The organism is Ectopseudomonas khazarica (assembly GCF_017915135.1).
GTDB lineage: Bacteria > Pseudomonadota > Gammaproteobacteria > Pseudomonadales > Pseudomonadaceae > Aquipseudomonas > Aquipseudomonas khazarica.
In genome coordinates this window covers 336,803-798,175 of the sequence record NZ_CP068551.1, presented here as the reverse complement: position 1 = coordinate 798,175, position 461,373 = coordinate 336,803, and the positions used below count along the sequence as shown (strand labels likewise).

The 461,373-nt window shown below is 65.4% G+C and carries 397 protein-coding genes, 3 tRNA genes and 2 riboswitches (2 of these 402 only partly in view); of the genes, 188 read left to right on the top strand and 212 right to left on the bottom strand.

Features of this window, described 5'->3' with window-relative positions:
- From JLK41_RS03620 to ureC, 15 genes are all read left to right on the top strand, one after another.
- Positions 1–2,740: the 3' portion of a hybrid sensor histidine kinase/response regulator gene (locus JLK41_RS03620; protein ID WP_210390374.1), read on the top strand. 41 nt of this gene lie to the left of the window's left edge; the window shows 2,740 of its 2,781 coding nt (coding positions 42–2,781); the start codon falls outside the window, past its left edge; the stop codon is at positions 2,738–2,740.
- A 66-nt stretch (positions 2,741–2,806) separates the two neighbouring features.
- A complete protein-coding gene (locus tag JLK41_RS03615) occupies positions 2,807–3,400 on the top strand; it encodes a MarC family protein (protein ID WP_037052568.1) in 594 nt (197 codons plus the stop codon).
- 205 nt (positions 3,401–3,605) lie between these two features.
- The gene (gene atzF / locus JLK41_RS03610; RefSeq protein ID WP_210390372.1) at positions 3,606–5,405 is read left to right on the top strand and encodes an allophanate hydrolase; all 1,800 of its coding nucleotides are present in this window, start codon (positions 3,606–3,608) and stop codon (positions 5,403–5,405) included.
- A gap of 4 nt (positions 5,406–5,409) precedes the next feature.
- On the top strand, positions 5,410–6,114 hold the full coding sequence (locus JLK41_RS03605; protein ID WP_037052563.1) for a GntR family transcriptional regulator: 705 nt from the start codon (positions 5,410–5,412) through the stop codon (positions 6,112–6,114).
- A 75-nt stretch (positions 6,115–6,189) separates the two neighbouring features.
- On the top strand, positions 6,190–7,455 hold the full coding sequence (gene urtA, locus JLK41_RS03600) for an urea ABC transporter substrate-binding protein (RefSeq protein ID WP_152487810.1): 1,266 nt from the start codon (positions 6,190–6,192) through the stop codon (positions 7,453–7,455).
- 207 nt (positions 7,456–7,662) lie between these two features.
- Entirely contained in the window at positions 7,663–9,231 is a 1,569-nt protein-coding gene (gene urtB / locus JLK41_RS03595) for an urea ABC transporter permease subunit UrtB (RefSeq protein WP_210390370.1), read from the top strand.
- Between the two features lie 110 nt (positions 9,232–9,341).
- Entirely contained in the window at positions 9,342–10,427 is a 1,086-nt protein-coding gene (urtC, locus tag JLK41_RS03590) for an urea ABC transporter permease subunit UrtC (RefSeq protein ID WP_210390368.1), read from the top strand.
- Between the two features lie 145 nt (positions 10,428–10,572).
- Positions 10,573–11,415, top strand: coding sequence for an urea ABC transporter ATP-binding protein UrtD (urtD, locus tag JLK41_RS03585; RefSeq protein ID WP_080757063.1), 843 nt, complete (start codon positions 10,573–10,575; stop codon positions 11,413–11,415).
- Positions 11,416–11,504: 89 nt separating this feature from the next.
- A complete protein-coding gene (urtE, locus tag JLK41_RS03580) occupies positions 11,505–12,203 on the top strand; it encodes an urea ABC transporter ATP-binding subunit UrtE (protein ID WP_037052544.1) in 699 nt (232 codons plus the stop codon).
- 233 nt (positions 12,204–12,436) lie between these two features.
- Positions 12,437–13,195, top strand: coding sequence for an SDR family NAD(P)-dependent oxidoreductase (locus JLK41_RS03575; protein WP_037052541.1), 759 nt, complete (start codon positions 12,437–12,439; stop codon positions 13,193–13,195).
- Between the two features lie 115 nt (positions 13,196–13,310).
- Positions 13,311–14,147 carry an urease accessory protein UreD gene (locus tag JLK41_RS03570; protein ID WP_210390366.1) on the top strand — a complete coding sequence of 279 codons (837 nt, stop codon included), beginning with the start codon at positions 13,311–13,313 and terminating at the stop codon, positions 14,145–14,147.
- 84 nt (positions 14,148–14,231) lie between these two features.
- A complete protein-coding gene (gene ureA / locus JLK41_RS03565) occupies positions 14,232–14,534 on the top strand; it encodes an urease subunit gamma (protein WP_210390364.1) in 303 nt (100 codons plus the stop codon).
- A gap of 2 nt (positions 14,535–14,536) precedes the next feature.
- The gene (locus JLK41_RS03560; protein WP_210390362.1) at positions 14,537–15,037 is read left to right on the top strand and encodes a GNAT family N-acetyltransferase; all 501 of its coding nucleotides are present in this window, start codon (positions 14,537–14,539) and stop codon (positions 15,035–15,037) included.
- 7 nt (positions 15,038–15,044) lie between these two features.
- Complete coding sequence (locus JLK41_RS03555) at positions 15,045–15,353, top strand: urease subunit beta (RefSeq protein WP_037052530.1); 309 nt, start codon at positions 15,045–15,047, stop codon at positions 15,351–15,353.
- A 141-nt stretch (positions 15,354–15,494) separates the two neighbouring features.
- On the top strand, positions 15,495–17,195 hold the full coding sequence (gene ureC, locus JLK41_RS03550) for an urease subunit alpha (RefSeq protein ID WP_037052527.1): 1,701 nt from the start codon (positions 15,495–15,497) through the stop codon (positions 17,193–17,195).
- Between the two features lie 84 nt (positions 17,196–17,279).
- On the opposite strand, the gene JLK41_RS03545 is transcribed toward ureC, so the two are convergent.
- The 8 genes from JLK41_RS03545 to JLK41_RS03510 form a co-directional block, all read right to left on the bottom strand.
- Positions 17,280–17,825 (bottom strand): REP-associated tyrosine transposase, encoded by a 546-nt coding sequence (locus JLK41_RS03545; RefSeq protein WP_134678055.1) that lies wholly within the window; start codon positions 17,823–17,825, stop codon positions 17,280–17,282.
- Positions 17,826–17,917: 92 nt separating this feature from the next.
- Positions 17,918–18,361 carry a hemerythrin domain-containing protein gene (locus JLK41_RS03540; protein WP_037052521.1) on the bottom strand — a complete coding sequence of 148 codons (444 nt, stop codon included), beginning with the start codon at positions 18,359–18,361 and terminating at the stop codon, positions 17,918–17,920.
- A gap of 72 nt (positions 18,362–18,433) precedes the next feature.
- Positions 18,434–18,700 (bottom strand): DksA/TraR family C4-type zinc finger protein, encoded by a 267-nt coding sequence (locus JLK41_RS03535; RefSeq protein WP_037052517.1) that lies wholly within the window; start codon positions 18,698–18,700, stop codon positions 18,434–18,436.
- 75 nt (positions 18,701–18,775) lie between these two features.
- Positions 18,776–19,639 carry an isocitrate lyase/PEP mutase family protein gene (locus tag JLK41_RS03530; protein WP_210391186.1) on the bottom strand — a complete coding sequence of 288 codons (864 nt, stop codon included), beginning with the start codon at positions 19,637–19,639 and terminating at the stop codon, positions 18,776–18,778.
- A 137-nt stretch (positions 19,640–19,776) separates the two neighbouring features.
- The gene (locus tag JLK41_RS03525) at positions 19,777–20,778 is read right to left on the bottom strand and encodes a type II secretion system F family protein (protein ID WP_210390361.1); all 1,002 of its coding nucleotides are present in this window, start codon (positions 20,776–20,778) and stop codon (positions 19,777–19,779) included.
- A gap of 55 nt (positions 20,779–20,833) precedes the next feature.
- A complete protein-coding gene (locus JLK41_RS03520) occupies positions 20,834–21,586 on the bottom strand; it encodes a substrate-binding periplasmic protein (protein ID WP_210390359.1) in 753 nt (250 codons plus the stop codon).
- Positions 21,587–21,626: 40 nt separating this feature from the next.
- Positions 21,627–22,400 carry a substrate-binding periplasmic protein gene (locus tag JLK41_RS03515; protein ID WP_210390357.1) on the bottom strand — a complete coding sequence of 258 codons (774 nt, stop codon included), beginning with the start codon at positions 22,398–22,400 and terminating at the stop codon, positions 21,627–21,629.
- A gap of 79 nt (positions 22,401–22,479) precedes the next feature.
- Positions 22,480–23,319, bottom strand: a complete 840-nt coding sequence (locus tag JLK41_RS03510) for a substrate-binding domain-containing protein (protein WP_244976474.1) — start codon at positions 23,317–23,319, stop codon at positions 22,480–22,482.
- Positions 23,320–23,550: 231 nt separating this feature from the next.
- Between JLK41_RS03510 and JLK41_RS03505 the strand changes: the two genes are divergently transcribed.
- From JLK41_RS03505 to JLK41_RS03480, 6 genes are all read left to right on the top strand, one after another.
- Positions 23,551–24,273, top strand: a complete 723-nt coding sequence (locus JLK41_RS03505; protein ID WP_037052502.1) for a VC0807 family protein — start codon at positions 23,551–23,553, stop codon at positions 24,271–24,273.
- 40 nt (positions 24,274–24,313) lie between these two features.
- Positions 24,314–24,751 carry a YqaA family protein gene (locus JLK41_RS03500; protein ID WP_037052499.1) on the top strand — a complete coding sequence of 146 codons (438 nt, stop codon included), beginning with the start codon at positions 24,314–24,316 and terminating at the stop codon, positions 24,749–24,751.
- A gap of 192 nt (positions 24,752–24,943) precedes the next feature.
- A complete protein-coding gene (locus JLK41_RS03495; RefSeq protein ID WP_037052497.1) occupies positions 24,944–25,906 on the top strand; it encodes a lysylphosphatidylglycerol synthase transmembrane domain-containing protein in 963 nt (320 codons plus the stop codon).
- 137 nt (positions 25,907–26,043) lie between these two features.
- Positions 26,044–27,309 carry an Hsp70 family protein gene (locus JLK41_RS03490; RefSeq protein ID WP_037052496.1) on the top strand — a complete coding sequence of 422 codons (1,266 nt, stop codon included), beginning with the start codon at positions 26,044–26,046 and terminating at the stop codon, positions 27,307–27,309.
- Positions 27,310–27,393: 84 nt separating this feature from the next.
- Positions 27,394–27,927, top strand: a complete 534-nt coding sequence (locus tag JLK41_RS03485; protein WP_175254096.1) for a hypothetical protein — start codon at positions 27,394–27,396, stop codon at positions 27,925–27,927.
- The gene (locus JLK41_RS03480) at positions 27,924–28,361 is read left to right on the top strand and encodes a bleomycin resistance protein (protein WP_210390354.1); all 438 of its coding nucleotides are present in this window, start codon (positions 27,924–27,926) and stop codon (positions 28,359–28,361) included. Before JLK41_RS03485 ends, JLK41_RS03480 begins: the two co-directional genes overlap by 4 nt.
- 5 nt (positions 28,362–28,366) lie before the next feature.
- Here the strand turns inward: JLK41_RS03480 and JLK41_RS03475 are convergent, their stop codons facing one another.
- The 3 genes from JLK41_RS03475 to JLK41_RS03465 form a co-directional block, all read right to left on the bottom strand.
- Positions 28,367–30,553: a putative bifunctional diguanylate cyclase/phosphodiesterase gene (locus tag JLK41_RS03475; RefSeq protein WP_210390352.1), complete on the bottom strand. Its 2,187-nt coding sequence runs from the start codon at positions 30,551–30,553 to the stop codon at positions 28,367–28,369.
- The gene (locus JLK41_RS03470; protein ID WP_150607929.1) at positions 30,550–31,095 is read right to left on the bottom strand and encodes a heme NO-binding domain-containing protein; all 546 of its coding nucleotides are present in this window, start codon (positions 31,093–31,095) and stop codon (positions 30,550–30,552) included. The genes JLK41_RS03475 and JLK41_RS03470 overlap by 4 nt, the downstream gene beginning before the upstream one ends.
- Positions 31,096–31,203: 108 nt before the next feature.
- On the bottom strand, positions 31,204–32,103 hold the full coding sequence (locus JLK41_RS03465; RefSeq protein WP_210390350.1) for an AEC family transporter: 900 nt from the start codon (positions 32,101–32,103) through the stop codon (positions 31,204–31,206).
- 271 nt (positions 32,104–32,374) lie between these two features.
- On the opposite strand from JLK41_RS03465, the gene JLK41_RS03460 reads away from it, so the two are divergent.
- On the top strand, positions 32,375–32,710 hold the full coding sequence (locus JLK41_RS03460; protein ID WP_210390348.1) for a hypothetical protein: 336 nt from the start codon (positions 32,375–32,377) through the stop codon (positions 32,708–32,710).
- A 43-nt stretch (positions 32,711–32,753) separates the two neighbouring features.
- On the opposite strand, the gene JLK41_RS03455 is transcribed toward JLK41_RS03460, so the two are convergent.
- Both JLK41_RS03455 and JLK41_RS03450 read right to left on the bottom strand, forming a co-directional pair.
- Positions 32,754–33,887: a fatty acid desaturase family protein gene (locus tag JLK41_RS03455; RefSeq protein WP_210390346.1), complete on the bottom strand. Its 1,134-nt coding sequence runs from the start codon at positions 33,885–33,887 to the stop codon at positions 32,754–32,756.
- Complete coding sequence (locus JLK41_RS03450; RefSeq protein WP_210390345.1) at positions 33,845–34,933, bottom strand: ferredoxin reductase; 1,089 nt, start codon at positions 34,931–34,933, stop codon at positions 33,845–33,847. Before JLK41_RS03450 ends, JLK41_RS03455 begins: the two co-directional genes overlap by 43 nt.
- Positions 34,934–35,082: 149 nt before the next feature.
- Here JLK41_RS03450 and JLK41_RS03445 point away from each other — a divergent pair, with 149 nt between their 5' ends.
- From JLK41_RS03445 to azu, 11 genes are all read left to right on the top strand, one after another.
- On the top strand, positions 35,083–35,718 hold the full coding sequence (locus JLK41_RS03445; protein WP_037052479.1) for a TetR family transcriptional regulator: 636 nt from the start codon (positions 35,083–35,085) through the stop codon (positions 35,716–35,718).
- Between the two features lie 163 nt (positions 35,719–35,881).
- On the top strand, positions 35,882–36,382 hold the full coding sequence (gene ureE / locus JLK41_RS03440) for an urease accessory protein UreE (protein ID WP_037052475.1): 501 nt from the start codon (positions 35,882–35,884) through the stop codon (positions 36,380–36,382).
- Between the two features lie 40 nt (positions 36,383–36,422).
- Positions 36,423–37,097 carry an urease accessory protein UreF gene (locus JLK41_RS03435; protein WP_210390343.1) on the top strand — a complete coding sequence of 225 codons (675 nt, stop codon included), beginning with the start codon at positions 36,423–36,425 and terminating at the stop codon, positions 37,095–37,097.
- 14 nt (positions 37,098–37,111) lie between these two features.
- Positions 37,112–37,726, top strand: coding sequence for an urease accessory protein UreG (ureG, locus tag JLK41_RS03430; RefSeq protein ID WP_037052472.1), 615 nt, complete (start codon positions 37,112–37,114; stop codon positions 37,724–37,726).
- A gap of 22 nt (positions 37,727–37,748) precedes the next feature.
- Positions 37,749–38,321, top strand: coding sequence for a HupE/UreJ family protein (locus tag JLK41_RS03425; protein ID WP_210390341.1), 573 nt, complete (start codon positions 37,749–37,751; stop codon positions 38,319–38,321).
- 148 nt (positions 38,322–38,469) lie between these two features.
- Positions 38,470–39,384 (top strand): glycerophosphodiester phosphodiesterase family protein, encoded by a 915-nt coding sequence (locus JLK41_RS03420; protein ID WP_037052467.1) that lies wholly within the window; start codon positions 38,470–38,472, stop codon positions 39,382–39,384.
- Between the two features lie 59 nt (positions 39,385–39,443).
- A complete protein-coding gene (locus tag JLK41_RS03415; RefSeq protein WP_134676012.1) occupies positions 39,444–39,662 on the top strand; it encodes a hypothetical protein in 219 nt (72 codons plus the stop codon).
- Between the two features lie 237 nt (positions 39,663–39,899).
- Positions 39,900–40,514, top strand: coding sequence for a LysE family transporter (locus JLK41_RS03410; RefSeq protein ID WP_037052456.1), 615 nt, complete (start codon positions 39,900–39,902; stop codon positions 40,512–40,514).
- Positions 40,515–40,743: 229 nt separating this feature from the next.
- Positions 40,744–41,331, top strand: coding sequence for a cytokinin riboside 5'-monophosphate phosphoribohydrolase (locus JLK41_RS03405; protein WP_037052454.1), 588 nt, complete (start codon positions 40,744–40,746; stop codon positions 41,329–41,331).
- Positions 41,332–41,399: 68 nt separating this feature from the next.
- Positions 41,400–42,332 (top strand): DUF808 domain-containing protein, encoded by a 933-nt coding sequence (locus JLK41_RS03400; protein ID WP_037052450.1) that lies wholly within the window; start codon positions 41,400–41,402, stop codon positions 42,330–42,332.
- 399 nt (positions 42,333–42,731) lie between these two features.
- A complete protein-coding gene (gene azu, locus JLK41_RS03395; RefSeq protein WP_210390339.1) occupies positions 42,732–43,181 on the top strand; it encodes an azurin in 450 nt (149 codons plus the stop codon).
- A 12-nt stretch (positions 43,182–43,193) separates the two neighbouring features.
- On the opposite strand, the gene JLK41_RS03390 is transcribed toward azu, so the two are convergent.
- From JLK41_RS03390 to JLK41_RS03380, 3 genes are all read right to left on the bottom strand, one after another.
- A complete protein-coding gene (locus JLK41_RS03390) occupies positions 43,194–44,087 on the bottom strand; it encodes a transglutaminase family protein (protein ID WP_210390338.1) in 894 nt (297 codons plus the stop codon).
- Entirely contained in the window at positions 44,084–46,570 is a 2,487-nt protein-coding gene (locus JLK41_RS03385; protein WP_134676014.1) for a circularly permuted type 2 ATP-grasp protein, read from the bottom strand. Before JLK41_RS03385 ends, JLK41_RS03390 begins: the two co-directional genes overlap by 4 nt.
- A 115-nt stretch (positions 46,571–46,685) precedes the next feature.
- Positions 46,686–49,991: a transglutaminase family protein gene (locus JLK41_RS03380; protein ID WP_175254087.1), complete on the bottom strand. Its 3,306-nt coding sequence runs from the start codon at positions 49,989–49,991 to the stop codon at positions 46,686–46,688.
- Between the two features lie 222 nt (positions 49,992–50,213).
- Here JLK41_RS03380 and JLK41_RS03375 point away from each other — a divergent pair, with 222 nt between their 5' ends.
- The 8 genes from JLK41_RS03375 to JLK41_RS03340 all read left to right on the top strand — a co-directional run bounded on the left by JLK41_RS03375 (position 50,214) and on the right by JLK41_RS03340 (position 63,844).
- Positions 50,214–50,996 carry an efflux RND transporter periplasmic adaptor subunit gene (locus JLK41_RS03375; protein ID WP_037052437.1) on the top strand — a complete coding sequence of 261 codons (783 nt, stop codon included), beginning with the start codon at positions 50,214–50,216 and terminating at the stop codon, positions 50,994–50,996.
- Positions 50,993–52,312, top strand: coding sequence for an efflux RND transporter periplasmic adaptor subunit (locus JLK41_RS03370; protein ID WP_210390337.1), 1,320 nt, complete (start codon positions 50,993–50,995; stop codon positions 52,310–52,312). The genes JLK41_RS03375 and JLK41_RS03370 overlap by 4 nt, the downstream gene beginning before the upstream one ends.
- Positions 52,313–54,409, top strand: coding sequence for a site-2 protease family protein (locus JLK41_RS03365; RefSeq protein ID WP_210390336.1), 2,097 nt, complete (start codon positions 52,313–52,315; stop codon positions 54,407–54,409).
- 202 nt (positions 54,410–54,611) lie between these two features.
- On the top strand, positions 54,612–55,103 hold the full coding sequence (locus JLK41_RS03360; RefSeq protein ID WP_210390335.1) for a GNAT family N-acetyltransferase: 492 nt from the start codon (positions 54,612–54,614) through the stop codon (positions 55,101–55,103).
- Complete coding sequence (locus JLK41_RS03355) at positions 55,100–55,417, top strand: DUF6916 family protein (protein WP_037052431.1); 318 nt, start codon at positions 55,100–55,102, stop codon at positions 55,415–55,417. Before JLK41_RS03360 ends, JLK41_RS03355 begins: the two co-directional genes overlap by 4 nt.
- A gap of 54 nt (positions 55,418–55,471) precedes the next feature.
- Positions 55,472–56,116, top strand: coding sequence for a phage tail protein (locus tag JLK41_RS03350; RefSeq protein ID WP_210390334.1), 645 nt, complete (start codon positions 55,472–55,474; stop codon positions 56,114–56,116).
- Between the two features lie 73 nt (positions 56,117–56,189).
- Positions 56,190–62,300 (top strand): Ig-like domain-containing protein, encoded by a 6,111-nt coding sequence (locus JLK41_RS03345; protein ID WP_244976473.1) that lies wholly within the window; start codon positions 56,190–56,192, stop codon positions 62,298–62,300.
- A gap of 59 nt (positions 62,301–62,359) precedes the next feature.
- Positions 62,360–63,844: a TolC family protein gene (locus JLK41_RS03340; RefSeq protein ID WP_037052422.1), complete on the top strand. Its 1,485-nt coding sequence runs from the start codon at positions 62,360–62,362 to the stop codon at positions 63,842–63,844.
- 90 nt (positions 63,845–63,934) lie between these two features.
- On the opposite strand, the gene JLK41_RS03335 is transcribed toward JLK41_RS03340, so the two are convergent.
- Positions 63,935–66,229: a YgiQ family radical SAM protein gene (locus tag JLK41_RS03335; RefSeq protein WP_037052419.1), complete on the bottom strand. Its 2,295-nt coding sequence runs from the start codon at positions 66,227–66,229 to the stop codon at positions 63,935–63,937.
- A gap of 227 nt (positions 66,230–66,456) precedes the next feature.
- Between JLK41_RS03335 and JLK41_RS03330 the strand changes: the two genes are divergently transcribed.
- Positions 66,457–68,364, top strand: a complete 1,908-nt coding sequence (locus JLK41_RS03330) for a diguanylate cyclase (protein ID WP_210390333.1) — start codon at positions 66,457–66,459, stop codon at positions 68,362–68,364.
- Here JLK41_RS03330 and alr read toward each other — a convergent pair whose 3' ends face one another.
- From alr to rnr, 8 genes are all read right to left on the bottom strand, one after another.
- On the bottom strand, positions 68,365–69,441 hold the full coding sequence (alr, locus tag JLK41_RS03325; protein ID WP_037052661.1) for an alanine racemase: 1,077 nt from the start codon (positions 69,439–69,441) through the stop codon (positions 68,365–68,367).
- A gap of 125 nt (positions 69,442–69,566) precedes the next feature.
- Positions 69,567–70,961, bottom strand: coding sequence for a replicative DNA helicase (gene dnaB, locus JLK41_RS03320; protein ID WP_037052414.1), 1,395 nt, complete (start codon positions 70,959–70,961; stop codon positions 69,567–69,569).
- Positions 70,962–71,078: 117 nt separating this feature from the next.
- Positions 71,079–71,525 (bottom strand): 50S ribosomal protein L9, encoded by a 447-nt coding sequence (gene rplI / locus JLK41_RS03315; RefSeq protein ID WP_037052411.1) that lies wholly within the window; start codon positions 71,523–71,525, stop codon positions 71,079–71,081.
- Positions 71,526–71,546: 21 nt separating this feature from the next.
- Positions 71,547–72,440 carry a YybS family protein gene (locus JLK41_RS03310; protein WP_134676022.1) on the bottom strand — a complete coding sequence of 298 codons (894 nt, stop codon included), beginning with the start codon at positions 72,438–72,440 and terminating at the stop codon, positions 71,547–71,549.
- A gap of 36 nt (positions 72,441–72,476) precedes the next feature.
- Positions 72,477–72,707, bottom strand: a complete 231-nt coding sequence (gene rpsR / locus JLK41_RS03305; protein WP_003246847.1) for a 30S ribosomal protein S18 — start codon at positions 72,705–72,707, stop codon at positions 72,477–72,479.
- Positions 72,708–72,735: 28 nt separating this feature from the next.
- Complete coding sequence (gene rpsF / locus JLK41_RS03300; RefSeq protein ID WP_047590140.1) at positions 72,736–73,158, bottom strand: 30S ribosomal protein S6; 423 nt, start codon at positions 73,156–73,158, stop codon at positions 72,736–72,738.
- A gap of 174 nt (positions 73,159–73,332) precedes the next feature.
- Positions 73,333–74,085 carry a 23S rRNA (guanosine(2251)-2'-O)-methyltransferase RlmB gene (gene rlmB / locus JLK41_RS03295; RefSeq protein WP_037052404.1) on the bottom strand — a complete coding sequence of 251 codons (753 nt, stop codon included), beginning with the start codon at positions 74,083–74,085 and terminating at the stop codon, positions 73,333–73,335.
- Positions 74,082–76,571, bottom strand: coding sequence for a ribonuclease R (gene rnr, locus JLK41_RS03290; RefSeq protein ID WP_037052403.1), 2,490 nt, complete (start codon positions 76,569–76,571; stop codon positions 74,082–74,084). Before rnr ends, rlmB begins: the two co-directional genes overlap by 4 nt.
- Positions 76,572–76,780: 209 nt before the next feature.
- On the opposite strand from rnr, the gene JLK41_RS03285 reads away from it, so the two are divergent.
- Together JLK41_RS03285 and JLK41_RS03280 are read left to right on the top strand one after the other, a co-directional pair.
- Positions 76,781–76,867, top strand: a tRNA-Leu gene (locus JLK41_RS03285).
- 80 nt (positions 76,868–76,947) lie between these two features.
- Positions 76,948–77,034: transfer RNA gene (locus tag JLK41_RS03280), tRNA-Leu, on the top strand.
- A gap of 78 nt (positions 77,035–77,112) precedes the next feature.
- Here the strand turns inward: JLK41_RS03280 and JLK41_RS03275 are convergent.
- The 13 genes from JLK41_RS03275 to JLK41_RS03215 all read right to left on the bottom strand — a co-directional run bounded on the left by JLK41_RS03275 (position 77,113) and on the right by JLK41_RS03215 (position 92,191).
- The gene (locus JLK41_RS03275) at positions 77,113–79,047 is read right to left on the bottom strand and encodes a methyl-accepting chemotaxis protein (protein WP_037054813.1); all 1,935 of its coding nucleotides are present in this window, start codon (positions 79,045–79,047) and stop codon (positions 77,113–77,115) included.
- 136 nt (positions 79,048–79,183) lie between these two features.
- A complete protein-coding gene (locus JLK41_RS03270) occupies positions 79,184–80,479 on the bottom strand; it encodes an adenylosuccinate synthase (protein WP_037054814.1) in 1,296 nt (431 codons plus the stop codon).
- Between the two features lie 56 nt (positions 80,480–80,535).
- Complete coding sequence (locus JLK41_RS03265) at positions 80,536–81,723, bottom strand: ATP phosphoribosyltransferase regulatory subunit (protein WP_037054815.1); 1,188 nt, start codon at positions 81,721–81,723, stop codon at positions 80,536–80,538.
- 37 nt (positions 81,724–81,760) lie between these two features.
- A complete protein-coding gene (locus tag JLK41_RS03260) occupies positions 81,761–81,946 on the bottom strand; it encodes a DUF2065 domain-containing protein (RefSeq protein WP_003459207.1) in 186 nt (61 codons plus the stop codon).
- 125 nt (positions 81,947–82,071) lie between these two features.
- Entirely contained in the window at positions 82,072–82,941 is an 870-nt protein-coding gene (gene hflC / locus JLK41_RS03255; RefSeq protein ID WP_037054817.1) for a protease modulator HflC, read from the bottom strand.
- Positions 82,941–84,113 carry an FtsH protease activity modulator HflK gene (hflK, locus tag JLK41_RS03250; RefSeq protein ID WP_037054818.1) on the bottom strand — a complete coding sequence of 391 codons (1,173 nt, stop codon included), beginning with the start codon at positions 84,111–84,113 and terminating at the stop codon, positions 82,941–82,943. Before hflK ends, hflC begins: the two co-directional genes overlap by 1 nt.
- Positions 84,114–84,210: 97 nt before the next feature.
- On the bottom strand, positions 84,211–85,512 hold the full coding sequence (hflX, locus tag JLK41_RS03245; RefSeq protein WP_134676025.1) for a ribosome rescue GTPase HflX: 1,302 nt from the start codon (positions 85,510–85,512) through the stop codon (positions 84,211–84,213).
- A 12-nt stretch (positions 85,513–85,524) separates the two neighbouring features.
- Positions 85,525–85,785, bottom strand: a complete 261-nt coding sequence (hfq, locus tag JLK41_RS03240; protein ID WP_037054821.1) for an RNA chaperone Hfq — start codon at positions 85,783–85,785, stop codon at positions 85,525–85,527.
- 100 nt (positions 85,786–85,885) lie between these two features.
- The gene (miaA, locus tag JLK41_RS03235) at positions 85,886–86,857 is read right to left on the bottom strand and encodes a tRNA (adenosine(37)-N6)-dimethylallyltransferase MiaA (protein WP_047590154.1); all 972 of its coding nucleotides are present in this window, start codon (positions 86,855–86,857) and stop codon (positions 85,886–85,888) included.
- A 60-nt stretch (positions 86,858–86,917) separates the two neighbouring features.
- Positions 86,918–88,789 (bottom strand): DNA mismatch repair endonuclease MutL, encoded by a 1,872-nt coding sequence (gene mutL, locus JLK41_RS03230; protein WP_396464592.1) that lies wholly within the window; start codon positions 88,787–88,789, stop codon positions 86,918–86,920.
- 8 nt (positions 88,790–88,797) lie between these two features.
- Complete coding sequence (locus tag JLK41_RS03225) at positions 88,798–90,225, bottom strand: N-acetylmuramoyl-L-alanine amidase (RefSeq protein WP_197035116.1); 1,428 nt, start codon at positions 90,223–90,225, stop codon at positions 88,798–88,800.
- Positions 90,226–90,236: 11 nt separating this feature from the next.
- Positions 90,237–90,704 carry a tRNA (adenosine(37)-N6)-threonylcarbamoyltransferase complex ATPase subunit type 1 TsaE gene (gene tsaE / locus JLK41_RS03220; RefSeq protein ID WP_037054830.1) on the bottom strand — a complete coding sequence of 156 codons (468 nt, stop codon included), beginning with the start codon at positions 90,702–90,704 and terminating at the stop codon, positions 90,237–90,239.
- Positions 90,692–92,191, bottom strand: coding sequence for an NAD(P)H-hydrate dehydratase (locus JLK41_RS03215; protein ID WP_244976472.1), 1,500 nt, complete (start codon positions 92,189–92,191; stop codon positions 90,692–90,694). The genes tsaE and JLK41_RS03215 overlap by 13 nt, the downstream gene beginning before the upstream one ends.
- 61 nt (positions 92,192–92,252) lie before the next feature.
- Between JLK41_RS03215 and queG the strand changes: the two genes are divergently transcribed.
- On the top strand, positions 92,253–93,314 hold the full coding sequence (gene queG, locus JLK41_RS03210; protein ID WP_152487770.1) for a tRNA epoxyqueuosine(34) reductase QueG: 1,062 nt from the start codon (positions 92,253–92,255) through the stop codon (positions 93,312–93,314).
- Positions 93,315–93,382: 68 nt separating this feature from the next.
- Here the strand turns inward: queG and orn are convergent, their stop codons facing one another.
- Both orn and JLK41_RS03200 read right to left on the bottom strand, forming a co-directional pair.
- The gene (gene orn, locus JLK41_RS03205) at positions 93,383–93,925 is read right to left on the bottom strand and encodes an oligoribonuclease (RefSeq protein WP_037054835.1); all 543 of its coding nucleotides are present in this window, start codon (positions 93,923–93,925) and stop codon (positions 93,383–93,385) included.
- A gap of 31 nt (positions 93,926–93,956) precedes the next feature.
- Positions 93,957–94,745, bottom strand: a complete 789-nt coding sequence (locus JLK41_RS03200; RefSeq protein WP_244976471.1) for a class I SAM-dependent methyltransferase — start codon at positions 94,743–94,745, stop codon at positions 93,957–93,959.
- An 87-nt stretch (positions 94,746–94,832) separates the two neighbouring features.
- On the opposite strand from JLK41_RS03200, the gene rsgA reads away from it, so the two are divergent.
- On the top strand, positions 94,833–95,864 hold the full coding sequence (gene rsgA / locus JLK41_RS03195; RefSeq protein WP_047590171.1) for a small ribosomal subunit biogenesis GTPase RsgA: 1,032 nt from the start codon (positions 94,833–94,835) through the stop codon (positions 95,862–95,864).
- Here the strand turns inward: rsgA and motB are convergent.
- Together motB and motA are read right to left on the bottom strand one after the other, a co-directional pair.
- A complete protein-coding gene (gene motB, locus JLK41_RS03190; RefSeq protein ID WP_037054841.1) occupies positions 95,858–96,862 on the bottom strand; it encodes a flagellar motor protein MotB in 1,005 nt (334 codons plus the stop codon). The genes rsgA and motB overlap by 7 nt on opposite strands.
- Before the next feature lie 3 nt (positions 96,863–96,865).
- Positions 96,866–97,717 carry a flagellar motor stator protein MotA gene (gene motA / locus JLK41_RS03185; protein WP_047590174.1) on the bottom strand — a complete coding sequence of 284 codons (852 nt, stop codon included), beginning with the start codon at positions 97,715–97,717 and terminating at the stop codon, positions 96,866–96,868.
- A gap of 117 nt (positions 97,718–97,834) precedes the next feature.
- Between motA and JLK41_RS03180 the strand changes: the two genes are divergently transcribed.
- The 5 genes from JLK41_RS03180 to JLK41_RS03160 all read left to right on the top strand — a co-directional run bounded on the left by JLK41_RS03180 (position 97,835) and on the right by JLK41_RS03160 (position 105,259).
- Positions 97,835–99,361 carry an HDOD domain-containing protein gene (locus JLK41_RS03180; RefSeq protein ID WP_210390331.1) on the top strand — a complete coding sequence of 509 codons (1,527 nt, stop codon included), beginning with the start codon at positions 97,835–97,837 and terminating at the stop codon, positions 99,359–99,361.
- 51 nt (positions 99,362–99,412) lie between these two features.
- Positions 99,413–100,228 carry a rhodanese-like domain-containing protein gene (locus JLK41_RS03175; RefSeq protein WP_210390330.1) on the top strand — a complete coding sequence of 272 codons (816 nt, stop codon included), beginning with the start codon at positions 99,413–99,415 and terminating at the stop codon, positions 100,226–100,228.
- Positions 100,229–100,297: 69 nt separating this feature from the next.
- On the top strand, positions 100,298–101,158 hold the full coding sequence (gene asd, locus JLK41_RS03170; protein ID WP_037054849.1) for an archaetidylserine decarboxylase: 861 nt from the start codon (positions 100,298–100,300) through the stop codon (positions 101,156–101,158).
- A gap of 166 nt (positions 101,159–101,324) precedes the next feature.
- Complete coding sequence (locus JLK41_RS03165) at positions 101,325–103,127, top strand: molecular chaperone (RefSeq protein WP_210390329.1); 1,803 nt, start codon at positions 101,325–101,327, stop codon at positions 103,125–103,127.
- 62 nt (positions 103,128–103,189) lie between these two features.
- The gene (locus JLK41_RS03160; protein ID WP_210390328.1) at positions 103,190–105,259 is read left to right on the top strand and encodes an EAL domain-containing response regulator; all 2,070 of its coding nucleotides are present in this window, start codon (positions 103,190–103,192) and stop codon (positions 105,257–105,259) included.
- Positions 105,260–105,339: 80 nt separating this feature from the next.
- Here the strand turns inward: JLK41_RS03160 and serB are convergent, their stop codons facing one another.
- Positions 105,340–106,554 (bottom strand): phosphoserine phosphatase SerB, encoded by a 1,215-nt coding sequence (serB, locus tag JLK41_RS03155; protein ID WP_047590188.1) that lies wholly within the window; start codon positions 106,552–106,554, stop codon positions 105,340–105,342.
- 174 nt (positions 106,555–106,728) lie between these two features.
- On the opposite strand from serB, the gene JLK41_RS03150 reads away from it, so the two are divergent.
- Positions 106,729–108,267, top strand: coding sequence for an AhpA/YtjB family protein (locus tag JLK41_RS03150; RefSeq protein WP_210390327.1), 1,539 nt, complete (start codon positions 106,729–106,731; stop codon positions 108,265–108,267).
- 13 nt (positions 108,268–108,280) lie between these two features.
- Here the strand turns inward: JLK41_RS03150 and JLK41_RS03145 are convergent, their stop codons facing one another.
- The 4 genes from JLK41_RS03145 to JLK41_RS03130 form a co-directional block, all read right to left on the bottom strand.
- Entirely contained in the window at positions 108,281–109,189 is a 909-nt protein-coding gene (locus JLK41_RS03145; RefSeq protein ID WP_210390326.1) for a metal ABC transporter ATPase, read from the bottom strand.
- A gap of 146 nt (positions 109,190–109,335) precedes the next feature.
- Complete coding sequence (locus tag JLK41_RS03140) at positions 109,336–110,148, bottom strand: aldo/keto reductase (protein ID WP_210390325.1); 813 nt, start codon at positions 110,146–110,148, stop codon at positions 109,336–109,338.
- Positions 110,145–111,320 (bottom strand): NAD(P)/FAD-dependent oxidoreductase, encoded by a 1,176-nt coding sequence (locus JLK41_RS03135; RefSeq protein WP_210390324.1) that lies wholly within the window; start codon positions 111,318–111,320, stop codon positions 110,145–110,147. Before JLK41_RS03135 ends, JLK41_RS03140 begins: the two co-directional genes overlap by 4 nt.
- Positions 111,321–111,384: 64 nt before the next feature.
- Positions 111,385–111,717 (bottom strand): DMT family transporter, encoded by a 333-nt coding sequence (locus JLK41_RS03130; protein ID WP_037054862.1) that lies wholly within the window; start codon positions 111,715–111,717, stop codon positions 111,385–111,387.
- 90 nt (positions 111,718–111,807) lie between these two features.
- Here JLK41_RS03130 and JLK41_RS03125 point away from each other — a divergent pair, with 90 nt between their 5' ends.
- On the top strand, positions 111,808–112,695 hold the full coding sequence (locus JLK41_RS03125) for a LysR family transcriptional regulator (protein WP_047590201.1): 888 nt from the start codon (positions 111,808–111,810) through the stop codon (positions 112,693–112,695).
- Positions 112,696–112,738: 43 nt separating this feature from the next.
- A complete protein-coding gene (gene waaA / locus JLK41_RS03120; RefSeq protein WP_210390323.1) occupies positions 112,739–114,022 on the top strand; it encodes a lipid IV(A) 3-deoxy-D-manno-octulosonic acid transferase in 1,284 nt (427 codons plus the stop codon).
- A 355-nt stretch (positions 114,023–114,377) separates the two neighbouring features.
- Here waaA and JLK41_RS03115 read toward each other — a convergent pair whose 3' ends face one another.
- Together JLK41_RS03115 and JLK41_RS03110 are read right to left on the bottom strand one after the other, a co-directional pair.
- A complete protein-coding gene (locus tag JLK41_RS03115; protein WP_155294641.1) occupies positions 114,378–116,297 on the bottom strand; it encodes a trypsin-like serine peptidase in 1,920 nt (639 codons plus the stop codon).
- 372 nt (positions 116,298–116,669) lie between these two features.
- Positions 116,670–118,109 carry a TolC family outer membrane protein gene (locus JLK41_RS03110; RefSeq protein WP_047590966.1) on the bottom strand — a complete coding sequence of 480 codons (1,440 nt, stop codon included), beginning with the start codon at positions 118,107–118,109 and terminating at the stop codon, positions 116,670–116,672.
- A gap of 220 nt (positions 118,110–118,329) precedes the next feature.
- Positions 118,330–118,436, top strand: a riboswitch (TPP riboswitch).
- 97 nt (positions 118,437–118,533) lie between these two features.
- Between JLK41_RS03110 and thiC the strand changes: the two genes are divergently transcribed.
- Together thiC and JLK41_RS03100 are read left to right on the top strand one after the other, a co-directional pair.
- Entirely contained in the window at positions 118,534–120,417 is a 1,884-nt protein-coding gene (thiC, locus tag JLK41_RS03105) for a phosphomethylpyrimidine synthase ThiC (protein WP_210390322.1), read from the top strand.
- A gap of 173 nt (positions 120,418–120,590) precedes the next feature.
- Positions 120,591–120,665, top strand: a tRNA-Thr gene (locus tag JLK41_RS03100).
- Positions 120,666–120,785: 120 nt separating this feature from the next.
- On the opposite strand, the gene JLK41_RS03095 is transcribed toward JLK41_RS03100, so the two are convergent.
- The 3 genes from JLK41_RS03095 to JLK41_RS03085 are packed head-to-tail and all read right to left on the bottom strand — an operon-like array spanning position 120,786 to position 123,216.
- Positions 120,786–121,520, bottom strand: a complete 735-nt coding sequence (locus JLK41_RS03095; RefSeq protein WP_047590960.1) for an SDR family oxidoreductase — start codon at positions 121,518–121,520, stop codon at positions 120,786–120,788.
- On the bottom strand, positions 121,521–122,816 hold the full coding sequence (locus JLK41_RS03090) for an FAD-binding oxidoreductase (protein ID WP_210391183.1): 1,296 nt from the start codon (positions 122,814–122,816) through the stop codon (positions 121,521–121,523). It lies immediately after the preceding gene.
- On the bottom strand, positions 122,806–123,216 hold the full coding sequence (locus JLK41_RS03085; protein WP_047590955.1) for a GtrA family protein: 411 nt from the start codon (positions 123,214–123,216) through the stop codon (positions 122,806–122,808). Before JLK41_RS03085 ends, JLK41_RS03090 begins: the two co-directional genes overlap by 11 nt.
- A gap of 28 nt (positions 123,217–123,244) precedes the next feature.
- Between JLK41_RS03085 and JLK41_RS03080 the strand changes: the two genes are divergently transcribed.
- The 5 genes from JLK41_RS03080 to JLK41_RS03060 all read left to right on the top strand — a co-directional run bounded on the left by JLK41_RS03080 (position 123,245) and on the right by JLK41_RS03060 (position 128,020).
- Positions 123,245–124,129 carry a decaprenyl-phosphate phosphoribosyltransferase gene (locus JLK41_RS03080; RefSeq protein WP_210390321.1) on the top strand — a complete coding sequence of 295 codons (885 nt, stop codon included), beginning with the start codon at positions 123,245–123,247 and terminating at the stop codon, positions 124,127–124,129.
- Positions 124,126–124,539: a divergent PAP2 family protein gene (locus JLK41_RS03075; protein ID WP_179553330.1), complete on the top strand. Its 414-nt coding sequence runs from the start codon at positions 124,126–124,128 to the stop codon at positions 124,537–124,539. The genes JLK41_RS03080 and JLK41_RS03075 overlap by 4 nt, the downstream gene beginning before the upstream one ends.
- A gap of 374 nt (positions 124,540–124,913) precedes the next feature.
- Positions 124,914–125,261, top strand: a complete 348-nt coding sequence (locus JLK41_RS03070; RefSeq protein ID WP_052178371.1) for a DMT family transporter — start codon at positions 124,914–124,916, stop codon at positions 125,259–125,261.
- A gap of 15 nt (positions 125,262–125,276) precedes the next feature.
- Positions 125,277–126,245: a glycosyltransferase family 2 protein gene (locus JLK41_RS03065; protein ID WP_210390320.1), complete on the top strand. Its 969-nt coding sequence runs from the start codon at positions 125,277–125,279 to the stop codon at positions 126,243–126,245.
- Entirely contained in the window at positions 126,242–128,020 is a 1,779-nt protein-coding gene (locus JLK41_RS03060) for a hypothetical protein (RefSeq protein ID WP_210390319.1), read from the top strand. The genes JLK41_RS03065 and JLK41_RS03060 overlap by 4 nt, the downstream gene beginning before the upstream one ends.
- A gap of 252 nt (positions 128,021–128,272) precedes the next feature.
- On the opposite strand, the gene wsfD is transcribed toward JLK41_RS03060, so the two are convergent.
- Together wsfD and JLK41_RS03050 are read right to left on the bottom strand one after the other, a co-directional pair.
- Complete coding sequence (wsfD, locus tag JLK41_RS03055) at positions 128,273–129,733, bottom strand: glycan biosynthesis hexose transferase WsfD (RefSeq protein ID WP_210390318.1); 1,461 nt, start codon at positions 129,731–129,733, stop codon at positions 128,273–128,275.
- Positions 129,730–130,635 (bottom strand): lysophospholipid acyltransferase family protein, encoded by a 906-nt coding sequence (locus tag JLK41_RS03050; protein ID WP_210390317.1) that lies wholly within the window; start codon positions 130,633–130,635, stop codon positions 129,730–129,732. Before JLK41_RS03050 ends, wsfD begins: the two co-directional genes overlap by 4 nt.
- A gap of 145 nt (positions 130,636–130,780) precedes the next feature.
- Between JLK41_RS03050 and JLK41_RS03045 the strand changes: the two genes are divergently transcribed.
- Positions 130,781–131,482 carry a peptidoglycan DD-metalloendopeptidase family protein gene (locus tag JLK41_RS03045; protein ID WP_244976470.1) on the top strand — a complete coding sequence of 234 codons (702 nt, stop codon included), beginning with the start codon at positions 130,781–130,783 and terminating at the stop codon, positions 131,480–131,482.
- Positions 131,483–131,518: 36 nt separating this feature from the next.
- Here the strand turns inward: JLK41_RS03045 and JLK41_RS03040 are convergent, their stop codons facing one another.
- From JLK41_RS03040 to JLK41_RS03020, 5 genes are all read right to left on the bottom strand, one after another.
- Positions 131,519–132,421, bottom strand: coding sequence for a peptidylprolyl isomerase (locus JLK41_RS03040; protein WP_047590937.1), 903 nt, complete (start codon positions 132,419–132,421; stop codon positions 131,519–131,521).
- A gap of 123 nt (positions 132,422–132,544) precedes the next feature.
- Entirely contained in the window at positions 132,545–134,380 is a 1,836-nt protein-coding gene (locus JLK41_RS03035; RefSeq protein WP_210390315.1) for a hypothetical protein, read from the bottom strand.
- A gap of 71 nt (positions 134,381–134,451) precedes the next feature.
- Positions 134,452–136,107, bottom strand: a complete 1,656-nt coding sequence (locus JLK41_RS03030; protein WP_210390314.1) for a hypothetical protein — start codon at positions 136,105–136,107, stop codon at positions 134,452–134,454.
- Between the two features lie 418 nt (positions 136,108–136,525).
- The gene (locus JLK41_RS03025; RefSeq protein WP_210390313.1) at positions 136,526–138,343 is read right to left on the bottom strand and encodes a glycosyltransferase; all 1,818 of its coding nucleotides are present in this window, start codon (positions 138,341–138,343) and stop codon (positions 136,526–136,528) included.
- Positions 138,340–139,242, bottom strand: a complete 903-nt coding sequence (locus JLK41_RS03020) for a glycosyltransferase family 2 protein (RefSeq protein WP_244976469.1) — start codon at positions 139,240–139,242, stop codon at positions 138,340–138,342. Before JLK41_RS03020 ends, JLK41_RS03025 begins: the two co-directional genes overlap by 4 nt.
- Positions 139,243–139,547: 305 nt before the next feature.
- Here JLK41_RS03020 and JLK41_RS03015 point away from each other — a divergent pair, with 305 nt between their 5' ends.
- Complete coding sequence (locus JLK41_RS03015) at positions 139,548–140,255, top strand: NAD-dependent epimerase/dehydratase family protein (RefSeq protein WP_179553325.1); 708 nt, start codon at positions 139,548–139,550, stop codon at positions 140,253–140,255.
- A gap of 8 nt (positions 140,256–140,263) precedes the next feature.
- On the opposite strand, the gene JLK41_RS03010 is transcribed toward JLK41_RS03015, so the two are convergent.
- The 15 genes from JLK41_RS03010 to JLK41_RS02940 all read right to left on the bottom strand — a co-directional run bounded on the left by JLK41_RS03010 (position 140,264) and on the right by JLK41_RS02940 (position 156,324).
- The gene (locus tag JLK41_RS03010; RefSeq protein ID WP_047592618.1) at positions 140,264–140,671 is read right to left on the bottom strand and encodes a hypothetical protein; all 408 of its coding nucleotides are present in this window, start codon (positions 140,669–140,671) and stop codon (positions 140,264–140,266) included.
- A 21-nt stretch (positions 140,672–140,692) separates the two neighbouring features.
- Positions 140,693–142,756 carry a type II secretion system secretin GspD gene (gspD, locus tag JLK41_RS03005; RefSeq protein ID WP_210390311.1) on the bottom strand — a complete coding sequence of 688 codons (2,064 nt, stop codon included), beginning with the start codon at positions 142,754–142,756 and terminating at the stop codon, positions 140,693–140,695.
- Positions 142,757–142,950: 194 nt separating this feature from the next.
- The gene (locus tag JLK41_RS03000; protein ID WP_210390310.1) at positions 142,951–143,448 is read right to left on the bottom strand and encodes a hypothetical protein; all 498 of its coding nucleotides are present in this window, start codon (positions 143,446–143,448) and stop codon (positions 142,951–142,953) included.
- Positions 143,445–144,041, bottom strand: coding sequence for a type II secretion system protein GspM (gene gspM, locus JLK41_RS02995; protein WP_047592614.1), 597 nt, complete (start codon positions 144,039–144,041; stop codon positions 143,445–143,447). The genes JLK41_RS03000 and gspM overlap by 4 nt, the downstream gene beginning before the upstream one ends.
- The gene (locus JLK41_RS02990) at positions 144,038–145,147 is read right to left on the bottom strand and encodes a PilN domain-containing protein (RefSeq protein ID WP_047592612.1); all 1,110 of its coding nucleotides are present in this window, start codon (positions 145,145–145,147) and stop codon (positions 144,038–144,040) included. Before JLK41_RS02990 ends, gspM begins: the two co-directional genes overlap by 4 nt.
- A 5-nt stretch (positions 145,148–145,152) precedes the next feature.
- Positions 145,153–145,962 (bottom strand): hypothetical protein, encoded by an 810-nt coding sequence (locus tag JLK41_RS02985; RefSeq protein WP_047592609.1) that lies wholly within the window; start codon positions 145,960–145,962, stop codon positions 145,153–145,155.
- On the bottom strand, positions 145,959–146,585 hold the full coding sequence (locus JLK41_RS02980) for a prepilin-type N-terminal cleavage/methylation domain-containing protein (RefSeq protein ID WP_080757125.1): 627 nt from the start codon (positions 146,583–146,585) through the stop codon (positions 145,959–145,961). The genes JLK41_RS02985 and JLK41_RS02980 overlap by 4 nt, the downstream gene beginning before the upstream one ends.
- Complete coding sequence (locus tag JLK41_RS02975) at positions 146,582–146,983, bottom strand: type II secretion system protein (RefSeq protein ID WP_179553323.1); 402 nt, start codon at positions 146,981–146,983, stop codon at positions 146,582–146,584. The genes JLK41_RS02980 and JLK41_RS02975 overlap by 4 nt, the downstream gene beginning before the upstream one ends.
- Positions 146,980–147,453 carry a GspH/FimT family pseudopilin gene (locus tag JLK41_RS02970; protein ID WP_052178406.1) on the bottom strand — a complete coding sequence of 158 codons (474 nt, stop codon included), beginning with the start codon at positions 147,451–147,453 and terminating at the stop codon, positions 146,980–146,982. The genes JLK41_RS02975 and JLK41_RS02970 overlap by 4 nt, the downstream gene beginning before the upstream one ends.
- Positions 147,428–147,856 carry a type II secretion system major pseudopilin GspG gene (gspG, locus tag JLK41_RS02965; protein ID WP_047592605.1) on the bottom strand — a complete coding sequence of 143 codons (429 nt, stop codon included), beginning with the start codon at positions 147,854–147,856 and terminating at the stop codon, positions 147,428–147,430. The genes JLK41_RS02970 and gspG overlap by 26 nt, the downstream gene beginning before the upstream one ends.
- Before the next feature lie 113 nt (positions 147,857–147,969).
- Positions 147,970–148,998: a type II secretion system F family protein gene (locus JLK41_RS02960; RefSeq protein ID WP_179553322.1), complete on the bottom strand. Its 1,029-nt coding sequence runs from the start codon at positions 148,996–148,998 to the stop codon at positions 147,970–147,972.
- A gap of 204 nt (positions 148,999–149,202) precedes the next feature.
- Positions 149,203–150,891 (bottom strand): type II secretion system ATPase GspE, encoded by a 1,689-nt coding sequence (gene gspE, locus JLK41_RS02955; RefSeq protein ID WP_244976468.1) that lies wholly within the window; start codon positions 150,889–150,891, stop codon positions 149,203–149,205.
- Between the two features lie 67 nt (positions 150,892–150,958).
- On the bottom strand, positions 150,959–154,102 hold the full coding sequence (locus JLK41_RS02950; RefSeq protein WP_244976505.1) for a class I SAM-dependent methyltransferase: 3,144 nt from the start codon (positions 154,100–154,102) through the stop codon (positions 150,959–150,961).
- 190 nt (positions 154,103–154,292) lie between these two features.
- Positions 154,293–155,558 carry an ABC transporter ATP-binding protein gene (locus JLK41_RS02945; RefSeq protein WP_052178404.1) on the bottom strand — a complete coding sequence of 422 codons (1,266 nt, stop codon included), beginning with the start codon at positions 155,556–155,558 and terminating at the stop codon, positions 154,293–154,295.
- On the bottom strand, positions 155,548–156,324 hold the full coding sequence (locus tag JLK41_RS02940) for an ABC transporter permease (RefSeq protein WP_052178403.1): 777 nt from the start codon (positions 156,322–156,324) through the stop codon (positions 155,548–155,550). The genes JLK41_RS02945 and JLK41_RS02940 overlap by 11 nt, the downstream gene beginning before the upstream one ends.
- A 333-nt stretch (positions 156,325–156,657) precedes the next feature.
- On the opposite strand from JLK41_RS02940, the gene JLK41_RS02935 reads away from it, so the two are divergent.
- The 9 genes from JLK41_RS02935 to JLK41_RS02895 all read left to right on the top strand — a co-directional run bounded on the left by JLK41_RS02935 (position 156,658) and on the right by JLK41_RS02895 (position 165,945).
- Positions 156,658–157,257, top strand: coding sequence for an NUDIX domain-containing protein (locus JLK41_RS02935; RefSeq protein ID WP_210390308.1), 600 nt, complete (start codon positions 156,658–156,660; stop codon positions 157,255–157,257).
- Positions 157,248–157,700: a DUF1249 domain-containing protein gene (locus JLK41_RS02930; protein ID WP_037054870.1), complete on the top strand. Its 453-nt coding sequence runs from the start codon at positions 157,248–157,250 to the stop codon at positions 157,698–157,700. The genes JLK41_RS02935 and JLK41_RS02930 overlap by 10 nt, the downstream gene beginning before the upstream one ends.
- A 146-nt stretch (positions 157,701–157,846) precedes the next feature.
- Positions 157,847–158,662, top strand: a complete 816-nt coding sequence (gene cpdA / locus JLK41_RS02925) for a 3',5'-cyclic-AMP phosphodiesterase (protein ID WP_210390307.1) — start codon at positions 157,847–157,849, stop codon at positions 158,660–158,662.
- A gap of 104 nt (positions 158,663–158,766) precedes the next feature.
- Positions 158,767–159,378, top strand: a complete 612-nt coding sequence (locus tag JLK41_RS02920) for a YqiA/YcfP family alpha/beta fold hydrolase (RefSeq protein WP_152487756.1) — start codon at positions 158,767–158,769, stop codon at positions 159,376–159,378.
- A gap of 15 nt (positions 159,379–159,393) precedes the next feature.
- On the top strand, positions 159,394–161,292 hold the full coding sequence (gene parE / locus JLK41_RS02915; protein WP_037054875.1) for a DNA topoisomerase IV subunit B: 1,899 nt from the start codon (positions 159,394–159,396) through the stop codon (positions 161,290–161,292).
- Positions 161,292–162,275, top strand: coding sequence for an esterase-like activity of phytase family protein (locus JLK41_RS02910; protein WP_179553318.1), 984 nt, complete (start codon positions 161,292–161,294; stop codon positions 162,273–162,275). Before parE ends, JLK41_RS02910 begins: the two co-directional genes overlap by 1 nt.
- A complete protein-coding gene (locus JLK41_RS02905) occupies positions 162,272–162,796 on the top strand; it encodes a retropepsin-like aspartic protease family protein (protein WP_047591108.1) in 525 nt (174 codons plus the stop codon). The genes JLK41_RS02910 and JLK41_RS02905 overlap by 4 nt, the downstream gene beginning before the upstream one ends.
- Before the next feature lie 7 nt (positions 162,797–162,803).
- Complete coding sequence (parC, locus tag JLK41_RS02900) at positions 162,804–165,053, top strand: DNA topoisomerase IV subunit A (protein WP_037054881.1); 2,250 nt, start codon at positions 162,804–162,806, stop codon at positions 165,051–165,053.
- Positions 165,054–165,225: 172 nt separating this feature from the next.
- On the top strand, positions 165,226–165,945 hold the full coding sequence (locus tag JLK41_RS02895) for a PqiC family protein (RefSeq protein WP_037054883.1): 720 nt from the start codon (positions 165,226–165,228) through the stop codon (positions 165,943–165,945).
- A 44-nt stretch (positions 165,946–165,989) separates the two neighbouring features.
- Here JLK41_RS02895 and JLK41_RS02890 read toward each other — a convergent pair whose 3' ends face one another.
- The 6 genes from JLK41_RS02890 to msbA form a co-directional block, all read right to left on the bottom strand.
- Positions 165,990–167,201: an acyl-CoA dehydrogenase family protein gene (locus tag JLK41_RS02890; protein WP_210390306.1), complete on the bottom strand. Its 1,212-nt coding sequence runs from the start codon at positions 167,199–167,201 to the stop codon at positions 165,990–165,992.
- 13 nt (positions 167,202–167,214) lie between these two features.
- Positions 167,215–168,495 (bottom strand): acyl-CoA dehydrogenase family protein, encoded by a 1,281-nt coding sequence (locus JLK41_RS02885; RefSeq protein ID WP_037054887.1) that lies wholly within the window; start codon positions 168,493–168,495, stop codon positions 167,215–167,217.
- A 143-nt stretch (positions 168,496–168,638) separates the two neighbouring features.
- Complete coding sequence (hldE, locus tag JLK41_RS02880) at positions 168,639–170,060, bottom strand: bifunctional D-glycero-beta-D-manno-heptose-7-phosphate kinase/D-glycero-beta-D-manno-heptose 1-phosphate adenylyltransferase HldE (protein WP_037054889.1); 1,422 nt, start codon at positions 170,058–170,060, stop codon at positions 168,639–168,641.
- Positions 170,061–170,121: 61 nt separating this feature from the next.
- Positions 170,122–171,504 (bottom strand): PIG-L deacetylase family protein, encoded by a 1,383-nt coding sequence (locus JLK41_RS02875; protein ID WP_210390305.1) that lies wholly within the window; start codon positions 171,502–171,504, stop codon positions 170,122–170,124.
- Positions 171,505–171,508: 4 nt separating this feature from the next.
- A complete protein-coding gene (locus JLK41_RS02870; protein ID WP_210390304.1) occupies positions 171,509–172,405 on the bottom strand; it encodes a GNAT family N-acetyltransferase in 897 nt (298 codons plus the stop codon).
- The gene (gene msbA, locus JLK41_RS02865; protein WP_210390303.1) at positions 172,405–174,246 is read right to left on the bottom strand and encodes a lipid A export permease/ATP-binding protein MsbA; all 1,842 of its coding nucleotides are present in this window, start codon (positions 174,244–174,246) and stop codon (positions 172,405–172,407) included. Before msbA ends, JLK41_RS02870 begins: the two co-directional genes overlap by 1 nt.
- A gap of 129 nt (positions 174,247–174,375) precedes the next feature.
- Between msbA and JLK41_RS02860 the strand changes: the two genes are divergently transcribed.
- The gene (locus JLK41_RS02860; RefSeq protein ID WP_052178292.1) at positions 174,376–175,557 is read left to right on the top strand and encodes an O-antigen ligase family protein; all 1,182 of its coding nucleotides are present in this window, start codon (positions 174,376–174,378) and stop codon (positions 175,555–175,557) included.
- On the top strand, positions 175,557–176,207 hold the full coding sequence (locus tag JLK41_RS02855; protein ID WP_052178294.1) for a BUD32 family EKC/KEOPS complex subunit: 651 nt from the start codon (positions 175,557–175,559) through the stop codon (positions 176,205–176,207). The genes JLK41_RS02860 and JLK41_RS02855 overlap by 1 nt, the downstream gene beginning before the upstream one ends.
- A gap of 29 nt (positions 176,208–176,236) precedes the next feature.
- Here JLK41_RS02855 and JLK41_RS02850 read toward each other — a convergent pair whose 3' ends face one another.
- The 15 genes from JLK41_RS02850 to glnE all read right to left on the bottom strand — a co-directional run bounded on the left by JLK41_RS02850 (position 176,237) and on the right by glnE (position 193,556).
- The gene (locus JLK41_RS02850) at positions 176,237–176,860 is read right to left on the bottom strand and encodes a CatB-related O-acetyltransferase (protein ID WP_047588243.1); all 624 of its coding nucleotides are present in this window, start codon (positions 176,858–176,860) and stop codon (positions 176,237–176,239) included.
- Between the two features lie 5 nt (positions 176,861–176,865).
- A complete protein-coding gene (locus JLK41_RS02845) occupies positions 176,866–177,744 on the bottom strand; it encodes a glycosyltransferase (RefSeq protein ID WP_179553313.1) in 879 nt (292 codons plus the stop codon).
- Positions 177,741–178,886, bottom strand: a complete 1,146-nt coding sequence (locus JLK41_RS02840; protein ID WP_047588247.1) for a glycosyltransferase — start codon at positions 178,884–178,886, stop codon at positions 177,741–177,743. Before JLK41_RS02840 ends, JLK41_RS02845 begins: the two co-directional genes overlap by 4 nt.
- Positions 178,887–178,888: 2 nt before the next feature.
- Positions 178,889–179,767 (bottom strand): DUF6625 family protein, encoded by an 879-nt coding sequence (locus JLK41_RS02835; protein WP_210390302.1) that lies wholly within the window; start codon positions 179,765–179,767, stop codon positions 178,889–178,891.
- A 23-nt stretch (positions 179,768–179,790) separates the two neighbouring features.
- The gene (locus JLK41_RS02830; RefSeq protein ID WP_210390301.1) at positions 179,791–180,912 is read right to left on the bottom strand and encodes a glycosyltransferase; all 1,122 of its coding nucleotides are present in this window, start codon (positions 180,910–180,912) and stop codon (positions 179,791–179,793) included.
- Positions 180,899–182,653, bottom strand: coding sequence for a carbamoyltransferase family protein (locus JLK41_RS02825; protein WP_210390300.1), 1,755 nt, complete (start codon positions 182,651–182,653; stop codon positions 180,899–180,901). Before JLK41_RS02825 ends, JLK41_RS02830 begins: the two co-directional genes overlap by 14 nt.
- A gap of 12 nt (positions 182,654–182,665) precedes the next feature.
- The gene (locus tag JLK41_RS02820; protein WP_210390299.1) at positions 182,666–184,111 is read right to left on the bottom strand and encodes a lipopolysaccharide kinase InaA family protein; all 1,446 of its coding nucleotides are present in this window, start codon (positions 184,109–184,111) and stop codon (positions 182,666–182,668) included.
- Entirely contained in the window at positions 184,111–184,854 is a 744-nt protein-coding gene (locus JLK41_RS02815; protein ID WP_150607840.1) for a lipopolysaccharide kinase InaA family protein, read from the bottom strand. The genes JLK41_RS02820 and JLK41_RS02815 overlap by 1 nt, the downstream gene beginning before the upstream one ends.
- The gene (locus tag JLK41_RS02810; RefSeq protein WP_150607838.1) at positions 184,851–185,585 is read right to left on the bottom strand and encodes a lipopolysaccharide kinase InaA family protein; all 735 of its coding nucleotides are present in this window, start codon (positions 185,583–185,585) and stop codon (positions 184,851–184,853) included. The genes JLK41_RS02815 and JLK41_RS02810 overlap by 4 nt, the downstream gene beginning before the upstream one ends.
- Positions 185,585–186,391: a lipopolysaccharide core heptose(I) kinase RfaP gene (gene rfaP / locus JLK41_RS02805; protein ID WP_210390298.1), complete on the bottom strand. Its 807-nt coding sequence runs from the start codon at positions 186,389–186,391 to the stop codon at positions 185,585–185,587. The genes JLK41_RS02810 and rfaP overlap by 1 nt, the downstream gene beginning before the upstream one ends.
- Positions 186,388–187,512 (bottom strand): glycosyltransferase family 4 protein, encoded by a 1,125-nt coding sequence (locus tag JLK41_RS02800; RefSeq protein WP_210390297.1) that lies wholly within the window; start codon positions 187,510–187,512, stop codon positions 186,388–186,390. The genes rfaP and JLK41_RS02800 overlap by 4 nt, the downstream gene beginning before the upstream one ends.
- 9 nt (positions 187,513–187,521) lie before the next feature.
- The gene (gene waaC, locus JLK41_RS02795; RefSeq protein ID WP_210390296.1) at positions 187,522–188,526 is read right to left on the bottom strand and encodes a lipopolysaccharide heptosyltransferase I; all 1,005 of its coding nucleotides are present in this window, start codon (positions 188,524–188,526) and stop codon (positions 187,522–187,524) included.
- 2 nt (positions 188,527–188,528) lie between these two features.
- Positions 188,529–189,572: a lipopolysaccharide heptosyltransferase II gene (gene waaF / locus JLK41_RS02790; RefSeq protein WP_210390295.1), complete on the bottom strand. Its 1,044-nt coding sequence runs from the start codon at positions 189,570–189,572 to the stop codon at positions 188,529–188,531.
- Between the two features lie 61 nt (positions 189,573–189,633).
- Complete coding sequence (locus tag JLK41_RS02785) at positions 189,634–190,557, bottom strand: branched-chain amino acid transaminase (protein ID WP_037054925.1); 924 nt, start codon at positions 190,555–190,557, stop codon at positions 189,634–189,636.
- 56 nt (positions 190,558–190,613) lie between these two features.
- Positions 190,614–193,556, bottom strand: coding sequence for a bifunctional [glutamate--ammonia ligase]-adenylyl-L-tyrosine phosphorylase/[glutamate--ammonia-ligase] adenylyltransferase (gene glnE, locus JLK41_RS02780; RefSeq protein ID WP_210390294.1), 2,943 nt, complete (start codon positions 193,554–193,556; stop codon positions 190,614–190,616).
- Between the two features lie 271 nt (positions 193,557–193,827).
- Here glnE and aceE point away from each other — a divergent pair, with 271 nt between their 5' ends.
- Both aceE and aceF read left to right on the top strand, forming a co-directional pair.
- On the top strand, positions 193,828–196,473 hold the full coding sequence (gene aceE, locus JLK41_RS02775; protein WP_047592756.1) for a pyruvate dehydrogenase (acetyl-transferring), homodimeric type: 2,646 nt from the start codon (positions 193,828–193,830) through the stop codon (positions 196,471–196,473).
- An 11-nt stretch (positions 196,474–196,484) separates the two neighbouring features.
- On the top strand, positions 196,485–198,458 hold the full coding sequence (gene aceF, locus JLK41_RS02770) for a dihydrolipoyllysine-residue acetyltransferase (protein ID WP_210390293.1): 1,974 nt from the start codon (positions 196,485–196,487) through the stop codon (positions 198,456–198,458).
- A gap of 170 nt (positions 198,459–198,628) precedes the next feature.
- Here aceF and JLK41_RS02765 read toward each other — a convergent pair whose 3' ends face one another.
- A complete protein-coding gene (locus JLK41_RS02765; RefSeq protein ID WP_037049782.1) occupies positions 198,629–199,135 on the bottom strand; it encodes a hypothetical protein in 507 nt (168 codons plus the stop codon).
- A gap of 166 nt (positions 199,136–199,301) precedes the next feature.
- Between JLK41_RS02765 and JLK41_RS02760 the strand changes: the two genes are divergently transcribed.
- The 4 genes from JLK41_RS02760 to JLK41_RS02745 all read left to right on the top strand — a co-directional run bounded on the left by JLK41_RS02760 (position 199,302) and on the right by JLK41_RS02745 (position 204,239).
- Positions 199,302–202,007, top strand: a complete 2,706-nt coding sequence (locus JLK41_RS02760) for a sensor domain-containing protein (protein WP_047587893.1) — start codon at positions 199,302–199,304, stop codon at positions 202,005–202,007.
- Positions 202,008–202,057: 50 nt separating this feature from the next.
- On the top strand, positions 202,058–202,711 hold the full coding sequence (msrA, locus tag JLK41_RS02755; RefSeq protein WP_037049787.1) for a peptide-methionine (S)-S-oxide reductase MsrA: 654 nt from the start codon (positions 202,058–202,060) through the stop codon (positions 202,709–202,711).
- Positions 202,712–202,726: 15 nt separating this feature from the next.
- Complete coding sequence (locus JLK41_RS02750) at positions 202,727–202,924, top strand: putative motility protein (protein WP_134676063.1); 198 nt, start codon at positions 202,727–202,729, stop codon at positions 202,922–202,924.
- A gap of 61 nt (positions 202,925–202,985) precedes the next feature.
- On the top strand, positions 202,986–204,239 hold the full coding sequence (locus tag JLK41_RS02745; RefSeq protein WP_047587891.1) for an HD-GYP domain-containing protein: 1,254 nt from the start codon (positions 202,986–202,988) through the stop codon (positions 204,237–204,239).
- Positions 204,240–204,308: 69 nt separating this feature from the next.
- Here JLK41_RS02745 and JLK41_RS02740 read toward each other — a convergent pair whose 3' ends face one another.
- Entirely contained in the window at positions 204,309–205,163 is an 855-nt protein-coding gene (locus JLK41_RS02740) for a 23S rRNA (adenine(2030)-N(6))-methyltransferase RlmJ (protein WP_210390292.1), read from the bottom strand.
- A 26-nt stretch (positions 205,164–205,189) separates the two neighbouring features.
- Positions 205,190–206,077, bottom strand: a complete 888-nt coding sequence (locus JLK41_RS02735; protein ID WP_179553297.1) for a LysR substrate-binding domain-containing protein — start codon at positions 206,075–206,077, stop codon at positions 205,190–205,192.
- 94 nt (positions 206,078–206,171) lie between these two features.
- On the opposite strand from JLK41_RS02735, the gene JLK41_RS02730 reads away from it, so the two are divergent.
- The 10 genes from JLK41_RS02730 (at position 206,172) to JLK41_RS02685 (ending at position 221,144) form a co-directional block, all read left to right on the top strand.
- Positions 206,172–207,362 (top strand): YbfB/YjiJ family MFS transporter, encoded by a 1,191-nt coding sequence (locus JLK41_RS02730; RefSeq protein WP_175253221.1) that lies wholly within the window; start codon positions 206,172–206,174, stop codon positions 207,360–207,362.
- Positions 207,353–208,405 (top strand): NAD(P)H-dependent flavin oxidoreductase, encoded by a 1,053-nt coding sequence (locus JLK41_RS02725; RefSeq protein ID WP_210390291.1) that lies wholly within the window; start codon positions 207,353–207,355, stop codon positions 208,403–208,405. Before JLK41_RS02730 ends, JLK41_RS02725 begins: the two co-directional genes overlap by 10 nt.
- 121 nt (positions 208,406–208,526) lie before the next feature.
- Positions 208,527–210,332 (top strand): acyl-CoA dehydrogenase, encoded by a 1,806-nt coding sequence (locus JLK41_RS02720; protein WP_210390290.1) that lies wholly within the window; start codon positions 208,527–208,529, stop codon positions 210,330–210,332.
- Between the two features lie 201 nt (positions 210,333–210,533).
- Entirely contained in the window at positions 210,534–212,279 is a 1,746-nt protein-coding gene (locus JLK41_RS02715) for a potassium/proton antiporter (protein WP_210390289.1), read from the top strand.
- 114 nt (positions 212,280–212,393) lie between these two features.
- On the top strand, positions 212,394–215,744 hold the full coding sequence (mscK, locus tag JLK41_RS02710) for a mechanosensitive channel MscK (RefSeq protein ID WP_210390288.1): 3,351 nt from the start codon (positions 212,394–212,396) through the stop codon (positions 215,742–215,744).
- Positions 215,745–215,762: 18 nt separating this feature from the next.
- The gene (gene selO / locus JLK41_RS02705) at positions 215,763–217,226 is read left to right on the top strand and encodes a protein adenylyltransferase SelO (RefSeq protein ID WP_150607796.1); all 1,464 of its coding nucleotides are present in this window, start codon (positions 215,763–215,765) and stop codon (positions 217,224–217,226) included.
- A 177-nt stretch (positions 217,227–217,403) separates the two neighbouring features.
- Positions 217,404–219,194, top strand: coding sequence for an SLC13 family permease (locus tag JLK41_RS02700; RefSeq protein WP_047591911.1), 1,791 nt, complete (start codon positions 217,404–217,406; stop codon positions 219,192–219,194).
- Between the two features lie 59 nt (positions 219,195–219,253).
- Positions 219,254–219,688 carry a thioredoxin TrxC gene (trxC, locus tag JLK41_RS02695; protein ID WP_210390287.1) on the top strand — a complete coding sequence of 145 codons (435 nt, stop codon included), beginning with the start codon at positions 219,254–219,256 and terminating at the stop codon, positions 219,686–219,688.
- A 92-nt stretch (positions 219,689–219,780) separates the two neighbouring features.
- Positions 219,781–220,224 carry a PaaI family thioesterase gene (locus JLK41_RS02690; protein WP_210390286.1) on the top strand — a complete coding sequence of 148 codons (444 nt, stop codon included), beginning with the start codon at positions 219,781–219,783 and terminating at the stop codon, positions 220,222–220,224.
- A gap of 122 nt (positions 220,225–220,346) precedes the next feature.
- The gene (locus JLK41_RS02685; RefSeq protein WP_210390285.1) at positions 220,347–221,144 is read left to right on the top strand and encodes a universal stress protein; all 798 of its coding nucleotides are present in this window, start codon (positions 220,347–220,349) and stop codon (positions 221,142–221,144) included.
- Positions 221,145–221,186: 42 nt separating this feature from the next.
- Here JLK41_RS02685 and JLK41_RS02680 read toward each other — a convergent pair whose 3' ends face one another.
- Complete coding sequence (locus tag JLK41_RS02680; RefSeq protein WP_037049815.1) at positions 221,187–221,957, bottom strand: ParA family protein; 771 nt, start codon at positions 221,955–221,957, stop codon at positions 221,187–221,189.
- Positions 221,958–222,102: 145 nt separating this feature from the next.
- On the opposite strand from JLK41_RS02680, the gene JLK41_RS02675 reads away from it, so the two are divergent.
- The gene (locus JLK41_RS02675) at positions 222,103–222,534 is read left to right on the top strand and encodes a hypothetical protein (protein ID WP_037049817.1); all 432 of its coding nucleotides are present in this window, start codon (positions 222,103–222,105) and stop codon (positions 222,532–222,534) included.
- A 35-nt stretch (positions 222,535–222,569) separates the two neighbouring features.
- On the opposite strand, the gene hemE is transcribed toward JLK41_RS02675, so the two are convergent.
- From hemE to JLK41_RS02650, 5 genes are all read right to left on the bottom strand, one after another.
- A complete protein-coding gene (gene hemE, locus JLK41_RS02670; protein WP_210390284.1) occupies positions 222,570–223,637 on the bottom strand; it encodes a uroporphyrinogen decarboxylase in 1,068 nt (355 codons plus the stop codon).
- Positions 223,638–223,741: 104 nt separating this feature from the next.
- Positions 223,742–224,182: a cyanase gene (gene cynS / locus JLK41_RS02665; RefSeq protein WP_210390283.1), complete on the bottom strand. Its 441-nt coding sequence runs from the start codon at positions 224,180–224,182 to the stop codon at positions 223,742–223,744.
- Positions 224,175–225,083, bottom strand: coding sequence for an ABC transporter ATP-binding protein (locus JLK41_RS02660; protein ID WP_210390282.1), 909 nt, complete (start codon positions 225,081–225,083; stop codon positions 224,175–224,177). Before JLK41_RS02660 ends, cynS begins: the two co-directional genes overlap by 8 nt.
- A 4-nt stretch (positions 225,084–225,087) precedes the next feature.
- Complete coding sequence (gene ntrB / locus JLK41_RS02655) at positions 225,088–225,924, bottom strand: nitrate ABC transporter permease (protein WP_210390281.1); 837 nt, start codon at positions 225,922–225,924, stop codon at positions 225,088–225,090.
- The gene (locus JLK41_RS02650) at positions 225,924–227,291 is read right to left on the bottom strand and encodes a CmpA/NrtA family ABC transporter substrate-binding protein (RefSeq protein WP_150607786.1); all 1,368 of its coding nucleotides are present in this window, start codon (positions 227,289–227,291) and stop codon (positions 225,924–225,926) included. Before JLK41_RS02650 ends, ntrB begins: the two co-directional genes overlap by 1 nt.
- Before the next feature lie 267 nt (positions 227,292–227,558).
- Here JLK41_RS02650 and JLK41_RS02645 point away from each other — a divergent pair, with 267 nt between their 5' ends.
- Positions 227,559–229,481 (top strand): sigma 54-interacting transcriptional regulator, encoded by a 1,923-nt coding sequence (locus JLK41_RS02645; RefSeq protein ID WP_210390280.1) that lies wholly within the window; start codon positions 227,559–227,561, stop codon positions 229,479–229,481.
- Here JLK41_RS02645 and JLK41_RS02640 read toward each other — a convergent pair.
- From JLK41_RS02640 to JLK41_RS02595, 10 genes are all read right to left on the bottom strand, one after another.
- On the bottom strand, positions 229,466–230,884 hold the full coding sequence (locus JLK41_RS02640; protein WP_037049831.1) for an FAD-dependent oxidoreductase: 1,419 nt from the start codon (positions 230,882–230,884) through the stop codon (positions 229,466–229,468). The two genes, JLK41_RS02645 and JLK41_RS02640, sit on opposite strands and share 16 nt — an antisense overlap.
- 118 nt (positions 230,885–231,002) lie before the next feature.
- Positions 231,003–235,451 carry a glutamate synthase large subunit gene (gene gltB / locus JLK41_RS02635; protein ID WP_210390279.1) on the bottom strand — a complete coding sequence of 1,483 codons (4,449 nt, stop codon included), beginning with the start codon at positions 235,449–235,451 and terminating at the stop codon, positions 231,003–231,005.
- A gap of 240 nt (positions 235,452–235,691) precedes the next feature.
- Entirely contained in the window at positions 235,692–237,278 is a 1,587-nt protein-coding gene (locus JLK41_RS02630; RefSeq protein WP_210390278.1) for an SPOR domain-containing protein, read from the bottom strand.
- A 10-nt stretch (positions 237,279–237,288) separates the two neighbouring features.
- Entirely contained in the window at positions 237,289–238,392 is a 1,104-nt protein-coding gene (gene aroB / locus JLK41_RS02625; protein ID WP_210390277.1) for a 3-dehydroquinate synthase, read from the bottom strand.
- A 51-nt stretch (positions 238,393–238,443) separates the two neighbouring features.
- Positions 238,444–238,962 carry a shikimate kinase AroK gene (gene aroK, locus JLK41_RS02620; RefSeq protein WP_080757073.1) on the bottom strand — a complete coding sequence of 173 codons (519 nt, stop codon included), beginning with the start codon at positions 238,960–238,962 and terminating at the stop codon, positions 238,444–238,446.
- A 5-nt stretch (positions 238,963–238,967) separates the two neighbouring features.
- Positions 238,968–241,079: a type IV pilus secretin PilQ gene (locus JLK41_RS02615; RefSeq protein ID WP_210390276.1), complete on the bottom strand. Its 2,112-nt coding sequence runs from the start codon at positions 241,077–241,079 to the stop codon at positions 238,968–238,970.
- Between the two features lie 55 nt (positions 241,080–241,134).
- The gene (gene pilP / locus JLK41_RS02610; RefSeq protein WP_210390275.1) at positions 241,135–241,659 is read right to left on the bottom strand and encodes a pilus assembly protein PilP; all 525 of its coding nucleotides are present in this window, start codon (positions 241,657–241,659) and stop codon (positions 241,135–241,137) included.
- On the bottom strand, positions 241,659–242,279 hold the full coding sequence (gene pilO / locus JLK41_RS02605; RefSeq protein ID WP_210390274.1) for a type IV pilus inner membrane component PilO: 621 nt from the start codon (positions 242,277–242,279) through the stop codon (positions 241,659–241,661). The genes pilP and pilO overlap by 1 nt, the downstream gene beginning before the upstream one ends.
- Positions 242,276–242,848 carry a type 4a pilus biogenesis protein PilN gene (pilN, locus tag JLK41_RS02600; protein ID WP_047590037.1) on the bottom strand — a complete coding sequence of 191 codons (573 nt, stop codon included), beginning with the start codon at positions 242,846–242,848 and terminating at the stop codon, positions 242,276–242,278. Before pilN ends, pilO begins: the two co-directional genes overlap by 4 nt.
- Positions 242,848–243,912: a pilus assembly protein PilM gene (locus JLK41_RS02595; RefSeq protein WP_037049850.1), complete on the bottom strand. Its 1,065-nt coding sequence runs from the start codon at positions 243,910–243,912 to the stop codon at positions 242,848–242,850. Before JLK41_RS02595 ends, pilN begins: the two co-directional genes overlap by 1 nt.
- 181 nt (positions 243,913–244,093) lie before the next feature.
- Here JLK41_RS02595 and JLK41_RS02590 point away from each other — a divergent pair, with 181 nt between their 5' ends.
- The gene (locus JLK41_RS02590; RefSeq protein WP_179553254.1) at positions 244,094–246,505 is read left to right on the top strand and encodes a penicillin-binding protein 1A; all 2,412 of its coding nucleotides are present in this window, start codon (positions 244,094–244,096) and stop codon (positions 246,503–246,505) included.
- Between the two features lie 84 nt (positions 246,506–246,589).
- Here the strand turns inward: JLK41_RS02590 and JLK41_RS02585 are convergent, their stop codons facing one another.
- From JLK41_RS02585 to rpmE, 4 genes are all read right to left on the bottom strand, one after another.
- Positions 246,590–247,858 (bottom strand): malic enzyme-like NAD(P)-binding protein, encoded by a 1,269-nt coding sequence (locus JLK41_RS02585; RefSeq protein WP_037049853.1) that lies wholly within the window; start codon positions 247,856–247,858, stop codon positions 246,590–246,592.
- Between the two features lie 103 nt (positions 247,859–247,961).
- Positions 247,962–249,398, bottom strand: coding sequence for a M48 family metalloprotease (locus tag JLK41_RS02580; protein ID WP_210390273.1), 1,437 nt, complete (start codon positions 249,396–249,398; stop codon positions 247,962–247,964).
- Positions 249,395–250,195: a thermonuclease family protein gene (locus JLK41_RS02575; RefSeq protein WP_134676117.1), complete on the bottom strand. Its 801-nt coding sequence runs from the start codon at positions 250,193–250,195 to the stop codon at positions 249,395–249,397. Before JLK41_RS02575 ends, JLK41_RS02580 begins: the two co-directional genes overlap by 4 nt.
- 26 nt (positions 250,196–250,221) lie before the next feature.
- Positions 250,222–250,434 carry a 50S ribosomal protein L31 gene (gene rpmE / locus JLK41_RS02570; protein ID WP_003459015.1) on the bottom strand — a complete coding sequence of 71 codons (213 nt, stop codon included), beginning with the start codon at positions 250,432–250,434 and terminating at the stop codon, positions 250,222–250,224.
- Positions 250,435–250,592: 158 nt separating this feature from the next.
- Here rpmE and JLK41_RS02565 point away from each other — a divergent pair, with 158 nt between their 5' ends.
- The 10 genes from JLK41_RS02565 (at position 250,593) to JLK41_RS02520 (ending at position 263,441) form a co-directional block, all read left to right on the top strand.
- A complete protein-coding gene (locus JLK41_RS02565) occupies positions 250,593–252,812 on the top strand; it encodes a primosomal protein N' (RefSeq protein WP_210390272.1) in 2,220 nt (739 codons plus the stop codon).
- A gap of 136 nt (positions 252,813–252,948) precedes the next feature.
- Positions 252,949–254,688, top strand: coding sequence for an arginine--tRNA ligase (gene argS, locus JLK41_RS02560; RefSeq protein ID WP_210390271.1), 1,740 nt, complete (start codon positions 252,949–252,951; stop codon positions 254,686–254,688).
- Positions 254,689–255,363 (top strand): SPOR domain-containing protein, encoded by a 675-nt coding sequence (locus tag JLK41_RS02555; RefSeq protein WP_037049868.1) that lies wholly within the window; start codon positions 254,689–254,691, stop codon positions 255,361–255,363.
- A 95-nt stretch (positions 255,364–255,458) separates the two neighbouring features.
- A complete protein-coding gene (gene hslV, locus JLK41_RS02550) occupies positions 255,459–255,989 on the top strand; it encodes an ATP-dependent protease subunit HslV (protein WP_037049870.1) in 531 nt (176 codons plus the stop codon).
- Positions 255,990–256,032: 43 nt separating this feature from the next.
- Positions 256,033–257,373, top strand: a complete 1,341-nt coding sequence (gene hslU, locus JLK41_RS02545) for an ATP-dependent protease ATPase subunit HslU (RefSeq protein WP_037049871.1) — start codon at positions 256,033–256,035, stop codon at positions 257,371–257,373.
- A gap of 83 nt (positions 257,374–257,456) precedes the next feature.
- The gene (locus tag JLK41_RS02540) at positions 257,457–257,828 is read left to right on the top strand and encodes a gamma-butyrobetaine hydroxylase family protein (protein ID WP_037049873.1); all 372 of its coding nucleotides are present in this window, start codon (positions 257,457–257,459) and stop codon (positions 257,826–257,828) included.
- Between the two features lie 296 nt (positions 257,829–258,124).
- A complete protein-coding gene (gene phaC / locus JLK41_RS02535; protein WP_037049875.1) occupies positions 258,125–259,804 on the top strand; it encodes a class II poly(R)-hydroxyalkanoic acid synthase in 1,680 nt (559 codons plus the stop codon).
- Between the two features lie 144 nt (positions 259,805–259,948).
- Positions 259,949–260,806 (top strand): poly(3-hydroxyalkanoate) depolymerase, encoded by an 858-nt coding sequence (gene phaZ / locus JLK41_RS02530; RefSeq protein ID WP_037049877.1) that lies wholly within the window; start codon positions 259,949–259,951, stop codon positions 260,804–260,806.
- Positions 260,807–261,022: 216 nt separating this feature from the next.
- A complete protein-coding gene (gene phaC, locus JLK41_RS02525; protein WP_210390270.1) occupies positions 261,023–262,705 on the top strand; it encodes a class II poly(R)-hydroxyalkanoic acid synthase in 1,683 nt (560 codons plus the stop codon).
- Positions 262,706–262,826: 121 nt separating this feature from the next.
- The gene (locus JLK41_RS02520; protein WP_047588806.1) at positions 262,827–263,441 is read left to right on the top strand and encodes a TetR/AcrR family transcriptional regulator; all 615 of its coding nucleotides are present in this window, start codon (positions 262,827–262,829) and stop codon (positions 263,439–263,441) included.
- 74 nt (positions 263,442–263,515) lie between these two features.
- On the opposite strand, the gene JLK41_RS02515 is transcribed toward JLK41_RS02520, so the two are convergent.
- The 3 genes from JLK41_RS02515 to JLK41_RS02505 form a co-directional block, all read right to left on the bottom strand.
- Positions 263,516–264,343, bottom strand: a complete 828-nt coding sequence (locus JLK41_RS02515) for a phasin family protein (protein WP_210390269.1) — start codon at positions 264,341–264,343, stop codon at positions 263,516–263,518.
- 10 nt (positions 264,344–264,353) lie between these two features.
- Complete coding sequence (locus JLK41_RS02510) at positions 264,354–264,800, bottom strand: phasin family protein (RefSeq protein ID WP_037049887.1); 447 nt, start codon at positions 264,798–264,800, stop codon at positions 264,354–264,356.
- A 204-nt stretch (positions 264,801–265,004) separates the two neighbouring features.
- Positions 265,005–265,280 (bottom strand): polyhydroxyalkanoic acid system family protein, encoded by a 276-nt coding sequence (locus JLK41_RS02505; protein WP_037049889.1) that lies wholly within the window; start codon positions 265,278–265,280, stop codon positions 265,005–265,007.
- A 147-nt stretch (positions 265,281–265,427) separates the two neighbouring features.
- On the opposite strand from JLK41_RS02505, the gene ubiE reads away from it, so the two are divergent.
- From ubiE to JLK41_RS02460, 9 genes are all read left to right on the top strand, one after another.
- The gene (gene ubiE / locus JLK41_RS02500) at positions 265,428–266,198 is read left to right on the top strand and encodes a bifunctional demethylmenaquinone methyltransferase/2-methoxy-6-polyprenyl-1,4-benzoquinol methylase UbiE (RefSeq protein WP_210390268.1); all 771 of its coding nucleotides are present in this window, start codon (positions 265,428–265,430) and stop codon (positions 266,196–266,198) included.
- A complete protein-coding gene (locus JLK41_RS02495) occupies positions 266,198–266,815 on the top strand; it encodes a ubiquinone biosynthesis accessory factor UbiJ (RefSeq protein ID WP_175253240.1) in 618 nt (205 codons plus the stop codon). Before ubiE ends, JLK41_RS02495 begins: the two co-directional genes overlap by 1 nt.
- Complete coding sequence (gene ubiB / locus JLK41_RS02490) at positions 266,812–268,395, top strand: ubiquinone biosynthesis regulatory protein kinase UbiB (protein ID WP_134676124.1); 1,584 nt, start codon at positions 266,812–266,814, stop codon at positions 268,393–268,395. The genes JLK41_RS02495 and ubiB overlap by 4 nt, the downstream gene beginning before the upstream one ends.
- A gap of 70 nt (positions 268,396–268,465) precedes the next feature.
- Positions 268,466–268,864: a phosphoribosyl-AMP cyclohydrolase gene (gene hisI, locus JLK41_RS02485; protein ID WP_210390267.1), complete on the top strand. Its 399-nt coding sequence runs from the start codon at positions 268,466–268,468 to the stop codon at positions 268,862–268,864.
- On the top strand, positions 268,857–269,189 hold the full coding sequence (locus tag JLK41_RS02480) for a phosphoribosyl-ATP diphosphatase (protein ID WP_037049903.1): 333 nt from the start codon (positions 268,857–268,859) through the stop codon (positions 269,187–269,189). Before hisI ends, JLK41_RS02480 begins: the two co-directional genes overlap by 8 nt.
- A gap of 30 nt (positions 269,190–269,219) precedes the next feature.
- The gene (tatA, locus tag JLK41_RS02475; RefSeq protein WP_037049905.1) at positions 269,220–269,453 is read left to right on the top strand and encodes a twin-arginine translocase TatA/TatE family subunit; all 234 of its coding nucleotides are present in this window, start codon (positions 269,220–269,222) and stop codon (positions 269,451–269,453) included.
- A 3-nt stretch (positions 269,454–269,456) separates the two neighbouring features.
- A complete protein-coding gene (gene tatB / locus JLK41_RS02470; RefSeq protein ID WP_037049907.1) occupies positions 269,457–269,798 on the top strand; it encodes a Sec-independent protein translocase protein TatB in 342 nt (113 codons plus the stop codon).
- Positions 269,795–270,589, top strand: coding sequence for a twin-arginine translocase subunit TatC (gene tatC, locus JLK41_RS02465; protein WP_037049910.1), 795 nt, complete (start codon positions 269,795–269,797; stop codon positions 270,587–270,589). The genes tatB and tatC overlap by 4 nt, the downstream gene beginning before the upstream one ends.
- Entirely contained in the window at positions 270,586–271,296 is a 711-nt protein-coding gene (locus JLK41_RS02460; RefSeq protein ID WP_210390266.1) for a 16S rRNA (uracil(1498)-N(3))-methyltransferase, read from the top strand. The genes tatC and JLK41_RS02460 overlap by 4 nt, the downstream gene beginning before the upstream one ends.
- Before the next feature lie 48 nt (positions 271,297–271,344).
- Here JLK41_RS02460 and JLK41_RS02455 read toward each other — a convergent pair whose 3' ends face one another.
- Complete coding sequence (locus tag JLK41_RS02455; protein ID WP_210390265.1) at positions 271,345–271,932, bottom strand: TetR/AcrR family transcriptional regulator; 588 nt, start codon at positions 271,930–271,932, stop codon at positions 271,345–271,347.
- Between the two features lie 89 nt (positions 271,933–272,021).
- On the opposite strand from JLK41_RS02455, the gene JLK41_RS02450 reads away from it, so the two are divergent.
- Entirely contained in the window at positions 272,022–272,519 is a 498-nt protein-coding gene (locus JLK41_RS02450; protein ID WP_210390264.1) for a DoxX family protein, read from the top strand.
- Here the strand turns inward: JLK41_RS02450 and dtd are convergent.
- Positions 272,482–272,919 carry a D-aminoacyl-tRNA deacylase gene (gene dtd, locus JLK41_RS02445; protein ID WP_047590082.1) on the bottom strand — a complete coding sequence of 146 codons (438 nt, stop codon included), beginning with the start codon at positions 272,917–272,919 and terminating at the stop codon, positions 272,482–272,484. The two genes, JLK41_RS02450 and dtd, sit on opposite strands and share 38 nt — an antisense overlap.
- Positions 272,916–273,887, bottom strand: coding sequence for a prolyl aminopeptidase (pip, locus tag JLK41_RS02440; protein WP_037049918.1), 972 nt, complete (start codon positions 273,885–273,887; stop codon positions 272,916–272,918). Before pip ends, dtd begins: the two co-directional genes overlap by 4 nt.
- Before the next feature lie 186 nt (positions 273,888–274,073).
- Between pip and JLK41_RS02435 the strand changes: the two genes are divergently transcribed.
- The gene (locus JLK41_RS02435) at positions 274,074–274,511 is read left to right on the top strand and encodes a hypothetical protein (RefSeq protein ID WP_152487703.1); all 438 of its coding nucleotides are present in this window, start codon (positions 274,074–274,076) and stop codon (positions 274,509–274,511) included.
- A 37-nt stretch (positions 274,512–274,548) separates the two neighbouring features.
- On the opposite strand, the gene JLK41_RS02430 is transcribed toward JLK41_RS02435, so the two are convergent.
- From JLK41_RS02430 to JLK41_RS02400, 7 genes are all read right to left on the bottom strand, one after another.
- Entirely contained in the window at positions 274,549–275,091 is a 543-nt protein-coding gene (locus tag JLK41_RS02430; RefSeq protein WP_210390263.1) for a lipocalin family protein, read from the bottom strand.
- 12 nt (positions 275,092–275,103) lie between these two features.
- Positions 275,104–275,355 (bottom strand): lipoprotein, encoded by a 252-nt coding sequence (locus JLK41_RS02425; protein ID WP_037049924.1) that lies wholly within the window; start codon positions 275,353–275,355, stop codon positions 275,104–275,106.
- Between the two features lie 71 nt (positions 275,356–275,426).
- On the bottom strand, positions 275,427–276,041 hold the full coding sequence (locus tag JLK41_RS02420; RefSeq protein WP_150607728.1) for a DUF924 family protein: 615 nt from the start codon (positions 276,039–276,041) through the stop codon (positions 275,427–275,429).
- A 3-nt stretch (positions 276,042–276,044) separates the two neighbouring features.
- Positions 276,045–277,052 carry a class 1 fructose-bisphosphatase gene (locus tag JLK41_RS02415; protein WP_037049929.1) on the bottom strand — a complete coding sequence of 336 codons (1,008 nt, stop codon included), beginning with the start codon at positions 277,050–277,052 and terminating at the stop codon, positions 276,045–276,047.
- A gap of 62 nt (positions 277,053–277,114) precedes the next feature.
- Complete coding sequence (locus JLK41_RS02410) at positions 277,115–278,785, bottom strand: histidine kinase N-terminal 7TM domain-containing diguanylate cyclase (RefSeq protein WP_210391180.1); 1,671 nt, start codon at positions 278,783–278,785, stop codon at positions 277,115–277,117.
- 194 nt (positions 278,786–278,979) lie between these two features.
- Complete coding sequence (locus JLK41_RS02405; protein WP_210390262.1) at positions 278,980–280,323, bottom strand: DUF3999 domain-containing protein; 1,344 nt, start codon at positions 280,321–280,323, stop codon at positions 278,980–278,982.
- A complete protein-coding gene (locus JLK41_RS02400) occupies positions 280,320–283,955 on the bottom strand; it encodes a DUF2339 domain-containing protein (RefSeq protein WP_210390261.1) in 3,636 nt (1,211 codons plus the stop codon). The genes JLK41_RS02405 and JLK41_RS02400 overlap by 4 nt, the downstream gene beginning before the upstream one ends.
- 308 nt (positions 283,956–284,263) lie before the next feature.
- Between JLK41_RS02400 and JLK41_RS02395 the strand changes: the two genes are divergently transcribed.
- On the top strand, positions 284,264–284,659 hold the full coding sequence (locus tag JLK41_RS02395) for a YkgJ family cysteine cluster protein (RefSeq protein ID WP_037049937.1): 396 nt from the start codon (positions 284,264–284,266) through the stop codon (positions 284,657–284,659).
- A 7-nt stretch (positions 284,660–284,666) separates the two neighbouring features.
- Here JLK41_RS02395 and JLK41_RS02390 read toward each other — a convergent pair whose 3' ends face one another.
- The 4 genes from JLK41_RS02390 to choX form a co-directional block, all read right to left on the bottom strand.
- The gene (locus tag JLK41_RS02390; protein WP_210390260.1) at positions 284,667–285,143 is read right to left on the bottom strand and encodes a thioesterase family protein; all 477 of its coding nucleotides are present in this window, start codon (positions 285,141–285,143) and stop codon (positions 284,667–284,669) included.
- A gap of 112 nt (positions 285,144–285,255) precedes the next feature.
- Positions 285,256–286,221: an L-carnitine dehydrogenase gene (locus tag JLK41_RS02385; RefSeq protein WP_150607723.1), complete on the bottom strand. Its 966-nt coding sequence runs from the start codon at positions 286,219–286,221 to the stop codon at positions 285,256–285,258.
- Between the two features lie 105 nt (positions 286,222–286,326).
- Positions 286,327–287,214 (bottom strand): 3-dehydrocarnitine:acetyl-CoA trimethylamine transferase CdhC, encoded by an 888-nt coding sequence (cdhC, locus tag JLK41_RS02380; RefSeq protein ID WP_037049944.1) that lies wholly within the window; start codon positions 287,212–287,214, stop codon positions 286,327–286,329.
- 98 nt (positions 287,215–287,312) lie between these two features.
- Complete coding sequence (choX, locus tag JLK41_RS02375; RefSeq protein WP_152487697.1) at positions 287,313–288,245, bottom strand: choline ABC transporter substrate-binding protein; 933 nt, start codon at positions 288,243–288,245, stop codon at positions 287,313–287,315.
- A 213-nt stretch (positions 288,246–288,458) separates the two neighbouring features.
- Here choX and JLK41_RS02370 point away from each other — a divergent pair, with 213 nt between their 5' ends.
- Positions 288,459–289,409, top strand: coding sequence for a GlxA family transcriptional regulator (locus JLK41_RS02370; protein ID WP_134676134.1), 951 nt, complete (start codon positions 288,459–288,461; stop codon positions 289,407–289,409).
- Between the two features lie 8 nt (positions 289,410–289,417).
- Here JLK41_RS02370 and JLK41_RS02365 read toward each other — a convergent pair whose 3' ends face one another.
- The 4 genes from JLK41_RS02365 to JLK41_RS02350 are packed head-to-tail and all read right to left on the bottom strand — an operon-like array spanning position 289,418 to position 294,544.
- Entirely contained in the window at positions 289,418–289,639 is a 222-nt protein-coding gene (locus JLK41_RS02365; protein ID WP_037049955.1) for a formate dehydrogenase subunit delta, read from the bottom strand.
- Positions 289,636–292,512 (bottom strand): formate dehydrogenase subunit alpha, encoded by a 2,877-nt coding sequence (fdhF, locus tag JLK41_RS02360; RefSeq protein ID WP_037049957.1) that lies wholly within the window; start codon positions 292,510–292,512, stop codon positions 289,636–289,638. Before fdhF ends, JLK41_RS02365 begins: the two co-directional genes overlap by 4 nt.
- Positions 292,509–294,068 carry a formate dehydrogenase beta subunit gene (locus JLK41_RS02355; RefSeq protein WP_210390259.1) on the bottom strand — a complete coding sequence of 520 codons (1,560 nt, stop codon included), beginning with the start codon at positions 294,066–294,068 and terminating at the stop codon, positions 292,509–292,511. Before JLK41_RS02355 ends, fdhF begins: the two co-directional genes overlap by 4 nt.
- Complete coding sequence (locus JLK41_RS02350; RefSeq protein WP_150607715.1) at positions 294,062–294,544, bottom strand: formate dehydrogenase subunit gamma; 483 nt, start codon at positions 294,542–294,544, stop codon at positions 294,062–294,064. The genes JLK41_RS02355 and JLK41_RS02350 overlap by 7 nt, the downstream gene beginning before the upstream one ends.
- Before the next feature lie 487 nt (positions 294,545–295,031).
- On the opposite strand from JLK41_RS02350, the gene JLK41_RS02345 reads away from it, so the two are divergent.
- The 7 genes from JLK41_RS02345 to JLK41_RS02315 all read left to right on the top strand — a co-directional run bounded on the left by JLK41_RS02345 (position 295,032) and on the right by JLK41_RS02315 (position 303,376).
- Complete coding sequence (locus JLK41_RS02345; RefSeq protein WP_037049964.1) at positions 295,032–296,009, top strand: dipeptidase; 978 nt, start codon at positions 295,032–295,034, stop codon at positions 296,007–296,009.
- 147 nt (positions 296,010–296,156) lie between these two features.
- On the top strand, positions 296,157–296,687 hold the full coding sequence (locus JLK41_RS02340) for a DUF5943 domain-containing protein (protein WP_037049967.1): 531 nt from the start codon (positions 296,157–296,159) through the stop codon (positions 296,685–296,687).
- Between the two features lie 89 nt (positions 296,688–296,776).
- Positions 296,777–298,837 carry a dimethylglycine demethylation protein DgcA gene (gene dgcA / locus JLK41_RS02335; protein WP_037049972.1) on the top strand — a complete coding sequence of 687 codons (2,061 nt, stop codon included), beginning with the start codon at positions 296,777–296,779 and terminating at the stop codon, positions 298,835–298,837.
- Between the two features lie 114 nt (positions 298,838–298,951).
- A complete protein-coding gene (dgcB, locus tag JLK41_RS02330) occupies positions 298,952–300,913 on the top strand; it encodes a (Fe-S)-binding protein (protein WP_210390258.1) in 1,962 nt (653 codons plus the stop codon).
- Between the two features lie 88 nt (positions 300,914–301,001).
- Positions 301,002–302,231, top strand: coding sequence for an electron transfer flavoprotein subunit alpha (gene etfA / locus JLK41_RS02325; RefSeq protein ID WP_037049978.1), 1,230 nt, complete (start codon positions 301,002–301,004; stop codon positions 302,229–302,231).
- Between the two features lie 74 nt (positions 302,232–302,305).
- On the top strand, positions 302,306–303,079 hold the full coding sequence (etfB, locus tag JLK41_RS02320; protein ID WP_037049981.1) for an electron transfer flavoprotein subunit beta: 774 nt from the start codon (positions 302,306–302,308) through the stop codon (positions 303,077–303,079).
- A 45-nt stretch (positions 303,080–303,124) separates the two neighbouring features.
- Complete coding sequence (locus JLK41_RS02315) at positions 303,125–303,376, top strand: hypothetical protein (protein ID WP_037049983.1); 252 nt, start codon at positions 303,125–303,127, stop codon at positions 303,374–303,376.
- A 94-nt stretch (positions 303,377–303,470) separates the two neighbouring features.
- Here the strand turns inward: JLK41_RS02315 and gbdR are convergent, their stop codons facing one another.
- Positions 303,471–304,565, bottom strand: coding sequence for a choline metabolism transcriptional regulator GbdR (gene gbdR / locus JLK41_RS02310; protein WP_037049985.1), 1,095 nt, complete (start codon positions 304,563–304,565; stop codon positions 303,471–303,473).
- A 762-nt stretch (positions 304,566–305,327) separates the two neighbouring features.
- Between gbdR and JLK41_RS02305 the strand changes: the two genes are divergently transcribed.
- From JLK41_RS02305 to betA, 8 genes are all read left to right on the top strand, one after another.
- A complete protein-coding gene (locus JLK41_RS02305; protein WP_134676142.1) occupies positions 305,328–306,272 on the top strand; it encodes an ABC transporter substrate-binding protein in 945 nt (314 codons plus the stop codon).
- A gap of 961 nt (positions 306,273–307,233) precedes the next feature.
- On the top strand, positions 307,234–308,439 hold the full coding sequence (locus JLK41_RS02300; RefSeq protein ID WP_037049990.1) for a quaternary amine ABC transporter ATP-binding protein: 1,206 nt from the start codon (positions 307,234–307,236) through the stop codon (positions 308,437–308,439).
- A complete protein-coding gene (locus tag JLK41_RS02295; protein ID WP_037049993.1) occupies positions 308,432–309,316 on the top strand; it encodes an ABC transporter permease in 885 nt (294 codons plus the stop codon). The genes JLK41_RS02300 and JLK41_RS02295 overlap by 8 nt, the downstream gene beginning before the upstream one ends.
- A 28-nt stretch (positions 309,317–309,344) precedes the next feature.
- On the top strand, positions 309,345–310,289 hold the full coding sequence (locus JLK41_RS02290) for a choline ABC transporter substrate-binding protein (protein WP_175253255.1): 945 nt from the start codon (positions 309,345–309,347) through the stop codon (positions 310,287–310,289).
- A 207-nt stretch (positions 310,290–310,496) separates the two neighbouring features.
- The gene (locus tag JLK41_RS02285) at positions 310,497–311,348 is read left to right on the top strand and encodes a glycine betaine ABC transporter substrate-binding protein (protein ID WP_037049999.1); all 852 of its coding nucleotides are present in this window, start codon (positions 310,497–310,499) and stop codon (positions 311,346–311,348) included.
- A gap of 138 nt (positions 311,349–311,486) precedes the next feature.
- Positions 311,487–312,077: a transcriptional regulator BetI gene (gene betI / locus JLK41_RS02280; RefSeq protein ID WP_047592981.1), complete on the top strand. Its 591-nt coding sequence runs from the start codon at positions 311,487–311,489 to the stop codon at positions 312,075–312,077.
- Positions 312,078–312,235: 158 nt separating this feature from the next.
- A complete protein-coding gene (gene betB / locus JLK41_RS02275) occupies positions 312,236–313,708 on the top strand; it encodes a betaine-aldehyde dehydrogenase (RefSeq protein ID WP_037050004.1) in 1,473 nt (490 codons plus the stop codon).
- Between the two features lie 119 nt (positions 313,709–313,827).
- Positions 313,828–315,534: a choline dehydrogenase gene (gene betA / locus JLK41_RS02270; RefSeq protein ID WP_210390257.1), complete on the top strand. Its 1,707-nt coding sequence runs from the start codon at positions 313,828–313,830 to the stop codon at positions 315,532–315,534.
- Here the strand turns inward: betA and torT are convergent.
- The gene (torT, locus tag JLK41_RS02265) at positions 315,523–316,542 is read right to left on the bottom strand and encodes a TMAO reductase system periplasmic protein TorT (RefSeq protein WP_037050008.1); all 1,020 of its coding nucleotides are present in this window, start codon (positions 316,540–316,542) and stop codon (positions 315,523–315,525) included. The two genes, betA and torT, sit on opposite strands and share 12 nt — an antisense overlap.
- Before the next feature lie 129 nt (positions 316,543–316,671).
- On the opposite strand from torT, the gene mdtD reads away from it, so the two are divergent.
- The 3 genes from mdtD to JLK41_RS02250 all read left to right on the top strand — a co-directional run bounded on the left by mdtD (position 316,672) and on the right by JLK41_RS02250 (position 320,829).
- Positions 316,672–318,093, top strand: a complete 1,422-nt coding sequence (gene mdtD / locus JLK41_RS02260) for a multidrug transporter subunit MdtD (protein ID WP_210390256.1) — start codon at positions 316,672–316,674, stop codon at positions 318,091–318,093.
- Between the two features lie 81 nt (positions 318,094–318,174).
- Positions 318,175–319,551 (top strand): ATP-dependent RNA helicase DbpA, encoded by a 1,377-nt coding sequence (gene dbpA, locus JLK41_RS02255; protein WP_210390255.1) that lies wholly within the window; start codon positions 318,175–318,177, stop codon positions 319,549–319,551.
- A 42-nt stretch (positions 319,552–319,593) separates the two neighbouring features.
- A complete protein-coding gene (locus JLK41_RS02250; protein ID WP_210390254.1) occupies positions 319,594–320,829 on the top strand; it encodes a GGDEF domain-containing response regulator in 1,236 nt (411 codons plus the stop codon).
- Here JLK41_RS02250 and JLK41_RS02245 read toward each other — a convergent pair whose 3' ends face one another.
- Positions 320,830–321,561, bottom strand: a complete 732-nt coding sequence (locus JLK41_RS02245) for a substrate-binding periplasmic protein (protein ID WP_210390253.1) — start codon at positions 321,559–321,561, stop codon at positions 320,830–320,832. It lies immediately after the preceding gene.
- A 192-nt stretch (positions 321,562–321,753) separates the two neighbouring features.
- Here JLK41_RS02245 and JLK41_RS02240 point away from each other — a divergent pair, with 192 nt between their 5' ends.
- Positions 321,754–322,938, top strand: coding sequence for a BaiN/RdsA family NAD(P)/FAD-dependent oxidoreductase (locus JLK41_RS02240; protein ID WP_210390252.1), 1,185 nt, complete (start codon positions 321,754–321,756; stop codon positions 322,936–322,938).
- Positions 322,939–323,024: 86 nt separating this feature from the next.
- Complete coding sequence (locus JLK41_RS02235) at positions 323,025–324,842, top strand: SLC13 family permease (protein WP_210390251.1); 1,818 nt, start codon at positions 323,025–323,027, stop codon at positions 324,840–324,842.
- Positions 324,843–324,849: 7 nt separating this feature from the next.
- On the opposite strand, the gene JLK41_RS02230 is transcribed toward JLK41_RS02235, so the two are convergent.
- The 5 genes from JLK41_RS02230 to JLK41_RS02210 all read right to left on the bottom strand — a co-directional run bounded on the left by JLK41_RS02230 (position 324,850) and on the right by JLK41_RS02210 (position 329,130).
- Positions 324,850–325,608 (bottom strand): substrate-binding periplasmic protein, encoded by a 759-nt coding sequence (locus JLK41_RS02230; RefSeq protein ID WP_244976467.1) that lies wholly within the window; start codon positions 325,606–325,608, stop codon positions 324,850–324,852.
- 105 nt (positions 325,609–325,713) lie between these two features.
- A complete protein-coding gene (ald, locus tag JLK41_RS02225) occupies positions 325,714–326,835 on the bottom strand; it encodes an alanine dehydrogenase (RefSeq protein WP_037050030.1) in 1,122 nt (373 codons plus the stop codon).
- A gap of 253 nt (positions 326,836–327,088) precedes the next feature.
- Positions 327,089–327,772, bottom strand: coding sequence for a glutathione S-transferase N-terminal domain-containing protein (locus tag JLK41_RS02220; RefSeq protein WP_210390249.1), 684 nt, complete (start codon positions 327,770–327,772; stop codon positions 327,089–327,091).
- Positions 327,769–328,470 (bottom strand): glutathione S-transferase family protein, encoded by a 702-nt coding sequence (locus tag JLK41_RS02215; RefSeq protein WP_210390248.1) that lies wholly within the window; start codon positions 328,468–328,470, stop codon positions 327,769–327,771. Before JLK41_RS02215 ends, JLK41_RS02220 begins: the two co-directional genes overlap by 4 nt.
- Before the next feature lie 63 nt (positions 328,471–328,533).
- Positions 328,534–329,130, bottom strand: a complete 597-nt coding sequence (locus tag JLK41_RS02210; RefSeq protein ID WP_244976466.1) for a TetR/AcrR family transcriptional regulator — start codon at positions 329,128–329,130, stop codon at positions 328,534–328,536.
- A 119-nt stretch (positions 329,131–329,249) separates the two neighbouring features.
- Here JLK41_RS02210 and yccS point away from each other — a divergent pair, with 119 nt between their 5' ends.
- Together yccS and JLK41_RS02200 are read left to right on the top strand one after the other, a co-directional pair.
- Complete coding sequence (gene yccS, locus JLK41_RS02205; RefSeq protein ID WP_210390247.1) at positions 329,250–331,433, top strand: YccS family putative transporter; 2,184 nt, start codon at positions 329,250–329,252, stop codon at positions 331,431–331,433.
- A gap of 58 nt (positions 331,434–331,491) precedes the next feature.
- Positions 331,492–333,291: a diguanylate cyclase gene (locus tag JLK41_RS02200; RefSeq protein WP_210390246.1), complete on the top strand. Its 1,800-nt coding sequence runs from the start codon at positions 331,492–331,494 to the stop codon at positions 333,289–333,291.
- A 4-nt stretch (positions 333,292–333,295) separates the two neighbouring features.
- Here the strand turns inward: JLK41_RS02200 and JLK41_RS02195 are convergent, their stop codons facing one another.
- From JLK41_RS02195 to JLK41_RS02170, 6 genes are all read right to left on the bottom strand, one after another.
- Positions 333,296–333,970: a LuxR C-terminal-related transcriptional regulator gene (locus tag JLK41_RS02195; RefSeq protein WP_197035095.1), complete on the bottom strand. Its 675-nt coding sequence runs from the start codon at positions 333,968–333,970 to the stop codon at positions 333,296–333,298.
- A 245-nt stretch (positions 333,971–334,215) separates the two neighbouring features.
- A complete protein-coding gene (locus JLK41_RS02190; protein WP_210390245.1) occupies positions 334,216–335,208 on the bottom strand; it encodes a fimbrial protein in 993 nt (330 codons plus the stop codon).
- Positions 335,205–337,736, bottom strand: coding sequence for a fimbria/pilus outer membrane usher protein (locus JLK41_RS02185; protein ID WP_210390244.1), 2,532 nt, complete (start codon positions 337,734–337,736; stop codon positions 335,205–335,207). The genes JLK41_RS02190 and JLK41_RS02185 overlap by 4 nt, the downstream gene beginning before the upstream one ends.
- Positions 337,690–338,463 carry a fimbrial biogenesis chaperone gene (locus tag JLK41_RS02180; protein ID WP_134676158.1) on the bottom strand — a complete coding sequence of 258 codons (774 nt, stop codon included), beginning with the start codon at positions 338,461–338,463 and terminating at the stop codon, positions 337,690–337,692. Before JLK41_RS02180 ends, JLK41_RS02185 begins: the two co-directional genes overlap by 47 nt.
- A gap of 97 nt (positions 338,464–338,560) precedes the next feature.
- Entirely contained in the window at positions 338,561–339,088 is a 528-nt protein-coding gene (locus JLK41_RS02175; RefSeq protein WP_037050046.1) for a fimbrial protein, read from the bottom strand.
- A 365-nt stretch (positions 339,089–339,453) separates the two neighbouring features.
- A complete protein-coding gene (locus JLK41_RS02170) occupies positions 339,454–340,170 on the bottom strand; it encodes a response regulator transcription factor (RefSeq protein WP_037050049.1) in 717 nt (238 codons plus the stop codon).
- A gap of 384 nt (positions 340,171–340,554) precedes the next feature.
- On the opposite strand from JLK41_RS02170, the gene JLK41_RS02165 reads away from it, so the two are divergent.
- The 3 genes from JLK41_RS02165 (at position 340,555) to JLK41_RS02155 (ending at position 341,840) form a co-directional block, all read left to right on the top strand.
- Complete coding sequence (locus JLK41_RS02165) at positions 340,555–340,908, top strand: ANTAR domain-containing protein (RefSeq protein WP_037050052.1); 354 nt, start codon at positions 340,555–340,557, stop codon at positions 340,906–340,908.
- Positions 340,909–341,059: 151 nt separating this feature from the next.
- Positions 341,060–341,542, top strand: coding sequence for a GreA/GreB family elongation factor (locus JLK41_RS02160; protein WP_037050054.1), 483 nt, complete (start codon positions 341,060–341,062; stop codon positions 341,540–341,542).
- Between the two features lie 64 nt (positions 341,543–341,606).
- Complete coding sequence (locus JLK41_RS02155) at positions 341,607–341,840, top strand: DUF2789 domain-containing protein (protein ID WP_037050056.1); 234 nt, start codon at positions 341,607–341,609, stop codon at positions 341,838–341,840.
- Positions 341,841–341,848: 8 nt separating this feature from the next.
- On the opposite strand, the gene JLK41_RS02150 is transcribed toward JLK41_RS02155, so the two are convergent.
- The 5 genes from JLK41_RS02150 to JLK41_RS02130 form a co-directional block, all read right to left on the bottom strand.
- A complete protein-coding gene (locus JLK41_RS02150; RefSeq protein ID WP_037050059.1) occupies positions 341,849–342,337 on the bottom strand; it encodes a YgjP-like metallopeptidase domain-containing protein in 489 nt (162 codons plus the stop codon).
- 48 nt (positions 342,338–342,385) lie between these two features.
- Positions 342,386–343,486 (bottom strand): PQQ-dependent sugar dehydrogenase, encoded by a 1,101-nt coding sequence (locus JLK41_RS02145; RefSeq protein WP_210390243.1) that lies wholly within the window; start codon positions 343,484–343,486, stop codon positions 342,386–342,388.
- A gap of 13 nt (positions 343,487–343,499) precedes the next feature.
- On the bottom strand, positions 343,500–343,967 hold the full coding sequence (locus JLK41_RS02140; RefSeq protein WP_210390242.1) for a hypothetical protein: 468 nt from the start codon (positions 343,965–343,967) through the stop codon (positions 343,500–343,502).
- Positions 343,968–344,036: 69 nt separating this feature from the next.
- The gene (locus JLK41_RS02135; protein ID WP_210390241.1) at positions 344,037–344,264 is read right to left on the bottom strand and encodes a hypothetical protein; all 228 of its coding nucleotides are present in this window, start codon (positions 344,262–344,264) and stop codon (positions 344,037–344,039) included.
- Positions 344,265–344,375: 111 nt separating this feature from the next.
- On the bottom strand, positions 344,376–345,269 hold the full coding sequence (locus JLK41_RS02130; RefSeq protein ID WP_244976465.1) for a helix-turn-helix transcriptional regulator: 894 nt from the start codon (positions 345,267–345,269) through the stop codon (positions 344,376–344,378).
- Between the two features lie 67 nt (positions 345,270–345,336).
- Between JLK41_RS02130 and JLK41_RS02125 the strand changes: the two genes are divergently transcribed.
- From JLK41_RS02125 to JLK41_RS02115, 3 genes are read left to right on the top strand one after another with little or no spacing between them, the layout of a single operon-like run.
- Positions 345,337–346,305: a PDR/VanB family oxidoreductase gene (locus JLK41_RS02125; RefSeq protein ID WP_210390240.1), complete on the top strand. Its 969-nt coding sequence runs from the start codon at positions 345,337–345,339 to the stop codon at positions 346,303–346,305.
- Between the two features lie 41 nt (positions 346,306–346,346).
- Positions 346,347–347,480 carry an aromatic ring-hydroxylating oxygenase subunit alpha gene (locus tag JLK41_RS02120; protein WP_210390239.1) on the top strand — a complete coding sequence of 378 codons (1,134 nt, stop codon included), beginning with the start codon at positions 346,347–346,349 and terminating at the stop codon, positions 347,478–347,480.
- Between the two features lie 57 nt (positions 347,481–347,537).
- Positions 347,538–348,575 (top strand): TRAP transporter substrate-binding protein, encoded by a 1,038-nt coding sequence (locus JLK41_RS02115; RefSeq protein ID WP_210390238.1) that lies wholly within the window; start codon positions 347,538–347,540, stop codon positions 348,573–348,575.
- Between the two features lie 171 nt (positions 348,576–348,746).
- Here JLK41_RS02115 and fba read toward each other — a convergent pair whose 3' ends face one another.
- The 7 genes from fba to JLK41_RS02080 form a co-directional block, all read right to left on the bottom strand.
- Complete coding sequence (gene fba, locus JLK41_RS02110) at positions 348,747–349,811, bottom strand: class II fructose-bisphosphate aldolase (protein WP_037050072.1); 1,065 nt, start codon at positions 349,809–349,811, stop codon at positions 348,747–348,749.
- Positions 349,812–349,958: 147 nt separating this feature from the next.
- Positions 349,959–350,279, bottom strand: a complete 321-nt coding sequence (locus JLK41_RS02105) for an MliC family protein (protein WP_210390237.1) — start codon at positions 350,277–350,279, stop codon at positions 349,959–349,961.
- 9 nt (positions 350,280–350,288) lie between these two features.
- Positions 350,289–350,483: a hypothetical protein gene (locus JLK41_RS02100; RefSeq protein ID WP_037050078.1), complete on the bottom strand. Its 195-nt coding sequence runs from the start codon at positions 350,481–350,483 to the stop codon at positions 350,289–350,291.
- 112 nt (positions 350,484–350,595) lie between these two features.
- Positions 350,596–351,759, bottom strand: coding sequence for a phosphoglycerate kinase (locus tag JLK41_RS02095; protein ID WP_210390236.1), 1,164 nt, complete (start codon positions 351,757–351,759; stop codon positions 350,596–350,598).
- A 4-nt stretch (positions 351,760–351,763) separates the two neighbouring features.
- Positions 351,764–352,831 carry an erythrose-4-phosphate dehydrogenase gene (gene epd, locus JLK41_RS02090; protein ID WP_037050082.1) on the bottom strand — a complete coding sequence of 356 codons (1,068 nt, stop codon included), beginning with the start codon at positions 352,829–352,831 and terminating at the stop codon, positions 351,764–351,766.
- Positions 352,832–352,949: 118 nt separating this feature from the next.
- On the bottom strand, positions 352,950–354,950 hold the full coding sequence (tkt, locus tag JLK41_RS02085) for a transketolase (protein ID WP_210390235.1): 2,001 nt from the start codon (positions 354,948–354,950) through the stop codon (positions 352,950–352,952).
- A gap of 99 nt (positions 354,951–355,049) precedes the next feature.
- Positions 355,050–356,204 (bottom strand): TDT family transporter, encoded by a 1,155-nt coding sequence (locus JLK41_RS02080; RefSeq protein WP_210390234.1) that lies wholly within the window; start codon positions 356,202–356,204, stop codon positions 355,050–355,052.
- Between the two features lie 111 nt (positions 356,205–356,315).
- Here JLK41_RS02080 and JLK41_RS02075 point away from each other — a divergent pair, with 111 nt between their 5' ends.
- The 4 genes from JLK41_RS02075 (at position 356,316) to JLK41_RS02060 (ending at position 360,135) form a co-directional block, all read left to right on the top strand.
- A complete protein-coding gene (locus tag JLK41_RS02075; protein WP_210390233.1) occupies positions 356,316–357,224 on the top strand; it encodes a LysR family transcriptional regulator in 909 nt (302 codons plus the stop codon).
- 45 nt (positions 357,225–357,269) lie between these two features.
- On the top strand, positions 357,270–358,274 hold the full coding sequence (locus JLK41_RS02070) for an ArsR/SmtB family transcription factor (protein WP_037050090.1): 1,005 nt from the start codon (positions 357,270–357,272) through the stop codon (positions 358,272–358,274).
- A complete protein-coding gene (gene metK, locus JLK41_RS02065) occupies positions 358,271–359,461 on the top strand; it encodes a methionine adenosyltransferase (protein WP_037050092.1) in 1,191 nt (396 codons plus the stop codon). Before JLK41_RS02070 ends, metK begins: the two co-directional genes overlap by 4 nt.
- A 278-nt stretch (positions 359,462–359,739) precedes the next feature.
- Positions 359,740–360,135, top strand: a complete 396-nt coding sequence (locus JLK41_RS02060; RefSeq protein WP_037050094.1) for a DUF1090 domain-containing protein — start codon at positions 359,740–359,742, stop codon at positions 360,133–360,135.
- Here the strand turns inward: JLK41_RS02060 and JLK41_RS02055 are convergent.
- The 3 genes from JLK41_RS02055 to JLK41_RS02045 form a co-directional block, all read right to left on the bottom strand.
- Positions 360,129–360,575: a c-type cytochrome gene (locus JLK41_RS02055; protein ID WP_037050097.1), complete on the bottom strand. Its 447-nt coding sequence runs from the start codon at positions 360,573–360,575 to the stop codon at positions 360,129–360,131. The two genes, JLK41_RS02060 and JLK41_RS02055, sit on opposite strands and share 7 nt — an antisense overlap.
- Before the next feature lie 110 nt (positions 360,576–360,685).
- Positions 360,686–362,275 carry a methyl-accepting chemotaxis protein gene (locus JLK41_RS02050; RefSeq protein WP_037050099.1) on the bottom strand — a complete coding sequence of 530 codons (1,590 nt, stop codon included), beginning with the start codon at positions 362,273–362,275 and terminating at the stop codon, positions 360,686–360,688.
- A 223-nt stretch (positions 362,276–362,498) separates the two neighbouring features.
- Positions 362,499–362,888: an acyl-CoA thioesterase gene (locus tag JLK41_RS02045; protein ID WP_150607671.1), complete on the bottom strand. Its 390-nt coding sequence runs from the start codon at positions 362,886–362,888 to the stop codon at positions 362,499–362,501.
- Positions 362,889–363,071: 183 nt separating this feature from the next.
- Positions 363,072–363,164: riboswitch (S-adenosyl-L-homocysteine riboswitch) on the top strand.
- Between the two features lie 23 nt (positions 363,165–363,187).
- On the opposite strand from JLK41_RS02045, the gene ahcY reads away from it, so the two are divergent.
- The 5 genes from ahcY (at position 363,188) to rhlE2 (ending at position 369,898) form a co-directional block, all read left to right on the top strand.
- Positions 363,188–364,579, top strand: coding sequence for an adenosylhomocysteinase (gene ahcY / locus JLK41_RS02040; protein WP_037050104.1), 1,392 nt, complete (start codon positions 363,188–363,190; stop codon positions 364,577–364,579).
- A gap of 97 nt (positions 364,580–364,676) precedes the next feature.
- Positions 364,677–365,522: a methylenetetrahydrofolate reductase [NAD(P)H] gene (gene metF / locus JLK41_RS02035; protein WP_210390232.1), complete on the top strand. Its 846-nt coding sequence runs from the start codon at positions 364,677–364,679 to the stop codon at positions 365,520–365,522.
- 76 nt (positions 365,523–365,598) lie between these two features.
- Positions 365,599–366,972 carry a nucleotide 5'-monophosphate nucleosidase PpnN gene (ppnN, locus tag JLK41_RS02030; RefSeq protein WP_037050109.1) on the top strand — a complete coding sequence of 458 codons (1,374 nt, stop codon included), beginning with the start codon at positions 365,599–365,601 and terminating at the stop codon, positions 366,970–366,972.
- 67 nt (positions 366,973–367,039) lie between these two features.
- A complete protein-coding gene (locus JLK41_RS02025) occupies positions 367,040–367,810 on the top strand; it encodes a substrate-binding periplasmic protein (protein WP_037050110.1) in 771 nt (256 codons plus the stop codon).
- 189 nt (positions 367,811–367,999) lie between these two features.
- On the top strand, positions 368,000–369,898 hold the full coding sequence (gene rhlE2, locus JLK41_RS02020) for an RNA helicase RhlE2 (RefSeq protein ID WP_210390231.1): 1,899 nt from the start codon (positions 368,000–368,002) through the stop codon (positions 369,896–369,898).
- Between the two features lie 150 nt (positions 369,899–370,048).
- On the opposite strand, the gene JLK41_RS02015 is transcribed toward rhlE2, so the two are convergent.
- Both JLK41_RS02015 and JLK41_RS02010 read right to left on the bottom strand, forming a co-directional pair.
- Complete coding sequence (locus JLK41_RS02015; protein WP_037050116.1) at positions 370,049–370,624, bottom strand: YceI family protein; 576 nt, start codon at positions 370,622–370,624, stop codon at positions 370,049–370,051.
- Positions 370,625–370,683: 59 nt separating this feature from the next.
- Entirely contained in the window at positions 370,684–371,229 is a 546-nt protein-coding gene (locus tag JLK41_RS02010; RefSeq protein WP_210390230.1) for a cytochrome b, read from the bottom strand.
- 255 nt (positions 371,230–371,484) lie between these two features.
- Here JLK41_RS02010 and JLK41_RS02005 point away from each other — a divergent pair, with 255 nt between their 5' ends.
- The 3 genes from JLK41_RS02005 (at position 371,485) to JLK41_RS01995 (ending at position 375,398) form a co-directional block, all read left to right on the top strand.
- Positions 371,485–372,888, top strand: coding sequence for an adenosylmethionine--8-amino-7-oxononanoate transaminase (locus tag JLK41_RS02005; RefSeq protein ID WP_037050121.1), 1,404 nt, complete (start codon positions 371,485–371,487; stop codon positions 372,886–372,888).
- An 85-nt stretch (positions 372,889–372,973) separates the two neighbouring features.
- Complete coding sequence (locus JLK41_RS02000) at positions 372,974–373,699, top strand: 16S rRNA (uracil(1498)-N(3))-methyltransferase (protein WP_210390229.1); 726 nt, start codon at positions 372,974–372,976, stop codon at positions 373,697–373,699.
- A gap of 208 nt (positions 373,700–373,907) precedes the next feature.
- A complete protein-coding gene (locus JLK41_RS01995) occupies positions 373,908–375,398 on the top strand; it encodes an alanine/glycine:cation symporter family protein (RefSeq protein ID WP_037050126.1) in 1,491 nt (496 codons plus the stop codon).
- 82 nt (positions 375,399–375,480) lie between these two features.
- On the opposite strand, the gene JLK41_RS01990 is transcribed toward JLK41_RS01995, so the two are convergent.
- From JLK41_RS01990 to pilG, 8 genes are all read right to left on the bottom strand, one after another.
- Positions 375,481–375,951 (bottom strand): chemotaxis protein CheW, encoded by a 471-nt coding sequence (locus JLK41_RS01990; RefSeq protein ID WP_047589664.1) that lies wholly within the window; start codon positions 375,949–375,951, stop codon positions 375,481–375,483.
- A gap of 30 nt (positions 375,952–375,981) precedes the next feature.
- Positions 375,982–377,001: a chemotaxis protein CheB gene (locus tag JLK41_RS01985; protein ID WP_037050131.1), complete on the bottom strand. Its 1,020-nt coding sequence runs from the start codon at positions 376,999–377,001 to the stop codon at positions 375,982–375,984.
- Positions 376,998–384,299, bottom strand: coding sequence for an Hpt domain-containing protein (locus tag JLK41_RS01980; RefSeq protein ID WP_210390228.1), 7,302 nt, complete (start codon positions 384,297–384,299; stop codon positions 376,998–377,000). Before JLK41_RS01980 ends, JLK41_RS01985 begins: the two co-directional genes overlap by 4 nt.
- A gap of 25 nt (positions 384,300–384,324) precedes the next feature.
- A complete protein-coding gene (locus JLK41_RS01975; RefSeq protein ID WP_037050283.1) occupies positions 384,325–385,185 on the bottom strand; it encodes a protein-glutamate O-methyltransferase in 861 nt (286 codons plus the stop codon).
- Positions 385,186–385,245: 60 nt separating this feature from the next.
- Entirely contained in the window at positions 385,246–387,282 is a 2,037-nt protein-coding gene (locus JLK41_RS01970) for a methyl-accepting chemotaxis protein (protein ID WP_037050137.1), read from the bottom strand.
- A gap of 84 nt (positions 387,283–387,366) precedes the next feature.
- Complete coding sequence (locus JLK41_RS01965) at positions 387,367–387,903, bottom strand: chemotaxis protein CheW (RefSeq protein WP_037050140.1); 537 nt, start codon at positions 387,901–387,903, stop codon at positions 387,367–387,369.
- A gap of 44 nt (positions 387,904–387,947) precedes the next feature.
- Entirely contained in the window at positions 387,948–388,313 is a 366-nt protein-coding gene (pilH, locus tag JLK41_RS01960) for a twitching motility response regulator PilH (RefSeq protein WP_004373130.1), read from the bottom strand.
- Between the two features lie 47 nt (positions 388,314–388,360).
- Entirely contained in the window at positions 388,361–388,768 is a 408-nt protein-coding gene (gene pilG, locus JLK41_RS01955) for a twitching motility response regulator PilG (protein WP_003458788.1), read from the bottom strand.
- Positions 388,769–389,009: 241 nt separating this feature from the next.
- On the opposite strand from pilG, the gene gshB reads away from it, so the two are divergent.
- From gshB to JLK41_RS01915, 8 genes are all read left to right on the top strand, one after another.
- Entirely contained in the window at positions 389,010–389,966 is a 957-nt protein-coding gene (gene gshB / locus JLK41_RS01950; protein WP_037050142.1) for a glutathione synthase, read from the top strand.
- Positions 389,967–390,054: 88 nt separating this feature from the next.
- Positions 390,055–390,951, top strand: coding sequence for an energy transducer TonB (locus tag JLK41_RS01945; protein WP_210390227.1), 897 nt, complete (start codon positions 390,055–390,057; stop codon positions 390,949–390,951).
- Between the two features lie 75 nt (positions 390,952–391,026).
- Positions 391,027–391,596 carry a YqgE/AlgH family protein gene (locus JLK41_RS01940; RefSeq protein WP_037050146.1) on the top strand — a complete coding sequence of 190 codons (570 nt, stop codon included), beginning with the start codon at positions 391,027–391,029 and terminating at the stop codon, positions 391,594–391,596.
- Entirely contained in the window at positions 391,593–392,030 is a 438-nt protein-coding gene (ruvX, locus tag JLK41_RS01935) for a Holliday junction resolvase RuvX (RefSeq protein WP_134678179.1), read from the top strand. The genes JLK41_RS01940 and ruvX overlap by 4 nt, the downstream gene beginning before the upstream one ends.
- 73 nt (positions 392,031–392,103) lie before the next feature.
- Positions 392,104–392,607 carry a bifunctional pyr operon transcriptional regulator/uracil phosphoribosyltransferase PyrR gene (pyrR, locus tag JLK41_RS01930; protein ID WP_047585592.1) on the top strand — a complete coding sequence of 168 codons (504 nt, stop codon included), beginning with the start codon at positions 392,104–392,106 and terminating at the stop codon, positions 392,605–392,607.
- Positions 392,608–392,617: 10 nt separating this feature from the next.
- On the top strand, positions 392,618–393,625 hold the full coding sequence (locus tag JLK41_RS01925) for an aspartate carbamoyltransferase catalytic subunit (protein WP_210390226.1): 1,008 nt from the start codon (positions 392,618–392,620) through the stop codon (positions 393,623–393,625).
- Positions 393,625–394,896 (top strand): dihydroorotase, encoded by a 1,272-nt coding sequence (locus tag JLK41_RS01920; protein ID WP_210390225.1) that lies wholly within the window; start codon positions 393,625–393,627, stop codon positions 394,894–394,896. The genes JLK41_RS01925 and JLK41_RS01920 overlap by 1 nt, the downstream gene beginning before the upstream one ends.
- A 258-nt stretch (positions 394,897–395,154) precedes the next feature.
- Positions 395,155–397,062 (top strand): beta-ketoacyl synthase, encoded by a 1,908-nt coding sequence (locus tag JLK41_RS01915; RefSeq protein ID WP_210390224.1) that lies wholly within the window; start codon positions 395,155–395,157, stop codon positions 397,060–397,062.
- A gap of 222 nt (positions 397,063–397,284) precedes the next feature.
- Here the strand turns inward: JLK41_RS01915 and cysQ are convergent, their stop codons facing one another.
- Positions 397,285–398,109, bottom strand: a complete 825-nt coding sequence (cysQ, locus tag JLK41_RS01910; protein ID WP_210390223.1) for a 3'(2'),5'-bisphosphate nucleotidase CysQ — start codon at positions 398,107–398,109, stop codon at positions 397,285–397,287.
- Positions 398,106–398,672, bottom strand: a complete 567-nt coding sequence (nudE, locus tag JLK41_RS01905; RefSeq protein ID WP_037050162.1) for an ADP compounds hydrolase NudE — start codon at positions 398,670–398,672, stop codon at positions 398,106–398,108. Before nudE ends, cysQ begins: the two co-directional genes overlap by 4 nt.
- A 119-nt stretch (positions 398,673–398,791) precedes the next feature.
- On the opposite strand from nudE, the gene yrfG reads away from it, so the two are divergent.
- Positions 398,792–399,454 (top strand): GMP/IMP nucleotidase, encoded by a 663-nt coding sequence (gene yrfG, locus JLK41_RS01900; RefSeq protein WP_210390222.1) that lies wholly within the window; start codon positions 398,792–398,794, stop codon positions 399,452–399,454.
- Between the two features lie 65 nt (positions 399,455–399,519).
- On the opposite strand, the gene lysM is transcribed toward yrfG, so the two are convergent.
- Positions 399,520–399,954: a peptidoglycan-binding protein LysM gene (gene lysM, locus JLK41_RS01895; protein ID WP_037050164.1), complete on the bottom strand. Its 435-nt coding sequence runs from the start codon at positions 399,952–399,954 to the stop codon at positions 399,520–399,522.
- Positions 399,955–400,073: 119 nt separating this feature from the next.
- Between lysM and JLK41_RS01890 the strand changes: the two genes are divergently transcribed.
- The 4 genes from JLK41_RS01890 (at position 400,074) to JLK41_RS01875 (ending at position 404,737) form a co-directional block, all read left to right on the top strand.
- Positions 400,074–400,964: a LysR family transcriptional regulator gene (locus tag JLK41_RS01890; protein WP_047585580.1), complete on the top strand. Its 891-nt coding sequence runs from the start codon at positions 400,074–400,076 to the stop codon at positions 400,962–400,964.
- A gap of 94 nt (positions 400,965–401,058) precedes the next feature.
- The gene (gene fdhD, locus JLK41_RS01885; protein WP_210390221.1) at positions 401,059–401,874 is read left to right on the top strand and encodes a formate dehydrogenase accessory sulfurtransferase FdhD; all 816 of its coding nucleotides are present in this window, start codon (positions 401,059–401,061) and stop codon (positions 401,872–401,874) included.
- Positions 401,871–404,210, top strand: a complete 2,340-nt coding sequence (locus tag JLK41_RS01880) for an FdhF/YdeP family oxidoreductase (RefSeq protein ID WP_210390220.1) — start codon at positions 401,871–401,873, stop codon at positions 404,208–404,210. Before fdhD ends, JLK41_RS01880 begins: the two co-directional genes overlap by 4 nt.
- A gap of 83 nt (positions 404,211–404,293) precedes the next feature.
- Entirely contained in the window at positions 404,294–404,737 is a 444-nt protein-coding gene (locus tag JLK41_RS01875) for a glycine zipper domain-containing protein (RefSeq protein WP_037050173.1), read from the top strand.
- Here the strand turns inward: JLK41_RS01875 and JLK41_RS01870 are convergent.
- The 6 genes from JLK41_RS01870 to JLK41_RS01845 form a co-directional block, all read right to left on the bottom strand.
- Positions 404,734–405,501, bottom strand: a complete 768-nt coding sequence (locus JLK41_RS01870; protein ID WP_210390219.1) for a DUF4824 family protein — start codon at positions 405,499–405,501, stop codon at positions 404,734–404,736. The two genes, JLK41_RS01875 and JLK41_RS01870, sit on opposite strands and share 4 nt — an antisense overlap.
- Complete coding sequence (locus tag JLK41_RS01865; protein ID WP_210390218.1) at positions 405,498–406,562, bottom strand: DUF2157 domain-containing protein; 1,065 nt, start codon at positions 406,560–406,562, stop codon at positions 405,498–405,500. The genes JLK41_RS01870 and JLK41_RS01865 overlap by 4 nt, the downstream gene beginning before the upstream one ends.
- A gap of 150 nt (positions 406,563–406,712) precedes the next feature.
- A complete protein-coding gene (locus tag JLK41_RS01860) occupies positions 406,713–407,147 on the bottom strand; it encodes an acyl-CoA thioesterase (protein WP_037050180.1) in 435 nt (144 codons plus the stop codon).
- Between the two features lie 17 nt (positions 407,148–407,164).
- A complete protein-coding gene (locus JLK41_RS01855; protein ID WP_210390217.1) occupies positions 407,165–408,328 on the bottom strand; it encodes an iron-containing alcohol dehydrogenase in 1,164 nt (387 codons plus the stop codon).
- A gap of 85 nt (positions 408,329–408,413) precedes the next feature.
- The gene (locus JLK41_RS01850; protein ID WP_210390216.1) at positions 408,414–410,204 is read right to left on the bottom strand and encodes an acyl-CoA dehydrogenase C-terminal domain-containing protein; all 1,791 of its coding nucleotides are present in this window, start codon (positions 410,202–410,204) and stop codon (positions 408,414–408,416) included.
- Entirely contained in the window at positions 410,201–411,442 is a 1,242-nt protein-coding gene (locus JLK41_RS01845; RefSeq protein ID WP_210390215.1) for a 3-hydroxyacyl-CoA dehydrogenase, read from the bottom strand. The genes JLK41_RS01850 and JLK41_RS01845 overlap by 4 nt, the downstream gene beginning before the upstream one ends.
- Before the next feature lie 96 nt (positions 411,443–411,538).
- Between JLK41_RS01845 and JLK41_RS01840 the strand changes: the two genes are divergently transcribed.
- Positions 411,539–412,435, top strand: coding sequence for a LysR family transcriptional regulator (locus JLK41_RS01840; RefSeq protein ID WP_037050195.1), 897 nt, complete (start codon positions 411,539–411,541; stop codon positions 412,433–412,435).
- A 13-nt stretch (positions 412,436–412,448) separates the two neighbouring features.
- Here the strand turns inward: JLK41_RS01840 and JLK41_RS01835 are convergent, their stop codons facing one another.
- From JLK41_RS01835 to JLK41_RS01820, 4 genes are all read right to left on the bottom strand, one after another.
- Complete coding sequence (locus JLK41_RS01835) at positions 412,449–413,738, bottom strand: NTP/NDP exchange transporter (RefSeq protein WP_210390214.1); 1,290 nt, start codon at positions 413,736–413,738, stop codon at positions 412,449–412,451.
- Between the two features lies 1 nt (position 413,739).
- Positions 413,740–414,660, bottom strand: a complete 921-nt coding sequence (locus JLK41_RS01830) for an aldo/keto reductase (RefSeq protein WP_134678161.1) — start codon at positions 414,658–414,660, stop codon at positions 413,740–413,742.
- Positions 414,661–414,885: 225 nt separating this feature from the next.
- Positions 414,886–415,053, bottom strand: coding sequence for a hypothetical protein (locus JLK41_RS01825; RefSeq protein ID WP_167494397.1), 168 nt, complete (start codon positions 415,051–415,053; stop codon positions 414,886–414,888).
- Between the two features lie 145 nt (positions 415,054–415,198).
- Entirely contained in the window at positions 415,199–416,683 is a 1,485-nt protein-coding gene (locus JLK41_RS01820; RefSeq protein ID WP_210390213.1) for a flavin-containing monooxygenase, read from the bottom strand.
- A gap of 140 nt (positions 416,684–416,823) precedes the next feature.
- On the opposite strand from JLK41_RS01820, the gene JLK41_RS01815 reads away from it, so the two are divergent.
- From JLK41_RS01815 to JLK41_RS01800, 4 genes are read left to right on the top strand one after another with little or no spacing between them, the layout of a single operon-like run.
- On the top strand, positions 416,824–417,963 hold the full coding sequence (locus tag JLK41_RS01815; RefSeq protein ID WP_150607627.1) for an MlaE family ABC transporter permease: 1,140 nt from the start codon (positions 416,824–416,826) through the stop codon (positions 417,961–417,963).
- Positions 417,960–418,745: an ABC transporter ATP-binding protein gene (locus tag JLK41_RS01810; RefSeq protein WP_037050207.1), complete on the top strand. Its 786-nt coding sequence runs from the start codon at positions 417,960–417,962 to the stop codon at positions 418,743–418,745. Before JLK41_RS01815 ends, JLK41_RS01810 begins: the two co-directional genes overlap by 4 nt.
- Entirely contained in the window at positions 418,746–419,663 is a 918-nt protein-coding gene (locus JLK41_RS01805; RefSeq protein ID WP_037050208.1) for an MlaD family protein, read from the top strand.
- Complete coding sequence (locus tag JLK41_RS01800; RefSeq protein WP_210390212.1) at positions 419,660–420,256, top strand: ABC-type transport auxiliary lipoprotein family protein; 597 nt, start codon at positions 419,660–419,662, stop codon at positions 420,254–420,256. The genes JLK41_RS01805 and JLK41_RS01800 overlap by 4 nt, the downstream gene beginning before the upstream one ends.
- A 5-nt stretch (positions 420,257–420,261) precedes the next feature.
- Here JLK41_RS01800 and JLK41_RS01795 read toward each other — a convergent pair whose 3' ends face one another.
- The 3 genes from JLK41_RS01795 to hslO all read right to left on the bottom strand — a co-directional run bounded on the left by JLK41_RS01795 (position 420,262) and on the right by hslO (position 424,060).
- Entirely contained in the window at positions 420,262–421,392 is a 1,131-nt protein-coding gene (locus JLK41_RS01795; protein ID WP_210390211.1) for an acyltransferase family protein, read from the bottom strand.
- Between the two features lie 80 nt (positions 421,393–421,472).
- Entirely contained in the window at positions 421,473–423,014 is a 1,542-nt protein-coding gene (locus tag JLK41_RS01790; RefSeq protein WP_047584957.1) for a phosphoenolpyruvate carboxykinase, read from the bottom strand.
- A gap of 158 nt (positions 423,015–423,172) precedes the next feature.
- Positions 423,173–424,060, bottom strand: a complete 888-nt coding sequence (gene hslO, locus JLK41_RS01785) for an Hsp33 family molecular chaperone HslO (RefSeq protein ID WP_037050218.1) — start codon at positions 424,058–424,060, stop codon at positions 423,173–423,175.
- Between the two features lie 215 nt (positions 424,061–424,275).
- On the opposite strand from hslO, the gene JLK41_RS01780 reads away from it, so the two are divergent.
- Entirely contained in the window at positions 424,276–425,070 is a 795-nt protein-coding gene (locus tag JLK41_RS01780) for a phosphatase PAP2 family protein (protein WP_210390210.1), read from the top strand.
- A 12-nt stretch (positions 425,071–425,082) separates the two neighbouring features.
- Here the strand turns inward: JLK41_RS01780 and JLK41_RS01775 are convergent, their stop codons facing one another.
- Positions 425,083–425,511 carry an RNA-binding S4 domain-containing protein gene (locus JLK41_RS01775; protein WP_037050222.1) on the bottom strand — a complete coding sequence of 143 codons (429 nt, stop codon included), beginning with the start codon at positions 425,509–425,511 and terminating at the stop codon, positions 425,083–425,085.
- Positions 425,512–425,625: 114 nt separating this feature from the next.
- Between JLK41_RS01775 and rimB the strand changes: the two genes are divergently transcribed.
- From rimB to JLK41_RS01760, 3 genes are read left to right on the top strand one after another with little or no spacing between them, the layout of a single operon-like run.
- Positions 425,626–426,096: a retropepsin-like aspartic endopeptidase RimB gene (gene rimB, locus JLK41_RS01770; RefSeq protein ID WP_037050223.1), complete on the top strand. Its 471-nt coding sequence runs from the start codon at positions 425,626–425,628 to the stop codon at positions 426,094–426,096.
- Complete coding sequence (gene rimK, locus JLK41_RS01765; RefSeq protein WP_037050224.1) at positions 426,093–426,998, top strand: 30S ribosomal protein S6--L-glutamate ligase; 906 nt, start codon at positions 426,093–426,095, stop codon at positions 426,996–426,998. Before rimB ends, rimK begins: the two co-directional genes overlap by 4 nt.
- On the top strand, positions 426,995–427,891 hold the full coding sequence (locus JLK41_RS01760) for a S66 peptidase family protein (RefSeq protein WP_210390209.1): 897 nt from the start codon (positions 426,995–426,997) through the stop codon (positions 427,889–427,891). Before rimK ends, JLK41_RS01760 begins: the two co-directional genes overlap by 4 nt.
- Here the strand turns inward: JLK41_RS01760 and JLK41_RS01755 are convergent.
- From JLK41_RS01755 to ompR, 3 genes are all read right to left on the bottom strand, one after another.
- Complete coding sequence (locus JLK41_RS01755; RefSeq protein WP_210390208.1) at positions 427,881–431,648, bottom strand: bifunctional diguanylate cyclase/phosphodiesterase; 3,768 nt, start codon at positions 431,646–431,648, stop codon at positions 427,881–427,883. The two genes, JLK41_RS01760 and JLK41_RS01755, sit on opposite strands and share 11 nt — an antisense overlap.
- 95 nt (positions 431,649–431,743) lie before the next feature.
- On the bottom strand, positions 431,744–433,057 hold the full coding sequence (locus tag JLK41_RS01750; protein WP_037050228.1) for an ATP-binding protein: 1,314 nt from the start codon (positions 433,055–433,057) through the stop codon (positions 431,744–431,746).
- 85 nt (positions 433,058–433,142) lie between these two features.
- Positions 433,143–433,877, bottom strand: coding sequence for an osmolarity response regulator transcription factor OmpR (gene ompR / locus JLK41_RS01745; protein WP_037050229.1), 735 nt, complete (start codon positions 433,875–433,877; stop codon positions 433,143–433,145).
- Between the two features lie 202 nt (positions 433,878–434,079).
- On the opposite strand from ompR, the gene JLK41_RS01740 reads away from it, so the two are divergent.
- From JLK41_RS01740 to rmf, 4 genes are all read left to right on the top strand, one after another.
- Positions 434,080–436,407 (top strand): Tex family protein, encoded by a 2,328-nt coding sequence (locus tag JLK41_RS01740; protein WP_037050230.1) that lies wholly within the window; start codon positions 434,080–434,082, stop codon positions 436,405–436,407.
- Positions 436,404–436,790 carry a PaaI family thioesterase gene (locus JLK41_RS01735; protein WP_051800559.1) on the top strand — a complete coding sequence of 129 codons (387 nt, stop codon included), beginning with the start codon at positions 436,404–436,406 and terminating at the stop codon, positions 436,788–436,790. The genes JLK41_RS01740 and JLK41_RS01735 overlap by 4 nt, the downstream gene beginning before the upstream one ends.
- Positions 436,791–436,892: 102 nt before the next feature.
- On the top strand, positions 436,893–438,473 hold the full coding sequence (gene gshA, locus JLK41_RS01730; RefSeq protein ID WP_150607610.1) for a glutamate--cysteine ligase: 1,581 nt from the start codon (positions 436,893–436,895) through the stop codon (positions 438,471–438,473).
- A 128-nt stretch (positions 438,474–438,601) separates the two neighbouring features.
- Positions 438,602–438,793, top strand: a complete 192-nt coding sequence (gene rmf, locus JLK41_RS01725) for a ribosome modulation factor (RefSeq protein ID WP_037050232.1) — start codon at positions 438,602–438,604, stop codon at positions 438,791–438,793.
- Positions 438,794–438,850: 57 nt separating this feature from the next.
- Here rmf and argA read toward each other — a convergent pair whose 3' ends face one another.
- From argA to JLK41_RS01705, 4 genes are all read right to left on the bottom strand, one after another.
- A complete protein-coding gene (gene argA / locus JLK41_RS01720) occupies positions 438,851–440,149 on the bottom strand; it encodes an amino-acid N-acetyltransferase (RefSeq protein WP_037050234.1) in 1,299 nt (432 codons plus the stop codon).
- Between the two features lie 66 nt (positions 440,150–440,215).
- A complete protein-coding gene (gene argE / locus JLK41_RS01715) occupies positions 440,216–441,382 on the bottom strand; it encodes an acetylornithine deacetylase (RefSeq protein WP_210390207.1) in 1,167 nt (388 codons plus the stop codon).
- A gap of 69 nt (positions 441,383–441,451) precedes the next feature.
- The gene (locus JLK41_RS01710; RefSeq protein WP_037050236.1) at positions 441,452–442,720 is read right to left on the bottom strand and encodes an inorganic phosphate transporter; all 1,269 of its coding nucleotides are present in this window, start codon (positions 442,718–442,720) and stop codon (positions 441,452–441,454) included.
- Positions 442,721–442,758: 38 nt separating this feature from the next.
- Positions 442,759–443,436 (bottom strand): TIGR00153 family protein, encoded by a 678-nt coding sequence (locus JLK41_RS01705; RefSeq protein WP_037050237.1) that lies wholly within the window; start codon positions 443,434–443,436, stop codon positions 442,759–442,761.
- A gap of 112 nt (positions 443,437–443,548) precedes the next feature.
- Between JLK41_RS01705 and JLK41_RS01700 the strand changes: the two genes are divergently transcribed.
- On the top strand, positions 443,549–444,913 hold the full coding sequence (locus JLK41_RS01700; RefSeq protein ID WP_150607608.1) for a CYTH domain-containing protein: 1,365 nt from the start codon (positions 443,549–443,551) through the stop codon (positions 444,911–444,913).
- Between the two features lie 116 nt (positions 444,914–445,029).
- Here JLK41_RS01700 and JLK41_RS01695 read toward each other — a convergent pair whose 3' ends face one another.
- The 8 genes from JLK41_RS01695 to JLK41_RS01660 all read right to left on the bottom strand — a co-directional run bounded on the left by JLK41_RS01695 (position 445,030) and on the right by JLK41_RS01660 (position 454,422).
- A complete protein-coding gene (locus tag JLK41_RS01695) occupies positions 445,030–445,920 on the bottom strand; it encodes an ABC transporter permease subunit (protein ID WP_037050240.1) in 891 nt (296 codons plus the stop codon).
- The gene (locus JLK41_RS01690; protein WP_037050242.1) at positions 445,917–446,825 is read right to left on the bottom strand and encodes an ABC transporter permease subunit; all 909 of its coding nucleotides are present in this window, start codon (positions 446,823–446,825) and stop codon (positions 445,917–445,919) included. The genes JLK41_RS01695 and JLK41_RS01690 overlap by 4 nt, the downstream gene beginning before the upstream one ends.
- On the bottom strand, positions 446,822–447,976 hold the full coding sequence (gene potA, locus JLK41_RS01685; RefSeq protein WP_037050245.1) for a polyamine ABC transporter ATP-binding protein: 1,155 nt from the start codon (positions 447,974–447,976) through the stop codon (positions 446,822–446,824). The genes JLK41_RS01690 and potA overlap by 4 nt, the downstream gene beginning before the upstream one ends.
- A 54-nt stretch (positions 447,977–448,030) precedes the next feature.
- A complete protein-coding gene (locus tag JLK41_RS01680; protein ID WP_037050248.1) occupies positions 448,031–449,122 on the bottom strand; it encodes a polyamine ABC transporter substrate-binding protein in 1,092 nt (363 codons plus the stop codon).
- Between the two features lie 69 nt (positions 449,123–449,191).
- Positions 449,192–450,286: a polyamine ABC transporter substrate-binding protein gene (locus JLK41_RS01675; protein ID WP_175253304.1), complete on the bottom strand. Its 1,095-nt coding sequence runs from the start codon at positions 450,284–450,286 to the stop codon at positions 449,192–449,194.
- Positions 450,287–450,345: 59 nt separating this feature from the next.
- Positions 450,346–451,443 carry a polyamine ABC transporter substrate-binding protein gene (locus JLK41_RS01670; RefSeq protein WP_037050251.1) on the bottom strand — a complete coding sequence of 366 codons (1,098 nt, stop codon included), beginning with the start codon at positions 451,441–451,443 and terminating at the stop codon, positions 450,346–450,348.
- Positions 451,444–451,575: 132 nt separating this feature from the next.
- Positions 451,576–452,949 (bottom strand): aspartate aminotransferase family protein, encoded by a 1,374-nt coding sequence (locus JLK41_RS01665; RefSeq protein WP_150607606.1) that lies wholly within the window; start codon positions 452,947–452,949, stop codon positions 451,576–451,578.
- Between the two features lie 114 nt (positions 452,950–453,063).
- Entirely contained in the window at positions 453,064–454,422 is a 1,359-nt protein-coding gene (locus tag JLK41_RS01660; protein ID WP_037056753.1) for a glutamine synthetase family protein, read from the bottom strand.
- 794 nt (positions 454,423–455,216) lie between these two features.
- Between JLK41_RS01660 and JLK41_RS01655 the strand changes: the two genes are divergently transcribed.
- The 5 genes from JLK41_RS01655 to aguA all read left to right on the top strand — a co-directional run bounded on the left by JLK41_RS01655 (position 455,217) and on the right by aguA (position 460,824).
- On the top strand, positions 455,217–456,596 hold the full coding sequence (locus tag JLK41_RS01655) for a glutamine synthetase family protein (RefSeq protein ID WP_037056751.1): 1,380 nt from the start codon (positions 455,217–455,219) through the stop codon (positions 456,594–456,596).
- Between the two features lie 174 nt (positions 456,597–456,770).
- Positions 456,771–457,829 carry a polyamine ABC transporter substrate-binding protein gene (locus tag JLK41_RS01650; RefSeq protein ID WP_037056749.1) on the top strand — a complete coding sequence of 353 codons (1,059 nt, stop codon included), beginning with the start codon at positions 456,771–456,773 and terminating at the stop codon, positions 457,827–457,829.
- A gap of 63 nt (positions 457,830–457,892) precedes the next feature.
- Positions 457,893–458,534 carry a TetR/AcrR family transcriptional regulator gene (locus JLK41_RS01645; protein ID WP_037056747.1) on the top strand — a complete coding sequence of 214 codons (642 nt, stop codon included), beginning with the start codon at positions 457,893–457,895 and terminating at the stop codon, positions 458,532–458,534.
- Between the two features lie 221 nt (positions 458,535–458,755).
- Entirely contained in the window at positions 458,756–459,637 is an 882-nt protein-coding gene (gene aguB, locus JLK41_RS01640) for an N-carbamoylputrescine amidase (RefSeq protein ID WP_037056744.1), read from the top strand.
- Between the two features lie 80 nt (positions 459,638–459,717).
- Positions 459,718–460,824, top strand: coding sequence for an agmatine deiminase (gene aguA, locus JLK41_RS01635; protein ID WP_210390206.1), 1,107 nt, complete (start codon positions 459,718–459,720; stop codon positions 460,822–460,824).
- Positions 460,825–460,961: 137 nt separating this feature from the next.
- On the opposite strand, the gene JLK41_RS01630 is transcribed toward aguA, so the two are convergent.
- Entirely contained in the window at positions 460,962–461,150 is a 189-nt protein-coding gene (locus tag JLK41_RS01630; RefSeq protein WP_134677836.1) for a YgaP family membrane protein, read from the bottom strand.
- Positions 461,151–461,165: 15 nt separating this feature from the next.
- Positions 461,166–461,373, bottom strand: partial view of a DUF6691 family protein gene (locus JLK41_RS01625; RefSeq protein WP_150607600.1) — the final stretch only. Its footprint extends 212 nt past the window's final position; the window shows 208 of its 420 coding nt (coding positions 213–420); its start codon lies beyond the right edge, outside the window; its stop codon occupies positions 461,166–461,168.

The following is a 461,373-nucleotide window of genomic DNA, read 5'->3' as shown; positions in this document are numbered from 1 at the left end:
GCTGCTGCTCGGCCTCGCCGTGACCGCAAGCGCCAGCGTAAGCCCGACGGGTACCACGACCTGGTCCTACCTAGTCGACGCCAGTGCACGGCTGGGGCTCGATGAGGTTCGCGCGCAACGCCAGCAGTTCAAGCCACTGACCAAGCAGTCCTTCACCTTCCCCACCAGCAAGCATGCCGTCTGGCTACGAGCCGAGCTGGCGCCGCAGCAGCAACCGGCCTGGCTGTGGATATTCTCGCCACGGGTTCAGTACCTCGATTACTACCTGCTCAGGGACGACCAGCTCGAGCAGAGCCATCACACCGGCGAGGCCATGCCGCAGGAATCGCGACCGCTGCCATCGCGTTTCTACCTGATGCCCCTGCCCAACGATGGCCAGGCCCGCGTCGCCTACGTACGCCTGACCTCCAACCACCCGCTGATGACCTGGTTCAAGGTGATGGACCAGGCCGAACTGGTCAGCCTGGAGAAGCCCGTCTACCTCTACGGCATGCTCTTCGGCGCGCTGTTGCTGCTGACCCTGTACAACCTCATCCGCTTCATCTACACCCGCAGTGGCAGTGCGCTGTGGCTGGCTGGCGTCAACATCGGCCTGGCCATCTGCTCCTCGGCCAACCTCGGCATCTTCGCCCAGTGGCTGCCCAGCCTGGGCTACAACCAGTCGCTGATCGCCGACCTCTCGGCGCTGTTCGCCGCCTTCAGCGTGCTGGCCTTCGGCATGGGTTTCGGACGCAATACACCAGTGCAGAACAGCCGCCTGAATCGCCTGCTGATGGGCAACGCCGTGCTGGTGCTGGCCTATGCACTGTGCATCGCCCTCACCGGCTTGTACTGGTTCAGCTCGCTGGTCTACCTGCTGGTGGTGGTGAGTTCGCTCAACCTGCTGCTGGTCAGCAGCCTGCACTGGCGCTCCGGTTACACACCGGCGCGCCTGATCGCCGTGGGCATGCTGGTGTTCAACCTCGGCTTCGGTTTCTTCGTGCCGGTGCTGCTCGGCTTCGACCAGCTCACTCCCGGCTGGCTGGTGCTCGGCGTGTTCAGTGTCGCGACCCTGGCCGGACTGATCCTCAGCATCTCGCTGACCGAGCGCCAACGGCAGATCCAGCAGGACACCCTGCAGCAGAGCACGGCGCTCGCCGCGAGCAGCGCGGAGCTGCGGGCCAAGGCCGAGTTCCTGGCCAAGATCAGCCACGAAATCCGTACCCCGATGAATGGTGTGCTGGGCATGACCGAGCTGCTGCTGGGCACGCCGCTGTCGGCCAAGCAACGCGACTACGTGCAGACCATCCACAGCTCGGGCAACGAGCTGCTCACCCTGATCAACGAAATCCTCGACATCTCCAAGCTCGAATCCGGCCAGATCGAGCTGGACGACGTGCAGTTCGACCTCGGCGCGCTGATCGAGGACTGCCTGGACATCTTCCGCGCCAAGGCCGAGCAGCAGAAGGTCGAACTGATCAGCTTCATCCAGCCGCAGGTGCCACGGGTGATCAGCGGCGACCCCACGCGTCTGCGTCAGGCCCTGCTGAGCCTGCTGGACAATGCGTTCAAGCAGACCGACGAGGGCGAGATCCTGCTGGTGGTCGCACTGGACAACAGCGACGGCAACTACCGCCTGCGCATCGCCGTACAGGACAGCGGCCGCCCGCTGCTGCCCGAAGAGCGCGACGCCCTGCTCAACGCCGAACTGCAGAGCCGTGACTTCCTCGCCGCCACCCGTCTCGGCGGCCGCCTGGGCCTGATCATCGCGCGCCAGCTGGTGCGCCTGATGGGCGGCGAATTCGGCATCCAGGGCAGCGGCAACCAGGGCACCACGCTGTGGCTGACCCTGCCACTGGACGCGGCCCGCCTGGAGCAACCGGAAGCCGACCTGGACAGCCCGCTGCAGGGCGCGCGCCTGCTGGTGGTGGACGACAACGACACCTGCCGCAAGGTGCTGATGCAGCAGTGCAACGCCTGGGGCATGCAGGTCAGTGCCGTGCCATCGGGCAAGGAGGCGCTGGCACTGTTGCGCACCAAGGCGCACATGCGCGAGTACTTCGACGCGGTGCTGCTCGACCAGGACATGCCCGGCATGACCGGCATGCAGCTGGCCGCCAAGATCAAGGAAGACCCTAGCCTCAACCACGACATCCTGATCGTCATGCTGACCGGCATCAGCAATGCGCCGAGCAAGGTGATCGCCCGCAACGCCGGGATCAAGCGCATCCTGGCCAAGCCGGTGGCCGGCTACACGCTCAAGACCACCCTGGCCGACGAACTGGCCCAGCGCCCCAACGACACCCCCGCCCAGGCCGCGCCGACGCCGGTGAGTACGCCGCTGAACGTGCCGGCCGACTTCCGCATCCTGGTGGCCGAAGACAACAGCATCTCCACCAAGGTGATTCGCGGCATGCTCGGCAAGCTCAACCTGCAGCCGGATACCGCCAGCAACGGCGAGGAAGCCCTCAGCGCGATGAAGGCGCAGCCCTACGACCTGGTGCTGATGGACTGCGAGATGCCGGTACTCGACGGTTTCTCCGCCACCGAGCAGCTGCGCGCCTGGGAACAGAGCGAGCAGCGCCCGCGCACCCCGGTGGTGGCGCTGACCGCGCACATCCTCAACGAACACAAGGAACGTGCCCGCGCCGTGGGCATGGACGGGCACATGTCCAAGCCGGTCGAGCTGTCGCAGTTGCGCGACCTGATCGAGCACTGGATCGCCGAGCGCGAACTGCGTCGCCAGCGTGAAGTGTCGTAAGGCGGGTGAACCCCGCCTGACCATCGATGGCGGCTTGCCCCCGCCCTACTCTCAAACGAGCACCCCATGTCCGAGTTGTTCAGCCTGTACCTGAAGATGCTGGTGCTCTACAGCCCCTTCTTCGTCCTTTCCTGCTTCATCGGCCTGAGCCGCGGCTACACCCTCAAGGAGCGCAAGCGCCTGGCCTGGAAGGTGGCGCTGGCAACGCTGGTCGCCAGCGTGCTGCTGTACCTGTTCGGCAAGCACATCTTCACCCTGTTCGGCATCACCATCGACGCCTTCCGCATCGGCGCGGGCTCGGTGCTGTTCATCTCCGCGCTGGGCATGGCCCAGGGCAAGTCGGCGGTACAGAGTGACAACGTGCAGCAGGACGTCACCATCGTGCCGCTGACCATTCCCATCACCGTCGGCCCCGGTACCATCGGCGCCCTGCTGCTGATGGGGGCCAGCCAGCCGCACTGGGATGACAAGCTGGTGGCGGTGGCGGCGATCCTCCTCGCCAGCCTGACCGTGGGCGTGGTGCTGTACCTGTCCAACCAGTTCGAACGCCTGCTCGGCGACCAGGGCCTGCAGATCGTCAGCCGCCTGATGGGCCTGTTCGTCTGCGCCCTCGCCGCGCAGATCATCTTCACCGGGGTGAAGAACTACCTGGCGCCATGAAGGACCTGCCCGGATTTCATCCGGGCTACGCCGTTGCAACGGCATTCGCGCACCACAAGCTCGCAGCCCGGCTCCGGCACGGTGCGCCCAGGCCGTGCCGGCCCCTGCCAATCCGCGCCCTGCCCCTTGAAAACAGCGGGCTGAACAGACCTGGCACTTTCGTTGCTCTGCTGATCCCAACTTGGATACAAGATGGGATCAGTACATGCTCACCGCTCCTCACGCCCTCACCCTCGGCCAATGGCAGCAGGCCTACCGCGACGGCCAGTCGCCAGCCGCACTGATCGGCGCGCTGCGCGCCGAACTCGACCACGCCGACAACGCCTGGATCGCCCTGGCCAGCGATGCCCAGCTGAGCGCGCAGCTGGAAGAACTGGCAGCCGCGCTGGACGCGGCGGCCGGCGACCTGAGCAGGTTGCCCCTGTATGGCGTGCCCTTCGCCATCAAGGACAACATCGATGCCGCCGGTTGGCCGACCACTGCCGCCTGCCCCGAGTTCGCCTACGCGGCCGCTGCCGACGCCACCGTGGTCGCCCGCCTGCGTGCGGCCGGCGCCATCCTCATCGGCAAGACCAACCTCGACCAGTTCGCTACCGGCCTGGTCGGCACCCGTTCGCCTCACGGCGCGGTGCCCAACAGCTTCGACCCGGCCTATGTCAGCGGCGGTTCCAGTTCCGGCTCGGCCAGCGTGGTCGCGCGGGGCCTGGTGCCCTTCTCCCTGGGCACCGATACCGCCGGTTCCGGCCGCGTGCCGGCAGGCTTCAACAACATCGTCGGGCTCAAGCCGACCAAGGGCTGGCTGCCCAACACCGGGCTGGTGCCGGCCTGCCGCACGCTCGACTGCATTTCAGTGTTCGCCCTGACCGTCAGCGACGCCCTGGCGGTGGCCAATATCGCCGGTGGCTACGACGCTGCCGATGCCTACAGCCGCAGCAACCCGAACAGGGCCAAGGTCGGCATGCCGGCCAAACCACGCCTGGCGGTGCCGAGCAACCCTGAGTTCTTCGGCGACAGCCAGAACCAGGCGGTGTACAGGGCTGCACTGGACAAGCTGCAAGGGCTGGGCGCCGATCTGGTGGAAATCGATTTCGCCCCCTTCCAGCAGTTGGCCGAGCAGCTTTACTACGGCTCCTGGGTCGCCGAGCGCACCGTCGCGGTGGAAGGCGTGAACCCCGAACACATCAACCCGGTGGTGCGCGGCATCGTCGACAACGGCCACAAGTACAGCGCCTGCGATGCCTACAAGGCCGAATACATCCGCGCCGAACTGAGTCGCGTCATCAACGACGCCCTGGCCGGTTTCGACGCCCAGGTGGTACCGACCTCGCCGACCATCCGCACGCTGGCCGAGATGGAAGCAGAACCGGTGCTGTTCAACAGTCAGTTCGGCACCTACACCAACTTCACCAACCTCGCCGACCTGTCCGCCCTGGCCGTTCCGGCGGGCCTGCGCGCCGACGGCCTGCCCGCCGGCATCACCCTGATCGCCCCGGCCTGGCATGACCAGGCGCTGGCCGCCTTCGGCCAGCGCTGGCAACAGGCACTCGACCTGCCCATGGGCGCCACCGGCAAGCCGCTGCCTGCACAAAACGCCAGCGACAAGCCGGCCCCCGGCAGCATTCGCGTCGCCGTGGTCGGCGCGCACCTGACCGGCATGCCGCTGAACTTCCAGCTCACCACACGCGATGCCGTACTGGTTGAACAGAGCTGCAGCGCCGCGCATTACCGCCTCTTCGCCCTGCCCGGCAGCGTGCCGCCCAAGCCGGGCCTGGCGCGGGTCGCCGCCGATGGCGCGGAGATCATCGTCGAGCTGTGGGACGTGCCGCAGGCGCGCTTCGGCGAGTTCGTCGCGGAGATTCCGCCGCCGCTGGGCATCGGCAACCTGGAGCTGGCCGACGGTCGCTGGGTCAAGGGCTTCATCTGCGAGCCCTATGCCCTCGACGGCGCCCGCGATATCACCAGCTTCGGCGGCTGGCGCGCCTTCATCGCCAGCACCCAGGCCTGAGTCCATGTCGCGCAGCGCGCCACGTCCACCGAGCCTGGCCGAGCGTATCTACGCTCGGCTCAAGGACGACATCTTCGAGTTTCGCCTGATGCCCGGCGACCGCTTCTCCGAAGGCGAGGTCGCCGAGCGCATGAGCGCCAGCCGCACCCCCGTGCGCCAGGCCCTGCATCGCCTGCAGCGCGAGGGTTTTCTCGATGTGCACTTTCGCAGTGGCTGGCAGGTGCGCCCCCTGGACTTCGCGCAGTTCGACGAGCTGTACGAGCTGCGCATCCTGCTCGAACTGGACGCCGTGCGCCGGCTTTGCCAGCGCCCCAGCGATGAACAGCCCCCTGCACTGCAAGCGCTCGCGCGCACCTGGATGGTGCGCAAAGAGAATCAGCTGCAGGACGGCAGCGCCGTTTCACGCCTCGACGAAGCGTTTCACTGCCAGCTGCTCGAGGCAGCCGGCAACCGCGAGATGGCCCGCGTACACCGTGAGGTCAGCGAGAAGATCCGCATTCTAAGGCGGCTGGACTTCACCCAGGCGCGGCGCATCGAGCTGACCTACGCCGAGCATGGGCAGATTCTCGAGGCAATCCTGACTCATCGCTCAGAAGAGGCACAGCAATTGCTCAAGAGCCATATAGAGGTCAGCCAGGCAGAGGTGCATTCGATCACCTTGCACAAGCTTTACGCCGCGAGACAGCGCGTGGAGCGGATGCCGGAATAACCGAGCCATGACCTTCACTGCATGACCCATAACAACGCTGTCCACTTACTCACACTTGTGAATGGAGATCGCACCATGCAACGTCGCAGCCTGATCAAGGCCTTCACCCTTTCCGCTTCCATCGCCGCCATGGGCCTGAGCTGGTCCATCCAGGCCGCCGAGACCATCAAGGTCGGCATCCTGCACTCGCTGTCCGGCACCATGGCCATTTCCGAAACCTCGCTGAAAGACATGGCGCTGATGACCATCGACGAGATCAACGCCAAGGGCGGCGTGCTCGGCAAGCAACTGGAGCCGGTGGTGGTCGACCCCGCGTCGAACTGGCCGCTGTTCGCCGAGCGCGGGCGCCAGCTGCTGACTCAGGACAAGGTCGCCGTGACCTTCGGCTGCTGGACCTCGGTGTCGCGCAAATCCGTGCTGCCGGTCTATGAAGAACTCAACGGCCTGCTGTTCTACCCCGTGCAGTACGAAGGCGAGGAAATGTCGCCGAACGTGTTCTACACCGGTGCGGCGCCAAACCAGCAGGCCATTCCGGCGGTGGAGTACCTGCTCAGCGAAGACGGCGGCGGCGCCAAGCGCTTCTTCCTGCTGGGTACCGACTACGTCTACCCGCGCACCACCAACAAGATCCTGCGCGCCTTCCTGCACAGCAAGGGCATCGCCGACAAGGACATCGAAGAGGTCTACACCCCCTTCGGCCACAGCGATTACCAGACCATCGTCGCCAACATCAAGAAGTTCGCTGCGGGCGGCAAGACGGCCGTGGTCTCCACCGTCAACGGCGACTCCAACGTGCCGTTCTACAAGGAACTGGCCAACCAGGGCCTGGAAGCCACCGACGTACCGGTAGTGGCCTTCTCCGTGGGTGAAGAAGAACTGCGCGGCATCGACACCAAGCCGCTGGTCGGTCACCTCGCGGCCTGGAACTACTTCCAGTCCGTGGAGAACCCGGTCAACGACAAGTTCGTCGCCGACTGGAAAGCCTACGCCAAGGCCCAGAAGCTGCCGAACGCCGACACCGTGGTGACCAACGACCCGATGGAAGCCACCTACGTGGGTATCCACATGTGGGCCCAGGCCGTCGAGAAGGCCGGCACCACCGACGTCGACAAGGTTCGCGAGGCCATGGCCGGCCAGGAGTTCGCCGCGCCGAGCGGTTTCACCCTGAAGATGGACGAGAAGAACCACCACCTGCACAAGCCGGTGATGATCGGCGAAATCCAGGATGACGGTCAGTTCTCCGTGGTCTGGGAGACCGAGGGGCCGATCCGCGCCCAGCCGTGGAGCCCGTACATCGAAGGCAACGACAAGAAAGCCGACACCCCGGTGAAGTCGAACTAAGGCAAAAGCCCCTCTCCCCCAGCCCCTCTCCCGTAAGCGGTAGAGGGGAGACACGCTGCACGGAGCAATGCACTGCAGCGTACCGGTCCCCTCTCCCCCCTTTCTTTCATGAAGAGGGGCAGAGGGCCAGGGAGAGGGCCGCCGTAGCCCGGATGCAATCCGGGACGCTCACCCCGGATTGCATCCGGGCTACGCCAAGGACACCTTATGCCCACTGCCCTTACCCGAATTCTCTTCAGCCTGCTGCTGTTGCTGCCACTGGCCGCGACGGCTGGCGAGGCCGACGATTTCGCCGCAGCCAACGCCAGCAAGCAGGCCAAGCTCCTGCAAGGCTGGGCGGCAGCCCCCACCATCGAGCGCATGCCGCTGCTGCAGGCCCTGCAGCAGGGTCGCGTCGCCAGCGATGCCGACAAGCGCGCCTTCATCGATCAGGACGGCACCTGGCAGGCTGCCGTTGGCGAGGGTGAAGCCAACGGCACACCACGCAAGCTGCGCCTGAACAATCGCCTGCGCGGCCTGATCGGCGTGGCCGTCGCCAGCCATCAGCTGCTCGACGATGCCGCCGCCGTGCGCCTCGAGGCGGCCCGGCAACTGCAGCGCAACACACCGCCCGCCCTGCTGCCGCTGCTGGAGAGCCGCCTGAGCATCGAAGCGGACGACGCGGTGCAGGACGCCATCACCCTGGCCCTGGCCAACCTGCAGCTGAGTGACGCCGACCCGGCGGTGCGCCTGGCGGCGGTCAAGCGCCTGGGGCAGACCGGCGACCCGCAGGCGCGCACCCGCCTGCAAGGTCTGCTCGACGGCGACGAAAGCGACGCCGACGTGCGCGCCGCAGCCGAGCAGAGCCTGGCGCAGGTGAAGAACAAACTGCTGATCGGCGAGCTGCTCGGCCAGGCGTTCAGCGGCCTGTCGCTGGGCTCGATCCTGCTGCTCGCGGCGCTCGGCCTGGCCATCACCTTCGGCCTGCTCGGGGTGATCAACATGGCCCACGGCGAGATGCTGATGCTCGGCGCCTACACCACCTACGTGGTGCAGCTGGCCTTCCAGAATCTCGCTCCCGGCTACCTCGAACTCTATCCGCTGGCGGCGCTGCCAATCGCCTTCCTGGTCACCGCCTGCATCGGCATGGCGCTGGAGCGCACGGTGATCCGCCATCTCTACGGCCGCCCGCTGGAAACCCTGCTGGCCACCTGGGGCATCAGCCTGATCCTGATCCAGCTGGTGCGCGTCACCTTCGGTGCGCAGAACGTCGAGGTGGCCAACCCGGCCTGGCTGTCCGGCGGCGTGCAGGTGCTGCCGAACCTGGTGCTGCCGTACAACCGCATCGTCATCATCGGCTTCGCGCTGTTTGTCGTGGTCCTTACCTGGTTGCTGCTGAACCGGACGCGCCTGGGCCTGAACGTGCGCGCGGTGACGCAGAACCGCAACATGGCCGCCTGCTGCGGCGTGCCCACCGGTCGCGTGGACATGCTGGCCTTCGGTCTCGGTTCGGGCATCGCCGGTCTCGGCGGTGTCGCCCTGAGCCAGATCGGCAACGTCGGCCCCGACCTCGGTCAGAGCTACATCATCGATTCCTTCCTGGTGGTGGTGCTCGGCGGCGTCGGCCAACTGGCCGGCAGCGTGCTGGCCGCCTTCGGCCTGGGCGTGGTGAACAAGTTCCTCGAACCGCAGATCGGCGCCGTGCTCGGCAAGATCCTCATCCTCGCGCTGATCATCCTGTTCATCCAGAAACGCCCGCAAGGCCTCTTCGCGCTCAAGGGCCGGGTGATCGACTGATGGTGGCGCCATCGACCGTGGGGCGGGTGAAACCCGCCACCCCGAGCGGGCCATCGCTGCAGCGGCGGGTTGCACCCGCCCTACGCCAATAAAGAATGAGTGATCGACTGATGAATGCGCTAAACCAAACCTTGCTGGCCCGCGCCAGCGCCAAGCTCGGCCCCCGCGTCTGCATGGCCGTCGGCGTGCTGGTACTGGCGCTGCTGCTGGCCATGCCGCTGCTGCACCTGCTGCCGGCCGAGCATGCCCTGCATGTGACGGCCTACAGCCTGACCCTGGTGGGCAAGATCCTCTGCTACGCCATCGTCGCCCTGGCGCTGGATCTGGTCTGGGGCTACGCCGGCATGCTGTCGCTGGGCCACGGCCTGTTCTTCGCCCTCGGCGGCTACGCCATGGGCATGTACCTGATGCGTGAAGCCGCCGGTGACGGCCTGCCGGCGTTCATGAACTTCCTCGCCTGGAACGAACTGCCCTGGTACTGGTACGGCACCTCCAGCTTCCTCTGGGCCATGTGCCTGGTGGTACTGGCGCCCGGCCTGCTGGCCCTGGTGTTCGGCTTCTTCGCCTTCCGCTCGCGGATCAAGGGCGTGTATTTCTCGATCATGACCCAGGCGCTGACCTTCGCCGGCATGCTGCTGTTCTTCCGCAACGAGACCGGCTTCGGCGGCAACAACGGCTTCACCGGCTTCACCCGCATCCTCGGCTTCGACATCACCGCGCAGGGCACCCGCGCCGCGCTGTTCTTCGCCACCGTGCTGCTGCTGGTCGCCAGCCTGTACCTGGGCTTTCGCCTGGCGCGCAGCAAGTTCGGCCGCGTGCTCACGGCCCTGCGCGACGCCGAGAATCGCCTGATGTTCTGCGGTTACGATCCGCGCGGCTACAAGCTGTTCATCTGGGTACTGTCCGCCGTGCTGTGCGGCCTGGCCGGGGCGCTGTACGTGCCGCAGGTGGGCATCATCAACCCCAGCGAAATGGCGCCGACGCAGTCCATCGAAGCGGCCGTGTGGGTCGCCCTCGGCGGGCGCGGCACGCTGATCGGCCCGCTGCTCGGCGCTGGCCTGGTGAACGGCATGAAGAGCTGGTTCACCGTGGCCTTCCCCGAATACTGGCTGTTCGCCCTGGGCGCCCTGTTCATCGTCGTCACCCTGTTCCTGCCGCGAGGCGTCGTCGGCCTGCTGCAGAGGAAGTCATCATGATCGCTACTGCACTTTCCATCTGCGGCGTTGCGCGGTGCCCGCTCCTCAGCGTACCCACTCGTACTGCTTCGTCGCTGCGCGCCTCGCGCCTTGCAGCTGAAAACGCTCGCGACGCGCTCCTGACGACCTCCACGGAGAAGGATCAATGAGAGCTACTCCAGTACCCGAAACCATGCTCGAAGCCGCTTTCGACCCCACCGGCCTGTCGCTGGACACCGGCAAGACCGTCGGCAAGGGCGTCAATGTCCGTCACGGCACCATCCTCACCCTGGAAGACATCAACGTCAGCTTCGATGGTTTTCGTGCGCTGACCGACCTGACCCTGTACATCGGTGTCGGCGAGCTGCGCTGCATCATCGGCCCCAACGGCGCCGGCAAGACCACCATGATGGACGTGATCACCGGCAAGACCCGCCCGGACAACGGCGTGGCCTACTTCGGCGAACAGTACGACCTGACCGCCATGAGCGAAGTGGAGATCGCCCAGGCCGGCATCGGCCGCAAGTTCCAGAAACCCACGGTGTTCGAGGCACTGTCGGTGTTCGAGAACCTGGAGCTGGCGCAGAAGACCAACAAGTCGGTGTGGGCCAGTCTGCGCGCCAGGCTCAGCGGCGAACAGAAGGACCGCATCGAAGAAGTGCTCACCACCATCCGCCTGGAAAGTTCGCGCCACCGTCCGGCTGGCCTGCTCTCCCATGGCCAGAAGCAGTTCCTGGAAATCGGCATGCTGCTGATGCAGGAGCCGCATCTGTTGCTGCTCGATGAACCGGTGGCCGGCATGACCGACGCCGAGACCGAGTTCACCGCCGAGCTGTTCAAGTCACTGGCACGCAAGCACTCGCTGATGGTGGTGGAACACGACATGGGCTTCGTCGGCTCGATCGCCGACCACGTCACCGTGTTGCACCAGGGCAGCGTGCTGGCCGAAGGCTCGCTGGAGCAGGTGCAGAACGACGAGCGGGTGATCGAGGTTTATCTGGGGCGCTGACGCGCCAGCTACAAGCTGCAAGCCTCAAGCCGCTTTTACTTGTGGCTTGCAGCTTGAAGCTTGCAGCGCCAAGAACGAGGAATTGAATCATGCTCCAAGTCCAACAACTGCATCAGTACTACGGCGGCAGCCACATCCTGCGCGGGCTGTCGTTCGACGTGAAGGTCGGCGAGGTCACCTGTCTGCTCGGCCGCAACGGCGTGGGCAAGACCACCCTGCTCAAGTGCCTGATGGGCCTGATCCCGGCCAAGGACGGCAGCGTGCAATGGGAAGGCAAGGCCATCACCGGCTTCAAGCCGCACCAGCGGGTGCACGCCGGCATCGCCTACGTTCCTCAGGGACGCGAGATCTTCGGCCGCCTGACCGTGGAAGAGAACCTGCTGATGGGCCTGTCGCGGTTTCCCGGCAGCCAGGCCAAGGTCGTCCCGGAATTCATCTACGAGCTGTTCCCGGTGCTGCGCGAGATGAAGCAGCGGCGTGGCGGCGACCTCTCCGGCGGCCAGCAGCAACAGCTGGCCATCGGCCGTGCCCTGGCCAGCCAGCCACGCCTGCTGATCCTCGACGAACCCACCGAGGGCATCCAGCCCTCGGTGATCAAGGAAATCGGCGCGGTGATCCGCAAACTGGCCGAGCGCGGCGACATGGCCATCCTGCTGGTCGAGCAGTTCTACGACTTCGCCGCCGAACTGGCCGACCAGTACCTGGTGATGAGCCGTGGCGAGATCGTCCAGCAGGGCCGTGGCGAGAACATGGAAGCCGAGGGCGTACGCGGCTTGGTGGCGATCTGAGGCAGGTCGCGGGCGGTGCGCAGCGACGCCTGACACCGCGGCATCATCTGTGCGACAGTACCGGCCTGCCCTTACCGGCGGGCCTCCAGGCGCTCACCGCAGCGACCCGAGGCCGCCCGCCCCGGTAACCGGGGCCAGTGGCGAACGCCGTGTGCGCCTCGCCCCACGCCAAGCCCCGACTGCCGGGGCTGCGCCGCGTCACCCTCCACTCCCGAACCTGCACAGGACACCCCATGAGCAACGTGATCTTCATCACCGGCGCCACCTCCGGCTTCGGCCGCGCCGCCGCCCGCCGTTTCGCCGAGGCCGGCTGGTCGCTGGTACTTTCCGGCCGCCGCGAGGAGCGCCTACAGGCGCTGCGAGACGAACTGGCAGCCAAGGTTCCCGTGCACATCGCCACCCTCGACGTGCGTGACGCAGAGGCCGTGCAAGGAATGGTCGATGCCTTGCCGGAGGCCTTCCGCAAGGTCACCGTGCTGCTCAACAACGCCGGCCTGGCCCTGGCCCCCGAACCGGCGCAGAAGGTGGCCCTGCAGGACTGGCACACCATGATCGACACCAACGTCACCGGTCTGGTCAACGTCACCCATGCCGTACTGCCGCTGCTGCTGGAAACCGGCAAGGGCACCAGCATCATCAACATCGGCTCGGTCGCCGGCGAGTGGCCCTACCCGGGCGGCCACGTGTACGGCGCCACCAAGGCCTTCGTCAAACAGTTCGGTTTCAACCTGCGCTGCGATCTGGTCAGCACCGGCGTGCGCGTCACCGACATCGCACCCGGCATGGCCGAAACCGAGTTCACCCTGGTCCGCACCAAGGGCAACCAGGCTGCCTCCGACGCGCTGTACAGCACCACCACGCCGCTCAGCGCCGAGGACATCGCCGAGCAGATCTTCTACGTGGCCACCCTGCCCGCGCACATCAACATCAACCGCCTGGAAATCATGCCGAGCCGTCAGGCCTGGTCGTCCTTCGCCGTGGATCGCGACTGACCCGCCCGGCGCCGACCGCTTCAGGCCGGCGCCCGCAACGGCGCACCGAATTGGTTCAGGGCACGCCTCTTGCTTGCCCACTCGGTCAACTACCGAGTGGAATCCCTGCCCCACCATGAATCTGCCTGCAGCCCTGTTCACGCCAAGCTGGCCCGCCGAACTGGAACTGGCCTACGCACGCCATGGCGAGCGCACCACCCCGGTGCAGAGGCGCCACCTCGGCCCACTTAGGGTGCAGAAGCACCTGTATGCCGAAGGGCCGCAGGTCTGCCAGCACATCATCGTGCACCCGCCCGGTGGCATCGCCGGCGGCGACCGCCTGGACATCTCGGCAGATGCCGGGGAGAACACCTGGGTGCAGCTCACCAGCCCGGGTGCAGCCAAGTGGTATCGCGCCAGCGAGGTGGCCCGCCAGGACCTGCGCCTGAGCGTCGCGGCCGGCGCCACCCTGGAGTGGCTTCCGCAGGAAACCATCCTCTATGCCGGCGCCCAGGCCGAGCTGCACACGCAGATCGAGCTGCAGGGCGATGCCCGGCTGTTCTACTGGGACATCATCGCCCTCGGCCGCCCGGCCGCCGACGAGCGCTTCAGCAGCGGCCATTTCCAGGCCGCACTGGACATCCGCCGCGACGGCAAGCTGCTGTGGCACGAACGCCAGCGGGTCACGGGCGACGACGGCCTGCTCGACTCGCCGCTCGGCCTCGATGGCCAGCCGGTATTCGCCACCCTGCTGGTCAGCGGCGAGGTGTCCGACGAGCTGCTGGAGCGCTGCCGTGAAGTGCAGGTCGCGGGCGTACGTGGCGATCTCAGCCAGTTGTCCGGGCTGTTGATCGCACGCTGCCTGGCCAGCGAAGCGCTCAAGGCCCGCGCCTGGCTGATCGCCCTGTGGCGCCTGCTGCGACCGGCGCTGCTCGGCCGCGAAGCCGTGCCGCCACGAATCTGGAGTACCTGAGCGGATGAACATTCAGCCATCGCTGGCCACCCACCACTTTCGCCACGCAGGGCTGCCCTGCCACGCCATCTGACTGGAGTTCTCATGGACCTATCGCCAAGAGAGAAAGACAAGCTGCTGATCTTCACCGCCGGCCTGGTGGCCGAGCGTCGCCTGGCCCGAGGGGTGAAGCTGAACTACCCGGAGGCCATGGCCTACATCTCCGCGGCACTGCTCGAAGGCGCGCGCGATGGGCAGACCGTCGCCGAGCTGATGCATTTCGGCACCACCCTGCTGAGCCGCGACCAGGTGATGGACGGCGTGCCGGAGATGATCCCGGAAATCCAGATCGAAGCCACCTTCCCCGACGGTACCAAACTGGTCACCGTCCACCAGCCGATCGCCTGAGCATGAGTTACTCGATCATGGACGCCAGCGAAGCCGACCTGCCCGGCATCCTGGCCATATACAACGACGCGGTGGAGTTCACCACGGCGATCTGGAACGAAACGCTGGTGGACCTGGCCAACCGACGTGCCTGGCTGGCCGAGCGCACGGCCAGCGGCTTTCCCGTGCTGGTGGCACGCGACGCCGACGACGAGGTGCTCGGCTATGCCAGCTATGGCACCTGGCGCAGCATCGAGGGCTTTCGTCAGACCGTCGAGCATTCGGTCTACGTGCGCGCCGACCAGCGTGGCCGTGGCCTTGGCCCGGCCCTGATGCAGGCGCTGATCGCGCGCGCCCGCGCCGCCGACCTGCACGTCATGGTCGCTGCCATCGAGTCCGAGAACAGCGCCTCGATCCGCCTGCACCAGCGCCTCGGCTTCGTCACCACGGGGCAGATGCCCCAGGTCGGCCGCAAGTTCGGGCGCTGGCTGGACCTGACTTTCATGCAACTGATTCTGGAGTGAGCACCTGATGATTCCCGGCGAATACCAGATTGCCGACGGCGAGATCGAGCTCAATGCCGGTCGCCGCACACTGACCCTGTCCGTGGCCAACAGTGGCGACCGTCCCGTGCAGGTCGGCTCGCACTACCACTTCTTCGAAACCAACGATGCGCTGCTGTTCGACCGTGCGGCGACGCGCGGCATGCGCCTGAACATTCCGGCCGGCACGGCGGTGCGCTTCGAGCCGGGGCAGAGCCGCGAGGTGGAGCTGGTCGAGCTGAGCGGCGCACGCCGCGTGTTCGGCTTCGCCGGGCGCGTGATGGGCGACCTGGATTGAGGTGAGGTTTGTAGGAGCGGCTTTAGCCGCGATAACGGTTTCGCGGCTAAAGCCGCTCCTACAGAAGAACCGCAGCGCCTCATGCCCTGACAGACAGAAAGACAAACACGCGCCAGCCTTCGCACCACAAGGGAAGCGAATATGAAAATCAGCAGACAAGCCTACGCCGACATGTTCGGCCCCACCGTCGGCGACAAGGTGCGCCTGGCCGATACCGACCTGTGGATCGAAGTGGAGAAGGACTTCACCACCTACGGTGAAGAAGTGAAGTTCGGCGGCGGCAAGGTAATCCGCGACGGCATGGGCCAGGGCCAGCTGTGCGCCGCCGATGTGGTCGACACCCTGATCACCAACGCGCTGATCATCGACCACTGGGGCATCGTCAAGGCCGACGTCGGTCTCAAGGACGGGCGTATCGCCGCGATCGGCAAGGCCGGCAACCCGGACATCCAGCCCGATGTGAGCATCGCCATCGGCGCCGGTACCGAGGTGATCGCCGGGGAAGGCATGATCCTCACCGCCGGCGGCATCGACACCCACATCCACTTCATCTGCCCGCAGCAGATCGAAGAAGCGCTGATGAGCGGCGTCACCACCATGATCGGTGGCGGCACCGGGCCGGCCACCGGCACCAACGCCACCACCTGTACCTCGGGCCCCTGGCACATGGCGCGCATGCTGCAGGCCGCCGATGCCTTCCCGATGAACCTCGGCTTCACCGGCAAGGGCAACGCCTCGCTGCCGGAGCCGCTGATCGAACAGGTCAAGGCCGGCGCCATCGGTCTCAAGCTGCACGAAGACTGGGGCACCACCCCGGCGGCCATCGACAACTGCCTGAGCGTGGCCGACCAGTACGACGTGCAGGTGGCGATCCACACCGACACCCTGAACGAGTCGGGTTTCGTCGAAACCACACTCGGCGCCTTCAAGGGCCGCACCATCCACACCTACCACACCGAGGGTGCCGGTGGCGGCCACGCGCCGGACATCATCAAGGCCTGCGGCTTCCCCAACGTGCTGCCGTCGTCGACCAACCCGACCCGGCCGTTCACCAAGAACACCATCGACGAGCACCTGGACATGCTCATGGTCTGCCACCACCTCGACCCGAGCATCGCCGAGGACGTGGCCTTCGCCGAAAGCCGCATTCGCCGCGAGACCATCGCCGCCGAAGACATCCTGCATGACCTCGGCGCGTTCAGCATGATCAGCTCCGACAGCCAGGCCATGGGCCGTGTCGGCGAAGTGATCACTCGTACCTGGCAGACCGCCGACAAGATGAAGCAGCAGCGCGGCCCGTTGCCCGAGGATGCCCCAGGCAACGACAACTTCCGCGCCAAGCGCTACATCGCCAAGTACACCATCAACCCGGCGATCACCCACGGTATCAGCCACGAGGTCGGCTCCATCGAAGTCGGCAAGTGGGCCGACCTGGTGCTCTGGCGTCCGGCCTTCTTCGGGGTGAAACCGACGCTGATCCTCAAGGGTGGAGCCATTGCCGCCAGCCTGATGGGCGACGCCAACGCCTCGATCCCGACGCCGCAACCGGTGCACTACCGGCCGATGTTCGCCAGCTATGCCGGCAGCCGCCACGCCACCAGCATCACCTTCATCAGCCAGGCGGCATTCGACGCCGGCGTGCCGCAGCAGCTTGGTTTGCAGAAGCAGATCGGCGTGGTCAAAGGCTGCCGCGAGGTGCAGAAGACCGACCTGATCCACAACGGCTACCTGCCGAGCATCGAGGTCGACGCGCAGAACTACCAGGTCAAGGCCGACGGCCAGTTGCTCTGGTGCGAACCGGCCGAGGTGCTGCCAATGGCGCAGCGTTACTTCCTGTTCTGATTCGCTGGCGGGTTTCACCCGCCCTACGGCACAGGTGATTGCCCCGCCTGACGAACGCCAGTAGGGCGGGTGCAACCCGCCGCTTCACTCACCGGCGCCCAGATCGTCGGTCCTGGTATCCCCGGCCCAATCGATGGGGTAGACGCCCCTGTTCACCCAACGGTGAAACGACGACCAGGGCCAGTCGCGCACCCGCGTCACCAGCCCATGCTTGAGCGGGTTGCCATGCAGGTAGTCGAAGTGCCGCCCGTAGTCGTGCTCATCGCGAATCAGGTGCTCCCAGAAGCGCTGCTGCCACAGCGTGCCCTGCCCCTTCAGCCGGCGCCGCTCGCTCATCAGGTCGTCACGCAGGTGAGCGCGGCCACAGGCATGGGTGACATGTCGCTTGATCAGCCGCCAGCGATTGGAGAAGTCCTTGTCATCGGGTGGCAGGCGCCAGATGGCATGCAGGTGATCTGGCAGCAATACCCAGGCGTCGATGGTGAAAGGTCGAGTGAGGCGCACCGTCTCGATGGCCGCGCGCAGGGCCAGGCGAACATCGGGATGGGTGAGGATGGGCTGGCGTCGTTCGCTGACCAGCGTGAAGAAATAGCAGCCACCGGAAACGGCGGCACGTCGATAATCGGGCATGGCAACATCCTTGTTGCGGATCTGGCTGTGGCGGGTTTCACCCGCCCTACGGATGAGCTGCAGGGCGGATGCAACCTGTCCGGCGGGCCGATTCAGGAGGCCTGTTTCATCTCGTCGTAGGCGCTCAGGTAATCACCTGCCAGTTGCTCCTTCTGCCGTTCGCGCAGCAGCTTGCCGGCCATCTGGAAGAAGGTGCGTTCCTCTTCCCGGAGGTGATGTTCGACCTTGTCCGCCAGGGCCTTGGCCTGTGCCAGCCAGCTCGGGCTGCTGGGGTCGGTCGCCTCCAGGTCCTCGATCATTTCATCCATCTGGTGATGCTCGGCAATCGCATGGCGCGACAGGTCGACGCCGGCATCCTGCTGCATCAGGGGAATGTAGAAATGGCGCTCCTCGGCCACCGAATGCACGGCCAGCTCCTGCTTGAGCTGGGCGAACAGGGCGTGGCGTTCGGAGCTGTCCCCGTGGGTGGCGACCAGCTTCTGCGCAAGCTCGCGCTGAAGGTCATGGCTGAGTCGCAGCGCTTCGAAAATCGTCATGCAGGCACCTCTTCCTGAGTGATGGTCGTAGTAGAACTAGACCCTCGACGCGCCGAGAGGTGCCGCATTCGTTCAACGCAGCTGGCTATCCTTGCTGCCACGCCGGTTGTAGCCGGTGAACGCGGCGTTCTCGCGGTCATGCTCGGCCTGGCACGTCACGCACAGGCGCACGCCGGGAATCGCCTGGCGGCGCGCTTCGGGAATGAGCGCGTCGCACGCCTCGCAATGACGCAGGCTCTCGCCTTTCGGCAGCTGGCTACGGGCACGCGCAACGGCGTCCTCGATGCTGCTGTCGATCTGCTCCTGTACCGCGTCGTCGTTCGCCCAGCCACTGGCCATGCTCAGCCTCCTGTAGTTCACCGCACAGATATGCGCCCGGTGAACCCGAAGTGCAAGCGCAGCCCATCGGCAGGGCTACTCGCGGACTTCCATGAACTCCTTGGCCCAGACGATATAGTCCTCGGGCATGGTGTACTTGTGCGTCAGCTCGGTGGCGTTGAGGTCGCAAGGCTGGGCACCGCGCTGCTCGCGCAGGCAGTCGTAGGTGGCCTTGATCGCGGCGAAGTAGGCAGCGTGGCCGTTGACCACGATACGCACGCCCAGGCGCGCCAGGCGCTGGTTGTCACGCAGCTGCGGATTGCCGTAGGTGACCAGCATCAGCGGCACCTTGAGGCCCGCGGCGATCTGCTCCAGATGAGCGAAGTCCTTCACGCCCACCAGGCAGATGCCGTCGGCGCCAGCGGCTTCGTAGGCGCGGGTACGGCGGATCACCTCGTCCACCTCCAGTACGCCGGCGTGGGTCCGGGCGATGATCGCCAGGTCCGGATCGACACGCGCCTCGAGCGCCGCGAGGATCTTGCCGACCCCTTCCTCGATAGAGATCAGGTCGGTGGACTTGCGTCCGAACTGGGCCGGCAGCAGGGTGTCCTCGATGGTCAGCGCGGCGACGCCGGCGCGTTCCAGCTCGACCACAGTACGCATGACATTGAGCGCGTTGCCGTAGCCGTGGTCGGCGTCGGCGATCACCGGCAGGCGCGACACGCGACCGATGCGCGCGGCCTGCTCGACGAACTCGCTGAGGGTGATCAGCGCGAAGTCCGGGGCACCCAGCACCTGGAGCGAGGCGACGGAGCCGCCGAGAATGCCGACCTCGAAATCGAGGTCGGCGGCGATGCGGGCGGACATGGGATCGAAGACCGAGGCGGTGTGGTAGCAGCGGTCGGAAGCCAGCAGGGCACGAAAGGCGCTGCGTAGCTCATGATGGGATGCACGTTGCAGGATGGGCATGGGGCGTATTCCAAAGTCGGTTGAATCGCTTTTTTCTCTTTTTAGTAATGGCGTAGACGTGACGAATGCTAGCGCAAGGCACTTGCTGCCAGCTTTCAGCCAGGCCCGCCTGGCCAATGACCAGCAAATTACCGGCCAGCCAGCTCCGCCGGCAGCGTCGGGAAGAAACCTCCGCCGGTCAGCAGCCCGTAGGCCATCCAACCGGCGACGCCGAGGTAGAACAGGCGCGGCAGCCAGGTCGCCAGCATCTGCTGCTGCGAAGCCAGCTGCTGCGCCTGCATGCGCGCGAAACGCAGCAGCGCCTCTCCCGGCCGGCCTGTCGCCTCGCCCGTGTTGAGCACGCCGATCAGCATCGATTTGCCGGCGAAGGACAGGCCATCGAAGGCACGCACCAGCGACTGCCCCGCCGCGACGCGAGGCGCCAGGCTGGCGAAATCCCGCCGCAAGCGCGGGTTGCTCACGGCGCTACAGGCACGTGGCAAGGCATCGAGCGCCGGCATCCCCGCCTCCAGCAACAGGCCGAGGCTGTCGCAGAAATTGCGGATATCCGCCCGGCGCAGCAGGCTGCCGAGCACCGGCAGCGCCAGCAGCAGGTCGTCGAGCGGGCCTGGGTGTTCCGCGCGACGGCGCTGCAGACGTTGCCACGCCAGGCGCACGACGAACAGCACGGCCAGCAGCCAGAGCAACGGCAGCAGCACGGCCAGCAGGTAGCCGCCGACACCCAGGCTGCCGGCGACCAGCGCCGGCAGGGGTTTGACCAGCAGTGCCAGCAACAGCACACCCGCCGGCATCAACAGGCGGGAACGCAGCTCTCCGGCCTGGCGCGCCTGTTCCCCGTAGCGCTGCGCCAGTTGCTGGTGGATATGCGCCAGCGCGCCCGCCTCCTGGGCTGCCCGCAGCAGGCTGCTTTCCAATGGCGTGAACACGCCACTCAGCTGGCCGGAACTCGCCAGGTCACGGCCTGCGCCGACCATCTGACGCAGGCGCTGCAGCGCCGGCTCATGCCGCGCCCCCAGGTTCAGGCTGGCCAGCGCTCGATCGACGGGTACGCCAGCCTGCTCCATGGCATGCAGGTGCGCGAACAACTCGGCGCGGCGGGACAGGGCAAGCGGGGGAAGACGACGCGGCATGATCGGACTCGCTACGGATTGCAGCGCTCAGGTTAACCAGTCGAGACAGCGCTCGCTACGGTTCGACCGGCGGCATCGGTGCGTGCGGCAGCCAGCGTTGGAGAATGGCGGCGAGACTGCCATCCTCGTGCATCTGCCGCAGCGCACGCTGCCAGCGCGCCACGCGCACCACCGAGGTCTGCGGCGAGAAGGCGATGTAGTAGGCCGAACGCATGAACGGCACATGGGCGGTGACGTCCTGCGGCTTCAGGTCGACGGTGGCCAGCTCGCCAGCCAGGGTCAGGTCCTCGGTGGCGATCAGCTTGACCCGCCCATGCTTGAGCATGGTCATCATCTGCTTCGGCGTGGACACCCCGTAGAGGTTGTCGAAACCACGCGCGCTGAGCGTCTCGAAGGTGTACCACTGCTTGGGCAGGGCGAGCGGCCCGCTCGCGGCGGCCTGCTGCAGGTCGTCGATGACCAGGTTGCGCGACCTGAGCGAGTAGAAGCTGGTCGTCCCGACCACGATGGGGCCGACCCAGAGAAACTTGCCCTCACGTTCCGGGGTGCGCACGGTGGAGAACAGGGCGATGTCCGCCTGCTGCTGGGCGAGGTAGAAGGCGCGGGTCCAGGGCATCAGTTCGATCTTTCCGCTGTCGCCGGTGCGCGCCAGCAGGGCCCGGACCACCTCGACGGAGAAGCCGCTGACCTCGCCGTCGCGCATGAAGCTCATGGGCGGGGTGTCTTCGGTGAGCAGCTGCAACTCTGCCAGCGCAGGGCTGCACAGCATCGCCAGGCAAACGCACGACAGCCACCTCACCAGCTTCATTCCTCCCTCCCGCCTGCGGCCGGGCACTCAGCGCAGCCCATCACTCGACACTCAGCAGGTCGGCCAGGGCCTGCTCATCGGCCTCGGGAAACCAGTGTCGATAGATGCGTTCCAGACTACCGTCATGCCGCATTTCCTGCAGCGCCCGCTGCCAACGTGCGACACGGGCAGCCTGGGTGCGCCGGGAAAAGGCGATGTAGGAGTCGTTGGCCATCAGGTCGAACTGTTCCTGCAACTGACAGGGCCTCATGCCCTGCTCGGCGAGCATGCCATTGAGCGTCAGGTTGTTGGCCAGCAGCAGCTTGACCCGGCCATGGCGGAACAGGCGCAGCATGTCCTGGGGGGTCGACACACCGTACAGGTTGTCCAGTTTCTGCTCGGCCAGCAGCTCGTAGCTGTACCAGCGCTTGGGCACCGCCAGGGTGCCGAGGCGACGCACATCGTCGAGGTTGGCGACCCGCAGCCCGGCCTCCTTGAGCGTGTAGAAGCGCGTATGGCCGTGGGCGATCGGCCCGACCCACTGGAAATCGGCCTCTCGCTGGGCCGTGCGGACAGTGGAGAAGATCGCTGCGTTCGCCTGCTGGCGAACCTGGTGGTAGCCACGCGTCCAGGGCACCAACTCGATACGCGCCGGCTCGCCGGTACGGCGGATCAGTTCCTCGACCACCGCCACGGCCATGCCGCTCGGCTTGCCATCCTCGAGATAGCTGAAGGGTCGATAGTCCTCGGTATAGAGCTGCAGTTCGGCGGCAGACAGACAGGTGCAGACACTGCAGAGCAGCGTCACGACACAGGCCTTGAACGTCGGATTCATTGCACACCACCATCTGGATCGGGCCCTGCAGCGATTTCAGGGCGATCGGTCAGGCGATGATAAACACCCGTCCCCGCTCTCACCAAGAACCTCCTGGCGCGGTCACCGTCATCACCTGCGGCTCCAGCAACAGTTGCAGCGGCGTGGCCGCGCGTTCACCGCTGAGCGCGCGCTGCACCAGGCGCACCGCGTGATCCCCCATGGCCTGCGGCTGCTGCAACAGCAGCGCCTGGAGCTGCCCGTCGTGCAGGGCATCGAACAACAGCTCGCCACCGTCGAAGCCGACGAAGGCCACCTGGCCCGCCCTGCCCATCTGCCGCAATGCCGCCAGGGCCGCACGGGTGCTGCTGCCGTTGGGGCTGAACAGGCCATCCAGCTCCGGCATCATGCGCGTCAGCGCCGCGACCATGCGCTGTCGGTCAGCGCCCAGGTAATCATCGAAGACCACCTGCAGGCCCGCCGCATGGGCCGCCAGCAGGAAGCCGCGCTCGCGCTCCTGGGTCGACTGCAACCCCGGCTGCAGGCGCAGCAGCGCCACCCGCTTGCCGGCGCCCAGCTGCTCGGCCAACTGCTGCCCAGCCAACTGACCGGCAAGGAAATTGTCCGTGGCGACCAGCGCATAGGCCCCTTCGCCGGCGACGCTGCGATCGACGTAGACCGTGGGGATGCCCTGCTCGCGCAGGGCGACGACACGCGCATCGATGGCGTCGCCGGCCGGCGCGATGATCAGGGCCTTGCAGCCATGCGCGAGGACGCGCTCGATCAGTTGCAGTTGCACGTCGACGCTGCCCTCGTTGGTCGGGGCTCGCGTGTAGATATCCATCTGCAGATCATCGGCGCTGCGACGTGCGCCCGCCTCCAGGTCCGTCCAGAAGGCCGAGGTGCTGGCCGGTATCAGACCGATGCAGTCGCGCGCCATGGCCACCTCCGGGAGCAGGAGGGCGGCTGTCAGCAGCAGGCAAACGAAAGAAAGGACTCTTGGCATGTTCGACTCCCAGCCATTGCCATCACTTTAGCATCAGGCGTTGACCTCATGCCCCTGTCGCGAAGCTGTCGGCTCATACTTTTTAACCTTCCAAACCGACGGTCGGACTAGCCCTGACGCCTCAGGCAGGCGATCATCCGGGTTCCGTCGCAGACTCCAGCTACCATGACCACCACCATCGACAGCCCCACCCCGACGCACAAGCCCCGCCCGTTGATCGACCTGGCCATCAGTATCCTGATCCCTTCGTTCATCCTGATGAAACTGAGCGGCGAACACCGCCTGGGGGCCGATGGCGCGCTGTTGCTCGCCCTGGCATTCCCGCTGGGCTGGGGGGCGTTCGAGCTGATCAAGTACCGCAAATTCAACTTCATCGCCCTGCTCGGTCTGATCAGCGTAGCGCTGACCGGCGGCATCGGCCTGCTGCATCTGGATACCCAGTGGCTGGCCGTGAAGGAGGCTGCCATTCCGGGCCTGATCGGCATCGCCGTGCTGGTTTCCACGCGCACGCGCTACCCGCTGATTCGCACCCTGCTGTTCAACAAGACGGTGCTCAACGTCGACAAGATCCATGAGCGCCTGGAGCAGGGCGGCCACGTCGAACACTTCGAGACCCGCCTGCTGCGCGCCACCTACTGGCTCAGCGGCACCTTCTTCTTTTCCTCGTTCATGAACTACGTGCTGGCCAAGTGGATCGTCACCAGCCCCGCCGGCACCGAGGCCTTCAATGACGAACTGGGGCGCATGACACTGCTCAGCTACCCGATGATCGCCATTCCCTCGATGATCATGCTGATGGCCATCTTCTACTACCTGTGGAAAACCATTCATGGCCTGACCGGGCTGAGCCTGGAAGAGATCATGGCCAACACCGGCCAGGAGTCGTAAGCCCGGGAGCAGGCTGGCCCGTGCGCCGGCCTTGCTGAGCATGCTCGGTCTCTCCGCCTACCCGGCCCTGTTCCTCTCCGCTCTCGGTGCGGCGACGCTGTTGCCGCTTCAGTCCGAGGCGGTTCTGGTCGCCCTGCTGCTGGCGGGCGAACATCCTGCCTGGGCCCTGCTGCTGGTGGCGACGCTGGGCAACGTGCTGGGCTCATGGATCAACTGGCTGCTGGGGCGCTCCATCGAGCACTATCGGCACCGGCGCTGGTTCCCGGTCAGCCCGGCCCGCCTGCAGCAGGCTCAGGCCTGGTACGCGCGCTATGGGCGCTGGTCGCTGCTGCTGAGCTGGATGCCGGTGATCGGCGACCCGCTGACCCTGGTCGCAGGCGTGATGCGTGAACGCCTGTGGACCTTCCTGATCATCGTCACGCTGGCCAAGGCAGGCCGCTACATGGTGCTGGCGGCGCTCACCCTGGCCTGGCCATGAGCGCTGCCACAGCGGCCGGGCGCTCTGCCCGCTTGCCAGTTGAGTGCACAGGGCCGCTCGCCGATACTGCGCAGCGCGCCATGCCGTCACGGCCCGACCGCCACGGCAGCCATACGGCCCCTGGGTCGACCAACAGCAGCCTCGAACGAGGCATGCGGCCCTCATCCGAGGCCTAGCGAACGAGGAATACCGGTGTCCGTCGTAGAAGCCAAACCCAAGCTGAAACGCAGCGATCTGATCTGGACCCTGATCGGACTCTGCGCCGTGGTGTTGTCTGGTGTCCTGCTCTACCGCGAACTGCGCACCATTTCCCTGGACGAGATCAAGGGCAGCCTCGAAGCGATTTCCCACCTGAACTGGGCACTGGCCGCCGTGGCCACCCTGGGCGCCTACTGGGCACTGGCCTGGTATGACCGCATCGCCGTCGCGCACCTGGGCAAGCAGATTCCCTGGCGCTTCATCACCCTGTGCTCCTTCACCACCTACGCGCTGGCCCACAACATCGGCGCCTCGGTGTTCTCCGGCGCGGTGGTGCGTTATCGCGCCTACAGCAGCAAGGGCCTGACACCCCAGGAAATCGGCGTGCTCATCGTCTTCTGCTCCTTCACCTTCGTGCTGGGCACACTGCTCGCCAGTGGCTGCGTGCTGATCGCGCAACCCGAACTCATTCACCGCGTCGCCAGGATCACGCCGCTGGTGTCGGTGATCATCGGCAGTCTGCTGCTGGGCGTGGTCGCTCTCTACGTGCTCGGCTCCTGGCGCCAGTTCAAGCCCTGGACGCTGGGCAAGGTGCATGTCGAATATCCGCGTCTGCGCATCGTCAGCCGCCAGTTGCTGGCCGGCCCGCTGGAGCTGCTCTGCGCGGCGGCGATCATCTACTTCGCCCTGCCGGCGGACAACCACCCCGGCTATCTGGTGGTGCTCGGCGTGTTCCTCGCCTCCTTCTCCCTGGCCCTGCTGTCCCATGCCCCCGGCGGGCTCGGCGTGCTGGAAGTGACCTTCCTCGCCGCCCTGCCGGAGATCCCCGCTGCCGACGTGCTGGCCGCGCTGATCGTGTTCCGCGTCTTCTATCTGCTGCTGCCGTTCGCCCTGTCGCTGCTGGTGGTGCTGGGCTTCGAATGGACGCAGTGGCAGGAGCGGCGCAAGGCGAGCTGATCGCCGACTCGCCGCATCGGCGAGGCTGACATAGAATACGCGGCCGTTTTTCAGGCCCGCCGTCGCGGCGGCTGCCTTCCGGGTCGTCGCGATGCGGCGTCATACCTCTTCCCGGTCACTTTCAGGCTCTGCGTTCCATGTCCTTCTCTACCCCCGCCCGCGCCTGCGGCATCGACTTCGGCACTTCCAACTCCACCGTCGGCTGGCTGCGTCCCGGCCAGGACAGCCTGCTGGCCCTGGAAGACGGCAAGATCACCCTGCCCTCGGTCATCTTCTTCAACACCGAAGAACGCCGCCCGGTCTATGGCCGCCTGGCCCTGCACGAATACCTCGAAGGCTATGAAGGCCGCCTGATGCGCTCGCTGAAGAGCCTGCTGGGCTCCAAGCTGCTGAAAAGCGAAACCACCGTGCTGGGCAGCGCCCTGCCGTTCAAGGACCTGCTCGGTTTCTTCATCGGCGAACTGAAGGCACGCGCCGAGGCCCAGGCCGAGCGCCCCTTCGAGGAGGTGGTGCTGGGTCGCCCGGTGTTCTTCGTCGACGACGACCCGGCTGCCGATCAGGAGGCGCAGAACACCCTGGTGGCCGTGGCGCACAAGCTCGGTTTCAAGGAGGTGTCGTTCCAGTACGAGCCGATCGCTGCGGCATTCGACTACGAGTCGAGCCTGGCGCGTGAGGAGCTGGTGCTGATCGTCGACATCGGCGGTGGTACCTCCGACTTCTCCCTGGTCCGTCTGGCACCGGAGCGCCATCAGCTGGCCGAGCGTCAGGCCGACATCCTCGCCACCGGCGGCGTGCACATCGGCGGTACCGACTTCGACAAGCAACTGTCGCTGGCCGGGGTGATGCCGCTGTTCGGCTACGGCAGCCGGATGAAGAGCGATGCCTTCATGCCGACCAGCTATCACCTCAACCTGGCTACCTGGCACACCATCAACGCCCTGTACGCGCAGAAGACCCAGCTGGCGCTGCAGAACATGCGCTACGACATCGTCGACGCCACCGGCATCGATCGCCTGTTCGGCCTGATCGAGCAGCGCGCCGGGCACTGGCTGGCGATGCAGGTGGAAGAGAGCAAGATCGCCCTCAGCGAAGAGGATTCGCGCCCCATCGACCTGTCGCGCGTCGAGCCGGGCCTGGTCGCCGAGCTGACCCGTGCGCTGTTCGAAAGCGCCATCGAGCCGCTGCTCGAACGCATCCGCGCCAGCCTCACGCAGTTGCTGGCCGATGCCGGCGTCAGTGCCGACCAGGTCGACACGCTGTTCTTCACCGGTGGCTCCAGCGGCGTGCCGGCCCTGCGCCAGAGCGTGGCGGCGATGCTGCCCAACGCGCGCAGCGTGGAAGGCAACACCTTCGGCAGCATCGGCAGCGGCCTGGCCATCGAGGCCAAGAAGCGCTACGGCTAGGCCGACCGCCCTCTTCGGCCACGCCTCGCGGAACGGGCTCTGGGTTATGCTTGCCGCCCAATCGAACGACCAAGGAATCACCTGATGAAAGCCCAGCTGGAAGAACTGATCGGCAAGATAAGCTCCGGCTGCCTGGCCGAGGACGAGATCGTCCGCATCGCCGACGAGGCCGCGCAGGCCTATGCCGACCCCGCCGCCTTTCTCGCGGCCAACCCGGACATCAACTACGACGACGAATTTCCCATCCCGCTGGGCGAGTGGGTAGTGGTCGGCAGCCTGCCGGAGACCGTGCTGTTCCAGGCCGACAGCTACGAAGAGCTGTTCCAGCGCATCACCGAGTCGTTCGGCCCGCAGGTGCAGTTCGTGCTCAAGGCCAAGCAACTGGCCAAGACCGAGCCGCTCAAGGCGCTCAACCGCATCCAGGTGCAGCTCTCCGCCCTGTCGCCGGAAACCGGTGGCTACGTGCTGGTGGATTTCAGCGAACCGCTGGATGACGAGCTGCAGGCCGTGCTGGTGTACGCCAACGACCTGCCCAGGGTGATGGCGCTGGCCGTGGAGGCAGGCATCTACGCCGCCCCTGCCCTGCAAGCCCTGCAGGCCGCACAGCAGCAGGAATGAACGGCGCACCGCTGCCCGCGCTGACGCCCGAACTGCTGGTCAGCGACCTGCCGGGCAGTCTGGCGTTCTACCTGCAGACGCTGGGTTTCCGCCTGCTCTTCGAACGCCCTGAGGCCGGCTTCGCCGCCATCGCCCTGGGCGAGGCGGCGCTGATGCTGGAGCAGATCGACCCGGATGCGCAGCAGGACGACCCGTGGACGGTAAGGCCGCTCGATCGTCCCCTGGGGCGCGGCATCAACTTGCAGATCAGCGTCAGCGACCTGCAACCGCTGCAGCAGAGGCTGCTGGAACACGGCATCCCCCTGCGCCTGCCCGCAGAAACCCTGAGCTACCGCGTCGACGATCATCGGCTCAGCGTGCGCCAGCTGATGATTCAGGATCCGGACGGCTACCTGCTGCGGTTCAGCCAGGTGCTCGGCACCTCCCCGCTCTAACGCACTCAGCCGTTGGCACCGGGCGCGTCCTGCGCGCCGAGCTTGCTTTCCAGCAGCTGATTGAAGGCCTCGACGGTCAACGGCGGGTAGTAGAAATAACCCTGGACCTCGTCGATGCCCTCGGCCTCCACCAGGGTCAGCTGCGCGGCAGTCTCGACCCCTTCGGCCGTGGTCTGCAGCGACAGCGCGCGGCACAACCCGGCGATGGACGAGAGCAGCGCGCGCCCGCGTGGCGACTGTTCGAGGTCCGAGATGAAACTGCGGTCGATCTTGACCCGGTCCAGCGGCAGGTCCTTGAGGTAGCCGAGGGATGAATAGCCGGTGCCGAAGTCATCGAGCGCGATGCGAAAGCCCGCGTCACGCAACGCCTGCAGGCGCGCCCTGGCGAAGTCGGCATCCGCCAGCAGGATGGACTCGGTGACCTCCAGCTCCAGCGCAGCGGGCGAGGCGCCACTGCGCTGCATGCTCTCGCAGAGTACCGGCAGCAGCGCCTCGTCATGCAACTGCCGCGCGGACAGGTTGATCGCCAGCGTCAGCGGCCAGCCGCGCGCATGCCAGTCATCGAGCAGCGTCGCCGCCTCGCGCACCAGCCAGTGGCCGATCGGGACGATCAGCCCCAGTTCCTCGGCGATGGGAATGAACACATCCGGCTGCACCCGGCCAAAGGCGGCGGTGTCCCAGCGCAGCAGCGCCTCGGCGCCCACGATCTGCCGGCCGTCCATGCCGATCTTCGGCTGCAGGGCCAGACTCAGCTCATGCTGCTCCAGGGCACTGCGCAGCAGGTTGGCGAGCTTGACGCGGTGCAGCAGCTGTTCGCTGAGTTCCGGCCGGTACAGCGCGTACTGATTGCGCCCTTCACGCTTGGCCACGTACATCGCGGCGTCGGCGTGACGCAACAGCTCGCCCGCCTCGTTGCCATGCTCGGGAGCCAGGGCGATGCCGATGCTGGGCGTGGCCGTAAGCACGTGGCCGGCCAGCTCCATCGGTTCGTTGAGCGCCTTGATCAGCTTGTCGGCGACCAGCACCACCTCGTCGTGGCAATGCAGCTCCAGCAGCACGACGAATTCGTCGCCGCCCCAGCGCGCCACCAGATCGCGCTGGCGCAGGGAACGCACCAGGCGCGTGGCGACCTGCTGCAGCAGCGCATCGCCGACGTCGTGGCCGAAGGCATCGTTGACCTGCTTGAAGTCGTCCAGGTCGACGAACAGCAGCGCCAGGCAGCGATCGTCATGCTGATGCTGCAACGCGCGCTGCAGGCGCTCCTGGAACTGCAGACGATTGGGCAGCTGGGTCAGCACGTCGAGACGCGCCAGATGGCGCAGATGATCGGCCGCCCGCCGCCGCTCGCTGATATCGCGCAGCGACAGCACCAGGTGCCGCGCCTGGCGGTCACGGGCGCGCACCAGGGTGCTGCTCAGTTCGACCGGGATGCGCTGGCCATCGCGCCGCTGGCAGATCAGCTCGCCCTGCCAGTGGTCGGTGGCGAACAGGTGGTCCCAGGGGCACTGCTCATCGGCATCGAGCAACAGGCGCTCCAGCTCGAGATCAGGCAGCTCGCCGGCGCCGATGCCGACCAGTTCGAGAAAGGCCGCATTGGCCTGCAGCGCATGCCTGTCACTGGCCAGCACCACGTTGGCATCACGGTTGTTGGCGAAGGCGGCGGCCAGCAGGCGCAGATGCTCCTCGGCCTCATGCTGGCGACTGATGTCCTTGCAGGTGCCGGTGATGCGCCGTGCCAGGCCATCCGCGTCGCGCTCCACGGCGCGGCCCTGGGTGCGAAACCACAGCCAGCCCTGCTCGGGCTCGCGACGCATGCGAAATTCCAGATCGTAATACTCGCAGCGCCCGCAGCGGTGCTCCTCCCAGGCCTGCAGCGCGTTGCCCCGGTCATCCGGGTGCAGGCGGGCGATCCAGTCCGACCAGAGCAGCGCCTCCTCGAGCGCCACGCCCGGCTCGCTGGAGAAGTGGTGCAGGCGCATCAGGTCGTCCTCGGCGTGCCACTCCCAGATCAGCTCGCCGCTGCCCCAGAGCGCCAGCTGCAGCCGGCGCTGGTTCTCCGACGCGGCCAGCGCCTGCTGCAGGTCGACAGTGGTCTGGTACAGCTCCCGCGATTTATCGGTCAGCAGCCGCTCGGCCGTCTTGCGCGCTTGCCGTTCACGGTCCAGACGGCGCTGCCACAGTGCGTCGCTCAAGGTCGGGAAATCTCGAAGCGGGTGATGCTGAGCCCCTCGCGCGCCGGCAGGTCGACGCGCTGAACGCCATTGCGCTCGCCATAGTGCTCGATGCAGCCACGGATGAGCCCCTCGGCCAGATCGGCCAGGCCGCGGCTGGAGCGGTACTCCAGCACCAGGCAGGCCGGGGTGTGGGTCAGCGTTTCGAAAACCGGCAACTGGGCCTGGGGATAGAGCTTGTGCACCTCGCGATGGACGTGGCCGTCGACCTGGCTGAGCAGGTCGAAACTGTCACGGCAGTGCGCGAGCATCTCGGGATACAGCTCGACGAAACGCCGGAACAGGTACTCGCCATAGTCCTGCAGCAGCGCCGGCACGCTATTGCCGGTCAGCCTGGAGAGGGTCGCCAGCAGCGCCTGCATCTCCGCATAGGGGTAGTAGCCCACCGCGGTATAGGCGCCATCGTTGGCGAGCGTCGTCTGCGTCAGCATCTGGTCGGCCAGCTCGGGCGAGAAGCGCTGCTCGACCATCTCCAGAAACTCGGTGAACACCATGCCCAGCATCATCCATCCCCACTGACGTCCATCACCACTAGAGGGTATAGATGACTGCGGCGGATGCAGCCAGCCGAGCGCTTGGCGACGCTGGCCGGCGGGCCCGGGCTGCTTTGCCTAGAAGCCCACCAGCAGCATCCACAGCGGCAGGGACAGCGCCGCCAGCAGGGTGGACAGGGAAATCGCCGCGCTGACGCTGCGACTGTCCTGCGCCGTGCGGGCGAAGGCCATCACGTTGACGCCACTGGGGCATGCCGCGAGCAAGACCAGCACGCTGCGCGCCGTGTCGTTCATGCCGGACAACTGCCCGCTGAACCACCACACCAGTGCGGGAAACAGCAGCAGCTTGACCAGCGCCACGCCCCAGGCCTCGGCGGTCGGGCGCAGGCGATAGCGCGACAGGCTGGCACCGAGCACGATCAGCGCACAGGGCAAGGCAGCCTGGCCCAGCCAGGTGACCGCCCGCCACAGGCTGTCCGGCACGCTCAGGCCGGACAGGTTGAGCAAGGCGCCCAGGGCCAGGCCGATGATCATCGGGTTGGCCAGGTTCTTCAGCAGCGCCCGGGCGTCGACCCGCTCATGGCTGCCGAAGGCCGCGTAGAAACTCTGCAGGGAAAACAGCGTGAGGCTGTGGAAGACCAGGATGGCGAAGACGTAGAGCAGGCCATCGTTGCCCATCAGGCTGGCGATCAGCGGGATCCCCACCAGCACGTTGTTGGAGAACGCGGCGACCAGCCCCAGTGGCGTTGCCGTGCCCCGGCGCCAGTGCGCCAGCAGATTGACCAGGAAGAACACCAGCAACACCGGCACGTAGTAGGCCAGCAGCAATACCGGCGACAGGCCCTGCGCCAGCGGGGCCTTGGCGATGCCGGCGAACAGCAGGGTGGGCATGAACAGCTTGAAGGTGATGTTGGCCAGGCCGGCCGCCGACTCGGCGGTGAGCCACTGGCGCCAGCCCAGCAGGTAGCCGAGAACGATCAGAGCGAAGATCGGCAGAATGGCCTGTGCCGCGAGCATGCTGGAGCTGCCTCCGGAAACGACTGGAGAGGACGGATCGAGCACGACCCGCGAGGGCCGCCAAGCATACGCCTGCGCGACGACCAGTGCGATGCCCTGCGAAACCTGCGCAGCGTCTCCGCGGCGACGCCCGAAAGCACCGAGATAGAGCCCCGCAACCAAGTATTGAGGGTATCGATGATCACTATCAGGCCAGTCAAGTTCTTATCCGCGCCCTGGTCTCCGAGAATTGACTCCGAAGCCACTTATTACTCCCTGCGGAGACATCGACATGAAAACCCAACTGACCCTCGCCGCCCTGGCCCTGAGCCTGATGACCACCAGCGTCTTTGCCGCTTCCAGCAGCGCTCCCTTCCCGCTGGTGGGTGAAGCCAAGGAAAGCCAGGTGCAGCAGCAACCCATCGAGCCCCTGGCCGAGAATGGCGCCGAGCGCACCCCGGGCATGCAACGCCTGCAACTGGCCGAAGACGGCGCCGACCGTACCCCCGGCGCCCAGCGCTTCCAGCTGGCCGAAGGCGGCTACGATCGCACCCCGGGCGGCCAACGTATGCAACTGGCCGAAGGCGGCTCCGATCGCCTGATCGAGCAGCGCGGGCACACCGCCTGAGTGCTCTGGCAACACCCCCAAGCCCGGCGCACGCCGGGCTTTTTTACGCCTGCGGATCGCTCATGGCGGCAGGTGGCAGGCGGTAGATCCAGATGCGTCGCAATACCGTGGCGAACTGCGCCCACAGGCTGCCGCAGTTGTAGTGCTGGCCGTAGCGCACACAGATCAGCCGCACCTCACGGGCTAGCTCGGCGTAGCGCCGCGCCGGCAGGTCCGGAAACAGATGGTGCTCGATCTGATGACTCAGATTGCCGGTGAGGATGTGCAGCAACGGCCCGCCGGAGAGATTGCTCGAGCCACGCAGCTGGCGCAGGTACCAGTGCCCGCGCGTCTCCCCTTCGAGCACCTCGGGCGGGAAGACCGCCGCCTGCTCGGTGAAGTGGCCGCAGAAGATCACCAGGAAGGTCCACAGGTTGCGCAGCAGGTTGGCCAGCAGGTTTCCCGTCAGCACGGCCAGGGCATTGGCACCGAGCAGCAGCGCCAGCAGCGGGAACAGCAGGTAGTCCTTGCCCCATTGCCGCATCAGCTTGGTGCCGAACTGACGCGCCAGTGGGCGCACCTCCTGCACACTGATACGCCCCTTGAGCAGCTTGTCCAGGCGCAGGTGCTGAATCGCCACCGCGTACTGGAAGAGCAACGCCTGGAGGGTCACCCACAGCGGCTGCCAGCGGTAGAAGGGTTTCCAGCGCTGCTCGGGAAACAGGCGCACCACGCCGTAACCGACGTCATCGTCCATGCCCAGCACGTTGGTATAGGTGTGATGCACATGGTTGTGGGTGTGCCGCCAGAAGTCGGCCGGGCCGACGATATCCCACTCGTAGTGACGGCCGGCGAATTCCGGATCGTTCATCCAGTCGTACTGGCCGTGCATCACGTTATGGCCCAGCTCCATGTTCTCGAGGATCTTGCCCAAGCCCAGCAGCAGGGTGCCGAGCAGCCAGGTCGGCGGGAACCAGCCGAGCATCAGCAGCGCGCGACCGCTCCAGCAGCACAGGCGCACGACGCTGCGCACCCGGCGGATGTAGCGGGCGTCGGCTTCGCCCAGGTCGGCCAGGGTTCGCCGGCGCAGGCTGTCCAGCTCCTGGCCGAATGCCTCGAGTTCGGCGAGGCTCAGCTCGCGGTCCTGACGCACGCTCACAGATCGATCTCCACGTCTCCATGCGGGGCGCTGACACACAGACGAATGGGTTGATTGGGTTCGGCGAACAGTTCGCCCGTGCGCAGGTCGCGCACCGTGCCGGCCAGCAGCTGGCAGGTACAACGGGTGCAGATGCCCTGGCGGCAACCATGCTGCGGGCGCAGGCCCGCCGCCTCGGCCTGCTCCAGCAGGCTCCGCGCGGTAAGGCCCTGTGCCTGCACGGCGCTGCGGGCGAAGGTCAGCCACACCTGACGAGCCTCCCCCGGAGCCTGAACCGCCAGCGGACTGAAGCTTTCCGCCTGCACGCTCGCTCCTCGCCCCGCCTCGCGCCACCAGCCACAGGCCTGCTCCACGAACCCACGCGGGCCGCAGACCAGCAGGTGCTCGCCCGGCAGCGCGGCCAGCCGTTCGGCGGCAAGCCGACCACCGGCCTCGGCACTGCAGGCCCAGTACACCCGGAAATTGCCATGCCGCTCGGCCAGTGCCCGCAACTCACCGGCAAAGGCCTGCTGCCCCGGATGACGCACCTGGTGCCACAACGTCAGCGGCGCCTTGAAACCACGGGCAAGGGCATCGCGCAGCAAACCCAGCAACGGCGTGATACCGCTGCCAGCGGCCAGTAGCAGTACGCCCCCCGGCTCGCCCGGCCAGACGAAATCGCCACCGGCCTGGCCCAGTTCGATCACCTCGCCGACCGCCAGGTGATCGAGCACGCGGTTGGACAGGCGCCCGCCCGGCTGACGCTTGATCGCCAGCTCGACCTGCCCGTCGGACGACACCGAGGTCAGGCTGTAGCTGCGCCCGTGGCGCACGCCATCCTGCTCCAGATACAGCTGGACATGCTGACCCGCGCGCCAGCCACGTGCGTTGCCGTTGCAACGCAGGCGCAGCGCCAGCATGTCGTCGGCCACCCAGCGGCGCGCCTCGACCCGAGCGAAAACTCGGTTGAGGCGCAGCACCGGGTGCAGCAGGCGCAGGCCCAGATCGACATCCGCCTCGCGCAGCCAGCCGGACGCACAGAGCCGGCGCAGCGGCTGCAGGCAACGCGCAGCACGCCGGCTCGCGGAGAGGGAAAGCAAAGCCATCGAGGACAATCCAGTGAACACTTGTTCACAAGACTGACAGATGATCCGCAATTCAGTCAACACCTGTTCACTGAATGATACCCCAGCATGGTTCGACGCTGGCGCCGCGCATTTGCTAGAGTGCGCCATCGTTCAACGAACCGACCCGCATGACGCCACGCGCCGAACAGAAGCAGCAGACCCGCCAATCCCTGATGGCCGCCGCACTGACCCTGATGGAGAGCGGGCGTGGCTTCGGCAGCCTGAGCCTGAGGGAAGTCACGCGCGTCGCCGGCATCGTGCCCACCGGCTTCTATCGCCACTTCGCCGACATGGACGAACTGGGCCTGGCGCTGGTGGCGGAAGTCGGGGAAACCTTCCGCGCGGCGATTCGCCAGGTGCGTCGGCATGAGTTCGAGATGCGCGGCATGATCGACGCCTCGGTGCGCATCTTCCTCGCCGAAGTGGCCGCCAACCATGGCCAGTTCCTCTTCCTCGCCCGCGAGCAGTACGGTGGCTCGCAGCCCGTACGCCAGGCGATCAGCGCCCTGCGCGAGCGCATCACCAACGACCTGGCGGCCGACCTCAAGCTGATGAATCGCATGCCGCATCTCGACGATGCCGCACTCGACGTGGTCTCCGACCTGGTGGTCAAGACGGTGTTCGCCACCCTGCCCGAACTGATCGACCCGCCCGCCGAAACCCTGCCGGCGCACCTCAGCGCCGAGGCCAAGATCATTCAGCAGCTGCGCTTCATCATGGTCGGCGGCAAGCACTGGCAGGGCCTGGGCAAGCCCAGCGCATGACGCGCACCAATCAGGTGCGCCAACCAGCAAAACGCACCAAATAGTTCCTGACCATACGGACAAGTTATCCACAGGCCGCAGCAATGCGCCGTCCTGCGGCACTCTGCGGCCTTGGCAAGCCACTTGCACTATTTCCGGGCACATTGCCCCGGAATAGATACCCATGCTGGTGATCCACAGTCGAATCGCGCCACAGGCGAACCCTGATGCCGAACTGGAACTGACCTTCGAGGCCCGCAGCAAGAGCCGCCTGCGCTGCTTCACCACGGCTGGCGAAGAAGTTGGCCTGTTCCTCGAGCGCGGCCAGCCGGCACTGGCGGATGGCGAATGCCTGCAGGCCAGGGATGGGCGCGTGGTGCGCGTGCGCGCCAAGGCCGAACCCCTGCTGCACGTCACCTGCAGCAGCCCGTTCGAACTGATGCGCGCCGCCTACCACCTGGGCAATCGCCATGTCGCCCTGCAGCTGGGCGAAGGCTGGCTGCGCCTGCCCGATGACTACGTGCTCAAGGCCATGCTCGAACAGCTGGGCGCCAGGGTCGAGGCCGTGCAGGCACCTTACCAGCCCGAGCAGGGTGCCTACGGCGGCGGTCACCATCACTCGCATCAGGGTGACGAGGAGTTCAACTACGGCCCGCGCCTGCACCAGTTCGGAGTGCGCACGTGACGCCACACACAGCCGCCGGGACATACCCCGAGGTCCGCTCGTGAAGCCGGCCTGGGCCCTGCTGCGCCTGGCCAGCCCGCAACTGCCGATCGGTGGCTACAGCTATTCGCAAGGGCTGGAATGGGCCATCGACAGCGGCCTGATCGTTGACGCCGACAGCGCCGAACGCTGGCTGGCCGATCAGCTCATGCTCAACCTTGCGCGCTTCGAAGCGCCGCTGCTGCTGGCTCACTGCCGCGCGGCTGAAGCAGCCGACTGGTCGCGCCTGCAGGCACTGGCCGAACAGCACCGTGCCAGCCGCGAAACCCGTGAGCTGGCCCTGGAAAGCCGGCAGATGGGCTATTCGCTGCGGCAACTGCTCGCAGGCCTGCCCGAACTGGACGACGACGCCCGCACCTTGCTCGATACCCAGGACGAGCCCGGCCTGGCCCTGGCCTGGGCACTGGCGGCGCGCGCCTGGCACATCACCCCGGACGATGCCCTGGCCGCCTGGCTCTGGGGCTGGCTGGAAAACCAGCTGGCCGTGCTGATGAAGGTCCTGCCGCTGGGCCAGCAAGCCGCCCAGCGCCTGACCAGCCGCCTGCTGCCACAGCTCGATGGCGCGCAGCAGCAGGCCGCCGATCTTTCCCCCGAACACTGGGGCAGCGCCGCGTTCGGCCTGGCCCTGGCGAGCATGGCGCACGAGCGCCAGTACTCGCGTCTCTTCCGCTCCTGACGAGGATTGCACAGATGAACAGCCAACCCCTGCGTGTCGGTATCGGCGGCCCGGTCGGTTCCGGCAAGACCGCCCTGACCCTGGCCCTGTGCCGCGCCCTGCGCGAGCGCTACAACATCGCCGTGGTCACCAACGACATCTACACCCAGGAAGACGCCCAGTTCCTGGTGCGCAACGAGGCCCTGGAACCCGAGCGCATCATCGGCGTGGAGACCGGCGGCTGCCCCCACACCGCCATTCGCGAGGACGCCTCGATCAACCTGGAAGCCGTCGAGCAGCTCAATCGCCGCTTCCCCGGCCTCGACCTGGTCATCGTCGAGTCCGGTGGCGACAACCTGTCCGCCACCTTCAGCCCGGAACTGTCGGACCTGACCCTGTACGTGATCGACGTGTCCGCCGGCGACAAGTTGCCCCGCAAGGGCGGCCCCGGCATCTGCAAGTCCGACCTGCTGGTGATCAACAAGGTCGACCTGGCCCCCATGGTCGGCGCCTCGCTGGAGGTGATGGAACGCGACACCCTGAAGATGCGCGGTGACAAGCCGTTCGTCTTCAGCAACCAGAAGGTCGGTCAGGGTCTCGACGAGATCATCGCCTTCATCGAACGCCAGGGCATGCTCACGGCGGCCTGATTCCCACCTCAAGGAGAACCTCATGAATCTGCGCAAAACCGTCTACGCCATCGCCCTGTTCTGCACCCCGGCGCTGGCCTTCGCCCACCCGGGCCATGGCGAGTCCGGTCTCATGGCCGGCCTGGCACACCCGGTGTTCGGCCTTGATCACCTGCTGGCGATGTTCGCCGTCGGCCTGTGGGCCGCGCAGCAAAGCGGCGCGGCGCGCTGGCTGCTGCCGCTGACCTTCGTCGGCAGCATGCTGGTCGGTGGCCTGCTGGGCTTCGCCGGGGTGGAGATTCCTCTCATGGAGACCGGAATCGCCGGCTCGGTCCTGGCCTTCGGCCTGCTGGTGGCCGTGGCCGAACGCCTGCCGATGCTCCTGTCCGTTGGTCTGACCGCGGTGTTCGCCCTGACCCATGGCGTCGCCCACGGCCTCGAACTGCCCGACCTGGCCAGCCCTCTCAGCTACGCGACCGGCTTCATCGTCGCTACTGCCGCGCTGCATGCCATCGGCTTCGCCCTGGTGCGCTTCCTGCCGCGTGCGGCGGCTCCGCTGGTACGCATCGCCGGTGGCGCGTCGGCAGCAGCCGGGGTCTGGCTGCTCGCCAGCTGAGGTTCATCCCGAGCAGAAGGGGCGTTCGCGCGGCGAGGCCAACAGGCCCGACGCGGCCATCGCGGTGGCGCGGCGCCCCTTGCCACAACACTTGCCAACACCCCTGCGCTGGGGCACAAAGTCCCGAACCGCTTTCGAGACTTCACCCATGCTGCGTCTCACCCGATTCCTGCTCGCCCCCCTGCTGCTGATCGGCGTCGTCATCCTGCTGCTGGCGCTGACCAGCCACCCGGCGCCCACCCCGCCCGTGCTTGCGGACCTGGGCCAGCGTCCGCTGGTCATCGCCCATCGTGGCGGCAAGGGCCTGTGGCCGGAAAACACCCTGTTCGCCTTCGAGCGAGCCGCTGCACTCGGCGTCGACATGCTGGAGATGGACCTGCAACTGAGCCAGGACGCCAAGCTGGTGGTGATGCATGACGACACGCTGGAGCGCACCACCAATGGCGAAGGCCAGGTCGCGCACTACAGCCTCGCCGAACTGCAGGCCCTGGACGCCGGCTACAACTGGACCGCCGATGGTGGCCAGAGCCATCCTTACCGTGGCCAGGGCACGCGCATCGCCGCGCTGGAAGAGGTATTCGAACGCTTCCCGCTGATCCCCAAGGTGCTCGACATCAAGGTCCCCGACGTCGGCATGGAAGCGGTGCTCTGCGAGATGCTGGCCGCCTACGACCAGCTCGACCGGGTCATCGTCGGCAGCTTTCATGAACGCAGCCTGGCGCGCTTCCGCCAGCTCTGCCCGGAGGTTGCCACGTCCGCCGGCCCGGTCTCGGTGCGCATGCTGCTGGCGCTGAACTGGCTGGGCCTGAGCGACCTGCTGTCGCCCTCCTATGCCGTGCTGCAGATTCCTCCGCAGCACAGTGGTCTCGACCTGGCGACGCCACGCCTGGTGCGCAATGCACAGGCCCGTGGGCTGAACGTTCAGCTGTGGACGATCAACGAGCAGCCCGCCATGCGCCGCCTGCTGCAGATGGGCGTCAACGGCCTGATCACCGATTACCCGGACCGCGCCCTGCAGCTGCTCGGCCGTCCGACACAGCTCGGCGCGCTCCCCGGCGAGTAGCCTGGCGAGAAATTCGACACCCCCGGCAACGCCAGACAGCACGCGGCCCGAGCGACCTCATGAGCAGCTTGTCCACAGCTCCATCAACAGTTTCCGGGGATAATTTTCCAGCTCGCCTGCCGGCAGTGGAAAACACTGGACAATCCGCCGCGACCATGCCGCAGAAAATGCCTGATCAGAAATTCACCAAAGCGCTGCAAGCCCCGAAATATAAGGCCTCAGGCAATGCTTACAGAAGTTATCAACAGCACCACCCACAGCAGCCGTGGACAACCTAGAGCCTGCCACGCCATTCAGCGACAAACTGTCAAGCCCTTGTGTAGAAAGGAAAAACCCCGCTGCTCAGATCTTGTCCGCTACCCTGCAAGCGGCGCCAAATCCGCCTGCCAGGCAAGCACCACCAGCTTTTCCACAGTTATTCCCACAGCCTTGGTGGAAAACTTTATTTTCACCGGGTTGGCATGCCGGCTGCTTGCTGAGCTGGCCTTCGTTCTCCTGCCCGTTAAGGACACCTGATGTTCAGCTTCTTCCTCGCCGCCCTGCTCCTTGGCTTCGTGTTCAATGCCGCCCCGGGCGCCGTCTTCAGCGAGACCTTGCGGCGCGGCCTGCGTGACGGCTACCGACCGGCGCTGCTGGTGCAGATCGGTTCGCTGGTGGGTGACGCCACCTGGGCCGCCCTCGGCCTCACCGGTCTGGCCCTGCTGCTCGACAGCGCCCAGATTCGCTACCCGCTGACGCTGGCCAGCGCGCTGTACCTGGCCTGGCTCGGCTATCAGTCGCTGCGCGACGCCCGCTGTCCGCCGCAACCCAGCGCCGACGACCAGGCGGCTGCCGGCGGCGCCTTTGCTGCAGGGGCCGCGCTGTCGCTGAGCAACCCGCAGAACATCGTGTACTGGGCCGCCATGGGTGGCGCGATGGCGGCCATTGGCGTCGCCCAGCCGACGCCGACGCACCTGGCGGTGTTCTTCAGCGGGTTCATGCTGTCGTCGCTGCTCTGGTGTTTCATCTGCGCCGGCCTGGTGGACTGGTTCCGCCGCGCCGCCTCGCTGCTCTGGCATCGCCTGACCTACGCGGCCTGCGGCGTGATGCTGCTGGGCCTGGCCGGGATGAGTGCGCTGGAACTGGTCTGATCGACTATCGCCGCCATCGAAACAATCTAACGGCGCGTTCGCCGCAACGCGGCTAGCCTGACCAGCATGTCCCTGCGTCAGGAAGCCGCACCATGTCCCTCAACGACCTGTTCAAGCAGTTCCTCGCCAGCTACGCCTGCGCCACCTGCGGCATTGATACGCGCCACTGACACTTGGTCATGACGCGGCGTGCCGCTACCCTTGACGCATTTGCTCAAGGAGTCCGTGCATGTCCCTGCGTAGCGTCTGTGTCTTCTGTGGCGCCAGTCCCGGCGCCAGCCCGATCTACCGCCAGGCAGCCGAAGAGCTTGGCCAGTACCTCGCTCAGCGTGGCATCCGCCTGATCTACGGCGGCGGCGCGGTCGGCCTGATGGGCGTCGTCGCCGATGCCGCCCTGAATGCCGGTGGCGAGGTCATCGGCATCATCCCGCAGAGCCTGGAGCGTGCCGAGATCGGCCACCGTGGCCTGACCTGCCTGGAAGTGGTCGACGGCATGCACGCGCGCAAGGCACGCATGGCCGAGCTGGCGGACGCCTTCATCGCCCTTCCCGGCGGCCTGGGCACGCTGGAGGAACTGTTCGAGGTCTGGACCTGGGGCCAGCTGGGCTATCACTCCAAGCCGCTGGGCCTGCTGGAAGTGAACGGTTTCTACAGCAAGCTCGGTGACTTCCTCGATCACCTCGTCGCCGAGCGCTTCGTGCGTCCGCAACACCGCGAGATGCTGCAGATCGCCAGCAGCCCGCAGAACCTGATCGATGCGCTGGCCGAGTGGCAACCCAGTGCAGCGCCCAAGTGGGTCGATCGCTCACCAAGCTGATTTGTTCACGTCAGGCAGGCGGGTGCGGTGCTAACCTTGGCGCCTTGTCCTTACATGGAAGCCGCAAGATGGCCGGAAGCAGCCTGCTCGCCCTGATCGATGACATCAGTGCCGTACTCGACGATGTCGCCAGCATGACCAAGGTCGCCGCGCGCAAGACCGCCGGCGTGCTGGGCGACGACCTGGCCCTCAATGCCCAGCAGGTCACCGGCGTCAGGGCGGACCGCGAGCTGCCCGTGGTGTGGGCGGTGGCCAAGGGCTCGCTGCTGAACAAGGCGATCCTGGTGCCGGCCGCGCTGCTGATCAGTGCAGTGGCGCCCTGGCTGGTGGTGCCGCTGCTGATGTTCGGCGGCCTGTTCCTCTGCTACGAAGGCGCGGAAAAACTGCTGCACAAGCTGCTGCACCGTCACGAGGACGACGGCAAGCAGGCGCGCCTGGAGGCCCTGGCCGATCCCGACATCGACCTGGTGGCCTTCGAGCGCGACAAGATCCGTGGTGCGGTGCGCACGGACTTCATCCTCTCCGCGGAGATCATCGCCATCACCCTGGGCACCGTGGCCAGCGCCAGCTTCGTCAATCAGCTGGCGGTGCTCAGCACCATCGCCCTGGTGATCACCCTTGGCGTCTACGGCCTGGTGGCCGGCATCGTCAAGCTGGACGACGCCGGGCTCTACCTCAGCCAACGCAGCAGCGCCTTCGCCCAGAGCCTGGGCCGCGGCCTCCTGGCCCTGGCGCCCTGGCTGATGAAGACACTCTCGGTCGTCGGTACGGCGGCGATGTTCATGGTCGGTGGCGGCATCCTCAGTCACGGCCTGCCCCCGGTCGAAGCCGCCCTGCATCACGCCGCCGAGTGGGCCGCGCAGGATGTCGGCCTGCTCTCTGCACTGCTGCCGACCCTGTTCAATGCTCTGCTGGGCATCGTCGCCGGTCTGCTCAGCGTCCCGCTGGTGGGCCTCGGCGCCCGCCTGTGGCGCGCGCTGCGTCCCTCGACGGCCGCCTGAGCCGCTCATTTTCCAGCCAGCCGACAGCCGCTCAGGGCAGCCGCTGTCGGCGCTGACTTTCCCCAAGCTTATCCACAGCTTGCTCCACACCTTCCGTGGATAAGCCCGGCGCCCCGCCCGGCACCTCGCGCGCAGCCCTGCATCGATAACTCAAGCAGTTAATTTTCAAGGTTTTTTGCTTGATTCCCGAGCTGCCGCGAACGCCTGAACAAAAGCTGACCAGGGGCTCGAAAACGGCCAGCGACGCGCCCTGGAACGAGCCATGCAGACCTTGCCCACACAGTTATCCACAGATTCTCGGGATAACGCCGCCGTGGCGTTCGGTCGCAGTCACAGGACGTCGCCGCTGTGCGAATCTTTTAGGACCTGACCGATTTATCAGAATCTGGAGGCTTCAAGATGTTGCGTAACGTTGCTCTGATGGCACTGCTCGGCCTGGCCAGCACACCGCTGTTCGCTGCCGAGTGCTCGGTGGATGTCGAATCGACCGACCAGATGACCTACAATACCCAGGTCATCTCCATCAGCAAGAGCTGCAAGACCTTCACCGTCAACCTCAAGCACACCGGCAGCCTGCCCAAGACCGCCATGGGCCACAACCTGGTGCTGAGCAAGACCGCCGACATGCCCGGCATCGCCACCGACGGCATTGGCGCCGGCCCCGACGCCGCCTACGTCAAGGCCGGTGACGAGCGCGTGATCGCCCACACCGGCCTGATCGGCGGCGGCGAAAGCACCTCGGTGACCTTCGATGTGAGCAAGCTGGCCGCTGGCGAGGATTACAGCTTCTTCTGCTCCTTCCCGGGTCACTACGCGCTGATGAAAGGCAGCGTGAAGCTGGTCGACTGATACCTCGACCTCTCAGCCCAGCGGCAGCACCGTCACCTGCACTTCAGGGTCGTGGTTGCCGCCCCCCAGGATGACCCCGCGCAACGGCGACACATCGGAGAAGTCCCGGCCCCAGGCCAGGGTGATGTGCTCCAGCGCCGGACGCACGTTGTTGGTCGGATCGAAATCCACCCAGCCCTGACGCGGGCAGTACAACGACACCCAGGCATGCGAGGCGTCGGCCCCGATCAGACGTGGCTGACCGGGCGGCGGCTGGGTCAGCAGGTAGCCACTGACGTAACGCGCTGCCAGCCCCCGCGAGCGCAGGCAGGCGAGCATCAGGTGGGCGAAGTCCTGGCAGACCCCGCGTTTTTCCTCGAGCACCTGCAGCAGCGGCGTCGCCACCTGGGTCGCGCCCGCGTCGAAACTGAACTCCTCGAAGATCTTCTGCATCAGCGCCTGGCCCGCTTGCAGCAGCGGCCTGCCCGGCGTGAAGCAGTCATCGGCATAGTCGGCGAATACCTGCTTGAGCCGCACGTAGGGCGACTCGAAGCGATAGCGCGCGGCCTCCAGCAGGTCCGGCGCCAGCCGCGTACCGGCATAGCTGAGCGCCGCGCAGGCGGCCTCCCAGGGCGGTGAATCGTCGAGATCGAGGGGCGGCCGCGCCAGCACTTCGATACGCAGGCGCGCACTGACGCTGAGCGCCTCGTGCGGGCGCTCGAACACCAGGCGGGTCAGCGGATTGCCGAACACGTCCAGGCCATCGCGGCGCTGGCAGGGTTGCGGATCGACGCGCAGCGCCTGCTCATGGCTGCGCTGCCAGGGGCACTGGCGCGGCCACAGGTGGGCCAGCTGTTGGGCCAGGGAAACCGGCGCCGAGTAACGGTAGTGGGTGTCGTGTAGCACCTGATACAGCGCACTGCTCATGAGGATTGCGTCCGCTGGCTGACATCGACGTGGGCGAAGAAGCGCAGCCCGAGGTGATCCGATACCGTCCCGGCCGCTTCGCTGATGGCCACCAGCAGGTCGGCCAGGCCCTCGAGCACCGCGCGGGTACTGCCGGGGCCGAACAGCGGATTCTCCAGGCTGGCCAGGCTGAAGGCGCTCAGCTGCTGCTCCAGGTAGGTCAGATAGCGCTCGGCCGGCAGCTCGAAGCGCTCGTCCAGGCGCGCCAGCGAGGCCAGCAGGGTGCGCAGCTGGAACAGCACCGCATGCGGATTCTGCTCGTCGAGCAGGAGCAGGTCGAGCACCGGGATCAGCTGCGCCGACGCCAGGTAGCGGGTGCGATAGGTGATGCTGCTGTTGCCCAGTTCCAGCAGCCACTCCAGCGCCGACTGGTCGGTAGCCGCGCCGCTGCGCAGGAAACCGGCGAAGCTGTCGCAGAGAAACTGCAGGCGTTCGATGTAGCGGCCGAGCATGAGAAAGCGCCAGCCGTCGTCACGGGTCATGTCATCCAGGGCGAAGCCGGACAACGCCGCCAGGGACATCAGCAGGCGATTGAGAAAGTCCAGCAACTCGCCGAAATCGGCAGGCTGGGCCTCGAGCAACTGAGCCTCCCCCTGCAATTCCACCAGCGCCTGCCAGTTGGCCTGGGACAGCTTGCCGCGCACGCTGCCCGCCGCCCATTGCAGGCGCTGCAGGTTGGCGCGCAGGCTGGCCGGCCAGTCGCTGCCAAGCAGGGCCTGCAACAGGCGCGGCTCCAGCGCGCCCTCCTCGGCCGCTGCCAGCAGGCCCAGTTCCTCGGCCAGCGCCAGCGCGCTCTGCAGGGCCTGCGGGTCGTCGTCGTCGTCGACATAGCGCGCCAGCATGATGCGCAGCAGGCGGGCGCTGTCCTCGCAGCGCTCGGCATAACGGCCGAACCAGTACAGGTTCTCCACCACCCGCGAGGGCAGGAAGGGGTCACTGCGCACCAGGTCGGCGGTGCCCAGGGTGCGCTGCGTCTGCCACGGCTCGCCACCGCTCTGCCGCGTACCGAGCACCCAGGTGTCCTTGCTGGCCCCGCCGCGCTGCATCGACACCACCTCGGCGTCGGCCTCAGCAGCCACACGCGTCAGGCCGCCGGGCATCACCCGGTAACCGTCGGCGCTGGCCACGGCGTACACACGCATGCCAATGGCGCGCGGCTGCAGGCCAGTGCCATCCCATACCGGCGCCTGCGACAGCTTGGCCCGCGCCTGCGCCACGTAGGCGTAGGGGCGCAGCTTGAGTCGCGCCGCCAGCTTGGCGCGCTGCGCCTCGTTCAGGTCGCGGCCGAACACCGGGGTGAAGCTCTGCGAGGGGAACGCCGGACGCACCAGCAGTTCATCGAGCTTTTCCAGCGCCTCCTCCAGCACCGGCGGCTCGCCGCACCACCAGCTGGCGATGGATGGCAGCAGCAACTCCTCGCCCAGCAGATGCTCGCTGATCGCCGGCAGGAAGCCGGGCAGGCCAGGTGACTCCAGCACGCCGCTGCCGAGGGCATTGGCCACCAGCACGCGGCCACGGCGCACCGCTTCGAGCAGGCCCGGCACGCCGAGGGCGGAATCGGTGCGCAGTTCCAGCGGGTCGCAGTAATCGTCGTCGAGGCGGCGCAGCACCGCGTGCACGCGGCGCAGGCCTGCCAGGGTCTTGAGATAGAGCGTGGCATCCCGCACGGTCAGGTCGCTGCCTTCGACCAGCGGATAGCCCAGCTGGCGCGCCAGGTACAGGTGCTCGAAATAGCTTTCGTTGAAACGCCCCGGCGTCAGCAGCACCACCAGCGGGGTCTCGCCGCCGCTCGGCGCCTGGCGGGCCAGGGTGTCCTGCAGGGTCCGGAAGAAACCGGCCAGGTACTGCACGCGCAGGTCACGGTACAACTCGGGAAAGGCCCGCGAGACGATCTGCCGGTTCTCCAGCGCGTAGCCGGCACCGGAGGGCGCCTGGGTGCGATCGGCGGTCACCCACCAGCGGCCGTCCGGCGCACGGGCCAGGTCCACCGCGTACAGGTGCAGCCAGGTGCCCCCCGGCGCCTGCACGCCCTGACAGGGCCAGAGAAAGTTGTTGTGACCGAACACCAGCTCCGTCGGCAGCAGGCCTTCGGCAATCAGCTTCTGCGGCCCGTAGAGATCGGCCACGACGCGATTGAGCAGGGTCGCGCGCTGGGCCACGCCGGCGGCGATCTGCTGCCACTCGTCGGCCGGGATCAGGTTCGGCAGCAGGTCCAGCTCCCAGGGCCGGTCGGCCCCGTCGGGATCGGCGTAGACGTTGTAGGTGACGCCGTTCTCCTGAATCTGCCGGGCCAGCATGGCCTCGCGCTGGGCCAGTTGCTCCGGGCGGCTGCGCTCGAGTTGCTCGAACAGGCGGCGCCAGTGCGGGCGCACCTTGCCCTTGGCGTCGAGCAGTTCGTGGTAACCCCCGGCAGGAGGCGGATAATCGGCTAGCAGGTCGGGCATGGCAGGCTCGGCAGTGACAAGGCAGCGTGACGCAAATTGACGGCTGCATCCGTGACAGAGGCGCTTCAGCAGCGACGGTTCGCGGCCAAGGCCCCTGCCACAGACGGGATGGGCGTCAGACGCGACGCAGATCCAGGGTCATCGGTAGTTCATTATTGTCCATCGGTTGCAGCACGGGACGCTTGCCCGGGCTGTGGCCGAGGCGGAAGAAGCGCGCCAGACGCCGGCTTTCCGCCTCGTAGGCGTTGACCGGCAGGCTGTCGTAGTTGCGCCCGCCCGGATGCGCCACATGGTACTGGCAACCGCCCAGCGAGCGCTGCATCCAGGTGTCGATCAGGTCGAACACCAGCGGGGCATGCACGCCGATGGTCGGTTGCAGGCAACTGGCCGGCTGCCAGGCCCGGAAACGCACGCCGCCGACGAACTCACCGACCTTGCCGGTGGGCCGCAGCGGCACCGGCACGCCGTTGCAGGTCAGCAGGTAACGGTCCGGCGCCATGCCGGCGAGCTTCACCTGCATGCGTTCCAGTGACGAGTCGACGTAACGCACCGTACCGCCGATGGCGCCCTCCTCGCCCAGCACATGCCAGGGCTCCAGCGCCTGACGCAGCTCCAGGTCGATGCCCTTGACGGCGAAATCGCCGGCCTTGGGAAAGCGGAACTCCAGGTGCGGGGCGAACCATTCGCTGCGCAGTCGATAGCCGAAGCTGCCCAGCTCCTGCAGCACGTCGGCGAAATCCTGCTCGACGAAATGCGGCAGCAGGAAGCGGTCATGCAGCTCGGTCCCCCAGCGCACCAGCTTGGCCGGGCGATAGGGCTCCTGCCAGAAGCGTGCGATCAGCGCGCGCAGCAGCAACTGCTGGGCCAGGCTCATCTGCGCATGTGGCGGCATCTCGAAGGCACGCAGTTCGAGCAGGCCGAGTCGCCCGCTGGCGGAGTCCGGCGAGTACAGCTTGTCGATGCAGAATTCGGCGCGGTGGGTGTTGCCGGTCACGTCCACCAGCAGGTTGCGCAACAACCGGTCGACCAGCCACGGCGGAGCATCGCGCCCCGGCTCGGGCATCTGCGCGAAGGCGATCTCCAGTTCGTACAGGGCATCGTTGCGCGCCTCGTCCACCCGTGGCGCCTGCGAGGTCGGGCCGATGAACAGGCCGCTGAACAGGTAGGACAGCGACGGGTGGTTGTGCCAGTAGCTGATCAGGCTGCGCAGCAGGTCGGGACGCCGCAGGAACGGCGAGTCGCCCGGCGTCGCCCCGCCGAGGACGAAGTGGTTGCCGCCGCCGGTGCCGGTGTGACGGCCATCGATCATGAACTTCTCGCTGGACAGCCGCGACTGCCGCGCCGCCTCGTAGAGAAACTCGCAGCGCTCCACCAGCTCGTCCCAGCTGGCCGCCGGATGGATGTTTACCTCGATCACCCCCGGATCGGGGGTCACGCGGAAGTACTGCAGGCGCGGATCAAGCGGCGGCTCGTAGCCTTCCAGCAGCACCGGGCAATCGAGCTCGGCCGCCACCGCCTCGATGGCCGCGACCAACTCCAGGTAGTCCTCGAGATGGCTCAGCGGCGGCATGAACAGATACAGCCGCCCCTCACGCGGCTCGGCGCACAGTGCCGTGCGCACGATGCCGGCGGCCGACTGACCGCTGGCCGGGCGCGCACTCTGCGGGCCACTGCCAGCAGCGACACTGGCGCCACGCCAGACCCCGCGCAACTGGCGCTGGATCTGCGCCGCGGCGGGCAGCGGCGGCTGCGCCTGGCTCGGGTCGACCGGGTTGATGTAGGGGTAATCGGCCTGGCTGACCCAGGGCAGCGAGTCCAGCGGCAGGCGGTAGCCCAGCGGCGAGTCGCCCGGCAGCAGGCGGCAGTGCTCGTCGCGCAGGAACCAGCGCCCGCTCTGCCAGCCCTCGCCGACCACCTGGCGCGCCAGTGGCAGGACATGGCCGACCACCGCGTCGAGCCCCTGGTCGAACACCTTGCGCAGGCGCTCGCGCTCCAGCGGATCGCTCAGGCGCGGATCGTCCGGCGTGACGTTGTCCGGCAGCTTGCGCTCGCGCCACAGGTAGTAGAACCAGTCCTCGAAGGCCGGAAAGACGTTGTCGGCCTCCACCTGCAGGTGGGCGGCCAGGCTGGCCAGGAAGCGCTCGGCGGTCTCGGCCGTGGCGCCATAGCCGCGCTTCTCGTCAGCCAGCAGCCTGGGGTCGTGCCACAGGGGCTGGCCATCGCGGCGCCAGAAGCAGTTCAGCGACCAGCGCGGCAGCTGCTCGCCGGGGTACCACTTGCCCTGGCCGAAATGCACCAGTGCATTGGCCGCATAGTGGTCACGCAGGCGGTAGAACAGGTCGGCAGCCAGACGCCGCTTGTTCGGGCCCAGCGCAGCGGTGTTCCACTCGTCGTCGTCCGGGTAGTCGAGCGCGACGAAGGTCGGCTCGCCGCCCATGGTCAGGCGCACGTCATGCGCCTGCAGGTCATCGTCGATCTGCCGCCCCAGCGCCTGGATCGCCTGCCACTGCGCCTCGCTGTAGGGCTTGGTGACGCGTGGCGCCTCCCACACCCGTTCGACGCTCATCAGGTGCTCGAACTCCACCTCGCACTCGTCCAGCCCGCCGCTGATCGGCGCCGCCGACGACGGTTCCGGGCTGCAGGCCAGCGGAATGTGCCCCTCGCCCGCGAACAGGCCACTGGTGGGATCGAGACCGATCCAGCCGGCGCCGGGCAGGTAGACCTCGCACCAGGCGTGCAGGTCGGTGAAGTCCTGGTCGGTGCCGGAAGGACCATCGAGGGATTTGACGTCGGCCGTGAGCTGGATCAGGTAACCGGACACGAAGCGCGCCGCCAGGCCGAGGTGGCGCAGCAACTGCACCAGCAGCCAGGCCGAGTCACGGCACGAGCCGGCGGCCAGCTGCAACGACTCTTCCGGCGTCTGCACGCCCGGTTCCATGCGGATCAGGTAGCGGATGTCGGCGGACAGCCGCTGGTTCAGCTCGACCAGGAAATCGACGCTGGGTGTCGGGCTGCGCTCGATCCCGGCCAGGTACCTGGCGAACAGCGGCGTGGCCGGCAGCTTGACCAGATAGGGCGCCAGCTCGCGCTGCTCGCCCTCGGTGTAGGCGAAGGGAATGCGCTCGGCGTAGGGCTCGAGAAAGAAGTCGAAGGGGTTGAACACCGCCATCTCGGCGACCAGGTCCACCTCGACCTTGAATTCACGGGTCTTCTCGGGGAAGACCAGGCGCGCCAGGTAGTTGCCCTGCGGGTCCTGCTGCCAGTTGACGAAGTGCTCGCCCGGCTCGACCTTCAGCGCATAGGAGAGGATGCGCGTACGGCTGTGCGGCGCCGGGCGCAGACGCACCACCTGCGGACCAAGGTTCACCGCACGGTCGTAGCGGTAGTGGGTGACGTGATGCAGCGCGACATGAATCGACACGGCGGCCTCCTGCTAGCCTGGACGATGAGCTGTGCAGCGCAAGACTTATGCCACAGACCGTGCGTCGCTGCCCACCGCGTCTGCCGCCGAATGCGCGCACCACAACGGAGCCTGGCACGCACCTGCCCCCTGCGCACGCACCAGTTCGACTCACGCGGTGCTCAATTTGCTTCACTGCACTTCTGCCTTAGACTGCGACGACTTCATGCAAGGACGTATGCCATGCCCCTCCGCTCCAGTCGCCTGTTCCCCGTTGGCCTGCTGGTTCTGACCCTCAGCCCGCTGTTGCAGGCGCAGGACCCGTTGCTCGAAGCCCTCGAGCGTGCCGAACCCACGGGCGCCGAACGCCAGGTACGCGGCGTACTGCGGGCACGCGACCAGGCCGTGCTCTCCAGCGAATTGCCGGGGCGCATCGTCGAGATGCCGTTCGCCGACGGCGAGGCCTTCGCCAAGGGCGATGTACTGGTGCGTTTCGATTGCAGCGCCTACCAGGCCCAGCTCAACGCCGCGCAGGCCGCCGCACGTGCCACCCGTGAGGAACTGAGCCACAAGAAGCAACTGGCGGCGCTGAATTCGGTGGGGCGCTTCGAGGTGGCGCTGGCCGAGGCGCGCCAGGCGCAGGCACAAGCCGAGGCCCAGGTGTATCAGGTGCAGGTCAAGCGCTGCAGCGTCAGTGCCCCATTCGCCGGGCGCGTGGTGCAGCGCCGCGCCCAGCCCCACGAAAGCGTCGCAAACGGTGCGCCGCTGCTGGATGTGGTCGACAACGGCACCCTGGAAATCTATCTGCTGATACCGTCCAGCTGGCTGAGCAGGGTCCAGCCCGGGCAACGCTTCGCCTTCACCCCGGATGAAACCGGCGAGCCGCTCGAGGCCAGGGTGAAACGCCTGGGTGCACGCATCGACGAGGGCAGTCAGACCCTGCTGCTGATCGGCAGCCTGCCCGAGAAGGCGGACGGGCTGCTCTCCGGCATGAGCGGCAGCGCGCGCTTCACGGAGGCGCCATGACCGCCCAGGCGCCTGGGCCAGCCGAGCAGGTATTCGCCCGCTTCCTGGCCCTGCAGCACCAGGCCCGGGCCGCGGCGGACATCGACAGCCTGGCCTATGCGCTGGTCAACGACGCACAGGCACTGTTCGGCTTTCGTCATGCGGCCTTGCTGATCGCGGGCCGGGTGCGCGCACTCACCGCGATCAGCGTCGTCGAAGCGCATTCTCCCTTCGTCGCCTTCGTCGAAGAGGCCACGCGCCAGCTGCTTGCCCAGGGCCGCTCCAGCCAGGCCCAGGTGGTGACCGCCGACTCGCTCAGCGAGCAGACGCGTGGCGACTGGCAGGCGCTCTCCGCAGGCTCGGTGTTCTGGCTGCCCCTGCTCGACCGCAAGCAGGCGCTTTTCGGCGGCTTGTGGATCGCCCGTGAACAGCCGTGGAGCGAGGCCGAACAGGCACTGCTGCTGCAACTGGGTGACTGCTACGCCCATGCCTGGCTCGCCCTGCAACCGCACAAGCCGTGGCACCTGCGCTGGCCACGCCGCCGCATCATCGCCGTGGCGACGGTGGCCTTGCTCCTGCTGCTGCTGCCGATTCGCCAGTCGGTTCTGGCTCCCGCCGAAGTGGTGCCACTCGACGGCCAGGTCATCGCCGCGCCCTTGGACGGCGTGATCGCGACGTTCCAGGTCAAGCCCAACCAGGCGGTCAGCAAGGGTGAGGTGCTGGTGCGCTTCGACGCCACCTCCATCCGCGCCCAGGCCGATGTCGCCGAGCGCAGCCTGCAGGTGGCCGAAGCCGAGCTCAAGGCCAACAGCCAGCGCGCCTTCAGCGATGCCGAGTCCAGCGCGCGCATCGACCTGCTCGCCGCGCGCGCGGCGCAGAAACGTGCCGAGCGCGACTATGCCCGCGAGCTGCTGGCACGCACCGAGGTCAGAGCCGAGCGCGACGGCATTGCCGTGTTCGCCGATGCCCAGCGCTGGGTCGGCAAGCCGGTACAGACGGGCGAGCGCCTGATGGAGATCGCAGACCCCAGGCGCGCCGAGCTGCGCATCGACCTCGCCGTGGCCGACGCGCTGAACTTCCAGCCCGGCGCGGAGGTCGGCCTGTTCCTCGACAGCGACCCGCTGCATCGCCACGACGCCCGGCTGCAACGCCTGGCATACGAGGCGCAGCCACTGAGCAACGGCCAGCTGGCCTACCGCCTGGACGCCGGTTTCGTCGCAGCGCCACCGCGCATCGGCCTGCGTGGCACCGCCAAGCTCTACGGCGAACGCGTGCCGCTGGCGCTGTTCCTGCTGCGCCGCCCGCTGGCAGCGCTGCGCCAGACACTGGGGCTGTGAATGCGCCTGCCAAGCCTGCGTGCCGACCTGCAGCTTTCCAGCTCGGCCCCCGCGCTGGACGGCGCCCCGCAATGGACGCTGGCCGACCCGCTGCGCGGGCGCTACTTCAAGATCGGTGCCGAGGCCATGCGCCTGCTGCGGCACTGGCAGCTGGGCGATCCCGCGCAGGTGCTGCAGGCGGCGAACAATGAGCCCGGCCAGGCGCTGGCGGGCGCCGACCTGGAAAGCATGCTGCGCTTCCTCAGCACCCACGACCTGATCACGGCAGCGGATGCGCAACAGCGCAGCAGCTACGCGAGCAAGGCGGCGCAACAGCGCCAGGGCCTGTGGAAAGGCCTGCTGCACCAGTACCTGTTCTTTCGCATCCCGCTGTGGCGCCCCAACGCCTTTCTCGACCGCACCTGGCCGGTGCTGGAACGCCATGGCCCCGCGCTGCTGCGCCGTGGCCTGCCCATCCTGCTGCTGCTCGGCCTGTTTCTCGTCGCACGCGACTGGGACCGCTTCATCTCCAGCTTCCCGCACCTGTTCAGCCTGGGTGGCGCCATCGCCTTCGGCTGTGCCCTGGCCTTCGCCAAGCTGTGCCATGAGTTCGGTCACGCCTACATGGCCAAGCGCGCGGGCTGTCGGGTACAGAGCATGGGGCTGGCGTTCATGGTGCTGCTGCCCATGTTCTATACCGATGTCAGCGATGCCTGGCGCGTCAACGATCGCCGCTCCCGCCTGCTGATCGGAGCCGGAGGCGTGCTCGCCGAACTGCTGCTGGCCTGCCTCGCCCTGCTGGCCTGGTCCCTGCTGCCGGACGGCCCCCTGCGCACCGCCACCTTCATGCTGGCCAGCGCCACCTGGATCACCACCTTGCTGATCAACCTCAATCCCTTCATGCGCTTCGACGGCTACTTCCTGCTCAGCGACCTGTGGGGCGTCGACAACCTCCAGCAACGGGCCTTCGCCCTCTGTCGCTGGCGCCTGCGTGAAGCCTTGTTCGGCTACGCGGAGCCCGCCCCCGACCCCTGGACGGCGACGATGCGCAGACGCCTGCTGATCTGGGGCTATGGCTCCTGGCTATGGCGCGCCGCCCTGTTTCTCGGCATTGCCCTGGCCGTCTACCACATGTTCTTCAAGCTGCTGGGCATCGTCCTGATGCTGGTGGAGCTGCTCTGGTTCATCGGCCTGCCGATCTGGCGCGAATGGCAGGAATGGTGGCGGCGGCGCGATCAGGCCGCCCCGGGCAAGACCCTGCTCACGGCGGCCGGACTGCTGATGCTGTCGGCCCTGCTGGTGCTGCCATGGCGTACCGCCGTCGACGTGCCGAGCGTGCTCGAGGCCGCCAGCAGCACGGCTCTCTATCCCCCGTTGTCCGCGCGCCTGAAGCAGCTGCATGTCCGCGACGGCCAGGCGGTGCAGCAAGGTGAACTGCTGCTGGAGCTGGAGTCTCCGGACCTCGAGTCGCGCCAGGCCATCGTGCGCCAGGAAATCCAGATACTGCAGCTGCAGCTGCGCCGTCAGGCCGGTCGCAGCGAGACGGTGGGCGACGCTGCCGTGCTCGAACAGCGCCTGGCGACATCGGTCGCCGAGTACCGTGGCCTGGCTGCGCAACGCGAACGTCTGCAGCTGCGCGCACCGGAAAACGGCGTGGTGCGGGACCTGCAGCCGAACCTGGCGCCAGGCCGCTGGCTCAAGTCAGGCGACCCGCTGCTGCGCGTCGTGGCGCCCGGCGTCCGCCTGCGCGGCTACCTGGCCGAAGACGGGCTCTGGCGTGTGCAGCCAGGCAGCGAAGGACGCTTCATCGCCGACGACCCGGCGCGCGCCGCGCTGGCGGTCCGCCTCGATGACGTGGACGACACCGGCGTCGCCTATCTGCAGCTGGAGGCACTGGCCTCCGACCACCACGGCCCCATCGCCGTACGCCGCGACGCCCAGCAGCGGGCGGCCCCCTTGCAGGCGCAGTACGGCGCCCGCCTCAGCCTGCTGGAGGCGGCGGACGAACCCTCGCTGCCCGTACGTGGCGTCGTCGTCCTCGAAGGGACGGGGCAGTCCATACTCGGCGCCACCTGGCGCCGCCTGGCCGCACTGGGCGTCCGCGAAAGCGGCTTCTGATGCCACGGTTGCGCCGCTCACCGCAGGGCTCGCCTGCAGCAGGCGAGCGCTTGCAGAAAAAACCTGCCACCCGTAAGGAAATAGTGGCAAGTCCGTGTCATCGTTCTATATTCATTCAGGGTGCGCACACGCAGTGCGCCCGACAAGCCAACGACTGCGCCTGTTTCATTCATGAACAAGGTGCGCAAGGAAGCTCCACACCGTGTTCACATCTGACGTGCATCTGCGCCCCATCACGGCAACCGACCTGGCGTTTCTGCTCGACCTGTACGCCAGCACCCGCGCGCAGGAGCTCGACCCGCTGCCCTGGAGCCAGGCCGAGAAAGCGGCCTTCCTGCAGCAACAGTTCGATGCCCAGCACCGCCACTACCAGGCCCACTATCGAGGCGCCGAGTTCTCGCTGATCCTTCAGGGTGAGCAACCCATCGGCCGTCTCTACCTGTTTCGCGGGCCCGGCACCCACAACCTGATGGACCTGTCCTTGCTGCCGGCCTGGCGTGGCCGGGGCATCGGCCGCACCCTCCTCGCCGGCCTGGTCGATGAGGCCGACAGGCTGGGAAAAGCGATTCGTCTCTACGTCGAATCCGACAACCCTGCCCGACGCCTGTATGAACATTTCGGTTTCATCGTGACCGGCCAGCACCCGATCTATCTGGAGATGCACCGCACCGCCGCACGGAGTCTGAGCGCATGAACGATGTCCCCAGCCAGGCAGACCTGCAACAGGCCCTGGGCCAGACCTGGCGCCTCAGCTGGGAAGGACATCCCGGTGTCGATGTGCAACTGGTCGAAGTGAGCCAGGGCAAGGCCATGAACCCGCGCCATCAGTGCTACGACGCCATCTTTCGACAGCCCGCCGGGGTCGACCTGCCGCAATTCAGCTATACCTTGCACAGCCCGGGCGAGGCGTCATGGTGGGTCATGCTCACCCCGATCGGCCCGGACGACGACGGGGCCCGCCTGTTGCAGGCCGTTTTCCATACACGGACATCCGCGCCACGGACCTGAGCCATCACGACAACCCGTCGGTCACACCGGCGTCACACAGCAGGGAGCAACAACATGGAACCGTTCCTCGGCGAAATCAAAATGGTCGGCTTCAACTTCGCACCGCGTGGCTATGCGCTGTGTCAGGGCCAGCTGATGCCCATCGCACAGAACACTGCCCTTTTCTCACTGCTCGGCACGCTGTATGGCGGCAATGGCCAGACCACCTTCGGCCTGCCCGACTACCGTGGGCGCAGCCCGGTAGGGATGGGGCACGGGCCAGGCCTGGACGTGATTGTCCAGGGCGAGATGGCCGGCCGCGAAAATGTCACCCTGACCACCGCAGAGCTGCCGATGCACGCGCCAGTCGCGCATTTCACCGGCCAGGCCAGCAACGGCGCCCTGACCATCAGTGCCGCCGTGGCCACCAATCCGACCGCCGCGATGGTGCCACCCACGGCAGGCAACACCACCTACCTCTCCGCCACGACCGCGAAAGCCGGTCCTGCCAGTGTGGTGTTCGCGGGTTTGTTCACCGATACTCCACCCGACTCGACGAAAGCCAACCTGGGCGGGCTCAGCGGGCAGGCCAGCATCACACCGCAGGGAACGGTCACTATCTCGCCCGTCGGTGGCAGCCAGCCGTTCGGTATCCGCAATCCCTTCCTCGGCACCAACTTCGTGATCGCGACCGAAGGGGTCTTCCCGTCGCGAGGCTGAGTCGAGCAAGCACCTGAAGGTCGGCCCGCCCAGGCGGGCCGCCACTTACGTAAAGCAACGCCGGGAGCAGATGATGAAACGCAGAGCCACCGTCACAGCGACACCCCAGGCCCCGGCGGGCCCTGCCTGGCTACTGGCCCTCGAACCGCGCATGATGTTCGACGGGGCGGTTGCCGCCACGGTTGCCGATACGGTCCAGGCCGACCCCACGCCCCAGGCGGACAGTGCCAGCGACAGCCAGGTCGATGACAGTGCCGCTGCCGCGCCAGCCGCCAGCAGCGATCAGCGCCAGGAGATCGTCTTCATCGACGGCAACGTGCAGGACTCTGCACAACTCATCGCCGGCGTCAGCGAAGGTAGCGAGGTCGTCGTACTGGATGGCAGCCAGGATGGGCTTCAGCAGATTGCCGACTATCTGAACGGGCGCTCCGGCATCGATGCGATCTATATCGTCAGCCATGGTTTGTCAGGACAGATCACGCTGGGCAGCCTGACCCTGGATGCCAGCAACCTGCAAGATCACAGCTCCACGCTGGAGGCCATCGGCAGCAAACTGGGTGGGGATGGCGACATCCTGCTCTATGGCTGCGATATCGCCCTAGGCGACAAGGGCCAGTCCTTCATCAGCCAGATTGCCGCCATCACCCAGGCCGACGTTGCAGCGTCCACCGACGCGACCGGCAGCAGCATCAACGCCAGGAACTGGGTGCTGGAGACCTCGACCGGCACCATAGAGGCCGGCATGCCGTTCTCGCTTGCCGCCCAGAACGCGTTTACCGGCCAGTTGTTTTCCGGAACGCTGAATTTTTCCGGTACCGACACGATCCTGGGTACTCCGGTGACCGACGGCCAAGCCCAGTCGAGCGACATTCCTGGCGTGACGATAGAGATCTTTTCCGCCAACTCCGGCAACTCCAATAACGGCGCGGCGTGGAAGTACTACAGCGATCTGTTCACGGATGGGACCGGCAGCCAGGACGAAGGTATCGTCGACGATTCCGGGAATGGCTCGCCCATCGTCGTGATTCGCAGCCAGGACGGGAGCGAGTTCTCGTTCACCGGAATCAAGATCGTCGACTACCTTGGCGCGCACTCTCAGATCAAATTCGAAGCCTTCCAGAACGGTGTCTCCAGAGGCAGCGTCACACTCGCGACCGACAGCGACTACATCTCGGACTTCACCCAGGGCAATGGGCTGACGGCATCGATATTCCAGTACGCAGACGAAATCCGTATCACGGATCCAAATGGTCAACCTCTGTATATCGGCATCGACAATGTGGGTTTCGCGGATGCGGTCGCCCCCAACGCAGCTCCCGCCGTCAGCAACCTCAACGGCGACAGCGTGGCCTGGGGCGGCGCAGGCAATACCGTCCGCCTCGACGTGGGCAACAATGCCAGCCTGGCCGATGCCGAGCTGGATGCGCTGAACGGCGGTAATGGCGACTGGTCCGGCGCCAGCCTGGTGATCCAGCGCAGCGGCACGGCGATAGGCAGCGACGTGCTGGGCTTCGACACCAGCGGCGGCCTGTTCACCGTCAGTGGCAGCAACCTGCAGTCGGGCGGGCTGACCTTCGCCACCTTCACCAACAGCGGTGGCGTGCTGACCATCACCTTCACCAGCAGTGGCACCACGGCCACCTCAGCACTGGTCAACGACGTGGCGCAGCGCATCACCTACCGCAGCGACACGCCCGCCGGCGACGCCACCGTGGCGGTCACGGTGAACGATGGCGCTGGCGGCAACGCCAGTGCCAATGTCACGGTGACCAGCGACACCATCTACGTCACCAATGCCACGGATACCGCGACCATCGACCGCAGCAATGGCGTGAGCTTCAGCGAGGCAGTGGCCATCGCCGCCGCCGACAGCACCGGCAGCCAGACCATCGTCTTCGCCAGCAGCCTGGCCGGGCAGACGCTCAACCTCAATGCCGTGTCGCTCAACGAGAGCCTGACCTTCGACATGGATCAGGCCAGCGGCCTGGTCCTGACTGGCGGTACCCTCAGCCTGGCCGGCGGCACCACCCAGACCTTCACCAACGGCAGCGGCGATACGGCGACCATCTCCAGCGTGGTCGCCGGCATCGGCAGCCTGAACAAGAGCGGTAGCGGCAGCCTGACCCTGACGGCCAACAACACCAGCACGGGCAGCAGCACCGTGTTCGCCGGCACGCTGATCGTGGACGGCAACACCAGCAGCACGACCACCGTGGCAAGCGGTGCCACGCTGGCCGGCAGCGGCTCGCTGGGGGGCAACGTCACCGTGCAGAGCGGCGGCACCCTGTCCCCCGGCAATGGCGGTGCAGGCAGCCTCAACATCAACGGCAACCTCAGCCTGGCCGCAGGCAGCACCCTGGCCCTGGACATCAACGGCACGACGGCGGGTAGCGGCTATGACCGGGTGCTGGTCAATGGCTCGGCCAATCTCTCCGGCGCGACCCTGGCCGTCACTCATGGCTACACGGCTGGCAGTGGCGACCGCTACACGGTGATCGTCAACGACGGTGGCGATGCGATTACCGGTACCTTCACCGGCATCAGCGAGGGCGGCACGATCACGGCGGGCGGCAACGGCACCGAACTGACCACCAGCTATGCCGGCGGCACCGGCAATGACCTGACCCTGACCGCACCTGCCGCACCGGTGGTCACCAACATCACCTCCAGCACGGCCAACGGCACCTACAAGATCGGCGACGTCATCACCGTGACCGTACAGTTCGACACCTCGGTCAACGTGACCGGCACGCCGACCCTGACCCTGGAAACCGGTGCCACCGATCGCATACTCAACTACGTGTCCGGTTCAGGCACCGACACCCTGAGCTTCAGCTACACCGTACAGGCCGGAGACATCTCCGCCGACCTCGATTACGCCTCCACCTCGGCCCTCAGCCTCAACGGCGGCACCATTCAGGACGGCACCAGCCAGTCGGCCATCCTCACCCTGCCGACCCCAGGCGCCGCAGGTTCCCTGGGCGCGAACAAGGCCCTGGTGGTCGATGGCGTGCGCCCTGCGGCGAGCAGCATCACCCTCAGCGACACGGCCCTGCGGATCGGCGAGACGGCGACCGTCACCGTGACGTTCAATGAGGTAGTCACCAATTTGACCATTGCCGACTTCAGCGTCGCCAACGGCACGCTGAGTGGCCTCAGCAGCAGTGACGGCGGGATCACCTGGACCGCCACATTCACCCCCGGCAGCAATGTCAGCGATGCTTCCAACCTCATCACCCTGGACAACGCCGGAGTGAACGACCTGGCAGGCAACAGCGGCAGTGGCAGCACCGACTCGGGCAACTACGCCATCGACACCCAGCGCCCCAGCGCCACCGTGGTGGTGGCGGACAGCACGCTCGGGGCCGGCCAGAGCACCACCGTCACCATCACCTTCAACGAGGCGGTCAGCGGTTTGACCACGGCGGACTTCAGCGTCGCCAACGGCGCGCTGAGCAACCTCGCCAGCGTCGACGGCGGGATCACCTGGACCGCCACCCTGACACCGAGCGCCAACGTCACCGCCGCCGGCAACCTCATCACCCTGGACAACACCGGCTACACCGATGCGGCCGGCAACACCGGCTCCGGCAGCACCGACTCGAACAGCTACAGCATCGATACCCAGCGCCCGAGCGCCACCCTGGTGGTGGCCGACAGCACGCTCAGGGCCGGCCAGAGCACCACCGTCACCATCACCTTCAGCGAAGCGGTGAGCGGCCTGACCACGGCGGACTTCAGCGTGGCCAACGGCGCGCTGAGCAACCTCGCCAGCAGCGACGGCGGTATCACCTGGACCGCCACCCTGACCCCCAATGCCAACGTCACCGACACCAGCAACGTCATCACCCTGGACAACACCGGCTACACCGACGCGGCTGGCAACAGCGGCACCAGCAGCACCGACTCCAACAACTACGCCATCGACAGCAAGGCTCCGGCCGTCACCAGCGTCGGCGTGCCCGCCAACGGCACCTACCTGGCCGGCGACAACCTCGACTTCACGGTGAACTTCGACGAGGCCGTGACCGTCGACACCAGTGGCGGTACACCGCGCCTGGCGATCACGCTGGATGACGGCGGCGTCGTCTACGCCAGCTACCTCAGCGGTTCGGGCAGCAGCGCACTGGTGTTCCGCCTGACCGTTGCCAACGGCCAGCAGGACTCCGACGGCATCACCGTTGCCGGCGGCCTGGACGCCAACGGCGCGACCTTGCGCGATGGCGCCGGCAACGATGCGCAGACGACTCTGAACAGCGTGGGCGCCACCAGCGGTGTGCTGGTCGATGCGGCGCCGCCGCAGGTATCCGATATCGCCCTGGATGATCCCTCGCCAACCAGCGCCAGCAGCCTGAACTTCACCGTCAGTTTCAACGAGGCGGTCAGCGGCGTCGATCTGGGCGACTTCGCTCTGACCACCAGCGGCAGTGCCAGCGGCACCCTGCTGTCCCTGGTGCAGCTGGATGCCCGCACCTACCGCGTCACCGTCGGCGGTGTCAGCGGTCAGGGCACGCTCGGCTTGTCACTGGCGGCGGCAGGCAGCGGCATCGTCGACGGCATCGGCAACGCCCTGCAAAGTGACTTCAGCAGCCCCGGTTATACCCTCGCCGACCCTACGCCCAACGTGCTCGGTGTGCACGCCAGCTCGCCCAACGGCACCTACAAGGTCGGCGATAGCATCACCCTTACCGTCACGTTCGACCAGGCGGTCATCGTCGACACCGCAGGCGGAGCGCCCAGCCTGCTTCTGGAAACCGGCACAGTGGACCGCAGCGCGGTGTTCATCTCCGGCTCCGGCAGCAACACCCTGACCTTTCTCTACACCGTGCAGAGCGGCGATGTCAGCGCCGACCTGAACTACCACTCCAGCAGTGCGCTGAGCCTCAACGGCAGCATCATCCGCAACGCCGCCAACAGCGCCGCCAACCTGGGCCTGCCGGGCACCGGCAGTGGCAACTCCCTGGCCGCCCAGCACAACCTGGTGATCGACGGCATCGCCCCGCAGGTCAGCAGCGTCACCGTGCCAGTAGGCGTGCAGTACAACGCCGGCGATACCCTGAGCTTCGTGGTCAACACCAGCGAGGCGGTGACGGTCGATGGCATTCCGCGTCTGGCTCTGGACATCGGCGGTACCACGGTGTTCGCCAACTACGTGGCCGGCACTGGCAGTACCGCGCTAGTGTTCCAGTACACCGTGCAGGCCGGTTTCAACGACGCCGACGGCATAGCCGTCAGCGGCCTGCTGAGCAACGGCGGCACCCTGCGCGACAGCGCCGGCAATGCGCTGAACCTGAGCCTGAACAACGTGGGCGACACCAGCAACGTGATCGTCGACACCAGCGCCCCCAGGGCCAACGCCATCGTCACCACCGACCCGTCACCGACCGACGCCAGCAGCGTGCGCTACACCGTGGTGTTTAGCGAGGCGGTCAGCGGCGTCGACCTTGGAGACTTCAGCCTGGTGGCTACCGGCAACGCCAGCGGTACCCTGAGCGGTCTGACCCAGCTCGATGGCCAGACCTATCAGATCACCGTCAGCGACGTGGCTGGCAGCGGCACGCTGACCCTATCGCTCAACGCCAGCGGCACCGGTATCCGCGACAGTGCGGGCAACGACCTGGCTGGCGGCCTGCAGGGCCAGAGCTATAGCCTGGTGCGCAACGAGGGCGACCCGGAGTTTCGCGTCGACCCTCCCGCAGCCCAGCTGGGCACGAGCAGCTCGTTGCCCATGCCAAGCATGCCGGTTGTCAGCAGCCCGTCGGCGTCGCCGCTGCTGCCACCGCCATTGTTCGAGCAACCGACGCTGGGCAGTGGCGTTCCCACTGTGGGCACCATCTTCCTCAACCCCAACGTCCTGGCTCCCAGCTTCATCGCGCAGGTCTTCGCCAGCAGCGACAGCGGTGCCGGCAATGGCAGCGGTATCGGCTTCCTCGGCTTCGGTGGCGGCGACGGAGGGGTGTTCGGCAGCAGCAGCCTCTCCGGCATCTTTACCAAGGATGTGCAGCAGGAGAGCCAAAAGCTGGAGGTTTTCGATGGCAAGAAATGGGGAGCCGGGGGTGGCGGCTTCCTCTCGGCCCCGACGCTGGGCCAGCAATTGCAGGCGCTGAACGAAGGTGAGCAACGCCAGCACCAGGAACTGGCCCAGGCCCTGCAACAGATCGCAGCGGCCCAGGCACAGATCTGATCGACCGATAACAACGAGAAAGCAGTGAGTCGGAGCCGTGACAAGGGGGCGGCCCAAGGATGAAAAAGAGCCAAACACTAGGGGTAGTGAGCATGCTGGCGCTGGCCATCAGTGGCTGCGCGGTGACCAGCCAGCCCATCGAGCGCAGCGTCAGCGAGCAACGGGCGCAGAGCGACCTGCAGGCGATGTTCGCCGACCAGGAGCCGCTCAACGGCCCGCTGACCCTGCACGAGGCCATGGCGCGTGCGGTGAAGTACAACCTCGAGGCGCGCCTCAAGGTGATGGAAGAGGCCATGGCCCAACGCCAGGTCGATCTCGCCACCTTCGACATGCTGCCGCGCATGGCGCTGTCGGCGGGTTATGCAGGGCGCAACAACGTCAGCGCGTCGAGCAGCCAGAGCATCGAAACCGGCACCCAGTCGCTCGAACCCTCCACCTCGCAGGATCGCGACCGCGGCGTGGCCGACCTGACCATGGTGTGGAACGTGCTCGACTTCGGTGTCAGCTACGTCAGCGCCAAGCAGCAGGGCGACCAGCGCCTGATCGTGCAGGAGCGTCGGCGCAAGGTGGTGCACACCATCATTCAGGACGTGCGCTCCGCCTACTGGCGCGCCGTCGCCGCCGATCGCCTGCTCAGCCAGATCGACAGCCTCATGACACGCGTGGCCGAGGCCCGGGACAACAGCCAGCGCCTGAGTGAACAGCGCATCGGCGACCCGATCCAGGCCCTGAGCTATCAGCGCGCCCTGATCGAGGCCACTCGCCAGCTGGAGGAACAACGCCGCGCCCTGTCACTGGCCAAGACCGAGCTGGCGACGCTGATCAACCTGCCCCTGGGCACCCAGGTCGAACTGGCGCCCGAGACCGGCTACCAGGTCCCGGAGCTGAAGGTGGAACTGGGCACGCTGGAACAGGAGGCCCTGGCCAGCCGCCCCGAACTGCGCGAGCAGGACTACCAGGCGCGCATCAGCGCCGCCGAGACACGCAAGGCCATGCTGCGCCTGCTACCGGGCCTGGAGTTCTCGGCCGGCGGCCACTACGACAGCAACTCGTTCCTGGTCAACCAGAGCTGGGCGGACTACGGCGTGAAGGTCACCTGGAACCTGTTCAACGTCCTCTCGGCACCGGCCGCCATCGATGTCGCCAAGGCGGGCCAGGAGGTCGCCGACGCCCGCCGCCAGGCCATGTCGATGGCGATTCTCGCCCAGCTGCACGTGGCCAACGCCAACTTCCGCGAAGCGCAGCGCCAGTTCCGCACCAGCCAGCAGCTGGCCGGGCTGGACGGCCAGATCGTCGAGCAACTGCGCAACCGCTACAAGGCGCAGGGCATCGGTGAACTGGAGCTGATCCAGGGCGAACTGAACACGCTGCAGGCGGACCTGCGCCGCGACCTGGCCTACGCGGAGCTGCGCAACAGCTACGGCCAGCTGTTCGCCAGCGTCGGTCTCGACCCGCTGCCGGAGACCATCGCCGCCGACAGCGTCGAGGCCATCGCAGCCGCGCTCGCCAGCCGCGAAGCGCAGTGGCAGGCAGGCCAGCTGTAAGGCGCTCGGCCCGCGCCGTCGCGGCGCGCTGCAGTCCGCGCCAGGCTGCGGGCGGACAGAAAAACGCCAGCTCGAGGCTGGCGTTTTCATTCAGCGTGGCGCGACGGGCCTGGGCTTCTTCTTGCCACCACCGCTCGCTTTGCCACCTTTCTTCTGCTCCTGCATCTTGGCGAAGGCAGCCGCCTTGGCCTGCTCGCGCTTGTCCCAGGGCTTGGCACCGTCGCTGCCACGGGGTGGCAGGCCGTTGTGCTGGGTGAGGATCTTGCCACCGGCGCCGGCCTTCTTGCTGCCCACGGGCGTGGAGTTCTTGCGCCGCGCGCTCTGGTAGCTGCCGTCACCCACAGGCTGGGTAGCGGGGATCAGCTGGTGCTTGGCCGGGCCGATCAGGTCGGCACGGCCCATGCGCTGCAGTGCTTCGCGCAGCAGTGGCCAGCCCTTCGGGTCGTGGTAGCGCAGGAAGGCCTTGTGCAGGCGACGCTGCTGCTCGCTCTTGACGATCTCGACGCCGTCGCTCTTGTAGGTGACCTTGCGCAGCGGGTTCTTGCCCGAGTGATACATGGCCGTGGCCGTGGCCATTGGCGAGGGATAGAACGCCTGCACCTGGTCGGCGCGGAAACCGTTGCGCTTGAGCCACAGGGCGAGGTTCATCATGTCCTCGTCGGTGGTCCCCGGGTGCGCCGCGATGAAGTACGGGATCAGGTACTGCTCCTTGCCCGCTTCCTTCGAGAACTTCTCGAACATCTGCTTGAAGCGGTCATAGCTGCCGATGCCCGGCTTCATCATCTTGTCCAGCGGGCCGCGCTCGGTGTGCTCCGGGGCGATCTTCAGGTAACCGCCGACGTGATGGGTGACCAGCTCCTTGACGTATTCCGGCGACTCGACGGCCAGGTCGTAGCGCAGGCCGGAGGCGATCAGGATCTTCTTCACGCCGGGCAGCGCACGTGCCTTGCGGTACAGCTCGATCAGCGACGAGTGGTCGGTGTTGAGGTTCTCGCAGATACCCGGGAACACGCACGACGGCTTGCGGCAGTGACGCTCGATCTCCGGGTCCTTGCAGGCGATGCGGTACATGTTGGCGGTAGGGCCGCCCAGGTCGGAAACGACCCCGGTAAAGCCCGGCACCTTGTCGCGCATCTCTTCGATCTCGCGGATGATCGAGTCGTGCGAACGGTTCTGGATGATGCGGCCTTCGTGCTCGGTGATCGAGCAGAAGGTGCAGCCGCCGAAGCAGCCACGCATGATGTTCACCGAGAAACGGATCATCTCGTACGCCGGGATGCGCTCGCCGCCGTACGCTGGATGCGGCACCCGGGCGTAGGGCATGCCGAACACGTAGTCCATTTCCTCGGTGCTCATGGGGATGGGTGGCGGGTTGAACCACACGTCCACCTCGCCATGCCTCTGCACCAGCGCACGGGCGTTGCCGGGGTTGGTCTCCAGGTGCAGCACACGGTTGGCGTGGGCGTAGAGCACCGGGTCGTTACGCACCTTCTCGAACGACGGCAGGCGGATCACCGTCTTGTCGCGGGTCATGCGCGGGCTTTCGAGAATCTGCACCACCTTGGCTTCGTTGGGGTCTTCGACCTCGCCACCCTTGCCCTGCTCGATGGCGCAGGCCTCGGTGTCCTGCGTATTGACGTAGGGGTTGATGATCTTGTCGACACGGCCCGGACGGTCGATGCGCGTGGAGTCCACCTCGAACCAGCCCTGCGGGGTATCGCGCCGAATGAAGGCGGTGCCGCGCACGTCGCTGATGCTCTCGATCGACTCGCCGCGCGACAGGCGCTGGGCCACCTCGACCACGGCGCGCTCGGCGTTGCCGTAGAGCAGGATGTCGGCGGTGGCGTCCATCAGGATCGAACGGCGCACCTTGTCCTGCCAGTAGTCGTAGTGGGCGATGCGGCGCAGCGAGGCCTCGATGCCGCCGAGAATCACCGGCACGTGGCTGTAGGCCTCCTTGCAGCGCTGGCTGTAGACCAGGCTGGCGCGATCCGGGCGCTTGCCGGCCAGACCGCCAGGGGTATAGGCGTCGTCGGAGCGAATCTTCTTGTCGGCGGTGTAGCGGTTGATCATCGAATCCATGTTGCCGGCGGCGACGCCGAAGAACAGGTTCGGCTCGCCGAGCTTCATGAAGTCGTCTTTGCTGCGCCAGTCCGGCTGGCTGATGATGCCGACGCGAAAGCCCTGGGCCTCCAGCAGGCGGCCGATGATGGCCATGCCGAACGAGGGATGATCGACGTAGGCATCACCGGTAACGATGATGATGTCGCAACTGTCCCAGCCGAGCTGATCCATTTCTTCCCGGCTCATCGGCAGGAACGGCGCTGGCCCGAAACACTCGGCCCAGTACTTGGGATAGTCGAACAGCGGCTTGGCGGCTTGCATATTTTTTGATCAGCGGGCTATCACGAGGGGCGCGGATCATAGCACAAATTTTGACCAAACCAGACTAATTCACTGGGTTTAATCACTCGACAGCAGCCTCCCACGCCACTGCAACTTGAGGAAAACCTGGCATTTTCCTGCGATAGCGCCCGGCCATATTTGTTTTCGATCAATAACGTTCCTGTGCATATACTCAAAACACTCGAACACCGCCTATCAGGATGCCTATGCTGCAGCGTTTAGTCTTATCGCTCGCTCTCTTGCTGTGGCTGGCCTCCACCAGCCAGGCGGCCCCCGTCATCACCCTGAGCGCGACCAGCAGCGGCTCGGCGCTCAACGCCGACGTCGAGCTGCTGGAGGATTCGCACGGCACGCTGAGCATCGGCGACATCACCTCAGCCACACAGCAATCGCGCTTTCAGGCGGCCAACGGGCGGGCCAGCGTGGGCCAGAGCCTGAATCCCTGGTGGATCAAACTCAGCCTGCAACGCGACAGCAGCGCGCCGACGGACTGGGTGCTGGAAGTCGGCTCGGTCACCCAGCTCGATCTGCAGCTCTACCTGCCCGATGGCCAGGGTGGCTGGCAGATGCGCCAGGCGGGAGAACGCGTGGCTTTCAGCGAGAGCCGCGACCTCGCATACCGGCGCATGGTGTTCGACCTGCCGGCGCTGGGCGAACAGCCGCTGACCCTGTACCTGCGTGCGTTCGACCCGGCCGGCAACTCCTTTCCGTTGCGCATCTGGCAGAGCGACGACCTCAAGCAACTGGCGATCCGCGAGAACCTCGGGCTGGGCGTCATCTACGGCGTGGTCTTCGCCCTGCTGCTGTACAACCTGTTCATTCTCATCTCGCTGCGTGACAAGGCCTACTTCTGGTACGTGCTGACCACGGCCTTCGCCCTGCTGTTCATCATCAGCATGACCGGCCATGGCGCGCAGTACCTGTGGCCGAATCACCCCGTTCCGGTCTGGCTCGACCGCATCACCCTGCCGTCGCTGTGGGGCCTGTTCGCCAGCCGTTTCACCCAGACGCTGCTGCAGACCAAGCTCTACGTCCGCTGGGCCCATCACCTGCTGAACATGGCCTGCGTGATCTACCTGATCGCCATCGGCCTGACCCTGTTCGAGCAGCGCTACCTGGCCGCCTGGGCCATCGCCCTGCTGTCGCTGACCAGCATTCCCGCCGCGCTGGGCAGCGCCGTGATCCGCTGGCGCCAGGGCTTCTTCCCGGCGCAGCTGTACCTCTATGGCTACGGCCTGGTGCTGGGCAGCGTCGCCATTCTGCTGCTGCGTACCACCGGCGTGCTGCAACCGGCCGAGTGGAACGCCTATGTGTTCCCCCTGGCCGTCGCGGCCGAGTCGATCCTGTTCTCCTTCGCCCTGGCCTATCGCATCCAGATCCTCAAGCAGGAGCGCGCCGACGCCCTGCAGCAGGCGGACCGCGAAAAGACTGCGCGCCTGGCGCAACTGCAGGCCAGCGCGGACGAGCTGCAGGCGGCGGTGACCGCACGCACCGCCGAGCTGGCCGCGGCCAACGACCAGCTCCGCGAGCGCGAGCACGAGCTGCAGCACGCCGCCTTCCACGACCCGCTGACCGAACTGCCCAACCGCCGCTACCTGGTCGAGCGCTGCGAGTCGGCCCTGGCGCATGCCGAGCGCCACCAGGAGAGCGTGGCGCTGCTGCTGATCGACCTGGACCACTTCAAGCCGATCAACGACCGCTTCGGCCACGCCGCCGGCGACCTGATGCTGCAGGTCATCGCCAAGCGGCTGCGCGAGCACGTGCGCGCCGGCGACGCCGTCTCGCGCCTGGGGGGAGACGAGTTCGCGGCGCTGATCTGTGGCAGCGATGCGGAAAACCAGGCCCGGGAAATCGCCGCACGCCTGGTCAGCGAGCTGTCCGTACCGGTGCACTATGGTGCCGAGCGCCTGCGCGTCACGGTCAGCATCGGCGCCGCGCTGTACCCCTGCCATGCACAGAGCTTCACCGGCCTGTACAAGGCTGCGGACGCCGCGCTCTACCGCGTCAAGGAGCTGGGCCGTTCAGGCTCGCGGATACATGGCGACGATGGCGAACTCAGCGAACAGGCCTGCCTGCAGCTGGATGTGCTCAAGGTGCCGAGCGGGCTGGCCTGATCAGCCGATGTAGCGGCGCGGCACGCGAGCCGTGACCTTGGTCAGCAGCTCGTAGCCGATGGTGCCGCAGGCGATCGCGACCTCGTCCACCGGCAGGTTGCTGCCCCACAGCTCCACCGGCGAATCGATGCCTGCCTCGGGCACGTCGGTGACGTCCACCGCCAGCATGTCCATCGACACCCGCCCCGCCAGCATCGCCAGCTGACCCTCGACCAGCACCGGCGTGCCGCTGGGGGCGTGGCGAGGATAGCCGTCGGCGTAACCGCAACTGACGGTGGCGATACGCGAGTCGCGCTCGGCGACCCAGGCAGCGCCATAACCGACAGACTCGCCAGCCGCCACCTCATGCACGGCGATGACCCGCGCAGCCAGGGTCATCGCCGGCTTCAGGGCCAGCTCACTGGCGCTGAGATCGGCGAACGGCGTCGCGCCATAAAGCATGATGCCGGGGCGCAACCAGTCCATGTGCGCGGCGGGAATGGTCAGCACGGCGGCCGAGTTGGCCAGCGAGCGATGCGTGAAGTCCAGATCCAGCAGGCCGAGGAAGCATTCGACCTGCTGCTCGGTGAGCGGGTGGCCGCGCTCGTCGGCACAGGCGAAATGGCTGAGCAGATTGAGCTCGGCGACCTGCGGGGCATCCGCCAGGCGCGCATGCCACTGGCGCAGTTCGGCAGCGTCGAAGCCCAGGCGGTGCATGCCGGAATCCAGCTTCAGCCAGACGTTCAGCGGGCGCGGCAGCTCACTGCCCAGCAGAGCCTCGGCCTGCGCCGCGCTCTGCAGCACCAGGTCGAAGCCGAGCTGAGCGGCGATGGCATATTCGCCGGCCTCGAAGCAGCCCTCCAGCAACAGGATGCGCGCCTCGTCGTGCATGGCGCGCACTTCCGCAGCCTCCTCCAGGCTGGCCACCGCGAAACCGTCGGCGATGTCGCGCAGCGCCGTCACCACCTCGCGCACGCCATGCCCGTAGGCATTGGCCTTGACCACCGCGAACGCCTGGCGGCCCGGCGCGCAGCGCTTGGCAAGGCTGTAGTTGTGGACGATGGCGGAGAGGTCGACGATGGCAGCAAGCGGACGCATGGCAGAGGGCCTGAACGAAAAACGGGTGCCCATCTTAACCCTTGGGCACCCGTTTTCATTGATCTGCGCCAGACCATCGTTGCCGTGAGCGCTGAGGGGCAGGAAGCCCGGCGCGCAGCAACGATTTACTCGTCGTCGAACTGGTAGCTACCCGGTGCCAGATTCTCGAAGCGCGAGAACTTGCCGAGGAAGGCCAGGCGCGCGGTCCCCAGCGGGCCGTTACGCTGCTTGCCGATGATGATCTCGGCCACGCCCTTGTACTCGGTCTCGGGGTGGTAGACCTCGTCGCGATAGACGAACAGGATGATGTCGGCGTCCTGCTCAATCGCCCCGGATTCACGCAAGTCGGAGTTGATCGGGCGCTTGTTGGGACGCTGTTCGAGGCCCCGGTTGAGCTGCGACAGGGCGATCACCGGGCAGTTGAATTCCTTGGCCAGGGCCTTGAGCGAGCGCGAGATCTCGGAAATCTCGTTGACCCGGCTGTCGCCGCTGGAACCTGGAATCTGCATCAACTGCAGGTAGTCGACCATGATCAGGCCGATCTCGCCATGCTCACGCGCCAGGCGCCGCGTACGCGCACGCATCTCGCTCGGGGAGATGCCGGCGGTATCGTCGATGAACAGCTTGCGGTCGTTGAGCAGGTTCACCGCACTGGTCAGTCGCGGCCAGTCGTCATCGTCGAGCTGACCGGCACGCACCTTGGTCTGGTCGATGCGCCCCAGCGAGGCGAGCATACGAATGACGATGGACTCCGACGGCATCTCCAGCGAGTAGACGAGGATCGACTTGTCGCTGCGCATCAGCGCGTTTTCCACCAGGTTCATGGCGAAGGTGGTCTTACCCATCGACGGACGGCCGGCGACGATGATCATGTCGGCCGGCTGCAGGCCGCTGGTCAGGTTGTCTAGATCGTCGAAGCCGGTGGACAGACCGGTGATCGCGTCACCGTTGTTGAACAGCTCGTCGATACGGTCGATGGCCTTGACCAGGATATCGTTGATGCCCACCGGGCCACCGGTCTTCGGCCGGTCCTCGGCGATCTCGAAGATCTTGCGCTCGGCCTCGTCGAGGATCTCCTCGCCGGTGCGTCCCTCGGGGGCATAGGCGCTGTCAGCGATCTCGTTGCTGATGCCGATCAGCTTACGCAGGGTCGCGCGTTCACGGATGATCTGCGCGTAGGCCTTGATGTTGGCCACCGACGGCGTGTTCTTCGCCAGTTCGCCCAGGTAGGCCAGACCGCCGACCTGCGACAGCTGACCTTCCTTGTCCAGCTGCTCGGACAGGGTCACGACGTCGAACGGCGCATTGCGCTCGGCCAGCTTGAAGATCGCCCGGAAGATCAGGCGATGGTCGTGGCGATAGAAGTCACCATCGGAAACGCCATCGAGCACGCGCTCCCAGGCATTGTTGTCCAGCATCAGACCACCCAGCACCGCCTGCTCCGCCTCGATGGAGTGCGGTGGCACCTTCAGGGCCGCAGTTTGCAGGTCGTATTGTTCGGGGATGCTGATGTCGTTCATAGGCTCGAAAAGAAAGTGCAGCGATAGAAAAACAAAGGGCACGGATCGCAGAAGCGATACCGTGCCCGATTGTCAGCAGACCTGCACCGAAGCGCAAGCCCGCTTGGCGGCTACTGCTTAGGCAGCGACCACGATCACCTTGACGGTGGCTTCGACGTCGGTGTGCAGGTGCAGTGCAACGTCGTACTCGCCGACCAGACGGATAGTACCGTTGGGCAGACGAACTTCAGCCTTGGCCACTTCAACGCCGGAGGCGGTCAGGGCGTCAGCGATGTCGTGGGTACCGATCGAACCGAACAGCTTGCCTTCATCGCCAGCAACGGCGGTGATGGTGACTTCCAGCTCAGCCAGTTGAGCAGCGCGAGCTTCAGCGGAAGCTTTCTTCTCGGCAGCGGCTTTTTCCAGCTCGGCGCGGCGGGCTTCGAACGCAGCTACGTTTTCAGCGGTAGCAGCGGTGGCCTTGCCTTGCGGCAGCAGGAAGTTACGGCCGTAACCGGCTTTAACGTTCACTTTGTCGCCCAGGTTGCCCAGATTGGCGATTTTTTCCAGCAGGATGACTTCCATTTGGGTCTTACCTCTTAACTTTTAACCTTCACCGTTCGCAGAGCCCGGGCCGTTCTTGCGCGCCAGGCGACCGCGAAAATCAAACAGACTGTCGACGATGGCCAAGACCACCAGCAAGGGATAGATCAGCTGCATGAACAGCAGCAACGTGATGTACAGGCCCACCAGCCAGAAGCGAGCGAGGCCACCCTTTTCCACCAGGCCATGCACCAGGGCGACCCCGGCGAACAGCAGCGGCACGCTGCACAGCGGCGTGAGCATGGCCAGTTGCGGCCCGAGGTTCGGACCCAGCAGCATGCCCGCCAGCAGCAACAGCGCCTGCGGCAGCGGCAGTCTCAGGGCGCGGAACTCGCTCCCGAAACCACCCGGGTTGTACAACACGGCCTGCCAGTAACGCCCAAGTATCAGGCTCAGCAAGCTCAGGATCTGCAGCAGGGCCGCCAGCAAACCGGTCAGCACTGGCGCAATCAGGGCCTCGAGACGCTCGCGTTCGTTCACCGTCATCTGCTGGTGAACCCCATCCAGCATGTTCGGCAGCAGCTTCTGCAGCTCGCCGGCCATGGCCGCGATGGGTTCGCGGAACACTGCCCCAAGGACAACCCCATACACCAGGCCCAGCACCACACTGCTCAGCAGTATGCGGTTCCAGGTCCAGCTGGCGCGCAACAACAACGCCAGTCCCAGCGACCCGACCAACACCAGCAAGGTGCGTGGTTCGCCGAAATACCACCAGGCAATCGCCGGTAGCATGGCCCAGGCCACGATGCCCAGGGCATCGTTGGCACCGCGCCGCAACAGCACCAGGCTGCCAGCGGCGGCACTCAACCAGAACAACAGCGGCATCGCTGCCGATCCCACCACCACGAGGGTGGCCTGCATGCGGCCGCGCATGATGTATTCAGCCAGGGCACGCATGCGATCTATTCCTTAACTCTTGTCGACTACCCGATCTCAGCGGCCGTGGCTGTCGGTGTAGGGCAGCAGGGCCAGGAAGCGGGCGCGCTTGATAGCGGTGGCCAGCTGACGCTGATAACGAGCCTTGGTACCGGTGATACGGCTGGGAACGATCTTGCCGGTTTCCGAGATGTAGGCTTTCAGGGTGTTGAGATCTTTGAAATCGATCTCTTTCACGTCTTCAGCGGTGAAACGGCAGAATTTACGACGACGGAAGAAACGTGCCATGTGATTGGCTCCTCAATAGATCCGTGGATTACTCGTCAGCGTTGTCGCTGTCGTTGCTGTCGCTGTCATCGCTGTCGTTGGACTCAGCGTTTTCAGGACGTTCACGACGCTCGCGGCGCTCACTGCGGTTTTCTTCGGCCTTCAGCATCTCGGACTGACCGGTTACGGCCTCGTCGCGACGGATGACCAGGTTACGGATCACGGCGTCGTTGTAGCGGAAGCTGTCTTCCAGCTCGGCCAGGGCCTTGCCGGTGCACTCTACGTTGAGCATCACGTAGTGGGCTTTGTGGACGTTGTTGATGGCGTAAGCCAGCTGACGACGACCCCAGTCTTCCAGGCGGTGAATCTTGCCACCGTCTTCTTCGATCAGCTTGGTGTAACGCTCGACCATGCCGCCGACTTGCTCGCTCTGGTCCGGGTGAACCAGAAAGATGATTTCGTAATGACGCATAAATGCTCCTTACGGGTTGTAGCCTGCCAACTAAGGTGGTCAGGCAAGGAGTGGGTTTTCTCGTGATGAGCTCACCGGACGTAAGGCATAGAAAAGCCTGCCGTCACGGCAAGGGGCGCCATTCTAGAGAAGCCCCCTGCCGCACGCAAGGTGAACTGGCGATTATTTGAACAGTCAGCCGCGCACCCTGGCCTGGCGCTGGCGCACCGCCTCGAACAGGCAGACGCCGGTGGCGACCGATACGTTCAGGCTGCTGACGCTGCCGCCCATGGGCAGCTTGACCAGGTAATCGCAATGCTCGCGGGTCAGGCGGCGCATGCCCTTGCCTTCGGCGCCCATCACCAGCACCGTCGGCCCGGTCATGTCGAGCTGGTACAGCTCCTGCTCCACCTCACCAGCGGTGCCGACGACCCACAGGCCTTTCTTCTGCAGCTTCTCCAGGGTCCGCGCCAGGTTGGTCACCGCGACCAGCGGAATGACCTCGGCGGCGCCGCAGGCCACCTTGCGCACGGTGGCGTTGAGCGTGGCCGACTTGTCCTTGGGCACGATCACCGCCTGCGCACCCGCGGCATCGGCCGTACGCAGGCAGGCCCCCAGGTTGTGCGGATCGGTGACGCCGTCGAGCACCAGCAGCAAGGGCACGCCCTCGCTACGTTCGAGCAGCTCGTCGAGCATGTTCTCGCCCCAGACCTGGCTTGGACTGACCTCGGCGACCACGCCCTGGTGCACGCCCTCGGCCCACTCGTCGAGTTCCTGGCGCTCCTTGTGCCCGACCGGCACGCGGTGCTGCGCCGCCAGCTCCAGCATCGGCTGGATACGCGGCGCCTGGCGGCTCTCGGCCAGCCACAACTGCTTGACCCGCTTGGGGTGATGGCGCAGCAGCGCCTCCACGGCATGCACGCCGTAGACCTTCTCCAACTGACTCATCGTTTCGCCTTACGCTTGCTCGGCTTGCCGCCAGCGGTCGCCTCGGCCTTGCCCTTGGGTGCAGGCGCGCCCTTGCGATGGCTGGACGATTTCTTCGCCGGTGCCTTGGCGCCGCCCTTCTTCGCTCCATCGAGCAGGGCCTTCTTCACCTCGCGGCTTTTCTGCACGTCGGTATTGCCCATGCCGCCGCGCTTGCCCGTGCGACGGGCGTCATCACCCTTGCCGGCCTTACCCTGGCTCAGCTCGAAGTCGATCTTGCGTTCGTCGAGGTCGACCCGCATCACCTTGACCTCGACGCTGTCGCCCAGGCGGAAGCTGCGACCGCTGCGCTCGCCGGACAGGCGATGATGGACGGGATCGAAGTGGTAGTAGTCGGCCGGCAACGCGGTCACGTGCACCAGGCCCTCGACATAGATGTCGCGCAACTCGACGAAGATGCCGAAGCCGGTCACCGCGGTGATCACGCCTTCGAAGGTCTCGCCGACGCGATCCTGCATGAACTCGCACTTGAGCCAGTTGACCACGTCACGGGTGGCCTCGTCGGCGCGGCGCTCGGTCATCGAGCACTGCTCGCCGAGTTTCTCCAGGGCCGCCTCGTCGTACGGATAGATGCGCGCCTTGGGCATGGCCGCCGCACCGGCGCGCTCGACATGCGAGGTTTCCCGCTTGGAACGGATCACGCTGCGAATGGCACGGTGCACCAGCAGGTCGGGATAGCGACGGATCGGCGAAGTGAAGTGGGTGTAGGCCTCGTAGTTGAGACCGAAGTGCCCTTCGTTCTGCGCGCTGTACACCGCCTGGCTGAGCGATCGCAGCATCACGGTCTGGATCAGGTGGAAGTCCGGACGCTCGCGGATGCTCTCCAGCAAGCGCTGGTAGTCCTTCGGCGACGGGCCATCCTTGGACTTGCCGCGCTGCAGCGACAGGCCAAGCTCGCCGAGGAACTGCTTGAGCTTCTCCAGGCGCTCCGGCGGCGGGCCATCGTGCACGCGATACAGCGAGGGTATCTCGTGATCCTGCATGAAGCGTGCGGTGGCCACGTTGGCGGCCAGCATGCACTCCTCGATCAGCTTGTGCGCATCGTTGCGCTGGGTCGGACGAATCTCGTCGATCTTGCGATCGGAGCCGAAGACGATGCGCGTTTCCTGCGTATCGAAATCGATGGCGCCGCGCTCGTGACGTGCGGCGACCAGCACCTGATAGAGCGCATACAGCTCCTTGAGGTGCGGCAGGACCGCCTTGTACTCGCTGCGCAGGGCCTTGCCTTCGGCGCCCTTGGGATCTTCCAGCATGTAGCTGACCTTGTTGTAGGTCAGCCGCGCATGGGAGTGGATCACCGCCTCGTAGAACTTGTAGTCGACCATCTGGCCGCTCTTGGACATGCTCATCTCGCAGACCATGGCCAGACGATCGACATGCGGGTTGAGCGAGCACAGGCCGTTGGACAGCTCCTCCGGCAGCATCGGCACGACGCGCTCGGGGAAGTACACCGAGTTGCCACGCTCCACTGCTTCGGCATCCAGCGCCGAACCGACCTTCACGTAATGCGACACGTCGGCGATGGCCACGTACAGCTTCCAGCCACCGGAGAACAGCTTCCAGCGGCTGCTGTTCTTCTCGCAGTAGACGGCGTCGTCGAAGTCGCGCGCATCCTCGCCATCGATGGTGACGAACGGCAGATGACGCAGATCGACGCGCTTCTCCTTGTCCTTCTCTTCCACCTCGGGCTTGAGCTTGCGCGCTTCCTTGATCACGGCCTCGGGCCAGACATGCGGAATGTCGTAGCTGCGCAGCGCCACGTCGATTTCCATGCCCGGCGCCATGTAGTTGCCGATCACCTCGACGATGTCGCCCTGCGGCTGGAAGCGCTGCGTCGGCCAGTGGGTGATCTTGATCTCGACGAACTGACCGATGCGCGCACCGGCGGTGCGGCCCGGAGTGACCAGCACTTCCTGCTGAATCTTCGGGTTGTCCGCGACCACGAAGCCGATACCGTTCTCTTCGTAGTAGCGACCGACGACGCTCTCGTGAGCACGCTCGATCACCTCGACGATACCGCCCTCGCGGCGCCCGCGACGGTCGAAACCGGCCACGCGCACCAGGGCCCGGTCGCCGTCGAAGACCAGGCGCATCTGCGCCGGGCTGAGGAACAGGTCGTCACTGCCGTCGTCCGGCACCAGGAAGCCGAAACCGTCGCGGTGACCGCTGATGCGACCGCAGATCAGGTCGAGCTTGTCCACCGGGGCATAGCTGCCTCGCCGGGTATAGATCAGTTGACCGTCGCGTTCCATGGCGCGCAGGCGGCGGCGCAGGGCTTCGAGCTGGTCTTCGGTTTCGAGACCGAACTCTTCGACCAGCTGCTCGCGGCTGGCGGGCGAACCACGTTCGGCCAGATGGGCCAGGATCAGTTCGCGGCTGGGAATGGGGTTTTCGTATTTTTCCGCCTCGCGGGCGGCCTCGGGATCGAGGGATTGCCAATCGGCCATTTAAAGGGGGTTACCTATGCGTATGTATAAAGGTGTGTGTGCCATATGCCTATTGAAGCGCGAAATCGGCATCCGGGGCAGCTTTTCCGGCGACAATAATTTTTTTGGGGTCAGGGGTTTACAAGGTAAATGCCCGCCCGTATAGTTCGCGCCCACAGCGTCGAGGAGACGTTGTAACACGAAGCAGATGATGATTCATCGGTTTCAGTGCCCAGGTGGCGGAATTGGTAGACGCGCTGGTTTCAGGTATCAGTGGTGGCAACACCGTGGAAGTTCGAGTCTTCTCCTGGGCACCAAATTCGTGAAGCAGATTGATAACCTGTTTCACAATAACGGACGCAGTGATCCGTGTCGGCAACGATGAACATTGCAGTGTGCCCAGGTGGCGGAATTGGTAGACGCGCTGGTTTCAGGTATCAGTGGTGGCAACACCGTGGAAGTTCGAGTCTTCTCCTGGGCACCAAAATTCAAGAAAACCGAGTCAAAAGACTCGGTTTTTTTATGCCCGCAGAAAAAGGCCGCCAGCAGGCGGCCTCCGCACTCAGACCTTGAACTGCCCCAGACTGGCCTTGAGCTGCGCCGCCAGCTCGTCCAGCGCCCGCGCATTGCCGGCGATGGCCGTCACCGCTTCTGCGGCACGCCGCGCCTCGGCATGAATCACCTCGACCCGCTCACGCACCGCCCCGGCGCCCTGCGCCTGGTGCGCCGCCGCCTGCGTCGCGGCATTGATGGCGCCATGCACCTCATCCACCGACTGCTGCACCGATTGCTGCAGGCGCGCACTGTCGCGCAGCACCTCGAGCCCTTCGTTGCCCTGGGTGCCCGCCTGGGTGATGGCCGCCACCGCTTCCTGTGCGCCCCGCTGCAGGGCAGCGATGTGCGTCTGGATGTCGCCGGTGGATTGCTGGGTCTTGCTGGCCAGGGCGCGCACTTCGTCCGCCACCACGGCAAAACCGCGACCGCTTTCCCCCGCCCGAGCCGCCTCGATGGCCGCGTTCAGCGCCAGCAGGTTGGTCTGCTCGGCGATGGACTGAATCACGGTCAGCACCACCTCGATCTGCTCGCTCTGCTTGGCCAGGCGCTCGATCACCGCCGAGCCGTCCGCCACACGGGCAACCAGCCCCTCGATCAGAGCGGATAGCCGCTGAGCGATCGCCGCATTCTCATGCGCTGCCTGGCGAATGGTGTCGACGCGCTGCAGCGCCTCCTGCATCGCCTGGCTCTCGGACTGCGCCTCATCCGCCATCTGCTCCAGCGCCTGCAGGCTGCCCGCCACCTCGTCACGCTGGCGACCGGCCGCCGCTTCCGCCGCCACGCCGCGCTCGGTCAGGCTGCGAATCTGCTCGCCGGTGCGCAGCGCCACCTCGCCGGACTCGCGCACGATGGGTTGCAACTTGGCGATGAAGCGATTGACCGCCCCCGCCATCTCACCCACTTCATCCTGGCTGCGAACATCCACGCGGCGCGTCAGGTCGCCCTCACCCGCCGCCAGATCGTTGAGCGCATCGCTGAGCAGGCGCAGGCGGCTGAGCACCCGCCAGCCCAGCACCAGCGCCACCGCCATCAGCGCCACGGCACCGACCACCAGCAAGCCCAGGGCGATGTTCCAGCGCAGCGTGTCCGCTGCGGCACGCACCGACTCGCCGCCATTGCGCGCCATTTCGTCGGTGTAGCGCTCGGCCGACTTCAGCCGCTCACGCAAGGCCCGCGCCGCCTCTTCCGACGCCCCCGACAGGCTGCTGTCGACCAGCTCGCCCGCACCGCTGACCAGCCCGTTGAAGCGCCCGTCGAGTGCTGCCAACTCACGCTCGACCACCTCCAGCGAGAGGCCCATCTGGATCTTGCCGATCTGCGCGCCCATCGGATTGATTTCCGCCTCGACGATGTACACCCGCGGATCACGCGAGGCGGCATCGACCAGCTTGTCCAGCGGCGAACTGCCCTGCCCCGCCGCGACCAGCTCGCGCACCCGCGAGTTGCTGCGGTTGAAATTGCGCGTCAGGCGCTTGCCCTCGGCGTCGTAGACCACCGCGAAGAGCACTGCCGGGTCCTGCTGCGCGATACGGGTCAGGGCCGTCAGCGCCGGAACGTCAAGGTCCCATATGGCCTTGGGCGCCACCCCGGCGAGCAGCCGCGCCAGCGATTGCCCGGACTGCTTGAGACTGCCCTCGAGCACCTCGCGCAGTTGCGCCTGCTCGCTCTTGAGCTGCCCGGAAAGGCCCTCGGTAAGGCGTGCGCGAGTGCTCTGCGAGAGCGCCGCCAGGCCCTGGCTCATCTCCTGCTCGGCCAGGTTCAGCTCGTCGCCCAGGCGCCTGCTTTCGCCGCCCAGACGCTGGGCGAGATCCTCGACCATGCCATTGACCGACGCCCCCATCAGCCACACCGCAAGCCCGACTTGCACCAACATGGCCAGACCCAGGGCAACGTACACCGGACGCAGCAGACGACTGCGCAACATCGAAACGATGGCGAACACGGGCAACACTCCTCAACGACCGTAATCGTGTTAACGGCGACTTCCGGGATAAATTTAGCTCAAGCAAGCTTCATACCCGGCACCCGGATACGAAAAGACCGCCCGGAGGCGGTCTTTTCAGTGATCGAACGGGCGATCAGGCGAACGGGTGACGCAGGACGATGGTCTCGTTGCGGTCCGGGCCGGTGGAGATGATGTCGATCGGCGCACCGACCAGCTCCTCGACGCGCTTGATATAGGCACGAGCAGCGGCCGGCAGGTCGTCCAGGCTCTTGGCGCCCAGGGTCGACTCGCTCCAGCCCGGCATTTCCTCGTACACCGGCTGCAGGCCGATGTAGCTGTCGGCATCGGTCGGCGCATCGCTCAGCACCTGGCCGTTGGCATCCTTGTAGCCGGTGCAGATGCGGATGGTTTCCAGGCCGTCGAGCACGTCCAGCTTGGTCAGGCACAGGCCGGAGATGCTGTTGATCTCGATGGCGCGACGCAGGATCACGGCATCGAACCAGCCGCAGCGACGGGCACGACCGGTGGTCGCACCGAACTCGTGACCACGCTTGGCCAGGAAGGCACCGATGTCGTCGAACAGCTCGGTCGGGAACGGACCGGAACCCACACGGGTGGTGTAGGCCTTGGTGATACCGAGGATGTAGTCGAGGTACAGCGGGCCGAAACCGGAACCGGTGGCGATACCGCCGGCGGTGGTGTTGGAGCTGGTGACGTAGGGGTAGGTGCCGTGGTCGATGTCCAGCAGCGAGCCCTGGGCCCCCTCGAACATGATGTCCTTGCCGCCCTTGCGCAGGTCATGCAGCACTGCGGTGACGTCGGCCATCATCGGCTTGAGCAGCTCGGCGTATTCCATGCACTCGTCCAGAGTCTTCTGGAAGTCGATGGCCGGCTCCTTGTAGAAGTTGACCAGCTGGAAGTTGTGGTAGTCCAGCAGTTCGCCGAGCTTCGCGGCGAAACGCTCGCGATGGAACAGGTCACCGACCCGCAGGCCGCGACGCGCTACCTTGTCCTCGTACGCCGGGCCGATACCGCGACCGGTGGTACCGATCTTGGCATCGCCACGGGCCTTCTCGCGCGCCTGATCCAGGGCGACGTGATAGGACAGGATCAGCGGGCAAGCCGGGCTGATGCGCAGGCGCTCGCGCACGGGCACGCCCTTCTCTTCCAGCTTGTTGATTTCGCGCAGCAGGGCGTCAGGCGCGACGACCACGCCGTTGCCGATCAGGCACTCGACACCCTCACGCAGGATGCCGGACGGAATCAGGTGCAGGACGGTCTTCTCACCATCGATCACCAGGGTGTGGCCGGCATTGTGGCCGCCCTGGTAACGCACGACTGCAGCGGCCTGCTCGGTGAGCAGGTCGACGATCTTGCCCTTGCCCTCATCACCCCACTGGGTGCCCAGGACGACGACATTCTTACCCATAAACTTGTCCTCTTCGCGCAAGCTTCGATGCCGGCAGCTGGCCGGCGAAAATGAATTCAGGACGCCAGGGGCGTCACCTGCCAACGTCCATCGCGCAGCGCCAGCAGCCGATCACAGCCTGCCTCGTGCGCATCCGCCTCGCTCTGCCCGGGCAGCGCCTGAACCACGCGCTCGCCCTCACCACGCAGACGACGAACGGCCTGCCACAGATAGAGGTCATGATTGTCCGGCGCCCAGATGCCTTTGACAGTCTCATCCAGGCGCATGTCCCCCAGGGTCACCAGGGTTTTCAGATCGGTGGAGAAGCCCGTCGCCGGGCGTGCCCGGCCGAATACGGCTCCCGTGTCGTCGTAACGCCCGCCCTGAGCGATGGCTCCGCCTTCGCCCGGCACGAACGCCGCGAACACCACACCGGTGTGATAGTTGTAGCCACGCAGCTCACCCAGGTCGAAATACAGCGGCAACTCGGGGTAGCGCAGTTCCAGCGCATCGGCGATGGCGACCAGCTCATCGAGCGCGGCATGCACCGCATCGGGCGCCTCGACCAGCGCGGCCTGGGCCAGGTCCAGCACCTCGCGGCCACCGCACAGCTCGGCCAGGGAACGCAGCATGCTGCCCAGACCGGCCGGCAAGGCGGCGGTCAGCGCTTCGATCTCGTCCATGGCCTTGCGCTGCAAGGCATCGAACAGCTGTTGCTCGGCCTCGCCGGAGAGACCGGCGGCACGCGCCAGGCCACGGTAGATGCCGACATGACCGAGGTCCATGTGCACGTCCGGCACGGCGGCCAACTCCAGGGTCTCGACCAGCAGGCTGATCACCTCGATATCGCTGGCCGGGCTGGCGTCGCCATAGAGCTCGGCACCCAGCTGGATCGGGCTGCGCGACGTGGTCAGGGCACGCGGCTTGGCGTGCAGCACACTGCCCGCGTAGCACAGGCGGCTCGGCCCCTCGCGACGCAGCGTGTGCGCGTCGATGCGCGCCACCTGCGGCGTGATGTCGGCACGAAAGCCCATCTGCCGGCCGGACAGCGGATCGGTGACCTTGAACGTACGCAGGTCAAGATCCTGGCCAGCGCCAGTCAGCAGGGATTCCAGGTACTCGATATGCGGGGTGACGACGAACTCGTAACCCCAACGCTGGAACAGGTCCAGCACCTGACGGCGTGCCGCCTCGATGCGCGCCGCTTCCGGCGGCAGTACTTCTTCGATGCCATCTGGCAGCAGCCAGCGGTCTACCGTTGCCATTTCGCCATTCCCCTCTCGATCCGGGCGGCACAAGCCTTCAGTGAAGCAGATAGAGAAGAGCCGTACCCAGCAGCATGCTGGCCAGCCCCATAAGACGCAGTCGGCGGTCGGGCAGCCGGGCTGCCTGCATTACCGCCCCGCGCCAGTGGCGCGGATAGAGGAAGGGCAGGATGCCTTCCAGCACCAGTACCAGACACAGAGCGATGCCGAGTTCCTGCCACATGATTCCCACAGACGCAAAAAAGCCGGGATTTTCCCGGCTGCCGCATCATACCACGCTAAAAGCCTCGAGCCACAAGCTTCAAGCCGCAAGTAGACGACCAGCGCCTGCTTGCGGCTTGTTGCGGCTCAAGGTTTGGCTTTTTCCAGGTAGCGGAAGAAATCGCTACTCGGGTCCAGCACCAGTACATCGCGCTTGTCAGCGAAGCTTTCGCGATAGGCCTTGAGGCTACGGTAGAAGGCGTAGAACTCCTGGTCCTGACCGTAGGCACGGGCGTAGATGGCGGCCGCCTGGGCATCACCGTCACCGCGCAGTTCTTCGGCCTGGCGATAGGCCTCGGCCAGCAGCACGCGGCGCTGACGGTCGGCGTCGGCACGAATGCCTTCAGCCAGCTCGCGACCCTTGGCGCGATGCTCGCGCGCCTCACGCTCACGCTCGGTGCTCATCCGCTCGAAGACGCTGCGGTTGACCTCACGCGGCAGATCGATGGCCTTGACCCGCACATCGACCACTTCGATACCCAGCTCGCGCTCGGCGGCGCGGTTGAGCGTCGAGGTCACATCGGCCATCAGCGCATCACGCTCGCCGGACACCGACTCGTGCAGGGTGCGCTTGCCGAACTGGTCACGCAGCGAGGCCTCCAGACGACGCGCCAGGCGCTCGTCGGCGACCTGCTTCAGGCCCGAGGTGGACTGATAGAAGCGCTCGGCATCCTTCACCCGCCACTTGGCGTAGGCGTCGACCATCAGCGCCTTCTTCTCCAGGGTGAGGAAGCGCGACGACGTCGAATCCAGGGTCAGCAGGCGAGCGTCGAAGATGCGCACCTGGTTCACGTACGGAATCTTCACGTGCAGGCCCGGCTTGACGTCCGGGTTGACCACACGGCCGAACTGCAGCAATACCGCACGTTCGGTCTGCGCCACGATGTAGAAGCTGTTCCACGCCACCAGCGCCAGAACCACGGCCACGATCAGGCCGATCAGGGACTTGTTGCTCATCAACGGCCCTCCCGGGAACGCAGGTTGCGCTGCGACAGATCGCTGCTCAGCGGCACAGCCGGATCACGCGTTGTCGCAGTACTGCTGTTGGCAGAAGCGGACGAGGACGAAACGCCACCGCGACCGTCAATCATCTTGTCCAGCGGCAGGTACAGCAGGTTGTTCTGCCCCTTGTCGCCAGTGACCAGAACCTTGCTGGTGTTGCTCATCATCTCCTGCATGGTGTCCAGGTACAGACGCTCACGCGTGACCTCGGGCGCCTTGCGATACTCGGTGACCAACTTGGTGAAGCGATCAGCCTCACCCTCGGCACGTGCGATGACTTCATCACGATAACCGTTGGCTTCCTCCAGCAGACGCTGGGCCTGGCCGCGCGCCTCGGGAATCACGCCATTGGCATAGGACTCGGCCTGGTTCTTCTCGCGTTGTTCGTCCTCGCGGGCACGAATCACGTCGTCGAAGGCTTCCTGGACTTCACGCGGTGCCGCGGCGCTCTGGATGTTCACCTGGGTGATGGTGATACCGGTGCGGTAGTTGTCGAGGAAACGCTGCAGACGCTCGTGCACCTCACTGGCCATCAGTTCACGACCTTCGGTCAATACCTGATCCATCTCGGTGGAACCCACCACGTGGCGCACGGCACTGTCGGTCGCATGCTGCAGGCTGACTTCCGGCTGATCCACGTTGAGCACGAAGTCCTGCAGGTTGCTGATGCGGTACTGCACGGTCAGCGGCACTTCGATGATGTTCTCGTCCTCGGTCAGCATCGCGCCCTGCTTGCTGTAGGCACGCTCACGAGTGACATTTTCCTGGAACTTGCGATCGATCGGCGGGAAGTAGATGTTCAGGCCGGGACCAACGGTTTCATGGTACTTGCCGAAGCGCAGCACCACGGCCTGCTCCTGCTCGTCCACCACGTAGATCGCACTGTACAGCCAGATCACCGCCAGCAGGCCGAGGCCCACGAACAGCAGGCCGAAACCGCCACCGCCGCCACTGCGGCCAGAGTCGTCGTCACCGCGCTTCTTGCCGCCACCAAAAAGCCCGTTCAGGCTTTCTTGCAACTTGCGGAACGCTTCGTCGAGATCCGGCGGGCCCTGCCGGCCACCGCCTTTGCGGCCGCCCCAAGGGTCTTGATTGTTCGAGTTGCCACCCGGCTCATTCCAAGCCATAGCGTTCTCCGTACTGATAAAGCGAAGGCGCGCCCACGGCGCGCCGGCCAATGCTACCCAAAGCCCCCGGCCGACAGCAAAGCCGCCGCCACAGGCTTTATTGCAAAGTATGTTGCTCGATGAACAGCTGAGGCTCCATGCCTTCGCGACTCACCAGGCGATTGAGCTCGACCCTCGGCAAACGCACCGACAGCAGACTACGCCCCTGCTCGTCATGCCCTTCGTCCTGCACCGCCCCCAGTTCGAAGAACTGCGCGCGCAGGCGCCCCAGACGTTGCGGCAACTGCAGCGTACCGACGAACAGGTCGTCCGCCAGCAACTCAGCCACCGCCTGCCGCAACAGCTCCAGACCGCGCCCCTCGCGCGCCGACAACCAGACGCGCAGCGGCTTGCCATCGGCATCGCGCTGAATCTGTGGCTCGACACCTTCCAACAAATCCAGCTTGTTGTACACCTCGAGCATCGGCAATTCGTTCGCACCGATCTCCTTGAGCACCGCCTGCACCTGCTCGATCTGCGCCATGCGCTCGGGCTCATGGGCATCGATCACGTGCAGCAGCAGGTCGGAGTTGCTCGACTCCTCAAGCGTAGCGCGAAAGGCCTCGACCAGCTTGTGCGGCAGGTGGCGGATGAAGCCCACGGTATCGGCCAGGACGATCGGCCCGAGGTCGTCGAGTTCGAGCCGGCGCAGGGTCGGATCGAGCGTGGCGAACAGCTGGTCCGCGGCGTACACCTCGGAGGTGGTCAGCGCATTGAACAGCGTGGACTTGCCGGCGTTGGTGTAACCCACCAGGGAAACCGAAGGGATGTCCGCGCGCTTGCGCCCGCGGCGCGCCTGCTCACGCTGACTGCGCACCTTCTCCAGCTTCTGCTTGATCTGGCGGATGCGTACACGCAGCAGACGACGGTCGGTCTCCAGCTGGGTTTCACCCGGACCGCGCAGACCGATCCCGCCCTTCTGCCGCTCCAGGTGGGTCCAGCCACGCACCAGGCGCGTACTCATGTGATCGAGCTGCGCCAGCTCGACCTGCAGCTTGCCTTCGTGGGTACGGGCGCGCTGGGCGAAGATATCGAGGATCAACCCGGTACGATCGAGCACGCGACATTCGAACGCACGCTCGAGGTTGCGCTCCTGGCTCGGTGTCAGGGTGTGATTGAAGATGACCAGTTCGGCCTCGCTGGCCCTGACCTGGTCGCGCAGCTCCTCGACCTTGCCACTCCCGATGAGGTACTTGGCGGTCAGGCGACTGCTGGGCACGCTGAGAAAAGCGACCATGTCGGCGCCTGCCGACATGGCCAACTCCTGGAACTCCTGGGGATCTTCGCTCGCCTCGGAGTCTTGGCCTTCCAGATGAACCAGGATGGCCCGCTCACCGCCCTCATGACGCTCGAAGAACAATGCAGCCCCCTATCAGGCGTTACCCGGCTCGGCATCACCCTGTTCGGAGTCGCCAGCGCTCGGCAGGCGTACCGGACGGCTGGGCACGACGGTGGAAATGGCATGTTTGTAGACCATCTGGCTGACAGTGTTCTTCAGCAGGATGACGAACTGGTCGAAGGACTCGATCTGGCCCTGCAGCTTGATGCCGTTGACCAGATAGATGGAAACAGGGACGCGTTCCTTACGCAGGGTATTCAGGTAAGGGTCTTGTAGCGAATGCCCTTTTGACATGTGCCGCACTCCTTTCGAGGATCAATTTCAATAATTTTAGTAGGTAAACAATAGCTTCGGACCGTCACACCCCCAAGGATAGACGGCCAGCGGCAAGGTCTCAGTTCAATATGGAGACGCTTTCCAGGTATTTCAAGGTGCGAGACAGATTGTCGCAGGCCAGGCTGTCCAGCCAGTGCAGCCCGTCCCAGCCTCGCAGCCAGGTGAACTGACGCTTGGCCAGTTGCCGAGTGGCGATGATGCCGCGCTCGACCATTTGTTCACGGGACAACCCACCGTCGAGGTATTCCCATACCTGGCGATAACCTACCGCCCGTATAGACGGCAGCCCTGCGTGCAAGTCACTTCGTCTGCGCAGGGCTTCGACCTCGTCCACGAAACCCTGTTCCAACATCGCTTGAAATCGTTGTGCGATGCGCTCATGCAGAACCTGGCGCTGCGCCGGAGCGATAGCAAGCTGCGCAACAGTATAGGGCAATTGCCCGCCGGCCGATGTGCCCGTATCGGAGTTTCCGGCGGCCTGACGACGGCGGTGCTCGCTCATGCTCAGGCCGCTCACGCGATAGACCTCCAGGGCCCGGGTCAGACGTTGAGGGTCATTGGGGTGAATGCGCGCCGCCGACTCCGGATCGACCGCAGCCAGCTCGCGGTGCAGGGCCTCCCAGCCCTCGGCCGCGGCCCGTGCCTCCAGTTCGGCGCGCACGGCCGGGTCGGCACTGGGCATGTCGGCCAGCCCCTCCAACAATGCCTTGTAATAAAGCATGGTGCCGCCCACCAGCAGCGGGATGCGTCCGCGTGCCGCGCTGGCGGCCATGGCGGCCAGCGCATCGGCGCGAAATTCCGCGGCGGAATAGCTCTCGGCGGGATCGCGAATATCGATCAGGGCATGCGGAAAGGCGTCGAGAATGGCGCGCTCCGGCTTGGCGGTGCCGATGTCCATGCCCCGGTAGATCAGCGCGGAGTCGACGCTGATCAGGTCGCACGGCAGCAGGCGCGCCAGTTCCAGGGCCAGGTCGGTCTTGCCGGCGGCGGTCGGGCCCATCAGAAAGATTGCGGGGGGAAGCGAAGACATCGGCATGACTCGAAACACGAAGACGGGAGAGGTCCTGACGACAGGGCCTCACTGGCTCAATTACTGGCCGCGCATGAACAACTTGTCGAGCTGATCCATGCTCAGCTGCGTCCAGGTCGGCCGGCCATGGTTGCACTGGCCGCTGCGCTCGGTCTGCTCCATGTCACGCAGCAGGGCGTTCATCTCGGGAATGGTCAGGCGCCGGTTGGCACGCACGGAACCGTGACAGGCCATGGTCGCCAGCAGCTCGTTGAGGTGCGCCTGGATACGGTCACTGGTGCCGTATTCGAGCAGGTCGGCCAGCACGTCACGCACCAGCTGCGTCGCTTCGGCCTGCTTGAGCAGGGCCGGAATCTGGCGAATCGCCAGACTCTCCTCACCCAGACGCTGCAGCTCGAAGCCCAGACGCTGAAACCACTCGCCGTGTTCCTCGGCGCAATCCGCCTCGCGCTGGCTGACGGCGAGCGACTCCGGCACCAGCAACGGCTGGCCACGCAAGCCTTCGCTGGCCATGGCGTGCTTGAGTCGCTCATAGGTGATGCGCTCATGCGCCGCATGCATGTCCACCACCACCATGCCCTGGGCGTTCTCGGCGAGGATGTAGACCCCCTTGAGCTGCGCCACGGCGTAGCCGAGCGGTGGAATGTCGCCCTGCTCCTGCGGCAGGGGCTGCGCCGGCGCCGTCGGCAGCGGCGAGAAATACTCGCGATACGTCGCCTGGGCCTCGCCCGCCGAAACGCCAGGATTGCCGGCAGGCTGCTGGTAACCGGCACCGCTGCCGCGCCAGGCCGGCTGGGCACTGGGCGCTGGCGCTTCGAGAACACTGGCCGCCAGGCCCATCTCGCCCTGCGGGCCGAACTCACCCGCGGCCTGCCCGGTCGGGCGCATCATCGGCGAGACAGTGGCCGGCGCAGCGACCTGATCCTCCGGGCGTACATCGGCCAACGCACGGTGCAGGGTGCCGTAGAGGAAGTCGTGCACCATGCGGCTGTCACGAAAGCGCACCTCGTGCTTGGTCGGATGGACGTTGACGTCCACCGTCGCCGGGTCGATTTCCAGGAACAGCACGAAGGTCGGATGCCGGCCGTTGAACAGCACGTCGCGGTAGGCCTGGCGCACCGCGTGGGCGACCAGCTTGTCGCGCACCATGCGCCCGTTGACGTAGAAATACTGCAGGTCCGCCTGGCTGCGCGAGAAGGTCGGCAGGCCGACCCAGCCCCACAGGCGCAGGCCGCCACGTTCGATCTCGATGGGCAGCGCCTGCTCGAGGAAGGCCGGGCCACAGACCGAGGCCACGCGGCGCGCGCGGCTGATGTCGTCCCCGGCCTCATGCAGGCTGAGCACGGTCTTGCCGTTGTGGCGCAGATGGAATGCCACATCGAAACGGGCCAGCGCCAGGCGCTTGATCACTTCCTGCAGGTGGTCGAACTCGGTTTTCTCCGCCCGCAGGAACTTGCGCCGCGCCGGCGTGTTGAAGAACAGGTCACGGACTTCCACCGAGGTGCCGACCGGGTGCGCGGCAGGCTGCACCCGCGGCTCCATGTCGCGGCCCTCGGTCTCCACCTGCCAGGCCTGGTCGGCATCGGCGGTACGCGATGTCAGGGTCAGGCGCGACACCGAGCTGATCGACGCCAGTGCCTCACCACGAAAGCCCATGCTGAGCACCGCCTCGAGGTCTTCCAGTTCGCGAATCTTGCTGGTGGCGTGGCGCGCCAGGGCCAGCGGCAGATCGTCCGGGGCGATGCCGCCGCCGTCGTCGCGCACCTTGAGCAGCTTGACGCCGCCCTGCTCGACTTCCACGTCGATGCGCCGCGCACCGGAGTCCAGGCTGTTTTCCAGCAATTCCTTGGCCACCGAGGCAGGGCGCTCGACGACCTCGCCCGCAGCGATCTGGTTGGCCAGGCGCGGGCTGAGCAAATGAATACGGGACATGACACTCATTACTGGGCTGCCAGGGACGTGGCGGGTATCTGCAATTTCTGACCGACCTTGATCACGTCGCCCTTGAGTTTGTTGGTGCTGCGCAGCGTCGCCAGGCTGATCTGGTAACGCTGTGCGATCAGCGCCAGGCTCTCGCCACGGGACACCACGTGCTCACGCGGCCCGCTGGCGATCTTGCCTGCGTCGCGCAGCCAGGCGACATAGGTGCCGGGCGGCGGGTTCTCATGGAAGAACTGCTTGACCCCGGAGGTGATCGAACGCGCCAGTGCCTGCTGGTGACTGGCGCTGTGCAGCTTCTTCGCTTCGTTGGGGTTGGAGATGAAACCGGTTTCCACCAGGATCGACGGGATGTCCGGCGATTTCAGCACCATGAACCCGGCCTGCTCCACCCGGCGCTTGTGCAGCGGCGTGATGCTGCCCATGTTCGACAGCACCTTCTGCCCCACGTTGAGGCTGGACGACAGCGAGGCCGTCATCGACAGGTCCAGCAGCACGCCGGCAAGCATCTTGTCCTTGTCGTCCAGGCTGACGTTGCCGGCACCGCCGATCAGGTCGGACTGGTTCTCCGCGTCGGCCAGCCAGCGCGCCGTCTCGGACGTGGCGCCGCGCTCGGACAAGGCATAGACGGAGGCGCCGAATGCCGACGAGCGCGGCGCGGCGTCGGCATGAATCGAGACGAACAGATCGGCGCCTTTCTTGCGCGCGATCTCGGTGCGTTTGCGCAGCGGAATGAAGTAATCGCCGGTGCGCACCAGCTCGGCGCGGAAGCCCTTCTCGGCGTTGACCTGGCGCTGCAGCTCCTTGGCGATGGCCAGGGTCACGTGCTTCTCGTACTGGCCCTTGACCGGCGACAGGGCGCCCGGGTCTTCGCCGCCATGACCGGCATCGATGGCGATGACGATATCGCGCTTGCCACCCGGCACGGGTGTCAACTTGGGCGGTGGCTGGGTCGGCGTGACGGGCACCGGCGGCGAGGTGTTGGCGACGCTCGGTGTCTGGGTGCTCGGCGGCGCACTGCCCTGATCGAACAGGTCGACCACCAGGCGATGCCCGTATTGCTGGTTCGGCGCCAGGGAAAAGCTCTTCGGCGTGACCGGCGCGGACAGGTCGATGACCACCCGCAGATCGTCCGCGCCGCGCTGGGCGGAACGCACCCCGGTGATCGGGGTATTGGCCAGCGACAGCTGGTCGAGGTTGGTGGCCAGCTTGGCGCCACTGACGTCGATGACGATGCGATCAGGCGCCGCGAGGGTGAAGACGCTGTGCTGCACCGGCCCGGACAGGTCGAAGACCAGGCGCGTGTTGTCGGGAGCACGCCAGAGGCGCACGCCGCGCACATCCGAGGCAGCCAGGGCCTCGGCAGCCAGAGCCGCCAACAAAACACCCACAGCGGTAACCAGCGCGCCTATGCGCATACCCAACCCCATCGATTCTTGCTTTATTGTTTGCTGCTCAGGGCCTCGCACCAGGCATCCCCTCGAGCCCCATGCCCCTGCAGCAACAGCGAACGGCCGCCCGCTTGGGGGGTAATGGTAATGTCCATGTCGGGCTTTGGCAAAACACCCGCGCCGCGCTGCGGCCACTCGATCAGGCATAGGGCAGCGCCATCGAAATAATCGCGGATGCCGAGGAACTCCAGCTCCTCGGGATCGACCAGCCGATACAGGTCGAAATGGAACGCCCGCAGCTCGCCGATCTCGTAGGGTTCGACCAGGGTGAAGGTCGGGCTCTTCACCGCCCCGCAATGCCCCAGGCCACGCAGGATGCCGCGTGACAGGGTGGTCTTGCCCGCCCCCAGGTCGCCGTGCAGGTAGATCACTCCCGCGCCACCGCTGACCTCGGCGATACGCGCACCCAGGGCCAGCATCGCTGCTTCATCGGCAGCTTCGAGTCTCACTTCAGACAAGGACACAACTCCTCCAGTAACTGACGAATGGCGCACGGCAGATCGCCGGCAGCCAGACCACGCCCTTGCCGGGCCAGCACCTCACCGGCCCGCGCATGCAACCAGACCGCGAGGCAGGTCGCGTCGAATGCCGCCATGCCCTGCGCCAGCAGGGCGCCGATCAGCCCGGCCAGCACATCGCCCAGCCCGGCGCCGGCCATCGCCGGGTGTCCGCGATCACACAGGGCCAGGCGACCATCGGGCGCCGCGATCAGGCTACCGGCGCCCTTGAGCACGACGACCAGGCCATAGCGTTGCGCCAGCGCGCGGGCGGCGGCGGGGCGGTCGGCCTGCACGCTGGAGGTGTCCTGCCCCAGCAGGCGCGCCGCCTCTGCGGGATGTGGCGTCAGCACGCCCTGCCTGGGCGCGGGGACCTGCCCCGCGGCCAGCAGGTTCAGCGCATCGGCGTCCCAGACCTGCGGCGCGCCGAGCCCCGCAACACTCGACAGCAGGCTGCGCGACCAGGCGCCCTGCCCCAGTCCCGGGCCCAGCACACAGACATCGGCGCGTTCGGCCAGTGCCAGCAGCTGATTGGCCGATGCCACCGCCGTGCACATGATCTCGGGCCGCCGCACCAGAGCGGCGGCGACATGCTCGGCGCGGGTCGCCAGCGTCACCATCCCCGCACCGGAGCGCAGCGCGCTGTCGGCGCAGAGCAGCGCCGCCCCGCCCATGCCCAGATCGCCGCCAACCACCAGCAGATGACCGAACTGCCCCTTGTGCGCCACCGGCGAGCGCGGCGACAGGCGCGGCAGGCAGCGTTCATCCAGGCGCTGCGCTACGCTGGGAGCCTGCGCCAGCAACTGCGCATCGGCCTGCAGGTCGTCGAACTGCAGCTCGCCGCACAGCGCCGGCCCTTGCCCGGTCAGCAAGCCCAGCTTGAGCGCGATGAAGGTCATGGTCAGGTCGGCGCGAACCTCCACGCCGAGGCACGCCCCCGTATCGGCCAGCAGGCCGGAGGGAATATCCACCGCCAGCACGGGCAGCCCGGCCTGATTGATCGCGCCAATCGCCTGCGCATAAGGCTCGCGCACGGCGCCTGCCAGCCCGGTACCGAGCAGCGCATCGACCAGAACACCGGCCAGCGGCAGACTCTCGTCCCAGGGCAGGATGTCCACACCGGCCGCATCGGCCTCGGCGCAGGCTTGCGCGGCGTCGCCCTGCAGGGCTGCCGGATCGCCGACCGCCAGCACCCGGACACGCCAGCCGGCACGTTGCGCCAGCGCCGCGATCAGATAGCCATCACCGGCATTGTTGCCGCGCCCGGCCAGCACCGTTATCTCACCAGCCTCGGGCCAGCGCCGGCGCAGGGCACGCCAGGCCGCATGGGCCGCGCGCTGCATCAACTCGAAGCCCGGCGTGCCGGCGGCGATCAGTTGTGCATCCAGCGCGCGCACCTGCTGTGCGCTGTGCAGAGTCGAAGGCAGGGAAGCGGAGGATAGATGCATGGCTCGCTCGGAACGGATGTCTGGCAGAATTATACCCACCTCAATCCTCTGCGCCCGCCTCATGTCCGACCATCGCCTCGATCTCAATGCCCTGGCCCAGTCCATCAAGGACTGGGGACGCGAGCTCGGGTTCCAGCAGGTGGGCATCGCCGATGTCGAGCTGAGCGAGCATGAAGCTCACCTCAAGCGCTGGCTCGCCGCCGGCTACCAGGGCGAGATGGACTACATGGCCGCGCATGGCGACAAGCGCTCACGCCCGGCCGAGCTGGTGCCCGGCACGTTGCGCGTGGTGTCGCTGCGCATGGACTACCTGCCTGGCGACACCCAGATGGCCCAGCGCCTGAAGGAACCCGAGCAGGCCTACGTATCGCGCTACGCACTCGGTCGCGACTACCACAAGCTGATCCGCAAGCGCCTGCAACAGCTGGCCGAGCGCATCCAGCAGCAGATCGGGACGTTCGGCTATCGCGCCTTCGTCGACAGCGCCCCGGTGCTGGAGAAGGCCATCGCCGAGAAGGCCGGCCTGGGCTGGATCGGCAAGAATACCCTGGTGCTAAACCGCAAGGCGGGCAGCTACTTCTTTCTCGGCGAACTGTTCGTCGACCTGCCCCTGCCGGTGGATGCGCCCCATGCGAGCGAGCATTGCGGGCGCTGCAGCGCCTGCATGGACATCTGCCCCACGGCCGCCTTCGCCGGGCCCTACCAGCTCGACGCGCGGCGCTGCATCTCCTACCTGACCATCGAGCTCAAGGGCTCGATCCCCGTCGAGCTGCGCGCACCGATCGGCAACCGGGTGTTCGGCTGCGACGACTGCCAGATCGTCTGCCCCTGGAACCGCTTCGCCCGCCCCACCGAGCAGGGCGACTTCCAGCCACGCCATGGCCTCGACAACAGCGCCCTGGCCGAGCTGTTCCTGTGGACGGAGCCGGAGTTTCTCGCCCGCACCGAGGGCTCGCCCCTGCGCCGCGCCGGCTACGAGCGCTGGCTGCGCAACCTGGCGGTCGGCCTGGGCAACGCCCCCTCGACCATCCCGGTGCTGGAGGCGCTGAATGCCCGCCGCGACCACCCCTCGGAGCTGGTCCGCGAGCATGTGGAGTGGGCGCTGCAGCAGCATGAACGATAGGTGACAGGCTTCAGGCGGCAGGCAAAAGCAGCGCAGCCATCCGCTCCACTCCAGGCCTGCTGCGGCCTTCAGACCTTGAGGAAATGCTCGCGGTAGTGACGCAGCTCGGCGACGGATTCGCGAATGTCGTCCAGCGCCTGATGCGTGGCGCTTTTCTGGAAGCTGTCCTTGACCTCCGGCGCCCACATGCCGGCCAGGATCTTCAGCGTCGACACATCCAGGTAGCGGTAGTGGAAGTAGGCTTCCAGGGCCGGCATGTACTTGTAGAGGAAGCGCCGGTCCTGACCGATGCTGTTGCCGCAGATCGGTGACTTGCCCTTCGGCACCCACTGTTCGAGAAAGGCGATGGTCTGCGCCTCGGCGGTGGCCGCATCGATGCGACTTTCGCGCACGCGCTGGGTCAGGCCGCTTTCGCCATGGGTACGGGTATTCCACTCGTCCATGCCGGCCAGCGTCTCGTCGCTCTGGTGAATGGCGATCACCGGGCCTTCGGCCAGCACGTTGAGCTCGCTGTCGGTGACGATGGTGGCCATTTCGATGATCACATCGCGCTCCGGTTCCAGGCCGGTCATTTCCAGGTCGATCCAGATCAGATTGTTGGGGTTTTGCATGGTAAGGGGCTCCTAGGCTCAGCCGGCAATTCTAGCGGATATCCACAGCCTTCATCTGCCACAGATACAAGGACGTCTGCCGCCCCTCGTCGAGCGCGAGCGTGCGGTCGGCCGACACGTCCGGAATCTCGAAGGTGTTGCTGATCAGCCAGCTGCCAGGGCGCATCTCACCTGCCGCCTTGCGCCACAGACGCGGCATCGGAACGGGCGACAGGAAACAGTAGGCGATGTCGAAGTCGGCCAGATCGACCCGCCAGAGGCTCTGGTAACGGATGCTGCAGTTCTCCTGCAGCAGGCAGCGCAGCCAGGCGAAGACGAAGAGCAGCGGCGCCGTTTCCACGCCGACGAACTGCCCACGCGGGCAGTGTCGCGCCAGCTGCAGCAACGTACCCGCAGTGCCGCAGCCCAGGTCGACGAAGCGCAGCGGCGGCTCGCGCTCGCTCAGGCAACGCTGCAGTTGCTGCTGCGCCCTGCGCCCGCTCAGGTACAGCGGCACGCGCTCGCGCAGGCTGTTCCAGTTGACCAGCAGCAGCACCACGAACCCCAGCAGGAACAGCCAGGCAGGCAACTCGGCACGCTGCGCCAGCAACAGCGCCGGCAGGAACGCCAGGTTGATCCACCACCACCAGCGCGACAGACCCAGCCGCCAGCCGATCAGTGCCGCCAGCATGCCTTGCAGCAAGGCCACCGCCAGCAGCGGAAGACGCCAGGACAGCAACGCCAGCAGGTACACCAGCACGACCACCAGCGCCAGCGCCAGGCCTTGCGCCAGCAGGGCCCGCATCAGTGGCAAAGGTGCCAGCATTCTCTCATCGCCCATCACCGCCCTCCCCCATCTGGCGCCGCAGCGCCACCAGGCGCTCATGCTAAACTCGCCGCGATCTAGTCTCCACCACCCGGAAAGCCAATGGCCAAACGCCAACTCAACCGCCGCCAGAGCTGGCGTATCGAAAAGATTCAGGGCGAGCGCGCCGCCCGTGCGGCCAAGCGCGAGTCACGCGCTGTCGAAGCCCTGGAAGGTGGTGACCTCGGCCCCGAGCAGACGGGCCTGGTGATCGCCCATTTCGGCGTTCAGGTGGAAGTCGAGGGCCTGCAGGATGAACTGGCCGGCCAGATCTTTCGCTGCCACCTGCGAGCCAACCTGCCCGCCCTGGTCACCGGTGATCGGGTGGTGTGGCGCCCCGGCAACCAGGGCGACGGTGTCATCGTCGCGCAACTGCCACGCGACAGCGAGCTGTGCCGCCCCGACATGCGCGGCCAGCTCAAGCCGGTGGCGGCCAACGTCGACCAGATCGTCATCGTCTTTGCGCCCATGCCCGAGCCGCACGCCAACCTGATCGACCGCTACCTGGTGGCGGCGGAGCATGCCGGGATACGCCCGCTGCTGCTGTTGAACAAGGCGGACCTGATCGACGAGCAGAACCAGGTCGCGCTGGAGGCACTGCTCAAGGTCTACCGCCAGCTGGAGTACCCGCTGCTCGAGGTGTCGGCGCACCAGGGCGATGGCATGGAGCAGCTGAAAAAGCGCCTCGACGGCCACGTCAGCGTCTTCGTCGGCCAGTCCGGGGTGGGCAAGTCATCGCTGGTCAACGGCCTGCTGCCGGGGGTCGACACCCGCGTCGGCGCCCTCTCGGAGCTGACCGGCAAGGGCACCCACACCACCACCACGGCGCGGCTGTTCCACTTCCCCGGTGGCGGCCAGCTGATCGACTCGCCCGGCATCCGTGAGTTCGGCCTCGGCCATGTCAGCCGGGATGATGTGGAGGCAGGTTTCATCGAATTCCACGACCTGCTCGGCCGCTGCCGCTTCCGCGACTGCAAGCACGACCGCGAGCCCGGCTGCGCGCTGCTCCAGGCCCTGGATGAGGGGCGCATCCAGCCGCAGCGCATGGCCAGCTACCGGCACATCCTCGCCAGCCTGCCCGAAGACGATTACTGACGGTTGAGCTGGTCCAGCGGGCTGTTGCTGCTGTCGAAGATGTTCAACTGCTCACGCAGCTGGTCGGCCGGCAGCGCCTCGCCGGTGTTGCCAGGCGCGCCTTCGGCAGGCGGCTGATCCGGCGTCGCCGGCTCGCCTCCGGCGCCCTGCTCACCTTCGATGTTGCGCTGCGCACGCTTGGTCAGCACGACGATATCGATGCGTCGGTTGACCGGGTTCAGCGGGTCCTCGCGGTCGAACAGCGCCGACGAGGCGTAGCCGACCACCCGCGCTACCTGCTCGTCCGGGTAGCCGCCAGCGACCAGGGTACGGCGCGCGGCGTTGGCACGGTTGGCAGACAGCTCCCAGTTGCCGAAATCACCGCGCCCGACGAAGGGCTTGGCATCGGTGTGGCCGCTGACGCTGATCTTGTTCGGCACGGCGCGAATGGTATCGGCCATGGCCAGCAGGATGTCCTCGAAATACGGCTGCAGCTCGGCACTGCCAAGGGCGAACATCGGCCGGTTGGCGGCATCCATGATCTGGATGCGCAGGCCGTCCTGGGTGATCTCGAACAAAATCTGGTCCTTGAAGCGCTGCAGCTCCGGGTTTTCCTCGACCTTGTTCTGCAGTTCCTGCAGCAGCAGCTCCAGGCGCTCCTGCTCCATCTTGTCGGCCAGGGTTTCGATCTGATCGGTGCTGACACCGGTTTCGTCCGGCTGGCTCTCCGGCGTTTCGGAAATGTCCGGGTTGAGCGTTCGCTCGGGCGCCGGCGTCGGCGTACCGCCGAGGTCGATCGCGTAGGGGCTGGCGCTCTCGGTGAAGCCGATGGGGTCCTGGAAGTAACCGGAAATCGCGCGCTTCTGCTCGGGCGTGGCCGAGGACATCAGCCACATCACCAGAAAGAACGCCATCATCGCCGTGGCGAAGTCGGCGAAAGCGATCTTCCAGGCACCGCCATGATGGCCGCCAGCGCTTTTCTTGACGCGCTTGACGATGATGGGTTGGTTGTTTTCCATGGCTTAGTTGCCGCGCATGGCCTGCTCGAGCTCGCTGAAGCTCGGGCGATGGGCCGGGAACAGCACCTTGCGCCCGAACTCTACCGCCAGGGTCGGCGGCATGCCCGAAGCCGACGCCACCAGGGTCGCCTTGATCGCCTCGTAGAGGTTCAGCTCTTCCTTGGCGTCGTGCTCCAGCGCGCCGGACAGCGGGCCGAAGAAGCCGTAGGAAGCCAGAATGCCGAGGAAGGTACCGACCAGGGCCGTCCCCACCTTTTCGCCGATCTGCGCGTTATCCGCCTCGGCGAGAATCGACATGGTGATCACGATACCCAGTACCGCCGCAACGATACCCATGGCCGGCATGCCGTCGGCGACCTTGGCGACCGCATGGGCCGGGTGCTCGACTTCTTCCTTGAGGCTGGCCAGCTCCATGTCGAACAGACCCTCGAGCTCGTGCGGAGCCATGTTGCCGGACGACATGATGCGCAGGTAGTCGCAGATGAACGCGGTCATGCGGGCATCCTTGAGCACCGCGGGATACTTGCTGAAGATCGGGCTGGCATTCGGGTCTTCGACATCCGCCTCGATGGCCATCATCCCCTCGCGCCGGCTCTTGTTGAGGATCTCGTAGAGCAGCTTGAGCACTTCCAGGTAGTAGGTGTGGGTGAAGCGCGAGCCGAACATGCTCAGCGACTTCTTGAACACCGTCATGAACATGCTGCCGGGGTTGGCCTGCAGGAACGCCCCCAGGGCCGCACCACCGATGATGAGCACCTCGAACGGGTGGACCAGTGCCATCAGTTGCCCGCCCGAAAGGACGAACCCACCGAACACGCAGCCGAAGACGACGATGATGCCTATGATTTTTGCCATAAAGGAACGCTTGCAGAGCCAAGAGGATGGGTTATTAAAAACAACCCTTCTAATTATCGGAGCTTATGCGCCAGACTATAGCCAGTTAAGGTCAAAAGCCAGTTCGGCTCAACCCACATGTCGACGCCAAAGCCCCTGCCGCGCACCCTGGACGCCTGGTTGCAACAACTGGCCAAGCTGCCGTTGCCGATCGAACAGCAGCAGCATGTGCGCTTGCGTCGCTTCCTGGGCGACAGCCGCCGTACCTGGCGCGAAATTGCCGAAGCCATCGAGTCCAGTCCGTCGTTCGCCCTGCAGGTCCTGCGCGAGGCCAACCAGTCGAACAACAGCCTGAGCGAGCCGGCCGAAAGCGTCGAAACCGCGCTCTCGCGTCTCGGCCTGAGTCGTTGCGAAGCCTTGCTGAGCCAGGCGCCAGCGCTGCCGGAAGACGAAATCCCCCTGGCGTTTCGCCAGATCCTGATGATCAGCCAGCACGCCAGCCAGCAGGCTCGCGGCCTGTTCGGCGCCCGCCTGGCGCGCCTGTGGAACGAGCTGCACGGCTGCAGCCTGCTGTTCCTCGCCCCCCTGTGGCCGTTGCTGTGCGCCCACCCGCAGTTGTTCGAAGCCTGGGAACAGCGCGTGCTGCTGAAAGGCGAACGCCCCGGAGTGGTGGAGAAGGAGCTGCTGGGCGTGCCGCTGATACAGCTCTGCGTGCGCCTGGCCGAGCGCTGGCGCCTGCCGGAATGGATCGTGCGCGGCTACCGCCTACTGGAGCGCGATCGCCGCCAGCTGATCAAGGCGCTGCACATCGCACGCGACTACGAACATCCCCTGCACCAGCAGCAGATGCTCGACGCGGACACACCGCTGCGCCACTGGCTGACCCAGCCCAGCAACTGCGTGCTGCTGGCCAACGGCCTGGCCGTCTCCGCCCACCAGGCCTGGGACACACCTCACACCCTGCGCTGGCAGCGGCTCACCGGGCTGTACCTGCAACTGCCGCTGAACGAGCTGCAGCAGGAAGTGCATCAGCATGCCGTGAGCAGTGCCCGCCTGCTGCATGACAGTGCATTGTGGCACCCGGCGCAGGCGCTGCTCTGGCCCTGGGACGCGCACCGCCTGAAACCGGCCCGCAGCAGCAGTGCCGCCCCACCCCAGCGCGACGACCTCGCCGCCTGGCGCCAGCAGTGTGCACGCCTGCTCGCCGAACCCAGTGCCTTCGCCAATGTGCCGCAACTGACTGCCTGCGCCCGCGACGCCCTGCAGGCCTGTGGCCTGAAACGGGTTCTCGTGCTGCTCGCCGACCGCCAGCACAGTCGCCTGCAAACCCAGCAACAGGCCGGGCTGGACGCCAGCGCGGCAACGCTCAGCCTGGATCCCGCACAGAGCCAGGTCCTCAGGCGCCTGCTCAGCGAGCCGGGCCAGCTGCGTCTCACGCCCGCCAACGTCGCCAAGTTCTCCGCTCTACTGCCGGGCAACCTCAAGGCCCTGTTTCCCAGCGAGCATCTGCTGCTGCGCTCCCTGGCCAGCAACGGCCGGGTGGTCATGCTGCTGGTGGCCGACCAGGGCGGCCAGCCGCTCAACGAGGTCAGCCTGCAGGCGTTCGGCAAGACCGTGCAGTGCATCGAGCGCGCCCTGGGCAGCTTCGCCCGCCGTGGACGCTGACGCCCCTCGGTTTCCGCTACAATCGACCTCTTTTCATTTAGGGACGCTGCCATGTCCGCCTTCGACAACCTGCCTCTGGTGATCGAGCCCGCTGAACTGGAAGCGCGCCTGGACGCGCCCGAGCTGATCCTGCTCGACCTCAGCAGCGCAGCACGCTACGCCAGTGGCCACATACCCGGCGCGCGCTGGGCCGACGCCAAGCGCACGCAGCTGGGCCAGCCTCCGGCACCCGGCCTGCTGCCCGAACAGGCGCAACTCGAAGCGTTGTTCGCCGATATCGGCCATCGCCCGGATGCCACCTACGTGGTCTACGACGACGAAGGCGGCCCCTGGGCCGGGCGCTTCATCTGGCTGCTCGACGTGATCGGCCATGCTCGCCAGCACTTCCTCAACGGCGGCCTGCAGGCCTGGATCAGCGACGGCCGCCCCCTGAGCCAGACAACCCCCGAGGTCTCGCGTACCCAGGTGTCGCTGACGCTGAGCGACGAACCCACGGCCACCCGCGAATACATCCAGCAGCGCCTGGACGCCGCCGACCTGGCCATCTGGGATGTACGCGGCGCGGATGAATACCACGGCGAGAAACTCAGCTCCGCACGCGGCGGGCACATCCCGGGCGCCACGCACTTCGAATGGACCGCCGCAATGGACCCGCAGCGCGGCATGCGCATCCGCACGGATATCGGCGACGTCCTGCACGATCTCGGCATCACCCCGGACAAGGAAGTGATCACTCACTGCCAGACCCATCGCCGCTCGGGTTTCAGCTACGTGGTCGCCAAGGCGCTGGGTTATCCGCGCGTGAAGGCCTACGCTGGTTCCTGGTCCGAATGGGGCAACCTGCCCGATACACCTGTCGAACGCTGACGCCGTCGACCATCAGTTGTACCCGGCACGGGGATGCCTGCGCCGACTCAGAACCCTCAAGGAAACACGATGAAACAACGTCTCTTCATTCTCAGTCAGTACCTGCTGCCTCATCACCTGCTGTCGCGCCTGATCGGCTACGTTGCCGAATGCCGTATCGGCTGGCTGAAGAACCCGCTGATCTCGTGGTTCGCCAAGCAGTACCAGGTCGACATGAGCGAAGCGCAGGTGGAAGACCTGCGCGCCTTCGAACACTTCAACGCCTTCTTCACCCGTGCGCTGAAAGACGGTGCCCGTCCACTGGACGAGACGGCGGGCGCGATCCTCTGCCCGGCCGACGGCGCGATCAGCCAGCTGGGCGCCATCGAGCATGGCCGCATCTTCCAGGCCAAGGGCCACAGTTTCAGCGCGGTGGAACTGCTCGGTGGCGACACCGAGCGTGCCGCGCCCTTCATGGGCGGTCAGTTCGCGACCGTCTACCTCTCGCCGAAGGACTACCACCGCGTCCATATGCCGCTGGGCGGCACACTGAAGGAAATGGTCTACGTACCGGGTCGCCTGTTCTCGGTGAACCAGACCACGGCCGAGAACGTGCCGGAACTGTTTGCCCGCAACGAACGCGTGGTCTGCCTGTTCGACACCGAGCGCGGCCCGATGGCCGTGGTGCTGGTCGGCGCGATGATCGTCGCCAGCGTCGAGACTGTCTGGGCCGGCCTGGTCACCCCGCCCAAGCGCGAGCTGAAGAGCACCCGCTACGATGCCGAATCCCGCGGCCCGATCGAACTGGCCAAGGGCGCGGAAATGGGCCGTTTCAAGCTGGGTTCCACCGCCATCGTGCTGTTCGGCCCGGAGCAGATGAAATGGGCCGAAGAGCTGAGCGCCGGCAGCGCAGTGCGCATGGGACAGGCGCTGGGCCATGCCCTGGACTGAAATCCGCACGAACTGAACCCGCATGTCGACCCTTTGGTCATAAAACCGTAGGCTGCCGAGGCAGACCGTCCTTGAGGACGGCTGCCAGCGCAGCCAGATGCTGCTAGAGTTCGAAAGACTATTACTAGAGCCGCTTGTCATCGTGTGGCCGGAGTATCCGAGTTCGATGGATAGACAGAGTCCCCACCTTCAGTTGTTGCGCGTCCCCACACCGAGCAAGCAAAGCCTCAGCTTCTGCGACGGCACTCCTCGCGACCTCAAGCGCTGGATTGCCGCACTGCCCAAGGCGAACATCGGTGAGACCGCGCGCCAGCTGTATCAGAGCCTGGTGGAACTCAATCAACTGGTCACGCCATCGGACAACCGTCTGCAACTGCTGGAAATGCTGCGCCCGGAAGTGAGCTTCGTGTGCCAGCACCTGGAGCGCCACTTCCTCAACCAGGCCATCGTCCTCGACGAACGTCCGCGCAAGGTCGCCAACCTCTGCCAGGCCCTGCAGAACCACCTCGCCGTCGGCTACAAGCTGATCATCTCTCGCGTCCTCGAGCGCACCGGCAAGGACCGCGACCAGTTGCTCGCGGTCGCCCTGCAGCGTGCCAGCCACAGTCTGTGCAGCCCGTTGATTCGCGCCAGCCAGCTGTACTGCCCGGTGCCGGAAGGACTCTGGCTGGAGCTGCACCAGCTCTACCAGATCGCCGTCGAACAGCGCCTGCAGCACCAGGTCATCCGCGATCCGTTGGCCCGCCATACCCAGGGCCTGAGCACCGAGCAGACCTACGTGACCGCGCTGCTGCTCGGCTGCGCACGCACCAACCAGATGCGCCAGAACGGCATTGCCCGCCTGGCCGAAGCGCTGGAACCCTGGAGCGCCCAGGTCAAGCTGCAGGCGGGTGATCACCCTGACAGCCTGTTCGTCCTCGCCCCACAGGTCGACGGGCCGCCGCGTTACAAGTCCCTGTACCAGAGCGGTGAACTGCACAACCTGCTGGGCATCGACACGCAGCCGCTGGTCGATGCGATCAAGGACCATCTGGAACTGCCGGAAGAGGAGCGCAGCCAGTCGCGCCTGGCGATTCCCGACGGCATCAGCCTGGACCTGCTGCAGCACGTCGCGGCCGCCTGGGGAGACATCGCCGAACGCACCTTCCAGCGCACACCGGGCCAGGGCAATCTGACCCTGTGCATCGGCATGACGGCGCTGCACTTCTTCCTCGCTGGCCGCCGCTCCTTCGCCGACGTGCTCAAGCGCCCGGTCGAACTCGGCGCCGCTGTGTTCAAGCCCGCTACCGGCGAACCCGATATCTGGTCCAACGCGTTCGATGCACAGCGCAGCGCGGAGGATGACATCCACTTCGAGGAGATCCAGTACACCAAGGTCACGCCTGGCGAGCAGGCGCAGCCCGAGAGCAGCGGCGAAGCCTACCCGACCTACCCGCTGACCATCGTCAACCACAGTCCGGGCGGCTACTGCCTGTCCTGGCCCAAGGACGTACCCAGCCAGTTGCAGGCCGGCGAACTGCTGGGCATACAGGACAGTCCTGGCCTGGGCTGGAGCGTGGCGATCGTGCGCTGGATTCGCCAGGTCCGCGGGGGCGGCACGCAGATGGGCATCGAGCTGATCGCCCCGCATGCCCGCCCTTGCGGCCTGCAGCTGCTGCGCAAGGCCGAACAGAACAGCCAGTACCTGCGTGCGTTGCTGCTGCCGGAAATCAGCGCCATCTCGCGCCCGGCCAGCCTGATCACGCCGCGCCTGCCCTTCCAGGAAGGCAGCAAGGTGCAGATCAACGACCATGGCGAGGAACATCGTGCGGTGCTGACGCGCAGACAGGTCAGCACCGGCAGTTTCAGCCAGTTCGAGTACCGCCGTGTCGGCGAGGAAGAGGGCGCGGCCGGGACGCCGGTCACAGCCTCGCAAAGCCAGAAGCCTGCAGGAGAGGAAGATTTTGACTCGCTCTGGAAGTCGCTGTAGGCTCCGAACCACTCACCATTTGTCGCCTTTTCGCGCCCGTTCGGCGCGGTATTGACCCTTCTATGGCCATCGAAAAAAAAACCATCCGCCTGCTGATTCTTGAGGATTCGCAGAACGAAGCCGAGCGCCTGGTCAGTCTGTTTCGCAATGCCGGACACGCGACGCGCGTCCATCGACTGACCTCCAGCGACGACCTCGCTGAAGCCCTGCAACACACCTGGGACCTGCTCATCTGCGCACCGAGCAGCGAACGCCTCGACCCGGGCGAGGCGATCGGTGCCATCCGCCGCCAGGCCAAGGACATCCCCGTCCTGCGGCTGGTCGACGGCAACGACTCCGAGATCATCACCGAAGCCCTGCTGTTCGGCGCTCAGGATGCCCTGCCGCAGGGCGAGGACGAACGCCTGGTCCTGGTGGCCAAGCGCGAGCTGGCCAACCTCGAGGAGCGTCGCGCCCGTCGCGCCGCCGAAGTGGCCTTGCGTGAAGCAGAGAAGCGCTGCCAACTGCTGCTGGAGAGTTCGGTAGACGCCATTACCTACGTGCATGACGGCATGCACATCTATGCCAACCGCGCCTATCTGGAGCTGTTCCGCTACGAAGATGGCGACGAGCTCGAAGGCATGCCGATGATCGACCTGATCGCCAGTGCCGATCAGAGTGCCTTCAAGGACTTCCTGAAGAACTACCAGAGCGCCGAGGGCGACGCCGAGCTGAGCTGCCAGGGCATGCGTGCGGACGGCAACAGTTTCGCCGCCCAGATGAGTTTCTCGCCGGCTACCTACGACGGTGAACCATGCATCCAGGTGGTCATCCGCGCAGAAACCTCGAATGCCGAACTGGAAGAAAAACTGCGCGAGATCAGCAGCCAGGACCTGGTGACCGGCCTGTTCAACCGCAACCATTTCCTCGAGCTGATGGATGGCGCCGCCGAGCGCTCCGTCAGCACTGGCCAACCATCGACCCTGGCCTACATCCGCGTCGACCGGTATGCCGGTATGCAGGCCGATATCGGCCTGGCCGGCATCGATCTGCTGTTGACCGACCTGGCCGGGCTGCTGCGTACGCACTTTCCGGCGGACACCGAGCTGGCTCGCTTTGGTGACGATGTGTTCACGGCGCTGCTGCCGGGCCAGTCCCCCGAGCAATGCGAGGCCAGCCTCGCCGCCCTGCTGAAGAAGATCGAGGGGCACCTGTTCGATGTCAGCGGACGTACCGCCCAGACCACGCTGTCAATCGGTGTCGCCGGCCTCAGCGAGAAAACCGCCAAGGCTCAGGTGGTCATCGATCGCGCCCACCGCTGCGCGGACGAGCTGGCCGATGGCAACGCCATCAAGCTGTTCAACCCGGCTGCCGAGCTGGCCGCCGCGGCCAATCGTGGCAACCTGCTGGCGATGGTGCAGCAGGCGCTGGAGAACAACAGCTTCCGCCTGCTGTTCCAGCCGATCATCAGCCTGCGCGGCGACGCCCACGAGCACTACGAAGTCCTGCTGCGCCTGCTCAACCCGCAAGGCGAGGAGGTCCCGCCGACGCAGTTCCTGGCCGCCGCCAGGGATGCCGGGCTGGGTGAGAAGATCGATCGCTGGGTGATCCTCAACTCGATCAAGCTGCTTGCCGATCATCGCTCGAAAGGCCACAACACCCGCCTGTTCGTGCACCTGTCCAGCTCCAGTCTGCAGGATCAGACCCTGCTGCCCTGGCTCAGCGTAGCGCTCAAGGCTGCTCGCCTGCCCTCCGACTCACTGGTGTTCCAGCTCAGCGAGCCCGATGCCATCGCCTACCTGAAGCAGGCCAAGGCACTGACCCACGGGCTCGCGGAGCTGCACTGCAAGGTCGCCCTGAGCCAGTTCGGTTGTGCGCTGAACCCGTTCAACACGCTCAAGCACCTGCAGGTGGACTTCGTCAAAGTCGACGGTTCCTTCTCCCAGGACCTGAACAACGCCGACAACCAGGAAGCCCTCAAGACCCTGCTCAGCAGCCTGCACGCCCAGGCCAAGCTGACCATCGTACCCTTCGTCGAGAGCGCCAGCGTGCTGGCCACCTTGTGGCAGGCCGGGGTCAACTTCATCCAGGGTTACTACCTGCAGGGCCCGAGCCAGTCGATGGACTACGACTTCTCGGCCGGCGACGAATAAGAGCAGTTGCAAGCTTCAAGCAAGAAGCCAGGGCACACAGCGCTCAGCTTTGCACTTGAAGCTTGCGGCTTGTAACTGCTTTATTCCTGCCCCTCGCGGTCACGGAAGCCCAGCAGGTAGAGAATGCCGTCCAGACCGAGCGTGGAGATCGCCTGCTTGGCCGACTGCTTGACCAGCGGCTTGGCCCGGAAGGCCACGCCGAGCCCGGCCAGGCCGAGCATCGGCAGGTCGTTGGCGCCATCGCCGACGGCGATGGTCTGCTCCAGCTGCAGACCTTCCTTCTGCGCCAGCTCACGCAGCAGGTCCGCCTTGCGCTGGGCATCGACGATGGGCTCGACGGCCACACCGGTCACCTTGCCGTTCTCGATCTGCAGTTCGTTGGCGAACACGTAGTCGATGCCGAGCTTGGCTTGCAGCTGGCGGGCGAAGTAGGTGAAACCACCGGAGAGAATCGCTGTCTTGTAGCCCAGGCGCTTGAGCTCGGCGAACAGCACTTCGGCACCTTCGGTCAGGCGCAGCGAGGCGCCGATCTCTTCCAGCACATCCTCGGACAGACCCTGCAGCAGGCTCAGGCGCTCCTTGAAGCTGGCACGGAAATCCAGCTCGCCGCGCATCGCCCGCTCGGTGATCTCGGCGACCTGCTCACCGACCCCGGCCGCCTTGGCCAGTTCGTCGATGACCTCGGCCTCGATCAGCGTCGAGTCCATGTCGAACACCGCCAGGCGACGGTTACGGCGGAACACCGAGTCGCGCTGGAAGGCGATGTCGACGTTGAGTGCCTGCGCCACGCTGAGGAACTCGGCGCGCAGCGCGACGGGGTCGGCCGGCTCGCCACGCACGGAGAATTCGATGCAGCCCTTGCCCTGCTCGGCGGGCATGTCCAGCGGCATCCGCCCGGACAGGCGATCGATGTGGTCGATGTTCAGCCCGTACTTGGCGGTGATCGCACTGACCCGCTGCAACTGCTCGGCGCTGACCTTGCGCGTCAGCAGGGTGACGATATGACGAGCCTTGCCCTGGCCACCGACCCACTGCCGATAGTCCTCTTCGGAAACCGGGGTGAAACGCACCTGCTGCTCGAGTTCGTAGGCGGTGAACAGCAGGTCCTTGAGCACGGCCTGGGAACGGCCGTTGTCCGGAATCTCGATGAGGATGCCGAACGACAGGGTGTCATGGATCACCGCCTGGCCGATATCGAGGATATTCACCCCGCCCTGGGCCAGTACGCCGGTGATGGCGGCGGTGAGTCCGGGGCGATCCTCGCCGGTGATGTTGATCAGGACGATCTCGCGCAAGACGCACCCTCCAAGGCAGACGATTGAGGCGGGCCAGTGGCGAATGAGCCACCGACCGACGAAAAGGCGCACATTCTACCCAGTTTCCTGCCGATCCGGGCAGCCGCGCGCTTTGCCCGCCCCAGGCCGCTCGCTATACTGCGCGGCATCTTCAGTCGACAAGAGCCGAGCTCTGTGAACCGGCCCGCGCCCGTCAAGCCCGACAATTTCTTCATCATGATCTTCCACGCGCTGCGCCAGCGGCGGGTGCCTCTGGTGCTGCGCATCGCCAGCCACAGCCTGCTGCTGGTGGCGCTGGCGATGCTCATCTATGCCTGGGTCATGGGCATGCAGTTCAAACAGGCCATGCAGCAGCAGGCCGACGCCCTGGGTCAGAGCCTGATCACCCAGACCGCCGCCTCCGCCACCGAGCTGCTGGTGTCCAACGACATCCTCAGCCTCAACGTGCTGCTCAACAACCTGGCGAAGAACCCGCTGGTGGCCCATGCGGCCATCTACAGCGTGGACAACCGCATCCTCGCCGAGTCCGGCACCCGCCCGACCCGCAGCATGCTGGGCGAAAGCGACGGCCTGTACTCCACGCAGATCACGTTCCAGGAAGTGATCGCCGGGCAGTTGCGCATCAGCCTGGACATGCGCCAGTTCCAGCAACCGATGACCATCAGCCTGCAGAGCATGGGCATTCTCAGCCTGATCCTGCTGGCCCTGACCCTGTCGCTGAGCATGCGCCTCGGTCGGCATATCTCCACGCCGCTGCTGCAGCTGCGGCTCTGGCTGCGCGACCCGGACGATCCGGCACCAGGCGCGGGGCGCAATGACGAGATCGGTGACCTGGCGCGCCAGCTGCAGGCGCGCCTGGTACCGGAAAAGCCCGAACCCGAGCCGGAAGAGTTGGAAGAGCTGGAAGATGACGCCCTGCTCGACACCGACGACTACCCGCAGGAAAGCGACGACGTCGACTTCGAGCAGGAAGCGCAGCCGCTGGCGGAGCACGGCATCGACGCAGACGCAGCCGATGATGACGACGAGGCCCTCAAGCCCTGGCCCGATTCGATCGAACCGGAGGACCCTTTCGCCGACCTGCGTGACGAAGCGGACGACAGTGCGCCCAGCGCCCCGCTCCAGCCACCGCGCCAGGCACAGGCCAGCGCCGTGCTGGCCATCCAGCTCGGCGCCCAGGAACAGCTGCGACGCCTGCCGCGCACACGCCTGCTGGACCTGCTGGAGCGCTACCGCGCCTGTCTGGAACAGGCCTCCGCGCTGTACCAGGGGCAACTGCACACGCTCAAGGACGGCAGCAGCCTGATGCTGTTCCACGAGCGCGAGTGCGGCGAGGACTACCTGACCCACGCCATCTGCTGCGGCGAGCTGATGCGCGCCCTCGGCCACGCCCTGCAGATCGAGGTGGCCGACAGCGGCATCACCCTGCAACTGCAGCTGGGCCTGACCCTCGGCAGCGACCTGGAAGCACTCGGCCAGGCCGAACTGCTGCTCAGCGACAGCGCCCTGGACGCCCTCGCCCTGTCACAACACAGCCGCAACCTGCTGCTGGTCGAGCAACGGGTCGCACAGGACAGCCTGGCCCGCCAGCGTGCACGCATTCGTCCGATCGCCAGCCCCGAGGGTGCGAGCTGCGTCGAGCGCCTGCTCGACCCCTATCCGGCCCTGCTGGAGAGACAGCTGACGCGCATGCACGAAAGCCGGGCGCACTGACGCCCGGTATCGCCTAGGCGTTGGCCTGGGCCCGCCGCTGCGGCGTCGGCACCCCGTAGCGCTGCAGCCAGTCCTTCCAGCGCACGCGCTCGTCACGCACCAGCCAGCCGTCCTGCTCGGCGAAGCTCTCCGACAACCACAGCCCCCGCGTGCTGACCGCCTGCAGCTCGCCCTTGCGCAGGGTGAACAGGCCGCCGCTGGGCGCCCCCTGATGCAGTGCCAGCAAGTAGATATCCGGGCGCCGACGCTCCAGGCGGGCGACCAGGCGCCCATCCTCCAGACACTCATCGACATGGAACAGGCTCAGCTGCCGGGCGTCGCGCGGCAGCTCCAGGCTCATGTCATAGACCAGTTGCAGGGACGCGGTGGGCAGATGTACATAGGCACGCGGGCGCTCCAGCAAGGTCAGGTTGCCGCACTGCACCGACCGCGCCGCCCCTGACAGCGGGCTGAGGCGAAAGTGGCTGGCCTCGCGGTAGCGCAGAGCGCCCTGATAGGGTGTCGGCAGCCAGGTATCGGCAAAGCGCCCGGCCAGCCAGCCCTCGGCACTTTCCAGCAGGCACTCCTCGGCAACTTCCTGGATGGCGGTAAGCAGCGGCAGGTTCAGTTCGTGCGCGGGTACGTAGCCGGAGATCAGCTTGAGCACGGTGTCGCCACGATCCGGGCGACGCTGGCGCACCAGCAACCAGTAGTCGCGCCCATGCAGGCGTAGGGTCAGGCGCACCGACACACCGAGATTGGCCAGCTCCACGGCGAAGCGCGAGCTGTCGGCCACCTCGACCGGGCGGCGGCGTTCCAGCATCTGCTGGAAGTTCAGGGGCACGCCCAGGCTCTGATAACGCAGGCCATCGGCCGTGGCCTCGACGAACAATGGCAGCGTCTTGAAGTTACTCGGGTCCTTGCGGATCAGCGTACGCGACATCTCGACTCCTTGTTCCGGCTTGGCGCGGATGCGACCGGGCAGCCGCCCTCCACACGAGGATCAGGGTGAAACGAAACCGCTCAAGGCTGCCCCAAGGCCGGCGCCGAACACAAGCCCGGCCTGTAAGAGGACGTGACCGCAGCCGCTCAGCGCAGGCCCTGCAACACGGCAGCGACGGTGGCCACGTTGGCGGCCAGGTGCGCCGGCGTGATGGTGCCGACGATGGCGCTGCCGACGCCCGGGTGCGCGAAGATCAGCTCGAAACTGGCGCGCACCGGATCGACCCCCTCGGCCAGGCAGGCATGGCCGCTGGCCAGCGCCTTCTTGATCAGAATGCCCTTGGCGTGAGTGGCAGCGTAGTCCAGCACCGGCTTTTCGCCCTGCTCGCTCAGGTTGTAGGTGACCATGGCGCAGTCACCCTCTTCCAGCGCCAGCAGGCCCCCCTCGACGGTCTTGCCGGAAATCCCGTAGCCGAGGATCTTGCCTTCGCGCTTGAGCGCCGCCAGCGTGTCGTACACCCCGGTGTCACGCAGCACCGCCAGGTCGTTACCGTCGGAATGCACCAGCAGCAGGTCGATACGATCGGTCTCCAGGCGCTTGAGGCTGCGCTCCACCGAGAGGCGGGTATGCGCGGCGGAGAAATCGAAGCGCGACTGCCCCTGCTCGAACTCTTCGCCGGTCTTGCTGACGATCACCCACTCGTCGCGCTGGCCACGCAGCAGCGGGCCGAGACGCTGCTCGCTGACGCCATAGGCCGGCGCGGTATCGATCAGGTTGATGCCCAGTTCACGCGCCTGGCGCAGCAAGGCACTCGCCTGCGTGTCATCGGGGATGGTGAAGCCGTTGGGGTACTTCACCCCCTGGTCGCGCCCGAGCTTGACCGTGCCCAGCCCCAGCGGCGATACGCGCAGGCCGGTAGAGCCCAGCGGGCGATGCAGATCGTGCAGGGTGGCGCTCATGGCAGCAGCGTCTCCCATACCGGCTGCCCCAGCGCCGGGCGCGGCAGCTCGGGCAACGACCCATGATGCGCCGGCGTCACCCCGTCGCGCTGTAGCGTCGCCAGCACCCGGTCGGCGAAGTCCGGCGCCAGCGCCAGCTTGGTCGGCCAGCCCACCAGCAGGTTCTGCTGTTCGGCGAGAAAGGCATTGTCCGGGCGCACCAGCCCCGATTGCGCGGGCTCGGCGCGGTCCACGCGCAAGGTCGCCCAACGCGTCTGGCTCTGGTCCACCCAGGGCAGCAGCGCCGCCATCTCCTTCTGCGCCGCCGCGACCTGCGCGCCTTCGTCGCGCGCCACGCCGTCGGCCTCGGCCAGGTCGCCACCGAGGTACCAGACCCATTGGCCATCGGCCGCCGGATGGGTGGTGACGGTGACGCGCGGCTTCGGTCCGCCGCCGAGACAATGGGCATACAGCGGCTTCAGCGCCGGCCCCTTGGCCAGCACCATGTGCAGCGGCCGCAGCTGCTGAGCCGGCTGCTCGATGCCCAGGGCCGCGAGCAATTCGGCATTGCCGGCCCCGGCACTGAGCACCACGCGCTGGGCGCGAATCTCGCGGCCATCGACGATCAGTCCGCACAGTTCACCGCCGTCACGCAGCGGCTCGACCTGCCGGGCAGCCAGCAGTCCATCGCCGGCCAGCTCGGCCAGGCGGGCGATCAGGCTGGGCACATCGAGCACCAGCTCGGCGAGCCGATAGACCTTGCCCTTGAACTTCGGGTGCTGCAGCGCCGGCGGCAACTGCTCGCCCTTGACCTGGTCGACGCGCCCGCGCACCGCCTTGCTGGCGAAGAAGCTGGTGAGGTTGCCGGCCAGGGTGCCCGGCGACCACAGGTAATGCGCGTCGGAAAGGATACGCACGCCGGACAGGTCCAGCTCGCCAGCGCCGACCAGCGCCTCGCGCCAGCGTCGCGGCATGTCGGCGATGGCTTCGGAAGCACCGGTCAGCGCGCCGTGCAGGGCGTACTTGGCGCCACCATGGATGATGCCCTGCGACTTCAGGCTCTGCCCGCCGCCCAGGCTGCCGCACTCCACCAGGACGGTGGCGAAGCCCTGGCGACGCAGGCGTGCATTGAGCCAGAGGCCGGCGATACCACCGCCGACGATCAGGACATCGGTGCTGAGAGACTGGGACATGAACGGGCCTCGGCGAAAAACAGGCGCGCAGTATAACCCGCCTGCCCTCGCGCCCGTCGGCCGATCAGTGCCCGGTCGACTGGGAGAACAGCTGGATCACCACCACGCCGCTGACGATCAGGCCCATGCCCAGCATGGCCGGCAGATCGGGTTTCTGCTGGTAGATGAAGGCGGCGGCGATGCTCACCAGCACGATGCCCAGGCCGGCCCAGATGGCGTAGGCAATGCCCACCGGGATGGTACGCACCACCAGCGTCAGCATCCAGAACGCGATGCCATAGCCGCCCACCACCAGCAACAGCGGCAGCGGCTTGTTGAAGCCTTCGATGGCCTTCATCGAGGTGGTGGCGAGCACTTCGGCGGCAATGGCAATGGCCAGGTAGAAGTATCCGGGCATGATGGCGACTCCTGAAAGAATGCCCGGGATTCTAAGGACTTCGACGATGGGATAAAGTCATTACCTATCAACAAAGCAGATAGGTTGACCATGAACTGGAACCTCGACCAGCTCCATCTGTTCGTCCGCACGGCCGAAAGCCGCTCGTTCTCGGCGGTGGCGCGGGAAACCGGGCGCGCCCAGTCCGCCGTGAGCACGGCGATCGCCCTGCTCGAAAGCGACCTCGGCGTGACCCTGTTCGAGCGCAGCAGCGGGCGGCAGCCACGCCTGACCGAGGCCGGCAGCGCCCTGCTGGAAGAGGCGCGCAGCGTGCTGCAGCAATGCGAGCGCCTGGATGCTCGCGCACTCGGCCTGGCCCAGGGGCAGGAGGCACGCCTGCGCCTGGCGCAGGACGAGGCCATGCCCTACCAGCCGGTGCTGGCCAGCCTGGAGGCCCTGGCCGAGGCCTTCCCGCTACTGGAGGTACAGCTCGCCAGCGGCGCACAGGGCGACGTGGCGCGCAAGCTGCTGCAGCGTCAGGCGGACCTTGGCCTGCTGTTTCACCATGAGCAGATGCCACGCGAGCTGGAGAGTCAGCACCTGGGCAGCATCGAGATGGTCACCGTGTGCAGCCCGCACCACCCCCTGGCCAGGCTCGCCAGCGTGGAGCGCCGCGATCTCGCCGAGCATCGCCAGCTGCTGATGACGCCCCAGGACAGTCACTATCCCGGCGGCGAGCAGATCAGCCCGCTGGTGTGGCGCGCCGACAGCTTCTACGCGATGGCCGAGCTGGTGGTTCGCGGCCTTGGCTGGGCCTGGCTGCCGCGTCACGTGGCGCAGTATCCGACCTACCAGGGCCACCTGCAGGAACTGCGCAGCGACTGGGCGCCGTTGCCACTGGTGGTGGAGCTGGTCCGCCGCCGCGACGGCGCGCTCGGCCCCGCCGCCAACTGGCTGGCGGACTGCCTGGCACGCGAGCTGTTGCGCCCACCGGCATGATCGCCCTTCCAGCACCCGGCCGGCAGCGATAAGCTGCGCGCCCATGAACAGACACCTCTACACCCTGCTGCTGCACCTGGCCCTGCCATTGATCGCCCTGCGCCTGGCGCTGCGCGCACGCAAGGCGCCCGCCTACGCGCGCCGTATCAAGGAGCGTTTTTCCTTCGCCCTGCCGCCGCTGAAACCCGGCGGCATCTGGGTGCATGCCGTGTCGGTCGGTGAAAGCATCGCCGCCGCGCCGATGATCCGCGCCTTGCAGGCGCGTTACCCCGAGCTGCCGATCACCGTCACCTGCATGACCCCGACCGGCTCCGAACGCATCCAGGCCCTGTTCGGCGACAGCGTGCAGCACTGCTACCTGCCCTACGACCTGCCCTGGGCCGCCGCACGCTTTCTCGATCGGGCACGCCCGCGCCTGGCCGTGGTGATGGAAACCGAACTGTGGCCGAACCACATTCATCAGTGCGCCAGGCGCGGTATTCCGGTAGCGCTGGCCAATGCGCGCCTGTCCGAACGCTCGGCACGTGGCTATGCACGTTTTGGCAAACTCACCGCACCGATGCTCGCCGAACTGTCGCTGATCGCCGTGCAGACCCAGGCCGAAGCGCAACGCTTTCTCGACCTGGGCGCACGCCCTGACTGCATGGAAGTGACCGGTTCGATCAAGTTCGACCTGAAGATCGACGCCGAGCTGCTGCAGCGTGCAGCCGAGCTGCGCCACCAGTGGCAGGCCGAGCAACGCCCGGTGTGGATCGCCGCCAGTACCCATGCCGGGGAAGACGAGATCGTCCTCGCCGCCCATCGCCAGTTGCTGGAGACGCGGCCGAACGCGCTGCTGATCCTGGTCCCGCGCCACCCCGAGCGCTTCAACTCGGTCCATGAACTTTGCCTCAGCGATGGACTGACGACACGCCGCCGCGCCACGGGTGAAGCCGTGCAAACCGGCGACCAGGTGCTGCTCGGCGACACCATGGGTGAACTGCTGTTTCTCTATGCGCTGGCGGACATCGCCTTCGTCGGCGGCAGCCTGGTGGCCAACGGCGGGCACAACCTGCTCGAGCCCGCTGCGCTGGGCAAGCCGGTGCTGAGCGGCCCGCACCTGTTCAACTTCCTCGAGATCGCCGCGCAACTGCGCGCGGCCGGCGCGCTGAGCGAAGTGGCGAACGCCGCGCAACTGACTGAGCGCACCGCCACGCTGCTGGACACTCCGGCCGAAGCCCAGCGCATGAGCACAGCCGGTCTGGCCGTGCTCAAGGCCAATCAGGGCGCCCTGGAGCGTCTGCTCGACGGCCTGCGCCGCCTGCTCAGCACGCGTGCTGACGCCTGATCATGGCGTTCATGCGATGACAACTCACTGACGAGCACCGGTTGGAAAACCCCGGTGCTTCCTCGCAATGCTCAGCCGTTGAAATCAGGTACACGGGTCAACTGTGCATATCCAGGCAATTTCGCCTTGCCTGACTATCACCCGAGCATTTCTCGCAGTCACGCCGGCTTGAAGCCTCCTGAGAGACGGGATGAACCGTCGTATGCCCATTCAGCTGCGGCGGCAGCGGACTCGCAGCGCAAGCCCCCTCACGCATTGCCCTGTCGGCACGAAGGGGGCAGCCGTCCCACTACCGGGACGGCGGCTAAGCCGTTTGCCCTTCGATGGGCAGTCTCGCCAGCCTCACGAGCATGATTCAGAGCGGCGCACACATATCCACACCTTCATGTATCCAACCATCCTGGATCATCGGATTGATCAGGCTGACATCGGTCACGAAACGGTGATTGGAAGGCTTACCCTTGGCAAACCCATTGTTATAGAAGCGATGCACGGCGACCGTACCGGTCGGGCAGCTGCCATCGACAGCAGGGGGCGTGCTGGAGAAGTCATAGCTCTCGAACTTCCAGCTAGGCGTGTCAGGGTTAAAGATAGCTATCAGCTGATTACAGCCTTGCTGATCGACCGTATAGAAATGGGAGTTGGGGCCATAAATGGCGCCCGTCGCCGGGTTGACCGCGGTATTGCCGTAGAAACGGCATGCAGCAACGCTACCTCCGGCTTTGAAGCTCTGCCCGGTACGCAGCCAGCGCCCTACCGCACCACTGTCGACGAAGCCCTGTTCAGCCGCATCGGCGGTGATGAAGTAGTGATTCAGGTCGGGATTGTAGAACTCCACCACAGTCCGGCCATCGGCCAGTGCGGACGCACCGCTGTTGAGCCATTGCTTGATGCCATTCTGGTAAGCCGGCCCGAGCAGGCTGTATCGATCATGCCCTGTCGGGTTGCCGCAGGAAGAGTCGCCTCCGTAAAGCTGGGCGATCAGTTGGCCACCATTGAACAGACCGGAACCGCTGCTGCCACCCTCGGTGACCCCGGAGCTCCAGCGGACCTCAACGGCAGTCGCAGCCGTCTGCCCACTGCGATAGCAAGCCTGGTCATCGCAGCTCACATAGTTGACCACAGAGCCCTTGCTGATTTTCTGCAAGTCGCCGGACGGGTTGTGCAGACCAACGATGGCCTGACTGAGATTGTATAGACCGGCATCCGTATTCCAACCGGAGAAAGCGGCGTTGGCGGGAGCGGCATTGTTGAGCCGGAAGAACGAGGTGTCCTGCGCCTGGTTGGTGTAAAGCATCTGGGCGCCGCCGGTCAGAACGCTGGATTCGCTATCGAGCTGGGCGCCCTGACAAGCAGCGGCGCGGTACAACCAGTAAGTGACCAAGGTCGAGGCAGTCGTCTGATCACTGATACAGTGATGGGCGCTGAGGAAGTAAGGCGTACGATCCTGGCGGCTGTTGTTGAGCAGGGTTCCGGTACAGATGTAGGCATCGCCTTGGTCGATGAAGCTCATTTTCGCCACTGCGCGGCTCTGCACTTCCAACGCTGTGTTCTGGGCCGCCTCGCACTGATAGTTGATGTTGCAACTGCCGGAGTCGCCAATACTCTTGGCGAGACTCTTGGCGAGATCGTCGGCCGGATCAATGAACAGGTGCGACAGGGTCGGGACGCTGATCTGCAGCTGGTCGCGGCTGACACCTGCCGGCAGCTCGATCTCGACGGTGATTTCATCCCCCGTGACAGGCGGCGACCAGTAGGTTTGCCCCTGCTCACTGTCGTCGCCGGCAGCCCGATTGGCAGCCAGCACCTGCAGCACCTGGCTGGCATGGATCGTCTGCGTTTCCTGGCCCTGCTGCGAATAGAAGCGCAGAACCGCCGACACCGGCAGATGTGTGACCTGAATGCCCACTCGTAATGCCAGCGCCTCAGGCGAGGCGATACTGATCGCTGCCACCTGCCCGCCGTTGGCGGTGGTACTCCAGCGCAGCGCCTCGCCGGTCTGTCGAGACCGCTGCAGCGCGGCGACTTCGCGGCGCAGGCCCACCTGAATCGGCGCGCTACCTTCCTGCTCGTCGCTGCTCGCGCGCTGCGCCTTCTGCACACTCAGCGGGCCAAGCACGACACTGGGCGCTGCGGGTCTTAGCGCCTCGCGTTTCTGCTCAACCTGCAGCGCACCGGGCTGTGGCAAGCTCGCGGCATCGAGAGGGGGGAGGCTGTCGGCCTGCACAACGGGAGTCAGCACCAATACGCAGCCGAGTAGTAGGTCTTTTCTCATGGATCTCAATCTAGTTGCAGAAGTGTTGCGGGTCGATCAACTCGCCGCGAAAGTGGACAGGCTCGGCAGTTATCAACAGCGAAGTGTCGTGTCCCCGAGCGTGGATGAGAGGCGACGGTCAGGCCGACCGACAAAGTGCGGATTGCCTGTCGAGGAACATTCCGAGAGCACGTTGAGCCCCCCTGCTCCAGCATACGCATAGGCTTTCACAGGGCGCCAAGTATAGGAGCTAAGGGCGGGGCAAGTCTTTAAGGTAAAACGAGAACCACCTCACCCTGCGAAAAAACGCATGCGCGCGACGCCAGGATGAAGGCCCTGACCGACACCGCATCACCTCTGGAGGAGGTGTGCGGTCAGCCAGCAGGCACTCGATCAGAAATCCTGCCCGCGCAGGCGCTCCTCGGCAGCTGACGCCAGATCCGGCGGCAGGAAGTCCTTGTCCGGGTTGTAGTCCGGCTTGAGGAAGCTGCCCAGGGCATCCAGGTCGGCCGGGCTGAGGGTGCCAGCCGCCTGCTTCAGGCGCAGGTTGTTGAGGATGTAGTCGTAGCGCGCATCGTTGTAGTTGCGCACGGCGCTGTACAGCTGACGCTGGGCGTCGAGCACATCGACGATGTTGCGGGTACCTACCTGGTAGCCGATCTCGGTGGCCTCCAGCGCACTCTGGTTGGAGATGATCGACTGGCGCCGCGCCTGCACGGTTTCCACGTCGGTGTTCACCGCACGGAACAGGTTGCGGGTGTTCTGCACCACCTGACGACGCAGGCTCTCGCGCAGTTGCTCGCTCTGCCCCAGACGCTGGTAAGCCTCGCGTACCTGCGAACTGGTCAGGCCGCCGCTGTACAGCGGGATGTTCAGTTGCAGGCCGATGGAGCGCTGCGCAACGTCACCGCTGTAACGCGGCGCACCAAAGGTGCCCGAGTTGGTGAAGCCCAGGCTATCGTTGTCGCCCTTCTGATAGCTGGCCACGGCATCCAGGGTCGGCGCATGGCCGGCCTTGCGCTGGCGCAGGTTTTCCTCGGCGGCCGTCACGGCGTACAGGCTGGCTTGCAGGTTGAGGTTCTGCGCGGCAGCGGTATCGACCCAGGACTTGGCGTCGTTCGGCGTCGGCGCCAGCACCGGCAGGGAGTGGACGATCCCCTCGACGGCGACATAGTCACGGTTGGTCAGCGCGATCAGCGCTTCGAAGGCGTCGTCCACCGCGCGCTCGGCGAGCAGACGGTTGGCGCGGGCCGTGTCGAAACCGGCCTGCGCCTCGAGCACATCGGTCTTGTCGGAGAGGCCGACGTCGAAACGCTCGTTGGCCTGGTCCAGCTGGCGCTTGAATGCCGCTTCCTCGGCCTTGGTCGAGGCCAGGTTGTCCTGGGCACGGAGCACGGCGAAGTAGGTCTCGGCGCTCTGCAGGATCAGGTTCTGCTCGGTGGCGGACAGTTCCAGGGCCGCCTGCTCGCTGGTGGCTTCTGCCGCCTGCAGCTGGAACCAGCGGTCGGCGCGGAACAGCGGCTGGCTGAGATTGGCCTGATAGACCAGGCCGCTGCGCGAGAGGGTGGCACTCGGCGAATCGACGTTCGTGCGCGTATCGCCATAGTTGGCACCGGCGGAGAGGTTGGGCAACAGGCCGGCCCTGGCCTGCGGCACCACTTCACGACGCGCCTGATAGTCGGCACGGGCGGCGGCGATATCGGCGTTGTTCTTCGCGGCCTCCTGGTAAACGGTGACCAGGTCGGTCTTGCTGGCCAGCGGTGCCTCTTCGGCCTGAGCCAGGCCCACCGTCGCGGCGGCCACGGCGAGGGCCAGGGAAAGTCTGCGCAACATGAATGTCGATCCTTGAATAGGCGGTAATCGCCAAGGCTACGGGGCGCCACGGGCGAGGGTCAAGCGCGCCATGGGCGTGAACAGTCTAGCTGGCGGCAAGCTATGTTGCTCGTCGGGAACAATCGGCCCGGCGCAGCGATGATGGTCCGTTTCCGACGCACGGGTCGAGTTTTTTTGACCGCCGGGTTGGTTTTATTCCATCAGCTTGATTAGACTGCCCGAGTTCTTGTCGGGGTGCCCCAAATGCGGGGCTGAGATTGGCAGCTGCCGGATCCCGTTGAACCTGATCAGGTTAAGGCCTGCGTAGGGAACAAGATGTCCTCGCCAGCGTTTCGGCGAGTCCTCTCGACACCGCCTGTGGTGTATCTCGCGCCCCTCGTCCGCTCAGGTTCCAACTCCGACACCTATCCCGGAGAGAGCCTTGATGAGCACACAACAACAAAAGAACCTGAGTGAATCGGCACAGGTCGACCAGCAGTCGGTACAGCCCTTCCCCCGTTCGCAGAAAGTCCACGTCCAGGGCTCGCGCCCGGACATCCGCGTGCCGATGCGCGAGATCAGCCTGGACGTGACGCCGACCGATTTCGGTGGCGAGATCAACGCCCCGGTCACCGTCTATGACACCTCCGGCCCGTACACCGACCCGAACGTCAGCATCGACGTACGCAAGGGCCTGGCCGACGTACGCAGCGCCTGGATCGAGGATCGCGGCGACACCGAGAAACTGCCCGGCCTCTCCTCCGAATTCGGCCAGCGCCGCCTCAACGACGCCGAACTCTCCGCCATGCGCTTCGCCCACGTGCGCAACCCGCGCCGGGCCAAGCCCGGCCACAACGTCAGCCAGATGCACTACGCCAAGAAGGGCATCATCACGCCCGAGATGGAATACGTCGCCATCCGCGAGAACATGAAGCTGGCCGAGGCACGCGAAGCCGGCCTGCTCGACGAGCAGCATGCCGGGCACAGCTTCGGTGCCAACATCCCGAAAGAGATCACCCCGGAGTTCGTGCGCAGCGAAGTCGCCCGCGGCCGCGCCATCATCCCGGCCAACATCAACCACGTGGAGCTGGAGCCGATGATCATCGGCCGCAACTTCCTGGTGAAGATCAACGGCAACATCGGCAACAGCGCCCTGGGTTCCTCCATCGAGGAAGAAGTGGCCAAGCTGACCTGGGGCATTCGCTGGGGCTCGGACACCGTCATGGACCTGTCTACCGGCAAGCACATCCATGAAACCCGCGAGTGGATCATCCGCAACTCGCCGGTGCCGATCGGTACCGTACCGATCTACCAGGCCCTGGAAAAGGTCGGCGGCATCGCCGAGGACCTGACCTGGGAGCTGTTCCGCGACACCCTGATCGAACAGGCCGAGCAAGGCGTGGACTACTTCACCATCCACGCCGGCGTGCTGCTGCGCTACGTGCCGCTGACCGCCAAGCGGGTCACCGGCATCGTCAGCCGTGGCGGCTCGATCATGGCCAAGTGGTGCCTGGCGCATCACAAGGAGAACTTCCTCTACACCCACTTCGACGACATCTGCGAAATCATGAAGGCCTACGATGTGTCCTTCTCCCTGGGTGACGGTCTGCGTCCGGGTTCGATCGCCGATGCCAACGACGCCGCCCAGTTCGGTGAACTGGAAACCCTCGGCGAGCTGACCAAGATCGCCTGGAAGCACGATGTGCAGTGCATGATCGAAGGCCCCGGCCACGTGCCGATGCAGTTGATCAAGGAGAACATGGACAAGCAGCTGGAATGCTGCGACGAGGCGCCGTTCTACACCCTCGGCCCGCTGACCACCGACATCGCTCCGGGCTACGACCACATCACCAGCGGCATCGGCGCCGCGATGATCGGCTGGTTCGGCTGCGCCATGCTCTGCTACGTCACGCCCAAGGAGCACCTCGGCCTGCCGAACAAGGATGACGTCAAGACCGGCATCATCACTTACAAGATCGCGGCCCACGCCGCCGACCTGGCCAAGGGCCACCCCGGCGCGCAGATCCGCGACAACGCACTGAGCAAGGCACGCTTCGAGTTCCGCTGGGAAGACCAGTTCAACCTCGGCCTGGACCCGGACACCGCCCGCGCCTTCCACGACGAGACCCTGCCCAAGGATTCGGCCAAGGTGGCGCACTTCTGCTCCATGTGCGGTCCGAAGTTCTGCTCGATGAAGATCACCCAGGAAGTCCGGGAATACGCCAGGGAAAACGGCCTGAACGACGAGCAGAAGGCCATCGAGGCCGGTCTTGCCGAGCAGTCCGAGCGTTTCAGGGAAGAAGGTGCGGTGATCTACCGACAGGTGTAGACGACAGCTCTCACCTGACCACACAGACGCGCTGTACCGGGACGCCAAGGCGATCTGGTACAGCGCGCGACGAAAACACCCGGTCGCGCCGGGCGGCAGACAAACCACCGGCAAAAAATACGGCACGAGGCTCGATTTTTACCACGACGCACCATACAATGCGCGCCCCTCAAGCCCATGTAGCTCAGCGGTAGAGCACTCCCTTGGTAAGGGAGAGGTCGGCGGTTCAAGTCCGCCCATGGGCTCCAGTCACCTGCACTGCGTCCAATCCGGCAGCCGCCGGCCAGCGGCGCCAGCGCCCCACAAAGCAGTCACGGCACCACGCTGGCGATGCACGCAGCAGAGCCGTGCGCTATCGGGATAGCCGGCTACAGCGACAAGCGTTTGAAAACCGCCTCGGGAATCGACTTTATGACCAGCATGATCAACGCCCAGAACCCCGGCGTATAGATCACGTTACGCTGCCTGTGCAAAGCCCGGTCGATATCGGCGGCGACTTTGGCGGGACTGGCCCACAGCGGGCCCTTGGTGAAACCAGCGGTCATCGGCGTGTCGACGAAACCAGGCTTGACCGTCAGCACCTGCACGCCGCTCCTGGCCAAGCGGTTGCGCAGCCCCTGGAGAAACACGCTCACGCCCCCCTTGGCAGTGCCATACAAATAGTTGGACTGCCGCCCCCGGTCGCCGGCAACCGAAGAGATCACTGCGATCGCCCCATGGCGTTGCGCCTCGAAATGATTGGCCAGCGGCGTCAACAACGCCACGATACTGAGCAGATTGACCTTCAGCGCGTCGATACTCTGCGAAACCGAATGCTCGCAGTCCTTCTGCTCGCAAAGGGTGCCATGGGCTATCAGCACACGATCCAGCCTGCCCGCATCAGCGATGACATCCGTGATCAGCGCATCCATACCCTCGATGTCGCGGGCGTCGAAAGCCTTGCAGCTTACGCTGGCCGCCCCCCTGACCCGGAGATCCTGCGCAAGGCTGTCGAGACGCTCCGTGTCACGGGCCAACAGGTAGAGCGCATGGCCCTGAGCGGCGAAACGCCGACTGCAGGCGGTAGCGATTGCCGACGTTGCCCCAATTACCAAAATCTTCATTCAGTCAAGTCCAAGTCTGCGCGACTGCTTTGAGGAAAAGGTTCCCAAGGCGCCGTAACGCTCGCGAACCTGTTGAAAGTCCAGCCACTGCGGGTAGCTCTGCTTGAACACTCGCTCGCTCATGCGCGCATCCTTGGCCAGGTAGTGGCGCCCGCCGTATTCGAGGACCATGGCGTCGAGCTCTGCAAGCAACTTCAGCACCTGGTCCGACAATCTGAAGTCCAGTGCCAACGAATAACCTTCGACAGGAAACGACAGCGGGCAGCCGTTGTGCGCACCCATGACCTTCAGCACCGCCAGAAAGGACCCCTGCCCCGACGCAGCGATACGCTGCAGGATCGCCTGCATGCCAGCCAGCCCCGCCGATTTCGGCAAGACGAATTGATACTGCACAAAACCGTTGCGTCCATACAGACGATTCCAGTTCTGCAGGTTATCCAGCGGATAGAAAAAGCCCCGACTGTCAACCAGACGCATACCCGGCGTGGCGCGTCCGTAATAGAGAGCATTGAACGCACGCACAGAAAGCGGGCTCAACAACTGCGCAGGAGCGTGGCACGGAATGCTCAGAATGCGCCGCGAGGGCAGATGCAGATTCCGGTCAGCGGCATGCTCACCGAGCATGAGAATGGATCGCCCCAGGTCCTTCCCGCTGGCCAGGCAGTCGATCCAGGCAACCGAATAGGTGGCCTGAGCATGGACCTCGAAAAGCTGCAACGCCTCTGCGAGATTGGTCGCCTTCAGGGTTCGCTGCTCGATCCAGGCACTCTGCACCGCACGCAAGGACAAGGTCGCATCGACTATCACGCCTGTCAGGCCCATGCCGCCGCAGGTCGCCTGAAACAACTCGACATGCTCATGGCGCGAACAGTTCACCAGAGAGCCATCAGCAAGCAGCAACCGCAAAGACTCCACACAAGCACTGAAGCACCCGTGCAGATGATGGTTCTTGCCATGCACGTCGCTGGCTATCGCCCCCCCCACCGTCACCCGACTGGTTCCCGGCGTAACCGGCAGAAACCAGCCACGCGGCAGGAAAACCTCGATAAGTTCCTGCAGCGACACGCCTGCCTGGCAACGCAGCAACCCCGTTTCGCCATCGAAGTGCTGCAGAAGGTTCAGATTGCCACTGCCGATGACATGCTCGCCAAGCGCACTATCACCATAGCTGCGCCCCAATCCGCGGCAGGTGAAACGCTGTCCGCGGCCCATGAGCGCGCCGAGTTCGGCCGTCGACGAGGGCTCAACGAGCTCCCCCTGACAGCGGGGGAAATTGCCCCACCCCCTAAGTTCCATGGTTTTCACTCAGTCTGAATACGAAGCGTCTATCGAGAATGAACTTGAGCCAGTAACCGGCTGCTAGTCCGATGACAGCACCCAGATAGCGCATTTCACGGGTTGCGAACAGCGCGTGGAAAAGCAGCTCGGTGCCCCAGAACAACAGGGTGGTGAACCCTCCCATAGCCGCGTAAAGGAGAAACACTCTGCTATCATGCGCGAGATCTTTCGCCTGGAAGGCGAAGATGAAGCGCTTGTCCAGCGCGTACTTCAGCACCAGCCCCAGCAGCGTGCCTGCCAGAATGGACAGTGCAATAGCATGTGCCCCCTGATAGACACGCAAGAAAACGTCCTGAGTCGCAATATTGGCAAGCGTCGCCAACGCTGCCAGCAAGGCATAGATCAGTGCCAGTCTCATTCATACCAACCAGAGAATTGGAAGCGGCATGCATCCTACCGCAACAGCGCATACATCACTACAACGGGGGAAGGCGCTGCTGACCCTGATACGCCCACGGCAATGGATCAAGAACAGCTTCGTGTTTGCGCCCCTGTTGTTCACCGGGCAGTTCATGTCACTACCCGCCGTTACATCCTCTGTGATCGCGGCCTTGCTGTTCTGCCTGGCCTCTTCGGCGGTCTATATCGTCAACGACCTGCATGACATCGACAAGGATCGCCAGCACCCCGTCAAAGCCCGTAAGCGTCCACTGGCCAATGGCACGCTGGAAAAGCGGCATGCCGTGGCCCTCCTGGCACTGCTCTACCTGCTGCTGGCTGGCGCGTGGCACCAGGGACAGCAGGCCGTGGTTGCTGTCGCCATCGCCTACATGCTGCTCAACCTGGCCTACAGCTTCTGGCTGAAGCACCAGCCCGTGATCGACATCTTCACCATTGCCATCGGTTTCGTCCTGCGGGTCTATGCCGGCGCAGCAGCACTCTCGGTGCCGCTGTCGTCATGGATGTTCGTCACCACGCTGTGCCTGGCGCTGTACCTCGCCGCGATAAAGCGCCGCCAAGAACTGGCCGGCAATGGTGATCGCAGCCGCAACGTACTCAGGTATTACAGCCCTGAGCTGATTGATCGATACGCGGAAATGTCGGCAACGGGCGCGGTGCTGTTCTATAGCCTGTTCGTGATGAACACCCACCCCAAGCTGGTGGTCACCATTCCACTCGTGCTCTACGGGATGTTCCGCTACTGGTTCATCGTCGAAAGGAACAACGCCGGCGAGTCGCCCACCGACGCCCTGCTCAGCGACTGGCAACTGCTCGCAACCGTCGCCCTGTGGGGTGGCGCTTCACTCTTCGTACTCTGGCCACAAGCATGATGCAGACCATCGACCTTTCCTACCTGATCACCCCCTTCCTGGCATGGCTGCTTGCAGGCTGCTGCAAGTTCGCAGTGAACTGCCTGCGCGAACGGCGCTTGGCGCTGGACCTGATCGGCTACGGCGGCATGCCCAGCAACCACAGCGCAATCGTCAGCAGCATGGTCGTGCTCATCGCCCTGAAAGAAGGTCTGGACAGCCCGGCTCTAGGCGTCGCCACGACCCTGGCATTCATCGTCATGCTTGACGCCACCAGCCTGCGTCGCCATGTCGGTCGGCATGCTCAGGCCATCAATCTGCTCGCAGCGGGAAAGCAGGTGCGACTGCGTGAGCGCATGGGCCATTCGCCCCTGGAGGTCGCCGCCGGCGTGCTAACGGGCGGACTAACAGCCTGGCTGGTCAGCCTCTGACATGACTCGGGGGCCCGCCGGGCCTCCTTGAACGCAACACAGCATCGCACGCACAGCACACGAGAAACGTGACTGCCAGTGGCAAGGGAAAAGGGGGATGTCCTGCTGCGGGAATGATGCGGAGCGCCGGAAAAAAAGGGCGGCCATTTCCGCATCAGAAAGGCCGACCCAAGCACGTCATTAAAGCAGGTCGTCCTTAACCACTCCCGATTCGACAGCCACCTGATACAAAGTTCATCCCGCACCCTGACCATTCGTCGGTGTCGCACGGCAGCCGGTAGCGGATGGCTGCTGGCCCATCACCGGGTAAAACGGCTAATATGGCGCGCTTTTCTGCCTGCTCCGGTCGACTGCACACTGCACAAGGAACGGATGTGTCGATTTTCTATATTGTTGCCACGCTGTTGTGCGTATTTGGTATCGCGGCCGGACAGATCCTGTTCAAACAAGCCGCCCTCAACATTCAGGACGCCACTGCCTGGCAGTCCTGGCTGTTCAACGGCGCGCTCATCGCCGCCCTGGCGCTGTACGGCTTCACCACGCTGTTCTGGATATGGATTCTGCGCCACGTTCCATTGCACCTGGCCTATCCATTCATGGGCCTGGCTTTCATAATTGTCCCGCTTCTGGAGCACCTGGTATTCGGCTCCACCTTGCAACTGCGCACGTTCATCGGAGGCGGGCTCATTCTTATCGGCGTCATGATTGCCGCCTCCGCCTGACAAGGAACTGTTCGCTTGAAAATCGCTGTCGTCATTCCCTGCTACAAGGTACGCAGCCATGTGCTGCAAGTGCTTGAAGCGATCCCCGACACCGTGGAACGCGTGTATGCGGTCGACGACTGCTGCCCCGACCATAGTGGAGACTTCATCGAGAGCCATTGCCAGGACCCCCGTGTACGGGTACTGCGCAACCCGGTAAACCTGGGTGTGGGCGGGGCCGTTATCAACGGCTATCGCGAGGCACTGAAAGACGACATGGACATCATCGTCAAGGTTGACGGTGACGGCCAGATGGACCCCCGCCTTATCCCGTACTTCGCACGCCCGATCACCCGAGGACGGGCCGACTACACCAAGGGCAATCGTTTCTATCGCCATGAGTCGCTGCGCGGCATGCCCAAAGTCCGCCTGATCGGCAATGCCCTGTTGTCCTTCCTGACCAAGCTCAGCTGTGGTTACTGGAGCCTGATGGACCCGACCAATGGCTATACCGCCATTCACGCCCAGGTCCTGCGGGAGCTACCGCTCGACAAGCTGGAAACACGCTACTTCTTCGAAACCGACATGCTGTTCCGACTCAACACCGTACGCGCCGTGGTTCGGGACATCCCCATGGACGCCCTGTACGCGGATGAGGTTTCCGGGTTGAACGTGCGCAAGATCCTGCCGGAGTTCGCTCGCAAGCACCTCTCGCGCCTCGCGCGGCGCTATGTCTACAACTACTGGCTGCGCGACTTCAATATCGGTTCGCTATATAGCCTCATGGGCAGCCTGCTCGTCGTGGCCGGCGGCCTGTTCGGCCTCGGCCACTGGCTGAGCAGTGTCATCCAGCAGACCCCAGCTACCAGCGGCACGGTCATGCTGGCCAGCCTGCCCATTCTGGTCGGCACCCAACTGCTGATCGCCTTCCTGCATCACGACATCAGCAGCACGCCGCAAGACCCGCTGCACCCACAACTCACGCCTCACCCGGTGTCGCCATGATGAACGTCACCCGTTCTGTCGCCGCCCTGCGCGAAAAACCGCTGCTCTGGTTCCTGGGCCTGCTCCTGCCGCTGCTCGTACAGCAGTGGCTGTACCGGAGTTCGCCGCAGGCAGATGCCATCATCTACGATACCGAGCACACCTACCTGCCAATGGCCCTGCGCTTCCTGGAGGATGCAGGGGCGCTGTTCGCCGATCCATCGCACCTCATCGTCGGGCCCGGCTCTTTCATCTACATGGCACTGCTGGGAGCCGACAATGCCACGGTCGTGCAGGCCAACCTGCTGGCCTGCGGACTGATCCTGCTGCTGGCATTCGATACCCTGCGACGCATTGCCGGCGGCGCTGCCGCAGCGGCGGTCAGCTGGCTGATTGCGCTTTCCCCGTTATTGCCCAAGATCGCGATAATGGCGCTGAGCGAACCGCCGCAACTGCTCTTCCTGAGTCTCTGGCTATGGAGTTGCGCACTGATCTGTGAAACACCGACACGGCGCTGGCCTGTGGTGCTTGGCGGAGCGGCGCTGCTGCTATCGATCCTTGTCCGAGCCACCTATGTCTACTGGATCATCGCCGCCTGCGGCGCCTGCGTGCTGCTGATCTGGCGCGGGCGCACGGCCACCAGGGCGATAGCGCTGCGCCTGCTGCTGCTGCACCTGATTGCGGGAGCCGGTACCGCCGCCTACATCGGCTACAACAAGGTTGCGTTCGACCTGCCAATGGTAGCGACCGGCAGCGGTGCCGCCCTGTACTTCGGCATAAACCCGGCAGTAAGCGGCTACGAACCACCGTTCTACGGGCTCCTTCACGATCACTTCCAGGCGCTGAACGACATCGGCTCACACCTGTCGATCGAAGGTGACAGGCGACTCGGGCAGATGGCCAAAGCCGAACTGCTGGACATGCCGCCCACCGTACTGGGTGGCATGCTGATACAGAAAGCCGGCGCCACCCTGTTCTTCAGTCAAGGCGAGCTGAGTCGCCGGGTATTCAATGACCGGGCATGGCATGTGTTGCTACTGGTACTGGCTGCATTCGCCATCTGGCGCTACCGACGCGAGCCCTTCCTGTGGATGCTGGGTTGCATTCTCGCGTATCAGATATCGATCATGAGCCTGGTCATGTACAACCAGCGCTATGCCATCGGCGCCATCGAGCTACCGCTGACCCTGATGGCGGCACTTGGCCTGGCAGCCATCGCGCAGGCCAGCGCCCCCTTGCGAATGGGCAGCGCAGCAGTCCTGCTGATGCTATGCGGCATCGCAGCGGGGTATCTGCATCAGCGCTACAGTCAGCCGCTGATGCCCGATTTACGCCATGTTTACAATGCGCAGATCGCCAGCGCCGAACCCGCCGACCTGCTTGTCCAGGGCTTTGACGGCAACCCCTTCTCGGCGCAGGGCGCGCGGACGAACTCGCATGACGCCGCCATTATCTGGCGCGAGATCACCTACGCCAAGCTGGGTGGCCAACCGGTGCTCCAGTTCGATGCTCAAGCGTTCTCCAGCCGCTGCAAGCGCCTGCAACTCGACTACCAGCGCCCGGACGGCACGCTCAGCAGCACCCGCATGCACCTCAATCACATGCAGCCGCCACAGGTCATCAGCCTAGGCACCCTGAAGCTTGGCGCGCTCGAACCCCAGGGCGGCACGCTGAGCATCCGCCTTGACTGCCCCACAGGCACCCGCCTGCAGCTGAGCAACCTGCAGCTACGCACGGTTACCCGGGGTATTCACTACAGCAGGGTCGTCGAGAGCCGACTGGAATCTGAGAAATGACCCGCATAGTGGGACGATTCGAAGATGGCCAAATGTAGCCAAAAGGGAATCATGCGGCTATCCTTGCCACCGCTGGCTAAGAATGGTCGCTTCAGGATGAAGACAGACCGACGCCCAAGCACGTCATCAAGCTGTGTAACCATAATCGGGGCAACTGCATGGTATGCCCCTCCGGTGTGAAGGGTTTAACCCCGATCACCCACAGGCCAGCGGGGCTAACGCCCCGCTGGCCTTGTTGTCTGTGGCGTCCACTCAGGACAGGCCCTGGCGAATGGCGAGCAACGTCTGGCTGCGTCGCTGCCTGAGAACTGCGATGCAGCCGAGCAACGCTCCGGGCCATGCAGCCAGCATGAATGCCAGCCCGAGGCCAAAGGCCACTGCGTGCTTGATCAGCTCGATGTAGCCATCACCGAATACCGAAGAAAACAGCGCATAGGACGCCGTCAGGGCTCCGAGCACCTGCAAGCCCAGACAACCCCGCTGCATGACCGACAGCGCTGCCACCTGGCGTGGTTGCAGTACCAGCACCAGCGTGGACAGCAGTGCCGACAGCGCGAGGAGCGCGAGCACCATCAGATAGCCAGCCTGCGGCAGCAGCGACAGCAGCCAGGTGAACGACAGCGGCCTTGCAACGGCAAGCTTCTGCGCGCTTTCCGCCTCACTGGCAGGCGGCAGCATACCCAGGTAGTCCGGATAGAAAGGACGTACCCGCAGCACAGCCTGATACAGCGGAACCAGCAAGGTATCCGGCTGGCTGACGAACAGGCCGGGCAGGCGACTGCGACTCACCTGCGCCACCTGCGGACAGGGCCGAGCGCCCTGCTGGCTGTACCAGGTACTACCGACTGCCGACAGACAGCTTTCGGGCAAGCCGAGCTGCTGCAGCGCGGCCCGCTGATCCCGGGCGGCGGGCAACACCGCGCCGAAGTAGGTATTGGTCTTGTTGGCCTCATCGATCCCTTTCATCATCAGCGAGGAAACGGGATTGAACCAAGAGAAGCCCACGACACAGATCACAGCACAGGTTCCCAGCGCTGCCGACATGAACAGGGCACGCCAGCGCAGCCAACAAAACCCGGCCAGGAGCACAGCCAGGAGCGCGGCAAGCGGCGCGTACTGCTGCTTGCTGAGCCCGAGCCAGAGCAACGCCAGCATCAGCAAACCCAGCAAGACCCGCCCCGGGCGCTCATCGCCAGCCAACAGACAGGCCCCCGCTCCCAGCACCCAGAAACCGGCCATCAGCACCGAAAACTCCAGATAAAGGGTATTGGCATAGGACAGGTACGCCCAGTTGCTGAACAACAACGCAAAGACCACTGCCAGCAACAAACGCAGAGCACCCGCCTGCCACAGCAGCACGGCCGTGCCGCCCCCCAACAGGAGAATCTTCGCCAGGCCCACCTCGGTCATGCTCAGCAACTGGCCGGGCGAATGCCTTAGCGTGATCAGCCAGCCAAACAGGTTGTCGCTCGAGCGCATGCAGGCCACCGGCCGCAGATCACCATCGAACAACAGGGTGGTCGCAGGAAAGAGGTGGTTACCAAGAGTCTTGTCCACCCCCTCGATAAACTGCCACAGCCCCAGGCAAGCCGACTGGCGCGTGAAGTCATAGCTGTTGGCGTAACCGACGAAAGGAGGGACGAACACGAACCACAGCATGTACGCCAGGACCACGACAAACAGCACCAGGGCAAAACGGTCCAGCCGGCTCATTGCTCCGGCTCCGCAAAGGTCGATGCCCAGGCCCACACGTGCCAGGCCTCGGGTTGCCGCTGTAGGGCCCGCTGCAGGTGAGCAGCCAGACGCTGCGCCAGCGCCGTGGCATCCAGGCCGACCAGAGGCCCCTCCAGATGCAGATGGCGATGGCCATCACGCGGGTCGACCACGATGCTGTACACCAGCACCGCCACACCATCCTGCGCCGCCATGCGGATCGCCCCGGCAGGCAAGCGAGCCTCTCGCCCCAGCAAGCTGACAGGTAACCAGGATTGCCCCGGCTGCAATGGCGCATCAGGCATGACCATGACCGGGCGCCCTTCCTCGAGCAGGCGCCTGCGCATACGGGCGATACTGCCGCCCACGGCGATGGTTGGCGCACCACATAGGCGACCGACCTGAACGATGCGCCGGCGGCCCATCCAAGCGGCGAGTTTCTCCCCCAGCGGCGCCATCGCTGGCGGTGGCGCATGCAGCCAGGCCACCGGGTAGCCGGCCTGGCGCAGCCAGCGCAGCGCCCAGAAGCCCTGACCATAATGGAAGGTGACCAGCATCGGAGCGACACCTCCATCGGGTGCCGGCAACGGCTCGCCGTGCACATGCAGGTAACGGCGCATCCAGCCATCACCGTATTTGCGCGTCAGGAAGTAGTCGGCAACGTCGACCAACCGGTGCAGGGCCTGTAAACGCACGGCGTGAGCAGGCTCGCCCCCCAGCCACCCGGCCATCTGCCGGGCACCGGGCACCGCAGCATCGCCCTGGAACAGGGCAAAACGAGTCAGCCAGCGCAGGCCACGAAAAGCCAGCGGCCAGGGCAACAGCAACGTCAGCGCGGCCACACACAGCAACTCGAACGCAACGGCCAACTCACGCCCCACCGCCTTGAACATGTTGTACACGTCACACTCTCCGTTATCTGCCCGACTTGCTCCTTGCGCCGCCAACATTTTCAATACGCCGGCAACACTGCTAATGTTGCGTATTCCATACCCACTGCCAATCTTCATGCCTGGTCTTCCTAATCCGGCGCTGCAGGTGCTGTTGGTGCTGCTGGTCAGCACCCAGGTACAAGCTGCACGTTTCTATAAGTCAGTGGACGAGAACGGGGTGATCACCTACGGCAACCGCCCCCCTGCCGAGGCAACGGCGCAGCCTCGCGATACCCCTCGAACCGACAAGCACGAACTACGCGCACAGAGCAACAGACAGCTGCAGGCGCTGCTGCAGCAGGACATCCTGCGCCATGTGCTGGAGAATGCGGATACCTCCCTGCGCGCCAGTCCGCCAGGCGGGCAAGGATATCGTTACGCGCTACCCTGGAAAAGCGGCAGATTTCCGGTCACCCAGGGTGCCGAGGGTGGTTTCAGCCACAACACGCCACAAAGTCGTTACGCCCTGGACATCGCCATGCCAGTGGGCACGCCATTGTACGCGGCGCGGGGGGGTACAGTGACGACGGCACTCAACATCGGCAACGGGGCCAATGGCAGCTACCTGCGCATTACTCACGGGGATGGCAGCTCCAGCGCCTACCTGCACCTGCAGCAGGGCTCCATCGCGGTGCAGGCGGGACAGCGGCTCAAGCAGGGCGATTACCTGGGCAGATCCGGCAACACCGGTCGCAGCACCGGACCGCATCTGCATTTCGTGGTACAGGTGCGCGGCGACACAGGCTACCGCTCGATTCCCTTTGTTTTCGACGAACCGCTGGCAACGCTGCCCAACTTCGCCGACATGCAACCCTGAGACGCCGGAAAGACCGGCGCCCAGGGCAACCTGGCGCTACTTGGCCTGAGCCTCCTGCTTCTGGAAAGCCTTCAGAGCCTCATCGTTGATTTTCACATCGTAACCACGCACACGGTTGAGCTCCTCCTCGATGTAGGTCTTGCTCAGCTCCGTGCCAATTTGCTCTTCGATCTGCGCCTGGACTTCCTCAAACGACTTCTGCCGGCCCGGCTTGCGTTCATTCAGACGAATGACGTGATAGCCGAACTGGCTCTTCACCGGCTCGCTCAGGTCACCCTTGTTCTTCAGGGCAAAGGCAGCGTCGGCGAACGGCTTGACCATGCGCTCCGCCTGGAAGAAACCCAGATCGCCCTTGTTGCTTTTGGCCGATGGGTCATCGGAATACTCTTCAGCCAACTTGTCGAACGCCTCGCCCTTCCTGGCCTTGGCCAACACTTCCTGGGCACGCGCAAGCGCCGCCTTCTCATCACGCTCATCGTTGATGGCAATCAGTACATGACTGGCATCCACCTCGGCCGGCACGGCGAAACTCGCCTTCTTGTCGATGTAGCGCTCCTTGGCCAGCTTGGCCAGGTCAGGATTGCGCTTGCGGGCCAGTTCAGCCAGGTAGAAGCGCGCCAGCATTTCACTACGCTGACGGTTCAACTGCTTGACGAACACAGGATCGCGATCAACGCCGGCCTCAGTGGCTTCCACATCCAGTTGGCGTAAGACGTAGTACTCGGCCAGGGTCCTGCGTAGACGGGTCTCATCCTGCAGAATCTCGGCCCGTGCATCTGCCGGAATGGCAACCTCGAAGAAATCAGAAAACTCCTGCTGGGTGATCTTGAGCTCTCCGCGCTCGACCAGTGCATCGCTGCCGGCTGCCGAGGCAGCTGCGGCCATCACACCCATAACACCGGCCAGCGCCAGGGCCAGCGCGTTTTTCGACATCGACATCTAACACCATCCTCAAGGATTGAAAAAAGCGGCGCTCATGATAAGAGCGCCGATCTGCGGTAACAAGCGCCGCACGGCCGCTTGCCAGCACTGGCGGCTGTGACGGCAAGATGGACGAAAAGTTCAATCGGCAAGCGCAGTCGGCAATGGTGCCAACCGCAGCTGCCAGTCGCTCGCCCAGTCGCGACAACCTCCGGGGCAGTAAAGATTGATCGCCACCACGCGGTTGCGCGCGAAGAACGTGGGCTCCCCCCTTAGCAGGCGGGCGAAATCATCGGTATCGCCAACCAAGGGTGACAGCGGTATGGGCTCGACGGCCATGCCGGGTACGAAGCGATAGTCCAGATGACGTCCATCGGCCAGCTCCACACCCAGACGCAACGGCTGAGCCTTGTACAGCAAACCCCAGACCTGACCACGCAGGCTCTTGCGCACCTCTACACTGGCCTGCCAGCCCGCTGCACCTTCCGGCACCAGCAGGGCCTGACCGAGATGAGCGGGCAGGCGCAGTGTCGGCGCAAGCGGCGCTGACGCTTGTGCCGCCGGCCGTCGCTGCAGGTACAAGTAGCCATTGCCGGCCTGCTGACGCAGCCGGTAACGCTGTACCAGGGTCGCCCAACTGGCCCCATCCTCGAGCGCCGGCAGGCGCCCGTCGATGGGCTCGATCCGTAGCAGCAGGTGCTCCGGCACATCGGCACTGCGCAGGAATTCACGATTACGCGCCGCCAACCAGGGCGTGTAGGCGGTATAGCTCTGGAACACTGGCCGTGGCTGCCAGCGATTGCGCGACGCCAGCAACTCGGCCTGGTTAGCCGAATAGATATCCACCCCACCGGTCAGCGACGGCAAGTCGTAGCGCTGCTGCAACGCCTCCAACGCGGCCCAGAACCGCTGATCCAGGCGTTCAGGGTGCCAGATACGCGACCACAGCGCCTGCACCTTGTCTTCATAGAAGCCCGCAGCACGAGCATAAACCGGCGGCCGATCAGCATAGGGGTACATGACATCCAACTGCTGCCACGCCAGCAGCGACGCAAGCAGGGCCACGCCGGCGCTCAGGCGTCGCGTCGCCACACCCAGCAGCAGGCAGGCCAGCAGCAGCAGGCAATCGCTGGCGATCACCGCATGCATGTCGTGGCGCACGAACCCGGCCTTGAAGGCCACAAACAGCAGGGCCAGCAAGTTCAGCATCCAGGGCCAGCGGCCGCTGTTCGACCAGGGCTGTAACGCCACGACCAGGGCGACGATGGCCGCCATAGCCAGCCATAACAGCACCTGCCACTGCGGGCCGTCGCTACTCATGGCGTCCGCGAAACCGCTGATCAGCGGCAACTGGCCACGCCAGTAGACTCCCAGGGCATCGAGCGGCTGTCCCGCCAGCAGCCACAGGACGGGAACAGCCAATACGGCGCTGCCGACAAAGCACAATGCACGACGCCCCTCGCCACGGCGAAGCAGCACAATGGCAGCGGTGATCAGCGCCAGCAACACCAGCGGCAGCAGAGAGCCCTTGGTCAATAGCAGCAGGCCCAGGGGCGCGCCGAGCAGGATACTGCCATGGCGCCCGCGCAATACGGCGAGCAGCGCCAGCAGTGGGTAGCAGAGCAACAAGGCATCACGAGAAGTGAACAAGCTAGCCAGCAGCAGTGCCGCCAGCACTGCTGCCAAGGGCGCGAGGCGCAGTTGCCAGCATATGGCGGCATAGCCGACAGCGAGCAGGCTGCCCGCAGCAAGCATCAGTTCATCGGTCCCCGGATGGTAGAGAGCGGTGTACAACGGCGCATAGGGCCCCAGGGTAAAGATCACCTGACGGCCGAATACCAGGCCATCAGCCTGGGCCTGGGCCACGGCCAGAGCGAAGGAGGCGTCCAGCCCCCAGCCGGGCATCAGCGGCGCCAGCGGCAGACAGAACAGAACCAGGGTAATGGCCAACAAGGCGCGTGCGGCAGAGGCGGTCATGACGACTCCGGCAAAAAAAAGGCAATAAAAAACGGGGCCCGAAGGCCCCGTTTCTTTCACTCACCCAACTATTAGTTGGATTTGTGGTTCCAAGCAGCGTTGTAGTTGGACAGTACGCCGCCCAGGTCGCCATTGGTGACCTTGATGGTGGCGAAGCCCAGCGCCGGCAGACCACGGAAGGTCTGAGCAGGTGCAGTGGCAGTCACAACGTTAGCAGCGTTGGTGTCCAGGCCGATGGTAGCCCAGCCGGAGGTGTAACCAGTTTCCAGCGCCCAGTTGTAACGAGCGTAGCTGTCACCAGCAACCAGAACGTTGCTGTTGTTGAAGGTTACAACGTTGGCTTCGTAGCTCAGAGCGAAGCTGACGTTCGGGATAGTCGGACGCGGGGAGAAGCTGATGTCACGAACAACGGTGACTTCTTTCTCTTCGCGGTCCAGGTAGCCCAGGGTAACCGGCACTTGCGAACGAGCGGCGCCATCCACACCCTGCCACAGGCTGGCAGTCTGGAACGGGCTGACGTTATCTTGAGCAGTAGCGCCAGTGTAGTCAGCTACGGCGGTGCCGTCTACGCCAGGAGCATTACCGTTCGGTACACCAGCAGCGGTGATCGGACGGGTGCCGTCGGCCTGGATCTGCGAATCCCAAACATAGTGGTGCTTGGTCGGGAAGGTAACGACCCAGTCGGTGCCGCCGCCAACAGCGTTCTCAACCGAGAACTCGTTGCTCAGGCTGGTACGCTGCAGGACAGCGCTGACCGCATCGATGGTTTTGCCGAAGGTGTAGTTGGTGCCACCGATGTTGGCGACCAGCGAACCACCCAGGCCGGCAGCCGGAGCAGTCACAGCAGCGCCCGGAGTACGGTTGCCGTTCAGGTCAGGGAAGGAGTAACCAGTGGCGTTGTGCAGGTTGCCGATGGCGGCGCCGCCAGCAGTTTCAGCGTCAACCAGGGAGATGAAACCATCGATAGCGGTGGCGTCATAACCGATCTGCTGACCAGCGAAAACGTTGGTAACGGTACCTACGCCGTACAGGCCGCCCAGGCCGCCGTCGGTGGAGGCATTGATGGCAGCAACGTCTTTGAAGCCGTAGCTGAAATCGTTAGGAGCAACGTCTTTCCACTGACCGGAAACGTACTCGGAGACGATAGCGCCGCAGTTGCCCGGAACGCCATTAACGTGCTTGATGGCGGTGCCGAAGGTGGCAGGCTGGCCGTTGACAGTGCCGCTGGTGGTGGCAACGGTCGGATCCAGAACACCCAGCTCGATGATTTCAGCGTAACCAACACGGGTACGCTTCAGGTCTTGAGGACCGCCATCTTCGCCGCGCAGAGCAGTTTCAACTGCGCCACCGGTGTAGGCCAGGTTGGTGAAAGCCTGACCATCAGCCGGAATAGCCGGCACGGTGCAGGAAGTATCGCGAGTGATCAGCTTGGCGCCGTCATCGGTAGCAACAACAACACCGTTCCACACGTCTTTCGGCGACAGGAACAGGTGGAAGTCCAGTACGTCCTGGGAGTTCAGAGCTTCGCGGAAGCGAACCTTGACAACCTTGTACTCGTTGGTGGTGTTGGTGACACTGATAGCAGTATCGTTGCCGTTTTCAACGGTGTACATCGGGTACAGAAGGACTTCACCCTGACCGTTGTGATTCAGGCTGATAGCAGCACTAGCGGATGCAGCAGCACCCATGGTAGCTGCCAGCGCAATGGCTTTAGCCAAAGTTTTCATGCAGATATTCCTTTTCAGCTTTAATGGACGTGTTGTAACAGCTTTTTTTTGCAGACACTGCTTACAAAGCGCAGTGGGATGCTACCCACGCGCCCTGCCCTTTGCAAGCCTGCACAGCGAATAAAAACGGTTTTTTTTAGGCTTGGCGGGGAAAATGCGGAAAACATCGCAGACCAATAAGAACGCGGCCTGTGGAGATCGAGCCGGCACTGCCGCAGATAAAATCAGGGCCCGCCCGCCGGGCAGAAAACTGCCGTTTGGGAAGGCCCCGACCCAACACGTTACATCAAGCTGGGCTGCTGCAAGTGCGCTTTAGCCTTGCCAGTATAGGGAAAGCAGGGCGTGAAATACAACCGCAATTGCACTTTGCACGGAACTAATTGGCCATCAACCCCTCGCCCGCGCGCCACGCCCACCGTCAAGGCATTGGCGCGCTGGAAAACAGGCGCTTGGCGCGCCGCTGCAGATTGTAAGGCACACACCTCAGCAGCGCCCCCAGCAACGGCCGCCGGCGCAGCGCCAGGAGCACACCGAGCAGTCGCCGGCGCCAGCTGGGTCGTCCGGGCGAGGCAGCACAGCAGGCCGCCCAGGCCTGAACAGGGGGTAACGCCGGCAACGTCGGCACGACCTGCGGGGCCAGGTACTCGGCCTGGTAGAAGAGCCTGGGCGGCGTCTGTACCCAGGCTTCCCGCACAGACGCCGAGCGCAGATGCTCGCCCACCTGCAACAGGCGCTGCAGCCACTGCTCGGTGCTGCTGCCTGGCGCCTGCAGCCAGCTCAGCGGCCGCCCATGCATACGCTCGGCGAAGGCGCCCAAGTCGCACGCCAGCACCGGCACCCCGGCCTCCAGAGCGGCACTGAGGGTGTAGCTCCAGGTTTCCGGCCAGCGCACCGGGAACCACAGCAGATGCGGGCGTTGCGCCGCCAGCAGCGCAGGCAGCTCGGCATCGGCATAGCGGCCCAGCTCGGTCACGGCGCCCCCAGGTGCAACATGGGCACTGCCCAGCAGACTGAACTGCAGCGGCGCACCGCGACGGCGCGCCAGCGCGGCAACCCGGCGCAGCTCCTCGACCCCCTTTTCACGCCCCAGCGCACCGAGGCACATAACCCGCAACGGCCCGTCCAGAGGCGCCACGCAAGGCTGCGGATAGACGCCGATGCGTTCATGATCCGGATGAGGCCGCACCTGTAAATCGAGCCCGGGCAGCAACCCGGCCAGGCGCCGTCGCATGTCTTCACTGGGTACAATGCAGCGCCGCGCCACGCCGGCCAGCTGCCGCAGACTGCTAGCCAGAAGCGGATCAGCCAGCTCATGCACCACCCCGGGTGCAGGGGCACGATAGTAGCCTCGCCGATCCGCCAGCGTGGGACTACCGCCAACGATACAATAATCATGCAGCGTCAGGTCCAGAGGCGCCCCAAGAGCCAGCAGCCAGGGCCAGAATGCTGCAGGATAGCCGGCGACATGCTGTACATGCACCTGGCCCAGCCCCACCCCACGCAGCAGCGCCTCCAGCAGGCCAGCCTGCCGGGGCCATTCGAAGCACAGGTGCTCGCCCCCCACGCTGAGCTGCACGACAGCCTCATCAGGCTGCGGCCGCAACACCAGGGTCCACGCCCGCCCGACCAGACACTCCTGCAGCTCGCGGACGTGACGCTCGACCCCGCCCCCCAGCGCATGACTGACCTGAAGCACCACCGGCAACGGCGATTGGCGCAGCGCCCTGAATGCCAGTGCCAGACGCCCGGCAACAGCCAAGCCCTGCTGATCGCCCCCCCAGCGACCGCAGGCAACGGCGGAGGACAGCAACAGATGCTGCATACCCTGGCGCGTCAGCGCAGCCAGGGCCTCCTCGAGCGAAGCCGCAGTACTGTCCAGTCGGGCAACGGCAGCAGCAGACAACAGCAGGCAGTCGCCATCCGGCCGTTCCAGAGCCAGCGGCCTCTCCTCGAGCTGCGCGGCTGACTCGGCCAGCAGAGCCCTGGGCAGCAAACGCAGCACCCCCAGAATTGCCAGCGGCGTGACACTGGCCACCTGTGCGCTGGCAGCGCAGCGCAGCAAGCGCTGTCGGCAAGATATATCCAGCTGCACGTCATGGCGGCGCAACAGCAGTGGCCGGCCAGCGTCACGCGCAGCGCTGAGCGCCTGGCGCCAGGGCAGGCTGCCCCCCTCATGCACCCATTCCAGGACGGCGCCGGCATCGACCGCCGTAGCCCCCGTGCCCATGACGCTCATACGGACCGCCCACACAGACGACGCCCCAGCTGGCGCAGGGCAAGCAGGGAAAAATGCGCCCACACTCCGGCCGCCACCGGCAGGAGCAACAAGCTCGCGACCAGACCGCTGTTGAACTTGCGAAAATAACGCAACATGCCCTTGTGCTTGTGCCACTCGACGAACAGGGGGACCGCTCGACTGCAGGTACCCTGATGGTGAATGCCGCGCGCCGTCGGGTCGAACAGGACCTGCCAGCCAGCGCGATGAAAACGCATGCACCAGTCCAGGTCTTCGCAGTGCAGGAAGTACCCTTCGTCCCAGCCGCCCACCTCGCGCAGCGCCGCCCCACGAACCAGCATGCAGGCGCCGGAAACCGCATCGACCGGCTCGGCCCCGCCCGGCAGCGGTTCGCCGTGCAAATCGACAGGTGCCAGCAGGCGTGGCCAGCGCCGACTCAGCGCAGTGAGACCGAACAGGCGCACGAAGGCACTCCCCAGCCCCGGAAAGCGCCGCCGACAACCGCGCTGTTCGCTACCGTCGGGGTTGAGCAGCAGCCCCCCGACCAGCGCAGCGCGCGGATGCCGCTCGAGAGTTGCCTGGAGGTGGGGCACGGCGCCGGGCTGCAGACAGCAGTCCGGGTTGAGGAACAGCAGATTGCCGCACTGCGCGGCGGCGATTCCGAGGTTGCAGGCAGCCGCGAACCCGAGATTGCGCCCGCTGAGCAACACCCTCAGCGCCGGTTCATCGGCAAAGCGGGCCGCCAAGTGCTCGATACTGCCATCGTGTGAGCCGTTGTCGACCACCAGTACCTCCCTGGACTGGGGCAGTACCGCGGCGACACAGTCGGCCAGAAGCGTACCGGCGTTGTAGTTGACTACGACAACCGACACGTCTGGGCGGCTGGCTGACTGCAACATTGCGAGAAACTCCATGTATGACGCGCAAAAAGGGACGAATTATAAACCAGTATGAGAATCGACGCAGTGGCTGTGCCTCGAGGGTCACCCGGCCAGCGCCCGGCACGCTACAATGGCGTTTTTGCCATGATCGCAGGACTATGACCGATACCGCCGCACTTTTGCTCACGGGCGCCACGTCACAATTGGGCGACGCCCTGCTGCCGATGCTGCACGAAAGGGACACGGCCGCACTGGCATGCAGCCGTACAGTGCAGGCACCAGGCGATGACAGGGTGCGCTGGCTGCATGAGGACCTCGGCTCCTTGAGAGTTCCCCATGGCATGACCACGCTGGTTCATCTTGCCCCGATCTGGCTGCTGCCGGCGCTGCTCCAGCGCAGTGACTGCCAAGGACTGCGCGTGCTGGCTATCAGCTCATGCAGCCTGCACGCCAAGGCCGACTCGCCATCCCTGGCGGAGCGAGCGCTGGCACAGCGCTTGAGCGAAGCCGAGACGGCGCTATGGGCACTGGCACAGCGCGACGGGCATCAACTGACGCTACTGCGCCCAACCATGCTCTATGGCGCCGGCCGCGACGCCACGGTGGCCCCCCTGCAACGCTGCATCAGGCGCTGGCGCGTACTGCCGTTTCCAGCTCTGGACTACGGCCTGCGCCAGCCCGTGCATGTCGAGGATGTAGCTGCTGCGATACTGGCCTGCCTGGACAACCCGCGCAGCATCGGCAAAGCCTATGACCTGGGCGGCGCTGAGCGACTGAGACTGGATACACTGGCGCGCCGATTGTTCAGCGACAACGGCCTGCGCCCCAGGCTGCTGCCAGTCCCGCGCCAGGCCGTAGCGCTGGCAATCAGCCTGTTGCGGCGCTGGCGCGGCTCGCATTGGGACAGCGCGCTGCTGCAACGGGCGCTACGCGACCAGGTAGCGGACAACCGGGCAGCGAGCACCGATTTCGGGTACGCCCCACGCTCTTTCGACGGGCGCTTCCCGCCTGTCATACAGGCGGGGCACTGAAGGGGGCCTCAGTTCAGGCGCAGGAACCACCACTGACCGTCAGTGCGAATCCAGCGCTCCTGCGTGGCCCGATCCACGATCATCGGCTTGCTGCCAATCGAGGACACATACTTGTAGCTCACGTTGACCATCACCGTGCAGGCATCCTGCTCACAACTGGCGGACTTGACTTTAGCCGAGACATAGCGAGAGACACCTGCCGCATGGTCGGCGCGAAAACGTGCCAGAGTATTGGCCTCGCGGTAACCGGGCGTGGAAAAGGCGTAGGCTTTTTCGATGTTACCAGCCATCAGCTGATCAAGGCGCTCCTGGGAGCGAGCCTCGACCTGCTCGCTGTCCGTCTTGGCCGGCAGCAGGCTGCAGGCACTCAGGCTCAGAACCAGGGTAGCGAGCGCGGCGTTTTGCAGAGCAGTCACGGGAATTACCTCTTGATACGGTTATTGGCTGAGTTCGTCACGGAAGGATTCGGTGATACCGCGCATCTTGTCGCGGAAGGCCTCACCGATGCGATCGAAATCACGATAGCGATTGACCGCCTTGGGACTGATGGTCACCAGCAGTTCGGTACGCGCACCCGCATCGGTCTTGTAGCCGAACAGCGGACCGATAAGCGGTAGCGTATGCAGGTAGGGGATGCCGGCATCACCGGTTCGGGTGTTGTCCTGGATCAGACCGCCGAGAATGATGGTGTCACCACTCTGGATGGCCACGGAACTCTCGATGGCTCGCTTGAGAAAGGTCGACTGGCCAGTGACCGGATCGCTCTCTTGGCCGACGTCGGTGACCTCCTGCTGGATGTCCATGACCACCAGCCCCCCCGCATTGACCCGCGGGCGCACGGTGAGCTGGACCCCGGTGTCCTTGAGCGTGAAGTTCTGCGTCGTGGTCGGCGTACCACTGGTGGGGAATGAGGTGGTGCCGGTGGAAATCGGCTGCTGGGTGCCGACCTGAATGGTCGCCTCGCGATTGTCCAACACCAGCACCGACGGCGAGGACAGCGACTTGACGCTGGATTTGCTGGACAGCAGGTTGATCACGGAGCGCCAGTCGTTACCGGTGAATACGTAGGAGAAGCCGGTGCCGATACGGCCCAGCTCGTTGGTCAGCGACAGCTGCCCACCGCCGACAGTACCATCGCCGCCCGTCTGGGTATTGAAGAACCACTCGACGCCGTACCTCAGATCATCGCTGAGGGTAACCTCCCAGATGGAGACCTCCACCAGCACCTGTGCCGGGGTCTTGTCGAGCTTGGTCAAGGCCGAGCGCATGGCTCGCCACTCCTTGGCGTCCGCCATGATCAGCAGGCTGTTGGTGCTTTCGTCGGCAACGATACGACTGCCGCTCTCGGTGACCATGCCGGTGACGCCAGCAGCCCCCGAACGTCGCGACGCCCCCCCCGACGAGCTGCTACTCCCCAACGAACTGCCGCCCAGCGAGCTTGTGCTATTGCTGGAGGTGCTAGTGCTACTGCCGAGGCTGCTGCCAATCTCGCTCTGTCCGAGCCCCGGCGCGGTGGTGCCACTGGTCTGACTGGTGCCGGTACCGCCATTGGTGCTGGCACCGAAAAGCTGGCCGAGCAGACTGGCCAGGGTGGCCGCTTCGCCATTCTGTACGTTGTAGACATAAATCTGCGAGCCGGGGACGCTGTCGTCGATACCGACCTGGTCAAATCGCTTGATCCAGTCACCGATGGTGGCGAGCTGCTCGGCCTGCGGCGCGATGACCATGACACTGCGAATCTCCGGCATGGCCAGCAGCTTCACCGAGCCGCTCATCCCTTCCAGCTCAGGATTGGCAAGCATGGCGTTGAAGCGCTCGACGACCAGTTCCGGGTCGAGATTGAGCATCTCGTAAACCCCGAAGGACATCCCCTTGAGGACGTCGACATCGAACATCTGCAGGGTGCGCAGGGCATTGCTCATCTGCGGCCCGGACGCCGCGAGCATAAGGATGTTGCGACCGCTGTCGACCCTGAGGATGCCGTCCTTGAGCCCCAGGGGCTCGAGGATCTTCACCGCCTCGGCAGCCGACAGATACTTGAGCGGAATGATCTGGACACCATAACCACGCTGCGTACCGCCACTGCGCGGGGCGACGGCGACGTCCTTGCGCAGTTGCGCCGCCGGGCCGACGCGATAGATGCCGTTATTGCCCTTCAGCATGGCAATACCCTGGGCGTCCAGCAGCGACTCGAGCATATCGAGTAGCGCGCTTTCAGGCACCGGGGTCGCGGAAACCAGGGTGATGTTACCGCCCACATCACCTTCCAACGAATAAGGCACCTTGAGCATGTCACCGAGAATGGCTGCCAGCACATCCGCCAGCGGTGCATTCTCGAAGTTGACGCTGACGGTATTCTCCCCTGCCTGGGCAGCCCCTTGCGGCAGAGACGTCACGAATCTGCCACTGCCCTTTTGCTCCAGCAGGGTACGACCGCTCTTGCGGACCTCATCCGTGACAGCCTCGTCACTCGGCGCGATGACTTCCTGGCCTGTACGCATGAGTTGCACAGGCTGTTCCGGCGCCACCGCTCGCGGGTCACTGGCACAGCCCGACAGAAGCATCGCCGCACAAAGCAGGCTGAGGGGGAAACGCAAATGGTGGCGCATGGCCTGAGAGGCAATGTTCATCGGATTCTGCTCATGTTGAAGCGGCATGGATCGCGCCTCGTGGGGATTCTGAATGGACAAGACGTTCATGGTTTCTGCACGGGCTCGAGGCGGATCGACGGGTTGCGCGGACTGAGCACCTGCAGCTCGACGCTGCGCCCACTGGCACTGAGGCTGACGCTCTGCAGCGCGATCGCCTCCACGCGCCAGCCACTGACACTGCCCCCCTGACGCACTCGCTCGACCTTCTGCCCGTCATGAATCAGGGCCGTGGGCACGCCGGCCTTGACGATGACCCCGAGCACGCGCAGACCATCAATGCCGGCAAGCGCAGTACCGCTCGATTCCTCTTCCCGGGCCAGCGGGCGTCGCCCCTCCCAGAACAACGGACGCTCCAGCAGGAGCTGAACGTCAGCGTCGGAGATCCGCTCCTGCAGCAACACCCCGGGAATACGGTAGTCCGGAGTCGAGGCAATACGCGGCCGCTCGACGCTGACACCAGACCAGGCAATGAAGGCCAATAACAGCAGCATGGCCAGCACGGCGCAGAGCACCGCGGTGAAGTGGCGCAGGAGGAAACTCACAGCTCGCCCTCCGCAGATCCGGATGTGGGCGCGGGCAGGTAGGAGACCACCGACATGGATACCTGCAGAACCTGCGGCGCCGGCCCCCGAGCAACACTGCGCTGCACCGCGGCGACCATGCGCAGATTCTCAATGGCCAGCATTGGCCGTGCAGCCTCGAGACGGCGTACAACCTGCTGAATCTCGTCCAGACCGGCGGCGAACTGTGCTTGCACACCGACCACGAGGACTCCGTCTCGCGGCGGCAGGCTCAGCGGCGCGATGGAGCGGATGGAGGCCTTGGAAGCACCGAGCGCATCCGACACGCTGCGCTGAATGGAAAGCGACACGGACTGGGCATCCTGACCGCTGGGGAACACCCACTGGCCCAGGTTATTGGCCTGGTATTCCTGGTTGGCGGCCTGCAACTGCTCGCGTGACGCCTCGACGCTTTGCAATTGCTGCAGAGTGCGGCCGTCGCGCAGCAACTCGAAGCGGTACCGCTCGTGACGATCCGCCAAAGCCCCGGCATACGATCCGAGCAAAAGCAGCAGCAGCAGGACCAGCAAACCCCAGCTGACCAGCGCATGATGACGGTTGAGCAACGGACTCATGGCTGCGCTCCCTGTTCGGGCACCAGCAGGCTGGCGGTGATGGTGAACTGGTCCAGGCCAGTCTGCATGTTGCGATTGACCGGAGCAGAAAACTTGGCAGCGTCGAACATCGGAGAGTCGTTGATTGCCTGAATCAATTCGACTGCCCGCGGCCCGATTCCGTTGACCGTGATCCGGTCGCGCTGAATGTCGAGCACCGACAGGTAGTAGTCGTCCGGCAGCAGGCGGGTCATTTCCGCCAGCACCTGCACAGCAGATGGAACCTGGCCGCGACGCGCCTCCATTTCACCCAGACCATCGAGGCTGTGCTGCAGTGCTTCACGGGCGACCAGCAGACTCTGGACCTGCGGTCGAAGCGCAGCAATCTGCTGCTTGCGCTCGATGACCAGACTGCGCTCACGCAACACCGGGGCACTCATGGCCGCCAGCAATGCCAGGGCGATGGCCAGCAGCAACCAGCTGTTGCCATTGAGGCGCTGCCACCAGCGACTGGCGACACGCGCCTGGCCAAACAGGTTGACCTGCGCTACCCCTTCGACCTCCAGGCGCGAGACGGTGAGGCCGGTCAGGGTCTGGATCTGCCCGACCACGGGATCGACCTGGTCACGCGGCACAGCCAGAAGCTCGACTTCGACCTGGTCGTCCACCGAGCCGATGATGCGGGCGTCATAGTAGAGTTTCTCCACCGCGAAGGGGGTAAGCCGGCCAACCTGGTAGCCGAGCACTTCGCGCAGGTTGTCGACCGCCTCCACTGGCAAGCTGATGCGTTTGCGCAACACACGCGCAGCCGGCCACTGCACCACCAGCTGCAGCAACTCCCGACGCACGCCGGTAAGCAGCGCCGCCTGCAGATCGACGTCGTGCCCTTGCACACCCTGAGCGTCAACTATGACCCGGGCGACTTCCTGCTCCGAACGCCCCTGCACCTGGCGAAAGCTCAGCACGCCGACATCCGGCAGGGGCACCACGTGCAAGGTGGGCGAAGGTTTGAGCAGGCGCGCCAGGATGGTGCCGGCAGGCCCTGCAGTCAGCCCGCGGCGCCACCAGCGAAACAGCTGGTTGAGATCGACTCCGAAGAGGCGCAGGTCACCGACATCAAGCTTCATGCAGGTCAATCCAGATAAAAGGCGGGATTATACTCATTGCGCCGGACGATCTGATAGTCGGCATCCCCTTCTCCAAAAACGATCGTGACTTCAACCTTCCGCACATCCCTGCCTTCACCCACTTCGACCTGCAGGCGAAACACACGCCCGCCGGGGCTAACCAGCACGCCGGGAGGAACACCCAGCGCTTCGCCCCCGCCCTCACGAATAGCGTCATACAGACGTCTGTCGCCAGCAAGCAGCAGAAGCCCGAGGCGCTGGGGGGCCAAGGGCAGGAATACGCCTGGCTGATCGGTATCCACGGTCACCAGGGGCGACAGGCGCTCCACAAGCGCCCTATCGAAACCTGGCAGCTGCAAAAGTTCCCCCACAGAGCGCAGCTTTTCCACCTGCTGGCCGTCCTGCTTCGGCAGGCGACGCGCCATCAGACTACTCACCGCCAGGGCGACATCGGCCTGCGGCCCGGCCAGCGCCGCAATGACCGGTTCCAGCAGCTCGGGTGGTGCACCCGTCAGACTCAGATACGCCTCTTCAGGCAACAGGCGGAAACGTACCCGCTCATCATCGAGCGGCAACACCAGCACCTGCCCTGCAAGCGAGCCCCAGGTGTCGCCACCCAGTCGCTGCATCCCGGCAAGGTAGGCCAAAGCCGCGTCAGCAGCGGCGCGCGCGCGCACACGTTGAGATACCTCGGCAGCGAGCTGACTGTCCACCCGGACGGAGGTACTGAACGCAGCCAACAGCAGCATCAGCAACGCCAGCACCCAGAGCACAATGATCAGCACGACGCCGCGCTGCGCACCTGTCGCGCTCATCGTACGAACCTCAGGGTTGGTGGCTGCTCGTTACTGACCTGCACGACCTCGAAGACCAGCAGAGGCCAGACACCGTCGTCGCCGCTCAGCTGCATGGACACGAGCTGCGGCGGCTGCTCGCCCTGATACTGATCGACCCAGGCACTCCCTCCTTCCTGCTCGACGAAGTAGGCAAAACGCATCTGCACCTTGTGACTGAGCTGGCTGAAGCTAGCCGATTGCAGCAAGTCATCCGCTACCTGATCGGCAACATAGGGCGCGAAACGCGCCCAGACTCCCCCGCGCCCCTGCCAGTTGCTCACCCACTCGAAGATGTAGGGCACGCTGCCGGAAGACATCGACAGGGGGGCCACGTAACGCAAATGATCGGGCGCACCGAAGAACAGCGCTGACGCCTGCCCAGCGTCATCGGCAGCCAGACGCGCCGGGTACAGTTGCCCCAGGTGGCGATAGAGCATCGCACTCAGCTGACGCGAGTCCTCGACTCGGGCGCTGTGCTGCTCAGCAAGCTGCCAACTGCGCACGCCGGCACGAAAGCCGCCGAACAGCACGACCATCAACAGGCCAAGCAGCACCAGCACGACAAGTACTTCCAGAAGGGTAAAACCGCGGCTGCGCCTCACCTTTGCACCTCATCGATGCGGCCAAGACGCAACGTCACCAGATCATACCGAGCGGTGCGGCCACGACCGTCATCCCACAGCACGCGCGCACTGACACGATAGAGCACGCGCTCACGTTCCTGCAGCTGTCCGGCCAATTCCCAGCGTAATGGCTCGATACCCACCTGCCAGCTGTAGCCGGATGCGTCGCGGCCTTCATAGTAACCGGCCTGCAACGGCACGGAGTGCCCCACTTCGGCCAGGCGCGACTGAGCAACCAGCGCAGCCTGACTGATCCGGTCGGTACGCGACAGCCCGCGCAGACCACCGGCGAACGCAGAGAGAATGACGCTGAGCAGCAACGCCGCGATGACGAAACCGACCAGGACCTCGAGAATGGTGAACCCACGCTGCTTCAACGGGCCGACTCCTCGTGCAGCGAGACCTTGCCACTAAGCCAGTCGACGTCGATGCGCAGCCCGCCGGTGGCCCCGGCCAGCCGTACATGCCCCCCAGTCGAAGAGCCATCGGGAAAGAAGCGAATGGCCGCCAGTCCATCATGCAGCTCAGTGCTGGCGACCCTGGCGCGCACCGCGATGTCCCGCCCGATGTCGCGTTTGTCGTCGCCAGCAGTGTCCTGCCAGTAACTGCGCCCCTGGACGTCGAGCACCAGACTACGGCTCTGCTGCTGCAGCACCGCTGCCGAGCGGGTACGCCGCAACTCCACCTGCAGGTCACGCGCCACATCGCTGAGCGAACCGCCACGTGTCTTGCTGATCGCTGGAACGACAACGACCATGACCAGCGCCATGATCACCAACACCACCAGTACTTCGATCAGCGTGAAGCCGCGCAGGGAGGTGCTACTCCCAGCTGACGATATCGGCATCCTCGCCCTCTCCACCAACCTGGCCGTCGGCACCATAGGAGTAGAGGTCGAAAGCGCCATGCTGGCCAGGGAAACGGTAGATGTAGTCGTTGCCCCAGGGATCCTTGGGGACACTGGACTTGCGCAGATAAGGACCATTCCAGCGCGCAACACCGGCCGGGCGCGTGACCAGAGCGTCCAGCCCCACGTCATTGGCCGGGTAACGCCCCACCTCGAGATGGTACATGTCCAGCGCGGCGGACAGCTCCTGAATCTGCATCCGCGCGGTATCGCTCTTGGCACCGCCGACGTATTTCATGACCCGAGGGCCAACTACCGACATCAGCAGGCCGAGAATGACCAGTACGACAAGCAGTTCGATCAGGGTGAAGCCGTGCTGACGGCCGGTGCGATTCTTTTTCACTGTGCAGACAACCTATAGGATTCTGAATTGCAAGCGCACGCCCGGGAGGAAGGGCTGGATCGCGCAGTATGGAGAGGGCCCCGGCACGCCGACGCAACGCGTTGGCATGCCATTCAGCCGACCAGATCATTGACGCCCAGTATACCGAGCAGGATGGAGATGATGATACCCGCGATCATTACCCCAAGGCTGAGAATCAGAACCGGCTCGAGCAGCGCCAGCAGCCGCTTGATCACGGTTCCCACCTCATCCTCGTAGATATCGGCAACCTTGAGCAGCATTTCTTCCAGACGGCCGGTTTCCTCGCCCACCTGGATCATGTGCATGGCGAGCATGGGGAAGCGCCCGCTGTCGAGCAACGCACCACTGAGCGAACGACCTTCGCGCAACACCACGGTCGCCTCATCAAGATCATCGCGCAGCAGGCGATTGCCGATTACCTCACGCCCGATGGCGAGGGCGTTGACCAGCGAAACGCCGCCCTGCAGGAGGACGCCAAGGGTACGCGCGAACCGACTGGTGTCGACGTTGCGGACAAGCTCGCCGATGATCGGCCAGCCCAGGCTGCGCGCATCGAGGCGCCGGCGTATCGCCTCGTCACGCCAAAGCCGCCCGGCTAGCCAGTACAGGGCGCCGAACAGCAGCAACACCAGCCACCACCAGTGCGCCATGAAGTCGCCCAGGTTCATCACGAAGCGGGTCGGCGCCGGAAGCTGCCCCCCCATGTCGGAAAACAGGTCGGAAAAACTCGGCACGACATAAGCGAGCAGAAAGACCAAAGAGAGCACGGCCACGCCAAACAGAATCGCCGGATAGGTCAGCGCCGACATGACCAGCTGACGCATCGCCTTGGCACGCTCCAGATACTCAGCCATGCGCCGCAGCGAGACCTCGAGCGAGCCGCTGGCCTCTCCGGCCTTGATCATGCTGATGTAGAACGGCGAGAACTCGCGGCGCTCGGCGAACGCGTCCGCCAGGGTACTGCCCTTGCGCACAGCGGCTCGGATGTCACCGACCAGCGCCTTGCCAGCATCGTCGGCCAGCTCTTCGAGAATGGCCAGGCTACGATCCAGCGGCAGGCCGGAGCCGAGCATCACCGACAGCTCGCGGGTGAAATGCAGCACCCGATCACGCTCACTCATGCGCCGGCGCCGGCGCGGCGTACGAGACGCCCCCGGGCGCCCCCGCGAGCGCCCGGCCGCAGGCTGTATGCTCAGCGGAACCCAGCCCTCGCGCCCGAGCCAGTCAGCCACCTCAGCGACGGTTTTCTTGTCAATGACGCCTTCCTGGCTCTTGCCGGAGCGATCAAGCGCCTTGTATTTGAACTCTGCCATAGTGCCTTCAGGTCAGCGGCCAGGCTGCGCTACGCGCAGGACTTCCTGCACGCTGGTCAGCCCTTGCAGGGCCTTCATGAAACCATCTTCGAACATGGTGCGCATACCCTGCTCACGCGCCAGACGATAGATTGCCTCGCTGCTGGCATGCTGGATCACCAGGCTGCGCAACTCGTCGCTCATCATAAGCAGCTCGTGTATGCCCATGCGCCCCCGGTAGCCGGTATGCGCACAGGCGTCACAGCCATGCGCGTCCCACACCTGCACCGCTTCGCTCTGACCATGGGCCAGCAGGTGGCCGCAGCCCATCTGCTCAACTTCCTGCCACGCCATCTCATGAGGCCGCTTGCAGTGGCTACACAGCACCCGCACCAGGCGCTGCGCCATGATGGCATTGATGGTGGAGGTAAGCAGGTAGTCCTCCATGCCCATGTCGAGCAGACGCGTGATGGCGCTGGGCGCGTCATTGGTGTGCAGGGTACTGAGCACGATGTGACCGGTCAGGGCGGCTTGAATGGCGATACTCGCGGTTTCCCGGTCACGCATTTCACCAATCATCACCACGTCGGGGTCTTGCCGGAGGATCGAGCGCAGGGCCCCGGCGAAATCCAGGCCCAGCTTGCTGGCCGTCTGGATCTGGTTCACGCCCTGAATCTGATATTCGACCGGGTCTTCAACAGTCAGGATCTTGCGGTCAACGGTGTTCAAGCGGGTCAGCGCCGCATAGAGGGTGGTGGTCTTGCCGCTACCGGTGGGCCCAGTCACCAGGAAAATACCATTGGGACGTTCGAGCACGGCCTTGAAATCGTTCAGGATCGCTGCAGAGAGACCAATATTATCCAGATCGATGGTCATACTCTGCTTATCGAGAATCCGCATGACCACGCTTTCACCATGCATGGTCGGCACGGTGGATACGCGCAGGTCGATGGCGCGCCCCTGCAAGCGCAACTGAATACGGCCATCCTGTGGCAAGCGTCGCTCGGCGATATTGAGTTTGGCGAGGATCTTCAAGCGGGAAATGACGGCCGGCGCCAAGTTCGAGGGCGCGGCATCGATTTCCTGCAGCACGCCGTCAATGCGCAGGCGCACGATCAGGCTTTGCTCGAAGGGCTCGATGTGGATATCCGACGCTCGACTGTCCAGCGCCTTGGAAAACACGCCGTTGACCAGTCGGATGACCGGAGCCTCGCTGGCCATATCGCGCAGACGCTCGACATCATCGGTATGCGCTGCAAGGTCGACCTCGGCAACATCGACATCGTCGGACGCCACCGCCGCGGCACCGGCACCATAGAGGCGCTCGTATGCATTTTCCAGTTCGGACGACAGGCCCAGCATCGCCTCGACCTGACGCCCCGTGGCCATCTGCAGCGATTGCAGGACATATTCATCCGAAGGGTCCAGCATGGCCACGCGCAGTGTGACGCCATCATCCGCCAGCGGCAAAACATGCTGCTCACGCATGAACAGCGGCGATACCAGCTCGGCATCCATCACCGGCAGAGACGGATAGTCCTCGGCGGCGACCAGGCGGCAGCCGCTGCGCTCGACCTGCACCTGAGCCAGGTCGCGCTCCGAAACCATGCCCAGGCGCACCAGAATATTGCCGAGCTGTCCCCCGGAAACCTTTTGCACTTGCAAGGCGCGCTGCAGGTCCTGCTCGGAAAGCTTACCCGCCTCCACCAACCACTGGCCCAACTGATGTTTCACTGGGAACCCTCCCCGCTACCGCGACGTGCGCATACCGCTCTACGTGAAGCCACCTTCACGCGCGCCATAACACTTGCTTGATTCGCTGCTTCCACGCCGGCGAGACGACCCGCACGAGCCGCCCCATGCCGGGCAGGCCAAGCACTCTCCGCAGCAGGCCAACAGCAAGCGGGAAACGAGGGGCAGCGCCTCGCCGAGCCATGCCCCCCAACTGCGCCCAGCCTTCGTGCAGTTGCCGCCAGTCCGGCTCGCCCGGCGCCGACGAACCGATCATTTCCACCGCGAGATAGTCGCCCTCATAGGTAAATGCCTGCCCATAGTCACCGTCGAACACGCTGACCTGAGGCGCCACGCCGGATTGCAATTGGTTGCCTATCTCCATCAGCCTGGACAGAACTTGCGGCGCCTCGAGCTCGATCGGCAGCAGCCAGCTCCAGGGGCGGCCAGCGAGACGCTCCGGGTAGGCGCCGATCTGCGGCGCTACCACAGGCAACCCCAGCTTGAGGCATGTCGAGAGGGTGTAGCTGTAGGTTTCGGGGCAGGCGCCAGGAAACCATACCAGGTCCGGAGCCAGACCACGTATCAACGTCTCGACCTCTGCATCGTCGTAAGCGCCGTGGACACGCAGGTTACTGAACGGGTAGGCCGCCAGTTCGCGATAGGCGTACCCCAGCAGGTGAAATTCCAGCGGTGCTCGCTGACGTCTCGCCAGCAGGGCACAGGCCTCGAGCAAATCAGCCCCCTTAAACACGCTCAGCGCACCAAGCACGAGGACTTTCTGAGGCCGCGTCATCTCGCCACTCGACACCTTGAGCGGCTCCGTGACCGCAGGCTCGTGCGGCACCGCGACGAAGTGAGCATCCGGGAAGTAGCGCTGCATTCGCATACGTGTATCCACGCTGGGGGTGAACACGCGCTCGGCGCCGCACAGCAGCTTTTCGCCGAATGCCCGCCATTGCTGGATATCGACTCCACCCGGTGCCGGGCGCTGTTTCAGACAGTCGTTGCAGCCCGACTCATCAGGGGCGCCACAGTACCGCCCACGCTCATCCGTCAAGGTGATCTGCGGGCAGGCCAGGTAGTAATCATGCACAGTAACGTCATAGGGCACGCCAAGCTGCTGGGGCAGCAGCAGGAACTGCAGGTGCACACCGATAGTGTGATGAAAATGGATGCGGACCACGCCAAGGGCCTGCAGGGTCTCGAGCAGCAACGACGCATCATGCAGCGGGTCGAAACAGAGGCGGGCCCCCTGATCACCCTCGACAGGCCCCAGAGAAACCACCCCACCCTCGTCGACCGGCTGCAGCAGGTAAAGTTCGGCCGATTGCGCCAGACGCTGGGCCAGATCGTGCAGATGGCGCTGCGTGCCGCCACCACGACTGTGGTTGATCAACAGGACAACCGGGCGCTGAGAGCGCCTCGCACGCAGCAGATCGACAGCGAAACGCATGCGACAAGCCGGGTCCGCCATGATGTGCTCACGCACCACCAGATCATAACGAGGGTAGACCTTGGTCAGCGCGCGATGACCCGCCTTCTGATGCTCGCTCTGGGTTTCGGCGAAACTGACGCCACCCTTGTGATAGACGAAGGTGTCACCAGCGAACAGGTGCTGCCAACCTCGCTCAGCGGAGCGCATGCAGAACTCGTTTTCCTCACCGTAGCCACGACCAAACAGCACAGCATCGAACAAGCCACAGTCATCCAGGCAATCACGCCGGATGTACATGCAGAAACCGATTGCGGTCGGGATAGCCACACACTGGCCTGGATTGGCCTGACGAAACAGCTCATCCATCTCGGCCACGCCCAACCCTGTGGGCAGTTCGTTATCCTGGCAAAAACGCGGATAACTGCAGATGGTGGCGCTGTTGGAAAACGGCGTCACCGAACCTACGCGAGGGCGCCCGTAAGCAACCTGCTGCAACCGGGCCAGCCAGTCACCGGCGACTTCGGTATCGCTGTTGAGCAACAGGACGTCGCGCTCGGGATGCAGCGCCATGCCGCGATTCACTGTCTTGACGAACCCGAGGTTCTGCTCGTTATGCAAGAGCGTGACGCGCTCATCGAGGGTGCGCAGCCAGGCGACCAGTTGCGGATCCGGGCTACCGTCTTCGATGACGATGATCTGCGCCGGTACAGTGAAGCCTGCAGTCAGCACACTCTCGATACAGGCCTTGGTTTCTTCGAGGCCTCGGTACACAGGAATGATCACATCGACCAGAGGACGGGGATCGGGCGCCTGCCAAGATGAAGGCGCCACCGACGGCTCAAGCGTGCCCAGCACTTTGTGCGGCTTGCCCAGCAGCCGCAGCATGCGATTACGTGCCCGCCAAAGGCGACTCGAGGCTATCTCGCCCAGGCGTGCCTGCAACCGGCGACCATGGGCAGTGCTCTGCATGTATGCCTCGGTGAGCTCAGCGATACGCCCCCCGCTTGCTTCTGCGACCTGCTGCTGCTGCGCCAGGGTGCGCAACAGCTCATCACGCTGCTGATTATATTGCTCGAGCAGGGCATCACGTTGCGCTACCACATCGCGAGCATGCTGCAGGTCGACACCCAAACCCTCAAGCTGCGCCTGACGCTGAGACAAGGCACGTTCGCTCTTGAACAACTCTATGCCGTCGCCCAAGGCATGGAACAGCTGGATGACCCGGCGAGGCTCGCTACGCGCCAACTGCAGAAAATCGAGCATGGCCGCCGGGACCTGAGAACCCACGGCCAGTACGCCCAGACCGAACCCATAGGGAAACTCGAAGCCGGGATAGAGCTGGACAAGCTCGGCCCATAGCTGCCAAACGGCAAAATCCCCGTAGTGGACATTGGTGTCATGAAAGATCACCACCCCACGCTCGCTCATCTTCGGCAACCAGGTCTCGAAGTCGTGCCTGACCGCGTCATAGGTGTGCAATCCATCGATATGCAGCAGGTCGACGCTACCATCGGGAAAATGCGCCAGGGCCTCATCGAACGTCATGCGCAGCAGCGTGGAAAAATCGCCGTAACGAGGATCGTGGAACCCTGACAGTTCGCTGTAGATATCATCCCCATACTGGCCGGCCTGACTGTCACCCTGCCACGTGTCCACGGCGTAGCAGCGAGTGGCGAGCCCCTGATGGACGACACCCTGGCAAAAAGCACTGTAAGAGTCTCCCTTGTGCGTGCCCAGCTCCACGAACACCCTTGGCTTGAGCATATCCAGCAAGGTGAAAGCGAATGGCATGTGGCGATGCCAGGAGCCAATGTCGGTGAGCCGCTCGGGCATTTCAGCCTTGGCGGCAAGAGTCAGCAGATCAAGTGACGGCATGGTGTCTTGGTTCATTCGTGAATGGCGGTTATGTTCGGCCGGCACCAGTAGGCATCCTGCCAGGTCGAGATCAACAGCATTAGTGTTCTGCGGTCCGCGTTGGTTCAGCAGTCCGGCACGCAACGAGCGAACAGCGAGGAAGATCGAGCGCGAATAGCCCGGTAAGACTCGGGTCAGCCTGACAACGGAAAGCCAGCGCATCGTGGATCCAGTGATGCTGCACATGCTGCTGCTGAGTGCCGGCGCCCAAGGCGACACTGATGGTGTAGTCGCCAGTAGCCAGCAGCGGGAGATCGAACTCGAAGGCAATGCAGCAGTCCTGACCTGCACCCAGGTGCTGCCAGGTCGGCAGCAGGCGAATACTGTTCTCGCCACACAGCGCCTGACTCAATCGGTCCTTGATGAAAAAACCGAGAATCGGTGACTCGATGTCCTGCAGCGCCCGGCAGTCCACCTCCAGGCGTACACGCTGGGCCGCGCTGATGACATTCAGGACCTGCCCGGCCGAATCGAGCAGACGACACCCTTCGATACGACCACCACCCAGGCCAAACTCGCGCCCTGAGGCGACGGCGTCGCCCGCCTCGCTGACGCCGTGCTCATTCAGCTTGTTTTCATAGAAAGAGCCCAGGTACTGGTCACTGACGTTCTTCGCATCGCCAAAGCACTTCACCCTGCCGTTTTCCAGCCACAACGCGCGCTCGCAGAGACTGACGACCGAATGGGTGTCGTGACTGACAAAAAGCAGCGTTCCCCTTTCCGCGAAGGCACGCAGGAAACGCAAGCACTTCTGGGTAAAGTAGACATCGCCAACCGCAAGAGCTTCATCGATCACCAGGATGTCCGCATCCAGATGCGCTATCACGGCGAACGCCAACCGGACGAACATACCACTGGAGTATGTCTTGACCGGCTGATCGATGAAGTCGCCGATCTCGGCGAAAGCCAGAATGTCATCCATGCGCGCCTCGATAGCGGAACGATCGAGACCATGGATGGCGGCGCTCAGGTAAACATTCTCGCGACCGCTGAACTCAGGACTGAACCCCGCCCCCAGCTCGAGCAGCGCAGCAACCTTGCCATTGATCCTGACGCTGCCCGCGCTTGGCGTCAGCGTCCCGCAGATAATCTGCAGCAAAGTGGATTTGCCAGCACCATTACGACCGATGATGCCAAGCGTTTCGCCCTTGCGAACCTCGAAATTGATGCCCTGCAACGCATCGAAGGCACGCGCCCCCGAGCGGCGACCGCCGAAAAGCAGGTGCAGAAGGCGCTGCCCCGGAGAATCGAACAGCTGGTAGGACTTGCCGATGTCACGGACCGATATGACGACATCAGAGGACATCGGCAAACCCCCGCCGAGTGCGCCGGAAGAAGAGTCCGCCGAGAGCGGCACAAAGCACGGCAAGAGCAAGATAGGCCAGATAGGCTGCGGGCTGCGGCAAGAGCCCGCCAAGCAACAGATTGCGCATCATTTCGATCGAAGGTGTCAGCGGATTGAGATAAAGCCAGCCCTGATAGGCCTCAGGCAAGGCCGAAACGGGATAGAACACCGGCGCCATGAACATCATCACGGTCATCAGCACCGGCACTACCTGGCCGATGTCCCTCAGGAAGACACCCAGAGCCGCCATGAACCAGGCGACTCCAAGTGTCACCAGGATCAACGGGAGCATGACAACCGGCAACATAATGAGCTGCCAGTGGATATGCCCGTATATGCAGACGTAAGCCGCCAGAAGTACAAGCAGACTGATGAGTGCATGAAACAGCGCAGAAACAAGCACGACCGGAGGCAGTATCCACAGAGGAAACACGACGCGCTTGACGTAACTGGTGTACTGCAACATCAGTCCTGGCGCACGATTGACACACTCGGCAAAAAAGCCGTGCACGATGATACCCGCAAAAACGTTGAGCGCGAACGCCAGCTTGTCATCGCCGCCAATGCCCCAGCGAGCCTTGAACACCACACTGAATACAAAGGTGTACACAGTCAGCATGACCACCGGGGACACCAGCGACCATAGCACCCCCATGACCGACCCGCGGTATCGGGCCGCGACATCTCGCCTGCTCAGCTGGTAAAGCAGGTAAAGGTAGTACTTCATGCAGGGTCATAACCTTGGCGGAAAATCGGCCATTATCGTGATCCCCAGTTTCTTTGCAATGACTAGCAGATGAGCGCCTCCGCCAGCAAAGTGCCATCCTCCGACACATCCGACCGGCGCATCCGAAGGGTAGCCGCCCTCGTGACGAATGGACTGTGCATGATATTGCCGCCGGAAGCGTTCAAAATCGTGACGCCTATGTTACAAAGCCTCAAGCCTCCTCGACGCTATGCCGGCGGCGCAGCCGGCTTGCAGAAAAAGCGATTGCAACGCGCTTGCATCTCACCATCCTGCCCTGTCAGGGTGTCGTATCGCTCACAGGCAATAACGAACATGACCAAAGACGACATCGAAATCCTCGCGCGCGAGGCGTGCTTTCGCGGCTTCTACCGGCTCGACCGGATCAAGTTGCGCCACCGGCAATATGCCGGCGACATGGGCCCGCAACTGACCCGTGAGCTGTTCGTGCGCCACGACGCCGTCTGCGTGCTGCCCTACGACCCGCAACGCGACGAAGTGGTGCTGATCGAGCAGTTCCGTGTCGGCGCGATGGACAAGGCGACCAACCCCTGGCTGCTGGAACTGGTCGCCGGCCTGATCGACAAGGACGAGGAGCCCGAGGAGGTCGCCCGTCGCGAAGCGGTCGAGGAAGCCGATCTGATTCTCGGCCCGCTGTGGCCGATCACCCAGTATTTCCCCTCGCCAGGCGGCTCCGACGAGTTCGTCCACCTGTTCCTCGGCCGTTGCGACAGCAGTGGCGCGGGCGGCGTGCATGGTCTGCCCGAGGAAGGCGAGGACATCCGCGTGCACGTGCTGCCGCTGGAAGACGCCCTGGCTGCCGTGCGTGACGGGCGCATCAACAACGCGGCCAGCATCATCGCCCTGCAATGGCTGGCACTGAACCGCGACGAAGTACGGGGCATGTGGTCGTGAACCTGCTCCGCGAGCGCTATCGGGTCGACCTGGTCGAGCTGCAGGCCGCTTGCGAGGCCAACTACGCCCGCCTGATGCGCCTGCTGCCGCGCATGCGCGAACAGAGCGAGAGCCGCCGTGTCGCTCTGAGCCAGGGCGAACACCTGCTCGGCATCCTGGCGCTGGAGGTGCTGGAAAGCTGCCCCTACACCACGACGCTGCGCGTTCGCCAGGAGCACAGCCTGCCCTGGTTGCCCGTGCCGCAGCTGGAAGTCAGGGTCTATCACGACGCGCGCATGGCCGAAGTGGTCGGCGCCGAGAATGCCCGCCGCCTGCACATTCGCTACCCCTACCCCAATGCGGCGATGCATCAACCGGATGAAAAGAGCCAGCTCAACCTGTTCCTCGGCGAATGGCTGAGCCACTGCCTGGCCTGCGGTCATGAGCCACAGCCGGTGATGTAGCCCCGCCCACCCGGCGATCAAGCTTTTCACTCCCTGGCCGATAGCGCGACGTTGTGCCAGTTTCTGTGATCTGTGTCCGCTTCCTGGGTTTTCCCTTTGCTGCGGCAGCCACCATAATTGCTCTGATTGAGCCCTAGGAGACGGTCTTGCCGAGCCTGCCCATCCCATCCGCTGATTCTTCGGTCCTGCTGGTGCAGCTGTCCGACAGTCACCTGTTCGCCGAAGCGGACGGCAAGCTGCTGGGCATGGATACCTGCGACAGCTTGCAACGCGTGATCGAGCAGGTGCAGCAGGAGCAGCCACAGATCGACCTGATCCTGGCCACCGGCGACCTGTCGCAGGACGGCAGCGTGGCATCCTACGAGCGTTTCCGGCAGCTCACCGCAGCGATCGGCGCGCCGTGCCGCTGGCTGGCCGGCAACCATGACGAAACCCCGCCCATGCAGGCCGTGTGCAAGGACAGCGAGCTGCTGCAACCGGTGATCGACCTCGGCGCCTGGCGCGTCATCATGCTCGACTCGTCGATCCCCGGCGCCGTTCCCGGTTTTCTGGCCGACAGCCAGCTCGAACTGCTGCAGCGCGCCCTCGACGAAGCGCCGCAACGCCACCACCTGATCTGCCTGCACCACCACCCGGTGGCCATCGGCTGCAAATGGATGGACCCCATCGGCCTGCGCAATCCCGATGCGCTGTTCGCCATCCTCGACCGCCACCCACAGGCGCGCGCCGTGCTCTGGGGGCATATCCACCAGGAATTCGACCAGCCGCGCGGCAACCTGCGCCTGCTCGCCTCGCCGTCGACCTGCGTGCAGTTCGCCCCCGGCAGCGAGGAGTTCCAGGTCGGCAGCGAGGCCCCCGGCTATCGCTGGCTGCGCCTGCACGCCGATGGCACGCTGGACACCGGGATATCCCGCGTCACCGGCATCCACTTCGAAGTGGATTACAGCGTCAAGGGCTATTGAACCAGCGGCAAGCGAGATGTGCAGCCCAACGGCCACCGCCCGGCTTTTTCTTGCAGCCTGCAGCTTGCAGCTTGTAACCGCTTTTTGTAGTAGCCTCCCGCTCCATGACTGCATCCATCCTCTATATCCACGGCCTGAACAGCTCACCGGCCTCGCACAAGGCCAGCCAGCTGAGTCGCGCCATGGCCCGCCTGGGCCTGGCCGACCGGCTGCGCGTGCCGGCGCTGCATCATCACCCGCGCCAGGCCATGGCCCAGTTGCAGGCGCTCGTCGCCGAACTGGGCGCCCCCGTGCTGGTGGGCAGCTCCCTGGGTGGCTACTACGCCACCTGCCTGGCCGAGCAGCATGGCCTCAAGGCACTGCTGATCAACCCGGCGGTACGGCCTCACCTGCGCTTCGACGGCTACCTCGGCCCGCAGAAGAACTACTACAGCGACGAGACCTGGGAACTCACCGAGGATCACGTCGCGGCGCTGGCCGAGTTCGAGGTCGCGCCCCCCGTCGATGCCGAGCGCTATCAGGTGTGGCTGCAGACCGCCGACGAAACCCTCGACTACCGCGACGCCGAGCGTTACTACCGTGCCGGCGCGCTGCGCATCCAGGCCGGTGGCGACCACGGTTTCCAGGGATTCGCCGAGCGTCTTCCGATACTCTTCGCTTTTGCCGGCATTGACGCCACACTCTGGCGCGATATCGACTTTTCCGCATTCAATTGATGAACAAGAGAGCCCATGGCCCAGCAGAACGCCTATAACGCCGATGCCATCGAAGTCCTTTCCGGCCTCGACCCGGTGCGCAAGCGCCCGGGCATGTACACCGACACCACGCGCCCCAACCACCTCGCCCAGGAAGTGATCGACAACAGCGTCGACGAAGCCTTGGCCGGTCACGCCAAGTCGATCCAGGTGATCCTGCACGAGGACAACTCGCTGGAAGTGCTCGACGACGGCCGCGGCATGCCGGTGGACATCCACCCGGAAGAAGGCGTTCCCGGCGTCGAGCTGATCCTCACCAAGCTGCACGCCGGCGGCAAGTTCAGCAACAAGAACTACCAGTTCTCCGGTGGTCTGCACGGCGTCGGCATCAGCGTGGTCAACGCCCTGTCGACGCGCGTGGTGGTGACCGTCAAGCGTGACGGTAGCGAGTACCAGATGAGCTTCGCCGACGGTTTCAAGGCCAGCGACCTGCAGGTGATCGGCAGCGTCGGCAAGCGCAACACCGGCACCAGCGTGCACTTCTGGCCGGACGCCAAGTACTTCGACTCCTTCAAGTTCTCGGTCAGCCGCCTCAAGCACGTGCTCAAGGCCAAGGCCGTGCTGTGCCCGGGGCTGTCCGTCACCTTCGAGGACAAGGCCGCCGGCGACAAGGTCGAGTGGCACTACGAGGACGGCCTGCGCTCCTACCTGGTCGATGCCGTCAGCGAGTTCGAACGCCTGCCCGCCGAGCCCTTCTGCGGCACGCTGGCCGGTAACAAGGAAGCGGTGGACTGGGCCCTGCTGTGGCTGCCGGAAGGCGGCGACGCCGTGCAGGAAAGCTACGTCAACCTGATCCCCACCGCGCAGGGCGGCACCCACGTCAATGGCTTGCGCCAGGGCCTGCTGGACGCCATGCGCGAGTTCTGCGAGTTCCGCAACCTGCTGCCGCGCGGCGTCAAGCTGGCCCCGGAAGACGTCTGGGAACGCATCGCCTTCGTCCTCTCGATGAAGATGCAGGACGCCCAGTTCTCCGGCCAGACCAAGGAGCGCCTGTCCTCCCGCGAGGCCGCCGCCTTCGTCTCCGGCGTGGTCAAGGACGCTTTCAGCCTGTGGCTCAACGCCAACCCGGAAACCGGCCTGGCCCTGGCCGAACTGGCCATCAGCAATGCCGGCCGACGTCTCAAGGCGGGCAAGAAGGTCGAACGCAAGAAGATCACTCAGGGCCCGGCACTGCCTGGCAAACTGGCTGACTGCGCCGGGCAGAACCCGCTGCGCTGCGAACTGTTCCTGGTCGAGGGTGACTCCGCCGGCGGCAGCGCCAAGCAGGCGCGCGACAAGGAATTCCAGGCCATCATGCCGCTGCGCGGCAAGATCCTGAACACTTGGGAAGTCGATGGCAGCGAGGTGCTGGCCTCGCAGGAAGTGCATGACATCGCCGTGGCCATCGGTATCGATCCGGGCTCGAGCGATCTCTCCGGCCTGCGCTACGGCAAGATCTGCATCCTCGCCGACGCCGACTCCGACGGCCTGCACATCGCCACCCTGCTTTGCGCCCTGTTCGTGCGCCACTTCCGTACGCTGGTCGATGCCGGCCATGTCTACGTCGCCATGCCGCCGCTGTACCGCATCGACCTGGGCAAGGAGATCTTCTACGCCCTGGACGACGCCGAGCGCGACGGCATTCTCGACCGCCTGGTGGCCGAGAAGCGCCGCGGCAAGCCACAGGTCACGCGCTTCAAGGGCCTCGGTGAGATGAACCCGCCCCAGCTGCGCGAAACCACCATGGACCCGAACACCCGGCGTCTGGTGCAGCTGACCCTGGACGACTTCGAAGGCACCCGCGAAGTGATGGACATGCTCCTGGCCAAGAAACGCGCCGGCGACCGCAAGAGCTGGCTGGAAACCAAGGGCAACCTGGCCGAGGTTCTGGCTTGATGCGCCATCACCTCCTCGCACTCGGTCTGTTGGCCGGCGTGGCCAACGCCGAGCCGGTGCAGCTGGAAGAGCTGCAGCTGCAGCGCGAGTTCCCGGTAACCCAGATGCCCAGCGGCCACCTGTCCGGCCTGGCGATGTGCGGTGAAGCCCTGTGGGCGGTGTCCGATCGTGACGACGATCGCCTCTACCAGCTGCACCAGGAGGATGACCTGCTGCGTGCCGAGGCGGAGACCTTCGTCGCCCCCGAACCGCCGGAAAGCACCCTGCCCTGGGGCCTGCGCATGCGCAACTGGGCGGCCGGGCTGGTACGCGGCGGCAAGCTGGACTTCGAAGGCCTGTCCTGCGACACGCAGGGCAATCGCTACCTGATCAGCGAGACCCGCGCCGCCGTGCTGCAGGTCGCCAGCAATGGCAGCACCGAGTGGCTCAACCTGCCCGGCGCCGTGGTCCGCCAGGCCCGCGCCAGCGGCATGCTGCTGCATTTCAACCAGGGCTTCGAGGGCATTGCCGTCGACCCTGCCGGTGAACGCCTGTGGCTCGCTGCCGAACAGCGCCGTCGGGGCCTGGCCGTGCTGCATCGGCGTGGCAGCAGCTGGCGTTGCACGGGAGGCTGCGTGCTGACCAGCGAAGGCGGCGACGAGCCCTCGCCAGCCGCCCTGGGTGGGCAGATGGCCGCACGCGACTTCTCCGGGCTGGCCTACTTCGGCGAGAAACTCTTCACCCTCGAGCGGCAGTCCCACCGCATCTGTCGGCGCGCGCTGGGTGACGGCGTGGCGGAGCTGTGCTGGTCGTTCGCCGACGAGGCCTTGCGCGAGCCCCGTCGCTACGCCCAGGACTACGGCATGGCCGAAGCCCTGTGGATCGACAAGGAAGGCGCCTGGATCGGCCTCGACAATGGCGAACAGCCCCGTGGCGATGGCGAGCAACGCCCGATCGTCTGGCGCTTTGCCGCGCCCAGGGGCGGCTGGAGCCGGCGCTCGTGAGCGAGCAGGCGCCTGGCCGCCGCGCCGGACGGGTCATGCTGGTGCTCGCCTGGGGCGCCGGCCTGCTGCTGGCCACGCACTTCTTCGGCAACTGGGAAGACAGCCAGCGCAACCCGAACCAGACGCCACAGTCCGTGCACGGCAACGGCTTCGTCGAGGTCAGCCTGGCCAGCAGTCGCCAGGGCCACTACCTGGTGAACGGCGAGATCGACGGCCAGGAAGTGACCTTCCTGCTCGACACCGGCGCCACCGCCGTGGCCGTCCCCGAAGCCCTGGCGCGCAAGCTCGGCCTGCAGCGCGGCGCGCCGATCACCCTGAGTACCGCCAATGGCCGCAGCACGGGCCATCGCACACGCCTGGCGACCCTGCGCCTGGGCGACATCGAACTGCGCGACGTCGCGGCCCTGATCGCCCCCGGCATGGACGGCGACGAAGTACTGCTGGGCATGAGCGCGCTGCAGCAACTCGAATTCAGTCAGAAGGGCGGCACCCTGGTGCTGCGCCAATCAACCTTGCAATGAGGCCCGCATGAGCGAATCCCTCGATTTGAGCCTGGAAGGCGTGGAACGTCGGTCACTCGCCGACTTCACCGAGCAGGCCTATCTCAACTACTCCATGTACGTGATCATGGACCGCGCCCTGCCGCACATCGGCGACGGCCTCAAGCCCGTACAGCGGCGTATCGTCTATGCCATGAGCGAACTGGGCCTGGACGCAGACGCCAAGCACAAGAAATCCGCGCGGACCGTCGGTGACGTGCTCGGCAAGTTCCACCCGCACGGCGACAGTGCCTGCTACGAAGCCATGGTGCTGATGGCGCAGCCGTTCAGCTACCGCTACACTCTGGTCGACGGCCAGGGCAACTGGGGTGCGCCGGACGATCCCAAGTCCTTCGCCGCCATGCGCTACACCGAGGCGCGCCTGTCACGCTACTCGGAAGTGCTGCTGGCCGAGCTTGGCCAGGGCACCGTCGACTGGGTACCGAACTTCGACGGCACCCTCAACGAGCCGGCGACACTGCCGGCACGCCTGCCCAACCTGCTGCTCAACGGCACCACCGGTATCGCCGTGGGCATGGCCACCGACGTGCCGCCGCACAACCTGCGGGAAGTCGCCGCCGCCTGCGTACGCCTGCTGGACGAGCCGGGCGCGACCGTCGAGCAGCTCTGCGAGCACATCCAGGGCCCGGACTTCCCCACCGAAGCGGAAGTCATCACGCCCAAGGCCGACCTGCTGAAGATCTACGAGAACGGGCGCGGCTCGGTGCGCATGCGCGCCGTGTATCGCGTCGAGGACGGCGACATCGTCGTCACCGCCCTGCCGCACCAGGTCTCCGGCTCCAAAGTACTGGAGCAGATCGCCGCGCAGATGCAGGCCAAGAAGCTGCCGATGGTCGCCGACCTGCGCGACGAGTCGGACCACGAGAACCCGACCCGCATCGTCATCATCCCGCGCTCCAACCGCGTCGACGTCGACGAGCTGATGACCCACCTGTTCGCCACCACCGACCTGGAGTCCAGCTACCGGGTCAACACCAACGTCATCGGCCTCGACGGCAAGCCGCAGGTCAAGGACCTGCGCACCCTGCTGCGCGAATGGCTGGAATACCGGGTCGGCACCGTGCGTCGCCGCCTGCAGTTCCGCCTGGACAAGGTAGAGAAGCGCCTGCATCTGTTGGAAGGCTTGCTGATCGCCTTCCTCAACCTCGACGAAGTGATCCGTATCATCCGCACCGAGGACCATCCCAAGCCGGTGCTGATGGAGACTTTCGGCCTCACCGACGTGCAGGCCGACTACATCCTCGACACCCGCCTGCGCCAACTGGCCCGCCTGGAAGAAATGAAGATCCGCGGCGAGCAGGACGAACTGGCCAAGGAGCGCGAGAAGCTGCTGGCCCTGCTCGGCAGCGAAGCCAAGCTGAAGAAGCTGGTGCGCAAGGAAATCATCGAGGACGCCGAGAAGTACGGCGACGACCGCCGCTCGCCGATCGTCGCGCGCGCCGAGGCCAAGGCCCTGTCGGAAACCGAGCTGATGCCGACCGAACCGGTCACCGTGGTGCTCTCGGAAAAAGGCTGGGTGCGTTGCGCCAAGGGGCACGACATCGATGCCACCGGCCTCTCCTACAAGGCCGGCGACGGCTTCAAGGCCGCCGCACCGGGGCGCTCCAACCAGTACGCGGTGTTCATCGACTCCACCGGGCGCAGCTACTCGCTGACCGCCCATTCGCTGCCCTCGGCGCGTGGCCAGGGCGAACCGCTGACCGGCCGCCTGACCCCGCCACCGGGCGCCAGCTTCGAATGCGTGATGCTGCCGGAAGACAGCGCCCTGTACGTGATCGCCTCCGATGCCGGCTACGGCTTCGTGGTCAAGGGCGAGGACCTGCAGGCCAAGAACAAGGCCGGCAAGGCCCTGTTGACCCTGCCCAATGGCGCCAGGGTGGTGCCGCCCAAGCCGGTGACGAGCCTGGAGGACGACTGGCTGGCCGCGGTGACGACCGAGGGTCGCCTGCTGCTGTTCAAGGTTACCGACCTGCCGCAACTGGGCAAAGGCAAGGGCAACAAGATCATCGGTATCCCCGGCGAGCGCGTGGCCTCACGCGAGGAGTACCTGACCGATCTGGCCGTCCTGCCCAATGGCGCCAGTTTGGTTTTACAGGCCGGGAAGCGTACCCTGACACTCAAAGCCGACGATCTGGAACACTACAAGGGTGAGCGCGGCCGCCGTGGCAACAAGCTGCCTCGCGGCTTCCAGCGCGTCGACCAGCTCCTGGTGGAATAGCGTCGGCAGACATGCCGTCCATTCGTGATATCCGCGCTACCGGCAAGCGGCCAAGGCTGGAGTCGTAGCGCGGTTTGACGGATGATACGCGCCCTGGGTCATGCGCAAATGACCTCACCTGCATGATATGGGATCGATGTGCAGCTGCCCCAGAAGCGGCTGCCGGGAACGAATGATGACTGTAGTACGCCCCCTGGCCGTGCTTCTGATGACGCTGCTCACGCTCAGTGGTTGCAGCCTGCTGCAGCAGAAGCCCGTACCGCTCTATCAACTGGACAGTGGCAGCGCCGAGACGCCGACCAAGGACAACGGTGTCACGGTCCTGGTCGGCCCGATCAGCGTGGCCGACTACCTGCGCCAGCAGAACCTGCTGCAACGCCAGGCCGACGGCAGCCTGGTGGCGGCGCAGAACGCTCGCTGGGCCAGCGGCCTGGCCAACGACATCGACCAGCAGATGCTGCGTCAGCTGGCCTGGCGCCTGGATAGCCAGCGCCTGGTTCTGGCCCCTGCGGCACCGGGCTTCAGTGCCGATGCCCAGGTCATGCTGACCATTACCCGCCTCGACTCCGGCCCCACTCAACCGGCCGTGCTGGAGGCCCAGTGGCGCCTGCTCGACCGTCGCGGGCAACTGCGCGACAGCCGCCTGATCCGCCTGGAAGAAGCTCACAGCGGCACGCTGGCCGAACAGGTAAAGGCGCAGAGCACGCTGGTGCAGCGCCTGGCCAGCGAGCTGGCCGTCGCCATCCAGCCGATCGCCATCGCCGAGGACCCGACGCCGGAGCCGCCGCGCCGCAAGCCGCCCGTCGCCAAGGCCAAGCCGGAAGAGCCCGCCGGGCCGAAGATCCCGGTGGCCGAGCCGATCAAGATCGATACGGAAGTCTTCCGTTTCTAAGCAAAAAGCCCGCAGATGCGGGCTTTTTTCATGGAGTCTCCGCGCTATTTCAGCTCGCTGGAGCTCTTGCCCAGCAGGCGCCTGGCGACGATCAGCAACTGGATCTGCTGGGTGCCCTCGAAGATATCGAGGATCTTCGAATCCCGCGCCCACTTCTCCAGCAGCTCATCCTCGGCATAACCGCTGGCGCCCGCCAGTTCGACGCACTTGAGCGTCACCTCGCTGGCAACGCGCCCGGCCTTGGCCTTGGCCATCGACGCCTCTCTGGAGTTGGGCAGCTTGTTGTCGGCCATCCAGGCCGCCTTGAGCGTCAGCAGACGCGCAGCCTCCCATTCGGCTTCCAGGCGGTAGAGCGTCGCTTCGGCATGGCTGACGCTGAGCAGCGGCCGGGCATGGTCCAGGCGACAACCGGCCTCGCGCAGCAGCTCACGGGTGCGGTCGAGCGCGGCCTTGGCCACACCGACCGCCATTCCCGCGACCAGCGGCCGGGTATTGTCGAAGGTTTCCATGACCCCGGCGAAGCCCTTCTGCACATCGACCTCCGCGTTGCCCAGCAGGTTGGCCGCTGGCACGCGGCAGTCAGTGAAACTGATCGATGCCGTGTCCGAGGCCTTGATGCCAAGCTTCTTCTCCAGACGCATCACCGTCATGCCGGGCGTGCCCTTCTCCACCACGAACGACTTGATCGCCGCTCGTCCCAGACTGCGATCGAGACTGGCCCAGACCACCACGGCATCGGCACGCTCGCCGGAGGTGACGAAGATCTTCTCGCCATTGATCACATAATGATCACCGTCCTTCACGGCAGTGGCGCGAATCGCTGCGGAGTCCGAGCCACAGCCCGGCTCGGTGATGGCCATCGCGGCCCAGGTCCTGCCCAGGCGGGCCAGCTGCTCGTCATTGGCGACCGCGGCGATGGCGGCGTTGCCCAGCCCCTGACGCGGCATGGCCAGGAGCAGGCCGACATCGCCCCAGCACAGCTCCATCACGCCCAGCAGCGCGGCCATGTTGCCGCCATTCTTGACGCCCTCCTGCTGCTCACGCGCCGCGCCACGCTTGCTCGCCGAGCCGGCACCGACGGCATCGGGCGAGCCCTCGTTCATGCCGTCGAGCAGCGCAGCCAACATGTCCAGCTCCTTCGGATAGGCATGCTCGGCCTTGTCGTACTTGCGCGAGATCGGCCGCAGATAGCGGGCCGCGACCTGATGGGCCTGGCGCTGCAGGCCGGCGAACTTCTTCGGGGTTTCCAGATTCATGATGAGCTACCTGTCAGAGATGAAGACCACCGGCGAGCACCGCCAGGCTGCGCAGGTCGCGGTACCAGCGCTCGACCGGGTGCTCCTGGGTGAAACCGTGACCGCCGAGCAACTGCACCGCATCGCAACCGATCTTCATCGCCTTCTCGGTACAGAGCAGGTGAGCCAGATAGGCTTCGCGGTGAAACGGCCTGCCGCTCTCGGCCAGCGCACAGGCGCGCCACAGCATCAGGCGCATGGATTCGAGTTCGATGGCCATCTCGGCGATCATGAAGGCCACGCCCTGGCGATGACTGATCGGTTCACCGAAGGCCTGCCGCTCGTTGCAGTAAGGCACCACGTAGTCCAGCGCGGCCTGCGCGGTGCCCACCGCCAGGGCACAGAAGGCCAGCGCCGAGTAATCGAGAAAGGCGCGAAAATCGAAATCGTCCGCCGCCAGGCGCTGCCCGGCGGGCACCTTGACCGACTTGAACTGGATACGCGCCAGTTCGCAGGCCTTGAGCCCCATGGCCGGATCGGCCTGCCGCGTGATGCCCTTGCTGGCCGCGTCGACGAGGAACAACGCCGCTCCGTCGCTGGCCTGTGCCGTCACCAGCAGGCGACTGGCGGACATGCCGCCAAGCACCAGCACCTTCTCGCCATCGAGCAGGTAATGCTTGCCACGTCGCCGGGCGCGGGTCGCAGGCGCTTGCGGGTCCGCCAGGACGGCCGCTTCGCTCACCGCCAGGGCATGCAGCGGAGCCCCTTCGTCGCTGACGAAGGCGGGCAACCACTCGGCCTGCTGCTCTGGGGAGCCCCAACGGCGAATGCAGTTGGCCGCTGACAACGGCCCCAGCAGCGTGGCCGCCAGCGAGAAGTCGCCCTGGGCCAGGCTCTCGGCGATCAGCGCGTTGCTCAGCACGGTGCGCTCGCCGGCCAGGCCGCCCTGCGCTTCACTGACCCCGTAGTGCACCAGCCCCAGCTCGCGGGCCTGGTTCAGCAGCGCCGCCGGCACGCGCCCTGCGCCATCGGCCTCGTGCGCCGCCGGGCGCAACACGTCCAGCGCGAAGCCCTGGAGCATGTCCACCAGCATCTGCTGATCATCGGAGAGTGTCAGGTCGAACAGGTCGTCGCCCTGCGGGCGTTCGATACGCGGCTTGCCGGACGCACGCTGGGCGACCAGGCGAAAGCTGGCGCGACTGCCGCTGTAGATGAACTTCTCGAAGGGTTTGCGCAAGTTCAGGCGGTCCGGCCAGTCGGCCTGCGCCACCTTGCTCAGCACGCTCAGGGCCTGGCCCTGTACATCGACTTTCATGGCATCTCGCTCCACGCGGGTGATGCCACCGATGATGCGCCGGCCGCTGGCGAGCGACTATGACCCTCAAGCCGCGAGCATACGGCAGTCGGGTCAAGCCCGCAGCAGCGTGGGCATGGCTGGCGCCAGGCCCACTGCCCGCATCACTTGTTGCGGATCTTCTCGACGATGGCCGTGGTGGAGCTGTTCTCCACCAGGCCGAGGACACGGACCTCGCCGCCATAGGCCTGGACGATGTCGGCGCCCACCACCTGGTCGACGCCATAGTCGCCGCCCTTGACCAGCACGTCCGGCTGCACCTGCTTGAGCAGGCGCTCCGGGGTGTCCTCGCTGAAGCTCACCACCCAGTCCACCGCACCGAGGCCGGCGAGCACCGCCATGCGACGGTCGACGGCGTTGATCGGCCGGCCCGGGCCTTTCAGGCGACTGACCGAGGCGTCGTCATTGATCGCCACGATCAGCCGGTCGCCCTGCGCGCGCGCCTGCTCCAGGTAGGTCACGTGGCCGGCATGGAGGATGTCGAAGCAGCCGTTGGTGAAGACGATCCTCTCGCCATGGGCACGCGCGTCCTCGATGGCGATGAGCAGCTGGTCCAGGCTCAGCACGCCGCGCTCGGAACCTTCCTCGCGCTGGACCGCGCGGCGCAATTCCGGAGCGCTGATCGCCGCCGTACCCAGCTTGCCGACGACGATGCCCGCTGCGAGATTGGCCAGGGCCACGGCATTCGGCAGCTCCTCGCCGGCGGCGATGGACGCCGCCAGGGTGGAGATCACGGTGTCACCCGCGCCGGTCACGTCGAACACTTCGCGGGCACGCGCCGGCAGGTGCAGCGGCGCATGCTCCGGGCGCAGCAGGGTCATGCCATGCTCGCCACGGGTCACCAGCAGGGCGCCCAGTTCCAGCTCGCGCATCAGCCTGGCGCCCTTGCTGACCAGCTCGGCCTCGTCGACGCAGCCGCCGACGATGGTCTCGAACTCGTGCAGGTTGGGGGTGATCAGGCTGGCGCCGCGGTAGATGGAGAAATCCTTGCCCTTGGGGTCGGCCAGCACCGCGATGCCGCGGGCACGCGCCAGCTGGATCAGCGCCTGATGATTCTGCAGCGCGCCCTTGCCGTAATCGGAAAGCACCAGCACCTTGACCCCGGCGAGCAACTGCTCGACCTCACGGGCCAGTGCCGCGCTGTCGGTATCGAAAGGCTCCTCGAAATCCATGCGCAGCAGTTGCTGGTGGCGGCTCATCACCCGCAACTTGACGATGGTCGGCTGCTTGTCGAGACGCTGGAAGTGGGTTTCCACGCCCACCCCACGCAGGCTGTCGCTGAGGCTGTCGGCGGCTTCGTCCACGCCGGTCACGCCGACCAGCAGGGCACGCGAACCGAGCGCCGCGATATTCAGGGCGACGTTGGCAGCGCCACCGGGACGATCCTCGATCTGGTCGACCCGCACCACCGGCACCGGCGCCTCCGGAGAGATCCGTGAGGTACCGCCATGCCAGTAGCGATCGAGCATCACGTCGCCCACCACCAGAACGGCGGCTTGGTCATAGCGGGGCATGGTCAGTTTCATTGCGGCTCCAGAAGGGGAGAAAAACGGGAAAAATCATAGCATGACCAACTCGGGGTACGACTCAGCGCTGGCGTACCCAGAACAGCTCGTGCCGGCGCACCGCCTTGCGGAAGAACTCGTCCTCGCCCGTGGCGGGCCAGCGACGCCCAGCCAGCAGCCGCTGGATCAGGCGGCGCAGGCGTTTCTTCAGTGGCAGCGCGCCCTGCAGGTCATGCTGCAGGGCCAGCGCCATGGCCTTGTCCAGCTGCCGCTCGGCATCGAGCGACGGGCTCCACAGGCGATCGGCCGGCAGCGCACTGATCGCCGGCGGCAGGGGAACGCCCATGCCCGCCGGGCCCATCGGCCAGCGGTCGTTGTCATGCAGGTGGTTGGCGTACAGCAGCAGGGTCTGCGGCTGCCAGCGAGTCTGCGCGCAGGCCTCGAGCACGGCGCGCGTGCTGGCGACGTGATCGTGATGCGGGTCCAGCTCCGGGTGCGGGGTCAGCAGCACCTCGGGGCGGTAATGCTCGATCACGGCGGCCAGATCGGCGATCAGGTTGTCCCAGGTCGGCTGGCCGTCGGCATCGGCGGGCAGAGACAACGGATTGTGCCGGCGCACGCTGCGCACGTCGCATTCGCCGGACTCGCGCGAGGCGAACGGCGTCTGCGGCTGCTCGGCCATGGCGGGCAGTTGCAGGCAGTAGTAGCCAAGCTGGACGCAGCGCGCCTGCGCCACGCCGCCCCAGAGTGGCGCGGCCAGGCTGTCCCAGGCACGCAGGCGGCCCTTCAGGCGGGCCGCAGCGGCCTGGTCCAGACCCAGGCGCTGATAGCCCTGCGCCTCGATCTCGCCCTGAGTCAGGGTGACGATGGCCGTCTCGGACGAGCGGCTGTACTGACCGAAGGCCGCCAGTTCAGCGTCGTCGGCATGCGGCGCGATGATCAGCATGCGCTGCGCGGCGAAGTCGGGATTGCGCATGGCATGCAGGCGCAGCCCGCCGTCGATGCGACAGAAGCGCGGGACGATGCTCAGCCCATGCGCCTGTTGCCCGGACAGGTTGAGGTAGCGCCGCCCCGCCACGCCGCGCTCGAAGTCCTGGCGGTCATCGCCGATCCGCACGTGGGGATCGAGCCAGCGCCCGAGCCAGGTCGCCTGCAGGCGCAGTTCGAGCAGCAGGGTGTCGTAACCCGCGAGATCGGCCTCGACCTGCAACGCACCCTGCTCGATACGCACCGGCACACTGACGCAATCGGCCGGGAAGTCATACTGGTAGTCATCGCGCGGCGAATAGAACAGATGATCGGCGAACCAGGCCTCATGCGCGATCCAGCCCAGCACCATGAGCAGTGGCGGCAGCCACCAGGCGACGAAGACGCCCAGCAGCGCCAGCGCCAGCAGGGCCAGCAGCAGGGCCAAGCGCTTGTTGCGTCGGTGGCGTTTGAGCAGTTGTTGCTTGCGTCCGTTCATCGCCTCACACCTGATAGACCGGCACCCGGTTGCACCAGCGGTCCTTGTACTCGCGATCGGCGCGGCCGAAGGAGTAGCGCAGCGGCTTACCCAGCGCCCGCGCCTGTTCCCACTCGCGCTGCGTGTTGACGAAGCTGAGCACGCTACCGGGGCTGAACTCGCGCTGCTGCGGATCGACCCCGCCGTTGATGTACTCGAGGCTGACCCACTGCGGCGCCTCCACGCGATAGAGCACCTGGATCGCCACCGGCTCGTCATTCAGGTAGATCAGCGAACCGGTCATGAACTCGCGCAACAGGCCGAACACCTCGGCCAGGTGATCCTTGCCCGTGGCTTCGAAGCCCCAGCGGCGCTGGAACAGGTCGGCGTAGATGCGCGCCTGCTCCTGCGGGGTCAGTTCCAGCATCGGCCGGATCACGCCGCCCGCCTCTTCCAGCAGGCGCTGTTCGCGACGCTGGTTGTAGCGGAATTTCTTGCTGTACTGCTCCGGCTCACGCGCCAGCGCCAGGCCCTCGGGCTGCTCGCTGACACCGAGAAGCCCGGCGGCGTTCAGTTCGGACAGGTAGCGCGCACGGTGGCGCAGCGCGACCTGTGCGCCAGCCGCCAGCGGCAGGATGATTTCGGCATTGCCCAGATCGAACAGGCCGCGCTTGCCGCGTTGCTTCAGCACATCCTTGGACAGGGCCAGGTGCCGCCCCCAGGTGGCGATGGCCGCATGCAGCTGGCCATCGACCTGCCAGCCCAGGTAGCGCACGGCGATACCGGCCAGTCCGGCCAGCCGTGCCACCACCTCGGGATGCGTCGCCACGCTGCCGCCGAAACGCGCCCACGCGTCGGCATAATCGGCTGCCGAAATCGGCGCCCAGCCCCGTTCACGCCAGAATTGCAGATGACTCAACATCAGGCGTCGTGCTCGTCAGTGGCGACCGCATCGCCCTCTTCGAACTGCTTGGCGTGCAGACGCGCGTAATAGCCGTTCTGCGCCAGCAGTTCGGCGTGACTGCCTCGCTCGACGATCTGCCCCTGATCCATCACCAGGATCAGGTCGGCCTTCTCGATGGTGGTCAGACGGTGCGCGATGACCAGCGTGGTACGACCCTGCATCACCTGATCCAGCGCGGCCTGGATATGCCGCTCGGATTCGGTATCGAGCGCCGACGTGGCCTCGTCGAGGATCAGCAGTGGCGCATCCTTGAGCAGCGCGCGGGCAATGGCCAGGCGCTGACGCTGGCCACCGGAGAGCAGCACGCCGTTCTCGCCGACCAGGGTGTCGTAACCCTGGGGCATCTTCTCGATGAACTCGGCGGCATAGGCATCGCCTGCAGCCTGACGCACGGACTCCAGCGGCGCACCGGCCAGGTCGCCATAGGCGATATTGTTGCGCACGGTGTCGTTGAACAGGGTGACGTGCTGGGTCACCAGCGCGATGTGCCGACGCAGGTTGCGCAGGGTGTAGTCCTCGACGTCCAGGCCGTCGAGCAGGATCTGCCCCTGCTCGTGGTGGTAGAAGCGCGGAATCAGGTTGGCCAGGGTCGACTTGCCGCTGCCGGAGCGGCCGACCAGCGCCACCATCTGCCCGGGCTCGGCGACGAAGGAGATGTTTTCCAGCACCGGTTTCTCGGTGCCCGGATAACTGAAGCTGAGGTCACGCACCTCGAGCCGGCCGCTGACACGCTCACGCGCCTGCGTGCCATGATCGACCTCGGGCTCCTCGTCGAGCTGCTCGAAGATGCTCTCGGCGCCAGCCACACCACGCTGGATGGTCGAGCTGACCTCGGAGAGCTGGCGTATGGGCTTGGGCAGCAGGCCGGCCAGGGTAATGTATGCGACCAGATCGCCAGCCGATGCATCACCGCGCAGCAACAGCACCAGGAACATCAGCACGGCCATGGCACTGTAGATGACCAACTGCAGCGACGGGGTGTAGACCGCATTGGTCTTGACCATCTTCAGTTGCTTGAGTTTGTTCTCTTCACTGGCATCGAGAAAGCGCGTTCTCTCGTAGTCCTCGCCACCGAAGCTGCGCACCACGCGATAACCCTGGATGCTTTCGGACGTCACATGCGTGACGTCGCCCATGCTGGTCTGGATCTTCTTGCTCTGCTTGCGAAACTTCTTGCTGGTGCTGGTCACCATCACACCGATCACGGGCAGGATCGCCACCATGACCAGGGTCAGCTTCCAGTTCATCCACAGCAGTGTGGCGAACAGGAAAATCACCGTCATCCCCTCGCGCACCACGACCTTGATCGCATCGGTGGCCGCACCGGTGACCATGGTGACGTTATAGGTGATCCGCGAGATCAGGTGTCCCGAATTGTGGCTATCGAAGTAGCGATTGGGGAGCGTCAACAGATTGTTGAACAGGGCTACCCGCAGGTCCTGCACCAGTCCCATCGAGACCTTGGCCAGATAGTAGTTGCCAAGAAAGGACCCGACGCCCTGCCACAGCGCGATGAACACGATAAGCAGCGGTACGGCCTGCAGCAGTTTGAGATGGGCCAGCCAGGGCGCATGTTCGAGCAGCCAGGGGGCTTTCGCGAACAGACTCGCCTCCGGATTGGACAGACCGTCGACGAAGTACTTGAGAATGTAGCCCAGCATCGGCTGAGTCGAGGCGAAGATCAGAAAGCCGACGATACTGAGCAGAAACAAACCAATATAGGGCCTGACATAGCTCAGTAGGCGGAAATAGATCTTCAGGCTCGAGCTGGATGGCGAGTCGCCAGAAGTGTCGGTCATGGTTAGCTGCCGTGGCCAGAACGGGGGCCGCATGTTATCACAGCGCCTGATCTACACAGGATGCGCGAAATATATGAGCGTATCCCGTAGAATCCCGCCCTCGATTCGCAATCCTGGAATATGCACTGCATGTCATCTGCCATTCGCACTTGGCCGCGTAGCACGTCAGATTTCATCAGTACCTGGCTGCTACCTCTGGGGTATTTCTGCCTGTTGACCAGCCTCGCCTGGCTGGAGGATCGAAGCCTTTATCACAAGCTGTTCTATGCCTTGATGGCAGCCCCGGCGTTGCTGGTGCTGATACTGCAACCCAGACGTTGCGCGCCCCTTTTCCGCGATCCCACGCTACTGGCGTACCTGGTCTTCGCAGCATGGGCGCTGCTCAGCATTACCTGGTCCAGCAGCGAGGACGCTGCCGGCTCCCTGGCCAAGCGCCCACTCTATGTCGCGATGCTCTTCACCGCCTGCACGCTGATGGTGGAACAGAACTATTCGCGCTTCATTCAAGTCATCCGTGCGGCGTCACTGCTGATCATTGCGTTCGCCGCCTACGGCCTGGTGGACTTCGTGCTGGGCTACTCCAGTGGCGCACGCTTGACCGGGACCGACGCACTGCAGAACCCGCTGCTCAGCTCGCACCTGTTCGGTTTCTTCTGCATCATCTGGCTCGGCTGGGTCATGACCGCCCCCGCGAAACAGAGCCTGCTGGCCCTGTCCCCCCTGGCCCTGTTGCTGGCGACATTGCTCGCCACCGGGTCACGCACCCCCATCCTGGCCACGGCGCTCGCGGCCATCTGGCTGATCCTCTGCTGCTGGAACGCTCGCTCGGCGCTACTCGCCGGCATCGTGCCCGCCTGCCTTGCAGCACTGCTATTGCTCTTTCCAGAAAGCCTGCTCAATCGCGGCACATCGTATCGCCCGGAAATCTGGCAGCTCGCCCTGGACAAGATCGTCCTCCAGCCGTGGCTGGGCTACGGATTCGACGCACCGCTGAGCATATCCGTACCCGGCCTCGGCTACTCATTCAGTGAGCCGCACAACCTCTTTCTCGGCGTGCTCTACTACACCGGAGTCATAGGCGCAGCACTCTGGCTATTGATGCACGCGCTTGCGCTCTGGACCTGCTGGAGACATCGCCAGGATACCGACTTCATCATCGTCGGCGCGCTGGTCGTATACGGAATCGGCGCGGGACTCGCCGAGGGTGGGGGCATCCTGGCCCGGCCCAAAGAGCACTGGTTTCTGACCTGGATACCACTCGCCATGGTCACTGCGCTCAATATCGGTAGAAAACTCAGGGAAAAGGCCTGATGCGACAGCTCTCTGCTTCCGACCTCAGCCGCCTGGCCGCTGACGCGACAACTCTGGAACAGGACGGTCTGGGCCCAAAGGTATTGCGACTGCAGGATGGCAGCTTCCTGAAGCTGTTTCGCAAGCGCCGTTACTTCTCCAGCGAAACGCTCAAGCCCTACGCCAGGCGCTTTGCCGACAACGCGGCAACGCTGCAACGACTGGGCTTCACCTGCCCGCAGATCATCGGCGTGTACCGCGTCGATGACCCCGTCAACGGCACGGCAGTTCATTACCTGCCACTACCGGGCGATACGCTGCGCAGCCGGCTGGAGCAGGCAGCACCTGAACTGGCCAAACAGCTGATCGGCAAGTTCGGCCATTTGCTGGCCAGGCTGCACCGCAAGGGCGTGTACTTTCGCTCTATCCATCTGGGCAACGTACTGGTCCTGCCGAACGCCGAGCTGGCACTGATCGACATTGCCGACATGCATATCGGTCGTTTCCCGTTATCGCTGCACAAGCGCCTGCGCAACCTGAAGCATATGCGCCGCTATCCGCAGGACAGCAACTGGCTATTCGAGCAATACCAGGAGGAGCTACTGAAGGCCTACCAGGCAGAGGAGCCTCGCCATGCCGAAGCCCTGCTCGCAAGAGCACAGCAGCCTTAACAGCCCACGCTGGACGTGACCATGTCCACCTAGGCCGCCCCCCGGTCGCGTGCATATGCCAGGAATGCTTCGAGTCGCTCGCTACACAGCAGGCGACTGACCTGACGTACCTCGTCTTCCGGCCACTCCCACCAGCGAGCCGCCAACAATGCCTGTCGCTCGTCTTCGGAGAAGCGCCAGCGGACATGACGGGCGGGATTCCCCGCGACGATGGAATAGGGCTCCACATCGCGACTGACCACGGCCCCGGCAGCGACCACTGCGCCGTCTCCAATCGATACACCAGACAGAATCATTGCGCCGGTGCACAACCATACATCGCTGCCAATCACGACATCACCGCGACTGAAGGCATAAGCGGAAACATCCGCCGCCTCATCAATCATTGCCGGGAACGGGTAGGTCGTGACCCAGTCGCTGCGGTGGTGCCCGCCGAGAAAGATCTCCACCTGTTCGGCAATGGAGGTATAGGCGCCGATCCGCAGCGTCGCTCCCTCCTGCCAGTCATGAACGATCGGCAGGCCATAGCTGCCGACACCAATGGAGTAATCGGGATAGCGATGCAGAAAGCGAGCTTGCCCTCTGTAGAGCTTCGGTAGCTTGCGAATCGCTCGCTTGACCCTGCGCTCGCGGAATCTCTCCCAGATGCCCATGGTTCTCAGCGCTTCTCCAGCGGCGAAAAGAACAGCCTTCCCAGGCCACGCCAGGTTTTCTTGTTCCAGCGTCGGAATGGAATCTGCTTCAACAACTGCCTGGCGTATGTCCGATCACGGTTGGAGCACTTGAGAAACATCGAACTCAGAAAGCGTGTCCTGACATATTCATACTGCGGATGATCGGCAAACAGCGCATAGGTGCGAAGAATACTGTCGATCATGAACGGCGTGTTCTTCGACGAGTTGCTGGCATGCTTGCGGTACTGCGCGAGTACTTCCCCCAGGCAGTCGATGTAATAGCCTGCATGGGTAATCTTCAGCTCGATCAGCAGGTCCTCCAGGCGAATCTGCGGATCGAAGCCACCGACCTTCTCCAGTGCCTCCTTGCGAAACAGCAAGGTAGGTGCCGGCGGGTAAGGCTTGCGCTCCATGAACACATCATCGAAGTCCAGGCGCCTGAACGGAGTATCCCGGCGCTGACGCGCCTCGGGGAAAAGCTCGCCGCCGGAATCGATCAGCTCGATATTGCCCGCACAGATGCCAACTTCTGGCTTGTCCTGCATGTAGGCAACCTGCTTGGCGATGCGCTCGGGACACATGATGTCGTCCGAGCCAAACGGTGCGATCAGACTTCCTTTGGCCCGCGCAATCGCCTCATTCAGCGTGCACGTCAGTCCTTTGTTCTTCTGCGTACGAAAATCGAAACCATATTGCTCCTGCAAACGCTCGATACGCTGAACACTGTCATCCGTCGAACCATCGTCCACGACCAGCAGCTCGATGTGCGGATAGGTCTGCTGCAACACACTGAGAATGCACTGTTCGATATAGGACGCATGGTTGTAGGAGGCGACGATAACGGTCACCACGGGTTCTTTCATGCCAACACCTCAGGCAACGACGACTCAATCAGATCCAGGTACTGCTGACGGAAGACATCGATATCGTGATGCACCGACAGGTAGCGGTACGACTGCTCGCCCCTGTCGCGCAATTGCGCCGCACTCAAGGCCAGGTAGGTATCCAGGCCGGAGGCCAGAGAGTCCACGTCACCTGGCATGACGGCGATCCCCCCCGCCCCTTCGATCAACGGTTTCATCGCTGGAACATCACTGGCAATCACCGGCAGGTGCCCGCTCATCCCTTCCAGCAGCGCCAACCCCAGCCCCTCGGCCAGCGACGGCATCGCCCAGATGTCGAATGCACGGACAAAACGCAATGCGTTCTCCCGGAAACCCAGCAGATGCACCCGACCTTGCAGCCCAAGTCGCTCGATCTCCTGCTGAAGGCGCTTTTCCTCACGCCCGGCACCGATGATCGCGAGCTGCGCAGACGGATGCTTCGTCGCCAGGCGGGCAAATGCCTGAACCAGGTAGACATGCCCCTTGACCGGCACAAGCCGCCCTAATGCACCGATCAACCGTGCATCGCTCGACAACCCCAGTTCGGCACGGGCCTGCTCGCGCGACAGCTGCAACGCTTCAGCCTGAACAAGGTCGATTGCGTTGGTGATCGCGACCGTATTCTGCTCGGTGAACCCGCAGCGACAATCCAGCAGGTACTGCTTGACGGCCGGAGATACGCCAACGAAGCGCCAGGCAGCGCTGACCAGCCCGGCAGTCTGTCTACGCCGATAGGCTCGATCGTACTCGCCAAAACCATGGGCGATGCCGATACACAGTGGAATCTTCAGCCAGCGATTGAGCATCAACATCATGTTGACCGGCTTGAAGCGGTTACAGATCACCACGTCGAAACGCTCGCGACGGCAGTAGCGATACAGATGCCACATGGCGCGAACGCGCATGCCCTTGAGCTGCGCATCAGTGAAACCGAAATAGACCGAACGCTCCGCACGGCTCACTGGCTGTCCAGCAGAAGGCCGTCCACGGAGGAATGCGTTGACGGTCTCGAACCTTTCGCTGGGTAGTGCGTGAAAGATCTGCTCTCCCAGATCGGCAAAATCCTGCGACTTGATGTTGTAGTCCGGATGGAGCTGCAGAACCTTGATCCGGCGCTTCATGTTCATGTCCATTGAGAAAAGCCATCTTCGCTCACGACCCAGGCTGGGCATCGAGCAAGCTCGTCGATTGCAGAGGGAGCAGGCAGCGGGCGGCCCGACCATGTACCTCGCTTCCAGATCGCGAAGTGGAAATACGGAAACTCGCGCGCGGCGTCACGGTCATTGCTCAGCTGCCCCTCCTTCCAGAACCATCGGCGTGGAAAGTCGAAGCTGCCATCCAGCCACGGAATACAGCCGTCAGGCGTGCTGAAGGCTTCAACGAACTCGCTACGCCTGCGCAATGGATTGAATAACCCAACGAGCTTGAACAGCGGGTCCGGGAAGTTCTTGCGCCACAGGAACAGACGGCTGAACGCCCCCTCGTCCAGCGCGTGATGTGTCTGATCCGTGAGGCGCTCCTGCCAGCGCGGCATGCGCATGAATGCCCGACGCATCGTGTCTGTGTTACGGATCAGGCAAAGATGTCCGGAGACTCTGCGAGCATGGGTGGAATAGAGGTCGTAGCGCGCCAGCCTGGCCGTCGTGAAGTACTCGCGAAGACGTCCATAGATCAGGTCGAGATCACCGAAGGCCCAAAAGTCGTAGCCTTTCAAGTGTTCCTGATGGACATAGCCCAGCGCCGGCTTCAGATCACAAAGCTTGTATGGATTCTCTGGCGCAAAGTTGATCCCCAGGCGCGCCGATACCTGCGCGCAATAGCTCGCATAATCAATCGGTTCGACTCTGACATTTTCAGGCAGACCTTCGGGGAGGCCACAATCGCTGAACAGCAGCCAGTCGATGTCCGGATTGCGCCTGCAACTCTCGAGAAACAGCGGCATCCAGAACGGCCAACGCCCAAAGTAGGGAATCAAGAAACAGATACGCGGGGCTTCAGCCACGGTCCCAGACCTCAATCAAAGTGTCATAGATCATAGGATAGCCAGCCCAAGGCTCTGAAACGTTCACGCGCTGCCTGGTCACTGAAGGTTTCCAGACACTCAGGCACGCGATCCTGGCCTGAGCGTGTCACGGCCAGCTCAACGAAGCAGGCCGCCAAGGCATCTGCCTGGGCGAAGGGGAACAACAGCCCTGAGCCGCTCACCACCTCACGCCCGCCACCACAGTCGCTGCATATCACCGGTACGCCAGCCGCCATCGCCTCCAGCAACACCATGCCGAACGGCTCGTGGTCGGAGGTCAGGGCGAACACGTCGAACGCCTTGAAATAGCGCCGGCCGTTGGCCACCTGGCCAAGAAAGCGCACGGCATCGCTGACACCCAGTTCGGCTGCCAGGGCCTTGAGCTGGGCCTCCAGCCGGCCACTGCCCATGATCGCCAGCAAACTGCCGGCCGGCAGTTGCGGCAGTGCCTGGGCGAAGCCGCGAATCAACGTGGCCTGATCCTTGTCCGGATGCAGACGGCCGACGTTGCCGACCACCCAGGCATCCGCCGGCAGACCCAGATGCTCGCGAGCCTGCTCGCGGGAAACCTGTTCAGCCTGCACGGCCGCGATGTCGATGCGGTTGTACAGGGTCTCGATACGCTCGGCTGGCCAGGAGGGCAGGCAGGCGCGCATGTCGTCGCGTACGGCGTTGGACACGCCGAGCAGGCTCAGGCGCTTGCGCAAGCAGTTGGCGAACAGCTGCCGGGAGCGCCGTTTGTAGTCGCCGAACGCATGGTGCACGCCGATCACCGGCAACGCACTGCCCAGCAGCGCGACGTAGATCGGCTTGAAGCGGTGCGCGATGCACAGGACGAAGTCGCGCGAGGCCGCGATGCGGCGGAAATCACGGATCGCCCCCAACTTGAGACCACGGACCTGCGCGCTGGAATAGTCGAGGAAGATCACCTCGTCGGAGGCCGAGCCGCGCTCGACCTCGGCCGAAGGCGCGCCGGTCAGGTAGACGGTGCAGACCTTGTACGGCGTGCCCTTGAACAGCACCGCGTATTGCCGCGCGCAATCCAGAAACGGGCCGTCATAGCCGTGACAGAACTGCAGGACCCAGCGCTGCGCCGGGCCCGGGGCCTGTTCAGACGCCGTCATACCAGTCCTTGCCGTCCTTGACCACGAGGATGTCTTCCATGATCAGGTACTGCAGGTCCGAGCCGTAGAACATGTTCAGGGCATCGGTCGGCGAGCAGATCATCGGCTCGCCGCGACGGTTGAGCGAGGTGTTCAGCGATACACCGTTGCCGGTGAGCTTCTCCAGCTCCAGCATCAGGTCGTACCAGCGCGGGTTGTACTGGCGCTCCAGCACCTGGGCACGCGAGGTACCGTCCTCGTGCACCACTTCACCCACACGCTCCTTCCACTCGTCGTTGACCTCGAAGGTGAAGGTCATGAACGGGCTCGGGTGATCGACCTTGAGCATCTTCGCCGCCACGCTGTCGAGCATCGACGGGCAGAAGGGTCTCCAGCGCTCGCGGAACTTGATCTGCTCGTTGATGCGGTCAGCCACGCCCGGCACGCTCGGGCAGCCGATGATCGAACGCCCGCCGAGGGCGCGCGGACCGAACTCCATACGGCCCTGGAACCAGGCCACCGGGTTGCCGTCGACCATGATCCGGGCGATGCGCTCCGGGGTGTTGTCGATGCGCTTGAATACCGGCTGGTGCGGGTGCCTGGCGCAGGCGGCGATGACGTCTTCGTTGGAATAGGAGGGGCCGAGGTAGACGTGCTCCATCTTCTCCACCGGCACGCCACGCTGGTTCGACACGTAAGCTGCCGCACCGACGGCGGTCCCCGCGTCGCCGGAAGCCGGCTGCACAAACAGCTCCTTGACGTCGTCGCGGGCGATGATCTTCTGGTTCAGCTTGACGTTCAGCGCGCAGCCACCGGCGAAGGCGATCTTGCCGGTTTCCTTGAGGATGTCGCCGAGGTAGTGCTCCATCATCTGCAGCGCCAGCTTCTCGAACAGCGCCTGCATGCTGGCGGCATAATGGATGTAGGGGTCGTCGGCGATGTCGCCCTCACGCTTCGGCCCGAGCCACTCGATCAGCTTGGGCGAGAAGTAGTAGCCCTTGCCGTTTTCCTTGTAGCGGCGGAAACCGATGACGTTGGCGTACTCGGTGTTGATGATCAGCTCGCCGTTCTCGAACTTGGCCAGGCGCGAGAAATCGTACTTGGCGGCATCGCCGTAGGGCGCCATGCCCATGACCTTGAACTCGCCGTCGAGCATCTCGAAACCGAGGTATTCGGTGATCGCGCCATACAGGCCGCCGAGCGAGTCCGGATCGAAGAACTCCTTGATCTTGTGGATCTTGCCGCTCTCGCCGTAGCCGAAGAAGGTGGTGGCGTACTCGCCCTTGCCATCGATGCCGAGGATCGCGGTCTTTTCCGTGAAACCCGAGCAGTGATAGGCACTGGAGGCGTGCGCCAGGTGGTGCTCGACCGGCTCGATCTTGACCTTCTTCAGGTCGAAGCCGAGCTGCACCAGGCACCACTCGATACGCTTCTTGTAGCGTTTGTAGCGGCGATTGCCGAACAGGATCGCATCGAGGGCGCGATCCGGCGCGTAGGCGTAGCGCTTGGCGTACTGCCAGCGAGCCTTCTCGAAGATGCTGATGGGGGCGAAGGGAATGGCCACCACATCGACGTCAGAGGGCTTGATACCCGCCTGTTCCAGGCAGAACTTGGCCGACTCGTAGGGCATGCGGTTCTTCGCATGCTTGTCGCGCACGAAGCGCTCCTCTTCCACCGCCGCGATCAGTTTGCCGTCGATGTATAGCGCGGCGGAGGGGTCGTGACTGAGGGCGCCGGACAGGCCGAGAATGGTCAATGCCACAGGTTTGAGCCTCTAATTCGTGCAGGTGCCGGGCACCTGCGGTAAACGTTGGTCGAGCAACTGGTGCAAGGCGGAGTCCGCCGGCCAGTTGCGCAGGAAACGGGCGCGGTCGCGGGCATAGGCCCGGGCGAAGCTGCGCGCACTGCGATGTTGCCGCATGGCGTCCAGATCGATCAGCGACCAGGCGCCCTGCACCTCATCCCAGAACAGGTTGTGCCCCTTGAAGTCACCGTGACTGATGCGTTCACGCTGCATCGCCGCGAACAGTCGATCCAGCGCCAGCAGCTCGATCTCCGGGGGTGTTGCCTGCTGATATGCCTCGAAACGCGCGATTATATCCTGCCCACCACAATAGTCGGTAATCAGGTACGCACGTCCACGCAGCCAGCACCAGCGCTGCTCGATCACCGCCAGCGGCGTCGGCGTGACGATGCCCAGCAACTGCAGGCGATTGCCCTCGCGCCAGCTGTGCCAGGCACGGCTCGGACGCCAGAAGCGCTTGAACCAGTGCAGCAGGTTCTTCACGTTGTAGCGCTTGACCACCAGCGGCCTGCCATCGACATCGACGCGCGCCACCGTGGCCGCGCCCCCCGTCTTGTAGATATGCCCGCCCTCGATGCGTGCATCCAGCTCGGCCAGCAGCGGTCGCAGGGCCGGCTCGGCCTCACGGCGCAGCACGCGCAGGCCGAAGGCGCCAATCCGCGCGGTGAACAGGCTGCACTCACGCGCCGCCTTTCTCAGGTAGTCACGCAGGCGCCAGCGGCGCACCTTGGCCACCTCGGCCTGGAGCATCTCCAGCGGCAGCGCGTGTTCGCCATTGGCCAGCAGGTAATGGATCAGCAGCTCCTCGAGGCAGGGCTCCAGCTCGGCCGGCAACTGGGCGAAGAACACTCCCAGGTTCTCCAGCACACGCGCCCGCGACAGCGGCTGGCCCGGCGTCTCGGCGCACACCCCGCCGCCGTCGATCAGGTACAGGCTGCCGTCATGGCGCAACAGGTTGTCCAGATGCAGGTCGGCCTGCCACAGGCCTTGCGCATGCAGGCTGCCGACCGTCGCCAGCGCCTCCCCCAGCACCGCCTGCTGCGCATCCGTAAGCACCGGTTCGGCGGCGACGGCCTGCCAGGCCGACCACAGGCTTTGCGCCCCCGAGAGATACTCGAACAGCAACCAGCCGCCCTGCCCCTCGACGAAGCCATGCGCCAGCAGCGCCGGCGTCGGCAGCCCCTGCCCGGCCAGCAGGCGGGCGCCATCCAGCTCGCGCTGATAGTGGCGCTGCGCGCGACCACCAACCAGCAGCTTGGCCAGCACCTCGCGCCCTTGCCAGGTGGCCACGCCCACGTAACGCTGGCCCGGCAGCACCCGCAACCACTCGCTCACCTGCACGGTGGTATCGGCCATCTGCACCTGCAGCGGCAGTGCCGGCGTGCGTCCAGCCTGGCTCAGGTCCCGCAGCGACATCAGCGTGCCTCCTTGTAGCGCTTGCGCGCTTCCAGCTGATGCCACCAGGTGTCGACGCTGTCACTGTGGCCCAGGTACGCCGCCAGCAGGGTGCGGACGTTCGCCTCGCTCCAGACGCTCGCACGACGCAGCAGCGGTTCCAGGTCCTTGATCCGGTCGCGGCGGCCGAAAAGCAACGGGCGGGTCTTCTCCAGATCGATCAGTTGCGCATCGAAACCGCCCCCCTGCTCACGCAGGAAGATGTGCTTGGGGTAGAAGCAGCCATGCATCTGCCCTGCCCGGTGCAGGACGCCCGCCAGGTCGCCCGTGGCCCGTAGGATCGCATTCTGCTGCGCCGCACCCAGCGTCGGCCATTGCGCCAGCCAGCTGTCCAGATCCTGCCAGCCGTCCAGCGCACGCGTCAGCAGGATCGCGCGGCGCTCGCCGGGCATGCGCCGCTCGCCGAAGAAGGCGGCCTGCAACGCCGGAATCGCCAGCTCGGCGTAACGACGGATGTTGCGGAACTCACGGGCGAAGGTCGGCTCTCCCCATGGATGCAGGACGCTGCGCGTCAGGTGGTTGCTCTGCCGCTTGAGGTAGAACGCCCGCTCACCCAGGTCCAGCCGATAGACGCTGCTCCAGCCGCCCCGCTCGGTATTCGGTTCATCCACGGCCTCCAGCTTCAACGCCCAGAGCGCATCGAAACTGGCCAGACCATGCTGCTCGAGCAGCGCGCGATCCTGCTGCGAGACGAAATCCGTCATTCCCTACCCTCGAAAAATTTCAGCACCTGACGCAGGCGCCGCTTGTCGCGTGCGCCGAGGCGGTCACGGCCACGATACTGCAGATAGAAACGCAGGCGCTGCGTTCGCGACAGCACGCGCTTGGCCACCTTGTCGAGGCAGGCCAGGTCCTTGACGATGCGATAGCGCAACAGGGGCCCCCACCAGAAGCTGCCGGTGGGACAGTCGATGAAGAACAGCTCGGCCTTCTCGTTGACCAGCAGGTTGCGCCACTTCAGGTCATTGTGGGTGAAGTGGTGATCGTGCATCACCCGGGTACTGGCCGCCAGCTGCCGGCTGACCTCCCTGACCCAGGCGCCATCCTGCAGCCGCGAGTCACCCTGCTTGGCCATCAGCGCGAGGTCCTGGGTGTTCTCCAGCTCCCGGGTGACCAGCGCGCCGCGCACGAACGCGCCGGCGTTGCGCTCCAGGCCATGCGCGACGATCGGCGCCGTGGGAATGCCCCACTTGGCGAAGAGCTTGAGGTTCTGCCACTCCGCCTTGACCCTGGGCCGGCCGAGATAACGGCGCAGGCCCTTGCCTGCGCCCCAGTAACGCTTGACGTAGAAACGCACACCTTCACGCTCGATCCGCACGACCTCGGACAGAGGGTCCTTGGTCAGTCGCTCCCCCTCGATCGCGAACACCGCCGCCAACGAACCGAAGTCCTTGGACAGGCCCTGATAGTCCGTTGCCAGGTTCCAGCCAGCCATCAGAGGGCATCTCCATAGCGCTGCTTGCGCTCATACAGTTTCGCCGCCTTGCGCTCCAGCCAGGCGAGCAGGCGCGCTTCGTCGCGCAGCACCTGGCGCAGCGGGCGCTGGAAGTATGTGCGCAGGAAGCGCAGCTTGTCGCGGCTGGTCAGGCCGATGTCCAGAGCCGAGAAATACAGGGCAGCCAGGTCCTTGTCGCGCCAGCGGCGCGGGGTTCGCTCGCGCACCTGGGCACGATGCAGGTCGATGACCGACAGGCGCAGGTCACCCGCCTGGATCGGCCGGTCGGTGTGCAACAGGAAGTGGCAGATATAGCAGTCGCGGTGATTGACCCCGGCACGGTGCATGGTACCGGTCATCTGCGCCACTTCACGGATCAGCGCCCACTTGAGTTCGGGCCGGGGTGGCTGCTGCGCCCAGTTGAGGCTGAGCTGCTCCAGATCCACGGTCGGCGCCAGCTCCTCGGTGATGATGAACGAGTGCTGGCGCGCCGGGTTGCTGCCGCGCTCACCGTAGGCCACCGCCGTCATGGTCGCCACGCCGGCTTCGCCGAGGCGCTGGATCGCCTGCCACTCCTGAGCGGCGCCCAGTACGGGGGCCTTGGCGGTCAGCAGGTTCTTGACGATCTCGCCCCAACCGATGCCGCGATGAATCTTGACGAAATAACCGCGGCCGTCGACTTCGGTGCGCAGCGTACGGCGCCCCTCCAGCTCGCGGTAGACCTGCCCCTGCAGCGCCTCGACGGCAGCGAAGGCGTCACGGTTCGCCCACAGGCGCTTGAAGGGTTCGGCGAGAATCAGCTTCACGGGTACCTCGGGGCCAGGATCACATCCGCAGCCTTCTGCGGCATGGAATAGAGGTCGGCACTGTCGGCATAGGCCAGGCCGTTGCGCCCCCAGAACGCGCGGCGCTCGGGGTCGGCCAGCATGTCGGCCAGGGTGCGATTGAGGCGTTCCTGCTCGAAGGGGCTGGGCAGCACCCGCCCGCAATCGGCCTCGGCGATGTAGTGGGCGTAGCCACAGACATCGGTGACCAGCACCGGCAGACCGGAAACCAGCGCCTCCAGCAGCACGGTGCCGGTGTTCTCGTTGTAGGCCGGATGGATCAGCAGGTCGGCACCGAGCAGGAAGCGCGGGATGTCGCTGCGTCCCTTGAGTATCTGCACCTGGTCGGACAGGCCCAGGGCCTTCACCTGCAGCAGGAAGGGCCTGGGGTCGTCCTGGCCGATGGCGATCAGCCGGGTGCGCTTGCGCAGCTCCCGCGGCAGCGCGGCCAGCGCCTTGAGGCTGCGGTCCAGGCCCTTGGTCTTGAACCCCGAACCGATCTGCACCAGCAGCAGGTCGTCGTCGCCCAGCTGAAACTCGCGGCGGAAGTCCGCACGCATCTCGGCGGCGTTCGCCGGCGCCCGGCGATCCTGGGCAATACCGGGTGGCAGCAGGTGGAAACGCTGCAGCGGAGTCTTGTAGTGCTTGATGAACAGGGGCTGCTGCACCTCCGAGATCATCAGAATCTCGGTCTTCGACTCCGGCGCGAATACCGCGCGTTCGTAGTCGGCGAAGTGCTTGTAGCGCCCCCAGCGCCGGTAGATCGGATTGCGCAGGGTCTGCGCCTTGTCCTCGAAGCAACCATCGGCGGCGTAGTAGACGTCCAGCCCCGGCATCTTGTTGAAACCGATCACCCGGTCGACCGGATCACGCGCCAGGTCGGCCTGCAACCAGGCGCTGAACTTCTCGTTGCGACGGTGATTGAACAGTGCCCGCACCGGCGCCACGCGCACGTCGAAGCCTGCGGGAGTGTCGCCTTCCCAGATCGGGGTGTAGACACGAATGGCGTGGCCGCGCGCCTGGCACTCCAGGGCGATGCGCATGAAGTCACGCTGAAGCCCGCCGAACGGGAAATACTTGTAGAGAACGAAGGCCAGCTGCATAGCCGCTCCTTAAAGGGTGCCAGGAGGCGCCAGCAGCAGTGCCTCCAGTTCCAGGCCGACACGCTCGGCGCCCAGGCCGTCGAAGCAGGGCTTGTCGCGATCACCGCTGCCCGCGCCCGGGCCACTGGCACACAGATGAATCTGGCCACGGCCATAGGCGCCGACCTTGCCCGGCAAGGTCGGCCCGTAAAGGGAAATGTTGGGCACATCCAGCGCCGCCGCCAGGTGGCCCAGCCCGGTGTCGACGGACACGCAGGCACTGGCCCCGGCGATCACCTTGGCCACTCCGGCCAGGTTCAGCTTCGGCAGCACGGCCGCATGCGCGAGCCCGGCGGCGATGCGCTCGGCACGCGCCTTCTCGGCCTCGCTGCCCCAGGGCAGGCGCACCGCCCAGCCCAGTTCGTCCATGCGTTCGGCCAGCGCGCGCCAGTCGGCCTCAGGCCAATGCTTGCTGGCCCAGGTGGTACCGTGGAGAAACACCAGATAGGGCGGCGCCGCAGCGTCCATCAGTGCCGCTCGGTCGAGGCCGTAGTCAGCGCTGCCCGATGGCAGTGCATAACCCAGCGCCTTGGCGAACAGCTGGCGCACTCGTTCCAGGGCATGCTGCTCCTTGGCTACCGCGTAGCGACGATCGTAGAAGCGGCTGGCCAACGGCTCCCGCGCCGAATCACGATCCAGCCCGGCCACGGGGGCCTGCACATAGCGTGTCAGCCAGGCGCTCTTGAGCAGCCCTTGGGCGTCGATCACCAGGTCGTAGCGGGTCTCGCGCAGGCGCTGCTTGAAGCGTGTCCACTCGCCACTGCGCCAGGTGCGCAACGGGTGCTTGCGCCAGCGGCGGATGGCCACCGGAATCACCTGGGCCACGGCCGGATGCCAGGCAGGAATCTCGGCGAAGCCTTCTTCCACGACCCAGTCGAAGCGGATACCGGGGATGGCGCGAGCCGCATCGGTCAGCGCCGGCAGGGTGTGTACCACGTCGCCCAGCGACGACGTCTTGATGATCAGTACCCGCAAGATCAGTCGCCCTCGACCAGGGTCAGGGTTTCACCGACCAATCGATCCAGCGCCTCGATCACCGGGCGCGGCTTGAGTTCGCGCAGGCAGTTGTAGTGCCCGTAACGGCAGGTACGTTCGAAGCAGGGGCTGCATTCCAGGCCCAGGCGGACGATCTCGACACGATCGGCCAGGGGCGGGGTGAAGCCTGGCGAGGTGGAACCGTAGACGGCCACCAGCGGGCGATTCAGTGCCGCGGCCACATGCATCAACCCGGAGTCGTTGGACACCACGGCGGTGGCGGCGGACATCAGGTCGATGGCCTCGGCCAGGCTGGTCTGCCCGGAGAGGTTGCTGACTTCCTCGCGCAGCCCGGGGATCAGGCGCATGCGGATGTCTTCGCCACCGGCATGGTCGTTCTTCGAACCGAACAGCCAGACCTGCCAGCCCTGGCGGATCTTGACCTCGGCGACCTTGGCGTAGTGCTCCGCCGGCCAGCGCTTGGCCTCGCCGAACTCGGCGCCAGGGCACAGCGCCAGCACCGGACGATCCAGCTGCAGACCGAACTTGGCCAGCGCCTCGCCACGGCTGGCCTCGTCGATCACCAGGCGTGGCGGCGGATAGGGCTGCGGCAGCTCGGCGCCGGGCTCGAAGGCCAGCGCCATGAAGCGCTCGATCATCAGCGGATAGCGCGCCTTGTCCAGCGTGCGGATATCGTTGAGCAGGCCATAGCGCATCTCGCCCTTCCAGCCCGTGCGTTTGGCGATGCCGGCGAACCAGGGCACCAGGGCGGACTTCAGCGAATTGGGCAGCAGAATGGCCTGGTCGTACTGACCGGCCAGCGACTTGCCGATGCGTCGACGCGCGCCCAGATCGAGCACGCCATGGCCCAGCGGCAGGCTCAGCGCCGCACGCACCTCGGGCATGCGCTCGAGTATGGGCCGGCTCCAGTCCGGCGCCAGCACGTCGATCTCGCATGCGGGATGACGCTGCTTCAGGCACTGGAACAGCGTCTGCGCCATCACCATGTCGCCCACCCAACTGGGCCCAACGATCAGTATCTTCATATCCTTTCCAGAAACGACCGGGGAGGCTCAGCGCCTCCCCGTCATAGCCCAGATGACCGGCTTACTTGACCCGCGTACGCCACTCGGCGTGCGCACTGGTCTTGCCGGTTACCAGGTCGAAATAGGCTTTCTGCAGTTTTTCGGTAACCGGGCCACGACGGCCGATACCGATCTGACGGCCATCCACTTCGCGGATCGGCGTGACTTCGGCGGCGGTGCCAGTGAAGAAGGCCTCGTCGCAGATGTACACCTCGTCACGGGTGATGCGCTTCTCGACCACCTTGATACCCAGCTCGTCGGCCAGGGTGAGGATGGTGTTGCGGGTGATGCCGTTGAGGCAGGAGGTCACCTCCGGGGTGTACACCACACCATCCTTGACCAGGAAGATGTTCTCGCCCGAACCCTCGGCCACGTAGCCTTCCGGGTCCAGCAGCATGGCCTCGTCGGCGCCGCCGGAAATCGCTTCCTGCAGGGCCAGCATCGAGTTGATGTAGTTGCCGTTGGCCTTGGCGCGGGTCATGGAGATGTTGACGTGGTGACGGGTGTAGGAGCTGGTGCGCACCTTGATACCGGTCTGCAGGGCTTCTTCGCCCATGTAGGCGCCCCAGTGCCAGGCGGCGACGATCACGTGCACCTTCAGGCCGGCGGCACGCAGGCCCATGCCTTCGCTGCCGAAGAACACCATCGGGCGCAGGTAGGCGCTTTCCAGGCCATTCTCACGCACGGCGGCGCGCTGCGCCTCGTTGATCTCTTCCTTGGAGAAGGGGATCTGCATGTTGAAGATGTGCGCGGAGTCGAACAGGCGATCGGTGTGCGCCTGCAGGCGGAAGATCGAGGTGCCGTCCGGCGTGTTGTAGGCGCGCACGCCCTCGAACACACCCATGCCGTAGTGCAGGGTATGGGTCAGCACATGGGTAGTCGCTTCGCGCCACGGTACCAGTTCACCGTCGTACCAGATCACGCCATCACGGTCGGACATCGACATCTTGCCTGCTCCTCAATTCGCTTCGCGGTTCGATCATTCGTACGGCCCTGCGGCCATCAACCCAGTTCCAGCTGACGCCACAGCCGCATCACGGCGTGGCGCTCATCCTGGAACTGATCGCCCGGCACCACCCCGGGCTGCTTCTGCAGCGCCTGGCGGTGAGCGGCCGAGCGGTAAACCTTGTAGACCTCGCGGAGCAACCCGGCATCTTCCGCCGACATCAGACCGACCCTCTCGAGCCCCTCGAGGATGCGGATGTTGTCGGTGAATTCAAGCAGTTGCGGGTGTTGCCACGACCAGGCCAGAGCCGCGTATTGCACCATAAATTCGATATCGACGATACCACCGGCATCCTGCTTCAGATCGAAGGAGCTCGCCGCATCGAAGGCGTTTTCCCCGGTGCCGGCCGCCGTGGCGCGGGTACCGAGGTTGTCGCGCATCTTCGCGCGCATCTCGCTGACTTCGCCGCGCAGCGCGACCACGTCACGCTGGCGCCCGAGCACCTCGGCGCGCACGCGGGCGAACTCGCCCGCCAGGCGCGGGCAGCCCACCAGCACCCGCGCACGGACCAGCGCCTGGTGCTCCCAGGTCCAGGCTTCGTTTTCCTGGTAACGCTGGAAGGCCCCCAGCGAACTGACCAGCAGCCCGGCCGCGCCGGATGGACGCAGGCGCATGTCCACGTCGTACAGCGCGCCGGACGTGGTCTGGGTCGTCAGCAGGTGGATGATGCGCTGCCCCAGCCGGGTGAAGAACTGCGCCCCGTCGATAGGCTTGGCGCCGTCGGTCTCGGCCTGCGGGTCGCCATCATGGATGAACACCAGGTCCAGGTCCGAGCCATGACCGAACTCCAGGCCGCCGACCTTGCCGTAGCCGACGATGATGAAATCCGGATCGCAAGGCGTACCATCGGCACGCGACGGGCGGCCGTGGCGCTGCACCGTGTGCTGCCAGGCCAGCGCCAGCACCTGATCGAGAATCGCCTCGGCCAGCCAGGTCAGGTAGTCCGACACCTTCATCAGCGGCAGCGTACCGGCGATCTCCGACGCCGCCACGCGCAGGCTGTGCGCCAGCTTGAAGTGGCGCAGCGCTTCCATCTGCTGTTCGAGGTCCTCCTCGGGAATACGGATCAGCCGCTCGCGCAGCTCGGCGGCGAGCTCCGGCGCCAGCGGCGGCGAGTACAGCCGCCCCTCGTTGAGCAGTTCGTCGAGCAGCAGCGGGAAGCGCGCGATCTGCTCGGCAATCCACGGGCTGGCCGCACACAGGGTGATCAGGCGCTCCAGCGCGCCGGGGTTCTCGCTGAGCAACACCAGGTAGGCGGAACGCCGCGCCACCTTTTCCACCAGCGGCAGCACGCGCTCCAGCACCAGGTCGGGGCTGTCGTGCTCGATGGTCTGGGCCAGCAGGCGCGGAATGAAGGCATCCAGCCGCTCACGCCCGAGGCGCTGCATGGCCCGCACCTGCGGGCCATTGCGCAGGTCGACCAGGCGCCGGAAGGCCGCTCCGGCCTCGCCGAACCCGGCCTCCTGCAACTGCTGCACGGCGCCCTCCTCATCCAGCGCGCCTTCCCAGAGCGGCAGCCATTCAGCGCCGACACAGGCCTCGCTGCCCTGCGCTTCATCCTCGTCGGGATCGGCGATCACCTGCTGGAAGTGCCATTCGATGCGCCCACGCCAGCGCATCAGGCGCTCGTGGAAACTCGCCCAGTCGGCGAAGCCCATGATCGCCGCCACGCGCGCCTGGTCGAGCGGGTCCGCCGGGAGCATCTGCGTCTGCCGGTCACCGATGCCCTGCAGGGCATGCTCGGCGTAGCGCAGGAACTCGTAGCCCTCCTTCATTTCAGCGACCACCGCTGGCGGCAGGTAGCCCTGCCCTTCCAGCGTGGCCAGCACCTTGAGCAGCGGCCGCTGCTGCAGGCTGAGATCGCGCCCGCCATGGATCAGCTGGAAGGCCTGGGCGATGAACTCGATCTCGCGGATACCGCCGGCGCCGAGCTTGATGTTCTCGCTCATGCCCTTGCGCCGCACCTCCTGCTGGATCAGCTGCTTCATCGAGCGCAGTGCCTCGATGGCGGAGAAGTCCAGGTAGCGGCGGTAGACGAAGGGCCGCAGCATCTCCAGCAGCTCGGCGCCCGCCTGCTGGTCACCGCCGACCACGCGCGCCTTGATCATCGCGTAGCGCTCCCAGTCGCGTCCCTGATCCTGGTAGTACTGCTCCAGGGCATTGAAGCTGAACACCAGCGCACCGGAGGAACCATAGGGGCGCAGGCGCATGTCGGTACGGAAGACGAAGCCGTCGACGGTGATCGCGTCCAGCGCCTTGATCAGCTTCTGCCCCAGGCGGATGAAGAACTCCTGGTTGTCCAGCGGGCGCTTCACGCCCTCGGTCTCGCCGCCCTCCGGGTAGCCGAAGATCAGGTCGATGTCCGAGGACAGATTGAGCTCGTGCGCGCCGAGCTTGCCCATGCCGAGAATGACCATGTGCTGCGCCTGGCCGCTGCGCCGGCCGGTCGGGGTGCCGAACTGCTCGCAATGGCGCGGATAGAGCCAGTGGTAGGCCAGGTCGATGCAGGCGTCGGCCAGGTCGGAGAGGTCGCGGCAGGTTTCGCCGAGCGCCGCCTGACGGCTGAAGTCACGCCAGATGATGCGCAACTGCTGGCGGCTGCGGAAGCGCCGCAGGCAACGTCCCAGCGCCTCCTCATCGGCACAGTCGGCCAACAGCGCCTGCAGCTGCTGACGCAGCTCGCCCGGCGCCAGGCTGCGCTCCAGCTCCCCCGACTCGGCAAGCGCGCTGAACATCTGTGGATCACGCTGCGCCTGCTCTGCGACGAAATCACTCAGGGCCGCGACCTGTCGCCAGGCATCATGCCGCGCCTGCGGCCAGGCGGCGAAGCGCGCAGACAGCCCCTCATGCTCGGCCAGCGCGGCCTGCAGCGACTGCTCGGCGCGTTCGGACAGAGCGATCAGGGAAGGGGGCAACTCGACCAGCAACGGCAGGCTCATGGTCTATCCTTTTGGCGGACTGCCGGACGCACGGTGCAAACGCCCGGAACCCCGCTCCTGCGGGGCACGCGCGGCCGGCAGCGCCGCGAATTGTAGTTTTACTACTAAAGAATTGTATCCAGAGGGCTGAATCCGCCGTCGAAATGTAGTAAAACTACAAGCGGCCGGTCCTACCCCCGGTAAATCCAAGAATTTCAACTTGCCCGCCCAAAAAGCCGGCGAGACCCAACTGGCCTCCGATTCTGGAAGCCTTTCCGCCCTGGAGCAAGCCATGCAAGACCTCGATCCGATCGAAACCCAGGAATGGCTGGACGCCCTTGAATCCGTCCTCGACCGTGAGGGTGAAGACCGAGCCCATTACCTGATGACCCGTCTGGGCGAGCTGGCCACCCGTAGCGGTGCGCAACTGCCCTACGCGATCACCACGCCGTACCGCAACTCCATTCCGGTTACCCATGAAGCTCGCATGCCCGGCGACCTGTTCATGGAACGCCGCATCCGCTCGCTGGTGCGCTGGAACGCCCTGGCCATGGTGATGCGCACCAACCTGGACGACCCGGATCTGGGCGGCCACATCTCCAGCTTCGCCTCCTCGGCGACGCTCTATGACATCGGTTTCAACTACTTCTTCCAGGCCCCGACCGACGAGCACGGCGGCGACCTGGTGTTCTATCAGGGCCACGCCAGCCCTGGCGTCTACGCCCGCGCCTTCATGGAAGGCCGCATCGACGAAGACCAGATGAAGAACTTCCGTCGCGAAGTCGACGGCAAGGGCCTGTCCTCCTATCCGCACCCCTGGCTGATGCCGGACTTCTGGCAGTTCCCGACCGTATCCATGGGTCTGGGCCCGATCCAGGCGATCTACCAGGCGCGTTTCATGAAGTACCTGGAAGCGCGCGGTTTCATCCCGGCCGGCAAGCAGAAGGTCTGGTGCTTCATGGGCGACGGCGAGTGCGACGAGCCGGAATCCCTCGGTGCCATCTCCCTGGCGGGCCGCGAGAAGCTGGACAACCTGATCTTCGTCATCAACTGCAACCTGCAGCGCCTCGACGGCCCGGTTCGCGGCAACGGCAAGATCATTCAGGAACTCGAAGGCGTGTTCCGTGGCGCCCAGTGGAACGTCAACAAGGTGGTCTGGGGCCGCTTCTGGGACCCGCTGTTCGCCAAGGACAAGGACGGTGCCCTGCAGCGCCGCATGGACGAAGTGGTCGATGGTGAATACCAGAACTACAAGGCCAAAGACGGCGCCTACGTACGCCAGCACTTCTTCAACAGCCCCGAGCTGCAGGAGATGGTCAAGGACCTCTCCGACGACGAGATCTGGAAGCTCAACCGTGGCGGCCACGACCCGTACAAGGTCTACGCGGCCTATCATCAGGCGGTCAACCACAGCGGCCAGCCTACCGTGATCCTGGCCAAGACCATCAAGGGCTACGGTACCGGCGCCGGTGAAGCGAAGAACACCGCGCACAACACCAAGAAGGTCGATGTCGACAGCCTGCGCCAGTTCCGCGATCGCTTCGACATTCCGGTCAAGGACGAAGAGCTGGAGAACCTGCCGTTCGTTCGTCCGGAGCCGGGCAGCCCCGAGTACAAGTACCTGCACGAGCGCCGCAACGCGCTGGGCGGCTTCGTACCGCAGCGTCGCCAGCAGAGCTTCAGCATCCCCACCCCGCCGCTGGATACCCTCAAGGCCATCCTCGACGGTTCGGGCGATCGTGAAATCTCCACCACCATGGCCTTCGTGCGCATCCTCGCGCAGCTGGTCAAGGACAAGGAACTCGGCCAGCGCATCGTCCCGATCATTCCGGACGAGGCCCGTACCTTCGGTATGGAAGGCATGTTCCGCCAGCTCGGCATCTACTCCTCGGTCGGTCAGCTCTACGAGCCGGTCGATAAAGACCAGGTGATGTTCTACAAAGAGGACAAGAAAGGTCAGATCCTCGAGGAAGGCATCAACGAAGCCGGCGCCATGAGTTCCTTCATCGCCGCAGGCACCTCGTACTCCTGCCACAACCAGCCGATGCTGCCGTTCTACATCTTCTACTCGATGTTCGGCTTCCAGCGTATCGGCGACCTGGCCTGGGCCGCTGGCGACAGCCGCACCCGTGGCTTCCTGATCGGCGGCACCGCCGGTCGTACCACCCTCAACGGCGAGGGTCTGCAGCACGAAGACGGTCACAGCCACATGCTGGCGGCGACCATTCCCAACTGCCGCACCTACGACCCGACCTACGGCTACGAGCTCGCCGTGATCATCCGCGAAGGCATTCGCCAGATGACCGAAGAGCAGCAGGACGTCTTCTACTACATCACCGTGATGAACGAGTCCTACCAGCAGCCGTCCATGCCGGAAGGTGTCGAGCAAGGCATCATCAAGGGCATGTACCTGCTCGAGGAAGACAAGAAGGAAGCCGCGCACCACGTGCAGCTGCTGGGTTCCGGCACCATCCTGCGCGAAGTCCGCGAGGCGGCGAAGATCCTCCGCGACGAGTTCAACATCGGCGCCGATGTGTGGAGCGTCACCAGCTTCAACGAACTGCGTCGCGACGGCCTGGCCGTGGAGCGCAGCAACCGCCTGCACCCGGGCCAGAAGCCCAAGAAGACCTACCTCGAAGAGTGCCTGAACGGTCGCAAGGGGCCGGTCATCGCCTCCACCGACTACATGAAGCTGTTCGCCGAGCAGGTTCGTCAGTGGGTCCCGAGCAAGGAATACAAGGTCCTGGGCACCGACGGCTTCGGCCGCAGCGACAGCCGCAAGCAGCTGCGCCACTTCTTCGAAGTGGACCGCAACTGGGTCGTGCTGGCCGCCCTGGAAGCCCTGGTAGACCGTGGCGAGATCGAAGCCAAGGTGCTGGCAGATGCCATCGCCAAGTTCGGCATCGACGCCGATAAAGCCAACCCCCTGGACTGCTAAGGAGCGTAGCGATGAGTGAGTTGATTCGCGTACCCGACCTCGGCGGTGAAGGCGAGGTCATTGAACTGCTGGTGAAGGTCGGCGACCGTATCGAAGCCGACCAGAGCGTACTGACCCTGGAGTCCGACAAGGCCTCCATGGAAGTGCCCTCGCCCAAGGCCGGCGTGATCAAGGAACTGAAGGTCAAGATCGGTGATCGCCTGAAGGAAGGCGACGAGCTGCTGGTGCTGGAAGTCGAGGGTGCCGCGCAAGCGGCGCCTGCGCCGAAAGCCGCGGCGGCACCGGCCGAAGCCCCGAAAGCGGCCGCTCCGGCTGCTGCCCCGGCGGCTGCGACCAGCAGCAGCGTGCAGGACGTGCACGTGCCGGACATCGGTTCCGACGCCAAGGGCAAGGTCATCGAGATCATGGTCAAGGTCGGCGACCGCATCGAAGCCGACCAGAGCCTGCTGACCCTGGAGTCCGACAAGGCCTCCATGGAAATCCCCGCGCCGGCCGCCGGCGTGGTGGAAGCACTGCTGGTCAAGCTGGATGACGAGATCGGCACCGGCGACCTGATCCTCAAGCTCAAGGTCGAAGGCGCCGCCCCGGCTGCCGCAGCGGCCCAGCCGGCTGCCGCGAAAGCCGAAGCCGCTCCCGCTGCTGCTCCGGCAGCGGCCGCCGCGCCGACCGGCAGCAGCGTGCAGGACGTGCACGTGCCGGACATCGGTTCCAGCGCCAAGGGCAAGGTCATCGAGATCATGGTCAAGGCCGGCGACAGCATCGAAGCCGACCAGAGCCTGCTGACCCTGGAGTCCGACAAGGCCTCCATGGAAATCCCCGCGCCGGCTGCCGGTGTGGTGGAAGCAGTGCTGGTCAAGCTGGATGACGAGATCGGCACCGGCGACCTGATCCTCAAGCTCAAGGTGGCCGGCTCTGCCCCGGCCGCTGCGCCGGCGCAAGCCAGCCAGGAAGTGCACCGCGTGCCGGAAGGCGCCGCCCCGGAAGTGGCCGCCGAAGTGCGCGCCATTGCCTCGCTGTCGGCGGCGGCTGCCGAAGTCGCCAACGCACCCAAGCGCGACGGTGCCAAGGTGCATGCCGGCCCGGCCGTGCGTCAGCTGGCCCGTGATTTCGGCGTCGAACTGGCGGACATCGCCGGCACCGGCCCGAAAGGCCGCATCCTCAAGGAAGACGTGCAGGTTCACGTCAAGGCGATGATGCAGAAGGCCAAGGCCGCACCGCAGGCTGCTGCAGCCGCTGCCACCGGCGGTGCCGGCATTCCGCCGATCCCGACCGTGGACTTCAGCAAGTTCGGCGAGATCGAAGAAGTGCCGATGACCCGCCTGATGCAGGTCGGCGCCGCCAACCTGCACCGCAGCTGGCTCAACGTGCCGCACGTCACTCAGTTCGAGTCCGCCGACATCACCGACCTGGAAGCCTTCCGCGTCGCGCAGAAGGCTGTGGCCGAGAAGGCCGGCGTCAAGCTGACCGTGCTGCCGCTGCTGCTCAAGTCGTGCGCGCACCTGCTCAAGGAGCTGCCGGACTTCAACAGTTCGCTGGCCCCGAGCGGCAAGGCGATCATCCGCAAGAAGTACGTGAACATCGGCTTCGCCGTGGACACCCCGGATGGCCTGCTGGTACCGGTGATCAAGAACGTCGACCAGAAGAGCCTGCTGCAGCTGGCTGGCGAAGCCGCCGAACTGGCTGACAAGGCCCGCAAGAAGAAGCTCTCTGCCGATGACATGCAGGGCGCCTGCTTCACCATCTCCAGCCTCGGTCACATTGGCGGCACCGGCTTCACGCCGATCGTCAACGCGCCGGAGGTGGCGATCCTCGGTGTGAGCAAGGCCAGCATGCAACCGGTCTGGGATGGCAAGGCCTTCCAGCCGCGCCTGATGCTGCCGCTGTCGCTGTCCTACGATCACCGCGTGATCAATGGCGCCGCTGCCGCCCGCTTCACCCTGCGCCTGTCGCAGCTGCTGGCGGACATCCGCACCATCCTGCTGTAAATCGTTTCGAGCACGCCACGCTCGCATCCTCAACCCCGTCTGTTCAGGCGGGGTTTTTTTTGTCACCTACCACCCCTGGCAGGGACCCTTCGGGCCGTTGCAAGCAACGTCAAAAACTTCTCCCGGAAGTTTTTTGTCACCTGCCCTGGAGCTGATCCTTCCTCCCGTTCTCAGCCCTTCTGCACGTTGCGAATCAGAAAGCTCAGTGCCTTGGCCAGCTCGCCCGCGCCCTGGTGATCGCGCACGATCGTCAGCAACGGGCTGCCGTCAGCCGGGTTGAACAGCACGCAACGGATACCGCTGGTCGGGCATTCATAGCGGATGAACGGATCGACACCGAACACCGCGAGCCGCTGATTGTGCACGGCGATGGCGCTGCCCTCCGCCCCACGACGCTCCTCGCGCAGGATCAGTTCACCGGTATCGGCGACGCTGAAGCGATAGAGCAGGTCCTCCGGCTGAGCCTGCCCGACCTGGTAGCCGGCGCGCAGGGCGTAGGTTTCAAGCAGTGCGTTACTGTGCGCCAGCAGCGCCTGGCGTTCGTTGCCGGTGAGGTAGAGACGCTTGAGTCCGTCTAGATAGACGACCTGCTCATCGCCTTGCAGCGCCTTGCTCTGGTCGGCGCTGGAAACAGCGGGCAAGGCGGCGGAAAGCGCCCCGCCCAGCACGATGGCCATCAGTTTTCTTGTCAGTCTCGCTTGCATGATGCACCCTTGCCGAACGCTATAGTGAAGTAGGCCTGAGCCCTAGCCTCCGTCCATGTCACCGCGCCCTGCGGCGGTGGTGACTCTGTACCGAGAACGGATGCCTCGCCTGGTCAGCATACTGGAAGCCCAACGCCCAATGAAAAGCCATCCCGATGCCGGCCCCCGTTCGGCAGCCGAGGTTGTGACGCAGTTGCCAGTGCCATCACGGCTCGGCATGTTGCGTTTCGAGCGCTTGAACGAGCCAAGCTGGGCACTGCTGTTTCTCGACCCGGCCTGCGAACGCAAGCTGGGCATCAGCGCCGCCGATCTGTGTGCGCTGATCGACGCCCCCTACGCCAGCCTGATGGAGCCCGAGGCACGCTATCGCCTGCACGACAGCATCCAGCAACAGTTGCTGCAGGGACAGCACTACCTGGTGCGCTACACCCTGCACACGCCACAGGGCGCACTGAACCTGCTGGAGATGGGCGAGCCCTTCAGGCAGCACAACCGTCAGCTGCTGCGTGGCTACCTGCTGATCGCCGATGAAAGCCTCGCCGCCCATACCCCCGACGAGAGCGAGCTGCTGGCGCAGAACCAGAACCTGCGCAACGCCTTGCAGCAGTATCAGCGCACTCAGCGCGACCACCTGCAGCACCTGGCCCGCTCGCATACCCAGCAGCAGCTGATCGTGCGCCTGTCGCGCCAGCGCTATGTCTCCAGCGATCCGCAGCAGGAGGCGGCCGAGCTCATCACCCAGGCTGCCTGCGAGGTTTACGGCGTCGCCCGTGCGGGCATCTGGCACCTGAACAGCCAGAGCCTCGACTGCATCTCGCTGTACCGCCGCGACCTGGATCGCCACGAACAACTGCCGCCGATCGATGCGCGCAGCTTCCCCCACTACCTGGAAGCGCTGCACAGCGGCCGCGCCATCGATGCCCACGACGCGCAACACGACCTGCGCACCCGCGAACTGAAGCCGACCTACCTGGAGCCGCTGGGGATCAGTTCCATGCTCGATGCCAGCATCCGCATCGAAGGCGAGGTGGTGGGCATCCTCTGCCTCGAGCACATCGGCGCCAAGCGCATCTGGCAGGCCGACGAGATCGCCTTCGCCGGGGAGCTGGCCGACCAGTTCGCCCAGGTCCTGATCAATCAGGAGAAGCGCTCCGCCACCAACGCGCTGCACCTGTTCCAGCGCGCCGTGGAGCAGAGCGCCAGCGCCTTCCTGCTGGTCGACCGCGACGGCCGCGTGGAGTACGTCAACCCGAGCTTCACCGCCATCACCCTGTACAGCAGCGACGAAGTCTGCGGCCACCGCCTGTCCGAGCTGCCGGCGCTGTCCAACCTCAGCGACCTGCTGTTCGACGCCGATTCCAGCCTGGCCGAGCACAGCAGCTGGCAAGGCGAGTTCCGCAGCCGGCGCAAGAGCCAGGAGCCTTACTGGGGCCATCTGTCGATCTCCAAGGTCTACGGCGACGATGGCGAGCTGACCCACTACATCGGCATCTACGAAGACATCACCGACGCCAAGCTGGCGCAGCAACGTATCGAGCGCCTGGCCTACACCGACAACCTGACCAACCTCGGCAACCGGCCCGCCTTCATCCGCAGCCTGGAAGAGCGTTTCGCGCGCCATGCCCGGCGCCCCATGGGGCTGCTGCTGGTGGACATCGACAACTTCAAGCGCATCAACGACAGCCTCGGCCACCAGACCGGCGACAAGCTGCTCTCGGCCCTGGCCCGGCGCCTGCGCAACAGCCTTGGCACCCAGGGCACGCTGGCGCGCTTCGCCAGCAACGAGTTCGCCATCCTCCTCGATGGCAGCGATCAGGACGGCGGTATGCGCATCGCCCAGCAGGTCCTGCAGACGCTGGACAAGCCGCTGTTCGTCGACAACCAGTTGATCAGCATCACCGGCTCCGTCGGCCTGGCCATCGCCCCGGAGCACGGCGACGACCCACAGACCCTGATGAAGCACGCCGGCCTGGCCCTGCACAAGGCCAAGGCCAACGGCAAGCACCAGGTGCAGCTGTTCACCGAAGCCCTGAACGCCGAGGCCAACTACAAGCTGTTCGTCGAGAACAACCTGCGCCGCGCCCTGACCCAGAACGAACTGGAAGTCTTCTACCAGCCCAAGCTCTGCCTGAAGAGCGGGCAACTGCTCGGCATGGAAGCGCTGCTGCGCTGGCAGCACCCGGAAAAGGGCATGATCCGCCCGGACCAGTTCATCAGCGTGGCCGAGGAAACCGGCCTGATCATCCCCATCGGCAAGTGGGTGGTGCGCCAGGCCTGCCGCATGAGCAAGCAGATCGCCGCCATCGGCCTGGGGCAGCTGCAGGTGGCGATCAACCTGTCGCCCAAGCAGTTCTCCGACCCCGACCTGGTCGGTTCCGTCGCCGCCATCCTCAACGAGGAACAGCTCGACCCTCGGCTGCTGGAGCTGGAGCTGACCGAGAGCCTGCTGCTGGAAGCCACCGAAGACACCCGCCACCAGCTCGGCCGCCTGAAGAGCCTGGGCCTGACCCTGGCGATGGATGACTTCGGTACGGGCTACTCCTCGCTGAGCTACCTGAAGAAATTCCCCATCGACGTGATCAAGATCGATCGCAGCTTCATCAAGGACATTCCCGACAACCAGGACGACATGGAGATCACCTCGGCGGTGATCGCCATGGCCCACAACCTCAAGCTCAAGGTGGTCGCCGAGGGCATCGAGACCGGCGCCCAGCTCGGCTTCCTGCGGCGCCAGCAATGCGATGTCGGCCAGGGCTACCTGTTCGACAAACCGATCTCGGGCCGTGAGCTGATCGACAGCCTGCGCCGCTACCCCTGCCGCCCACAGGCCGACCAGCGGCTGTAATACGCGGCGTCACACCAAGTCAAAGACCTGCCCACCTTCAGGAGACCGCCATGGTTCTGCGTTCCCAGATACTCGTCCACAAGCTGGCCCTGCCGAGCGCCGAACAGGCTCTGCCGGGGCGCAACGAGCCGCTGCCGGTGGCCGATGTCCATCACCTCAACGGCCACCCGATCAAGCCGCCCTTCCCTGCCGGGTTGCAGCAGGCCGTATTCGGCCTGGGTTGCTTCTGGGGGGCCGAGCGACGCTTCTGGCAGCAGCCAGGCGTGTACAGCACGGCGGTGGGCTATGCCGGCGGCCTGACCCCCAACCCGACCTACGAGGAAGTCTGCTCGGGCCTGACCGGGCACACCGAAGTGGTGCTGGTGGTGTTCGATCCGCAGCAGACCAGCTTCGAGGCCCTGCTCAAGGTGTTCTGGGAAGCGCACAACCCGACCCAGGGCATGCGCCAGGGCAACGACCAGGGCACCCAGTACCGCTCGGCGATCTACTGCCACGACGCCGCGCAACTGAACGCGGCCCTGGCCAGCCAGGCGCGCTTCCAGGCCGAGCTGGACAAGGCGGGCCTGGGCACCATCACCACCGAGATCGGCAATGCGCCGACCTTCTACTACGCCGAGACCTATCATCAGCAGTACCTGGCGAAGAACCCCAACGGCTATTGCGGCCTCGGCGGAACAGGCGTATGTCTACCCCCTGAATCCTGAAACCGGTAGACCCTCGTGGAAGTCAGCAGCCTCGCCAGCCAGGTATCCACCCAGGCATCTGCGCAGATCTCCGCGCAGATGTCGCTTCTGCTGCTGCGCAAGACGCTGGACCTGCAGGCCGCCAACATCGCCGGCCTGGTGCAGTCGGCCGCGCCGGCCAGCGCGCCGAGCAATCCGCCCCACCTCGGCAACAGCATCGACGTGATGGCCTGATGACCGCCCGCGCCTGTCGGACTACACTGCCGGCAAATAGCCATCTTTCTGCGTACACGGCATGTCCGCCAGCCCTGCCTACATTTCTCCCGAGCAGTTGTGCATCGGCCTCTACGTTCAGCTGGAGCTGAGCTGGTGGGAGCACGACTTCGCCTTCAGCAACTTCAAGATCAAGGATGAAGCGCAGATTCGCGCCCTGCGCGCGCTGAACCTCGAACGGTTGCGCTACGACCCGGCACGCAGCGACTGCGCGCCGCTGGAGCCGGCCGACAGCCCCAGCGAAGCCGCAGTCGAGGCACCACCTGTCGACCCGCAGCATCAGGCCCGCCAGGAGCGTGCGCAGAAACTGCGTCACCTGCGCAGCCGCCTGGCGGAGGTCGACCGGCGCTTCAGCGAAGCCAGCCAACGCATCAAGACCCTCAACCAGACCCTACGCAGCCGTCCCGAGGACGCCGTGCAGCAGGCCGGCGCCATCGTCAGCGAAATGGTCGAGACACTCCTTGGCGCGCCCGGCGTGGTGCTGCACGGCATCACCGGCAAGGCCGCCGAAGACAGCTACTTTCATGCCCTCAACGTCACCGTGCTGGCGCTGTTGCTCGGGCGCCAGCTGGGTCTCGACAGCGAGGCCTGCCACAGCCTGGGCCTGGGGGCGCTGCTGCACGACATCGGCAAGCTGGAGGTACCGAGCAAGGTGCTGCTCAAGCCGGAGCCGCTGACCCGCCCGGAACAGCAGCTGCTGCAAATGCATACCGATTTCGGCCTGCGCATGGGGCAGAAGCTCATGCTCGACGACGAGGTGCTGCGCATCATCCACGAGCACCATGAGCACTGTGACGGCTCGGGCTATCCGCGCGGCTTGCGCGAGGCGGGCATCGGTCGCCTCAGTCGCCTGGTGGCCATCACCAATCACTTCGACGGCCTGTGCAACCCGCTCGACCCGCGCCAGGCCCTGAGCCCGCACGAGGCGCTGGTACAGATGTTCAAGCAGCAGCGCGAGCACTTCGACGAGGTGGCGCTGAAGGCCTTCGTCCGCGTCATGGGCATCTATCCGCCTGGCAGCCTGGTGCAGCTGGAAGACGAGCGCTACGCGTTGGTGCTGGGCATGAACCCGACCCAAGCACTGAGGCCGACGCTGATCCTCTACGACGCCAGCGTGGCCAAGCACGAAGCGCTGATCGTCGACCTGGCCGAAGACAGCGACCTGGCCATCGCGCGCAGCCTGCGCCCGTCACAGCTGCCGCTGGAAGTGCTGGAGTACCTCAGCCCGCGGCGCAACCTGAGCTATCACATCGAACCGAACCACGAGCGCGGTTGAGCCCTGGCAGCTCGGATGCACTCCGGGGCTCGGCGGCCACGGGTCCCGGACTGCATCCGGGCTACGCGTTCATGGCTTGCCGCTTGCCGCTTCTTCTACCAACCAGTCCAGACGCCAGCCGCCCTGGCTCTGCCCGAGCGCATCGGCCAACCAGGGCAGCAGTTGCTTGAGCTCGTCTTCCAGGCCCCATGGCGGATTGCTGATCACCAGCCCGGAGCCGCTCAGGCGACTGGCATCGTCCGGGGCATGGACGTACAGCTCGGCACGCAGCAGCTTGGGCGCATTGCTCTTGCTCAGGCCGGCGTAGAAGCGCGCAAGCTGGCGCTCATCCTTGATCGGGTACCAGATCGCCACGATGGCCTGGCGCATGCGCCCATGCGCCTCGTTGAGCGCCTCGACGCAGCGCTGCAGTTCGTCCGCCTGCTCGAACGGCGGGTCGATCAGCAGCAACACGCGCTTCTCGCGGGTGGGCATCAGGGCGCGGGGCACGTGCCAGCCCTCACCCAGGTGCACGGCCACGCGGCGGTCGCCACGCATGTTGTCCTTGAGCAGACGACCATCCTCGGGGTGCTTCTCGTTGAGCTGCAGGCGATCCTGCTCGCGGCTGAGCAGCCGCGCGAGCTCCGGCGAGCCGGGGTAGTAGCGCAGCGCGCCATCGGGGTTCATCGCCCGCACCACGTCCAGGTAGGCTTCGACCGCATCCGGCAACTGCTCGGCCTGCCACAGACGGCCGATGCCCTCCAGGTACTCGCCGGTGCGACTGGCCTGATCGCCTTGCAGGTCGTACAGGCCGATCCCGGCATGGCTGTCGAGGTAGGCGAAAGGCGCCTCCTTCTTCGACAGCAGGGCGATCAGGCGGGTCAGCAGCAGGTGCTTGAGCACATCGGCATGGTTGCCGGCATGGAAGGCGTGGCGGTAGTTCATGAGGGTCTCCGAAACAGCCGTCGAGTTTACTCGTTGAGCGGACTTTGCGCGCGCATCAGCTCCAGCAACAGGGACAACGGCGGGTGCTCGCCGGCATCGCGGCGCCGTGCCAGCAGCGTGGTGGTCGCCCCCAGCTGCGGGGCGATGGCCTGATACTGCACCAGGTGCACACGTGGATGGCGCTCGAGCAGGCTGCGCGGCAGCAGGCCGATGCCCATGCCCGCCGCGATACCGGCGAAGATCGCATCGATCGAACCATAGCTCTGCCGCGCCGCCACCTGCAGGTCGCTGGCGAGCGCCCAGCGCTCCAGGCGCTCGCGGTAGTGACAGCCTTCGGGAAAGCCGAGCAGCGTTTGCGGGCGCGCGCCCAGGCTGGCGGCGTCCTGGGCGGGTGGCAGGACCAGCATCAGCTCCTCCTGCCAGATCGGCAGGCAATCGAGCTGCGGATGCTCGAACGGCCCACCGATCAGGCCGGCATCCAGCTCCCCGGCCAGCACCTCCTCGACCAGGCGCCGGCTCGGCCCGGTGCTCAGTTGCAGGTTGACCCGTGGCGCACGCTGGTGGAACGCCGCGAGCAGCTCGGGCAGACGCACGGCAGCGGTGGTCTCCATGGAGCCCAGGCGCAAGTCACCACTCCACACATCCTCCTGCACGCTGCGCCAGGCCAGCTGGCAGAGCTGCTCGAGGTGTTCGGCATGCGGTCGTAGGCGCTCGCCCGCCTGGCTCAGGCGCAGCCGCTGGCCCTGACGGCGGAACAGGCGCGTGTCGAGCTGCTGCTCCAGCTGGCGCAGGCGCGCCGAGACGTTCGACGGCACGCAATTGAGCCGCACACCGGCGGCACTGAGGGAGCCCTCACGCGCGACGGCGAGGAAATAGCGCAGCAGTTGCGGGTTGAGGCGTTGCCAGGCATCCATGATCTTTCACCAAAAGTGAAAACTAAGCGCAGTATTTTTCACTAACAGTCCATACAGAACAACGACTATGGTGCGCAGCACGACCGGAGGCCCGATGCTCAAACTCGACCGCGACTGCTTCCAGGCCATCCTCGCCGCCGCCCTGGCACTGGTGGCGGTACATGCCCTGGGCCGTTTCGCCTACACCCCGCTGCTGCCGCTGCTGCTCGACGACGGCCTGTTCAGTCTGGCCCAGGGCGCCCAGCTGGCCACCTGGAACTACCTGGGCTACCTGCTCGGCGCCTTGCTCGCCCTGCCCATGGCCAGCCCCCGGGGGCTGCGCCTGGGCCTGCCGGTCGCGCTGCTGCTCAACGCCGGGCTGACCCTGGCCCAGGTATTCACCCGCGACATCGACATGCTGGCCTTCCTGCGCCTGAGCAACGGCATCAGCAACGGCGTGGTCTTCGTCCTCGCCCCGGCACTGGTGCTGGAATGGCTCGCCGTGCGTCAGGCCACGGCACTGAGTGGCCTGGTCTACCTGGGCCTGGGAGGCGGCATGCTGCTGTGCGGCGCGCTGGTCGTGCTCACGCCCTGGCAGGGGCCGCTGCGCTGGCTGCCCATCGCGCTGGTCGCCCTGCCCCTTGCCCTGATCAGCGCCGGAATGTTGCGACGCCTGGCCCAGCAGCTGCCCGCCAGCGCCCAGGCCAGTGCGCCGGGGCGACTGATCGACCGTCGCAGCCTGCCGCTGCTGCTCGCCTACCTGGGCGCCGGCCTGGGCTACATCCTGCCGCTGACCTTCCTCCCCGCACTGGCTCGCGAACAGCTTCCGCCCGGCCATCCCCTGCTAATCGGCAACTGGTGGTGGACTGCCCTGGCCTGCCTGATCTCCGCGACCCTGTGGAATCGTGTCGGTGCCTGGCTCGGCGACCGCCGTGCCCTGCAGGTCAACTACGTGCTGCAACTGCTGGGGACCGCCCTGCCGGTCCTGCTGCCCGGCCCTGTCGGTGTGCTGGGCAGCGCCGTGCTGGTCGGCGGCACCTTCCTCGGCACCGTCCTGCTGACGCAGCGCCTTGCCCGCGCGCTCAAACCGAGCCAGGGACCGCGCCTGGCCGCGCTGCTGATCAGCCTCTACGGCGGCAGCCAACTGGTCGGTCCCTGGTTCGTCGAACACTGGACCGCCGCCGGTCACAGCCTGACCAGCAGCTTCTCGATCGGCGCCCTGGCCTTGCTCTGGTCATTGTTCTGGACCTGGCGGGCGCCCACCCCCGACTCACCTACCGAAAGGAAGCTCGCCCCATGCTCGTGAATGACCTGTTTGGCAGCCCGCTGCCACTGATCCAGGCGCCCATGGCCGGTTCGCAGAATCACCGCCTGGCCGCCGCCGTCTGCGAGGCCGGAGGCCTGGGTTCGATCCCCTGTGCGATGCTCACGCCGGCCGCCCTGCGCCAGGAGCTGGAGGCGCTGCGCGGCCTGACGCAGCGACCGTTCAACCTCAACTTCTTCAGCCACGTGCAACCTGAGCCGGATGCCGCCCGGGAAGCGACCTGGCGTGAGGCACTGGCCCCGTACTACCAGGAATTCGGCGTGGATCAGGCAACGATCGCAGGCGGCCCCGGGCGCCTGCCGTTCAATGCCGAGGCGGCGGAACTGCTCGAGGAGTTTCGCCCGGCCGTGGTGAGCTTCCACTTCGGCCTGCCGGACGACGCCCTGCTGCAACGGGTGCGCGACAGTGGCGCCAGGATCCTCTCCAGCGCCACCACGCTGGCTGAAGCCCTGTGGCTGCAGCAGCGCGGCGTCGACGCGGTGATCGCCCAGGGGCTGGAGGCCGGTGGTCATCGCGGGCACTTTCTCGATCACGACCTGAGCCGCCAGTTGGGGACTTTCGCCCTGCTGCCGCAGCTCGTGGATGCCCTCGACGTCCCGGTGATCGCCACGGGCGGCATCAGCGATGCACGTGGGGTGGCGGCGGCCATGGCACTTGGCGCCGCAGGCGTGCAGGTCGGCAGCGCCTACCTGCTGTGTCCGGAGGCGAGCACCAGCGCCCTCCACCGCGCGGCCCTGCAGAGCCCGGCAGCGCGACACACGGCACTGACCAACCTGTTCAGCGGTCGGCCCGCGCGTGGCATCGTCAATCGCCTGATGCGCGAGCAGGGCCCGCTCAGTCCCCTGGCGCCCACCTTCCCCCTGGCAACGGCGGCCATCGCGCCGCTGCGCGCGGCCGCCGAAGCGCGGGGCGACAGCGACTTCTCGCCACTCTGGGCCGGGCAGAACGTCGCCAACTGCCGGCCGATGCCGGCCGCCGAGCTGACCCGCGCGCTGGCGCGGGGCTTCGAGTCCCATCGCGACTGAGGCCGCTCCTGCGGTGCCGGGATCGCCAGGGTGGTGTGGCGCTTTATCACCGTGGCTGATGATGCTGGGCAGCCGGGCAACGGACTGCCTAGACTCGGACGATCATCAGGAGACCCGTTCCATGTCCGAGACCCTGCTCAGCGCCCGCAACCTGGCCTTCGAACTCTATGAAGTACTCGACGCCGAAGCCCTGACCCAACGCCCAAGGTTCGCCGATCACAACCGCGAGACCTTCGATGCGGCGATCAGCACCGCGCGCGGCATCGCCGAACAACTGTTCGCCCCGCACAACCGCAAGAGCGACGAACACGAGCCGCAGTACGTGGACGGCAGCGCCGTGCTGATCCCGGAGGTCGAGCCCGCGCTGCGCGCGTTCCACGAAGCCGGTTTCCTCAACGCCACACGGGATTTCGAGCAGGGCGGCATGCAGCTGCCCAACCTGCTGTCGCAGGCCTGCTTCGCTCACTTCCAGTCCGCCAACTGCGCCACCAGCTCGTACTCGATGCTGACCATGGGCGTGGCCAACCTGATCGAAGCCTTCGGCAGCGACGAGCAGAAAGAGCGCTTCCTGCAGCCGATCATCGACGGTCGCTTCTTCGGCACCATGGCCCTGACCGAGCCGCACGCCGGTTCCTCGCTGTCGGACATCCGCACCAGGGCCGAACCGCATGCCGATGGCAGCTATCGCATCAAGGGCAACAAGATCTTCATCTCCGGCGGCGACCAGCCGATCTCCGAGAACATCGTGCACATGGTGCTGGCCAAGCTGCCGGATGCACCGCCCGGGGTGAAGGGCATCAGCCTGTTCATCGTGCCCAAGTTCCATGTCGACGCCGATGGCAGCCTGGGCCCGCGCAACGACGTGACCCTGGCCGGGCTGTTCCACAAGATGGGCTGGCGCGGCACCACCTCCACCGCGCTGAACTTCGGCGACAACGGCGAATGCGTCGGTTATCTGGTAGGCAAGCCGCACGCCGGCCTGTCCTACATGTTCCAGATGATGAACGAGGCGCGCATCGGTGTCGGCATGGGCGCCATCATGCTCGGCTACGCCGGCTACCTCTATTCGCTGGATTACGCACGCAACCGTCCGCAGGGCCGCCAGCCGGACGGCAAGGACCCGTCCAGCGCGCAGATCTCGATCATCGAGCACGCCGATGTGCGGCGCATGCTGCTGACGCAGAAGGCCTATGTCGAAGGCGCCTTCGACCTCGGCCTGTACGCCGCGCGGCTGTTCGACGACACCCACACCCTGGAAACCACCGAGGAGCGCACCCAGGCACTGGAGCTGCTCGACCTGCTGACCCCCATCGTCAAGTCCTGGCCCTCGGAGTTCTGCCTCAAGGCCAACGAACTGGCGATCCAGATCCTCGGTGGCCACGGTTACACCCGCGAGTACCCGGTGGAACAGTACTACCGCGACAACCGGCTCAACCCGATTCACGAGGGCACCCACGGTATCCAGTCGCTCGACCTGCTCGGGCGCAAGGTCTCGCAGAACGGCGGCGCCGCGCTCAAGCAGTTGCTCAAGCTGATCAACGCATGCTGCCAGCGCGCCAGCCAGCACGAGTCGCTCACGCCGCTGCGCCAGCCGCTGGAGCAACTGGTGGCCCGCCTGCAGGCGGTCACCCTGGCACTGCTCGGCGACCTGATGAGCGGCAAGGTCAATCAAGGCCTGGCCAACTCGGCGCTGTACCTCAAGGTGTTCGGCCACACCGTGATCGGCTGGCGCTGGCTGGAGCAGGCGATTCACGCCGAACAGGGCCTGGCGCGCACCGACAACGCCGAGGAACAGGCCTTCTACCGTGGCAAGCTGCAGGCCGCGCGTTACTTCCTGACCTGGGAAGTGCCGGGCTGCCACCACGATCTGGCCGTGCTCGAGGCACGCGACGACACCTGCCTGGGCATGCAGGACGGCTGGTTCTAAAGAGCAGCCACAGGTTGCAAGCCTCAAGCGACAAGTGAAAGCGGCAGTGCACTCCGCTCAGGCTTGTGGCTTGTGGCTTGTGGCTTGTGGCTTGTGAAAATGTAATAACCTTTTTGACAGCGGTACGAAGGCTACGGTTAGAATCCCTGGCACGCGCCATGCATGACGGCGCTCCATCCACCCAGCCAGGAGTATGCGCATTTGGATGCCAGCGCCATCAACAATCTGTTCTTGATCGGCGCCTTGTTGGTAGCGGCCAGCATTCTGGTCAGCGCTTTCGGGACACGTTTCGGCATCCCCATCCTGGTGATCTTCCTTGGCGTCGGCATGCTCGCCGGCACCGACGGCCCTGGCGGCATCATCTTCAACAACTACCCCCTGGCCTATCTGGTCGGCAACCTGGCGTTGGCGGTGATCCTGCTCGACGGCGGCATGCGCACGCGGGTCTCCAGTTTCCGTGTGGCCCTGTGGCCATCGCTGTCGCTGGCCACCGTGGGGGTGATGATCACCGCCGGCCTGACCGGCCTGGCGGCAGCCTGGCTGTTCGACCTGACCCTGCTGGAAGGCCTGCTGATCGGCGCCATCGTCGGCTCCACGGATGCGGCGGCGGTGTTCTCCCTGCTCGGCGGCCGCGGCCTCAACGAACGGGTCAGCTCCACCCTGGAGATCGAATCCGGCAGCAACGACCCGATGGCGGTGTTCCTCACCATCACCCTGATCGCCATGCTCGCCAGCGGCCAGACCGGTTTCAGCTGGGACCTGCCGATCCAGCTGGTGCAGCAGTTCGGCCTCGGCACCCTGCTGGGCCTGGGCGGCGGCTGGCTGCTGCTCAACCTGATCAACCGCATGGAGCTGGCCACCGGCCTGTATCCGCTGCTGGTGGTCAGCGGCGGCCTGATCATCTTCGCCATCACCACGGCGGTGGGGGGCAGCGGCATCCTGGCCATCTACCTGTGCGGCCTGCTCCTCGGCAATCGCCCGATTCGCTCGCGCCACGGCATCCTGCACATGCTCGACGGCCTCACCTGGCTGGCACAGATCGGCATGTTCCTGGTACTCGGTCTGCTGGTCACGCCGCACGAGCTGCTGCCCATCGCCCTGCCGGCGCTGGCCCTGGCGCTGTGGATGATCCTCTTCGCCCGGCCGCTGTCGATCTTCCTCGGTCTGCTGCCATTTCGCGCCTTCCACGACCGCGAGCGGATGTTCATCGCCTGGGTCGGGCTGCGCGGCGCCGTGCCGATCATTCTCGCCGTGTTCCCGCTGATGGCCGGGCTGCCCAACGCTCAGCTGTTCTTCAACGTGGCCTTCTTCATCGTGATCATCTCCCTGCTGCTGCAGGGCACCAGCCTGCCGCTGGCGGCCAAACTGATGCGCGTCACCGTACCGCCGGAGCCGGCACCGGTGTCGCGCGCCGGCCTGGAAGTGCACCCGACCAGCCAGTGGGAGCTGTTCGTCTATCGCCTGGGTGCGGAGAAGTGGTGCATCGGCGCCGCCCTGCGCGAACTGAACATGCCCGAGGGCACGCGTATCGCGGCGCTGTTCCGTGGCCGCGAGCTGCTGCACCCATCGGGCAGCACGCGCCTGGAAGCCGGCGACCTGCTCTGCGTGATCGGCCACGAACATGACCTGCCGGCCCTCGGCAAGCTGTTCAGCCAGGCGCCCAAGCGCGGCCAGGACCTGCGTTTCTTCGGCGATTTCGTGCTCGAGGGCGATGCCGAGCTGAATGCGGTGGCAGCGCTCTACGGCCTCAAGCTCGGCGACGTCGAGGGCAACCAGCCGCTGGGCCGCTTCATCGCGCAGGAGATCGGCGGCGAACCGATCGTCGGCGACCAGGTGGAATGGCAGGGCATGACCTGGACCGTGGCCGCCATGGAAGGGAACAAGGTGCGCAAGGTTGGCGTCAGATTCCCCGAAGGCGCTCGCCCAGGCCCCGGGCTGCACTTCTAGAAAACCGCTGCAAGGACTCTGCTAGCATCAGCAGCAGACACGGGCCTCAGGCCCGTGCCTGCGTCACGTCGCCAGCACTTTTCGTCGCCACCGCCATCGGTAGATCACTGCACCATGCACCTGTCGCGCCTGCCCCTCGTTGCCGTCCTGTTCGCCCTGTGCCTCGGCCTGCCGCCAGCATTCGCCGACGAACCACCCAAAGCCGAGAACGTCCAGCAGAGCCTGGACAGCCTGGCCGACCGCAAGCTGCCGGAAGCCGAGCAGCTGGCCATGAAGCAGACGCTGGAACAGACGCTGCGCATGCTCAGGGATCGCGATGACGCCGAGAAACGCCTGGGCGATCTGCGCAAGCAACTGGACGAGGCGCCACGCCTCATCACCGAGTCCCAGCGCGACCTGAGCAGGCTCAAGGCCAGCCCTGAACGGCCCATCGCCGAGCGCCACGCGCGTACCACCCTGCCCCAGCTGGAGCAGTTGCTGAACGAACGCTCCAGCCAGCTCAGCGACTGGAACAAGGCCATCATCGAGGCCAACAGCCTGGTGATCACCGCACAGACCCGCCCGGAGCGCGCGCAAGCGGAGATCAGCCAGAACCAGGCGCGCAGCCAACTGATCAACGACAGCCTGAAGAGCGGCCGCTACGACGGCAAGTCGCTGAGCCGGGAACGCCGCGACCAGCTCAATGCGGAGCTCGCGCTGCTCGCGGCGCAGACCCAGCTGCGCCGCCAGGAGCTGGCCGGCAACAGCCTGCTGCAGGACCTCGGCAGCGCCCAGCGCGCCCTGCTCGAAGAGCGCATCAACCGTGCCGAGCAGGAACGTCAGGCCTTGCAGAGCCTGATCAACGAACGCCGCCGCGCCGAGTCGGAACAGACCGTCGCCGAACAGTCGCGGGAGGCCGAACGCGCCAGCTCGGACAAGCTGCTGGCCAAGGAGAGCACGCTCAATCTCAAGCTTTCCGACTACCTGCTGCGGGCCACGGATCGCCTCAACCGCCTGACCGAGCAGAATCTGCAGACGCGCCAGCAGCTGGACAACCTGGCCCAGGCAGAACAGGCACTGGATGAACAGATCCGGGTCCTGCAGGGCAGCCTGCTGCTGTCGAAGATTCTCTATCAGCAGAAGCAGGCGTTGCCGCAGCTCAAGCTGGAGGATGGCTCGCTCGCCGATGAAATCGCCGACATCCGCCTGTACCAGTTCGAGCTGAACAAGCAGCGCGAAGAGATTCGCGACCCGTCGCGCTACGTCAACGACCTGCTGGACAACCAGCCGGGGGAGCAGGTCAGCCCCGAACTGCGCAGCGCCCTGCTCGACCAGCTCGATACCCGCCGCGAACTGCTCGACCGCCTCAGCCGCTCGCTGAATGCGCTGCTCAACGAGTCGATCACCCTGCAGCTCAACCAGAAGGAACTGCAGAGCACCTCCAGCAGCCTGCGCGCCACCATCGACGAGCAGATGTTCTGGATCCCGAGCAACAAGCCACTCGACCTCGACTGGCTGAAGTCGGCGCCGCACTACCTGCAGCAGCAGCTCACCGACATGCCCTGGGCGATCGCCATCAGCGAACTGGGCGCGGGCCTGATCGACCGCCCCCTGGTGTTCCTGCCGCTGATCCTGCTCTGCGCCCTGATCCTCTGGCGCCGCCAGTACCTGTTCCGCAAGCTCGGCAGCCTGCACGGCGATATCGGCCACTACAAGCTCGACAGCCAGCTGCATACCCCACTGGCCCTGGGGCTGAACCTGATCCTGGCGCTGCCGGTGGCGCTGTTCCTCGCGCTCTGCGGCTATGCCCTGCTGCACGATGCACGCGGCCAGAACCTCTACCTGGGTGGCGCGCTGTACGAGATGGCGGAAGCCTGGCTGGTGTTCTACACCCTGCACCGGATTCTCTCGCCGGACGGCGTGGCCATCCTGCACTTCCACTGGCCACCGGCCAACGTCGCCTTCTTCCGCCAGCACCTGCGCCGCCTGGGCCTGGTGGTGATGGCGCTGGTGGCGGTCGTGAGCATCGCCGAACACCAGCCGGCGAGCCTCGCCAACGACGTGATCGGCATCGCCGTGGTGCTGAGCTGCTACGCCCTGATGGCCTGGCAGCTGTTTCACCTGCAGTTCAGCGCGCCGCTGCGCAAGAACACCTCGGCGCTACGTACCGCTATCGGCCTGGCGTTCAACCTGCTGCCACTGGCACTGATCGGCGCTGTCGCCTTCGGTTACTACTACACGGCGCTCAAGCTGACCGATCGCCTGATCGACACCCTCTATCTGGTGATCATCTGGCTGGTGCTGGAGGCGACACTGGTCCGCGGCCTCAGCGTCGCGGCGCGGCGCCTGGCCTACCAGCGCGCGCTGGCCAAGCGCCAGACGCAGAGCAAGGACGGCCCGGAAGGCGAGGTGGCAGTGGAGGAGCCGACGCTCGACATCGAGCAGGTCAACCAGCAGTCGCTGCGCCTGATCCGCCTGGCCCTGCTGGGCGGCTTCCTGGTGTGCCTGTACTGGGTCTGGGCCGAGCTGATCGGCGTATTCACCTACCTCGACACGGTCAACCTCTACGAATACAGCAGCGGCACCGGCGAGGCCGCCACCCTGGTGCCGATCAGCCTGATGGACGTGATCGGCGCGCTGATCATCGTCGCCATCACCGTGGCCCTGGCGCGCAACCTGCCCGGCCTGCTCGAGGTGCTGGTGCTGTCACGCATGCGCCTGGCCCAGGGCAGCGCCTACGCCACCACCACGCTGCTGTCCTATGCCCTGGTCGCCATCGGCATCGTCACCACCCTGTCCACCCTGGGCGTGAGCTGGGACAAACTGCAATGGCTGGTGGCCGCGCTCTCGGTCGGCCTGGGTTTCGGCCTGCAGGAAATCTTCGCCAACTTCATATCCGGCCTGATCATCCTGTTCGAGCGCCCGGTGCGCATCGGCGACGTGGTGACCATCGGCAACCTGTCCGGTACGGTGAGCAAGATCCGCATCCGCGCGACCACCATCACCGATTTCGACCACAAGGAAATCATCGTTCCGAACAAGACCTTCATCACCGGCCAGTTGATCAACTGGTCGCTGAGCGACACCGTGACCCGCGTCACCCTCAAGGTCGGTGTCGGCTACGGCTCGGACCTCGACCTGGTGCGCAAACTGCTGCTGCAGGCTGCCCAGGAAAACACTCGGGTGCTGAAAGACCCGGCGCCGATTGCCTACTTCCTGAATTTCGGCGAAAGCACCCTGGATCACGAGCTGCGCATTCACGTGCGCGACCTCGGCGACCGCAACCCGGCCACCGACGAAATCAACCGTTTCATCGACAAGGAATTCCCCAGGAACGGCATCAACATCGCCTTCCGCCAGGTCGAGGTGTACGTGAAGAACCTGGAGCATGGCGAGCAGAAGCTCGACCAGAAGGACCTGATCAAGGCTGCTGCGGCGGGTGCCGCAGCGGTGCAAGACACGCCCCCTCCCCCCGCCACGCCCTGACCCGCAGAGGAGCCCCAGGTGAAACGCCTCGACGCGCTGACCTTCGACAACCGCTTCGCCCGCCTGGGTGATGCCTTCTCCACCGAGGTGCTGCCCGAGCCCATCGAGCAACCGCGCCTGGTGGTGGCGAGCGAGTCGGCCATGGCCCTGCTCGATCTCGATCCGGCCGAGGCGCAGCGCAGCGAATTCACCGAGCTGTTCGCCGGGCACAAGCTGTGGGGCGACGCCGAACCGCGTGCGATGGTCTACTCCGGGCACCAGTTCGGCGGCTACACGCCACGCCTGGGCGACGGCCGAGGCCTGCTGCTGGGCGAGGTACTGAACACGGCCGGCGAGCACTGGGACCTGCACCTCAAGGGCGCCGGCATGACCCCCTATTCGCGCATGGGTGACGGCCGCGCGGTGCTGCGCTCGTCGATCCGCGAGTTTCTCGCCAGCGAACACCTGCACGCGCTCGGCATCCCCAGCTCACGGGCGCTGTGCGTGACCGCCTCGAGTACCCCGGTGTGGCGCGAGAAGCAGGAAAGCGCCGCCATGGTCCTGCGCCTGGCCCGCAGCCATGTGCGCTTCGGTCACTTCGAGTACTTCTACTACACGCGCCAGCACGAGCAGCTGAAAATGCTCGGCGAGCACGTGCTGAGCTGCCACTTCCCGCACTGCCTGGAACAGGACGATCCCTGGCTGGCGATGCTGCGCGAGGTGATCGAACGCACCGCGCAGATGATCGCCCACTGGCAGGCCTACGGCTTCTGCCACGGGGTGATGAACACCGACAACATGTCGATCCTCGGCATCACCTTCGACTACGGCCCCTATGCCTTCCTCGACGATTTCGATGCCCAGCACATCTGCAATCACTCCGACGACAGTGGCCGCTACAGCTTCAGCAACCAGGTCCCCATCGCCCACTGGAACCTCGCGGCCCTGGCCCAGGCGCTGACCCCCTTCGTCGCCGTGGAGCGCCTGCGCGAGACGCTGGAGCTGTTCCTGCCGCTGTATCAGGCCCACTACCTGGACCTGATGCGCAGACGCCTGGGCTTCACCCGGGCCGAGGACGATGACGAGGCGCTGGTCCAGCGCCTGCTGCAGCTGATGCAGGCCGGCAAGGCCACCGACTACACGCTGTTCTTCCGCAACCTGGGGGAGCGTGCGCCCGCAGACGCGCTGCAGGTGGTGCGCGAGGACTTCGTCGACCTCGCCGGCTTCGACGCCTGGGGCGGCGACTACCTCGCCCGCTGCGCACGCGAGGGCGGCGAGCAGGCCGAGCGGCAGGCGCGCATGCAGGCGTGCAACCCCAAGTACATCCTGCGCAACTACCTGGCCCAGCAGGCCATCGAGGCCGCCGAACGAGGCGACTACGGCCCGGTACGTGAGCTGCACGCGGTGCTGTCACGGCCGTTCGACGAGCAGCCGGACATGCAGCGCTACGCCGAGCGCCCGCCGCAGTGGGGCAAGCACCTGGAGATCAGCTGCTCGTCCTGAGCGGCTGTCGAAGCCCCGGACAACCCCGCTGGCCGCCTTATCTGTTAAATCGAAAAGGCATATCAATCTGCCCAAACATTCTTAGACTATCTAAGAGAAGCCCTCTATCTTGGCGCCCAGCCAGGCCGCCCCGTGCGTGCCCGATACCTCACACGAGATTCGCTGCCAAGGATTTTCATGCCCTGGGACTCCCTGCCCCTGCTGTTCGTCGGCGCCCTGCTGATCTGGGTGCTCTACGCCTTCGTGCGGGAAAAGTGGAGCCCGGACATCGTCGCCGCCATCGCCGTGGCCGCGCTGCTGGTCAGCCAGTTGCTGACGCCAGGGGAAGTGCTCAGCGTGCTGTCCAACTCGGCACCGGTCACCATCGCCTGCATGTTCGTGCTCTCCGCCGCCCTGGAACGTACCGGCTGCATCGACGCGCTGGGCAACTGGCTGGGCAATCTGGTCGGCACCAGCCCGATCCGCGTGCTTTCCGGTCTCACCGTCACCGCGCTGGTGGTCTCGGCCTGCCTCAACAACACCCCGGTCGTGGCCATCCTCACCCCGGTGGCCATCGCCCTGGCGCGGCGCGCCGGCACCCTGCCATCCAAGCTGCTCATCCCGCTGTCCTATGCCACCATCCTCGGCGGCACCCTGACCATGATCGGCACCTCGACCAACATCCTGGTCGACGGCGTGGCACGCAAGGCGGGCCTGGAGCCCTTCGGCATCTTCGAGATCACGGGCGCCGGGCTGATCATGGCCGCGTTCGGCATGGCCTACCTGCTGACCATCGGCCGGCGCCTGCTGCCGGAGCGCGAGACCCTCTCGCGCCAGCTGCGCCCGGACCTGTCACGCACCTTCATGACCGAACTGCTGGTCCCGCACGACTCGCCGATGATCGGCAAGACCCTGCACGAGGCCAACCTCAACGGCGGCAGCGGCCTGCAGGTGCTCAAGCTGTTTCGCGACGAACAGGAGCTGACCGAGCCGGGCGCCAACACCCTGCTGGCCAGCGGCGATCGCCTGATGCTCCACGGCCAGGTGAAGAACGTGGTGGAACTGCGTGAAAGCGGTCACCTGAGCTTCAACCGCGGCGACGCCTTCGAGACCATCAGCAGCCACGACGTGATCCTCGCCGAGGCCATCGTCGGGCGTAACTCGCGCTACAGCCACCGGCCGATGCGCGACCTCGACCTGACCGCACGCTACGGCATCGCGGTCCTGGCGATCCACCGCCAGGACGAGAACGTGCAGGGCAACCTCGACGACTTCCAGCTGCAGTTCGGCGACGTGATGCTGGTGGAAGGCACGCCGGCGCAGATCAAGCGCTTCGCCGACAACGGCGAACTGATCAGCCTCAACGCCGTGCAGGAACGCGCCTTCCGCCGCGACAAGGCGCCGATCGCGATCATCGCCACGCTGGCGGTGATGCTGCTGGCCGCCTTCGGCGTGATGCCCATCGAGGGCCTGGCGATCATCGGCGCCGTCACCGTCCTGGCAACCCGCTGCCTCGACGTCGAGGACGCCTACAAGGCGGTGGACTGGAAGATCCTCAGCCTGATCTTCGGCATGCTGGCCATCAGCATCGCCATGGACAAGGTCGGTCTGGTCAGGCTGCTGGTGGAGAACGTGATGGGCTGGCTGCCCTGGGCCGGCCCCCTGCTGATGCTCAGCGTGATCTATCTGTTCACCTCGGTCCTCACCGAGATGCTGTCGAACAACGCCGTCGCCGTGCTGGTGACGCCGATCGCCATCGGCCTGGCCCAGCACCTCGGCGTCGACCCTCGCGCCTTCGTGGTCGCGGTGATGTTCGCCGCCAGCGCCAGCTTCGCCACCCCGATCGGCTATCAGACCAACACCTTCGTCTACAACGCGGGGGGATACCGCTTCACCGACTTCATGAAGGTCGGCGTGCCGCTCAATCTGCTGCTCTGGGCCGTGGCTACCGTGGTCATCCCCTGGTTCTTCCCGCTGACGCCGATCTGACTTGATATCCGCCGGTGGCGACTCCATCTGCTCGACATGTTCCCTGGAGCGTCGCCGTCATGTCCGATCCCCTGCTGATTCCCTGCCCGCACTGCAACGGGCTCAACCGCATCCCAGGCGAGCGCCTGCACGACAGCCCGCGCTGCGGCCGCTGCAAGGCGCAGGTGCTGCCGGCAGCGCCCATCGAGCTGACGCAGGGCAACTTCGCCAGCCAGCTCAAGGGCGACCTGCCCCTGCTGGTGGATGTCTGGGCGAGCTGGTGCGGCCCCTGCCAGGCGTTCGCCCCCACCTTCCAGCAGGCCGCGACGCAGCTGCAAGGACGTTGCCGCCTGGGCAAGCTGGACAGCGAGGCCAATGCCCAGCTGTCCGGCCAGCTGGGCATCCGCTCGATTCCCAGCCTCATCCTGTTCAGGGGCGGTGTGGAAGTGGCCCGCCAGAGCGGCGCCATGCCCTTGCCGCAACTGCTGGCCTGGCTGCGCCAGCACGGCCTGTGAGCGCTTCGGTCAACGCGCTCGGGCGCTGAGGTCAATTGCAGGGCAGGGTCCAGCCTTTAGGCTGGGGCGATCATCGCCCATGGAGTCGCGCCATGCCTCTGCCCACGGAAATCGCTCGTCAGCTGACCGAAGAACAGATCGCCTTCGTCCACCGCAGCGGCCTCAAGGCCGAGGTTCTGGAGCCCGGCTTCGTGCGCCTGCGCATGCCCCTGCAAGGCAACCAGAACCACATCGGCAGCATGTACGCGGGCGCCCTCTTCACCCTGGCGGAAATCCCGGGCGGAGCCCTGTTCCTGACCAGCTTCGACACCCAGCGCTTCTATCCCATCGTCACGGAAATGAACCTGCGTTTCCGGCGCCCGGCCAGCGGAGACATCCAGGTCGAAGCGCGCCTGTCGGCCGAGGAAATCCAGGGTCTGGAGGAGCAGGCGCACCAGCAGGGCAAGGCGTCCTACCTGCTGGAACTGCAACTGACCGACGGCAACGGAGAAGTGGTCGCGGAAAGTCGCGGCCACTATCAATTGCGTTTACGCTGAACGACGCCGCCACCGGCATTCGCAATCGGTAACAGTTCCCGGCCTTGCCATAGGTCAAAAGAGCGGCTATCTGAACAGGCACAATAAAATTGCCGACGGGTATCGGCAGGAGAGCCGTCACCATGTTCAATCACATTCTTATCGCCCACGACCTACGCGACACCGCCGACCTGGCCCTGTGCCGTGCCACCCAACTGGCCAAGCAGCACAATGCCCGCCTGACCATCCTGCACGTCCTGGACCCGAGCCAGAGCAGCGAGCAGCACGAGAAGGCCCGCCAGGCCCTGGACCGCAGCCTGACCCAGTACGCGCCAGCCGGGACCGCGCTGCGCATGCTCAGCGGCAAACCCTCGGAGGTGGTCTTGCAGCAGGTGCAGGAAACCGGCTGCGACCTGCTCGTGCTGGGCGGCCATCACCAGCGCCATGACTTCTTCTCCGGTACCAGCCTGGACCGCATCGCCCGCCGCTGCACCGTGCCGCTGCTGCTGGTCGCGCGCAATGACTTCGCCCCCTACCAGCGAGCACTGGCCGCCATCGACTTCTCGCTGTGCGCCTGCAGCGCCCTGGGCCAGGCGTATCGGCTGCTGCCCGAAGGCGCCGAGCTGCACGCGCTGCACGTCTTCGAGCCGGACAAGGGCACGCCTCAGCAGGTCGAACAGCAACTCGAGACACAGCGCGGCCTGATCGACCAGCTCCTGCACGACGAATCGCAGAGCCTGCCACCAGGCGGCCCCTCGCTCAGCCACGAGGTGCTGCAGGGCGGCATCCTGCGCAGCCTGCAGGAGCAGATCAAGAGTCGCCGCGGCGAGCTGCTGGTCCTCGGCAGCCACGGCCGCAGCGCCTTCTCCCAGGCGCTGCTCGGCAGCCTGGCCCAGCACTTCCTGCACAGGGCACCGTGCGACGTGTTCGTGGTGCGCTGATGAACAAAAGGCGCCCGAGGGCGCCTTCTCTTTGCCGGATGATCAGGCCTGGTTGAGCAGGTCGTGCAGCTCGACGAACTGCTGAGTCAGCTTGTGCCGTGCATCCAGATGGATCAGCGGCGTGCACACCTGGTGCGACTCGCGCATCTTCACCGAGCTCATCAGGTTGACCGGCAGCACCGGCAGCCCCTCGGCAAGCAGCTCGTCCAGCAGTTGCTGCGGCAGCGAGGCGCGCGGCTGGAACTGATTGACCACGATGCCCTCCACCTCCAGCGCCTCGTTGTGATCCTCGCGCAGCTCTTCGATCTCGGCCAGCAGGCCGTACAGCGCATTACGCGAGAAGCTGTCGCAGTCGAAGGGGATCAGCACCCGGTCAGCCGCGATCAGTGCGGAGACCGTGTAGAAGTTCAGCGCAGGCGGCGTATCCAGGTAGATGTGGTCGTAATCCTCGGCCAGCTCGTCGAGCAGTTTGCGCAGCTTGTTGATCTTGTGCTTCTGCTCCAGCTTGGGCTGCAGCTCCGCCAGTTCCGCCGTCGCGGTGACCACATGGAGGTTGTCGAAGGGGGTTTCGTAGATGTCCACCTTGCCTTTCTTGGAGAACGGCCCGGACGCCAGGGTCTGCTTGAAGAAGTCGGCAATGCCAACGGGGATTTCCTCACCGGTCAGCCCGGTCAGGTAGTGGGTCGAGTTGGCCTGGGCGTCGAGGTCGATCAGCAACGTCCGATAACCCTGCGCGGCACTCACCGCAGCGAGATTGCACGCGATGCTGGACTTGCCCACGCCCCCTTTCTGGTTGAACACCACACGTCGCATCGTTGCTCTCCCTGAATGCTCTGGACTCCAGAGCTTATGCAAACCTCATGACAATCACGACAATAATGGCCAAATGACATCAATCGTGATAGTTTCCGCGCGCGCCAGCGGCGCATCAGGACAACATGCACAACAAGGAAATGCAATGCAGTACCTGCGTACACTTTTGATTGGCGGCCTTCTGGCCATCACCACCGGCTGTGCCAACGGGCTCAACTCCGTACAGAAAGCCGAGCTCGACGCATATGAAAGCCGTGGCATGGCCATCCGGGACAAGAGCCCCGGCGCGGCTGCCGCACTCGGCCTGCTCCCCGGTGGTGGTTCGTTCTATGGGCGCGAATATGGCTATGGCGTCGTCAACCTGCTGCTCTGGCCGCTGTCCATCCTCTGGGATCCGGTCAGTGGCTACGACGCAGCACGTGCGATCAACTACAACGTGACCAAGGCCCATGTCGCCAAACTGCACGAGCGAGAGCTGCAGGAACTGGACGATCAGCTGGGCAGCGGGCAAATGGACATTGCTCGGTACACACTGGAAAAGCGCAAGGTCGACAGCAAGTACCGCGCAGGTTTCTAAGAAAAAGCCCGGCAATGCCGGGCTTTTTCATGGTGCTACTGGTGATACTGCGCCGACAGCTCGTGCACGGCCTCGAAGAAGGCGCCGGCATGGGCCGGGTCGACTTCCGGGGTGATGCCGTGGCCGAGGTTGAACACGTGGCCGCTACCGGCGCCGTAGGCCGCCAGGATGCGCGCCACTTCGGCGCGGATCGCCTCGGGCTTGGCGTAGAGCACCGCCGGGTCCATGTTGCCCTGCAGTGCAACCTTGGCGCCGACGCGGGCGCGGGCGCTGCCGATGTCGCAGGTCCAGTCCAGGCCCAGGGCTTCGGCGCCGCTGTCGGCCATCGACTCGAGCCACAACCCGCCGCCCTTGGTGAACAGAATCACCGGGACCTGGCGATCTTCATGCTCGCGGATCAGGCCAGCGACGATCTTCTTCATGTAGGCCAGGGAGAACTCCTGATAGGCCGCTGCCGACAGCGCGCCGCCCCAGGAGTCGAAAATCTGCACCGCCTGCGCCCCCGCCAGGATCTGCCCGTTCAGGTAGGCAGTGACCGACTGCGCCAGCTTGTCCAGCAGCGCATGCATGGCCTGCGGGTTGTCGTAGAGCATGGCCTTGGTCTTGCGGAAATCCTTGCTCGAGCCGCCTTCGACCATGTAGGTCGCCAGCGTCCACGGGCTGCCGGAGAAGCCGATCAGCGGCACCCGACCACCGAGTTCGCGGCGGATGGTGCGCACAGCGTCCATCACGTAGCCAAGGTCCTTCTCCGCGTCGGTGACCGGCAGCGCCTCGATGTCGGCCAGGTTGCTGACCACCTTCTTGAAACGCGGACCTTCGCCGGTCTCGAAGTACAGGCCCTGCCCCATCGCATCGGGGATGGTGAGGATGTCGGAGAACAGGATCGCCGCGTCCAGCTGCGGATAGCGATCCAGCGGCTGGATGGTGACCTCGCAGGCCAGCTCCGGGTTCTTCATCAGGCTCACGAAGTCGCCGGCCTTGGCCCGGGTCGCGCGGTATTCCGGCAGATAGCGGCCGGCCTGGCGCATCATCCAGATCGGCGTGACATCCACAGGTTGCTTGAGCAGGGCGCGCAGGAAACGGTCGTTCTTCAGGGCGGTCATGGCAGAGTCCTGGAAAAAAAGTGCGGGCATTTTCGCAGAGCGCAAAACAAAAGGCACGGCGGGTGCCGTGCCTTTCGTCCATCGCGACCATATGCCGCGCCGTTTCACCAGGCCTTGTAGGGCAGGAACTTGCCGTTGAGCACGATCTGCACGCGGTCACCCTTGGGATCGGCGACACGGGAAATGTCCATGCTGAAGTCGATGGCGCTCATGATGCCGTCGCCGAACTCCTCATGGATCAGTTCCTTGATGGTCTCACCGTAGACGTTGATCATCTCGTAGAAGCGATAGATCAGCGGGTCGGTGGGAATGGCCTTGTCCCAATGCTTGTGCGGAAAGGCCTGCAGCGCCGCCGAGACCTCCTCGGGCAGCTCCAGCATCTCGCACAGGGCGTCGGCCTGTGCCTTGGGCATGCTGTTCATGCCCAGGCACGCCGAGGTGGCCCACACCGGCGACATGCCGATACCCTGGCCAAGGGCTGCCCAGTCGAGACCGAGGCGCTCCCTGGCGGCGTTGATGGTGCTGCGCATCTGTTGTTTATCCATGGTGAAACTCCTTAACAGGGGTCAGAGGTACGACCCTGGTAGCAGCGGCTGGCTCCTCCAGGGCGGGGTTGATCTCAGGCGGGAAGCCCTGCTCGTCGGCCAGGGTGCAGCCGCGCAATGCGTGCGAGCGGTTCACCAGGAAGTCCACGAGGTGATTGCGAATGCGGTAGTACGCCGGGTGGTGGATCACCTGGTCGCGCTGCCGTGGGCGTGGCAAGTCGATGCGTACCGACTCGGCGATGCGTGCCTGCGGGCCGTTGGTCATCAGCAGGATGCGGTCGGAGAGCAGGATCGCCTCGTCGACATCGTGGGTGATCATGAACACCGTCTGCCGGGTGGCACTCCAGATCTTGATCAGCTCGTCCTGGATCACCCCCCGGGTCAGGGCATCCAGCGCGCCGAACGGCTCGTCGAGCAGGAGCAGTTGCGGCTGGGTGGCGAAGGCGCGGGCGATACTCACGCGCTGACGCATGCCGCCGGACAACTGCGCCGGCTTGCGCGCCTCGGAGCCGCCCAGGCCGACCATCTCCAGGTACTTGCGACTGTGCGCGCGGCGTTGCTCCCTGGACCACTCAGGGAAGCGTGCACGCACGCCGAACTCGACGTTCTCCAGCGCACTGAGCCAGGGCAGCAGGCTGTAGTTCTGGAACACCACGCCGCGCTCCAGGCTCGGCCCGGCGACTTCCTTGCCGGCCATTTCCAGGGTGCCTTCGCTGAAGCTGTCGAGCCCGGCCAGGGCGTTGAGAATGGTCGACTTGCCGCAGCCGGAGTGGCCGATGATGCAGACGAACTCACCCTGTTCGAGGCCGAAGCTGACATCCTCGAACACCGTCAGCGGCTCCGTGCCGGGTTGCGCGAAGCGCTTGGCCAGGCACCGCGCATCGAGAAAATAACGGGACATGGCATCACTCCTGATAGCTGACGAGACGGGCGACGCTGCCCAGCAGAAGATCGAGCAGCATGCCCACCACGCCGATCATCAGGATCGAGAAGATCACGCTGGACAGGTCCAGGTTGTTCCACTCGTTCCACACGTAGTAGCCGATGCCGGTGCCGCCGACGAGCATCTCGGCGGCGACGATCACCAGCCAGGCGATACCCACGGAGATACGCATGCCGGTGAGGATGGTCGGCATCGCGGCGGGCAGGATGACGCTGAACGCCGTGCGCAAGGGGCCGAGTTCATGGGTACGGGCGACGTTGATCCAGTCGCGGCGCACGCCGGCGACGCCGAACGCGGTGTTGAGCAGCATCGGCCATACCGAGCAGATGAAGATCACGAAGATCGCCGAGGTCTGCGAATCCTTGATCACGAACAGCGCCAGCGGCATCCAGGCCAGCGGCGAGATCGGTCGCAGGACCTGGATGAAGGGGTTGAGCGCGCGGTACATCAGTGGCGACATGCCGATGACGAAACCGAGCGGAATCGCCACCAGCGCCGCCAGCAGATAGCCGCTCAGCACCCGATAGAGCGAGTGCCCCAGCTGGATACCTATGCCCTTGTCGTTCGGCCCGTTGTCGCAGAACGGCTGGCTCAGCTCGGCGTAGGCATGCGCCAGCACCACCGAAGGCGGTGGCACGCTGGCGCGCTGCTCGGCCTCGCCCATGAGCAGCGCGTACTCGTCGTCGGCCGCCACCTCGGCGCTGGGCGGCACCCGGCACAACGCCTCCCAGATACCCAGCAGCAGCACCAGCAGCAGGACCGAAATGATCGCCGAGCGCAGTGGCAATGAAGCCTTCATCATGACCTCCGCAGGGCGAAGCTGGACAGGTAGCCCTCCGGGTCGGCCGGATCGAACGGCTTGCCCATCACGCTGAAGGACTTGTAGGCGTCGCCCGGCACCGGCAGGCCGAGGTCTTGCATGACCTTGCCGGCGTCGGCGGCGAGGAACACCCGCTCGGCGATGGTGCGGTAGTCCACGTCGCCTTCCAGGTAGCCCCAGCGCTTCATCTGAGTGAGGATCCACACCGCCATCGACTGCCAGGGGAACGGATCGAAATCGATCCGCTCGGGCTCGTCGTGAATCTTGCCCAGACCATCGGCAAAGCGCCCGCTGAGCACCTGCTGCACCACCGCCACCGGCTGGTTGAGGTAGTTCTTGGTGGAGATCGCCTCGGCCACTGCCTTGCGGTTCTCCGCCCTGGACGAATACTGCGTGGCATCGACCAGCGCATGCAGCAGGGCGCCGTAGGTGTTGGGGTTGTCGCTGGCGAACTGCTGGCTGCAGGCGAAGGCGCAGCACGGGTGGCCCGGCCACAGGTCCTTGGTCAGCAGGTGGATGAAGCCGACCTTCTCCCACACCGCGCGCTGGTTGAACGGGTCCGGCGAGAGAAAGCCATCGAGATTGCCGGCGCGCAGGTTGGCAACCATCTCCGGTGGCGGCACGACGCGAATCTGAATGTCGCGATCCGGGTCCAGGCCATGCTCGGCGACGTAATAGCGCAGCAGGAAGTTGTGCATCGAATACTCGAACGGCACGCCGAAACGCATGCCCTTCCACAGCTTCGGATCACGCTTGTCCTGGTGCTGCATGCCCAGCACGATGGCCTGGCCGTTGACGTTCTCCAGCGCCGGCATGACGAACGGCGTCTGCGTCGAGCCCAGGCCCAGGCTGATGGCCAGGGGCATAGGCGAGAGCATGTGCGAGGCGTCGTATTCTCCGGCCAGCGACTTGTCGCGCGCCACCGCCCAACCAGCGGTCTTGACCGTTTCCACCTCCAGCCCGTACTTGGCATAGAAGCCCATGGGGTCGGCCATGATGATCGGCGTGGCGCAAGTGATGGGCACGAAGCCGATCTTCAGCTTCTTCTTCTCCAGGGGCCCGAGGCTGTCCTTGACCGCCGCCTTGACAGCATCGAGGGGAATCATGCTGCCGAGGATCGCCGCCGCCACACCGCCGCCGATCATGCCCATGAAACTGCGCCGGGAAAATTCGTTGTGGCCGAACACGCCACGGACGATGGCACTTTCCACGGCGCGGTCGAGCATCTGCTCGCTGCTCTCCGGCAAGGCCGCCGCGCTCGGGGCGCAACGCTGACACTCGCAGCCGGCAGCATGGGCCAGCTCACTATCGGGGCTGAACGGATCGTCCAGGCTGTTGACGCTCATCGTGACTACTCCTGCTGTCGCGTGCCCCAAACTGGTGAGGCTGACGCTGAGTGGAATGACCGCTCTCGGCCGGTTCGACTCAGGCACTGCAGGAGCTGTACCACTTCATGAAACAGCGTAAGCTACTGATAAATAAACGTTTTATCTAATAACGAGAACAACGGAATATCGTAATCAACGAGATATCGTCAGCAGCAGAAACGACAAGTCGTCAAATGGCACGCTGCTTGATTGCACCTCGAGCAGACAACCGCCTCGGAACACGCCATGCCTGACTCGACGACCGCCAGCCACCTGCTGGTGCAGCACATGCACAGCGCCAGCCTGCTCATCGACCCGGCCGCCGACCGTATCCTGCAGGCCAACCCGGCCTGCTGCGAGCTGCTCGGCTGGCCCATGCACGCCTTGCTGGCACAACGCGCCAGCCGTCTCTGGGCGCACGATCTGGGCGCCCTGGTGACCTTCACCGAGGAGGTCCAGGCACGCGGCCATGCCTGGCGCGACAGCCTTGGCCTGCTGGGTCAGGACGGTGAGCGCCGGGAAGTGGAAATCAGCGGCAGCCACCTGCAGCACGATGGCGTTGCGCTGCTCGGCCTGCTGATTCAGGAGCGCCGTCGCCTCGACGCACTGCGCGGGCTGGCCGAGGCCGAGCGTTATCAGCGCCGTGGCCTGCTGGAATGGCAGGGGGTGGAACGCATCTTTCGCCAGTTCGAGCGACAGAACCAGCTGATCCTCGGAGCCGCCGGCGAAGGCATCTACGGCGTCAATCGCAACGGCGAGACCACCTTCGTCAACCCGGCGGCCGAACGCATTCTCGGCTGGCGCGCCGAGGACCTGATCGGGCACAGCATCCATCAGCTGATCCATCACCACCACCCCGATGGCAGCGCCTACGATGGCCATACCTGCCCCATCTATGCCGCGTTCAACGATGGCGAGGTGCACCAGGTGGCGGACGAGGTGTTCTGGAACAAGGACGGCAAGCCCATCCCGGTGGAGTACACCAGCACGCCGCTGCGTGACGACGGTGAGCTGGTCGGCGCCGTGGTGGTGTTTCGCGACATCAGCGAACGCCTGGAAACCGAGCGCCGCCTGCGCCAGGCACTCAGCGAGGTGCAGCAGCTCAAGCAGCGCCTGGAGCTGGAGAACGCCTACCTGCAGGAGGAGATTCGCGGCGAGTATGCACAACACGACCTGGTGGGGCGCAGCGCGGCCATGCAGCAGGTCATCCACCAGATCGAACTGGTCGCCCCGACCGGCGCCAACGTGCTGATCAGCGGCGAGTCGGGTACCGGCAAGGAGCTGATCGCCCGCGCCATTCACGACAACAGCGGGCGCAGCCGCCGGCCGCTGATCCGGGTCAATTGCGCCGCGGTACCGCGCGAGCTGTTCGAGAGCGAGTTCTTCGGCCATATCCGTGGCGCGTTCACCGGCGCGCTGAACGACCGGGTCGGCCGCTTCGAACTGGCCGATGGCGGCACGCTGTTTCTCGACGAGGTCGGCGAGATTCCGCTGGAACTGCAGAGCAAACTGCTGCGCGTGCTGCAGGAGCAGCAGCTGGAGCGGGTCGGCGATACCCGCACACGCCAGGTGGACGTACGGGTGATCGCCGCCACCAACCGCGACCTGCGCCAGGAGGTGCGCGCAGGACGCTTTCGTGAAGACCTGTATTTCCGCCTCAACGTCTTCCCCATCGAGTCGGCACCGCTGCGCCAGCGAACGGACGACATCGCGCTGCTCGCCCAGCACTTCCTCGGCCGCGTCTGCCGCCAGTTGAACCGACCCGAACCGAGCCTGCGCCTGGCCGATATCCAGCGCCTGCAGGCCTACTCCTGGCCCGGTAACATCCGCGAACTGGAAAACCTGATCGAACGCGCGGTGATCATCTCACCCGGCACACGCCTGCGACTGGACCTGCCCAGCGACGCACCGGTGGAGCCGCTGACGCCAATAGCGAGGGAGCAGGAAGCACGCATCCTCACTCAAGGCGAACAGCGCAGACAGATGCGTGACAACCTGATCGCCGCGCTCAGTGCCTGTGCGGGCAGGATATCGGGTAAGGAGGGGGCGGCGCGGTTGCTGGAGCTCAAGCCCACCACCCTGCGCTCGCGCCTGGAGAGTTTCGCCATCGACCCGCGCGACTACCGACCGCAGCCGCGCAGATCTCGGGCGAATCAGACGCCGAGGTAGTCGAGGATACCTTCGGCGGCGTTGCGGCCTTCGAAGATCGCGGTCACCACCAGGTCCGAACCGCGCACCATGTCGCCACCGGCGAAGATCTTCGGGTTGCTGGTCTGGTGCTTGAACTGACCCTGCTCGGGCGCCACGACGCGGCCCTGGCTGTCGGTCTGGATCTCGAACTGCTCGAACCAGGGGGCCGGGCTCGGACGGAAACCGAAGGCGATCAGCACGGCCTCTGCCGGGATGACTTCCTCGGAACCCGGAATCGGCTCGGGGCTGCGGCGACCACGGGCATCCGGCTCGCCGAGACGGGTCTCGACCACCTTGATGCCTTCCACCTTGCCCTCACCGACGATGGCGATGGGTTGGCGGTTGAAGAGGAACTTCACGCCCTCTTCCTTGGCGTTCTTCACTTCCTTGCGCGAGCCCGGCATGTTCTCTTCGTCACGCCGATAGGCGCAGGTCACCGCCTTGGCGCCCTGACGGATCGAGGTGCGGTTGCAGTCCATCGCGGTGTCGCCACCGCCGAGCACCACGACGCGCTTGCCCTTCATGTCGATGAAGTCTTCCGGCGATTTCTCGAAGCCCAGGTTGCGGTTGACGTTGGCTATGAGGAAATCCAGTGCGTCGTAGACGCCCGGCAGGTCCTCGCCCGGGAAACCACCCTTCATGTAGGTGTAGGTGCCCATGCCCATGAACACGGCATCGTACTCATCCAGCAGTTGCTGCATGGTCACGTCCTTGCCGATCTCGGTGTTCAGACGGAACTCGATGCCCATGCCGCTGAAGACTTCGCGGCGGCGGCTGAGTACGGTCTTCTCCAGCTTGAACTCGGGAATGCCGAAGGTCAGCAGGCCACCGATCTCCGGGTTCTTGTCGAACACCACCGGGGTCACGCCATTACGCACCAGCACGTCGGCACAACCCAGACCGGCCGGGCCGGCACCGATCACGGCAACGCGCTTGCCGGTCGGCTTGACCTTGGACATGTCCGGACGCCAGCCCATGGCGAAGGCGGTGTCGGTGATGTACTTCTCCACCGAACCGATGGTCACCGCGCCGAAACCGTCGTTGAGGGTACAGGCGCCCTCGCACAGACGGTCCTGCGGGCACACCCGACCGCAGACTTCCGGCAGGGTGTTGGTCTGGTGGCTCAGTTCGGCCGCCGCGAGGATGTTGCCCTCCGATACCAGCTTGAGCCAGTTCGGAATGAAGTTGTGCACCGGGCACTTCCACTCGCAATACGGGTTGCCGCAGCCCAGGCAGCGATGCGCCTGGTCGGAGGCCTGCGCCGGCTTGAAGTTGTCGTAGATCTCGACGAATTCCTTCTTGCGCTGACGCAGCAGTTTCTTCTTCGGGTCTTTGCGCCCGACTTCGATGAACTGGAAGTCGTTGTTCAGACGTTCAGTCATTGCATTACCTCATAACAGCAGCGGCAAGCTTCAAGCTGCAAGCTGCAAGACGATCACGTTGGATCGGCAAGCCCGGAGCTGCTTCTGACTTGCAGCGTGGGGCTTGCCGCTTGCGGCTTTATTGCGGGTTGGCACGGGTGCTGGACAGCAGCGACTTCAGGCTGGCCGCTTTCGGCTTGACCAACCAGAACTTGCGCAGGTAGTCGTCCAGGTTCTCCAGCAGGTTATGGCCCCACTCACTGCCGGTTTCCGCGACGTACTCGGCCAATACGCTTTCCAGGTGGCTGCGATAAGCCTCCATCGCCTCGTTGTTGATGCGCTGGATTTCCACCAGCTCATGGTTGACGCGGTCGTAGAAGCCGTTGTCCAGGTCGAGCACGTAGGCGAAGCCGCCGGTCATGCCCGAACCGAAGTTGTAGCCGGTCTTGCCCAGCACGCAGACGAAGCCGCCGGTCATGTATTCGCAGCAATGGTCGCCGGTGCCTTCCACCACGGCATGAGCGCCGGAGTTACGCACAGCGAAACGCTCGCCGGCGGTGCCGGTGGCGAACAGTTTGCCGCCGGTGGCGCCGTACAGGCAGGTATTGCCAATGATGGCGCTGTCCTCGGTGGCGAACGGGCTGCCAGCAGGCGGGGTGATGACGATCTTGCCGCCCGTCATGCCCTTGCCCACGTAGTCGTTGGCGTCGCCTTCCAGGCACAGGTTCAGGCCGCCGGCGTTCCATACGCCGAAGCTCTGACCGGCAGTGCCCTTGAAGCGGAAGGTGATCGGTGCGCCGTTCATGCCCTGGTTGCCGTGGGCACGGGCGATCTCGCCGGACACACGGGCACCGATGGAACGGTCGCAGTTGCCGATCTTCAGCTCGTACTCGCCGCCCGTCTTGCCGACGATGGCGTCCTTGGCCAGTTCGACCATCTTCTCGGCCAGCAGGCCCTCGTCGAACGGCGGGTTCTTCGGCACCTGGCAGTACTGCGGCTTGTCGGCCGGGATATGCGCACTGGCGAGCAGCGGCGACAGATCCAGGTTGCCCTGCTTGGCAGTCTCGCCCGGCAGCACCTCGAGCAGATCGGTACGCCCGATCAGGTCCTCGAGGCGGCTGACGCCGAGCTTGGCCAGCCACTCGCGGGTTTCCTCGGCGACGTAGGTGAAGAAATTCATCACCATCTCGACGGTACCGATGAAGTGGTCCTTGCGCAGCTTGTCGTTCTGCGTGGCCACGCCGGTGGCGCAGTTGTTCAGGTGGCAGATGCGCAGGTACTTGCAGCCCAGGGCGACCATCGGCGCGGTACCGAAGCCGAAGCTCTCGGCACCGAGGATGGCGGCCTTGATCACGTCCAGGCCGGTCTTCAGACCACCATCGGTCTGCACCCGCACCTTGCCGCGCAGGTCGTTGCCGCGCAGGGTCTGGTGGGTCTCGGCCAGGCCCAGCTCCCACGGCGCACCGGCATAACGGATGGAGGTCAGCGGCGAAGCGCCGGTGCCACCGTCATAGCCGGAAATGGTGATCAGGTCGGCGTAGGCCTTGGCCACGCCGGCGGCGATGGTGCCCACCCCGGCTTCGGCCACCAGCTTGACCGAGACCAGCGCCTGCGGGTTGACCTGCTTGAGGTCATAGATCAGCTGCGCCAGGTCTTCGATCGAGTAGATGTCGTGGTGCGGCGGCGGCGAGATCAGGGTCACGCCCGGCACGGCATAGCGCAGCTTGGCGATCAGGCCGTTGACCTTGCCACCCGGCAGCTGGCCACCCTCACCGGGCTTGGCGCCCTGGGCCACCTTGATCTGCAGCACTTCGGCGTTGACCAGGTATTCCGGGGTCACGCCAAAGCGGCCGGTGGCCACCTGCTTGATCTTCGAACTCTTGACGGTGCCGTAGCGCGCCGGGTCCTCACCACCCTCACCGGAGTTGGAGCGGCCACCCAGGCGGTTCATCGCTTCGGCCAGTGCCTCGTGCGCCTCGGGCGACAGGGCGCCCAGGGAGATACCGGCGGCATCGAAGCGTTTGAAGATCGACTCCAGCGGCTCGACCGCATCGAGGGCAATCGGTGTGGCGGATTCCTTGACCTTGAGCAGGTCGCGGATCATCGAGGCCGGACGGGTATCGACCAGCGCCGAGTATTCCTTGTACTTCTCGTAGTTGCCCTGCTGCACGGCGTCCTGCAGCGTACGCACGACGTCCGGGTTGTAGGCGTGGTATTCGCCACCGTAGACGAACTTGAGCAGACCGCCCTGCTGGATCGCCTTGCGGTTGTTCCAGGCTTCGAAGGAGAGCAGCTTCTGCTCGCTTTCGATGTCGACGAAACGCGCGCCCTGGATGCGGCTGGCGACGCCACGGAAGCACAGCCCGGTGACTTCATCGGCCAGGCCGACCGCTTCGAACAGCTGCGCGCCACGGTAGGACGCCACGGTGGAGATACCCATCTTCGACAGGATCTTCAGCAGACCCTTGGAGATGCCCTTGCGGTAGTGCTTGAACACTTCGTACAGGTCGCCCAGCACTTCGCCGGTGCGGATCAGGTCACCCAGCACTTCGTAGGCGAGGAACGGATACACCGCCGACGCACCGAAGCCCAGCAGCACCGCGTAGTGGTGCGGATCACGTGCCGTGGCGGTTTCCACCAGGATGTTGCAGTCGCAACGCAGACCTTTCTCGGTCAGGCGATGGTGCACGGCACCGGTGACCAGCGCCGCGTGCGCCGGCAGCTTGCCCGGGGCAATGTGACGGTCCGTCAGTACCAGCAGCACCTTGCCGGCGCGCACGGCTTCCTCGGCCTGGTCGGCCATGTTGCGCACGGCCGCTTCCAGTCCCAGCGCCTCGTCGTAGTTCATGTCGATGACATGACGATCGAAGCCGGGGCGATCCAGATTCATCAGCGCGCGCCACTTGGCCGGCGAGATCACCGGGCTGCTGAGGATCACGCGGGTGGCGTGCTCGGGCGACTCGCTGAAGATGTTGCGCTCGGCGCCCAGGCAGATCTCCAGGGACATGACGATCGCTTCACGCAGCGGGTCGATCGGCGGGTTGGTGACCTGGGCGAACTGCTGACGGAAGTAGTCGTAAGGCGAACGCACGCGCTGGCTGAGCACCGCCATCGGGGTGTCGTCGCCCATGGAGCCGACCGCCTCCTGGCCCTGTTCGCCGAGCGGACGCAGCACCTGGTCACGCTCCTCGAAGGTGACCTGGAACATCTTCATGTACTGCTTGAGCTGATCCGGGTCATAGAAGGCCGAACCATGGTCGCGGTCTTCCAGGGTCGCCTTGATGCGCTGGGCATGCTTGCGCAGCCACAGCTTGTAGGGGTGACGCGACTTCAGGCGGCTGTCGATGGACTCGGTGTCCAGCACCTGGCCGGTCTCGGTGTCGACCGCGAGGATCTGCCCCGGACCGACACGGCCCTTGGCGATGACGTCCTCGGGCTGGTAGTCCCAGACACCGATTTCCGAGGCCAGGGTGATGTAGCCGTTCTTGGTGGTTACCCAGCGCGCCGGGCGCAGACCGTTACGGTCGAGCAGGCACACGGCATGGCGACCGTCGGTCAGGACCACGCCGGCGGGGCCGTCCCACGGTTCCATGTGCATGGAGTTGTACTCGTAGAACGCACGCAGGTCGGCGTCCATGGTCTCGACGTTCTGCCAGGCCGGCGGAATGATCATGCGCAGGCCACGGAACAGGTCGATGCCGCCGGTGACCATCAGCTCGAGCATGTTGTCCATGCTCGAGGAGTCGGAGCCGACGCGGTTGACCAGCGGGCCGAGCTCGTCCAGGTCGGGGATCAGTTCGTTGGCGAACTTGGTGCGACGCGCCTGCGCCCAGTTGCGGTTGCCGGTGATGGTGTTGATCTCGCCGTTGTGGGCGAGATAGCGGAAGGGCTGCGCCAGCGGCCACTTCGGCAGGGTGTTGGTGGAGAAGCGCTGGTGGAAGACCGCGATGGCGGTCTGCAGGCGCTCGTCACCCAGGTCCGGGTAGAACTGCTGCAGGTCCGCCGGCATCATCAGGCCTTTGTAGATGATGGTCTTGTGCGAGAAGCTGCAGATGTAGTGATCGCTGTCGTCGGCATTGGCCACCGAGGAGCGACGGCGCGCGCTGAACAGCTTGATGGCGAATTCCTGGTCGCTCAGACCCTCGCCACCGATGAACACCTGCTCGATCTGCGGCAGGCGCTCCAGCGCCAGCTGGCCGAGTACGCTGGTATCGACCGGCACCTTGCGCCAGCCGACCAGTTGCAGGCCGGCCGCGAGGATTTCGCGGTTCATGTTCTCGCGCGCGGCCTCGGCCTTGGCCGCATCCTGATTGAGGAACACCATGCCGACGGCATATTGCGCGGGCAGATCGACGCCGAAATGCTCCTGGGCCATCGCACGCAGGAACTGATCAGGCTTCTGGATCAGCAGGCCACAACCATCACCGGTCTTGCCGTCGGCGTTGATACCGCCGCGGTGAGTCATGCAGGTGAGGGCCTCAATAGCGGTCTTGAGCAGGTGATGACTAGCCTCACCTTGCATGTGGGCGATCAAGCCGAAGCCGCAGTTATCCTTGAACTCATCAGGACGGTACAAACCTGCTTTCATAGGGGAAACTCTCACCAGGCTGCCTAGACCTCAGGCAAATTACTTTCTAATTCAATTGCTTAAACCCGAAAAGCAGGCACGCGCCAGCTTTGCGTAGGCAAAAGGGAGGTCATTGTACATATCCACCCATGGCGTCACAAATTTTCGTGACGAGGGGGTGAAAATTAATGTCGCAAAAACGAAGGATGGGACCGCGAGGTCGTGCTAAAGACCAGGCGGTCACCTTGGAGGCGGGGGAGCTTAGCGGCTCATTTCCTGCTGGATGCTGCCCAGGGTGCGCGGCCAGGGTTTACCCGCCTGCAGCTTGGCAGGCAGGGTTTTCACGGCAGCCTGGGCAGCGTCACGAGTGGCGAAGCTACCATAGGTCAGCACGTACAGAGGCTGGCCTTGGTGGATTTTCTTGAAGTAGCGGTACTCGCTGCCACCCTCGCGCGCCAGCGCCTGGATATTCGACTCCGAACGCGAACCCACCACCTGCAATGCATAGCGCGATGCAGGCTGCTGGGCATACCAGCTACCCGCAGCACTGGCCGCAGCCACAGGCTTGGCAGGCTCTGGTTTGGCCGGCGCAGGCTTGGCTGCCGGCGCAGGAGCAGGAGCAGGAGCAGCCGGCTTGGATGCGACGGGCTCAGGCTGCTTCGCAGGTGCAGGTGCAGGTGCAGGTGCAGGTGCAGGTGCAGGTGCAGGTGCAGCGGGGATTGCAGCGGTTGGCGCCGTTACGGTCGAGGGGACAGTGGCAGCAGGCGGCTCGAAAGTGTCCAGCTCCTCACCCGCGGCCTCGGCCAGAGGCTGACGAATGACGGCCTGCGACTCGCCGATCAGAGGCAACGGCAGCGGCTGGCTTGCACCGGCGAACTCGATGGCCGGCGCGCGCTCTTCCGTCGTTGCCAGCGGCGCTGGCGCCTCAACCTCTACAGCAGGCGAGGCCGGCTGCAGCGGCAATGACGCATTGCTGGCAACGGGCGCCGAGGAAGCGCTGTCACGCCCCTGCATGAACCAGGCAGCGGCGACACCGACAACAACCACCGCCAGGGCGAGCAGGTGCTTCTTCGGCAAAGCAAAGCCACCCCCTGCGCCACGCTCGGCGGAACGCTGCGCGAGCATCTGCTCGACCAGCAGCTCGCGGGCCTCCTGATTGATCGCTCCCGGCCAACCTTGCGCCCGCGCATGGATATCCTCGACCTGATCGTCGCTGAGCAGGTCGATCCCCTGTCCAGCGCCTTCTAGGCGCTGCGCCAGGTATTCACGCGTCTCGTCCTCGGCGTAGGGTTGCAGCTCGATCGCGTGATAGCACTCCTCACCACCTGCGAGGGCCTCCAGCCGGGCCAGCAAACCCTGTTCGGCAAACAGGAACAGATGGGGACGCCCCTCGCCATTGCCGGCCGCCAGGGCCAGAACCGCTTTCAGGGCAGCGTCATCCAGCTGATCGGCGTCATCGACCAGCAGATAGACCTCCTGCCCCGTCAGCGCCAGCTGCCCGACCTGAGCCAGGATCGCGCTCACATCGGCCTGGGCGACGGACAACCCCTGAGCCACCTGACGCAGCAACGCATCACTGCCCGTCACACCCTGCGCAACGACCACCGTCTGCACGGCCTGTTTGTTGGTACTGGCGACCAACGCCTGACGCAGCAGTGTCTTGCCGCTGCCTTCCGGCCCGACAACGGCCAGCAGCAACTGGCTGTAGCGCGCCAGGTGGTGCAGCTGCCCCAGCACCGGCTTTCTCTGCGCCGGGAAGAACTTGAAACCGGGCACTCGTGGCGCGAAGGGGTCGTGACTGAACTGGTAGTGCGCCAGGAAAGCTTCGTCAGCATGCAAACTGGTCATGAATCACTCTTCAAGAGTTGGACGACTGAGCCAGCGCCGCATAATCGCTACGCAGCGTGGCATCGAGAATTTCACGCGGGTAATCGGCGGTCACCACGGCCTCGCCCAGACGCCTGAGCAATACCAGGCGAAGCTGGCCATCGAGAACCTTCTTGTCCACCGCCATGTGCTCAAGGAACTGCTCGGGCATCATGTCTTCAGGGGGTACGACAGGCAAACCGGCGGCCTGCAGCAGGCGCACGCCCCGATCCCGCTCCGCCGCGGACAACCAGCCGAGACGATAGGACATCTCCAGCGCCATGACCGTTCCAGCGGCAACGGCCTCGCCATGCAGCCAGACCCCATAGCCCTGCTCCGTCTCGATGGCATGGCCGAAGGTGTGCCCCAGATTCAGGGTCGCACGAATGCCGGACTCACGCTCGTCGGCACCCACCACCCGCGCCTTGGCCGCACACGAACGCTCGATGGCGTAAGTCAGCGCCGCCCCATCCAGCGTACGCAGAGCCGCCATGTTGCCCTCCAGCCAGCCCAGGAACGGCTCATCGCAGATCAGCCCGTACTTGATCACCTCGGCCAACCCGGCCGACAGCTCGCGCGCCGGCAAGGTGTTCAGGCTGGCCGTATCGATCAGTACCGCCCTGGGCTGATAGAACGCGCCCACCATGTTCTTGCCCAGCGGGTGATTGATCCCGGTCTTGCCGCCGACGGAGGAGTCGACCTGCGACAGCAAGGTGGTCGGCACCTGGATGAAATCCACGCCGCGCTGATAGCAGGCAGCAGCGAACCCGGCCATGTCGCCGATCACGCCGCCACCCAGCGCCACCACGGTGGTGCGTCGGTCGTGGCGCGCGCTCAGCAGCCCGTCGAAAATCAGCTGCAGGGTCTCCCAGTTCTTGAACGCCTCGCCATCGGGCAACACCACCGACGCGGCCTTGAAGCCGTCCAGCGAACGCATCAAGGCATCGAGATAGAGCGGCGCGACCGTTTCATTGGTGACCACCGCCACCTGCCGAGCGGCGATATGCCGGGCAAGCAGCTCCGGCTGGCCGAGCAGGCCGTCACCGATGTAGATGGGATAACTGCGCTCGCCGAGTTCAACGTGAAGAGTCTGCATGAGGCCCCCAGAATAAAAAGGCCTTAAGAATAGCGCAGTTCGCCCCGCGCTTTAACGGGGCGACAGTGCTTCCAGACGCGAGAGAATTTCCTGCACCACCATGCGTGGCGGACGCTCGTCCGTCTCGATGATGATATCGGCCACTTCCCGATACAGCGGATCGCGCAGTGCCATCAGGTCTCGCAGCACCTGAGCAGGGTTGGCCGTGCGCAACAAGGGACGATTGCGATCACGCGAGGTGCGATCGATCTGCTGATCGACCGAAGTATGCAGGTAGACCACACGCCCGCCGGCATGCAGTGCCTGACGGTTCTCCGGACGCATGACCGCGCCGCCGCCCGTAGCGAGTACCAGGCCATCCTGCATCGACAGCTCGGCGATGACGGCCTGCTCGCGCTCACGAAAGCCCTGCTCCCCTTCGACATCGAAGATCCAGGGAATATCGGCCCCCGTACGCTGCTCGATCTCCTTGTCGGAGTCCTTGAAGGGCACACGCAGTTCTTTTGCAAGCAGACGCCCGATGGTGCTCTTTCCAGCACCCATCGGGCCTACGAGAATTACATTCCGCACTTAGATCATCGATTCACGGCAATAGAATTGTTGTTCATGATGCGCGGAGTGATGAAAACCAGCAACTCAGCCTTCTCGTCCTGCACGATATCGCGACGGAACACGCGGCCGATGAACGGCAGATCGCCCAAGAAAGGCACCTTCTCGGTCGATCTGGTCTGGGTATTCTCGAATACCCCACCGATCACGATGGTTTCACCATCATTGACCAGCACCTTGGCATTGACCTCGTTCTTGTTGATCGGCGGAACGCCGTTGATCGCAGCCTGGAAGTTCGGGGCGTCCTTGGTCACCTTGACTTCCATGATGATGCGGTTGTCCGGCGTGATCTGCGGCGTCACCTCCAGCGACAGAGCAGCTTCCTTGAAGGAGGTGCTGGTCGCGCCACTCGAACTGGCCTCCTGATACGGTACTTCCTGACCCTTCAGGATCTTCGCAGTTTCCTTGTCGGAGGTCACGACCTTGGGCTGGGAGATAACCTCACCATTGCCGGTCGCCTCCATCGCAGAGAGCTGCAGATCCAGTACCACGCTGCTGCCCAGGTATCCGATAGCGATACCTGAGGTGCTGTTGGCGACCCCCATATCGACGAACGGAAGGTTCGCCAGACCGTCATCAAGAGTCGTACTACCAACTTTGTCCGTCCCAAGGAAGATACGCTGACCGGTATCTTCATCGAACGCCTGCACGCCGTCCTTGCCACTCACATCCCAACGGCCATTGCGCACACTACCCCCCCAGCGAACGCCAAGTGCTTTGTTGTAATCGACATTGGCTTCGACGATTCGCGCTTCGATCATCACCTGGCGTACCGGGATATCCAGCTGGGCAATGATGCGGCGCAGCTCGTCCAGGCGCTCCTGGGTCTGATAGGCAATGATGCTGTTGGTGCGATCGTCCACCGTGACCGAACCACGGTCATCGGCCGCACCATCGGCACTGGTCACCGACTGAAACAGCTTGGCCATGTCAGTTGCCTTGGCATAGTTCACCTGGATCAGCTCACGACGCAGCGGGGCGAGTTCGGCGATCTGTTTCTGCGACTCCAGTTCCTGGCGCTCACGGGCAGCGATCTCGTCGGCCGGTGCCACCAGCAGCACATTACCCACCTTGCGTTTGTCCAGGCCCTTGGTTTTGAGCACCAGGTCCAGCGCCTGGTCCCACGGCACGTTCTGCAGACGCAGAGTGATATTGCCCGCGACAGTGTCACTGGCCACCAGGTTCAGATCGGTGAAGTCAGCGATCAACTGCAGCACGGAGCGCACGTCGATATCCTGGAAGTTCAGCGACAGCTTCTCGCCCGTGTAGGCGAAACGATCTGCATTGCGACGCTCGACATCTTCCTGGGTCAGTGGCTTGACGCTGAGGGTCAGCTTGTTCTCGGTCTGATAGGCGAGGTAATCGTAAAAGCCTACCGGCTCGATAACGATGCTCGCCTTGTCGGAACTGCCGGTAGCGTTCACGAACTGGACTGGAGTCGCAAAGTCCTTCACATCCAGACGCACACGCAAGGATTCAGGCAGCTCGGTCTTGACGAAGTCGAGCCGGATCTTGCCGCCCTGCTCCTGGATGTCAGGCGCTACGGACTTGTCGGAAAGAGTAATGACAACGTTACCTTCACCCTGCTCACCACGCTGAAAGTCGATATTGCTGATCGCTTTCGCCTGCGGACCATAGGTCTTCTTCGCTGGAGCGGGACTCGCCGCGACGGGCGCAGCAGCCGGACGCGGAGCAGCGGCGGAGTCACCGACAACGACGAACAGGTCGTTGCCGTCGACACGCGTGCTATACGGCGCCAGGCTGGTCAGATTGACGATCAGGCGCGTGCGGTCCTTGGCTTCGACGATGGTGACGCTACGCGCATTGCCGACACCCAGTTCCCGGTTCTTGGAGCCAAGCTTGTTCGATACACCTGGAAGATCCAGAGCAATGCGCGCCGGCTGTTCGATGGTGTAGCCACGCGGCGCCGTCACCGGCTCATCGAAAGACAGTTTCAGCTCGACCCGGTCCCCGGGCAGGCTGGCCACGTCCAGACCTTGCAGATTGGCCGCCAGGATTGCAGGCGACAGCAGCGCTGCCATGAAGGCGACACTAAGACGCGAAAGAGAGCCGTTCATTTTCGTATCCCGTTTGGCAGACAGATTATTTATAGTCATTTTTCACCTCGCCCCGTCAGGAGCGCTCCTTCAAGGTCAGGCTGCGTGGTCGCTCAAGCCAGCCACCCTCGCCATCCGGAACAATTTCCATTACATCGACCTTGGACTCGTCGATCAGCATGATCTTGCCGTGGTTGCGCCCCAGGTAGTCACCTACTTTCACACGATGCACACCTCCGGCGCCGTTAACCAATGCAAACAATTCACGGTCATTGCGCAACGTACCGACCATTTCGAAGGTCTCGATGTTGAAGCCTTCGAGAAACTGCTTGACGCGGCTTTCGTCCGGTTTGATGTCAGATGAGCCTTTCTGCCGGGTGACGAGGTCGATTTTGACCGGCGGCTGGAACGGGCTCCGCAGTGAAGCCGCGCCGTAGGTAAAACTCTCGTAGGGCTGAAACGTGGGCAGCGGTTCGATGGAACCTTTCGGCTTGGCACGGACCTCATCCATGTAACTGCGCAGATCATCGAAGTCGCTACTGGGGCCACAGCCAACGAGACCCAATAGCCCTACCACCAGAAGAGAGCGAGAGAACCCCATCATTTTGCCCCCTTATCGTTGTAGCGATAGGTCTTCGCCATGATCTGCATATTCAAACGGGTTGAACTGTTGCCACTAGCCGGGGCCAGCTGGAAATCATGCAAGGTCACGATACGGGGCAAACTGGCAACGCCACTGACGAAGGTGGCCAGATCGTGATAGCTGCCACTCACCTTGATCTGGATCGGCAGCTCGATGTAGAACTGCTGAGTCACTTCAGGCAGCAGTTTGATCTCCTCGAACTCCAGACCGCTTCCCAACCCCGTGCGCGTAATGTCTTCCAGAAGTCCGGGAACTTCGGTATCGCTCGGCAACTGCCGCAGCAGTGCGCCGAAGGACACTTCCATTTCCTGCATCTGCTCTTTGTAGGCCTCCAGGTTCGCGGCCTGAAAGGCCTTGCTGGAGAACTGCTGCTTGAGCGTCACCTCTTCACCCTGCCGCTGCTCCAATGTGCCCTGCAGGTCTTTCAGGTGAAAGTTGTAGCCGAGCCCGACAACGATGATGAACAGCAGCACACCTGCGATAAAGCGGATAGCGGCCGGCCAGGACCCGATGTTGTCCAGATCGAGATCATTGATATCGATGCTACGCAGACCTTCCAGCGAACTCTTGATGCTCATCGCGCGGCCTCCGTTTTTCCTTCATCCGGCTGAGTCTGCTGAACCGTCAGCCGGAACACGTTCGCCTGATCCACAGCTCCAGCCGTAACCGCCTTGACTTCAGTAAGATTCGGCGCCTTCAGCCAGTCAGAACCGTCCATATTGCGCATGAGATTCGAAACCCGATTATTCGACTCGGCAGCACCGACGATCGCGATGTTCTTGCCGGCCATCTTGACACTGGTGAAATACACGCCGTCCGGCAGCGTCCGCACCAATTGGTCGAATACGCGACCAATGATCGGCCGATTACCCTGCAGGTCCTGGATGATCTTCATCCGCTCCAACAGTTGCTGGCGACGCGTCTTGAGCTCACGGATCTCCTTGATTCGTGCATCGAGTACGGCGATCTCTTTCTTGACGAAATCATTGCGAGCACTCTGGTTGTCGATCGCGGCATTGAGCATCTGATCGCCAAGGAACACCAGACCGGCCGCGACAATGAACACGCCCGCGAGGCTGACCAGAAAGCGCTGCTTGCGCTCCTCGCGCAGTTGCTCGCGCCAGGGAAGTAGGTTGATCCGCGCCATCAGTCGAAACTCCTCATCGCCAGGCCACAGGCAATCATCAGTGCCGGCGCATCACTGGCCAGCGCACCGGCGTTGACCTTGCTGCTGAGCGCCATATCGGCAAAGGGATTGGCCACCAGCGTCTGCGTACCGATCTTCTGCTGAATCAGCCGGTCGAGATCCGGAATGGACGCGGTACCGCCTGCCAGGAGGATGTAGTCCACATCGTTGAACTGGCCGGCAGCGAAGAAAAACTGCAGCGAACGCGAAACTTGCTGAACCACCGCTTCCTTGAACGGCTGCAAGACCTCGCTGTCATAGTCATCCGGAAGACCGCCCTGCTTCTTGGCAAGACCAGCTTCCTCCACCGACAGACCATAGCGACGCTGAATTTCCTCGGTCAGCTGCTTGCCACCGAAGAGCTGCTCGCGGGTATAGATGGTGCGCCCGTTGTGCAACACGCTGAGCGTGGTCATGGTCGCACCGATGTCGACCACGGCGACCGTCAGTTCGTCATGACCACCACCGAGCTGCGCCTCCAGCAGGCCGTAGGCACGCTCGAGCGCATAGGCTTCGACATCGACCACCTTGGCGGTCACACCAGCCAGCGCCAGTGCCGCCTCGCGCACCTCGACATTCTCCTTGCGGCATGCCGCGAGCAGGACTTCGACCCGCTCCGGGTTACGCGGCGCAGGACCCTGCACTTCGAAATCGATCGCGACTTCTTCGAGCGGATAAGGAATGTACTGATCGGCTTCGATCTTCAGCTGGTTTTCCAGCTCGTCCTCGGAAAGACCCGCTTCCATCTCGATGGTCTTGGTGATGACTGCCGATCCCGCGACGGCGACGGCCGCGGTCTTGACGCCGGTCTTGGCCTTGGCCAACACGCGCGAGAGCGCCTGACCGACCCCCTCCAGCTCGGCGATGTTCTTTTCAACTACTGCGTTCGGCGGGAGTGGCTCGACTGCGTAAGCCTCTACCTTGTAGCGGCTTCCCGAGCGACTCAGTTCGAGGAGCTTGACCGAAGTCGAGCTGATATCGATCCCCAGCAGCGTATTCGCTTTCTTAGTGAAGAGCCCTAGCACGACCGTTTTCCTATTGGCATCCGCGACTTACGGACTATTTATGTTTTTCCACATTAAATATCAGTCTTGACAGAAGCGCAAATGGCTCCCCGGGAAAAAAAACGCTTATAATGTGATCAGCTTTTCCCTTTTTGCCACGACTCCTGCTTAACTCATTCTTTTACTTGGAATTCCAAACATTTTGATGCGCCTGCTGAAGTTCATCTGGTGGTCCTGCGTTGCCGTTTTTTGTGGGCTGTTGCTCAGTTTCAGCGGTGCGTTTCTTTATCTTAGCCCGACCCTTCCGTCCGTCGAGTCACTGCGGCAAGTGCAGCTGCAGATACCGCTGCGCGTCTACAGCAGCGATGCCAAGCTGATTGCCGAGTTTGGCGAGATGCGCCGCTCCCCCATTCGCTTCGACGAAATCCCCAAGGATTTCATCAGTGCGCTACTGGCAGCCGAAGACGACAATTTCGCCAATCATTATGGCGTCGATGTGACCAGCCTGATGCGCGCTGCCACGCAATTATTGAAAAGCGGGCAGATTCAGAGCGGCGGCAGCACCATCACCATGCAGGTGGCGAAGAACTTCTTCCTCACCAACGAGCGCAGCTTCTCGCGCAAGGCCACCGAGATTCTCCTGGCGCTGCAGATCGAACGCGAACTGAGCAAGGACGAGATCCTCGAGCTGTACGTCAACAAGATCTACCTCGGCCACCGCGCCTACGGCATCGAGGCGGCGGCGCAGGTCTACTACGGCAAATCGATCCGCGACCTGAGTCTGGCGCAGATGGCAATGATCGCCGGCCTGCCCAAGGCCCCCTCGCGCTACAATCCGCTGGTCAACCCGACCCGCGCCAAGGAACGCCGCGACTGGATCCTCGGTCGCCTGTTCCGTCTTGGCCGCATCGACCAGGCCAGCTACGAGTCCGCACTGGCCGAAGAGGTCGATGCTCGCTATCACGTGCCGGCACCGGAGATCAGCGCACCCTATATCGCCGAGATGGCACGTGCGGAGATGGTCGGTCGTTACGGTAGCGAGGCCTATACCGAAGGCTTCAATGTCACCACCACGGTACCGAGCGACCTGCAGGAAATGGCCAACACCGCCCTGCGCGACGGCCTGATGGCCTATGACCAACGCCATGGCTACCGCGGCCCGGAAAGTCGTCTGCCGGGCATGACACGCGAAGCCTGGCTGGCCGAGCTGAGCAAGTTCCGTGGCATCGGCGGACTGGAGCCGGCCGTGGTCACCCAGGTGGAGAAAAGCGGCATCCTGGTGCTGCCGCGCAACGGCGAAGAACAGGCCGTGGCCTGGGACAGCATGAAATGGGCACGCCCCTTCCTCAGCACCAACAGCATGGGCCCTCGCCCGCAGCATCCCGCCGATGTCGTCCAGGTAGGCGATGTGGTCAGGGTGCAGCGCCAGGCTGACGACAGCCTGGTCTTCTCGCAGATTCCGGCGGCGCAGAGCGCGCTGGTCTCCCTCGACCCCTACAGCGGCGCCATCCAGTCGCTGGTCGGCGGCTTCTCCTTCGACCAGAGCAACTACAATCGCGCCGTACAGGCCAAGCGCCAGCCCGGCTCCAGCTTCAAACCCTTCGTCTACAGCGCCGCCCTGGACAGTGGCTACACTGCCGCGACCCTGGTCAACGACGCACCGATCATCCTCTCCGACGACTACCTGTCGCAGAAGTGGCGCCCGAAGAACGACAACAACACCTTCCTCGGCCCCATCCGCATGCGCGAAGCGCTGTACAGGTCGCGTAACCTGGTGTCCATTCGCCTGCTGCAGGACATGGGCGTCGACCAGACGGTGAACTACATCCAGCGCTTCGGCTTCGCCGAACAGGACCTGCCACGCAACCTGTCCCTGGCGCTGGGCACCGCCAGCCTGACCCCGATGGAGATCGCCGAGGGCTGGGCCACCTTCGCCAATGGCGGCTACAAGATCGAGCCCTACCTGATCGAACGCATCGACGATCGCAACGGCAAGCCGTTGTTCCGCGCCAACCCGGCACGCGTACCGGGCAGCAAACCGAGCGAGGAGAACGCCAATCTTGCCGTAAATGCAGCGGACGATCTGCCCCAGGAAGAACCCAAGGTCGCCGAGCAGATCATCGACGAGCGCACCGCCTACATCATGACCAGCATGCTGCAGGACGTGATCAAGCGTGGCACCGGCCGCCGCGCCCTGGCCCTGGGCCGCAACGACCTGGCCGGCAAGACCGGGACCACCAACGACTCCAAGGACAGCTGGTTCTCCGGCTACAACGCCGACTACGTGACCACCGTCTGGTCCGGCTTCGACCAGCCGGAAAGCCTGGGACGCCACGAGTACGGCGGCACCGTCGCCCTGCCCATCTGGATGAGCTACATGGGCGCCGCACTCAAGGACCGCCCCAGCCACGTGCCCAAGGAACCCAAGGGCATCCTCACGCTGCGGGTCGATCCGGTCAGTGGCCGCGCCGCCACGCCGAGCACGCCGGACGCCTACTTCGAGCTGTTCAAGAGCGAAGACTCGCCACCACCGATGAGCGAGTTCGAGCCTGGCATGGGCATCCCCGGCAGCCCGCTGCCGGCTGACGAGATGGCACCGATCGATCTGTTCTGATCGGTGCGCCGCCCCCAGGGAAGGCATACGACAGACAACAAAAAACCCGCCTAGGCGGGTTTTTTGTTGTCTGCATCCAGGGGATCAGCCGTTGAACACGTCATCCACCGACTGCAGCGGGTAGTGCTTCGGATACGGCAGCGTCGCCACGCCGGACTCGATGGCAGCCTTGGCCACCGCATCGCAGACCACGGTGATCAGGCGCTGATCCATCGGCTTCGGAATGATGTACTCGCGACCGAATTCCAGCTTGATGCCACCGTAGGCGTCGCAGACGTCCTGCGGCACCGGCAGCTTGGCCAGGTCACGCAGCGCCAGCGCGGCAGCGATCTTCATTTCCTCGTTGATGCGGGTCGCACGAACGTCCAGCGCGCCACGGAAGATGAAGGGGAAGCCCAGCACGTTGTTGACCTGGTTCGGGTAGTCGGAACGACCGGTCGCCATGATCACGTCGTTGCGGGTCTCGTGCGCCAGCTCCGGCTTGATTTCCGGATCCGGGTTGGAGCAGGCGAAGACGATCGGGTTGGCCGCCATGCGCTTGAGATCTTCCGGGCTCAGCAGGTTGGCACCGGACAGGCCGACGAACACATCGGCACCTTCAAGCGCGTCGGACAGGGTGCGCTTGTCGGTCTCGGTGGCGAATACCGCCTTGTACTGGTTCAGATCGTCGCGGCCTGCGTGAATCACGCCCTTGCGGTCGATCATGAAGATGTTCTCGACCTTGGCACCCATGCTCACCAGCAGCTTCATGCAGGAGATGGCGGCAGCACCAGCGCCCAGGCAGACGATCTTCGCCTCTTCCAGGCTCTTGCCGGCGATTTCCAGGGCATTGAGCATGCCGGCGGCGGTAACGATCGCGGTACCGTGCTGGTCATCGTGGAATACCGGGATATCGCACTGTTCGATCAGCGCGCGCTCGATCTCGAAGCACTCGGGGGCCTTGATATCTTCCAAGTTGATGCCGCCGAAGGTGATGGAGATGCGTTTCACGGTGTCGATGAAGGCCTGCGGGCTTTCCGAATCGACCTCGATATCGAACACGTCGATACCGGCGAAACGCTTGAACAGCACGCCTTTACCTTCCATCACCGGCTTGGACGCCAGCGGGCCGAGGTTACCCAGGCCGAGGATGGCGGTGCCATCGGAAATCACTGCCACCAGGTTGCCTTTACCGGTGTAGCGGTAGGCCAGCTCGGCATCGCGGGCGATTTCACGCACCGGCTCGGCGACACCCGGGCTGTAGGCCAGCGACAGGTCGCGGGCAGTGGCGGTGGCTTTGGTCAACTCGACGCTCAGTTTGCCGGGGCGCGGCTGGGCGTGATACTCGAGAGCGGCAGTTTTCAAATCAGACATAGTGGCATTTCCGCTTTTGTTGGCTGTTGAACGGGCAGCGGCCGAGGATACGCAAGTTGTATACAGCTGCACAAGACTGTTCGGTCGCGATTGAAGCGCCCCACTAGCGCAGCGTTTTCAACCACTGCCCTGCACGCGGCTCACCAGCGGGGTAGAGCCCGTTGAGCAAGCGCAGCTGCGCCTCGCCATCGCTCGGCAACGGCGAGTTGCGAGCAAGGCTCGCCATGCCCTGCCCTGCCTTGGCCCGCACCAGATGCAGACGCACCGGCTCAGCCAGCTTGCGCTCGGTCGCCTTGAGCGGACGATAGCTGCGGATCACTTCGAGGAAACGCTCGTCTTCGCTCTCCAGCGAAGCGCGCCCCTTGACCGCGGCGACGAACAGATAGGCATTGTCGCCACGATAGATCACCGCCACCCGGCGCGCCGCCTGCCCCTGCAAGATGGCCGTGTAGCCGCGCAACGCCCCCAGGCGCAGCTCTTCACCAGCCACCAGGCGCTGATTGCCGACTCGCTGGCGCAGGTACTCGGCAGGCGCGAGCGCCTTGTCTGCCGGCTCCAGCGTCATGGCGATGAACGCCTGCTCATCCGGGGTATGGCCGATCAGCACATCGGCGCGATTGACCAGTTGCCAGCCCTGCGGGTAGGTCAGGGTGAAATCCAGCTCGCCATGGTAGAAGTGGCGCCCACGACGAATCCCGCTGGCTGCCGAATCACCGAACACCAGGCCATCGAGCTGCTGCAGGAACGCATCGCGCCCCACTTCCTGATTGCCACCGACCAGCGCCCGCGCCGGACCGATCACCTCCTGCAGGCGGCGATCGTTGTCAGGGTGGGTGTCGAACAGACCGTGATAGCCGCCCTGCGCGGGCGCCTCACCACGCCTGGCGGCCTGCTCACGGGCGAAGTCCTCCTGACTCTTGAGCACCTTGACCACTTCGATCATCGCCTGCGGGTCATAGCCGCTGCGTGCCAGGTACTGTGCGCCGAGGCCGTCCGCCTCCAGCTCCATGTCACGGCCATAGCCACGCACGAAGGCATTGCCCATGACGCTGGTCAGGTCGCCGACAGCGCCAACCCCGGTGCCGATGGCCGCCGCCTGGCCGAGCAGCCCCCAGGCGGTCGACTGGCTCTGCTGACGCACGCTGTGGCGCGCCGTCACGTGACCGATCTCATGGCCGAGCACGGCGGCCAGTTCCGCCTCGGAGTTGAGGTAGGCGAGCAGCCCACGGTGAATGTAGATATAGCCGCCCGGCAGGGCGAAGGCATTGACGTCCGGGCTGTCGACCAGGGTGAAGACGTAGCTGAGCTGATTGCGATGACTGTTGCGCGCCACCCGCTCGCCCACCCGCTGGATGTAGGCCTGCAACTTGGCGTCCGCATAAGGCGGGTTCTGCTTGAGGATTTCCTGGTTGTAGCGGGCACCGAGGTCGAGCTCCTGGCGCTCGCTCATCATCACGAAATCGGTGCGCCCCGTGGCAGGGTTGACGGCACAGCCCGTCAGCCAGGCGCAGAACAGGCACAGCATCAATGCACGCATCATGGCAACACCTCCAGCATCGCCGAGTGGGTCAGTGGCAGCATCCAGCGCGCCTGGCCCGACTGCAGACCACCCCGTGACTGGCGGTCGATCACCCAGCCGCGCGCCTCGACTCTTCGCCCCGCGAGCGCCTGCATCGCCGGCAGATCGAATGCATCCAGGAGCGCCGGCGCCACGCGCAGCACGCGGCCACCGTCCAGCTCCAGCCACAGGCCGCCACGATTGCGCTGCACCCTGGCCACACGCCCACTCAGCAAGGCAAACCCGCCGCTGCGGACCTGCCCGGCCGAACGGACCCGGTAATCCCGCCAGAGCCCCAGGCGCCGATCACGCGCCTCGCGCTCGGCGACCGCCTGACAGCGTACCAGTTCGACATTCGGCGCCACCGCGACCATGAAACCCAGGCCTTCGCCGAGCAGCTGCGCCTCGAGATTACGTCCCTGAGCGTCGTAGAGGTGCGCCAGGGTGCGTCCATAGCGATCCTTGCGCTGCTCGCCGGGCAACAGGCCAACGCGCCCCTCACTGGCATCCACCAGCGCCTGCAAACGGCGCTTGGCCTGCACGGCATAGGGCTCGTCGCTGCGCCCCTTGCGCCCCAGCTCAGGGGCGTTGATGCCAATCAGGCGAATGCTGCGCCCATCGACCAGGCGCAGGGTGTCGCCGTCGACCACCTGGCGCACGGCGAAGCGGGGCAGATCCTCGCGCAGCGGGCAAAAGGCCTGCGCCAGCTCGACGCAGAACAGAGAAACGAAAAAGGCGCCCACCAGGGACGCCTTTTTCAGTAGCACGGAGTGGCGCATGCCAGATTCCGTCTTGCTTCGGCCGCTTACTTGGCGCCGAATACGCCGAAGCGCTGCTTGAAGCGATCGATACGGCCGCCGGTGTCCAGCACTTTCTGCTTACCGGTGTAGAACGGGTGGCACTCGGAGCAGACGTCGAGGCTCAGGTTCTTGCCCAGGGTGGAGCGGGTCTTGATGACGTTGCCGCAGGAGCAGGTGGCGTCGATCTCGACGTAGTTCGGATGGATATCGGCTTTCATGATGCTTTCCTCGGGGTAGTCGTGCCGCCACCCAACCAATGTCAGGCACCGCACAGAAATAGGCCGCGCATCTTACCAGACACGTGAAGCGATGCAAGCCAGACAGGGCACCGGCCGTCGCGTGTTACCATCGGCCACCTGTCATTGGAGCTTCCGGCTTGCCCGACCTGATCCTGCGCCTCGCCCTGCCCTCGCCCCTGCGCCGCCTGTTCGACTACCGCGCCCCTGCCGGTGTACCGCGTAGCGCGCTGCAGCCTGGCGCACGCCTGCGTGTGCCGTTCGGCCGGCGCGAGATGATCGGCGTACTGGTGGAGGTCGACAACCAGAGCGACGTGCCGGCCGACAAGCTCAAGCCTGCGCTGCAGCTGCTCGACGCCCGCCCGCCGCTGCCGGCAGCGCTGTTCAAGCTGTGCCTGTGGACCGCCCAGTACTACCAGCACAGCCTCGGCGACACGCTGAGCTGGGCATTGCCGGTGCTGCTGCGCCAGGGCGAACCGGCCGAGGCGCGGCAGGAGCGCTTCTGGCTGGCCACCAGCGGCGCCAGCGTAGACGACCCGCGCCTGGCCCGGGCACCGCGCCAGCGCGATGCGCTCAAGGCGCTGGCCCAGCACCCGCACGGCGTCGCCCACAGCCTGCTCAGTCAGTTGCAGCTCAACCGCGACAGCCTGCAGCTGCTGCATGAGAAAGGCCTGGTGCGCGTCGAGGTGCGCCGCAACAAACCACAGGCGAAGCCCGCCCACTGGCTGGCGCAACCGGAGCTGCCACTCAACGCCGAGCAACGCGCGGCGGTCAACGCTGTCGCCTCGGGCTGGGGGCAGTTCAACGCCTTCCTGCTCGCAGGCATCACCGGCAGCGGCAAGACCGAGGTCTACCTGCAACTGATCCATCAATGCCTGGAAGCCGGCAAGCAGGCCCTGGTGCTGATCCCCGAGATCAACCTCGGGCCGCAGACCTTCGAGCGCTTCGCCCGTCGCTTCAATGCGCGCATCGCCCTGCTGCATTCGGCGGTGAACGACCGCGAACGCCTGGACGCCTGGCTGGCGGCCCGCGACGGCGAGGCGGACATCATCATCGGCACCCGCTCGGCGCTGTTCACCCCCATGCTGAACCCGGGGCTGATCATCGTCGACGAAGAACACGACGCCTCCTATAAACAGCAGGAGGGTTTGCGCTACCACGCCCGCGACCTGGCCCTGGTGCGGGCGCGCCAGGAAGACGTGCCCATCGTGCTCGGCTCGGCCACGCCGTCGCTGGAGAGCCTGCACAACGCCCATAGCGGCCGCTATGCCCTGCTCAAGCTCACGCAGCGGGCGGGTGGCGCCAGCCAGCCACGCTTCCTGCGCCTGGACGTGAAGAGCCGACCGCTGGACGCCGGCATCTCCGGGCCGATGCAGCAGGCCATCGCCCAGACCCTGGCGGCCGGCCAGCAGGTGCTGGTATTTCTCAACCGCCGCGGCTTCGCCCCGGCCCTGCTCTGCCACGACTGCGGCTGGCTGTCGGAGTGCCCGCGCTGCGATGCGCGCATGACCGTGCATCAGCGCTACCAGGAACTGCGCTGCCATCACTGCGGGCACGTCGAGCGCCAGCCGAGCAACTGCCCGAAATGCCAGCACGTCGACCTGCGCCCGGTCGGCGCCGGCACCGAGCGTGCCGAGGAGCGCCTGGCGGTACTGTTTCCCGATTACCCGGTGCTGCGCATCGACCGCGACAGCACCTCGCGCAAGGGCGCCATGGATCGCCTGTTCGCCACCATCAACAAGGGTGAGCCGTGCATCCTGGTCGGCACGCAGATGCTCGCCAAGGGCCATCACTTCCCACGGGTGACGCTGGTAGCGATCCTCGATGCCGACGGCGGCCTGTTCTCCGCGGATTTTCGCGCCAGCGAGCGCATGGCCCAGTTGATCGTGCAGGTCGCCGGGCGTGCCGGACGCGCCGAAGAGCCGGGCAAGGTGATCATCCAGAGCCACCTGGCCGACCACCCGTTGCTGGTGCAACTGACCGAGCAAGGCTACTTCGCCTTCGCCGAACAGGCCCTGAGCGAGCGCCGCGCCGCCGGCCTGCCGCCGTTCTGCCACCTGGCCCTGCTGCGCGCCGAGGCACACAAGCCGGGGCAGGCGGAAGGATTCCTCGATGAAGCCTGCAGCGAAGCGGAGTATCTGCTGGGCGAGCTGGGCCTGTCCGGCATCGAGTTGCTCGGCCCCGTTCCGGCCCCGATGGAACGCCGTGCCGGGCGCTTCCGCGCGCAGCTGCTGCTGCAAGGCAGCACCCGCGCCGCCCTGCATCGCCTGCTCACCCCCTGGCTACAGGCACTGGAGCAGATGCCCAGCGGCCGCGCGGTGCGCTGGTCGCTGGATGTCGACCCGATCGACCTTTTTTGAGCTTCTAGCTGCAAACCACAAGCTTCAAGCAAGAACGGCGACGTGCTTTTCCTTGCCGCTTATGGCTTGCAGCTTGTCGCTGCTCTTATAATGCACAGTTTTCGACCAAAGCCCCCAAGGCAGCCCCGAGCCGAACATGAAAGACAGCATTCGCCACCTGATCCAGCAAGCCCTCGACCGCCTCACCGCCGAAGGCGTGCTGCCTGAAGGTCTGACGCCGGCCATCCAGGTGGAGAACACCAAGGACAAGAGCCACGGCGACTTCGCCAGCAACATTGCCATGATGCTGGCCAAGCCGGCCGCCATGAAGCCGCGCGACCTGGCGGAGAAACTGATCGCCGCCCTGCCGGCCGATACGCAGATCACCAAGGTGGAGATCGCCGGCCCCGGCTTCCTCAACTTCTTCCAGAACAGCGACGCCCTCGCTCAACGCCTTGAGGCTGCGCTGGCCGACGCCAGGCTCGGCGTGCGCAAGAATGGCGCCGCGCAGCGCGTGGTGGTCGACCTCTCGGCACCCAACCTGGCCAAGGAGATGCACGTCGGCCACCTGCGCTCGACCATCATCGGCGATGGCGTGGCCCGTGTGCTGGAGTTCCTCGGCGACACCGTGATCCGCCAGAACCACGTCGGCGACTGGGGCACCCAGTTCGGCATGCTGCTGGCCTACATGCAGGAAAACCCGGCGGCCGCCGAGAGCGAGCTGGCCGACCTGGAAGGCTTCTACCGCGCCGCCAAGAAGCGCTTCGACGAGTCCCCCGAGTTCGCCGACCGCGCCCGTGAGCTGGTGGTGCAGCTGCAGGCTGGCGACGCCGAATGCCTGCGCCTGTGGAACCGCTTCAACGACATCTCCCTGAGCCACTGCCAGGCGCTGTACGACCGCCTCGGCGTCAAGCTGAGCATGGCCGACGTCAAGGGCGAGAGCGCCTACAACGACGACCTGCCGCAGGTGGTCGCGGATCTGGCCGCCAAGGGCCTGCTGACCGAGGACAATGGCGCGCAGTGCGTGTTCATGGACGAATTCAAGAACAGCGAAGGCAACCCGCTGCCACTGATCGTGCAGAAGGCCGGTGGCGGCTACCTGTACGCCACCACCGACCTGGCCGCCACCCGCTATCGCGCCGGCACGCTCAAGGCCGACCGCGTGCTGTACTTCGTCGACCAGCGCCAGGCCCTGCACTTCCAGATGGTCTTCGCCTGCGCCCGTCTGGCCGGCTTCGTGCCAGCCAGCATGGAAATGGAGCACATGGGCTTCGGCACCATGAACGGCCCAGACGGCCGCCCGTTCAAGACCCGCGACGGCGGCACGGTGAAACTGGTGCACCTGCTCGACGAAGCCGAGCAGCGCGCCTATGAGCTGGTCAAGAGCAAGAACCCGGAGCTGGGCGACGACGAGCTGCGCCAGATCGCCCGCGTGGTCGGCATCGCCTCGGTGAAGTACGCCGACCTGTCCAAGCACCGCACCAGCGACTACAGCTTCAACTTCGACCTGATGCTGAGCTTCGAGGGCAACACCGCGCCCTACCTGCTGTACGCCTACACCCGCGTGGCTGGTGTATTCCGCAAGCTGGGCAAGGGCATCGAGGAAATCGGCGGGCAGATCGCCCTGGTCGCCGAGCAGGAGCAGGCCCTGGCCGCCAAGCTGGCGCAGTTCAATGAACTGCTGAGCAGCGTCGCCGAGAAAGGCACGCCGCACATGCTGTGCAGCTACCTGTACGACATCGCCGGCCTGTTCTCCAGCTTCTACGAGAACTGCCCGATCCTCGCTGCCGAAGACGAGGCCACGCGCGACAGCCGTCTGCGCCTGACCGCGCTCACCGGCCGTACCCTCAAGCAGGGCCTGGAGCTGCTCGGCCTGGACACCCTGGAGCGGATGTAAATGGCCGCGCGCAAGAAACCGGCGCCCAAACGCGGCGCCAGTCGCTACCAGGCCCCGGCCAAGAAACCCGTACCGGGCTGGATCTGGCTGGTCTGTGGCCTGGTGGTCGGTGGTTTCTTCATGTTCCTGTTCAGCCTCGAACCCGGTCGCGACGAGATCAAGCGCGACCGTGGCGAGCAGGCGCGCAGCACCAAGCCGGAGCCCAAGCCGAGCAAGCCGGAACCGGCCAAGCCCAAGTACGACTTCTACACCCTGCTGCCGGAGTCCGAGGTGATCCTGCCGCAGGCACTGGAAGAAACACCGCCGCCAACCGCCGCGCAGAAACCGGTCACCCCCGAGGAAGCCGCGAAGATCGACACCGCTCGCGCCGAGGCCGCACTCAACGGCCAGGTACCGCCGCCCCCGCCGCCGGTCATCGCCAGCGCACCGGTCACCACGCAGTTCTTCCTGCAGGCCGGCTCGTTCCGCAAGCGCGATGACGCCGACACCCTGCGCGCGCAGATCATCCTGCTGGGGCAGAACGTGCGCGTGGAGACCGGCAAGGTACGCGAGGAAACCTGGCACCGCGTGCTGGTCGGCCCGTTCGCCAGCCGCGAGCAGCTGGCGTCGGCGCAGAAGACCCTGGCCGGCAATGGTTTCAGCAACCTGCTGTTACAGCAGCGCCAGGTCCGCTGATCGTCGATTCGCCCGCTGCCGGTTGAAAAGCCGCAGCGGGCACCCCATCTGAGTTTCCATCCGGGCAATTCGCCCCGCAGCGTGGAGATTCACCCTTGACCACCATCGTTTCAGTGCGCCGTCATGGCAAGGTCGTGATGGCTGGCGACGGCCAGGTATCGCTCGGCAACACCGTCATGAAGGGCAACGCCAAGAAGGTGCGCCGCCTGTACCACGGCCAGGTGCTGGCCGGTTTCGCCGGCGCCACCGCCGATGCCTTTACCCTGTTCGAGCGTTTCGAAGGCCAGCTGGAAAAACACCAGGGCCATCTGGTGCGCGCCGCCGTGGAACTGGCCAAGGACTGGCGTACCGACCGCAGCCTGAGCCGCCTGGAAGCCATGCTGGCGGTGGCCAACAAGGATGCATCGCTGATCATCACCGGCAACGGCGACGTGGTCGAACCCGAAGAAGGCCTGATCGCCATGGGCTCCGGCGGCAACTTCGCCCAGGCCGCCGCGCGCGCGCTGCTGATGAAGACCGACCTGTCCGCCCGTGAGGTGGCCGAGACCGCGCTGGGCATCGCCGGCGACATCTGCGTATTCACCAATCATCACCAGACCATCGAGGAACTGGACGCCGCCGAGTAGCGTCCACCGCCTCACCGTTTTCGTTTATTGCGAGCCAAATTCCATGTCCATGACGCCCCGCGAGATCGTCCACGAACTCAATCGCCATATCATCGGCCAGGACGACGCCAAGCGCGCCGTCGCCATCGCCCTGCGCAACCGCTGGCGGCGCATGCAACTGCCGACCGACCTGCGCCAGGAAGTCACGCCGAAGAACATCCTGATGATCGGCCCCACCGGTGTCGGCAAGACCGAGATCGCCCGGCGTCTGGCCAAGCTGGCCAACGCGCCGTTCCTCAAGGTGGAAGCGACCAAGTTCACCGAGGTCGGCTATGTCGGCCGTGACGTCGAGTCGATCATCCGCGACCTGGCCGATGCAGCGGTGAAAATGCTGCGCGAGCAGGAAATGGTCAAGGTCCGCCACCGCGCCGAGGACGCCGCCGAGGAGCGCATCCTCGACGCCCTGCTGCCACCGGCACGCCAGGGCTTCGGCGACGAGCCGGCGCGCAGCGAGGACTCCAACACCCGCCAGCTGTTCCGCAAGCGCCTGCGCGAAGGCCAGCTGAACGACAAGGAAATCGACATCGAGGTCGCCGAGTCGCCCATGGGCGTCGAGATCATGACCCCACCGGGCATGGAGGAAATGACCAACCAGCTGCAGAACCTGTTCTCCAGCATGGGCAAGGGCAAGAAGAAGAGCCGCAAGCTCAAGGTCGTCGATGCGCTGAAGCTGGTGCGCGACGAGGAAGCCGCCCGCCTGGTCAATGAGGAAGAACTCAAGGCCCGCGCACTGGAGGCCGTCGAGCAGCACGGCATCGTCTTCATCGACGAGATCGACAAGGTCGCCAAGCGCGCCAACGCCGGCGGCGCCGACGTCTCCCGCGAAGGCGTGCAGCGCGACCTGCTGCCGCTGATCGAAGGCTGCACGGTCAACACCAAGCTGGGCATGGTCAAGACCGACCATATCCTGTTCATCGCCTCCGGCGCCTTCCACCTGAGCAAACCCAGTGACCTGGTGCCCGAGCTGCAGGGGCGTCTGCCGATTCGCGTCGAACTCAAGGCGCTGAGCCCGCAGGACTTCGAGCGCATTCTGCGCGAGCCGCACGCCTCGCTCACCGAGCAGTACAGCGAACTGCTGAAGACCGAGGGGCTGCACATCGAGTTCGCCGACGACGGCATCAAGCGTCTGGCCGAGATTGCCTGGCAGGTCAACGAGAAGACCGAGAACATCGGTGCGCGCCGCCTGCACACCCTGCTCGAGCGCCTGCTGGAAGAGGTGTCCTTCAGTGCCGGCGACCTGGCCGGGCAGCAGAACGGCGAACCGATCCGCATCGACGCCGACTACGTCAACGGCCACCTGGGCGAACTGGCCCAGGACGAAGACCTGTCGCGCTATATCCTCTGACAAGAGCCGCAAGCAGCAAGCTACAAGTCAGAAGCAAAGCCGCTTAGACTTGTAGCTTGAGGCTTGCAACTTGGAGCTGTCCCATGCCCATCCCCAGCGCGATCAAACTGCACAAGGCCTCGAAGACCCTGGAGCTGCGCTATGGGGAAACGAGCTACCAGCTCAGCGCCGAATTCCTCCGCGTGCACTCGCCCTCGGCCGAGGTGCAGGGGCACGGCCAGCCGATCCTGCAGACCGGCAAACTCGGTGTCGGCCTGGAGCGCATCGAACCGGCCGGCAACTATGCACTGAAACTGTGCTTCGACGACGGTCATGACAGCGGCCTGTTCACCTGGGACTACCTGCACGAACTGGCCACGCGCCAGAGCGAGCTGTGGGCCGACTATCTGGCGCAACTGAGCGCCGCCGGAAAATCCCGCGACCCCAACGAATCGGTCGTCCGCCTGATGCTCTGAGGCGCCAGGCAAACCCTTGCCGCAGAGCGCCCGGCACCCTCACCACCGATCACGTTAGCGACAGTTAGGGCGAGTTTTCTAATCTATCGCGGCATACTCCTGCGCCATCGACTGGCTTGCTTAACTGCACAAACTCGGGTAACCAAGGAACTGGCAGGTTCCCTGCATTTGGCTGTGCCAGGTGCAACGAAATATGCGGACTCGATCCGCCCCCGGTAACCCGAGCAGTACCAGGCCCTGTTCAGCCGCGCGCCTTCGCAGGCCGGTATTCGTCTCAGGACAATGGAGCGTCGTAGATGAGTGACAAGAACAACGATGACCTGAAACGCCAGGCCTCGGAAAATACGCTGGGACTCAACCCGGTGATTGGCATCCGCGGCAAGGATCTTTTGACCTCTGCCCGCATGGTGCTCGCTCAGGCACTCAAGCAACCCTTCCATAGTGCCAAGCATGTGGCCCACTTCGGCCTCGAACTGAAGAACGTCCTGCTCGGCCAGTCCGCGCTCCAGCCCGAAGACGGCGACCGCCGCTTCAACGATCCGGCCTGGAGCCAGAATCCGCTCTACCGCCGTTACCTGCAGACCTACCTGGCCTGGCGCAAGGAGCTGCACGACTGGATCGAGCACAGCTCGCTGTCCGAACAGGATGCCAGTCGCGGCCACTTCGTCATCAACCTGATGACCGAAGCCATGGCGCCGTCCAACAGCATGGCCAACCCGGCCGCCGTCAAACGCTTCTTCGAAACGGGCGGCAAGAGCCTGCTCGACGGTCTCTCGCACCTGGCCAAGGACATGGTCAACAACGGCGGCATGCCCAGCCAGGTGAACATGGAGGCCTTCGAGGTGGGCAAGAACCTCGCCACCACCGAGGGCGCCGTGGTGTTTCGCAACGACGTGCTGGAGCTGATCCAGTACAAGCCGATCACCGAGAGCGTGCACGAACGCCCGCTGCTGGTGGTGCCACCACAGATCAACAAGTTCTACGTATTCGACCTGTCGCCGGACAAGAGCCTGGCGCGCTTCCTCCTGCGCAGCCAGGTGCAGACCTTCGTGGTCAGCTGGCGCAACCCGACCAAGGCGCAGCGCGAGTGGGGCCTGTCGACCTACATTGAGGCACTCAAGGACGCCATCGACGTCATCTGCGCCATCACTGGCAGCAAGGACGTCAACATGCTCGGCGCCTGCTCCGGCGGCCTGACCACTGCCTCCCTGCTCGGCCACTACGCGGCCCTCGGCCAGCAGAAGGTCAACGCCCTGACCCTGCTGGTGAGCGTGCTCGACACCCAGCTCGACACCCAGGTGGCCCTGTTCGCCGACGAGAAGACCCTGGAAGCCGCCAAGCGCCGCTCCTACCAGGCCGGCGTGCTGGAAGGCAGCGACATGGCCAAGGTGTTCGCCTGGATGCGCCCCAACGACCTGATCTGGAACTACTGGGTTAACAACTACCTGCTCGGCAACGAGCCGCCGGTGTTCGACATCCTCTACTGGAACAACGACACCACGCGCCTGCCGGCTGCCCTGCACGGCGAATTCATCGAGATGTTCCAGACCAACCCGCTGACCCGTCCGGGCGCCCTGGAGGTCTGCGGTACGCCGATCGACCTCAAGCAGGTCACCTGCGACTTCTTCGTCGTGGCCGGCACCACCGACCACATCACGCCCTGGGACTCGTGCTACAAGTCGGCGCACCTGTTCGGCGGCAAGTGCGAGTTCGTCCTCTCCAACAGCGGCCATATCCAGAGCATTCTCAACCCACCGGGCAACCCCAAGGCACGCTACATGACCAATAGCGAAATGCCGCTGGACCCGAAAGCCTGGCAGGAAAGCTCGACCAAGCATGCCGACTCCTGGTGGCTGCACTGGCAGACCTGGCTGGCCGAGCGCTCGGGTGAAACCAAGAATGCCCCCAGGGCGCTGGGCAACAAGAAGTACCCGGTCGGCGAAGCCGCGCCGGGCACCTATGTACACGAACGCTGATCATCGACCTCAACCGCGGCGGCACCGGGAAGTGCCGCACGCCACGCCGGCCCTTGTGGGTGTGGTGAACCAGGCGCGTCCTGGTAACTCTGGAGGCGGCCCGGACGGCCCTCTCCAGCGCTCAACTCCATAGGGGCTGCGCCTATGCCGCAACCATTCGTATTCCGCACCATCGACCTCGATGGACAGACCATCCGTACCGCAGTGCGGCCGGGCAACAGCCAGCTGGTGCCGCTGCTGATCTTCAACGGCATCGGCGCCAACCTGGAGCTGGTGATGCCCTTCGTCGCCGCCCTCGACCCGGAGCTGGAGATCATCGCCTTCGACGTTCCCGGCGTCGGTGGTTCATCGACCCCCGCCACGCCCTACCGATTTCCCGGACTGGCCAAGCTGGCGGCGCGCATGCTCGACTACCTGAACTACGGCCAGGTCAACGCCATCGGTGTGTCCTGGGGCGGCGCCCTGGCCCAGCAGTTCGCCCACGACTATCCCGAGCGCTGCAAGAAGCTGATCCTCGCCGCCACGTCGGCCGGCGCGGTGATGGTGCCCGGCAAGCCCAAGGTCCTCTGGCGCATGGCCAGTCCCAGACGCTACGTGCAGCCCTCCTACGGCGTGCGCATCGCCCCGGACATCTACGGCGGTGCCTTCCGTCGCGACCCCAAGCTGGCCATGGCGCATGCCAGCAAGGTGCGTTCGGGCGGCAAGATGGGCTATTACTGGCAACTGTTCGCCGGCCTCGGCTGGACCAGCATTCACTGGCTACACAAGATTCGTCAGCCTACGCTGGTCATGGCCGGCGACGATGACCCGCTGATCCCGCTGATCAACATGCGCCTGCTGGCCTGGCGCATTCCCAACGCCGAGCTGCACGTCATCGACGACGGCCACCTGTTCCTGGTGACGCGTGCCGAAGCGGTGGCGCCTATCATCATGAAGTTTCTCGAGGAGGAGCGACAGCGTGCGGTGATGCACCCGCAGCCCACGCCACTACGCCAGCATTGACCGCACCAGCAGAGTGCGCAATGTTCGGCATGCTCGACGAAGGGGCGCAAGCCGCCCCGGGCAAATTCGACGCGGCTGTCTGGAATGCACCTCCTGCGCGTCTGGTACAGGGCTTGCTGCATCTCTGTGCAAGCAAGCGGCGCACCTGAGGCTTCGAGCGAGCCCGGCAGTCGGTGCCATGCAAGTCTCTAGACGGTTTGACGACGGAGTGTTGCCATGCGAGACAAGTCGACCCCGGCTACCCTGCCGGCACCTGCCAGTTTCATGAATGCCCAGAGCGCCGTGGTCGGCGTACGCGGCCGCGATCTGCTGTCCACGATGCGCCTGCTGGCCAGCCAGGGGCTCAAGAATCCCGTACGCAGTGGCCGCCACCTGCTGGCCTTCGGCAGCCAGCTGGGACGCGTGCTCATCGGCGATACGCTGCACAAGGTCAACCCGCAGGACGCTCGCTTCGCCGACCCGACCTGGCACCTCAATCCCTTCTACCGGCGCAGCCTGCAGGCCTACCTGGCCTGGCAGAAGCAACTCGCCGCCTGGATCGACGACAGCGACCTGTCGCCTGACGACCGTGCCCGCGCGCGCTTTCTCGCCTCGCTGATGAGCGATGCGCTGTCGCCCTCCAACAGCCCGCTCAACCCGCAGGCGGTCAAGGAGCTGTTCAATACCGGTGGCAGCAGCCTGCTCAAGGGGCTGCGGCACCTGTTCGACGACCTGCTGAACAACAACGGCCTGCCCAGCCAGGTCAGCCGGCACGCGTTCGAAGTCGGCCGCAACCTGGCCTGTACCCCCGGCGCGGTGGTGTTTCGCAACGAACTGCTGGAACTTATCCAGTACAAACCGATGAGCGAGAAGCAGTACCTGCGCCCATTGCTGATCGTGCCGCCGCAGATCAACAAGTACTACATATTCGACCTGTCCAACGACAAGAGCTTCGTCCAGTACGCGCTGAAGAACGACCTGCAGACCTTCATGATCAGCTGGCGCAACCCGGATCCACGGCACCGCGAGTGGGGCCTATCGACCTACGTGCAGGCAGTGGAGGAAGCCGTCGATGCCTGCCGGGCCATCACCGGCAGCAAGGACGTCAACCTGCTCGGCGCCTGTGCCGGAGGCCTGACCATCGCCGCCCTGCAGGGCCACCTGCAGGCCCGCCGCCAGTTGCGCAAGATTGCCAGCGCCACCTACATGGTCAGCCTGCTGGACAGCCAGATCGAAAGCCCGGCGATGCTCTTCGCCGACGAGCAGACCCTCGAGTCGGCAAAGCGCCGCTCCTATCAGCAGGGCGTACTGGACGGCCGCGACATGGCCAAGGTGTTCGCCTGGATGCGCCCCAACGACCTGATCTGGAACTACTGGATCAACAACTACCTGATGGGCAAGCAGCCACCGGCCTTCGACATCCTCTACTGGAACAACGACAACACGCGCCTGCCGGCGGCGCTGCATGGCGACCTGATCGACTTCTTCAAGCACAACCCGCTGACCCGTGCCGGTGCGCTGGAGGTCTGCGGCACCCCGGTGGACCTGACCAAGGTCACCGTCGACAGTTTCAGCGTGGCGGGCATCAACGACCACATCACGCCCTGGGATGCGGTCTATCGCTCGACCCTGCTGCTCGGCGGCAACCGCCGCTTCATCCTGTCCAACAGCGGCCATATCCAGAGCATCCTCAACCCGCCCGGCAACCCCAAGGCCAACTACTACGAGAACGCCAAGCTCACCTCCGACCCACGCGCCTGGTACCACGACGCCCAGCACCAGCAAGGCAGCTGGTGGCCACAATGGCTGGAGTGGATCCAGGCCCGCTCCGGCGAGCAGCGCGAAACCGTCATGGCGCTGGGCAACCAGCACCACCCGGCCATGGAGGAGGCGCCAGGCACCTACGTGCACATCCGTTGATGGGCATGCACGCCGCATCAGCAAGGCGTCGCCGTACGACATTCAACTGACAAGCGATGGCCGGCAGGACGCCAGCCGGTTATCGTCACCTCTCCGCGCCAGATCGAACAAGAAGTAACGGATGAAGACCCGCGAGCGCATTCTGCAAACCGCCCTGGTTCTGTTCAACGACCAGGGCGAACCCAACGTCTCCACCCTGGAGATCGCCAACGAGCTGGATATCAGCCCCGGCAATCTCTACTACCACTTCCACGGCAAGGAGCCGCTGGTGCTGGAGCTGTTCGAGCGTTTCCAGGCCGAGATGGCGCCACTGCTCGACCCACCGGCAGATGCCCGGCTCGATGTCGAGGACTACTGGCTGTTCCTGCACCTGATCGTCGAGCGCCTGTCGCAGTACCGCTTCCTCTTTCAGGACCTGTCGAACCTGGCCGGGCGCCTGCCCAAGCTGGCGCGTGGCATCCGCCACTGGCTCAACGCACTCAAGCGCACCCTGGCGGCACTGCTGGCGCGCCTGATGGCTGATGGTCAGTTGAACAGCGGCACCCAGGCGCTGGGGCAACTGGTCGAGCAGATCACCCTGACCCTGCTGTTCTCCCTCGACTATCAGCGCATCCTCGACCAGGAAGGCGAAGTGCGGCTGGTGGTGTTCCAGATCATGATGCTGGTCGCGCCACACCTGAATCAGCCCTCACGCGGCGCCGTCGAGCACCTCGCGCAACGCTACCTGGAAGCCTGATACGCGCTTGCGCCTTTGCGGGCGCACAACGCAAACGCCCGGCACTGGGCCGGGCGTTCTTGATCCCGAGAAACTCAGGACGGGTTGGCTGGCGCTGCCGGAGCGGCAGCCGGGGCCGGTGCAGCAGCAGGCGCGGCAGCAGCCGGTGCCGGGGCTGGTGCCGCCGGTTTCGCGACAGCGGCCTTGGGCGCGGCTGGTTTCTTCGCTGCGGGCTTCTTCGCCGCCGGCTTGGCGGCCGGTTTCGCAGCGGGTTTGGCCGCTGGCTTGGCAGCCGGTTTGGCCGCAGCTTTCGCGGCCGGCTTTGCCGCTGGCTTGGCGGCGGCCTTGGCAGGTGCCGGCTTGGCGGCCGGTTTCGCAGCGGGCTTGGCCGCTGGCTTGGCAGGCGCCTTGGCTGCAGGTTTGGCTGCGGCTTTCGCGGCCGGCTTGGCTGCTGGTTTCGGAGCGGCCTTGGCGGCAGGCTTGGCGACCGACTTGGCCGACACACCGGCGATCTTCTCCAGCTGCTTGGTCAGGCTGTCGACCTTGTCGTTCAACGCCTTCACTTCGTTGCGGCTGGGCACGCCCAGGCGCGAGATGGCATTGTTCAGACGCTTGTCGAACGCTTCCTCCAGCTCACCCCACTTGCCGATCGCCTTGCCCCGGACCTCGTCGACCTTGGAGCGGGCGGAGCCGACCTTGGAACCGACGCCGGCTTTCACCGCATCGACCTGCTTGTCGACTTCGCTCTTGGCCTGCTTTTCGGCCTTTTCGCCATCCTTGACCAGCGAGTCGAACAGCTTGGTGCCGTCCTTGCTGACCTTGGAATAAGCGCCCAAGCCTGCCAACCAGATCTGGCGCGAGTATTTCTCGACCTCGCCGATCCAGGAGCTGGTCTGTTTCTCGGTTTTCTTCTTAACAGCCATCCTGATCTCCTTATTTGGTACGCGCGACGTGCTCGAGCAACGCGCTCAGCTCATCCAGCTTAGCAGAGAGTGCTTCAACATCCTGCTTGGACGGAATGCCGATGCGATTCAGCGCGGCAGCCACACGGGTGTCGAACGCCTTCTCGATCTTGTCGAGCTGAACTTCGACCTTGCCCTTGACGCTGGTGACGTTGCTGTTGACCGACTGCTTGACCGATTCGATCTGGCTGTTGGCGGCTTCTACCTGCTCGTCGACCAGTTTCTTGCCTTTGCTTTCGACGCCTTCACCGGTCTTGACCAGTTCCTTGAAGTATTCGGCCCCCTCGGCACCCGCCTTGGCATAAGCACCCAGGCCAGCGAGGTAGATCTTGCGGGCATAACCCTTCACGTCATCGAGCAGACCAGCCTTGTCTTCGACCACGGCTTCGACTTTTTTCTTCACGGCAACTTTCGACATGGTGCACCTCACGCGCTTTGACAGTTAGCGGAAACGCCCACGGAATGCAGGCTTGGGTACACCCTAAGGAGAAAAATTAGAAATCGCATACTAAGAGCAGCGGCAAACTTCAAGCCGCAAGCTGCAAGCCCGCCCGAAGCTATCAACCACTCCGTATCGCTTCTGCCTTACTTGAAGCTTGTGGCTTGCCGCTTGAAGCTGCTTCTACGCCAGGGACTTGTCCAGCACCTGCTCGATCTCGCGCTGGATCATGCTGCCCATGGGCGAGAGCAGCAGGCCGAGCTTGAGTTCCACGCGCACGGTGTCTTCACCGACCGCGATGCTGCCATCGGCGCCGCTGCGCTTGAACTCCAGGGTGTCGCCGTTCCAGCGGTAGCGCACGTCGTACTCGCTGGCCAGGCGTTCGGCCAGGCGCTCGGCTTTTTCGCGGGCCCCCTCACGACCGAGAGAATGGGATCGTTCGACACGAATGCGGGACATGACAACTCCTTGAACTGGCAGCGCGCCGCAAGGCTGCGGCATGAGGTCGCGTCACTCTACCAGCCCACCGCACGGTGGGGCACCCAGGCAAGACAAAGACCGCACGCAGCTTTAGAATGGTGCGGTTTTCTACCCGGTGAGAGCGACATGAGCGATCCACGCAAGGCCCAGGAGCAGGAACCCACCACCCACTTCGGTTTCCAGGACGTGCCGGAAAGCCAGAAGGCGGACAAGGTGGCCGAAGTCTTCCACTCGGTGGCGGCCAAGTACGACCTGATGAACGACGTGCTGTCCGGCGGCCTGCATCGCCTGTGGAAGCGCTTCACCATCGAGCTGTCCAGTGTGCGCCCGGGCAACCGCGTGCTGGATATCGCAGGCGGCACCGGTGACCTGACCCGCAAGTTCTCCAGCATCGTCGGGCCGACCGGCGAAGTGGTCCTGGCCGACATCAACGACTCCATGCTCAAGGTCGGTCGCGACCGCCTGCTGGACAAGGGCGTGGCCGGCAACGTGCAGTTCGTTCAGGCCGATGCCGAGAAGCTGCCGTTCCCCGACAACCACTTCGATGTGGTCACCATCGCCTTCGGCCTGCGCAACGTCACCCACAAGGACGAGGCCCTGCGCTCCATGCTGCGCGTGCTCAAGCCCGGCGGCCGCCTGCTGGTGCTGGAGTTCTCCAAGCCCGGCAACCCGCTGTTGGCCAAGGCCTATGACACCTACTCGTTCAGCTTCATGCCGCTGGCCGGCAAGCTGATCACCAACGATGCCGACAGCTACCGCTACCTCGCCGAGTCGATCCGCATGCACCCGGATCAGGAAACCCTCAAGGCGATGATGGTCGACGCCGGTTTCGAACGCGTCACCTACCACAACATGACCGGCGGCATCGTCGCCCTGCATCGCGGCATCAAGCCCTGATGCTGATAACCGGCTTGCTGGCCAGCGTCGAAGCCGGCCTCAATCGTGTTCTGCGCCTCGACGGCACGGCCTTGCCGCGCCTGCAGGCGCTCAGCGGCAAGGTCATCGCCGTGCAGTGCCAGAGCCCGACGCTGGAGCTGTTCATCCTGCCCAGCGGCGACGGCCTGCGACTGGCCGCGCAGTGGCACGCCCCGGCCGATTGCACCCTCACCGCGCCGGCCGCCAGCCTGGCGCGTCTGGCCCTGAGCCGCGACAAGACCGCCGTGCTGCATCGCCCGGACGTGTCCCTCGACGGCGACAGCGCTGCGCTGCTGCAACTGGCCGAGATTCTCCAGGACCTGGAGCTGGACTGGGAATACGAAGTCTCGCGCTGGCTCGGCCCGGTGGCCACCACCCTGCTCGCCAGCCACCTGCGCAGCCGGGTGAGCCTGGCCAGCAACGGCGCCGCCAGCCTCAGGCAGGACCTGGCCGACTACCTGGCCGAAGAATCACGCACCCTGGTCGGACAGCGCGAAGCCGATGTGCGCTTCGCCGAACTGGACCGACTGAAACTCGCCCTCGACCGCCTGGAAGCACGCATCGAGCGCCTCACTTCTGCCCATAAGCCCGACGCATGAAGCTGCTTGCCGTTCGCCGCCTGTTCCGTATCCAGCGTGTCGTCGTCCGCTACCAGCTGGACGAGATGCTCCTCGAGTTGCCGTTGCCCATCTGGCTGCGCGCACTGTCCTGGCTGCTGCCCTGGCGCTGGCTGCCACGCAAGCCACTGGACCTGTCGCGCGGCGCGCGCCTGCGTCTGGCGCTGGAAGACCTGGGGCCGATCTTCATCAAGTTCGGCCAGCTGCTGTCCACCCGCCGCGACCTGCTGCCGCCGGACATCGCCGATGAGCTGGCACGCCTGCAGGATCAGGTCCCACCCTTCCCCGAGGATCAGGCTATCGCCCTGATCGAGCGCCAGCTCGGCGCCCCGGTGAACGAAGTGTTCGCCCGCTTCGACAGCCAGCCGCTGGCCTCGGCCTCGGTGGCCCAGGTGCACGCTGCACAGCTGAAAAGCGGCGAGGAAGTAGTGGTCAAGGTCGTGCGCCCCGGCCTCAAGCCGATCATCCGCCAGGACCTGGCCTGGCTGTTCCTCATCGCCCGCATCGCCGAAAAGGCTTCGGCCGATGCCCGTCGCCTGCGCCCGGTCGAGGTGGTCAGCGACTACGAGAAGACCATCTTCGACGAGCTCGACCTGCTGCGCGAGGCCGCCAACGCCAGTCAGCTGCGGCGCAACTTCGAAGGCTCGCCACTGCTCTACGTGCCACAGGTGTACTGGGACCTGTGCCGCCACCAGGTACTGGTGATGGAGCGCATCTACGGCATCCCGGTCACCGACCTGGCGACCCTGGCCGACCAGCGTACCGACATGAAGCTGCTGGCCGAGCGCGGCGTGGAGATCTTCTTCACCCAGGTGTTCCGCGACAGCTTCTTCCACGCCGACATGCACCCCGGCAACATCTTCGTCAGCACGCGCACGCCGTGGAGCCCGCAGTACATCGCCATCGACTGCGGCATCATCGGCAGCCTCACCGACGAAGACCAGGACTACCTGGCGCGCAACCTGATCGCCTTCTTCAAGCGCGACTACCGCAAGGTCGCGCAGCTGCACATCGACTCGGGCTGGGTGCCCGCTGACACCAAGGTCAACGAATTCGAAGCGGCGATCCGCACCGTATGCGAGCCGATCTTCGAGAAACCCCTGAAGGACATCTCCTTCGGCCAACTGCTGCTGCGCCTGTTCCAGACCGCGCGGCGCTTCAACATGGAAGTGCAGCCGCAGCTCGTTCTCCTGCAGAAGACTCTGCTCAACATCGAAGGCCTGGGCCGCCAGCTGTACCCCGACCTCGACCTGTGGAGCACCGCGCAGCCGTTCCTTGAGCGCTGGATGCGCGAGCGTGTCAGCCCGCTGCATCTGCTGCGCAACCTGCAGCAGCAGGCCGAGCAGGTGCCGCACCTGTCGCAGATCGCCCGCGACACGCTGGAGCGCCTGCAGCAACCGCAACAGGCGGAGCAGCCCCGCAGCGGCGACCACTGGCCGCTGCGTCTGCTGGGCGCTGCTCTGATCGGTGCCGGTGCCATGCAGGGGCTGGCGCCACTGCTGGCTACCTGGCCAGCCTGGCTGATGGTCGGTGGCGGGCTGTATCTGGTGTTGCGCCGATAGCCAGTTGGCCGTCGCACTGGCACACTTGGCGAATTCACGGGCCGCGAGGCCCGGCAGACTTGGAACACCGATGAACGATTGGCTCGACGAAATCCACTGGAACGAAGACGGCCTGGTGCCGGCCATCGCCCAGGATCACAAGACCGGCCGTATCCTGATGATGGCCTGGATGAACCGCGAATCCCTCGCCCTTACCGTCAGCGAGCAGCGCGCCATCTACTGGTCACGCTCGCGTGGCAAGCTGTGGCGCAAGGGTGAAGAATCCGGCCACGTGCAGAAGCTGCATGAGCTGCGCCTCGACTGCGACGCCGACGTCATCGTGCTGATGGTCGAGCAGTTGGGCGGCATCGCCTGCCACACCGGGCGCGAGAGCTGCTTCTATCGCGTCTATGAGAATGGCGGCTGGAAGACCGTCGACGTCGTGCTGAAAGACCCGCACGCCATCTATGCAGGACACAGCCATGAGTGACACCCTGACCCGTCTGGCCGAAGTACTGGAAGCGCGCAAGGGCGCAGCCCCCGACAGCTCCTACGTCGCCAGCCTCTATCACAAGGGCCTGAACAAGATTCTGGAAAAGGTCGGCGAGGAGTCGGTGGAAACCATCCTCGCCGCCAAGGACGCCGCTGCCAGCGGCGACTGCAAGGACCTCATCTACGAAACCGCCGATCTGTGGTTCCACAGCCTGGTCATGCTCGCCGCCCTCGGGCAGCATCCGCAGGCCGTGCTGGACGAACTCGACCGCCGTTTCGGCCTGTCCGGGCATGCGGAAAAAGCCGCACGCTCGCCACAATGACCTGACAACTACTACAACGGAGAACACATCATGGGATTCGGTGGTATCAGCATCTGGCAACTCCTGATCGTCCTGCTCATCGTCGTCATGCTGTTCGGCACCAAGCGCCTGAAGAATCTCGGCTCCGACCTCGGTGACGCGATCAAGGGCTTCCGCAAGTCGATGGACAACAGCGACGCCGACAAGCCGGCCGTGGAAGACGGCAAGGGGCAGACCATCGACGCCCAGGCACGCAAGGTCGAAGAGCCAGCGAAGAAAGACTGAGCCATGTTCGACATTGGCTTCACCGAACTGCTGCTGGTCGGCCTGGTCGCCCTGGTCGTGCTCGGTCCCGAGCGCCTGCCCGGGGCCGTGCGCACGGCTGGCCTGTGGATCGGCCGAATCAAGCGCAGCTTCAACTCGATCAAGGCCGAGGTCGAGCGCGAGATCGGCGCCGACGAGATCCGTCGCCAACTGCACAACGAGCGGATTCTCGAGCTCGAGCGTGAGATGAAGGCGATGAAGCAGGACATCCTCGGTACGGGCACCGGCCAGCCTGCCACAGAGCAACGTGCAGAACCGAGCAGCGACGCTGCTCCGAGCGTTCAGGACAAGAATCCCCAACCATGAGCAGAAAGCCGGAAGAAGATCAGGAAATGCCCCTGGTCTCGCACCTGACCGAACTGCGCACGCGTCTGCTGCGCTGCGTGGTGATCATCCTGTTGATCTTCGCCGGCCTGTTCTACTTCGCCCAGGACATCTACGCGCTGGTGGCGGCGCCACTGCGCGCCTACCTGCCGGCCGGGGCGACGATGATCGCCACCGGCGTCGCCTCGCCCTTCCTCACGCCCTTCAAGCTGACCCTGATGTGCGCGCTGTTCCTCGGCATGCCGGTGATCCTGCACCAGGCCTGGGGCTTCATCGCGCCGGGGCTGTACACCCACGAGCGGCGCATTGCGGTGCCGCTGCTGATCTCGAGCATCTTCCTGTTCTACGCCGGGATGGCCTTCGCCTACTTCGTGGTGTTCCCGATCATGTTCGGCTTCTTCGCCAGCGTGACCCCGGAAGGCGTGGCGATGATGACCGACATCGGTCAGTACCTGGACTTCGTCCTCACCCTGTTCTTCGCCTTTGGCGTGGCCTTCGAGATCCCCATCGCCACCTTCCTGGTGATCTGGGTCGGCCTGGTGGACGTCGCCACCCTGCGCAAGAGCCGCCCCTACGTGGTGGTCGGCTGCTTCGTGATCGGCATGGTGCTGACGCCTCCTGACGTCTTCTCGCAGACGCTGCTGGCCTTGCCCATGTGGCTGCTGTTCGAGAGCGGCCTGCTGGCCGGCGCACTGGTCCGCCGCAAGCGCGACGACGAGCAGAGCGACGAACAAGCCGAGCCGGAAGACCAGCCCCCCGCGCCACAACCGTGAACCTCCTGCTGCTGGAAGACGCCGACTTCGTCGGCGTGGATCGTGTTCGCCTCAGTGGCCGGCGCCTCAGGCACCTGCATGAGGTACATCGTGCCGAAGCGGGTGACCGCCTGCGCGTCGGCCGTCTCGGCGGCCTGATGGGCGAAGGTCAACTGCTCAGCCTGGATGCCGAACAGGCCGAGCTGCAGGTCTGTCTCCACCAGCCGCCACCGGCCAAGCTCCCCCTGACCCTGGTGCTCGCCCTGCCCCGCCCGAAGATGCTCAAGCGCGTGCTGCAGACCGTCAGCGCCATGGGCGTGCCGCGCCTGGTGCTGGTCAACAGCTACCGTGTGGAGAAGAGCTTCTGGCAGACGCCGTTCCTGCAGCCCGACGCGCTGCGCGAACAACTGATCCTCGGCCTGGAGCAGGCGCGCGACACCGTGCTGCCCGATATCAGCATCGAGAAGCGCTTCAAGCCCTTCGTCGAGGATCGCCTGCCGGCACTGGCCGCCAGTACGCTCGGCCTGGTCGGGCACCCCGGCGACTATCCGGCCTGCCCGCGCGCGGTCGACGGCCCGGTGACCCTGGCCATCGGCCCGGAAGGTGGCTGGATTCCCTACGAGGTCGATCTGCTGCAACAGGCCGCCGGCCTGCAGCCGGTGCAGCTGGGTGAGCGCATTCTGCGGGTGGAAACCGCCGTGCCGGTGTTGCTGGCCAGGCTGTTCTGAGGCGTCGAGCGCTGGACAGGCTACAGGCTGCCCACCCTGCAAACGGCTCTAGGCGGGAGAGCGGCCTACCTGCAAGCCCTCGACGAACAGCCCGGTGACTGCGCGAGCCGTGACCGACACATCCTCGACCGGGCACTGCCCGTTGAGCAGCAACTGACTGAGCCCATGCACCAGACTCCACGCCGCCAGGCTGGCCGTCTCTACCGACTCGTCCGGGCGCAGTGCTCGCACGCTGGCTTCGAGCTGGGCAAACAGCTGCCGGGCAACCTGTTGCAGCTCGGGATAAGCCGCCCTGTCGAGCGGCGGCCCGAACATCAGGGCGAAATGTCCGGGAAACTCCAGCGCATAGGCAACGTAGCACTCGCCGCGCCGACCCAGATCGGCCACCGGCAGCGCCTCGATACGCCGGACCAGAACCTCGAACCCCTGCAGCGCCAGCGCCGCCAACAAGGCATCACGGTCGGCGAAATGACGGTAGGGCGCGTTATGCGAAACCCCCGCGCGTCGTGCGACTTCACGCAGGCTGATCGCCGCCACACCCACCTCGGCGAGTAGCTCGGACGCAGCATCGAGCAGCGCCTTGCGCAAATCGCCATGGTGATAGGCACGAATGCCCTCTTCACTTAGTGTTGACACCAGCAACATCTCCTTCAGAATGTTGACACCGCCTACATATTGCATCCAGCCAGTCCCCAGTGCCAGCCAGACAACCCGGAGATGCCCTCATGCTATTTGTCGCCCTGCTCATGCTCCTCACCCTCATTGCCGCACTCCCGCAGCGTCTGGGTCTGCCGTTGTTGCCGTCATGGCGGGCACGCATGCGCCTGGCACTGAGCCTGGCTCTGTTGCTGATCGGTGTGGACCACTGGCTGACACCCGCTCGCTACCTGGCGATGATGCCGCCCTACCTGCCGCTGCACGAGCCCCTGGTGCTGTTCACCGGCGCCTGCGAGATCGCCGGCGCCATCGGCCTGATGTGGCCACGGACACGCCGACTCGCCGGCATCATGCTGGCCGTCTACTTCGTCTGCGTGTTTCCGGCCAACCTGCACAACGCCCTGCATGGCCTCGATGCGCAGGGCTTGCCGAGTGCGCGCTGGTACTACTGGGCACGCCTGCCATTCCAGCCGCTGATCATCCTGTGGACACTCTATGCAGCGGGTGTCCTGAAAGGGCCCGCAGCCCTCACAGATCCAGGAGAAAGGTCACCGGCCCATCGTTGACCAGATGCACCTGCATGTTGGCGCCGAAGCGCCCGGTGGCGACCAGCCCATGCTCGCTGCGGGCGCGCTCGACCAGCATGTCGAACAGGGCAGCCCCCTGCGACGGTGGTGCGGCGCTGGAGAAGCTGGGACGCATGCCGCTCCTGGTATCGGCCGCCAGGGTGAACTGCGAGACCAGCAGCAGGCCACCACCGATATCCTTCAGCGAGAGGTTCATCTTGCCGGCCTCGTCGCTGAAGACGCGGTAGCCCAGCAGCTTGTGCAAGGCGCGGCCGACACTGGCCTGGTCATCGTGCGGTTCGATGCCGACCAGTGCCAGCAGGCCCTGGTCGATGCTGCCCACCACCTCGCCTTCGACCTCTACCCGCGCCGCGCTGACGCGCTGGATCAGCAGCTTCATGCGTCCTCCGGGGGCAGGTCGAGCAGGCGCCGGGCCATCTCCTCGGCGGCACGCACCAGCGCATCGGTGATGCCCGGCTCGGCTGCCGAGTGGCCGGCATCACGGATGATCTGCAGCTCACTGTTGGGCCAGGCCTGGTGCAGCGCCCAGGCGTTGTCCAGGGGACAGATCGCGTCGTAGCGGCCATGCACGATGATGCCCGGCAGGTGGGCGATCCTGGGCATGTCGCGGAGCAGCTGATCGGGCTCGAGAAAGGCGTCGTTGACGAAGTAGTGGCACTCGATACGGGCGATGGACAACGCGCGATGCGCCTCGCTGAAGCGGTCGACCACCTGCGGGTTGGGACGCAACGTGGCGGTGCGCCCTTCCCAGGTCGACCAGGCCTTGGCCGCGTGCATCTGGGCGATCTGGTCGCTCCCCGTCAGCCGCTTGTAGAAGGCGCCCATCAGATCGCCGCGTTCCTGCGGCGGAATCGGCGCAATGTAGTCTTCCCAGTAATCGGGGAACAGGCGGCTGGCACCTTCCTGGTAGAACCAGTGAAACTCCTGCGGGCGACAGAGGAAGATGCCGCGCAGGATCAGGCCATGCACGCGCTGCGGATGTGCCTGGGCATAGGCCAGCGCCAGGCTCGAACCCCAGGAGCCGCCGAACAGCACGAACTTGTCGACGCCCAGGTGTTCGCGGATGCGCTCGATATCGGCGACCAGCGCCTGGGTGGTGTTGTTCTCCAGGCTCGCGTAGGGCGTGGAGCGCCCGCAGCCGCGCTGGTCGAAGGTGACGATGCGGTACAGGTTCGGATCGAAATAGCGCCGGCTGGCGGCATCGCAGCCGGCGCCCGGGCCGCCATGGATGAACAGTACCGGCAACCCGTCCGCCGAGCCGCTCTCGTCGACATACAGCACGTGCGGTGGCTCGACCGCCAGCTCGTGGCGGGCGTAGGGTTTGATCTCCGGGTACAAAGTCTGCATCGTTGGGCTCCTTGGAATCCGCTTGCGAATGGCGCACCAGGGGCGGACGCTCGCGAAAACCACCTGGGTGATTTTCAACGCCGCCTGGACGCCGCGCAGCAGATCGTGAACAGGCTCTAGGCTGGCGGGCTGCGACTACCGTATCGCACTCTGCCCGGCATCATAACCATGAAAAGGGAGTTCAGCATGTCAGCAAGATTTCTACTCGCACCGTTGCTGCTGTTTGCCGCACTGATGCTGGGTGCCTGCGGCGCCAAGGACGACCCACAGGCGGCGCTGGAAGCCGCCGTGCAGGCGCTGCAGGACAACATCGAAGCCAAGCGCAGCAACGCGGTTCTGGAACAGCTGCATGCCGATTTCAAGGCCCGCCAGGAGTTCGACCGCGACTGGGCCAGGCGCACCATGGCCCTGCTGTTCCTGCGCCACAAGAACGTCAAGGTGATCGCCCTCGGCGAAACCAGCTGGATCGACCCGGCGATCCCCAGCAAGGGCTACAGCGAGGCGCAGGTCGGCGTGAGTGGCGCCGAAGGCCTGATCCCCGACGCCGCACGGCACTATTCGGTGAAACTGGAGTGGTGGCGCGAAGGCGACGAGTGGAAGCTAGCCCGCCTGGACTGGGAGTGAGGCACGGCCCGCACGCGTCGGGCCACGCCACGGGTCATCAATCGGTCTTGCGCCAGATCAGCTCGCCGGTGGTGTAGCCCTGCTCGCGGGCGACCGAAAGCAGCTTGTCACGCGTTTCCTGATCGACCTCGGGGGTACGTGAGAGCAGCCACAGGTACTTGTGCTGCGGATGCCCGACCAGCGCCACGCGGTAGTCCTCGTCATGGTACAGCACCCAGTACTCGCCCTTGATCGGCAGCAGCTTGCTGGCCCAGTTGTCGAAGCTGACCCAGAGTTTGTCGGTGCGCCCTTCGATCTGGGGTTCGGCGATGCCCCTGGCTTCAATCCACTCGCCGTCGTCATCGCGACAGCGATTGGTCACGTCGATACGCCCGTCGTCGCGCAAGCCATAGTGGGCTTCGGACTGCACGCAGTTGCGCTGGAAGAACATCGGCAGACGAGCCAGCTCGTACCAGGTGCCCTGGTAGCGCTGCAAATCGACCTGGACAGTTTCCGGCTCCGGCCTGGGGATGTTGCCAGTGCCGGAGTTGGCACAACCGACGACGGCGAGAAGGGCACTGGCGAGTAGGATCGAACGCATGGAGGCTCCTGTCTATTTGAGTCCCTTGCCGGAGAACAGCATGACCTTGTCCCCGGCGTACTGGACGCTGATATAGGCCTTGTCGTCGCCCCAGGTGCAACTGGTCATGCCCAGCGCGCCGGCGCACTCGCCCGGCGCTCCGAGCAGGCTCTCGACCTCGGCCTTGCTCATGCCGGCCTCGAGTTTGGAATAGTTTTCCTGATTGACCTTGCTACAGGCCGCCAACAGGCCGCAGGCGAACAGGGCGAGGAAACGCATCTTCATGGGGGTGACACTCCTGATGGGAAGATGCCAGCAAGCTTGGCATAGCCGGCGACGACTTGCCCGCTTGGAGTTCAGAAACGCGAGCCAGGTTCCCGCAGGAAGGCCTCTTCTTCGGCCGTGGAGACACGCCCGAGAATGGCATTGCGATGGGGAAAGCGAGCGAAGCGGGCAATCACCTGCTGGTGACGCTCGGCGAAGTCGAGGAAGCTGGCGAACTGCGCCCGGTCGTCCGCCGAGGCCTCGTCCAGCAGGCCACGGAACAGCTCGACGGCACGCTCCTGCAACGGCAGGTCCTCGGCATGCTCGAAGATCAGGTAGGCGAAGACCCGCTGGATCGGCGTCAACGCCCGGTCCAGACCGCGCGCCAGGCCATCCTGCAACAGAGGACGCGCCAGGGGATCGCCGGCGAAGGCACGCGGCGTGTCGCGGAAGATCATGCGTGGCAGCTGGTCGAGCAGGATCAGCTGGGCCAGCCAGCCCTGCGGGTCGCTGCTCCAGCCCGGCAGTTCACCGGCCAGGGCCTGCTCGACCTGCGCGGCGAAGCGCTGCTCGGCTTCGCGGTCCTGACTCTCGCGCTTGCCGAACCACAGACCGTGGCGCGCCGCCGACACGGCACGGGCGCTGGCGGACGAACCGAGTTCGTCCGCAGCGAACCACCAGTCGAGCAGCGGCTGCCAGGGCTGCACCGATCAGCCCCGGTGGTAGGCGGTGATGCGCAGCACTTCTTCCTTGGAACCGAGGAAGACCGCGACACGCTGGTGCAGGGACTCCGGCTCGATCTCGAGGATGCGCTGCTGACCGTTGGTGGCGGCACCACCGGCCTGCTCGATGATCATCGACATCGGGTTGGCCTCGTACATCAGGCGCAGCTTGCCCGGCTTTTCCGGCTCGCGGGCATCGCGCGGGTACATGAACACGCCGCCGCGGGTGAGGATGCGATGCACGTCGGCCACCATCGAGGCGATCCAGCGCATGTTGTAGTTGCGCCCCAGCGGGCCGGTCTCGCCAGCCAGCAGTTCGCCGACGTAGCGCTGCACCGGCGCTTCCCAGTGACGCTGGTTGGACATGTTGATGGCGAATTCCTTGGTCGACTCCGGCACCTTGATGTCGTCGTGGGTGAGCACGAAGCTGCCCAGTTCGCGATCCAGGGTGAAGCCTTTCACGCCGTCGCCGAGGGTCAGCATCAGCATGGTCTGCGGGCCGTAGATCGCATAACCGGCGGCAACCTGCTGGGTGCCGGGCTGGAGGAAGGCCTCTTCGCCCAGGTCACCGGTTTCGCCCTGGCGGTCCGGGCAGCGCAGCACGGAGAAGATGGTGCCGACCGAGACGTTGACGTCGATGTTGCTGGAGCCGTCCAGCGGGTCGAACACCAGCAGGTAGGCGCCTTTCGGGTACTTGCCCGGAATCTGGTAGGCGTTGTCCATTTCCTCGGAGGCCATGCCGGCCAGGTGACCGCCCCACTCGTTGGCCTCGAGCAGGATCTCGTTGGAGATCACGTCGAGCTTCTTCTGCACCTCGCCCTGCACGTTCTCCGAACCCAGACTGCCGAGCACACCGCCGAGGGCGCCCTTGGATACCTGGTGGCTGATCTCCTTGCAGGCCCGGGCCACGACCTCGATGAGAAAACGCAGGTCGGCCGGGGTGTTGTGGCTGCGAGTCTGTTCGATCAGGTAGCGGCTGAGGGTGACGCGGGACATGGACGACTCCGGAAAGGAAAAAAATCGCGCGCAGTTTAACCCGAGTCGCCGCGTAATGCTGCCTAGCGGGATGGATGGCTGACTCGGGCACTCTCATCCAGGCTGCAGACACGGTTACGCCCCGTGCGCTTGGCCTGGTAGAGCGCCGCATCGGCGGCGTGCAGCAGCTCGTCGAGCACCTGCCCCTGCTGGGGCCAGTACGCCAGGCCGGCGGACAGGGTCACGCGCTGGTCGCCACCGCGTGTGGCGAGCTCGCGCGCCGCCAGTTGCGAGCAGATGCTCTGCAGGCGCGCGCTCGCCTCGTCGGGATCGGCACCGGGCAGGATCAGCAGGAACTCCTCGCCACCGATGCGGAACACTGCGTCGGTGCTGCGCAGGTTGTCCAGCAGGTGCTGGGCGACGGCCTTGAGCACATCGTCACCGACCTGGTGCCCGCACTCGTCGTTGAGGCGCTTGAAGTGATCGAGATCGATCAGGGCCACCGCCAGCGGCAGGTTCTCGCGCTGGACCCTGGCCAGCTCGCGCTCGAAGAATTCGTCCAGGTAGCGGCGGTTGTACAGCCCGGTGAGCGGGTCGCAGAGCGCCTGCTCGCGCAGTTGCTCGTGCAGGCAGGAGATGGTGCGCAGACGCTCTTCGCTCAACGCCAGCGCCTCGGCCAGCTTCAGCTCGCTCAGGTGACGCTGGGTGACGTCGCGCACGTAGATCATGTGGCCGAGCAGGGCCGGGCCATGGCGGGTGGCACGCTCGATGGCGCGCAGACGCACCTCGTAGTAGCGCGCGGCGCTGGTCAGGGTCAGCGGCCGGTCGTGCTCACCTGCGTGCTCGAGCAACAGCGCCTGCAGGTCCGCACCGAACACCGGCCATTGCTTCAGCTCGCGCCCCTGCCAGCCCTGCTGCAGCCCGGCCAGCTTCAACGCCGCCGGGTTGGCCTCGATCACCCGCCGGCTGGGGTCGACCACCAGCACCGGATCGAGCAGGGCTTCGAGCAGCAGATGCCTGGCCACCGGCAACAGGTCGAACAGACGCACGCCCACGATCAGCCATGAGAAGGCGACGAGGGTGAAGGCGAAGCTGAACGGCGTCGGGTCGAAGCCGAACAGTGTCCAGCCGAACCCCACGTAGCCGACGTTGGCCACCCAGGGCACCGCCGTGACCAGCACGAAGGCCAGATAATGGCGGCGGTGCAACCCCTGACTGAGCGCCGCCGCGCGTGTCACCACGCCCATGCAGAAGGCCATGAACAGGTAGACGTACACCGCGGCGGCGTAGAACAGCGGGCCATGCTCGTAACGCACGGGGGCACCCAGGCTGTCGTCGATCGGCGCGCTGCCCGCGCCATAGAACAGGCCATGCCAGGGGTTGCTCAGCGCCAGGCCCCAGACCAGCAGTGGCACCACGCTGAGACCGAGAATGCCCTTGCGCGGCAGCGGTGCACGCATGCTGTTGACGTACTGCCAGAGGAACACCGCCCAGAAGGTTGGCGTGGAAACGATGCCCGGCCAGGCCATGCTGGCCCAGAACATCTTGCAGTCGGCACCGAGAAAGCTCATCTCCAGTGCCGCGGCCCCCATCCACCAGAGGCTCGCCAGGTGCAGCAGGATGAAGCTGTCGCGTCCGGGAAAGTCGCGCTGACGCGTGACCCAGTGCGCCAGCAGCACGACCCCGAGGCACACCAGCAGGGTCAGCAACACCGGTGGCGACAGGCTCCAGCCGGAAGCCACGCACGCCTGAATCACCTGTCCCTCCTTGCATGCGGGGGACAGGCAAACGGGTCGAACACGGCGGCACCGACACAGAACGAACGGGCAATGACGCGAATCGAAATACGCAAGGGCCTTCCTGACCTCAAATGCTGGATTGGCGCAAGGCAGCTAAGATACTGCAAAAGCCCTGCCGCAGCAGCGCTTTGTTCGCCCTCCGCAGCCTGTCAGGCCCTCGGCTGGCCGCGCAACAGGCTCGCCGCCATCGCAGCGAGCAACCCAACTCCCAGTAGCAGTACAGCCCAGAGTCCCCAACGCTGCCAGTCGGATCGCGATTCGACCTGGCCAGTGGCAGCGGCGAGCAGCGGTTCAGCCAGCTCTGCCCGACCGAGACTGCTCAGGCGCTCTGCCTGGTAACCGGGGATCAGGGTGTGCAACGGCAGCGCCGCCGACTGCGCATGCGCATTGCCCAGTGCGAGCACGTAGGGCGGCTCGCCACGAGCCAGAAACACCAGGCGCGTGGCACGCAGCGCCACCTGGATGGCCACGCTGTCCTGGCCAAGGCCGCCGCCACGCGGGTCCAGCTGCATGCGCAGCTGGCGCAGCGGCCAGCCCGGCAGGCTCAGCTCATCGTTGAGCACCTCGCGCCCGCCCTCGGGGAGGCGATAGAGCACGGCATTGGCCAGCGGCTGCCAGCCTCCCTGGTCGCCGGTGCGTGATTCGAAGCGCACAGGGGCCAGCGTGTTGTCCTGCTCCAGGGCGACGCGCAAGCGCTGCAAGGGTAACGTCAGTGGCAACTGCCACTGGAAGCGCCCATCGCCGCTCGCGCGGGCCGCCAGGGGCTCGGACCACACCAGCGGCGCCGGCTGCTGGTCCTGGCGGCGACTGCGCAGCGTCACGCTCTGCAGTTGCGGGGCCGGCAGCGGGCTCTGCCAGAGCAGGCGCAGGTAGCGGGCACGCTGCCCTGGCAACTCGACCTGGCGCTGTTCGATACGCTCGTCGGCAAAGCTCAGGCGGGCCAGTTGTCCGTCGCCCCAGCGGCGCCAGTGCTGCAGGTCGTCACTGGCTTCGATGCTGAAGCGCTGGAACCCTTCCTCGGCACCGCTCCAGTCCAGGGTAAGGCGCACCAGTGGCGCCTCGATGGCACTGGCATCGAGCAACCAGCCGCGCAGTTGCAGCCCGGCGTCGGACGGGGCGACATCGCTCAGCTCGATCAGGGTGCCGCTGGTGTTGCGCTCCACACGCAACGCCGGCACATCCTGCGTATCGGCGGGACCACGCAGCGGGAACCAGCGCACGCCATGTGCCTGCTCCTGGTCCACCCGTTCGCTGCTGGCGGGAATCAGCGCATAGGCCTGCGCCTGACCACTGGCATCGAACACCCGCAGATCACGCAGGTCAGCATGGCTGGCAGCAAGGTGCGCGGCGAAGGGCAGCTCCAGGCGATACCAGGGGCCCGCGCCGGACAGCTGCAGGTCGGCGGTTTCATGAAAGTCGCGCAGCTGCTCTGCAGCCTGCGCGGCAGCCGCCATGGACAGGGCCAGCAGCAGGCCCAGACCGGTCATCTTCATGCGCCAGACTCCTGTTCGTTGGTTGCTTCGCGCTCGGCCTGACGCGGCGGCAGCGGGGCGAAATAGCCCACCACCAGCAGCAGCACGCCCACGCCGATGAAGGACACGATACGTTCCAGCCCGCCGCGATTGCCCAGCTCGACGAAGAACAGCTTGGCCACCACCAGGGCGATCAGCGCCGCCCCGACCAGCCACAGCTCGCGGCGTGCACGCAGGTGCCCGAACAGCATCAGCGCCAGGGCGATCAGGGTCCAGACGATGGACAGCCCGGCCTGCACCAGCATCGACTCGAACAGCGCTGCACTGTGCCAGGGCACGCCGCCCCAGTGATGGGCGCTGCGCATCACCATCAGGGTGAACAGGGCGAACAGCGACACGCCGACCACGACCTGCAACAGCTGCAGCGCACGCCCCGGTTCCAGGCCCAGGCGCGGCAGCGCGGTACGCCCCCAGACGAACAACGCACCCAGGCACAGCAGCAGGCCGATCTCCAGCGGATTGAGCAGCGGCAGGTACGGCAGCGGGTCGCTGTCACCTGCACTGTTGGCATTGGCCAGCCAGAACCAGCCGAGCATCAACACGGCCAGGGGCGCAGCCGCCCACAGGCGGTATTCGCGTTCGAAACCAGCCACCGGCCAGGGCAGCCGACGCGCCTGCGCCATGGCCCAGAGATAGGCCGTCGGCAGCAGCGCCCAGCCCAGCCAGCGCCAGGCATTGTAGTGATCGGCCAGACTCAGCAGCAGGTAGCGCAGTTCCAGCGCCAGTACGCCGAGCAACAGCCAGCAGCCGAGCACGTGGGCGACACTGGCCGCCGTGGCCGGCAGCAGCCCGGCCAGGCGCCGCAGCGACCACAGGTGGGCGGCGAACACCAGGCCCCAGCCGAGCCAGCCCCAGTGCGCCGCCGGGTGATAGAAGGGATGCCAGGCATACAGCAGCAGCATGCCGGCCAGCGGGACCAGCAGGCCATCGAGCAGGGCCAGCTCGACCCAGCGGTTGCGGGTCGCCAGCCAGGCATACAGCGCCATGTTCAGCGCCAGCAGCACCAGCAGCACACCGACCTGCAGCTCCGCCGCGACGAAACGCAGCACCTCGCTGGCCAGCGCCAGCGCCCACCAGGCGGCGCCCCAGGTCAGCAGCAACTGCCCCAGACGCTGCACGCTGACGCCATCGATCCCGCTGTCCCGCCCACTGCGCAGCAGCGCATGCAGGCGCCAGGCGCCGATCTGCGCAGCCAGGCCGAGCACCGCAGGTGTCCAGAAACCGGTATGCGCCAGTGGCGACAGACCGACACCACTGATTCCCGACAGCAGCAACGGCCCGGCTGCCAGGAAGGCCAGACCGGCGAACAGCTGCAGCACCAGGCTGAACCAGAAGGCCGCACGTTGCTGCAGGTAGAGCGCCAGCCACAGGGTCAGCAGCCCGCTGGCTCCCCATACCGCCGCAGCGGCCACCCAGGGCAGCACGAACAGCACCGCCAGGTTGATGAACACCAGGCCCACCAGCATCACCCAGGACAAGGCCGCAAGCTGGCGACGGTTGTCACGGATCAGCGGGTCGCGCGCCGCCAGCAGCATGCCCGCGATCAGGCCGAAGCCGACCACCGAGGCCGCCAGCAGGCCAAACCAGCCGGCGTTGAAGCCGCCCCGCCCTTGCAGCGACTCCAGCGCCATCTGGCCGAGGAACAGCAGCCCGCCAAGCAGCTGGATGGCGAAGGCGGCGTAGACGAAAACGGGCGCGGCCAGACGCAGGCCGACGAACAGGGTGACCAGACCGGCCAGCGCCCAGGCGATGGCCGTGCCGGGGGCCGCGAAGGTCAGCGGCGCGATCAGGCAGAGGAAGGCCAGCCCCGCCAGCCCCAGCCAGGGCTGCAGACGCACCTCCCAGGGGCTGGCAGCCTGTGGCGCCTGGCGCAGTTGCCAGTAGCTGAACAACAGCGCCACGCCGAGCATCAGCGCGCCCAGCGCCGAGCCGTCGAGCAGGCTGGAGTCGCCCGGTTCCAGGCCTGTGGCGAACGCCAGGGCGGCACCCACCTGCAGCAACAGGGCGAAGCCACGCGCCAGTGGCCGCTGCTGCCGCAGGCCCAGCCAGTAGATCCCGGCACCCTCCACGGCCCAGGCAGCGGCTGTCCAGCTGGCGTCGAGGGCCAGTGGGATGGCCAGGCTGGCGAACACCACGCCCAGGGCCAGGCAGGTTTCCACCAGCAGCAGGGCACGTCCGCCGGCGCGCAGCTGCAGCACACGCGCCAGCAGCAGGTAGAACAGGCCCAGGCCGAGTGCACTGAACGCGGCGGCGAATTCGATATGGCGCACCAGCGCCACCTGCAGGCCGAAGCCGACCAGCGGTGGGCCGAACAGGGTGGTGGCATCGACATAATCGCCGCGCTGCAGCGACCAGCGCAGCAGTTCGCCACGCGCCTCAGGGGCATCCGCCGCGTCACGCAGGGTGCGGCGGGCGAAGAGCAGGCCGATGGCCACGTACATCAGGAAGAACAGCACCAGGAACGGCTCGGTGCTCCACAGCAGCTGCGGCTCGTAGGAGCGCAGCCCCCAGGCGAAACCGATGCCGAAGGTGCCGACGAAGCCGATCAGGTTGAGCAGGCGCCAGGCCTTGAACCAGGCGATGGCGAAGATGCCGGCATTGAGCAGGGCGAAGTAGGAGAACAGCGCGACATGGTTGCCGCTGCCGGTGGAGGTGAGGATTGGCGCGGCAAAGCCGCCGAGTGCCGCGGCCGCCGCCAGGCCCAGGGCATTCTGCTGCACGGCGAGGATGGCCGAGAACAGCGTCACCGCCACCAGCAGGCCCAGCGCCATGCCCGGGTCGAGCAAGGGATGCAGGCGCATGGCAGCGAACACCGTCAGGTACAGCACGGCGATGCCAGTGCCCTGCAGCACCAGGGCATAGCTGCGGTTGCGCAGTCGCAGCCACCAGCCCAGCCCCAGCAGGGCCAGGGCACTGGCGGCCACGCCCATGTAGCGCAGCTCCACCGGCACCTCGACACCTTCGGTGGCGTAGCGCAGGAGGAAGGCGAGGCCGAGGAACAGCAGGACCACACCGACCCGCAGCACGGTATTGCCGCCGAACAGCCAGGCCTTCGCCGCGTCGATGCCGCGCTCGATCAGGTTCGGCTCGCGTGGTGCCTGTTCGCGCCAGGGACCTTGCTGCGGGGCAGGCGTCGGCTCATGCACGAGCGATGCGGCAGCTGCCACAGGCTGTGGCGCCGGTTGCGGGGGAGCGACTTCCGGAAGCGGGTCCAGCGTCCAGTCCAGCTCGGGCTCTGGTTCGGGCTGTGGCTCGGGCTCTGGCCGAGGCGCCTCTGCCACCCAGGGTTGCGGTTCTGCCGTGGCGGACGCGCTGACGACAGGTTCCGCCGCCACGGGAGCCGCTTCCGGCTCGACAGCCGCGCCCTGCTCGACCTTGACCAGGCGCTCGTGCATGGCCCGCGTGCCGCGCTCGAAACGCTCGGCGAAATCCTTGAGCTGCGCCGCCAGCTGCGCGTTACGCTTCTCGAGCCCCTGCAGGCGCAGCGCCTGGCCCAGGCTCAGGCCGATCAGCCCGCCCAGCAGCGCCCCGGTTAGCGATTCGCTGGCGCCCGTGCCGAGCACCAACCCGACCAGCATGAAAATCCATTGCATGCAGCATGTCCCGTTCCGATGAGAAAGTCGCCTCGCGTCCCTGCTGGCAGCCCGAGGAGGCCACAGGGTGCCTCCGAAACCTCGGCAAGGTAGTCAGCTTGTTGCGAACGCAGCGCTGACCACGCAGGCCGTTTTTCAGAGTCGCCCGCCAGTATAGGAGTCGCGCCGTCCAACACCCAGAGAGACGATTGCCACCTCCATCACAGGCACAAGGAAAATCCGCCGCCGACCGGTGGTTCACAAATTCACCGCGCCCGCTATCATCGCCGCCCCGTGACCGATGCGGCGCAGACCGCCCCTAGCCAACCATGATCAAGCCCCGCCTGATAGCCGCTGCAGAAATCGACCGCCTGGAAACCTGGGCCAAATACAGCGCCGACATGTGCCACAGCTGCATATCCAGTTGCTGCACCCTGCCCGTGGAGGTGCGCCTGAACGACCTGATCCGCCTGGAGCTGGTGGATGAGTTCGAACGCAGCGAGCCGATCAAGAACATCGCCAAGCGCCTGCAGAAGGACGGCACCATCGAGCGCTTCAACCAGAAGTCGGGCATCTTCACCCTGACGCGCATGTCCAACAACGACTGCCTGTTCCTGGACCGCAAGACGCGCCTGTGCAGCGTCTACGAGAAACGCCCGGACACCTGCCGCCACCATCCCAGGGTCGGCCCGCGACCGGGCTATTGCGCGTACAAGCCGAAGTAGAGCGCCGTCAGCGGCGCAGGCCGATGACCCGCCCGACGCAGGCCGGCGTCGCCAGCTCTTGGTGGTCTGCCGCCAGGCGCTGCACCTGCTCGGCCACCTGGGCATCGAAGGGCGCCGAACGGCCGGCGGCGCTGTCGATGTTCATCAGCATCTGTTCGCTTTCCGCCAGGCTGTCGGCCTCGGCCGGGCGATACAGCGCGTGATGGATATGCAGGCGCTTGGCGTCGTGGGCGAGCAACTGCGTGCGCACTTCCACCGCTTCGCCGCCCTTCACTTCCGCCAGGAAGTTGAGATGGCACTCCAGGGTGTACAGGGTGTGGCCGGTACGGGCACGACCGGCCTCGTCCAGCCCCAGCGCATCCATCAGCGCATCGGTGGCATGGCTGAAGATCAGCAGGTAGAAGGCATCGCGCAGATGGCCGTTGTAGTCGACCCAGTCGGCGTGGATGCGCGTGCGGTAGGTGGTCAGGGCTGCGTTGCACATGTCGATGTGGCTCCGGATGCATCCCCCCGGCCGTTCTCCCGCAGGCAGGAGAAGGGTGGGCGGAGGGGTTGGATAGCGTAGCGCAGGGTTGCCCTGCGCAGAACGGACTCGGCTACTCGGCGAAATCGAAGCCGTGCTTGGCCTTGGTCTGGCGGATCGCCTCGAGTACCGCCAGCAGGCAGTCGTCGCGGTAGCGTTCCAGTGCATCCAGGCTGCGCTCGCCCTGTTGCGCGGCCGTCCCTTCGACTACCGCATCGATCAGCCCCTCGGTCAGCTCCGGCGCTTCCAGGTAGGTCCAGGGCAGCTTCAGCGCCGGGCCGAACTGGGCCATGAAGTGGCGCATGCCGGCCGGCCCGCCGGCCAGGGTGTAGGTGAGGAAGGAGCCCATGAACGACCAGCGCAGGCCGGCGCCGAAGCGGATCGCGTCATCGATCTCGCCCGTGGTGGCCACACCGTCGTTGACCAGGTGCAGCGACTCGCGCCACAGCGCCTCGAGCAGGCGGTCGGCGATGAAGCCCGGCACCTCCTTGCGCACGTGCAAGGGGCGCATGCCCAGCGATGCATAGACCTGGATCGCGGCCTGCACGGCCTCCGCTGCGGTTTTCGCGCCACCGACCACCTCCACCAGCGGCAGCAGGTAGACTGGATTGAACGGGTGGCCGACCAGGCAACGCTCGGGGCGCACGGCATCGGCATAGAACTCGCTGGGCAGCAGGCCCGAGGTGCTGGAGCCGATCAGCACGTCGGGGCGCGCGGCGGCGCTGATCTTCGCGTGCAGCTCGCACTTGAGTTCCAGGCGCTCGGGCGCACTCTCCTGGATGAAGTCGGCGTTGGCCACGCATTGCTCGATGCTCTCGACGAAGCGCAGCCGCTCCAGCGAGGCGCCGGGCGCCAGCCCCTGCTTCTGCAGCGCGGGCCAGGCGTTGGCCAGGCGCGTGCGCAGCGCCTGCTCGGCGCCTGGGGCCGGGTCCCAGGCGATCACGTCGAGGCCATGGGCCAGGGCGCGGGCGATCCAGCCGGCACCGATCACACCGGTGCCGAGGGCGGCGAAAGTCTTGATCTCGGTAACGAAGGTCATGCTTGAACTCCGGTAGCCCGGATGCAATCCGGGGGATGGCAAAGGTTTTCTCGGCCCTGGTTCAGGGTGAGGGGCACTCGCAAGCGCCCCGGACGACGTGGCGCGTCAGCCACGCCGCTTGAGTTTCATCTTCTCGCGGCCCTCGGCCGGGGTCAGGGCACGGCCGCCAAGGCGTTCGATGATCTCGATGGCGCGCTCGACCAGCTGACCATTGCTGGCATGCACGCCGCGATCGAGCCAGATGTTGTCCTCCAGCCCCACGCGTACGTGGCCACCCAGCAGCATGGCCTGGGCGACCATGGGCATCTGCATGCGGCCGATGCCGAAGCCGGCCCAGGTGATGCCGGGCGGCAGGTTGTCGACCATGGCCTTCATGCTGGTGGTGTCGGCCGGCGCGCCCCAGGGAATGCCCAGGCACAGCTGGATCAGCGGGTCTTCCAGCAGCCCCTCCTTGAGCATCTGCCTGGCGAACCACAGGTGCCCGGTGTCGAAGATCTCCAGCTCGGCCTTGACCCCCAGCTCGGTGATGCGCCTGGCGCCGGCACGCAGCTGCGCCGGGGTGGAGACGTAGATGAAGTCGCCGTCGCCGAAGTTCAGCGTGCCGCAGTCCAGCGTGCAGATTTCCGGCAGCAGCGCCTCGACATGCGCCAGGCGTTCGATGGGCCCGACCAGATCGGTACCGGCGCCGAACTCGAGCGGCTGCTCGCCCGCGCCGATCTCCAGATCGCCGCCCATGCCGGCGGTGAGGTTGATGATCACATCGGTGTCGCTGTCGCGGATGCGCTCGACCACCTCGCGGTACAGCGCCACGTCACGGCTGGGCTTGCCGGTCTGCGGATCGCGCACGTGGCAGTGGGCGACGGTGGCGCCGGCCTTGGCCGCCTCGATGGCAGCGGCAGCGATTTCCTTGGGGGTGACCGGTATCGCCGGGTGCTTGCCGACGGTGTCGCCAGCGCCGGTCACCGCGCAGGTGACGATAACCTCGTAGTTCATCTTGAGCTGTCCTGTGCAGGGCATGAGGGTGCCTGCGGCATGGCCGCATGCGTTGGAGAAATGGGGATGGGCGCCGGCCGCAAGCCGGCGCCAGGAGCTCAGTTGCCGGCGACCAGGGCGGCGTTGGCCGGCTTGCCGTCGAGCGTGGTGACCCCGACGAGCCAGGCGTCGACCACCTGCGGGTTGGCCTTGATCCAGTCACGCGCGACCTGCTCCGGCGCCTTGCGCTCCATGATCGGCTGCATCAGCGCGGCCTCCTGGTCGCTGGTGAAGCGCAGGCTGGTCAGCAGGCGATTGGCATTCGGGCAACGCTCGGCGTAGTCCGGCGCAGTCACGGTGGAGACGGTGGCGGCGCCATCGTTGGGGCCGAACACATCGTCGGTGCCGCTCAGGTAGGAGATCTTCATCGACAGGTTCATCGGATGGGGTTTCCAACCGAAGAACACCACCGGTTTCTGGTTCTTCGCCGCGCGACCGACCGCCGCGAGCATGCCCGCCTCGCTGGACTCGACGAGCTTGAAGCCGCCCAGGCCGAACTGGTTGGCATCGATCATCTTCTGGATCGCGGTGTTGGCGCCGGAGCCGGCCTCGATACCGTAGATCTTGCCGTCCAGCTCGTCCTTGAACCTGGCGATGTCGGCCAGGGTCCTGAGGCCCTTGTCGGCGGTGTAGCTGGGTACCGCGAGCACTGCCACGGCATCGCTCAGCGACGGCTCGGCGGCGACCTTGACCGCGCCGGCATCGAGGAACGGCTTGATGTTGTCATCCATGATCGGCTTCCAGTAGCCGAGGAAGGCGTCGACCTGGCCCTTCTGGATACCGGCGAAGATGATCTGTTGCGATGCCTGGGTCTGCTTGGTCTCGTAGCCGAGCCCTTTCAGCAGCTCGCTGGCGACTGCGGTGGTGGCGACCACGTCGGTCCAGCCGACGGCGCCGAGGCGAACGTTCTTGCAGCTGGCATCATCGGCCAGCAGGGAGGTACTGAACAGGCTCAGGGTGCAGCACGCGGCCAGCGCGGTAAGACCTTTCATCTGGGTGCTCCTCATCGTGTCACAGCGGTTCTATTTCGTTCTTCTAGAGGCTCGTGGCCCCCACCGTGCTCGGGGATCTCGTCTCCCGATGACACCACCTTACGCCGGCCACTGGCAGAATATTCGAACTTATTCGACAATTACTTGACCTATGACGACCTGTTTTATGCGACATCTGCGCCTGCTTCCCTGGCGCAGACGCGCGGAGCGACGATGACCCAGACCTTCTGCTTCCTGCTCCTGCCCGGCTTTTCCATGATGGGCCTGATGTCGGCGATCGAGCCATTGCGCGTGGCCAACCGCTTTCGCGGCGACCTGTATCGCTGGCACCTGCTCAGCCGCGACGGCGCCGCCGTGGCGGCGAGCAACGGCATGTCGCTGAATGTCGACGGAGCACTGGAACTGGTGGAGGCGACCGAGGCGCTGTTCGTGGTCGCCGGTTTCGACCCGCTGGCCCACCACGACAGTCGCCTGACGCACTGGCTGCAACGCTGCGAAACGGAGCTCAAGGTGCTTGGCGGCATCGACACCGGCAGTTTCGTGCTGGCCGAGGCCGGGCTGTTCCAGCAGCAGCGCCTGACCCTGCACTGGGAAGCCATCGACGCCTTCCGCGAACGCTATCCGGCGCTGCAGGTGACCCAGGAGCTGTTCGAGATCGACGGCCGGCGCATCACCAGTGCCGGCGGCACCAGCAGCCTCGACCTGATGCTCGGGCTGATCGCCCAGGACCATGGCGAGCCCCTGGCGGTGCAGGTTTCCGAGCAGTTCGTGGTCAGCCGCATCCGCACGCGCCTGGACCACCAGCGCATGCAGGTGGCCAGCCGCTATGGCCTGCACAACCGCAAGCTGATCCGCGTCATCGGCGAGATGGAGCGCCACAGCGAGCAGCCGTTGAGCGGCGAGGTGCTGGCCGAGCGCGTCGGCGTCAGCGTGCGCCAGCTGGAGCGTCTGTTCCGCCACCACCTGGCGACCACGCCGTCGGCGTTCTATCTCGGCCTGCGCCTGGACAAGGCGCGCCAGCTGCTGCGCCAGAGCGATCTCAGCGTGCTCGAGGTGAGCCTGGCCTGCGGTTTCGAGTCATCGAGCTACTTCTCCCGCAGCTACAAGGCGCACTTCGGCAGCACGCCAAGCAGGGACAGGCACGAGCACCCGTCCCACGCCTGAGCGGGGTGCTAGACGGAGCGGCCCATTTCGGCCAGCGCGGACTGCACCAGGGGGTGCAGGTTCTCGCCGTGGCGCTCCAGTTGCCAGGCCATCAGTTCGATGCGCATCGCCGGCGTCCAGAAGTTCTGCAGGTGCTGATGAACCCCCTTGACCGCCTGCTCCCTATCCGGCTCGGTGGCGAAGAACTGGGCGATCTGATTGGCCATCTTGACCAGGTTCTCGGCGCTCATCGACGCACCTCCGCTTTCTCCTGCCTGCGCCGCTCGGCGAGCAGACGCCGCTGCTCGTCACTGAAGGCCTGGTAGCGTTTCTGCCACTCCGAAGGCTGGTAGACCCGGGTGACCTCCACCGCCGTGACCTTGTACTCCGGGCAGTTGGTCGCCCAGTCGGAGTTGTCGGTGGTGATCACGTTGGCGCCGGACTCCGGGAAGTGGAAGGTGGTGTAGACCACCCCCGGCGCCACGCGCTCACTGACCCGCGCGCGCAGCACGGTCTGCCCGGAGCGGCTGCCCACGCCGACCCAGTCGCCGTCGCCGATACCGCGGCTCTCGGCATCGCTGGGGTGGATCTCCAGGCGGTCCTCCTCGTGCCAGGCGACGTTGTCGGTACGCCGCGTCTGCGCGCCGACGTTGTACTGGCTGAGAATGCGCCCGGTGGTGAGCAGCAGCGGGAAGCGGCTGTTGACCTTCTCTTCGGTCGGCACGTAGCCGGTGAGCATGAAACGCCCCTTGCCCCGCACGAACTGGTCGATGTGCATGGTCGGTGTACCGTCCGGCGCGGCATCGTTGCACGGCCACTGCAGGCTGCCGTGACGGTCGAGCTCGGCGTAGCTGACGCGGGCGAAGGTCGGCGTCAGGCTGGCGATCTCGTCCATGATCTGCGCCGGGTGCTGATAGTCCATCCGGTAGCCCAGCGCCTCGGCCAGGGCGATGGTGGCCTGCCAGTCGGACTTGCCGGCCAGTGGCTCCATCACCTTGCGCACCCGCGAGATGCGCCGCTCGGCGTTGGTGAAGGTGCCGTCCTTCTCGAGGAAGGAACTGCCCGGCAGGAACACATGGGCGAACTTGGCGGTTTCGTTGAGGAAGATGTCCTGCACCACCACGCATTCCATCGCCGACAGCGCGGCGGTGACGTGCTGGGTGTTGGGGTCGCTCTGGGCGATGTCCTCGCCCTGGCAGTACAGCGCCTTGAAGCTGCCGCCGAGCGCGGCCTCGAACATGTTGGGGATGCGCAGGCCCGGATCGGGTTGCAGGGTGACGCCCCAGGCCTGTTCGAACTGGGCGCGGACCTCGGCGTTGGAGACATGCCGGTAACCCGGCAGCTCGTGCGGGAAGGAGCCCATGTCGCAGGAACCCTGCACGTTGTTCTGCCCGCGCAGCGGGTTGACCCCCACGCCTTCGCGGCCGATGTTGCCGGTGGCCATGGCCAGGTTGGCGATGCCCATCACGGTGGTACTGCCCTGGCTGTGCTCGGTGACGCCCAGGCCATAGTAGATGGCCGCATTGCCACCGGTGGCGTACAGGCGCGCCGCCTGACGAATCAGCTGCGGCTCGACGCCACAGACCGGGCCGAGCACCTCCGGCGAATTCTCCGCCTGGCCGACGAAGGCGCTCCAGCGGGCGAAGTCCGCGGCTTCGCAGCGCGCGTCGATGAATGCCTGGTCGAGCAGGCCCTCGCTGACGATGACGTGCGCCAGCGCGTTGAGCATGGCCACGTTGGTGCCCGGACGCAGCGCCAGGTGCAGCTCGGCGCGGGCGTGCGGCGAATCCACCAGGTCGATGCGCCGCGGATCGATGACAATCAGCCGTGCGCCCTGACGCAGGCGGCGCTTGAGCTGGGAGCCGAACACCGGGTGCGCGTCGGTGGGGTTGGCGCCGATCACCAGGATCACGTCGGCCTGCATCACGGAATCGAAGTTCTGCGTGCCGGCCGACTCGCCGAGGGTCTGCTTGAGGCCGTAGCCGGTCGGCGAGTGGCAGACGCGCGCACAGGTATCGACGTTGTTGTTGCCGAAGCCGGCTCGCACCAGCTTCTGCACCAGGTAGACCTCCTCGTTGGTGCAGCGGCTGGAGGTGATGCCACCGATGGAGTCACGCCCGTAGGCCAGCTGGATGCGGCGGAACTCGCTGGCGGCGTAGGTCACCGCCTCGTCCCAGCTGACCTCCTGCCACGGATCGCTGATGCGTTTGCGGATCATCGGCTTGGTGATGCGATCCGGGTGGGTCGCATAGCCCCAGGCGAAGCGCCCCTTGACGCAGGAGTGGCCGTGGTTGGCCTGGCCGTTCTTGTCCGGCACCATGCGCACCAGCTCGTCGCCCTTCATCTCGGCGCGGAACGAGCAACCGACGCCGCAGTAGGCACAGGTGGTGATCACGCTGCGCTCGGGCTGGCCCTTCTCGACCACGCTCTTTTCCATCAGTGTCGCGGTCGGGCAGGCCTGCACGCAGGCGCCGCAGGAGACGCATTCGGAGCTGAGGAAATCCTCGCCCCCCGCCGCCGCCACCCGCGAGTCGAAGCCACGCCCGTCGATGGTCAGGGCGAAGGTGCCCTGCACCTCCTCGCAGGCCCGCACGCAGCGGCTGCAGACGATGCACTTGCTCGGGTCATAGTCGAAGTAGGGGTTGGAGACGTCCTTGGCCTCGCTCAGGTGGTTGGCCCCCTCGTAGCCGTAACGCACCTCGCGCAGGCCGACCTGGCCGGCGACGGTCTGCAGCTCGCAGTTGCCGTTGGCCGAGCAGGTCAGGCAGTCCAGCGGGTGATCGGAGATGTACAGCTCCATCACGTTGCGGCGCAGGGTCGCCAGCTTCGTGGTCTGGGTACGCACCACCATGCCCTCGCTGACCGGCGTGGTGCAGGACGCGGGGTAGCCGCGCATGCCCTCGATCTCGACCAGGCACATGCGGCAGGAGCCGAAGGCTTCCAGATTGTCGCTGGCGCAGAGCTTGGGAATGCTGGTGCCGAGCATCGCGGCGGCGCGCATCACCGAGGTGCCAGCCGGCACGCTGATGCTGCGTCCATCGATGTTCAGGCTGACCTGCACCTCGCTCTCGCGAGCTGGGGTGCCGAAGTCGGTGTCCGTGGCGGGGTCGAAGTAGCTGATCATTGTTCTGCCTCCGAGGTCTTGAGCCCGAAGTCGCCGGGGAAGTGCTTGAGCGCACTGCTCACCGGAAAGGCCGTCATTCCACCCAGGGCGCACAGGGAGCCGTGGGTCAGGGTGTCGCACAGGTCCTTGAGGATGATCACCTGCTCGTCACGGGCAGCGTCATCGCTGGCCGCCAGCAGGCGGTCGACCACCTCGACGCCGCGGGTGGAGCCGATGCGACAGGGCGTGCACTTGCCACAGGACTCCTCGGCGCAGAACGCCAGGGCGAAACGCGCCATCTGCGCCATGTCCAGGCTGTCATCGGCCAGCACCACGCCACCGTGCCCGAGCATCGCGCCCATGGCGGCAAAGGCCTCGTAATCCAGCGGCGTGTCGAACTGCGCCGGCGGCACCCAGGCGCCCAGCGGGCCGCCGACCTGCGCCGCCTTGATCGGCCGGCCGCTGGCGGTCCCGCCGCCGTAATCCTCCACCAGCTCGCGCAGGGTCAGGCCGAAGGCGCGCTCGACCAGGCCGCCCTGGCGGACGTTGCCGGCGAGCTGGAACGGCATGGAGCCGAGCGAGCGCCCCATGCCGAAATCGCGGTAGAAGGCGGCGCCACGCGCCAGGATGACCGGCACCGAGGCCAGGGTCAGCACGTTGTGCACCAGCGTGGGCTGGCCGAACAGCCCCTGCAGCGCCGGCAGCGGCGGCTTAGCCCGCACCGTGCCACGCTTGCCCTCGAGGGATTCGAGCAGTGAGGTCTCTTCGCCGCAGATGTAGGCGCCAGCGCCGACACGCACCTCCAGGTCGAAGGCACGGCCACTGCCGCCCACATCGGCGCCGAGCCAGCCGGCTGCGCGGGCGACCTCGATGGCCTCGCGCAGGACCTGCACGGCCTGCGGGTATTCGGAGCGCACGTAGATGTAGCCCATGCTCGCCTCGACCGCCAGGCCGGCAATCGCCATGCCCTCGATCAGCACGAAGGGGTCGCCCTCCATCAGCATGCGGTCGGCGAAGGTGCCGGAGTCGCCTTCGTCGGCGTTGCACACCACATACTTCTGCACGGCCTGGGCACCGCGCACGGTGCGCCACTTGATGCCGGCCGGGAAGGCCGCACCGCCACGCCCGCGCAGCCCGGAATCGAGCACCTCGGTGACGATGGCGTCGCCGTCCATGCCGATGGCGCGGGTCAGCCCCGCGAATCCGCCGCTGGCGCAATAGTCCTCCAGCGCCGTGGGCCGGGTCAGACCGGCACGGGCGAAGATCAGTCGTTGCTGGCTATGGATGAACGGCAGCGCCTCGACCAGTCCGACGGCAGCCGGCGCCGGGTTGCCGGCATCGGTCAGGGCATCGAGCAGCGCGCCGGCCTGGTCGGCAGACAACGGGCCGAAGCCCTGGCGCCCTTCGGCGCTGTCGACCTCCACCAATGGCTCCAGCCAGTACATGCCGCGCGAACTGCTGCGGCGGATCTCCAGCGGCAACTGGCGGCGCTCGGCCTCCTCGCGCAGGGCCTCGGCCAGCAGGTCGGCACCCACCGCGCGGGCGAGCGAATCGCAGGGAACATGGAGCGTCAGCATGATTCTTTCTCCAGGCAGCCTTCGACCAGTTCGTGCAGGCGCTGCGGCGTCACCCGCGCATGCACCTGGCCATCCAGCTCCAGCGCCGGAGAACAGGCGCAGGCACCCAGGCAGTAGACCGGGCGCAGACTGATCTGGCCATCCGCGCTGGAGCCGTGGTCATCCAGGTCGAGGTGCTCGCGCACCTGGGCGGCCAGCGCCTTGGCACCACGGCTCTGGCACGACTCGGCGAGGCACAGGCGCAGGATGTGCCTGGCCGGCGCGACGCGGCGGAAGTCGTGGTAGAAGCTGATCACGCCGAGCACCTCGGCCTGGGTCAGGTTCAGGGCATGGGCGATCTCGCCGATGGCGATATCCGGTATGTGACCGATACCGTCCTGGATGGCGTGCAGCACGGGCAGCAGGGCGCCGGGGGTGTCCTTGTGCGCGTGCAGAACGCCTTGGATCAAAGGCAGGTGAAGCGTCTCATCAGGCATTACAGCGTTCCTCTGTCACAGGCCGTTGTTGTTCTTGGGGCCTGGAGGTTTCGGCTGTGGCGAGCGGCCCGCCACGGTTGTGGGCCGATCACCATCGAAGATGGCCAGGGCGGTGCATCTGCGCGCACGCGCCTGGGCATTGGCTGAGCTTGCCATTCCCGCACCGGCGGGATTGCACCGCAGCGACGCCGCACATACTGAAACCGACGCCCGGCGACGAAGCACTGCCACACTCATCCTTTATAGGCGTTGACGACAGGATTCGCCGCGCCATCGCGCCCGTCATCGTGAGCACGCCATGGCCCGGAGCCCGCCAGGCAGACGCGAAAGCGGCGCAGCGAAGCCCGCATGTCTATCCGCGACCGGTTTGACGTTTTCGGCAATACCCCAGTCGTTTTTACGCGATAGCGCCCAAAGTCCCAGGGATATGCTCCCCCCAAAGCGCCGACAGTCGATTCGGCGCAGAAGAACCCAAGGGGACAGCCTGATGAGCCCAGCCGAATTGCACGCCGACAGCATCGTCATCGACGGTCTGATCATTGCCAAATGGAACCGCGAACTGTTCGAAGACATGCGCAAGGGTGGCCTGACCGCCGCCAACTGCACCGTGTCCGTGTGGGAGGGTTTCCAGGCCACCGTCAACAGCATCGCCGCCAGCAGCAAGCTGATCCGCGAGAACAGCGACCTGGTGATGCCGGTACGCACCACCGCCGACATCCGCAAGGCCAAGGAACTGGGCAAGACCGGCATCCTCTTCGGCTTCCAGAATGCCCATGCCTTCGAAGACCAGATCGGCTACGTGGAGGTGTTCAAGCAGCTCGGCGTCGGCATCGTGCAGATGTGCTACAACACCCAGAACCTGGTCGGCACCGGCTGCTACGAGCGTGACGGCGGCCTGTCCGGGTTCGGCCGCGAGATCGTCGCCGAGATGAACCGCGTCGGCATCATGTGCGACCTGTCGCACGTCGGCTCCAAGACCAGCGAGGAGGTCATCCTCGAATCGAAGAAGCCGGTCACCTACTCCCACTGCCTGCCGTCCGGCCTGAAGGAGCACCCGCGCAACAAGTCCGACGAAGAGCTGAAGTTCATCGCCGACCACGGCGGCTTCGTCGGCGTGACCATGTTCGCGCCGTTCCTGGCCAAGGGCATCGACTCGACCATCGACGACTACGCCGAAGCCATCGAGTACGTGATGAACATCGTCGGCGAAGACGCCATCGGCATCGGCACCGACTTCACTCAGGGCCACGGCCAGGACTTCTTCGAGTACCTGACCCACGACAAGGGCTACGCCCGTCGCCTGACCAACTTCGGCAAGATCATCAACCCGCTGGGCATCCGCACCGTGGGCGAATTCCCCAACCTCACCGAGACCCTGCTGGGGCGCGGCCATTCCGAGCGCGTGGTGCGCAAGATCATGGGCGAGAACTGGGTACGCGTTCTGGCTGATGTCTGGGGCGAGTAAGCCCTCCACGATAATCAATCGACTGCATCTCGTAGGGTGGATGAAGCTTCTTTCATCCACCAACCCCGCACGCGGCGGGCTTAACGCTGCGGTGGATGGATGAAGCGCCATCCACCCTACCTACAACCTGATTCCGGAGTTGCCAACATGTCCACCCACGCCCCCGAAATGCCCATCCTGGTCGACGACGAAACCGGCGTCTGGACCACCGACGCGCTGCCGATGCTGTATGTGCCGCGCCACTTCTTCGTCAACAACCACATGGGCATCGAGGAAGTGCTCGGCGCCGACAAGTACGCCGAGATCCTCTACAAGGCCGGCTACAAGTCCGCGTGGCACTGGTGCGAGAAGGAAGCCGAGTGCCACGGCATCGAAGGCGCGGCGGTGTTCGAACACTACATGAAGCGCCTGTCGCAGCGCGGCTGGGGCCTGTTCGAAACGCAGAAGCTGGATCTGGAGACCGGCTACGCCGAGGTCAAGCTCAAGCATTCGGCCTTCGTCTACGTGTACGGCAAGGTGAACCGCAAGGTCGACTACATGTTCACCGGCTGGTTCTCCGGCGCCATCGACCAGATCCTGGCCGCCAAGGGCAGCCCGATCCGCACCGTCACCGTGCAGGAATACAGCGGCTCCGAAGAAGGCCATGACGACGGGCTGTTCATCACCCGGCCACTCTGAGTCACCCATAAGAAATCCGCGAGAGGGCCTCAGCCGCGACGGCAGCCCTCTAGCGGAACCGCTACAGCGCTTACCGTGAGGATGCCGTAATGGCCTTCGAAGCAATGTTCCAGCCGATCCAGATCGGCAAGCTCACCATCCGCAACCGCGTGCTCTCCACCGCGCATGCCGAGGTCTACGCCACCGATGGCGGCATGACCACCGAGCGCTACGTCAAATACTACGAAGAGAAGGCCAAGGGCGGCATCGGCCTGGCCATCTGCGGCGGCTCCTCGGTGGTGGCCATCGACAGCCCGCAGGAATGGTGGAGCTCGGTGAACCTGTCCACCGACCGCATCATCCCGCACTTCCAGAATCTCGCCGACGCCATGCACAAGCACGGCGCCAAGATCATGATCCAGATTACCCACATGGGTCGTCGCTCGCGCTGGGACGGCTTCAACTGGCCGACCCTGATGTCGCCGTCCGGCGTGCGTGAGCCGGTGCACCGCGCCACCTGCAAGACCATCGAGGTCGAGGAAATCTGGCGCGTGATCGGCAACTACGCGCAGGCCGCACGCCGCGCCAAGGAAGGCGGCCTGGATGGCGTCGAGCTGTCCGCCGTGCACCAGCACATGATCGACCAGTTCTGGTCGCCGCGGGTGAACAAGCGTACCGACGAATGGGGCGGCAGCTTCGAGGGGCGCATGAAGTTCGGCCTGGAAGTGCTCAAGGCCGTGCGCGCCGAGGTCGGTGACGACTTCTGCGTGGGCATGCGCATCTGCGGCGATGAATTCCACCCGGACGGCCTGTCCCACGAGGACATGAAGCAGATCGCCGCCTACTACGACGCCACCGGCATGATCGACTTCATCGGCGTGGTCGGCTCGGGCTGCGACACCCACAACACCCTGGCCAACGTCATCCCCAACATGAGCTACCCGCCGGAGCCCTTCCTGCACCTGGCGGCCGGGATCAAGGAAGTGGTCAAGGTGCCGGTGCTGCACGCGCAGAACATCAAGGACCCGAACCAGGCCACGCGCATCCTCGAGGGCGGTTATGTCGACATGGTCGGCATGACCCGCGCGCACATCGCCGACCCGCACCTGATCGCCAAGATCAAGATGGGCCAGGTCGACCAGATCAAGCAGTGCGTCGGCGCCAACTACTGCATCGACCGCCAGTACCAGGGCCTGGACGTGCTGTGCATCCAGAACGCCGCGACCAGCCGTGAATACATGGGCGTGCCGCACATCATCGAGAAAACCACCGGGCCCAAGCGCAAGGTGGTGGTCGTCGGTGGCGGCCCGGCCGGCATGGAAGCGGCGCGCGTCGCCGCCGAGCGCGGCCACGACGTGACCCTGTTCGAGAAGCAGGACCAGTTGGGCGGGCAGATCACCCTGGCAGCCAAGGCGCCGCAGCGTGACCAGATCGCCGGCATCACCCGCTGGTACCAGCTGGAACTGGCGCGCCTGGGCATCGACCTGCGCCTGAGCACTCCGGCGGACGAGGCGACCATTCTCGACCTGCGCCCGGATGTCGTGCTGCTGGCCAACGGCGGCCACTCCTTCCTCGAGCAGAACGAACACTGGGGCGCCGCCGAAGGGCTGGTGGTGAGCAGCTGGGACGTGCTGGCAGGCAAGGTCGCACCGGGCAAGAACGTGCTGGTGTACGACACCATCTGCGAATTCACCGGCATGTCGGTGGCCGACTTCCTCGCCGACAAGGGTGCGCAGGTCGAGATCGTCACCGACGACATCAAGCCGGGCGTGGCCATGGGCGGTACCACCTTCCCCACCTACTACCGCAGCCTGTATCCGAAGGAAGTCATCATGACCGGTGACATGATGCTGGAGAAGGTCTACCGCGAGGGTGACAAGCTGGTGGCGGTACTCGAGAACGAGTACACCGGCCAGAAAGAGGAACGCGTGATCGACCAGGTGGTGGTGGAGAACGGCGTGCGTCCGGACGAAGGCCTCTACTACGCGCTCAAGGAAGGCTCGCGCAACAAGGGCCAGATCGACGTCGAGGCGCTGTTCGCGATCAAGCCGCAGCCCTGCCTCTCCGAGCCGGGCGACGGCTATCTGCTGTTCCGCATCGGCGACTGCGTCGCGCAGCGTAACGTGCACGCGGCGATCTACGACGCCCTGCGGCTCTGTAAAGACTTTTAAGCAGCCTCCTGTAGGAGCCGGCTTGCCGGCGACAGACGATGACGTGACTGCGTTGCTCGCGCGTCCGAATCGCTGGCCAGCCAGCTCCTACAAGACCCTTGCGGGAGCTTCACCATGCTTGGCACTCTACTTCCCATCCTGCTCTTCGCCGCCCTCGGCCTCGCCGTGCTGGGCGCGCTGAAGCGCTTCTTCATGTGGCGCCGTGGCCGGCCGGCCAAGGTCGACTGGATCGGCGGCCTGCTGCAGATGCCGCGCCGCTACCTGGTCGATCTGCACCATGTGGTCGAACGCGACAAGTACATGTCCAGGACCCACGTCGCCACCGCCGGCGGCTTCGTCCTGGCAGCCGTGCTGGCCATCCTCGTGCACGGTTTCGGCCTGCACAACCGCATCCTCGGCTTCGCCCTGCTGGCGGCCACCGTGCTGATGTTCAGCGGCGCCCTGTTCGTCGCCAAGCGTCGTCTGGACCCGCCGTCGCGCCTGTCGAAAGGCCCATGGATGCGTTTGCCGAAGAGCCTGCTGATGTTCGCGGCCAGCTTCTTCATCGCCACCCTGCCGGTGGCCGGCATTCTCCCCGCCGGTTTCGGTGGCTGGGTTCTGGCCATCCTCCTTGCCGTTGGCGTGGCCTGGGGCGTGTCCGAGCTGTTCTTCGGCATGACCTGGGGCGGGCCGATGAAACATGCCTTCGCCGGTGCCCTGCACCTGGCCTGGCACCGCCGCGCCGAGCGTTTCGGTGGTGGCCGCTCCAGCGGCCTGAAAGCGCTGGACCTGAACGACCCAAAAGCACCGCTGGGGGTGGAAAAGCCCAGCGATTTCACCTGGAACCAGCTGCTTGGCTTCGACGCCTGCGTGCAGTGCGGCAAGTGCGAGGCCATGTGCCCGGCCTTCGCCGCCGGCCAGCCGCTGAATCCGAAGAAGCTGATCCAGGACATGGTCATCGGCCTGGCGGGCGGCAACGACGCCAAGTTCGCCGGCAGCCCCTACCCCGGTAAACCGCTCGGTGAACACAGCGGCGGCCCGCACCAGCCGATCGTCTCGCTGCACGGCAAGGCGCTGGTCGATGCCGAAACGCTGTGGTCGTGCACCACCTGCCGCGCCTGCGTCGAGGAATGCCCGATGATGATCGAGCACGTCGACGCCATCGTCGACATGCGTCGCCACCTGACCCTGGAGAAAGGCGCCACGCCGAACAAGGGTGCCGAGGTGCTGGACAACCTGATCGCCACCGACAACCCCGGCGGTTTCAACCCGGGCGGCCGCCTGAACTGGGCCGCCGACCTGAACCTGCCACTGCTCGCCGACAAGGGCGAGACCGACGTGCTGTTCTGGGTCGGTGACGGCGCCTTCGACATGCGCAACCAGCGCACCCTGCGCGCCTTCGTGAAGATCCTCAAGACCGCCGGTGTCGACTTCGCCGTGCTCGGCCTGGAAGAACGCGACAGCGGTGACGTGGCCCGTCGCCTGGGTGACGAGGCGACCTTCCAGCACCTGGCCAAGCGCAATATCGCGACCATGGCCAAGTACCGCTTCAAGCGCATCGTCAGCTGCGACCCGCACAGTTTCCACGTACTGAAGAACGAGTACGGCGCGCTCGGCGGCAACTACCAGGTGCTGCACCACAGCACCTTCATCGACGAGCTGGTGCGCAATGGCTCGCTCAACCTCGGGCAGAGCAAGGCCGCCAGCGTCACCTACCATGACCCCTGCTACCTGGGCCGCTACAACGGCGAGTACGAAGCGCCGCGCGCGGTGCTCAGGGCCATCGGCATCGAGGTCAGGGAGATGGAACGTTCGGGCTTCCGTTCGCGCTGCTGCGGCGGCGGTGGTGGCGCGCCGATCACCGACATCCCCGGCAAGCAACGTATCCCCGACATGCGCATGGTCGACATCAGGGAAACCGGCGCCGAACTGGTCGCCGTCGGCTGCCCGCAGTGCACGGCGATGCTCGAAGGCGTGGTCGCCCCACGCCCGGAAATCAAGGACATCGCCGAACTGGTCGCCGAGGTGCTGATCGAGCCCACCGAAGTGCCGGCCAAGCGCCCGAACGCCCTGCGTGCAGCCGCGGAGGTGCAGTGATGAACGCGAGCGACGCAGGGCGGGGGCAACCCGTCAGCACCTGTCCGGCGGGTTGCACCCGCCCTACGCACAGCCTGGAGGCCATGCAATGAGCGACATCATCCGCCGCGACCCACGCGCCGAGTGGATCGCCCGCAACCGCCTGCATCCGCTGCATGCGTCGATGCAGAAGGCCGAGACCAGCTGGATGGGCCCCAACGGCATCATCCGCAAGAACCCGCACGCGCTGGCGGCCGGCTTCATCGGCCCGGCCGGCATCAAGCGCATCGACCGCAGCGGCGCCCAGCAGGGCACCAGTGGCAAACGACAGAGCGCCAGCGTGGAGGTGCAGCTGCCGCTGCACGTGGTCGAGCAACCGGCCTACCACATCGTGGTGGTGCCCGACATGGTCGGCGGCCGCCTCTCCAGCCACGACAAGGACCTGCTCGGCCTGGCCCACAAGCTGGCGGCCGATGGCGGTGCAGTGGTCGCCGTGCTGTTCGGTGACGACAAGGAAAGCGCCTTCGATACCGCCGGCGTGGACCGCATCCTGCGCATCGCCGGCGACACCTTCGACGGCTATGCGCCGGAGGCCCGTGTGCTCGCCCTCAGCGCCGTCGAGGCGCAACTGGCGCCGCGCCACTGGTTGCTGCCCGACAGCCGCACCGGCGGTGGCGAGCTGGGCCGACGCCTGGCCGCCAAGCTCGGCGAGCGGCCGGCCACCCGCGTCTGGCAGGTAGCTGGCGAACAGGTGACCGGCCGTGCCGGCAGCGGCCAGCAGGACCTGCAGCGCGCGCTGCCCCGGCTGCTGCTGGCCGCCGCCGAATGCGCCGAGCCGGTCAGCGAAACGCGTCATGAGGCGCGCCCGCTGGAGCTCAGCAGCAAGATCGCGCAGAGCCTGCCACGCATCGAGGACCTCGGTTCCGTCGCCGTCGACCCGGCGCAGATTCCCATGGCCGAGTCCGAGTTCATCCTCTCCGGCGGCAACGGCGTGAAGGACTGGGAACTGTTCCACCAGGCCGCAGTTGCCCTGGGCGCCACCGAAGGCGCCTCGCGCGTGGCGGTGGACGACGGTTTCATGCCGCGCAACCGCCAGGTCGGCGCCACCGGCACCTGGGTTACCGCCCGCGTGTACGTTGCGGTGGGGATCTCCGGCGCCATCCAGCACCTGCAGGGCATCGGCGCCTGCGACAAGGTGGTGGCGGTGAACATGGACCCCGGCTGCGACATGATCAAACGTGCCGACCTCTCGGTGATCGGCGACTCGGCGCTGATCCTCCAGGCGCTGATCGAACGTGTCGCCGCCTGGCGCCAGGAGGGCAAGCGCGATGCAGCCTGAAACCTGCGTAGCCCGGATGCAATCCGCAGCCCTCACAACCCATCCCCGGAGTGCATCCGGGCCAAGGGGGAGCCATGCCTGATCTGAATATCGTCGCCCTGGTTTCGGTTGGCGCACACCCGACCTCGGGACGGGCGCGCCGCGCCGAACAGGACGCCCGCGCGGTGGAACTCGGCCTGCGCCTGGCCGGACAGAATCTGCAACTGCTGCATGCCGGCGACCCACAGGCCGAAGCGCTGCGCGGCTACCTGGGCATGGGCCTGGAGCAGCTCGACGTCCTCGAACAGACCGAGGGCGCCGACGCCCTGCCGTTGCTGGTCGACTACCTGCAAGGCAGCCGTACCCAGCTGGTCCTGACCGGCAGCCAGGCGGAAACCGGCGAGGGGTCGGGCATGCTGCCGTTCCTGCTCGCCGAGCACCTGGGCTGGCCGATGGTGGTCGGCCTGGCCGAAGTGGAGAAGGTCGAGAATGGCGTGGCGCAGGTACTGCAAGCCCTGCCCCGTGGCCAGCGGCGACGCCTCAAGGTCCGCCTGCCATGCGTCGCCAGCGTCGACAACGCCGCCCCCGTGGCGCGGCAGAGTGCCTTCGGCCCGGCCCGACGCGGCCTGATCGAGGCGCATGAAGTCGCGGTGGTGGACGACCCGCTGCTGGCCGCAGCCAGCCTGCAACCGGCCAGGCCGCGCCCGAAGCGGCTCAAGGTGATCAAGGCCAAGACCGGTGCCGAACGGATGAAGGCCGCGACGGCCAAGGCCAGTGGCGGCGGCGGTCAGGTGCTCAAGGATGTCTCGCCACAGGAAGGCGCAGAGGCTATCTTCAAGCTATTGATCGAAGAAGGCGTACTGCGCTAGCAGGCGGCTGAACGACGACCTGCGCTGCCAAGAGGAGCCACGACCATGATGCATGCCGACCTGATCGACCAGGAAGACTTCCGCGAACACCTGATCGCCCTGGGCCTGAACATCCCCCCGGGCGCCTCGCCGGAGCAGGCCTGCGAGCTGGCCGTCAGCGGGCTCAGCGCCGAGCGCGCCATCGCCCTGCGGCGCCTGGTGGAAGAACTGCTGGGCGGCAGCGCCACCCTGCTGCCCAACGTGCGCGAGGCCATCAGCCGGCATCTGCTGCCGGCGCTGGTGCCCAAGCCCAGCTGAGCGCTGCAGCAAAGCTGCCTCCCAGCAGACTCCTGCTGCGTGGGAGGGGCAAAAAAAGGGGCGCCACTGGCGCCCCTTTTTCTTTGCCGCGCAGTCAGATGCGCACGCTGGCGAAGGTCGACTCGCCCTGGGCTCGGTTCAGCGCCAGCACGGCACTGGAGTTGACCTGCTGATCGGGGATCGGCAGCAGCACCACCAGGTTGTTGCCCTGCTGACCCGCGCGCTCGTCACGCGGCGGAATACCGAAGTACTCGCGGTAGCACTTGGAAAAGTGCGGGGTGGAGACGAAGCCGCAGACCGAGGCGACCTCGATGATCGACATGCTGGTCTGCTTGAGCAGCTGGCGTGCGCGAATCAGGCGCAGCTTGAGGTAGTAACGCGACGGCGAGCAGTGCAGGTATTTCTGGAACAGGCGCTCCAGCTGGCGCCGGGAGATGTCGACGAAGCAGGCCAGTTCGTCGAGGTCGATCGGCTCCTCCAGGTTGGCTTCCATCAAGGCGACGATTTCCTGCAGCTTCGGCTGGTTGCTGCCCAGCATGTGCTTGAGCGGCACGCGCTGATGATCCTGTTCGTTGCGAATGCGTTCGTAGATGAACATCTCGGAGATGCCGGCGGCCAGTTCACGACCATGCTGCTGGCCGATCAGGTGCAGCATCATGTCCATCGGCGCGGTACCGCCGGAGCTGGTGTGACGATTGCGATCGATGGAGAACAGGCGCGTGGTGATGGCCGCACGCGGGAAGGCTTCCTGCATCGACGCCAGGCATTCCCAGTGCACACTGCAGTCATAGCCATCGAGCAGGCCGGCCTTCGCCAGCGCCCAGCTGCCGGTGCACACCGCACCGAGCTGCCGGCCCTGGCGCGCCTGCAGCTGCAGCCAGCTGACGTGCTCGCGCTTGACGCTGTGCTGGATGTCCACACCGCCGCAGACGATCACCGCATCCAGCGCCGGCGCGTTGTGCATGGCCGTGTCCGGGGTGATCTGCAGGCCGTCGCTGGCGCTGACCGGCTGACCGTCGTGGGTCAGGGTGTGCCAGCGGAACAGTTCCTTGCCGGAAAGCTGGTTGGCCATGCGCAGCGGTTCCACCGCCGAGGCGAGGGAAATCAGGGTGAAGTTGTCCAGAAGCAGGAAGCCGATGGACTGAGAAACGCGATTCTGGGGTTGTCCCCCCTGGCCTAACTGCGACATCGATGAACACCTCACGCCAAGCACGGTATGAACCCCGCTCGAGGAGGGGCTCTCTTCTAGTTCTGCCGCCGATCAAGGGACCCGCGCAGCTATGCAAATTCACGCAAAGGCCATGCCTAAATTGATTACGCGTTCAAAAATAAATCGCGCGCGACGCACACCGCGAAAATGCCGGCTCAGACGGCCTGGAAAGAGGCGACCCAGGCACGCGCAAAGCCAAGAGGGCAGAGGGTTTGAGCATTTCGGTAGCACTCGTCTGACAACGTGCTACGGGGCGCCGTTCGCGCAGTAACGCTCGCCCGGTAACAGCCGTGACCGACCGGTCATTTTGCATGATCCTCACGCCCGTATCGGCCGCACCAAAATCTCGCGAAAGAGGGCCATCTGGGGCGACTTTGCACCAGCAAGGATCAGCACGCGCCGGCACATCTGAACGCACCTCTCGAAGCCCCGCGAGGCCGCGCGCGTGACGCCTGTGCAACGCGAACAGCGTCGACCCGAGGCGCACCGGAATCCGGCTGCACATCTGCTCGCCGCACGCTGCCCATGATCGGGTTTTCACCATCCGCATCACGCCTGACACCGACCCCGGCATGCCCGAGCGCGGCGCCGCGGCAGGCGCACCGGCCACGTCTCGATTCGGCATGCGGAGGTCGTTTTTCAGGCGGCCCGGCGGCCTGTCTCTTGCTACGAAATAGCCCGCACGCGCTGCACCGCAAGAGGATCTACCCATCTCTGGCCACCCCGCACACAGGACTGCTCATGAACAGACTTAGCCCGCTGCTGCTCGCCACCACCCTGCTCTGCTCCGCCACGCTGCAAGCCGCCGAAGATGCACGCTGCGAGCTGGTACGCCTGAGCGATGTCGGCTGGACCGATATCACCATGACCACCGCGGTGGCCCGTCTGGTACTCGGTGAGATCGGCTATCGCACGCAGGTGCAGCGCATGTCCCTGCCCGATACCTATCGCAGCCTGTCGGAAGGTCAGCTGGATGTGTTCCTCGGTAACTGGATGCCGGCACAGGCCGACCTGGTCCAGAACCACCTCGACAGCGGCAAGATCGAAAAACTGCACACCAACCTGCCGACGGTGCGTTACACCCTGGCCGTGCTGACGCCAGGCTACGAGGCCGGACTGAAGGATTTCGCCGACATCCACCGCTTCAAGGACCAGCTCGGCGGGCAGATCTTCGGGATCGAGCCCGGTAACGAGGGCAACGAGATGGTCAAGGGAATGATCCGCGACAACACCTTCGGCCTTGCCGGTTTCACCCTGGTGGAGTCCAGCGAGAGCGGCATGCTCAACCATGTCGAGCGCGCCCAGCGCCTGGACAAGTGGGCGGTCTTCCTCGGCTGGGAACCGCACCCCATGAACGAGCGTCTGAAAATGAACTACCTGGCAGGCGGTGACGACTTCTTCGGCGCCAACTACGGTGCCGCCCAGGTCAATACCGTGGCCCGGGGCGACTTCAGCCGGCAATGCCCCAACCTGGCGCGACTGTTTCGCAACATGACCTTCACCATCTCGGCGGAGAACCACCTGATGAGTGCGGTACTGGAAGGCAATACCAACCGCCGGCGCGTAGCCAAGCAATGGATCGAGGAGAACCCGCAGATAGTGGCCAGCTGGCTCGAAGGCGTCACCCGCTACCAGGGCGGGCCGATTACCACCGCCTTTGACACGCCTTTGGCCTCCAGCAACTGAAAAACGGCGAAAAGACGAGAATAAGCGATAAAAATCACTCATCTTCCAAGAACACAAGAAAACCCAGGCACCTTCGCCGACGCGTTCCTGCGCAGCGCGGTTCCGCGGCCCGGGTGACTCCCGAGTCAGCTCGAACCGATAGCCGTTTTCACTCGCCACGGGGTGGGCGAATGCACCTTTCTGTAAATTTTTTTCAACATCGCCACAGCCCCCGCGATACGCTGCCTGAGCCACTCTGGAAGGGCAAGAACCACGCCCGGCGCGGCTTCCAGCCTTGGCCAAGGGGTAAAAAAGTCTGTTAAGGTTTTTAAGGCACGCGCTCGAAACCGTCTCCCGGCACCTGCCCGGAAACGGTTCGAGAGCGCATCGAGCAGTGGAATCGGGAGCCCGGAAAACGTCAGAACGACGGGAATGCACACCACGTGATGGGGTATGTCGTCGCCCAACACGTCAGGGTCGCAAATCGACAATTGCGCAGACCCCAAGACTATATCGTTGAGTCAGCCGATGACGTCGCTGCCGCATCTCAAGAGAGAGCGGCAGACCGGGGCCCTCCGCCCCGGACCGAAGAACAGAACAAGCGCTGGCCCCCCGCAATTGGGCGCCAGCCCAACAAGAAATTTCGGATGTACGCATGCGCCAGGATGGCGCATGAAATCCCAAGGGAATGGGCTTCGAAACACTGCCAGAGGGTTTGGAAAGCGGTTTGCAGCACGGCAAGACAGTGGTCACTCATCAACAGGTCGCGACGACGCAGCGGGCAGTTCCTGCCAACGGCCGCGTGCGTTGCGGTGTGCCCGAGTGTCACCAACCCGGCCAGCAGCGAAACGCCCACCAGCCTCGACACTTCAGCAAACACCCACACAGGTATCAGAGACCTGACACAGCTGACCTACGCTTCGACGACGCGTGCTCGGCCGTGCCAGCGTGACCTGAATATCGCTTGAAGGGGAAACGTCCCATGCAGTCTGGAAAGATCGTGGTCGAACACCTGTACAAGGTTTTCGGCTCAAACCCACAAGAAGCCATCGACTTGCTCAAGGAAGGCTGGAGCAAGGAGAAGATCCTGGCCGAGAAAGGCGCCGTGATCGGCGTCAGTGATGTCTCGTTCAGTGTCGAAGAAGGCGAAATCTTCGTTCTCATGGGCCTCTCCGGCTCTGGCAAGTCCACCCTGATCCGCCTCATCAACCGCCTGGTCGAACCCAGCGCCGGCGATGTCTACATCGATGGCCAGAACGTCGCCAAGCTGCCGCAGTCGCAACTGATCGACCTGCGTCGTCGCGACATGAGCATGGTCTTCCAGTCCTTCGCCCTGATGCCTTCGCGCAGCGTGCTGGACAACGCCGCGTTCGGCCTCGAAGTCGCCGGCGTCGGCCGCAAGGAACGCGAGAAGCGCGCCATGGACGTGCTCACCCAGGTCGGCCTGGACACCTTCGCCCACAAGTACCCGCATGAACTCTCCGGCGGCATGCAGCAGCGCGTTGGCCTGGCCCGCGCGCTGACGGTGAACCCGTCGATGATCATCATGGACGAGGCCTTCTCCGCCCTCGACCCGCTCAAGCGCCGCGAAATGCAGGACGTGCTGCTGGAGCTGCAGAAGACCCATCGCCGCACCATCATCTTCGTTTCCCACGACATCGAAGAAGCCATGCGCATCGGTACCCGCATCGGCATCATGGAGGGCGGCAAGCTGATCCAGGTCGGCACCCCGCAGGAGCTGATCGAGAAGCCGGCCAACGAGTACGTGCGCAACTTCTTCGACACCGTCGACACCAGCCGCTACCTCACCGCCGGCCAGCTCAAGGCCGACAGCGTGCCGACCTACGTCTACAACGGCAAGGCGCCGGATGCGGCGAAGATCTGCAAGGAACTGCAGGCGCTGGACAAGCACTACGCCTTCATCGTCGACGAGCAGAACAATTTCCAGGGCTCCATCAGCCTGGAGAAGATCGCCCTGATGGTCGATGGCGACGAGCCCAGGCCGCTGGAAAGCGAGGCGCTCAAGCAGGTCGTCCCCGTTCCGGAAGACATGCCGCTGGAAGACGTCATCACCCGTCTCGTGGACAACGAGGGGCCGATCCCGGTGGTCGACGCCGAAGGCCACTACTGTGGCGCCATCAGCAAGGGCCGCCTGCTGACCCGACTGCAGGGTGAAGCCAATGAATGACAAGAAGCTCGACCTGGGTAGCTGGGTCAACGACGTCGTCCAGCACCTGCTGGACAACTACAGCGGTGCCTTCGACAGCATCGGCCAGGTCGTCAGCGGCTTCTCCGAAGCCATCGAAAACCTGCTGATGCTGCCGCCGGCCTGGCTGCTGATCGCCATCTTCGTCGCCCTCGGCCTGTGGCGCATCGGCGCCCGTTTCGCCGTGTTCACCGCGGTGGCATTCATCCTCATCGTCATGACCGGCTTCTGGGAGCAGACCGTCGTGACCCTCGGCCTGACCTTCTCCTCGACGCTGATCAGCCTGCTGCTGGGCATCCCGCTGGGCATCTGGGCCGCCAGGAGCGAGCGCGTGGCGACCATCATCCGGCCGATCCTCGACTTCATGCAGACCATGCCGGCGTTCGTCTACCTGATCCCGGCGGCCATGCTCTTCGGCCTGGGTCGCGTGCCGGGCATCATCGCCACGGTGATCTTCGCCATGCCGCCGGCGGTGCGCCTGACCAGCCTGGGCATCCGCCAGGTGAACAAGGAAATCGTCGAAGCCGGTCAGTCCTTCGGCTGCACCAGCCGCCAGCTGCTGTTCAAGGTCCAGCTGCCCAATGCCATGCCGTCGATCATGGCGGGCGTCAACCAGACCATCATGATGGCCCTGTCGATGGTGATCATCGCCTCGATGGTCGGCGCCGGCGGCCTGGGCAACGACGTACTGGCCAGCATCCAGCGCCTGGATATCGGGCTAGGCTTCGAAAGCGGCATGGCCGTGGTGTTGCTGGCGATCATCCTCGACCGCATTACCGAAAGCTTCGGCACCCCGCAAACGAACAAGCGCGGCATCGTCGCCTGGTTCAGCGGCAAGCTGCAGCGTCAGTCCACCTAATTCCGTTTCACTTCACAGGGAACCGCAGATGAAAACGATCAAGACCACCGCCGCCATCGGCCTGCTGTCGTGCGCACTGATGCAGGGTGCGATGGCAGCCGAGCCGGCCAGCTGCAAGCAGGTGCGTTTCGCCGAGATCGGCTGGGCCGACATCGCCGCGACCACCGGCGTGGCCATGACCCTGGTCGAAGGCCTGGGCTACCAGCCGCGCAAGATCATGGCATCGGTGCCCATCGCCTTCACCGGCGTGAAAAGCGGCCAGGTCGATGTGTTCCTCGGCTACTGGGCCCCCTCGATGGACTCGGTGATCGAGCCGTTCCTCAAGGACAATGGCGTCAAGGTGCTGGAGAAGGCCAACCTCGAAGGGGCCAAGTACACCCTCGCGGTACCGACCTATGCAGCCGAGGCCGGCCTCAAGAGCTTCCAGGACATCGCCAAGTTCAAGGACCAGCTGGGCGGCAAGATCTACGGCATCGAGCCGGGCAACGACGGCAACCTGCTGATCGACGGCATGATCAAGAACAACCAGTTCGACCTCGGCAGCTTCCGCATGGTCGAGTCCAGCGAGGCTGGGATGCTGGTGCAGGTATCGCGCGCCATCAAGAAGAAGGAGCCAGTGGTCTTCCTCGGCTGGGCTCCGCACCCGATGAACACCCAGTACGACATCACCTACCTGTCCGGCGGTGACGATGTGTTCGGCCCCGACTACGGCGCAGCCAAGGTCTACACCGTGGTCCCGCCGGACTACGAGGCTCGCTGCGAGAACGTCGGCAAGCTGCTGGGCAACCTGCAGTTCACCGTGGAAATGGAAAGCCAGCTGATGGAGAAGGTGCTGGAGAAGGAGAACCCGCAGACCGTCGCCAAGGAGTGGATCAAGGCCAACCCGGCGATCCTCGACCAGTGGCTGAGCGGCGTGACCACCTTCGACGGCCAGGACGGTGTAGCTGCCGTGAAGAAACACGTCGGGCTGTAACAGGCCACGACCCGATTCAGGCCCGCGACCTCAGGTCCGGGCCTGGAATCTCCCCTCCAGCACCCAGGTGCCGACCTCTGGTCGTGGCGGGGAGAATCTGCCCGCGAACCGGCAATCTGCTGCGCAACACGGATTCGCAAGGCCCGCAATGAGAACGAGCCAGTCAACGATATTGCAACTGCCACTCAACTGACGGAGCACAAGAACATGCGCGTATTCAAGCATCTCTGCCTCGGCGCCGCCGCCCTGGCCATCGGCATGGGCAGCGCCCTCGCTGCCGAGAAACCCACTCTCAAGATCGGTTACGTCAACGGCTGGGACGACAGCGTCGCCGTCACCCACGTCGCTGGCGAGATCCTGCAGAGCAAACTCGGCTACAAGGTCGAATTGAAGCCGGTCGAGCCGGCCATCATGTGGCAGGGCGTGGCCCGTGGCGACCTCGACGCCACCCTCTCCGCCTGGCTGCCGGCGACTCACGGCGAGTACTACGAGAAGCTCAAGGACAAGGTCGAGATCCTCGGCACCAACTACTCCGGCGCCAAGATCGGCCTGATCGTGCCTGAGTACGTGCAGGCCAAGAGCATCGAGGACCTGGAGAAATACGCCAAGGACTTCGACGGCAAGATCACCGGCATCGACGCCGGTGCCGGCGTGATGCGCCGCACCGAAGACGCCATCAAGGAATACAACCTGGCCAGCATCAAGCTGATGCCGAGCTCCGGCCCGGCCATGGCCACCGCCCTGACCCGCGCCGAAAAGGCACAGAAGCCGATCGTGGTCACCGGCTGGATCCCGCACTGGATGTTCGCCAAGTGGAAACTGCGCTTCCTCGAAGATCCGAAAAAGGTCTACGGCGATGACGAGCGCGTCGACACCGTGGCCAACCCGGAACTGAAGGGCAAGGCCGCCGACGCCGCCGCGTTCCTCTCCAAGCTGTCCTGGAGCGGCGAGGAAGTGGGCGCCGTGATGCTCGCCATCCGCGAAGGCGCCAAGCCGGAGCAGGCCGCCAAGGACTGGATCGCCGCCCACCCGGAGCGCGTCGACAGCTGGCTGAAGTAAGGCTCGGTTTCATCGAGCAGACGCAGCGGGCCCCTGGCCCGCTTCGTCGTTTCTGACGCTCGCTCGAGCGCAGGTTTAATTGATCGCCCGATCAAAATCCGCCTAGACTTCGGCTCCCCCGCCCGCACGGAGAGACCGATGCCCAAGGTCGGCATGCAGCCCATTCGCCGTTCTCAACTGATCGCCGCCACCCTGGAAGCCGTGGACCAGGTCGGCATGGCCGACGCCAGCATCGCCTATATCGCACGCCTGGCCGGGGTCTCCAACGGCATCATCAGCCACTACTTCAAGGACAAGAACGGCCTGCTCGAGGCGACCATGCGCCACCTCATGCAGGCGCTGCGCGACGCCGTGGCCGAACGCCGCCTGGCACTCGGCGACGACGCCCCCCGCGCCCATCTGCGCGCGATGATCGACGGCAACTTCGACGACAGTCAGGTCAGTGGCCCCGCCATGAAGACCTGGCTGGCATTCTGGGCCAGCAGCATGCACCACCCGGCGCTGCGGCGCCTGCAGCGGGTCAACGACCATCGCCTCTACTCCAACCTCTGCGGCCAGTTCCATCGCGCCTTGCCGCAGGATCAGGCACGCCTCGCCGCTCGCGGCCTGGCCTCGCTGATCGACGGCCTGTGGCTGCGCGGTGCGCTCTCCGGCGAGACCTTCGACACCGGGCAGGCACGCCGCATCGCCTACGACTACCTCGACCTGCAGCTGAGCAAGGCGCCCTAAGCGCGGTGTAACCCGCCGCACAGCCCCCCGGCCTGGCTGACTCCGTGATCAGTCGCCATGTCGTGATTGGCTGCGTGCTGTCGTTTTTATTGATTGATCGTTCAATTTAAATAAAATAGGCTGTTCTCAAGCAGATGACCGAATCCAGAGGACAGCCCATGCCCCGTTTCGCCGAACAGCAGCTCTACATCGGTGGCCAGTACGTCGCCGCCAGCAGTGGAGAAACCTTCGACAGCATCAACCCGGCCACCGGCGAGGTGCTGGCCAAGGTGCAACGTGCCAGTCAGGCGGATGTCGACCGGGCCGTGGCCTGCGCAGCCGAGGGCCAGAAGGTGTGGGCGGCGATGACCGCCATGCAGCGCTCGCGCGTGCTGCGCAAGGCGGTGGACATCCTGCGCGAGCGCAACGACGAGCTGGCCGAGCTGGAAACCCTCGATACCGGCAAGCCGCTCTCCGAGACCCGCTACGTCGACATCGTCACCGGCGCCGACGTGCTGGAGTACTACGCCGGCCTGATTCCGGCCATCGAGGGCGAGCAGATTCCGCTGCGCGACACCTCCTTCGCCTACACCCGCCGCGAGCCACTGGGCGTGGTCGCCGGCATCGGCGCCTGGAACTACCCGATCCAGATCGCCCTGTGGAAATCCGCCCCGGCCCTGGCCGCCGGCAACGCGATGATCTTCAAGCCCAGCGAGGTCACCTCGCTGACCGCCCTGAAGCTGGCCGAGATCTACAGCGAAGCCGGTCTGCCAGCCGGCGTGTTCAACGTGCTCACCGGCAGCGGCCGGGAGGTCGGCCAATGGCTGACCGAGCATCCGGGCATCGAGAAGGTCTCCTTCACCGGCGGCACCGTCACCGGCAAGAAGGTCATGGCCAGCGCCTCCAGTTCCAGCCTCAAGGAAGTGACCATGGAACTGGGCGGCAAGTCGCCGCTGATCGTCTTCGAGGACGCCGACCTGGACCGCGCCGCCGACATCGCAGTGATGGCCAACTTCTACAGCTCCGGCCAGGTCTGCACCAACGGCACCCGCGTGTTCGTGCCGCGCATGCTGCAGGCGCGCTTCGAAGCCAAGGTGCTGGAGCGGGTCAAGCGCATCCGCCTCGGCGACCCGCTGGCCGACGCCACCAACTTCGGTCCGCTGGTGAGCTTCGCGCACATGGAAAGCGTGCTCGGCTACATCGACAAGGGCCGCAGCGAAGGCGCGCGCCTACTGATCGGCGGCTCGCGTGTGACCGACGGCGACTACGCCAGCGGCGCCTACGTGGCCCCCACCGTGTTCACCGACTGCCGGGACGACATGACCATCGTGCGCGAGGAAATCTTCGGCCCAGTGATGAGCATCCTCGTCTACGACGACGAAGAAGAAGTGATCCGCCGCGCCAACGACACCGACTACGGCCTCGCCGCCGGCGTGGTGACCCGCGACCTGAATCGCGCGCACCGGGTCATCCACAAGCTGGAAGCCGGCATCTGCTGGATCAACACCTGGGGCGAATCGCCGGCCGAGATGCCCGTCGGTGGCTACAAGCAGTCCGGCGTGGGCCGCGAGAACGGCCTGGTCACGCTCGGCCACTACACGCGCATCAAGTCGGTGCAGGTGGAGCTGGGCGACTACGCCTCGGTGTTCTGACCACCCGCCAGGGCAGGAGCGATCCGCACCTGCCCGAATTGCCGCCCCCTAGCCCCGGCCCTGATCCGGGGACAGTCACCCGCGTTCTCCCGGATAACCGCCGGGCAACAGGAGGAGCCATGCCTCAGGAATTCGACTACATCATCATCGGTGCCGGTTCGGCCGGTAACGTCCTGGCCACCCGCCTGAGCGAAGATGCGGACGTCAGCGTCCTGCTGCTCGAAGCCGGCGGCCCGGACTACCGCCTCGACTTCCGTACCCAGATGCCCGCCGCCCTGGCCTACCCGCTGCAGGGGCGCCGCTACAACTGGGCCTACGAGACAGACCCCGAGCCGCACATGAACAACCGGCGCATGGAGTGCGGGCGCGGCAAGGGCCTCGGCGGCTCGTCGCTGATCAACGGCATGTGCTACATCCGCGGCAACGCCCTGGATTTCGACAACTGGGCCAACGCCAAGGGCCTGGAAGACTGGACCTACCTCGATTGCCTGCCCTACTTCCGCAAGGCGGAAACCCGCGACATCGGGCCCGACGACTACCACGGCGGCGACGGCCCGGTCAGCGTGACCACGCCCAAGGCGGGCAACAACCCGCTGTTCCACGCCATGGTCGAGGCCGGCGTGCAGGCCGGCTACCCGCGCACCTCCGACCTCAACGGCTACCAGCAGGAAGGCTTCGGCCCGATGGACCGGACCGTGACCCCGCAAGGTCGCCGCGCCAGCACCGCACGTGGCTATCTGGACCAGGCACGCGAGCGTCCGAACCTGACCATCGTCACCCATGCCACCAGCGACCGCATCCTCTTCGACGGCAAGCGCGCCAGCGGCGTCAGCTACCTGCTCGGCAACTCGAACGACGCCCACACCGCCCACGCCCGCCGCGAGGTGCTGCTGTGCGCTGGCGCCATCGCCTCGCCGCAGATCCTGCAACGCTCCGGCGTCGGCCCCGCGGCGCTGCTCGGCGAACTGGACATCACCCTGGTCCACGATCTGCCGGGTGTCGGGCAGAACCTGCAGGACCATCTGGAGATGTACCTGCAGTACGCCTGCACCAAGCCGGTGTCGCTGTACCCCGCGCTGAAGCTGCACAACCAGCCGGCGATCGGTGCGCAATGGCTGTTCGGCGGCAAGGGTATCGGTGCCAGCAACCAGTTCGAGGCTGGCGGCTTCATCCGCACCCGCCCGGAGTTCGCCTGGCCCAACATCCAGTTCCATTTCCTGCCGGTGGCGATCAACTACAACGGCAGCAACGCGGTGAGCGAACATGGCTTCCAGGCCCACGTCGGCTCCATGCGCTCACCGAGCCGTGGCCGCGTCCAGCTCAAGTCCAAGGACCCGCGCCAGCACCCGAGCATCCTCTTCAATTACATGAGCAGCGAACAGGACTGGCAGGAATTCCGCGACGGCATCCGCCTGACCCGCGAGATCATGGCGCAACCGGCGCTCGATCCCTACCGCGGCCGCGAGATCAGCCCGGGCGCCGACGTGCAGAGCGACGCGCAGCTCGATGCCTTCATTCGCGAGCACGCGGAAACCGCCTTCCACCCGTCCTGCTCGTGCAAGATGGGCGAGGACGACATGGCGGTGGTCGACGGCCAGGGCCGCGTGCATGGCCTGCAGGGCCTGCGCGTGGTGGATGCGTCGATCATGCCGGAGATCATCACCGGCAACCTCAACGCCACCACCATCATGATCGCCGAGAAGATCGCCGACCGGATTCGCGGGCGCCAGCCCCTGCCGCGCAGCACCGCGCCCTACTTCGTGGCGGGCGAGCGTCCGGTACGCGAGGCGCCGCTGCGCAACGCCAACGACCGCCTAGTCGGGTAGTTCCTGGCGGATCATCCAGTGCCCCTCGGGCGGCATCAGCCGGCCGAGGTCGAAATGCCTGAGCGACGCGGCATCGAGCATCTCGATCTGCGGACTGATCAGCTGCGGCAGCTTCTCGCCGTGCAGGCCACGCACCGCCAGGTCCAGCGCGACGCGCGCCTGGATCACCGGCGAATCGGTCGGCGCGGCCAGCACCTGGCCCTCGCGAATCTGCTCCAGCACCCGCTCGGTGGCATAGAAGGACAGCACCTGCGCCCCGGAACCGGTGTTGCGCACCAGCTGCGCAGCGAACGCAGCCGCTTCGGCATTGCCGATCAGGTAGTCGAGTTGCGGATGCTGCTTGAGCAACTCGCGAACCAGCTTGGCCTGGCGGCTGCGATCCACCGGTCCGTAGCCGCCATGGGCCAGGGTGATGGCCTTGCCAGCCAGCGCCTCGCGTAGCCCGCGCTCGGCATCCTGCACCCAGCCGGCATCGGCCGGACCTGGCAACCAGCCGACCCGGATCGGCCGGCCGCCACTGACGCGCACCAGGTAGTCCAGCGTGGCGCGTGTCATGTCGGCGAAATCGACCCGCGAATGGGCACTGAGCCCCGTGCAGTCCAGGCGATTGATCAGATCGATGACCGGCCTTCCGGCCTGCAACTGCACTTTCGCGGCACTGCACAGGTCATAGGTGTTGATGCTGGCGACGACGAAGGCATCGGCCCCTTCGGCCACACAGCGGTCGAACTGTTCGAGCTGCACGTCGCCATGCTCGTAGCCGCCGGCTTCGTAGATGCCGAGACGCACACCCAGGCGCTGCGCCTCCTGATCCAGCCCCCAGGCGACGCCCCACCAGTAGCGGTCCTTGCCGTGCGGCAACAGCGCGCAGATTCGCCATGGCTGGGCGGCCGCCGGCAACGGCCGGTAGTCCAGCATGCGGCCATCGGCCTGAACCGGGTAGGGAAACCATTCCGCTGCCAGGAGCGATTGGCACGCGAGGGAAAGCCACAGGGATATCCAACGCATCAAGCCATCCTTAGCCCGTAACGGGCGATATGCCACCAGAACCAGCGTAGCACCCTCTCCGCCCCACGTTCGGGTTTGCCTGAGCGCTGGCGGCAGCCTAGAGTGAAGCGCGCAGATCACGAGAACAGCATGACCAGCCCCACCCCGCTCGATCCGAGTACCGCCCGCCTGCTGCCATGGATAGTCGCCATCGCCTTCTTCATGCAAACGCTGGACGGCACCATCCTCAATACCGCCCTCCCGGCCATGGCCCGCGACCTGGCCGAGGACCCGCTGCGCATGCAGTCGGTGGTGATCGCCTACATGCTCACCGTGGCGCTGCTGATCCCGGCCTCGGGCTGGATCGCCGACCGTTTCGGCACACGGCGCATCTTCTTCGGCGCCATCGCCCTGTTCAGCCTGGGCTCGCTGCTGTGCGCCCTGTCCACCTCGCTGGGCATGCTGATCGCGGCGCGCGTGATCCAGGGCCTCGGTGGCGCCCTGATGATGCCGGTGGGGCGCCTGGTGGTGCTGCGCGCCTACCCGCGCTCGGAGCTGGTGCGCATCATGAGCTTCATCACCCTGCCCGGCCTGCTCGGACCGCTGATCGGTCCCACGCTCGGCGGCTGGCTGGTGGAAGTGGCCAGCTGGCACTGGATCTTCCTGATCAACCTGCCGGTCGGGCTGCTCGGTTGCTGGGCCGCACTGCGGCACATGCCGGACCTGCGCGGCCCGGAGCGCAGCCGCTTCGACACGGCGGGCTTCCTGCTGTTCGGCGCCGCCATGCTGCTGATCACCGTGGCCCTGGAAGGCCTCGGCGAACTGCACCTGCCGACCCTGCGCGTGGTCCTGCTGCTGCTCGGCGGCATGGCCTGCCTCGCCGCCTACTGGCTACGCGCCGGGCGTATCGAACACCCCCTGTTCGCCCCTTCGCTGTTCCACACCCGCAGCTTCGCCGTGGGCATCATCGGCAACCTCTTCGCCCGCCTGGGCAGCGGAGCGCTGCCCTTTCTCACGCCGCTGCTGCTGCAACTGGCGATGGGCTATTCCCCGGCTCAGGCCGGCATGAGCCTGATTCCCCTGGCCCTGGCCGCCATGGCGGTGAAGCCCCTGGCCAAGCCGCTGATCGAACGCATCGGCTACCGCAACATCCTCACCAGCAACACCCTGCTGCTCGGCGCCCTGATCGCCAGCCTGGCGCTGGTGGATGCCGGGACCTCGACCCTGCAACTGATCGTCCAGCTGAGCCTGATCGGCGCCTGCAACTCGCTGCAGTTCACCGCGATGAACACCGTGACCCTGATCGACCTGGACAACCGCGACGCCAGCAGCGGCAACAGCCTGCTGTCGGTGGTGGTGCAACTGGCGATGGGCCTCGGCGTCGCCTCCGCAGCCGCCCTGCTCAGTGGCTTCAGCCAGGAATTCGCAGGTGACGGTCAGGTGCTCCAGGCGTTCCAGGCCACCTACCTGTGCGTGGGCCTGCTGTCGATGCTGGCCGCCGCGATCTTCCTCCAGCTGGATCCCCGGGAGGGACGCGGCGGGCGGACCGTGCAGCTGCCGACGGACGACTGAAGAACTGCCGGCATCATTACAGAAGCGCCGGACCCGGCCTGCTACACTGCGGCCCTGTTTCACCAGCCCCGAGCCCTTGCCGTGACCGCCAACGCCTTCGCCAGCCTTCCCCTTTCCGCCGCCATGCAGGCCAATCTCGCCGCCATCGGCTATGCCGAGATGACGCCCATCCAGGCCGCCAGCCTGCCGCTGATGCTCAAGGGCCGTGACCTGATCGCCCAGGCCAAGACCGGCAGCGGCAAGACCGCGGCCTTCGGCATCGGCCTGCTGCATCCGCTCAACCCGCGCTACTTCGGCTGCCAGGCCCTGGTGCTGTGCCCGACCCGCGAGCTGGCCGATCAGGTGGCCAAGGAACTGCGCCGCCTGGCGCGAGCCGCCGACAACATCAAGGTCCTCACCCTCTGCGGTGGCGTACCCTTCGGCCCGCAGATCGGCTCGCTGGAGCACGGCGCGCACGTCATCGTCGGCACCCCGGGACGCGTGCAGGAACACCTGCGCAAGGGCACGCTGAAGGTCGACGGCCTCAACACCCTGGTACTCGACGAGGCCGACCGCATGCTCGACATGGGCTTCGTCGACAGCATCAGCGAGATCATCGAGCAGACCCCGGCCCGGCGCCAGACACTGCTGTTCTCCGCCACCTATCCGGCCGGCATCGAACAGCTCGCCGCACGCTTCCTGCGCAACCCGGAGCGGGTCGAGGTCGAGGCACTGCACGACGACGGGCAGATCGAACAACGCTTCTACGAGATCGCCCCGAGCCAGCGCATGGAGGCAGTCAGCACCTTGCTGCGGCATTTGCGCAAGCAGCCGGTGGTGGCCTTCTGCGCCACACGCCAGCAATGCGACGAGCTGGCCAGGCAACTGGAGGCGGAGAAGATCTCCGCCGCAGCCCTGCACGGCGATCTGGAGCAGCGCGAGCGCGACCAGATCCTCGCCCTGTTCGCCAACCGCAGCCTCAGCGTGCTGGTGGCCACCGACGTCGCCGCACGCGGCCTGGACATCGCCGGCCTGGAGATGGTGATCAACGTCGAGCTGAGCCGGGATGCAGAGGTGCACATCCACCGCATCGGCCGCAGCGGACGGGCCGGTGAGAAAGGCCTGGCCCTGAGCCTGGTGGCGCCGGCCGAAGCCGGCCGCGCCCAGGCCATCGAAGCCCTGCTGGGCAAGGAACTGGCCTGGTACCCGCTGCCCGCCGCGAAAGCCACCGGTGAGCCGCTGCTGCCGCCGATGCACACCCTGTGCATCGCCGCCGGGCGCAAGGACAAGTTGCGCCCCGGCGACATTCTCGGCGCGCTGACCGGCGACGCGGGCATCGGTGGCGACCAGGTCGGCAAGATCGCCCTGTTCGATCACCAGGCCTATGTCGCCGTTCAGCGCGACGTCGCCCGCAAGGCCCTGAGTCGCCTTGCAGAGGGCAAGATCAAGGGCCGATCTTTGCGTGTGCGTCTAGTGTAAGGCTGATATAAAGCATTAAATGGCCTGGGGCCGGAGTCACCCATGCGCAATATTCTGGTCATCGAAGACAGCCCGCTGGTACTGAAGATCCTCGAGCATCTGTTCCGCCAGGAACCGGATCTGGAGCCGATCTTCTGTGCCTCGCTGGCCGAAGCCGAAGTGATGCTGGACACCTCCTCCGACCTGTTCTTCGCCGCCATCGTCGACCTGCACCTGCCGGACGCGCCCAATGGCGAGAGCGTCGACCTGGTGATGCGCTATCACCTGCCCTGCATCGTGCTCAGTGGCAGCTACAACGAGCAGCGCCGCGACGAGCTGCTGATGAAGGGCGTGGTCGACTACGTGCTCAAGGAAAGCCAGCACTCCTACGAGTACGCCTTCCGCCTGTTGCACCGGCTCGATCACAACAGTCACATCAAGATCCTCATCGCCGACGACTCAGACGCCCAGCGCCACTACATCCGCCATATTCTCGAGCCGCACCACTACCAGATCATCGAGGCCCGCGACGGCAAGGAGACCCTGCGCCAGCTCAACGAGCATCCGGACCTCGACCTGCTGGTGCTCGATCACTCCATGCCCGGCGTCAGCGGCTTCGAACTGGTCAAGCTGCTGCGGCAGAAGCTGCGGCTCAACGACCTGATCATCATCGGTGTCTCCGCCGACCCCAAGGGTTCGCTCAGCGCCCAGTTCATCAAGCACGGGGCCGACGATTTCCTGCGCAAGCCGTTCTGCCCCGAGGAACTGAACTGCCGGGTGATGTCGACCCTGGAACGCCGCGACCTGCTGCGCGCCCTGAAGAAAGCCGCCGAATACGATGCCCTGACCGGGCTGAGAAACCGCCGTGCGTTCTACGAACAGGGCATGCAGATTCTGCAGCAGGCCCAGCGCGACAGCCGCCACATCAGCGTGGCGATGCTCGACCTCGATCATTTCAAACAGATCAACGACGGCTTCGGCCACGCCAGCGGCGACAGCGCGCTGGTGGTCTTCGCCCGCGTTCTGAGCAGTTTTTTCCCGGACATGCTCCTGGGGCGCCTCGGCGGCGAGGAATTCGCCCTGCTCACGCTGCACGGCGCCGATCACGTGAACCAGGCACTGGAGAAGCTGCGCCAGCACTGCGCCGGCCTGCACTACGCCGTCGGTGCGCCGCCGCTGTCGTTCAGCGCCGGGCTGTATCACGGCGAGCCGGAGGACCTGGAGAGCCTCCTGCACGAGGCCGATATCCGCCTGTACCGGGCCAAGCAGCAGGGCCGCGCCCGCACCGTTCTGGCCTGATCAGAAGCCGTGGCGGCGAAACGTCGCGGCGTAGCTGCCATCGTCGCGCATGGCCTGGATCGCCGCATCGAAGCGCTCGACGATCGCCTTGTGCTCGGGATGCCCCAGACGCACCAGAATGTGCAGGCCGTTCTCGCTCAGCGGCTGCGGCAGGAACTCCAGGCCGTCACGCAGCATGCTCAGGCTGCGCCCTAGCTGATGCCGCGCCACCAGTTCATCCTCGAGCGCCAGCTCCACCCGCCCGGCGTTGAGCATGCGCGCGGCGATCTCGAAGCTGCTGACGCCGACCTTGTGCAGGTCCGGGTCGTTGTCGAACGCCTTGGAGTAGGCGTAGCCCCTGACCACCGCAATGCTGTGCGGATAGAGATCGGCCAGGCGCTGAAAGCGGATATCGCCGCCCTTGCGCTGCAGGAAGCGGATGCGATTGATCAGGTACGGCTGCGAGAAATGACCGAACCGCGTGCGTTCCACGCTGTACCAGGCATTGATCAGCACATCGTAGTCACCCCGCTTGAGCCCCAGCACGGCCCGCTCCCAGGGCACCTCGGCATAGTGGGTGCGGTATCCGGCACGCTCGAGGGCCTGCTCCACCAGGTCACTGGCCAGGCCGTTGCCGGGTAGCCGCTGATCGGTGAACGGTGGCCAGGGGTCGGCCACCAGCCGCAACGATTCGGCCGCCGCCAACGCAGGCAACGACATCAGCAGCAACAGCCAGGCGCGCAACAGGGGCATCGACGGCGGTCCATCCGGGGTGGGCCCCTGTAGTGATAGCAGCCCTGATGGCCAGCGTCACTGTCTCGCCCCTGAAACAGCCACAAATGCCCTGGGATCTGCACACTTCGCCGCCATGCCGGCCTCGACCGCTTCGGGTAAACTCCGCGGGTTTTCGCGCAGCCGATCCTGCGCCAGCCAGGGGAATCTTTCGTGTTGCAAACCGAGGTACTGATCATCGGCGCGGGTGCCGCCGGCCTGATGTGCGCAGCCACTGCAGCGGCCCGCGGGCGCAAGGTGCTGGTGCTGGACCATGCCAACAAGGCCGGCAAGAAGATCCTCATGTCAGGAGGCGGGCGCTGCAACTTCACCAACCTGTACTGCGAGCCGGCCAACTTTCTCTCCGGCAACCCGCACTTCTGCAAATCGGCGCTGGCGCGCTTCACCCAGTGGGACTTCATCGGCCTGGTGGCCAAGCATGCTGTGCCCTACCACGAGAAGAAGCTCGGCCAGCTGTTCTGCGACCACAAGTCCAGCGACATCCTTGAGCTGCTGCTGGCCGAATGCGCCGAGTCAGGCGCCGAGATTCGCCTGAACACGGCCGTGCAGAGCATCGACAAGGCCGCACAGGGCTTCCTCCTGCACACCGACCTGGGCGACGTGGCCTGCCAGTCGCTGGTGATCGCCAGCGGTGGCCTGTCCATCCCGACCCTGGGCGCCAGCGGTTTCGGCTACCAGGTGGCCAGGCAGTTCGGCCATACGCTGCTGCCGACCCGCGCCGGCCTGGTGCCCTTCACGGTCACCGAACCGCAGCTCAAGGCACTGTGCACGGAACTGTCCGGCACCTCGGTGGAGGACTGCCGGGTCAGTTGCAACGGCCAGAGCTTCGTCGAGAACATCCTCTTCACGCACCGTGGCCTCTCCGGCCCGGCGATCCTGCAGATATCGTCCTACTGGCAACCCGGCGACACCCTGCATATCGACCTGCTGCCGCACATCGACCTGCCCGAATGGCTGGCCACGCAGCAGCGCGAGCGAGGCAACAGTGAGCTGAAGACCCTGCTGGCCGAGCTGTTCACCCGCAAGATGGCGACGCTGCTGGTCGACAGCTGGTTCGTCAACAAGCCACTGAAGCAGTACACCCCGGAGGAACTGACGGCGATCGCCGAGCGCCTGTCCGACTGGCAACTGGTACCGGCCGGCACCGAGGGCTATCGCACCGCCGAGGTCACCCTGGGCGGGATCGACACCCACGAGGTGTCCTCGAAGACCCTGGAGTCGCTCAAGGTCCCCGGGCTGTACTTCATCGGCGAGGTGCTGGACGTCACCGGGCATCTCGGCGGCTTCAACTTCCAGTGGGCCTGGGCCTCGGGCTACGCCGCCGCCCAGTTCGTCTAGCAGAAGGCCGGGAACTGCCGGGGCAGCGCGCACTCTGCTACATACAGCACATGCGCCCGTGCGCGCCACAAGGACAGTCCCGCCCCATGACCCTCGAACAAGGCCAGATCTTCGCCATTCTCGTCGCCAGCATGGGGCTGTTCATCTGGGGCCGCTGGCGGCACGATGTGGTGGCCCTCGGTGCCCTGCTGGCCTGTGTCATCGTCGGCCTGGTGCCCGAGCGCGAGGCCTTCACCGGCTTCGGCCACCCGGCGGTGATCACCGTGGCCTGCGTGCTGGTACTCAGCTACGGCCTGCAACGTACCGGCGCGGTCAACCGCCTGGCCCTGCGCCTGATTCCCAGTGGCTCCGGCGTGCTGCTGTCGATCGCCGCTCTGACCGGCCTGGGCGCCCTGTTGTCGGCGTTCATGAACAACGTCGGTGCCCTCGCCCTGCTGATGCCCATCGCCCTGCAGATCGCCTCGCGCCTGGAAATGCCGCCAGGACGCATCCTCATGCCGCTGGCCTTCGGCACCATCCTCGGCGGCATGACCACGCTGATCGGCACGCCTCCGAACCTGATCGTCTCCAGCTTTCGCGCACAGCACGGCGACGGCCCCTTCGCCATGTTCGACTTCAGCCCGGTCGGTGTCGCCGTGGCGCTGGCCGGCGTGCTGTTCATCACCCTGCTCGGCTGGCGCCTGGTTCCCAGACGCGAGGTCGGCAATGCCGCCAGCTTCGATACCGGCCACTACCTGACCGAGGCCCGGGTCAAGGAAGGTGGCGTGGCACAGGGCAAGACCCTGCGCGAGATCGAGCAGTTGCTCGACGAAGCCGACGCCCAGGTGGTCGCCATGGTGCGCAACAAGCTGCGCCTGAGCGCGCCCAACCCGCGCCGGGTGCTGCAGGCCGACGACGTGCTGGTGATCGAGGCCGACCCGGAGGAACTGGGTGAAGTGCTCAGCCAGCTGGACCTGCTGCTGGAGGCCGCACGCGAGGCCGAGGAAGCGGAGCAACGCGAGGAACAGGACAACGACAAGGACGCGGAAAAGAAGGACAGCAACGGCGACGAACGCACCCTGCTGGAACTGCTGGTCAAGCCGGACTCGTCGCTGATCGGACGTTCCGCCAGCAGCACGCGCCTGCGCAGCCGTTACGCCATCAACCTGCTGGCCATCTCGCGCCAGAGCCATCGTTCGATCAAGCGCCTGCGTTCGACCCTCATCCAGAACGGTGACGTGCTGCTGATGCAGGGCAGCGCCGAGGACATCGGCGAGTTCGCCAACGACTACGGCTGCGTGCCCCTGGCGGCGCGCGCCATCAACATCCCCGACCCGCGCCAGGCCAACCTGGCCCTCGGCATCATGCTCCTGGCCATTGCCGCAGCAGCCTTCGGCCTGCTCTCCGCGGCGATAGCCTTCGCCACCGGCGTGCTGGCCTACATGCTGCTGCGCCTGGTGCCCCTGCGCGCCGTCTATGAGGCCATCGACTGGCCGGTGATCGTCCTGCTCGGCGCCCTGATTCCGGTGGCCGGGGCGATGTCATCGAGCGGCGCGGCCGACCTGCTGGCCCGCCTGCTGATGGAGCACCTGGCCCAGGGCAATCCGATCGTCATCGTCACCCTGCTGCTGGTGGTGACCATGACCCTGTCGGACTTCATGAACAACGCCGCTACCGCCGCCGTGATGTGCCCGATCGCGCTGAGCGCTGCGAGCCAGCTTGGCGTCAGCCCGGATGCGCTGCTGATGGCCGTGGCCATCGGTGCCTCGTGCTCGTTCCTGACCCCCATCGGTCACCAGAACAACACACTGATCCTCAGCCCCGGCGGTTTTCGCTTCGGCGATTACTGGCGCCTGGGCCTGCCACTGGAGATTCTCGTGGTCGCGCTGAGCGTACCGATGCTGCTGTGGGTCTGGCCGCTGTAGAGGGTCGTCAGGGCGGCAGCGGCAGGCCGGGCAGCCATTTGTGGTAGATGGCGGCGAAGCTGCCATCGGCCTTCATCGCATCGAGCGCCTCTTGCCAGCGCGCCAGCAATCGCGGGTCGGTGTCCTGCGAAAAGGCGATGTAGGAATCACTGTGCAGGAACACCAGCAGCTGCTCCACCTCCCCCACAGCCAGCCCGCCACCGTCGAGCAGGGCATTGAGGCTGAGGTCATCCAGCGCCATCAGCTTGACCCGGCCACGCTTGAGCATGCGTATCACCTGGTCCGGGCCCGCGACCGGATACAGGTTGGTGAAGCCATGCGCCAGCAGGTGCTGATGGCTGTACCAGTCACGCGGTACCGCGATCTTGCCCACCTGGCGGGCCTGCTCGAAGTCATCCAGCTGCAGCCCGTTCCTGCGCAGGGCATAGAAGGACGTGGTATTGCGCGTCAGCGGCCCGACCCAGTGAAACAGCTTCTCGCGCTCGGGGATGCGCATCGTGACGAACAACCCGGTATTCGGCCTGACCTGCGCCTGCTGGTAACCCCGTGCCCAGGGCACGACCTCGATGGGCGCCGTGTCGCCGGTGCGCCGCATGATCTCGAGCACCACCTCGGTGGCCAGACCGGTCGGCTTGCCATCGTCCCGGCTGAAGTTGATCGGCGGGTACTCTTCGGTGTACAGCCGCAAGCCTTCGGCCTGCGCAACGCCCTGGAAACCGAAGCCAACGAGCAACGCCAACAACACATGCACATAGCGAGCGAACACGGCCGTATCCTCAAGCGCGAGATACCTCATTCAGCTTAGTCAGTGCACGCGCCGCCTGCCGCCAACGCTGGCGAACGGCGTGATACAGGACGACATCCCCTGCGGCTAGAGCTGCTCGAGCAGGCTGGCCGGTGAATGGAATTTCAACCCGTGCGCCTCGGCGACGCTGCCGCAGGTGATCACGCCGCGCGCGACATTGAGACCGGCAAGCAGATGCGCATCGTCCTCCAGCGCCCTGCGCGTGCCCTTCTGCGCCAGCGCCACGACAAAGGGCAAGGTGGCGTTGTTCAGCGCCAGGGTCGAGGTGCGCGCGACCGCCCCCGGCATGTTGGCCACGCAGTAATGCACGACATCGTCGACCACGTAGGTGGGCTCGGCATGCGTGGTGGCATGCGAGGTCTCGGCGCAGCCCCCCTGGTCGATGGCCACGTCCACCAGCACAGCCCCGGCCTTCATCCGCTTGACCATCTCGGCGGTGACCAGCTTGGGCGCCGCCGCGCCGGGAATCAGCACACCACCGATCACCAGGTCGGCGGCAAGCACCTGCTCGCGCACCGCCGCGCGGGTCGAGTAGAGCGTGGTGATGCGGTTGCCGTACTGGCTGTCGAGGCGGCGCAGGGCGTCCACGCTGCGGTCCAGCACGGTGACATCCGCCCCCAGCCCTACCGCCATCGCCAGCGCATGGCTGCCGACCACGCCGCCGCCAAGAATCACCACCTTGCCAGGCGCCACGCCCGGCACGCCACCAAGCAGCACGCCACGTCCGCCGCGCGCCTTCTCCAGGCAGCCGGCGCCGGCCTGGATCGACATGCGCCCGGCCACCTCCGACATCGGCGCCAGCAACGGCAAGCGCCCCTGTGCATCGGTGACCGTCTCGTAGGCAATACAGGTAGCGCCGCCGGCCATCAGCTCTTCAGTCTGCGGACGATCGGGGGCCAGGTGCAGGTAGGTGAACAGCGTGTGCTGCGGCCGCAGCTTGGCGCGTTCCACCGCCAGGGGCTCCTTGACCTTGACGATCAACTGCCCCTGCTGGAACACCTCGCTCGAATGGCTGGCGATCTGGGCGCCCGCCTCACGGTAATCCTCGTCGGCGAAGCCGATGGCCGCACCGGCCTGGGTCTCGACCCAGACCTCATGCCCCAGGGCCGTCAGCTCGGCAACCGATTGCGGCGTAAGGCCGACGCGATATTCGTGATTCTTGATTTCCTTGGGTACGCCGATTCGCATGACCGTCTCCAACCATTGCGGGCCAACAACCTCAAGTCTAGGAAAACGTGCGGCAGCTCACAGGAAAATCCATGAGAAATTTCGGCGCCGGCGTATTGATGGGGGAAGCCATGCGGACCGCGAGGCGCCAGACCGAGAGCAATCAGGCGCCACGCAGCGGTAGCCGCTGACGGGTCCGAAGGAGAAACTCCAGCCGGCCAGACAGCGCGTGCCGGACGAGGCCCGGCACTCGGGTTCGCCGGTACAGCTACCGTCACTGCCCGAACAGCAGCTTGCGCGCTTCGGCGGTCAGCAGTGCCTGGGGGTCTTCGTTGACCTTCTCCACCAGCGCATAGGCCCGTTGCACGGCCGGGCGTGCGCCGATGCGTTCGAGCCAGGCGGCCATGTTGGGGAAGTCCTCCAGCCGCTGCCGCTGCATTTCCCACAGCTTGGCCCAGGGATAGATGGCCATGTCGGCGATGGAGTAGTCGCCCGCCACGTACTCGCGCCCGGCCAGCTGGCGATCCAGCACGCCGTACAGTCGCGCGGTCTCTTTCACGTAGCGCTCGATGGCATAGGGAATCGGCTCCGGCGCGTAACGCACGAAATGGTGGTTCTGCCCCGCCATCGGTCCGACACCGCCCATCTGCCAGTACAGCCACTGCAGGACCTCGAAGCGGGCACGCGTCTCGCTCGGCAGGAACTGGCCACTCTTGTCCGCCAGGTATTCGAGGATCGCCCCGGACTCGAACAGGGCGATGGGCTCGCCGCCGTCGGCCGGGGCATGATCGACGATGGCCGGAATGCGGTTGTTCGGTGCGATCTTGAGGAATTCGGGGGCGAACTGCTCGCCCTTGCCGATATGCACCGGGCGCACGCTGTACTCCAGCCCGGCTTCTTCGAGCAGGATGCTGACCTTGTGACCGTTCGGGGTGGTCCAGTAGTAAAGGTCGATCATTGGCTTTCCTCCACTTGGGTCGGGGCCCGCCTGACCGGGCCGTGAGTGCTTTCGTAAGCCCGCAGAATGCGCGAAAACCAGGCGCCGAAGGCCGAATCATCGGCCCAGGGCTGCACGCCCAGGCACCAGGCCCAGAACATCAGCCCGGCCAGCAGGTAGTCGCAACCGCCCGCTTCCTGGCCATCCAGGTACGGCTGCTCGCTCAACCAGCTCTCCAGCGGGGCGATGGCCTCGCGAAACAGCCGCTCGCCGCCTTCCGGGTCGGCGAACGCCTCCAGACTCATGCCCAGCGCCTTCTCCCGGGTGCTGCGGAAATAGTCACGGTCGACCGGGTCGATCACCTGCCAGACGCGTGGCACCAGCATCTTCAGCAGCGGCATGCGCACCGCATGGAAGCTCAACTTCTCGACCAGGCGTGCCCGCTGGCTCGCCTGCGCGTCGCCCAGCAAGGGCTGCTGCGGGTAGCGTCGGTCGAGGTAGGCGAAAATGGCCAGGCTGTCATTGATCGTTTCGTCGCCATCGGTCAGCACCGGCACCAGCTTCTGCCCGGAGAAGGCGATCGCCTCCTTGTCGGTGAAGTGAATCGGCCGGCTCTGCCAATCCAGCCCCTTGTGGGCCAGCGCCAGACGCACTCGCCAGCAGTAGGGTGAGAACAGCAGCTCGCGGTCGGCACCGCACAGTTCGAACAATTCCCGCATATCGCCTTCCTTTAAGAACCAATCAGTCCAAAATTAAGCGAACGAAGCCCCGCACAGGCGTCTTCATACGCTGTTCAAGCTCGCCATCACCACCGCCACGGTGGTTCGAATCGATGCGGCGGGCAGCCCCGACTTGACCTGGGTGCGCAGCCCGCTCATCACGCATTGCAGATAGCCGGCCAGCGCTTCCCGATCGTCGCAGCCGCTCAGCTCGCCGCAAGCGACGGCGCGTTCCAGCGCCTGTTCGAAAATCTGGCAGATACCGGCCGTGGCCTGCTGCAGGACCGGCACCAGGGCCGGCTCCGACAGCGAAAACTCGTTGGCCACGTTGACCAGCATGCAGCCACGCGGCACGCCATCGGGCCCATCGTCCTCGAGCACGCTGAGCAGACGCTCGCGAATGAAGCCCAGCGGCGAGGCGCTGGCGGCCAGTTGCTCGAGCATCAGGGCGCGACGCTGCGCCACGTACAGGCTGAACGCGGCGACGAACCAGGCCTGCTTGCTCGGGTAGGTCTGGTACAGGCTGCTCTTGGACAGGCCGGTGGCTGCCTGCAGGTCCTGTAGCGATGCGGCTTCATAGCCGCGCTGCCAGAACAGCTGCATGGCATTCTCCAGCGCCCGGTCCGGGCAGAAGCTCTTGGGGCGTCCACGTGTCGTCATGCCGCGAACTTTAGAACCGATCAGTCCATAAATCAATCCCGCCGCTGCGCGACGTCGTCGATATCCAGTGACCGCTGAGTTCCGGTAGGCTGCTCGCATCTTCTGCGATCAGGTCCGCCATGCCCCGTCCACGCCTTCGCCAATCACTGCGCCGCCTCTGGGCGCTGGACAAGTTCAGCGCCAGCCTGCGGGTGTTCATCGCCCTCGCCGGCGCACTGGCACTGTGTGGCTGGCAGGGCTGGACACATGCGCTGATCCCGCTGTTTCTCGGCATCATCGCCAGCGCCCTGACCGAGACCGATGACAGCTGGCAGGGGCGCCTGGGCACGGTGCTGGTGACGCTGGTCTGTTTCAGCGCGGCGGCCTATGCCGTCGAGTGGCTGTTCCCTTATCCCTGGCTGTTCGTCGCCGCCCTGGCCCTGTCGGCGTTCTGCCTGACCATGCTGGGCGCCCTTGGCGAGCGCTTCGCCACCCTCGGCTCCGGCACACTGATTCTCGCGGTATACAGCATGATCGGCGTGGAGCAGCGCGGCGGCGTCGCCGGCCTGTGGCTGGAACCCTTGCTGCTGGTGGCCGGCGCGGCCTGGTATGGCGTGCTGTCGGTGATCTGGCAGGGATTGTTCGCCCATCAGCCGGTCCAGCACAGCCTGGCCCGCCTGTTTCGCGAGTTGGGCAAGTACCTCAAGCTCAAGGCGGCGCTGTTCGAGCCGCTGCGCCAGCTCGATGTCGAGCAGCGACGCCTGGCCCTGGCGCAACAGAACGGCCGGGTGGTGTCAGCACTCAACGCCGCCAAGGAGATCATTCTGCATCGGGTCGGCAATGGCCGCCCCGGCCCCAAGGTCAATCGCTACCTGAAGCTGTACTTTCTCGCCCAGGACATTCACGAGCGCGCCAGCTCGTCGCACTACCCCTACAACGAACTGGCCGAGGCCTTCTTCCACAGCGACGTGCTGTTCCGCTGCCAACGCCTGCTGCGTTTGCATGGCGAAGCCTGCCAACGCCTGGCCGGCGCCATCGAGCTGCGCCAGCCGTTCGAATACCGCGAACTGTGCAGCCAGGCCCTGGAAGACCTGCACGCCTCGCTCGATCACCTGCACCTGCAGAGCAACCCGGCCTGGCGCCACCTGCTGCGCTCACTGGGGGCGCTGGCCGGCAACCTGTCCACCCTCGACCAGTTGCTCGGCAATGCCAGCAATCCCGATGCCCTGGCCGACGAGCAGGACAGCAGCCTGCTGGACCGCGAGCCACATTCGCTGCGTGAAGTCGGAGAACGCATCAGCCAGCAGCTCACCCCTACCTCGCTGCTGTTCCGCCATGCCCTGCGCCTGTCCATCGCCCTGGCCGCAGGCTATGGCCTGCTGCACCTGATCCACCCGACGCAGGGCTACTGGATCCTGTTGACCACACTGTTCGTCTGCCAACCGAACTACGGCGCCACCCGCCTCAAGCTGGTGCAGCGCATCGCCGGCACGCTGCTCGGCCTCGGCATCGGCTGGGCGCTGTTCGACCTGTTCCCCGACCCGCGCATCCAGGTGCTGTTCGCGGTGGTCGCCGGGGTGGCGTTCTTCGCCACCCGCAGCACGCGCTACACCCTGGCCACGGCGGCGATCACCCTGCTGGTGCTGTTCTGCTTCAACCAGATCGGCGACGGTCACGGCCTGTTCATGCCACGCCTGATCGACACCCTGCTCGGTGGCCTGCTCGCCGGCCTGGCGGTGTTCCTGATCCTCCCCGACTGGCAGGGGCGGCGCCTGGGCAACATGCTGGCCAACACCCTGAGCTGCAACAGCGCCTATCTGCGGCAGATCATCGCCCAGTACGCCCAGGGCAAGCGCGATGACCTCGGTTATCGCCTGGCGCGGCGCAACGCGCACAATGCCGACGCAGCACTGTCCACGACCCTCGGCAACATGCTCATGGAGCCGGGGCACTTCCGCAAGGACGCCGACCTGGGCTTCCGCTTCCTGGTGCTCTCGCACACCCTGCTCAGCTACCTCTCGGGACTCGGCGCACACCGCGGCGAGCAACTGCCCCAGGCGACCCAGGCCCAGTTGCTGGAACAGGCCGAGAAACTCGCCGGCAGCCTGGACGACATCGCCGCCGGCCTGCGCGGCGAGCGGCCACTGGCGATCCACAGTGACGAGGAACAGACCCTGGCGCAGAACCTGGAGCAGATCGCCGATGACGCCGACGAGCGCCAGCGCCTGGTGCAGACGCAGTTGGCGCTGATCTGCCGTCAGCTGGCACCGTTGCGGACCCTGGGCGCGCACCTGCACAAGGACGCCCGAACCCCGAGGCACTAGCTGTCACGGGAGGCTTTCTGCCACTATTCGTGGCATGCCGGTTCTCCAGGCCCAGCCCATGCCCGCCAATCGACGCCCCACCGCTGACTTTTCGGTCTCGCTGCCGGGCCTGCTCATGGTGCTCTGCCTGCTGCTGACCGGCCCGGCAGCGTACGCCGAGATGCGCCTCGCCGAGCACACGCCGACGCAGGACCTGTACGGCCAGGTCGACTTCCTGGCCGATCCGCAGGGCACATCGAGCCTGGCCGACGTCATGCGCAGCGATGCGCCATTCCACAGCTCGCTGACCCGACGCGACCTGAGCTTCGGCTATGTACCCGGCGTGATCTGGTTGCGCCTGCCGCTGCTGTCGGAGGCGAAGCACACGCGCACCTGGCGCCTGGAGCTCAGCTACGCCTCGCTGGACGAAGTGCGCCTGTACGATTTCGGCGCCGACGGCATCCGACAGTCACGCAGCGGAGACACCGTGCCCTATGCGCAGCGCAGTGTCGGCCACCGCAACCCCGTGTTCGAGATCGTCCTGCAACCGGGAGAGCGCCGCACGCTGTACCTGCGTGTCGACTCACGCGGCAGCATGACCCTCAGCGGCAGCCTGATGTCGCTGCGCGACTTCGAACAGCACAGCCAGATTGGTTACCTGGTGCATGCCATCTACTTCGGCGTGCTGATCGCCCTGGGCCTGTACAACCTGCTGCTGTTCCTGGCACTGCGCGAGCGTCCCTTTCTCAGCTACGTGTCGTTCATGTTCGCCTTCGCCCTCAGCGTGCTCTCGCTGAACGGCCTCGGCGCCCAGTACCTGTGGTCGCAGGCTGCCCCCTGGAGCAATCGCATGCTGCCGGTCAGCCTGACGCTGGCGGCACTGCTCTCGGTGGTATTCGCCCGTAGTTTCCTCGACACCCGCCAGTGGCTGCCGCGCTGGGACAAGGGGCTGCTGGTGCTGTGCGCCGCCATCGCCGCTGCCCTGCTGGCGACCATCGTGCTCCCCGTGCAACGGGCCCTGCAGCTCATGTCACTGACCGGCCTGAGCGCCACCCTGACCCTGCTGCTCACCAGCTTCGTCTGCGTCGGCTACCGGGTACCCGGTGCCCGTCTGTTCGCCCTGGCCTGGTTGATGCTGCTGAGCGGCGCGGTGCTGCTGGCGCTACGCAATTTCGCCCTGATCCCATCGAACTTCCTCACCCTCTACTCCATGCAGATCGGCTCAGGGCTGGAGATGATCCTGCTGTCCTTCGCCCTGGCAGCACGCTTCAACGAACTGAAACGGCAACGCGAAGCGGCCTTGCAACTCAACGAGCAGGTGCTGGCCAAGCGCGTGACCGAACGCACCCAGGCGCTCGAGCATGCCAACCTGCGCCTCAGCGAGCTGGCCATGCAGGACCCGCTGACCGGCCTGGCCAATCGCACCGCCCTGCAACAGCATCTGGAGCAGGCCCTGGCGCGTAGCACAAGACGCGACGAGCTGCTGGCGGTGATGCTGATCGACCTGGATGGCTTCAAACCGATCAACGACCAGCACGGCCATGCCTTCGGCGATCAGGTGCTGGCCGAAGTCGCACGGCGCATGCGCCAGTACGTTCGCGACGTCGACCTGCCCGCCCGGCTCGGCGGCGACGAGTTCGTGGTGGTCTGCGAGAACGTGCAGTCGGCCGACGCGGCGCAGGACCTCGCCAGGCGTTTACTGGAGGGGCTCGACACCCCCATGTACCTGGAGGGTCGGGCCGTACGGGTCGGTGCCAGCATCGGTGTAGCCCTGACTCAGGGTCACGAGGATGCCACCGGCCTGATCCGCCAGGCCGACAGTGCCATGTACCTGGCCAAGGCCCAGGGCCGCAACCGCGTCTGCCTGGCGCAGGCCTGACGGATCAGGCCTTGACGCACTCTTCCAGCTGCACCGGCATGCAGTGCTCGAGCAGCCCCATTTCTATCGAATAGCGGATCAGCTCGGCGTCGCGTTCCAGCCCCAGCTTCTGCATGGCGGTAGTCTTCTGCGTACTGATGGTTTTCTTGCTGCGATGCAGGCACTCAGCAATCTCGTTGACCTTCAGCCCCGAAACGAACAGGCGCACCACTTCCAGCTCGCGCGGGCTCAGCACACCGAAGCCGGCCCTGCGTGAGCTGTTGTTCATCAGCGTGGCGATGCGCGGTGACAGGTAGCGCCCCTTGGCCATCGCCACCTGGATGGCCGGCAGCAGATGGCTGAGCGGGTCGCGCTTGCTGAGGATGCAGGAAATACCCGACGAAGCCAGTGCATGGAGGATGCTCGGATTCTCCTGCATGGTCAGCACCACGATATTGAGGTCGGGATACTTGCGCCGGATCAGCTGGAACAGGCTCAACCCACCGCTGTGCCCGGCGGCGGGGAGGATATAACCCGAAAGCAGCACATCGAAGTCCTGGTCATGGCCTTCGAGCCGCTCCAACAAACGCGCCGGCCCCTGCACCGAGTCCACGATGGAAACAGCATGGCTGGCAAACAGCGTCTGCCTTATACCGGCACAGACAACGGGATGGTCGTCCGCGACCAGCAAGCGAATCATGTCGTTGTTCATTGTAAAAACCCTATCTCTGATGACAGTCCCTGTCGCAGGCTTGCCCGGCGTGCCTCAGCAGGCGGCCAGAGCCCCCCGGCACGCACAAACATGACGCAGCAAAAGCCGATAGCAACGCACGCCGTAGCATCAACAGCGCCAACCAATGATAATGACTTGCAAATACATTCTCTGATCTTGTGACGTTATCTCAGAATTGCCCGCGCTCCTGGCGATGCGCGGGGGGCGGCTGCTCACTGATAAGTCAGCGTCAAGGTCACCGAGGCAAGCGCTGCACCAGCCCCCACCGGTGTAGAGGTCTGGTAGTAGCGCACCCGGTACGGCAGGGTATTCAAACCATTGGTCAGCCCGGCCAGTTGCCTGGTGCGACCGAGGTCGACTGGCGCACTGGTGGTGCCGTCGAGTACCTGCAAGCCCACCCCCGTTGCCGCCGCGCTCGACGTCAGCGCAAGCACCCCAGGAGCGTTGGAGCTGTGTGGCGTTCCGTCCATGCGCAGTTGAACGATGCCATTAGCGACCTTCTCGCACTGCAGAACGATGTCGAATGACTGCTCGCCCTGCGTCGACCCCACCCCTGAAAAGCGGTTGCGGTACACAGGTGCCAATGTAACCGTCTGATCAGGGTTGCCGAAGAGGCGACACGATGGCGGTGAAGGAGCGATCCTGGCGGACTGGATATTGACCTGCAAATAGCGGTTGTAACGAACGGTGCGCAGGGTCGCGTAGCTGCCAGGCGTGATGGCTCCAGTCCCTACCGTGGAGCCGATGGCAACCAGTTCGAGCTTGATTTCTCTCCATACGTCTCCTGCCGTCAACAGACCGGTGAACAGTGGCGGGATGGATCGCCTCCATTCGCTTCCGACGTAAAGCCCCTCCGGCTGCAAACTGACCCGATAGCCGACCCCCGGGACGTTGGTCTCGTAGACCCCCTGCAGCCCTGCGCTCGCCCTTTCAGCTACAAACGAGCCTGTGGCGTTGCCTTGGCCCAGCTGACATCTCAAGAGATAGAACGGATACCTAACCGGCTGTCTCGACTCCGCGAGCACCTGCCCCATCCGGGGCGAACCTGACGGGGCAATGATCGGGGTGGGGAAGTTGAACGTATAAACACCCTGATCGAAGTCGCTCTCCCATGAGCAGGTTGCATGGGCGAATGGTACTGCAGCGCCTAGCACCACCATCCACAGCAATCGGAACAAAGGATGCGTAACCCGCGACTTGCTCATAGACAGCTCTCCTTCAAGCCTCTAACTGGCGTCTGCGGCGCCCCCGGCGGCACACGGTAGGCCACTGTGCAGCTCCGGCCAGCACCCCAGCGGACGTTCAGCTTGCCTGCAGGTTCAGCACCTGCGACATAGGCCAGCCCCTCGGGACCGACCAGCCCCAGTTCCTGGCCATTGGCGCCGACAATTCGTGCTCCAAAGGGCAAGGGCTCCCCCTGCGCATCGCTCAGCCGCAACATGAGCCGGTAACCACTGCGAGCCTCGAACGGCGCCAGCACCACTGCGCCACGAGTCGGTACCACCTCCTGGGCCGCCGTCATGACCTCGACGTTCTCCCCCAGCCCGCTCATCGACAACGACAGACGATTGCTTCGGTAAGGCGTCAGGCTCGGCACTACCGCATAGCCACGGCCATCCGTGCGCACCCCCACCTGCGACTGCAGCGCCAACCCCTCGGCGTCGGGCACCCGTACCAGAGCAACGGTCTCCCCCAGTGGTTGCGACAGTGTGAGTCCATTGGCATGCGCCACCATCCCTCCGGACAGCTCGAGATTGGTCTGTTCATAGCCCTGCCCCTGGCTGTGCCCAAAATCGACCTGCCCATAACGCCCCTGGTAACCCAGATTGAGGCTGCCCCGAGAGCCTTGCTCGTCGGAACGATCAAAGGTCACGCCGTAATCGAGGCGATGGTCATCGAGAGCATTGCCGAAGACGCTTGCCTGCTGATAGAGACGCTGGTCAGCACCGCGTGAGACCGAATACATGCCCGAAGCGCCAGACGAGCCAAGCGGTATGCTCACAGAGATCATCAACTGACGCTCAGGAGCACCGAACAGCGTGCGGTACTGGTTGTAGTAGAGGTTGTAACTGAGCTGCCGGTAGCTGCCGGAGTAACCCAGCTGTACGAAGTGTTCCAGGTCGTTACTGCCCCAGTAGCGCTGCTGTCGGGCTGAGACGAACAGCGCTCCCCAACGCCCCATCGATTGCGACAAATCCACCTGCAACTCACTGCGGACGCTTGGAAACGACAGTCCATCGCCCTCCAGCGCCTGCATCTGCACCGCCTCGGGAAAGCTGTAGTACTCGGGACCAGAATAGCGGTAGCCAGTCATGCTGAAGGTCGTAGCCGTACGCTCCAGCGTCTTGCCATAGAGCACCCGCAGCGCCTGCCCGGAAAGACACCCCACTTTGCTACACGTGCGGGCATCTGAAAGGTCAAGGGACAGTGCTCCGAAACCCAGCATGTTCCTGCCTATTCCCAGCAACCCCGCCTGATAGCCCTGCCCTAGCAGCGCACCGCCATACAAAGAGAAGTCGCCAGACAACCCACGCGCAAGGGTGCCCTGGAAGAAGTAGGGGCGCAGCTGTTCATCTTCATACCCAGTGCGGTACTCCCCGGCGCTGACTTCATAACGCCAGCGACCATCACGCAGTAGCGTCGGCACCGAGGAAAAGGCCTGGCTGTAACGGACCTGACGGCCATCGGCCTCCAGAATGGTTACGTCCAGATCGCCACCGTTGGTGGTCGGGTAGAGGTCGTCCAGCGTGAACGGCCCTGGCGCGACATAGGCGCTGTAGATGATGAAGCCGTTCTGCCGCACCACTACCCGCGCATTGCTCTGAGCCACGCCGCGAATAGTCGGGGCATAGGCGCGCAGACTGTCTGGAAGCATCGCCTCGTCAGAGCTGAGCTGTACACCGCGAAACTGGAAACCCTCGAACAGCTCACCCAGGGTGTAGCCGTCGCCCATCATCAATTGGCCATTCAGCGCCTGAATATCCCGTTGGACATAGGTGCGCCCTGCCTGCCAACTGCCCTGGCCAACACTGTCACGGTTATAGGTAAAGTACTGACGCAAGCGCCAACTGCCCAGGTTGATCCCGCCACGCAAACGACCGAACAGCGTGTTGCCCGAGCCCCCCTGTGCACGCCCTTCGTCATTGCGCGCCAGGCTCAACTGATAGTCGAACAAGGCCGCGTCTATCCCACTGTCCCAGCGACTCGAATCGATCGACCCACGCGCCTTGCGCGACAGCGCCGCTTGCGGAATGCTCAAGCGCAGACGCTGCGCGGCCGCATCATAAGCCACACGGGCCTCGGGAAACGCCGCTTCCAAATCGATACAGGCCGGTGGTGGCGAGCTCATGGCAGGCAGGGCCGCCAGGTTCAAACCCCACTCAACCAACTGCTCGGCACTCAAACACGGCACTGCATCGCGCCCTGCATCGTGCTCGATGAAGCGAATGGTGAATCGCCCCAGCAGGTCATCGTTGCGCAGCACATCGACCCGGTACTCACCTGCCAACACCCGGCTACCGAAAGCGAACATCGACAGGTCCACGTCAGCCTGCCCACCACCCAGTTCGAGAAACGCCTCATTGAACATCGTGGCAACGGGCTCAGCGGAATGGACGAGCGCCGCGACCAAGAACGTCCACGCACACAGGCACCGGCCCAGAAGGCCTTGCCAAACCACGCGCACCTCAGAAGGCTCGTTTTTTTGAGCTGATCGAGGGATGAGATTCGACACGCACCAAGGGTACCTCGATGCGTTCCTCCTCCGAGAGGCCGCCGTAGTCATTGATGACGGCGAACTCCACGCTAACGGCTTGCGGCGCACCAATCGACGTCAGTGGGTACTCGCGCACTTCATAGGGAGGCACCATATCTGGCGCGATGTTTTCCATTCCCGGACGGACCCGCATCACACCGAAGGTCACATGATACGGCGTGGGATTTTCCACACGCAGCAAAACGCCACCGTCACGATCGGCCAGCACGGACCACTTCAACTCCTTGCGCGCCTCGACGGCACCACTACCGGCCAGCTTCAACGGACGGTAAAACAGCTTGATTCGCGTGCGGATGGCCAGTTGCAGCACGTTATCCTGCTGCACCTTTTCCGGAATCTCCTTGACGTTGATCCAGAACACCGACTCACGGTCTTGTGGCAGCTCATCCGATACACGCATCACCCGCAAGACGTTCTCCACGCTTGGGTCAAGCCGAGACAACGGCGGCACCAGCAGAAAAGGAGTGTCGTTACGCCCTTCTCCGGCGTCCACCCATGCCTGCACCACATAGGGGTGACTGTCCCCATTCTTGATAGGAAGTGAGGCCTCGCGGTTCGTCTCCTGAAAGATCACTCTTGTGGCCCCCACCTGCACGGCTGCGCCAGCTGACGCGCACGACGCAACGAACATGATGGGCACCGACGACATACGGATGAGCCGGCATAAACGGTTGAACAAAAACATAAGCCCCCCCAGAACGGCGGTGCGTGACAGCCAGGGCACGGAGCCCTACACGCAACCCAACTCCAGCGCAGGCAGGCGCTGGAGGGTGACAGAGCCTTTAGTGATAATTCACTGTGAACTGGGCCGTGGCGTTGGCAGCCCCCGGCTCGACCTGAGCCCGCGTGGCTACATAGGCCGCGTAGAATTGCAGCTCGCTGTCTCCTGGTCGTAGAGGGATGGCCATGCTGCCATTTCCAGGTATCACGCCGACCCGCTGGCCGCCTTCCTCTGTGTAAATTTGAATACCGACACCAACCGCGCCTCCCGTAACCGCCATCAAGCCCGCGTTGAGCGGATCTCGCGGTGCGTTGAAGGTCACCGATGCCCTTCTGGCTGTCGGGACACTGCAATCCGTCAACTTAATGGAGAAACTAACGCCGGGAGAGCGAGCGCCAATTGCTGTCAACGTGTTGACAGAAACCCGCCCCAGCTCCACGGTTTGATTCGTACTGCCCGTCGCAACCACGCAGGCCGCGTCGACAATCGAACCGTTGAAGATCACAGTACCATCCCTAGCAAGCACCCCCTGTGCAGCTACAGCCATGGCCAACGCGACAGCAGCTTTGAGCGTGGTAATAGCGTTCATAAAATCCTCCACCTATGTGCTCGTAAACTAACGATTGTTGTAATAAGGCATATTTGCCAATAGCCGAGAAATGATCCCAGAACACTCACAACCAAAACATAGGGATAGCCCCAAAACACAATAGGAATTAACTTATTTCACAAGAAACAGATAGGACCATCCTTATAGCAACTGATGCATACCGGCCAATTGCAACAACGACCCTAATCGAACACACGCAACGAACCGCGCCTAAAAACAACGACAGCGTCACCCCATGCAACTTATTCGCATATCCGCACGCAAAACTTCCGACACGACAGACAAGACTAAAGTAGTGTTCAGCGGATAAACGAGACAGGTTGACTGAACAGCGTCGGTCGAACTCAGAGCGGGTCAACCCGCTCAAGGCGATAGCCGTAGCCATAGATAGAAGCCAGGCACCAACCATACTCGGACGACAGCTTCAGTTTGCTGCGCAGGCGATAGATCATGGTATCCAGCGGGCGCGAGGAATAGCGCTCGCCTTGCGGCCAGAAACGGTCATAGAGATACGAGCGCGACAGCGAGCGGCCGAGATTTTCCATCAGGCAACGCGCCACACAATACTCCCGCTCGGTCAGCAATGTAGCACTGCAGTCACGCGTCACGGTGCGCCCGGCGTCATCGAACAGCAGGTCGAAGTAGACATGAAAGCGCTGGACCTGGCCCTCGGCGGCCTGAATGCGACGGCGATTCACCACCAGAATGCGTGCATGCAGTTCATATTCGCTGAACGGTTTGTGGATGAAGTCCTCGGCGCCAGCGTTGATGGCCTTGACGATATCTGCCCCCGAGCTGCCGCCAGTCAGCACAATGACCGGAGGGGGTACTTCAAGGTGCTCCTGCACCCAGCACAACAAGGTGTAACCGCTCATGCCTGGCAGGCACCAGTCGATGATCAGCAGGTCGAAATTCTCGCGTTTGAGACGCCGCAGGAGGTCCTCCCCCGAACTGAAGCCGTGCACCGTCCAGTCGAAACCGCTCGCCCTGGAATAGCTACTGATAACCTTTAATGCCCGATTCAGACAGATCTCTTCATCATCCAAGACAGCTATCCTCATGGACGCCCCCTATTATTATTAGTAACAGCGCCGCGAATCTATCGTTCAGAGCGCACTCGGATTCGCCCTAGAATCTGAGATAGTGTTACAAGCAGATACCGAACAATATCACCGCTGTAGCATTAAACCGGGAACTTATTGAGTTATAGGCCCTAGCCTATTGATCTATAGGTTTTCACCTAGTCCTTAGTCCTAGCTTTAACCACGAACTTCCGGAGCACCGTCTCCGATCACCGGGCACTGTTAAAACCTGGAGCAACAAGTATCTGCAGCCACCTGACCACATACTACTCGGACGATTTCACAGCACCCCAACGACACGTTACGACGGCAACTGAGCAAGTACAGACCGTACTTTGGCCAGAAAAGACCGGAATACTTCAGATGCTCGAAAAGAAACTGCGTATTCTGCTTATCAGCGAGAAACCTGCGACAGCCCGGGGCCTGGAACATGCACTGAACCGGCTGGGCTACTTCCGCGTGACTGCCATCGACTCGCTGGTCGATGCCCTGCCACTGGCCGACTCCATCAAACGGCGCTTCGATCTGATCCTGATTGCCCCGCACATCCGCCGCAACGGCAAGGCTCGGCAGCTTGAGCAGGCCCTGAGCAGCAATAGGCTGGCAGACAATCCGGCAGTCGAGGGCCCTCCCGTCGTCAGCTTCGTCTCGATCATCACCGGCATTCGCGAACTGCAGTGCCTGATCAGCCGCTGCCAGCCTGCTTACGAGGACTGATCAGCGGGTCAGGCACGACGGCAGCGCTAATCGCCACAGATCAGCCGCGTCAATTTCTTCTGCGAAACATGACACGAGATACGGCAGCGGGGCCGATTCGCCCTACAATCGCCACTACCGAATGCCGTCAACATCCGACTCGAAATCGTTCATGGACAAGACCCTATTGCTGCAACAGGTGCTCACGCATCTGCAGGCTGACCTGGAGCAGGCCCACCAGGCGGCGCTGAGCGCCCACGAAACGGCTACCCATGAAGAGAATGTCGCCGAGAACAAGTACGACACCCTGGGCCTCGAAGCAGCCTACCTCGCCAGTGGCCAGGCACGCCGCGTCGAGGAGCTGCGCCAGACACTGATCACCTGGCGCCAGCTGCGCCTGCGGCCCTTCGACGAGAACCAGGGCGTCGAACTGGGGGCACTGGTCCAGCTGCTCGATGCGCATGACCAGGTGCGCTGGCTGTTTCTCGGCCCCCAGGGCGCCAGCATGAAGCTGCAGCATGCCGGCCAGACGGTTCAGGTGCTCGGCAGCGCCGCGCCACTGGGCCGCGCCTTGCTGGGCAAGGTGCCGGGCGACCAGATCAGCGTACCAATGGCCGGCGCGGCACAGGATTTCGAGGTGCTGAGCGTCGAGTGACGGGGAACTATCTGGGCTAGGGTTGGTAGAGAACCTTATAGCCACCACCGTCCGGGAGCTCAGCATGGAACCGCCTGTTCACGACCTGTCTTCGCTGTTCAAACAACTCGGTCTGGCCGACGACAGCGCCAGCATCGACGCCTTCATCAGGACCCACGCGCCACTCCCCGCTGAGCGCAAGCTGGCGGACGCCTCGTTCTGGACCCCGGCACAGTCGGCCTTCCTGCGCGAGGAGATCCTCGAAGACGCCGACTGGGCGGAGGTAGTCGATCAGTTGAACGTGCGCCTGCGCGGCTGACGCGTGAACTAGGTGCCGCTCATCTCGCGCCAGGTGAGGTACATGCGCAGGTCGAACTCGATCTGCGCGTAGCCGGGCAGCATGTAGTCGCAGAGTTTGTAGAAGGCCTTGTTGTGCTCGGCCTCCTTCAGATGCGCCAACTCATGCACCACGATCATCTGCAGGAAGACTGGTGCGGCATCGCGAAACAGCGAGGCCACGCGGATTTCCTTCTTGGCCTTGAGCTTGCCGCCCTGCACCCGCGAGATCGCCGTATGCAGCCCCAGGGCACGATGGGTGAGATCAAGGCGATTGTCATAGAGCACCTTGTCGATGCCGGGCGCGTTCTTCAGGTGCTCCTGCTTGAGCGCCATCACATAACCGTAGAGCGCCTTGTCGCTCTGTACGTCATGGCGTCCGGGATAGCGCTGCGCCAGGTAGCCGCCCAGGCGGTCATCGGCGATCAGCTGGCGGACCTGCTGCTGTAACTCGACCGGATAACCCTGTAGATACTTCAATGATGCCGCCCCACGCGTGACTGGAGCACCAGTGTAACGGATGCCCGCCTATTCGCTCGGCAGTACGCGCAGTATCCGCCCCTGCGGATTGTCGGTCAGCAGGTAGAGCGCCCCGTCAGGCCCGCTGCGGACATCGCGGATACGCTCGCCCAGTTCCTCGAACAGCACCTCCTCGCCAGCCAGCATGCCATCGCGCAGGCGGATGCGCCGTACGCTGCGCTCGGCCAGCGTCGAGGCGAACAGGTCTCCCTGCCAGTCGGGAAACAACTCACCGCGGTAGAGCATAAGGCTCGACGGCGCGACCGATGGCGTCCAGTGCAGCAGCGGTGCGACCAGCCCCGGCAGCTCGGTGTAGGGGCTGACCCTGGCGCCGGTGTAGTCGACACCGAAGGTCGCCAGCGGCCAACCGTAGTTGCCGCCCGGCTCGATCAGATTGAGTTCGTCGCCACCGCGAGGGCCGTGCTCGTGACTGTACAGGCGCCCCTGCTCGGCGTCGAAGAAGATGCCCTGCACATTGCGATGGCCCAGGCTGTAGATCTCCGGCGCCGCGCCCTGCTGCCCGAGCAACGGATTGTCCTGCGGCACGCTGCCGTCACGGTTCAGGCGCACGATCTTGCCGAGGTGGTTGGCGGGATTCTGCGCCTGCTCACGCCAGTCGAAACCATCACCGAGGGTCAATACCAGCGTGTTGTCCGCCAGGAAGGCGATGCGTCCGCCATAATGCGCGGCGCCGGCCTTGAGCGGCTGGGCGGTAAACAGCACCTCGAGATCCTGCAACTCGCCATCCACCATGCGCGCACGTATCAGGCGCGTGTTGTTGGCCTCCAGTGAACCCTGGGCGTGGGTCAGGTAAAGCCAGCGGTTGGCGCTGTAGTCCGGATCCAGCGCCACCTCCATCAAGCCGGCCTGGGCGGCGATGAACCCCTCGGGCACGCCCGCTACCGGCTCGGGGTCGAGCCGGCCATCGGCCTCGACGATACGCAGGCGGCCGACGCGCTCGGTGACCAGCAGGCGGCCATCCGGCAGGAACGCCATCGACCAGGGGTGCTCCAGCCCTTGGCTGAAGGTTTCGATGCGGTAATCGTGCGCGGCCAGCGGTGCGCTGGCGAACAAGGCGCCGAGCGCCAGCACGCGGAAGCTGTTCAACATGGGCAGCGCCTTGTCACTGAGTATCGGAAGTAGTCGGCTGCGTCCGGTAGCGCACCCGCCGGCCCAGCAGGCCAAACAGCAACGCGCCGGCACTGCCGCAGGCCATCAGGGCCAGGGTCCCCAGGGGATGGCGATCAGCGGCGATCAGCGTCGGCATGGGCGCCAGGGTGTTGGCCAGGGCCAGCGCCAGCCAGATCGCAGTGGCGCCTGCCACGACGAGAATGGCCCAGCGCAACGACGGCAGGCGCCGCGCCAGCCAGAGCGAAAGCGGCAGGGCGACGACAAAACCCAGCCCTGCCAGCAGTGCGAAAGTGGGGGCAAAACCGAGCAGATCCAGGCAGGTGGTGCCGAGGCGCACATCGAGCGGCACGGGCGCCCCCAGCGCTTGCAGGGCCGCGAGATTGCTCTGCGTCTGAAAGATCGAGGCAAAGGCGCTGGTCAGCAGCACAGCGAGGGCGAAAGCGAGCAGCAGGCGCGGCATGAACGAGGTTTCCGGAACGGCAGTGCCCGAATTATGGCGTAGGCCGCCCGTTGCATCGGCCTGGGTGTTTTACAGGGTTTTACCTGATGCGCCGACCTGCATGGCAAACGGTGGCCATGTAACCGACCAGGATGCCGCAACAAAATCGCGCCGCGAGTGCAGGCAGCGCTCAGAACGAGCAATGACTCCTGCCGCCATGACCGCGCCGTACGCTGCACCAGCCATCAGCACCGCCGTATTGGTGCCGTGCTGCCAGCCCGCCGTGGCGCGGCTTGGCCGCCTGCGCTGCAGCGACATGGCACTCATTCCTGGTGCCAAGCATCGCGAATGGCACCACGTCGTTTTCCAGTGGCAACCTGCTTTCGCCAACGACAAGCGCTGATCGGCCGACTGAAGACGCCCCCCACATCAACGAAGGATCTTGCCCTGCACCAGAGCAAACAGCTGATTGCGAAAATTGATGCCCAGGCGGTCGAAGGCCCGATTGCGATAGGTCTTGACCGTACTCTCCTTCAGCCCCAGATCGACTGCGATTCCAGCATGGGTCATGCCCTGGAGCAGCCGCATGCAGACCTCCAGCTCCTGCTCCGTCAGTTGTGGGCTCTGGCGCAGCAATACCTGCCGCCAGTCGCCGGCGTGCTCTACGCGACGACTCATTGCCAGATGTCCGCGCAGCAGTTGCAGCACAATGGGCGTCAGCTGTTCGAATGCCTCAATCTCATCATCCGGAAAGTAGCCGGCCTCATGATGACGGTAGAGGTTGAACAGCACCGGTACGCCCTGGTCGTCCCAGGAAAGACCGGACAGGCGCTCGCTCATGCCGTTGCGCAGGTAGACGTTCTGCCGGTACGGAGCGAACTGGATGTCCTCCGCAAGAATGTGGCCAAGCAGAACCGCGCCATCATGTCGCTGCTCACCCTGCATGCGTGAAAACAGCTGGTCGTGACTGTGGAACTGCTGCGCATAGGCATGCCAGCAACGCCAGACCAGCCGTGAGTCATGATGACGGGTGCCGGCCATCAGCATGCTCGGCTGCGGCAGGTCCATGCGCATGACACAGAAATGCTGGGAACTCACCCAGTAATCCAGGCAATCGAGCAGTGACGAGGAAAAGCGCTCACTGCCCATCAGGCCTGTGAGTTCGACGAACCGCTGCAGGTCAAGCCCTGGCGCCGTGCCGGTGGACGACCAGACGTCGATCATCGTAGTCCCTCCTGAGGTGTTCGGCAGGTAACGGCATTCTGCGTCCACATCCGCTCTGACGCCAGCTGCACCTGTCCACCTCTCGGGGGGCAGAGACATCCGATCAAGTCGATAACCTGAACGACAGCAAGCCCGCTGCCTGGGCTGACGAACAGGTACAAGAACAATGAGCAACGTAACCGAAAGCCTGGTGCTGAGGGTGGAGCATGTCCGCGCCGAAGCCAAAGATGTACTTGCCTTCGAACTCGCATCCCTCGACGGCTGCGACTTGCCGCCCTTTACGCCGGGTGCGCATCTAGAACTGCAGCTGCGCAACGGAAAGATCCGCCATTACTCACTGCTCAACGACCCTGCGGAGCGACATCGCTATGTAATCGCTGTTGGCCTCGCGCAGGAAACACGCGGTGGCTCACGCTTCATTCATGAGTCACTGCGTCAGGGCGACACCTTGGTGGTGAACGGGCCACGCAACAATTTTCCACTCGATGAAGAGGCATCGCGCTACTGCTTCGTCGCTGGTGGCATCGGTATCACACCGATCCTCTCGATGATTCGCTGGTGTGTGCGACATGCCAAGGAATGGCGACTTGTATACGCAGCACGCAATCGCACCCGCGCCGCCTTCTATGAAGAACTACTGGCTCTCGACCCTCAGCGCACACACTTTCACTTCACGGACGAACACCAGGGCGCGCACCTGCCAGTGGGCACGCTGGTCACCTCGCTTGAAGACGATGAACAACTTTACTGCTGCGGCCCCGAGCCGCTGATGCAAGCAGTCAAGAGCGCTAGCTCGACAATTGCCAACCGCGTGCATTTCGAGTGGTTCACGCCACCCGAGCTGCCACAGCCAGAAGTGGTTGGCAGCGCAGGCTTCGAGGTCGTGCTGCGGCGCACTGGCAGATCCATCCAGGTATCGGACGACCAAAGCATTCTTGACGCGCTGGAAGCAAATGGCGTCGAGGCGCCCTTTTCCTGCCGTGCCGGCATCTGTCGCACCTGCGAGACAACCGTCTGCGCCGGCACACCGGACCACCGCGACCATGTGCTCTCCGAAGAGGAACGGGCAGCAGGCACGTGCATGATGATCTGTGTTTCCCGTGCTCTGGGCCCCTCGCTAGAACTCGATCTCTGACCATTACCGCCACCCAGGTGGCCCAAACGGAGACTCCAACCATGACTCTGCCTGCTGAAAATCTAATCCTCAGCTCACGCAAGGCGGCTAGCCAGATGGCCACCCGAGACACGCCGTTCGTATTCAACGAATGGTACGTGGCCGCTTTTGCCGCTGATGTCGGCCGCGAACTGCTACCCCGTACCTTGCTGGGCAAGCGCATACTGATGTACCGCACCCGGGAAGGTACGGCGATAGCGATGGATGATCGCTGCGTGCATCGCTCATACCCGCTCTCCAAGAGCACCCTGGACGGCGACACCATCGTCTGCAACTACCATGGTTTTCGCTACAGCGAGCGTGGTGAGCTGATCGAGGTGCCCTCGCAGAAAGCCTGTCCCCGGGGAATCGGTATTCGTACCTACCCACTGGTCGAACGTGGCCCGCTGCTCTGGATCTGGATGGGCGATACGCGACTCGCCGACGACAGCCGAATCCCTGACCAGCCCTGGACAGCCGATCCTACATGGGAGTGCTCGTCAGGCTACTTCCACCATCCAGGCAACTACGTGAGCATGCATGAAAACCTGCTCGACCTGACGCATCTGCAGTTCCTCCACGCCAACACCATCGGTACGCCGGACTATGCCAGCGCCCCCTTCGATCTGGATATCGAGGAGGGCCACTACAAGCTGATTCGTCGTGTCGTGCCCACTACCCTGCCGGCGGTCTGGGCCAAGACCACCAAGATAGAGGGTCCAACCGCCGCGCGCATCGTCACCTCGGAGTTCATCAGCCCTGCTCTGCACAGGGTCAGCGTCACCTTTTACGATACAGCGTTACCAGAGCACAGCCGCCCGATCTTCCACATCCATACAGCCCATGTTCTTACCCCAGAGACGGAACACACGATGCACTACCACATCATCCACGGACGTGACTTCGCCCAGGAGGATCATGCACTGGGCGAATTCATGCACGAGCAACTGTTCGCAGCCTTCGAGGAGGACGTCGAGGGGCTCGGGACGCTGGAAGAAGTGATTGGCGATGTCGACGAGAATCACTACGAGATTTCCGTGGCCAGCGATGCTCCGGCCGTGGCCATGCGCGTTTACCTCAAGCGACGCGCAGCGCTGGAAGCGGCAGCTCGCTCCACACCTCGGGTAGCCGGATCTTCCGAACAGTTCCGGCCCTGATTCACTCTTGCACGCAGACCACTGGCTTCCGATTAGAACAAAAAGAGAGACCACGCCATGAAATGCCTAAAAATCCTTTCCTTGCTTGCCCTCAGCGCCGTTGCCTCCGCCAGCCTGGCAACCGAGACCGTAACGCTGAAAGTCGCTCATTTCCTTCCTGCGGTTTCCAACGCTCAGCGCAGCGTGATCCAGCCCTGGTGCGACAAGATCGCACAAGAATCGGACAACCGCCTCCGGTGTCAGATCTACCCGTCAATGCAATTGGGAGGAACTCCAGCGCAGCTGCCCGACCAGGTTCGCCGAGGTGTGGCGGACATAGTCTGGACGGCACCAGGCTACGCAACCGGCCGTTTCCCACGCAGCGAGGCCGTCGAGCTGCCATTCATGCTGCCGGCCAATGGCGAACTCGGCTCCAAGATCATCTGGGAGTTCTATGAGCAGGCGTTGAAAGACGATTACACCGATTACAAGGTACTTGCCCTGCACAGCGATGGCGGCATGCAATTGCACAACAGCAAGAGGGATATCGCCTCGCTTGCCGACTTCCAGGGTGCCAAGCTGCGCGCCTCGACGCGCATGACCTCGCGCCTGCTCGACTCTCTCGGTGCCACTCCCGTCAGCATGCCGCCGGCACAGATGACCGAGTCGATGTCCAAAGGTGTGATCGACGGAGCGCTGGTGGGCTGGGAAGTGGTACCTGCGCTGAAACTCGATGAAATCACTCGCTTTCACTCCGAGCCGATGAACGGCCAGCCAATCTTCTCCACCACACTGCTCAGCTTCCTGATGAACAAACAGCGCTACGAGCAACTACCGGATGACCTTCGCGCGGTGATCGACCGCAACAGCGGCTTGTCGCTCTCCACCACGTTCGGCGCGAGCTGGGACAGGGAAGCGGCACGTGCCCGCCAAGTGGTGCGCGACAAGGGGGCGACGCTCACCACGATCGACGATACCGACTACCTGCAGATGCGCGAAGCTGGTCAACGAGTGACCGAGGCCTGGTCGAGCGAAGGAGATGAAAAAGGAATCAACGGCACCTGGCTGGCCAACACCCTTCGCGACATCGCCAAGGCCAACGGCCAGAGTTACTGAACCAAAGCCCTTGCCATGATCCACTCGCAGCGACGCAGCCAACGATGACGCGCCCCTCGAAATGAAACACCCCGCAAAAGCTTCGCCTTTGCGGGGTGTTTGGGATCAGAGCCTCAGCCGCGACGCTTGCGCGGTCGCGGCTGAACGTGACGGGCTCGTGCCCGTCGCCGATCAGTTGACCTTGGCGTTCAGCTCGCCACTGGCGTAGCGCTGGAACATGCCTTCCAGGGAGACCGGCTTGATCTTGGAGGCGTTGCCGGCGGTGCCGAAGGCTTCGTAGCGGGCGATGCAGATGTCACGCATGGCGACGATGGTCTTGGCGAAGAACTTGCGCGGGTCGAACTCGCTCGGGTGCTCGGCCATCATGCGGCGCATGGCACCGGTGGAGGCCAGACGCAGGTCGGTGTCGATGTTGACCTTGCGCACGCCGTGCTTGATGCCCTCGACGATTTCCTCGACCGGCACACCGTAGGTTTCCTTGATGTCGCCGCCGAATTCGTTGATCACCTTCAGCCATTCCTGCGGAACGGACGAGGAACCGTGCATCACCAGGTGGGTGTTGGGGATGCGCTTGTGGATTTCCTTGATGCGCTCGATCGACAGCACGTCACCGGTTGGCGGCTTGGTGAACTTGTAGGCGCCGTGGCTGGTACCGATGGCGATGGCCAGGGCGTCGACCTGAGTCTTCTTGACGAAGTCGGCGGCCTCTTCCGGGTCGGTCAGCAGCTGGCTGTGATCCAGAACACCTTCGGCGCCAACGCCGTCTTCTTCACCCGCCATGCCGGTTTCCAGGCTGCCCAGGCAACCCAGCTCACCTTCCACAGACACACCGCAGGCGTGGGCGAATGCCACGGTCTGCTGGGTCACGCGGACGTTGTACTCGTAGTCAGCCGGCGTCTTGCCGTCTTCTTTCAGCGAGCCGTCCATCATCACCGAGGAAAAGCCCAGCTGGATCGAGCGCTGGCAGACGTCAGGGCTGGTGCCGTGATCCTGGTGCATGCACACCGGGATGTGCGGGAACTCTTCGATGGCAGCCAGGATCAGGTGGCGCAGGAACGGCGCACCGGCGTATTTGCGGGCACCAGCGGACGCCTGGACGATGACCGGCGAATCGGTCTTGTCGGCGGCTTCCATGATGGCGCGCATCTGCTCGAGGTTGTTGACGTTGAAGGCCGGCACGCCGTAGCCGAATTCGGCGGCGTGGTCGAGCATCTGGCGCATGCTGATAAGTGCCATGGTGTTACTGTCTCCCGGTTTGGAGGTCGTTAATCGTGCAAGCCTGCCGCAGGGGCCGGCGTTGTTCAAGTAATCCGGAAGGGACGCGTCGCCCACTTCCGCTGCGCGCGGCGAGATGACCGCGCGGTGTTGCAAAGTTCTCGCTACTCAGCGCGGCTTGCAGCCGCGACCGACCACTTGCTCGGTGCCAACCCGGTAGACCAGCCCCTCATCACCCTTGGTGTGGAAGGCCAGCATCGGATCGCTGTACAGCGCCCCCGAGGCAGAGGGTGTGAGCCTCAGGCGGTGGGCGATGTCGCTGCCGCCCAGACGCAGATCTATGGCGTCCTCACCTGCCGGGCGCCAGAGCACCTCGGTCTTGTTGTCACAGATCCAGCTGATCCAGCGATCACTCGCCGCCGGCTGCCCGGCGCACGCCGTCAGCAACAGGATGGCGCTGAGCAATCCCACTTTCCCTGCACTGTTCATTCGCCCTCCTCAATCACAACGCTGGCTGGGCATTCCACCATTGGCGCCGCTCTGTCCGTCGATACTGCCACTGCCCTGGCTGCTGGGCGTTTCGATCTGCGCCGGGCTGAACACCCGACAGGCCTTTTCGCGGGCCGTATGGGGATCCCCCGCACAACCGCCCAACAGCACACCGACAATACCCAGCAGCATCCACCTGACCATGGCCTTGCTCCTTGCTCGAGGAATCGGACAACCCGATTCGCCCAGGGTTTAACCGGAGCAGAAACGGGATTCGCCTTTCATCCTAGCAGGGCCACACCCATGACGCGCCGCATCAGGCCTTGGCGCGCGCCTCGAGCACTTCGACGGCCGGCAGGACCTTGCCCTCGACGAACTCGAGGAAGGCACCGCCGCCGGTGGAGATATAGGAGATTTTCTCGGCCACGCCGTACTTGTCGATGGCCGCCAGGGTGTCGCCACCGCCGGCGATGGAGAACGCTGCGCTGTCGGCGATGGCCAGGGCCAGGGCCTTGGTGCCGTTACCGAACTGGTCGAACTCGAACACGCCGACCGGGCCGTTCCACAGGATGGTCTGCGAAGCCTTGAGCATCTCGGCGAACTGCGCGGCGGTCTGCGGGCCGATGTCGAGGATCATGTCGTCCTCGCTCACGTCGGCGACGGCCTTGACCGTGGCCTCGGCATCTTCGGCGAAGGCCTTGGCCACCACCACGTCGACCGGCAGCGGCACGCTGACCTTGGCGGCGATGGCCTTGGCGGTGTCGACCAGATCGGCCTCGTACAGCGACTTGCCCACCGGCAGGCCAGCAGCGGCGAGGAAGGTGTTGGCGATGCCGCCGCCGACGATCAGCGAGTCGCAGATATCGGCCAGGGAGTTGAGCACGTCCAGCTTGGTCGACACCTTGGAACCGGCGACGATGGCCAGCATCGGGCGGGCCGGCTTGTCCAGGGCCTTGCCCAGGGCGTCCAGCTCGGCCGCCAGCAGCGGGCCGGCACAGGCGACCTTGGCAAACTTGGCCACGCCATGGGTCGAGCCCTGGGCGCGGTGGGCGGTGCCGAAGGCATCCATCACGAACACGTCGCACAGGGCCGCGTACTGCTGGGCCAGTTCGTCGCGGTTCTTCTTCTCGCCCTTGTTGAAACGCACGTTCTCCAGCAGCACCAGTTCGCCAGCCTTGACCTCGACACCGCCGAGGTAGTCCTTGACCAGCGGCACGTCGCGGCCGAGCGCCTTGCTCAGGTAGGCCGCCACCGGTGCCAGGCTGTCTTCTTCGCTGTAGACGCCCTCTTCCGGACGGCCCAGGTGCGAGCAGACCAGCACGGCCGCGCCTTTTTCCAGCGCCAGCTTGATGGTCGGCAGGGAAGCGAGGATGCGCGCGTCGCTCTTGACCACGCCATCCTTCACCGGGACGTTGAGGTCTTCGCGAATCAGCACGCGCTTACCGGCGAGGTCGAGGTCGGTCATCTTCAGAACGGTCATGGCATCAGTCCTTCACGGGGGCTGGTTGTACAGAGGAGGTGGATACAGCAAGAAAATGTTCGGCGACATCGAGCATGCGGTTGGCGAAACCCCACTCGTTGTCGAACCAGGCCAGCAGGTTGACCAGGCGCGGGCCGGACACGCGGGTCTGGCTGCCGTCGACGATGGCCGAATGCGGGTCATGATTGAAGTCGCAGCTGGCATGCGGCAGCTCGGTATACGCCAGCAGCCCCTTGAGCGGGCCGCTTTCCGCCGCCTGGCGCAGCACGCGGTTGATTTCCTCGGCGGAGGTGTCGCGCGCGGTCTGCAGGGTGATGTCGAGACAGGACACGTTGACCGTCGGCACACGGATGGCCTTGGCCTGGATGCGCCCGGCCAGCTCCGGCAGCAGACGCTCGATACCGCGCGCCAGGCCGGTGGACACCGGGATCACCGACTGGAAGGCTGAGCGCGTGCGGCGCAGGTCTTCGTGGTGGTAGGCATCGATCACGGGCTGGTCGTTCATCGCCGAGTGGATGGTGGTAATGGAGACGTACTCCAGACCCACCACCTCGTCGAGAAGTTTCAGCAGCGGCACGCCGCAGTTGGTGGTGCAGGACGCATTGGACACCAGGCGCTCGCTGCCATCGAGGCCATCCTGGTTGACCCCGTAGACGATGGTGGCGTCGATATCCGCCTCACCGGCCATCGGCTGCGACAGCAGCACGCGTGGCGCACCGGCAGCGATGAAACGCTGCGCCTCGCTACGGGTGACGTACTGCCCGGAGCACTCCAGCAGCAGGTCGATATCCAGCGCGGCCCAGTCGATCGCTTCCGGCTCGCTCTGGCGCAACACCTTCACGCAGTCGCCGTTGATGTGCAGGCAATCGCCGTCGACCTTCACCTCACCCGGGAAACGCCCATGAGTGGAGTCGAAACGGGTCAGGTACTCGATGCTGGCCTGATCGGCCAGGTCATTGAGGGCGACGATTTCCAGGCTCGCCCCATCGCCGCGCTCATGCAGCGCGCGCAGCACGCAGCGACCGATGCGGCCGTAGCCGTTGAGGGCGACGCGAAAAGGGCGATTGGACATGGGCGATCTCGATAACGTGGCGACTCCCTCTGCCGTTCACTGGAGAGGGCTGGGGAGAGAGCGGCAACGCGACCCTCTCCCCTCAGCCCCCCGCACGCGGCGGAGGGGAGTCAGCGGTTCAGGCGTCGAGCAGCTCTTCAGCCGTGGCAACGACGTTGTCGACGGTGAAGCCGAACTCTTCGAACAGGGCGGCAGCCGGCGCCGACTCACCGAAGGTGGTCATGCCGATGATGCGGCCTTCCAGGCCCACGTACTTGTACCAGTAGTCGGCATGCGAGGCCTCGATGGCGATACGCGCACCCACCTCGACCGGCAGCACGGACTGCTTGTAGGCAGCATCCTGCTGGTCGAACACGCTGGTCGACGGCATCGACACCACGCGCACCTTGCGACCCTTCTCTTCGAGCTTGGCGGCAGCCTGCATGGCCAGGCCGACTTCCGAGCCGGTGGCAACGAGGATCAGTTCCGGCTCGCCAGCGCTGTCCTTGAGCACGTAGCCGCCGCGGGCGACATCGGCCAGCTGCTGGGCATCACGTGCCTGGTGCGGCAGGTTCTGGCGGCTGAACACCAGGGCGGACGGGCCGTCGGCGCGCTCGATGGCGTGTTTCCAGGCCACGGCGGACTCGACCGCATCGGCCGGGCGCCAGGTGTCGAGGTTCGGCGTGCCACGCAGGCTGGCCAGCTGCTCGATCGGCTGGTGGGTCGGGCCGTCCTCACCGAGACCGATGGAGTCGTGGGTGAACACGTACAGCACGCGCTGCTTCATCAGTGCGGACATGCGCACGGCGTTGCGGGCGTATTCCATGAAGATCAGGAAGGTCGCGCCATAGGGCACGAAGCCGCCGTGCAGGGCGACACCGTTCATGATCGCGCTCATGCCGAACTCGCGCACGCCATAGAACATGTAGTTACCGGAAGCGTCCTCGGCGGACACGCCCTTGCAGCCCTTCCACAGGGTCAGGTTGGAGCCGGCCAGGTCAGCCGAGCCACCGAGGAACTCCGGCAGCAGCGGGCCGAAGGCATTCAGTGCGTTCTGGCTGGCCTTGCGGCTGGCGATGGTCTCGCCCTTCTCGGCCACTTCACGCACATAGGCGGCGGCCTTCTCGGCGAAGTCGGCCGGCAGCTCGCCAGCGATGCGGCGCTTGAACTCGGCAGCCAGCTCGGGGAAGGCGGCGGTGTAGGCGGCGAACTTCTCGTTCCAGGCGGCTTCGGCGGCAGCACCGGCGGCCTTGGCGTCCCACTCGGCGTAGATCTCGGCCGGCACTTCGAACGGGCCGTGGTTCCAGCCCAGGTTGGCGCGGGTCAGGGCGATTTCGTCATTGCCCAGCGGCGCACCGTGGCACTCTTCCTTGCCGCCCTTGTTCGGCGAACCGAAACCGATGGTGGTCTTGCAGCAGATCAGGGTCGGCTGGTCCACGCTCTTGCGCGCGGTCTCGATGGCCATCTTGATCTCTTCGGCGTCGTGACCGTCGACATTGCGGATCACCTGCCAGCCATAGGCCTCGAAACGCTTCGGCGTGTCGTCGGTGAACCAGCCTTCGACCTCACCGTCGATGGAGATGCCGTTGTCGTCATAGAACGCGACCAGCTTGCCCAGACCGAGGGTGCCGGCCAGCGAGCAGACTTCATGGCTGATGCCTTCCATCATGCAGCCGTCGCCGAGGAACACATAGGTGTTGTGGTCGACGATGGTGTGACCGTCACGGTTGAACTGCGCGCCCAGCACTTTCTCGGCGATGGCGAAGCCGACGGCGTTGGCGATGCCCTGGCCGAGCGGGCCGGTGGTGGTTTCCACACCCGGGGTGTAGCCGTATTCCGGGTGGCCCGGAGTGCGGCTGTGCAGCTGACGGAAGTTCTTCAGATCGTCGATCGACAGGTCGTAGCCGGTCAGGTGCAGCAGCGAGTAGATCAGCATCGAACCATGGCCGTTGGACAGCACGAAGCGGTCACGATCGGCGAAGTTCGGGTTCTGCGGGTTGTGCTTCAGAAAGTCGCGCCACAGCACTTCGGCGATGTCCGCCATGCCCATGGGGGCACCGGGGTGGCCGCTGTTGGCTTTCTGCACGGCATCCATGCTGAGGGCACGAATGGCATTGGCTCGCTCACGACGGCTGGGCATCGCTGAATCTCCTGCGGGGGGCTGTTCACGGAAAAAGGCGGTTATTTTCGCCCAGCCGCACCCCGCGGGGCAATGACAGATGGTCGTAGATCCGTCGACTCAGCCGACGCGTTCGCTGAGAACCCCCACCGCAGGGCTGCCCGGCCCACCCAGGCAAGGCGCCTGGAACAGCTCGCCATGCCAGACGCCGGCCAGTGTGCGACTGAATACCAGGCACCACACGCCCAGCAACTGCAGGGCCAGCACCACACCGGCGAAGCTGAAGAAGGCCAGGCCCGTCAGCGCCTGCAGCTCGAAGGTGGCCAGGGCGAACACCCCCAGCGGGAAGGTGAACCCCCACCAGCCGAGATTGAACGGCATGTTGTCGCGAATGTAGTGACGGGTGAAGAGCGTGGCGATCACCAGCCACCACAGGCCCGCGCCCCACAACGCCAGGCCGCCGACCAGGCCGAGGTCACGCGCCAGCTCCGCGGCGCCGGCCAGGGGTGTGCCGGCGAATGCCAGCGGCGCCGCCTGCCCCATGCTGAGCAGGCCCAGGCAGCCGGTGGCCAGCGGGCCCAGCGGTAACCAGCTGGTGGCAGCGAAGTCGGTATCCGGCAGTTTGTGCAGCGCCAGGCGCAGCAGCACCAGCGTGATCAGCGAGAAGGCCAGCGACAGCGACATCCCCCAGAGCACGAAGCCGGCCGCCAGCAGCTGCTGCGCGTTGGCGGCGGAAAGATGAGGGGCCAGGGCGCCCGCCGCGCTGGCCGCCACCTCGGGTGCGACGATCGGTAGCAGCCAGACTGCGGTGAGCTTCTCCAGCGCATGATGCTGACGGGTGAACATCAGATAGGGCACGAGCAGCGCACCGAGCAATGCCAGCACCGCGTCCAGCCACCACAACGCATGCGCCAGCGCATAGACGCCCTCGCCCCAGCGCGGCACGCCGAACAGCAGCAGCCCCTTGATCAGCACCGCCATGCCCATGGGGATGGCACCGAGAAACATCGACTGCACCGGATGCAGCAGCATGGGCCAGAGCGTGTCGCGGAACAGCGCCAGACGCAGCAGGAACAACAGGCTGAAGAGGACGAACAGACCGACGGCGAAGAACCACAGCCCCTCCGCCAGCATGACCAGGCCCGGCAGATGCCAGGGCAGATGGGCGAGCACCAGCGCCAGAACGCCGGTGCCCATGGTCATGGCGAACCAGTTGGGCGTGAAGTGACGAATGAAGGCGAGCGGTTCGGGTAAACGACTGAAAGGGCGCGACATGAATCGGGTGGTCCCGTGACATGAGTGACGCCGACAAGGTTAAGAACCGGCTTGCCATATGAAAAATACATATTCAGCATCCATGGCATACCTTCTATGCATGGATATGCCATGAACCTCCACCACCTCAAGGTGTTCCTCGCCGTCGCCGAAGCCGGCAGCATCAGCGCGGGCGCCGAGCGTCTGCACATCAGCCAGCCGGCGGTCACCCGCGAGATACGCGACCTCGAAGCCAGCCTCGACCTGCGCCTGTTCGACCGCCAGCCGCGCGGCGTGCAACTGACCGAGGGGGGCCGGCGCCTGCTCGACTACGCCCAGCGCATCTTCAACCTGGAGCGCGCCGCAGAGCGCGACCTGCGCGACTTCGCCCAGCTCGGCCAGGGCGAACTGAACCTGGGCGCCAGCGCCACGCTCGGCTCCTACCTGCTGCCATCGCTGATCAGCCGCTTCCGCACCCTGCACCCGCAGATCTTCGTCAGCCTGGAGGTGAGCAACACCGACGTGGTGACCCGTCAGCTGGACGAGGGCCTGGTCAGCCTGGGTTTCGTCGAAGGGCCGTTCGTCCGCAGCGACTACGCCCACCGGCTGCTGGCGCGCGACGCCCTGCTGCCGGTCGTGGCGCCCCATCACCCACTGGCCAGCAGCGGTCGACTGGCCGCGCGCATGCTGCAGCGCTACCCGCTGTACATGCGCGAACCCGGCTCCGGCGCGCGGGTCAGCATCGAGCAGGCCTATCGCGCCCACGGCCTGGAGCCCGAGGCCAGTATGGCCATCGGCAGCACCGAGGCCCTGAAGCGCCTGCTCGCCGACGGCCAGGGCATCGCCTGGCTGTCGCAGCGCATCGTCGAGCGCGAATTGGCCAGCGGCGAATTGCGCCACCTCCAGGTGCAGGACCTGCAGATCGAGCGCGACCTGCACGTGCTCTGGCGCCAGGGCGCCAGCCTGAGCCCGGCACCCGCGGCCTTCCTGGCCTTGAGCGCCGCCACGGAGCAACCGGACAGCAATATCAAAATATTTTGATATTGCTGTTGCTGTATGAAAAATGACCGACTAGACTGCGCCACCATGACCCTGCGCGCATCCCAGCTGGAATTCGACCCCTGCGACGAGCTCGCCGCCCTGTGCAAGGCCGGCGGCGATCCGCTGCGCCTGAACGTGCTGCGCGCGCTGAGCAACGACTCGTTCGGCGTGCTGGAACTGGCGCAGATCTTCGCCATGGGCCAGTCGGGCATGAGTCATCACCTCAAGGTACTGGCCCAGGCCGGCCTGGTGGCCACCCGCCGCGAAGGCAACGCGATCTTCTATCGCCGTGCGCTGCCCAACGGGCGTCTGCACGCCGCACTGCTGGAAGATGTCGACGAGCTACCCGTGCCGACCGACAGGCAAGCGCGGATTGCCGCGGTACACCAGCAGCGCGCCACTGTCAGCCGCGACTTCTTCGCGCGCATGGCCAGCAACTTCCAGGCCCAGCAGGACCTGATCGCCGGCCTGCCGCAGTACCGCGACAGCCTGCTGGCCCTGCTCGACAGCCTGCACTTCGCCCCCGGCGCCACGGCAATGGAAATCGGCCCGGGCGACGGCGCCTTCCTCCCCGAGCTGGCGCGCCGTTTCGCCCAGGTCATGGCGCTGGACAACAGCCCGGCCATGCTCGAGCTGGCGAGCCAGCGCTGCGCCAGCGCGGGGCTGGACAACGTCGCGCTGACACTCGGCGATGCCCTGCAGAGCGAGCATGGAGCAGCCGACTGCGTGGTGCTCAACATGGTGCTGCACCACTTCGCCACCCCGGCCGAGGCTTTCCGCCAGCTGGCACGGCACGTAAAACCCGGCGGCAGCCTGCTGATCAGCGAGCTGTGCAGCCACGACCAGAGCTGGGCCCGCGAGGCCTGCGGCGATCTCTGGCTAGGCTTCGAGCAGGAGGATCTGTCGCGCTGGGCCAGCGCCGCCGGTCTGCTGCCCGGCGAGAGCCTGTACATCGGCCTGAAAAACGGCTTTCAGATTCAGTTACGCCACTTCGCCCAGCCCCTTGAGCGAGCGGCCTTCAGTTACGGCACAAAAGGAATCCATCCATGAGCGAATACTCCCTGTTCACCTCCGAGTCCGTGTCCGAGGGACATCCGGACAAGATCGCCGACCAGATCTCCGATGCCGTGCTCGACGCCATCATCACCCAGGACAAGCACGCCCGCGTGGCCGTGGAAACCCTGGTCAAGACCGGCGTCGCCATTGTCGCCGGCGAAGTGACCACCAGCGCCTGGGTCGACCTCGAGCAGATCGTCCGTGACGTGATCAACGGCATCGGCTACACCAGCAGCGATGTCGGCTTCGACGGCTCCACCTGCGGCGTGCTCAACATCATCGGCAAGCAGTCGGTGGACATCGCCCAGGGCGTCGACCGCTCCAAGCCGGAAGACCAGGGTGCCGGCGACCAGGGCCTGATGTTCGGCTACGCCAGCAACGAGACCGATGTGCTGATGCCGGCGCCGATCCGCTTCTCCCACGCGCTGGTCGAGCGCCAGGCCGAAGCCCGCAAGTCCGGCCTGCTGCCGTGGCTGCGCCCGGATGCCAAGTCCCAGGTCACCTGCCAGTACGAGAACGGCAAGGTCGTCGGCATCGACGCCGTGGTGCTGTCGACCCAGCACAACCCGGACGTGTCGCTGAAGGACCTGCGCGAAGCGGTGATGGAGCTGATCATCAAGCACAGCCTGCCGGCTGAACTGCTGCACAAGGACACCCAGTTCCACATCAACCCGACCGGCAACTTCGTCATCGGCGGCCCGGTGGGCGACTGCGGCCTGACCGGGCGCAAGATCATCGTCGACAGCTACGGCGGCATGGCCCGTCACGGCGGCGGCGCCTTCTCCGGCAAGGATCCGTCCAAGGTCGACCGTTCGGCTGCCTACGCCGGCCGCTACGTGGCCAAGAACATCGTCGCCGCCGGCCTCGCCGACCGCTGCGAGATCCAGGTGTCCTACGCCATCGGCGTGGCCCAGCCGACCTCCATCTCGATCAACACCTTCGGCACCCACAAGATCGCCGAAGACAAGATCATCCAGCTGGTGCGCGAGGTGTTCGACCTGCGTCCGTACGCCATCACCAAGATGCTCGACCTGCTCCACCCGATGTACCAGGCCACCGCGGCCTACGGCCACTTCGGCCGCACCCCGGAACAGAAGACCGTGGGCGACGACAGCTTCACCACCTTCACCTGGGAGCGTACCGACAAGATCGAGGCACTGCGCGCCTCTGCCGGCCTGTAACCAGCGCCTGAAGAAAAGCCCCGCCAGCCTCGGCTGTGCGGGGCTTTTTCGTTCCTGACCCGGGCAAACTCGGGGCGCCACAGGATAGACGCTCAGCCCAGGCCCTTGCCCCCGAGGAGCCGCCTCGCCCCCTCGTTTCGCGAGACAGGCCCAGCGCCGGCCAGCCGATTCGGAAGAAACCTGCGGATCACTGACCCTGATCAAGGGAGCGGCTCGGCACCGCGAACCTCGTGAGCCATTGGCGGTCACTTCGAGAGAGAGACTCACGAGGAAAGACCATGATTCGCCAAGCCACCGTTCTCGGCCTGATGCTGGTCGCCGGACTGAACGTCACCCCCATCCTGGCCGCCAAACCCGACGGCGACTGCGCCGCCAAGCGTCAGGTCATCCAGGAGAAGATCGAAGCCGCCCGCCAGAACGGCCACTCACACGAGCTGCTGGGCCTGCAGCGCGCACTGGGCAAGGTCGAGGCGTACTGCGATGACGCCGCGCTGCGCCAGGAGCGCCTGGCCGATGTGAAGGACGCGCGCCAGGAGGTCGAGGAGCGCGAGATGGACCTGCGCGACGCGATGGGCAAGGGCGACCAGGAGAAGATCGGCAAGCGCCAGGCCAAGCTGGCCGAAGCCCGCGCCGAACTGGAACAGGCCGAAGCCGAAGCCCGTTCGCCTCAGTAGGCGCGAAACGCCTTGTGGCAGGCTTCGCAGCTGTCCTCCACCGCCTGCACGGCTGGCTCGAGCTCGGAACGGCGCAACGGCGGTGCGCTGGTCGCCTGGACCAGCGCCGCCGTGGTCTGCTCCAGATCACGGGCCATCTTCTGGAACTGCTCCTGGCGCTCCCAGACCTCGGGGTTGGCCTTGCTGCGCTCGTCATCACGCACCTGCGGGAAATGCTGCCAGGGCTCGCGCGACAGGCGGTCCAGCTCGGCAGCGCCCGTGATGAAGCCGGCCTCATCGTAGGGAATACGGCCCCGCAGCATGCCCCCCAGGTCCTCGCTGACCTTGAGCATTTCCTTGAACAGGGCCTGACGCTTGCCCAGCGGCGAGTTGGGATCGACACCACCACAGGCGGCCAGCGCCATGCAGGCGCAGACGAGCAGCAGTTTCTTCAGCATCATGACGACAGGTTCCAGGCGCAGAAAGGGGTGCCAGTATCGCCACTTGCCAGCACCAGGCCAAGGCACCTGATGTCGCAACACCCGCCAGGCGCCATCTGGTCAGCGGAGGTTCAGGTACTGAAACGCTCGAGCTGCTGGTTCAGTCGCAGCACTTCTCCCTGAATCATCGTGCTGACACCGACCACCTGCTCGACCTCCTCCTGAGTACGCTGAGCCAGCCCGGCAATGTGAGTGATGCGCTGATCGATGTCCTGCGCGACCTGGCTCTGCTGCTCGGAAGCCGTGGCGATCTGAGCATTCATGACATTGATGCTGTCCACCGCCCCCGCGATGGTGCCGAGCACATCGGTGGCCTCACGGATATTGGTCAGATTGCCCTCGGCCAGGGCCGCGCTCTGCTGCATCGCCACCACGGCGTCACGCGCCCCACTCTGCAGACGCTGGATCATCGCCTGGATTTCTCCGGTCGACTGTTGAGTACGGCTGGCCAGAGTCCGCACCTCGTCGGCAACCACGGCGAAGCCACGTCCGGCTTCACCTGCGCGAGCAGCCTCGATCGCGGCATTGAGCGCCAGCAGGTTGGTTTGCTCGGCAATCCCGGTGATGACTTCGAGCACCCGCCCCACGCCATTGCTTTCCTGCTCCAGGCGCTGCACCTGCTCACTGCTGTGGATCAACTGCGAGGCGAGCCTCGACACCTCGTCGGCCCCTTGCTGGATCACGCCAAGTCCCTGCTGTACGCAACTGTCGGCGTGCCGGGCCGACTGCGCGGCCTCGGCAGCATGGCGCGCCACCTGGGCGACGGTGGCACTCATTTCATTCATGGCCGTGGCAACCTGCTCGATATCCTCGTGCTGCTGACGCACACCGTCGCCGGCCACATTCGCCGCGCCGACCACGCCTTGCACGTCTTCAGCGGTACGCTCGCCGCTGACCTTGACCTCACCGAGAAGCTCGCGCACCTGCGCCTGCATGCGGTTGTAGCCGGCGAAAATACGACCGATCTCGTTGTCGCTCAACTTCCCCATGAGGGTCTTGGTGAAGTCGCCAGAACCTACTCGGGTCAGTGAGTCTTCCACTTCGCGCAAACTCTGCATCAGCGGCCGCAGACCGAACTGCCGCCCCAGCACCACCAGCAGCAGAATGCCGAGCAGGCAGCCGAAGGCCAACAGCATCTGACTGCGCTGCCAGCGCTCGACATGCGCGGACATCAGCCCAACCGCCATGTTCATCTCACGCAGCAGGTCGACCGACTGCTTGCCCAACTGTTTCATGTCCACAGCGCTATCCCCTCCCGCTGCCTGCAACAGAGGCCCCCTGAAGGCTTGCCACAAGTCGCCGACCTTTTGCATCTGCGCCCTGATCTCGGGTGTCGCCAGCACCGCGACCTTGCGCTGCTCATTACCGCTCAGCAGATCGCGATGAGCCTGATCGAACTGGGCCATGGTGGCTTCCAGTGTCGCCATGTCCAGTTGCCCCTGGCGAATCAGCAGGGCCTCCTTGGTCATTTTCTGGCTGAGCATGCGCTGCGCACCGGCAACGTTGATCGTTTCCGGAGAGACCGACAGGCTGAGATAGAGAGCGACGGACGCCACGAACGCCATGGCGAACATCAGCGCATAGGAAAACAGGAACTGGTGATTCAGCGTACGCAGGCCAATGCTGCGCAGAAGCTGATCAAAGAAGGCGCTAGCTGACATGGCGAACTCCTGTCGCGTGCAGAAGCGAACCTCGCCAACCCTCCCTGGCTTGGGAATCCCGGCACCAGAACCCTGGCACCGGAGGGAGGAACGCCATGGCGGGGCGTTCCACTGGTTGCAATCGAACGATCAGACTGGAGCATAGATCACTCTCCAGCAGGCATGGCCTGCCGGAGAGAATTTCCGCCGAACTGTCGGCTGGTGGCGCCGAGGCCAGGGCCGCCTAGGCGCCGAGACGGTCCTTCACGTAGGTGATCTCGGTCTTGCCGTGCGGCGCAGGCAACCCATCCTCGCCGAGGTTGACGAAGACCAGCTTGTCGATGGTGAGGATGCTCTTGCGGGTGATCTTGTTGCGTACTTCGCAACGCAGGGTGATCGAGGTGCGGCCGAACTCGCTGGCGGTGATGCCCAGTTCGATGATGTCGCTCTGGCGCGCCGAACTGACGAAGTTGATCTCGGAAATGAACTTGGTGACCACGCGCTGGTTGTCGAGCTGGACGATGGCGTAGATCGCCGCCTCCTCATCGATCCACTTCAGCAGGCTGCCGCCGAACAGGGTGCCATTGGGGTTGAGATCCTCAGGCTTGATCCACTTGCGGGTATGGAAATTCATGCATGGTTCTCCTTGCCAGGTTGGGCGACCATCATGCACCGCCGTCACCGTGCCTGTCGTGGCAGGCACGGCTATGGTTTCGATAGCCGGGCAAATACGACGGAAAGCCTTGGGCTGTGCCGCACGGGCAGCTATAATTTGCCGGTTACACGCGACCGGCACCGCTCCGGTCGCTCCCGCCACCCGGTCGAGGGGCGCTGCAGCAGATCCGCATCACGCGGTTTTGTCAGGCTCGCCCGGGGCGTTATCCAAACGCATCAACGGCGCCCATTCGCAGACAACGAATGGAGAGTTACTGCATGAGCGCTTTCAACGACTACAAGGTCGCCGATATTTCCCTGGCCGACTGGGGCCGCAAAGAGCTGATCATCGCCGAGTCCGAAATGCCGGCACTGATGGGCCTGCGCCGCAAGTACGCCGCCAGCCAACCGCTGAAAGGCGCGAAGATCCTCGGCTGCATCCACATGACCATCCAGACCGGCGTGCTGATCGAGACGCTCACCGCCCTGGGCGCCGAAGTGCGCTGGTCCTCGTGCAACATCTTCTCCACCCAGGACCAGGCCGCTGCCGCCATCGCCGCTGCCGGCATCCCGGTATTCGCCTGGAAGGGCGAGACCGAGGAAGAGTACGAGTGGTGCATCGAGCAGACCATCCTCAAGGACGGCCAGCCGTGGGACGCCAACATGGTGCTGGACGACGGCGGTGACCTGACCGAGATCCTGCACAAGAAATACCCGCAGATGCTCGAGCGCATCCACGGCGTCACCGAAGAGACCACCACCGGTGTGCACCGCCTGCTCGACATGCTCAAGGCCGGCACCCTGAAAGTCCCGGCGATCAACGTCAACGACGCCGTGACCAAGAGCAAGAACGACAACAAGTACGGCTGCCGCCACAGCCTCAACGACGCCATCAAGCGCGGCACCGACCACCTGCTGTCGGGCAAGCAGGCGCTGGTCATCGGCTACGGTGACGTGGGCAAGGGCTCGGCCCAGTCGCTGCGTCAGGAAGGCATGATCGTCAAGGTTTCCGAAGTCGACCCGATCTGCGCCATGCAGGCCTGCATGGACGGCTTCGAGCTGGTTTCCCCGTACAAGAACGGCCTCAACGACGGCACCGAGGCCAGCGTCGACGCAGCTCTGCTGGGCAAGATCGACCTGATCGTCACCACCACCGGCAACGTCAACGTGTGTGACGCCGGTATGCTCAAGGCGCTGAAGAAGCGCGCCGTGGTGTGCAACATCGGTCACTTCGACAACGAGATCGACACCGCCTTCATGCGCAAGAACTGGGCCTGGGAAGAGGTCAAGCCGCAGGTGCACAAGATCCACCGCACCGGCGCCGGCAGCTTCGACGCCGCCAACGACGACTACCTGATCCTGCTGGCCGAAGGCCGCCTGGTGAACCTGGGCAACGCCACTGGCCACCCGAGCCGCATCATGGACGGCTCCTTCGCCAACCAGGTGCTGGCGCAGATCTTCCTGTTCGAGCAGAAGTTCGCCGATCTCTCCGCCGAGAAGAAAGCCGAGCGCCTGACCGTGGAAGTGCTGCCGAAGAAACTGGACGAAGAAGTGGCCCTGGAAATGGTCAAGGGCTTCGGCGGCGTGGTCACTCAGCTGACCAAGCAGCAGGCCGACTACATCGGCGTGACCGTGGAAGGTCCGTTCAAGCCCGATACCTACCGCTACTGATCACAGCCACAAGCGGCAAGCCGCAAGCTGCAGGACGGGCCCCGCTCCCCTTGCAGCTTGAGGCTTGCAGCTTGCCGCTGGGAAGGGAACCTTCTCCATGAGTCAAGAACGCCGTTACAGCTTCGAGTTCTTCCCGACCAAGACCGAAGCCGGACACGAAAAACTGCTGAACGTGGCGCGCCAGCTGGCGAGCTACAACCCCGATTTCTTCTCCTGCACCTACGGTGCCGGAGGCTCCACCCGTGACCGCACGCTGAACACCGTGCTGCAGCTCGACGGCGAAGTGAAGGTGCCGACCGCACCGCACCTGTCCTGCGTCGGCGACAGCAAGGCCGAGCTGCGCGAACTGCTGACCCTGTACAAGGACGCCGGCATCAAGCGCATCGTCGCCCTGCGTGGCGACCTGCCCTCGGGCATGGGCATGGCCAGCGGCGAGCTGCGCTACGCCAATGAGCTGGTCGAGTTCATCCGCAACGAAACGGGCGATCACTTCCACATCGAAATCGCCGCCTACCCGGAAATGCATCCGCAGGCGCGCAACCTCGAGAGCGACATCGCCAACTTCGTACGCAAGGCCAAGGCCGGCGCCAACAGCGCCATCACCCAGTACTTCTTCAACGCCGACAGCTATTTCCACTTCGTCGAGCGCGTGCAGAAACTGGGCGTCGACCTGCCGATCGTGCCGGGCATCATGCCCATCACCAACTACAGCAAGCTGGCGCGTTTCTCCGATGCCTGCGGCGCGGAGATCCCGCGCTGGGTGCGCAAGCAGCTGGAAGCCTACGGCGATGACGTCGAAAGCATCCAGGCCTTCGGCCAACAGGTGATCAGCGAGATGTGCGAACGCCTGCTCGACGGTGGCGCACCGGGCCTGCACTTCTATACGCTGAACCAGGCCGACCCCAGCCTGGCCATCTGGAACAACCTCAAACTGCCACGCTGAGGCAGTTCACCCGCAGGCTGCCTTCGGGCAGCCTGCTCGCGTCACACCCCGCCTTGCCGCCGAAGGATCGCCTGCCATGCTCAAACGCTCCACGATCAATGCCTCAGTCAGCCCCAAGGGCAGCCTGGAAACGCTCTCGCAACGCGAGGTGCAGCAACTGCGTGAAACCGGTTCGGGCAGCGTCTATCGCCTGTTCCGCCAATGTGCACTGGCAATCCTCAACACCGGCTCGCACAGCGACAACGCCAAGACCATCCTCGAGGCATACCCGGATTTCGAGGTGAAGATCCACCAGCAGGATCGCGGCATTCGCCTGGAACTGCTGAACGCTCCCGCCGACGCCTTCGTCGATGGCGAGATGATCGCCAGCACCCGTGAAATGCTCTTCAGCGCCCTGCGCGACATCGTCTACACCCAGAGCGAGCTGGAGAACAAGCGCATCGACCTGGACAGCTCGGAAGGCATCACCGACTACGTCTTCCACCTGCTGCGTAACGCTCACACGCTGCGCAGCGGCGTCGAACCGAAGATGGTGGTGTGCTGGGGCGGACACTCGATCAGCTCCGAGGAGTACAAGTACACCAAGAAGGTCGGCCATGAGCTGGGCCTGCGCGGCCTGGATATCTGCACCGGTTGCGGCCCCGGCGTGATGAAGGGGCCGATGAAGGGCGCCACCATCAGCCACGCCAAGCAGCGCAACCTCACTGGCCGCTACCTGGGCCTGACCGAGCCGGGCATCATCGCGGCGGAAGCACCGAACCCCATCGTCAACGAGCTGGTGATCCTGCCGGATATCGAAAAACGCCTGGAAGCGTTCGTGCGCGTCGGTCACGGCATCATCATCTTCCCGGGCGGCGCCGGCACCGCCGAGGAGTTCCTTTACCTGCTGGGCATCCTCACCCACCCGGACAACCAGGACCTGCCCTTTCCGGTCATCCTCACCGGGCCGAAGAGCGCCAGCACCTACCTGCAGCAGCTGCACGACTTCATCGGCGCGACCCTCGGCGAAGCCGCGCAGCAGCGCTATCGCATGATCGTCAACGATCCGGCCGAGGTGGCCCGCGAGATGGCGGTCGGGATCAAGGCCGTGCGCCAGTTCCGCCGGGAACGCAACGACGCCTTCCACTTCAACTGGCTACTGAAGATCGACGAGAGCTTCCAGCATCCGTTCGAGCCGACCCACGACGCCATGGCCAGCCTCAATCTGACCCGCGAGCAGCCGCTGCATCATCTCGCGGCCAATCTGCGTCGGGCCTTCTCCGGCATCGTCGCAGGCAACGTCAAGGAAAACGGCATTCGCCTGATCGAAGAGAACGGCCCTTACGAGATCAAGGGTGACGCCAGCATCATGGCGCCCCTGGACCGACTGCTGCAGGCCTTCGTCGAACAGCACCGGATGAAGCTGCCCGGTGGCACGGCCTACGAGCCCTGCTACCGCGTCGTGTCCTGAACGCGCCTGCCGGGGCGCACCCTTGCTGCGCCCCAGCCCCTTGCCGAAGGGGGACTATGCTTAAGCCATGAGAGCAGTCGTACGCGTCGTCATTGGCCTGCAGCTGATGTGCTGCGTGGCCCTCGGCCTACGGGCCGAACCCTTGCGCCTGGTCACCGAGGCGTGGCCGCCTTATGTCTACGAGGAAAACGGCCAGCCGACCGGGCTCGACTACGAGATCACCCGCGAGGTGCTGCGCCGTCTGGGCCGCGAGATGCAGCTGCAGTTCATGCCCTGGAAGCGCTGCCTGCTGGCCATGCAGCAAGGGCAGGCCGACGGCATCCTGGACGTCTTCTACCACCCGTCGCGCGAGGCCAGCATGCAGTTCGCCTCGGAGCCGCTGAGCGACATCGAGTTCGTGCTGTTCTACTCGCGCAGCCGGCCCTTCTACTATCGCCACATCGACGACCTGCGCGGCCTGGTGATCGGCATCTCCCCTGGCTACTGGTACAACGACGAAGCGTTTCGCACCGCGCAGACCTTCCGCCGCGAGGAAGGCCCCAGTCACGAGGCCAACATCGGCAAGCTGGCGCGCCACCGTGTCGATCTGGTGGTGAACGATCGTCGCACCGGTATCTTCCTGGCCAGCCGCCTGGGGCTGGGCCGCAAGATCAGCTACAACGCGACGCCGGTCGGCCATGACCATCTCTACCTGGCGCTGGCCAGAACAGCGGAGTTGCGCGCCCTGGCCCAGGCCTTCAGCGAGGAACTGCGCCGTTTCAAGGCCGAGCCGGCCTATGCCGAGCTGCAGGCGCGCTACGCCGAATTGTCCGGCGCCGACGAAGTCTCCGCGCCGTGAACCAGCCGACAGGCTGGTAGATGCGCAACGCGCAAGCTCTGTTATACTCGGGCCTTCCCGCCAGGCTTGCGCCCGGATGCTGGTTCTCGGAAGCCAGCAGTACCGGACGGGATCATGCCCCCCACGCGTGATTCAAGCCAGGCAATATCACCCCATAGGGCCACGCCCTCACTACGTACAGGATTGCCCATGTCCTTTGCTTCCCTCGGTCTCTCCGAGGCTCTAGTCCGTGCGATCGAATCCGCCGGCTATACCCAGCCCACTCCGGTGCAACAGCGGGCCATTCCCGCCGTGTTGCAAGGTCGCGATCTGATGGTGGCGGCCCAGACGGGCACGGGCAAGACTGCAGGTTTCGCCCTGCCGATTCTCGAACGCCTGTTCCCGGCCGGCCATCCAGACCGCGAACAGCGCCATGGCCCGAAGCAACCGCGCGTGCTGGTGCTGACGCCCACCCGCGAGCTGGCTGCCCAGGTGCATGACAGCTTCAAGATCTACGCCCGCGACCTGAAGTTCGTCAGCGCCTGCATCTTCGGTGGCGTCGGCCTGAACCCGCAGGTCCAGGCACTGGCCAAGGGCGTCGACGTACTCGTCGCCTGCCCCGGCCGCCTGCTCGACCTCGCCGGCCAGGGCAGCGTGGACCTTTCCCACGTGGAAATTCTGGTACTGGACGAAGCCGACCGCATGCTCGACATGGGCTTCATCCATGACGTCAAGAAGGTGCTCGCGCGCCTGCCGGCGCAGCGCCAGAACCTGCTGTTCTCGGCGACCTTCTCCAAGGACATCACCAATCTCGCCGGCAAGCTGCTGCACAATCCCGAGCGCATCGAGGTCACGCCGCCGAACACCACCGTCGAGCGCATCGAGCAGCGTGTGTTCCGCCTGGCCGCCAGTCACAAGCGCGCACTGCTTGCGCACCTGATCACTCAGGGTGCCTGGGAACAGGTACTGGTGTTCACCCGTACCAAGCACGGCGCCAATCGCCTGGCCGAGTACCTCGACAAGCATGGCCTGCCGGCTGCCGCGATCCACGGCAACAAGAGCCAGAACGCCCGCACCAAGGCCCTGGCCGACTTCAAGGCGAACAAGGTACGCATACTGGTCGCCACCGATATCGCCGCCCGCGGCCTGGACATCGACCAACTGCCGCACGTGGTCAACTTCGAGCTGCCCAACGTCGAGGAGGACTACGTTCACCGCATCGGCCGCACCGGCCGTGCCGGACGTAGCGGCGAGGCCATCTCGCTGGTCGCCCCGGACGAGGAGAAGCTGCTCAAGAGCATCGAGCGCATGACCAAGCAGAAGATCCCCGATGGCGATCTGATGGGCTTCGATGCCAGCACCGTGGAGGCCGAGCGCCCCGAAGCGCGCGAACCACGCCAGCCGCGCAACGCCGGCCAGAAGAAGCAGAAGGCCGAGTCCGGCGCCAAACCCAAGGGCGAGCACCAGAACGGCGGCCGCAAGGACAAGGGCAAGGACGGCGGCAAGGATCAGAAGGCCAAGCCGCAGGGGCAGAAGCGCCGCCGCGGACAACGCGATGACACGGGCCAGGGCCAGCCTGCAGCGGCGATTCCCGCCCTGCCGCCAGATCGTGATCCGGAAGAGTTCCTCGACGACGATATCGACAACTTCGGCAACCGCGTCGACTACGTCAGCCCGGTCCAGAACAAGCAACAGGGGCGTGGCCGTCGTTCGAGCGGCACCCCCGGCAACGGCGGTACCCAGCAGGGTCAAGGCCAGCGCCAGAGCAACAAGGGCCCGCGCAACAACAATGGCGCCGGCGCCGGCAATGGCGCCAACAAGAACCGTCGCCAGGGCAATGGCCAGGGCGGCCAGGGCCAGGGGCGCAACGGTGCCAACCGTGGCCGTGGCCGCGCTGCCCATGACGGCCGCGTCACCTCGCTCGACCGCGACGAGCTGCCGCGTGCCGAGGCTGCCGTGCGCAGCCCGCGTGACAAGCAGCCGGTCATCGTGCACAAGAGCTCGCGCCTGGACCGTTTCCCCACGGCCGAGCAACTCGATGAGCTGAGCAACAGCAACCGCCCTCGCGGCGAGAAGCCGGCACTGCTGACGCGCAACCGCGACGAGTGAGCGCCGACGCAGCAACAAAAACGCCGCCCCTGAGGGCGGCGTTTTCGTTTAGGGGAAAAGGCGAGTGGATAACCACCCCTCTCCCCTCTGGCCTCTTTCCCATGAATGGGAGAGGGTCATCAGACGGCCGCTGGCTGGCGGCCGCCTTCCTTACTGGCGAACGCCTTCGATCGAAATGATCAGCTCGACGGTCTCCGAAGCCGGGCCGAGGTCCATGGCGATGTCGAAGTCCTTCAGCTTCAGGGTCGTGGTGCCTTCGAAACCGGCGCGGTAGCCGCCCCACGGGTCCTTGCCTTCACCGATGAACTTGGCCGCGATCACCACCGGCTTGGTCACGCCGTTGAGGGTCAGGTTGCCGGTGACATCAGCGGTGCCTTCGCCGGTGGACTTGACCGAGGTGGACTCGAAGGTCGCGGTGTCGTGCTTGCTGGCATTGAGGAAGTCGGCACTGCGGATGTGCTTGTCGCGCTCGGCGTGGTTGGTGTCGACGCTGGCGGTCTTCAGGCTCACGCTGACCTTGCTGGCCTCGGGGTTGGCGGCGTCGAAGCTGAACTTGCCGTCGAAATCCTTGAAGGTGCCGTACAGCCAGCTGTAGCCCAGGTGGCTGATCTTGAAGTTGACGAAGGCATGCTGGCCTTGCTTGTCGATGGCATAGTCGGCCGCCATGGCCTGCCCGCCGATCAGGGCGGAACCCATAACCAGTGCAGCGAGGGCATTCTTCAACATGGGTGTTCTCCTTGCGAGGTTGTCGATCTAGGTGGGCCTTGGCCCGATGATGAATAGCTTCAGCGCCCGAACATCCGCAGCAGGGTGCTGTCGCGGTCGATGAAATGGTGCTTGAGTGCGGCCAGGCCGTGCACGACCGCGAAGATCACCAGGCCCCAGGCCAGGTATTCGTGGATATCACCGGCGATATCTTCCTGGTGCTCGATGCCCATCAGGGTGGCGGGCACGCTGAACAGCCCGAACACCTCGATACCACGGCCATCCGCGGTGGAAATCAGGTAACCGGAGAGCATCACGCCGAACAGGCCCAGGTAGAGCGCGGCATGGCCCAGCTTGGAAGCCAGGCGGGTGAGCGCGCCATGGTTCTCCAGCGCCGCTGGCGCCGGGTTGAACAGGCGCCACAACACGCGCAGCAGCATGGTCGCGAACAGCAGGATGCCGATGCTCTTGTGCAGGTCCGGCGCACTCTGGCGCCAGGGGTCGTAATAGCTGAGCCCGACCATCCAGAAACCGAGGGCGAAGAGGCCGAACACGGCCAACGCCACCAACCAGTGCAACAGCACGCTGACCAGACCGTAACGAGCAGAGGTATTACGCCATTGCATGGGGACTTCCTGATTCAATTTCCGAGCAAGACTAACGGCAAATATATCGATTTAAAGCGGAAAATTTCGCTATGAAACATCGAGAAATGCGATAGCTAATTTCCATGCCTTCAAGCCGATCGGATTAGTGCGCCGCCGCTGCCGCAAAGTTCGCAAGTATGGCTACAGGCGGCGCAAAACACCGGACCAGCGGCAGTTTCCATCCCCGCGCGCGCCTTCTGGTAGGCTGTGCCGCCGAACAGCGGGAGATTTCTCATGAGCCAGAACGACCATTGGATGCAGCGCGACCTCGACGTGCTGTGGCACCCCTGCACCCAGATGAAGGATCACGAACGCCTGCCGCTCATCCCCATCCGCCGCGGCAAAGGCGTCTGGCTGGAGGACTTCGACGGCAAGCGCTACCTGGATGCGGTCAGCTCCTGGTGGGTCAACGTCTTCGGCCACGCCAACCCGCGCATCAACGCGCGCATCCGCGAGCAACTGGACAGCCTCGAGCACGTGATGCTGGCCGGCTTCAGCCACGAACCAGTGGTGGAACTGTCCGAGCGCCTGGTGCGCCTCACGCCCGCGGGCCTGAACCGGGTGTTCTACGCCGACAACGGTTCCTCGGGCATCGAGGTGGCGCTGAAGATGAGCTTCCACTACTGGCTCAACAGCGGTGCGCCGGCCAAGAAGCGCTTCGTCACCCTGACCAACAGCTACCACGGCGAGACGGTCGCGGCGATGTCGGTGGGCGATGTGTCGCTGTTCACCGACACCTACCGCGCCCTGTTGCTCGACACCCTCAAGGTGCCGACCCCTGACTGCTACCTGCGCCCAGAGGGCGTGAGCTGGGAAGCGCACTCGCGCAGCATGTTCGCCCACATGGAACAGACCCTGGCCGAGCATCACCACGAAGTCGCTGCGGTGATCGTCGAGCCGCTGATCCAGGGCGCCGGCGGCATGCGCATGTACCACCCGGTCTATCTCGAGCTGCTGCGTGACGCCTGCAACCGCTACGGCGTGCACCTGATCGTCGACGAGATCGCCGTGGGGTTTGGCCGTACCGGGACGATGTTCGCCTGCGAACAGGCCAACATCACCCCGGACTTCATGGTGCTGTCCAAGGCGCTCACCGGTGGCTACCTGCCGATGGCCGCCGTACTCACCACCGACGATGTCTACGCGGCGTTCTACGACGACTACGCGACCCTGCGCGCCTTCCTCCATTCGCACACCTACACCGGCAACCCGCTGGCCTGTGCGGCGGCGCTGGCTACCCTGGACATCTTCGAGCAGGACAACGTGATCGAGGCCAACAAGGCCCTCGCCACGCGCATGGCCAGCGCCACCGCGCACCTGGCCGAACACCCGCACGTCGCCGAGATCCGCCAGACCGGCATGGCCCTGGCCATCGAGATGGTGCAGGACAAGGCCAGCAAGACCGCCTACCCCTGGCAGGAGCGACGCGGCCTGCGCGTCTATCAGCATGCCCTGCAGCGTGGCGCGCTGCTGCGTCCGCTCGGTAGCGTGGTGTACTTCCTGCCGCCCTACGTGATCACCCCCGAGGAAATCGACTTCCTCGCCGAGGTGGCCAGCGAGGGGATCGATATCGCCACCCGTGAATCGGTCAGCGTGGCGGTGGACAATCGCTTCCCCGATCACCGCGATCCAGGCTAGCGACGACGGCCAGAGGCAAGTAACAGCGCAGAGGCGCAGTGCTTTACACTTGCCGCTTCGAACTTGTCGCTCGGTAGCTATTCATATGCGCCTATCCCGCTTCTTCATCGACGCCCCGCTCTCCCTCGGCCAGCACGAGCTGCCCGAGGCCCAGGCGCACTACATCGGCCGGGTGCTGCGTCATGCCGTGGGCGATGCCGTGCAGCTGTTCGACGGCAGTGGCCGCGAGTACCTGGGCGAGCTGATCGAGGTGGGCAAGAAAAGCGTGCGCGTGGAGCTGCGCGAGGCGCTCGATGGCCTGGCCGAGTCCGCGCTGCGCATTCACCTCGGGCAAGGCCTGTCACGCGGCGAACGCATGGACTGGGCGATCCAGAAAGCCACCGAGATGGGCGCGACGGAAATCACCCCCATCGTCTCGACACGCTGCGAAGTGCGCCTGAAGGACGAACGGGCCGACAAGCGCATGGCCCACTGGCGCCAGGTGGCGATCAGCGCCTGTGAACAGTGCGGGCGCTCGGTGCTGCCGGTGATCCACCCTCCACTGGAACTGGCCGCCTGGCTGCAACAGACCAAAGCCGATCTGAAGCTGGTGCTGCACCCGGTCGCCGCGCCGCTGCAGAGCCATGAGCAGCCACGCAGCCTGGCCTTCCTGATCGGCCCGGAAGGCGGCTTGAGCGATGCGGAAGTGGAGCAGGCCATGCACGCCGGCTTCCACGCAGCTCGCCTGGGACCGCGCGTTCTACGTACGGAAACGGCGCCAGTGGTGGCCCTGAGCGTCGCTCAGCAGCTGTGGGGCGACCTCCAGGCGTAAAATGTCGCCTTGGCGTAACAAAATGTGACCTCAAGAGATTGCAAGCCGAGCAGTCTTTGTCATGCTCTGCGCGCCGCGTGCGCGACCTGCTTTACCAGCGACCAGCGCCCGGCCGAGGCCGGCGCCCCGCTGCGTCGTTCCTCTTCCAATAACAAATCAACGGGCTTCGGCCCCGCCCAAAAGGCGGCCGCATGCCCAGGAGCATTGCATGAACGAACTGGTCTCGACCCTCAACGGTCTGGTCTGGAGCCCGGCGCTGATCTATCTATGTCTCGGCGTTGGTCTCTACTTCTCCCTTCGCGGCCGCTTCCTCCAGGTCCGCCACTTCAAAGAAATGATCCGCCTGATGTTCACCGGCAAAACCGATGAGCACGGCATCTCCTCCTTCCAGGCCCTGACCATGACCCTCGCCGGTCGCGTCGGTACCGGTAACATCGCCGGTGTGGCCACCGCCATCACCTTCGGCGGCCCGGGTGCGATCTTCTGGATGTGGATGGTTGCCTTCCTCGGCGCCAGCTCGGCGTTCGTCGAGTCCACCCTCGGCCAGGTGTACAAGGAAAAGCTCAACGGTGAATACCGTGGTGGCCCGGCCTTCTACATCGAGAAAGGCCTGGGTCTGAAGTGGTACGCCTGGCTGTTCGCCGTGGTCACCGTGTTCGCCTGCGGCCTGCTGCTGCCGGGCGTACAGGCCAACTCCATCGCCTCCAGCGCGCAAACCGCATTCGGCATCGACCCGAACGTGACCGCTGCCCTGCTCGCCGTCCTGATCGGCCTGATCATCTTCGGTGGCGTCAAGCGTATCGCCCACTTCACCCAGGTGGTGGTGCCGTTCATGGCGCTGGGCTACATCCTGGTCGCCCTGGTGATCATCCTGCTGAACATCGAAAAGCTGCCGGAAGTGATCGCTCTGATCTTCCGTAGCGCCTTCGGCCTCGAAGCCGGTTTCGGTGCCATCATCGGCATGGCTATCCAGTGGGGCGTGAAGCGCGGCGTCTACTCCAACGAAGCAGGCCAGGGCACCGGCCCGCACGCCTCCTCCGCGGCAGCCGTCAGCCACCCGGCCAAGCAGGGCCTGGTACAGGGCTTCTCGGTCTACATCGACACCCTGTTCGTCTGCTCGGCGACTGCCTTCATGCTGCTGATCACCGGTCAGTACAACGTACAGGCTCCCGATGGCAGCGCGCTGTTCACCGGTATCGCTGGCGTCGCCGCCGGCCCGGGCTACGTGCAGACCGCGATGGAGAACATGATGCCCGGCTTCGGTAACGCCTTCGTTGCCATCGCCCTGTTCTTCTTCGCCTTCACCACCATCCTGGCCTACTACTACATCGCCGAAACCAACATTGCCTACATCAACCGCAAGGTGAAGCGCCCGATCCTCACCCTGCTGCTGAAGTTCGGCATCATCGCGGCCACCGTATACGGCACCGTGCGCAGCGCCACCGTTGCCTGGGACCTGGGTGACCTCGGCGTGGGCCTGATGGCCTGGCTGAACATCATCGCCATCGTGCTCATGCACAAGATTGCCTACAAGTGCCTGAAGGACTACGAGCAACAGCAGGACGAAGGCAAGGACCCGGTGTTCCACCCGGAAAAACTCGGCATCAAGAACGCCGACTACTGGGGTAGCCACACCTCGGAAGACAATCTGCAAGAAGAAAAGAAAGCCGAAGCTGCAGAGGCTAACGCGCAGCGCTGATTGCGCTCGCTGACGGCATGAAAAAGCCCCGGCCATGTGCCGGGGCTTTTTCGTTGGGGCCTGCTGCGCCGTGCGGCGCGACTCAGATCAGGCCGGCATCGTCCAGCATCTGCTCCAGGGCCACCAGATCCGGAATCCGCACCACCTCATCGGCAATCCGTGCGGCGCCCAGCTCGAGTGGCGCCAGCTCGACATCGGCCGCAGCCAGGTCGCTGCCGACCTTCAGCGAGCGGGGAATGCCCTGCACCAGCAAGGCGATGAACTTGACCTTGGGGCGACCGCCCAATGCGTTGATCACCGCGACCCGTGCCCCGCTGGCGACCTGCGCCTGGCCACCACTGGCGGCCTCGAAGGAGAACAGCGGCAGGCTCAGGTCACGCCAGGCGATCTGGCCGAGAAACCACGCCGGCGCACCTTCGCTCACCTGGGGCGCGCGATAGGGAATCAGCTCGGCGACCGCCACGTTGGGCAGCAGCAGGGTGCGGTCGGCCAGCGGCACCAGCAACCCGGTGAGGTTGGCTGCACTGTTCTGGGTGGCGACGGCTTGACTCATGAAAACGTCCTATACGGGGGCAAACCCCGATCAACTGCAATGTTCGGCAAGGTGATTGACCAGGGCCACGGCCAGCTCGCGCGGGTCGGCGCTGAAGCTGCTGTAGCCACCCTCGCGCAGGCTGTCGGGCATGCTCGGGCAGGCGCAGCTGTCGCCGCGCTGGGTCCAGATCACCCCACCCTGGCGTTTGACGTACGCGGCGGCGGCACTGCCGTCGCTGCCCATGCCACTGAAGACGATGACGCCACACTGGGCGCCGAACTGTTGCGCCAGATTGAGCATCATCTGGTCGATGGAGGGGCTGTAGGGCTCCGGCCAGCCGCGCTCGGCGATCTGCATGGCGCCCTGATCGTCGAAACCCAGCTCGCTGGCGATCGGCACCACCACCACTTCGCCACAGCGCACCGGGTCGCCCTGGCGCGCCGGATTGACGTGCCACTGGCTGTGCCGCCCGACGGCCTGCGGCAATGCCGCTTCGAAGCTGGCGTCGATGTGCTGGGCGTAGATGAAGCCGATAGGCAGGCCACCCGGCAGCGCATCGAGAAAGGCTTTCACCGCCGCCGGACCGCCCAGCGAGGCCGCCAGCAACCAGACCTGACGCGCCGGTTCGCCAGCCTTCAGCGGCGTATCGGCGAGCGCCTGCGGCAGCTCGAGGCGAGTCGGCCGCTGCGCTTCGTCCAGCAGGGCCTGCAGGCTGGGGCCAACGGCCTGGGCCGGGTCCCCGACCAGACGCTTGAGCTTGCCGAACAGGCTGCGCTCCCAGCGCGGATAGTTTTCGGACTGCCGTTCAGGGGCATGCCCCTCGCCGAACAACACCGGCGCGCTGGCGCGCTCCAGCAGGCTGTCGACCAGCGGCGAATCGTCCGACTGGGCCAGGTCCACCAGCCACAGGTCGGTCTCGCAAGCGGCCAGGGCATCCTCGTCGAGACGCGCCGGATCGCTGTTGAGCACCACCTGGTAACCACCACCTGCCAGCGCCTGCTGCAGCACATGGCGCTGCAGCGAGGTGTCGGCGATGACCGCAATGCGCGCGAGGGATTTCTCTGTCATGTCCGCTTGACCTGATGGCTATCCACCAACTGAGCGATGGTTTCGAGCAGCAAGGACTCCTGGTAGGGCTTGCCGAGGTACTGGTTGACGCCGATGGACATCGCCCGCTCACGGTGTTTTTCACCGGTACGCGAGGTGATCATGATGATCGGCAGGTCCTTCAGGCGTTCATCGTGGCGCACCAGGGTCGCCACCTCGAAGCCGTCCATGCGCGGCATCTCGATGTCCAGCAGCATGATGTCCGGCTTGTGCTCCTGCAGCTGGGCGATGGCATCCACCCCGTCCTTGGCAGTGACCACGTTCATGCCGTTACGCTCGAGCAGACGGCTGGTGACCTTGCGCACGGTGACCGAGTCGTCCACCACCATGACCAGCGTCGGCCGGTCGACTTCGACCTCTTCGCTGCTCGCCACCTGGCGCGAAGCCAGACGCGGCAGCAGCTGATTCTGCAAGTGCGCGTGCAGCACGCGGATGGTCGCCAGCAGGTCGAGAATGACCACCACGCGCCCGTCACCGAGGATGGTCGCACCGGAGATGCCATGCACCCCGGCGAACTGCGGGCCGAGGCTCTTCACCACGATCTCGCGCGAACCGGCCAGGCTGTCGACCTGCACGGCCACGGCGTGCTCGCTGGAGCGCACCAGGATCACCGGCAGCGGCAGGCTCTGGCCCACCAGCTTGGGCTGCTGGCCATTGTTCAGCAGGTCACCGAGGTACTTCAGTTCGTAGGCCTGGCCGGCGTACTCGAAGCGCGGCGCATCCGGGGCGTAGTAGGCCTCCAGCTCGTAAGGCGAAACGCGCACGATACCTTCGATGGTGTTCAACGGAATGGCGTACAGGTCCTCGCCCGAGTACACCATCAGCGCCCGGTTGACCGACACGGTGAACGGCAGGCGGATGGTGAAGCGCGTGCCCTGGCCCAGGGTCGAGTCGATACTCATCGAGCCGCCGAGCTGCTTGACCTCGGAGTGCACCACGTCCATGCCGACGCCGCGTCCGGAAATCTGCGTGACCTTCTCCGCCGTGGAGAAACCGGCCTCGAGGATGAACTGCAGGATCTCGTGATCGCTCAGGTCGCTGTCGGCGTCCATCAGGCCACGTTCGATGGCCTTGCGGCGCACGGCTTCCAGACGGATACCACCGCCATCGTCATCCAGCGTGAGGACGATATCACCGCCCTCGCGCCCCAGATTCAGGCGGATGGTGCCGGCATCCGGCTTGCCTGCGGCGCGGCGCACATCAGCCACTTCGATCCCGTGGTCGACGGCGTTGCGCAGCATGTGCTCCAGCGGCGCGACGATACGTTCGAGCACGGTACGGTCCATTTCCCCCTCGGCGTTGCCGACGACGAACTCCACCTGCTTGCCGAGCTCGCCGGCCACCTGCCGGACGATGCGCCGCAGGCGCGGGACCAGGCGATCGAAGGGCACCATGCGCGTACGCATCAGGCCTTCCTGCAACTCGGTGTTGACCCGCGCCTGTTGCAGCAGCAGGGTCTCGGCGTCGCGGTTCTTCGCGGCCAGGGTTTCCTTCAGGTCGAGCAAGTCGGACGCGGACTCGAACAGCGCACGCGAGAGCTGCTGCAGCTGCGAGTGACGGTCCATTTCCAGCGGGTCGAAATCCTCGTAGCCGGCACGTTCGGCCTCGGCCTGGTAGCGGCTGAGAATCTGCGCCTGGGTCTCGGTGTCGAGACGACGCAGCTGGTCACGCACACGGTCGATGGTCGCTTCCATCTCGCTCAGGGTGAAACTCACGTCACTGACCTGCTGCTCGACACGGCCGCGGAAGATCGAGGTCTCACCGGCCAGGTTGACCAGCCCTTCGAGCAACTCGGCAGGAACCTTGACCAGTTCCTGTGGCGCGCGGCGCGCGGCAGCCTCGGCAGCCGCCTCTTCGGCCCGGCGCACGAACGGCAGGACCTTGGGTGCCTGCAGCTGCGTCGGCGCGTCGCTGGCGGCGACGATCGGCGCACTGCTCTGCACCGGCAGCGTGGCAACCTCGACCGGTTCGACCGGTTCGACCGGCGCGGCAGCCGGCTCATCGGCCAGGCTGGCACTGAGGCGCTGGCGCAGCAGATCGAGTTCCTGCTGCAGGCCTTCGAAACCGGACTGCACATCGAGGAACAGGCTTTCCGGCCACGGTGCACCCTGCTGCAATGCCTCGCTCAGATGCTGTTCGAGGTCGTGGCTCATGTCGCCCAGGCGCTTCTGCCCGGCCAGGCGCGCACCGCCCTTGAGGGTGTGCAGGATGCGCAGCATCTCGTCGATCGGCGCGCTGTCCTCGCGCTGATCTTCCCAGCGCCCGATGGCCGTTTCCATCGCCTCGAGCAGGTCATCGCCCTCTTCGAGGAAGATGTCGAGAATGTCGCTGTCCGCCTCATCGGCGTCGTCGCTCTCGACCACCGCCTTGAGCTGAACGGCCGACGGCATGCTCAGTTGTTCGTCAGGATTGGCGCGGAAGCGTTTGATCGTATCGATCAGGTCCTCGCCCGAGGGCACCGCACGCTGGCCACGCACCGCTTCCAGCATCTCGGCCAGGCGGTCATGACAGGCCTGCAGCAGGGTGAAGAGTTCCGGGCTGGCACGCAGACGGCCGCCGCCGAGACCTTCGTAGAGGAATTCGAGCTCATGGGCCAGATCGCCGATTTCGCGGATCTCGGCCATGCGCGCACCACCCTTGAGGGTGTGCAGATCGCGCTGCAGGGCTTCCAGTTCCAGGCTGTTGTCGACATCGCCCATCCAGCGCTGCAGGGCTGCGCCCGCGCTTTCGATGATGTCGAAGCCTTCCTCGAGGAAGATCTCCACCAGCTCGGGATCGCGTTCCTCGTGCCAGCTGTCCACGACCTGCGGTGCAGGTGCAGGCACAGGTTCCGGCTCGGGCTCGGGCTCGGGCTCGGGCTCGGCAACAGTCTCGACCTGCGGCTCCTCAGGCAGTTCCAGCTCCACTTCGTCGACGAGCGGCAGGCTGTCTTCGAGCGGCACGTCGATGATCTCGTCGACAACGACGTCGTCCTCGACCAGGGCCAGAGGCGGCGTGTCATCGCTATCGAGATCGAACTCGAGCGGCTCGTCAGCCTCGCTGGCCGGTTGTTCGTCGAGCGTCGGCACCTCGACCTGGGCAACGGCTGCCGACAGGCTCTGCGCCGGGCCGCCCTGGCGGAACTGACGGATCGCCTGGATCAGGTCATCACCGGAAACCAGCGGCTGGTGCGCCTGTAGCTGGTCGAGCATCTGCGCCAGGCGGTCGTGGCTCTGCTGCAGCAGGTTACCCAGCTCCGGCGAATGGTTGTAGCGGCGGTCGACCAGGCCTTCGTACAGGGACTCCAGCTCATGGCCCAGATCGCCTATCGGACGAATCGAGGCCATGCGCGCACCGCCCTTGAGGGTGTGCAGGTCACGCTGCAGCGACGACAGCGGCATGGTGTTGTCCGGCTCGCTCAGCCAGCGCTCCAGCGCCTGCCCCGCGCTTTCCAGAATGTCGACGGCTTCTTCGAGGAAGATCTCGACCATCTCCTCGTCGAGTTCGGCATCGGCCGGGCTGAAGCTCGCGTGCGCTTCAGGCACCGGCTCGGCCTCGACGGCCTCGAACGGCTCCTCGGTCAGCTGCGGCTCGGCGGGGGCATCGCTCGCGGCCGACTGTTCGGACTGCTCGAGTTCGGCAGTGGCCTGGTCCAGCTCGACGACTTGCAGGCCTTCGACATCGGGCGACAGCAACGCCAGGGTGTTCGGGTCGATGGCCTCGGCCAGCAACTGACGCAGCGCCTCAACACGCTCGGGCTGAGGGCTGACCTGCAGCGCGGCGGCCACCTGGTCCATCATGCCGATCAGCGCTTCGTGGGCTTTCTCTGCCTCGTCGAAGAAACGCTCGCTGACGGCCAGGCTGCCTTCCTCGACGGCGCCATAGAGGTCGAGCAAGGCTTCGCAGAGCTCGTCGATCTGCGGCAGTTCGGCCATTTCCGCGCCACGCCCCAGGGTCGTCAGCTCTTCCAGCAGCGCGGACAGCTCCTGGCGCTCGGAGGGGTGCTCGCGCCACTTGCGCAGCAGGTCCTCGGCATCCAGCAGGATGTCCATACCTTCGGCGAGGAAGATGCTGATCAGCTGCGGATCACGGCTCTCGCCGTTTTCTCCGCTGCGCTCGTCCTCGGCACTGGCGAGGCGATCCTGATGCAGTGCCTGGACCCGGGCAAGGAATGCCTCGGCACCGGGAATCGCTGCCAGTGGCTGGCTTTCCAGGTTGTCCAGACCGATGCGGAACAGCCCCTCGGCACTGCTCAGCAGTTCCGCAGCGGCGAGGTCGACCTGAATCAGGTTGGTCTTGAATTCCTTGACCAGCTTCTCCAGCGGCGCGGCGATTTCCGCCACGGGGAGAATGCCGGCCATGTAGGCGCTGCCCTTGAGCGTGTGCAGGGCACGCTGCAGGTCGTCGGTTACCGGTTGCGGCAACTCCTGCGCACAATCGGCGAGGAAGCCGACCAGGGTATCCAGATGAGTCTCGGCCTCGTTGCGGAAGATCTCCAGCAGCTGAGGATCGAGGGGCTCGCCATCGAGGTCCTGATCCACTACGACCGGGGCCTGCTCGACGGCAGCGGTAGCTTCGGTTACGCCCACGGGCTCGGCTACCTGCGGAGCGGCCGGGGCGTCAGATTTTGGGGGCGTTTGCCCCTTGGCCAGGGCGTGCGCCGTGGCGGCCAGCAGGTCGACATCATCGCGCTGACGCTGGGCCTTGGCGGCGAACTCCTCGACCAGTGCCGGCATCAGGGCGACGACGTCGAGCACGACCTGCTGCACCGGTGCAGCGGGCTCGATGCTGCGATCCAGAACACGGTTGAGCAGGTTCTCGATGGACCAGGCCAGCTCCCCGATGACCAGCGCGCGCACCATGCGCCCGCTGCCCTTGAGGGTGTGGAAGGCGCGCCGCACTTCGATCAGCGCATCCTTGTTGTCGGTATCGGCCTGCCACTGCGGCAGGTACTCGGCGATGGTTTCCAGCACTTCACCGGCTTCTTCGATGAAGACTTCCAGCAGCTCCTCGTCCACCGGTTCTTCGTCGGCAGGCGGCGGCAGCAGGCTGGGCGGAACGTCGGCGGCAGGCGGGTTGATCGCCTGTACCGGTGCGGCCATCACGTCGGCCATCGACAGCGGCTTGTCCGCCTCCGCCTCGGCGGCTGGCGGCGCAACCTCGGGCGCGCTGGGCAGTTCGACTTCCGGCAGCTCCAGGTCCGCCAGTTCCAGCTCGTCCCACTGCGGCGTCTCGCTCAGTTGCTCGAGGCTCAACTCTTCCAGCTCAGGTTCCGCCTCGATCTCGATCAGCGCGGCAGGGGCAAGCTCGTCGTCCTGCAGCGACGGCAGCTCATCGAGCTCCGCCAGCTCGAAGGTGAAGCCGTCAGCGGAATCAGCGGCGACCGGCAGCTCCGCGTCGCCCTCCAGCAATTCCAGATCGGCCGGTGCCTCGGCGGGCTGCTCGTCGATCTCGTCGACCTGGGGCGCGGTCTCGGCCAGCGGCTCTTCCAGCAGTTCGTCCTCGGCACCGAGCAGTTCGATTTCCTGCAGCGGGTCGGCCAATGGCGCCAGGGTTTCTTCCTCCGGCTCGACACGGTCGAGGATCGAAGGCTTTTCCTTGAGCGGATAGCCCAGGCTCTCCAGGCTTTCCTCGGCAACGTCGAGGATCAGATCGCCCTGGGTGCCATGGTCTTCGGCCAGACGCTCGAGGTAGTACTCGACGCTGGTGATGGCGTCGGCCAGGGTATCCAGGCTCTGCCAGTTGGGCACGGCCTTGCGTGCCAGCAACTGCTCCTGAATGTAGCGGTTGCAGGCATTGAGCAGGTCGGCGGCGCGCTGCAGCGGAATCATCGCCAGGCCACCACGGACCTGGGTCAGCAGCTCGGGCACGCGCGCCAGGTGTTCGTGGTTCCACTGCGAGGCAATGAACTCGATGATCGCGTCCTTGGCCTGCTCCAGGCCATTGCGCGCTTCCTTGATGACGAGCTGGTGAATCTGCCCGACATCGGTGGTCGGCAGGTGGCTCTGCTCGTTCTGGCCATCATCGCCCGGGCCGACCATGCCGGCCAGCGTCGCTTCGACGTAGAGCAGCGCGCCAGCCACGTCCATCAGCACCGCGTCGTTCGGCTCGCGCTGGCCGAGGGACAGCGCATGGATCACGTCGATCTGGTCGAGAATGACCTTGCGCGGCTGGCCGAAACCAAGCACCGCCAGGGTATCGGCGATCTGCTTCAGCGGTGCCAGCAAGGCATCCAGCTCGCCCGGACGGCTGCGGTCGCTGCGCACGAACAGGTCGAGGCTGTCCTTGACCCGCACCAGTTCCTCGCACAGTGCCGCCACCACCGAGCGCATGGCATCGCGGTCGGGGCCAGCCAGGCGGGCACGCTCTTCGTCCACCACCTCGGTATCGGGCAGAGCATCGTCGAGGCGGTACTGCGCCTTCAGGCTGCGGATGCGCGGCGATTGCGCCGGCGCCTTGGCCACATAGAACAGCAGGTTCTTGGTCAGCTCGTCGGGAGCGGACTGGTTGATGCCGTCAGCACCTTCCTCGACCAGGCGTTTGAGCTCCTTGTCGACCTGGCGCAGCAGGGTGCGCACCGAGGTGCCGTTGACCACGCTGCCATTGGCCAGCCCTTCGATCAGGCCGGAGGCGATCTGCCACAGGCCGCCCAGCGGGGCGTCCTTGCACAGGTTCTCCAGACGGGCGAAGACCCGCGCCATGTAGCCAAGGTTGGTGGCCAGATCCTGGTTGCGGATGACGCCGACCAGCGCCATCTGCAGCATCTGCCGCAGCTTGCGCAGCAGCACCGGCAGTTCGGCGGTACGCAGACGCGCCAGGCCACCCTCCGGCAGCGCCGGCAGGCGGACGGACATGTCCGGGGAGAACAGGCTGGTTTCCGACAGCAGCTTCTCGCCACGGGCGGCGCGCAGGTCGTTGAGCAGTGGCAGCACGACCATCGGCAGGTCGCGACGGGCGGTCTGGATGCGGTCGAGGTAGACCGGCAGCTGCAGGATAGCCTGCATCAGCACTTCCAGGGCCTCGCCCTGGTTGGCGACGCGGCCTTCCATCAGTGCCTTGGCCAGCTGCTCCATCTCTTCGGCGAGCAACGCAGCGCCGTAGAACTCGACCATCTGCAAGGTGCCGTGAACCTGGTGCACGTAGGTCAGGCAGAAGCGCATGCGCGTGGGGTCCTGCGGGTTCTCGACGAACGCCTCCAGGGCCTGCCGCGCCTGCTTCAGGGTTTCCCCGATCTCGCCTTTTACCCACTCCAGGGCGACATAATCATGCCGATCACCCATAGCCACTCCACTCATAAACTTGGCCTTATCCCTTGCGGGTAAACGCCAGAACTCGCTCGTCGGCCACCGGCACCAGGTGCGGGTGCTGCCAACCGGCTACTTCGCCCACACCTACGACCAGCAGGCCACCCGGCGCCAGGCTTTCGGCCAGGCGGTTGAGGATGTCGCGGCGACGCCAGCGGCGGAAATAGATCAGCAAGTTCTGACAAAAAATCACATCCATGCCGGACATTGGCGCCTTGGCCAGTTCCAGCACATTGAGCCTGGCGCAACACACGCGAGCTGCCAGGCTCGGTACTACCTTGAAACGTCCGTCTGCCTGCGCGAGAAAGTAACGCTCACGCAGTTCATCACCCACCTGCTCCAGGCGCCGCGCCGAGTAACTGGCTTCACGCGCCCGGCTCAACGCACCCTGACTGATATCGGTACCGGTGACCGCGAAATGCTCCGGCAACTCACTGCCCTGCAAGGTCTCGGCGGCCTGGATGGCCAGCGAATAGGGCTCCTCACCACTGGAGCAACCCACGCTCCACAACTCCCAGGGTTTGCTCAGCCCTGCGGCCAGGCGCTCCTGCAGATACTGCGCGAGCACCTCGAACGACGGCTGATGGCGAAAGAAGCGGGTTTCCTGCACGGTCAGACGATCCAGCAGGGTCGACCACTCCACCGCGCCACGGGGGCCATCGGTGACCTGTCGGTAGTAACTGGCGTAGTCCGTGACGCCCAACTCGCGCATCCGCGCACTCAGGTTGGTCTGCAGAAAGGCACGTCGCTGTTCGCTGATCACCACACCGGTACGCGCTTCGAGCAGCGTCTGCCAGTCGTGGAAATCGGCTTGCGACATGTCGGTCACTGGGCGCAATGCCCAAACGCCCGCTGACTGCATACCTTCGCCCTGGGTCATGGCTATGTCGCGGAGGCTGCAGCCAGCCTCCGCACTCCTTTATCAGGCGTCCGGGAGGGTGAAGCCAGACACCGACTTGCGCATCTCACTGGCCATCTTGGCCAGGTTACCAATGCTCTTCGCGGTGGCGGTGGTACCCGAGGACGTCTGCGAGGTGATTTCCTGAATCACGTTCATGGTGTTGGAGATGTGACCAGCCGACGAGGCCTGCTGACGGGCAGCGTTGGAGATGTTCTGGATGAGGGCCGCGAGGGTCTTCGATACCTTCTCGATCTCTTCCAGTGCCACACCGGCGTCCTGCGCCAGGCGTGCACCGCGCACCACTTCGGAGGTCGTCTGCTCCATGGAGATAACGGCTTCGTTGGTGTCGGTCTGAATGGTTTTCACCAGCGCTTCGATCTGCTTGGTCGCCGCAGAGGAACGTTCTGCAAGGCGCTGTACCTCGTCCGCTACCACCGCGAAGCCTCGGCCTGCGTCACCGGCCATGGAGGCCTGGATCGCGGCGTTCAGTGCGAGGATGTTGGTCTGGTCGGCAATGTCGTTAATCAGGCTAACGATGTCACCGATCTCCTGGGACGATTCACCGAGGCGCTTGATCCGCTTCGAGGTGTCCTGGATCTGCTCACGGATGTTATCCATGCCGGTGATGGTGTTGTGTACGACTTCGTTACCCTTGTTGGCGATGGCTACCGAACGTTCCGCTACCGCGGACGATTCGCTGGCGTTCGCCGATACCTGGTCAATCGACACGGCCATTTCGTTGATCGCCGCGGAGGCACCAGCGATTTCCTGGGCCTGGTGCTCGGAAGCCTCGGCCAGGTGCATCGCCGTGGCCTGGGTTTCCTGAGCAGCACCGGCTACCTGAACGGCGGTCAGGTTGATGGTCGCTACCAGGTCGCGCAGCTGGTCGATGGAGTAGTTGATGGAGTCAGCGATGGCACCGGTGAAGTCCTCGGTTACCGTCGCGGCCACGGTCAGGTCACCGTCGGCGAGGTCGGCGATCTCATCGAGCAGTCGCAGAATCGCCGCCTGGTTACGCTCGTTCTTCTCGGCGGTTTCAGCGAGACGGCGGTTGGTCTCACGCACCATCACCAGACCGATGAGGATGATCGCAGCCAGCGCCAGGGCACCCAGCACATAGCCGAACAGGGTGTTCATGGCACGACCGTCGGCCAGGTCTTCGAAGCCGCCGGCCAGATCGGATGCCTTGTCCAGCAGGGTCTGGGAAACGGTGAAGATGGAGTTCGCCGATTCACGCACCTGGAACAGTTCCGGCGAGGTTTCGAGAATCTCGTCCACCGAACCGGATACGAATTCGAACAGCTCGGAAATCTCCGCCAGACGCTCGAGAGCCTCCTCGTCGGTCACCTGGGTGATTTCCATCGCCGCGTTGCCTTCCAGCATCGCAGCCAGTACGCGGCCGAACAGGCTGGCGTCGCGGCCGAACATGTCAGCGGCCTGTACCGAGTCTTCGTCACCCGCCAGTACCTTGTTCACCGAACCCAGGATACGTTCTGCCAGCAGCGACTGACGCTGGGCCACGGAAACCTGCGCGGCCGGCGCACCACTTTCCAGCAGGATGTCGACCACTTCCTCGTACTCGACCTGCAGCTGCGGAATGGTTTCCGCCAGGGTGGCGGCTACCTGGTGCAGCGACAGTACGGTCTGCTCACTGGCGAGAATGGCGTCGGTGTTCTGCCGCAGGCTGTCCCAGTCCTGCTGCACCGTGGCCATCTGCGGCTGTACGGCCTCGGGCGCCGGCGGCAGACCGCTGGCGGCGTCGCCGTCGGTCAGGTAGCCCCAGCGCTGCTGGAAGTCGTTGCGCGCATCGCGCAACAGGCCGAAGGCCTCGGCAGTACCTGCCGCCGCCTCCGTGGCGTTCTTGGCGATACGCTGGGAGAGTACGCGCAGCTCACCGGAGTGGCCGATGTACTCGGTATCGTAGTTGGATTGGGTGTTGATGTAGGCGAAGTTCGCGAACAACAGCACGATGGAGACGATGAGCACGACGAACAGCGCCGCGATCAGCGTGCTGCTGCGTGCTCCGACCAACAAATTGCCTGTATTGAGTTTTTTCATTATCTGGCCCCCGCCTGGACCGACCGCACTACGGTTCCCATGTAACGCCAAAGGGCCGGAAGAACCGACCCAACCGAATTTCTGTTAGTAGGCAACATCGAGAAACCCCTGATCGGCCGCCAACGCATGCGGGCTGAATACCAACCAGGGCTGTTCTCGCTGAAAGACTCCGTGAATGAACGGTGCAATGCTCGCCTCGAGAGGCGGCAGCTGTTCTGAAAACGCATCCACGGGAAAATGTTGCATGCCGAAAACTTCGTCGACCGTCAGGCCGGCGAAGATCTCCTGGTGGTCGACCACCAGCACGCGTCGCAGCTTGCGCAGCGGCGACAGTTCGCTGCCGAAGAACCCGCACAGGTCCATCACCGGCAACAGGCGGCCACGCACGTTGGCCACCCCTTTGACCCAGCCTTTCACACCCGGCAGCAGGGTGTAGCGTGGCTCGTGCAACACCTCACCCACCTCCCCCATCGGCGCGACGAAGAATCGCTCGCCCATGCGAAAGCCGATGCCGCTCCAGGTCTGCACCGCCGTCTGCTGCGACGGCAAGCCGGCCGCCAGGGCTCGGCAACGCTGGTCGATCTCGAGGAGAATCTGGAATGGAGTCTGCACGTCCGCCATGCCGGCCTTGGCCTTTTCTTATCTGCTTCGCGACCTGCCCGGCATCAGCCGGCCAGTACCGCATTGAGGGTTTTCAGCAAGGTCTCTTCGTCAACCGGCTTGGTCAGGTAGTCCTTGGCGCCTTGGCGCTTGCCCCAGACCTTGTCGGTTTCCTGATCCTTGGTGGTGACGATGATCACCGGGATGTGGCTGGTTTCGGCGTCCTTGGTCAGCTGACGAGTCGCCTGGAAACCATTGAGCCCGGGCATGACGATGTCCATCAGCACCGCATCCGGTTTCTCCTGGCGAGCCAGGGCGACGCCATCGGCGCCGTTCTCCGCCTTCAACACCTGATGGCCATGCTTTTCCAGCATGGCCGTCAGCTTGTACATCTCGGTCGGTGAGTCATCAACAATCAGAATTCGAGCCATGGTGTTTCCCAATACAGAAGAGGCGTACGGCCCTGCAGGCCGACACGTCAGGAGGCTTGTTCTACCGGGGTGAAGTCCGGCACGTGGGCTTTGATCGCTCCGAGCAGCTCTTCTTTGCTGAAGGGCTTGGTCAGATATTGATCGGAACCGACGATCCGCCCCTTGGCCTTGTCGAACAGACCGTCCTTGGAGGACAGCATGATCACCGGGGTGGACTTGAAAGCACTGTTGTTCTTGATCAGGGCACAGGTCTGATACCCATCGAGACGCGGCATCATGATGTCGACAAAGATGATGCTCGGGTGAGTGTCGGCAATCTTGGCCAGGGCATCGAAGCCATCGACCGCGGTGATGACATCACAACCCACTTTTTTCAGCAGAGTTTCCGCGGTGCGACGAATCGTCTTCGAATCGTCGATCACCATCACTTTCAAACCCTCGGAATGCTGTTCCATGTTCGCCCTACCATCGCCTCGGTGAGTCGTTATATTCGCGTTATCAGTATGCCTGAGGCCCAGTCGCCGATTGGTCTTGCCCCAATCGTCGGGCCTTTTTAGCACACTCTCCACATGCAATCTATAAGGCCGCCAGGGCAGCACCGGCCCTTGACCAAGGCCCCGGCCGACGCCACCCTGACAGCCATTGTTCGGTACGGCCAACCCGGCCTTCACCCTTTATCTCGCGGAGATTTTCCCCATGAGCCTTCGTCTCGGGATCGTCATGGATCCGATTGCCAGCATCTCCTTCAAGAAGGACAGCTCGCTGGCCATGCTGCTGGCCGCTCAAGCACGCGGCTGGTCGCTGTTCTACATGGAACAGCAGGATCTCTACCAGGCCCAGGGCCAGGCCAGAGCCCGCTTGCGGCCGCTGGAAGTATTCAACGACCCGCAAAAGTGGTTCACCCTTGGTACGGAACAGGACATGCAGCTCGCCGAGCTGGACGTGATCCTGATGCGCAAGGACCCGCCCTTCGACAATGAATTCGTCTACTCCACCTATCTGCTCGAGCAGGCCGAACGTGACGGCGTACTGGTGGTGAATCGACCTCAGAGCCTGCGCGACTGCAACGAAAAGTTCTTCGCTACCCTGTTTCCCCAATACACACCGCCGACCCTGGTCAGTCGGCGCCCGGACATTCTGCGCGAGTTTGCGATACAGCACCGTGACATCATTCTCAAACCCCTGGATGGCATGGGCGGATCGCAGATATTTCGCCATCGCGAGGGCGATCCCAACCTCTCGGTGATTCTGGAAACCCTCACTCAGCATGGCCAACAGCAGATCATGGCGCAAGGTTATCTGCCGGCCATCAAGGAAGGCGACAAGCGCATCCTGATGATCGACGGCGAACCGGTGCCCTACTGCCTGGCGCGCATCCCCGCCGCCGGAGAGACCCGCGGCAACCTCGCGGCCGGTGGCCGGGGCGAGGCACGCCCGCTGACCGAGCGTGACCGCGAGATCGCCGCGGCAGTGGGCCCGAGCCTGCGCGACAGGGGGCTGATCTTCGTCGGACTCGACGTGATCGGCGAACACCTGACGGAAATCAACGTCACCAGCCCCACCTGCATCCGCGAGATCGATGCGGCCTTCGACACCCGCATCGGCGACCGGCTGATGGACTGCATCGCGAGCAAGCGCGGCCTAAAAGCTTGACGCAGGTGGCAGCCTGGCGCCTGCAACTTGCAGGCGCACACCCCGACCCGGCAGACTGCGCGACATTCGAAAGCAGACCCGAAACGCGATGAACGCAGCAGCCACCCCACCGCCCACCACCTCCGCCACCGTCCGTCCGGCGGATCGCCTGGGGTTCACCCTGTTCCTCGCCGCTGCGCTGCACGTGGCGCTGATTCTCGGCATCGGCTTCGGCCTGGAGTCGCCATCGGACATCAGCAAGACGCTGGAAATCACCCTGTCCACCTTCAAGAGCGAGGAAAAGCCCAAGGAGGCCGACTTCCTCGCCCAGGACAACCAGCAGGGCAGCGGCACCCTGGAACACGTCGCCGCCCCCAAGACCACGGAGCAGGCGCCGTTCCAGGACAGCGAGGTGCGCAAGGTCACGCCGCCGGCCACCCCGCAGCAACCCGCTACCCGCCAGGAAGCGCCCAAGGCGGCGGTGGCCACGCGTGCGCCGCAACAGCAGAAGACCCCGGTCAAGCGCGAGGAAGCCAAGCCGGTGCCGGACACACGCCCGGCGCCGGTCTTCGACTCCGCGCAGCTGTCGGCAGAGATCGCCAGCCTCGAGGCCGAACTGGCCCAGGAAGTCCAGCAGTACGCGAAACGCCCGAAGATCCATCGCCTCAACGCCGCCTCGACCATGCGCGACAAGGGTGCCTGGTACAAGGACGAGTGGCGCAAGAAGGTCGAGCGCATCGGCAACCTCAACTACCCGGATGAAGCCCGCCGCAAGCGCATCTACGGCAGCCTGCGCCTACTGGTGTCGATCAACCGCGACGGCAGTCTCTACGAGGTGCAGATACTGGAGTCCTCGGGGCATGCCGAACTCGACCAGGCGGCCCAGCGCATCGTGCGCCTGGCTGCGCCCTACGCCCCGTTCACCGGCGACCTGGCCGATATCGACCGCCTGGAAATCATCCGCACCTGGCGCTTCGAGCGCGGCGACCGGCTGTCGAGCAACTGACCCCTCGCCTGGACGATGCACCCGCCTGAGCGGCCGCGCTTGTAGCTTGTCGCCAGCCGCTCCAAACTAGGCGCCATGAACACATCAGCCCCGACCTCGCTCAAGCACCATTTCCTGATCGCCATGCCGCACATGGCCGATCCGAATTTCGCGCAGACCGTGACCTACCTGGTCGAGCACAACGACCAGGGTGCGATGGGCCTGGTGATCAACAAGCCCAACGGCCTCAACCTGGCCGACGTCCTGGAGCAGTTGCGCCCGGACGAGGAGCCCGCCGCGCTGTGCCACAGCCTGCCGATCTTCGCCGGCGGCCCGGTGCAGACCGACCGTGGCTTCGTCCTCCACCCCGCCGGCCCGCAGTTCCAGGCCACCCTGGAGCTTGGCGAACTGGGCCTGTCCACCTCGCAGGATGTGCTCTTCGCCATCGCCGACGGCAGCGGCCCGGACAAGTACCTGATCACCCTGGGCTACGCCGGCTGGGACGCCGGGCAGCTGGAGGCCGAGCTGGTCGACAACGCCTGGCTGACCTGCCCGGCCGACAGCAGCATCCTCTTCGACCTGCCTTACGACCAGCGCCTGAATGCCGCCGCCGCACGCCTGGGCGTCAATCTCAGCCTGCTCACCTCGCAGGCGGGCCACGCCTGATGAGCGACAAACCACTGCGCCTGCTGCTGGGCTTCGACTACGGCAGCAAGCAGATCGGCGTCGCCGTCGGCCAGATGATCACCGGCCAGGCCCGTGAACTGTGCGTGCTCAAGGCTCAGAACGGCGTGCCGGACTGGAACCGCGTGGAAGCATTGATCAAGGAGTGGCAGCCCGACGCCGTGGTGGTCGGGCTGCCGCTGAACATGGACGGCACGCCCAGCGAGATGAGCGCCCGTGCGGAAAAGTTCGCGCGCCGCCTCAACGGCCGCTTCAACCTGCCGGCCTACACCCACGACGAGCGCCTGACCACCTTCGAGGCCAAGGGCCAGCGCCTGCGCGAGGGCCAGAGCGGCGGCTACCGCGAGCGCCCCGTCGACGCCATTGCCGCCGCCCTGCTGCTGCAGGGCTGGCTGGAGGAAAACTGCACGGGCTGAGAACCGGTTGCGCTGCCGGCGCTCGGCAGCCTCGCTCACGCTCTCAGCAGCCGTTTAATCAAGGAGTTTCGCCATGCTACCGAACCCCAACGACCTGCTGCCGGCCATGGCCAGCGCTCTGACCCAGCACCTCAACCAGCGGCAGATCAGCGAGCCACGCTTCATCGGCATCCGCACCGGCGGCGTCTGGGTCGCCCAGGCCCTGCTCCAGGTACTCGGCCGCGAGGACGCGCTGGGCATCCTCGACGTCTCCTTCTACCGCGACGACTTCACCCAGAACGGCCTGCACCCGCAGGTGCAGCCCTCCGAGCTGCCATTCGAGATCGAAGGCCAGCACCTGGTGCTGATCGACGACGTGCTGATGAGCGGTCGCACCATCCGCGCCGCCCTGAACGAACTGTTCGACTACGGCCGCCCGGCCAGCGTGACCCTGGTCAGCCTGCTCGACCTCAACGCCCGTGAACTGCCGATTCGCCCCGATGTGGTCGGCGCCACCCTGTCACTGGCGGCCAACGAGCGGGTAAAATTGTCCGGCCCCACGCCCCTGACCCTCGAACTCCAGACGCTCGCCAACTGAGACCCCCGCGATGACGCCACTCGCCGCCAAGCGCCCGCTGCAGCTCAATGACCAAGGCCAGCTGTGCCATTTCCTCTCGCTCGACGGTTTGCCCCGCGAGCTGCTGACCGAAATCCTCGACACCGCCGACTCCTTTCTCGAGGTCGGCGCGCGTGCGGTGAAAAAGGTCCCGCTGCTGCGCGGCAAGACCGTGTGCAACGTGTTCTTCGAGAACTCCACGCGCACCCGCACCACCTTCGAACTGGCCGCCCAGCGCCTGTCGGCTGACGTCATCTGCCTCAACGTGTCGACCAGCTCGACCAGCAAGGGCGAAACCCTGTTCGACACCCTGCGCAACCTCGAGGCCATGGCCGCCGACATCTTCGTCGTGCGCCACTCCGACTCCGGCGCCGCCCACTTCATCGCCGAGCACGTGTGCCCGAACCTGGCGATCATCAACGGCGGTGACGGCCGGCACGCCCACCCGACCCAGGGCATGCTCGACATGCTCACCATTCGCCGGCACAAGGGCAGCTTCGAGAACCTTTCGGTGGCCATCGTCGGCGACATCCTGCATTCGCGGGTGGCGCGCTCCAACATGCTCGCCCTGAAGACCCTGGGCTGCCCGGACATCCGCGTGATCGCGCCGAAGACCCTGCTGCCCATCGGCCTGGAGGAGAGCTACGGCGTGCGCGTGTTCAGCGATGCCGACGAAGGCCTCAAGGACGTCGACGTGGTGATCATGCTGCGCCTGCAGCGCGAACGCATGCAGGGCGGCCTGCTGCCCAGCGAAGGCGAGTTCTACCGCCTGTTCGGCCTGACCGAGCAGCGCCTGGCCCTGGCCAGGCCCGATGCCCTGGTGATGCACCCGGGACCGATCAACCGCGGCGTGGAGATCGAGTCGGCGGTGGCCGACGGCCCGCAATCGGTGATTCTCAACCAGGTCACCTACGGCATCGCCATCCGCATGGCCGTACTGTCCATGGCCATGAGCGGGCAGAACGCGCAACGTCAACTCAACGCCGAGGAGGCCAACTGATGCGTACCGCAATCCTCGGCGCCCGTGTGATCGATCCCAGCAGCGGCCTGGATCGGGTCAGCGACCTGTACCTCGACGGCGGCAAGCTGGCCGCCATTGACCAGGCGCCCGCCGGCTTCACTGCCGACAAGACCCTCGACGCCCTGGGACTGGTCGCCGCCCCCGGCCTGGTCGACCTGTCCGTGGCGCTGCGCGAACCCGGCTACAGCCGCAAGGGCAGCATCGCCACCGAGACCCTGGCAGCGGCTGCCGGCGGCGTCACCAGCCTGTGCTGCCCGCCGTTCACCAAACCCGTGCTGGACACCCCGGCGGTGGCCGAGCTGATTCTCGACCGCGCCCGCGAGGCCGGGCACACCAAGGTGTTCCCCATCGGCGCACTGAGCAAGAACCTGGCCGGCGAACAGCTGGCGGAGCTGGTGGCCCTGCGCGACACCGGCTGCGTGGCCTTCGGCAACGGCCTGGACAACTTCCGCAACAGCCGCACCCTGCGCCGCGCGCTGGAATACGCCGCGACCTTCGACCTGCAGGTGATCTTCCACTCGCAGGACTTCGACCTGGCCGAAGGCGGCCTGGCCCACGAGGGCCCCACCGCCAGTTTCCTCGGCCTGGCCGGCATCCCGGAAAGCGCCGAAACCGTGGCCCTGGCCCGCGACCTGCTGCTGGTGGAACAGAGCGGCGTGCGCGCGCACTTCAGCCAGATCACCAGCGCCCGTGGCGCCGAGCTGATCGCCGCGGCCCAGGCCCGTGGCCTGCCGGTGACGGCGGACGTGGCGCTGTACCAGCTGCTGTTGACCGACGAGGCACTGATCGACTTCTCCAGCCTCTACCACGTGCAACCGCCGCTGCGTTCCGGCAAGGACCGTGACGGCCTGCGCGAGGCGCTCAAGGCCGGCGTGATCTCCGCCATCGCCAGCCATCACCAGCCGCACGAGCGCGATGCCAAGCTGGCGCCCTTCGCCGCCACCGAGCCGGGCATCAGCAGCGTGCAACTGCTACTGCCGCTGGCCATGACGCTGGTGCAGGATGGCCTGCTGGACCTGCCGACACTGCTCGCACGCCTGTCCAGCGGACCGGCCAGCGCACTGCGCCTGCCTGCCGGGCAACTGGCCGTCGGCAGCGCCGCGGATATCGTGCTGTTCGACCCGCAGGCCTCGACCCTGGCTGGCGAGCGCTGGTACTCCAAGGGCAGGAACTGCCCCTTCCTCGACCACAGCCTGCCTGCGGCAGTGCGCTATACGCTGGTCGATGGTCACATCAGCTACCAGAGCTGAGCCCTCCGCGCCCGCCACCCGGCGGGCGCGCCTCGCGGGGCGCACCCCGCCTCCCACGCATCGCCCTGAACACGGCCTGTCTCATCCGCGACACGCCTTGCCCGCGCCACGACATTGGACGAATGAGTGACTCGACAGTCATGATCCACGTCAGGTTAGGCAGCCGAGATTTTCCAAACGCCACCGCCCTATGACTCCCGCCCGCGCCCAAGGCGCCGGCCTGGCGTCGCGCTGGCCTTGTTCAGGAGCTTTTGAGTTATGTCGCGCTTACCTGTGATCGTGGGTTTTGGGGGTTACAACGCAGCCGGGCGCAGCTCCTTCCACCATGGTTTCCGTCGCACCGTACAAGAGTCGCTGCAGCCCCAGGCCCGCCAGGAGACGCTGGCCGGTCTGGCGCAGATGATGAAGCTGGTGCGCGTGGTCGATGGCCAGTACCGGGACCAGGACGGCCAGCCACTGAGCCTGGCAGACATCGAAAGCCGCTACGCCGAGCAGATCCTCGCCGGCACGCTGGTCCGCCGTATCGAGAAGCAGCACCTCGATCCGGATGCCGCCCACTGGCACAAGAACATCGGCGTCGCGCCCGCCAACGGCACGGCCCTGAGCTTCGTCACCCAGCGCAAGCAGCTGCCCGAACCGTTGCCGGCCAACTGGTCGCTGGAAGCGCTCGACGGCAACGACGTACGCGTCACCCTGCACGACAGCTGCGAATTCAAGGTCGACAGCTACCGCCCGCTGGCCGTGAAATCCGCCGGGCAACTGCCCACCGGCTTCGAGCCGAGCGAACTGTACAACTCGCGCTTCCACCCACGCGGCCTGGCCATGACCGTGGTCGGCGTCACCGACGCGCTGCGTTCGGTGGGTATCGACTGGCAGCGCATCGTCCAGCACGTCGCACCGGACGAAATCGCCGTGTTCGCCAGCTGCATCATGAGCCAGCTCGACGAAAACGGTTTCGGCGGCATGATGCAGTCGCGCCTCAAGGGTGGCCGCGTCACCGCCAAGCAGCTGGCCCTGGGCCTGAACACCATGCCGGCCGACTTCATCAACGCCTACGTGCTCGGCAGCGTCGGCACCACCGGCAGCATCACCGGCGCCTGTGCCACCTTCCTCTACAACCTGCAGAAAGGCATCGAGCAGATCGCCAGCGGCAAGGCCCGCGTGGTGATCGTCGGCAGCAGCGAGGCACCGATCAACCAGGAGTGCATCGAAGGCTACGGCGCCATGGGCGCACTGGCCACCGAGGATGGCCTGCGCCAGCTCGAAGGCCGCGACAGCGTCGACTTCCGCCGCGCCAGCCGCCCGTTCGGTGCCAACTGCGGTTTCACCCTGGCCGAGGCCTGCCAGTTCGTGGTGCTGATGGACGACGCACTGGCCCTGGAGCTGGGTGCCGAAATCCACGGCGCGGTGCCGGATGTGTTCATCAACGCCGACGGTTTCAAGAAGTCGATTTCCGCCCCGGGCCCGGGCAACTACCTGACCGTGGCCAAGGCCGTGGCCAGCGCCGTGCAGCTGCTGGGGCTGGATGCCGTGCAGCAGCGCAGCTTCGTTCACGCACACGGTTCCAGCACCCCGGCCAACCGCGTCACCGAGTCGGAAATCCTCGACCGCGTCGCCGAGGCCTTCGGCATCGAGCAGTGGCCGATCACTGCGGTGAAGGCCTTCGTCGGCCACTCCCTGGCCACCGCCAGCGGTGACCAGGTGATCGCCGCACTCGGCGCCTTCAAGTACGGCATCGTGCCCGGCCTGAAGACCATCGATGCGGTAGCCGGCGACGTGCACCAGAAGCACCTGAGCCTGTCCACCGAAGACCGCAAGGTCGGCGAGCAGGCACTGGACGTGGCCTTCATCAACTCCAAGGGCTTCGGCGGCAACAACGCCAGCGCCCTGGTGCTGGCCCCGCACGTGACCGAGCGCATGCTGCGCAAACGCCACGGCCAGGCCGCCTTCGACGCCTACCTGGCGCGCCGCGAGAGCACGCGCACTGCCGCAGCGGCCTACGACAGCCAGGCGCTGCAGGGCAAACTGGACATCATCTACAACTTCGGCAACGACATGATCGACGACCAGGCGATCTCCATCACCCGCGACGAAGTGAAGGTGCCCGGTTTCGACCAGCCGCTGGTGTTCAGGAAGGACGAGCGCTACAGCGACATGCTCGACTGAGCGTGATGCCCCGGAGAGTGGCTTTCGCCGCGCAAGTCGCCGCTGAAGCGCCTCCCACGGCCACGCCCTGCAGCCTCAGGTAGGGCGGGTGCAACCCGCCACTCCCCGCCAGAGACACGCCAGGTAGGAGCGGCTTCAGCCGCGACTCCCCGACGTCGCAACGCATCGCCGCCGCGCCCTCACGTAGGGCGGGTGCAACCCGCCACCCCCGCAGAAAATGCCTCAACCTTCCAGATCGCGCGCCAGCTCGATCAGCTCGCCGCGCCACTCGGCCGCGGCCGGCAGCGCCAGGAACGACGGGTTGAGGAAGGACTCACGCGCTTCGTAGGTCAGTGCCTCGCCGGCCAGATCAAGCACCTCGCCCCCGGCCCCCTCCAGCACGCCCTGTGCTGCCGCCGTATCCCACTGCGAGGTGGGCGCCAGGCGTGGGTAGCAATCGGCGTTGCCTTCGGCCAGCAGGCAGAACTTCAGCGAGCTGCCGATATTGGCCAGCTGCGGCGCGCCGAAACGGGCGGTCAAGCCCGCGAGCAAGGTTTCCTGTGCCGGGCTCGAATGGCGCTTGCTGGCCACCAGGGTAAAGCCCCGCGCCGGCGCCAGGCGAACACTGATCGGACGCTCGTCACCCACCACGTCGCTGCACCAGGCGCCCAGGCCGGTACCGCCGTGGTAGCAGCGACCATTGGCCGGGATGCCGACCACGCCGAACACCACGCGCCCCTGCTCGATCAGCGCGACATTGACGGTGAACTCCTCCGAACCGGCGATGAACTCCTTGGTGCCGTCCAGCGGATCGACCAGCCACCAGCGCGTCCAGGCCGAGCGCTCGCTCAGGGGGATGTCGGCGGCTTCCTCGGACAGCACCGGAATGTCCGGCGCCAGGGCCTTCAGTCCGTCGGCGAGAATGTGGTGCGCGGCCAGGTCGGCAGCGGTCACCGGCGAGGCATCGGCCTTCTCCGTCACCGCGACGCCACTGCGCCAGTACGGCAGGGTCGCCGCACCGGCGGCGCGCACCAGTTCGATCACCCGCGGAACGAGAGGATGGCTCACAGGCTGAACTCCCCGCGTGCGCTCAACAGATCACGCACCAGGTACAGCGCCGCCAGGGCACGCCCCTCGCTGAACTGCTCATGCCGGGCCAGGCTCGACAGCTCGCGCAGGCTGATGCGGTCCACCCGCATCGGCTCCGGCTCGTCACCGGGCAGGCGCTCCTCGAACAGGTTGCGCGCCAGCACCACCTGGATCTTCTGGCTCATGTAGCCGGGGGACAGGCTCAGCTCGGTGATGTATTCCAGCTCGTGGGCGCCGAAGCCCGCCTCCTCCTTGAGCTCGCGGTTGGCCGCCACCAGCACGTCCTCACCCGGTTCGATCAGGCCCTTGGGCAACGACAGCTGATAGTCGTCGGTACCGCCGCAGTATTCCTCCACCAGCACCGCATGCTCGGCATCGAGCATCGCCACCACCATCACCGCACCATAGCCCGAGCCCTTGCCGACCAGACGTTCGTAGGTGCGCTCCGCGCCGTTGGAGAAGCGCAACTGCACTTCCTCGACACGAAACAGACGACTGCTGGCGACTATTTCACGGGCGAGTACCGTGGGCTTCTGACGCATGGGCTGACTCCTTGGCGTGACCTGGTCGGTTATCATACAGCGGCTTTTGTCATTGTCCCTGGCCGAGATTGCATCAAGGCGAAACAGGTCGACGGATTCACTCTTTGCACGAGGCCAGCATGCCCGCACTGCCCTGGCACCAGATCGACACCGTCCTGCTCGACATGGATGGCACCCTGCTCGACCTGCACTTCGACAACCACTTCTGGCTGAGCCATCTGCCACGGCGCTATGCCGAGCACCACGGCATCAGCCTGGCGCTGGCCGAGGCCGAGCTGCTGCCGCTGTTTCGCGAACATGCCGGCACGCTGAACTGGTACTGCACCGACTTCTGGAGTCGCGAACTGCGCCTGTCGATCCGCGATCTCAAACGCGAGGTCGCCCACCTGATCGCCCTGCGCCCGGATGCCGAGCTGTTCCTGCGCGCACTGCGCGACGCCGGCAAGCGCGTGGTGCTGATCACCAATGCACACCGCGATTCGCTGTCGCTGAAGATGGAGCGCGTGGAACTGGCGGCCTGGTTCGAACGCCTGATCAGCTCACACGACTACGGCTATCCCAAGGAAGACCAGCAGTTCTGGTCCGCCCTGCGCCAGGACGTCGACTTCGATCCGGCACGCAGCCTGTTCATCGACGACAGCCTGCCGATCCTGCGCAGCGCCGGGCGCTTCGGCCTCGCCCAGTTGCTCGCCGTGCGCCAGCCGGACAGCCAGGCCGGCCCCAAGGACAGCGAAGAGTTCGCCGCCGTGGAGGACTACCGCGAGCTGCTGCGGGGGCTGTAGGGTGGAAACCGCGAAGGCTTTCCACCCGAGACCGCCGAAGCCGGCGGCGAGAAGCGGGCTGCGCCCTAGGGGATGCGCAACACCTGGCCCGGATAGATCTTGTCCGGATGGCTGAGCATCGGTTTGTTGGCCTCGAAGATTTTCATGTAGGCGTTGGCGTTGCCGTACTCGCTCTTGGCGATGGCGCTCAGCGTGTCGCCCTTCTTCACGGTGACGAAACGCGCGGCCGGGGCCGGCGTGGTCACGCTGATCTGATCCTCGACCTCACCGACGCCGGCCACGTTGCCCAGAGCCAGCAGGATCTTCTCCTTCTCTTCCTGGGTGGCCACCTCGCCACGCGCGATGACCTTGTCACCTTCGACGCTGACGTCGATATTCGGGTTGCCCAGACCGACCTTGGCAACATGTTCCTTGAGCGATTCGGCGGCCTGCGCCTCCTGCCCCACCAGTGACTCCCACAGTTTGACCCCAGCATCTTTGACAAAGGCAAACAGACTCATGGCAATTCCTCTCTTTCCTTGTGGATGACCGGGCACAGCTCCCGGAGCGCAAAGTCTAGTTCAGCAGACGCCCCGGATTGGCCCGCGCACATTAGAATCCGCCCAGACCAGGAGTTCCCATGGATATCAAGCAACTGAAATTTCTCGTCGCCCTCGACGAAACACGCCACTTCGGTCAGGCGGCCGCGCGCTGCCACGTGACCCAGCCAACGCTGTCCATGCGCCTGCGTCAGCTGGAGGACGAGCTGGGCCTGGAGCTGGTGCGTCGCGGCCAGCGCTTCGAAGGGTTCAGCGCCGAAGGCGAACGCATCCTGGCCTGGGCACGCAGCCTGCTGGCAGCCCAGGATGGCCTGCTCGCGGAAGCGGCGGCCTGTCGTGGTCACCTGGTGGGTACCCTGCGCCTGGGCGTCGTGCCGCTGGCCAGCTTCGACCCGATGCGCCTGATCGGCCTGTTCGCCGCCCGCCATCCGGGCCTGCGCTTCCAGTTGCAGGCGTTGAGCAGCGAACAGATCCTCGAACAGCTGGCGCGCAATCAGCTCGACCTGGGCCTGTCCTATCTCGACCGCCTGGACCGCGAGCACTTCGCCGGCCTGGAGCTGGCCGAAGCCCGCATGGGCCTGCTCTACGACCAGCGCCATTTTCACTTCGCCAGCAGCAGCCTGCGCTGGGAGCAACTGGCCGGCCTGCCCCTGGGGCTGCTGTCGACCGGCATGCACTTCCGCCAATCCATCGACCACAGCTTCCGTGCCCGTGGCCTGAGCCCGCAGGTGCGCGTGGAAGCCGACGCCGTCCATCACCTCACCCAAGCCGTCAGCGCCGGGCTGTGCTGCTGCATCATGCCATTGCCGATAGACGGCACCCCGGCCGAAGGCCATCTGCGCCTGCTGCCCATCGAAGATGCCCACACCCTGGCCCCGCAGGGCCTGATCATGCGCCGCAGCGCGCCAGGCTCGCCCCTGGCCCAGGCCTGTTTCGAAGAGGCCCGGGACTGGCTGCAAACACCACGATAGATACGCTCGATCAAGGTATCAAAGCCAACGATTAGACGCTCCTCGTCCATGAGCCTAGGCTTGCCTGTGTCAATCTGTCACAGAGCACGCCTCGATGGCCAAGCCAGACGCCTCGCCGCAGATTGCCAGTGCCTACGCCTACGCCGAACTTGGTGACGGCCGTGCGCAGCATGCCGCACTCGCCGAAGAATGCGCCCTGGCGATCAGCTACAACGACCTGAACCAAGCCGTGATGATGGTTTCGCCCCATCACCTGGAAGATTTTGCCGTGGGTTTCAGCCTCGGCAATGGTCTGATCTCGTCCATCGACGATATCTATGACATCCAGCTGCGCGGTCTCGGCGACAGCCGCGAAGCCCGCCTGGAAGTCAGCAGCCGCGCATTCTGGGCCATCAAGCAGCAGCGCCGGCAACTGGCTGGCAGCAGCGGTTGCGGCCTGTGCGGCGTGGATGCCCTGGAGCAGGCCCTGCCCGTCCTGCAGGCGTTGCCCGGCGCACCGCTGCCGGCACTGCAGCACCTGAGCGGCTTGCGCGAGCGCATCGGCGAACAGCAGCAGCTGGCACGCCACAGCGGCGCCCTGCATGCCGCCCTGTTCATCGACGCAGCGGGCGAGATCCGCCTGTGCCGCGAAGACATCGGCCGCCACAACGCTCTCGACAAGCTGATTGGCGCCCTGGCCCGCGAACGTATCGACACCCGCGGTGGCTTCGCCCTGGTGACCAGCCGCTGCAGCCTGGAACTGCTGCACAAGGCCGTACGTACCGGCATCGGCACCCTGGTGAGCCTGTCCGCCCCCACGGCACTGACCGTGGAATGGGCGCGACGCCATCACCTCAACCTGATCCACCTGCCTCATCACAGCACGCCGCGCGTCTACAGCCCGGCGCCTGACGAAGAAGACCGACCATGAGCCTGCAACCCGTCAACCCTCGTTACAAACCCTACAACGGCCCCGCTGCGGGCTGGGGTGCGCTGAACGCCGTCACCCGCTTCTGGCTGGACAGCAAGCAGCCGTTCAAGAACCTGCGCGCCCTGCTCAAGACCAACCAGAATGGCGGCTTCGACTGCCCCGGCTGTGCCTGGGGCGACTCCCCCGAGGACGGCCGCATCAAGTTCTGCGAGAACGGCGCCAAGGCGGTCAACTGGGAAGCCACCAAACGTCGCGTGGATGCGGCATTCTTCAAGCGCTACAGCGTCAGCCAGCTGCGCGAGCAGAGCGACTACTGGCTCGAATACCAGGGCCGCCTGACCCACCCGATGCGCTACGACGCTGCCAGCGACCGCTACGTGCAGACCAGCTGGGACGACGCCTTCGCCCTGATCGCGCAGCACCTCAAGGCGCTGCCGAGCCCGGATCACGCCGAGTTCTACACTTCCGGCCGCGCCAGCAACGAGGCCGCGTTCCTCTACCAGCTGTTCGTCCGCGCCTACGGCACCAACAACTTCCCCGACTGCTCGAACATGTGCCACGAAGCCAGCGGCGTGGCGCTGATCCAGAGCGTCGGCATCGGCAAGGGCAGCGTCACCTTCGACGACTTCGAACACGCCGACGCCATCTTCGTGCTCGGCCAGAACCCCGGCACCAACCACCCGCGCATGCTCGAACCGCTGCGCGAGGCGGTCAAGCGTGGCGCCCAGGTGGTCTGCTTCAACCCGCTCAAGGAGCGTGGCCTGGAGCGCTTCCAGCACCCGCAGAACGCCCTGGAGATGCTCACCAACGGCTCCGAGCCGCTGAATACCGCCTTCTTCCGTCCGGCCCTGGGCGGTGACATGGCCGCCCTGCGCGGCATCGCCAAGTTCCTCCTGCAGTGGGAGCGCGAGGCGCAGGCCAAGGGCGAGCCCGCGTTGTTCGACCATGCCTTCATCGCCGAACACACCGATGGCGTCGACGCCTACCTGGCGCTGCTCGACGACACCGCCTGGGAGACCATCGAGAAACAGTCGGGGCTGAGCCTCAGGGACATCGAGCAGGCCGCACGCATGTACCGCCGTGCCGAGCGGGTGATCATCTGCTGGGCCATGGGTATCACCCAGCACCACCATTCGGTGGCCACCATCCAGGAAATCGTCAACCTGCAACTGCTGCGCGGCAACCTCGGCCGCCCCGGCGCCGGCCTGTGCCCGGTGCGTGGCCACAGCAACGTGCAGGGCGACCGCACCATGGGCATCAACGACCGCCCACCGGTGGCGTTGCTCGACGCCATCGAGGAACGTTTCCAGTTCAAGGTGCCGCGCGAGAACGGGCACAACACCGTGGAAGCGATCAACGCCATGCTCGACGGCCAGGCCAAGGTGTTCATCGGCCTCGGCGGCAACTTCGCCCAGGCCACCCCGGACAGCCCGCGCACCCACCAGGCACTGCAGAGCTGCGACCTCACCGTGCAGATCAGCACCAAGCTCAACCGCAGCCACCTGACCGTGGGCAAGGATGCGCTGATCCTGCCGTGCCTCGGCCGCACCGACATCGACCGCCAGCTCGACGGTCCACAAGCGGTGACGGTGGAGGATTCGTTCAGCATGATCCACGCCTCCTACGGGCAGCTGGAACCGCTTTCCGGCAGCGAGATGCGCTCGGAGCCGGCGATCATCGCCGGCATCGCCAAGGCGACGCTGGGTGATCACCCGGTGGCCTGGGACGCACTGATCGCCAACTACGACCGCATCCGCGACCTGATCGCCGACACCATCCCCGGCTTCCAGGACTTCAACCGGCGTGTCGCCAACCCCGGCGGCTTCTACCTCGGCAACTCGGCCGGGGCCCGGCAGTGGAGCACCGCCTCCGGCAAGGCCAACTTCAAGGCCAACGCCCTGCTCGAGGACCTGCTCCCCCCGCAGGTTCGCGAAAGCGGTGAGACCCCGGACCTGATCCTGCAGACCCTGCGCTCGCACGATCAGTACAACACCACGGTATACGGCCTCGATGACCGCTACCGGGGCGTGCGCGGCCAGCGCGACGTGCTGTTCGCCAACGAGGCGGACATCCTGCGCCTGGGCTTCAAGCCCGGCCAGAAAGTGAACATCCGCTCGCTGTGGAACGACGGTGTCGAGCGCTGCGTCAGCGGCTTCACCCTGCTGGCCTTCGACATTCCCGCCGGCCAGGCTGCGGCCTACTTCCCCGAGGCCAACCCGCTGGTGCCGCTGGAAAGTGCCGGCGTGGGCAGCAGCACGCCGACCTCCAAGTTCGTCGCCATCTGCCTCGCGGCAGCGAACGGCAGCAACCTGCTGGGCAGCAGCGCGACCAGCTGACCGGCGGCCTGGAACCTCGAACGGAAATCGCCGGTCAATGGCGTAACCCCTGCCATCTGGCGGTTTCTGCATTCGAGGTGTCCATGAAGTCTGTGCAACTCTTCTTCCTTTCCCTTGGCCTGAGCAGCGCGGGCTATGCCTTTGCCGGCAGCACCGAAGCCGGCCTCGGCGGCGCCCTGGGCGGAGCCGTGGGTGCGATGGTGGGTCAGCAGGTCGGTGGCAACACCGGTGCCGCCGTGGGCGCTGGCCTGGGCGGCGCCGCCGGCAGCATGGTCGGCGCCGATCGCCGCAGCCGTACGGAAGCAGCCATCGGTGGCGCACTGGGTGCGGCGGGCGGCAACGTGGTCGGTCAGCAGGTTGGCGGCAACACCGGCGGCGTGGTCGGTGCCGCAGTCGGCGGAGGGGCCGGTGGTGCGCTGGGCAACTACATGGGCAACGCCAGCTACGATGACGATCGCCGTGGCAAGCATCGCCACTACAACGGCAAGAAGCATCGGAAACACCACAAGCACTGGCACCGTCGCTAACGCACGCCCAGTACCCAGGGTTCGTGGCGGCGACCGAACGCGACATCGACCTGCGCCTTGAACCCTGACTGCTGATAGGCCGGCGTCCAGCCGCGCGCCTGCTCCCGGTAGGCATGGGGAACGCTCAGGCGTCCATTGTCCAGGCGGATGCTGGCGCCATAACCGCCTTGCGCCGAATGGCGGTAGGGCTCGATGCGACCGGCCAGCAACACCTGATGCCGCCGATCCGGCCAGCGCTGGCGCAGCGCCTCAGGGTCCACCCCCGCATCCACCAGCATCAGGCGACTGGCCCGCTGTTCCTCGTGCTCCAGACGACGGCGGCGCTCGTCCCGCTCCTGCTGCAGCAGTTCACTGTCGGGGCTGGCCTGCAACTCGGCCTCGGCCTGGCTCAGCGCCTGGCGCATCTGCTCGACCTGGCGCCGGTAGCTCGGCCCATCCTGCTCCAGCACCAGCCAGACCTCGCGCGCCGGCTGTCGCCCCAGCTCGACCTGCCCGTCGCCGACAGCGAACCCCAGCGCCCTGAGTTTGGCCGCGTCCAGCCAGGGCAGCTGCCAGTCGTCACCGGGGCGGCGCCAGACCAGCTGCAGACGCGTCACGGTGTCCCCCTCATCCGCCAGCCAGCCACTGGAAACACGCTGCAGCTCGCGCTCGCTGAGCGACAGGCGCGCCTCGGGCTCACCACTGCGGTTGTACCAGACACCGCCCAGGGCAACGGCGTTGCTCAGCAGCACGATACCCAGGGCCAGCCACAGGGGGCGCTTCATGCTGCACCGCCATTGGCCGTGCGCCGCCAGCGCTGCAGCAGTACCAGCAGCAGCAACGCGATCAGACCGAGCAGAAGGAAGAACAGGTAGCGTGGCAACAGCTGCCACCACCAGTCGAACAGTTTGGCGAACAGCATGATCAGAGCGAAGACCAGCCCGGTGCTGACCACTTCGCTCCAGCCACGGCGAATGCCCAGCCAGATCGCCAACCCTGAAAGGGCGAAGCCGAGGGTCTGATAGAACGCCTCGATCCAGCCCGTGGACCAGCCGAGATAGCTGCCGCCGCCCCAGTAGGACAGCACCAGCACCGGGCCGAGCAGATAGAGCAGCCCCATCACCCGGTAGCAGGCCGCGAACCCCAGGTAGCGGCGCTGATCCCACCCCTGCGGCACGAGCAGCAATGCGGTCAGCGGCATGAACAGCTCCGGTCGCTCCGCCAGCGACCACCAGTGCCAGCCGGCCCAGTCCCCCAGGCGCGCGGCGACGAACAGGCCGAAACAGAGCAGCGCCACCACCAGCAGCAGGCGCTGGCGGCACTGATAGGCCAGCAGCAGCGCCAGCGCGCCCCAGGGCAGCAAGGCCTTGTCGGACGGGGCGATGTTGAAGATCTGCCCGAGCATCGACAGGTTGAGCACGAAGCACACGAACGCCAGCACGGCTGCCAGCCTCGCGTAATAGCCGGAGCTGTCGCGCCGCTGCAGCCAGTGGCACAGCAGCAGGCTGCCCAGGGTACTGCCGAGCAGGATGGCGACCTGAGCGGAAGCGGCGAACAGCCCCCAGAACTGGTAGAAGAGGAAGAACAGGCCGGCGGCCAGCGCCAGCGCGCCGAACAACGAGGCCAGGCGCATGCCTAGCGACAACTGGCGGGCACGAGCGTCGGCGTCGATGTCCAGCGTCTGGCGAAAGTGCGCCAGCAGGCGTTGATGATGGCTGCTGACCGCCAGCGCCTGAGCCTCGCTCAGTTGCAGGACCTGCTCCGCGCTCAGTGCGCTCAACTCCTCGCGGAACGCAGCGATGCGGGCAGCGCGCTGCTGCGCCTGCTCACGCTCGAAATCGGACATGGGCACTCCCTGGCGAATGACTGCCCACAGCCTAGCAGGCCATCGCAGAACTACCTACGCCGGCAAGGTAGCGGTGAAAGCAGCATCACATCGCGGGTTCACTGCAGGTCACCGGCCATCTTCTGCCGGTGCGCCAGCCGGCGCTGTCGATCAGGCGCTGAGCAGGCTCGCCAGCGCCGCGCGCAAGGCATCGGGTATGGCCACCGGGCGATTGCTCGTGCGCTCGACAAAGACATGCACGAAGCGCCCCGCCGCGCAGGCCTGCTCCTCGCCCGCCCGGAAGATCGCCAACTCGTACTGCACCGAGCTGTTGCCCAGCTTGCCGACGCGCAGCCCCACCTCGATGGCATCGGGGAAGGCGATGGAGGCGAAGTAGTCGCAACTGGAGCTGACCACGAAGCCCACCACCTCGCCGGCATGGATATCCAGGCCGCCCTCGGCGATCAGGTAGGCGTTCACCGCACTGTCGAAGTAGCTGTAGTAGGTCACGTTGTTGACGTGGCCGTAGATGTCGTTGTCGTGCCAGCGCGTGGTGATCGGCTGGAAATGGCGGTAGTCGCCACGCAGGTGCTGGGGTGGGTTCATGCAGGTTCCTTGGCGCGTCAGTAGGCGGCCTGGTAGATGGCCAGGGCCTGCTGTTCGTTCATCTCACGTGGATTGTTCACCAGCAGGCGCTGCTGCAGCATGGCGTCCGCCGCCAGCGTCGGCAACATGGCCGCGCTGACAGCGGCGTCGCGCAGGCGCGTCGGCAGGCCACTGCGCTCGCTGAAGGCGGCCAGGGCCTCGATCAGTTGCCCGGTCTGCGCAGCGGCAGTGCCAGGTCGCAGTCGATCGCCAAGCACCAGCGGCGCCAGCTCGGCATACAGCGGTGCGGCAACCGGCGCATTGAATGCCAGCACCTGCGGCAGCACCAGGGCATTGGACAGGCCATGGGGAATATGGAAGTGCCCGCCCAGCGGATAGGCCAGCGCATGCACCGCCGCCACCGGCGCATTGGCGAATGCCTGGCCGGCCAGGCAGGCGCCGAGCAGCATGGCCTGACGGGCCTGGCGGTTGCCGCCATTACCCACCACCTCGTCGAGGTTGCCGGCCAGCAGACGCAGCGCCTCACGCGCCAGGAGATCGGAGATGGGGTTCTTCTTCAGCGCGCTGGTGTAGGCCTCGATGGCGTGCACCATGGCGTCGATACCGGTCGCGGCGGTCACCGCCGGCGGCAGCCCCAGGGTCAGGTCGGCGTCGAGCAGTGCCAGATCGGGCAGCAGCAGCGGGGAGACCACGCCCATCTTGGTCGTCTCGCCGGTGGTGACGATGGCGATGGGGGTGACCTCGGAGCCGGTACCGGCGGTGGTCGGGATCTGGATCAGCGGCAGGCGCCAACCACGCGCGTTGCCCACGCCGTAGATCTGCGCCAGCCCCTGCTCGCAGTCGGGATGCCCGAGCAGCGCCACCAGCTTGGCCACGTCCATCGAACTGCCGCCGCCAAAGCCGATCACCAGCTCCGCCTGCTGCTCGCGGGCCTGGGCCACGGCGGCCAGCACCACCGCCTCGGGCGGGTCGGCCAGCACCTGATCGAATACCCGCACGTCCATCCCGGCACGGGCAAAGCCCGGCAACAACGGGTCGAGCAGACCGAGCCGGGTGATGCCCGGATCGGTGACGATCAGCACGCGGCGAGCGCCGCGCTCATGGCAGAGTTCGGCCAGCCTCAGGCTGGCGCCGGACTCGCAGAGAATCTGCGCGGTGGTGGTGAAGCTGAAAGGGTGCATGCAGTGCTCCTCTTGTTGTAGTCGTGGCCTCGGGTATCACTGACGGTGCAAGCGCCGGCTTGCCGGCCCCTGCACCGTCGCTCGGTCAGAAGGCGAAGCTCTCCTCGGCCATGGCCATCAGGCAGTCCGCACCACCCAGCAGCGCCTCGCGGTGGGCACTGGCGCGCGGCAGCACACGGCGCAGGTAGAACTGCGCGCTGTGCAGCTTGGCCTGGTAGAAGTCCGCCTCGGCGCTGCCGGCGTCCAGCGCCTGCTGGGCTCGCGCCGCAGCCTGCAACCAGAAGCCGGCCAGCAGTACGTAGGCCGAGTACTGGAGAAAGTCCACCGAGGTGGCGCCAATCTCCTGCGGGTCGCGCTGGCAAGCCGCGAGCAGCGCCGCGCTCAGCTCCCGCCACTCGCCGATTCGGCCCTGCACGACCCTGGCCATCTCCGCCAGGCGCGAATGCTCGGCCTGAGCATCGCACAGCTCGCTGAACTCGGCCTGCAGCGCAGACAGTTCGCTGCCGCCATCACCCAGGACCTTGCGGCGGATGTAGTCCAGCGCCTGGATGCCATTGGTGCCTTCGTAGAGCTGGGTGATACGGCTGTCGCGCATCAGCTGCTCCATGCCCCATTCACGGATGAAGCCATGGCCGCCGTAGACCTGCACCGCATGGCTGGCCACCTCCTGGCCCATGTCGGTGAAGAACGCCTTGACCACGGGGATCAGCAGCGCCGCACGCTTGCCAGCCGCCTTGCGGCTCTCGCCGTCCTCGGCGGCGTGTTCCAGGTCCAGCTGGCGCGCGGTATAGGCGGCGAGCATGCGGCAGCCTTCGAGCAGGCTTTTCTGGGTCAGCAGCATGCGCCGCACGTCAGGGTGATTGATGATCGGATCGGCCGGTTTGTCCGGCGCCTGCACGCCTGTCAGCCCCCGCGACTGCAAACGCTCGCGGGCATAGCGCAACGCGCCCTGGAAGGCCGCCTCGCCGATCCCCAGGCCCTGCAGACCGACCTGGAAGCGCGCGTCGTTCATCATGGTGAACATGCAGGCCAGGCCCTGATTGGCCTCGCCGACCAGCCAGCCCGTCGCACCGTCGAAGTTCATCACGCAGGTGGAGGCGCCCTTGATCCCCATCTTGTGCTCGATGGCGCCGCAGCTCAGGGCATTGCGCTCGCCCGGCGTGCCGTCGGCCGCGGCGATGAACTTCGGCACCAGCAGCAGGCTGATGCCCTTCACCCCGGCAGGCGCATCCGGCAGGCGCGCCAGCACCAGGTGGACGATGTTCTCCGACAGGTCCTGCTCGCCGCCACTGATGAAGATCTTGTTGCCGCTCACCCGGTAGCTGCCATCGGCCTGCGGTTCGGCACGGGTGCGCAGCAGTGCCAGGTCGGTGCCGGCCTGCGGCTCGGTCAGGCACATGGTGCCGGCCCACTGACCGCTGACCAGTTTGTCCAGGTAGCCCTGCTTGAGCGCTTCGCTGCCATGCCGGTGCAGCGCCAGCACCGCCCCCTCGGTAAGCCCGGAGTACACGCGGAAGGACAGTGACGCGCCCATCAGCATCTCGTGAAAGGCGAACGCCACCAGCTGCGGGAAGCCCTGGCCGCCATGCTCCAGCGGCCCGGTCATGCTCGCCCAGCCGTTGTCCACGTATCGCCGGTAGGCCTCGCGAAAGCCCCGGGGCGTCGTCACGCAGCCATCCTCGAGCCGGCAGCCCTCTTCATCGCTGTTGCGATTGAGCGGGGCGACCTCGCCCGCGGCGAAGGCGGCAGCCTCCTCGAGAACCCCGTCGATCAGCTCGCGATCCAGGCCGTTGCCCAGGCGGTCGCAGTGGCCGGCGGCATCGAACAGTTCGTGCAGCACGAAGCGCATGTCGCGCAGAGGTGCCTGGTAGCTCATGCCTTACCCTCCTGAACATCGGCAAAGGTCTTGTTCGCCTGCACCAGGCGCTCGATCAGCGCCGCAGGCTGCCAGTGTGCGCCGAAGCGTTCGGCCAGCAGCAACAGGCGCTGGCGGATGGCGGCCAGGCCCTGAGCATCGGCCCAGCTCATCGGCCCGCCACGCTCGGCGGGGAAGCCATAACCGTTGAGGTAGACCCGATCGATATCCGCGCTGCTGACGGCGATGTTCTCCTCAAGGATCTTCGCCCCCTCGTTGACCAGCGCCAGCAGGCAACGCTCGACGATCTCCTCGGTGCCGACATCGCGACGGACGAACCCGAGGCGCTCCGATTGCATCTGCACCAGGCCGTCGACGGCCGGATCATGTTCCGCCTGACGGCTGCCCGGCGCGTACAGGTAGTAGCCCTTGCCGCTCTTCTGGCCGAAGCGTCCCAGTTCGCACAGGCGGTTATCCACCTGCACGGCCGGGTCGTCCTGGCCCTGCCCGGACAGCTCGCGGGCCCGCCACTCCAGGTCGATACCGACCACGTCGTACATACGGAACGGCCCCATGGCGAAACCGAACCCCTGCAATGCCGCGTCCACCTGGTGCGGCCAGGCGCCTTCGAGCAGCAGCATGCGCGCCTCGCGTACGTAGGTGTGCAGCATGCGATTGCCGATGAAGCCGTGGCAGTTGCCGGCGACCACCGCCACCTTGCCCATGCGCGTGCCCAGTGCCACGGCGGCCTGCAACACAGCCGGCGCGGTGCTGGCGCCGCGTACGATTTCCAGCAGCTTCATGATGTGCGCCGGGCTGAAGAAGTGCAGCCCGAGCACCGCTTCGGGGCGCGTGGTGACCGCAGCGATGGCGTCGATGTCCAGCGCCGAGGTGTTGCTGGCGAGCAACGCCCCGGGCTTCATCACCGCGTCCAGCTCACGGAAGATCTGCTGCTTGAGCTCGAGATTCTCGTACACCGCCTCGATCACCAGGTCGGCATCGGCCAGCGCCGGATAGCCATCCACCGCCTCAACGAGGGCACGCCGAGCAGCCGCCTCGGGCGCATCGATACGGCCCTTGGCGACGTTGTGCGCCCAGGTCTCCTCGGCCATCTGCAGACCGGCTTCGAGCATCTGCCGGTTGTTGTCCAGCCAGAGCACGCGCAGGCCGGCATTGGCCAGGCTGATGACGATACCGCGGCCCATCGTGCCGGCGCCGATCACGGCGGCACAGCGAAGCGGCGAGACGGTGTTGTTCATTGTTGTTCCTCTCGAAAGCGCCCAAAAGCTTGGGTCACGATAAGCAAGCCGCTACTATTTTTGAAATTTAGTCTTGTGATACGACGTATTCAGCAGATGAATTTCAGCAACTTCGACCTCAACCTGCTGCGCGTGCTCGACGCCCTGCTGCGCGAGCAGAACGTCTCGCGCGCCGCCGAACGCCTGGCGCTGAGCCAACCGGCCGTGAGCAATGCCCTGAACCGCCTGCGCGAACTGCTCGACGACCCGCTGCTGGTGCGCGTGGGCAGGCGCATGCAACCCACGCCACGGGCACTGGCCCTGGAGGCGCCGATTCGCAGCGCCCTGCGCCAGCTGGAGCAGAGCCTGAGCGCCGGCGAGTCCTTCGTGCCCGGCGAGAGCCGCCAACGCTTTCGCATCGCCGTCACCGACTACGTCGAGCTGGTGTGCATGCCTCGCCTGCTCGACCGCCTCAGCCGTCACGCACCGGGCGTCGGCATCGACATTCGCCACCTCAGCCCAAGCCTGCCGATGGAAGCGCTGGACAAGGGCGAGCTGGACCTGGTGCTGGGACGCTTCGACGAGCTGCCCGCACGCTTCGCCCGCCGCCACTGGATGAGTGAGACGCTCAAACTGGCGGCGCGCAACGACCATCCGCTGCTGCAGGAGGTACCGGACCTCAGTGTCTTCCTGCGCCTGCGCCACCTCTGGGTACACGGTGGACAGACCCGTGGCATGGTCGATCAGTGGCTCGGCGAACAGGGTCTGTCGCGGCAGATTCTCTACACCACGCCGAACTACCTGCAGGCCGCGCACATCGTCGCCGGCAGCGAGCTGACCGCCGTGCTGCCCACCGCCCTGGCCCGGCATTTCGCCAGCCTGCTGCCGCTGCGGCTGTTCGACCTGCCCTTCACCCTCGGCCCGTTCCACCTGGAGGTGGTCAGCCTGGCGCAGCGCCAGCGTGACGCCGCGCTGCAATGGCTGATCGAGGAGATCATCGCGGTGGCCGGTTGATCAGCACACCGCGCTATTGCCGCTCACCCGCCCGTGCATCGGCGCGGCCACCCAGGTACCAGCCGAGCAGGCCCCACAGCGCGGCGCAGAACGCGCCGACCACGGCGACCAGCCAGGTACCCTGGCCGAGCATGTCCAGGCCGGCCTTGGCCCAGCCACTGAGGGCGTCGCCGCCGCGATAGACCACCGTGTCGATGAAGTTCTTCACCTTGTACTTGCTCTCGGCATCCAGCGGCGCGAACAGCATCTCGCGCCCCGGACGCACGAAGGCGTACTCGCCGATGCGCCGCACGATCATCAGCCCCGCCAGCATGGCGAAGGTCGGCGCCAGCGCCAGGCCGATGAAACCGAGGCTGACCAGGGCCGGCACCAGCGCCAGCAACACCCGCACCCCGAGCCGCTGCGCCAGCCGCCCGGTGATGAACAGCTGTGCGCTCAGCGCACCGGCCTGCACCACGAAATCGATCCCCCCGAATACCCGGACCTGCTCGGCACGGTCCGGGAACAGCGCAGCCACCAGACGTGCCTGCTCGAAGTAGAGAAAGGTGCTCACCGAGGTCAGCAGCAGAATGAAGGCGCCGATGCCCAGCAGGTAGCGCGAGCGCAGCAGGCGGGTCAGGCCACTGAACGGATTGCCCGCCACCGGCCGGCGCGGGCTTTCACTGGCCTGCGCCCCGGGTCGGCCGGCGCCCCGTCCTTCGCGCCAGCCCATCAGGTAGCGCTTGAGCGAGATGGCCACGCCCAGCAGCACGGCGGCCATCAGCATCAGGCCCGACTCACCCACGTAGCCGACCAGCAGCGTGCTCAGCAACGGACCACAGAGCCCGCCGACACTGGCGCCGGCGGCGATGAAGGCGAACAGGCGGCGGGCCTGGGCCGCATCGAACACATCGGCCATCAGGCTCCAGGCCACCGATACGACGAACAGGTTGTAGACCGATATCCATACGTAGAACACCCGCGCCAGCCAGACGCTGTCGTGATCGAGGCGAAACAGCAGGACGAAGGCGAGCAGGTTGAGGCAGAAGAAGCCGTACACCCAGTCGATGAACTGAATGCGCGGGACCTTCGAGTTGAGCCAGGCGAACAGCGGCACGGCCAGCAACATGACGACGAAGGTGGCGCTGAACAGCCACTGCAGGTTGCTCACCCCACCCGTGATGCCCATCGCCTCGCGGATCGGCCGCAGCATGAAATAGCCGGCGAACAGGCAGAAGAACAGGGCGAAACCGGCGAGCACCGCCGGCAGTTCCCCGCATTCGGCATTGACTGCCCGTGCCAGGCGCCGGGTGAGCGCCTGCATCTCAGGCGAACAGCTCGACGATGCGCTGGCGCTGGGCCGCGTCGGGCAGCTTGCCCTGCCCGGCCAGCAGGTTGTCGGCCATGTAGCGCGGCGTGGAGGTGGCCGGAATGACTGCTGTCACGGCGGGCTGGGCGAGGATGAACTTGAGCATCAACTGCGCCCAGGAGGTCGCACCCAGCTCCACGGCCACCCAGTCGGGCAGGCTCCTGCCGCGCACCCGGTCGAACAGTGCGGCGCGCTGGAAGGGGCGGTTGATCAGCACCGCGATGCCCTTGTCGGCACAGAACGGCAACAGCTCGCGCTCGGCGTTGCGTTCGCCGATGGAGTAGTTGAACTGGACGAAGTCCACCGGCTCCTGGCGCAGCACCTGCAGCAGGCGCTCATGGGCGGAGTCCAGGTAATGGGTGACGCCGATGTAGCGCACCCGACCCTGCGCCTTCAGTTCGCGCAGCAGGTCGAGCTGGGTGCGGGTGTCCTGCAGGTTGTGCACCTGCATCAGGTCGATGGTGTCGGTGCGCAACGCGGCGAAGCTGGCCTCGACCTGGCGCTCCCCGGCCGCACGCCCCGTGGACGATACCTTGCTGGCCAGGAACAGCCGCTTGCGCATGTCGTCCTCCGCCGCCAGTGCACCGCAGACCGCCTCCGCCCGCCCGTAGCTGGGCGCGGTGTCCACCAGGCTGGCACCGCCATTGGCCAGCGTGCGCAGCACCTCGCGCAACGGCTCCAGCGCTGCGTCCGTCATGGCGACATCGTGCGTGCGCGACGTGCCCAGCCCCACCACCGGCAGCAGCTCACCGGTACTGGGTATGGGCCTGCTCATCAGGCCGCTGGAGGCGAAGGCGGATGATGGCAACCAGGGCATCAGGGCGGCGAGCGCCGCCAGGCTGGCGCTACCGTGCAGGAATCGACGACGGCTGGGCATGGCGTGGAACCTCTAACGGTGACCGAAGGGTTATAGGCACAGACCACGCCCGGACCAAGGCGTTACAGCGATCGACGCATCATCAGCAAAGAGGGGCAGGATGGGCGCAGCCCAGATGAACCGGGGTGCAGGCGTGAAGCGAGGGGATTGGCGGCGCAATATCCGGTAACCAAAAACGCCGCTGCGCCAAGGCGGGATGGGGGGCGCAGCGGTCGGGAAACCTGCTCAGGCAGCGCGCGAGGCGGATTCGCTGATCAGCATGCCGTGGGAGACCAGATAACAGCGTCGTCCGTTCTGCAACGTCAAGGGTGTACGGCTGGAGATCACCCAGCCGCTGCTGAGCAGGTGCTCGATATGGGCACGCAGTGCAGGTAAATGGCGCTGTTCCTTCATGGCCGACCTCTCGTTGAATGGGTGATCTCACACCCGCTGACTCATCCGTGACGCATATCGCAAAATGGTAGTAGCCCTGTGCCAGGGCTGTCAGCGGCGCGATCGTGCATTTTTTTGTAGGACATTCGCTATACCCCCCGCGCCATCAGGGCTGGGCCAGTTCCGCCTGCCCCTCATCCTGCTCCGCCGAGAAGACCAGGTAATCGTCCTCCAGCCTGCCGTAGCGCAGCTGCAGCAGATCCAGCAGGTAGTTCTGGTGCAACTTCCAGGGCACCCGGTCGCCCTGCGCCGGCAGCAGGTGCGCAGCGCGCTCGATGTAACCGGACTGCAGGTCGAGAAACGGCTGTGGACGCACCTGGCCGTCGCCGTCGCGTGGCGTCACCTGGCGCATGCCGGTGGCGTCCATGTGCCGTATCAGGCGGCAGAAGTACTCGCTGGACAGGTCGGCCTTGAGCGTCCAGCTGGCGTTGGTGTAGCCCATCACCACCGCCAGATTGGGCAGATCGCGCAACATGATGCCGCGATAGCCCATGCTCTTCGGCGCCTCGAACGGCAGGCCATCGACGCTCACGGCAATGCCGCCGAACAACTGCAGCTGCAACCCGGTGGCGCTGACGACCACCTCGGCCTCGAGCTCCTCGCCATTGCTCAGGCGCACGCCGTGCGCGGTGAAACGCTCGATCTCGGCCGTCACCACCTGCGCCTTGCCCTGCCGCAGCACGCGGAACAGATCACCGTCCGGCACCGCGCACACGCGCTGGTCCCAGGGTTTGTAGCTCGGGCTGAAGTGCTGCGGATCGACCGTTCCCAGCTGCCGCCGCACCAGTCCCAGCAGCACCCGGCGCACCAGCCCCGGGAACCGCTTGGCCAGCTTGTAGAAGATCAGCTGCAAGGTCACGTTGCGCCCGCGCGCCAGGCGGTAGACCCAGGTTTCCGGCAGTACCCGGCGCAGCGCGTTGGACAGCGCATCGCGTTGCGGCAGGTTGATCACGTAGCTGGGCGAGCGCTGCAGCATGGTGACCTGCGCGCCCGCCTCGGCCAGCGCCGGCACCAGCGTCACGGCAGTCGCACCGCTGCCGATCACCAGCACCCGCTTGCCGCTGCAGTCGAAGCCCTGCGGCCAGGACTGCGGATGGATGAAGGTGCCCCGGTAGGCCTCGCGCCCGGCGAACGCCGGGGTGTAGCCGGCCTCGTAGCGGTAGTAGCCGGTGCACATCATCAGGAGGCGGCAGCTCATGCGCAGCGGCTCGTCCTCGTCACCCCGCTGCACCCGCAGTTGCCAGGTGGCGCTGGCACTGCACCAGTTCGCCTCGAGCACCCGGTGCTGATAGCGGATCAGCCGATCGACACCCTGCTCACGGGCGGTGTCCTCGATGTAGCGGCGAATAGACGGCCCGTCGGCGATGGCCTGCGGATCGCTCCAGGGCCTGAAGTTGTAGCCCAGCGTGTACATGTCCGAGTCGGAACGGATGCCCGGATAGCGGAACAGGTCCCAGGTCCCGCCCATGGCCTGTCGCCCCTCGAGAATGGCGAAACGCTTGTCGGCGCACAGGCGCTTGAGATGGCAGGCGGCGCCGATACCGGACAGGCCGGCGCCGATGATCAGGACATCCAGGTGTTCCACGGACATGGCACGCACTCGCGAGAGAAGGACGGTCGATACAGACTCACCTTAGTTCATCGCCCTGTCATCCGACCTTCGATTGGTCCGTCACGGCGCGCGCGTGCCTCGACTGGCCGGCGAGGCCTCTGCGGCGCTAAGCTGTCGCCATGACCACGCCCTACCTGACCCCGCTTCAGACCAGCAGCAAGGATGCCGCCAACGGCCTGCAGATTGGCGGCGACTGGACGCTGGCCCACTACGCCCGGCTCGAACCCCAGGTGCTGGCCCTGCGCGAGCGCCTGCAGGGCGAGGAGCCGGTCGATCTCAGCACCTTGGCCGCACTGGATACCGCGGGCGCCGCGCTGCTGGTGGAGCTGTTCGGCAGCGCGCGCCTGCGCCAGCTCACGGAGCGGAGCGCGCTGAACAGCCAGCGCCGTGCGTTGCTGCTGGCGGTGGCCGATGCCATGGCCGACAGCCGGCAGGCGCAGACACCTGGCGAGCCGTCGGTGCTGCGCGAAGTGCTTGGGCATATCGGCGAGGTCGTCGAGGGCATGTGGCACCAGGGGCGGGCGCTGCTCGGTTTCATGGGCCTGACCCTGAGCGGCATGCTCGCCATCCTGATACGCCCACGGCGCTGGCGCCTGACGTCGCTGGCCGCGCACCTGGAGCAGTGCGGGCTCAACGCCGTGCCTATCGTCGCCCTGCTGACCTTCCTGGTTGGCGCCGTGGTGGCCTTCCTCGGCGCCACCATCCTCGCGGACTTCGGCGCCAGCATCTACACGGTGAACCTGGTCGCCTTCTCCTTCCTGCGCGAGTTCGGCGTGCTGCTCACCGCCATCCTCATGGCCGGGCGCACCGCCAGCGCCTTCACCGCGCAGATCGGCTCGATGAAAGCCAACGAGGAGATCGACGCCATCCGCACCCTGGGCCTGAGCCCCGTCGAGCTGCTGGTGCTGCCTCGGGTGTTCGCCATGCTCATCGCCCTGCCGATCCTGACCTTCATCGCCATGCTCAGCGGCATGCTCGGCGGCGCCCTGGTCTGCGCAGTGGCGCTGGACATTCCGTCGGCGATGTACCTGTCGATCCTGCAGGACAGCGACCTGCTGCGGCATTTCCTGGTCGGCCTGCTCAAGGCGCCGATCTTCGCCTTCCTGATCGCCCTGATCGGCTGCCTGGAAGGCTTCAAGGTCAGCGGCAGCGCCCAGTCGGTGGGCGAACACACCACCTCGGCGGTGGTGCAGTCGATCTTCGTGGTCATCCTGCTCGACGCGCTGGCTGCCCTGTTCCTGATGGAGATGGGCTGGTGACGCGCGAGGCCATCATCGAGGTACGCGACCTGAGCAACCGCTTCGGCAGCCAGGTGGTGCACGAGCATCTGGATTTCGATCTCTATCGCGGCGAAATTCTCGGCGTGGTCGGCGGCTCCGGTACCGGCAAGTCGGTGCTGTTGCGCAGCATCGTCGGCCTGCGCCGCCCCAACGCCGGCACCGTGCGGGTATTCGGCGAAGAGCTGCTGAGCCTGCCGGCCGAGAAGCGCTCGCAGCTGGAGCGCCGTTTCGGCGTGCTCTACCAGCGCGGCGCGCTGTTCTCCTCGCTGACCGTCAGCGAGAACATCGCCCTGCCGCTGATCGAGCATGCCGGTCTGTCGCGCGCCGCCGCCGAACGCCTGGCACGGGTCAAGATCGCCCTGGCCGGCCTGCCACAGGACGCCGCCGACAAGTACCCCAGCTCGCTGTCCGGCGGCATGGTCAAGCGCGCCGCACTCGCCCGCGCGCTGGCGCTGGACCCGGACATCCTGTTTCTCGATGAACCCACTGCCGGCCTCGACCCAATCGGTGCGGCGGCCTTCGACCAGTTGATCCGTACCCTCAGCGACAGCCTGGGGCTGAGCGTGTTTCTGGTGACCCACGACCTCGACACGCTCTACAGCATCTGCGACCGGGTCGCGGTGCTGGCGCAGAAAAAGGTGCTGGTGGCCGACCGCCTGGAGGTGGTGGCCGCCACCGACGACAGCTGGATTCAGGCATATTTTCACGGCCCGCGTGGACGCGCAGCCGCACAGGCCGCGACCGCGGCAGGGAGTCAATGAATGGAACCCAGAGCCCATCACGTGCTGATCGGCCTGTTCACCGTGCTCACGGTGGGTGCCGCGCTGCTGTTCGGCCTGTGGCTGAACAGCAGCAGCTCCGATCGCGCCTTCACCGACTACGAGGTGATCTTCAACGAGGCGGTCACCGGGCTGTCCCAGGGCAGCGCCGTGCAGTACAGCGGCATCAAGGTCGGCGACGTGGTCAGCCTCGGCCTCGACCCGAACGATCCACGCACCGTACGGGCGCGCATCCGCATCGTCGGCAACACCCCGATCAAGCAGGACACCCGCGCCCGCCTGGCGATCACCGGCATCACCGGCCTGGCGGTGATCCAGCTGCATGGTGGCAGCCCGGAAAGTCCGGCGCTGGAAGGCGAGCACGGCCAACCGGGGATCATCATCGCCGATCGCTCGCCGCTGTCACGCCTGATGGCCAACGGCGAGGACCTGCTGGTCAACATCACCCGCCTGCTCAACCGGGCCAACCGCATGCTGTCGCGGGAAAATGCCGAACGGGTGTCGCGCACCCTGGACAACCTGGAGCGCACCACCGCCGGGCTGGCCGATCAGCGCGACGATCTCGGCGCCGCCATGCAGCAGGTCGGCGCCGCCACCCGCGAAGCCGCCGCACTGATGCGCACGGCCAACCGCCTGCTCGACGGCCAGGGCACGCAGGTGATGGAGAACGCCGAACGCCTGATGGCCTCGCTGGAACGCAGCAGCCGCAACATCGAGGAGCTGCTGGCGAACAACCGCAGCGCCCTGGACAACGGCATGCAGGGGCTCAGCGAGCTTGGCCCGGCCATCGCCGAGCTGCACGAAACCCTCAGCGCCCTGCGCGGCTTCTCCCGCCGCCTGGAGCAGGACCCCACCGGCTACCTGCTGCGCAACGACAGCATCAAGGAGTTCCAACCATGAAGCACCTGCTGCCGCTGCTGATGGCCGGCCTGCTCGGCGCCTGTTCGATCCTGCCGCAGAGCGAACCGCTGGATATCTACCTGCTGCCCGGCGGCACGCTGCCGGCGCAGCAGCAGCGCGTCGACTGGTCATTGCGGGTGAGCAGCCCGAGCAGCGGCCAGTTGCTCGATGGCACGCGCATCGTCGTGCTGCCCGAGCCCGGGCGAGTCAACACCTACCAAGGCGCGCGCTGGAGCGAACGCACGCCGCAGTTGCTGCGCGGCCGGCTGCTGGACGCCTTTCACGATGACGGCCGGATACAGGCGCTGAGCAACGATGAACAGCGCCTGCAGGCCGACCTGGAACTGGTCAGCGACCTGCGCAGCTTTCACAGCCAGTATCAGGACGGTCGCCCGGTGGCGCTGATCCAGCTCGATGCGCGCCTGGTCAACCCACGCGATCAGCGCATCCTCGCCAGCCGCCGTTTCAGCGCCAGTCAGCCGGCGACCGACACCTCGATAACGGCGGTGGTGGCCGCATTCGGCCAGGCCGGCGATCGCCTGTCTCGCGAGCTGGTGGACTGGACCCTGCAGCAGGGGAGCCTGATCGACTGAGCCCCTCACGGGCTGACGGCATATGTCGCCGCCCGTGCCGGGCCACTCTGGAAGCGTGCGGAGAATTTCTTGCCCAACCGGATGAACGGCAGCTCGATCAGGTAGTAGAGCGCCGCGGACAGCAGCAGAACCAGGCCCAGCACCAGCATGAGGTACAGGCTCCAGTGCGGCATGGCCAGTCCCGGCAGGTACCTGACCAGCAGTTCCATGACCGGCAAGTGGACGAGGTAGATGCCGTAGCTGATCTCACCGAGGAACACCGCACCACTGGCCTTGATCAAGCGACCACTGGACGCTGGCACACAGGAGAACACCAGCACCAGATAACCGAACACCAGCCCGGAGGCAAAGCGTCCCCAGACCACGGCCAGGTCCGAGTCCCAGTAGTTACCGATGTAGTAGCGCAGTTCACTGAGAAACAGGTACAGCAGCACACCACCCAAGGCGGCCAGGACGTAGAAGTAGTGCTCGACGAAGCCGGCCAGGCGGCAACGCAGCCAGTAAGCCAGAACGCCCATGCCGAAAAGCCCTAGCATCCCCGGTAGCTGGCTGGCCAGGAAGAAGCGCTGATGCGCCAGTTCGACATGGCTGTAGATCAGCTGGCGATACAGGATGCTGCCCAGCAGCATCAGGCCGATCAGCAGCAACCAGGGCTGACGCGCGCGGAACAACAGCAGACTGAACGCTGCCAGCAGGTAGAACTGGAACTCGGTGCCGAGTGTCCAGAGCACGCCGTTGATCGCCCCGCCGAAACCATCGACGAGGTTGTTGAACAACAGCACATGGCTGACCAGCAGGAAGGTATTGCCGATCAGCTCGGGCTTGACCAGCAGCAGCGAAAGCACCACGACCAGGATGTAGGCGGGGTAGATGCGGAAGAAGCGCCGGATCATGAAGCCCGGCACGCTTTCGCCGGGCCGATCAAGAATCCCGGCGATCAGGAAGCCGCTGAGGACGAAGAACAGGTCAACGCCGTTCCACCCCACGCTGAGAAAATAGAATTCCCCCTCGGGGCGAAACTGCGCCGGCGCCAGTGCCAGGTAATGAAAGACTAGAACCCAGAGCGCCGACAACCCCCTGAGCAGGTCCAATCCAGGCATGCGCGAGGTGCTGGCATTGGCGTTGGCGGCGGTCATGGCAGAAGGTTCTCCAATCCTTGGATGCCGGACACGATGTCCGGCTATTACAACGTATAGGGTACCGCCGCAGCTGCGATTTACAGCTGCGGGCCGGCGCTCTTGATGGCGTCGCTGACATCGAACTTGGTGAAGTTGTCGATGAACAGCTTGGCCAGGCCCTTGGCGGCTTCGTCGTAGGCGTTCTTGTCTGCCCAGGTGTTGCGCGGGTTGAGCAGGTTGGTCTCGACGCCAGGTACCGACTTCGGCACGTCCAGGTTGATGATCGGCAGGTGCTCGGTCTCGGCACCGATCAGCGCACCGCTCTGGATCGCGGAGATCACGCCACGGGTGGTGGGGATGTTGAAACGCTTGCCGACGCCGTAGCCACCGCCGGTCCAGCCGGTGTTGACCAGGTAGACCTTGGAGCCGAAAGCGTTGATGCGCTTGATCAGCAGCTCGGCGTAGACGCCGGCCGGACGCGGGAAGAAGGGTGCGCCGAAGCAGGTGGAGAAGGTCGACTTGATGCCGCCGCCCGAACCCATTTCAGTGGAACCGACCAGCGCGGTGTAGCCGGACAGGAAGTGGTAGGCCGCCTGTTCGTTGTTGAGGATCGACACCGGCGGCAGTACGCCGGTCAGGTCGCAGGTCAGGAAGATCACGGCATTCGGCTCGCCGCCCAGGTTCTTCTCGCTACGCTTCTCGACGTACTCCAGCGGGTAGGCCGCACGGCTGTTCTGGGTCAGGCTGTCATCGGCGTAATCCGGCGTGCGCTGCTCGTCGAGCACGACGTTTTCCAGCACGGTGCCGAACTGGATGGCTTTCCAGATCACCGGCTCGTTCTTCTCGGACAGGTCGATGCACTTGGCGTAGCAGCCGCCTTCGACGTTGAAGACCACACCCTCGCCCCAGCCGTGCTCGTCGTCACCGATCAGGTAACGCGATTCGTCGGCGGACAGGGTGGTCTTGCCGGTGCCGGACAGACCGAAGAACAGGGTCACGTCGCCTTCTTCACCGATGTTGGCGGCGCAGTGCATCGGCAGCACGTCTTTTTCCGGCAGCAGGAAGTTCTGCACGGAGAACATGGCCTTCTTCATTTCACCGGCGTAGCGCATGCCGGCGATCAGCACCTTCTTGGCGGCGAAGTTGATGATCACGCAACCGTCGGAGTTGGTGCCATCACGCTCGGGCGAGCACTCGAAGTTGGCGACGTTGAGGATCTGCCACTGGTCCCGACCGGCCGGGTTGTAGGCCTCGGGATTGATGAACAGCTGGCGGCCGAACAGGTTCTGCCAGGCAGTCGCGGTGGTCATCTTCACCGGCAGGTAGTGAGCTTCGGCAGAGCCGACGTGCACGTGGGAGACGAAATGCTCCTGTGCATTGTTGAACGCCTCGACGCGATCCCAAAGGGCATCGAACTTGTCGGCCGGGAACGGACGGTTGATGTTGCCCCAGGCGATCTGCGCCTCGGTGCTCGGCTCCTGCACGATGAAACGGTCAGCCGGCGAGCGGCCGGTGCGATGGCCGGTGCGTACCACCAGGGCGCCATTGGCGGCCAGTTCCCCTTCACCACGGCGAATGGCTTCTTCGACCAGTTGCGCGGCGCTGATGTCGGTGTACACGGCGTTGTTGGCTTGCGTCATGAGGGTCCCCGTCGGCCGCTGGGCCGAGTCTTCCGAACGTTGTGTAGTCCAGGGGCAACTGGACTACACGGTAAAAAAGTCGCGGGAGTATGCCAGAAAAGCGAACTTCTTGGCATCCTCCGATCCGATAGAGAACTTCTATAAGGTGGAAAAGTTCATCAATGACGGGTCTGCGACGGCGCCTCGCTACCGGCCCCTGCGAACAGCTGGGCGATGTCCGCGGCGTCGAACAGGTAGCGCTCGTTGCAGAACTGGCAGTCGATCTCGACCTGGCCGCCCTGCTCGGCCAGCAGCAGCTCGGCATCGGCCTGGCCCAGGCTGATCAGGGCGCTGGCCGAGCGCTCACGCGAGCAGCTGCAACGGAACTGCAGCAGTTGCTCGTCGAACAGGCGCACGTTCTCTTCATGGTAGAGACGATGCAGCAGCGTCGGGTTGTCCAGGCCCAGCAGCTCTTCGGCGGTCAGGGTATCGGCCAGGGTCAGCACATGGTTCCAGCTTTCCTCGCGCTCCTGCGGCTCGGTCTGGTGATGCGCGGGCAACTGCTGCAGCAGCAGGCCACGGGCACGCTGGCCGTCGGCCTTGAGCCAGAAGCGCGTCGGCAGCTGTTCGGAGCTGGCGAAGTAGTTGCTCAGGCACTCGGCCAGGTCGACGCCGTCGAGGTCGACGATACCCTGGTAACGCTGGCCCTTGGCCGGGTCGATGGTGATCGCCAGCATGCCGTTGGGCATCAGGCTGTGCAGGTCGGCGTCCGCGCCGATCTGTTCGGCGTCGTAGCGGGCGATGCCACGCAGCTCGCGCGCGCTGGAGCACTCCACCATGAGCAGCGACAGCGGCCCTTCCGAGCGCGCCTGCAGCACCAGCAGGCCATCGAACTTGAGCGTGCCGACCAGCAGCGCGGCGGCAGCCATCATCTCGCCCAGCAGTTGTGCCACGGGCTGCGGGTAGGCGTGCTTGGCCAGCACGTGAGCGTAGCTCTCGCGCAGCGCGACCATCTCACCACGTACGTCGGTGTCGTCGAACAGGAAACGTTGGCTGAAGTCGTTCATAGCGGCGGGCTCAGGGTCTGCAAAAAAGGCTGGCGATTTTATGCACAAATGCCCGCACAACCAAGGGCCAGGCGCCGAGCGTCACCTCAGCAGCACCAGGACTCGGCTCTGAACCTGGCCTGAACCGAGCACGGAGTCACATTGCATCCTGCCCATAAGGGCCTACCATGCGCGCGCTCGGGTAGAGCTGTCATATTTCTGCAAAGGGACTTCTCATGTCGACCGTCTTTCTCAATACGCAGTGGCGCTTGAAGCCCCTGCTGGCCTGCCATGTCGTCAGCCTGCTGCTGCTCGCCAGCTGGTTGTGGCAGCCCACGCGCCAGCTGTGGGACGCCTTCGATCTGCAGCTGTTCCACCTGCTCAACGACCCGGTGCATGCCGCCGGCCTGTGGGCGCACATCTGGGCCATCGGCAGCATGCGCCCGGTCGACGCCGGTGTCGGCGTGGTGATGCTGGCGGTGATGCTCAAGGCCGGCCTGGTGTTCGAAGGCCCGCAGGTGCGCCGCGCGCTCTACGCCTTCCTGGCGATGCTGATCGTGATGCTGCTGGTCCGCGTGCTGTTTTCCGACCTCGTCGACTACATGGGCTGGCAACGCCAGAGCGCCTCGCTGGCCGTAGAAGGCAGTGCGCGCCTGACCGAGATGTTCCCGGCCTGGGAAGAACGCTGGGACCTGAAGGACAGCGCCAGCCGCAGCTTCCCTGGCGATCACGCCTCGGTGCTGATGATCTGGGCCTTCTTCCTCAGCTTCTTCGCCCGTGGCTGGCGCCTGGCACTGGTCTGGGCCATTGCCGTGATCGGCATGCTGCCGCGCCTGGTGGCCGGTGCACACTGGGGCTCGGATGCCTTCGTCGGCGGCGTGCTGCTGAGCCTGACCGGCCTGGCCTGGGGCTGCTTCACCCCGCTGGGCTACCGCGCCAGCGAGTGGCTGGAGAAGATCACCCTGCCGCTCACCTCGCGTCTGGCCAGGCTGCCACTGCTCGGGCGCATCAGCGTGGTCAGCGGACACTGACCGCGCCGCGCGCTATTCCTCGTCCGCCCAGGGGTGGCGCAAGCCGCCACCCTGCTGTTCGTTGAACTGCTGAATCTGCCGCCGCTGCTTCTTGCTCGGCCGGCCGTCGGTCTGCACGCCGATGGCCCCGGCCTTGCGCATCGCCGCAGCCTGCTCGCGGCGCGCGATGCTCTCGTCCGTCTCGCGATACAGCAACTGCGCCTCGGGCGCCCCCCGGCGCACCGTGGACAGCGCCAGCACCTGCACGGTGCGCTCGTCGAAGCCGGTGCGCAGCACGTACTCGTCACCGATCTTCGGCTCCTTGCCCGGCTTGCAGCGTTCCCCCCGGTGATGCACCTTGCCACCTTCTATGGCGGCCTTGGCCAGCGCCCGGGTCTTGTAGAAGCGTGCCGCCCACAGCCACTTGTCCAGGCGGACCTTGTCGTCGTCTTTCTCGCTCATCTCACTCTCTGAAGGGATTTCGCATTCGCCAAGCGCGGCAGATGCAGTTGTCACAGCACACAACTAGAATGCGCGGAATCATAGGCGCTGTCGCCTCAGGGGAATACCACTGCCTTGAAGACTTTCGACCAGCTCAGCGTGATCGGCCTGCGCGAGTGGATCAACCTGCCGGAGCTCGGCATCATCGGTTTGCGCGCCAAGATCGACACCGGCGCCAGCACGTCGAGCCTGCACGCCAGCGATATTCAACCCTTTCAGCGCGACGGCGAGGACTGGGTGCGCTTCACCGCCTACCTCGGCACCCAGGTGCAGCGCCGCCACCGTTGCGAGGCGCAGCTGGTCTCGGTGAAGCGCATCAAGAGTTCCAATGGCCAGGCGCAGAGCCGCTACGTCATCCGTACCCACCTGGCCCTGGGCGATCGCCTGTGGCCGGTGGAGTTCACCCTGGCCTGCCGCAAGACCATGCGTTATCGCGTACTGCTCGGTTCCAAGGCGCTGATCACCGGCCAACTGGTGGTCAATCCGGCACTCAGTTATGTGCAGGAAAAACCCTCTCTCTCCTCGTCCCTTCCAGGTGCCCAATGAAGATCGCCGTGCTGTCGCGCAACCCGCGTCTGTATTCAACCCGCCGTCTGGTGGAGGCCGGTCAGCAACGGGGCCATGACATGCAGGTGATCGACACCCTGCGCGCCTACATGAACATCGCCAGCCACAAGCCGCAGATCCACTACCGTGGCCAGGCGCTGGAGGGCTTCGACGCGGTCATCCCACGCATCGGCGCCTCGGTGACCTTTTATGGCTGCGCGGTCCTGCGCCAGTTCGAGATGATGGGCGTCTACCCGCTCAACGAGTCGGTGGCCATCAGCCGCTCGCGGGACAAGCTACGCGCACTGCAGCTGCTGTCGCGCAAGGGCATCGGCCTGCCGGTGACCGGTTTCGCCCACTCGCCGGACGACATTCCCGACCTGATCCAGATGGTCGGCGGCGCACCGCTGGTGATCAAGGTGCTGGAAGGCACCCAGGGCATGGGCGTGGTGCTGGCCGAGACGCACAAGGCCGCCGAATCGGTGATCGAGGCCTTCCTCGGCCTCAAGCAGGACATCATGGTCCAGGAGTACATCCAGGAAGCCGGCGGCGCCGACATCCGCTGCTTCGTGGTCGGCGACAAGGTGATCGCGGCGATGAAGCGCCAGGCCAAGGCCGGCGAGTTCCGCTCCAACCTGCACCGTGGCGGCAGCGCCAGCCTGATCAAGATCACCCCGGAAGAACGCATGACCGCCGTGCGCGCCGCCCGCGTCATGGGCCTGAACGTGGCCGGGGTGGACATCCTGCGCTCCAACCACGGCCCGCTGGTGATGGAGGTGAATTCCTCGCCAGGCCTGGAAGGCATCGAAACCACCACCGGCAAGGACGTGGCCGGCATGATCATCCAGTACCTGGAGAAGAACGCCGAGCCCGGCCAGACCCGCACCAAGGGCCGCGGATGAGCCCTGCGTTCGACGGCCGCGTGGCGCTGATCGCCCCGGCAGCGGCGCTTGCCGAAGATGTGCTCGAAGCGACCCTGGCGCAGCTCGACGTCCTGGGTATCCGCTACCACCTGGGCCGGCACGTGCGCGCTCGGCACCGCTACCTGGCCGGCACGCCGCAGCAGCGCCTGGAAGACCTGCACCAGGCCTTCGCCCTGCCCGACATCGATGCCGTCTGGTGCCTGCGTGGCGGCTATGGCTGCGCGCAGCTGGTGGCCGACATCGACTGGGCCCTGCTGCGCCAGGCCAGCCCACGCCCGCTGATCGGCTTCTCCGACCTGTCGATCCTGCTCGATGCCTTCCGCCAGCATGGCCTGCCGGCCATTCACGGCCCGGTAGCCAGCGCCCTCGGGCACCAGGCGCTGGCGGCGCCAGGCGGCCAGCGCGAGCGCCTGGCCTCGATGCAGGCGCTGTGGCGCCTGCTCGACGGGCAACCGCAGGAACTGCCCGTGCGCCATGTCAGCGGCCCTGCGCAGCACCTCGAGGGCCGCCTGCAGGGCGGCAATCTCACGGCACTGGCCAGTGCCTGCGGCAGCACAGCGCAGCTGCACCTGGCGGACGACGCCATCCTGATCCTGGAGGACGTCGGCGAGCCCTACTACCGCCTGGAGCGCAGCCTCTGGCAGTTGCTCCAGAGTTTCGCCGGGCGACGCCCGCGTGCGGTGTGCCTCGGCGGCTTCACCGACTGCCCGCGACGCGGCGTGCACCACAGCCTGGAGCAGATCTTCAGCGAATACCTGACGCCGCTGGGCATCGCGCTCTACGGCGAGCTGCCCAGCGGGCACGGCGACAGCAACTTCCCCTGGCCCTGCGGCCAGCAGGCGCGCCTGGGCGGCAACCGCCTCAGCTGGTGACGCGGCTGTCCATCCAGGCAAGAAACTCGGCCTCGGCCATGGGCCGGCCGAACAGATAGCCCTGGCCCAGCGTGCAGGCCTGCTCGCGTAGCAACTGCAGCTGGCTGTCGCGCTCGATGCCTTCGGCCACGCACTCCAGGCCCAGGTTGCGCGCGATCATCAGGATGGTCTGCACCAGCATGCGCCCGCTGCTGTCGCCATCGAGGTCGGCGACGAAACTGCGGTCGATCTTCAGGCGATCCAGCGGCAGGCGCTTGAGGTAGGTGAGCGACGAATAGCCGGTGCCGAAGTCATCGATGGCGAAGCGCACGCCCTGCTCCTTGAGCCGCTGCATGTTGCCGATGCAGCGCTCGACGTCCTCGAGCAGCACGCCTTCGGTGATTTCCAGTTCCAGTGCCTGCGCCGGCACGCCATGCCGCTGCAGGCAGGCCTCGACGCGTTCCACGCACTCGCTCTGGCGCAGCTCACGCGGGCTGAGGTTGACCGCCAGCACCAGCTGCGGCCACTGCGTCTGCCAGCGCGCCAGCGCCGCGCAGGCCTGCTCCAGCACCCACTGGCCGATCTCCTGGATCAGGCCGGTCTCCTCGGCCAGGGGGATGAACTGGTCCGGGCCGATCTCGCCGCGCTCGGGGTGCATCCAGCGCAGCAGCACCTCGGCACCGGCAAAGGAGTCGTCGGCCAGCATCAGCTGCGGCTGGAACACCAGCTGCAACTGCTGGCGGGCGAGTGCCTGGCGCAGCTCGCTCTGCAGCTGCAGGCGCTGGTCGATGGCCGCCTGCATCTCCGGGGCGAAGAAATGCAGGGCGTTGCGCCCGGCGTGCTTGGCCCGGTACATCGCCGTGTCGGCCTGCTTGAGAATGTCCGAGGCCTGCTGCAACCCCAGCGGGTGCAGGGCGATCCCGATGCTGGCGCTGATCGCCAGCTCATGCCCGTCGATCAGGCAGCTGCCCTGCAGGCCCCGGAGCAGCTTCTCGCCAACCGCCGCCGCATGCTCGGCCACGGCCTTGGGCTCCTGGCCGAGGGCCTCGAGCAGGACCACGAACTCGTCACCGCCGAGACGGGCAAGGGTGTCCTCGGTGCGCAACTCGCCCGCCAGGCGGGTGGTGACCTCGCAGAGCAAGGCATCGCCGACCAGATGGCCGAGGCTGTCATTGACCGTCTTGAAGTGATCGAGATCGATGAACAGCAACGCGCCCAGGCTGCCCTCGCGGTGCTCGCGGTCCATGGCGTGCTGCAGACGGTCGAGCAGCAGCCGGCGGTTGGGCAGGCCCGTCAGCTCGTCGCTGTAGGCCAGGCGCTCGATCTCGCGCTGGTAGCGCTGACGCTCGGAGATGTCGGTGACGCTGGCGCGGATCAGCAGCTGCTCGCCCGGCATGCGCACCAGACGCACCTCGCAGGGCAACTGACGACCGGCGCTGTCGCGGTGGTTCCACTCGAACACCGGCGCCTCGCCCTCGATGGCGCGCTTCAGGTACTCCTGGCCGGCCCGTGAGGACAGCCGCCCGTCGCCCTGGCGCAGCGGACTGATGCTCTGGATCGAGCGCCCGAGCAGCTCCTCGCGGCGGTAGCGGAACAGCTGCAAGGCATTCTCGTTGAACTCGACGATGCCGCCATCGGGGCTGAACAGCAGGATCGCCTCGGGGGCGTGCTCGACCAGGGTGCGGTAACGCGCCTCGGCCTCGCGCCGTGCGCTGATGTCCTCGACCAGCAGCAGGAACAGGGTCGGACGACCGCCAGTGCCACGCACGACGCTCAGGCTGACGCGGGTGTAGACCACCTGGCCATCGCCGCGCAGGAAGCGCTTGTCCATCTCGAAACCGTCGCTGGAGCCCTGCAGCACGGGCTCCAGCCGCGACTGCTCCGTCGGCAGGTCGCCCGGGTGCGACAGCTGCTGCCAGGAGCTGGCCAGGAGTTCGTCGCGCTCCAGCCCGAGGATGTTGCACAGCTTCTGGTTGACCTCTTCCCAGCCGAACGACTGGGTCGTCAGCGCCATCCCGATCAGCGGCGCCTCGAAGAACAGGCGCAGGCGCTCGTCGCGCTCGCGCAGTTGCGACTCCGCGCGCTTGCGTTCGCTGATGTCCTGCACCACGCCGTAGATGCGTACCAGGGTGCCGTCGGCATCACGCTCGGGAATCCCGCGCAGGCGCACCAGCCGGCCGCCCAGGCGCGCGACCAGGCGCGCCTCGACGTCCAGCTCCTCGACCCCGCCCAGTGCAGCCTGCAGGGTCTGCATGATCAGCGTCTGGCTCGGCGTGTCGTAGTAGTCGAGCGCCTGCTGCAGGTCGGGCGGGCCCTGCTGGATGTCGCGCTCGACGATGCGGTAGCAGCCCTCGCTCCAGAACATGCCGTAGTCGCTGAGCTCCAGTACCCAGCCGCCCAGGTTGGCGATGTCCTCGGTCTGAGTGAACAGATGACTCTGGCGCAGCATGGCCAGCCGTTGCCGCTCGACCTGCGCCGCCAGTTCCTCGCGCTCGCTGACGTCGTGCTGCAGGCCGACGAAATGACTGATGCCCTGCTCGTCGCGCATCGGTGCCAGCACCACCTCGTTCCAGAAGCGGCTGCCATCCTTGCGCACGTTGCGTACCACGGCCTGTGCGGCGCGCCCTTCGCGCAGCGCCGTACGCAGCTTCTGCAGGCCGTGCTGATTGTGTTCATCGCCGGCCAGGAACAGGCACTCGCGCCCCTCGGCCTCGGCGGCGGAGTAACCGGTGATCTGGGTGAAGGCCGGGTTGCAGTAGACCAGCGGCATGTCGGCCTGCCGTGCATCCGCGATGGTCACTCCGAGCGGGCTGGCTTCCATCGCCAGGTTGGCGCGCGCCAGTTGCTGCTGTATCTGCGCGCTGAGTGCCAGGGTCTGGCGCAGGTCGCTCAGCGCCCGGCCCACCAGCAGGACCGCGCCCATCAGCAGGAGGACAGCCAGCTGCAACTGGTTGCGCTGCAGGTCCAGCCCCTCCTGACCGAGGCTGGTGCGCAGCAGGGGCAGCACCAGGGTCGCGCAATAGCCGAGGATGACGCCGTACAGGGCGCCGACGAACGCATGGCGCAGCGCCAACACCAGCATGCTGATGCCCAGTACCGGCAGGGCGAGCAGCAACGGCAGGCTGCCCAGCAACACCAGCAGCAGCACGAACACGCCCGCAGCGAGCAACCAGGCGGACGGCGAAGCACTGAGCAGCGAGGTCGTCCCGGGCGTCTCGGCCCATTTGCGCAGCCAGCCACGCGCCCGCAGGAGCGGCGTGGCGAAGGCCAGCAGCGGCGCACACAGGGCGAGCAGGTTGATCGCGTCGGTCAGCCAGATCGACAGGCTGGCCAGCGCCCAGCGCTCGCCGATCTGCAGGCCGGTCAGCCACAGGTTGGTCTGCAGCCCGAGGGCCAACAGGGTGGCGGGCACCAGTACACCAAGGGCGAAGAAACGCAGCAGATCCGACAGGCGCCCCAACGCGGGGTCGAAGACCTGCCGCTGCAGCAACCACCAGCCCAGGGCGACCGCCGCCGTTTCCGGCAAGGCATAGAGCGGCGCCCACTGCCAGGGCAGGCCCCACAACGGCACGCTGAACAGCGCATTGAGGTAGAGCGCCGGCAACACCCGCGGCCCCCACCAGAGGCACAGCGTCAGGCCGAGCACCAGCGGCAGGTAGCACAGCGCCACGCCATCGTTCAGGCGGGTTGCCAGGGATATCCAGGTGCCCAGGTGAAAGATCGGCAGCGGCAGCCACCAGGTCCAGCTGGGCAGGCGGTCAGGGAAGGCGGCGGACATGCGGGCCTCGAATCGATTCGCAGGCACAGCATAGCCCAGCGCCAGAGCGCTTGGCAGCGTATTGCCAGCACGCCGCCGCGGGGCAGGCCGCTCAGCTACACCGCATCACGCGGCAGCAGCAGGCCGAGCGGCAGCCGCACGCGCGCCTCGAGGCCACCGCCGCTGCGGTTGCGCAGCTCGACACTGCCACCATGCAGGGCCGCGATGCGCTTGACGATGGCCAGGCCGAGGCCGGTGCCCCGCCCGCCACGCGCCCGGTCACCGCGAATGAAGGGGTTGAAGATGCTGTCCAGTTCGGTCGGGTCGATGCCGTTGCCACGGTCGAGGACGCTCAGCACCACATAGGGCGCGCTGTGGTCACCGGCCAGGCTGGCAACCACCTCCACGGCATCGCCGCCGCCATGATTGAGCGCGTTCTCCACCAGGTTGGTGAGCAGCCGCTTGGTCGAGACACGGCGCAGCGGGAAGGGAGGAATCGGCTCCAGGCACAGGCGAACACGCTCGCCGCCCTGGTTGTAGGGCGCCAGGGTTTCACGCACCAGCTCGGGGAAGTCCGCCTCCTCCACCGGCTCGTCGCGTCCGTCGCGGATGAAGGCGAGGAACTGATCGAGAATCGCGTCCATGTCCTCGATGTCGCGCACCATGTCCTCGGTTTCCGCATCGTTCTGCATGAACTCCAGGGCCAGACGCAGGCGGGTCAGTGGCGTGCGCAGGTCATGCGAGACGCCCGCCAGCATCAGCTCGCGTTCACGCCCGGCCTGCTCGACGTCCTCGGCCATCTGGTTGAAGGCGCGATAGACCTCGGTCATCTCGCTGGGCGTGTCGCTGATCGGCAGGCGCACGCTGCGCCCCTGGCCCAGCTGGCGAGCCGCGTAGACCAGACGCTTGAGCGGTGCGCTGAGCTGGCGCACGAAGATCCAGGCGGCGGCGGTGGACAGCAGGCCGATGCCGAGGAACCAGCCCAGCACGCTCCAGATGCGCTGGCCACGCAGCGGGTGCGGGTACATCGGCACGCGTACCCAGCCGTCGCCGAGGCTGGGGGCATGCACCCACAGCGCAGGCGGCGTGGTGGCACGCACCCGGGTGTCGGTGTCGGGACCGAGCTCGGTCTGCATCTGCCGCTGGAAGATCTCGCTGTAGGGCCAGTGCTGTTCGCTGGCCGGCACCTTGTCACGCGGGATGCGCTTGAGCCCTGCCGCCTGGGCGATGTGGTCGCGGTCATCCGGGTTGGCCGCCCAGTAGGCGCGCAGGGTCAGCGCTGCACCATGGCTGTACTGGCGGTCGACCAGCACGTCCTCGTTCATCATCAGATAAACCAGCGTCAGCGCCTTGGAGAACAGCACGACCACCAGCACCAGCCAGAGGGTGCGGGCGAAGAAGCTTTGCGGGAACCAGACGGGAGTCTTCAAGAGCGGCAAGCCTCAAGCTGCAAGCCGCAAGAAGAAGCCGCCCAACCTCCGATCACCTGCAGCGTGTGACTGGCAGCGTGCAACTTCACTTATTGCCATCCGGCACGAACACGTAGCCCACACCCCAGACGGTCTGGATATAACGCGGCTTGGACGGGTCCGGCTCGATCAGGCGGCGCAGGCGGCTGATCTGCACATCGATGGAACGCTCCAGCGCATCCCACTCGCGGCCACGCGCCAGGTTCATCAGCTTGTCGCGGGTAAGCGGCTCGCGCGCATGCTGCACCAGCGCCTTGAGCACGGCGAACTCACCGGTGGTGAGCATGTGCACTTCGTCGCCTTTCTTCAGTTCGCGCGTGGCCAGGGACAACTCGTAGTCGCCGAAGCTGACGCTCTCGTCCTCGGAGCCCGGCGCGCCCGGCACCACCGGCGCCTGGCGGCGCAGCACGGCCTTGATCCGCGCCAGCAGCTCACGCGGGTTGAAGGGTTTGGCCAGGTAATCGTCGGCGCCCAGTTCCAGGCCCTGGATACGGCTCGACTCATCACCCTTGGCGGTGAGCATGATGATCGGGATCTGGTTGTTCGACTCACGCAGACGACGGCAGGCGGACAGGCCATCCTCGCCCGGCAGCATCAGGTCGAGCACCACCAGATTGAACAGTTCGCGCGCCAGCAGACGATCCATCTGCTCGACGTTCTCCACCGCACGTACCCGGTAGCCCTGCTCGTCGAAGAAGCGCTCGAGCAGGCGGCGCAGACGGGCGTCATCATCGACGATGAGGATCTTCTCGCCTTCGGCGGCGGGGGCGGACTGGGTCATGGCGTCTCCTTGGACAGCCGTACGATGGACGGCGAGTGGCGGCATTATCGCTCAGGCGCATGGATGGGCGCCTTAGCCATTGTTAGCAGATTTTTCCCCGAACGGTTCTCAGCGTCGGTGGATGCGGTGTTTATAATGCGCCGCTTTCGTATCTGGCCGCCCTGGCGCGGCCGCCTTGTCGTACCAGCGTGGGTAGCACTATATGGACAGCATCAACAACCGCATCGCCGAAGAACTGGGCGTGCGCCCGCAACAGGTTGCCGCCGCCGTGGCCCTGCTCGACGAAGGCTCCACCGTGCCCTTCATCGCCCGCTACCGTAAAGAAGTGACCGGCAGCCTCGACGACACCCAGCTGCGCCACCTGGAAGAGCGCCTGCGCTACCTGCGCGAGCTGGACGAGCGTCGCGGGGCGATCCTCGCCAGCATCGAGGAACAGGGCAAGCTGACCGCGGAACTCAAGCGCGAGATCGACCTGGCCGACACCAAGACGCGCCTCGAAGACCTCTACCTGCCGTACAAGCAGAAGCGCCGCACCAAGGGCCAGATCGCCCTGGAAGCCGGCCTCGGCGAGCTGGCCGACGCACTGTTCAACGACCCGAACCTGACCCCCGAGCAGGAAGCGGAGCGCTTCATCGACGCCGAGAAGGGCTTCGCCGACGTCAAGGCCGTGCTCGAAGGCGCCAAGTACATCCTCATGGAGCGCTTCGCCGAGGATGCCGCGCTGCTCGACAAGCTGCGCAGCTTCCTCAAGGACAACGCCACCCTCAGCGCCCGCCTCGTGCCCGGCAAGGAAAACGAAGGGGCCAAGTTCAGCGACTACTTCGAACACGACGAAGCGCTCAAGGGCGTGCCGTCGCACCGCGCGCTGGCGATCTTCCGCGGGCGCAACGAAGGCATCCTCAGTGCCAGCCTGAAGGTCGGCGAAGAACTGCCCGGCACCCTGCACCCGTGCGAGCTGATGATCGGCGAACGCTTCGGCCTCGCGAACAAGGGTCGCGCCGCCGACAAGTGGCTGGCCGAGGTGGTGCGCTGGACCTGGAAGGTCAAGCTGTACAACCACCTGGAAACCGACCTGCTCGGCGAGCTGCGCGAGAAGGCCGAGGACGAGGCGATTTCCGTGTTCGCCCGCAACCTGCACGACCTGCTGCTGGCTGCGCCGGCCGGCCCGCGTGCCACCCTGGCACTGGACCCCGGCCTGCGCACCGGCTGCAAGGTGGCCGTGGTCGATGCCACCGGCAAGGTGCTGGACACCGCCACCGTCTACCCGCACGCGCCGCGCAACGACTGGGACGGCACCCTGGCGACCCTGGCCAAGCTGTGCGCCAAGCATGGCGTCGACCTGATCTCCATCGGCAACGGCACCGCCAGCCGCGAGACCGACAAGCTGGCCGCCGAGCTGATCAAGAAAGTACCGGGCCTGAAGCTGACCAAGGTGATGGTCTCCGAGGCCGGCGCCTCGGTGTACTCGGCCTCCGAGCTGGCCGCCCGCGAATTCCCCGATCTCGACGTGTCGCTGCGCGGCGCAGTCAGCATCGCCCGTCGCCTGCAGGACCCGCTGGCCGAGCTGGTGAAGATCGACCCGAAATCCATCGGCGTCGGCCAGTACCAGCACGACGTGTCGCAGCTCAAGCTGGCACGCTCGCTGGATGCCGTGGTCGAGGACTGCGTGAACGCCGTCGGCGTGGACGTGAACACCGCGTCCGCCGCCCTGCTGGCGCGCATCTCCGGCCTCAACGCGACCCTGGCGCAGAACATCGTGCAATACCGTGACGCCAACGGCGCCTTCGCCTCGCGCGCCGCGCTTAAGAAGGTGCCGCGCCTGGGCGACAAGACCTTCGAGCAGGCCGCCGGCTTCCTCCGCGTGATGAACGGCGACAACCCGCTGGACGCCTCGGCGGTGCACCCGGAAACCTACCCCCTGGTGGAACGTATCGCCCAGGACACCGGCCGCGACATCCGCTCGCTGATCGGCGACTCGGGCTTTCTCAAGCGCCTCGACCCGGCCAAGTTCACCGACGAGCGCTTCGGCCTGCTCACCGTCGGCGACATCCTCAAGGAGCTGGACAAGCCGGGGCGCGACCCGCGTCCGGAGTTCAAGACCGCCGAGTTCCAGGAAGGCGTCGAGACCCTGGCCGACCTCAAGCCCGGCATGGTGCTCGAAGGCGTGGTGACCAACGTGACCAACTTCGGCGCCTTCGTAGACATCGGTGTGCATCAGGACGGCCTGGTGCATATCAGCGCGCTGTCGGAGAAGTTCATCAAGGACCCGCACGAAGCGGTCAAGACCGGCGACGTGGTCAAGGTCAAGGTGATGGAAGTGGACATCCCGCGTAACCGCATCGGCCTGTCCATGCGCATGGGCGACACGCCCGGCGAGAAGGTCGAGGGCGCACGCGGCGGCCAGCGTGGCAACGGCAACCGTGGCGGCAACACGCCGCGCAGCGAGCGTCACTCCAGCCAGGACAAGCCGGCCCCGGCCACCGGCGGCATGGCGGCGCTGTTCGCCAACGCCAAGCAGCTCAAGCGATGAGCGGCAAGCAGGAGGTGGGCGCGAGCAGCGCCTTCTCCCGCCTGCTCGGGCTGGAGATCCTGCAGGTCGGCGGCGGCGAGGCGCGCATCCGCCTGGCCCTGACCGATGACCTGCGCAACCTGCACGGCAAGCTGCATGGCGGCGCTCTGTTCTCGCTGATCGACACCGCCATGGGCCAGGCCAGCCACAGCCTGGGCGACGGCGGCCCGAGCAGCGTCACGCTGGAATGCAAGATCAACTACATCCGCCCGGTTTCCGACGGCAGCGTGCTGTGCCATGCCAAGGTCCTGCACGCCGGCCGCCGCACCCAGGTGGTCGAAGCCGAGGTCTGGCAGGACGACAAGCTGGTCGCCAAGGCACAAGGCACCTTCGCCTGCGTGTAATCCGCGCTGAGCGAACTCGTCTACTGTGGGTGAAACTGTGCCCCTTGCAGAGTGCGGGGGCGATCCCCATATTGTGGCGACTGCCCAGTTAGGAATTGCATCTTGAGCGATCTTCTCTCCCGCCGCCTGGCCCAGCTCGGCGAGCCGGCCAACCTGTCCCTGCTGGGTGAGTGCCTGCACGGTATCGAGCGCGAGTGCCTGCGCGTCGACCGTGACGGCCAACTGGCCCTGACGCCGCACCCGCAAGCGCTGGGCTCGGCGCTGACCCATTCGCAGATCACCACCGACTACTCCGAGTCGCTGCTGGAGTTCATCACCGGAACGGCCGCCGACCCGGCCGAGACCCTGGGCGAGCTGGAACGTATCCACCGCTTCGCCTACGACAAGCTCGGCAGCGAACTGCTGTGGAGCCCGTCGATGCCTTGCGCCCTGCCGGACGAGGCGACCATTCCCATCGCCCGCTATGGCAGCTCCAACATCGGCCGCCTCAAGTACGTGTACCGCAAGGGCCTGGCCCTGCGTTACGGCAAGACCATGCAGTGCATCGCCGGCATTCACTACAACTTCTCGCTGCCCGAGCGCCTGTGGCAACTGCAGCAGCAGACCGAAGGCGACACGCTGAGCGCACGCGACTACCAGTCGGCGCGCTACATCGCGCTGATCCGCAACTTCCGTCGCTACAGCTGGTTGCTGATGTACCTCTTCGGTGCTTCGCCGGCGCTGGACAAGGGTTTCATGCGCGGTCGCCCGCACCAGCTGCAGGAGCTGGACGCCAGCACCCTGTACCTGCCTTACGCCACCAGCCTGCGCATGAGCGACCTGGGCTACCAGAGCAGCGCCCAGTCCGGCCTGACGCCGTGCTACAACGACCTGGCCAGCTACACCGACAGCCTGCGCCTGGCGGTCGGCACGCCCTACCCGGCCTACGTCGAGGCGGGCACCAAGCGTGGCGACGAGTGGCTGCAGCTGAACACCAACATCCTGCAGATCGAGAACGAGTACTACTCGAGCATCCGCCCGAAACGCGTCACCCACAGCGGCGAGCGCCCGATCCAGGCGCTGACCAGCCGTGGCGTGCAGTACGTGGAAGTGCGCTGCCTCGACATCAACCCCTTCCTGCCGCTGGGCATCGACGTGGCGCAAGCGCGCTTCATCGACGCCTTCCTGCTGTTCTGTGCACTGGAAGACAGCCCGCTGCTGGAAAACGGCGAGTGCGGCGACTGCACCCGCAACTTCCTCAAGGTGGTCAAGGAAGGACGTCGTCCCGGCCTGCACCTGCAGCGCCAGGGGCGCTCGGTGGAGTTGAAGGCCTGGGCGGGCGAACTGCTCGAGCGCATCCTGCCGCTGGCCGAGCTGCTCGACCGCAGCCAGGACAGCCAGGCCCATGTCGAGGCGCTGGCCCATCAGCAGGCCAAGGTCGCGGATGTCGAGCTGACACCGTCGGCGCAGGTGCTGGCGATCCTGCGCCAGGGCACCAGCTTCGCCGAGTTCGCCCTGCAGCAGAGCCTGCAGCACGCCGAGTACTTCCGCGCCCAGCCGCTCGACGCCGGGCAGCAGGCTGCCTTCGAGCAGGCCGCGCAGAACTCGCTGGCCGAGCAGGCCGAGCTGGAAGCGCAGCCCGCTGGCGACTTCGACGCGTTCGTCGCCGCCTACCAGGCGAGCATCCTGGCACTGGCGGTGTAACGAAACGGCAATAGTCGACTGCGTCACAAAGCCAACCAGCGGAGCAAAAGCCGGGATGGGCGGCCACACTGCAGGCCGCCCGGCCAGCTAGCATTGCCGGGTAACGGACGAAAGACGAGCAGCGCCCCATGGCCGACGAAGCCACGCCGCAATGGAGCCTGGAAAGCCTGACCAAGGCCTACCAGCAAGGCTATATGGCCGGCCTTACCGGCCAGGCCAGAAACCGCCAACCCTACCCCGACGAAATCCCCGCCGCCGCCTGGGAGGCCGGCTGGGACGACGGCCATGAACAGATGCGCCTGCAGCAGCACAGCGCCTGATCAACGCCTCTCGAGCCTGGTGGCTGAAGCCGTTCCCAGCGGTCGCGGCGTTGCGGGTTACAACGCCTTCTCGAACACCTTGGAATTGCGCTGGTAGTTGTACAGCGATGCGCGCGCCGTCGGCATGCGCTCGACGCTGCTCGGCTGGAAACCGCGCTCGCGGAACCAGTGCGCCGTGCGGGTGGTGAGCACGAACAGGGTCTTGATCCCCTGCGCCCGTGCCCGCGCCTCGATACGCTCCAGCAGCTCGTCACCGCGACCGCCATGGCGGTAGTCCGGATTGACCGCCAGGCAGGCCAGCTCGCCGCAGTCGGAATCGGCGATCGGGTAGAGCGCCGCACAGGCGATGATCAGCCCTTCACGCTCGACGATGCTGAACTGCTCGATCTCGCGCTCCAGCACGTCGCGCGAGCGACGCACCAGAATGCCCTGTTCCTCCAGCGGGCTGATCAGCTCGATCAGGCCGCCGACATCCTCGATGCTCGCCTCGCGCAGCGACTCGAACTGTTCCTGGGCAACCAGGGTACCGTTGCCGGTGCGGGTGAACAGTTCGCTGAGCAGGGCACCATCGGTGGCGTAGCTGACGATGTGGCTGCGCTTCACGCCACCCCGGCAGGCCTGGGCAGCGGCGTCGAGCAATTCGCCCTGGTAGTGGCCGCCCAGGCGCGTCAGGTGCGCGGGCACCTGCTGCGGGCGCAGCTCGCGCACCAGCTTGCCCGCCTCGTCGAGCAGGCCGTCCTCGGCGCCGAACAGCAGCAGCTTGTCCGCCCCCAGGTCGATGGCAGCGCGGGTGGCGACGTCCTCACAGGCCAAGTTGAAGATCTCCCCGGTAGGCGAATAGCCCAGCGGCGACAGCAGCACGATGCTGCGCTCGTCGAGCTGGCGGTTGATGCCCTTGCGGTCGATGCGGCGCACTTCGCCGGTGTGGTGGTAGTCGATGCCGTCGACGACGCCGATTGGCCGCGCAGTGACGAAGTTGCCGCTGGTCAGGCGCAGCCGCGCGCCCTGCATCGGCGACGCGGCCATGTCCATGGACAGGCGTGCCTCGATGGCGATGCGCAGCTGGCCGACGGCGTCGATCACGCACTCCAGGGTCGGCGCATCGGTGATGCGCAGGTCGCGATGGTAGTGCGGGGTCAGGCCACGCGCGGCCAGGCGTGTCTCGATCTGCGGGCGCGAGCCGTGGACCAGCACCAGGCGCACGCCGAGGCTGTGCAGCAGCACCAGGTCGTGGACGATGTTGGCGAAGTTCGGGTGGGCGACGCCCTCCCCCGGCAGCATGACCACGAAGGTGCAGTCACGGTGAGCATTGATATAGGGCGAAGCGTGGCGTAGCCAGTTGACGTAGTCGTGCATGACAAATCCGTTAGCGTCGAGACGTAGGGCGGAAATCACCCGCCATGTTCGGTTCGAGAGGTCCGCTCATCGTCGCTGCACGTCTTCACTCCGAATCAGGCAATAGTGTTGGATCAGTTGGCGCAGCAGTGTCACCGTAGGTTCGATACGGGAGAGTGCCAGGTGTTCCCCGGGCTGATGCGCACAGTCGATGTTGCCCGGGCCAAGCACCAGGGTCTCGCAGCCAAGGTGTTGAAGATAAGGCGCCTCGGTGCCAAATGCCACCGCTTGCGCCGCATGTCCGGTCAATCGCTCGGCCACGCGCACCAGCTCCGCATCGGCAGCCTGCTCGAACGGCGGCACGGCGGGAAACAGGGGCCCGTAGTCGATGCGTACCTGATGCTTGAGCGCGAGCGGCTGCAGCTTGCCGCGGATCGCCTCGCGCAGCGCCTCCGGGTCCATGCCCGGCAACGGGCGCAGGTCGAACTCCAGCGCGCACTGCCCGCAGATACGGTTGGGGTTGTCGCCGCCGTGGATGCAGCCCAGGTTGAGCGTCGGTTGCGGCACGCCGAACTGCGGGTTGTTGAACTCGCGTTGCCACTGCGCACGCAGGGCGCGCAGTTCGCCCATCACGTCCTGCATGGCCTCCAGCGCACTGTGGCCAAGGCCAGGGTCGGAGGAATGGCCGCTCTGCCCGAGGATGTCGATGCGTTCCATCATCACCCCCTTGTGCAGGCGGATGGGCTTCAACCCCGTTGGCTCGCCGATCACCGCCGCCCGGCCCAGCGGCCGGCCGGCATCGGCCAGGGCACGGGCGCCGGCCATGGAGCTTTCTTCGTCACAGGTGGCGAGAATCAGCAGCGGCTGCTGGAAAGGTTGTTCGAGAAGCGGCCGAACGGCCTCGATGACCAGGGCGAAGAAACCCTTCATGTCGCAACTGCCGAGACCGACCCAGCGGTCGCCGACCTCGGTCAGCTTGAGCGGGTCGCTCTGCCACAGCGCGGCGTCGAAAGGCACGGTGTCGCTGTGCCCGGCCAGCACCAGGCCGCCAGGGCCGCTGCCATAGCTGGCCAGCAGGTTGAATTTGCCCGGCGCGACCTGCTGGGTCTCGCAGCGGAAGCCGAGATCGCTCAGCCAGGCGGCGAGCAGATCGATCACCGGTGCGTTGGTCTGGTCCCAGTTCGGCTGGGTACAGCTCACCGAGGGCGCTGCAATCAACGCGGCGAACTGCTCCTGAAAGGACGGCAAGGGCATCGGCGCTCTCCTGGGTCGGAGCTCCCATCATAGGAGCATCCAACCTCAGGGGAAACCGCCGGCGCCGAATCAGACGCCGCCGAACAGCCCGCGCAGGATGAAGAAGAAGAAGATCGACAGCGCGGCGCCGACCGGCAGGGTGATCAGCCAGGACATGAAGATCTTGCCGATCACACCCAGGTTCAGTGCGCCGATACCCCGGGCGATGCCTACGCCGAGCACGGCGCCGACCAGCGTGTGCGTGGTGGAAACCGGCAGGCCGATGGCCGAGGCGCCGACCACGGTGGTGGCGGTCGCCAGTTCGGCGGCGAAGCCACGGCTGGGGGTCAGCTCGGTGATTTCCTTGCCGATGGTGGCGATCACCTTGTAACCGTAGGTGGCCAGGCCGACGACGATGCCGATCGCACCCAGCAACAGTACCCAGGCCGGCAGGGCCGCCTTGGCGCCGACCATCTCGCCGCCGCTCTGGATCACCCCGACGATGGCTGCCAGCGGACCGACCGCATTGGCCACGTCGTTGGAACCGTGGGCGAAGGCCATGGAGCAGGCGGTGAAGATCATCAGCACCGCGAACACCTTCTCGACGCTGGCGAAGTGGAAGCTCTTGTCAGCCTCAACGTCGATCTTGATGCGGCTCAGCAGGGCGATGCCGATCAGCATGACCAGCACACCGATACCGGCCGAGAGCAGGAAGCCTTCGCCGCCGCTCAGGTGCAGGCCGACGTGCTTGAGGCCCTTGGTGACGGTCATGATCGACACCATGAAACCGGTGAGGAACATGTACACCGGCACGTAGCGCTTGGCGTTGGCGAAGGGCGTCTCGGTGTCGATGATCAGCTTCTGCACGCTCATGAACACGCCGAACGCCACCACCCCGGAGAGCACCGGCGAGATCACCCAGCTGGCCACGATCGGGCCGACGCCACCCCAGTGCACGGCATCCATCGACACGCCGACCGCGGCGAAGCCGATCACCGCACCGACGATCGAATGGGTGGTCGACACCGGCCAGCCCTTGGTCGATGCGACCAGCAGCCAGGTGCCCGCCGCCAGCAGCGCGGACATCATGCCCAGCACCATCAGGTTGGGACTGATCATCGAGGCATCGACGATGCCGCTCTTGATCGTCTCGGTCACCTGACCGCCGGCCAGGTAGGCACCGGCGAACTCGAAGACCATGGCGATGAGGATCGCCTGCTTGATGGTCAGCGCACGCGAGCCGACCGAAGTACCCATGGCATTGGCGACATCATTGGCGCCAACACCCCAGGCCATGAAAAAACCGAAAAGGCAGGCAAGAACGAGCAGAACCAGCCCGTAGTCCGCAATCAGAGACATAATGAATTATCCGTAGATCCCAGAAAGGACACTGGCGCTTAGCGCGCCAGCAGTTGTTCCAGTCGGTTGCCCACTCGTTGGGCACGGTCGGCGACATCGCCGATCCAGTCGATGATCTGATAGAGGAACATCACATCGACCGGGGGAAGGTCCTTCTCCAGCTTGAACAGGTTGCGGCGGACCTCGATCTGCAGACGATCGGTATCGTTTTCGATATTGCCGAGCTCTTCGATCAGGGTTTCCACCAGCACCGCTTCACGCCCGGCAAAACCGGTCTCGAGCAGCTCATCCAGTTCGTTCATCGCCTTCAGCGCCTGGGCGCTGGCATCGACGCTGCGTTGCACGTAGGAAGCCATCAGCGGCTGCAGTGCCTGCGGAATGCTCATCTGACGGCCAAGCATCAGGCCGGCAATGTCCTTGGCACGGTTGGCGACTTTGTCCTGTACACTGAGCAGCTCCAGCAGGTCCGAGCGCGGCACCGGCAGAAACAGGCTCTTGGGCAGATGCAGGCGCACGCTTTTCTTCAGCTTGTCCGCCTCGTGCTCCAGCCGGGACATCTCCTGTTGTACCTGTTCAACCCTGGTCCAGTCTTCGGCCATCACGGCCTCGAAGAAGGGCACCAGGTTCGCCGCGCACTCGTGGGCCTTGGCGATATGCTGCTGCATGGGGCCGATGGGTGAACGGCCGAACAGGCTGACAAAGGGATTGATAGGCATAGGGTAAGCCCCCGTTTTGAGAAGGCCGCAAGTATAGGGACCGACTTCGTCATCCGCCAGCGCGCGTCATCGGTCTGTCACATTTTCATAAAAGGCTATCTAGCTCTCCACCATGGTCAAAGAAACCGAAATCAAACTGCGTGCCAGCCGCGCCACCCTGGCCGCACTGCGCGAACACCCGCTGCTGAAGAAACGCAACAAGAGCGGCTGGCAACGCGTCGAACTGTTCAACCAGTACTACGACACGCCAGCGCGCGACCTGGCCGCCGCCAAGGTTGCGCTGCGCCTGCGGCGTGACGGCGAACAGTTCATCCAGACCCTGAAATCGCGTGGACAGAGCGTCGCCGGCCTGTCCGAACGCAACGAATGGGACTGGTACCTGAGCAAGGCCAAGCTCGACCTGAGCAAGCTCGATGACAGCTGCTGGCCCGCCAGCCTGGCCGAGCTGGACAAGAAGAGCCTGCAGCCGCTGTTCACCACCGATTTCGTGCGCGAGAAGGCGGAAATCGCCTGGGGCCGCGGCAAGGCCAAGGTCGTCATCGAAGCGGCGCTGGACCTGGGCAAGGTGCTGGCTGGCGAGGGTGAAGAGGAAATCTGCGAGCTGGAACTGGAGCTGCGCCAGGGCGAGCCGGCCGCGCTGCTGGAGCTGGCCTGCGAGCTGGCCGCCGACCTGCCGCTGATGCCCTGCGATATCAGCAAGGCCGAACGCGGCTATCGCCTGTTCGACGCCGGCAGCTACAGCCTGAGCCTGCCAGCGCCCGCGCTGGATGCCGAGATGAGCCTCGACGACACCGTCGCCGCGCTGGCCTGGCACCTGCTCGGCGCCAGCCAGCGCCTGGCCGAGCAGTACCGCTGGAACGGCCACTGGAGCCTGCTGCAGCAGTGGCTGGAGCAACTGGTCGACCTGCGCGCCCTGCTCGCCAGTCTCGGCCAGGCCGCCCCGCGCGCCAGCTCGCGGGAGCTGCGCGAAGCGCTCGACAGCCTGCTCGATGACTGGCGCCCGCGCCTGGCTGCCGGGCAGAACGACGACAGCATGCGCCGCAACGCGCCGGCCCTGTTCGCCGCCGAGCTGGACGGCTGCCGCTGGGGCCTGCTGTCGCTGAAGCTGTCGTACTGGCTGCTGCAACGCAGCTGGACGGCGGCGCGCAATGCACGGGGCGAGCGCCAGGGCAAAGCGGCCCTAGGCAGCTGGCTGCCGACCTTGCTGGCCGAGGAAGGGGCAGCCCTGCAACTGCGCCGCTACCAGCAGCAACCGGAAGACCTGGCCGAACAGATGCCACGCCTGGAGCGCCTGCTGGTCTGGCTGCGCCTGGCGCGCGGCGTGCTGGACGTCGCCGAGGTCGACCGCCTCTACGGCGAGCTGAGCAAGCTGCAGGGGCTGGCCCTGCAACCCCTGGACGACGAGCAGCGCCAGCTGCGCATGACCCAGACTCAGGTCGTACAAAGCCTCAAGGCCTGGAAAGCGCTGGTGAAATGACCGCCACACCCCTGTGGCAGGCGCGTTGCCGGCGAGCCCTTCGTCACCGTTGAAGCGCTGCCGCTCCCCACGAAAAACGGGCCCCGAAGGGCCCGTTTTTCATTTCAGTACCAGGCTCAGCTATCGCTGCGACGGCTGTCGACTACCTGCTGCCAGGACGGATTGACGCTGTTGGCGGTCTCGTCCATGGCCTGCTGCAGGGCCTTCTTGCGCTTCTCTTCGGCACGCTGGCTGAAGAACCAGGCCAGGAAGGTGGCGAAGGACACCGCCAGCAGGATCAGGCTGGCCACCGCGTTGATCTCGGGCTTCACCCCCAGGCGCACGGCGGAGAAGATCTCCATCGGCAGCGTGGTGGAACCCGGACCGGAGACGAAGCTGGCCAGCACCAGGTCATCCAGCGACAGGGCGAAGGACATCATCGCCCCCGCCGCCAGCGACGGCGCGATCATCGGCACGGTGATCAGGAAGAACACCTTCCACGGCTTGGCGCCGAGGTCCATGGCCGCTTCCTCGATGGACAGGTCCAGCTCACGCAGGCGCGACGACACCACCACCGCCACGTAGGCCGAGCAGAAGGTGGTGTGGGCGATCCAGATGGTGGTCATGCCACGCTGCATCGGCCAGCCGATCAGCTGCGCCATCAGCACGAACAGCAGCAGCAACGACAGACCGGTGATCACCTCCGGCATGACCAGCGGTGCGGTGACCAGGCCACCGAACAGCGTACGCCCCTTGAAGCGGGTGATACGGGTCAGCACGAAGGCCGCCAGCGTGCCCAGCGCCACCGCCGCGATGGCGGTGTAGCAGGCGATTTCCAGCGAGCGCATCACCGAGTTCATCAGCTGGGTATTGTCGAGCAGGCCGACGTACCACTTCACCGACCAGCCACCCCAGACGGTGACCAGACGCGAGGCGTTGAACGAGTAGATGACCAGGATGACCATCGGCAGGTAGATGAACACCAGGCCCGCCCAGAGCATCAGACTGGAGAAACTGAAACGCTTCATGGGCGGCCCTCCAGTTCTTTCGCTTGGTTACGGTTGAACAGAATGATGGGCACGATCAGAATCGCCAGCATCACCACCGCCAGGGCGGAAGCCACCGGCCAGTCGCGGTTGTTGAAGAATTCCTGCCACAGCACCTTGCCGATCATCAGGGTCTCCGGACCGCCAAGCAGTTCAGGGATGACGAACTCGCCGACCACCGGAATGAACACCAGCATGGAGCCGGCGATGATGCCGTTCTTCGACAGCGGCACGGTGATGCGCCAGAAGTTGTTGAGGTTGCTCGAGCCCAGGTCGGAAGCGGCTTCCAGCAGGCTGGGGTCATGCTTCACCAGGTTGGCGTAGAGCGGCAGGATCATGAACGGCAGATAGGAATACACCACGCCGATATAGACGGCGATGTTGGTGTTGAGGATCTGCAGCGGCGAGTCGATCAGGCCGATTCCCATCAGCAGGCTGTTGAGCAGGCCGTTGTTGCCGAGGATGCCCATCCAGGCGTAGACGCGGATCAGGATCGCGGTCCAGGTCGGCATCATGATCAGCAGCAGCAGCACGGTCTGCTGCGATTTCGGCGCACGGGCGATGGCATAGGCCATCGGGTAGCCGATCAGCAGGCACAGCAGGGTGCTGAAGAACGCGACCTTGAGCGAGCCCAGGTAGGCCGACAGATAGAGTGCGTCCTCGGTGAGGAAGATGTAGTTGCCGAAGTTCAGCAGCAACGTCAGCTTGCCGTCCGCCCATTCGTAGATTTCCGTATAGGGCGGAATCGCGACGTCGGCCTCGGCGAAACTGATCTTCAGCACGATGATGAAGGGCAGCAGGAAGAACATGAACAACCACAGGAAGGGTATGCCGATCACGGCATGCCGCCCCCTGGGCAGATAGCGCAGGAGTTTGCTCGGTTTCATGATTGCAGTACCACGCCGCTGTCGTCTTCCCAGTACACCACCACCGGGTCATCCCAGGTCGGACGCTTGCCGCGGCGCTCGGCGTTGGCGATGAAGCACTGCACGACCTGCCCGGACGTGAGCTTGACGTGGTACACCGAGTGACCGCCCAGGTAGGCGATGTCGTGGACGTGGCCATGGCTCCAGTTGTACTCGGGATGCTCGTGGTCGTCCGGCAGGGCGGTGGCCATCAGCAGCTTTTCCGGGCGCAGGGCGTAGCTGACCGACTTGTTCTCGGCACGGGTACTGACGCCGTGACCGATGTAGATCGGCTTGTCCACGTGCGGGCAGTCGATGATCGCGTGGTCGGCTTCGTCGGTGGTGATCTGCCCTTCGAACAGGTTGACGTTGCCGATGAACTCGCACACCAGGCGGCTGGTGGGCGTCTCGTAGATATCCACCGGGCTGCCGGTCTGGGCGATCCAGCCCAGGTGCATGATGGCGATGCGCTGGGCCATGGTCATGGCCTCTTCCTGGTCATGGGTCACCATCACGCAGGTCACGCCCACGCGCTCGATGATCTCCACCAGTTCCAGCTGCATCTGCGAACGCAGCTTCTTGTCCAGCGCGCCCATGGGTTCATCGAGCAGCAGCAGCTTCGGCCGCTTGGCCAGCGAGCGGGCCAGGGCCACACGCTGACGCTGGCCACCGGAGAGCTGGTGCGGCTTGCGCTTGGCGTACTGGGTCATGTGCACCAGCTTGAGCATCTCGCTGACGCGCTCGTCGATCTCCGCCTTGGGCAGCTTGTCCTGCTGCAGGCCGAAGGCGATGTTCTGCGCCACGGTCATGTGCGGGAACAGCGCGTAGGACTGGAACATCATGTTGATCGGCCGCTGGTACGGCGGCATGTCGGTGATGTCCACGCCATCGAGAATGATGCGCCCCTCGGTGGGCCGCTCGAAGCCCGCGAGCATGCGCAGCAGCGTGGACTTGCCCGAACCCGAACCGCCCAGCAGGGCGAAGATCTCGCCCTTGTTGATGGTCAGCGATACATCGTCGACTGCTACTGTCTCATCGAACTTCTTGGTCACCCGATCGATTTTGACCAACACCTCTTTCGGTGTCTGATCCCCCTCGAGGGCTTTTTTGTAGGCGCTGGAGGCAACAGCCATTTAGGAAAACTCCCGGAAGATTGTGCCCGGCCCCTGCGGCCGGGCTGGAAACGATTACTGACCCGACTTGACCTTGGTCCAGGTACGGGTCATCAGGCGCTGTACCTTCACTGGCAATTCAGCGGAGATGTACAGCTTGTCCAGTACGGCCTGCGGCGGGTACACGGACGGGTCGTTGCGAACCTCCTGATCCATGAGCTCGCCCGCCTTGACGTTGGGGTTGGCGTAACCGACGTAGTCACTGACTTCGGCGATCACTTCGGGCTCGAGGAGGAAATTGATGAACGCGTGGGCCTGCTCGACATTCGCGGAGTCGGCCGGGATGGCCATCATGTCGAACCAGAGGTTGGCGCCTTCCTTGGGAATGCTGTAGGCGATCTCGATACCCTTGCCGGCTTCTTCGGCACGGTCGGCAGCCTGCAGGATGTCACCGGAGAAACCTGCCGCCACGCAGATGTTGCCGTTGGCCAGGTCGCCGATGTACTTGGAGCTGTGGAAGTAGGTGACGTAAGGACGCACTTCGAGCAGCTTGGCTTCGGCCTTGGCGTAATCCTCGGCCTTGGTGCTGTTGGGGTCGAGGCCCAGGTAGTTGAGCATGGCCGGGATCATTTCATCGCCGGAGTCGAGGAAGGCGACGCCGCACTCGCTCAGCTTCTTGATGTTCTCCGGCTCGAACAGCACGGCCCAGGAGTCGATCTCGTCGATGCCCAGAGTGGCCTTGACCTTCTCGACGTTGTAGCCGATGCCGTTGGTGCCCCACAGATAGGGCACGGAATACTGGTTGCCCGGGTCGTTGGTTTCCAGCTGCTTGAGCAGGGCCGGATCGAGGTTGTCCCAGTTGCTCAGCTTGGCGCGATCCAGCGGCTGGAAGGCACCCGCGCGGATCTGCTTGCCGAGGAAGTGGTTGGAGGGCACCACCACGTCGTAGCCACTACGGCCAGCCAGCAGTTTGCCTTCGAGCGTTTCGTTGGAGTCGAAGACGTCATAGACCGGCTTGATCCCGGTTTTCGCCTCGAACTTGGCCAGGGTCTCTTCGCCGATGTAGTCGCTCCAGTTGTAGATGTGCACCGAAGGTTGGGCCAGGGTGACACCACAGAAGGCGGAAGCCGCCAGGGCGATCAGAGACTTGGGCAGGGTAACTCGCACAGTTTCATCCTCGTTTTTGTGTGCCGCCCGGAAAAAGGCGCGGCACTTTATAGGAAAATCTTCCGACGATCAGCGACCGCTCTTGATTCGTGTCCAGTCGCGGGTCAGCCAGCGCTGCACGTCACGCGGACGTTCCTCGGCGACGTAGAGCTTGGCCATGACCTCGGCGCTGGGATAGACGCCGGGGTTGTTACGCACGTCTTCGTCGACCAGCGCGGTGGCCTTGCTGTTGGGGTTGGCGTAGGCCACGTAATCGCTGATCTTGGCGATCACTTCGGGACGCAGCAGGTAGTTGATGAACGCGTGCGCCTCATCGACGTTCTTGGAGTCCTTCGGGATCGCCAGCAGGTCGGCCCACATGGCGGTGCCTTCCTTGGGAATGATGTAGGCGATCTCGTCGGTGCGGCCGGCCTCTTCGGCGCGATCGGCCGCCTGCAGCACATCGCCGGAATAGCCGAACGCGGCGCAGATGTTGCCGTTGGCCAGGTCGGAGATGAACTTGGAGCTGTGGAAGTAGGTGATGTAAGGACGCACCTTCATCATCTGCTCGTAGGCTTTCTCGTAGTCTTCGCGCTTCTTGGTGTGCGGCGACATGCCCAGGTAGTTGACCATCTGCGGCAGCACTTCGTCGCCCGAGTCGAGCAGGGCGATGCCACAGGAGGCGAGCTTCTCGGCGTACTTCGGATCGAACAGCAGCTCCCAGGAATCCAGCGGGGCGTCTTCGCCAAGCACGGCGCGCGCCTTGGTCACGTTCAGGCCGATGCCATTGGTACCCCAGAGATAGGGCACCGAGTATTCGTTGCCGGGGTCACCCGCGGCCAGGTTCTTCATGATGGTCGGGTCGAGATTGACCAGGTTGGGCAGCTTGGACTTGTCCAGCTTCATGTAGGTGCCGGCACGCACCTGCTTGGCCAGGAAGTGGTTGGTCGGGACCACCACGTCGTAGCCGCTCTGGCCGGTGGCCAGCTTGCCATCGAGGGTTTCGTTGGAATCGAAAACGTCATACACCACCTTGATACCGGTTTCCTTCTCGAAATCGGCGATGGTGTCTGGCGCGATGTAGTCGGACCAGTTGTAGACCTTGACCACGCGATCGGCTGCCTGAGCTACGGACATACCGAGGGCGGCGGCGATCAGGCCAGCCAGCAGGGTAGAACGACGCATAACGTTTCCTCTTCGGGCTTTTTGAGTGCCTGGCGGGCGAACCCGCCAGGCGGCGTTGCTTAGCGACCGGACTTGATCTTGGTCCAGCTGCGGGTCATGGTGCGCTGCACGGCAGGCGCCAGATCCGGGAAGGTGTAGATCTTCTTCAGCACTTCGGGGGTCGGGTAGACGCCCGGGTCGGTGCGCAGTGCCTCGTCCACCAGCGGCGTGGCCGCGGCATTGCCGTTGGGGAACTGCACGTAGTTGGTGATGCTGGCCATCACTTCCGGCTTCATCAGGTAATTGAGGAAGGTGTGCGCCTCCTCGACGTTCTTCGCATCGGCCGGTACGGCCAGCATGTCGAAGAAGGAACCTGCCCCCTCTTTCGGGATGTTGTAGCCGACTTCAACGCCGTTCTTCGCTTCTTCGGCGCGCGCCTTGCTCTGGTAGATGTCGCCCGAGTAACCGATGGCGACGCAGATGTTGCCGTTGGCCAGGTCGGAGATGTACTTGGAGCTGTGGAAGTAAGCCACCGAAGGACGGATGGAGAGGAACAGTTCCTCGGCCTTCTTCAGCTCGTCCTTGTTGCTGCTATCCGGGGCGTAACCCAGGTAGTGCAGCGCGGCCGGCAGAATCTCGGTCGGCGAGTCGAGGAAGGAAACGCCGCAGGACTTCAGCTTTTCCATGTTCTCCGGCTTGAACACCAGGTCCCAGGAGTCGACCGGAGCGTCGGCGCCGAGCACGGCCTTGACCTTCTCGACGTTGTAGCCAATGCCGATGGTGCCCCACATGTAGGGGATCGAGTACTGGTTGCCCGGGTCGCTCGGCTCCAGGGCCTTGAGCAGGTCCTTGTCCAGGTTCGACCAGTTCGGCAGCTTGGACTTGTCCAGCTTCTGGAATACGCCAGCCTTGATCTGCTTGGCCAGGAAGGGGTTGGACGGTACCACCACGTCATAACCGGAGCTGCCGGCCAGCAACTTGGCTTCCAGCACTTCGTTGCTGTCGAAGACGTCGTAGACGACCTTGATGCCGGTTTCCTTCTCGAAATTGGCCAGGGTGTCTTCGGCGATGTAATCGCTCCAGTTGTAGACATGCAGCACTTTGTCGTCAGCCTGAGCAGCGCCAGCCACGGCCGCGGTCAGGGACAACGCGAGAAGGGTCTTGCCGAATGTTTTCATGCGTACAGCTCCTGTTGTTGTGTCGGTATTCCAGACGTCGCGCAAGCCGCTCGAATCAGGCTGGCCAACGCGCTCTGGCGCAGTCTGGCAAGGTCATGGCACCGCTGACAACTTTCCGTGACTGCGGCTTTTTCAGACCGACAGGTCACGCAAAGTCAGATCCAGGCACTTGCGTGCTTTTTCCACCAGTTCGTCCACTTCCGCCTGGCTGATCACCAGCGGCGGCGCGATGATCATGGTGTCGCCCACGGCGCGCATGATCAGACCGTTATTAAAGCAGTGGCCGCGGCAGACCATGCCCACCGCCTTGTCACCCGGGTAACGGGTACGCGTCGCCTTGTCCTGCACCAGTTCGATGGCGCCGAGCATGCCGATACCGCGCACTTCGCCCACCAGCGGGTGATCCGCCAGCTCGCGCAGACGCTTCTGCAAATACGGTGCCGTTTCCGCCTTCACCCGCTCGACGATGCCCTCCTCCTTGAGGATGCGCAGGTTCTCCAGGCCCACCGCCGCCGCCACCGGATGCCCGGAATAGGTGAAGCCGTGGTTGAAATCGCCATGCGCCTCGATCACCTCGAACACCTTGTCGCTGACGATCAGGCCACCCATCGGCACGTAGCCGCTGGTCAGCCCCTTGGCGATGGTCATCAGGTCGGGCTGCAGGCCGTAGTACTGGCTGCCGAACCACTCGCCGGTGCGGCCGAAGCCGCAGATCACTTCATCGGCGACGAAGAGGATGTCGTACTTCGCCAGGATCTCCTTGATCCGCGGCCAGTAGCTGTCCGGCGGCACGATCACGCCACCGGCACCCTGGATCGGCTCGGCGATGAAGGCCGCCACGTTCTCCTCGCCCAGTTCGAGAATCTTCTTCTCCAGCTGGTCGGCGGCCCAGATGCCGAACGCTTCCGGCGACTGCTCGCCACCCTCACCGAACCAGTACGGCTGCGGGATGTGGGCGATGCCGGGAATCGGCAGGTCGCCCTGCTCGTGCATGAACTTCATGCCACCGAGGCTGGCACCGGCCACGGTGGAGCCGTGGTAGCCATTCTCGCGGCCGATGATGACCTTCTTGTTCGGCTGCCCCTTGCACGCCCAGTAGTGGCGCACCAGGCGCAGCATGGTGTCGTTGCCCTCGGAGCCGGAACCGGTGAAGAACACGTGGTTCATGCCGGCCGGCGCCAGCTGGGCGATCGCCTGGGCCAGCTCCAGCACCGGCGGGTGGGCGGTCTGGAAGAAGGTGTTGTAGAACGGCAACTGGCGCATCTGTCGGGCAGCAGCCTCGACCAGCTCCTCGCGGCCATAGCCGACGGCCACGCACCACAGGCCGGCCATGCCATCGAGGATCTTGTGCCCCTCGCTGTCCCACAGGTGCACGCCACGGGCCTCGGTGATGATGCGCGGGCCGTTCTCGGCCAGCTGCTTGTAGTCACTGAACGGCGCCAGATGGTGGGCCTGGCTCAGGGCCTGCCACTGAGCGGTCTTGGGGTTCTTGGCTTGCTGGTTCATCACAACACCTTCTTTGTGCGGGCCGCCCTGGCGGCCCGCGGAAATCCGTTGAATCGTGGCAGGCGCCGTCGCGAACGAAACGCCTGCCACCGAGCCATCAGCGGCTCTGCATCGTCACACCGACAGCAACAGGAACTCGCGCTCCCAGGAACTGATCACGCGCTTGAAGTTCTCGTGCTCGGCACGCTTGACCGCGACGTAGCCACGGATGAACTTCTCGCCGAGGAACTTCTCGGCGTCCTTGCACGATTCCATACGCTCCAGCGCGCTCTCGATGGTCACCGGCAGGCGCAGGTTGCGACGCTCGTAGCCACGGCCCTTGACCGGCGCCCCGGGCTTCACGCCGCCGACCATGCCCATGTAGCCGCACAGCAGGGTCGCCGCCAGCACCAGGTAGGGGTTGGCATCGGCGCCGGCCAGGCGGTTTTCCACGCGACGGTTCTGCGGACTGGCTTCCGGTACGCGCAGGCCCACGGTGCGGTTCTCCTCGCCCCACTCCACGTTCACCGGCGCCGAGGTATCGGGCAGGAAACGGCGGAACGAGTTGACGTTCGGCGCGAACAGCGGCAGCAGCTCCGGGATGTACTTCTGCAGGCCACCGATGTGGTGCAGGAACAGCTCGCTCATCGTCCCGTCTTCATTGGAGAAGATGTTCTTGCCGGTCTTGATGTCGACCACGCTCTGGTGGATGTGCATGGCGCTGCCCGGCTCGTCGGTGATCGGCTTGGCCATGAAGGTCGCCGCCACGTCGTGCTTGAGCGCGGCCTCGCGCATGGTGCGCTTGAACACCAGGATCTGGTCGGCCAGGTGCAGGGCGTCGCCGTGACGGAAGTTGATCTCCATCTGCGCCGGCCCTTCCTCGTGGATCAGGGTGTCCAGATCCAGGCCTTGCAGCTCGCACCAGTCGTACATGTCTTCGAACAGCGGATCGAACTCGTTCGCCGCGTCGATGGAGAAGCTCTGACGGCCGGTTTCCGGGCGGCCGGAACGGCCGACAGGGGCCTCCAGCGGGAAGTCCGGGTCACTGCTGCGCTTGGTCAGGTAGAACTCCATCTCCGGTGCGACGATGGGTTTCCAGCCTTTGCCTTCGTACATCTGCAACACCTTCTTGAGGATGTTGCGCGGCGACAGCTCGATGGGGTTGCCCTGCTTGTCGAAGGTGTCGTGGATCACCATGGCGGTGGGCTCGATGGCCCAGGGCACGACGAACACGGCGTTCGGGTCGGGACGGCAGAACATGTCGATGTCCGCCTCGTCCAGCAGGTCGTAGTAGATGTCGTCCTCGACGTAGTCGCCGGTCACGGTCTGCAGCAGCACGCTCTCGGGGAGGCGCATGCCCTTCTCGTCGAGAAACTTGTTGGTCGGCGAGATCTTGCCGCGGGCAATGCCGGTCAGGTCACTGATCAGGCATTCGACTTCGGTGATTTTGCGTTCTTTCAGCCAGCTCGTGAGCTGGTCTAGCTTGGTACTCATAGAGACCTCAGGGTTGTAGAACCAACTAGGGTTATAGTCGGTTCAGCGTTGCCCCGCCCTCCCCCTGCAAGCCTCACCAAAGGCCTGGAGGAGCGCGAGATATTCGTGTGGATGCTACTAGGGGTGCAGCACCTCCGGCACCTGACTTTTAGCTCCATCGAAAGAAAATGGCGCGCTTCTGCGTTGCTGCAGCGAGGCGTCTATCTCGCGGCAAAGCGCGGGACGCCTCGAACCCGGGACGCCCTCGTGCGTTGCAGGACGCGGGCCAAGGCGCAGGCACTGCAGCGATACGGCGCTGCGTGCGCTATCGTGCTGGGTAATGAGCGAGCGGAAAGCCTGACGAGACAGGCCGAGCGGCGCGAAAGCCGCGGAAGAGAACGTACGCTGCCGCGCTGCCGCAGCAAGTGCGCCACCCTGCGTGGGGCGAAGACGTCCCCTGGCGTGAAGGGGAGTGCTGGTAGCGTGACCGATGCTGGTCCTGACACAAGCGCTGACGCCGATAGTCGGCAGGCGAAACATGAGACACCCGTATTATTGCTGTTATGGGTTTGAACCGAGCTTAGCCTTGTTCATTTTTTTACACAATAGCTCTGTAAAAAATTGAACACACCCCACTGAGCACCTTGGTAGATCAGCGTTTGGACCACCCATAACGGCCCTGAAACGCCCCAAAAATGGCCATCACGCCCCACAAGAGGGCATGAATGGCCCTGCTTGACAGTAATGTGCGTTTCGGATTGACTCACACCCATGCAGTTGCATGATTGATATTTTTAACAAAAAGGTGTTGCATCATGTCGGTACCCCCGCGTGCCGTTCAGCTTAACGAAGCGAACGCGTTCCTTAAGGAACATCCTGAGGTCCAGTTCGTCGACCTTCTTATTGCAGATATGAACGGTGTGGTGCGTGGCAAGCGCATCGACCGTAACGCCCTTCACAAGGTGTACGAGAAAGGCATCAACCTGCCCGCCTCGCTCTTCGCGCTCGACATCAATGGTTCCACCGTCGAAAGCACCGGCCTCGGCCTGGATATCGGCGACGCCGACCGTATCTGCTTCCCCATCCCCAATACCCTGTGCAACGAACCCTGGCAGAAGCGCCCCACCGCGCAGCTGCTGATGACCATGCACGAGCTGGACGGCACGCCTTTCTTCGCCGATCCACGCGAGGTATTGCGCCAGGTGGTACAGAAGTTCGACGAACTGGGCCTGCGTATCTGCGCAGCCTTCGAACTGGAGTTCTACCTGATCGACCAGGAGAACGTGAACGGCCGCCCGCAGCCACCGCGCTCACCGATCTCCGGCAAGCGCCCGCACTCCACCCAGGTCTACCTGATCGACGACCTCGACGAATACGTCGACTGCCTGCAGGACATGCTCGAAGCCGCCAAGGAACAGGACATCCCGGCCGACGCCATCGTCAAGGAGAGCGCGCCCGCGCAGTTCGAGGTCAACCTGCATCACGTCGAAGACGCCATCAAGGCCTGCGACTACGCGCTGCTGCTCAAGCGCCTGATCAAGAACATCGCCTATGACCATGAGATGGACTCCACCTTCATGGCCAAGCCCTATCCGGGCCAGGCGGGCAACGGCCTGCATGTGCACATCTCGCTGCTGGACAAGAAGACCGGCAAGAACATCTTCGCGGCCGACGATCCCCTGCAGAACACCTCGCTGCGCCATGCCGTCGGCGGCATCCTCGACACCATGGCCGCGTCGATGGCCTTCCTCTGCCCCAACGTCAACTCCTACCGCCGCTTCGGCGCGCAGTTCTACGTGCCCAACGCACCGAGCTGGGCGCTGGACAACCGCACCGTGGCCGTACGCGTACCGACCGGCAGCGCGGACGCCGTGCGCATCGAGCACCGTGTCGCGGGCGCCGACGCCAACCCCTACCTGATGCTGGCCTCGATCCTCGCCGGTATCCACCACGGTCTGACCAACCAGATCGAGCCGGGCGAACCGATCGAGGGCAACTCTTACGAACAGCTCGACCCCAGCCTGCCGAACAACCTGCGCGATGCCTTGCGCGAGCTGGACGACAGCGAGGTACTGAACAAGTACATCGATCCCAAGTACATCGACATCTTCGTCGCGTGCAAGGAAGCCGAGCTGCAAGAGTTCGAAACCACCATTTCCGACCTCGAGTACAACTGGTATCTGCACACCGTGTAACACCCCGGAAAGCCGGCCGTAGAGCCGGCTTCTTTTTGCCTGCACACTGCCTGCTCCGGCGCGCTGCGCCGGAGCCAGCAGCGGTTCGCCGCACGGCGACTCCGCTGACATGAATCAACCTCCGACGGCCACGGCCGCCGGATACTGTTGCCTTCATCCATCAGGGAGCTTCTCATGCAACGCGCTTTTGCCGCCGTCCTGCTAGGCCTGATCTCCGGCCTGAGCCAGGCCGCCGACAGCATCCGTGTCTACAACTGGAACGATTACATCGCGCCGCAGGTGCTGGAAAACTTCACCCGCGACACCGGTATCGAGGTGGAGTACCACACCTTCGCCAGCGCCGAGGAACTGAACGCCGCGCTGGAAAGCGGCCAGGCCATCGACATCGCCGTGCCCTCGCACAACGAACTGCCGACGCTGATCGCCAACGGCCGCATTCGCCCGCTGGACTTCAACCTGCTCCCTAACCGCTCGCACCTGGACAAGCAGTTGCTCAGCAAGCTGGCCGCGGTCGACCCGCAGAACCAGCACGCCGTGCCCTACCTGTGGGGCGCCGTGGGCCTGGCGATCAACACGCCGCAGGCCGAGGCCGCCTACGGCGGGCCGCTGCCGGAGAGCTGGAGCCTGCTGTTCGACCCCGAGAAGAGCGCGCGCCTGGCCAGCTGTGGCATCAGCGTGCTGGACGCGGCGGACGAGACCCTGTCGCTGCTGCTCAACTACCAGGGCCGCAGCCTGGCCCGTAGCGCACCGAGCCGCATCGAGCGCGCCGGCGACCTGCTCCAGTCACTGCGCCCGAACCTGCGCTACGTCGACAGCGAGCGCTACATCGACGACCTCAGCAACGGCAGGCTGTGCCTGGCCGTGGCCTGGGTCGGCGATGCGCTCGCTGCGGCGCAGGCCGGCCAGCCGGTGCGCTTCCTGGTACCGCAGGAGGGCTCGGTGCTGTTCGTCGACAACCTGGTCATCCCCAGCAGCGCCAGCCGTCCGGAGCTGGCCCACCGCTTCATCGACTACCTGATGCAGCCGCAGGTCATCGCCCAGGTCACCGCCGAGACGCTCTACCCCAACGGCAACGCCGACTCGGCGCAGTTCATCGACGCCGCCCTGCTCGCCCAGCCCGGCCTCTACCCGGACCAGGACACCAAGCGGCGCCTGTATCCGCTGGAAGTCCTCTCGGACAAGCATGCCCAGGTGCGCGACCAGATCTGGCAGCGCTTCCGCGATGGTCCCTGAAGACGCTTGCCTCGCTGGCGCCGGCTGACGTCCAATAGCACCTCGCCCACCGAGGAGCCCGTCATGTCGCGCCCCGCCAGCACCCGCAAGCCACGCGCCAGCAGCCAGGCCCGCATCGCCGGCATCCTCGCCTCGGCCCGCGAGCTGCTGGCCGCACACGGCATGGCCAACCTGTCGATCTACACGGTGGCCGAGCACGCCGGGATCCCGCCGTCCTCGGTCTACCACTTCTTCGCCAGCGTGCCGGCGCTGCTCGAGGGCCTGACCGCCGACGTGCACGCCGCCTTCCGCGCCTGCCTGCAGGAGCCGGTCGAGCACGCCAGCCTGCGCAGCTGGCATGACCTGTCGCACGTCATCGAGCGACGCATGCTGGCCATCTATGCCCGCGATGCGGCGGCCCGCCAGCTGATCCTGGCCCAGCACGGCCTGGCGGAGGTGACCCAGGCGGATCACCAGCACGACATCGAGCTGGGTCGCCTCATGCAGGCCCTGTTCGAGCGCCACTTCCCCCTGCCGCAATTGCCGACGGATATCGATGTATTCGCCCTGGCCATGGAGCTTGGCGACCGTGTCTACGCCCGCTCGGTACAGCTGCACGGCGAAATCACACCGCGCCTGGCCGAGGAAGGCATGCGCGTGTTCGATGCCTACCTGGGCCTCTATCTGCCGGCCGCCCTGCCGAAACGCACGACCCCGCTCGCCTGACCCGAAGCCTTGCCGCTGCTGCCTGCCCAGGCGGCGGCTTGTTTCTGCACGCCCAATAAAAATCGATATAAATCGAAAAATATCGACCAGATGGCGCTCACCTCTCTTCTAATACCGATATTTATCGGATATAAATCGACCATCACGCCGTGGTCGATCTCCTCCAGCCATGGCACTCCGCAGAAGACTGACCGGCCGCGCCGGCTCACAAGAGGTGCTTCATGTCCCGTATCGTCACCGTCGCCGCGACCCAGATGGCCTGCTCCTGGGATACCCGCGCGAACATCGCCAACGCCGAGAAGCTGGTGCGCCAGGCAGCGGCCCAGGGTGCGCAGATCATCCTGATCCAGGAGCTTTTCGAGACCCCCTACTTCTGCCAGAAGCCCAACGCCGACTACACCCAGCTGGCCACCACGGTCGAGGAGAACCCGGCCATCGCACACTTTCGCAAGGTCGCCGCCGAGCTGAAGGTGGTCCTGCCGATCAGCTTCTTCGAGCGCGCCGGGCGGGCCCGCTTCAACAGCATCGCGATCATCGATGCCGATGGCAGCAACCTCGGGATTTATCGGAAAAGCCATATCCCGGACGGCCCCGGCTATCACGAGAAGTACTATTTCAACCCAGGCGACAGCGGCTTCAAGGTCTGGGACACCGCCTACGCCCGGATCGGGGTCGGCATCTGCTGGGACCAGTGGTTCCCCGAATGCGCACGCAGCATGGCGCTGATGGGCGCGGAGATTCTCTTCTACCCCACCGCCATCGGCAGCGAGCCGCATGACCCGAACATCAGCTCGCGCGACCACTGGCAGCGCGTTCAGCAGGGCCATGCCGGCGCCAACCTGATGCCGCTGGTCGCCAGCAACCGCATCGGCCGCGAGGAGCAGGACGGTTACGACATCACCTTCTACGGCAGCTCGTTCATCGCCAACCCGTACGGCGAGAAGGTCGAGGAACTGGACCGCAGCGAAGAAGGCGTCCTGGTGCACAGCTTCGATCTGGACGAACTGGAGAAGATACGCACGGCCTGGGGTGTGTTCCGCGACCGCCGGCCGAACCTATACTGGCCACTTTCCACGCTCGACGGCGCAAGCCTCTGCGAATAAGCCCAACGATGTCGCGCCCCGTTCGCAACCCGGGGCGCGACGACAGACACCCCGGATCGCCTCCGGGCTACAGGTGAAATATGACGACCCTGAGCAGCACTCCTCGCGCCGATGGCTTCCGCATGCCGGCGGAATGGGAACCCCACAGCCAGACCTGGATGGTCTGGCCCGAGCGCCCGGACAACTGGCGCAACGGCGGCAAGCCGGCGCAGGCCGCCTTCAGCGCCGTAGCCAAGGCCATCGCTCAGTTCGAGCCGGTGACCGTCTGCGTCAGCGCGGCGCAGTACGAGAATGCCCGTGCGCGCCTGGACGACGAGCGTATCCGCCTGGTGGAGATCACCACTGACGACGCCTGGGTGCGCGACACCGGGCCGACTTTCGTGACCAACGCCAGCGGCGAAGTACGCGGCGTGGACTGGACCTTCAACGCCTGGGGTGGCTTCGATGGCGGCCTGTACTGGCCATGGCAGCGTGACGACCAGGTGGCGCGCAAGATCCTCGAGATCGAGGGCAGCAAGCGCTACCGCACCGAGGGCTTCGTGCTGGAAGGCGGCTCCATCCATGTCGATGGCGAAGGCACCCTGATCACCACCGAAGAATGCCTGCTGAACAGGAATCGCAACCCTCACCTGTCACGCGAGGAGATCGAGCGCGTGCTCCACGAGCACCTGGCCATCGATACGGTGATCTGGTTGCCGGACGGGCTGTACAACGACGAGACCGATGGCCACGTCGACAACTTCTGCTGCTACGTGCGCCCGGGCGAGGTGCTGCTGGCCTGGACCGACGACGCCAACGACCCCAACTACCCGCGCTGCCAGGCTGCCATGCGCGTGCTGGAAAGCGCCCGCGACGCCAAGGGCCGCCAGCTGACCGTGCACAAGATGCCCATTCCCGGCCCGATCCACGCCACTGCCGAAGAGTGCGCAGGCGTCGACATGGCCGACGGCAGCCAGGAGCGCGATCCGTCGATCCGCCTGGCCGGCTCCTACGTCAACTTCCTCATCGTCAACGGCGGCATCGTCGCGCCGAGCTTCGCTGACGCCAAGGACGAGGAAGCCCGCGCCATCCTCCAGCGTGTATTCCCCGAGCATCGCGTGATCATGGTGCCAGGCCGCGAAATCCTGCTCGGTGGCGGCAACATTCACTGCATCACGCAGCAGCAGCCGGCGCCGCAAGGGCGCTGAGTCGTGCGGGGTGGGTGCAACCCGCCCCTGTGCCGACCGCTTTCTCTCGTGCCCTACCTGTCAACGCCCGACACATGTCGGGCGTTTTCGCGTTCCCGCACGCGCAAGGAAGCGTGGCTGCGCCCGTGCCATGCACTTCATTCGATCTTGCGGGTGTTGATACCCAGCAGCGGATAGACCGGGCAGAACCGCAGGACGCCGGTCGCCAGCGGCACCACGCCGATCCAGCCCCACAGGCCGACGATGCCGGTCAGGCTGAGTGCGATGAGCATCAGGCCCACGGCGATGCGCAGGCTACGGTCGAGCGTTCCAACATTGGCTTTCATCGGAGGTTCTCCAGGTCAGCGCCCGCGCCGGCCCTCCAGCGCGGAAAAGATCAGCATGCCGGCGAGCATCGCGACGACGAACAACGGCGCCTGCCAGTGCCCGCTCAGCAGGATGGCCAGAGCCGGCCCCGGGCAGATGCCGGCGATGCCCCAGCCGATACCGAACAGCAGGCTGCCGCCGATCAGGCGGGCGTCCAGATCGCGCCGGGTCGGCAGTTGCATC

Coding starts and splice junctions, on each gene's coding strand:
- JLK41_RS03075 (WP_179553330.1), top strand. CDS start 124,126: ATGATGCAGACCATCGACCTTTCCTACCTGATCACCCCCTTCCTGGCA.
- JLK41_RS03040 (WP_047590937.1), bottom strand. CDS start 132,421: ATGTCGATGTCGAAAAACGCGCTGGCCCTGGCGCTGGCCGGTGTTATG.
- JLK41_RS03420 (WP_037052467.1), top strand. CDS start 38,470: ATGCTGCGTCTCACCCGATTCCTGCTCGCCCCCCTGCTGCTGATCGGC.
- ureE (WP_037052475.1), top strand. CDS start 35,882: ATGCTGGTGATCCACAGTCGAATCGCGCCACAGGCGAACCCTGATGCC.
- tatC (WP_037049910.1), top strand. CDS start 269,795: ATGAGCAGAAAGCCGGAAGAAGATCAGGAAATGCCCCTGGTCTCGCAC.
- JLK41_RS01805 (WP_037050208.1), top strand. CDS start 418,746: ATGGAACCCAGAGCCCATCACGTGCTGATCGGCCTGTTCACCGTGCTC.
- JLK41_RS02985 (WP_047592609.1), bottom strand. CDS start 145,962: ATGAGCGCGACAGGTGCGCAGCGCGGCGTCGTGCTGATCATTGTGCTC.
- JLK41_RS03145 (WP_210390326.1), bottom strand. CDS start 109,189: ATGTCGCGTACGCTGATCCGCAAGGACCCGAGTAACTTCAAGACGCTG.
- JLK41_RS02300 (WP_037049990.1), top strand. CDS start 307,234: ATGCAGTCTGGAAAGATCGTGGTCGAACACCTGTACAAGGTTTTCGGC.
- JLK41_RS03225 (WP_197035116.1), bottom strand. CDS start 90,225: ATGGGGTTGGGTATGCGCATAGGCGCGCTGGTTACCGCTGTGGGTGTT.
- JLK41_RS01945 (WP_210390227.1), top strand. CDS start 390,055: ATGAACGCAGCAGCCACCCCACCGCCCACCACCTCCGCCACCGTCCGT.
- JLK41_RS02725 (WP_210390291.1), top strand. CDS start 207,353: ATGCTCGTGAATGACCTGTTTGGCAGCCCGCTGCCACTGATCCAGGCG.
- JLK41_RS02285 (WP_037049999.1), top strand. CDS start 310,497: ATGCGCGTATTCAAGCATCTCTGCCTCGGCGCCGCCGCCCTGGCCATC.
- JLK41_RS03350 (WP_210390334.1), top strand. CDS start 55,472: ATGGAACCGTTCCTCGGCGAAATCAAAATGGTCGGCTTCAACTTCGCA.
- potA (WP_037050245.1), bottom strand. CDS start 447,976: ATGGCTGTTGCCTCCAGCGCCTACAAAAAAGCCCTCGAGGGGGATCAG.
- aceF (WP_210390293.1), top strand. CDS start 196,485: ATGAGTGAGTTGATTCGCGTACCCGACCTCGGCGGTGAAGGCGAGGTC.
- tkt (WP_210390235.1), bottom strand. CDS start 354,950: ATGCCCAGCCGTCGTGAGCGAGCCAATGCCATTCGTGCCCTCAGCATG.
- JLK41_RS01995 (WP_037050126.1), top strand. CDS start 373,908: ATGAACGAACTGGTCTCGACCCTCAACGGTCTGGTCTGGAGCCCGGCG.
- glnE (WP_210390294.1), bottom strand. CDS start 193,556: ATGAGCCTGCCGTTGCTGGTCGAGTTGCCCCCTTCCCTGATCGCTCTG.
- azu (WP_210390339.1), top strand. CDS start 42,732: ATGTTGCGTAACGTTGCTCTGATGGCACTGCTCGGCCTGGCCAGCACA.
- JLK41_RS02190 (WP_210390245.1), bottom strand. CDS start 335,208: ATGAGCAAGTCGCGGGTTACGCATCCTTTGTTCCGATTGCTGTGGATG.
- JLK41_RS02875 (WP_210390305.1), bottom strand. CDS start 171,504: ATGAACGGACGCAAGCAACAACTGCTCAAACGCCACCGACGCAACAAG.
- JLK41_RS03215 (WP_244976472.1), bottom strand. CDS start 92,191: ATGCATCTATCCTCCGCTTCCCTGCCTTCGACTCTGCACAGCGCACAG.
- gspD (WP_210390311.1), bottom strand. CDS start 142,756: ATGCGTACAGGCCAGGAAGTCATCGCGCCGAGTGACGAGGCTGTCACG.
- JLK41_RS02160 (WP_037050054.1), top strand. CDS start 341,060: ATGGACAAGACCCTATTGCTGCAACAGGTGCTCACGCATCTGCAGGCT.
- pyrR (WP_047585592.1), top strand. CDS start 392,104: ATGCTACCGAACCCCAACGACCTGCTGCCGGCCATGGCCAGCGCTCTG.
- ompR (WP_037050229.1), bottom strand. CDS start 433,877: ATGACCCAGTCCGCCCCCGCCGCCGAAGGCGAGAAGATCCTCATCGTC.
- JLK41_RS03020 (WP_244976469.1), bottom strand. CDS start 139,242: ATGTTGCAGTCAGCCAGCCGCCCAGACGTGTCGGTTGTCGTAGTCAAC.
- JLK41_RS03090 (WP_210391183.1), bottom strand. CDS start 122,816: ATGGAACTTAGGGGGTGGGGCAATTTCCCCCGCTGTCAGGGGGAGCTC.
- JLK41_RS01700 (WP_150607608.1), top strand. CDS start 443,549: ATGGTCAAAGAAACCGAAATCAAACTGCGTGCCAGCCGCGCCACCCTG.
- JLK41_RS03060 (WP_210390319.1), top strand. CDS start 126,242: ATGATGAACGTCACCCGTTCTGTCGCCGCCCTGCGCGAAAAACCGCTG.
- choX (WP_152487697.1), bottom strand. CDS start 288,245: ATGAAAGGTCTTACCGCGCTGGCCGCGTGCTGCACCCTGAGCCTGTTC.
- JLK41_RS02395 (WP_037049937.1), top strand. CDS start 284,264: ATGATCAAGCCCCGCCTGATAGCCGCTGCAGAAATCGACCGCCTGGAA.
- JLK41_RS03445 (WP_037052479.1), top strand. CDS start 35,083: ATGACGCCACGCGCCGAACAGAAGCAGCAGACCCGCCAATCCCTGATG.
- JLK41_RS01825 (WP_167494397.1), bottom strand. CDS start 415,053: ATGAAGGAACAGCGCCATTTACCTGCACTGCGTGCCCATATCGAGCAC.
- JLK41_RS01970 (WP_037050137.1), bottom strand. CDS start 387,282: ATGAAAAAACTCAATACAGGCAATTTGTTGGTCGGAGCACGCAGCAGC.
- JLK41_RS03080 (WP_210390321.1), top strand. CDS start 123,245: ATGCATCCTACCGCAACAGCGCATACATCACTACAACGGGGGAAGGCG.
- urtB (WP_210390370.1), top strand. CDS start 7,663: ATGCCCACTGCCCTTACCCGAATTCTCTTCAGCCTGCTGCTGTTGCTG.
- JLK41_RS02840 (WP_047588247.1), bottom strand. CDS start 178,886: ATGAAGCGCCGGATCAAGGTTCTGCAGCTCCATCCGGACTACAACATC.
- epd (WP_037050082.1), bottom strand. CDS start 352,831: ATGTCCAATCGCCCTTTTCGCGTCGCCCTCAACGGCTACGGCCGCATC.
- mutL (WP_396464592.1), bottom strand. CDS start 88,789: ATGTCCCGTATTCATTTGCTCAGCCCGCGCCTGGCCAACCAGATCGCT.
- JLK41_RS03485 (WP_175254096.1), top strand. CDS start 27,394: ATGAAAGCCCAGCTGGAAGAACTGATCGGCAAGATAAGCTCCGGCTGC.
- rsgA (WP_047590171.1), top strand. CDS start 94,833: ATGGCCAAACGCCAACTCAACCGCCGCCAGAGCTGGCGTATCGAAAAG.
- JLK41_RS03330 (WP_210390333.1), top strand. CDS start 66,457: ATGCTGCAGCGTTTAGTCTTATCGCTCGCTCTCTTGCTGTGGCTGGCC.
- JLK41_RS02935 (WP_210390308.1), top strand. CDS start 156,658: ATGACCAAAGACGACATCGAAATCCTCGCGCGCGAGGCGTGCTTTCGC.
- asd (WP_037054849.1), top strand. CDS start 100,298: ATGAAACAACGTCTCTTCATTCTCAGTCAGTACCTGCTGCCTCATCAC.
- fba (WP_037050072.1), bottom strand. CDS start 349,811: ATGGCACTTATCAGCATGCGCCAGATGCTCGACCACGCCGCCGAATTC.
- JLK41_RS03605 (WP_037052563.1), top strand. CDS start 5,410: ATGTCGCGCAGCGCGCCACGTCCACCGAGCCTGGCCGAGCGTATCTAC.
- JLK41_RS01655 (WP_037056751.1), top strand. CDS start 455,217: ATGTCGGTACCCCCGCGTGCCGTTCAGCTTAACGAAGCGAACGCGTTC.
- JLK41_RS02245 (WP_210390253.1), bottom strand. CDS start 321,561: ATGCCCCTGTTGCGCGCCTGGCTGTTGCTGCTGATGTCGTTGCCTGCG.
- JLK41_RS01845 (WP_210390215.1), bottom strand. CDS start 411,442: ATGAACAACACCGTCTCGCCGCTTCGCTGTGCCGCCGTGATCGGCGCC.
- JLK41_RS02345 (WP_037049964.1), top strand. CDS start 295,032: ATGAGCCCAGCCGAATTGCACGCCGACAGCATCGTCATCGACGGTCTG.
- JLK41_RS02060 (WP_037050094.1), top strand. CDS start 359,740: ATGATTCGCCAAGCCACCGTTCTCGGCCTGATGCTGGTCGCCGGACTG.
- msbA (WP_210390303.1), bottom strand. CDS start 174,246: ATGACCGACACTTCTGGCGACTCGCCATCCAGCTCGAGCCTGAAGATC.
- JLK41_RS02765 (WP_037049782.1), bottom strand. CDS start 199,135: ATGGCCATCGTGCTGGGCGGGGCGCTTTCCGCCGCCTTGCCCGCTGTT.
- JLK41_RS03405 (WP_037052454.1), top strand. CDS start 40,744: ATGTCCCTGCGTAGCGTCTGTGTCTTCTGTGGCGCCAGTCCCGGCGCC.
- JLK41_RS03180 (WP_210390331.1), top strand. CDS start 97,835: ATGTCGACGCCAAAGCCCCTGCCGCGCACCCTGGACGCCTGGTTGCAA.
- hslO (WP_037050218.1), bottom strand. CDS start 424,060: ATGAACGACTTCAGCCAACGTTTCCTGTTCGACGACACCGACGTACGT.
- JLK41_RS02305 (WP_134676142.1), top strand. CDS start 305,328: ATGAACAGACTTAGCCCGCTGCTGCTCGCCACCACCCTGCTCTGCTCC.
- JLK41_RS01755 (WP_210390208.1), bottom strand. CDS start 431,648: ATGTCCGCCGCCTTCCCTGACCGCCTGCCCAGCTGGACCTGGTGGCTG.
- rpsF (WP_047590140.1), bottom strand. CDS start 73,158: ATGCGTCATTACGAAATCATCTTTCTGGTTCACCCGGACCAGAGCGAG.
- JLK41_RS03085 (WP_047590955.1), bottom strand. CDS start 123,216: ATGAGACTGGCACTGATCTATGCCTTGCTGGCAGCGTTGGCGACGCTT.
- JLK41_RS01980 (WP_210390228.1), bottom strand. CDS start 384,299: ATGGGTGATCGGCATGATTATGTCGCCCTGGAGTGGGTAAAAGGCGAG.
- JLK41_RS02130 (WP_244976465.1), bottom strand. CDS start 345,269: ATGTCTCTGCCCCCCGAGAGGTGGACAGGTGCAGCTGGCGTCAGAGCG.
- JLK41_RS03125 (WP_047590201.1), top strand. CDS start 111,808: ATGAACTGGAACCTCGACCAGCTCCATCTGTTCGTCCGCACGGCCGAA.
- JLK41_RS03160 (WP_210390328.1), top strand. CDS start 103,190: ATGGCCATCGAAAAAAAAACCATCCGCCTGCTGATTCTTGAGGATTCG.
- hslU (WP_037049871.1), top strand. CDS start 256,033: ATGTCCATGACGCCCCGCGAGATCGTCCACGAACTCAATCGCCATATC.
- JLK41_RS03575 (WP_037052541.1), top strand. CDS start 12,437: ATGAGCAACGTGATCTTCATCACCGGCGCCACCTCCGGCTTCGGCCGC.
- JLK41_RS03200 (WP_244976471.1), bottom strand. CDS start 94,745: ATGGGCGATGAGAGAATGCTGGCACCTTTGCCACTGATGCGGGCCCTG.
- JLK41_RS03555 (WP_037052530.1), top strand. CDS start 15,045: ATGATTCCCGGCGAATACCAGATTGCCGACGGCGAGATCGAGCTCAAT.
- pilP (WP_210390275.1), bottom strand. CDS start 241,659: ATGGGGTTCTCTCGCTCTCTTCTGGTGGTAGGGCTATTGGGTCTCGTT.
- JLK41_RS02390 (WP_210390260.1), bottom strand. CDS start 285,143: ATGTGCAACGCAGCCCTGACCACCTACCGCACGCGCATCCACGCCGAC.
- JLK41_RS02220 (WP_210390249.1), bottom strand. CDS start 327,772: ATGATCGACCTTTACTACTGGACCACCCCGAACGGTCACAAGGTCAGC.
- JLK41_RS02660 (WP_210390282.1), bottom strand. CDS start 225,083: ATGTCCCGTTATTTTCTCGATGCGCGGTGCCTGGCCAAGCGCTTCGCG.
- JLK41_RS02385 (WP_150607723.1), bottom strand. CDS start 286,221: ATGACCTTCGTTACCGAGATCAAGACTTTCGCCGCCCTCGGCACCGGT.
- JLK41_RS02970 (WP_052178406.1), bottom strand. CDS start 147,453: ATGCCGATATCGTCAGCTGGGAGTAGCACCTCCCTGCGCGGCTTCACG.
- JLK41_RS02120 (WP_210390239.1), top strand. CDS start 346,347: ATGACTCTGCCTGCTGAAAATCTAATCCTCAGCTCACGCAAGGCGGCT.
- JLK41_RS03560 (WP_210390362.1), top strand. CDS start 14,537: ATGAGTTACTCGATCATGGACGCCAGCGAAGCCGACCTGCCCGGCATC.
- betA (WP_210390257.1), top strand. CDS start 313,828: ATGCCTCAGGAATTCGACTACATCATCATCGGTGCCGGTTCGGCCGGT.
- JLK41_RS02690 (WP_210390286.1), top strand. CDS start 219,781: ATGCCTCTGCCCACGGAAATCGCTCGTCAGCTGACCGAAGAACAGATC.
- JLK41_RS02100 (WP_037050078.1), bottom strand. CDS start 350,483: ATGGTCAGGTGGATGCTGCTGGGTATTGTCGGTGTGCTGTTGGGCGGT.
- JLK41_RS02850 (WP_047588243.1), bottom strand. CDS start 176,860: ATGGGCATCTGGGAGAGATTCCGCGAGCGCAGGGTCAAGCGAGCGATT.
- JLK41_RS03265 (WP_037054815.1), bottom strand. CDS start 81,723: ATGGCAACGGTAGACCGCTGGCTGCTGCCAGATGGCATCGAAGAAGTA.
- JLK41_RS02145 (WP_210390243.1), bottom strand. CDS start 343,486: ATGTTGAACAGCTTCCGCGTGCTGGCGCTCGGCGCCTTGTTCGCCAGC.
- JLK41_RS02580 (WP_210390273.1), bottom strand. CDS start 249,398: ATGATGCGTGCATTGATGCTGTGCCTGTTCTGCGCCTGGCTGACGGGC.
- hfq (WP_037054821.1), bottom strand. CDS start 85,785: ATGTCAAAAGGGCATTCGCTACAAGACCCTTACCTGAATACCCTGCGT.
- JLK41_RS02170 (WP_037050049.1), bottom strand. CDS start 340,170: ATGAGGATAGCTGTCTTGGATGATGAAGAGATCTGTCTGAATCGGGCA.
- JLK41_RS03385 (WP_134676014.1), bottom strand. CDS start 46,570: ATGCCCGACCTGCTAGCCGATTATCCGCCTCCTGCCGGGGGTTACCAC.
- JLK41_RS02165 (WP_037050052.1), top strand. CDS start 340,555: ATGCTCGAAAAGAAACTGCGTATTCTGCTTATCAGCGAGAAACCTGCG.
- JLK41_RS02430 (WP_210390263.1), bottom strand. CDS start 275,091: ATGCGTTCGATCCTACTCGCCAGTGCCCTTCTCGCCGTCGTCGGTTGT.
- JLK41_RS01990 (WP_047589664.1), bottom strand. CDS start 375,951: ATGAGTCAAGCCGTCGCCACCCAGAACAGTGCAGCCAACCTCACCGGG.
- JLK41_RS02760 (WP_047587893.1), top strand. CDS start 199,302: ATGAAAAGCCATCCCGATGCCGGCCCCCGTTCGGCAGCCGAGGTTGTG.
- JLK41_RS03400 (WP_037052450.1), top strand. CDS start 41,400: ATGGCCGGAAGCAGCCTGCTCGCCCTGATCGATGACATCAGTGCCGTA.
- JLK41_RS02640 (WP_037049831.1), bottom strand. CDS start 230,884: ATGACTGAACGTCTGAACAACGACTTCCAGTTCATCGAAGTCGGGCGC.
- pip (WP_037049918.1), bottom strand. CDS start 273,887: ATGCAGACTTTGTACCCGGAGATCAAACCCTACGCCCGCCACGAGCTG.
- yrfG (WP_210390222.1), top strand. CDS start 398,792: ATGCCCGCACTGCCCTGGCACCAGATCGACACCGTCCTGCTCGACATG.
- parC (WP_037054881.1), top strand. CDS start 162,804: ATGAGCGAATCCCTCGATTTGAGCCTGGAAGGCGTGGAACGTCGGTCA.
- JLK41_RS02520 (WP_047588806.1), top strand. CDS start 262,827: ATGAAGACCCGCGAGCGCATTCTGCAAACCGCCCTGGTTCTGTTCAAC.
- fdhD (WP_210390221.1), top strand. CDS start 401,059: ATGGCCAAGCCAGACGCCTCGCCGCAGATTGCCAGTGCCTACGCCTAC.
- JLK41_RS02050 (WP_037050099.1), bottom strand. CDS start 362,275: ATGTCAGCTAGCGCCTTCTTTGATCAGCTTCTGCGCAGCATTGGCCTG.
- JLK41_RS03035 (WP_210390315.1), bottom strand. CDS start 134,380: ATGACCGCCTCTGCCGCACGCGCCTTGTTGGCCATTACCCTGGTTCTG.
- dgcA (WP_037049972.1), top strand. CDS start 296,777: ATGGCCTTCGAAGCAATGTTCCAGCCGATCCAGATCGGCAAGCTCACC.
- aroB (WP_210390277.1), bottom strand. CDS start 238,392: ATGCAGACTCTTCACGTTGAACTCGGCGAGCGCAGTTATCCCATCTAC.
- JLK41_RS01800 (WP_210390212.1), top strand. CDS start 419,660: ATGAAGCACCTGCTGCCGCTGCTGATGGCCGGCCTGCTCGGCGCCTGT.
- JLK41_RS01690 (WP_037050242.1), bottom strand. CDS start 446,825: ATGAAACCGAGCAAACTCCTGCGCTATCTGCCCAGGGGGCGGCATGCC.
- tatB (WP_037049907.1), top strand. CDS start 269,457: ATGTTCGACATTGGCTTCACCGAACTGCTGCTGGTCGGCCTGGTCGCC.
- JLK41_RS02200 (WP_210390246.1), top strand. CDS start 331,492: ATGCCCGCCAATCGACGCCCCACCGCTGACTTTTCGGTCTCGCTGCCG.
- hisI (WP_210390267.1), top strand. CDS start 268,466: ATGAACGATTGGCTCGACGAAATCCACTGGAACGAAGACGGCCTGGTG.
- JLK41_RS01875 (WP_037050173.1), top strand. CDS start 404,294: ATGAAGTCTGTGCAACTCTTCTTCCTTTCCCTTGGCCTGAGCAGCGCG.
- JLK41_RS03415 (WP_134676012.1), top strand. CDS start 39,444: ATGAGCAGCTTGTCCACAGCTCCATCAACAGTTTCCGGGGATAATTTT.
- queG (WP_152487770.1), top strand. CDS start 92,253: ATGTCCGACCATCGCCTCGATCTCAATGCCCTGGCCCAGTCCATCAAG.
- JLK41_RS02180 (WP_134676158.1), bottom strand. CDS start 338,463: ATGTTTTTGTTCAACCGTTTATGCCGGCTCATCCGTATGTCGTCGGTG.
- JLK41_RS02730 (WP_175253221.1), top strand. CDS start 206,172: ATGCTCAAACTCGACCGCGACTGCTTCCAGGCCATCCTCGCCGCCGCC.
- JLK41_RS02650 (WP_150607786.1), bottom strand. CDS start 227,291: ATGAGCGTCAACAGCCTGGACGATCCGTTCAGCCCCGATAGTGAGCTG.
- JLK41_RS03135 (WP_210390324.1), bottom strand. CDS start 111,320: ATGTCCCAGTCTCTCAGCACCGATGTCCTGATCGTCGGCGGTGGTATC.
- JLK41_RS03345 (WP_244976473.1), top strand. CDS start 56,190: ATGAAACGCAGAGCCACCGTCACAGCGACACCCCAGGCCCCGGCGGGC.
- JLK41_RS02290 (WP_175253255.1), top strand. CDS start 309,345: ATGAAAACGATCAAGACCACCGCCGCCATCGGCCTGCTGTCGTGCGCA.
- JLK41_RS01795 (WP_210390211.1), bottom strand. CDS start 421,392: ATGACCGCCGCCAACGCCAATGCCAGCACCTCGCGCATGCCTGGATTG.
- JLK41_RS02940 (WP_052178403.1), bottom strand. CDS start 156,324: ATGAAGTACTACCTTTACCTGCTTTACCAGCTGAGCAGGCGAGATGTC.
- JLK41_RS03615 (WP_037052568.1), top strand. CDS start 2,807: ATGTCCGAGTTGTTCAGCCTGTACCTGAAGATGCTGGTGCTCTACAGC.
- JLK41_RS01830 (WP_134678161.1), bottom strand. CDS start 414,660: ATGCCCAGCCGTCGTCGATTCCTGCACGGTAGCGCCAGCCTGGCGGCG.
- ppnN (WP_037050109.1), top strand. CDS start 365,599: ATGCTCAAACGCTCCACGATCAATGCCTCAGTCAGCCCCAAGGGCAGC.
- parE (WP_037054875.1), top strand. CDS start 159,394: ATGGCCCAGCAGAACGCCTATAACGCCGATGCCATCGAAGTCCTTTCC.
- JLK41_RS02960 (WP_179553322.1), bottom strand. CDS start 148,998: ATGAGTGAGCGTGATCGGGTGCTGCATTTCACCCGCGAGCTGTCGGTG.
- JLK41_RS03450 (WP_210390345.1), bottom strand. CDS start 34,933: ATGGCTTTGCTTTCCCTCTCCGCGAGCCGGCGTGCTGCGCGTTGCCTG.
- wsfD (WP_210390318.1), bottom strand. CDS start 129,733: ATGAGCCGGCTGGACCGTTTTGCCCTGGTGCTGTTTGTCGTGGTCCTG.
- JLK41_RS01650 (WP_037056749.1), top strand. CDS start 456,771: ATGCAACGCGCTTTTGCCGCCGTCCTGCTAGGCCTGATCTCCGGCCTG.
- JLK41_RS02480 (WP_037049903.1), top strand. CDS start 268,857: ATGAGTGACACCCTGACCCGTCTGGCCGAAGTACTGGAAGCGCGCAAG.
- JLK41_RS01890 (WP_047585580.1), top strand. CDS start 400,074: ATGGATATCAAGCAACTGAAATTTCTCGTCGCCCTCGACGAAACACGC.
- gshB (WP_037050142.1), top strand. CDS start 389,010: ATGAGCCTTCGTCTCGGGATCGTCATGGATCCGATTGCCAGCATCTCC.
- JLK41_RS01940 (WP_037050146.1), top strand. CDS start 391,027: ATGAACACATCAGCCCCGACCTCGCTCAAGCACCATTTCCTGATCGCC.
- JLK41_RS03025 (WP_210390313.1), bottom strand. CDS start 138,343: ATGAGCGTCATGGGCACGGGGGCTACGGCGGTCGATGCCGGCGCCGTC.
- ureG (WP_037052472.1), top strand. CDS start 37,112: ATGAACAGCCAACCCCTGCGTGTCGGTATCGGCGGCCCGGTCGGTTCC.
- JLK41_RS01840 (WP_037050195.1), top strand. CDS start 411,539: ATGAATTTCAGCAACTTCGACCTCAACCTGCTGCGCGTGCTCGACGCC.
- JLK41_RS02450 (WP_210390264.1), top strand. CDS start 272,022: ATGCTATTTGTCGCCCTGCTCATGCTCCTCACCCTCATTGCCGCACTC.
- cdhC (WP_037049944.1), bottom strand. CDS start 287,214: ATGAACTACGAGGTTATCGTCACCTGCGCGGTGACCGGCGCTGGCGAC.
- JLK41_RS02435 (WP_152487703.1), top strand. CDS start 274,074: ATGTCAGCAAGATTTCTACTCGCACCGTTGCTGCTGTTTGCCGCACTG.
- trxC (WP_210390287.1), top strand. CDS start 219,254: ATGTCCGATCCCCTGCTGATTCCCTGCCCGCACTGCAACGGGCTCAAC.
- JLK41_RS03500 (WP_037052499.1), top strand. CDS start 24,314: ATGCTCGGTCTCTCCGCCTACCCGGCCCTGTTCCTCTCCGCTCTCGGT.
- JLK41_RS02885 (WP_037054887.1), bottom strand. CDS start 168,495: ATGAAAGTCGATGTACAGGGCCAGGCCCTGAGCGTGCTGAGCAAGGTG.
- JLK41_RS02800 (WP_210390297.1), bottom strand. CDS start 187,512: ATGCAGCTGGCCTTCGTTCTCTACAAGTATTTCCCGTTCGGCGGGCTT.
- JLK41_RS02075 (WP_210390233.1), top strand. CDS start 356,316: ATGAACCTCCACCACCTCAAGGTGTTCCTCGCCGTCGCCGAAGCCGGC.
- JLK41_RS01710 (WP_037050236.1), bottom strand. CDS start 442,720: ATGTCTCTGATTGCGGACTACGGGCTGGTTCTGCTCGTTCTTGCCTGC.
- JLK41_RS03030 (WP_210390314.1), bottom strand. CDS start 136,107: ATGAAAACTTTGGCTAAAGCCATTGCGCTGGCAGCTACCATGGGTGCT.
- JLK41_RS02365 (WP_037049955.1), bottom strand. CDS start 289,639: ATGAGCGCCGAGAACCTGGTCAAGATGGCCAATCAGATCGCCCAGTTC.
- JLK41_RS02005 (WP_037050121.1), top strand. CDS start 371,485: ATGAGCCAGAACGACCATTGGATGCAGCGCGACCTCGACGTGCTGTGG.
- JLK41_RS02950 (WP_244976505.1), bottom strand. CDS start 154,102: ATGCTCAAGCCAAGGGTGTTCGTGGAGCTGGGCACGCACAAGGGAGAC.
- JLK41_RS03355 (WP_037052431.1), top strand. CDS start 55,100: ATGAACGATGTCCCCAGCCAGGCAGACCTGCAACAGGCCCTGGGCCAG.
- aguA (WP_210390206.1), top strand. CDS start 459,718: ATGACGACCCTGAGCAGCACTCCTCGCGCCGATGGCTTCCGCATGCCG.
- JLK41_RS01760 (WP_210390209.1), top strand. CDS start 426,995: ATGAGCCCTGCGTTCGACGGCCGCGTGGCGCTGATCGCCCCGGCAGCG.
- JLK41_RS02070 (WP_037050090.1), top strand. CDS start 357,270: ATGACCCTGCGCGCATCCCAGCTGGAATTCGACCCCTGCGACGAGCTC.
- aguB (WP_037056744.1), top strand. CDS start 458,756: ATGTCCCGTATCGTCACCGTCGCCGCGACCCAGATGGCCTGCTCCTGG.
- phaC (WP_037049875.1), top strand. CDS start 258,125: ATGAGTGACAAGAACAACGATGACCTGAAACGCCAGGCCTCGGAAAAT.
- JLK41_RS01850 (WP_210390216.1), bottom strand. CDS start 410,204: ATGAGCTACCAGGCACCTCTGCGCGACATGCGCTTCGTGCTGCACGAA.
- nudE (WP_037050162.1), bottom strand. CDS start 398,672: ATGCGTCAGAAGCCCACGGTACTCGCCCGTGAAATAGTCGCCAGCAGT.
- JLK41_RS02175 (WP_037050046.1), bottom strand. CDS start 339,088: ATGAACGCTATTACCACGCTCAAAGCTGCTGTCGCGTTGGCCATGGCT.
- JLK41_RS02505 (WP_037049889.1), bottom strand. CDS start 265,280: ATGTCCCGCATTCGTGTCGAACGATCCCATTCTCTCGGTCGTGAGGGG.
- metF (WP_210390232.1), top strand. CDS start 364,677: ATGAGTCAAGAACGCCGTTACAGCTTCGAGTTCTTCCCGACCAAGACC.
- JLK41_RS03540 (WP_037052521.1), bottom strand. CDS start 18,361: ATGACGATTTTCGAAGCGCTGCGACTCAGCCATGACCTTCAGCGCGAG.
- urtA (WP_152487810.1), top strand. CDS start 6,190: ATGCAACGTCGCAGCCTGATCAAGGCCTTCACCCTTTCCGCTTCCATC.
- orn (WP_037054835.1), bottom strand. CDS start 93,925: ATGCAAAACCCCAACAATCTGATCTGGATCGACCTGGAAATGACCGGC.
- JLK41_RS02125 (WP_210390240.1), top strand. CDS start 345,337: ATGAGCAACGTAACCGAAAGCCTGGTGCTGAGGGTGGAGCATGTCCGC.
- JLK41_RS03425 (WP_210390341.1), top strand. CDS start 37,749: ATGAATCTGCGCAAAACCGTCTACGCCATCGCCCTGTTCTGCACCCCG.
- JLK41_RS02195 (WP_197035095.1), bottom strand. CDS start 333,970: ATGATTCGCTTGCTGGTCGCGGACGACCATCCCGTTGTCTGTGCCGGT.
- JLK41_RS03095 (WP_047590960.1), bottom strand. CDS start 121,520: ATGAAGATTTTGGTAATTGGGGCAACGTCGGCAATCGCTACCGCCTGC.
- waaF (WP_210390295.1), bottom strand. CDS start 189,572: ATGAAGATACTGATCGTTGGGCCCAGTTGGGTGGGCGACATGGTGATG.
- JLK41_RS03470 (WP_150607929.1), bottom strand. CDS start 31,095: ATGCTGGGCATGGTGTTCACCGAGTTTCTGGAGATGGTCGAGCAGCGC.
- rpmE (WP_003459015.1), bottom strand. CDS start 250,434: ATGAAAGCCGATATCCATCCGAACTACGTCGAGATCGACGCCACCTGC.
- JLK41_RS03505 (WP_037052502.1), top strand. CDS start 23,551: ATGACCACCACCATCGACAGCCCCACCCCGACGCACAAGCCCCGCCCG.
- ureA (WP_210390364.1), top strand. CDS start 14,232: ATGGACCTATCGCCAAGAGAGAAAGACAAGCTGCTGATCTTCACCGCC.
- JLK41_RS01870 (WP_210390219.1), bottom strand. CDS start 405,501: ATGAAGCGCCCCCTGTGGCTGGCCCTGGGTATCGTGCTGCTGAGCAAC.
- JLK41_RS02155 (WP_037050056.1), top strand. CDS start 341,607: ATGGAACCGCCTGTTCACGACCTGTCTTCGCTGTTCAAACAACTCGGT.
- thiC (WP_210390322.1), top strand. CDS start 118,534: ATGAGCACACAACAACAAAAGAACCTGAGTGAATCGGCACAGGTCGAC.
- JLK41_RS02830 (WP_210390301.1), bottom strand. CDS start 180,912: ATGACGGCGTCTGAACAGGCCCCGGGCCCGGCGCAGCGCTGGGTCCTG.
- JLK41_RS02860 (WP_052178292.1), top strand. CDS start 174,376: ATGTCATCTGCCATTCGCACTTGGCCGCGTAGCACGTCAGATTTCATC.
- JLK41_RS02615 (WP_210390276.1), bottom strand. CDS start 241,079: ATGAACGGCTCTCTTTCGCGTCTTAGTGTCGCCTTCATGGCAGCGCTG.
- hldE (WP_037054889.1), bottom strand. CDS start 170,060: ATGAAACTGACCATGCCCCGCTATGACCAAGCCGCCGTTCTGGTGGTG.
- dtd (WP_047590082.1), bottom strand. CDS start 272,919: ATGAAGCTGCTGATCCAGCGCGTCAGCGCGGCGCGGGTAGAGGTCGAA.
- fdhF (WP_037049957.1), bottom strand. CDS start 292,512: ATGATCAGCTACTTCGACCCCGCCACGGACACCGACTTCGGCACCCCA.
- JLK41_RS01915 (WP_210390224.1), top strand. CDS start 395,155: ATGTCGCGCTTACCTGTGATCGTGGGTTTTGGGGGTTACAACGCAGCC.
- JLK41_RS03480 (WP_210390354.1), top strand. CDS start 27,924: ATGAACGGCGCACCGCTGCCCGCGCTGACGCCCGAACTGCTGGTCAGC.
- urtD (WP_080757063.1), top strand. CDS start 10,573: ATGAGAGCTACTCCAGTACCCGAAACCATGCTCGAAGCCGCTTTCGAC.
- motA (WP_047590174.1), bottom strand. CDS start 97,717: ATGGCAAAAATCATAGGCATCATCGTCGTCTTCGGCTGCGTGTTCGGT.
- phaC (WP_210390270.1), top strand. CDS start 261,023: ATGCGAGACAAGTCGACCCCGGCTACCCTGCCGGCACCTGCCAGTTTC.
- JLK41_RS02495 (WP_175253240.1), top strand. CDS start 266,198: ATGCTGATAACCGGCTTGCTGGCCAGCGTCGAAGCCGGCCTCAATCGT.
- JLK41_RS02080 (WP_210390234.1), bottom strand. CDS start 356,204: ATGTCGCGCCCTTTCAGTCGTTTACCCGAACCGCTCGCCTTCATTCGT.
- JLK41_RS01835 (WP_210390214.1), bottom strand. CDS start 413,738: ATGCAGGCGCTCACCCGGCGCCTGGCACGGGCAGTCAATGCCGAATGC.
- JLK41_RS03340 (WP_037052422.1), top strand. CDS start 62,360: ATGAAAAAGAGCCAAACACTAGGGGTAGTGAGCATGCTGGCGCTGGCC.
- alr (WP_037052661.1), bottom strand. CDS start 69,441: ATGCGTCCGCTTGCTGCCATCGTCGACCTCTCCGCCATCGTCCACAAC.
- rplI (WP_037052411.1), bottom strand. CDS start 71,525: ATGGAAGTCATCCTGCTGGAAAAAATCGCCAATCTGGGCAACCTGGGC.
- JLK41_RS02855 (WP_052178294.1), top strand. CDS start 175,557: ATGCGACAGCTCTCTGCTTCCGACCTCAGCCGCCTGGCCGCTGACGCG.
- JLK41_RS02055 (WP_037050097.1), bottom strand. CDS start 360,575: ATGATGCTGAAGAAACTGCTGCTCGTCTGCGCCTGCATGGCGCTGGCC.
- JLK41_RS02215 (WP_210390248.1), bottom strand. CDS start 328,470: ATGCGGGAATTGTTCGAACTGTGCGGTGCCGACCGCGAGCTGCTGTTC.
- JLK41_RS02785 (WP_037054925.1), bottom strand. CDS start 190,557: ATGTCGATGTCCGACCGTGATGGCGTGATCTGGTACGACGGTGAACTG.
- motB (WP_037054841.1), bottom strand. CDS start 96,862: ATGGAAAACAACCAACCCATCATCGTCAAGCGCGTCAAGAAAAGCGCT.
- JLK41_RS02680 (WP_037049815.1), bottom strand. CDS start 221,957: ATGCGACGTGTGGTGTTCAACCAGAAAGGGGGCGTGGGCAAGTCCAGC.
- argA (WP_037050234.1), bottom strand. CDS start 440,149: ATGCACGACTACGTCAACTGGCTACGCCACGCTTCGCCCTATATCAAT.
- JLK41_RS02700 (WP_047591911.1), top strand. CDS start 217,404: ATGCCCTGGGACTCCCTGCCCCTGCTGTTCGTCGGCGCCCTGCTGATC.
- phaZ (WP_037049877.1), top strand. CDS start 259,949: ATGCCGCAACCATTCGTATTCCGCACCATCGACCTCGATGGACAGACC.
- JLK41_RS02135 (WP_210390241.1), bottom strand. CDS start 344,264: ATGTCGCTGCAGCGCAGGCGGCCAAGCCGCGCCACGGCGGGCTGGCAG.
- hemE (WP_210390284.1), bottom strand. CDS start 223,637: ATGACCGCCCTGAAGAACGACCGTTTCCTGCGCGCCCTGCTCAAGCAA.
- dgcB (WP_210390258.1), top strand. CDS start 298,952: ATGCTTGGCACTCTACTTCCCATCCTGCTCTTCGCCGCCCTCGGCCTC.
- JLK41_RS02295 (WP_037049993.1), top strand. CDS start 308,432: ATGAATGACAAGAAGCTCGACCTGGGTAGCTGGGTCAACGACGTCGTC.
- rnr (WP_037052403.1), bottom strand. CDS start 76,571: ATGGCCGATTGGCAATCCCTCGATCCCGAGGCCGCCCGCGAGGCGGAA.
- JLK41_RS02630 (WP_210390278.1), bottom strand. CDS start 237,278: ATGACCAGTTTGCATGCTGACGAAGCTTTCCTGGCGCACTACCAGTTC.
- JLK41_RS01815 (WP_150607627.1), top strand. CDS start 416,824: ATGACCACGCCCTACCTGACCCCGCTTCAGACCAGCAGCAAGGATGCC.
- argS (WP_210390271.1), top strand. CDS start 252,949: ATGAAAGACAGCATTCGCCACCTGATCCAGCAAGCCCTCGACCGCCTC.
- JLK41_RS01775 (WP_037050222.1), bottom strand. CDS start 425,511: ATGAGCGAGAAAGACGACGACAAGGTCCGCCTGGACAAGTGGCTGTGG.
- JLK41_RS02015 (WP_037050116.1), bottom strand. CDS start 370,624: ATGTTGAAGAATGCCCTCGCTGCACTGGTTATGGGTTCCGCCCTGATC.
- JLK41_RS02920 (WP_152487756.1), top strand. CDS start 158,767: ATGACTGCATCCATCCTCTATATCCACGGCCTGAACAGCTCACCGGCC.
- JLK41_RS01740 (WP_037050230.1), top strand. CDS start 434,080: ATGGACAGCATCAACAACCGCATCGCCGAAGAACTGGGCGTGCGCCCG.
- metK (WP_037050092.1), top strand. CDS start 358,271: ATGAGCGAATACTCCCTGTTCACCTCCGAGTCCGTGTCCGAGGGACAT.
- JLK41_RS02645 (WP_210390280.1), top strand. CDS start 227,559: ATGCCTGACTCGACGACCGCCAGCCACCTGCTGGTGCAGCACATGCAC.
- JLK41_RS01735 (WP_051800559.1), top strand. CDS start 436,404: ATGAGCGGCAAGCAGGAGGTGGGCGCGAGCAGCGCCTTCTCCCGCCTG.
- JLK41_RS02720 (WP_210390290.1), top strand. CDS start 208,527: ATGTCCGAGACCCTGCTCAGCGCCCGCAACCTGGCCTTCGAACTCTAT.
- JLK41_RS02735 (WP_179553297.1), bottom strand. CDS start 206,077: ATGGATGCCTGGCAACGCCTCAACCCGCAACTGCTGCGCTATTTCCTC.
- torT (WP_037050008.1), bottom strand. CDS start 316,542: ATGCGTTGGATATCCCTGTGGCTTTCCCTCGCGTGCCAATCGCTCCTG.
- JLK41_RS02250 (WP_210390254.1), top strand. CDS start 319,594: ATGCGCAATATTCTGGTCATCGAAGACAGCCCGCTGGTACTGAAGATC.
- JLK41_RS01695 (WP_037050240.1), bottom strand. CDS start 445,920: ATGAAGCGTTTCAGTTTCTCCAGTCTGATGCTCTGGGCGGGCCTGGTG.
- rlmB (WP_037052404.1), bottom strand. CDS start 74,085: ATGAGTCAGTTGGAGAAGGTCTACGGCGTGCATGCCGTGGAGGCGCTG.
- JLK41_RS02815 (WP_150607840.1), bottom strand. CDS start 184,854: ATGACGGATTTCGTCTCGCAGCAGGATCGCGCGCTGCTCGAGCAGCAT.
- JLK41_RS03130 (WP_037054862.1), bottom strand. CDS start 111,717: ATGCCCGGATACTTCTACCTGGCCATTGCCATTGCCGCCGAAGTGCTC.
- mscK (WP_210390288.1), top strand. CDS start 212,394: ATGCACCTGTCGCGCCTGCCCCTCGTTGCCGTCCTGTTCGCCCTGTGC.
- pilN (WP_047590037.1), bottom strand. CDS start 242,848: ATGGCGCGGATCAACCTACTTCCCTGGCGCGAGCAACTGCGCGAGGAG.
- JLK41_RS03535 (WP_037052517.1), bottom strand. CDS start 18,700: ATGGCCAGTGGCTGGGCGAACGACGACGCGGTACAGGAGCAGATCGAC.
- rmf (WP_037050232.1), top strand. CDS start 438,602: ATGGCCGACGAAGCCACGCCGCAATGGAGCCTGGAAAGCCTGACCAAG.
- JLK41_RS01780 (WP_210390210.1), top strand. CDS start 424,276: ATGTCGACCGTCTTTCTCAATACGCAGTGGCGCTTGAAGCCCCTGCTG.
- JLK41_RS01855 (WP_210390217.1), bottom strand. CDS start 408,328: ATGCACCCTTTCAGCTTCACCACCACCGCGCAGATTCTCTGCGAGTCC.
- JLK41_RS02585 (WP_037049853.1), bottom strand. CDS start 247,858: ATGTCTGATTTGAAAACTGCCGCTCTCGAGTATCACGCCCAGCCGCGC.
- JLK41_RS02355 (WP_210390259.1), bottom strand. CDS start 294,068: ATGCTGACGCTCCATGTTCCCTGCGATTCGCTCGCCCGCGCGGTGGGT.
- JLK41_RS03390 (WP_210390338.1), bottom strand. CDS start 44,087: ATGAGCAGTGCGCTGTATCAGGTGCTACACGACACCCACTACCGTTAC.
- JLK41_RS03110 (WP_047590966.1), bottom strand. CDS start 118,109: ATGTTGCGCAGACTTTCCCTGGCCCTCGCCGTGGCCGCCGCGACGGTG.
- rimK (WP_037050224.1), top strand. CDS start 426,093: ATGAAGATCGCCGTGCTGTCGCGCAACCCGCGTCTGTATTCAACCCGC.
- gbdR (WP_037049985.1), bottom strand. CDS start 304,565: ATGTCGCAGTTAGGCCAGGGGGGACAACCCCAGAATCGCGTTTCTCAG.
- JLK41_RS03115 (WP_155294641.1), bottom strand. CDS start 116,297: ATGAGAAAAGACCTACTACTCGGCTGCGTATTGGTGCTGACTCCCGTT.
- rpsR (WP_003246847.1), bottom strand. CDS start 72,707: ATGGCACGTTTCTTCCGTCGTCGTAAATTCTGCCGTTTCACCGCTGAA.
- argE (WP_210390207.1), bottom strand. CDS start 441,382: ATGCCCTTGCCGTCCTTTCAGGAGCAGTTCGCCGCGTTGATTGCAGCG.
- ntrB (WP_210390281.1), bottom strand. CDS start 225,924: ATGAAGGCTTCATTGCCACTGCGCTCGGCGATCATTTCGGTCCTGCTG.
- JLK41_RS03410 (WP_037052456.1), top strand. CDS start 39,900: ATGTTCAGCTTCTTCCTCGCCGCCCTGCTCCTTGGCTTCGTGTTCAAT.
- JLK41_RS01705 (WP_037050237.1), bottom strand. CDS start 443,436: ATGCCTATCAATCCCTTTGTCAGCCTGTTCGGCCGTTCACCCATCGGC.
- JLK41_RS03270 (WP_037054814.1), bottom strand. CDS start 80,479: ATGGGTAAGAATGTCGTCGTCCTGGGCACCCAGTGGGGTGATGAGGGC.
- JLK41_RS01670 (WP_037050251.1), bottom strand. CDS start 451,443: ATGAAAACATTCGGCAAGACCCTTCTCGCGTTGTCCCTGACCGCGGCC.
- JLK41_RS01880 (WP_210390220.1), top strand. CDS start 401,871: ATGAGCCTGCAACCCGTCAACCCTCGTTACAAACCCTACAACGGCCCC.
- JLK41_RS02370 (WP_134676134.1), top strand. CDS start 288,459: ATGACCCAGACCTTCTGCTTCCTGCTCCTGCCCGGCTTTTCCATGATG.
- yccS (WP_210390247.1), top strand. CDS start 329,250: ATGCCCCGTCCACGCCTTCGCCAATCACTGCGCCGCCTCTGGGCGCTG.
- JLK41_RS01665 (WP_150607606.1), bottom strand. CDS start 452,949: ATGAACCAGCAAGCCAAGAACCCCAAGACCGCTCAGTGGCAGGCCCTG.
- mdtD (WP_210390256.1), top strand. CDS start 316,672: ATGACCAGCCCCACCCCGCTCGATCCGAGTACCGCCCGCCTGCTGCCA.
- urtC (WP_210390368.1), top strand. CDS start 9,342: ATGAATGCGCTAAACCAAACCTTGCTGGCCCGCGCCAGCGCCAAGCTC.
- JLK41_RS02540 (WP_037049873.1), top strand. CDS start 257,457: ATGCCCATCCCCAGCGCGATCAAACTGCACAAGGCCTCGAAGACCCTG.
- JLK41_RS02010 (WP_210390230.1), bottom strand. CDS start 371,229: ATGCAATGGCGTAATACCTCTGCTCGTTACGGTCTGGTCAGCGTGCTG.
- JLK41_RS02845 (WP_179553313.1), bottom strand. CDS start 177,744: ATGAAAGAACCCGTGGTGACCGTTATCGTCGCCTCCTACAACCATGCG.
- JLK41_RS03520 (WP_210390359.1), bottom strand. CDS start 21,586: ATGAAGCTGGTGAGGTGGCTGTCGTGCGTTTGCCTGGCGATGCTGTGC.
- JLK41_RS03335 (WP_037052419.1), bottom strand. CDS start 66,229: ATGCAAGCCGCCAAGCCGCTGTTCGACTATCCCAAGTACTGGGCCGAG.
- JLK41_RS02105 (WP_210390237.1), bottom strand. CDS start 350,279: ATGAACAGTGCAGGGAAAGTGGGATTGCTCAGCGCCATCCTGTTGCTG.
- JLK41_RS03165 (WP_210390329.1), top strand. CDS start 101,325: ATGGATAGACAGAGTCCCCACCTTCAGTTGTTGCGCGTCCCCACACCG.
- JLK41_RS01820 (WP_210390213.1), bottom strand. CDS start 416,683: ATGTCCGTGGAACACCTGGATGTCCTGATCATCGGCGCCGGCCTGTCC.
- JLK41_RS02895 (WP_037054883.1), top strand. CDS start 165,226: ATGATGACTGTAGTACGCCCCCTGGCCGTGCTTCTGATGACGCTGCTC.
- JLK41_RS03465 (WP_210390350.1), bottom strand. CDS start 32,103: ATGCTCGCGGCACAGGCCATTCTGCCGATCTTCGCTCTGATCGTTCTC.
- JLK41_RS03525 (WP_210390361.1), bottom strand. CDS start 20,778: ATGCCGCGTCGTCTTCCCCCGCTTGCCCTGTCCCGCCGCGCCGAGTTG.
- JLK41_RS02575 (WP_134676117.1), bottom strand. CDS start 250,195: ATGCGCCACTCCGTGCTACTGAAAAAGGCGTCCCTGGTGGGCGCCTTT.
- JLK41_RS02425 (WP_037049924.1), bottom strand. CDS start 275,355: ATGAAGATGCGTTTCCTCGCCCTGTTCGCCTGCGGCCTGTTGGCGGCC.
- atzF (WP_210390372.1), top strand. CDS start 3,606: ATGCTCACCGCTCCTCACGCCCTCACCCTCGGCCAATGGCAGCAGGCC.
- pilG (WP_003458788.1), bottom strand. CDS start 388,768: ATGGAACAGCATTCCGAGGGTTTGAAAGTGATGGTGATCGACGATTCG.
- hflC (WP_037054817.1), bottom strand. CDS start 82,941: ATGAGCAACAAGTCCCTGATCGGCCTGATCGTGGCCGTGGTTCTGGCG.
- ald (WP_037050030.1), bottom strand. CDS start 326,835: ATGCGAATCGGCGTACCCAAGGAAATCAAGAATCACGAATATCGCGTC.
- ahcY (WP_037050104.1), top strand. CDS start 363,188: ATGAGCGCTTTCAACGACTACAAGGTCGCCGATATTTCCCTGGCCGAC.
- tatA (WP_037049905.1), top strand. CDS start 269,220: ATGGGATTCGGTGGTATCAGCATCTGGCAACTCCTGATCGTCCTGCTC.
- JLK41_RS01645 (WP_037056747.1), top strand. CDS start 457,893: ATGTCGCGCCCCGCCAGCACCCGCAAGCCACGCGCCAGCAGCCAGGCC.
- JLK41_RS01675 (WP_175253304.1), bottom strand. CDS start 450,286: ATGCGTCGTTCTACCCTGCTGGCTGGCCTGATCGCCGCCGCCCTCGGT.
- JLK41_RS01630 (WP_134677836.1), bottom strand. CDS start 461,150: ATGAAAGCCAATGTTGGAACGCTCGACCGTAGCCTGCGCATCGCCGTG.
- lysM (WP_037050164.1), bottom strand. CDS start 399,954: ATGAGTCTGTTTGCCTTTGTCAAAGATGCTGGGGTCAAACTGTGGGAG.
- JLK41_RS01975 (WP_037050283.1), bottom strand. CDS start 385,185: ATGCAGTCAGCGGGCGTTTGGGCATTGCGCCCAGTGACCGACATGTCG.
- JLK41_RS01965 (WP_037050140.1), bottom strand. CDS start 387,903: ATGGCGGACGTGCAGACTCCATTCCAGATTCTCCTCGAGATCGACCAG.
- etfB (WP_037049981.1), top strand. CDS start 302,306: ATGCCTGATCTGAATATCGTCGCCCTGGTTTCGGTTGGCGCACACCCG.
- JLK41_RS01860 (WP_037050180.1), bottom strand. CDS start 407,147: ATGAACCCACCCCAGCACCTGCGTGGCGACTACCGCCATTTCCAGCCG.
- JLK41_RS02045 (WP_150607671.1), bottom strand. CDS start 362,888: ATGAATTTCCATACCCGCAAGTGGATCAAGCCTGAGGATCTCAACCCC.
- JLK41_RS02510 (WP_037049887.1), bottom strand. CDS start 264,800: ATGTCGAAAGTTGCCGTGAAGAAAAAAGTCGAAGCCGTGGTCGAAGAC.
- JLK41_RS02340 (WP_037049967.1), top strand. CDS start 296,157: ATGTCCACCCACGCCCCCGAAATGCCCATCCTGGTCGACGACGAAACC.
- JLK41_RS02515 (WP_210390269.1), bottom strand. CDS start 264,343: ATGGCTGTTAAGAAGAAAACCGAGAAACAGACCAGCTCCTGGATCGGC.
- JLK41_RS02095 (WP_210390236.1), bottom strand. CDS start 351,759: ATGACCGTTCTGAAGATGACCGACCTCGACCTCGCCGGTAAGCGCGTG.
- JLK41_RS03140 (WP_210390325.1), bottom strand. CDS start 110,148: ATGAGCGCCACCCTGCACGATCTGCATCGCCCGCTGGGCTCTACCGGC.
- JLK41_RS02400 (WP_210390261.1), bottom strand. CDS start 283,955: ATGCAATGGATTTTCATGCTGGTCGGGTTGGTGCTCGGCACGGGCGCC.
- JLK41_RS03460 (WP_210390348.1), top strand. CDS start 32,375: ATGAAAACCCAACTGACCCTCGCCGCCCTGGCCCTGAGCCTGATGACC.
- dnaB (WP_037052414.1), bottom strand. CDS start 70,961: ATGAACGACATCAGCATCCCCGAACAATACGACCTGCAAACTGCGGCC.
- JLK41_RS02890 (WP_210390306.1), bottom strand. CDS start 167,201: ATGAATCTGGAAACCCCGAAGAAGTTCGCCGGCCTGCAGCGCCAGGCC.
- JLK41_RS03175 (WP_210390330.1), top strand. CDS start 99,413: ATGTCCGCCTTCGACAACCTGCCTCTGGTGATCGAGCCCGCTGAACTG.
- JLK41_RS01925 (WP_210390226.1), top strand. CDS start 392,618: ATGACGCCACTCGCCGCCAAGCGCCCGCTGCAGCTCAATGACCAAGGC.
- betB (WP_037050004.1), top strand. CDS start 312,236: ATGCCCCGTTTCGCCGAACAGCAGCTCTACATCGGTGGCCAGTACGTC.
- JLK41_RS02675 (WP_037049817.1), top strand. CDS start 222,103: ATGCAGTACCTGCGTACACTTTTGATTGGCGGCCTTCTGGCCATCACC.
- JLK41_RS02870 (WP_210390304.1), bottom strand. CDS start 172,405: ATGTTGAGTCATCTGCAATTCTGGCGTGAACGGGGCTGGGCGCCGATT.
- gltB (WP_210390279.1), bottom strand. CDS start 235,451: ATGAAAGCAGGTTTGTACCGTCCTGATGAGTTCAAGGATAACTGCGGC.
- miaA (WP_047590154.1), bottom strand. CDS start 86,857: ATGTCTTCGCTTCCCCCCGCAATCTTTCTGATGGGCCCGACCGCCGCC.
- JLK41_RS02315 (WP_037049983.1), top strand. CDS start 303,125: ATGATGCATGCCGACCTGATCGACCAGGAAGACTTCCGCGAACACCTG.
- JLK41_RS02235 (WP_210390251.1), top strand. CDS start 323,025: ATGACCCTCGAACAAGGCCAGATCTTCGCCATTCTCGTCGCCAGCATG.
- hflK (WP_037054818.1), bottom strand. CDS start 84,113: ATGGCTTGGAATGAGCCGGGTGGCAACTCGAACAATCAAGACCCTTGG.
- pilH (WP_004373130.1), bottom strand. CDS start 388,313: ATGGCTCGAATTCTGATTGTTGATGACTCACCGACCGAGATGTACAAG.
- msrA (WP_037049787.1), top strand. CDS start 202,058: ATGGTTCTGCGTTCCCAGATACTCGTCCACAAGCTGGCCCTGCCGAGC.
- ubiE (WP_210390268.1), top strand. CDS start 265,428: ATGAGCGATCCACGCAAGGCCCAGGAGCAGGAACCCACCACCCACTTC.
- JLK41_RS02740 (WP_210390292.1), bottom strand. CDS start 205,163: ATGAACTACCGCCACGCCTTCCATGCCGGCAACCATGCCGATGTGCTC.
- JLK41_RS02140 (WP_210390242.1), bottom strand. CDS start 343,967: ATGCCGCGCCTGCTGCTCGCTTTCGCCCTCGCTGTGCTGCTGACCAGC.
- pilO (WP_210390274.1), bottom strand. CDS start 242,279: ATGAGCATCAAGAGTTCGCTGGAAGGTCTGCGTAGCATCGATATCAAT.
- JLK41_RS02910 (WP_179553318.1), top strand. CDS start 161,292: ATGCGCCATCACCTCCTCGCACTCGGTCTGTTGGCCGGCGTGGCCAAC.
- JLK41_RS03545 (WP_134678055.1), bottom strand. CDS start 17,825: ATGCCCGATTATCGACGTGCCGCCGTTTCCGGTGGCTGCTATTTCTTC.
- JLK41_RS02405 (WP_210390262.1), bottom strand. CDS start 280,323: ATGAAGATGACCGGTCTGGGCCTGCTGCTGGCCCTGTCCATGGCGGCT.
- gspM (WP_047592614.1), bottom strand. CDS start 144,041: ATGAGTCCGTTGCTCAACCGTCATCATGCGCTGGTCAGCTGGGGTTTG.
- JLK41_RS03510 (WP_244976474.1), bottom strand. CDS start 23,319: ATGGCGCGCGACTGCATCGGTCTGATACCGGCCAGCACCTCGGCCTTC.
- JLK41_RS02945 (WP_052178404.1), bottom strand. CDS start 155,558: ATGTCCTCTGATGTCGTCATATCGGTCCGTGACATCGGCAAGTCCTAC.
- JLK41_RS02685 (WP_210390285.1), top strand. CDS start 220,347: ATGTTCAATCACATTCTTATCGCCCACGACCTACGCGACACCGCCGAC.
- JLK41_RS01660 (WP_037056753.1), bottom strand. CDS start 454,422: ATGAGTACCAAGCTAGACCAGCTCACGAGCTGGCTGAAAGAACGCAAA.
- JLK41_RS02990 (WP_047592612.1), bottom strand. CDS start 145,147: ATGAAGCTTGATGTCGGTGACCTGCGCCTCTTCGGAGTCGATCTCAAC.
- JLK41_RS03370 (WP_210390337.1), top strand. CDS start 50,993: ATGACCGCCCAGGCGCCTGGGCCAGCCGAGCAGGTATTCGCCCGCTTC.
- JLK41_RS01865 (WP_210390218.1), bottom strand. CDS start 406,562: ATGTCCGATTTCGAGCGTGAGCAGGCGCAGCAGCGCGCTGCCCGCATC.
- JLK41_RS02210 (WP_244976466.1), bottom strand. CDS start 329,130: ATGACGACACGTGGACGCCCCAAGAGCTTCTGCCCGGACCGGGCGCTG.
- JLK41_RS02820 (WP_210390299.1), bottom strand. CDS start 184,111: ATGTCGCTGCGGGACCTGAGCCAGGCTGGACGCACGCCGGCACTGCCG.
- cynS (WP_210390283.1), bottom strand. CDS start 224,182: ATGGATAAACAACAGATGCGCAGCACCATCAACGCCGCCAGGGAGCGC.
- JLK41_RS02350 (WP_150607715.1), bottom strand. CDS start 294,544: ATGCCTGATGAGACGCTTCACCTGCCTTTGATCCAAGGCGTTCTGCAC.
- JLK41_RS03375 (WP_037052437.1), top strand. CDS start 50,214: ATGCCCCTCCGCTCCAGTCGCCTGTTCCCCGTTGGCCTGCTGGTTCTG.
- etfA (WP_037049978.1), top strand. CDS start 301,002: ATGAGCGACATCATCCGCCGCGACCCACGCGCCGAGTGGATCGCCCGC.
- waaA (WP_210390323.1), top strand. CDS start 112,739: ATGAACAGACACCTCTACACCCTGCTGCTGCACCTGGCCCTGCCATTG.
- JLK41_RS01790 (WP_047584957.1), bottom strand. CDS start 423,014: ATGACGCAAGCCAACAACGCCGTGTACACCGACATCAGCGCCGCGCAA.
- ureC (WP_037052527.1), top strand. CDS start 15,495: ATGAAAATCAGCAGACAAGCCTACGCCGACATGTTCGGCCCCACCGTC.
- JLK41_RS02000 (WP_210390229.1), top strand. CDS start 372,974: ATGCGCCTATCCCGCTTCTTCATCGACGCCCCGCTCTCCCTCGGCCAG.
- urtE (WP_037052544.1), top strand. CDS start 11,505: ATGCTCCAAGTCCAACAACTGCATCAGTACTACGGCGGCAGCCACATC.
- JLK41_RS01985 (WP_037050131.1), bottom strand. CDS start 377,001: ATGACAGAGAAATCCCTCGCGCGCATTGCGGTCATCGCCGACACCTCG.
- ubiB (WP_134676124.1), top strand. CDS start 266,812: ATGAAGCTGCTTGCCGTTCGCCGCCTGTTCCGTATCCAGCGTGTCGTC.
- aceE (WP_047592756.1), top strand. CDS start 193,828: ATGCAAGACCTCGATCCGATCGAAACCCAGGAATGGCTGGACGCCCTT.
- JLK41_RS03310 (WP_134676022.1), bottom strand. CDS start 72,440: ATGCGTGCCCTGGCTGAATACATCATGCGCGGCCGCATGCAGGCCACC.
- JLK41_RS02115 (WP_210390238.1), top strand. CDS start 347,538: ATGAAATGCCTAAAAATCCTTTCCTTGCTTGCCCTCAGCGCCGTTGCC.
- JLK41_RS02810 (WP_150607838.1), bottom strand. CDS start 185,585: ATGGCTGGCTGGAACCTGGCAACGGACTATCAGGGCCTGTCCAAGGAC.
- JLK41_RS02555 (WP_037049868.1), top strand. CDS start 254,689: ATGGCCGCGCGCAAGAAACCGGCGCCCAAACGCGGCGCCAGTCGCTAC.
- betI (WP_047592981.1), top strand. CDS start 311,487: ATGCCCAAGGTCGGCATGCAGCCCATTCGCCGTTCTCAACTGATCGCC.
- JLK41_RS03515 (WP_210390357.1), bottom strand. CDS start 22,400: ATGAATCCGACGTTCAAGGCCTGTGTCGTGACGCTGCTCTGCAGTGTC.
- JLK41_RS01920 (WP_210390225.1), top strand. CDS start 393,625: ATGCGTACCGCAATCCTCGGCGCCCGTGTGATCGATCCCAGCAGCGGC.
- JLK41_RS02415 (WP_037049929.1), bottom strand. CDS start 277,052: ATGTCCCGCGTCACCCTCAGCCGCTACCTGATCGAACAGACTCGCAGC.
- JLK41_RS03260 (WP_003459207.1), bottom strand. CDS start 81,946: ATGTGGCAGGAACTCGGCATCGCTCTGTGTCTGGTACTGGTGCTGGAA.
- JLK41_RS03490 (WP_037052496.1), top strand. CDS start 26,044: ATGTCCTTCTCTACCCCCGCCCGCGCCTGCGGCATCGACTTCGGCACT.
- JLK41_RS02745 (WP_047587891.1), top strand. CDS start 202,986: ATGTCCGCCAGCCCTGCCTACATTTCTCCCGAGCAGTTGTGCATCGGC.
- JLK41_RS02025 (WP_037050110.1), top strand. CDS start 367,040: ATGAGAGCAGTCGTACGCGTCGTCATTGGCCTGCAGCTGATGTGCTGC.
- rhlE2 (WP_210390231.1), top strand. CDS start 368,000: ATGTCCTTTGCTTCCCTCGGTCTCTCCGAGGCTCTAGTCCGTGCGATC.
- JLK41_RS03365 (WP_210390336.1), top strand. CDS start 52,313: ATGCGCCTGCCAAGCCTGCGTGCCGACCTGCAGCTTTCCAGCTCGGCC.
- JLK41_RS03570 (WP_210390366.1), top strand. CDS start 13,311: ATGAATCTGCCTGCAGCCCTGTTCACGCCAAGCTGGCCCGCCGAACTG.